This window comes from Polaribacter sp. Hel1_33_96 (genome assembly GCF_002846595.1).
In the GTDB taxonomy this organism is placed as follows: domain Bacteria; phylum Bacteroidota; class Bacteroidia; order Flavobacteriales; family Flavobacteriaceae; genus Polaribacter.
The window spans coordinates 303,358-764,730 of record NZ_PJMV01000001.1; the positions used below are offsets into that span (position 1 = coordinate 303,358).

Sequence of the window (461,373 nt, forward strand, 5' to 3'; positions counted from 1 at the left end):
GTTTTGGCTTACCGCTTAATAAATCTCTACCCTGAACTAGCATTTCATCTGGAGGTGTATCTAAATCTTCAGTAGCAGCACCAATTGTAATTTTAATTCTTTCTGCAGTTGTTTCACCGACATGTAAATTGTGTTGAGTGCGCATGTAATACATAATGTCATTAGTAAATAAATCTCCAGCAACTTTTACAGATTGATCACAAACAATACCACCTAAAGCAATTACAGCAATTTCTGTTGTTCCACCACCTATATCAATAATCATGTTTCCTTTTGGTTCCATAATATCAATACCAACACCAATTGCAGCAGCCATTGGCTCATAAATTAAATAAATTTCTTTAGCATTCATGTGCTTTGCAGAATCTCTAACAGCTCGTTTTTCAACTTCTGTAATTCCTGATGGAATACAAATAACCATTCTTAATGCTGGTGGAAATAATTTCTTTTTAATGGATGGAATTTGCTTTACAAACTCCTTAATCATTTCTTCCGATGCCTGAAAATCTGCGATAACTCCGTCTTTTAATGGACGGATTGTTTTAATATTTTCATGAGTTTTTCCTTGCATTAAATTTGCTTCTTGACCGATGGCAATAATTTTACCTGTAATTCTGTTTCTAGCAACAATAGAAGGGCTATCAATAACCACTTTTCCATTGTGAATTATTAATGTATTTGCAGTCCCTAAATCGATTGCAATATCTTCAGTCATAAAATCAAAAAAACCCATAAAATATTTTTCTTGTTGGTTTAAACTACTCTCACAAATTTAGTAAATTTAATCTGTAATTAAGATTAAATTAATTAATGTTTAAAATGTCTTGTTCCAGTCATAACCATAGATAATTTATTGTCATTACAATAGTCTATACTTAATTGATCTTTGATAGATCCTCCAGGTTGAATTACACTTTTAATACCAGCCTTATCTGCAATTTCTACACAATCGGGAAAAGGGAAAAAGGCATCACTAGCCATTGCAGCACCATTTAAATCGAAACCAAAATTAATAGCTTTTTCAATGGCTTGGTTTAATGCATCAACTCTGCTTGTTTGTCCCGCTCCACTTGCTAATAATTGTTTATTTTTCACCAAAACAATTGTATTAGATTTTGTGTTTTTACATAGTTTAGAGGCAAATAGTAAGTCTCCTAATTCACTTTCAGTTGGTTTATTGTTAGTTGCATAACTCAAATCCGTTAATTTATCTGTAATATTATCTTTGTCTTGGACCAATAATCCATTTAAAGAGGTTCTTACGATTTGATTTGGTAATTCAACTTCTTTCTGAATTAAAATAATTCTATTCTTTTTTCCTTTGAGGATAGGTAAAGCTTCATCAGAATAACTAGGTGCAATAACAACTTCACAAAATAATTTGTGAATTTCTCTTGCAGTTTCAGCATCAATTTCTGAGTTGGCAATTAATACACCACCAAAAGCAGAAACAGGATCTCCAGCTAAAGCATCTACATATGCTTGTTTCATATTTTCTCTTTGCGCAAAACCACAAGCGTTATTATGTTTTAAAATTGCAAAAGATGGAGCTTCATCTTTAAACTCGTCCATTAAGTTTACGGCTGCATCTAAATCTAGTAAATTATTATAACTTAACTCTTTCCCATGTACTTGATCAAATATTGCGTCTAAATCTCCAAAGAAATATCCTTTTTGATGAGGGTTTTCTCCATAACGTAATGTTTTAGAATTTTGTTGACTTGCTTTAAAAACAACTTCATCTTCATTAAAATAATTGAAGATTGCAGTATCATAATGTGAAGAAATATTGAAAGATTTTGCAGCAAATTTCTTTCTCTGCTCAATAGATGTTTCTCCTTTATTTTCGGAGAGAATTGATAAAAACTCTTCATACTGATCCATAGAAGAAACAGTAAAAGTGTCTTTGAAATTCTTTGCAGAGGCTCTAATTAAAGAAATCCCTCCAATGTCAATTTTCTCTACAATGTCCTTTTCAGGAGCTCCAGAGGCAACTGTCTTTTCAAAAGGATATAAATCAACAATAACTAAATCTAATTGAGGAATGTTATATTCCTGCATTTCAGCAACATCTCCTTGATGATCTTGTCTGTTTAAAATTCCTCCGAAAACTTTTGGATGTAATGTTTTTACTCTTCCTCCTAAAATTGAAGGATAAGACGTTATCTCTTCTACAGGAACTACATTTATACCTAATTCTTTTATAAATTTTTCAGTTCCACCAGTTGAATAAATAGTTACATTTAGCTCATTTAATTTTTGTACAATAGGTGCTAAGCCATCTTTGTTGAATACAGAAATTAATGCCGATTTAATTGTTTTTGAAGTGCTCATTTTTTGTTGTGTTGTTAAGCACACAAAACTACATAAACATCGAAAGAATCACAATAAAAAGATAGTAACAAATAAGCAGAGTAATTAACAATAGTTTACAAAATAGCAGCTACCTTTTTACAAACATATTCTAAAAGCTGTTCATCTTCTTTTGTAAATGTATTTGCTGTATGAGAATCAATATCAATTTGGCCAATATTTTCTCCATCTACAAAAATAGGAATAACAATTTCTGATTTCACCTTCCAGCCACAAGAAATATAATTGTCTTGTTGAGAAACATCTTGAACTACAAAATTTTCATTGCTTAGAGCAACTTGCCCACAAATTCCTTTTCCAAAAGGGATAATGGTGTGTTCTGTTTCTTCGCCAGTAAATTGTGCTAATTTTAATTCGTTTTTATTTCCGTTTTTAAAATAAAAACCAACCCAATCATAATATGAAACCTCACTTTCCAAAAAATCACAAATACCTTGTAGTTTTTCTTCTTTAGACGAGGTTTTAGCCATAATGGAATCTATTTTTCTTTGCGAATTCATGAGCATAAGATTGAAATAAAATATTTAACACAAAGTTAGAATATCTTATTGTAATTTTGTGGTTATTAAATGAAAGAATTTTTAGTTAAAATATCATCTTTTTTATTGGCATTTTTGGTGCTAATCTCTACTTTTTCTTTTACGGTGGATTCTCATTATTGTGGAGATTTTTTAATTGAAGTTTCTTTTACTGGTGAAACCGAATGTTGTGGAATGAAAATGGACACAACATCAAAAATCAAGAAGAAAAATTGTTGCAAAGATGAAGTTCAAAAAATTGAAGGTCAAGACGAACTTAAATTAACTAATTTTGATGAAATTTCTTTTAAAAATCAACAATTCTTAACAACTTTTCTGTTTTCTCACAAAGATAATTTTTCTGAATCTCAATCAGAAAAAATAGTTTTAAAAGACTTTCCTCCTCCAGAGATTTATGAAAATCATCAGGTATCTTATCAAACATTTTTAATCTGATTTTTATTAACATTTAAATATCACTCTTCAAAGTGATTAAAAGTCTTGTTATTAACTAAAATCAATACCAAATGAAAAAATATATTTTAAATAGTTTAATACTATTTATACCATGCATACTCTTTTCTCAAGTGACGTTTAGAGGTATGATTATGGATAGGAATAACTCAAAAGCTAATTTAGGAGTAGACGGAGCAAGCGTTCATTGGTTAAATACAAATGTGGGAGCAGTAACGAATGCAAAAGGTTGGTTTGCAATTTCTTATAAAACTGAATATAAAAAATTAGTGATTAGTTATTTAGGGTATAAAACAGATACTGTTACAATTAGAAATTTAGAGCCACTTCATCATTTTATAACACCCCAAAGTGAGTTAGAAGAAATTACAATAAAGAGTAAAAGAAATGCAGTTCAAAAATCTACATTTTCAACGGTAAATATGTTTACAGTGAATAGCGAGGAATTATTAAAAGCAGCTTGCTGCAACTTGGCCGAAAGTTTTGAAACAAACCCTTCGATAGATGTCAGTTTTTCGGATGCTTTAACTGGAACTAGACAAATTCAGATGTTAGGTTTAACAAGTCCATATTTATTAATTACGCAAGAAAATATTCCTTCGGTAAGAGGAGCGAGTCAAGTTTTTGGGATGACATTTACACCAGGTACTTGGGTCGAAAGTATTCAAATTAGTAAAGGCGCAGGTTCTGTAGTGAATGGATTTGAAAGTATTTCTGGACAAATAAACGCAGAATTGGTAAAACCTTTTTCTGATAATAAATTCTTTTTAAATACCTATTCTTCTCTTAACGGAAGATTGGAATTGAATACGCACTTTAACCAAAGAGTTTCTAAGAAATGGCAGACAGGTTTATACATTCATGGAAACTATAGAGGGCAAAAATTTGATAAAAACGATGATAACTTTATCGATATGCCCTTAGCGAACCAAATTAATGTAATGAATAGGTGGCAATTTACAGATGCAGAAAAAGGTTGGGTTAGTTTTATAAATGTTCGTTTTTTAAATGATGAGAAACAAACGGGAGAGATTGAATTTAATCCGTTAATAGATAAAGGAACTGCGAATAATTGGGGGAGTGAGATAGATACAAGGCGTTTTGATACATCTGCAAAATTAGGGTATGTTTTTCCTGAATTACCTTTTCAAAGTATTGGTTTTCAAATGGCGTATAGCAATCATCAACAAGATTCTTATTTTGGTTTGAATGCCTATGATATTCAGCATCAGAGTGTATATTCTAACTTGATTTTTAACTCTATTATTGGGGATACTAGAAACAAATTTAAAACAGGTTTGTCTTTTACGTATGATAAATTTGATGAATTGGTAAACACATCAAACTTCAATAGAAATGAAAATTCTTTAGGCGCATTTTTTGAATATGCTTTTGATAATTTAGACAACTTTAGTGTTACTGGAGGCTTACGAATTGACACGCATAATTTATTGGGGATCTTTTTAACACCTCGTTTGCATGTAAGATATGTTCCTTGGGAAAAAGGTGTGTTTAGAGCATCTGTAGGAAGAGGGAAACGAAGTGCGAATATTTTTGCGGAAAATCAGCAATTATTTGCAAGTTCAAGACAAATTAATATTGATGATGTTGGTGGAAATATCTATGGATTAAATCCTGAAATTGCTTGGAATTATGGAGTTTCTTACATGCAAAAGTTCAATTTATTTGGAAAAAAAGGAGATATTACATTTGATTTTTATCAGACCAATTTTCAAAATCAAGTAATTGTAGATTGGGAAAATCCGCAGGAAATAGCATTTTATGATTTAGATGGAAGAAGTATTGCAAATAGTTTTCAAGTTGAGGCAAGTTATAATTTAGCTAAAAACTTCAATTTAAGAACAGCCTACAAATATTTTGATATTACCACGGATTACAGACGTGGTAATTTGCAAAAACCTATGCAACCTCAAAATAGATTTTTCGCAAATCTATCTTACGAAACTGAATTGGAGAATGAGAAACAATGGCGATTTGATGCGACATTTAATATTATAGGGAAACAACGTTTACCTAATACATCAATAAACCCCGTTCAATATCAATTACCTGAATCTATTGACTCTTATCAATTGTTGAACTCACAAATTACAAGAGTGTTTTCAAATAGGTTTGAATTGTATCTAGGGGGAGAAAACTTAACGAATGTTCAGCAAAAAAATCCTATTTTAGCAAGTGATGATCCTTTTGGTTCAAATTTCGATACTACAATTGTTTATGCACCTATTTTTGGCCGTACATTCTATGCGGGTTTAAGATTTAAAATAAAGTAACGGATACAGTAATTTTAAGTAAAGCATTAAAAATAACAATAGAATGAAAAATATAATATTCATATTTAGTTTTCTAATGATTGGTTTCTCAGGGCAATCGCAAGAAGTGAAAAAGAAAAAAAATGCTAAAGTTTCTTTTGAGGTTGATGGTATTTGTGGAATGTGTAAAAAGAGAATTGAAACTGCAGCTTTAAAATCTAAAGGAGTAAAATTTGCAATTTGGAGTGTAAAAACGCATCAATTAAGTGTAATCTTGGATGAACGCAAAACGGATGTGAAAAAAATTCAAAAAAACATTGCTGCGGTAGGCCATGATTCTAAAGGGTTTGTGGCTAGTGAAGAAGCATATAGTTCTGTGCATCCCTGTTGTAAATACAGAGATGAAGAAATTATATTAGATCATGAAGGGAGTATCAAAAAACAGAAAAAGAAAACTGAATAAATGATCAATTTCCGTCTGAAAACACTAATTGTTTGTCTTTTTACTGTTTTTGTTTTTGTGAATTGTCTAAAAAAGCAACTTTCTGCTGAAATGATTGTAGCGAATTCAATCGAGAAACATGGGGGTCTCAAAAATTGGAATTCTCTCAAAACATTAAGTTTTGATAAAAAGGTCTCTTTGTTTTTAAAAGACGGTTCAATAGAGTCTGTTATAAAACAACATCAAGAATTTAGGTTCTATCCAGATTTAAAAGGAAAAATAACTTGGGAATCAGCGTATAAAAGGAACTCAATATTCTATGAAAAAGAGGAAGTTGTAAAATTTGTAAATGACTCTTTGATTACGAATCCAGAAGAATTATATAAATCTAAAAATAGTTTTAACGCTGCTCTTTATGTAATTAGCCAACCCTTTAATTTTTTAAACGAAAAAACAAAACTAACCTATTTAGGGATTACCAATTTAGAAAATAAAAAAGTTTATGAAATCAAAGTTGCGTATGCAAATGATACAGAAAAATCAGATAAATGGTTTTATTATTTTGATGTAAAAACTTTCCAAATGATTGCGAATAAAGTGATACTTCAAGACCATACTAGTTTTGTGGAAAATATTACATTCGATACAACTACTGATTTTATTTTTAATCAAAGTAGAAAAAGTTATAGACTAAATGATAATGGTGATAAAACCTATGTCAGAGCAACTTATTTCTACGATAATTTTAAAACAGAATATCAATAAAAAATCCGTTAGAAATTAATTCCAACGGATTTTTTTACATTGCTATCAGTTCACACAAAGAGAACAAACAGTTATCAATATTAATTTCATCATTTCATCATTACATCATTCCTGGCATTCCACCACCCATTGGAGGCATTCCACCAGCAGCAGATTCTTCTTTAATATTAACTAGAGCACATTCAGTAGTTAAAATCATACCGGCAACAGAAGCAGCATTTTCTAGTGCAACACGTGTTACTTTTTTAGGATCTATAATTCCAACCTCTAACATATCTACATATTTATCAGATTTAGCATCGTAACCAAAGTCTTTTTTACCTTCTAAAACTTTATTTAAGACTACCGATCCCTCACCTCCAGCATTTTCAATAATAGTTCGTAATGGAGCTTCGATAGCTTTATTAATAATTTGAACACCTGTGGTTTCGTCTAAGTTTTCAGTAATAATTTTTTCTAATACTTTTTTAGCACGCACTAAAGCAACACCACCACCAGCAACAATACCTTCTTCAACAGCCGCTCTGGTTGCATTTAAAGCATCATCAACTCTATCTTTCTTTTCTTTCATTTCTACTTCAGAAGCAGCACCAACATATAAAACTGCAACTCCTCCAGCTAATTTAGCTAAACGTTCTTGTAGTTTTTCTTTGTCATAATCGGAAGTGGTAGTTTCTATTTGAGCTTTAATTTGACTAACTCGTACTTGAATATTATCAGCATTTCCAGAGCCATTTACAATTGTTGTATTGTCTTTATCAACGGTGATAGTTTCTGCCGTTCCTAAAAGATCTAAGGTTGCGTTTTCTAATGAAAATCCTCTTTCTTCAGAAATAACAGTTCCTCCAGTTAAAATAGCTATATCCTCTAACATTGCTTTTCTTCTGTCTCCAAAACCAGGGGCTTTAACAGCAGCAATTTTTAATCCACCACGTAATTTATTTACGACTAAAGTTGCTAATGCTTGTCCATCTACATCTTCAGCGATAATTAATAAAGGTCTTCCAGATTGTGAAACAGGTTCTAAAATTGGAAGAATCTCTTGTAAATTAGAAATCTTTTTATCAAATAATAAGATATATGGGTTTTCTAAATCAACAATCATTTTATCTGCATCAGTAACAAAATAAGGAGATAAATAACCTCTATCAAATTGCATTCCTTCAACAACATCTACATAAGTTTCCATTCCTTTAGCTTCTTCTACTGTAATAACACCTTCTTTACCTACTTTGGTAAAAGCAGTAGCGATTAGTTCGCCAATAGTGTTATCATTATTTGCAGAGATAGCAGCAACTTGTTTTATTTTTTCTGATGAATTACCAACTTTTTTAGCTTGTTTTTCCAAGTCTAAAACAATTGCTAAAACTGCTTTGTCAATACCACGCTTTAAATCCATAGGATTTGCACCGGCAGCAACATTTTTTAATCCTTCTTTTACAATTGCTTGTGCAAGTATAGTTGCAGTTGTTGTTCCATCACCAGCTAAATCATTTGTTTTAGAAGCAACTTCTTTTACCATTTGCGCTCCCATGTTTTCAAGCTCGTTTTCTAACTCAACTTCTTTTGCAACCGAAACTCCATCTTTTGTTACTGTTGGTGCACCAAAAGATTTAGAAATAATTACGTTTCTTCCTTTAGGTCCTAATGTTACTTTTACTGCATTCGCTAAAGCATCGACTCCTCGTTTTAATCCGTCTCTTGCTTCAATATCAAATTTTATATCTTTTGCCATTGTTTTTAATTTTTAATTTTTAGCTTTTGACAACTTGTGTTTAGCTAAAATATTTTATTATTAATTTTAAAATATAATTTCGCTCAGACTAAAAGCGAATAGCTATTTAGATGATTGCTAAAATATCAGATTCACGCATCATTAAATAATCTACACCTTCTAATTTTAAATCAGTTCCACCATATTTACCATATAAAACAGTATCGCCAATTTTTACAGTTAAAGGCTCATCAACTTTACCATTTCCTATGGCAACAACAGTTCCTTTTTGAGGCTTTTCTTTTGCGTTGTCTGGTATAATTAATCCAGATGCTGTTTTTGTTTCTGCAGGCATAGGCTCCACAAGAACTCTATCTGCTAAAGGTTTAATGTTTAATCCCATTTTTTATGATTTTTGATTGATTAAATTATTTTTTACTATGGTCAGAAATTATGCCAACAAATTATAACTGACAATTTTTCCTTGATTGATTTTATTGCCAAAAATTATGCAAAAAAAAATGCCAACGTGTCATTTTCGTTGGCATTTTTATATTTTATAGATAAGATTACTTAATACTGTCATTTGAAGTAGGAACTGTGTTTTCTACTGGCGTAGTTGTTTCAATTCCTTCTAAAGTATTATTTAAATTAACATTATTATCACCTGCTCTCGGGATTGCGAAATTTGCTAATAAAATTAAAGCAAACATTGCAATTGCCAATGTCCAAGTTGTTCTGTCTAAGAAATTATTTGTGTTTTGCACACCTCCTAAAGATTGTGCTCCACCGCCTCCAAAAGAAGAGGATAATCCTCCACCTTTAGGGTTTTGTACCATCACTATTAGGATTAAAGCAATAGCTACAACTAGAATTAGTATTAAAAAGGCTGTATAACTCATGATTTATAATTTTGTAAAATTTGTATTCTTTTAATTTGGTTTGCAAAGAAACCACTTTTTTCTGGATATTTCAAACTTAAAATTCTGTAAGCTTGTATTGCGTTTTCATATTTATTTTGCTCTAAATAAACTTTAGCCAAAGTTTCTGTCATTAAAGAAGAATCTTGTTTCTCTTGCGTGGTAAGAATAGAAATATTTCTGTCTTTTGAAATAGGTTGTATTTTTGGATTTTTTTGAATAAACTTCTCTATGAGTTCAACTTTTTTTTGTGATTCATTTTTTAAATCTTTTTTTCTTGTAATAGGTTTTTTAGCAGATAGTTGTAGCCATTGATTAAAAGAATAATTTTCTGAATTAGTAAAAGAAATAGGCTTTCCAATTTCTAGTTTTTCTTCATTTTTTGCGGTTGGTTTTGAAATTTGTTTAGTTATTTCTTTTATTGATGTTTTGTGTGGTTTTTCCCGAGAGGTTATTTCTTTTATGTGTTGGTGAATGTCTTCTTTTTGAGTATTAAACTTTTTTGACGTTATGTAATCAAATAATACAGTTCTGTCTGTTGTAAATGCTGCTGTTATTTTTAATTCATTATTATATTTAAAACTATCTTGATTTTTTAATCCTTTTAAATACAAAGCTCTTGCATTTTGAAAATAAGGAAACGTATCAATAACAGTTTTTAATTCAGCAGTTTCTAGTTGCTCAATAGACTGTATCTTTTCAATTAAATCTTTCTTTTTAGAATCTACCATTTTGCAACAGAAGCATTAAATACATCTTGTGTAATACGTTCTACAATTTCATCTAAAGCATTTTCTAAAACACTTCCTGTAAGTTGAGAATTCGCTTCAAAGTCTGAGTAAAAAGAAAATGATTTTTCAAAGTCATCCTTTTCTTCTAATTTATTTATAAAACGAACATTTATGGTAACAGTTAATCTGTTTTGAGCTGCCGTTTGAGCTGATGTTCCACTCATAGGTGTAACTCTGTAGCCCGTAATTTCTCCACTAAAATGTAAGTCACCGTTAGAGTTTGTAAGGGTTAAATTTGTTTGACGTGTAAATAAATCCTGCAAATCATTAGTAAAACGTTGTGTTAAAACAGGTTCTACTAAAGGTGCTTGATTTGGGAAAAAATCGATTTGAATGGTTTTTGCTTCTCCTGTATTTCCTCCTGTAAAAGAGTATGCCCCGCAACTAATTAAGGTTAGAGTTATTAGTAATGATAAAATAATTTTCTTCAAATTCATTATTAATATGTATTTTTCATTGAAATGGGAGGTAAAGATAATTAACTTCCAAAAAATAAGAAGATGTTAGTAACCTGAACCTTTTCTAATATTTTTTATTTCTAAAGTTTTCATTTTCTTTCTATAAATCGTATTGTTTAATTTTTCTATATAAAGTTCTTTCAGAAATACCCAATTCTTTAGCTGCTAATTTACGTTTATTGCTATTTTTTTCTAAAGATTTTTTAATCATTTCAATCTCTTTCTCTTGTAAAGATAAAGATTCATCTTCTTCAATAGTCTCAATAAAATCATAATCTTTTTCTGCAGGTGAATTTTGAGGAATATTTAATACTTCAACATTGTTATTCGGTGTGTCCTTGTTTTCATACATCTTTTCAATTAATTGATGATGTTCTTCTTGAACTTCCTCTACATTTCCATTCTTTATTAGGTCTAAGGTCAATTTCTTTAAATCGTTGATATCATTACGCATATCAAATAAGATTTTATACATAATATCACGTTCAGTTGAAAAATCATTTTCTTTTTTACCGTCAATAATGGCTGGCAAGTTACCATGGTTATTAGGCAAGTATTGCTGAAGTTTAGAAGCAGTAACCATTCTTTCTTCTTCAATTACAGAGATTTGTTCGGCTAAATTTTTTAATTGTCGAATATTTCCAGGAAAACGATAGTTGAGCAAAATACTAATAGCATTTTCATCCAATCTAATAGAAGGCATTCTGTATTTTTGAGCAAAATCTGAAGCAAATTTTCTAAACAGTAAATGGATATCATCATTACGCTCTCTTAGGGGAGGTAGATGGATTTCTACAGTGCTTAATCGGTAATATAAATCTTCTCTAAATTTTTCTTTTTGAATCGCAGACTGCATATGCATATTAGTAGCTGCTACAATTCTCACATCTGTTTTTAACACTTTCGATGAACCTACTTTTATGAATTCACCATTTTCTAAAACACGCAACAAACGTACTTGTGTGGTTAAAGGCAATTCACCAACTTCATCTAAAAAAATAGTTCCTCCATCAGCAACTTCAAAATATCCCTTTCGGTCTTGAATTGCGCCGGTAAAAGAGCCTTTTTCGTGTCCAAACAATTCACTATCAATCGTTCCTTCAGGAATTGCGCCACAGTTTACAGCAATATATTTTGCATGTTTTCTATGTGATAGAGAGTGTATTATTTTAGGGATATTCTCTTTACCAACACCACTTTCACCAGTAACCAATACAGAAATATCAGTCGGAGCAACTCGTACAGCCTTTTCTAAAGCTCTGTTGAGGTGAATGTCGTTTCCGATGATTCCAAAACGTTGTTTTAATACTTGTAAGTTTTCCATAATTAGCCCCTTTTAGTTTCCTGAAAGAGGAAAACATTCTTGGTTTATTTTTTTTAAGTCACAACAGCTTTCTTTCTTTTGAGAAGAGTTAGATATGGACTTTAATTATTATCAGAATATCCAATAGCAGTTCCTTTTAAGGTTGCAGATGTGCAATCTTCTACTTTTACCATCACAAAATCACCGAGTTTATAGTTTCCTTTTTCAAAAACTGCAACAGTGTTTTGTGTGTTTCTTCCTTTCCACTCATTTGGGTTTTTCTTTGAAGTTCCTTCAATTAAAAACTCTTCTGTTTTTCCTAAATGTTGTTGTGTTCTATATAAAGCATGTTCTTGCTGTAAGTCGATTATTTCTTGTAAACGACGTTTTTTTACAACATGAGGTACATTATCATCCATTTTATTACCAGCTAAAGTTCCTGGTCTTTCCGAATAAGCAAACATAAAACCGAAGTCATACTTAACATATTCCATTAATTCTAAAGTGTCTTTATGGTCCTCTTCCGTTTCTCCACAGAAACCAACAATCATATCCTGTGATAAAGACATTTCTGGAATAATTTTAAAAATATTGTCAACCAAAGTTTTGTATTCTTCACGGGTATGTTGTCTGTTCATTGCCTTTAACATAGCGTTACTTCCGCTCTGAACAGGTAAGTGAAGGTATTTGCAAATGTTTTTGTGTTTTGCCATCGTGTAAATTACATCTAAACTCATGTCTTGAGGATTGGAAGTAGAAAAACGAAAACGTGTTTTTGGGAATTTAGTAGCACACATGTCTAATAATTGTGCAAAATCAACTGCAGTTGCTTGTGCCATTTCAGTTGCTTTCTTAAAATCTTTTTTCAATCCACCGCCAAACCATAAAAAGCTATCTACATTCTGACCTAAAAGAGTAATTTCTTTATAGTTTTGATCCACCATTGATTTAATTTCTTCTAAAATACTTTTTGGATCTCTACTTCTTTCACGACCGCGCGTAAATGGAACCACACAAAAAGTACACATATTGTCACAACCTCTTGTAATAGAAACAAATGCTGTAACTCCGTTAGAATTTAGTCTTACAGGAGAAATATCTCCGTACGTTTCTTCTTTAGATAGAAGTACATTTACAGCATCTCTGCCTTCATACACTTCTGATAGTAAGTTTGGTAAATCCTTGTATGCATCTGGGCCAATAACTAAGTCAACTATTTTTTCTTCCTCTAAAAACTTTTCTTTTAAACGTTCAGCCATACAGCCTAAAACGCCCACCTTCATGTTTTTGTTTATTTTTTTTACAGCATTATATTTTTGTAATCTTTTGCGAACTGTGGTTTCTGCTTTTTCCCTAATTGAGCAAGTATTAACTAAAACTAAATCTGCTTCTTCAAGAATTTGAGTTGTGTTGTAGCCTTCTTTGTCTAAAATAGCAGCGACAATTTCACTATCATTCATATTCATCTGGCAGCCATAGCTTTCTATAAATAGTTTCTTAGTGTTTTGTTTTTTATTTTCGGTTACAAGTGCCTTTCCTTGTATTTTTTCGTCTATAATTTTTTCTACGTTTTCCATCTATCAATTAAGTAGTTAAAGCGGAGCAAAGATACAACCAAATTTGAATTTTTGTGACAAATTGGCAGAAAAAATAAATTCATAATTCTGTTAATTGTTTGCTATATATTGACAAAATAATTTTTTTTTACAAAAAACTGTCTACTTTTGCAATCGAAATTAATGCGTTTTTAGAGCGTTTCAGCTATAAAATAAAGATAAATGGCAAAGAATTTAGTAATTGTAGAGTCACCAGCAAAAGCAAAAACCATCGAAAAATTTCTTGGAAAAGATTTTCAAGTAGAATCGAGTTATGGTCATATTGCGGACTTACCATCCAAAGAATTAGGAATAGATGTAGAAGGAGATTTTAGCCCAAAATATATAATTTCTGATGATAAAAAACCAGTTGTAAAAAAGCTTAAAGGTTTAGCAAAAAAAGCAGATACCGTTTGGTTAGCCAGTGATGAAGATCGAGAAGGAGAGGCTATTGCTTGGCATTTAAAGGAGCAATTAGATTTAAAAAATGAAAATACAAAACGAATTGTTTTTCACGAAATAACGAAGAAGGCTATTCTAAAAGCAGTCGATAATCCAAGGGAGATAGACTACAATATGGTAAATGCACAGCAGGCTCGTAGAGTTTTAGACAGACTTGTTGGGTATGAACTATCACCAGTTTTATGGCGTAAAGTAAAGGGGGGTTATCTGCAGGAAGAGTGCAATCTGTTGCTGTTCGTTTAATTGTGGAAAAAGAAAGAAGTATTCAAGAATTTTCATCCGAAACTCATTACAAAGTAGTTGCAGAATTTTCTAATAAAGAAGGAAAAACTTTTAAAGCAACGATTCCAAAGAATTTTGAATCTAAAAAAGATGCTGAAAATTTCTTGAAATCATGTTCAAATGCTGACTTTTCAATAGCAGATTTAACTAAAAAACCAGCAAAGAAATCACCAGCAGCACCATTTACAACTTCAACGTTACAGCAAGAAGCATCTAGAAAATTAGGTTTTCCTGTTGCAAAAACAATGCAAGTTGCACAACGTTTATACGAAGCAGGTTTAATTACCTATATGAGAACAGATAGCTTAAATTTATCTGTGGATGCAAGAAATGCTGCTGAAGAAGAAATTACAAATTATTACGGTAAAGAGTACAGTAAACAGCGTGTTTTTAAGACGAAGTCTAAAGGTGCCCAAGAAGCGCATGAGGCAATTCGTCCTACGAATATGAAAATGCATACCGTAGATACTGAATATGACCAAAATAGATTGTATGATTTAATTTGGAAAAGAACGTTAGCTTCTCAAATGAGTGATGCTTTGTTAGAGAGAACTAATATGAAAATTGAGAATTCTGAAAACTCTAAAATCTTCACTGCAAATGGTGAAATGATAAAGTTTGAAGGTTTCTTAAAGGTATACTTAGAAGGAAATGATAATGAAGATGAAGAACAAGCGGGAATGCTGCCAACGTTAAAAGTTGGTGAAAATTTAGAGTATACTTTTATAAATGCAACACAAAGATTTACGAGTCCGCCTTACCGTTTTACAGAAGCATCTTTAGTAAAACAATTGGAAGAGTTAGGAATTGGAAGACCTTCTACGTATGCGCCAACAATTTCTACTGTTCAAAGAAGAGGTTATGTTGAAAAAGGTGATAATGAAGGCATAGAAAGAAATTATGAGCAGATGATTTTATCTGCCGGAACTGTTAAGAGTCAAACTTTGACAGAAAAAACAGGTTCAAATAAAAATAAATTAATTCCTACAGATATTGGGAATATTGTAAATGACTTTTTAGTAGCAAATTTTTCTAATATTTTAGATTTCGGGTTTACTGCGAAAGTAGAATCTTCTTTTGATGATATTTCAGAAGGGGATGAAGATTGGATAGAAATGATTAAGAGCTTTTATACCAAATTCCATGATAATGTAGAAGACGTTAAAGAAAATGCTGAGAGAGAAAGTGGAGAGCGTATTTTAGGAAAACACCCAGAATCTGGAAAAACCGTTTTAGTGCGTTTAGGTAAATTTGGGCCAATTGCGCAAATTGGTGCACCGGAAGACGAAGAAAAGCAATTTGCAAGTCTAAACAAAGATCAGAATTTAGGAACAATTTCTATGGAAGAAGCATTAGAATTATTTTTGCTTCCAAAGACTTTAGGAACTTATGAAGGTGAAGAAGTAATTGTCTCTAACGGACGTTTTGGACCCTATATTAGGTTTGGAGCTATGTTTGTTTCTCTAGAAAAAAGAGAAAACCCAATGGAGGTTGATTTGCCAAGGGCTGAAGAATTAATTGTGGCAAAACAAAAAGCAGATGCACCAATTTATTTTTATGAAGAATTACCTGTGCAAAAAGGCGTTGGACGTTTTGGACCCTTTATAAAATGGAATTCTATATTTATTAACGTAAGTAAAAAGTACGATTTTGATACGCTGTCTGATGATGATATTATTGAGTTAATTGAAGTTAAAAAACAGAAAGAAATAGATAAAGTTATTCATAATTGGGAAGATGTTGGTATTCGTGTAGAAAAAGCAAGGTGGGGTAGGTTTAATGTTTTAAAAGGAAAAATCAAAATAGAGTTACCGAAAACAACAAAAATAGAAAAACTTTCTAAGGCTGAGGCTATTAAAATGATTGAGGCTAAAACTCCAAAGAAAAAAGTAGCAAAAAGAAAAACACCTGCTAAAAAAACAACAAAAAAGAAGTAAGTATTTTATATATTGTAGCATCTATTAAAAAAAATTGATGAACCAACATTTTTTATCCCCTGTAAAAGAAGCTGTTTTAGCGCATCTAGTAACGCAGTCATTTTCGTGTTTGGGTAAGAAAATTAGAATTCATTCTAAGCAAGAAGGTTTTCCTGATTTAGAGAATGTACAACTAGCCATTTTTGGGGTTGAAGAAGATAGAAACTCAGAAAATAATTTTGGTTGTGGAGAAGACTTGCAGTTTATTCGAAATAAATTATACCAATTATTTCCGGGAAATTGGCAAACAGAAATTGCAGACCTAGGAAATGTCCCAAAAGGAAATTCTGTTACAGATACTTATTTTGCGGTTTCTGAATTAATAACATACTTATTAAGAAAAAATATCATACCAATTATAATTGGTGGAGGACAAGATATTACCTATGTGAATTATAGAGCTTATGATTCTTTAGAGCAAACTGTTAATATTACTGCCGTAGATAGTCGTTTTGATTTGGGTAATTTAGAGGATGATTTAACATCACAATCTTATTTAAGTAAAGTAATTATGCAAGAACCAAGTAACTTGTTTAATTACAGTAATGTTGGTTATCAAACATATTTCAATGCCCAAGAAGAAATTGAATTGTTAGATAATTTATTTTTTGACTCTTATAGACTTGGAAAGGCAAAAGAATTAGAAAATATCGAACCTGCTTTTAGGAATGCTGATATTGTATCTATAGATATTGGCGCGATAAGACAAAGTGAAGCTCCTGCAAACAATAACGCTTCTCCGAATGGTTTTTACGGTGAAGAAATTTGTGCTATTTCTAGGTATGCAGGAATTAGTGATAAAGTTACTTCTTTCGGAATTTATGAGTACAATTCTAAATACGATAACAATCATCAAACGGCTAATTTAATCGCTCAGATGATTTGGTATTTTATTGAAGGTGTTAATTTCAGGGTAAAAGACTATCCTTTTTCTGGAAAAGAAAATTATCAAAAGTTTACGGTTTTAATGGAAAACGATGACCCACTAATTTTTTACAAAAGCAACAAAACTGGACGTTGGTGGATAGAGATAAATATTTTATCAGATAATAAATATAAAAGGCATGCGTTAATACCATGTACATTCAAAGATTACACAGAAGCTACAAAGCAAATTATACCTGAAAGATGGTATAAAGCAATGAGAAAGATGTTGTAGTGTGATCATATAATAAAAAACAATACGTTAAAATGTGGTTTCAAGATTGTATTTTAGCAAAAAAAATAATAGGTTTACGAACTTTTAGTAAAGACAAAATATAATATGAAGAAAGCAGCAATATTTGCACTTTTAATAACCGTTTTTTACAGTTGTGGTTCTAATGATAGAGGAGAATTAGTAGGTGTGAAATCTAAGAAAAAATGGTTTTCAGAAAAACCTTACGGAATGGCTAAAATTCCGGGAGGCTCTTTTACAATGGGGAAGCAAGATCAAGATATTTTAGGTACTTTAAATACTCCAACAAAGACAGTTACTGTTCGGCCTTACTATATGGATGAAACTGAAGTAACCAATAATGAGTACAAAGAGTTTGTAAGGTGGGTAAGAGATTCAGTGGTAAGAACTAAACTAGCAGTTCAAGCAGAATTTGCCGCTTTAGGCGCAACGCCAGATGCCAACGGTGATGGACCTTCAGGAGGAATTCAAAATTACGCATTTAAGGCGGCAGATACGGCAGATGCATCTGCTTATCAAAAGTACATGTATGACAATTACTATAGCTTTGATACAATTCAACCTTTAAATTGGGATGAAGAACTTATTTGGAAAAAAGAAGATTTTCCAGATGTAGATTATGTTGAAGTGATGGATTCTGTATACATAAGCAAAGAGGACGCTGTAGACGGTCTAAGAACTTTTAAAACAAAATTATTAAACTATAAATATTCGTGGTTTGATAGAGATAATGCTGCTAGAAAAGGTGGTAAAAGAAAAGATTTTGTTGAATCTGAAGTTTTAAATATTTATCCTGATACAACTGTTTGGGTAAAAGATTTTAATTATTCTTATAATGATCCAATGCATCAAGATTATTTTTATCATCAATCTTATGGAGATTATCCAGTAGTGGGTGTTTCTTGGGGCCAAGCAAATGCTTTCTGTAATTGGAGGACCAAAAAGAAAAATGATTATTTAAGAGGAAGAAAAAATACAACAAAAGTGCCAGATTTTAGATTACCTACAGAAGCAGAATGGGAGTATGCGGCAAGAGGGGGGTTAGAATTTGCTACCTATCCTTGGGGGACAGGGAGCGCAACGAGTGATAGAGGGTGTTTCTTAGCGAACTTTAAACCTGTAAGGGGTAATTATTCTGTAGACGGAGCTTTATATACTATGGAAGCAAAGTCATTTAATGCGAATGATTACGGTTTGTATAATATGGCTGGGAATGTTTCTGAATGGACAAATACGGCGTACAATTTATCATCTTACTATATGGCCTCAACAATGAACCCTAATGTAGAAGATAGAAAAAACAAGAGAAAAATTATTAGAGGAGGATCTTGGAAAGATGTAGCATATTATCTAGAAGTGGCTTCTAGAGATTATGAATATGCAGACACAGCAAGAAGTTACATTGGTTTTAGAACGGTTCAAAACTACTTGGGGACTTCAAATAAATAAGTTAAAATAAAAACAACAATATAATTTTAAAAAAAAATGGCACAATCAAGATCTTATAAAAAAGTAATGAATTTCGTATACGGAATGGGAGCAGCAGTAGTAATAGTTGGAGCTTTGTTTAAAATTCAGCATATTAGTTTAGACCTTGGTATATTTGAAATTTCAGGAGGATTAATGTTAACTATTGGTTTGTTAGTGGAAGCTGGTGTTTTTGCAGTTTCTGCTTTTGATACCCCTGAGGATGATTTTGATTGGACAAAAGTATATCCAGAATTAGGCGCTGAGGGTTTTTCTTCAGAGGATAAATTAGGGGCTGATGGTATTCTATCTCAAAAATTAGATAATTTATTGCAAGAGGCAAAAATTGATGGGGCTTTAATGGAAAGCTTAGGAACTAGTATGAAGAACTTTCAAGGAGCTGCAGAAGGATTATCTGCTGCTGCAGAATCTATCTCATCAACAAATAAGTATAATGAACAAGTGTCATTAGCCGCTGTTCAAATGGAATCGTTAAACGGTTTGTATGCAGTACAGTTGGAAAACTCTAATAAACAAGCAGAGTTAAATACTGCTGTTGTGGAAAATACAGAGAGATTAAAAGAACAAATGGAGTCTTTAGCAAATAACCTTTCTTCTCTTAACGGTGTTTATGGAGGAATGCTTTCTGCAATGTCTAGCAAATAATTAGTTCAAAGAAATGTATAACTTATTAAAAACTAATTAAAAAATGGCTGGAGGAAAATTGTCTGCAAGACAAAAGATGATTAACTTAATGTATCTTGTATTTATTGCGATGTTAGCAATGAATATGAGTAAAGAAGTATTATCAGCTTTTGGTTTTATGAATGAAAAACTAACTGTAAATAACGCTTCAACAACAGATAAAAATAATGAAGCATATGCTAATTTAGCAACAAAAGCGAAAGAACAAAAAGAAAAATTTGGGAAGCTTAACGAGCAAGCGAATGAAATAAAGAAATTTTCAGCTGACTTTTATTCATATTTAGATGAATTAAAATTAAAAATGGCAGCTGATATTGAGAACAAATCGGATTATGAAGCGATGGATAAAACTGATTTTTTAGATGCTTATTTCTTTAAGGGAGATGGTTATACATCTGAAGGTCAAGATTTTTTGGATAAAATTAATGGTTTTAGAACAAGCTTAGTAAATACATTAGGTTCTGATAGTAAGTTTACTCCAGTAATTAATAAAAGATTTAACACAGATGATGTTAATAGGGGTGGAAAGAAAACACAAAAATGGTTAAAGGCTAGATATGAAGGATTTCCTTTAGTAGCTTCCTTAACAAATCTTACGCAAATGCAAGCTGATATTAAAAATTCAGAAGCTGATATCGTTACAGATTTATTAGGAGGTAAAATGGAGGAAGCTCTATCATTGACGAATTATGAAGGTATTGTTAGTTTAAAGAAAACAGCTTATTTTGCAGGTGAAAGAGTTACAGGTGAAGTCGTTTTAGGACGTTACGATGCCACGTTAGTTCCTAATAAAGTCTTGCTTAATGGTAAAGATGCTACAAAGAATGTTAAGGATGGTCAAGTAATTTTGGACTTTCCTGCTGGTAATGTTGGAGAGAAATCAATTAAAGGGACGATTTATTTTACAGAAAACGGAGTAGAAGTTCCTGTTGATTTTGAAAGCAAATATAGCGTAATAGCTGAGCCTAGTAGTGCCGTAGTTTCTGCTGATAAGATGAATGTTGTTTATAGAGGTTTAGATAACCCAATTTCAGTTTCTTTACCAGGAGTTGGAGCTAATAATATTTCAGTTTCTGCAACGGGTGGTAAATTATCTAAAAATGGATCAGCTTATATGATGAGGCCTGGACCATCAAGCACGGCTGTGGTTAATGTGAGTGCAAAATTAAGTAGTGGTAAAACTGTAAATTCTAAAGCAACATTTAGAATTAAAGACATACCAGCAGCAATGGGTTCTGTTCGTAATCAATTTGGAACTGTAAGAATGCCAAAATCAGGTTTAGCTAATGCTCCCATAAGTGCTGGTTTACCAGACTTTATGTTCGATTTAAAATTAAAAGTGAATAGTTTTAAAATAAAAGTACCAGGTCAACTAACGATCATTGTTAATGGATCAAGATTAAGTGCAGCTGCCAAACAAAAATTATCAAAAGCTAAAAGAGGAGATATTATTAATATTTATGATATTAAAGCTTCTATTATTGGTAACTCATACAAGCTCAAACAAGTTTTACCAGTTAATATAGAATTAACTAATTAGAATAAAAAATTAGATTATGGTTAGAAATTTTTTAATACTAGTTTTCATTTTGATTACTTCCGGTTTAGTAAAGGCTCAAGCCAATTTATTAAATTCTAAATCTGTAAGTCAAATAGGAAAGAAAAATGAACAACAATTAGTTGCTGATAATGATGGCCCAATCCCTTATGGATATGTGGACGATAGAGATATCATGTGGTCTAAAGTTGTTTGGGAATTTGTAGATTTAAATCAAAAAATAAATTTACCTTATTATTTTCCAATTGATACAACCAATATTTCTTCAGATAGAAGATCTTTGTTTGATACACTCATTAAAGGGATTAAACATGGTAAAATTAAGGAGGCATATACAGATTCTTTTTTTACCTCTAAAATTACCCAAGATGAAATAGATACACGTTTAGTAAATATTCGTGATGAAAATGGATATAAAGATACATTTAGAATTCAAACTCAAGATGTAGAAGGATACATGTTAAAAGGGATGTGGTATTTTGATAAACGTCAAGGAGAAATGAAATATAGATTGCTGGCTCTAGCACCAATGGGAAAAGATGTTCAGACTTTGGGTGTCGAAAATATAGAAGATGAAAATTTATATGAGTTATTTTGGATTTTCTTTCCAAATGCGAGAGGAATTTTACATGATGCAAAGGTCTTTAATCCAAAAAACGCAACTCATCCTATTTCTTATGATCATTTATTAAATGCGAGAAGGTTTAGTGCTGTAATTGTAAGAGAAGAGAATATCTACGGAAATAGAGCTATTGAAGATTATGTTCGTGGAAATTCTTTATTCCAACTTTTAGAAGCAAATAAGATTAAAGAAGATATTAGAAACAGAGAAATTGATATGTGGAATTATTAATATAGTTTCAAAACAGGTATTGAAAAGCGTTCCAAATTTTGGAACGTTTTTTTTATTTAAAAGAAGTATTTTTGAATGATGAAGTTAGATTATATAGTTGTTGGCTTAGGGCTAGCAGGTTTGGCATTTATTGAGGAGTTAATTGAGGCAAACAAGAGTTTTTTGGTTTTCGAAGACAATTCACAAACCTCTTCTTTAGTGGCTGGAGGAGTATATAATCCTGTTATTTTAAAAAGATACTCACCAGTTTGGAATGTAAAAGAACAATTAGCCTTAGCACTTCCTTTTTATGAACGATTAGAAAAAAAATTCGATCAAGAATTCGATCAAAAATTTGTTATTAAAAAAGCTTTTAAATCTATTGAAGATCAGAATAATTGGTTTTCGGCATTTGACAAACCTAAAGTAGCTCCGTATTTAGACTCGAAATTAGACAATCAAACATATAATGGAGTTTTAGGAAATCATCAATTTGGAAATGTTAAGGAAGGAGGTAGAATAGATACCCAAAAATTAGTCGAAACCTATAGGGAATATTTAAAAGAAAATAATTGGATTCGATTTGAGAATTTCAATCATAATAACATAAAATTTAAGGATCAGACTATTCAATATCAAGACATAGAAGTGCATAAAATTGTATTTGCAGAGGGGTTTGGGTTGAAAGAGAATCCCTACTTTAATCATTTACCATTAGAGGAAGTAAAAGGAGAAACTATTACAATCCATGCGCCAGAATTAGAAATTGATTTTCTTGTAAAATCAACCTTGTTTGTTATGCCAATAGGTCATCACCAGTATAAAGTTGGTGCTACCTTTAACCACGCAGATAAAACCTCCATCCCTTCAATAGAAGGAAAGGAAGAATTGGTTGCAAAACTTAAAAAGGTACTTTCCGTGCCTTATACAATTGTAGACCAAGCCGCGGGGATTCGTCCTGCAGTAAAAGACAGAAGACCTATGGTTGGGGTACATCCACAGTTTAACAATTTAGCGGTTTTAAACGGTTTGGGAACGCGTGGGGTTATCATATCGCCAACAGTAGCCAAACAATTGTTTAATCACCTAGAAAATGAAGGGAAATTAGATCCAGAAACTGATATCAAACGATTTGAAAAAAAATAAATGTAGTTTAAAATTATTTAAAAGTTACAAACTTTATTTTTCATAATTGACAAACATATTTATCCAAATAATTCGGGCCAATCTTAAATTTATAGGTGCTAAAATAAAAAGAGATCCAAAAACTGTAAATAAAGATTGCAGCAAATTTAAATTAAAACCTAGTTTAGCAATTAAAAAAGTAACAATAGAAACTGCTACTGTAATACCATAATTTACATACATCGCTCCATAATAAAAAGAAGGTTCTAACATGTATTTTAAATTACATTTAGGGCAATTCTCATATAATTCAGTAACCTTTGTTAAGTTAAAAGTACAACGATTTTTAAAGAAGTAACCTTCCTGACATTTAGGGCATTTTCCTTTTAAAATACTATAAAATTTTGTCCCTTTTTTAAACATGAAAAACTGTATTTTTTTAGTTAGTTTTGCAAACTATAAATTTAGGTAAAATTAATGTTAAACGTACACAACTTAACAGTTTCCTTTATGGGAACTGAATTATTTTCAGGAATTACTTTCAAATTAAATAAAGGGGATAGAATTGGTCTTATTGGAAAAAATGGAGCAGGAAAATCTACCCTTTTAAAAGTACTTTCTAAAGATATAGAAAGTAGTGGTACTATGGCCTTTGATAAAGATGTGCAAATTGGTTTCTTACGACAAGACATCGATTTTGTGGAAGGAAGAACAATTTTAGAAGAAGCATACCAAGCCTTCGAAGAAATCAAAGAAATCGAATCAAAACTCGATGAAATTAATGAACAATTAGCGATTAGAACAGATTACGAAAGTGAAGGTTATACGCAGCTAATTCATGATTTAACAGATTTAACCGAGCGTTATGAACTTCTTGGAGGTTATAATTATCAAGGAGATACCGAAAAAATTCTACAAGGTTTAGGTTTTCAAAGAGAAGATTTTGATAAGTTGACTGATACTTTTTCAGGTGGATGGAGAATGCGTATTGAATTGGCAAAACTACTGTTACAGAATAATGATATTTTATTATTAGATGAGCCAACAAACCATTTAGATATTGAATCTATTATTTGGTTAGAAAACTTTTTAAAAGGATATTCAGGCGCTATTGTTTTGGTTTCTCATGATAAAATGTTTTTAGATAATGTAACCAATAGAACAATAGAAATCTCTCTAGGTCAAATTTACGATTATAAAAAACCCTATTCTCAATTTTTATTATTAAGAGGAGAAATTAAAGAAAAGCAGTTACAAGCTCAAAAAAATCAAGAGAAAGAAATAAAGCAAAAACAACACTTAATAAATAAGTTTAAAGCAAAAGCGAGTAAAGCTTCAATGGCACAATCTTTAATGAAGCAACTAGATAAGGTTGAATTAATTGAAGTAGATCAAGACGATAATCAGGCAATGAATGTTCGTTTTGCAATTTCTAAAGAGCCAGGAAAAATTATTGTTGAAGCAGAAAATTTAAGCAAAAGTTATGGTGATAAACACGTTTTAGAAGATGTAGATTTATTAATAGAACGAAATAGTAAAATTGCTTTTGTCGGTCAAAACGGACAAGGAAAATCAACATTAGCAAAAATGATGGTTGGTGAAATTCCGTTTGGAGGGATTCTTAAACTCGGCCATAACGTAGAAGTTGGCTATTTTGCTCAAAATCAATCTGAACATTTACCACCAGAAAAAACAGTTTTAGAAATAATGGAAGACGCTGCAACGGATGGAAACAGAATGCGCGTTAGAGATATGCTAGGTTCTTTCTTATTTGGAGGTGATGCAGTTGATAAAAAGGCAAAAGTACTTTCCGGAGGAGAGAGAAATAGGTTAGCATTGTGTAAGCTATTATTAGCACCTTTTAATGTGTTAATCATGGATGAGCCAACAAACCATTTAGATATAGCCTCAAAAACTGTTTTAAAAGAAGCTTTAAAAAGTTTTAATGGAACGTTAATATTGGTGTCTCACGATAGAGATTTCTTACAAGGATTAACATCAAGTGTTTATGGTTTTAAGGATAAAGTGATTAAAGAATATTTAGGAGATATTGATTATTTCTTAGAACAACATAAAATTGAAAATCTTAGAGAAGCAGAAAAAAGGACGGTCGTAAAAGTAGATAAAACTTCAACTAAAAAAGAAGATTATCAAATGTCTAGAGAGCAAGAAAAAGAGTTGAAAAAATTAAAAAACAAAATCTCTAAAATAGAAACGGAAATTGCAAATTTAGAAGGAGAAATTGAAAAGATAGATTTAGAATTAGCCCAGAATTATGATGAAGTTTCCTCTAGACCCAACTTCTTTGAAAAATACAAAGCAAAAAAAACAAAATTAGACTCTTTAATGGAAGATTGGGAAAAGGTGGAAGCGGAAGTTTCTAATTTCTCATAACTTGCGTAAATTCTTCTTTACAGAATTTTTAGGGGAGTCAACTAAAATAATTAAATTATAAATTTCTGTCTAAACAGGAATGATAAACAATGAATTTCAACTCAGCAGTAGAATCCAAAAATCAACAAGTTTTTCTCCCAGTTTTGGAAGAAAAGAAGGTAGAACTCTTTATAAAACGAGAAGATTTAATTCACCCTTATGTTTCAGGGAATAAATTTAGAAAATTAAAATACAACTTACAAGAAGCGAAGAAACTTAAGAAGAAAGCACTATTTACTTATGGTGGTGCGTTTTCTAATCATATCGTAGCAACAGCAGTGGCAGGTAAAATAGCAGGGTTTAAAACTTTTGGAATTATTAGAGGTGATGAATTAGGGAAAAAACTTGAACAAACTTTAGAAGAAAATGCTACCTTAAGAGAAGCTCATAAGAATGGAATGAAATTTCAGTTTGTCTCTAGAGAACAATACAGACAAAAATTATCATTTGGCTTTGTTGAAAAGATGAAAAATAAATGGGGCGACTTTTACGTAATTCCTGAAGGTGGAACAAATTGTTTGGCAGTTGATGGTTGTGAAGAAATTTTAAATAAAGAAGATTCAGAATTTAATTATATTTGTTCAGCTGTAGGAACAGGAGGAACGATTTCTGGTTTGATAAATGCATCTAAAAAAAATCAAAAAATAATAGGATTCCCTGCTTTAAAAGGTAATTTTTTATCAGAAGAAATCAAAAAATATGTAGGCAGAAAGAAAAACTGGAGTTTACAGAAAGCCTACCATTTTGGGGGGTATGCAAAATATGATGAGGAATTAATAACTTTTATTAATAACTTTACAGCAGAAACAGGTATTTTACTAGATCCTATTTATACAGGTAAAATGTTATTTGGAATTTTAGATTTAGTTAAAAAAGATATGTTTAGCGAAGGGACTAAAATTTTAGCAATTCATACAGGAGGAATTCAAGGAATTCAGGGAATTAATCATCAATTAGAAAATAAAAATCAGGAATTAATTAACGTTTTATGAGATTAAAGGTTCTATTTTACTGCGTATGTATAGTGATTTTATCAAGTTGCGGAGCTAGCAAAAAAACAACTCATAAAAAGAAGAATGCGGGTGTAGTTTTACAAGAATCCAAGCCTAAAAAGGCGCCTTCTGTAAATCAAAAAGAATTGATTAAAAAGTTAGTTAAGAAAAACCCAAAATTAAATAAACATACGCTAGCTTATATTGGAAAATATGCGCCAATTGCCGTAAAGGAAATGCATAAAAATAAAATTCCGGCAAGCATAACCTTAGCACAAGGAATTTTAGAATCTGGTAGAGGAAGAAGTGAACTAGCATTAAAATCTAACAATCATTTTGGAATTAAATGTCATACTGGATGGAACGGAGAACGTGTGTATCATGATGATGATGAAAAAGGAGAATGTTTTAGAAAATACCAATATGTAGAGACTTCTTACGATGATCATTCTGCATTTTTAACGAAAAGAAAACGATACGCTTTCTTATTTAATTATGGAGCTAAGGATTATAAGAAGTGGGCAAAGGGATTAAAAAAAGCGGGTTATGCGACAGATAAAAAATACCCAAACAAACTGATAAAAATTATCGAGGATTATAAACTACATGAGTTTGATCAGCAGAAAAGAAAGGGTTTTAAATATAAAGAGCCTAAAAGAAATAAAGAGGAAACAAAAGTTTCTGCTACGAAATACTACAAGGTAAAAAAAGGAGACACTTTATATTCTATTGCCAGAAAATTCAGTCTTTCAGTTTCTGAACTAAAGCAGGTTAACAATTTAAAAACTAATATAATTTCTATAAATCAGGTTTTAAAGACGAACTAAAGTATTACCTGAGAATTCTTTTAAATAAATTTTTTTTAAAAAAACCATTTTTAAATTATAAAAATATGCTTATTGTTAAATCTGTAAACGGAAAACATCCCCAAATACCAGAAGATTGTTATGTTGCAGAAAATGCGACTATTGTGGGTGAAGTTTCTCTTGGAAAAGAGTGTAGCATTTGGTTTAATGCAGTTCTTAGAGGAGATGTACACTATATAAAAATCGGAAATAAGGTTAACATTCAAGATGGTGCAGTAATCCATGCAACTTATCAGAAATCGCCTACAACTATTGGTAATAATGTTTCAATCGGGCACAATGCAATTGTGCATGGTTGTACAATTCACGATAATGTTCTAATAGGCATGGGTTCAATTATTATGGACGATTGTGTCATAGAGTCTAACTCAATAATTGCGGCGGGAGCAGTAGTTACCAAGAATACAAGAGTAGAGAGTGGTAGTATTTATGCAGGTGTTCCTGCTAAAAAAGTGAAAGATATTTCCCAAGAATTAATTTCTGGTGAAATAGATAGAATTGCCAATAATTATGTAAAATACTCTGGTTGGTTTAAAGAATAATATTTGGGCGTTACACAAGGTCGCGCTTTTCATTATATCTTTTATTCAACCTTCATAAAAGGATGTCATTGCAATCGCTAACGCAAAATTAAACATAAAATAAAAATCCGATTTCAAATTAAGAAACCGGATTTTTGCGAAAACGTATCAATCCAAACTAGTCATTAAAATCTTTTTTGGCCATCCTTCTTTTTTTCATCATTTTCATTCCTTTCATTTTTTTTTCTTTTTTCATTTCCTCAAACTTCTCAAATTGGTTTTTATTTAAGATGTCTTTCATTTTGTTTTTAAAGGCAATTTGATTGTCTAATAGCTTACTTTTCATAGTGTAAACTTCATCTGAAGAAGGTCTCTTTTTGGCAGTTCTAAGTTCCTTTCTTTTTAATATTTCCGCTTTTTTATTTTCCGCTTGTTTATGTATTAAAGGTTTTATTTGGTTTTGTTGCTTTTCGGATAAATCCAAAGACAATGTCATTCTTTTAAGAGCTAAATCTGTATGCTGCTCAATGGTTAATTTTTGCTGGTGCTTTCCTCTTTTTTTTTGCGCTTCTACTGTTAAAGTAAAAGCGATTGCTAAAATTAAAATGCTTGCTATTTTTCTCATGATATAAATGTTTAATTAACTTTTTAGGTATATTTCTTTGACCTTGAAATTTTTAAAAGGTTTAAGCTTATAATCCAAATTAAGAAGTATTTAACACTTTATAATTTTGATCTTAAGGCTTGATAGCATGTAACTCTGCAATTAATGAAAGCTTTTTATCAGGTTTAGCTAAAATGTTATCTGATGCTAATAATACCGTAATCATTGGTTGTGGAGATTTTGTTTTACTTACGTTTGGTAAACGTTTATTTTAAAAGTACAGTTTGGGGTGATTGTGCAATCCTTTAAACATAGATTGCACATATAAATTATTAAATTACCTGACAGGGATATCTGGATTTTAGATTTCCATCAACAACTTTTAAAATAGAGTATTTTCTGAGAAAAAATGATTAAATTTAAACCATATTATGAAGTAGATCAAAAATGCGGCTGCAGTGCGAAAAGGAGCACGAGAAACTTCAAAGTAATCCAAAAATGAACCTATGAAACAATTTGTAAAATATTTTCTCCGCTTTTTAGTAATAATTATAATAGCCTTTATTGCGTTCTTTTTTTGGGCTTCATCTTCCACTTTAAATAGTACAGAATACAAAGTGGTTTCTGAATTAGAAAATAAAGTAAAACCAGAAAACGACACTATTTTTAGTATTGTAACATACAATATTGGGTATTTAAGTGGAATGACTAATAACAGAGCTATCGAAAAACCAAAGCAGTTATTTGATAATAATATGAATAAGGTTCTACTAGAAACTAAAAACGTAAATCCAGATATTATCGCTTTTCAAGAAATAGATTATAATGCTAGTCGTTCTTATAATGTAAACCAAGAAACTGAAATAGCAGCTTTAGGATTTAATTATGCTGCAAGAGTTGTTAATTGGGATGAGCGTTATTTACCTTTTCCTTATTGGCCCATAAAGATGCATTTTGGCAAAGTCGTTTCTGGGCAATCGATTATCAGCAAATATCCTTTAAAAGAACATCAGAGAATTGTTTTACAAAGAGTAGAAAGTGAACCTTTTTATAGAAATGCTTTCTATTTAGAGCGTTTAGCGCAAGTTGTAAAAGTAGTTTTAAACGGCCAAGAAGTGGTTTTAATCAACATTCATTTAGAGGCTTTTGATAAAGCGACTAGAGTGAACCAATTTGAAGAAGTTTTGGCTATATTTAATAAATATAAAAATGATTACCCAACAATTTTATTAGGGGATTTTAATTCTAGAGCCAGAGATAAAGATGCGGTTATTCAAAAAATGTTTGCAATGAAAGGCGTTGGAAATGCTGCTTTTGATATGAATAATCTCGGGAATACTTTCGATACAAAAAATCCTTTTGAAAGAATAGATTATATTTTCTACACAAAAAATTCTATTGAATATATTTCAGGAAAAGTACTAAATCAGTTTGAACAAGCATCAGATCATTTACCGGTAGAAATGCAATTTAAATTGAAGTAAATTAATTATTTTTAGCTTCTTTAATAATTTCTTTTACAGCGATTGAGTATGCTTTGGCATTACTTGCTTTTTTAATCTTTTTATAAGTTTTCTGCGGATTTGAAAAACTTCTAGAAAAGTATTCCCAAAAACCAAGCATTTTCATTTTAATGGGTGTCGGTCCAGAGAGCGCAGCATCATATTCTTCAAAAATTCGATCGTGAAATTCATGAAATATTTCAAATCTATTTCTTGGATATTCAGTTGTATCATTCTTAATCATGTTCGGCAAAAATGGATCTGCAATTAAACCTCTTCCAATCATCCAGTGATCTATAGAATTAAAGCGTTCTTTTAGTTTTTTAAAAGCAGTAACAGAAGTAATATCCCCATTATAGTACATTTTATGTTTACTATTGTCTAAACATTTTTGAAACGCTTCTAAATTAGTGCCTCCTTTATACAATTGCTTGCCAATTCTTGCGTGAATTGCAATATTTTTTAAAGGATAAGTATCTAAAATTGGTAAAACATCTAAAATTTCTTCGGGAGTATCATAACCCATTCTCATTTTCATGGAGACCAGGATGTCAGATTCGTTATGAATTTTATGAAGAATGGTATTTATCTTTTCAGTATCAGCAATTAAACCAGATCCCATTCCTCGTTTTGTAACCATAGGGTATGGGCAACCTAAATTCCAATTCAATTCTTTGTAGCCTAATTCTTGAACATATTTAGAAACGAATAAAAATTCATCAACATCATTCGTAATAATTTGAGGAATTACTTCTAATTCCGTATTATTTTCCGGAAGAATATCATTTTTATAAGAGTTCTTAATAATTAATTTTCCATTTAGTCTAATATACGGGGAATAAAATGTGTCTATTCCACCAAAAAAATGATTGAAGGCATTTCTAAATTTATAATCTGTAAATCCTTGAAGCGGAGAAGATAGAAGTGTTTGATTCATGAAAAATTTATATCAATTCAAGTATAAAATGAAATATTAAAAAGATCTAGTTGAGATGCAATATTTTATATTAAAAATCATATTCGATGTGCAAATATAACACACTTTCCAAAGCATTTGATAAACAAATTGCTCTAAATAAATCTAAAAAATAGTTGAACCACTTCCTTGTTTCTATGCAGTTTACGTTGAAGTAATTTATTTTTTAAGGATGAATTGTTTAAAATGAAAAACCTCCCAAATGTGAGAGGTTTTATATGTATTCAATACTGTTATTTGGAGTTTAAGTTGAAATACATTCAATGTTTTTGTGCTAGTTCCACAACCTATATTTTATATATTTTGCCAATAATAATCCTTTTTGATTTTTAGTTTTTACAAACAAAAAAAGCTTTTAATTAGAACTCTTCTTTTTTGTAAACGGTTACACCTTCTTTAATGGTTTCCATAACTAAAATGTCTTTGATGTCATCGAGCTCAGATTTCAAAGGATTTTCATTTAAAATTACTAAATCAGCAAGTTTACCAACTTCGATCGTACCTTTTCGGTCTTCTTCAAAATGTTGGTAAGCTGACCATTCAGTGATGCATTTCAGAGCTTCATAAGGTGTTAATCTTTCTTTTTCACCTATAATTTTCCCTGATCTTGAAACGCGATTTGTAGCTGTCCATATAACGCGCATCAAGTTTGGTAAAGCCACAGGAGCATCCGTATGTATTGTTATTTTGAGCCCTTTATTTAAAGCTGTTCTGGTGGGACTAATTTTATTACCTAAACTATCACCAATAATTTCTTTATGCCAATCTCCCCAATAAAAAGTATGCAATGGAAAAAGGGATGCTATGATATTTAAATCTTTAAAATCATCTAGCTGATCCTCTCGAACATACTGGCCATGAATAAGAACATCTCGTCTACCTTTATTTCCGTAAGTATCGGTCACTTTTTTTAAGCTTCTAATCATTTGATCCATCGCAGCATCTCCATTTGCATGCGTATGTATTTGCCAATTATTTTGAAAAGCTTTTTCATAAATTTTTTCAACTTCTTCGTCAGAGGGAATAGCAGGATATCCTAAATATCCTTTTTTTGCACCCTTTGGAGGCACCAAGTAAGGTTTAGTTCTCCACGCTGTTCTTCCTTGCGGAGATCCATCTAAAGTGAGCTTAACCCCAGCAATTCTGTAATGATTTTTATAGGAAGAGCTATACCAATCAGATGTTAATAAGGAGTCTGAAATTGAGTAATCGATATAACTTACAACGTCGAGCTTCAAGAAATCAGTATTGGCAGCATGCTCTAAAAAAAGATGCGAATTCTTCATTGCGCGTCCTTCTTGAACAGTTGTATAGCCATAAGACAACGCCATGTTTTGTCCCGCCGTTAGAAATACTTTTAATGCTTCTTCACTTTTAGGTCCGAGAACAGCCGGCATATATGGAATTGCAGCTAATTCTTCTAATACGCCATTGGGTTCTTGGGTATCCCCAATGCGTCTGATAATTCCGCCTTCTGGATTGGGTGTCTCTGAGTTGATATTTAGTAATTCTAGTCCTTTGCTATTTACCACACAAAAATGTCCGGAAATATGAACAATCATAATAGGGTATTCGGTTGAAACTTTGTCTAAATCACTTTTTGTTGGAAACCTTTTATCCTCTAATACGGAGTCATCAAACCCCATTCCGAAAATCCAACCTGTTAATTTAATGTTTTCTGGAGTTGACCAATCTTTTAAGATCTGAATTAATGATTCGATATTGTTTGCCCCAGCATCCGGTGGTGGAAGTATTTGCGCTCCAATAGATTGACTCGGAAATCCTGCAAAATGTGCATGTGCATCTATAAAGCCAGGGAGTACTGTTTTTCCGTTTAGATTATTTTTTTTTGAAGAAGGAAAGCGTTTTTTTGCTTCAGAAAGAGGACCAACAAATGCAATAGAATCTCCGCTCGTAACTATGGCTTCAGCGTAAGTGGGTTCGTCTCCGCTCATAGTGATAATATCTCCTCCATAATATATAAATTGACTTTCAAGCAATTTATTAGAATGATTAGTACAACTGGAAAATAGTATTACTAGAAGTAAAAATGTTAAAAGCTGTTTCATATGTTTATTTTTAAGGTAGCGCTAAACGAATTTAGTGTTTTATAATTAGAAATAGGTTAATATGTTTAAAGAGCAGTTTTTTCAGTTATAATTATTAATTTTTTTTTGTGTGTTTCTATCCAGTTGTATAGTAAATAAAAAATCACTCTCTAAAAGTTTACAAGGCGATTCAATAGCATCGATTTATCTAAAGTCAACTTTAGAGTATATTCTGGAAAGATATCTGTTATGTATTTAGAGTAAGTTCCTGAAAATACGGATTAATAGTCAGTTGTATTTTTTTTACATTTATTCTTATATATAAATATCAAGAAAAGTAGGATAAAATATTTCTGGTTATAAATAGTCTTTATGCTAAAAATTAGTTAAAACAAAACCTGAGATTAAATTATAATCTAAGATTTTTAAACTTATGGAAGTGGAATTTTAATTTTTTAAGTTAGCATTGTTCCTATATCCACGTTTATTTTGATACCAATCTGGATAGGATGTACCTCCAGAGGTTGCCCAATTAGCAAAGAAGTTATAAGCCTCCGTAATAATAACTTTTTCTTTTGGTGCTTTGTATTTTCCATTTATATTCATAGCCCAAGGGAAACCTTCAGGTGTTTTAAAATTACCATCACTATCTCGAACTGTTGGTCCCTCTTCAATAGATACCGTTGTTGGATAATAAGTTGTTGGTTTATTAGGTAAGTGTACTTCTTTAAGTCTATTCATGTTTACGATTAGAAAAGGATTAAAAGGAGCATTACCTAGAGCAGCAGTAGTTATAGGGTTCTCGAATACAATAGATATGGTATTGGGTAACCCTACATTCAGGTGGGCGTTATCAAAGAATATAATCACCGCATTTGGTTGTGCTTGCTCTGTTCCATTCGCATTATTCGTTATAATGCCTTCCGTTAAATTTGATCCGGTAACACTTGAGATTGCTGAAGGCGAAACACCTTCTAATTCTAAACCAAAGCCGTTTTTATAAGCTGCTCCAATAGATTCAACTATATAATTATAATCTACTTGCGTTACATTATTTTCTGCATTTAAAATGGTTTTTATGTTGTAACTAATAACTAAATCATTAAAATCATAATCGCCGGAGTATGGCCATAAGTCTTCGAACGCTATGGTTGCATTTGTAAATTCATTTGGATAAAACATTTTATTAGTGACTTCTGCACAATCACCAGCAAGCGTTTCTGTAATAACAACATTGTCAATAAAATTACCAACACTTATACTGCCAGCTGTATTTACAGCTTCAAAAATAAAATAAGTGTCATCTTGTCCAAAGGGTACGGTGTAGGTTCCAGAATACTTTACCCAGGCAGTATTACCGGTGGTCATTGTAGTTTCAATAGTCGCCGTAGCTAAATTTTCTCCAATTCTTACCACAGCGGTATCGGTTCCTGCCCGACCGCGATGCCATACCGACCAGCTTATTTCTGCCCCAGGGCTAGTACAAATACGTTGATACAGTGCTGAGTTTTGTGTTGCATTTAGTTCTGCAAAATATCTTCCATTTAGAGCAGGTACTCCAAGAAATCCAGATTTCCACAACTCAATCCTATTATCAGTTGCTGTCGTAGACCAGCCATCAACAAAACTTTCCTGGGGTTGGATAAAACTTCTAGGAAGCGCAGGCCCATCTTCAAAATCACCATTTATAAAAACGTTTTCGGTACATTCTACACACCCCGTGCTGCTTACTTTATAAGCTCTAGCAGTTTTATTCGCAGTCTTACTGGCCGTTATCGTAAAATCAATTTTATTATTTAAAACGTCTATAATTTCGTAAGAATACTCCAGTCCATCTTTTCTAGAAATATATACTTTATCATAAACACTAGACAAACTAAGCACATGATTAACGATGCCATTATATGGTTTACCAGCATATAACAAACTTTTGAGTGCTTCAGAAATATTTTCAGCTTCAGAGTCATAATCGCTTGAATAGGCAAAAACTTCATATTTTACAAAAGGTGTTGCATCAATAATAGTTAATATTACATCTCTTTCAGTTTCAAAATTAAATCCATTTGGAATGTCTAAGTTTTCTAAGACTTGTATTGCATTTTCTGAAACCTCTACTGTTTCAGGTTCTTGCATATCAACATCATTTGGTATACAAGAACTAAAAATTATTAAAAAAGAAATTAAAAAGTAAATATTAAATTTTTTCATACAGCAACTTGGTTAAGGAGTTATTTCTTATCCTAGTTGCGCAAGGTATGAACAGAATTTTTCTTTTGCTTATGCCATTGGACTATTGAGGCTTTTTGAGAATTCAATAACCATTAAGTGTCGATGAACGGTATTGGTAAAAACGAAATAAAATTCAATGAAAAACTGCATTTTCAGAAGACTCTATTTTCCTTGATTGTTTCCCAGTCATTTTTTATAATTTAAAGGCTTCTTTCACTTTGTCAACATAATCTAATTTTTCCCAAGTAAAGGTTTCTACTTCTTCAGAAACAGTCTCTCCCATTGGGTTAGAAAAAGTAACTATTTTTATTTCTGAAGTTCTTCCCATGTGTCCATAAGCGGCAGTATCAGAGTAAATAGGTGTTCTTAATTTTAAACGTTGTTCAATAAAATAGGGGCGCATATCAAAAATAGTTTCTACAATTTTACTAATTTCTCCATCCGTTAAATCTATGGTAGATGTTTGATATGTATCTACATTTATACTTGTTGGTTCTGCAACGCCAATGGCATAAGAAACTTGCACTAAAACTTCTTTACAAAGTCCTGCAGCTACTAAGTTTTTAGCAATATGTCTTGTTGCATAAGCTCCGGAGCGATCTACTTTACTTGGATCTTTTCCAGAAAAAGCACCACCACCATGAGCTCCTTTTCCACCGTATGTATCAACAATAATTTTTCTTCCAGTTAAACCAGTATCTCCATGAGGTCCTCCGATGACAAAAACACCAGTCGGATTTATGTGATACGTAATATGATCCGTAAATAATTTTTGAATATGAGTAGGCAACTTTGCAACAACTCTAGGAATCAAAATTTCAACAATTTCTTTTTTGATTTTAGTTAGCATTACTTCTTCAGATTTGTCAAAATCATCATGCTGCGTAGAGATTACAATTGCATCAATTCTTTGCGGAATGTTATCATCAGAATACTCTATTGTTACTTGAGATTTTGCATCTGGTCGTAAATAGGTAATATCTTTATTTTCTCTCCGTAATTCAGCTAGCTCTTTTAATAAACGATGAGATAATTCTAAGGCCAAAGGCATATAGTTTTCAGTCTCATCAGTAGCATAACCAAACATCATTCCTTGATCTCCAGCGCCTTGTTCTTCTGGGTTCATCTTATCTACACCTTGATTAATATCTGGTGATTGTTCGTGAATTGCAGATAAAACGCCACAAGAATTACCATCGAACATGTAGGCACTTTTAGTATAACCAATTTTATTAATTACGTCTCTTGCAATTTGCTGAACGTCTAAATACGTCTTAGATTTTACTTCACCTGCTAAAATCACCTGACCCGTTGTAACTAAAGTCTCACAAGCAACTTTACTATTTTTGTCGAATGCTAAAAAGTTATCAATTAAAGCATCAGAAATTTGGTCTGCAACTTTATCTGGATGTCCTTCAGAAACACTTTCTGAGGTAAATAAATATGACATAATATTCTTTTTTTTATTAAAAAATGATTCCTAGATGCAAAACATAGAGGTTTCTTTAAACTGCTATCTCTGTAAAAACAGAAAACTGTGAAAAATAAAAATTGATTGCGTCGTTGCTAAAAGAAGTATATAATTACTGCTTTAGCATTTTTTTTATGAGGTTGCAATCAGTTCAAATTTTTCCTCTCAATTGGATTACAAAAGTACACTATAAAATTAAAATGGATCCTTTTTTTATGATAATTATTTGTGATAGCATCATCAATAAATCAATTTAAAGGTTTTAAAATTGATGTTTTTAAAGAATAAATAAAACAAACATGCTTAAACTGAGAAATCAATATTTTAATAAAAAGAAACTAGTTTTTATTTGGATATTAAATTTTTCTGCCATTATATTTGCACTCACAAAGTTCAATAACTTATTGAAATGTTATCAAGAAAGGTGTAGGGATTAGACCCAATGAAGCCTTAGCAACCCTTTAGAAATAAAGAAGGTGCTAAATTCTACTCAATTATTTTATAATTGGATAGATAACAAAAAAGAATTTTCCTGTTCTGGAAAATCCTATTTTCTTAATAACATTTTTCTAGTAAGTACATCAATTAAAAATTGGTGCATTTGACTTTTTTGTTTATTTATTAACTCAAAAAAATAGAAAAATGAGTACATTAAAATTAGCAACTAACGCTTTGCACGCAGGACATGACGTGACTGCAAACGGAGGTACAAGAGCAGTGCCTATTTATCAAACGACATCGTATGTTTTTAACAATTCAGAACATGCAGCAAATCTTTTTTCTTTAAAAGAATTAGGATTTATTTATACTCGTTTAAACAACCCAACAAATCAAATTTTACAAGAGCGTTTGGCGACATTAGAAGGCGGAATTGGAGCTGTTGTTTTTGCTTCTGGAACGGCTGCAATTGCTACAGGTCTATTAACGCTTTTAAAAGCTGGAGATCATATTGTTGCTTCAAGTAGTTTGTATGGAGGGACCTATAATTTATTGAGCGTAACATTACCAAGATTCGGCATTACTACTACGTTTGTTGATGCCTCAAATCCTGATAATTTTGAAGCGGCAGTTCAGGATAATACAAGAGCATTTTTTGTGGAATCTTTAGGGAACCCGAAGTTAGATGTGTTAGATTTAGATGCAATTTCTTTGTATGCAAAAAAAGCAGAAGTTCCTTTTATCGTTGATAATACCGTTGCAACTCCTGTTTTATTAAATCCGATAAAACACGGAGCTGATATTGTAATTCATTCGCTTACAAAATATATTGGTGGACAAGGAACGTCTCTAGGAGGTGCCATTGTAGATGCAGGAACTTTTAATTGGGCAAATGGAAAATTTCCTGAATTTACAGAACCTTCTGCAGGTTACCATGGTTTAAAATACCACGAAGTTTTAGGTGCTGCGTCATATACTTTTAAATTAATTTTAGAAGGATTACGTGATTTTGGAGGAGCTTTGAGTCCAACAAATGCTTTTAATATTATTCAAGGTTTAGAAACTTTACCTGTTAGAATAAAACAACACTCTACAAATGCATTGGCATTGGCAAAATGGTTAGAAGAGCAAGATGCTGTCGCTTGGGTAAATTATCCTGGGTTAGAAAGTAGCAAATATAAATCTTTAGCAAACAAATATTTACCAAAAGGACAAAGTGGAATTGTAACTTTTGGACCTAAAAAAGGTTTTGAAGCAGCAAAGGCAATTGCAGATAAAACAAAAGTATTCTCTTTATTAGCAAATATTGGTGATACAAAATCGCTAATTATTCATCCTGCTAGCACAACACATCAACAATTAGATACAGAAGCTCAACAAAGTGCAGGAGTTTCTCAAGACCTAATTAGATTGTCTGTTGGTATTGAAGATTTAGAAGATTTAAAAGCGGATTTGAAAGCTGCATTTTCAGAAATATAAAATAATATATCAAATTGGGCTTATTAGAGTTAAATAGATTTTAATAAGCTCAATCTAATAAACAAAAAAAGTATTTGAAACACCGATTGCAACATATCAAGATTAGTGATTTTAGCACAGAAAGCGGAACGCGATTTAATAACCTTCAATTAAGTTATCAATTGTTTGGTAAAAAATTAGGCACTGCACCCATTGTTTTGGTAAATCATGCATTAACAGGTAATAGTGATGTTGCAGGTGAAAACGGTTGGTGGAAAGATGTTGTAGGATTTGAAAAAACAATCGATACTAATTTTTACACAATTTTAGCATTTAACATTCCTGGAAATGGTTTTGATAGTTTTGTAATCGATGCTTATAAAAGTTTTATTGCTAGAGATGTTGCACGCCTCTTTTTAAAAGGATTACAAAAATTAAAAATTGAGTCTCTTTTTGCTTTAATAGGAGGTTCTTTAGGAGGAGGAATAGGCTGGGAAATGTTGGTTTTAAGCACAAAATTGACAAAACACTTTATCCCTGTCGCAACAGATTGGAAATCTACAGATTGGTTAATTGCTAATTGTCAAATTCAAGAGCAATTTTTGGTAAATTCAAAAAATCCAGTACATGATGCCCGTATGCATGCCATGCTTTGTTACAGAACTCCGGCATCTTTTAAAGAGCGTTTTCAGCGAACGAAAAATGACGCATTAAAAATATTTAATGTAGAAAGTTGGTTGTTACATCATGGAAATAAATTGCAAGAAAGATATCAATTGTCATCCTATAAATTAATGAATCAATTATTAAAAACAATTGATGTAACAAATAATGGTGAGAAAAAAATCGAAATTTTAGATTCAATTGCAGCTGATATCCATATTATCGGTGTTGATTCAGATCTATTTTTTACAGCGGAAGAAAATAGAGAAACTCATAAAAAGTTAGCATTAACAAAAGAGAATGTTACCTATAATGAAATAAATTCTGTACATGGCCATGACGCATTTTTAATCGAATATGAGCAATTACAGACAATTATCGAACCAATCTTCAATAAAGATTATAGAAAGAAAAAAATGAAGGTAGTTAAGTTTGGAGGAAAATCTTTAGCCAATGGGAAAGGGTTAGAGAATGTACTAGAAATCATTCGAAAGAAATATAAAAATAACGAAAAAATTACAGTAGTTGCTTCTGCAAGAGGAAATTCTACAAACGATTTAGAATCGATTTTAATGAAAGCTGCAGAAAAAACAGCCTATAAGAAAAAATTTGAAGCGTTTAAAGAATATCAACAAATCCCGAATAGTTCTGTAGATTTTTCGAAAGAATTTTCAAGACTAGAAACCATTTTTGAAGGGGTTTCTCTCTTAGGTGATTACAGTCAAAAAATAAAAGACGAGGTATTGGCTCAAGGTGAATTATTATCTGTTAAACTTTTGGCTAGTTTATTAGAAAAAGAAAATATTTCCGCAAATGCAACAGATGCTAGAACTTTAATTATTACCGATGAAAACTTTGGCAACGCACAACCAATTTCATCTCTTTCTAAAGAAAATGTCATTGCATATTACAAACAAAATAAGGAGGCAATAAATATTGTAACAGGTTTTATTTCTTCAAATAAAAAAGGAGAAACGACAACTTTAGGTAGAAATGGAAGTAATTATACGGCAGCTTTATTGGCAAATTTTTTAGATGCTGACGAGTTGCAAAATTACACACATGTTAGTGGTATTTATACTGCTAATCCAGATTTGGTGGCTGATGCAAAAAAAATTGAAGAATTATCTTTTTCCGAAGCCAATGAATTAGCAAATTTTGGAGCAACTATTTTACATGCAAAGTCGATTATTCCTTTGTTAGAAAAGAATATAAATCTCCGTATTTTAAATACGTTTAACAAAGAAGATAAAGGAACCTTAATTACTTCAGAGTCAACTACAAAAGGAATTAAATCTATTTCTACAATTAATAATGTTGCCTTGTTAAATTTTGAAGGTAGAGGTTTATTAGGGAAAGTAGGAGTAGACGCTCGAATTTTTAAAGCTTTGAGTGATAAGAATATTAATGTTAGTATAATTTCTCAAGGTTCTTCAGAAAGAGGAATTGGTTTAATTATTGAAGCTGAAAGAGCACACGAAGCAGTTTTTTCTTTGGAAAAAGAGTTTGAAAATGATTTTTATTCGCAAGATGTCAATCAAATTTCAATTGTAGATGATGTTGCCGTAATCTCAATTATTGGTCAAGATTTAAGTGAGTTTCATCATCCTTATAATGCCTTAATTAAAAATCAAATTGTACCTGTTTTATTTAATAACACAGTGTCTGGTAAAAATGTGAGTTTGGTGGTGAGAAAGGAGGAATTGCATAAAGCGGTTAATGTAATTCACGGTCAAGTTTTTGGAGTAACCAAAAAAATAAACATTGCAGTTTTTGGGAAGGGGTTAGTTGGTGGAACTTTAATAGACCAAATCATTGATAATACACCATCAGTTTTAGAAAGAAGAAAAATTCAGTTGAATGTTTTTGCGATAGCAAACTCTAAAAAAGTATTACTGAGTAAAAACGGAGTTTCTAAAAATTGGAAAGAGAATCTTCTAGCCAATGGAGAAGAGAATCTAAAAGTTGAAGATATTATTGCATTCGCAAAAGCACATCATTTTGAAAATTTAATTGCAGTTGATAATACCTCGAACATAAATTTTGTTAAGAATTATATTCCTTTTATTGAAGCTGGTTTTGATTTGGTTTCTTGTAACAAAATTGCAAATACATTATCTTTTGATTTTTACAAAGAAGTAAGAGCGAAGTTAAAAGAATTCAAAAAACAATATTTGTATGAGACAAATGTTGGTGCAGGGTTACCTTTGATTGATACCATTCGTTTATTACATGAGTCAGGAGAGAATATTACCAAAATTAGAGGTGTTTTTTCGGGGTCTTTAAGTTATTTATTTAACAATTTTTCTACAAAAAATGTTCCCTTTTCAAGCATATTACAGGAAGCTATTGATAAAGGCTTTACAGAGCCAGATCCTCGTGAAGATTTAGGAGGAAATGATGTTGCTAGAAAATTATTAATTTTAGCAAGAGAGCTAGATCTTGAAAATGAATTACCAGAAGTGGAAATTAAAAATCTAATTCTGGGAAAACTAAGAGGCAATTCTGTTAGTGCTTTTTTAGATAATTTAGAGTTATTAGATGACGAATATCAAACTTTAAAAGAGGACCAAAAACCAAATCACGTTCTAAGATATATTGGTGAATTAAGTGGAGATTTATCACAAAACAAAGGCAATTTAGAAGTAAAATTAGTTTCTACCCCAGAAAGTACTCCTTTGGGTTCGTTAAAAGGTTCTGATGCTATTTTTGAAATTTATACGGAATCTTACGGAGCACAACCCATCGTAATTCAGGGGGCAGGGGCAGGAGCAAGTGTAACCGCAAGAGGCGTTTTTGGAGATATCTTAAGATTAGCAAAACACAATAATTAGCAGATTTTTCTGCGTCATTCTGAACTTGTTTCAGGATCTTATAAAAAAAACAATGAGCAAACATTTCGAAACACAAGCGATTAGAAGTCAGACTGAAAGGTCTCAGTTTTCTGAACATTCTACGCCGTTATATTTAACGTCTAGTTTTGTTTTTGAAGACGCAGAAGAAATGAGAGCTTCTTTTGCTGAAGAAAAAGAACGTAATTTATATAGTCGGTTTTCAAACCCAAATACAACTGAATTTGTAGATAAAATTGTAGCTATGGAAGGTGCAGAAGCGGGTTATGCTTTTGCAACAGGAATGTCCGCTATTTTTTCAACATTTGCTGCTTTGTTAAATGCAGGAGACCATGTTGTTTCTTGCAGATCTGTATTTGGCTCTACGCATAGTATGTTTACCAAATATTTACCAAAATGGAATATCGAAACTTCTTATTTTAAGGTAAATGAAGTAGATTTAGTAGAAAACTTAATAAAAGAGAATACAAAGATTCTTTATATAGAAACACCAACAAACCCTGCGGTAGATATTTTAGACTTAGCATTGATTGGTAAGATTGCCAAAAAACACAACCTTATTTTTATTGTAGATAATTGTTTTGCAACCCCTTACATTCAACAACCAATTAAATTCGGAGCAGATTTGGTCATTCATTCAGCGACTAAATTAATCGATGGGCAAGGAAGAGTTTTAGGGGGTGTTACCGTTGGAAACGAAGAGTTAATGAGAGAGATTTATTTATTTGCAAGAAATACTGGGCCAGCAATGTCACCTTTTAATGCTTGGGTATTGTCTAAAAGTTTAGAAACACTGTCAATAAGAGTCGAAAAGCATTGCGAAAATGCATTAAAAGTAGCCGAATTTTTGGAAGGAAATACGAATGTTGAATTGGTAAAATATCCATTTTTAAAATCGCATCCACAGTATAAAGTGGCAAAAAATCAAATGAAACTTGGAGGTAATATTGTTGCTTTCGAAATTAAAGGCGGAATTAATGCAGGAAGAAACTTTTTAGATAACATAAAAATGTGTTCATTGTCTGCAAATTTAGGCGATACCAGAACGATTGTTACCCATCCATCATCAACAACTCATGGGCGTTTATCTGAAGAAGATAGATTAGAAGTAGGTATTACAGACGGCTTGGTTCGCGTTTCTGTTGGTTTAGAAAATGTAAAAGATATTATTACAGATATTGAGCACGCATTGAATGCTAAAAAATCACATTAAATTATGTAGTTTTGTTTTATGCTCTCAAAGAAAACAAAGTACGGAATTAAAGCACTTACATATTTGGCAAAACGGGAAGATAGCGCTCCTGTATCAATTGCTACAATTTCTAAAAGTGAAAATATTTCTTTAAAGTTTTTAGAAAGCATTTTATTAACGCTTCGTAAAAATGGATTCTTAGGTTCCAAAAAAGGAAAAGGTGGTGGTTATTATTTATTAAAAGAGCCCGAGGATATTCAAATGACTTCTGTAATGAGGATTCTAGAAGGACCAATTGCAATGTTGCCGTGTGTAAGCTTAAAATTTTATGAAAAGTGTGCTGATTGCCCACATGAAGATACTTGTGCTGTTCATAATTTAATGCTTCAGGTTAGAGATAGTGCGCTTCAAATTTTTAGAAATACAACCTTGGCAGATTTAACCAGGAAGAAATCATAGAATATTTATAATAAAAAAAAACTTGCGTTACCTAATATGAAAAATACTGTACTTCTATTTTTAATGTTGTTCTTTTCTTTAGGTATCTTTAGTCAACAAGAAAAAAAACTAAAGACAAAATTTACTAATTTTCTATCCAAATCTTATTACAGTATAAATCTAGGAGGTATTTTTTATCCGTTTTCAAATGATAATTTAATTGATGGCTACAAAACAGCAACTTTTAGTAGAAACTGGTTTTCAGGAAGATTGTTATTAGGCCATAAATTAACGGAAGATTTAGCAGTTCAGTTTGGAACAATGAGGCCAGCTTCTTGGTTTAAATACGATAATGTGAACAACATTGGTTATGACAGAAGTGTTTGGATAAATGCTTGGTCTTTATCATTAAAAAAAGATTTTAAGCTTCATAAAAACACCTCTTTTTATGCTGAAGCAGGAGTAGCAAATTTAACCAGATTTGGTTTTTTCATAGAAGATAAAGAAATTTATGAAGATGCACATTACGCAAGTCTACTTTATGGTTTTGGAGTGCAACATCGTTTAAATGATAAATGGAGATTGTCTTTAAATGGAACATTTTTACCAAAATCTACAAAGCATAATCAACCTGCGATTTCACAAGTATCGTTAGGTTTTGAGTACCATTTGCAGCAAGTTGATGATGCAATAGCTGAAGAATATACAGGGAATGATTATTTTTTTCCAAACAATATTTTGCAATTTAGTTACGGCACAAGCGCATTAGGTTTTGGTGTAAACCGTTTTTTTGGAATGAGTTTAAAAGTAGGTAATTTTGAGAGTTTTGGAATTCCGGTTTTTTGGGTTGGTCAAGTAAAGGCAAAACATGCCTTTTCAATTACTTACCAAAGATTAATATACAGATCAGAAAAAGTTTTCTCTTTAGATTGGGGGGCAAGCGTAACCGCTTTTCAATCAGAACTAACAAGTGAAAATGTAATGGCTTTCTCAATATTTCCTGTTTTACGTTTCTATCTCTTAAGAAAAAAAGAGTTTGACTTCTATGCTAATTACTCTTTAATAGGTCCAACATACATTACAAAAAGTAATATTGATGGTTTCGAAAGTGGACCAAAAATAACATATCAAGATACTATGGGTTTTGGTGTGTTCTTCGGAAAAGATAGAAAATATAATTTCGAATTACGAATCATGCATTACTCAAATGGAAATATTTTCACGGGCAATGATGGCGTTGCAGTTCCTCTTCAAATTACTTTAGGCAAAACCTTCTAATTTTCCTCCTAAAATATTGAAATATCAATAATTTTTATGTTGTTATTTTATTAATCTACTAAATCGATAGGGTTTATTATTTTTTCCAGGTTTCAAGATGTCTTTTTGTATATAAAACCTTTATGTTTGCATACCCTATTGATTAAATAGGGTATTTAAAAAATGCTTAATTATTATGATTACAGATCAAATTATTTTTAGTAAAAAAATAGCAGGTCAACGTTTTGAGGAGGACAAAAATTCTGAGAAACCGATAAGAAGTATGGCCAAAGCATTAAGTTGGAGAGTTGTTGGAACGATTGATACGTTAGTAGTTTCATACCTTTTATCTGGTGAAATAACTTTAGCAGCGTCAATAGCTTCCGTAGATTTTTTAACAAAGTTAGGGCTGTATTTCTTTCATGAAAGAGCTTGGAATAAAATAAAATGGGGAAAATAATGAATTTGAACTTAGAGCAGATCAACGAGGAATTAAAAGATAAAAGTCCAGTAGAAATTATTACTTGGGCTATTTCTTTAAGTAAAAACGCAGTCATTACAACTAACTTCAGACCTTATGAAGTGGCAATATTAAAAGCAGTTACTGATGTGCAAAAAGATATTAAAGTAATTTGGTGTGATACTGGTTATAATACGATAGAGACTTATAAGCATGCGGAAGAAATTATTAAAAAGTTGCGTTTAAATATTCATTTATACACACCAAAACAAACTGTAGCGCATAGAAATGTTGTGTTGGGAGTTCCATCTATTGAAGACCCTAAACATGCAATTTTTACACAACAAGTAAAATTAGAACCATTTTCAAGAGCGATGCAAGCGCATCAGCCAGATATTTGGTTTACGAATTTAAGAAAAGGTCAGACGGCCTTTAGAAATAGTATCGATATTGTTTCTCAGAGCAAAGATGGAATTATAAAGGTAAGTCCATTTTACAATTGGTCAGATGAAGCATTAGACACTTATTTAGGGGAGAAAAATTTACCAAATGAGTTTGTGTATTTCGATCCAACAAAAGTAGAAAGTAACAGAGAATGTGGTTTGCATATTTGAAAGACATGATTATGAATCAAAGAACAATACAAGTAGATGCTTTAGAGAGTGAGGCCATATATATATTTAGAGAAGTAGTTGCGCAGTTTGAAAAGCCTGTGTTGTTATTCTCGGGTGGAAAAGATAGTATAACGTTAGTTCGTTTGGCTCAAAAAGCCTTTTTTCCTGCAAAAATCCCTTTCCCCTTAATGCATATAGATACGGGACATAATTTTCCTGAAACGATTGAATTTAGAGATAAATTAGTTGAAGAGTTAGGTGTTGAATTGATTGTCAGAGATGTACAAGACAATATCGATAGTGGTCGTGTAAAAGAGGAGACGGGCAGGTATGCGAGTAGAAATATGTTACAGACGGAAACGTTATTAGATGCCATTGAAGAATTCAGTTTTGATGCATGTATTGGAGGAGCCAGAAGAGATGAAGAAAAAGCAAGAGCAAAAGAAAGAATTTTTTCTGTAAGAGATGATTTTGGTCAATGGGATGAAAAAAATCAACGTCCAGAAGTATTCGATATGTTAAACGGTAGAATTGATTTAGGACAAAATGTGCGTGTTTTTCCAATTTCAAATTGGACAGAATTAGACGTTTGGTCCTATATCAAAAATGAAAATATTGAAATTCCTTCTATTTATTTTGCACATAAAAGAAAAACATTTTTTAGAGATGGATTCATCTGGTCTGCAGATGATGCCGTGGTTTACAGAGATGAAGAAGAACAAGTTGTAGAAAGAATGGTTCGTTTTAGAACGGTCGGAGATATGAGTTGTACAGCAGCAGTTTTATCTGATGCAGTAGATATTGCAAAAGTAGTTGAAGAAATTAGAGACTCTTCTATTTCAGAAAGAGGAGCAAGGATTGATGATAAAAGATCTGAGGCTGCTATGGAGAAAAGAAAACAACAAGGATATTTTTAAAAATTGCAAAGAATGTTTTTGTAGTTATCCATAATTAGCAGTAAAAATTAGTCAGAAGTTGAGTAGCAAAAGCCAATAGCATAAAGAATGAAAGTATTAAAAATAGCAACAGCAGGGAGCGTAGATGATGGCAAGAGTACCTTAATTGGTCGTATTTTATACGATACAAAATCGTTGACATCGGATAAATTAGAAGCGATTGAAGAAAAAAGTAAGCAAAGGGGATTCGATTATTTAGATTTTTCTTTAGCGACTGATGGTTTAGTTGCAGAGCGGGAGCAAGGAATTACGATTGATGTAGCACATATTTATTTTTCTACACCCTCTAAAAGTTTCATTATTGCAGATACTCCAGGTCATATAGAATACACAAGAAACATGGTCACAGGTGCATCAACAGCGCAAGCTTCCATAGTTTTAATTGATGCTAGAAATGGGGTTGTAGAACAAACGTATCGTCACTTTTTTATCAATAATTTATTACGAATTAAAGATGTTGTAATCGCGATAAATAAAATGGATTTAGTTGATTTCTCTGAGGAAAAATACAATGTCATTAAAGGAGAAATTGAATATTTAGCAAGTAAAAGTGCTTATAAGAGTCAAAATTTAACCTTTATTCCTTTATCTGCTTTGCAAGGTGATAATGTGGTTTCTCCATCAGAAAATATGCCTTGGTATAAAGGGGTAACCTTAATGCATCATTTAGAGCGTTTAGATTCTGATGATATTAGTGATGCGTCACAAGTTCGTTTTCCAGTGCAAACAGTAATTAGACCAAAAACGTCAGCATATCACGATTTTAGAGGGTATGCAGGTAAAATTTATGGTGGAGATTTAGCAGTTGGAGATGAAGTTGCAGTATTACCGTCTCAAACAACATCTAAAATTAAAAGCATTAATTTCTTCGATAAAGAATATGTGCTTGCAAAAAAAGGAAGTTCTGTGACCATTACTTTAGAAGATAATGTGAATGTGAGTAGAGGTGATATGTTGGTAAAAGTAAGCGAAGAGCCAATAATTTCGAAACAAGTAGAGGCAACAATCTGTTGGATGGACAATGTGCCTTTAGAGGCGTCACAAAAATATTATATAAAACACGGTGTAAATGACGCGCAAGCAAAAGTTACACAGTTAAAGAGTATCATTAAAACAGATTTTTCTGGTATTGAAGTAAATCCCACTAAATTAACTTTAAATCAAATTGGTGATGTGTGCTTAAAATTAAGTAAGTCATTGTTATTTGATGTGTATGCAGATAATAAATCTAATGGATCTTTTATTTTAATTAACCCGAAAACAAACAATACAGTGGGTGTAGGTTTTATAAAATAATTCTACTTAATTCAAATAAAATTATAAAATGCAAAGTTTTAGAACCGAAATAGAAAATCCAGTTGTAGAAAAAGATATTATTGAATTAGCAGATAAAATTGCAGCATTCAATAATCTACAAATAGACGAAGAAAAATTTAGAAGCCTACGTTTAGCAAGAGGTGTTTATGGGCAGCGCCAGTCAGGCGTACAGATGATTCGAATTAAATTACCTTATGGTAAAGTAATGAGCAATCAATTACGCAGAATTTCTGAAGTTTCAGATGAATATTCAAGAGGAAAATTACACATTACCACACGTCAAGATATTCAAATTCATTATGTAGATTTAAAAAGAACACCAGAATTATGGGCAGAATTAGAACGCGATGACGTTACTTTAAGAGAAGCTTGTGGAAATGTTGTAAGAAATGTAACGGCATCAGAAACTGCTGGTATCGATATAAATGAGCCTTTTGATGTTTCTCCTTATGCAGATGCGTTATTTAAATTTTTTTTACGAAACCCAATTTGTCAAGAAATGGGACGTAAATTTAAAGTCTCTTTTTCCGCGACCGATGAAGATACAGGCTTGTCTTATTTAAATGATTTAGGATATATTGCTAAAATTCGGAACGGTGTTAGCGGTTTTAAAGTGATGGTTGCGGGAGGATTGGGTTCTCAGCCAAGACATGCAGAAGTATTATATGATTTCTTGCCAGCAGATAAAATTATTCCAGTAATGGAAGGCGTTTTAAGAGTTTTTGATCGTTTTGGTGAACGTAAAAGTAGGGCGAAAGCAAGAATGAAATTCTTATTAAAAGAGATCGGTTTAGAAGCTTTTAGAAATTTAATTGAAGAAGAGCAAAAAGCAATTGAATTTAAAACGGTTGCTATTGATGCAGCATCTTATGTGCCCTCAGAACCGGTTATCGTAAAAGCACCAAAAGTTGAAATAAAAGAAGTAGCAGCCTTTGATTTGTGGAAATCCACAAACTTAATTCCTCAAAAACAAAAAGGGTTTGTCGCAATCGGAATTAAAGTTTTATTAGGCGATTTTTATACAGATAAAGCGCGATTATTAGCAGATTTAGTAGAAACATACGCTGCTGGAGAAATTCGTTTAACATTGCGTCAGAATATCGTAATTCCTTTTGTAAAAGAAGATATTGTGCCATTTTTTTATACTGAATTAGATAAGTTAGGCTTTGTAGAGCCAGGTTATAATAAGGCAGTAGATATCACAGCATGTCCAGGAACTGATACCTGTAATTTAGGAATTGCAAGTAGTACAGGGATAGCAGCAGAGTTGGAAAGAGTGATTGCTGCAGAATATCCTCAGTATCTAGAAAACTCAGATTTAGTTATTAAAATCAGTGGTTGTATGAATGCTTGCGGCCAACACAATATGGCAAATATTGGTTTTCAGGGAATGACGGTAAGAACACCAGAAAAATTAGTAGCACCGGCATTACAAGTTTTATTAGGTGGTGGTAATTTAGGAAATGGAAATGGTGCATTTGCAGATAAAGTTGTAAAAGTACCCAGTAAAAGAGGTCCTGAAGCTTTACGGAGAGTTTTAAATGATTTTGAAGCAAATGCTAATGGAAAACCGTTTGTTGCATACTACAAAGAAAAAGGAGAAAAGTATTTTTATAATTTCTTAAATGATTTGCAAGACGTTTCTAATTTAACGCAAGTAGATTTCATTGATTGGGGAGAAGAAGGTAAGTATGTAAAAGAAATAGGAATTGGCGAGTGTGCGGGCGTTGTGATCGATTTAATTGCAACTTTATTTTTAGAAAGCGAAGAGAAAATTGAGAATGCAAGAGAAGCTTTTGAAAACGAGGTGTATTCAGGAGCCATATATTATGCCTATCAATCTTTGGTAAATACATCTAAAGCGATGCTTTTAGCAGAAAATAAAAAGACCAATACACACGCAAGTATCATTGCTCAATTTGATGAGTTTTTTGTTGCTTCAGGCAAAATTGAGTTAAACACAACTTTTAGTGAGTTAATTTATCAGATTAATAAAAACACACCTAACAAAGAGTTTTGTTCACAATATATCAACGATTCTGAAAATTTATTGCAAAAAGCGCAAAGATTTAGAGCGCTATCTAATACTTTTGTTAAAAGTGTAATCTAAAAATCATGAAATTCAAAACTCCAAAATTAACAGTGGTTGGTGCGGGTCCTGGCGATATAGATTTAATTACTGTAAAAGCGATTAAAGTTTTAAAAACAGCAGATGTTGTTTTGTATGATGCTCTGGTAAATGAAGAATTGTTAGGCTTTGTAAATCCAAAAGCAGAATTAATTTTTGTTGGAAAACGCAGGGGTTGTTATATTTATCAGCAAGAACAAATTAATGAATTGATTGTAGCGAGAGCAAAAACACACGGACATGTAGTTCGTTTAAAAGGAGGAGATCCTTTTGTTTTTGGCAGAGGTGCAGAAGAGATGGAATATGCAGCAAGTTTTGGTCTAGAAACGGCGGTTGTTCCTGGTATTTCATCTTCTTTAGCAGTCGCAGCATTTCAAAATATACCTTTAACCAAACGTGGAAGTTCAGAAAGTTTTTGGGTAATTACAGGAACAACAAAAGAACATAAAATATCTTCAGATATAGAGTTGGCAGCAAAGTCTAATGCAACAGTTGTTGTTTTAATGGGGATGCGTAAATTACCTCAAATAGTGAAGTTATTTCAAGCCGAAGGGAAACGTAATTTGCCAGTTGCTATCATTCAAAATGGAACAAGAGTTAACGAAAAAGTTGGAATTGGTACAGTTGATACCATTGAAAAAATTGTTATTGAAAATGAATTAAGAAACCCTGCAATTATAGTTTTGGGAGACGTTGTAAAACATCGCCAAGCAATTTTAGAGGTTCAACTGCAATATGAAAATGGGCCAAAAAGATAATTTTATGGAAAGAAATAATTTATATCCTATTTTTTTAAAAACCAAAAATCTAAATGTTTTAATAGTTGGAGGAGGTTTTGTTGCTGAAGAAAAATTAACTTTCTTGTTAAAATCAAGTCCAGATGCTAAAGTTTTAATGGTTTCACCTTTGTTTAGAGAAGGAACTATTGAATTGGCAAAAAAAGGGTGTGTTACTTTAGTAGAAGATGTCTACAAGAAAAAACATTTACAAGGAAGACATATTGTGGTTGCAACTACAGATATTCCAGAAGTAAATGTACAAGTTTGGAAAGATTGTAGAGCAGAAGCAAAATTGGTAAATGTTGCTGATAATCCGCCGTATTGCGATTTTTATATGGGTGGGATTGTAACCAAAGGAAATGTGAAAATTGCCATTTCTACCAACGGAAAATCGCCAACAACAGCCAAAAGATTGCGTCAATTTTTTGAAGATGTACTTCCAGAAAACATCGATGATTTGGTTAAGAATTTAAACGAATTTAGAAAGACAATAAAAGGAGATTTCGAAGAAAAGGTGGAAACATTAAACGAATTCACCAAAGGATTAATTGAAAAAAAAGAGTCTTAAAATGATTACTACAGATATACTTATTATTGGAGCAGGACCAACAGGGTTATTTACAGTTTTTGAAGCTGGTTTATTAAAGTTAAAGTGTCATTTGATTGATGCATTAGCGCAACCTGGTGGACAATGTTCAGAGATTTATCCCAAGAAACCAATTTATGATATTCCTGCATATCCAGAAATTTTAGCAGGCGATTTAACACATAAATTAATAGAGCAAAGTAAACAATTTGAACCTGGATTTACCTTGGGAGAAAGAGCAGAAACAATCGATAAACAGGATGATAATACTTTTATAGTAACTACGAATAAAGGAACAAAACACCATGCTAAGATAGTGGCAATTGCAGGGGGTTTAGGTTCTTTTGAACCAAGAAAACCATTAATTCCTAATCTTGCAGATTTTGAAGATAAAGGTGTTGAGTACATTATTAAAGAACCAGAATTGTATCGCAATAAAAAAGTAGTCATTTCTGGTGGCGGAGATTCTGCATTAGATTGGGCTATTTTCTTATCAAATATAGCTTCAGAGGTAACCTTAATTCATAGAAGAAATGAATTTAGAGGTGCTTTAGATTCTGTAGAAAAAGTGCAGGAATTAAAAAATTTAGGTAAAATTAGACTGATTACACCTGCAGAGGTGAAAGGAATTTTAGGAACCGATAAAGTAACTGGTGTCGCTGTTGAGCAAAAAGGCGAAGATGCGTTTATTGTGGATACAGATCATTTTATTCCTTTATTTGGATTGTCACCAAAATTAGGTCCAATTGGTAATTGGGGATTAGAAATTGAAAAGAATGCCATCAAAGTAAATAATGCTTTGGATTATCAAACTAACATTCCAGGGGTCTATGCTATTGGCGATGTAAATACCTATCCAGGAAAATTGAAATTAATTTTATGTGGTTTTCACGAGGCGACTTTAATGTGTCAAAGCGCATATAAAAGAATTTTTCCTGATAAAAAATATGTAATGAAATATACAACAGTGGGCGGTGTAGATGGCTTTGATGGAACAAGAAAAGAAGCGCCAAAAGCAGTCGTAAAAGCGATACAATAGTAAGTTTTTTGTCAGGTTTACGTAACTTTGCAGCCAATATTAATCAAAGAAAATTAGATGCAAGACATCAATATTAAAATAACAGATAGAAAAGGCGTAACTCATGATGTGGTAGCACCTACAGATATGGCTATGAACCTAATGGAGGTTGTTCGGTCTTATGAGTTAGCAGAAGAAGGAACGATTGGAGTTTGTGGTGGTATGGCAATGTGTGCTTCTTGTCAATGTTATATAAAATCTGATCATACATTACCAGAAATGTCAGATGATGAAGATGCGATGCTAGCGGAAGCTTTCTATGTTGAAGACAATAGTAGATTAGGATGTCAAATACAAATGATCCCAGCTATGGATGGTTTGGAAGTAGAGTTAGCGCCAGAAACTTAAGGGCTAAAAATGAAAGAAATAGAAGAAAAAGTTTTGTTTATAAACTACCGTTTGTGTCTAAGAGATGCTGTCGGTGATTTTACGAAACAATTGATTAATAACTTGTTTGATGTGAATCATTTGTCGGAAAGTGGTGAGCGAACTAGACGCAGTTTTTTAAATATTTTAGAGAGATTATCTATTGAAAATGGAGAAGATTTGTGGGGTAATTTTGAAAATTATTTTGTCACAATTAGACAAAATCTAGATTTAGACGCTGCTGCTGCTGAAAAAAACGATCCTGCTGCAAAAAGTTTAGAGGAAGTTTATTTAGCGTATCCCGGTTTTTATGCAATTGCTGTGCATCGTTTAAGTCATCAATTATTAAAACTAAAAGTCCCTATTTTACCAAGAATGATGAGCGAGTTTGCACACAGCACAACGGGTACAGATATTCATCCAGGAGCAGAAATTGGAGACTCATTTTTTATAGATCATGCAACCGGAATTGTTATTGGAGAAACGACCATAATCAAAGATAATGTGCAAATTTTTCAAGGAGTTACTTTGGGAGGAATTCAGGTAGATAAACGTTTAGCAGCTACAAAAAGGCACCCAACGATAGAAAGTGGTGTTATTATTTATGCAAATGCAACCATTTTAGGAGGTCATGTTTTAATTGGAGAGAATGCTGTAATTGGCGCTAATGTTTGTATCACAGAATCAATTTCTAAAAATTCAGTGGTAACAGTAGAATCAAAAAATAAAATTTTTCAAAGAAATTAGTCAGATGAAAACAAAAAGTATTATTGATTTTATAGGGAATACACCTTTGGTCGAAGCACAAAATATTTTTAAAAAAGAAGGCGTTACGTTATTACTAAAATTAGAAGGTAATAATCCTGGAGGAAGCGTAAAAGATAGGGCCGCTTATAATATGATTTCTGAAGCATTAAGAAGAAATAATATTAAAAAAGGAGATACTTTAGTCGAAGCAACTAGTGGAAATACCGGAATTGCATTGGCTTTGATGGCTAAGGTTTTAGGTGTAAATATGGTGCTAGTTTTACCAGAGAATTCAACCGTAGAAAGAATTAAAACAATGCGTGCTTATGGTGCAAGAGTAATTTTAACACCAAAAGCATTAGGTATGGAAGGCTCTAGAGATTATGCCTTAAAACTGAAATATAAAAAAGGATATTATAGATTAAATCAGTTTGATAATACAGACAATTTTAAAGCACACTATAAAACTACTGGACCAGAAATTTGGCGAGATACAGCAGGAGAAGTAACGCATTTTATTGCCGCCATGGGAACTACAGGAACGATTATGGGAGTTTCAGATTTTTTAAAAGAGCAGCATAAAGAGATTAGAATAATTGGTGCACAGCCAAAAGAAGGTGCAAAAATACCTGGAATTAGAAAATGGCCTCAAGAATATTTGCCAGCGATTTTTAACGCTTCCAAAATAGATGAGGTTATAGAAGTTAGTGAAGAAGAATCAAAAGCGATGACACAAAGATTAGCTTCCGAAGAAGGCATTTTTGCAGGAATGAGTAGCGGAGGTTCTGTAGCAACAGCCATAAAAGTGGCAGAGAGATTAGAAAAAGGTGTTGTTGTCGCTATTGTTTGCGATCGAGGAGATCGATATTTATCTTCAACATTATTCGAAAAATAATAGATTATTAAACTCAATAATTTTACAAATAAAAAAATAATGTGTTTATTTGTAGCTTAGTTCATAAACTTATTGATTACGTTATCACGAAAGGCAGAGGGATTAGACCCGATGAAGCCTTGGCAACCTCTCATTTTTTGAGAAAGGTGCTACATTCTACAAGTTTTTACTTGACAGATAACAGCGAAAAAAACACCTTTCCTGATGACATATATTGATAAAAATATCAAAGAATGTCAAAAATTACAGAAGAAATAAAAAATAGAATCCTTGTGCTAGATGGCGCGATGGGAACGATGCTTCAAGCCTATAAATTTACAGAAGAAGATTTTAGAGGAGATCGTTTTAGAGAATACCCAACGCCATTGCAGGGTAATAATGATTTGTTATCTATTACGCAGCCAGAGGCTATTAAGACAATTCATGCGAAGTATTTTGAAGCTGGAGCCGATATTATAGAAACCAATACTTTTTCTGGAACTACAATCGCCATGGCCGACTACCAAATGGAAGATTTGGTGTATGAACTAAATTATCAATCTGCAAAAATTGCCAAAGAAGTCGCAGAAGAATTTTCAGCAAGAGAGCCCCATAAACCTCGTTTTGTAGCAGGTTCTATAGGTCCTACAAATAGAACGGCTAGCATGTCTCCAGATGTCAATGATCCGGGTTATAGGGCTGTAACTTTTAATGATTTACGTATTGCATATAAACAACAAGTAGAGGCTCTAATTGATGGTGGCGTTGATTTATTATTAGTAGAAACTGTATTTGATACTTTAAATGCAAAAGCAGCTTTATTTGCAATTGAAGAAGTGAAAGAAGAACGCGATATAGAGATTCCTATTATGTTAAGTGGCACCATTACAGATGCTTCTGGAAGAACATTATCTGGACAAACTGCGGAAGCATTTTTAATTTCTGTTTCTCATATTCCGTTATTATCTATTGGATTTAACTGTGCTTTAGGAGCCAATTTATTGCAACCACATTTAGAAGCAATTGCATCAAAAACCGATTTTGCAATCTCTGCACATCCAAATGCAGGTTTGCCAAATGCATTTGGTGAATACGATGAAACTCCTGAAGAAATGGGAGCACAAATTGAAGAATATTTAAAAAAGGATTTAATAAATATTATTGGTGGATGCTGTGGCACAGGTCCAGAACATATCCGTGTTATTGCAAATTTAGCTGCAAAATACAAACCGAGAATTCACGCAAGAATTGTTTTAGAATCTCGCCAGTAAGAAAAAGAAAATGAAGATAAAGCAAACAAAATACATGAGATTGTCTGGTTTAGAACCTTTGGTTTTAAATGAGAACAGCAATTTTATAAATGTAGGAGAAAGAACGAATGTAGCTGGTTCTCGCAAGTTTTTACGATTAATTAAAGAAGAAAAATTTGATGAAGCATTAAATATTGCTCGTCATCAGGTAGATGGAGGTGCACAAATTATAGACATTAATTTTGATGATGGATTGATCGATGGAAAAGAAGCCATGATTCGTTTTTTGAATTTGATTGCTGCGGAACCAGATATTTGCAGAGTTCCAATTATGATTGATAGTTCTAAATGGGAAATTATAAATGCCGGTTTACAAGTAGTTCAGGGTAAATGTATTGTAAACTCTATCTCCTTAAAAGAAGGTGAAGAAAAATTTATTTGGGAAGCAAAACAAATAAAGCGGTACGGAGCAGCAGTTATCGTAATGGCTTTTGATGAGGTAGGCCAAGCAGATAACTATGCCAGAAGAATAGAAATTGCACAACGTTCTTATGAGGTGTTAGTTCATAAAGTTGGCTTTCCGTCAGAAGATATTATTTTCGATTTAAACATATTTCCGGTAGCTACGGGTATGGATGAACATCGCAGAAATGCCCTCGATTTTATTGAGGCAACAAGATGGGTTCGGCAAAATCTTGAAAATGTTTCTGTAAGCGGAGGAGTTAGTAATGTTTCTTTTTCGTTTCGCGGAAATAATGGAGTTCGCGAAGCCATGCACTCCGTATTTTTATTTCATGCGATTCAAGCTGGTATGAATATCGGAATTGTAAATCCGGCACTTTTAGAAATTTACGATGATATACCTAAGGATTTATTAGAACATGTTGAAGATGTTATCTTAGACAGAAGAGAAGATGCTACTGAACGATTATTAGATTTTGCTGAAACCGTAAAAGGGTCGAAAGTTGAAAAAGGATTGGATTTGTCTTGGAGAGAAAATTCGTTACAAGAAAGAATCACACACGCTTTAGTGAAAGGAATAGATGCCTTTATAATTGACGATGTAGAAGTTGCAAGGCAACTAGCTGATAAGCCAATTGAAGTGATAGAAGGGCATTTAATGATTGGTATGAATGTGGTGGGAGATTTATTTGGCGCAGGAAAAATGTTTTTACCGCAAGTAGTGAAATCGGCTCGTGTAATGAAAAAAGCCGTAACTTATTTAAACCCTTTTATTGAAGCCGAAAAAGGAGAAAAGCAACAAGCTTTGGGTAAAGTTTTAATGGCTACAGTAAAAGGCGACGTGCACGATATTGGAAAAAATATTGTGAGTGTCGTTTTAGGATGTAATAATTATGAAATTGTAGATTTAGGGGTTATGGTTCCTCCAGAAAAAATCATTGAAGCTGCAAAAAAAGAGAACGTAGATATTATTGGGCTAAGCGGATTGATCACCCCTTCTTTGGATGAAATGGTTTATTTAGCGAAGGAAATGGAGCGTCAAGAGTTTAAAGTGCCTTTATTGATTGGTGGCGCTACTACCTCGAAAGCGCATACTGCGGTAAAAATTGATCCTCAATATAAAAATGCGGTGGTTCATGTCAATGACGCTTCTAGGGCAGTCACAGTGGTAGGTGATTTATTAAACAAAAAGTCGTCGAATGCGTATGTGGCTAAATTGAAGAAAGATTATGACGAATTTCGAAACAAGTTTTTAAAACGAGGAAAAGAAAAAGCATACATTTCTATTGAACAAGCCCGTAAGAAAAAGTATAAGATTGATTGGAATTCTTCAGAAATTATAAAACCAAAAGAAGTAGGAATTCAGACTTTAGAACAGTTAAGTTTAAAAGAATTACTGCCGTTTATCGATTGGAGTCCTTTTTTTAGAAGTTGGGATTTGCATGGTAAATTTCCAGAAATTTTAACAGATAAGGTTGTAGGAGTGCAAGCTTCTATCATGTATGAAGAAGCGCAGGTGATGATAAAAGAAATCATTGCCAAACAACTTTTAAAGCCAAAAGCAATTTTTGGATTATTCGAGGCAAATTCAATTCATGAAGATGATATTTCTGTGCAAAAAAAAGGAGAGGAAATTGCTGTTTTTAGAACCTTACGTCAGCAATTAAAAAAACGAGAAGGAGTTCCGAATATTGCATTAGCCGATTTTATTGCGCCAAAAGAAAGTCAGAAAACAGATTATATAGGAGTTTTTTGTGTTGCCATTTTTGGTGCACAAGAATTAGCAGATAAGTATAGGGCAAAAGAAGATGATTACAATGGTATCATGGCGCAGGCAATTGCAGACAGATTTGCGGAGGCTTTTGCAGAATATTTACACAAACAAATTAGAACAAAACATTGGGGGTATGCTTTTGGTGAAACATTAACCAATGACGAATTAATTAAAGAAAGTTATAAAGGAATTCGACCTGCACCGGGGTATCCTGCATGTCCAGATCATTTAGAAAAAGAAACTATTTGGCGTTTATTAGATGTTGAGAACCAAATAGGAGTTCAGCTGACTGAAAGTATGGCTATGTGGCCAGCTGCGGCTGTATCAGGTTATTATTTTGCAAATAAAGAAGCAAAATATTTTGGTTTAGGAAAAATTACAGATGACCAAGTTACAGACTATTCAGTTAGAAAAGGGATTACAAAAGAGAAAGCAAGAAAGTGGTTACATCCAACTTTAGCGGAAGAGTAAGCAGGCGTTAGTGATGGCAACGGCATCCTTTTTCTGCTGACTGAAAGCAGCACAAAAAGATATAGTAAAAAGCACGACCTGAAAGGAAACGCAAAAAAACTGAAATAAATTCAGCATACATGAAAATTACAGAACACATTAAAAAAGCGAACGGAAAAACATTATTTTCATTTGAAATTATTCCGCCAAAAAAAGGAAAAAGTATTCAGGAATTATACGATAATATAGAGCCCTTAATGGAATTTAAACCGCCTTTTATAGATGTTACAACATCAAGAGAAGAATATGTTTATGTAGAAAAAGGAGGCTTGTTAGACCGGAAAGTAACAAGAATGAGGCCCGGAACTGTGGGGATTTGCGCAGCAATAAAGCATAAATACGATGTAGATACTGTGCCGCATGTATTGTGTGGAGGTTTTACCAAGGAAGAAACAGAATACTTACTGGTAGATTGTCATTATTTAGGAATCCAAAATGTGATGGCTTTAAGAGGAGATGCGATGAGTCATCAAAAGTATTTTGAAGCTTCAAAAGGCGGTCATAAATATGCTAAAGAATTGGTTACACAAATTCAGAATTTAAATTCGGGCAACTATTTACACGAAGTTATTGAAGTTTCTAACAAAGCCGATTTTTGCATTGGAGTGGCGGGTTATCCTGAAAAACATTTAGAGTCACCCTCTTTACAAACAGATCTAAAGCGTCTAAAAGAAAAAGTAGATGCCGGTGCAGATTATGTGGTTACACAAATGTTTTTTGATAATAAGAAGTATTTTGAGTTTGTAGCGGCTGCAAAAAATGCAGGCATAGATATACCTATTATTCCAGGAATTAAACCTATTGCAGTGCAACGTCATTTGCAATTATTACCGCAGGTTTTTAGAATTGATTTGCCAGAAGCGTTAATTGCTGCCGTAGAAAGTTGCAAAACAAGTAAAGATGTACGTAATGTTGGAATTGAATGGGCAATTCAACAATCTAGAGAGTTATTAGCAGCAGGAGTGCCTGTTTTACATTACTACTCAATGGGTAAAAGCGATAATATTCAAACGATAGCCTCAGCCTTATTTTAAGTTAAAAATAGTGTCAATTTTTAAAATTAACATTCTGTAAGGACGGTGTAGTTTTAAATTTTTAATTTAAATTTTATTCTAAAATTGGGAGTTAAATTAAGAATTTCTTAAATTTAGAAGCGCTACAATCGGTTTTTCTAGTGAATTCTGTATTGGTAAGCATAAGCAGTATTGATGCAGAGATAAGAAAAAGTAATTTTTTTGAAAAGTACAACCTAAATAAAATGATTACTTTTGTAGTGTAAAAAAGAAATAACAATTTAAAATAGATATAAAATGGCTTTAGAAATTACAGATGCAAACTTTGAAGAAGTAGTATTAAAATCAGATAAACCCGTATTAGTAGATTTTTGGGCAGCTTGGTGTGGACCTTGTAGAATGGTAGGGCCAATTGTAGATGAAATTCATACAGAATATGATGGTAAAGCGGTTGTTGGTAAGGTAGATGTTGATGCGAATCAGGAATTTGCAGCCAAATACGGAGTACGTAATATACCAACTGTTTTAATCTTTAAAAACGGAGAAGTTGTTGACAAGCAGGTAGGAGTTGCGCCTAAAAATGTATATACAGGAAAAATTGATGCTGCTATATAAGGAGTATTCATATTTTAAATAAGATAAAGGTTTGGCTAACGTCAAACCTTTTTTTATTTTCGTTACTCCATGAGAAACCTTTCAGAAGTAAATTCATCAGAAATAAAAAATTTAGACCTACTTGCAAAACAAGTGGTAGAAGGGTTTATAACAGGTATCCATAAAAGTCCATTCCATGGTTTTTCGGTTGAGTTTTCTGAGCATAAGCTATATAATAACGGAGAAAGTACACGTCATATAGATTGGAAATTATTTGCAAAAACAGAAAAATTATATACTAAAAAATATGAAGAAGAAACCAATTTACGGTGTCATATTATTATAGATAATTCTGCTTCAATGCATTATCCTAGTGTAAAAAATCAAAATTTAGACAGTTTAAATAAAGTTGGTTTCTCTGCAGTTGCAGCCGCATCTTTGATGGAAATCTTAAAAAGGCAGCGAGATGCAGTTGGGTTAAGTATATATTCAGATTCGTATGAATATTATGCGCCAGAAAAAGGAAGTGAGCGCCACAGAAAAATGTTACTGCATCAATTGGAGCAATTGTTGTCTTCTAATTCAAAAGCAACCACAGAAACCTATCAATATTTGCATGAGATTGCAGAAAAGATGCACAGGCGTTCTTTAATTTTTCTTTTTACAGACATGTTTCAAACTTCAAAAGATGATGAGGCATTGTTTGAAGCTTTAAGGCACTTGAAATATAATAAGCATGAAGTTGTTTTGTTTCATACGTATGACGGAAAAACGGAATTAAACTTCAATTTTGACAATTCTCCCAAAAAATTTGTGGATGTTGAGACAGGAGAAGAAATAAATATTTACATCGAAAATGTGCAAGAAAAGTATAGAAATTCTGTAGAAAATTACTTTAAAGAATTGAAAAATAAATGCTTACAATACAAAATAGATTACGTTCCTGTAGATATACATTTAGGCTTTAATCAGGTGCTCACAAATTATTTAATAAAAAGAAAAATTTTCTTATAATTTTCTTTGGAAGATTAAAAAACAGATGTATATTTGCACCCGCTATAAGCAACGGTTTGGTAGTTCAGTTGGTTAGAATGCCTGCCTGTCACGCAGGAGGTCGCGGGTTCGAGTCCCGTCCAGACCGCAAAAAGCATCTCATTTGAGATGCTTTTTTCGTTTTACAAATATTTTAAATACTAGGTAAGGGTTCAAGGATCAAGCGCAATGGATCCATACAAAAAGTTGTGGAATTTTAGGATTCAGCAAAAATAGTAGTGCGTCTAAAAAGAAAGAATTCTATGTTTCTGACTCCTCTACATTGCGTTCTAAATGTCTTTATTTTTGCATTGACAAATTTTGCTGAAGCATTTGTATTTCTGTTATCCAAATAGTTTAGAATATTTTGATAATGGATTGCTCTTCTTATAGCCACGATTTTAAAGCTTTTAAAAGCAGCTTGTCTTACTTTTTCGTCCCATTTAGCCGGTCTTATAAGTGCGGAAGTTTTGTGTTTGGTTTTTAGGCTATTTATGGCAAGCTTTGAGATGAGCAAAAACTCTTAAATTCAGCACTAATTTCCCTTTTTTTTAGATACAGTGTTGCCAGTAGTTTCTATTCACCTTGTGTTACAATACATAAACTATCTTCTCTAGCTTCAACGGAATGTGTAATTTCAATTGGTATTTCCACTTCGTCATATTGTTCAAGTTCAATAATTCGATGCTCTTCCTTATAAATGACAGCACCTTTTAGAACAGTCAATTTCGATTTAAGATGCGCTTTGTGTTCTTTTAAAATCATGCCTTTTTTAAAACCTATTATAAGCGTTTTAAATCCTAAACCTTGATGTAGTGATTTTGCAACAGGATTGTTAGAGGTCTTTAATTTTAGTTTTATATCTTTTATGGTCATTTAGTTTGTTTTTTTTACTGAACAATTTGGACAATCGGTGATCACTCCTTCTTTTAATTTTACGCCATCTATATTTTTTTTCATAAAATCTTGAATCATCATATAACTGTCTCTATGATTATTAACATCAATCTGCTTATCCTCAAATAAGTCTCTTATTTTTCCGTTATATTGTTGCTGGCCCCAGCAAACAGCGCAAGTTCCTTCTGGTGAGGCTTCTTGAGGCTTGTCATTATTTATCTGAAAATATTGAACTATATTATCTATAATATCCATAATTTAATTTTTTTGGTGTGTGTTTAACTTTTTGACCAATTTAGAAGCTGTATTGTCTGCATAAATGCCATATGCGTTTACAATTATACCTTTCAACTGGTCGTTGGTTGCTGAAATTGCATACACAACCATTTCATCTCCTGGATCGCTATCTCCGTCAAATCTGTAAAAATCATCAATCTTAAAATTATCTGGCGACAATTCTGTTTTAGTTTCGTGGCATATTATACATTCTTTTTCAGTCATTAATGAAAAGTCTGTGGTGTAGCCAAGTTTTTTCAATGCTGTCATCGCTTCTGTAACTGTATCGTAACTTTTTCTATGCATTATCCTATTTTTTTAATTATTGGCAACTGGTTATATGGTTCATAAACCTCCCATTTATCGGTTGCGATTTCCAGATAAAAGCAAGTACTACAGTTTATAAAAATTTGAATAGTTGCAATTAATTACGAATCAAAAATATAGGTTATTACAGCTGTAAAATATGATTTATATCATATGGAATCTCCAAGAATGGAGAATTTAAGCCTGAAATATTTTTTTGTTTTTCTTTCTATCATTTTTTTGAGTTTTCTATAATACATATCAAAAAGAAAAGTAAATTTCAAATACTTTCTTACTGCTTTCACGACACACCGCACTCTTGAAAGATAGTTTGCTTCTGAATTCTTATCTTGTAGTAAACCGCAATTTAAAATGTGGATTTCCTTGGAATATCTATAACTAAGCATATACTTATAGCTATTGTTAAAGATGCTTTTTTATGAAGCACTTTAGAATTTTCTATACTAAAGCACAAAGTTTAATGAAGAAAAAGGTTTTTTTGAGCGCAGTTCTTTGTGGTAAATCGTTGTTTGCTGACCGAAAAATTCAGTGTTTTCAGCACGCCACTAACTATGCTGTAATGTGCTGGGCTTCATGCGTCAAAAAGTTATTTAATAAACTACTTCTTAAAAATAAAACGTATTCATTTTGTTATTAACTTCAAGGGTTTTGTGAATAAGTATAACTTTTATACTCCAACAATTAATTTTAACTTTATATTGTAATAAAGAGTTGTTTTTTTATGTTTTTATAAAAAATTATAACTGTTCTATTCATAAGCATTACTTATAAAAAAAGATAATGGAATAGGTGTTTATTATATTTACGAAAACAAAAAAATCTTAAAGATGTGCTTTAAGACTTTTTGTAAACGGTAACACTTTAAGAAGTGCGTAGTTTCATATTGAGACCATAAAATTACAATACTTCTTAAAACTTACCAAAAAAATTAACACAATTTTTAAAGCAGTCCACAATACTGCATTTGGTAAAGACATGACGTAACTTTTTTAATGTAAACTCCTAAAAGCAAAGATGTTGCTTTTGGTTTAACGGCACAAAATTCGTGTGTGGTTGGGCAATTTATGCAGAGTTTTTAAAGCGTATCCAAAGAGGAAGACTACGTGCAGTTGCCTCTAAAAAGAAAGGCTGCACAAAAATAATTTAAATTTTAAAATTGATATAACATGGCAATTAGCTATAAAATAATAGAAAGAGTAAATCCACAAGACGTTACTGCACCAAAAAAACATTATGCAGCAGTAGCAGCTAACGGAAGTGTAGACTTTGAATCTTTAGCAGAAATTATTTCTGAACAATGTACGGTAACCGACACCGATTGTTTGGCGGTACTTAATGTGTTGGAAAAAAACATTGTAAGAGAACTAAGAGAAGGACGTATTGTTCGTTTGGGTAAATTGGGTAATTTTCAAGTAGGTTTAAGTTCAGAAGGCTTTGATACAGCAGCAGAAGTAACAGCAGATGCTGTTAAAAAATCACGAATTCTGTTCAGACCTGCAAAGAAAATGAAAGCGTTGTTACAAAACTTATCCTTTCAGAAAGCGAGTTAATCTTTAACATCATTGCGCGGACGCAAGAGGGAGGGATCTACTGAAAATTTAGAGGAACCCTTTAACAGATTGCTACGTTCCGCACAATGATGGTAAAGTAGGCACAAGGCCTTAAGAACCTCAATAACCACGTGTTATTGAGGTTTTTTTATGCGCTTTTGTCTCTTTTTTTATAAAATAACGTCCGCATGTAACTTTTATCGCGTACGGATGCTATGTAAACTGCATGCAGATGGCGTAAAAGTTACGTCTGAGTGCCATAAGTTACCCCTGTTATTCGCGAGTGAGATTGTGCTGAGGGGAGGCTAAGTAATGCAATCTTATTGCTTGAGACGCCAGGTAAACAGAGTATTATGGCCTACAAACCTTGTAATGACCTTTTATCTTGCTGTTTTTTAGGTAATTATTATTGGGGTTTTTTACGGCCCTTTTTTAGGGTAAAAAGTTACCTACGCTGTTGTGTAAGGAAAGTAGCGGATTTTACACACTAACTTTTCGGATTATAGCTGACCTCTAATTTATTCATTTTCTTTCGATTAAGCGATTAAACCGCTATTTTTTATATACGTTGTTGTGTTTTCGTACTTTTATTTCCGCAAACTTGCTAGCGTTGGCGTGAAAGCTCTTTTAAATTTGTGAGGCACGAACAAACTTTAAATGTGCTTGAATCTTGCGTTGGATTAAATGTTTTCATCTTGTTTCGTTTTCCACCATTGTTTTAATTCAATTAGTTTTGGCTCTCCTATATTAATTAAAGCTTTTCCTCCTTCGAGTTTCGCTAATTGAGCACTTAATTTAACTTCACTATTCACACTACCAAGAAATGGAATAATTCTCTTTGTAGATTTATCTTTAACATTAGCGCAAATAGGGAATTGAATTTGTGACATAAAATTAAAATCTTTGTAAATAAAATCTTGAGTTTCTTGAGCAATTAAGATTATAATTATACCCATTGAACGTAATTCTCTTAACATTGACTCAATTACAGGTCTTGCATTTTTATGTTGTAAAAAATTCTGTGCTTCATCAATAATAATTACGTGTTTTAAAGCTTTTATATTATTTGTAACAGCTGTATCTCCTGATTTTTTAATATTATCATACATATACTTTAAGAGATTAAATGTTACAAATTGTTTAATCTCTTTTGTAACCTCTGAAGGCATTGAAATGTATGTACTTTGATGAAATATAGAATATGATTTGGATTCATCATAAATACCAGAGTTTATCAGTTGTTGAATTACACTAGTAGTTGTGTCGAACTTACCTTTGTTTTTCTCTAAAATATTCTCTAATAAATCGTCTAATGTTGGGGAAGAATTATTGTCAAAATAATAATCTTTTATTTCTCTTACTAAGCTAGCAGATTGAACTTGACCAATACTCTTAAAGAAAGTTCTTAAATCACTTGCAAAAGATTCAATATAGTTTTGATTACTTAAATCATAGTTTTTTAATGGACTAAAAGGAAAACCATTTTGATGTTTAATGTCTATGAAATTTGCTTTGGTTGAAGATAAAAATGGATCAAGCTTTTCTTTAGTATCAGTTCCTTTAAAATCAAAAAATGTAAAGTTAAGTTCATAATCAGTTTGTTTGGAAATTTGATAAATTAAATCAAAAACAAGTTGTGTTTTTCCTGATCCTGTTGTTCCTGCAATACCAAAATGACGACTTGTGTATTCTGTTTCATCATTTATTTTAATTTTAATCGGTTCTCCATTTAGATCATTTCCAAGATTTAGTTCAATAGGTTTATTTGTGCTGTTAATTAAATTAGTTGATTCTGTTTTATCTGAATTTGGAATATAAACATTAGATTTTCTTTTGTTTAATCCTTTTTTTATAGGTTTCAATAAAAGTGAAATGTGTTCTCCTTTGGTAATATCACTATTATTCAATTTATTATTCCACACTTCAAGACCATCTTTTAAATGAAGTTTATAAAGTTTAATAAATTCATTTTCTGTTAATTCTTTATTATAATGTTGGTCGAAAATTGTTTTGTAAAGTGTATAATTATCAATGTCATTAATTAAACGACCAAAAATGTTGCTTGTTGGTGTATATTCTCTGCCATTTTGAGGTAAACTGTTTTCGTTTTCGTGAAAAAGGCGACCTTTTTCCATACTTAATGATAAAGCGATTCTTCCAGTAATTGTATCTCTTTTGAAATTATAAATATTTGTAATTCTATCTAATAATTCTGTGCTTTCTGTATCTATTTTAAATCTAATCATTGCTAGTCGTATTAAAATATCCTTTTTTTAAATTTGTGTTTGCACCATCATTAAATAAGAGGTATGATTTTGAAATATTATCTGAAATATCTTTGTATCGTTTTGGTGTAATCTCACTATTTGTTGAAAATAATACCACTTGTTCAGAAAGAGTGGGATAATATTTTTTAGTAATGTTATCTCTATGTTCTTCATCAAGTCTACCAAGAGGTGTATCTATAAAAATCGGTAAACTTTGTATCGATTCGTTTAATATTGCTTTTATCAAACACGAAATATAAATTTGTTTTTCTCCTGATGATAAACTTTCTTTTCTTATTTCGTTATCATCTTGATCTAACAATGTGATTTTCATTCCTTGACCCGAAGCTAAAATGGTAACTTTTACATCTTCAATAAATTTACTACTGTTTCCTTCACTACCAAGTTTGTGCATTAAAATTTTTAACTCGCTTAAAACTGTTTTTTCAAGACTGTTTTTGTGTTTGCTTTTCTGCTCTTCCAGAAATAAATTCAATACGTCAATGTATTTCTGACTTTCTTTAATTTTAAGTTTGTTTTGAGCATTTACATCTACTTTTTTCACTAATGTTGTTAGCTGTTGGTTTAAACGAACTATATCACTTTCTAATTTTTTTATTTTTTCTTTATTTCCTCCAATTTGTTCTTTATGAGTGTCTCTTTTGTATTCAGCGGTTTCTTTATCTGCTATTGTTTCTAAAATAAACTCATCTTCTTGATCGGCATCAACTTTGCTTAAAGTCTTATTTAATTCTGAAAGTTTAATTTGTACTTCATTAAATTCTTCAATCGTTTTTTCAAATAAATCTTTTGATTGAGAATTAACTAGGTTTATTGCATCTGAAATTAAATTTTTTTCAGCATTATTAAGATCGTGTTCAAATTCTAATTCTTGATAATCTTCAATATTGCTAAATAACTCAGATCCTAAATTTTGAGCTTTTTCATAATAGAAAAGTTTGTCTTTAAAAGACATAGTAGAATTATCTGGTTCAGGTGGTTTGTTAAAAAGAAGTTCAATGAAATTTTCTATTTTTTCAAAATTTTCTTTTGACGAATTCTGTGACAATTCATTTTTTTCTTGAAGTTCAATATGTTCATTAACTTCTTCAAGTTTTCCTGTTAGTATTGCTAATGGAATAATCTCACTTAATTCATTAAATTTTTCAGAAAGTTCAAATTCTATTGCTCTTAATTTTTCTATTTCTGATAAAATAGATTCTCTATTGAAAGTTGAATTTCCTTGTTTACTGTGTTGGGATATAGTATTATCGTATTCTCTAATTTTCTTTTTTAAATTATCTATCTTTTTTTGAAATTCTGCATTTTTTTCTTCCAAACCATTTTCTCCTTTTATTTCATTTTCAGATATTTTAATAGCATTTTCTCTGTTAATTATTTCCTCTTGAAGGTTTTTGGTTGCACTTTCTTTTTTAAGATTATTTATATATAATTCTATATCTTCAATAAGTGTATCGTAAATGTCTAACCCTAGAATTTTACCTAAAGCATCATTGATAAAACTTCCTTCTTCTTTAATTGATAAATTAGCAATTTCAGATATTTTTTCAGCATCAAAAAAAACGAATTTGGCGGCATCTATTGGGATAATATAATCATTTATAAAGTTGATCTTATCAGCTTCATCATCAAAAATTTCAATATTTGAAATTGGATCTAAAATAGAAAGCTGTTCATTCATACTACTAACATTAAAATTTCGAGTAATCATTACGCTTTCCGAATTTGAATTCAGTTTTTTTAATTCAGGTAATTCAATTTCTGAAACAAGTATATTAACTGAAAAGGTATCCTTATTCTCTTTTTTTGCCGTCCAATTGATGGATTGTTGCATAAATGATGAATAGTTCTTTTCCTTTTGGATTTCCTTTTTAAAATTATCATCAATTTGAGATATTTTTTCTCCATAAAGACACCAAACTATTGATAATAAAAGGTTTGTTTTACCATAACCATTTCTACCTCCAATAACAATGATATTTTGATCAGAATTAGTCGTTAAGTCAATATCAACAGAGTTATAATATTGTCTAAAATTGTTAATTTCTATATTTGATAACTTCATTTTATTCCTTTTTCAATAACGTCATTAATTTTTTGCTGATGATAATTATTTCTTTTCAACAACTTTTTTGTTTTTACAGATTCCAATAGAATTTCAACTGAATGAAAGTTCACATCTTTTTCACTGCATATTTCTTTAAGTCTTTGACTCTGCAATATTTTAGTTTCCTTTATTTTCATATTTAATATTTTGAAGAAGCTTTGCAACTTCGATAAACTGGATTTCTTCTTCTTGGGTTAATTCTTGGTTATTAAATAACTGTTTCTTCCTATAATAGAATTGATAAAGTTTTGATTCATTAATATTTTTTGAACTAGGTAATCTTTTATTTATAGAAACAAAATTGATTAATTCTTGAATATTATGAACAACTCTTAAACTAGTTGATTTATATAGTTCGATTAGTTTGATTAGCTTTAGTTCATTTTCTGAAAAAACATTGAGATTCGAGAGCTTTCTTTTTTGTCTATGATAATAATGATACAAGTCCTTTTCTGCTTTTGGATCAGGAATTCTCTCATTTTCTTTAAAGAAACTAATGAGGTCATTAATAGTGTATTTTGAACTACGGTTTGCTGAACCATATTTTTTAATTAAATGAATTAATTCTCGTTCATCAATTGTAAGAATATTAAGTTTTTCTATATTCTTTTTATTTCTATAATAAAATTGGTAAAGATTTTTTTCTTTAATTACTCTAGAGTCGGGAATTTTTTTATGTTCTCTAATAAAGTTATTTAATTTTGAAAGACTATATTTATTTCGATTAGTGTGTGTGTTTGGTTTATTCTGTATGGTAGAATTTGAACTTTGTTTTTTGTTTATTTGAGGAAATCTGTTAGCTATTTCAGTTATGAGCTTTACTTTCTCTTTTTCGAGTGTACCATCAGAACATTTTCGTTTTTGGATATTGAACCAACGATATAGTTTCTCTTCACTTTTTGGGCAACCACTTGAATAAGGTAGTCTCTTTTCTTTATTTGTGAATTCTTTTATAATTTCTAAACTTTCTTCCCAAGTGTGTTTTATAGATGAAGCCGTTTTACTTAATGTTTTATAATTGTCAGGGTATTTTTTTGAAGAAAGACCAATATAATAGTTTTCATAAAAGACAAATGTATTTGATTCATCAATATATAGATTATTATAAATACTATTGGCATTTGTTTTTGGACGAAACTGTTTTACGTATTTTTCTATTTCTTTTTTGTGTTGAGGCTCATTAAAATTTAAAAGAAATTCTTCGGATATTGTTCTTATTGTACCACCTTTAAAATTATCTAATTCCTTTTCCCATTTTTTTAAGCCAAATACACTTTTTCTTCCAATAGGAACAAAGCCATTTTTTCTTTTCATAGAAACTCTTATTTTCGCTTCATCTGTATTGTAATTAGGGTGAAGCTCTAACACTTTTTCTAAAATTCCTTTAACTTTTGATGGTTTGCCTAACTGTTCAAGAGCCTCGTATGAGTATTCGTATGCTTGCTTATTTGTATTTCTTTTAAATATTATATTTTCATCTAAATCTAGATAAAGTTCAAATTCATCATTAACCATTTTTTCAGCGATAGGAAATGCTAAATCTAAAATTTCTATGTTGTCGTAATTTAGAAATTTTGACAAATAGCTTTTGAAGCTAAAAGAATAAGATTCTTCAACTCGATCACTTATTCTACTTTCAATATCGTTTGTCAATGCATAAAAGTCGATTTCAGCAACTAGTTCTTTTTCTATCAAAAAGAAGTTATTCCAATTATGTCTATTCCTAGCATTAAAATAGGTTGGTTGCATTACATCTTCGATGTTTCCAATTAATGTAAATTTCTCACACAAATAGGCGAATAATATATATGTAATAAACTCTCTTGATAAGTTTGTTTTATTAGTATTGTTTATAATGTCAACGATATTTGAGTTTATTTCAATTTGATTGGAATTAATATCTACATTGTATTTTTGAAATAAATCGTCATTGAAGTTTTGAATAAATAACAGTTTGCTAAATAGATCATCCAAACATATTTTCCTTATTTGTCTTACTCTTTCTCTAGTTAAGTTTACTTCGTCAGCAATATAGTCAAGAGTTAATTCTTTTTGGTCTTGATATATTTTAAAAGCTTTCTTTACAATTACTGTATGAGTTTCTTCATATAGTGCATTTTGATTTAATAAAAAATCTGTAAGTAAGAATATTGATTCTGATTCAAGTATTTCACTTGGAATTTTTGAGATAGAAAATGTGCGTTGAATTAAAAAATTATTCTTTAATGAAATTAGGTGTTTTTCATCAACCGATTGACTTACTTCAATCAAAAACTCTTTTATTATAGAAATATAAATTTCTATTTCTGGAATACATTTTGCGCCAACATTCTTTATTTTTCTAACTATAAAATTATCAGAAATCAAGATTTGTTCTGCAAAGTTTTTAATTTTTAAGTTACCGTTTAAATGAAGTGAAATTCCATTTTTACTTCTTACGGAAAGACTATTAGTATTTACAAGAATGAAGCTATTTATTACTTCTCTTTGAACTCTTGTTAATTCATTAATTATTTTTTTTATAGGATTTTCTAAAACTTTTTCTTGAATTTCATTATCAAATAAATCAACTCCTTCCAAATAATAGGAATTACAAAGCTTAATTAATTCTTCATCGGATTTTCGTCCACAATTTCTGAATTTCAAAAAGCTTTTATATTTTATAAAATATTTTTTTAAATCAAAGATAGTTTCAATATCATTGTATTTACAGACGTGATAAGAGCGGATACTCAAATTTCCTTTTTTATAAATTTCGTCTATTGTCATTCTTTTTCTTGCAGATTTTTTTAATACAATTTTAATTTTTTAATTTACTTTCATTTTTTCAATTAAGTTTACGGGTTTCCGTATTTTTTCAAGCGTTGGCAAAAAACAGCTCTTTTATTTTTTTGCGTTGGCTTATGTGTTGGCAAAAAAAAATAAATGTGCTGTTTGTGCGGCTGCTTCTAAGCTTGCACCTAACGGTTTTGTATATGAAAAGTAGCGGTTTTTGGGCGACGTATTTTTCGGCTGGGAGATTTTTAATTAAATGTAGGAAGATTAATTCATTTAACCATCTTAAGCTATTTTTTATATACGGTGTTGTACCCAGTTATTTCTTAAAGTAATTTTCAATTTTGTTATGATAACTTTTAATATTTGCTTTTAGTTTTACTAGAATATTTATTTTCTGAACCAACTCGTTATATTTCAAACTTACTCGTTCAAATTCGGTAACAAATTCTTTATATTCTGGATTTAATTGATTGAATTGTAGCATTAGTTTTTCAGTATCGACATTTTGATAATCAAAGACTTTATTATTTATCATTTCAATTCGCAATTTATTTATGTCTTTGCTGTATTCTATGTTTTTAGATTTTAATTTTTCATATTCAGGTTTTAAGGCGTCTAAACCTTTATTAAGTCCAATTAATTTTATATCAATTATTTTAATTTCTTCGATAAGAATTGGTTGAATTTCTTTATTAATCTGCTCAATTCTAACTATAAATTTTTGTATTTCGGCTATTTGGTTGTATTCAACTATTTTTGATATAAAGTCAATTGCTCCACTTACTTTTTCTCCTCTAAACTCAATAAGTTGATGCCCTTTTTTATCAACTTTGTAGTTTTTATTGTTTTCTCCAATAAAGCTAAATGTAGAATTTGTTACAATGTTTGTGAGTCCTGTAACCATATTTTCACACTCTTCAATAACATATTTTTCTATAAACTCGGTTTCACTTCTTCGTGAACAATTACAAGCTTCCATAGCAAATTCCATTGCAGTTTGCCAATATGAATTTTGAATTTCTTTTCTGAATATTGTTCGTCCATTATATGTCCCACGAATCCATTTTACAGAAAACGATTTAGTATATCTTACAATCTCTGAAAATTTAGAAATTTCGTAGTTTATCCATTCAGAAACAGGTGTAATGTCAATGTTTTTATATTTTATTTTTATGTAGAAGTAACTTGAACTACCATAACCAAAATTGGTTTTCAATTCAATTGAAAAGTTTGGGCTTAATTGATATTCAGGATTTGACCAACCATTAATTCTATGTGAAAATGTTAGAATTGATTTATCCTCATAACATTTACGATAGGTTTTTCCAATATCAAATGCTTTAGTCCATAATTCAAAGTCATTTTCAATATCAATCTTTAGTTGCTCAATTTCACTTTCAATATCATACTTCTCTGGATTTTGTTTTTCATTTAAATAAATCAGGTCTTTTCTATCACTTATTTCTTTGGTTTTTTCCTCTAAATTAACTCTAAATCCTTGATATGAACCATCTAAATTTTTACAATATTTGTAGTGCTGTTGTAGTTGTTTTAATGTTTCCGTTTTATTAATGAAGTTTAATATTTGTGTAATGTTATCTTCGTTGGAATTAAGTAATTTTTGTAATTCCGATATTTCCTCAATAAAATTTTTCTCAATTGGTTGGTAATCAATGACTATTTGTTCGTCCTTATATTTAAGGATACACAAAACTGTTTCATTGATTTCTTTTGTCATTTAGTTCAGGTTTTTCTTTAATTGGGTACAACTCGTTATATGGAGAATAAATCTCCTGTTTATAAGTTTCTGTTTACGGATAACAGGAACTTTTATAGATTTAATTGGTAAGGGGTTTATGACTTTTTAACTACTATTTTATTTATAATCACAAAACTCTTTTTGGTAAAAATCAAAAATTATCAGAAGCAAGTCAATCCCTCTAATTGATGAAATTTTTACCACCCTGTTTTTCGGAACTTTCAATTTTGCATCTTTAGGTTCAATTTTTTCTTGTTTCTATTTTATTTTTTTGTTTTAATCGAAATCAAATGATTTTGGTTTATTTATAACATAATTTATGCTTCGGTATCCGCAAGCCCATCAAATTTTGCCTTCATAGTCGGATTACCATGGGTTAATTTTTTAATGGTTAAATCATCCGCTTTATTATTAGCCAAGCGTAAGTTATTTTCCGAGGATAATAAAGCGTCCTTTGTCTTATTTAAATGGCTAATTGTTTTATCGATTTCATCAATAGCAGTTTTAAATTTACGGCTCGCTAAATCATAATTGTAAGCAAAACCTTTTCTAAATATGTCAATTTTTTCTTCAAAATTGGTAATGTCCAAGTTTTGATTTTTAATTAAATTTAATTCTGCTTTGTATTGCATGGAATTCATGGCTGCATTGCGCAGTAGTGTGATAATAGGAATGAAAAACTGCGGACGTACCACGTACATTTTAGTGTGTTTATGCGATACATCAACGATACCTGTGTTGTAGAATTCATTTTCAGATTCTAGAAGCGACACCAGTACTGCATACTCACATTTCTTTTCTGTACGGTCTTTATCTAGTTTTGTAAAGAAATCCTCATTTTTCTTTTTTGTGGCAGTTTCGTCATTCTCATTTTTCATTTCGAACATAATGGATATGATTTCATTGCCCGCTGCATCCGTTTCTTTATAAATAAAATCACCCTTATTGCCATTTCTAGCATCGTTGTCTTTTTCAAAATAGGCATTCTGAAACGCCGTTGCACGTAGCTTATTAAATTCCGTTTCACAATGTTGCTCAAGGGTTTCTCCAACCATTTTGGTGGATAGTTTCTGCTTGAAATCTTTTAATCGAGCAATTTCATCATCTTTCATTTTGATGGTCTCATTTTTAATAATGAGTTTATTTGTAAACTGTTCTTTAATTGATTTTTCAAGCAACTGTGTTTCAGTTTTTTGTATTTTTAATTCATTAGCAAAGCGATCTCGTTCTTTTTCAATGGTCTTAACAGCTTGTGATACTTCTAGCTGCTTCACTATTTCTGCATTCTGAATTTTTGAATTTGCCGTAGAGATTTCGGCTTCTTTGTCAGCCAACAGTTTGGCAAGTTCGCTAATACTTTTAGCTTTTAAATCCGTAAGTTCTTTATCTTTTTCCGTAAGTTCTGCTTGCAATGCAATACGGGTATTGGCTTCGGCGAGTTTCACAGCACTTGTTAAGCGCTCCTGCAATTCTTCTTCGAATTGATGATCACGCACTTGTTTTAGGATGTCGGCAAAACCAGCCTCGTCTACTTTGAAAGCCTTTTTACAGTTTGGACAGATAATTTCGTTCATAGATTTTTTTTATTTTTACTTTTTTATAGCACTCCGTTGAAGCCTTAATCACCAGTTTTTCTTCACTTGGTTTTAATTCCGTTCAGGTTTTTTACTAGTAGTTTAGGTATATCCATTGTTGCTAAAAAATTCAATGAGTAAGTCGTTCAGGTCGGGGTATAGGTTTGAATCGATATATATAAAATCTGTAATTTCATTTAAAGTCTTTAATTCATTCATTTCTACTATTTGTATCCAATAGTATTGTGAATCACTTTCAGTATTCATATCACGTATTATATTGAATATCTCACCTTGTGTGGGTATAGTTGTATATATTTCTTGATAGTCAATAAATTCAGTTTCATATTCATCAATTACCTTTATTTGATAACCAACTTCAGTTTTTTTTGCTCGAATGCTAATAACGTCTCCAGTACTTGAGGCAAGACAAATACGAGCAATTTCTTGTTGATTATGATTTGTAATTGGTAAAAATTCTCCCACGTCAAAATGGGGTGTTCTAATTTTTTCAGTATTCTGCGCGCCAAACAATTCTTGGGGTCTGAATAATTTTAGATCTTGTTTCTCCATAAATTGTAGCATTGCTAACACAGGCGTATATTGGAATTTTTTGTCCTTTTAATCTGATGTATTGATTGAATTTTTAGATAAAAGACGATTTTCAAATAAATAAAAATTTGTAATTGTTGCAATTGATTTTACATCAAAAATAAAAGTTATTACAGATGTAAAATATGATTTATATCATCAGACTCTCAATGTACTAGGAAATTGTTTCGAATTTATACAACTATCTTAGACTAAGGTCTGTTCCAAATATAAGTTGTAAAAGAACTAATACCTTGCGGTAAACCGCAATTATAAGTGTGGTTTTCCGCAAATATTCTAGAACTAAGCATATCCTTTTAGTGTTATTATCCATTTTTCTAATTCAGGTTGCCCTCCTTTTTGTTTGCAATAACCGCAACCCCATTCTTCACTGCCAGCAACAATTCTAATAAAATGTTTTCCTCCATTCGGGCATTTCGCCATCCAACTGCCTATAGCAGTTCCTGAGGGAATGGGTTCTAGGCCTTCTTTTTTTAAGAAAGCAATAATGGGTGTTTCTTTAGATAGGGTTTCGTCTTTGATTTGTTGTTTTTCTCTTTTCATTTTTCCAACAATATCAATTTCAAATTCCTGCTTCGAGAATAACTCACTTTTGTTGAATTTGGGATATCCGTTAAATAGTAAATTGGCTTCAAAAAGTTCTTCTAGTACAAATTGTACATTCTCTTTTATAGAAGAATTTCTAAGCTTATATTGGGCTAATATTTTAGGATCTGTGCCATCTACAGAGACAGCGATTTGAATAAAATGATCATCAGTAATGCGATAGTAATATTGAATATCTAAATCCCACATGGTTTCTGTGGTTTCTAAAAAAAAGTGAAATTGGTTAATGATGGGTGTGATATCTCCAAAATTCAATTGGGAATTCATTTTAACCCCTTCTTGGGGTGTGAAAACAGTTTTCATAATGCACAGTTTTAAAAGTTATAACTCAAATTTTTTTTCATCATAATGCTTGCCAGACATTTTAATCGGTTGGTTAAGTTGATTAAGTAAAGTTCCTCCGCTAGGTATTTTAGAGGATTTTTTTACTACTCCATTTTCAAAACAATAAGCTGTATTCTTGTCTTCTACCAACCATAATAATGGAGATTTACCGCTGTCTTTTTCAATTTTGTTATAAATACATCGGGTATGTTCAATAAGCCGATCATGGAGCACTTTTATTTGCTCATGTTTTTCTAATTTCAAAGTAGCTTCAGGAACATCAAGAAGTTGTGCACCTGGATATTCATTAAAGTCTAAAAAAACACTACCCTCTAAGAGGTGAATTGGTATCTGCATAAACATAGCATAATATGATTTAAGTAAGATGTATGGAAACTGTCCATAGCCTTTTGGAAATTTGTAATTTTTTTCGAAGTCTTCTAATATTGACATCATTTTAAATTTTAATTGTGGAGTTTATATGTTGCTACTCTTGTTGAATTCTAGGATCAATTTCCTCTGAAACTTCAAGCATAATCGTCTCATCCAAATATTCTATGACCACCCTGTTTTGGTCAAATTCTTTCATCAAAGCTTTGGTCAGTTCCTCTATGGTTTCTTTTAGTAAATTTTCGCCCAATGGAAATTTTGGATAATTGATAAAATTTAATTTCAAATGAGGCTCAACTTGACCGCTAAAAACAATGTCACATTCACTCACAGAAGCGCTGAGAGCTACTTTTTTATCTTTAAATAGTCTGTACTGATAGTCTTGTAGAAATTTAACAATGGTTTCTTTAGGAATTAACGCTTGAGTATACCCTCTTTCTAACCCAAAGGTAATTTGAGCAGAAAAAGGGTGTATGGATGTTTTAGTTATAGTCATTTAAAGTTCCGTTTTTATGAATTCAATATAGTCTTGTATTTTTTTTATTTTTTCGAAATTACCGATGCTTCTCCTTCTCGTAAAACACCCTTTTCTCCTGTATTTAAATTTTCAGCCAACCATCTGAAAATGCTAATTTTATGCAATAACATAACTCGTTCATTTATTTTAAATGAATGCTCCCCTTTTTTAAGAACTTTTACTTCTGTTTTCGGGGAAAATGGTTTACTAATGTCTAATGGTTTATTTTTTTTATTTGGATTTCTAGATTTCGCATCACTTCCAAACATCCATAATTGAGTTTTCTCCATTACAATTTTGGCTTCCGCTTCCATGAATCCAGCCAAAACTTCTGGCGGATTTGAAAATATAGGTTTCAACTCCGATATTTCTGTGTCTTGCAATATTGGCCATTTTGAATAGCCTCCAACATATAATGAAGGGAGCGCAAATACAACCCTTTTTATTTTGAATTCTCTAAGCATAAAGGAACACATAGGGCAGGGTTCACAACTTGTATATAATGTGCAAGCGGATAAATCCGATGTACCTAATATTTTGTGGGCCTTGTTCAAAGCAACGATTTCTGCGTGTTCAGAAATTTTGGTTTTATAATCATTTAATCCTTCTGCAATTAGCCTATCATCAATTGCGATTAAACTACCAAAAGCGGCATCCCCTGAGTTTACAGCTTCTTGTGAAAGTGCTATGCATCTATGCATAAATTTTTCATCATATTTTCTTACTGCTGTCGATTTTAATTCCATAATGTATTTTACAATTCAGTTAAAATATTTTTATTGCTTTGGTGTATGGTATTGGGACATGGTTTAAATATTTAAACTGATGATTGTATTCAATTTTAAATCATGAGGGATTTTTACAAAAAGAATATGTTTGTACCCCGTTTGAATACTAAAGCTACCAGTCCCGCTAGCAATACTGTGCGTAGCTCCTTTGAAAATAAGAGAATCATCAAAAAACAGAAGAACATAAGGCGATGCTTTGGTTAAATTTAGATGAATAATTTGTTGATAATTAAAATGGATCAAAGCACCCACGGTGTCTTTGTTTAAATAATTAGCCATGTCTACAAGCGACGCATCTAGTGTGATGATGTCATTGACAGGTAAAGCTTTAGAAGAAGTCTTATCGCCTTCTTTTAAATTAAGAAATACAGTTTTCATAATAAATTGTTTTAAAGGTTATTTTAAGTTTTCTGGTGAGAGGTTATTAAGTTCTTTATTAGAGAATACTCCTAAAAGTCTTTTAGAAGTTTTAGTATTAAATTTCTTTAGCGCTAAAGCCATTTCTTCTTTTGTGGCATTAGCAGATATCATAAATCCCAATGGACTGGTGTTATAAACATAAACAGTATAATACCGGCTCTTTTGGAGCACACTATTAAATTTCTTCCAACAGGTTAAAAACTGATTTGATGTCTGCTCAAGGGTTTTCTTCTCAAGCCATTGGTCATTAATGTTCACCTCTAATACCATCGTGTCATTTTTAACACTTAATAAATCAGAGCCTACTCCAGCATTCATTCGATAAAGTTTATCTACAGTATGCAGATGCTTTAAATTGATGGCTGAAACTTCTTGTTTTGATAAATTGAAAATCATAATGCATAGTTTTAAAAGGGATGCACCAGGATATTAATATAATTAGTGGATGTTCATTTGTTTTGACAGAACTGTCCGTATACTAAACCACCGTGGCTTCTGTGCTCGGTTGGTGCGCAATTATTGCGTTCCTGATACATTAAAGATTAATATTTTTTTAATTACATGTTGCTATTTTATACTTCCTTGAGACATCAAGGGGTGTATTTTTGTAACAATTCAGCAAGTTGTTCATCAGTATCTACAGCAACTAATAAAGAGGATATTGCATCACAAAACTCACTTGAAATAAGTTTCCCTAAATGTGTTTTTGATGGCGAGAATTCTTCAATATAGCCTTCATAGATCAAATTCATTTTATAAAATAGAATTAAAAGGATCCGTTCTATATCTTCGGTTCTAAGTTTGGGTTTTTGGTTTTTTGACCGAATGAATACCTGTAAAACATAATCGTAACTTTCAAAATAGTCGGGATTAATACTTTCCAATTCTTCTTTATGCGTTTTAATGATAACTGCGTAAACATTATCATATTGATGCTTTGTGATGAAGATATCTGTGGTCACAGAAAGATCATACTGAAGCAAGAGTTCGGTAAAATTATGCGATAGCGTTCCTAATTTTACAGGTTTTTTTCCGAACTGATTCCATTCTAACATCCCCATATATTCAGGGATGGCATCATAAGAAGAAATATAAAAAAAGTTCGGAATAATTTCCTTGGCATAAGTGTCTAACATGTTATCCAAGGATTGATCTTGTGGTAAAAGTGAATCACTGGCTTTGCCGCTTCCAACGACAACTCCATGTCCACCAAATCTTGACATTAAAAATTTCATACAAATAGTTTTTAGTTATTTGTATCTCGATACTAAAAAATAGGTTTGGGTCTTTTTTCGTTTATTTTGACCTGACGTCCGTATTATTTTACCACCGTGGTGTCTTCACTCGGTTGGTACCTAAAATTAGGTTCGAAATACAGTATAAAGATACAAAAAATGAAGACAGCTGCAAACTTTAATCAGTTGAAAATAGTATTTATTTTTTATAGAATGTTGCAGGTATAATTATCTCCAGGGCTTGGCAGCAATTTTTAAAAATTTACAAAGCATAGATACATACTAGTTTTACGGAAGTCTATATTTTAACTTGCAGTTTACTACAAGATAATAATTCAGAAGCAAACTATCTTTCAAGAGTGAGGTGTGTCGTGAAAGTAGTATGAAGGTATTTGAAATTTACTTTTTGAGATGTACTATGGAAACCTCAAAAAAATAAGATAATAAAAATAAAAAGTCTTTGTTGTTATGCTCGCTGCCAGGTCCACTTCTTACTTTAATTATTCTTTTAATCCTGTATTCATTTAAGCTGCACAAAACCATCACTAAGTTCGTAAACTCCTTATCTCAGGTTTTTGTTGGTTGCAGTATTTAGTCTTCAATTTCTACAGGAACTGTACAAAATCTAAATGCAAATTGGTCAACTTTTTTTATATTAACATCTATAACGCTTGAAGATGATAGTTTAACAGTTATTGATCCATCTTCATTTATAGGCACCAACCCATAATTTGTGTTGAATGGCATTGCATTATTTGTTGTCTCATTAGCATATGCTTTTGTAATTATATCAAACTGCTTAAGTGTTAAAACAGTCAAACATATAGCGATGATTGTAAGAACTGCTTTCGTGTAATTATCTACTTTAACCTTTGTCATAATCTTTAGTTTTTTATTTCTGGTATGCACCTGATGAATATGTCAATTCGTAGCTATGTGTATAAATTTCAAATACGATACCAAATGGATCTTCCACATAAACCATTTTATAGGGCTTTTCATTAGGGTAATATTCCCGTATGGGCATTCTCTGTTTGCCACCTGCTGCTACTATTCTTTTAGTCAAATTTTCGATGTCTGGGTCTTGCACACAGAAGTGGAAAAGTCCTGTGTTGAAAGGGTTGAATTCTGGGGCTTCTTTTTTGCCATGTGGGAACGAAAAAAGCTCAATGCCAATTCCCTCAGACGTTGACATATGCGCGATTTCGAATTCTTCCCAATTCTCTCCAAAAACATCAATACACATTTGTCCAATGGCTGTATCATTTTCTTTTTTTACCGTAGAGGGTGGCATTATCACATACCATCCCATTATATCCTGATAAAACGCTACAGCTTTGTGTATATCGGGAACAGTTATTCCTATGTGTGAAAATGATTTAGGGTATTTTATTTCTGTCATTTTATTTGATTTTTAAATTGTACACAACTTGATTGTATGCCAAAATTTTTTCCGCTTATCGTTATTTATTATTTGGATAAGTGGAAGTTTTATCATTTATAAAAATTTGTAATTGGTGCAATTTATTTCGCACCAAAAATAATAGGAATTATAGCTGTGAAATATGATTTATGTCATCCAACTTTTAAAAATTTACAAAGCATAGATCCATATTAGTTTTACGGAAATCTACATTTTAACTTGCAGTGTACTACAAGATAATAATTCAAAAGCAAACTATCTTACAAGAGTGAGGTGTGTCGTGAAAGTAGTATGAAGGTACTTGCAATTTACTTTTTGAGATGCACTATGGAAACCTCAAAAAAATAAGATAATAAAAATAAAAAGTCTTTGTTCTTATGCTCGCTGCCAGGCCCACTACTTACTTTAATTATTCTTTTACTCCTGTATTCATTTAAGCTGCACAAAACCATCACTAAGTTCGTAAACTCCTTATCTCAGGTTTTTGTTTGTTTCATTTCGGTATGTAACAAAAAAAACCCACATCGTTGAGAGGTGGGAAATTGCTATGAAAAAGAAAGTATAAATGTACGGTCATAATTGAATTATAGGAATAAGCAAAATGCTTAATTTCTATAATAATAGATTTTTTTTGTTATGGTGTCGTTCAATCCGCATAGGGCTAACATTTTTAAAAATTGATAAACTCCACGCTCTAACTAGCCTCTGTTTATCAATCTTTGTTTCTTAGGTGTTTAAATTTAGACTAATTGATACTTAACTTTTTTGTAAATAGTTGGTTATTCGTTTTTCTAATACGCACAAAATAAATACCTGTAGTTAAATCGGACACCAAATAGGAGTTGCTTTGCACTACTTTCTTAGTGTATTTTTTTACTTGTTTCCCTGTAATATTATAAATACTTACCTCTAAAACTTCATTAGAGAGAGAGAAGTTTCTAGAAGTTGGATTTGGATAAAGTGTTATGGATTCGTTTTCTAAAATAAAATCATTATTTGCGAGTATTGCAGGTTGATTTGCATACACTTTAAATTCTCCTGGACCTAATGTTATGGCTGCTGCGGTATTGGTAACTGTTATAATGGCATTATCTTCTAATACATTATACCAGTTTCCAGTTTGTTGAAAATATGGCGTGATGCCTTGCGTTGTTATTCCAAAGTTTCCAATAATGACCATATGCTGTATACCCGTTGCAGCAGGGCTTGTTAAATGAATTTTTTTTAATCCGCTAGCATTGGCAACATCTAAAGTAAAATCTGAAGTCTTAAAAATTTCATATTTGAGTTTTAACTTAATTAGTTTGGCCCAAGTAGTGTTTACTTTTTTTCTATTTTGATTGGATAAGTAATTCCATAGAATAGGTTTGGTACCCGTTCTACCATTTTGATTAATAGAAATATCATAACCTAACTCACCAAATTGCCAAATCATTTTTGGTCCGGGTACTGTAAAAAAGAATGCACCGGCTAATGCTGCTCTTTCTAGTGCTGTATCGATCTCTCTAACATTGTACGGAGGATTTGCATTTGCTTGCGCATTATTACCAAATTGTAAATTTTTATACATTAAGCGTTCTTCGTCGTGACTCTCCATATAACTTACGTTTCCAGGAGTAGACCAACCCCTATTTTTATAAGAAATCCAAGAAAAATCTGAATCACTACCATACCCCATAGTAGACTGGTTATATTGATAATTATGATTTCCCCACATCATAACTCCTTTTCCTTCATTTAATCTGTAATTAACCCATTCGGTTTCTTCAGTATTACCCCCTAAATGTTCAAAAATAACGTAAAAACTGGCATCTTTTTCCCATTGATAATCTGCATATTCCTTTAAAACAGCAACTCTGTCTGCTTGATAGTTGCCTGTACAAGTTTCATCATTTTCTGTACAATTCTGAGTGAAACCTTTTGTTAAATCCCATCTAAAACCATCAATTTTATATTCATCAATCCAAAATTGTGTGGTTCTTTTTACGTAATCTTTTACAGCTTGTTGACTGTGGTTAAAATCGTTAAAAACACTGTAACTATGTGTGGCTGTTTGATTAAAGAAAGGATTATCTGCACTTGCTTGACCGCCGTAACCACCTCCATTTGTGTTCCACATTCTGTACAACGGATTTTGGCCAGAAGCATGATTGTAAACAACATCAAGAATTACTGCAATGCCACGTTTATGGCATTCATCAATTAATTGTTTAAAAGCAGTAGGAGAGCCGTAATATTTATCTAGCGCCATATGAAAAGAAGGATTGTATCCCCAAGATAAATTTCCGTCAAATTCATTTACAGGCATTAATTCAATGGCATTTATGCCTAATTCTTGTAAATAGTCTAAACGTTCTTTTACAGCATCAAAACTATGCAATGCATCAAAATCTCTTATTAATAATTCGTAAATTACTAAATCTGTTTTTGCAGGTTTTTTAAAATTTGTTGTTTGCCACGTGTAAGGAGCATCACCGGTTCTTAATACAGTTACTGCATGTTCTGTTTCACCCGTTGGATAAGTGGGCATATTTGGATAGGTTATGCCATCTATATATTGATCTTCATTGGGATCTAATATTTGAGTAGAATAGGGGTCCGCTATTTTTAAAGTGCCTTCCACTAAATATTGGTATGTAATATCTTCTTGAGTAGGAAGGTTTGTGAGTTCAATCCAAAAACGATCTTTTGTAGCATCTTTTTTTAATGCATAATGATCACTTACTGCCCAATTGTTAAAACTTCCAATTAAATGAACGAATTCTTTATTTGGCGCATAGAGTACAAATGTTACAGACGTTTCATTGATATTAAAACCATCTTTCATACCTGCTGGAAGAGTCTCTTCAACAACTGTTGGTTTTATAATTACATGAAAAGTTGTGTTTACTATTTCTCCGTTATTGGAAGCTTCTAAAATAAACGTTGTATTTTCTATAACAGTAGGAGCGTAGTTATAGGTTTTTAAGTTTGTTTTTTGATCTATTGATGTGCCATTTGCTTTTAAATTAAAATTTGAAATTAAAGACGCCGTAGCACTAATAGCTAATGATTCCCCTGAGTTTAAAATAGAAGTTTCCTCTAAAGGTGTATTAAGGGTTATTTGGAAGGTACCAACATTAAAAATAAAGTCGGTACAACCATTCGTTTTTAATTCTTGAGTACCACTTTCATTTCTAAAAACCATTCCAATTTTAGTGATAGCACTTGCTTGGTCATCGGTTAAACCGTAATATGTTTTTGGTGTAAAGGTAATTTCCCAAAGACTGTTAGATGCATTAAAAGTCATTTCTCCAATACCATCATCTGAACCCCAATTACCAACTACTTTTGTGCCCCATGGATCTGCATCAGTACCAACGCCAGAATGGATATATAATTTTGATAGATTGCTAAGACCATTGCAATCAGTAGCTGTACTGCTTGCATTTACGCTTATTGTAATAGACTCATTGATATCAAAGTTACTTGGTGTGATGGTAACTTGGCTAAAAATAATAATTGAAAAAAATAAAAATAAGAGAAATGTAATCTTTTTCATAGGATTCAGTTTATAACGAACAAGAGCTATCTTTTAATTAGATAGCTCTTGTAAGTTATGATTAAAATTTATTTAATTGTATAGGTTGGATTTTCAGGATCAGAAAAATCTAATGAAAACGAATAAGTACCAGCAGTTGCTACTATATTTGCTCCACCATTATCTAAGATACCATCATTTCCGTCATCACCATAATTAGTTCCCCAATCATTGTTAGACCTAAACTTATATTCTCCATCAATTAGCGTCACATTTTCTAAGATCCAAACATCGTTAAAAGGTTTAGACCAATCTCTGTTAAATTGAGCATCTGGTGTTGCACCCCAATTATTATAAGCGCCACCCACAATACCCCAAACATGGTCTATTTTTTCTAAAGAATACGTTAAATCATTCATATTTACGGTTGCAATATAAATACCAGCTGCAACTACGATGTTTGCTCCTCCATTATCTAAAGTACCGTCATTACCATTATCACCATAATTAGTACCCCAGTCATTGTTCATTCTAAATTTCATTTCTCCATCAATCAAAGTAACGATTCCTCTAAAAACATCAGAGTACGGATCGTATTCTAGCATAAAATCTGGAGTTGCTCCCCAATTATTATAAGCGCCACCCACAATACCTAAAGAAAAATTTTCTTTGGTAAATTTATTGTTTTTTAAGTCTAAAGTAATTTTAAATGAGCCAGCTACCGTTGTAAAGTTTCCTCCACCAGAAGACACGTCATCCGCGGCTGCACCAGAACCTAAATTATTAGCCCAGTCGTTGTTTTCTCTAAATTTCCATTCTCCATCAGTTAAGTTTACATAGGCTACTAAAACACCATCTGTGTCTGTTGTAAACATTGGTAAATCTGGAGTTGCGCCCCAATTATTCGCTGCAGAACCTACGATACCCCAAGTTGTAGATAAATCTAAAACAGTTAGATATGTCGTTACATTAATCGTTACTGTATCAGAAATTCTTTCTAAAACGGTACCTGAAGCGGTATCTGTGATGGTAGATTTAATTCTTAATTCTAGGTCACCAGCGGTATCTACAGGAATCCCTGTTTGAAATGCAACAGCATTTAATTGTGCATTCGTTAAAGATATAGAATTTAGGTTACTTGTTTTACCAGCTTCAATTGGCATTGCAAAATCAGAACCTGGCGCTGCAGCTTCCAAAACATAATCAATATCTATAACGAGAGAAGAATCTAGAATAGGATCATTCCAAGTAACATTTACGGCTTCTAAATCATTATTCGCAAGACTTAGGGTAAAAATGTCTCCATTAGATAGATTACTAAAAGTAGGTGCATCTACAGGGTAAGTAGTAACTAATAAAAAGATCGTATTTGTGAAGCTACTGCCACTTTTAACCCTCATATAAACAGCAATATCACTAAAATTTGTTATTCCTGTCTCATTTATTGCGTTATTAAAAGCAGCAACAGTCATAGAAAAATTGTTCTTCGCGGTGGTGCCTATGGTTGATGAATTCGTAAATTCTGCATCTGTAGACATTTCTACAGTATAATCTGCTCCTGATTTTATTTCGTCTCGCCAAGAAATAGTAAAAGCGGGATTATTAGGAATTGCAAAGTTTAGAAATACACTGCTAATTCCGGGAGTGTCTAATACAAATGCAGCATCTGGACTTGTAAGTGTTAAGCTTTCTTCAACTTCACAAGAACCTAGTATGAAGGTAAATGATAGTAATAAGTAGCTTATTTTTTTTATATAATTTTTCATTTTTTAACTTTTAAAATTAAATTGATATTATAAATTTAATGGGATTAGAATGTACTGACCTGTTAAGTCATTAAACCATACATCATAATCATCTTCGACTATAACTGGAATTGAATCACCGCTATCCGTAGCTACTCCAGAAAAAGAAGTTGAGCTTCCCCAATTAGCTCCAGAATCAGTAACGAAATATACATTACCAGGCGTTAACCTTACATTATTTGCATACCAAATATGACCATCAAAAGCTAAGGCTGTCAAAGCTAAATCAGCAGTACTTGTTCCTTTTAAAGTTAAACTTGCAGGACTTGTAGCGCTTGAGGCATCAAATGCTTCAAAAGTAAATGCCTTGCTAGCAAAGTTCATTTTAAAAGTATAGTACCCAGCAGGAATACCATCTCCGCCTCCATAAGGAAACCTTTCTGGTTCTGGAGATGAATTTGTTGGGGTAGTTCCCCAAAAAACAGCACCATCATCTGTGCCATATTGTGGATGCCATAATCCTTTAGTTTCTAAAATTTTAAAATGACCATTGTCTGCATAGAACCCCGTGTAAGAATAGATATTACTATCATTTGCATCTCTAAATAATGCAGGATTGTTATTGTTGTTGTTCCAACCTGGTGCAGTTGCATCACCTACCATATAATAATCATTAAAGACATAATTAAAGTAAGGATATACATTAAATTCTACAACGTTAGATGCTGATATTTCACTATTCTGAGAACCTAAAGAAGCCACAATTCTTGCGTATAGCACCTTCCACTCGAAAGGATTTAAACCAGCATTACCGGCTGCAGCATTTACTTCATTTACAGATAATGTAATTGAACTATTTCCTGTTATTGTTGCTGCTGTTATTGGTGCAGTAAAATCATTATCACTAGCAAATTGAATTGCATAATTAATAGATGCTTGTTGCCCATAATCTGCTTCGTTCCAATTTAATGTTATTGCAGGGTTGCCTGTATTAACAGCATCCAATTCTAAATCTGTAAAATTAAGTTCTGCTAAAACTGGCGCTGTTGGCGCTGAAATTGTAAATATTTCAGAAGTATCATCACAAGAATTGAAAACTAACAATAGGATTCCAATGATTGTAATTGCTGAAAATCTTTTTATATTTTTCATCATTTGTATTTTGTTATTAGTATTAGTACCCTGCATTTTGAGTTAAGTTAGGGTTAGAAGCTAAACTTGCCGAAGGTATTGGATAAAGATTCATGTGAGCTGGTAATGCAATACCATTTGTTCCGTTTCCTTTCCAAGCCCAGTTATATGAGCCACCTGTGAATTTATTAAAACGTATTAAATCCTGTCTTCTGTGAGCTTCCCAATGTAATTCTCTTGATCTTTCGTCTAAGATAAAATCTAAAGTTAAATCGGAGATTGTAAGAGTGTTTTGAGGATTGTTAGCTCTAGTTCTTAAAGAGTTTATATAGTTTTCGGCATCTGTTGCAGATGCTCCTACACCTCCTCTTAAATGCGCTTCAACATACATCAAATAAACATCGGCTAATCTAAATAATGGAAAATCCGTATCTACAAATGTTTGATCTGCACCAAAGGTGCCTATTGAAGTTGCATTAGAGTATTTTTCTATAACATACCCTTGATCTTTATCAGAGATATCTGTGATTTCTATATTTCTATTTTCGGAAATTAGCGTATTTCTGCTGTCGTTAATATAGATGCCATCATTAAACAATTGTGCAAATTGTTTTCTAACTCTTAAGGCTCCTCCCCAGCCACCAGCACCAACACCAAGTGCAGCACCATTAGCTTCTAAACTACCAACTTCACCGTTAATCATAACGGTTGTTGGGCCATAGTTTTGAGTGTAAGTTCCATCAGAAATTAAAGGAAAAATAATTTCATTATTTGCTGAGTTTACATCATTATCTGCCATGAAATTGTGAGCATAATCACTGGCTAACATATATCCTCCGCCAATAATTTTCTTCGCATAATCTAAGCTTTCAGTATACTTTGCTTCTCCAATATAAACTTCTGCATTTAAATACATTTTAGCAAGAATCATCCAAGAAACACCTTTGTCTGCTCTACCATGTTCGTTTTGCATTGGATCTTTTAAATCTGCTTCAATTGCAAGTAATTCAGCTTCGATATAATCAAATAATTGCCTTCTATTATAAGCTTGAGGTATTGTGTTAACTGCATCTTCTTCAGTGGAAAAGTTTGCTTGACCAAATAAATCCATCATATAATAATAAGACATTGCTCTTAACAACCTTGCTTCTGCTCGGTACGCTACTATTTCAGTTTTTGTTGCGGAAGAAACATTTCTCTCTGCTAATTTTGCATTGGTAGTTTCTCTTAAATAGTTATTTGCAAATGCGATGGTTACATGGCTTCTACCAAACATTCCTAAAATGATAGGATCATCAGAATTCCAAATATTACGTTGTATTTCACGTGTTCCAGGATCATTTTCATAAGACCAAATCATTTGATCTGCAGATAATGTTTGTAGGTATACTAAGACTCTTCCAAACTGACTTGTTCCTGCATCCAATCCATCAATATTTGATGAGGTAGGACCGTCTATTCCGGTTAAAGAAAGGTTTGCATAAACACCTGCTAATAATTCTTTATACGCCGTTTCGTTTGCAAAGAAATCTTCACCTAATAAATCTTGATCATCTTTTGGTGTAATGTCTAAGTCTTTAGTACAAGAAGACAAAGCAATCACCATGATCAAAAATATTGTTGCTATTCTTTCGATTTTAAATATTTTTTTCATTTTTAAATCTTTATAAATTAAAATTTGATATTAGCTCCAATCAAGAATGTTCTTGGTCTTGGGTAAATGGTATTATCAATTCCATTAAACACTTCTGGATCTAAACCAGAATAGTTTGTAATGGTAAAAACATTTTGCATACCAGCCCATAAACGAATACTGTTTGATGCAAATTTTTTGATAGGTCTATCAAATGTATATCCTAAGGTAATGTTATCCATTCTTAAGAATGAAGCATTTTCTAAATAAATATCTGAAATGATTACATCTGAAGTGCTATTAAAATTTGTGTTTAATACTGTTGTTGGTATGTTCCCTAAAACTGCATTGTCTAACAATAAATCATATTGTGCGAGAGCAGAATTAACATTATTATACACATAATTACCTAAACTAGCTCTTAAGTTAAATGCTAAATCAAAGTTCTTATAATCAATACTTGATTGAAAACCAAAGGTAAAATCTGCTTGTGGATTTCCTTTTAAATATTTGTCTTGAGTGTTTATAATGCCATCTCCATTTAAATCAGCATAAGCACCTTCAATTGGCTGCCCTGCTGTATCATATAGTTGTTTGAAAACATAAAATGAATTAGGAGCAAAACCTTCTCTGTATAATTGAACAAAGTTTCCTGTTCCACCTGCAATACCACCTGTAGTAATATCTTGATTCAATGCTAATTCTTTAATTTCTCTATCTAAATAAGTGGTATTAAAGTTTACATTCCAATTAAAATCTTCATTTTTAATGATGTCGGCATTTACAGTAAATTCGACTCCATTTACTTGCAAATCCCCAACATTTTGTAAAACTCTATTTGTAAAGTTAGAACCGTCAGCAACTGGAGCATCCGCTAATAAATCTGTAGAATTTTTTTGAAAAGCATTTATAGACCCTGTAATTTTATTATTGAATAAACCATAATCTATACCTAATTCTATAGTTGCTGTATTTTCCCATTTCAAATTACTTCTTTCAGAAGGAATCGTAGATTGAACGGGAACACCATTAAATAAGTATCCAGAACCTTGATTTCCAAAACGATACTTGTCTAAGTATAAATCTCCAGAGATTCCATCTTGTTGACCGTTAATACCATAAGAAGCACGCAGTTTTAAGTCTGATATTACTTGGTTATCTTTTAAGAAATCTTCATCACTTACTCTCCAAGCTAAAGCTGCTCCTCCAAAATCACCCCATCTATTTTCTGGTCCAAATCTCGAAGTACCGTCTCTTCTGTAGTTTAAAGTTAACATATATTTTTCATTATACGTTAAGTTTGCTCTGGCTAAGAAACCAATTAAAACAACCGGAGTAGAAACATAAGAAGTTGCACCTGTATCATTGGGGTTTCTTCTATTCCCTGTGCTATCTCCAGAACCATCAAATGATTGGTAAGAATAACCAGCCATTATATCTGTGTTCAATTTATCAAAAGTTTTGACATACGTAAAGTAAGTATCAAAAGATTCATTAAGAACTTCATTTGTATAAGAAGAATCATAACCAACAAATAAATCGGTATAATTAGCAGGGCTATTTAAAGGACTATTTCCTTCACCTTCTCCAATTGATTTATCAAAACCAGCATTTGCAGTTACCGTTAATTCTGGTAAGAAATGAAAATTATATTCTAGTTTTAAATTTCCATATTGTCTAAAAACATTAGAGGTATTATTATTTTGTAATAAAGATGCTACCGGGTTTCTTGTTCCATTGTTAACCAAAATACCTTGTGGTGTTCTAGTTAAATGTTGATAAAACCCACCAAAAGGCGATGTTGCATCATAAACAGGTTGTGTTGGGTCATAACGCAAAGCTGCTCCAACTTGGCCAGCATCAGCAAATCTATTATTTTCAAAAGCTCTATTATAATTTAAGCTTATTTTAAAGTGATTATCAAAAAATGACGGATTCATAGATAAAGAAACAGTGGCTCTATCATATTGAGAAGTTAAAATATTACCTTCAATACCTGCAAAACCTACTGAAAGTCTTGTTGGTATAATTCCAAAAATTTGACCTCTAGCAGTTATATTGTGTTGCGTAGAAACTGATTTTTGATAAATTTCATCTTGCCAATTTGTATTCGCAGTTCCTAACAAACCAGCCATACTTGGTTGTTTTTGAGTAACTAAATTTCTAAAAGCAGCACCATCAAAGACATTAATTCGATCTTTTATTTCACCGAAACCCATTTGAAAATCGTAGTCTAAAGAATATTCTTTTCTACCTTTCTTAGTCGTAATGATAATTACACCATTTGCCCCTCTAGAACCATAAATTGCAGTAGCAGAAGCATCTTTTAAAATAGAGAAAGATGCAATGTCATTTGGGTTAATTGTTGCTAAAACACCTCTAGATCCGCCAGCTGTTCCAGACATTGGTAAACCATCTACAACGATTAAAGGGTCATTAGACGCATTTAATGAAGAGCCTCCACGGATTCTAATTTGAGATCCAGAACCTGGAGCTCCACTTGTTGTAATGTTAACACCAGCAACACGTCCACTTAACAAGTTTTCTGGGGTAACAATATTACCTTTCGTAAACTTTTTTTCTGTAATTGCTTCTACAGAACCAGTTGCATCTCTAATTGTAGTTGTACCATAACCAACAACAACAATTTCTTCTAATTGTTCAGAAGACTCCTCGAGTTCTATGGTTAGATTAAAGCTAACGCTAATTACTACTTCTTTATCTGCATACCCCAGATATCTAAAAACAAGTATATCACCAGTCTTTACCTTTTCTATAGTAAAATTACCATCAAAGTCCGTTTCAGACCCTCTAGTTGTACCTTTTACTACAACACTAACACCAGGTAAATATTCACCTGTTGCTTTTTCTTTTACAACACCTTTAACTGTTTGTTGTGCAAACATTGTAAAGGATGTGCTTAAAAGAATACCAATTAAAAATAATTTAAATTTTTTCATGTATAATTTGTTAAATAATAACTGTAAATTTGAGTTGGTTTAACAATAAATTTACATTCCACATTGTAAATATATAGAGTGTATTCATGATTTCAATTTAATAAAAAGTACGAAATCGGTTTCGTGTTAACAACTTTTTTATCTAAATTTTATGAAATTAGCTTAAATTACTACTTAAATTTATTTTTTCAAAAAAAATGAAGCAAAAAATTACCATAAAAACAATCGCAAAAGAATTAGGTGTTTCTACTTCTACCGTGTCCAAGGCTTTAAAAGATAGTCACGAAATTAGTACTGAAACTAAAAAAAAGATACAAGCTTATGCCAACTATTATAACTATAAACCTAATAGTTTAGCGCTTCAACTAAGAACTCAAAAGACAAAAGTAATAGGGGTTATTCTACCAAAAATTGTCCATCATTTCTTTTCTACTGTTATTATGGGGATAGAAGAAGGTGCTAATGAAAAAGGGTATCATATTATGGTTTGTTTTTCTAACGAATCTTATAAGAAAGAAGTAGAAACATTAAAGGTTTTATCGAATGGAAGTGTAGATGGTTTAATTGTGTCTATAGCAAGTGAAACACTTGAAAATAAGGATTTTAATCATTTTAAAGAATTGGTTTCAGAAGAAATTCCTTTGGTTTTATTTGACAGAGTTGTTGATGAAATTCAATGTGATAAGGTTGTGGTTGATGATGTGGGAGCGGGCTATAAAGCAACAAAACATTTAATAAAAAATGGGCGAAAAAAAATAGCTTTAATTACAACCCCTAACCATGTAAATGTAGGTGCTTTAAGAAGGCAAGGTTATGAAAAAGCATTAATTGAAGAATATATTAAGGCAGATAAAGACTTTATAGTAGAGGTTGATGAAAAGAAAGATATTAAACCTCAGATAGAAAAATTATTTGATAAAGGTATCGATGCCATTTTTGCTGTAAACGAAATTTATGCAGCAAACGCAATGAGAATAGCTAAAGAGCAAAATTTAAAAGTGCCCAAAGATATCTCTATTATCGGTTTTACTGATGGTTTAATTTCAGAGTATTCATCGCCATCAATAACTACCGTTGCGCAACATGGCTTTACGATGGGTAAGCAAGCTGTTGAACTTTTAATTGATAGAATTGAGAATGAATCTGAAGTTTATAAGCCAAAAAAAATAGTTATTTCTAGCGACTTAAAATTACGAGAATCTACGAAACCGTCGTCGTAAATTATTTCATCAAATTTTATCAACTTTATAAAAAAAACATATATTTGTTTCCTTATTAAGATTTATCAATAAATTACATTCCACAAAATTTATTAATTGATAAGTCGAAACACTTATCGTAATTTTCGATAATGGAAAAGCGTAAGTTAAGCTTCTGGGGAATTTGGAACATGAGTTTCGGATTTCTAGGAATACAATTTGGATTCGCCCTTCAAGGTGGATTTATGTCAAGAATTTTTCAAACTTTAGGCGCAGGAAAGGAAGATATTCCTTTGCTTTGGATAGCAGCACCTTTAACAGGATTGCTTGTACAACCAATTATTGGTTATATGAGTGACAGAACTTGGAGTGTAAAATGGGGTAGAAGAAGGCCTTACTTTTTAGTGGGGGCAATTTTAAGTTCACTAGCATTATTTTTTATCCCGCATTCACCTGCATTATGGATTGCAGCGGGTTTTCTTTGGATTTTAGATGCGTCCATAAACATTTCTATGGAGCCCTTTAGAGCTCTAGTTGCAGACAAATTGCCGGAATCTCAAAGATCTTATGGTTTTATTGTTCAAACATTAATTATAGGAATTGGAACTTGGATTGCAAGTAATTTACCATGGATGGTTTCGCAATTGGGTGTTAGTAACGAAGCAGTATCTGGTGTAGTACCAATGTCTGTAAAAGTTGCCTTCGCAATTGGTGCTTTTGTTTTCTTAATAAGTATTCTTTACACTGTTTTTACCACGGATGAATATCCACCAGAAGACATGGAAGAGTTTGAATTAGAAAAAGCAAAAAAGAATAATTTCATACCAGATATTTTAGAGAATATTGGAAGCATGCCCATTACGATGAAAAAATTGGGTGTTATTCAATTTTTCTCTTGGTTCGCATTTTTTACAATGTGGAGTATGGCAAATCCCGCTTTAACAGAGCATGTTTTTCATACACCAGCGCCGATGGAAACTACTTTTGATATGGCAGATGCAATGCAATCAAAAGCATTTAAAATCGCGAATACAAAATTTCAAGAATCTTCTAATTTGGTAGGCTCTGCAATGGGAGTGTATGGTTTGTCTTCAATGGTATTCGCTTTATTATTAACTTTTTATACCTCTAAAAGAAATATCAATAGAAAATGGGTACATATGTTTTCTTTGATTTTGGGGGGTATCGGTTTTTTATTGATGAAGTATGCTTCACCAGAGAGTTTAAAATACTGTTTTGTGCTAATTGGTTTTGCTTGGGGTAGTATTTTATCAATGCCTTATGCAATGCTATCTAGTGCTGTAGACCCTAAGAAAATGGGTGTAATTATGGGGATTTTTAATATGTTTATTGTAATTCCACAAATTATTGCTGCCTTGGGTGGTATCAATTATGTATCGAATTTTTTGGGTGAAGAAGCTATCAATGCAATGACTGTTGCAGGAATTAGTTTGGTCATTGCGGGCTTTTGTAATCTACTTATCACCAATAAAAACGCAATTAGTTATCAAGAAGATATTTAAAGAGACAGATGAAAAAAGGATTTATTTTTGATTTGGATGGTGTTATCGTTGACACTGCCAAATATCATTATTTAGCTTGGAAAAAATTAGCAAACGAATTAGGTTTCGAATTTACGAAAGAGCAAAACGAATTATTCAAAGGAGTTAGCAGAAAACGCTGTTTAGAAATTTTACTAGAAATTGGTAAACTTGAGGCTACTCAAAAACAGTTTGATACTTGGATGATTGAAAAAAACGCAGACTATCTTGCGTATATAGACAACATGGACGAATCAGAAATTCTTCCAGAAGTACCTAAAATTTTAGAATTTTTAAAAGGAAATGATATTCCGATTGCCTTAGGATCAGCAAGTAAAAATGCACGTCCTATTTTAGAGAAAGTAGGTTTGTTATCTTACTTTGATATCATTGTTGATGGTAACAATGTATTAAAAGCAAAACCAGATCCCGAAGTTTTTCTTTTAGCGGCAAAACAATTAGGTGTTAATGCAAGTGATTGCGTAGTTTTTGAAGACGCTGTTGCAGGCATACAAGCTGCAAATAGTGCAAATATGATAAGTATTGGTATTGGAGATTATAAAATTTTGAATGAAGCGAAATTCAATTTTCAAAATTTTACGCAAATCAGTATCAAATTTATTCAAGGATTAATTAAAAATTAGAAAATGAATCAAGATTATATCATCCCAAACGAATGGTCTATCATCGAAGAAGGATTTAACCCTTATAAAGTAAAATCATCAGAAAGTCTTTTTAGTATTGGTAATGGAGCCATGGGGCAACGTGCTAATTTTGAAGAAGAATATTCTGGAGATACGTTTCAGGGAAGTTATATTGCAGGTGTTTATTATCCTGATAAAACGCGCGTTGGATGGTGGAAAAATGGATATCCTGAGTATTTTGCAAAAGTTTTAAATGCACCTAATTGGATAGGTATTAACGTTTTAATCAATGATGAAAGACTAGATTTAAATGCATGTAAAGAGGTTTTAAATTTTAGAAGAGAACTAAACATGAAAGAAGGTTGGTTATCTAGAAGTTTTGAAGCCATCCTGCAAAATGGTATAAAGATTAAAGTGGATACTAAACGTTTTTTAAGTTTAGAATTAGATGCTGTTGGAGCTATTAATTACAATGTAACTCCTATAAATGCAGCTGCTAAAATTACATATATTCCGTATTTAGATGCAGGAATCAGCAATGAAGACACCAATTGGGATGATCAATTTTGGGATGTTTTAGACGTGACTCAAAACAACCAACAATCTTACATTCAAGCAAGAACCATGAAAACACATTTTTACACGTGTACCTTTATGGAGTCTCGATTATTTGTAAATAATAGTGAAATTATTATTGATTGTAATAATGAAAAATCTTCAAATTTTACATCTTGCAGGTATCAACAAGAAATTAAAAAAAATCAAACTTATACAATTCACAAATTTGGTGGATATGTAGTGGATAGAAACCGAGATAAAAAGGAATTGGTTGCCGCAGCAAAAGCCATTTTAGACAAAGCGGTTAATTTTGGGTATGATGCATTGCTAGAAATGCAAAAACAATCTTGGACGCAGATTTGGAAAATGTCAGACATTACCATTGACGGTGATATTAAAGCACAACAAGGAATTCGCTTTAATATTTTTCAATTAAACCAAACTTATATAGGTACTGATGCTTCCTTAAATATAGGGCCAAAAGGCTTTACAGGAGAAAAATATGGCGGAAGTACCTATTGGGACACTGAAGCTTATTGCATTCCTTTTTATATGGCAACTAAAGATCAATCTGTTGCGAGAACTTTATTAGAATACAGATACAATCATTTAAATAAAGCGATTGAAAATGCAGAGAAACTTGGTTTTAAAAATGGAGCAGCATTATACCCGATGGTAACCATGAATGGTGAAGAATGCCATAATGAATGGGAAATAACTTTTGAAGAAATTCATAGGAATGGAGCCATTGCTTTTGCCATTTTTAACTATTACAGGTTTACAGACGATTATTCTTACATCCCAGAAAAAGGATTGGAAGTATTAATCGGAATTGCACGTTTTTGGCATCAAAGAGCCACTTTTTCATCAGATAAAAATAAATTTATGATTCTGGGAGTTACGGGTCCTAACGAATATGAGAATAATATTAATAATAATTTTTACACAAATTACATTGCAAAATGGTGTATAAATTATGCCTTAGAAAATATTGAGGTTGTAAAAAATGATCATATTTCTGATTATATCAGGATTAAAGGAAAAGTAGGTTTTTCTGATGATGAATTATCTCAATGGAAAAATGTTGCTGATAATATGTATTTCCCTGTTTCTAAAAAACATAATATTTTCTTACAACAAGATGGCTTTTTAGATAAAGAATTAATCACAGTTTCAGATTTAGATAATAGTCAAAGACCTATTAATCAAAAATGGAGTTGGGACAGAATTTTACGCTCTCCATATATTAAACAAGCAGATGTTTTGCAAGGTTTTTATATGTTCGAAAATGAATTTTCTGAGAAAGAATTAGAACGACATTTCGATTTTTACGAACCATTTACAGTTCATGAAAGTTCACTTTCTCCCTGTGTGCACAGCATTCAAGCAGCAAAGTTAAACAGAATGGATCAAGCGTATGAATTTTATTTAAGAACTTCGCGTTTAGATCTAGATGATTATAATCACGAAGTAGAAGAGGGCTTACATATTACTTCCATGGCGGGAACTTGGATGAGTATTGTTGAAGGTTTTGGCGGAATGAGAGTGCTAAATAATACACTTTCCTTTTCACCAAAAATCCCTAAAAAATGGCAATCTTATTCCTTTAAAGTAAACTTTAGAAATCAAGTTATTACTATAAATGTTTCGCAAAATGGTCCTCATTTTGAATTGGAAGGAAAGCAAGAAATTAATATTTTAGTGAACGGAGAATCAGTTACCGTGTTTCCGAATAAACTATTAACCGTTTAAAAAATAGATTATGAAACCTATAAGATTCATTTTTTTCATAGTATCAATAACCTTTTGGCTCTCTTGTGATAATATTGCATCTTCCAAAAATGTTTCTGAGGTTTCTGTTTCAAATATTTTTTTAGAAAGAGTTGAACCCACAAATTGGTGGATTGATTTTAAAGATAGTTCCTTGCAATTATTGGTAAAAGAAAAAAATATTGGTAGCGCTATTCCTAATATTTCTTATGCGGGAGTTTCTATAAAAAAAGTGCATAAAGCAAAAAGTCCTAATTATTTGTTTATCGATTTAAATATTGACAAGAACACAAAACCAGGAAAATTCGATATTGTCTTTACTTTTGATGATGAGACAAAAAAAGCACATACGTACGAATTAAAAGAAAGACTAAAACCTGCTGATGATTATATTGGTTTTAATAGTTCTGATGCTATTTATTTAATTACTCCAGACCGTTTTTCCAATGCTGACGAATCTAATGATATTAGCAAAAAATTAAAAGAAACAACGATCGATAGAACGGATGGATACAAGCGTCATGGAGGTGATTTACAAGGAATTATAAATCATATAAATTATATTTCAGATTTAGGTTTTACAACTGTATGGCCAACTCCTGTATTAACAAATGACATGAAAAACGGTTCATATCACGGGTATGCAATTACAGATTATTATCAAGTAGATCCACGTTTTGGAACAATGGATGATTATAAAAAATTGGCAAATGAGTTAAGCAAAAATGGCATGAAATTAATCATGGATCAAGTTGCAAATCATTGTGGATTAGAACATTGGTGGATGAAAGATTTACCCTTTAAAGATTGGGTGAATTATCAGAAAAAGTATGAAGACAATATAAAAGATTGGAATTTGAAATCCGCCACTTTTTCAAATCACAGACGGACAACCAATCAAGATTTTTACGCTTCTGATACAGATCGTCAAGGAAATACAGATGGATGGTTTGTAGAAAGTATGCCCGATTTAAATCAGCGTAATCCATTTATGGCTCAATACATTATTCAAAACAGTATTTGGTGGATAGAAACTTTGGGTTTAGGAGGAATAAGACAAGATACATATCCATATCCAGATAAAGATTTTATGGCAAATTGGGCAGGTGCAATTATGAGTGAATATCCTAATTTTTCTATTGTGGGAGAAGAATGGAGTTACAATCCTTTATTAGTGGGGTATTGGCAAAAAGGCGCAAAAAATAAAGATGGCTACAAGTCAAATTTAAAATCAACGATGGATTTTCCGATGCAAAAAGCTATCATAGACGGCATTAATGAAGAAGAATCGTGGGACAAAGGTTTGGTGAAATTATATGAAGGTTTAGCCAATGATTTTTATTACGCTACTCCAAAAGATATTATGATTTTCTTAGATAATCATGATAAAAGCAGATTGTTTACGGAAGTAAAAGAAGACGTAATAAAAGCTAAAATGGCCTTGAGTTATATGCTGATGTTACCCAGAATTCCACAGATGTATTATGGTACAGAAATTTTGATGGATGATACCGTAAATCCTGGTGACCACGGTTTAATTAGAACTGACTTCCCCGGAGGTTTTAAAGATGATAAAATAAATGCTTTTACTGGAAAAGGGGTATCTGAACCTAAAAAGGAGATGCAACTTTTTGTGAAGAAAATCTTGAATTATAGAAAAAATAGTATTGCAATTCATGAAGGAAAAACAATTCATTTTGCTCCAGTTAATGGCACCTACTTCTTATTTAGATCTAAAGACAACGAAACAGTTGTGCACATTATCAATAAAAATCAGACACCAATTACAATCGATTTAAAACGTTTTAAGGAAGTTGGTTTAAAGGGTAAAAAAGTTAAGAATATTATTACGGGAGAAGAATTTTTATGGAAAAATGAAATGAATTTAACTAAAAATGGAAGTATCATTTTAACGACTAAACTTTAAAATATTTCAAATGAAAAATCTTGTATTTGTTTTTCTAATGATTTCCATAATATCCTGTAAATCAAAAAAAAAGGAGAATATAAAAAGCAATAAATTATCAAATATTAATTCGATTGTTATAGATAACGCAATATTAGCTGGTGGGCAATTAATAAGAATTGATAGTTTTCCTTCAAAATATATTACACCAAGAAAAGTGGATGTTTGGTTGCCAGAGAATTATGCGCCCGAAAAAAAATATGCTGTTTTGTATATGCACGATGGACAAAATTTGTTTGATGCAACTACTACATGGAACAAGCAAGAATGGATGATTGATGAGGTTGCTACAAAATTAATGAGAGAAGGCGTTACCAAAGATTTTATAGTCGTTGCAATTCATAATATTTCTCAAATTCGTTGGCAAGATTTGTTTCCAGAAAAAGCTGTAAATTTTTTATCAGATAATGATAAAAATAAATTCAAAAACCTCGCTGGAAAACCAATTGCTATCAAAAATTTAACAGGAGATGAATATTTAAAATTTTTAGTTGAAGAGTTAAAACCGCATATAGATAATACATATTTAGTGCATACAGACAAAGCAAATACGTTTGTTGCAGGTTCCTCTATGGGAGGATTAATGTCCATGTATGCAATCGCAGAATACCCAAATATTTTTGGAGGTGCAGCTTGTATTTCTACACATTGGGTTGGCGCAGCACCCATAGAAAACAATCCCTTACCAGAAGCTATTTTAACTTATCTAGTTGAGCATGTACCAGCGTCGAAAATACATAAAATATATTTTGATTATGGAAATAAAACGTTAGATCAATTTTATCCGAAATATGCACCAAAAGTGGATTCAATTTTTCTAAAGAATGGATACAATACAGAGAATTTTAAAAATCTATTTTTTGAAGGAACAGATCATTCTGAACTTTCTTGGCAAAAAAGAGTAGATATACCGCTAATTTTTTTATTAAAAAAGTAGTTTTAAAATATGTCGATTCTAGTGCAGTCGATAACAGAAAAATAAAATTATGAAGAATTATATAGTACTCTTTTTATTATTTTTTTTATCCTTTAATTCATTAGCACAAAATTCTGATAGGATTTTTAAAAGTGCATCAATGCAAAATGGAGGTATATTAGATATTGAAGTTATAGATGGGCGCTATAGAATTCAATTTTATAATTCTAAGATTATTGAAACTTCCTTTATTCCAAAAGGAGAAGATTTTAAAGAGAATTCCCACGCAGTAGTCTTGAAATCAAATTTTCTAGATATAAAATTAAAGGAATCTTCTAGTTTTGTCAATTTTTCATCAAAAGGAATCAAAGTAAAAGTTCAAAAAGTACCTTTTAAAATTTCATACTTCTACAAGGAGAAAGAGGTTACTTCAGAAAAAATAGGGTATTCAAAAGATACTATTCACGAAAAAATTCAATTAAACCTTACTTCTGACGAAATTTTATATGGCACAGGTGCAAGAGCTTTGGGTATGAACAGACGAGGAAATCGTTTAAAATTATACAACAGAGCACATTATGGTTATGAAACGCATTCTGAGTTGATGAATTTTACAATGCCGATTGTAATTTCTTCAAAAAAATACATGGTTCATTTTGATAATGCTCCAATAGGGTACTTAGATTTAGACAGTAAAAAAGATAATTCTTTAACATATGAAACTATTTCTGGGCGTAAAACCTATCAAGTTATTGTTGGTGATTCTTGGGAAGATTTAATTGATAATTACACACAATTAACAGGAAAACAACCTTTACCACCAAGATGGGTTTTAGGTAATTTCTCCAGTAGATTTGGTTATCATTCGCAAAAAGAAACAACAGAAACAATTACAAAGTTTAAAGAAGAAGAAATTCCTGTAGATGCTGTTATTTTAGATTTGTTTTGGTTTGGGAAAGATATAAAAGGAACAATGGGGAATTTAGAGGTGCACAAAGATTCTTTTCCAGATATGAAAGGAATGATTTCTACATTAAAAAATAAAGGTGTTAAAACTGTTTTAATTACAGAACCTTTTATTTTATCCAATTCAAAAAAATGGAATGAAACTGTAGAAAAAGATATTTTAGCAAAAGATTCAATTGGTAATCCTGCCAAATATGATTTTTATTTTGGAAACACAGGTATTGTAGATATATATAAAACAGCAGGAAAAGATTGGTTTTGGAAGATATATAAAGACATTTTAAATTTAGGTGTAAAAGGACTTTGGGGAGACTTAGGTGAGCCAGAAGTACATCCCAGCTGGGTGCAACATGCAACGGGTTCTGCAGACGAAGTTCATAACATTTACGGTCATGATTGGGCACGTTTAATTTTTGAAGGTTATCAAAAAGATTTCTCAGCAGAAAGACCCTTTATTTTAATGAGAGCAGGCTATTCTGGTTCGCAACGTTTTGGCATGATTCCTTGGTCTGGAGACGTGAATAGAAGTTGGGGAGGTTTGCAATCTCAACCAGAAATTGCCTTACAAATGGGAATGCAAGGTTTAGGATATATGCATTCTGATTTGGGCGGTTTTGCAGGTGCAAATTTAGATGACAATTTATACATACGATGGCTACAATATGGTGTTTTTCAACCAATTTTTAGACCTCATGCGCAAGAAGAGGTACCTAGTGAGCCCGTTTTTAGAAGCGAAAAAGTAAAAAAACTAGCTAGAGAGTCTATTGAGTTGCGCTATAGATTATTGCCTTATAATTACAATTTAGCTTTCGAAAACAATCAAAAAGGAACGCCTTTAATGCGTCCAATTTTCTTTGAAGAAGATGAGGAAGAACTGATGACTAACGCATCGACTTACCTATGGGGAAAAGATTTTTTAATTACACCAATTTTAAAGGATTCTATAAGCACGAAAGAAGTTTATTTTCCTAAAAATACTAATTGGTATAATTTTTATTCAGATAAAAAAATTAAAGGTGGACAGACTAAAATTATAAAGGTTGAAGAGCATTCGATTCCAACCTATGTTAGAGCAGGGGCCTTTATTACAATGACAAAATTAGTTCAAACAACAGATGACTATAAAGGCGATAATTTAGAAATACATTATTTTCATGATTCTTTAATAGAGCAGAGTGCGAGAGAAGTTTATAATGATAATGGTTTACTTTCTTCTGCTTTTGAGAAAGAGCAATATGAAATTCTAAAACTAGAAGCTAAGTCTACAAAAAAAGGTTTAAAATTTAATTTTAATGCAAGTATTGGTAAAAAATGGAATCCAAAAATTAAAAAAATTAAATTAATAATTCATAATATGAATTGGCAGCCCAACAACATAAAAGTGGCCGGTAAAAAAATTAAATCTTTTACTAATAAAAATCAAATCACCATTCCTGTTTTATGGAATCCAAAGAAAAAAATAACGATTAAATTAACTCATAATTAAATTTTAATGAAGAAATTACTTCTCGCACCATTCCTGTTTTTATTTATTTTTTCTTGTGTAACAGAAAAAAAAGACACTTTAAAAAATAGCTCAAAAAAAATAAGTCCTATTTCAAATTCAGACTTAGAAACTGCTGTTATTTATGAGGCAAATATTCGACAATATTCAGCCAAAGGAACTTTTGATGAATTCACAAAAGACATACCTGAAATTAAAAAATTAGGAGTAAAAATTATTTGGTTAATGCCAATTTTTCCAATTTCAGAAACAAAACGGAAAGCTACAGGTGGACCAAAAAGTATGTTTGCTTCAGAATTTCCTAAAGAACAGCAAAGTAAATATTTAGGGAGCTACTATGCAGTATCGGATTTTACTAAAATAAATCCAGAATTTGGTACCCTGCAAGATTTTAGAGAACTCATAAAAAGTGCTCATGACAATGGGATCTACGTAATTTTAGATTGGGTGCCTAATCATACAGGTTGGGATCATAAATGGCTAAAAACCAATCCAGCATTTTATACTCAAAATGAAAAAGGAGATATTGTACACCCTAAAGACACTGATTGGACAGACGTAGCCGACTTAAATTACAAGAACAAAGACATGCAGGAAGCGATGATTGCAGACATGAAATATTGGATACAAAATGAAGGTATAGATGGTTTTAGATGTGATGTTGCAGGTTCGGTACCCACAACATTTTGGCAAAGTGCCATACCAATATTAAGAGCAGAAAAAGAAATTTTTATGTTAGCAGAGGCATGGGAGCCTGAACTACTAAAAGGGGATCTTTTTGACATGGCCTACGCTTGGGACGGACATCATTTATTAAATAATTTAGCGAAAGGTGAAAGTACTGCTGATGATTTAAAAGCATATATCAAACAGCTGTATTTTGATCGTTATGAAAAGGATGATATTTTAATGAATTTTGTAACGAACCATGATGAAAATTCTTGGAATGGAACGGTAAAAGAAAGAATGGGAGACCACGTTGAACTATTAACGGCATTGAGTTATGTTTTACCAGGGATGCCTTTAATTTATTCAGGACAAGAATATGATTTAAACCATAGATTAAAATTCTTCGAGAAAGATTCTATTCCAAAAACAAAAGGAACATCATTCCGCTATTTAGAAAAAATAGGAACTTTAAAGAATACTTATTTAGCATTAAATGGCGGAAAAGAAAGTGCTTCTTTAGAAATATTAGAAAGTGATCAAGAAACGGTGATTTTAAAGCGAGTAAAAGGGGATAAAACTTTATTATTTATAAGTAATTTTTCTAAAAATAGTATCAAATTAAAAGTTCCCGAAAATGGCTCCTTCACTGATTTTATTAGTAATAATAAGATTGAAATAGGTAAAGACTCTATGGAGATAGGTAGTTTTCAATATAAAATTTTAGTGCAATAAAAATGAAGAAAATTTTAATAATACTTTCTTTGCTTAACTTTTTTGCTTGCAATTCTATTGCCGGACAAAAACCCTCATTACCTAAAAAAACGACTACGTTTTTTTGGGAAGGTGCTAGTATTTATTTCTTGCTTACAGATAGATTTAACAACGGTGACACCTCTAATGATTTTAGTTACAATAGAATTCAAGATGCTGCAAAGTTAAGAGGTTTTCAAGGAGGAGATCTCAAAGGAATTACTCAAAAAATAAAAGAGGGTTATTTTACAGAATTGGGTATAAATGCCATTTGGATGACGCCAATTGTAGAACAAATTCATGCTGGAACAGACGAAGGAACAGGAAAGAGTTATGGTTACCATGGGTATTGGACAAAAGATTGGACTGCCATAGATCGTAATTTTGGGAATAAAGAAGATTTAAAAGAATTGATTGCAGCTGCCCATAAAAGAGGTATCAGAATTTTATTAGATGCAGTTATTAATCACACCGGGCCAGTAACAAAAGAAGATCCCGTCTGGCCAACTGATTGGGTGCGCGAGTCACCACAGTGCAATTATGCAACCTATAAAAATACTGTTTCATGCACATTGGTTAAAAACTTGCCCGATATCAAAACAGAAAGTAATGAAAATGTAGCATTGCCACCTCAATTAGTGGAGAAATGGAAGGCAGAAGGGCGATATGTGCAAGAAAAAAAAGAATTAGATGCGTTCTTTAAAAGAACAGGGTATCCAAAAGCTCCCCGTTTTTATATTATGAAGTGGTTAACAGATTATATTACCGAATTTGGAATTGATGGGTATAGAGTTGATACGGTAAAGCATACTGAAAATTTTGTTTGGCAAGAATTTAGAAAAGAATGTGATCATGCTTTTAACGTTTTTAAGCAAAATAATCCCCAAAAAATCTTAGATAATAACGAGTTTTATTTAGTTGGAGAAGTTTATAATTACGCAATCTCACATAAAAAATCGTATGATTTTGGTGATAAAAAAGTAAATTACTTTGACAACGCTTTTAATAGTTTAATCAATTTTGAATTGAAGTGGAATGTGAAACAAATGGCAGAAAAAGAGGTTTTTCAGAAGTATGATTCTATTCTTAATAATGATTTAAAAGGGTATGGAGTTTTGAATTATTTGACCTCACATGATGATGGTCAACCTTTTGATAAAGAAAGAAAAATGCCTTATAAGACGGCAACAATGTTGTTGTTAACGCCAGGTACTGCACAAGTGTATTATGGTGATGAATCTGCAAGAGATTTAACAATAGCAGGCACTGTTGGAGATGCAACTTTACGTTCTTTTATGAATTGGGATGAAGTTAAAAACACTGATGAAACTAAAAAGATATTAACTCATTGGCAAAAAATTGGTCAGTTTAGAAGTAATCATATGGCCGTTGGAGCAGGGAAGCACGAATTAATTTCAGAGGAAAATGGATTGATTTTTTCAAGAGTTAGCAATAAAGACAAAGTAGTTATTGGAATAAATTTACCAAAAGGAAAAAAACTAATTGAAATTTCTTCTGTTTATAAAAATACAGACCATTTATTTGATTTCTATTCTAAAAAAAAGTTGATCATTAAAGAGGGTATTGTATACTTGGATTCGCCCTATGAGATTGTTTTGATAGAAAAAGTAAAATTTTAAAACTGTCGGAATTTTTATTTTTTAACTCAAAGAATGTTGAGAAAACTTCGGAAGTATTTTTTTTTTGATTTAAATAAAACAATTAAAATTACGGTTAAGAGAAAAATGGAATTTTACAAAATTACTCTAGTTGATTATTTTTAAGTTTTTAATACCTATCTATTTTCTTTTTTATCTTGAAATCAACAGTTTGTAAATTTGCACATGTTAGCATCATTAAAATCGATTAATGAAGTCTTTTTTAAGTTTTGTACAGATTGCAAAAAGTAGCTCATTTGCGATGTTTTTACAATTTAAAATATTTCAAAGAATGTTTAAAGTCTCAAGGATCAAATCAAAAAACTGAAAGAGTTTATGAATAAGTGTACATCTTAACAAACATAAATACCAGTATTTTTTATCTATGAAAAGTTAAATAAAATCATAAAATTTACTTTTTAGGTGAAAATTTAAGGCAAGCATCTCAGAAATACAAAAATGATTGCTAACTTGCTGCTAAAATCTTAATTCCTCCAATTGTATCTAAAAAAATATAGTAAAGAAATAGCCCTATTACTCCTGCTTTTGATATGTGTGTTTTTCCTCATAGCCAAGAATATAGCACCGAAGAATGTATTGACAGTAGCTAAACCGCCTTTATCATCGCTAATAAAAGAGGAACCCCCTCTTTCCATAGAACACTATTCTGAAAACCTTACAAAAAATGTACGCCATAAATTAGATTTATTATTAAAACGTATCAATAAAAGGCATGATTTTAATGGAGCAGTATTAGTGGCAAAGAATGAAAAAATATTGTACAGCAATCAAATAGGCATTGCAGATTTTAAAAAGAAAGCTCCCTTAAAAAAAGAATCCGTATTTCAATTAGCTTCTGTAAGTAAGCAATTTACTGCAGCCGCCATTATGCTTTTAAATGAGCGTAAAAAAGTGAGACTGACCGATACTGTCAATAGGTATTTTCCAGATTTTCCTTTTAAGAATGTGACGATTAAAAACCTTTTAAATCATACTGCAGGATTGCCTAAATATTTTTGGGTAGCAGAGCATAAATGGTTGAAAGAAAAGGCTCCTACAAATAGTGAAATGATGACGTTTTTAGAGTCAAGCGATGTGCAACGGTATTTTAAATCAGGCCGTAATTTTGATTATTCGAATACAGGCTATTTTGTGCTAGCTTCTATTGTTGAAAAAGTTTCTGGTACTTCCTTTAGTTCTTTTTTAAAAAGCAATATTTTTGAACCGTTACAAATGAAACATTCATATGTATACAGTTTTGAAAATGATAGTATCAAAGAAGATCAATTAGATGGCTACCGACTGCATAGAGGATGGAGACATTTAAAAATAAAAGGTACCGTAAATGACGCGATTGTTGGTGACAAAAATGTGTATACTACTGCAGAGGATTTGTTTAAATGGACTCATGGATTAAATACAGGAAGACTTCTAACTAAAGAGTCGTTAGCGCTTATGTATTCAAAAGGAGAAACAATTTACGGAAGAGAAGTACCCTATGGCTTCGGTTTTAGAATTGATACTAAACGAGAAAAAAGCATTTATCATCATGGTAAATGGAACGGTTTTAGCACAGGGCTTACAAAATATTTGGAAGATGACTTGGTTGTAATTGTGTTAGAACACACCAGTTATAACGCTACGAAATCACTTACAAAAAAAATAAAAAAAATTGTTACTGAAAACTTCGTTTTGTAATTTATCTAACATACTAGGTCGTACACTTTATTTTTCCTTTCGAACGCCAAGTATCTTTTTGATTTAAAAAGAGATGTATATCATGATATGAAAAATGAAAAGTAATGACCAAAAAAAAGTTCGAATCCAATTCAAGCGAATTAAACGGAGTAGTAATTCTCTAGTAACTTCACCAGTAGTGATTTTTAAATGAAGAGGAGCAAAGTTTAAAAAAGTAAAAACCCACAGAAATAGTACAATCGATAGTGTAGCTGCGGATAGCCAACTAAAATTCAGAAAAACATCTATAACGGCTATTATTAACTGACTAAGCATTAACGGAATAACAATGACTGCAATTCCTGTTGTATATTTTTGATGCCATTTTATTAGATTTTCAATTTTGTAATATGTAAAACTTGGATAAATAATAAGTTGTACCATCCAAATAAGAACAACTAATCCGGCATCAATTAAAAGAGAAATCTGTAATATAGTTTTCGAATAGTCCAATGTCAATTACTGTTTAATGAAAGCATATTTTTCAAGAACTTCTAAACTTGTGTATTGTAACGATTTTATATGTGTAGCAGCTAACTTTATCAAAGGTGCTTTTCCAACTTTTTCTGCTTGTAACCATCTAGAAATACATAAACACCATTGATCACCAGGTTGTAAACCAGGAAAATTCCAATACGGAATTGGCGTCATTAAATCATTTCCTTTAGATGCAGAATAGTCTAAAAACTCTTGAGTAACAATTGCGCAAACCGTGTGTGTGCCCACATCATGAGAAACTGTTCTGCAAAAGCCATCTCTAAAATAACCCGTTGCTGGTTTTTGGCAACAGCTCTCTAAAGGTTTATTAAATACGTTTAATTCCAATTCAGTCGCTTTAAAATTTAAGTAGATAAAGATACAAAAACTAATTTTCTAAGATTCTTTCGATCCATACTCATTCTTTAGAGATTGTAAAGTAGTTTCAGGAGTATTCAGCTGCTAAGAAAGATGCAATGCAACTTATATCTACTTTAAAGTTACCGTTATTTGTTACTTTTTTTTCTTTAAATATTATTGCATTTATTTAAATATAAACCAATATAAGTTGAATTTTGATAAAAATAATGAACTCATTTTGAAAATTTCATAAAAATTTGTAAACTTTTTTAATAATATTTGTATATCCCAATATAATCTCTAGATTTGTTCTTTCAACCATTAGAGAACAAAATGTTAAACAACAATTTTACTCGTTTCTATGTATACTTTTATTTTTACAATAAAAGAAGAGACTTTGTATCATGTTGTTAAGAAACATTCACATAATATAAAGTCTCGAATTTAATTCGAGACTTTTTTTTTGATATAAATGAACAAAATTATTGCAATACAAGGAGCAGAAGGCTCAAATCACCATAAAGTTGCACGCGACTTTTACGGAACAGCAGTTCAATTAAAAGAATGCATGTCTTTTGATGTATTGGTAGATAGTTTATTAGATGGTTCTGCAACGTATGGAGTAATGGCTTTAGAGAATACAATTGCAGGTTCTATTATACCAAATTATGCGCTAATAGATAGTAATAATTTGCATATTGTAGGTGAAGAGTATTTAAATATTCACCATCATTTAATGGCATTACCAGGTCAGCAGATAAAAGATATTAAAGAAGTTTGGTCGCATCCAATGGCATTGTTACAATGTAAGGAGTTTTTTAAAAAACATCCTCATATTAAGCTTGTAGAAGATGTAGATACGGCAGAAGTTGCGAAAAGAATTGCAAAAGGAACTTTAGAGGGTATCGCGGCAATTGCGCCAAAAATTGCCGCAGAAATTTTTGAATTAGAAGTAATAGAGGATGAAATTCAAACCATAAAAGATAATGCTACAAGATTTGTCATCGTGCAAACACATGAGCCAAGTAATGGAATCGATCAGATTAATAAATCTTCATTAAAATTTCAATTAAACCATAAAAGAGGAGGTTTAGCAGCAATTTTAAACGTTTTGAGCGATTGTAAAATGAACTTAACGAAAATACAGTCACTGCCGGTGATAGAGAAGCCTTGGAAATATTCATTTTTTGTAGATGTAACTTTTGATGAATACGAAGAATATCAAAAAGCAGTAAAAATTATTGAAATAATGGCAGAAGAATTCAAAATTTTAGGAGCCTATAAAAATGGTAGAAAATGATTAAACCAGCTAAAAGATTAGAAACAGTGCAAGAATACTATTTCTCTAAAAAATTGAGAGAAGTTAGGGGGTTAGTCGCTGCTGGAAAACCAATTATAAATATGGGAATTGGTTCACCCGATTTACAACCACCGATGCAAGTTTTAGAGGCTATTCAAGGAAGCTTGAATGATGTGAGTGCGCATAAATATCAATCATATCAGGGTTTACCAGAATTAAGAAATGCAATTGCTGATTTTTATAAAAATAAGTTTAGTGTAGCTGTTAATCCAGAAAATGAGGTGTTGCCTTTAATGGGAAGCAAAGAAGGAATCATGCATATTTCCATGGCTTTTTTAAATGAAGGAGATAAAGTGTTAATTCCCAATCCTGGATACCCTACCTACACTTCTGTTACAAAATTAGTAGGTGCAGAGCCTCTTTTTTATAATTTATGTGACGAAAATAATTGGCAGCCAAATTTTGAGGAATTAGAAAGTCAAGATTTAACAGAGGTAAAAATTATGTGGGTGAATTATCCCCATATGCCAACAGGAACAAATGCAACGATAGAGACCTTTGAAAAGTTAGTCGCTTTTGGTAAAAAACATCAGATTTTAATTATAAATGATAATCCCTATAGTTTTATTTTAAATGACAATCCTATTAGTATTTTAGAAGTTGAAGGCGCAAAAGATATTGCTTTAGAATTAAATTCGTTAAGCAAAACTTTTAATATGGCTGGCTGGAGAGTTGGTATGGTTTTAGGAAATGTAACTTTCATTAATGAGATTTTAAAAGTAAAAAGTAATATGGATTCTGGGATGTTTTACGGAATTCAAAAAGGAGCCATAGAAGCCCTTCAATTATCTGATGATTGGTTTTTAGCTCAAAATAGAATATATGAAGAACGTAGAAATTTAGTTTGGCAATTAGCAGATAAATTAAACGCTACTTACGATACAAATTCAACAGGGTTATTTGTTTGGGCAAAAATCCCAGAAGGGCAAAAATCTACAGCAGTTACAGATGCAATTTTATACGATAAAGATATTTTTATAACTCCAGGAACTGTTTTTGGCAGCCAAGGAGAAGGGTATATACGTTTTTCGTTATGTGTAACTTCAGAAATAATTAAAGAAGCAATAGCAAGAATATGAAAAATATATACATGATTGGTATTGGTTTAATTGGCGGTAGTTTTGCTATTGATATTAAAAAAAACAATCCAAATGCTATTATTCACGGAATTAGCAGAAAAGATGAAACCTTAAATAAGGCTTTAACATTAAATTTAATAGATAAGAAAGCAACTTTAGATGATATAAAGAATGCAGATTTAGTAATTGTTTCAATTCCGGTAGATGCCACGGTAAAATTATTACCAACGATTTTAGATAAAATTCCTGAGACAGGTTTGGTAGTAGATGCAGGATCAACAAAAGAGGCAATCTGTAAAGCAGTTGAACATCATCCAAAAAGAAGAAATTTTTTAGCATGTCACCCAATTGCAGGGACAGAAAAGTCTGGGCCCACAGCGGCAATTTCTGGCTTATACATTGGAAAAACCAATATTATTTGTGAAGTAGAAAAAACAACTTTTAAGCTTCAAGAAAAAGCATTGCAGTTATTTACAGCAATTGGAATGCGTATTCGTTATATGGATCCTGTTTCTCATGATAAACATATTGCGTATGTTTCGCACTTATCACACATTAGTGCATTTATGTTAGGTAAAACAGTAATTGATAAAGAAAAAAATGAACGCGATATTTTTGATATGGCAGGTTCAGGTTTTGAATCAACTGTGCGTTTGGCAAAAAGTTCGCCAGCAATGTGGACGCCAATTTTTAAACAAAATAAAGAAAACGTAATAGAAACGTTAGAAGAATACATCCATAATTTGCAACAATTTAAAGAGTTGATGGAACAAGATAATTTCTCTGAAATTTTTAAAGAAATGGAGAACACAAATTATATAAAACAAATTTTAAACGGCATAAACTAAGAGCCAAAACAAGTAGAAAAATGAAGAATACAAAAGAATTAAGAACATGGTTGGATGATATGAATTTAGCGCATCCACTAGTAATAGCAGGGCCTTGTAGTGCAGAAACCGAAGAACAGGTTTTAAAAATCGCACACGAATTAAAAGATTCTGATGTAAACTATTTTAGAGCGGGAATTTGGAAACCAAGAACAAGACCAGGAATGTTTGAAGGTGTTGGTGAAATTGGTCTAAGATGGTTAAAGAAAGTAAAAGAAGAAACAGGGATGAAAACCTGTACAGAAGTTGCCAATGCAGCGCATGTAAAACTAGCGATCGAAAATGATGTAGATTTATTATGGATTGGTGCTCGTTCTACAGTTTCACCTTTTATTATGCAAGAAATTGCAGATGCTTTGGCAGGAACAGACAAAATTGTGTTGGTTAAAAATCCAGTAAATCCAGATTTAGCTTTATGGCTAGGGGGTATTGAAAGATTATATACAGCAGGTATTAAAAATTTAGGAGCAATTCATAGAGGTTTTTCTACTTATGAAAAAACGAAGTACAGAAATAATCCTAACTGGCAATTGGCTATTGAGTTTCAAAATAAATTTCCAGATTTACCTTTAATCAACGATCCCTCTCACATTACTGGGAATAGAGAAATGATTCAAGATATTTCTCAGGTTGCTTTAGATTTAAATTTTGATGGTTTAATGATTGAAACACATTACGATCCTGAAAATGCTTGGAGTGATGCTGCTCAGCAAGTTACGCCAACAAAGTTAAAGTCTATTATGGATGAATTAAAAATCAAAAAAACTACTGAAACGGCTTCTAGTTACAGAGAGCCTTTAGAGAATTTGAGAGCACAAATTAACGTTGTAGATGATCAGTTAATTGAGATGTTAGGCAAAAGAATGCAAGTTGCCGATAAAATTGGAGCTTTAAAGAAAGATCAAAACGTGGCTGTTTTACAGTCTAGACGTTGGAACGAAATTTTAGGTAACATGGTTTTAGAAGGGGATAGTAGAGGTCTAAGTGAAGAGTTTGTTTTAAAAATGTTTAAAGCAATTCACCAAGAATCGATCAATCATCAAGAAAAGATTATTAACGGATAATTTTTGGGCGTTGCTTTATCCTGAAGGCGTTCAGGACCAAGTCAGGCTTTCGTTACTCGCTTTTTTGTTTAAAAAAAAACAAAAAGAGCTCAAACAAACCACTTAATCCCTAACGCAAAGGGAAACCTTAAAAGTAAGTGCTTTAAAATTATCAATAGAATTTATAGATCCTTTAGGTTTTTAAAGCCTGAAGGATTTTTTTTATACTTTTTATGATGCTATAATTTTCTCATAAAATTGAAAATCACTCGAACTGACATTCTCCTTTTTATTTAAAATTCTGCATCTTTGTACCAATGACAGGAATCGTATATAAATCTACAGGAAGCTGGTATCAAGTAAAATCTGAAGATGGTGAGTTTCATCAATGTAGAATTAAAGGAAAATTTAGAATTAAAGATATAAAAAGCACCAATCCAATCGCGGTTGGTGATAAGGTTGTTTTCAATTTAGAAAAAAAAGGAGATGAAGAAACCGGTGTCATTCAAAAGATTTTGGATAGAGATAATTTCATCGTCAGAAAATCTGTAAACCTTTCTAAACAAATACATATTATTGCAGCAAATATTGATCAAGTTTTTTTGCTGATAACGATTAACAATCCGCCAACATTTACGGCATTTATAGATCGTTTTTTAGTCTCTACAAGAGCATACAGGATAGATACTATTTTGGTTTTTAATAAAATTGATTCTTATGAAATTGAAGAGCGTGCAGAAATTTTATACCTGAAAGATATATACGAAGCAATTGGTTATAGATGTATAGAAGTTTCTTCTACTCAAAATATAAATATAGATCAAATTAAGGAAATAATGACAGGTAAAACATCCATGTTTGTAGGTCATTCAGGAGTTGGTAAATCTACCTTAGTCAATGCAATAGAGCCCTCTTTAAATTTGAAAACCAAAGAAATTTCAGATCAACACAACCAAGGAAAACACACAACAACTTTTGCAGAAATGTTCGATTTAAGTTTTGATGCAAGAATTATAGATACACCAGGAATTAAAGGTTTTGGAATTGTAGATATTGATAAATACGAATTAGGAGATTATTTTCCAGAGTTCTTTGCCTTAAAACAAGATTGTAAATTTAATAATTGTATTCATACAAAAGAACCTAACTGTGCTGTAAAACAAGCTTTAGAAGAAGAAAAAATTTCTTGGTCTCGTTATAAAAGCTACCTTCAAATTTTAGATGGCGAAGAAGAAAAAGAGCATTTTAGAACAGATATTTGGAACGAAGAGGATAATGAGTAAAGGATGAAAATTGTTGTTCAAAGAGTATCAAAAGCGAGTGTAACGATTAACCAACATAAAGTTGCAGACATACAAGAAGGATTGCTTATTCTTTTGGGAATTGTGGAAGAAGATACTGAAGCAGATATTAATTGGTTGGTAAGAAAAGTGTCGAGTCTTCGTGTTTTTAATGATGAGAACGATGTTATGAATAAATCTCTAATTGATATTGATGGAAATGTAATTGTAGTGAGTCAATTTACATTACATGCATCTACCAAAAAAGGAAGCAGACCAAGTTATATGAAAGCGGCAAAACCAGCAGTGGCAATTCCGTTATATCAGCAATTTGTGGCATCCTTAGAAAAAGAATTAAATAAGAAAGTGCAAACAGGAGAATTTGGTGCAGATATGAAAGTTGAGTTGTTAAATGATGGACCAGTAACCATTATTATAGATTCTAAAGTAAAGGCATAAATTTTCTGAATTACCCCAACTGTTAATTTTATCAAAAAAAAATCATTACTATATTCCAAGGAAAATAAATAACATATATTTGCCATGGAAAATAAATTTAAAATCAATAAAAAAATGAGAAAAATAGTTTTATCATTAGTAGTAGTAGCATCACTTTTAACGGCATGTAAAGGTGAGAAAAAAGAAAAAGTGGAAGTAAAGGAGGCTGTAAAAGTAGAGGTAAGTATTGCAGCGTTAGATAATGTAGATACTACAGCTTCTGTTTTAACTTGGATAGGAACTAAACCAACTGGTTCTCATAACGGAACAGTAGCAATAAAGAGCGGAGGTTTATTAGTTGAAGAAGGGACTTTAAAAGGAGGTGAGTTTGTAATAGATATGAATACGATTACAAATGTAGACATGGCTGGAAGTGATGGTGCAGGAAAAATAGAAGGTCATTTAAAAGCACCAGACTTTTTTGATATCGCTGTATATCCTACTTCTAAATTTGTAATTACCAAGGTAGAAGACGTTGAAGGAAAGTTAGCTGTAACAGGTAACTTACAAATTAAAGATGTTACAAAGAGTATTACAATTCCTGCAATGATTTCTACAGAAGGTGGAGTAACTACTTTTAAAAGTGATGTTTTTAATGTAGATAGAGCAGATTTTAATGTAAAATATGGTTCTAAAAGATGGATAGAAGGATTAAAAGATAAATTTATAAATGATTTAATGGAGATGTCTTTTGAAGTAAAAACAAAAGCATAATCAATATATTTATACGAACTAAGTATCAACCCAAATAGTTTAACTTTAAAAATTACTAAAAATATGAAACTTAATAAAGCAGACAGACCTTGTGGATGTGGAAACACTCAAGACCCAAATGGATATTGTGACGGATCACATTCAAGTAAATAGTAGATAGTTTATTTGAAGAAGAATGATTTAAAGACCCAGAACGAAAGTTTTGGGTTTTTTTTATAGATTAATCAGTGTAGTGTTTTTTACTTCTTCAATGGCAAAAGTACTATGTGTACTGCCAATATGTTTAATAGCAGTTAGTTTTTTAACCATAAATTCCCGGTATTCGTCCATATCTTTTACATACACTTTTAAGATATAATCATACTCACCACTCACATGAAAACACTCAGAAACTTCCTCTAACTTCAAGATTTCCCTTTCGAAAGTAGTAACAAATTCTTTAGAATGTTGAATCAGTTTAATGTGACAAAACACTAAAAAAGATTTATCAATTTTATGTTTATTAATAATGGCGACATACTTTTGAATGACTTCTCCTTTTTCAAGTTTTTTAATACGTTCATAAACAGCAGTAACCGATAGGTTTAATTGTAAAGAGAGTTTTTTGGTGGTTTGTTTACTATCATTTTGCAGCAAATTGATAAGTTTTTTATCTATAAAATCTAAATGCATAATTAAAAATTTTCTAAAAAAAGATATTCACTTGTATATATATAGTTTTTAAAACTAATTACTAGTTCAAATTTAGATAAATAATTTATATATAATTCTTTAAGTTGACTTTATTTCTATTTAGTTGTTATTTTGTTGTAAAATAAAACGATCAATTATGAAATTCAATCCAGCAGATAACATTCAAGATTTACAGTATTTTGGCGAATTCGGTGGTGTAAATCCATCTATTTCAGATTCATCTACCTATACTTTCTTATCGGCAAAAACAATGGTAGATACTTTTGAAGGAAATACTGATGGTTGTTATTTGTATTCACGTCATTCTACTCCCAGTAATTTATATTTAGGAGAAGCTTTAGCTGCTATGGAGGGTACAGAAACGGCAAATGTTGCTGCTTCCGGAATGGGCGCAATTACACCTGTTTTATTGCAGTTAGTTGCTGCAGGAGAACATATTGTTTCTAGCCGAACTATTTATGGCGGAACGTATGCATTCTTAAAAAACTTCACACCAAGACTAGGAATTGAAACTACTTTTGTAGACATCACAAAATTAGATATTGTAGAAGCTGCTATTACTGAGAAAACGAAAGTTTTGTATTGTGAATCTGTGAGTAATCCTTTGTTAGAAGTTGCAGACATTAGAGCTTTGTCTGCCTTAGCTAAAAAATATAATTTAAAATTAGTAGTGGATAATACGTTTTCTCCTTTGTCAATTTCACCAGCAAAGTTAGGTGCAGATGTAGTTTGCCATAGTTTAACAAAGTTTATAAATGGGTCTTCAGATACCGTTGGAGGAGTGGTTTGTGGAACACAAGAATTTATCAACGATTTGCGAAATGTAAATGATGGCGCTAGCATGTTATTAGGAGCTACAATGGATAGTTTAAGAGCTTCATCCGTCTTAAAAAACATGAGAACTTTGCATATTAGAATGAAACAACATAGTTTGAATGCTGCTTTTTTAGCGGACAAATTTGAAACTGATGGATTGAAAACGGTATATCCGGGTTTAACATCTCATCCTTCTCACCAACTTTTTAAAAGTATGATGAATGTTGAATTTGGTTTTGGTGGCATGTTAACGATTGATGCAGGTTCTTTAGAAAAAGCAAATGAATTAATGGAATTAATGCAGCAGAAAAACTTGGGTTACTTAGCAGTAAGTTTAGGGTTTTATAAAACATTGTTTTCTGCTCCTGGATCCTCTACATCTTCAGAAATATCAGAAGAAGAACAAAAAGAAATGGGTCTTTCAGATGGATTAATCAGATTTTCAATAGGTTTAGATAATGATATTGAAAGAACGTATGAAATGATGAAATCCTGTATGAAAGAAGTGGGTGTTTTATAACAACATTATATTCCTGTTAACCTATCCATAAATTTGCTAAAATCTTCTTTGTTTGGCCTAACTCCGTCAAAGGGTAAAATATCCCAATTTACACCTTCATTATAAATTGTAAAATTAAAAACGGAAGTATTGGCATCTTCAGGATTTAACATTGGATACCGTAAATCTACATATTTATAGGTGCCAACTTTTTCCTTTTTAGAGATATTGAAATAATTATTGCTAAACCAAGTTAATGTTTTTAGATTACCAGTATCCATATCAATTAAATCATGCTGCTTTTTAATAGTTATAATTTTTTCAGAGATTGAGCTCGTGTCTAAAAGAGAATAAAAAGTAAAATGATAATTTTTATCAGTTTCAGCCACTGCATACCACAAAATATTATTTAGAATCGTAGGTTGTGCAGAAAATCGATTATAGGCAATTCCTCCTTTTTTAAAAGATTTTTTAAATACGTCATCGATATAAAACTTATTGAAGATTGTAAATATCATATAGGCAGAGCTGATGTAAATTCCTGCTTTTAACCACCAAGTTCTTCTTGCTCTGTTTCTATTGAAAAACATCAATATTATCATGCATAGTAAAAACGGAATGGTATAAAAAGGATCAGCAACAGAAATATTATTAAAGGCAATTCTGTAATTAGAAAACGGTGCAAATAATTGCGTGCCATATGGTGTAAAGCAATCTAAGATTGGATGAGTAAAAATGGACCAAAAGAATAGCAAAATCCAATCTTTCTGAGTTGTTGTGCCTTTTCTTTTATTTGAATTGTAAAGTTTATAAGTAAGCCATCCAAAAGTAAAACAAGCTAAAACTGCAAACAATATGGAGTGCATAAAACCTCTATGAAACGCCATTGCTTGAATCTCATTGCTGTATAATAGCCGCCCAACAAAAACATCTAAATCTGGAATTGTACCTCCAATTGCGCCGAATAAAAGTGCTTTGTTTCCAATCTTTTTTCCTAGAATAGCTTCTCCACAAGCAGCACCTAAAACAATTTGAGTTAATGAATCCATAATCACAAAAATAAGCCAACCAATTTGATTTGCATAACATTATGTAAAATCGTAACATTACAGAACAAAAAAATAGAGAATGCAACACAATAAAAATGGGTCAAAAACCACAATTAAAGACGAAAAAATTATTGTCAACAAAGAGTTAAATATTTGGGAAGCTCTATTTCCTGTTTTAGCTTTAGTTGCAATGTTGGCTTACAACGTTTTTGTGTTTGGTGATGATGCTTTGAGTGGCAGTAATCAGTTTGTTTTACTTCTAGGTGGCGCAGTTGCAGCATTTGTAGGTTTTAGAAATAAAATTTCTTATAAATTTATGATTGAGGAAGTTGCAGAAAATATAAAATCTACAGCGGGAGCAATCTTAATTCTTTTAATGGTAGGTGCTTTGGCAGGAACTTGGTTAATAAGTGGTATTATTCCATCTATGATATACTACGGATTACAGGTCTTAAATCCAACTATCTTTTTAGCAGCTTGTTTAATAATTTGTGCAATCATTTCTATTGCAACGGGTAGTTCTTGGACAACTTCAGCAACAGTTGGTATTGCATTAATAGGTATTGGAGAGGCCCTCGGAATTTCTTTAGGAATGACTGCAGGTGCCGTTTTATCGGGTGCTTATTTCGGGGATAAAATGTCACCAATGTCAGATACTACAAATTTAGCCCCAGCGATGGCAGGTACAGATCTTTTTACGCACATAAAATACATGGCATATACCACAGTGCCAACCATAGTAATTACTTTAATTATTTTTATCATTTTAGGATTTACACAGAATTCCACTGGAGAGGCAGATACGGCTGTTTTATTAGCAGATATTAATAAGGCGTTCAATATTACACCTTGGTTGTTTGTAGTGCCAATAATTGTCGTTTTATTAATCATTAAGAAAACTCCGCCATTAGCAGCATTATTAGCCGGAACTATTTTAGGAGGTATTTTTGCCTTAATTTTTCAACCAGAAGTTGTTACACAGATTACGGGTGCTGAAGAACTAACTTTTACGACTGCGTATAAAGGAATTATGCAAGCCATAACTGTTAAAACATCAGTTGCTACAGAAAATGCAGCTTTAGCAGATTTATTTACTGCGGGCGGAATGGCTAAAATGTTAGGAACAATCTGGCTTATTTTATGTGCTATGGTTTTTGGTGGTATTATGGATGCAATTGGTGCATTGGCAAAAATTAGTGCATTTATGTTAACGCTATTTGATTCTATTTTTGGGTTGTTTGCAAGTACAGTTTTTACTTGTATCGGATTAAACTTTACAGCATCAGATCAATATTTGGCCATTGTGGTGCCTGGTAAAATGTACGCCAAAGCATATGCAGATAAGGGGTTAGCACCAGAAAATTTAAGTAGAACTTTAGAAGATTCTGGTACCGTAACCTCTGTATTAATTCCATGGAATACTTGTGGAGCGTATCACTCTGGAGTTTTAGGAGTTTCTGTTTTTGATTACGCCATCTATGCAATTTTTAATTGGCTTAGTCCTTTTATGACATTGATTTTTGCCGCTTTCAAAATAAAAATTAAGCAGTTGGCAACTAAGTAAAATGATGGTTTATGTAATTATTATTGAAGCTTAAAAACTAGGAAAAATGCCATTACAAGCCAAAATTTTTAGGGTTATTACAACGAAGTACTAACGGAGTTGGGTTTAAGATGTAACTCTATCTCAAGAAATGCTCAATTATTAAGTCTTCTTTGATGATGTAACTTTCGACTTGGCTGCAAAAAGATTTAGAAAAATAGAAATCAGTAATAAAATCCAAGGAGTTCCATGAAGTAAAACGTCAAACCAATCTTGAGATTCCATTCCGTTTTCTGCAGAAAAAGCATTACCTCCCAAAATCCATTGTAATTTACCCCAAATATGTGGCGGATTAAAAGGTGCTAAACCTAACGTTAAACTTGCTATTAAAAACAGCTTCCAATTTTGTTTCAGTATGTTCATCACTTTTGAAAGGAACTTTTTCTTTATATATTGCGGGTAACTTGCTAAATAAACCAGTTCCACACCAATCCAAAACGAATGGTTAAATCTCTGTAAGGGTAATTCGGTGCAGAAAAATAATTCTTTTCAGTAAAACCAGAAGTTACATTATCTACTTTTAGATACAAGCGGGTTCTGCGGACTTGAGCATTTATAAAAACATCAAAAGTTGGAAAACCTATTTCTTCATCATTTTGTAAAGTAAATTCTGCTAATAAAGGATTATAAGCATTTGCTTTGTACTTGGTGAAATATTTAAAAGTAACGCCAATATTTACCAACATGGGTTTTCCTTTAAACCAATAATCGGTGTAGTAAAAAGTATTTCTCGTTACAAACTCAGGAACTCTAAAAACCGAACTTCCACTCGTTACGTTTTGATACATAACCGTATTTTCTAGAGCTAGTTTCCAGTATTTAAACTCTCTATTTGCTTTTACTTTTAAATAGGTAATCTGATTTTCAAATTGCCGTGGTGTATTGTTTTCATCAAAATAAGTATAGTTGTCAATATTAGTAAAATTTAGTGCGGCATTGATCCATTTAGAATGAAAGGTAAAACCTAGATCTCTCGTATTTACGTTGCTAAAATCGTTTTGCCAATTGTAAGCATCATAAGAGCTTTGATGTAATAATGTGTTGAAATTTGCCGATTTAGAATTTATTAATAAACTTCCTTTTACAGCGAAAAGACTGTCTTTTTCATAAATAGCCTCTCCTTTTAAATAAGTGCCCGACAACCTTCCAGAGCCTGGTGTGAGAGAAGCATCAGCATTTAGTTGAAAATTTTTAATTTTTGCATTCCAATCTGCTCCAATAGAAATTGCACTTCCTGCTAATTTTAATTTCTTTACAATATTCTTACTGTTTAAAATAGTGTCATAGCCATAAGAATAATTTGTGTAATTCACTTTCGCTTTAAATTTACCTAAAACATATTTTGAATTAAATTCTAAATGTACTTCATTACTTGTAATTTTACTTTCTGCATCATTTTTATTGGCATCAGTTGCAGTTACTTCTCCAAATATTGCTGATGTTGCGGATTTTTGTGTAAAATTATAATTTTTACTTTCATTTATAAAAATATGACCAATTTTTAAATTGCTGAAATCTTTTTTAGTGATGGTGTCTTTGTTAGATAGTAGTTTGAAACTTTGTTCTAAATATATGCGATTACTATCGAATTGATTTTCTGAATCGGTTAAATTTACATCTAATCTTGCCCTTTTGTCAAAATCTGGATCTTCAGAAATAAAACTTTCTAAAGCAGCTGTTGTTAAACCACCACTTTCTTCATTAAAAAAATCTTGACTTGTTAAATGGCCTCTAATTTGATATTGATTCTCTTTGGTTCTGTATTGAAAAGTTCCGCGAAAATTTCCATTACTGGCTAAAGATTGTCTATAGGCACCCAAAGAACGAAGACCTTTGTAGGAAACAGAAACATTTAATCGTCTCGAAAAATTTAGTGTAAAAAGAGCATCTACAAATTGCCCTTGTTGCAAGCCTGTGCGGTATGAAATTTCTGTAGTTGGTGTAGGAACTTCATAATATTTTATTTCATCAATGTCTAAATAGCTAAATTGTTTTGCAGTAAAACCAATATCTGGCAGATTATTTAAATTGTTAAAACTGTATGCTAAATTATTAAAAGTTTGACCCTGGTTATGAAAAGGAAGTAATTCAAAGTTATCTGTTCTTAAATAGTTGAATTTGTATTCCTTTTTTAAAGTTAAAGTAGTGTCGATGTATGAAGTATCTCTTTTGTGAGAAAATATTTTATAGTCTGTATATTTTGTTTTTCCGGATAAAATAATCTTGGTAGATCCGTTATTTCTTAAGGAATCAATGCTGCCGTTTAAAGCTTCAAATTTGTCTCCTCTCTTTCCATCAAAATTTAATTTTGTTTGACAGTAAATACTATTCAGTACAAAGCCAAATAATAAAAAGGTTAAAAAAATTGTTTTTTTCATTCCAAATTTTAACAAAGACAAATGTAAAATAATTAAACGAAATGAATCAGTAATAATTATGATGAAATCCGATTCTTTAAAAATTCTTCATTAAGTTTCTTTAAAGCTTCTTAAAATTGTAATTTCTATAGAATTTGTCTCCAACTAATGGGGGATAATAAGAATCTAAAAGAAAAAGTTTTCTTTTCTTTGTAATATGTTGAAGTCAAATTTTAGTGGTTTTTCTTTGGAAGCTGGCACGGATGAAGCAGGAAGAGGTTGTTTATGCGGACCTGTTGTTGCTGCAGCCGTAATTCTTCGTAAGGATTTTACACACCCTTTTTTAAACGATTCGAAGCAATTATCGGAAAAAAAGAGAGAAGAATTAAGACCATTTATTGAAGAAAATGCCATTGCATTTGGGGTTTCATTTGTTTGGCAAGATGAGGTTGATGAAATTAATGTTTTGCAGGCATCCATTACTGGTATGCATCGAGCGATTACAGAACTTGAAATTCTGCCAGAATTTATAATTGTAGATGGAAATAAATTCAAGAATTATAAAGAAATACCTCATGAAACGATTGTAAAAGGAGATGCAAAATATGTGAGTATTGCAGCAGCTTCAGTATTGGCAAAAACATATAGAGATGAATATATGGAAAAGATTCACCAAGAATTTCCAATGTATAATTGGCAAAAAAACAAAGGATATCCTACCAAAGAACATCGCAATGGAATTCGTAAATTTGGGATAACACAATACCACAGAAAAACATTTCGTTTATTACCAGAACAAATAAAGCTAGACTTGTAAACTTCAATTCATATTTTTTCTGCTGTTATTTCTTACTCTTTTGACTTTCATTCTTTCACTTGATAAGCGACGAACAATAAAAATATATTTTCCTTTAGGAATCCTTAAATAGTACAAACAAATCTTTCAAATAATCCAAAACACTGCTGCGAATTTTTAGAATTATAATTTCAGAAACAGATTAAGTTATTTAGGGTTTATTTAAAAACTTCAACTATTTTTACGTTCTCAATTTTACAAGATGATTAAAAAAACACGCGCAGAAATTACCAAATGCATTCTTCATAAAGTAGCAAATAAATTTAATAGCGGGCATAATGTGTTCTCTGAAAATCTAATTCGCTTCGATCAAGAAAGTTACGATTTAATGAAGAACTTCTTATTAAAACCTTTTGGTGGTTTAACGCAGAGTTATCGTTTTTCACATCATGCAGATGTGCGTTTAAATGAATTGAATAATTATGCTTCAGAGGTTTTTAAAGAAGAGAGTTCGTTTGTAGAATATTCCAAAAACATCGTGAATCATTTATATGAACAATCCAATTCTGCTCAGATAAAAACAGGAGATGTGCTCATCGTTTTTATTGAAGGTATCGAGTATAAAGATGTTTTAACGGAGGCTGTAGGTATTTTTAAAATTGAAAATAAAGTAGATTTTTTTCAAACCTATTTAGACGATAATGAAAGTTTTGATGTTGTTATTCAGAAAGGAATATCGACCAAAAGAATAGATAAAGGTTGTTTAATTTTAAATACTTCAGATACTGAAGGAACGGTTGTTCTTTCTGTGGATAATAATAACTATGATGCTCAATATTGGATTAAAAATTTCTTGAGTGTAAAATTGGCAGATGATTACAATTCGCATACCCAAAACTATTTAGAGCTTTGTAAAGAATTTTCTGAAGAGGTTATTAAGCCTGAATTAGGAATGAAAGAGCAAGGCAACTTTTTAGCAAATACAGTAGATTACTTTAAAGAAAATGAGTCTGTAGATTATGCTACTTTTAAAGATGAGGTTTTTGAGGGAGACAAGCATAAAGAGCTATTTGATGATTATAAAAAGCATTATGAAACTTTAAATGACGTTTTAATTAGAAATAATTTTGATGTTTCTGGAGTTGTTTTAAAGAAAGAAAAAAACAAGTTAAAAACAGAGATTAAGTTAGATACCCATATCAGCATAAAATTAGACGTAGATGCCCCAGAGGCAGCTTCAGAGTATTTAGAAAGAGGTTATGACGAAGAGAAAAAAATGAAGTTTTATAAAGTTTATTTTAACGAAGAAAAATAATTTATGCCGCATGGTTTTAAAAACCTTGTAGGTATTTCTTGTTTTCTAAAGGATAAATTCATCAACTTCAAACAATGTTTTAAAATGTTTTAAAATCTTTTGTTTCACTTCATTTGTATCTATTTTTCTACCCAATTCAGATTCCATAGAAGCCACTGCTTTTCCTTTAATTCCACAAGGAATTATATTGTCAAAATAACCTAGATTAGTATTTACATTCAATGCAAAACCGTGCATAGTTACCCATCTAGAAGAACGAATTCCTAAAGCACAAATTTTACGAGCAAAAGGTGTTCCAACATCTAGCCACACACCTGTTTCTCCCTCACTTCTAACGCCCTTTAGGCCATATTCTGCAATGGTTAAAATGATAGATTCTTCTAGTAGTCGCAAGTATTTATGGATATCTGTAAAGAAATTTTCTAAGTCTAAAATAGGATATCCCACAATCTGTCCTGGTCCGTGATAGGTAATGTCACCACCTCTATTAATTTTGTAAAAAGTAGCACCTTTTTCTTCTAATTGTTTTTCATTTAACAATAGATTGCTTAGATCTCCACTTTTACCCAATGTGTAGACATGCGGATGTTCCACAAATAAAAAGTGGTTTTTCGTACTTTCTTGTAGATTATTTCTTCTGTTCTTAATTTTAACATCAACAATTTCTTGCAATAATTCAGATTGAAACTCCCAAGTTTCTTTATAATCCTTAACAAGGAGGTCCTTTAAAAGTATGTTTTTGTTCATAAGTTCAATGACAAAGGTAAATAATTGATTATATTTGAGACTAAAATTGCATTCAAAATATACTTTTATGAAAATTAAATTTTCTCTATTTCTTTTTTTAATAGTAGTACTTGTAAAAGTTGATTTTTCTTATTCTCAAAATACTTGGAGTAAGCAAGAAAAAATGAATTCCCTTTTAGGAAAGAAAGATATTTATCAGAAGAAAAATTTTCCGTCTACTTATGAAATACTAAGTTTAGATATTGAGAGTTTTACAACTAGGCTAAAAAGTAAATCTAGCTCAGAAGAGCATACTATTGAATTGCCTAATGCTGATGGAAGTTTGTCAAGATTTAGATGTAAAGAAAGCTCCAATTTTGAAGCTAAATTACAAGCTAAATTTCCCAATATTAAATCCTATTCAGCCCAAGGAATAGATGATCCAACTGCCTTGGCAAAAATTAGCATTGGCACCGATGGTTTTCATGCAGTAATTTTTTCTGGTAATCAAGAAACGGTTTATATAGATCCTTATTCAAGAGATAATAAAGATTATATTATTTACAAAAGAAGTAGTTTAAGTAAGCTTGACGAAGATTTTAAATGTCAAGTAGAAGCCTCTGCAAAAAAGGAATTTTCGGTTTCCGATTTTAGTAAAAATGCTAATGATGGAAAATTAAGAACTTATAGATTGGCATTGGTTTGTAGTGCAGAGTATTCCGAATTTCATTTAGGGGTAAGTCAACAAAATATTCCAGATACTGCTACAGATGAAGTTAAAAAAGAAGCTGTGTTATCTGCAATGAATACATCCATGACAAGAATTAACGGAATCTTTGAAAAAGATTTGTCAATAAAGCTCGTTATTGTAAATGATAATAATAAAATAATTTTTTTAGATGCGGCTACAGATGGTATTTCAGATGGCTCACCGTCTACGATGATTAATGAAGTACAGACGATTTGTGATAATTCTATAGGAGATTCAAATTATGATATTGGACACATTTTTAGCATCGGTGGTGATGGCTTAGCTGGTTTAGGAGTTGTGTGTATATCAGGTCAAAAAGCCAGAGGTGTAACAGGAAGATCTCAACCAGTTGGTGATCCCTATGATATAGATTTTGTAGCACATGAAATGGGCCATCAATTTGGCGCAACCCATACATTTAATAATAGTTGTAATGGTAACAGAACAAATTCTACCGCAGTAGAACCTGGAAGCGGATCAACAATTATGGGATATGCTGGTATTTGTTCACCAAATGTTCAAGCAGGAGATCCTAATGGAAATAGTGATGACTATTTTCATGCCGTTAGCATAGCCCAAATGTGGAATACTATTCAAAGTTCTGGTGATTGTGGTGCTTTAACGAACACAAATAATACTGCGCCAACCTCAAATGCAGGTTTAGATTATTTTATTCCTAAGTCTACACCTTTTAAATTAGAAGGCACTGCAACAGATGAAGAAGGTTTGTCTAGTTTAACCTATAATTGGGAGCAATTAGATATTGAAATTGCAACCATGCCGCCGTTAAGCACAAATACTTCAGGACCAATGTTTAGATCGTTGCCTTCCAAAACAGCACCTGTTCGATTTATGCCAGATATAGCTACGGTGATGTTAGGCAGTACTTCTACAACTTGGGAGGTAGTGCCTTCTGTAGCGAGAGAATTGAATTTTTCATTTTTAGTAAGAGACAATCATATTGGAGGAGGAAGTTCAGCTCGAGATGATATGAAAGTTCAAGTTGTAGACGCAGAAGCTTTCATTGTAACTTCGCAAAATGCGGAAGAAACTTTTAGTTCTGGACAAACAATCTCAGTTGCTTGGAATAAAGGAACTACCGATCTCGCTCCAATAGATTGTGAAAATGTCAATATTAAATTATCTATTGATGGAGGTGTTACTTTTCCTATTTTCTTAAAAACAAATACCCCAAATGATGGTGCAGAGGATATAATTGTGCCAGATAATGCAACAGCTAATGCAAGAATTCTAGTAGAAGCTGTTGACAATATTTTTTATAATGTAAACACCTCTAAGTTGAGCATTGTTTCATCAACACCAACCTTTTTAATTATAGACGAGACTGGTGAGCAATCAGTTTGTAATACGGGTGATGAAAGTATCAGTTATACTTTAAACTTCGATTTTATAAATGGTTTTACAGAAACAGCCACTTTAAGTGCTACAGGATACCCAGTAGGTTCTTCTGTAACATTTAATCCAACGACAATAAATTCAGATGGGAATGTGCTTGTAACGGTTTCAAATCTAGAAGATAAAGAAGCTAAAAATTATGAAATTACTATTGTAGGAACATCTGCAACAGTAACACAAAGCGTAAGTTTGGTTTTAAAATTACAAAGTTCAATATTTGATGTTTTAAGCTTATCCTCGCCAACAAATGGGGCTACAAATATTTCCATAAAGGAAGTTTTAAGTTGGGTTGAAGATGAAAATGCAGCATCTTATGATGTGGAAATAGCATTAGATAGTGGTTTTCAGACCATAGTTTCTAGCGTAAATGTTTTAGAAAACTCCTTTCAAGTTGATGGTTTAGTTTCAGAAACAGTATATTTTTGGAGGGTAAAACCTAAAAATGATTGTGGAGAGGGAAGCTTTTCGGATGTTTTTAGTTTTACAACAGAAATTCCACTTTACTGCCCATCAACTTTTACAGATGAATCAGGAGGTGGAGAGCATATTACAAATGTTACCTTTAGTGGAATTAACAATACCTCAGGAAATGATACCTCTGATGGTTATGAAGATTTTAGATCCATAAATACAAACCTTCTGAGAGGGCAAACAAAACAGATAAGTGTAACTCTAGATACTGACGGTTTTCAAGATCATTGTTTTGTTTTTATCGATTGGAATCAAGATTTTACTTTTGATAAGGAGACAGAAAGGTATGATTTAGGAACTGTGACAGCGGATATCGGCACCGTTACTTTTAATATTTCAGTACCGGTGAGTGCAAAGTTTGGGGAAACAAGAATGAGAGTCATTATTGAGTACGCTGATCCTACAAATGGTTATGGAGACGGAGCTTGTGATGTAGATCATGTAACAGAATGGGGAGAAACTGAGGATTACTCAGTAACTGTTGTTGAACTGGTAAATAATCCTGATAATTTTTCTGTGTTAACAACTTCAGAATCTTGTGTAGATGAAAATGATGGAGTTATCAATGCAGTTATGGATCAAAGTGAATATACTTATCAAGTCACAGTTTCTGGACCTTCAATTAATATAACTGAAAACTTACCCGGTACTTCTTATACGCGTCAAGGTTTGGCCCCTGGAGATTATGAAGTTTGTTTCTTTGTTGTAGAATCAAATTACACACAGTGTTTTGAGGTAAATATAGAGGCATCTGAACAAATAGCATTAAAAGTAGCAAGCAAAAATCAATCGAATACATACTCTTTTAATATTGATAGCGGAACAGCTCCTTATAAGGTGTATCTGAACGAGAAGTTATTAAGCGTTTCTGATACCAAAGAATTTGAAATAGAAATTTTTGGAAGTGGAAAATTAGAGGTTAAAACTGCAAAAGATTGTGAAGGATTTTACAAGACTAGTATTGGTGAAATTTTATTAAAGCAAAACCCTATTTCAGATTCTATTGATTTGTTATTGCCGATAGGTATTAGTGAGCCTAATATCAATGCCCTAATTTTTGATCTGAATGGAAAAATGATTTACAGCCAGAGTATAAAAAGAGAGGAGAATACCTTATCAATTCCTTTTAAAGACTATGCTTTAGGTATTTATATCTTAAAATTATCCATTGAAAATTCAAAACCAATTAAAATTATAAAGCAATGAAAAAGATATTAATAAGTATTGTTTTAGTTTTTGCTTCTTTTGTGAGTATTCAATGTTCAAAAGATCCTAAAAATCGAGCACCAAGTGCAGTTAATTTAATTTATCCATCCCAGAATTTATTGTGTATAGAAAATACAATTACCTTTAATTGGAGTGAAGCTATAGATCCTGAAAACGATGCATTAGAATATAATATTATCATTGCTACAGACAGGGCGATGACAAATATTATTGAAAACGAAACGACTACTTCTTCAGAATTAACATTTATATTAGAAAAACAAACTGCTTATTATTGGAAAGTTGATGCCTTAGATGTAAAGAACAATCAAGGTACGGAGTCAGAAATATTTGCTTTTTATACCAAAGGAGAAGGAGTTTTAAATTATGCTCCATTTGCATCAGAATTAGTTTCTCCTGAAAATAATGGTCAAGTAAATGCAACTTCTGTAAGTTTAACCTGGGAAGCTGCTGATGCTGATACGGATGATATTTTAAGTTATGAACTTTATTTTGGAGAAAATTCTGACTTAAATTTAATGGACGATACACTTACCGAAAAATCTTATACAGTCTCTGTAGAATCAGGTAAAACCTATTCTTGGAAAGTAAATGTAAAAGATCAATATGAAGCAAAATCCATTGGTCAAACTTGGACTTTTACAGTGAATTAAAAGCCATTTTTACTCGTACATGTGAGGTCTTAGAATTGTTTAATTTATTTTAAAACCTAACAAATGAAGCATTTAGTTTAAATTTTACACTGTTATAAAGCTTAAATTAAAGGAAGACTGATTGATAAAAAACACACGTTACAATGCCACTACAAACTTCTCTTAAAAAAGCTAAATATTTAACCAATACGTTAATTTTAAATTTAAAGATTTAAATCTAGGTGCAAAATTATTAGAATAATAATTGTCGTTGTAGACAATAAAAAGATCTGAAAGCGGAGCAAAACGCCACTGTAATTTTGTGTTGATTCCAAAATTTTCTTGCTGACTGCTATATTGAATAAAAGTAGACCAAAATAAGCTTTTATTAAAAGTGATGTCTATTTTTGGACCAATTAACCAAATAGAAGCATTTGGGAAGGGATTAGGGAGTATTACTTTATCATAATTAATTTGCATAGAACCGGAAAAATAGGGTTGAATTCTCCAAGCTAAATTAGTTGTTAAAGAATATTTTTTACCATTAAAAAAAGTACCTACTGAAGGTTCTATTCGATAAGAAAAATTTTTTCTTTGATCGGATCTATAACTAAGGTTAAAATTGGTGTATGCATAACCTTTATTCGCAGGCAAAGGAATTGCTCCATCTGTTCCTGTAGGATCAAACTCACTAAAAAGATAAGTAAAACGATTATTCATTTCTGCAGTCAATTCTGCAGTGTTTATAAAATTTGCTCGCCATCTGCTGCTGATTGCATAATCTGAATTTTTAAAGTTTAACTCAGGTTTCCAAATAAAAATAGGAGTAATCGAGAAGCTATGTTTTTGAATTTTACTTTCATTTGGCCAAAAAGTACGTTCTATTTGAGGCGAAATTTTAAAAATATCGGTTCTTCTAAGAAACCCCAAATCGGACTGATAATTCTCTCCAACATAAACCCCATTTATTCTTGCACTAAAATTTCTATTAAAATATTGCGTAGAAAACCCAGCAGAATAATCTTTGTTCTTTATACCTGGAGAAAAAGACTTATGAATGAAATATTTCCCAACCCAAGAATTGTCTTCTGAAGCTAAGCGATAATCCATCCCAATAATTCTATTATATGTATCTTCCTCTGCAAGAAAATCATACTCCTTTGTAGCTTCTTTATTAATAATCATAAAGCTAATATTTGATCGGCTAAACAGTTTTTGTTGAAGTGTAATAACAGCACTATTAACAGTAGGGATTTCATTTTCAATGTCTTCTGCAGTTTGCATTGTTAACAAACCAACCCTTAAGTTGTTATTTACTTTGCCACTTAATCTCACTCCAGCAATAATATCATTTTCTATAGTATTATCATTGGCATCTTTTGCAATACCTATTCTTCTGGAGAAAAAAGGATTAGAATCTCTATTGTTACCAAAATCTGCAAACAAATCACTATTTTCAATAAAGAATAGTCTTCTTTCCGGCAATGAAACTTCAAAGCGAGTAAGATTTGTGATTTGTTGGTCTACTTCTACTTGAGAAAAATCAGGATTTAAAGTAATATCTAAATTCATACTATTACCAATAGTGAATTTTGCATCTCCACCAAATTTTAAATCTGTAATAGAGGTTTTGTTTTCAAAGTCTTTTGCGGTTATTGCATTTACATAAGGTATAATAGAAATTGGAGATTTTGATTTTCCTAGAGGCTTTTCAAAAATCATTTCTCCCATATAAGCCAAGTTAAATATAAATTGATTTTGAGGAATATTTACCCAGGTATTTCTTTCATTATATTGTGTGTCAAAATGATAACTGTTAAAGCGCCATTTGGTTTCACCCTCTCTGTATTTAAAAGCCGACAATGGAATGATCATCTCTATAATGTAATGATCGTCTTTAATTTTCGTTTTACATTGCCATTTGGTGTCCCAAGCCATCGTAAACCCTCTTAGCTCAGAACCTCCGCCAGATAGAAGCATTTCTCTTTTTACTCCATAAGGATTGGTTCCAAAAATGAATGCATTAGTTCCATCATTAAATGTATCAAATAAAAAGGTAATATTATCGCTACCGCCGGCTCTAAAGTCTCTTCTAAGAGAAGGTGTAATAAATTTATTATCAGGAGCATTTACTTTGGCACCTATGTATAAATTTTTATCATCAAATAAAAACTTAATATTTGCTTGTTGTTTTGCTTGCGTAGAATCTGAAGGAAAATATTGCCAGAATCCGGAAGCTCCTTTGCTGTCTTTCCATTCATTTTCGTTAAGATTTGCATCTAAAACGATTGGATTCTCAATGAAATTAACAAATACGGATTTATTAGTTGTTTGGGAAAAACTATGGATTACAAAAAGGAAAGTAATAAAAACTAAAATATTTTTCAATAGGATTTATTTTGATATGTATCAAAGATAGTACAAAAAAACCTCATCTTATGAAGATGAAGTTTTTTGTAAAAATGAACAATAGTATTACCTTAAAAAAGGCTATTTATAAATTATTTATTTAGTTCCCTTTTGTTGGTTTTGGAAATTTAGGAGGGGTTATTTTCTTTTTACCTTTTAACTGAGATAATAATTCTGTAACGGCTCTTTCCAACTGAGGATCTGAACCTTTTTCTAAAGATTTTGCATTTTGCCTTACAGCTATATCTGGTGCAACTCCTTTGTTTTCTGCAATCCAGGTATTTGTTGCTGGATCAAAAACAGCATTGTCTGGTGCTGTTAAAGAACCACCATCTATCATTCTATAATGAGTAGATGATTTCACCAATCCACCCCAAGTCGTAGCTCCTATTAATAATCCTGCTTTTTGTTGTCTAAAAACCCAAGGGAAAAAATCCCCTCCAGATCCTGCAAGTTCATTTGTCAATAATACTTTGGGTCCCATAATTCCAGCAGGTAAACGCATCGCTTTTCCATTCGGAACTTCATTTGTCAATGCTGCTCTTGGTTTACGCGTCATTAAGTCTACCATATAATCATCTAATAATCCACCGCCATTAAAACGTTCATCAATGACAGCCCCTTCTTTATTTTGCTGAGCAAAATAATATCTATTAAAAGAAACAAATCCTGGTCCACCAGTATTTGGTACCCAAATATAACCTAGCTTTCCTCCAGAAAGTTTGTCTACCATTCTTCGGTTATCTTCTACCCAAGTTCTTTGGCGCAATGAATTTTCGCTTTTAATTGGTTTTACAATTTCTTTCCAAGCACCTTCAAAAGATGGTTTTGTATTGATATGTAACGTAGTTTGTTTAGTAGCAGTACCATCGAGATATTTATAGATGTTGTCTTTGTCAGTAATTTCTTCATTATTGATGCCGACTAGATAATGTCCTGCTTTAATTTTCATGCCAGGCTGATCTAAAGGGCCATTTAATCCGGGGTTCCAAGCCTCTGAAGTATAAATTCTTTTGAATTGCCACTTTCCTTGTCTGGCTGAAAAATCTGCACCTAACAAGCCTCCTTTAGCTGTATCAATAGTAGGGAAATCTCCACCACGAACAAAACTATGTCCAACCGATAATTCTCCATTTACTTGATCTAAAATATAATTTAAATCTGCTCTGTGTTTTACAAAAGGCACTAGCGGTGCATACCGTTTATAAACTTTGTTCCAGTCTCTACCGTGCATTCCTGGATCATAAAAATAATCGCGCTCGTAGCGCCAAGCTTCTTCAAAAATTTGATTCCATTCACTAATTCTGTTTAGCTTCATGTTAAAATCTAACTTTAAAGTTTTAGCACCTTTTATATTTGCCCCAGTAGTTTTTGCTACTTTCCATTCTCTGCCGGCTTTCACAATCATGTGTTTTCCGTTTGGAGAAATACCATATATGCTTAGCTTTTTTCCAAATTCTGTTGCCTTTAATTTTTTCAAATCAAATTTTTGAATTGCTTTTTCATTAGAAATAAATACAAATCCGGCAGGTCCAGCAGCAATACTTCTGAAACTTTCTTTTAGAGGCAAAGCCAAAATTCTACGAGAAATTCCGTTAAAATCAATAACTACTTTTTTGTCTTTTTTATCTTCAGATTTTTTCTTAGAATCTTCATTTTCATCATCTTTCTTGCTTTTATCGTCTTTCAACTTTTCTTTTTCCACAACTTCTTCATCGCTTTTCGGTTTAAAAGGAGAAGCATCTTTTTTAGCCAAATTAATTACATAAGCAGCATAATTTGGTTTGGCCGTCATAGAACTTGTATTTGCCCAACCAGAGCGCAATGCAACATCTGTACTTGCTAAAAAGTATAAATGTTTGTGGTCTAAATCCCAGGTAGGAGAAAATGAATCTGCAAATGGATCTGTAATTGCTGTAACCTTATTAGACGCTAAAGACCATACTTTTATTTGTTTTAAACTATTGTCGCCAGATTTAGCATACGCTAACCAATTAGAGTCTGGAGACCATGTGATTCCCATTCTACCACGTTCTAAGTTGTTGCCAGCATTGTCAATCGTTCTGATGGTTGCTGCTTTTAAATTAACAATTCTAATGCGTGTATCATCATCTACAAACGCAATATTCTTTCCGTCTGGAGACCAAGTTGGTTCCCAAGCCATTTTAGAAACCCCAATAGAAATAGTGGTTGTTTTGGTGGTTCCGTCTTGATTATTTACATGCAAAGCATATCCTTTTCCATTTGAATCAGAAAACCATGCGATTTTATCTCCTTCTGGTGACCAAATTGGCGCTCTATCAGCAGCTCCAGAACTTTTCGTGATGTTTCTTGCATCTCCAAATTCTACAGGAGCCGTAAAAATATCGCCACGTGAAGCCATTACAACTCTTTTTCCATTAGGAGAAATATTTGCATAATCTACTCTTTTATTGACATTTACCCATTTAGTATCTGTCCAAGGAAAATCTCCTTTAATAGAAATTTTTAAACGTTTTGTTTTATTGTTTTTTATATCTAACGTGTGCAAATAACCATCTTGTTCAAAGATTAAGTGACTTTTAGATCCACTTAAATATTTTACAGCAGTTCCTTTAAAACGAGTGACTTGTTTTACTGCTTTTGTTTTTGTGTTGTATGACCAAACGTTAGAGGTATGTGTTCTGTCGGATAAGAAATATACCATACTTCCATTCCAAACGGGGTATTTATCAGTAGTTTTATTGTTTGGTAATAAGGTTTCGTTTAAGGTTTTTAAATCGATAATAATTAACGGAGTGTTTTGTCCACCACGATAATCTCTCCATTCTTCATCCCAACGTCTCATTTTATCAATCACCAATTGTTTTCCATTCGGAGAATATGATCCTGCAGTTGCCCATTGTTCAAATAATTTAGTGACTGGACCGCCATCTATAGAAACAGTATACAATCTGTTATACCTACTTGGTGCAGTGTCTCTATTTGATGCAAATAAAACTCGTTTACCATCATTAGTCCAACCTTTAGCAACATCGGCACTTGTGTGCCATGTTAATCTTTTGGCTTCTCCACCAGCAATCGAAACAATATAAACTGCTGAAGAGCCAGACCTGTTTGATGTAAACGCAATCCATTTTCCGTTTGGAGAAATGTGCGGATTGCTTTCAAGTGCTGCTGTGCTTGTTAATCTAGTTGTAAGATTTGTAGTTAAATTTGTTGTCCAAACATCAGATCCATAAGTATATGCTATTTGGTTTCCATTAATTGTTGGTTGTCTTAATAGCCGTGTTTCTTGCGCTGCTATATGCGCTGTTGATAAGAACAACATGATAACAAGAATACTTTTGAAAATTGATTTCATAGGATTAGTGATTGATTTTAAAGGATTACGTTAAAGATACAAAATCTTGGTATTTAATCTTGCGAGAGAAATGATAGGGTTAAGAATAAAAAAAAAGCCTCATCTTATGAAGATGAGGCTTTTTGTATGCATAAACAATAGTATTATCCTAAAAAAGGATATTTATAATCTGTTGGTGTTACAAAAGTTTCTTTAATTAAACGAACAGAAGTCCAGCGTAATAAATTTTGTGCAGAACCAGCTTTATCATTTGTTCCAGAAGCTCTTGCGCCTCCAAATGGTTGCTGACCAACAACTGCTCCTGTTGGTTTGTCGTTGATGTAGAAATTTCCCGCTGCATTTTCTAATGCTTTAGATGCTTTTTCAACAATATATCTATCTGTAGAAAAGATTGCTCCTGTTAAAGCATATTCAGTAGATTCATCTACTAATTTTAAAGAAGCTTCCCATGCAGCATCTTCGTATACATAGATTGTCATAACAGGGCCGAACAATTCTGTACACATTGTTTTGTACATTGGATCTTTAGCTACAATAACGGTTGGTTCTATGAAGTATCCAACAGATTTATCGTGACCACCCCCAATGATAATATCTGCATCAGGATCCGTTTTAGCAGCGTCTAAAAAGCTTGCAATTTTATCAAAAGAACCTTCGTGTATAACTGCATTTACGTAGTTTGATGGATCTTCTGGAGAACCCATTTTTATTTCATTTGCTTGTGCAATTAAATGCCCTTTTACTTCTTCCCACATGGATGCAGGAATAAATGCACGTGATGCAGCAGAACATTTTTGACCTTGAAATTCAAAAGCACCTCTTGTAATTCCTGTTGCAACTTGCAGAGGGTTGGCAGAATTATGCGCCCAGATAAAGTCTTTACCACCAGTTTCTCCAACAATTCTTGGATATGTTTTATAGTTGTGGATATTATTTCCTATTTGTTTCCATAAGTTTTTAAATACATGCGTAGATCCTGTAAAGTGTAATCCAGAGAAATCTGGAGAAGCAAATACAGTATCGGTAATCATCACAGGATCTCCGTAAACTACATTTATTACACCATCAGGCAAACCAGCTTCTTTAAACAAATCTACAATTACTTGAGCAGAATATGCTTGATGATCAGAGGGTTTCCATACCACAACATTTCCCATTAAAGCTGGGGCAGCAACTAAATTTGCAGCAATAGAGGTAAAGTTAAAAGGTGTAATGGCATATACAAATCCTTCTAGCGGTCTATACTCAACTCGGTTCCAAATTCCTGGAGCAGATGCTGGTTGATCTTTAAATATATCTGTTAAATATTGTACATTGAAACGGAAGAAATCAATCATTTCACAAGCCGCATCAATTTCTGCTTGATGAACGTTTTTAGATTGTGCAATCATTGTAGCCGCATTCATTCTCGCTCTGTAAGGTCCTGCTAATAATTCAGCAGCTTTTAAGAAAATAGAAGCTCTTTCCATCCAACTTACGCTAGACCATGCTTCTCTTGCCGCTAAAGCAGTAGCAATTGCAGTATCTACATGAGATTTGTCTGCAGTATGATATTGTCCAACAACATGTTTGTGGTCATGTGGAGGTGTAATATTCTTTGTATTTCCTGTTCTAACTTCTTCGCCATTAATATGCATTGGCACATCAATATTGCGGTTAAACATTTCTTTGTAAGTAGCTAATAATTCTGTTCTTTCAGGAGAACCTGGAGCGTACCCTTTTACTGGTTCATTAACCGCTTCTGGAACATTAAAAAATCCTCTTGCCATTTTATGTGTTTTTAAGTTTTAATCTCTAATTTTGAGTGTCAAAGTTACAATTTTTGTTTCAATAAATTTAGTTGATTTTTGATGTCTTTTGTTAAAGTAAATTCAATAATTATATTAAAAAACACTATTTTTAATAAATAATTAAATGATATATGTGCACGGTAACCTATCTTCCTTTAGGCAATAATAATTTTATTTTAACCTCTAATCGTGATGAAACGCCACTAAGAAAAACAATACCACTAGAGACCTATAAAGAAAATGGTGTAGAATTAACATACCCGAAAGATGCTTTAGCAGGAGGAACTTGGATTGGTGCAAGTACAAAAAATAGATTGGTTTGTTTGCTAAATGGCGGATTTAAAAACCATACAAGAAATCGTTATTACAAGATAAGTAGAGGTGTTATTGTAAAAAAAATCCTTTCTACAGATAATGGGGTTGCTTATATTAACAATTTTGATTTTACAGATATAGAACCGTTTACATTGATTTTGATTGATTATCATTTGCAATTAGAAGCTTATGAATTGGTTTGGGACGGCATTAAAAAACATTTTAAAAAACTAGCAGAGGAGCCTAAAATTTGGTCTTCATCTTCTTTATATACCGAAGAAATGAAAGTCTTAAGAAAAGAATGGTTTTCTGATTGGTTAGCAAAAAATGATGTCTTTCAGCAAGAAAAAATTGTTGACTTTCATCAAAATGAAAACTTAGGAAATACAGAAATTTCGCTTAAAATGAAAAGAGCTTTTGTAGAAACGGTGAGTATAACTTCGGTAAAAAAAATAGCATCCAACATAGAAATGACTTATTTAGATGTAAGAACAACTAAAAGAGTGCAAAAGAAATTAAGCCAACAATAACAACCCCGAAAATAGAAATAAAAATATAGGTAAAGTTTAGGAGTGTAAATTTTATAAAAGTTTTAAAATAACCTTGTTGGTAAAACTTGCGCATGGCAATCAAAAGATACATTAAAAAGAGGACTGCAAAAATCCATAATTGAGGTGTAGCCCCAAAGAGTTCTAATAAAAAGTAAATAGATAAAAGCATAAAAAATACGGTTTGCGTATGAAATACCAGGACTAAATGGTCTACATACGTGTATTTTCTTCTAATGTAAAACAACTTTAAAAATAAGGTAAAAAAGGGTAAAAATACAAATAGTGCTATGGAAATATAGGATAGCAATTGGTTGCTAAATTGTTCTTGACTTTCTCCTTCAGTAGTCAAAGAATTGATCACTTTTGCTCTGTTGTATAAAAACCTATTGAAAAATGTTTTTTCTTTTTGAAGGCTATCTAAAGCAGCATCGATACTTGTTTTAGGGTGTTTTTTTTGAAATTCTAAATAATCAGCAATTGGAAGCCCTGCAAAGTCAATTTTATTTCCGGTTGTACTGATCGATTTTGTAGAGTCTTTTGCTTTTTCTGCTACTTGGTCTATAATTTTTTTTCTTTTTACAGAATCTATAGGAATCCAAGAGTTTTTAAGTTCGGTATTAACAGCGTTTTTTAAGGAGTCTATATCTACATTCTTTACTGCTTGATCAGTATCAAAAGAAATAATTTTCGATTGCTTTTGTTCAGTGCCGTTTTTAAGTTCTTTAAATTTATCAATGTTTTTAGAAAGTCCTAAGATTAAAAAGAAAAGGATAGAAACGGTTAAATAAAACTGAAAAGGATTGGAGTAGCGCTGTCTTTTGCCATCCACATACTCTTTAGAAACTTTACCAGGTTTTATTAAAAGCGGAATTATTGTATTCCAGAATTTTGCATCAAAATTGAAAAATCCATTAAAAACTTCATGAATAAAACTTTTAAAAGTAATGTTGTTTCCTTTATTTGCTTGGCCGCACTCTGGGCAGAATTTTTCTTGGCCATAAAATGGATGCCCACAATTTAAACATGCAGGATCTTTAATTTTTGCTACTTTATTTTTTATTTTTTTTAGTTTGATAATACTGGTGTTGCAAGTTGAAAAGTTGGTATGTATACTTTAAACTCTTCTAAAGTTTCTATGTTTTTCATGGTATAATACCCTTTCATGGCGCCCATTGTAGATTCTAAAAAACACCCAGAACTGTAAGTGTAATTATCATTGGGATTTAATATAGGAGTTTGCCCAACAACTCCTTCTCCTTTTACAAGTTCGGTAGTATTCAACGAATCAAAAATTTTCCAAAAACGATCTGTTAATTGCAACGTTTCTGATGATTTATTTTCAATGGTTATAAAGTAAACAAAAGTATAATACAACCTATTATTTCTATAGCTTGTGCCATTATATTTTGTTTTTACAGAAATTTTAATTCCTTTTGTAATTTGTTGAACCATTGCAGTAAATATAGCTTTTTAGATTAAAGACTGCAAATCAAAATTTTTAGTTACCTATTTTGATTGTAAAAACCAGCGCCAATACCAATCACTCTATCGTACAAACCACCAAAAGGTTTGTAATATACGATTACTGTATATTGGTTTTCAGTTTGAAAAAAAGTACCATTAATTTGGTTCGTATCTACTTGTTGGTTCTCGTCAACCGTGGCAAAGGTATAATTGTAAAAACCTTGTTTTAGTAAAATTTGTCCTTGATAGCTAGAGGTTTCAAAATTGTAAAAAAGTTTATTTTCATCTTCAATTTTAAAATTATTAAAAGCGCCATAGATATAAACGTCTTTATTGGCAATTGGTGTGTCTGCATATAAAGTAAAATGCATCATGGCATAATCTGCCTCTGTGTTTGTGTCATTTGCATCTAAAGTTCTTATCACAAATTGGCCATTAATATCTGGGTTGTATGTGTAACTTCTATTCGGCTTGTAGGTAGAAGGGTATAAGTAATGATGAAAAACATTCTTCATGTCTATTTTAACCACATTCAAACTTTTATTTCTGATGAGTTTACTGTCAAAATTTAAATATTCATTTCCTCCCCAAAAATTAGTTTTGTTCGCGTAGGTGTATTTTAACTGATTTTGTTGAAAAAAAGTTGGCTGTAAATTGGTAATTTTTTCATTCCAATTTTCATTTTTTAGCAGAGCAATATGCACTTCTTGAGAAGGGTTGTTGATTCTAAGGTTTGGATGATTTACTGTAAATTCAACGGTTTGTTGCGTATCTCTTGTTTTCGTGTTTCTGCTCCTAGAAACTGCAACTCCAATGGTTGCTGCATTTTCATAGAGAACAAGTTTTCTAGAAAAAACAACTTCATCGTCATCATTTAAGATAGAAACTAAATAATTTCCGCTTTTGGTGATAATAGAATTTACATTCGGAATTTTCACCTCATAATGTGTGTAATTCTGAAAGGTGTTAAAAGAATTGGTCACATTTATAATTGAATTCTGATCAAAACCATCTATAAACTGACTAGAAAGCAATCTGCTTTTTTGCCAATCATGCGTCATGTGTTCTATTTTATATTGGTAGTCTTTACTATCTGCATCCAAATCATCAAAAGACAATTCTAAAATGGTACCTAAAGGCACAATAGATGAATAGTTGTTTTCTTGTAAGGGTCTTAATTGAATAGATTTTATGTTTTGTGCAAAAAAACTAATTGTAAAAAACAAGAAAGCAAGGAATATTTTTTGATGCATATTTTTCTTTTATACTTTGTAAAAGTACTGAATTTAGCACTTTAAAGACACTTGTGATAACACTTCTTTGTTAGGTTTTATGGTTTAATTAACAAAAGATGCCGCTAAAGATTAAAATAAAGTAGTTAGATAGACGAAAATATTATGGAGTAAGGGCTATAAAGTAGTTCTTGAAATTGCAGACCAGGCAAAGCCAAACTCGTAAATGTCTGCATACTTCTTAAAGTATTTAAAGTGGAAGATTTGCGATATAAGTTTTTGTATCACAAATGCAAGTAGTATTTCTAAATAAAAACGACCTATCTTCACTCTAATATAGAAATATATGAAGCTTACTATTTTAGCGATTACTTACTTCTCAAATAACTGCCTAAGAGGCAGGTATTCAATCTTAAAGAGATTTTTTTAAATTAAAAAATGCAGCAAATTTTTAACTGATTTATTTATTGCTGAAAGTTGTAAATTTTGAGTTTTTTCTAAACTATTCTACTTAAGCCTCATTTACAGTTGAGGCTTTTTTTTAAAATAAACCCAACGATTTCTTTAAAATCATTTATTTAGAATTATTATAAATAATAATAATAGGTAGAGATAACAGCTGAATTATATCTGTCACAATTAGCAAAAACATTAAATTTGCATGATTTTTTAAGATAACTAACAATTCCAAATTACTATGTCAAAAGACATTCGTATTAAAAAAGGCTTAGATATTAAGCTTATTGGCGGTGCAGAAAAAACAACGAAAGCTATTTCTTTGAGTAGTGTTTATGCGGTTAAGCCAGAAAATTTTCATGGAATTACACCCAAACTTGTTGCCAAAGAAGGAACTAAAGTAAAAGCAGGAGATACACTTTTTTATTCAAAAAGTGACGAACGCATTTTATTTCCTAGTCCTGTTTCTGGCAAAGTTGTGGAGGTGATTCGTGGAGCAAGAAGAAAAGTGTTAACAGTGAAAATTGCTGCTGATGCAAAACAAGCATATAAAAATTTTGAGACTAGAGATGCAGAAAACATGTCTGCAGAAGAGGTTAAAAATTATTTATTTGATGCAGGTTGTTGGCCATTTATAAAACAGCGTCCTTATGATATTGTTGCAAATCCAAATCAAGCACCAAAAGCTATTTTTGTTTCTGCCTATGCAAGTGCTCCTTTAGCTGCAGATTTAGATTTCACTTTAGCAGGTAAAACAGCAGAATTACAAGCAGCTATTACAGCTGTTTCTAAACTTACGGAAGGTAAAGTGCATATTTCTATAGGTGCAAATGGAAATTCTCCTCTTAGTGAATTAAATGGAGTTGAAATTCATAAAGTTTCAGGGCCACATCCTTCAGGAAATGTAGGTACGCAAATTGCAAAAATTGATCCTATTAATAAAGGTGAAGTTGTTTGGGTAATTGCGCCACAAGATTTAGTAATTATTGGTGAGTTGTTATTAACGGGCAAGTTTAATGCTACAAGAACTGTTGCATTAACTGGTTCTAAATTTAGCAAACCACAATATGTTACTGCGATTGCAGGAGCAAATATTGCTGATTTAGTAGCTGATAATTTAGAGAATGACAACACAAGAATTATTAGCGGAAACGTTTTGTCTGGCGTGCAAGTTAAAGAAGATGGTTTTATTGGTTATTATGATAATCAAATTACAGCAATCCCTGAAGGAGATGATTATGAGTTTTTTGGATGGAATAAGCCGATTTTCAATAAAATATCTACTTCAAGAGCATTAACTTTTTCTTGGTTAACACCAAATAAAAAGTACGATTTAAATACCAATACAAATGGAGAACACAGAGCATTTGTAGTAACTGGTTCCTACGAAAATGTATTTCCTCTAGATATCTATCCAATGCAATTATTAAAAGCATTTATGTATAAAGATTTAGACGAAATGGAAGCTTTGGGAGGCTATGAAATAGCTCCAGAAGATTTTGCACTAACAGAATTTATTTGCGTATCTAAACAACCTCACCAGCAAATAATTCGTGAAGGTTTAGATTTAATGAGAGAAGAATTAGGATAAGGTTATGAGCTTAAAACAAAACTTACATATTTTAAAAGAGAAATATAAAGGAACTAAAATGGCGCCTGCATTTAATGCAATCCATACCTTTTTATATTTACCAAATGAAGTGACTCACGGAGGAACTCATATCAAGGCAGCAGATGATTTAAAGCGTACAATGAATATTGTAATTATGGCTTTGGTTCCTTGTTTGTTGTTCGGAATGTTCAATGCAGGATATCAACACTATGCAGCAATAGATGGTTCTTTAAGAACGAATGTATTAGCAAATTTTTTTACGTTTGATAATTTCTGGATTGGAATTATAAAAGTACTACCATTGGTGATTGTTTCTTATGGAGTGGGACTTTTAGTTGAATTTATTTTCGCAGTTATAAAAGGACACGAAGTAGAAGAAGGATACTTAGTAACGGGAATGTTAGTGCCATTAATTGTACCTATAGACACACCGTTATGGATGTTATCAGTTGCAGTGGTATTTGGTGTTGTTATTGGTAAAGAAGTATTTGGAGGAACAGGAATGAATATCTTAAATCCTGCTTTAACGATTAGAGCATTTTTATTCTTTGCGTATCCAACTTGGATGTCTGGAGATAAAGTATGGGTATATGATGCAGTAAACAGAACGGGAACAGCAGATGCTATTTCTGGAGAAACAATTTTAGGAAGTTATGCTCAAAACCAAGAAGTAATTTATTCTAATTGGGATAAATTTGCAGGTTTTATACCAGGTTCTATTGGAGAAACTTCAACCTTGTTAATCTTATTAGGAGCTGCGATCTTAGTTTTTACAAAAATTGGAAGTTGGAGAATTATTCTTTCAACATTCATAGGAGCTGCGGTAATGGGAATGATTTTTAATCAAATTGTAGCTGCTGATATTATTACAGAATCTAGTAAGTTCTACGGATTAATGAATACTGTTTGGTACGAACATTTAATGATTGGTGGTTTGGCTTTTGGAGCCGTATTTATGGCTACTGATCCAGTAACAGGCTCGCAAACAAATAAAGGAAAATGGATGTATGGTTTCTTAATAGGTTTTATATCTATCATGATTCGTGTATTTAATCCTGCATATCCTGAAGGTGTGTTTTTAGCAATTTTACTAATGAATGTATTTGCGCCAACAATAGACCATTATGTGGTTCAAGGAAATGTAAAGAAAAGATTAAAACGTACTAAAGTTAAAACTGCCTAATTATGAGTAAGAGAACAGATAGTAACAGTTATACAATGATTTTCGCCATAATTATGGTGTTGGTCGTAGGTTCTTTGTTGGCTTTTATGGCTTCGTCATTAAAACCAAATATTGACGAGAATAAAAGAATAGAAAAGCAACAAAACATCCTTTACGCGTTGGGCGTAAATGAGAATGAAGGGACAAGTGCAAACTTTATTTCTACAGACGTTGCAGGAGCAGCATTTTCAGAATACATTACAAAGCAAATTGAAGTTCAAGGAGGTAAAGAAGTTGAGAATTCAGATGCTTACTTAATTGATATTAAAAAACAGCAAACTTTAGCTAAACAAGGAAAACAAAGAAGATTGCCTTTGTTTGTTGGTAAAAATAAAAATGGAGATGTTCTTTATGTTGCACCAATAAGAGGAAAAGGACTTTGGGATGCCATTTGGGGGTATGTTGCTTTAGATGAAAATATGATTGTACAAGGAGCCTATTTTGATCATAAAGGAGAAACTCCTGGTTTAGGTGCAAACATAAAACAACGTTATTTCATGGACGATTTTATTGGTGAGCACTTGTTGTCAGCATCTGGAGATTTTAAAGGAATTAGAGTTGCCAAAGGTAACAATGATCCAAAGAATGAAGATAAAACAGATTACGAAGTAGATGCAATTGCTGGTGCTACAATTACTGGTGATGGTGTTTCTGCAATGATAAAGAAAGACTTGGCAATGTATGTGCCATATTTTAAAACATTAAAAAAATAATTTATGGGACTTTTATCAAAAAAAGACGCAAAATTAATTACAGATCCATTAGCAGATAACAACCCAATTACTATTCAAGTATTAGGTATTTGTTCTGCATTGGCAATTACGGCAGAGCTAGAAGCTTCTATTGTAATGTCTATTTCTGTATTATTTGTGCTAGGTTTAGGGAATGTTGTTATTTCTTTAATGAGAAATATTATTCCATCAAAAATTAGAATTATTGTACAGCTAATTGTAGTTGCAACTTTAGTAATTATTGTTGATTTAGTGCTAAAAGCATTCGCATACGAATTAAGTAAAACATTGTCTGTATTCGTAGGGTTAATCATAACGAACTGTATTATTATGGGGCGTTTTGAAGCTTTTGCTCTAGGAAACGGACCATGGAAATCTTTCTTAGACGGAATTGGAAACGCTCTAGGATACGGAGTTATATTAGTTATTGTAGGTTTCTTTAGAGAACTTTTAGGAGCAGGAACTTTATTAGGTTATCCTGTGTTAGGGAATCCTATTCCAGGGGAATTATCAGGACTATATGCATATGGATATGAAAATAACGGATTCATGTTATTATCACCAATGGCCTTAATTGTGGTAGGACTAATTATTTGGATTCAACGAAGTAGAAATAAAGCATTAATAGAAGAAAACTAGAATTAGTTTCCAGTAGGTGTTAACAATTGGCGGTAAAAAGCTAAATAAAAAATAAAATCTGGAACTGAAAACTTAAAAATATGGAACATATAGAATTATTTTTCAAATCGATATTTATAGATAACATGGTTTTCGCAACCTTTTTAGGGATGTGTTCTTACTTGGCCGTGTCTAAAAAAGTAGCAACTGCTGTTGGTTTAGGTGCTGCTGTAATTTTTGTATTGGCAGTTACGGTGCCTTTAAACTGGTTATTAGATCAATATATTTTGCAAGAAGGCGCTTTGGTTTGGTTAGGCGAAGAATATGCAGCTTATGATTTAAGTTTCTTATCATTTATTATGTTTATTGCAACCATTGCAACGATGGTTCAATTGGTAGAAATTATTGTTGAGAAATTTTCACCATCATTGTATAATTCATTAGGTATATTTTTACCATTAATTGCAGTGAACTGTGCTATTTTAGGTGGTAGTTTATTTATGCAATCGCGAGAAATACCAACATTAGCCTTATCATTAACGTATGGTGTAGGATCTGGAATTGGATGGTTTTTAGCAATTTTAGCAATTGCAGCAATTCGTGAAAAAATTCGTTACTCAAGTGTGCCTCCAGCCTTAAGAGGTTTAGGAATTACATTTATCATTACAGGTTTAATGGCCATTGGTTTTATGAGTTTTGGTGGAATGTTAACCGGTGGAGATGAAGAAAAGAAAGAAACGCCAAAAGTAGAAGCTAAAGTAAAAGAAGTAAAAAAAGAAGACGCTAAAGAAATTATAGCCGAAAACACAAATACAAACAATCAGTAATATGATATTAGCAGCAGGTACTACAGGAACTATTATAGCAACAGTAGCAGCGTTTTTAGCTATTGTGTTATTATTAGTAACATTATTATTATTTGTAAAACAAAAATTATCTCCATCAGGTCCAGTAACATTGACTATTAATGGAGAAAGAAAAATTGAAGTGGCTTCAGGAAGCACACTTTTAACAACATTAGGTGCAGAAAAAATATTCTTGCCATCAGCTTGTGGTGGTGGAGGTTCTTGTGTTCAATGTGAATGTCATGTAAACTCTGGTGGAGGTGAAGCTTTACCTACAGAAACGCCTCACTTTTCTAGAAAAGAATTAAAAGAAGGAGTTCGTTTAGCCTGTCAAGTAAAAGTGAAGCAAGATATGGATATTTCTATTCCAGAAGAGATTTTTGGAATTAAGAAATGGGATGCAACTGTAGTAAGAAATTATAATGTTGCATCATTTATTAAAGAATTTGTTGTGGAAATCCCAGAAGATATGGGGTATAAAGCAGGTGGGTATATTCAAATTGAAATTCCTCCTTGTGAAGTAAAGTTTGCTGATATGGATATTACAGCACATCCAGAAGAGCACGATACACCAGATAAATTTAAAGCAGAATGGGATAAGTTTAAACTGAGACCATTGGTAATGAAAAATGCAGAAACTGTAGAAAGAGCATACTCTATGGCTTCATATCCAGCAGAAGGAAGAGAAATTATGTTAAATGTACGTATTGCTACACCACCTTTTGATAGAGCAAAAGGCGGATGGATGGATGTAAATCCAGGAGTAGCTTCTTCTTATATTTTTAACTTAAAGAAAGGAGATAAATGTGTAATCTCTGGTCCTTATGGAGAATTTTTCATTAACGAATCTGAAGCAGAAATGTTATACGTAGGTGGTGGAGCAGGAATGGCACCAATGCGTTCTCACTTATATCATTTATTCAGAACTTTGAAAACAGGAAGAAAAGTAACTTATTGGTACGGAGGTAGATCGAAGGCAGAGTTGTTTTATATCGAGCATTTTAGGGCTTTAGAAAAAGATTTCCCTAATTTTAAATTCTTTATCGCATTGTCTGATCCTTTAGATGTTGACAATTGGAAAGTGAAGAAAGATATTAATGACACTGAAGGAGATGGTTTTGTTGGGTTTATACACAATTGTGTAATCGAAAACTATTTGAATCATCATGAATCTCCAGAAGATATGGAATTATATTTCTGTGGACCACCATTAATGAACAATGCAGTTCAAAAAATGGGTGAAGATTTTGGTTTAGCAGATGAGAACATTCGTTTTGATGACTTTGGAGGTTAGAAAATCTCACACTATAATATTAAAACCGATGCAATTTTGTGTCGGTTTTTTTGTGAATTTTTTATATCGTATTTTTGAGCGTAATTCAAATTTTAGAATGAAAAGTATCCAAAAAATATTAAAAAAAAAGAAGTATTTTAAAGTAAAATTAAAAAGAATTGCTACTAATCATTTAGAGTTAAAAGCGAAAATAAATGGTGTAAAAGGACGTTTTATTTTAGACACCGGTGCTTCAAATTCTTGCGTAGGTTTAGATAGAATTGAATATTTTAATTTGGATGCTCAAGAAAGTGAAACCAAAGCTGCGGGTGCAGGTGCTACGGATATGGAGACGCTACAGTCAGAAAACAATTCACTTAAAATTGGGGATTGGAAAACAAATAAATGTCATTTAGTTTTGTTTAATTTATCACACGTAAATAAGGCTTTAACACAGCATAATGCGAATGAAGTTCACGGTATTATAGGCGCTGATATTTTAGAGAGTGGTAAAGCATTCATAGATTATAAACAAAAAATTTTGTATTTAAAAAAGTCAAAAAAATAAACGGGAGAAGTGTATCTTTGATATCTTAAAAAAACGAAAATATGAGTTTGCAAAAACAAGTAATGGATAAAATGAAGGAAGCAATGAAAGCAAAAGATACAATTGCTTTACAAGCTTTAAGAGCTGTAAAATCTGCTTTTCTATTGGCAAAAACGGAAACTGGTGTGCAAGCGGAATTGACGGATGAGCAGGAAATTAGAATTATCCAGAAACAAGTGAAACAAAGAAAAGATAGTGCAGCTATTTTTATAAAACAAAATAGACAAGATTTAGCAGATCCAGAATTGGCTGAATTAGCAATTTTAGAACAGTTTTTACCAGAAGCATTATCTGAAGAAGCAATTGAAAAAGTTGTTTTAGAAGCTATTACAAGTATGGGTGCAGCAGGAATGAAAGACATGGGTAAAGTAATGGGAATGGTTTCAAAACAATTAGCCGGTCAAGCAGATGGTAAAACGATTTCTGCATTGGTAAAAAAGAATTTGATTTAAATATAATTAATTCCTGTTTTTCCAGGAATTAAATTAGGCCCAGTAGTTCAACTGGATAGAATGTCAGATTTCGGCTCTGATGGTTGGGGGTTCGAATCCCTTCTGGGTCACCATATAATTGCCTTAAAACGTTATGTTTTGAGGCTTTTTTTTGTTTTAAAGAATTTGCAGAAAAAAATAATCCTTAGTAAGATACTACCAAAATAGTTTTTCTTAAATGATATAAATCAGCTTTAAATACCTGCTTTTTTATGAAATTTGGTTCAACATTAAAACTAATATTATGAAGAGAACAACTCCAATATCAGAAATTATGACAACAGAGGTAGTTACTTTAAATGTTGCTGATAGACTAGAAACTGCGGAGAAATTATTTAAAAAATATAAAATTAGGCATATTCCTGTAGTCAAAGATAAAGCTGTACTGGGTATGTTAAGTTACACAGATCTTTTAAGAATTAGTTTTGCGGATGTTTCGGATGATGAAACTAGTATAGATGCCTTTGTGTATGATATGTTTTCTATTCAACAAGTTATGGCTAGAAATTTATTCATGGTGGCACCGAATTCCACGATTAAAGAAGTGGCGGAATTGTTATCTAAAAAAGAATTTCATGCCTTACCAGTTGTTGAAGATAACGAGTTGGTTGGTATTGTTACCACTACAGATTTAATTAACTATTTAATAGCGCAATTGTAGCTTGTAAATATTGAGTTCTTGAGGAGAGGTTTTTTTAAAATCTTTTTTTTCTTGTATTAGTTGGTAATAATTATAGAAAGATCTATGGGCTTTTTTGATTTACAAAATAAATGAAACACTTCTAAAATCAAAAAAAAATAAAAATGATTTCTTTTAATTTTAAGAATATTCAGAGGTTAATTCATCTATAATGAAGCCGTCTTCTAAAGTTTGTATAACACCCATTGCCGCTCTTTCTCCTGATATCATTGCCGCATTTAAAGAGCCATTTAGTAATTGATCTCCAGCTAAAAATATAGTAGATTTTAATTTGGTTTCAGTACTAGAAATTTCATATTCTAGATTTTTAATATTGGGTAATGCTTTTTTTATTTGATATCTTTTTAAAAATTTTGTTTCGAAAATATTACAGTATTTTAATAATTCTTCTTCAACTTTTTTAATCAATTCATCTTCTTTTAAGTGGTGCTTTTTTACTATGGTTACAGAAAGTAATTCTTTGTTTCCTTTTGTTGCTGTGTTGATACTCGTTGGGTAAAAGATATTGTTAATGAAAGCATTTTTATCTGCAATTAAACCAATTAAAGGTTTTTTAATCGATTTTACGGGAGTTTCAAAATATAAAGTATCACAACTTTTCCAAGCTGTTTCTTGATTTTTAAGATTAGAAATAAAATGACTTGCATCTGTGGCAATGATAGTAATATGGCTTTTAATTGCTGCAGTATCAACTAAAGTAATTTGATTATCTTGAACTTCTTGAACTTTTGAGTTGAATAAAAAGGTTGTGTTTTTTAAATTTTCTTTTAGTTGATTTGAGATGGCTTGCATGCCATTTTTTGGAATAACAGCGAATCCTTCACCAAACATTTTATATACAAACTCAAACATTCTGCTTGAAGTTTCTAAATTGGGTTCTAAAAATATGCCGCTAAAAAAAGGTGTAAAAAAGGATTGAATCAGTTCTTCTGAAAAGCCAACACCTTTTAAATATTGAAGTGTAGTTTTTTCATCTTCTTTAAAGATCGTATCAATTTTCTTTTTCTTTAAAAGAATATTTAGTTTTAGGATTTTTATTTTATCAGAAAAAGATCCAATAGAAGAAAATAGTGTGGGTAACAATAAAGAAAAAGAACGCAAAGGATCTCCAATTGTTTGTGACTTTCCATTTTTAAAAATGGTAGCACCTGGCAGTAATTTTTGTACTTCTAGCGCATCAAAATCTAAATATTTTTTTGCTGCAGGATAAGAAGTCAATAATACTTGAAAACCATGATCTAACGTGTACCCATCAATAATATCAGATTTTACACGTCCGCCAACAGAACTAGAAGCCTCAATAATTGTTGGATGATAACCATAATTTTCTAAAACTTGTGCTGCTATTAAACCACTAATTCCTGCACCAATGATATGTATTTTATATGCTGATTTCTCCATTTTCGAGGGCTTTTAATTTTTCTTTTTTCTTCAGGTAAGAAGCAATAATTCTTTGAACATCTCTATTGTCTTTTTTGGGTGTTACAAAAAATTGATACTCTTCTGGAGTTTTTAAGACTTCATCTTGAGATGCATCTAAATAACCAATTCCTTTGTAAATTCCATCTAAAATTAAAGCAAAACCAACTTCATTTTTAGTTCTACCTTTTTCTTTGATGACTAAATTTTCGGCACCAATGCCAACCGATTTTATGGCTTCTCTTACTCTTACATTATAATTTTCTACAGTTTCCTTATCACAGCAAATACCTTTACATTCTTTTAATTGATAATGAAAGCAGCTAGAAACATTGGTTTGTAAATGACAGTATTTGGGACACAATTCAAACTCAGCACACAAAGATTCCAAATGAGTTCTACATTCGGCCACAGAATAGTATTTCATGATTGCATTTGGAGCTAATTTTAATCGATTATACGCCAAATGAATGATTCCTTTTTGATCTTCATAAGAAAATAGACCAACGGCTTCTCCTGCTCTTCTTTGAGCTCTGTTAAATTTTGGATATATATGTTTTATTTCTGAGGACTCTAGTAATAATGCCAGTAATTCGCTACCTGTTTTTGTAAAAGAGACATCAGCGGTTTCTAAACACATGGTTTGTTCTTTTTTCTTTTTATCATAAAAATGACTGATAACCCGTTGCTTTATATTATTGGCTTTGCCAACATAAATAACTTCCTTTGCTAAATTTTTAAAGTAATAAACGCCAAATGTTTCAGGTAATTTATCAACTACTATTTTATCTAAAAGAGGGGGTAAGGTTGCTTGTCTAGATCTTGGATTTAAAAAAGAATTGATGGTGAAATTATCATCTCTTTCAAGTAATCTTCTAAACAATTCAACCGTAGCTTCAGCATCTCCTTTTGCCCGGTGCCTTCCATTTATGGAAATATTCTCACCACTGCAAATATTACCTAAACTATAGGAAGGTAATCCCGGAATTATTTTTCTTGTTAAGCGAACAGTGCAAAGCTTTTTTCGTTTAAAATCGTATCCTAGACTCTTAAACTCTGCTTGAATTATATTGTAGTCAAAGTTTACATTATGGGCAACAAAAATAGTGCCTTTTGTAATTTCTTCAACCTTTTTTGCAACTTCATAAAACTTGGGTGCATTTCTAACCATGGCATTTGTAATGCCTGTGAGATTGGTAATAAATGTTGGAATATTTTGTTCAGGATTTACCAAGGAAGTAAATTCATCAACAATCTTTTTTCCATCGAAAATTAAAGCAGAGATTTCAGTTATTTTCTGACCTTTATAGCCGTTTCCGGTGGTTTCTATATCTACTACAGCGTATAACAATTAGGCAATTAAGTTTTTTAAGTCAGCAATAGTTTCAGTAGGGTTTTCTGCACCAAAAACATAACTTCCAGCAACCAGAACATTCGCCCCAGCTTCAATTAAAGCATTTGCGTTTTTATCTGTAACTCCGCCGTCAATTTCTATTTGACAATCAGATTTCGTAAAATCTATTAAGTGTCTTAATTGACTTACTTTTTTGTACGTGTTTTCAATAAAAGATTGTCCTCCAAAACCCGGATTTACACTCATGATGCAAACCAAGTCTAATTCAGAAATTACATCTTCTAAAACTGCAATCGGTGTGTGAGGGTTTAAAGCAACACCTGCTTTCATTCCTGCAGCTTTTATGGATTGTATCGTTCTGTGTAAATGCGTACACGCTTCATAATGTACGGTTAAAATAGTAGCTCCTAAATCTGCAAATGTTTGAATGTATTGATCAGGATTTACAATCATTAAATGTACGTCAATTGTTTTTTTAGCGTGTTTGGTAATTGCTTTTAAAACAGGCATTCCAAATGAAATATTAGGCACAAAAACACCGTCCATAATATCAATATGAAACCAATCTGCTTCACTGTTATTGATCATTTCGATGTCTCTCTGTAAATTGGCAAAATCTGCCGCTAAAATTGAAGGTGCAATTAAATTACTCATTAGTTTGTTGTTGTGTTTTATTGTTGTTGTAAAAATAGGGATATAAAATAAAAAACTCCCGAATTAAATTCGAGAGTTTTACAAGTTTTATTTACAATAATGACTACCCAAGGTACGTCATTAAAATTTTACTTCTAGACGTATGTTTTAATCTTCTAATTGCTTTTTCTTTAATTTGACGGACACGTTCTCGAGTTAAATCAAACGTTTCACCAATTTCTTCTAATGTCATTGGTTGGTGTTCTCCTAAACCAAAGTATAGTTTTACAACATCTGCTTCACGCGGCGTTAATGTTTCTAGTGCTCTGTTAATCTCAATTCGTAAAGATTCATGTAATAAAACTTTATCAGGATTTGGAGATTCTCCAGAATTCAATACATCATACAAATTAGAATCTTCTCCTTCAATCAATGGTGCATCCATAGATACGTGACGTCCAGAATTCTTCATAGATTCTTTTACATCATTAACAGTCATGTCTAATTTCTTAGCAATTTCTTCAGCACTTGGTGGGCGCTCATTTTCTTGCTCTAAGAAAGCATACATTTTGTTAATTTTATTGATAGAACCAATTTTATTTAACGGTAAACGTACAATTCTAGATTGTTCTGCTAATGCTTGTAAGATAGATTGACGAATCCACCAAACCGCATAGGATATAAATTTAAAACCTCTCGTTTCATCAAAACGTTTTGCTGCTTTAATTAAACCTAAATTTCCTTCGTTTATTAAATCGGGTAGTGTTAATCCTTGATTTTGATACTGTTTAGCAACAGATACAACAAATCTTAAGTTGGCTTTCGTTAATTTTTCTAACGCTCTTTGATCACCAGCTTTAATAAGCTGTGCTAATTCTACTTCTTCATCAGCAGTAATTAAATCTACTTTACCAATTTCTTGTAAATACTTGTCTAATGATGCAGTTTCTCTATTGGTAACCTGCTTGGTGATTTTAAGTTGTCTCATCTAATTCTCTATTACTTTTTAAAGGATTAATGTAATTGCTACAATTCATTATACGTAAGAACTTTTATAAATGTTACAAAAGTTGTAAACTTTTTTATTTTTTTTCTTAAAAGTGACAAATAGCCTTTCCATCGATTCAAAACTACAGTTTAACTTATTTTTTAATACGCACGTGACTTATTTCTTTCTTTTGTGTATAAAGTAGAATGAATTGTGAAATCTATTAGTGCTTATAACTTTACAGACGAAGAATTGGTTTTTAAAATAGTTGAAACAAATAGTTGTCAATTACTCGCCTTATTGTATGGTAGGTTTTATAAAGCAATTTATAATAGATGTTATGGTTTTTCTAAAAATAAAGAGGAAGCAGAAGATTTAACACACGATGTTTTTATTCGTTTATTTACAAAACTTAAAACATTTAAAGGAAATTCTAAGTTTTCTACTTGGTTGTATTCATTTACTTATAATTTTTGTGTAAATTATGTGCAAAGAAATGAATATAAGAAGAAAGAAAAAGTGACACTAGTTACAAGTCAAATAAAAGAAGAGGATGCTTCTGAAGATACAGATGATACAAAATTGTTTCAGTTAAAGTCAGAAAAATCAGAAAGAGTATTGGCTTTAATAGCGGCAAAAGAGCGAATGATTCTGTTAATGAAGTATCAAGATGATTTGAGTATTAAAGAAATTTCTGAAAAGTTAGAAATTGGTGAAAGTGCTGTGAAAATGCGTGTAAAGAGAGCTAAGCAAAAAGTTATTTGCTTATATAAAGAATTTTAAATAAGAGTAATTATTTTAAAGAGATTATACCTCAATATGAGATGTCAGAAGTTATTGAGCCAGGGCGTATTTAATTTAATCAAGTTCCTTAAATAACAAGCTGAATTGTTTCTTATAAAATATCCAAATATCAAAGCTACCTTTTAAGTAGAAGTATTTGAATTATTAAATTGATTTTTTGTCAAAATTAAAAAATAAAGTAGTTATTCTGATGATAGATTTTTTATGAAGAAAAACAATGAAAAGAAGGCAGTTTGGAGTATGCTTTTTTCTTTAGAATTGACCAAATATTTTTTGGACAACCTATAAGTTATGTCTAAAGGTGCTTTATATTAGATGAATAGTAATTAATCTACTATATTTGCAAAATCTTAGCGCGGTAGTATTTGCTTTTTGTTAAATAAATAGTATTAAAACGTTATTGTTTTAGACATCAACAGCAGGTAAAAAATGAAATGAATCGTGATGGTTTTTAGGCATCATCACTTAATAAGATAATAATAGTTCCTAGTAAGGCATTTACAGGATCTAAAATAGAAGTATGAAGTTTATACTCTATCAAAATTTGATAGGAAGTTGGGGGACTAACTATCATGAGTGATTTTATCACAAAAAAAGAGACCGTGCTTAACGGTCTCTTTACTTTTTTATACTATTGATTTATTAAAATAAACCATGAATTTGCGAATCAATTCTATCGATTATATAACCTAGATCTTCTTGATTTGTAACAAAATCTAAATTATCAACATCAATTACTAGTAACTTTCCTTTTTTGTAAGTAGAAATCCAAGCTTCATAGCGCTCATTTAATCTGCTTAAATAGTCAATACTAATTGAGTTTTCATAATCTCTACCTCGTTTATGAATTTGCCCAACTAAAGTAGAAATATCTGCTCTTAAGTAGATTAATAAATCTGGAGGAGAAACCAAGTTTTCCATTAAATCGAACAAAGAACTATAATTATTGTAATCTCTATTGGTCATTAGACCCATTGCATGCAGATTAGGAGCAAAAATATGAGCATCTTCATAAATGGTTCTGTCTTGTATAATATTTTTGCCAGATTCTCTTAATTCTAATATTTGACGAAAACGACTGTTCAAGAAATAAACTTGTAAGTTAAAAGACCAACGCTCCATTTCTGAATAAAAGTCGTCTAAATAAGGATTTTCATCTACAGATTCAAAATGTGGATTCCATTTATAATGTTTGGCTAAAAGTCTAGTTAGTGTGGTTTTACCGGCACCAATATTTCCTGCAATTGCAACGTGCATATTTTAAATATTCTAAAATTAAAACTAGCTATAAAGGTAGTGAAAAATATAGTGCGCAGAAAGACTAACAAATTAATTTATATCCAAAACCTCTAATATTTATAATTTGAATATTTGTATCTTTCTTTAACTTTTTTCTAAGTTTACTAATAAAAACATCCATACTTCTTGCGTTAAAGAAATCATCATTTCCCCAAAGTTTGTTTAGAATAAAAGTTCTATCTAAAACTTCATTTTTCTTTTCAAAAAGATAAAAAAGTAGTTGTGCTTCTCTATGCGTAAGTTGCTCAATTTCTAAAGAATTTTGAAGTGTTTGCTTGGTTAGGTTAAAGGAATAATTACCTATTTTAATGGCATCAACATTCGTTTTAATTTCAATTCTATTTAATAAAGATTTGATTCTCACAATTAATTCTTCCATAGAAAAAGGCTTTTTTAAATAATCATTTCCTCCATGATTAAAACCTTCCAATACATCTGAAGTTTGCGATTTTGCTGTTAAAAAGATAATAGGAATTTTTTTGTTTTCTAATCTAATTTCTTTTGCTAATGTAAAACCATCTTTTAAAGGCATCATTACATCTAAAACCAAAATATCTAGTTTTTCTTTTTGATATATTTCTGAAGCTATTTCGCCATTTTCTCCATGAAAGACAATAAAGTCTCTTGATTCTAAACTCTCTTTTACAATCATTCCTAAACTAGCCTCATCTTCTGCTAAAAGCACTTTTATTTTATTCATTAGGAATCGTTATTTTAAAAATAGTTTGTTTCTTATCCGAAGAAATAGAAATACTACCTTCATGTTTTTCAATGATTTTTTTGCAATAATACAGACCAATTCCGAAACCTTTAATATCATGCGTGTTTCCTTTAGGAACTCTGTAAAATTTATCAAATATTTTTTCTTGTTGATTTTTTTCAATGCCAACTCCGTTATCAGCTACTGTAATTTCTATCGAGTTTAAAGTTGAGTTTATATTTATTTCAATTTTATCACCTCCATACTTTACAGCATTATCAATCAAATTAGAAATCACATTTTCGAAATGAAAAACATCAACATTTGCATAACAAGGTTGCAAGTTTGTAGAAAATGAAAGTTCCTTTTTATGGGTTAATATTTGATGTTTAGAAACCAATCTTTCTGCCAGATCAATTAGATCAATACTTTCTTTTTTGAGTGCTAATTGTTCACTGTCTAACATGGCTGTTTCTAATAATTTTTCAACCATTTGATCTAGTTTATTTATCTGAATAGAGGACAAGGAAAGATATTTATGCGTCTTTTCTCTATCTTCTAAAACATTAAAATTTTTAATTGCTTCAATAGCTGCAGAAATAGTAGCAATAGGAGTTTTAAACTCATGCGTGATATTGCTTATCAAGTCGTTTTTAATGGTAGCTAATTCTTTTTGTTGATTGATAATTTTTAGTAAATAAAACAAAGAAGAAATTACAGCTAAAGACAATAAAAGTGATAGAGTAATACCAAAAAAACTTCTTTTTAAAACTTCTGAGTTTAGATGGTTATAGCGTAATTTAATTTCTTCATTTTTCTTTACATAGGTGGATTTTGAGGAGAGACTTTTTGTGAATTTTTTAATAGGTAAAGAATCGTTAGAGGCATAAAAGAGCGTGTCATTTTTTAGATGATTAATTTTATAATCTATCGGAATTTTCTTTTCTAAAAGCTGATTTTTAATCAAAGAATCCAATTCTTTATAAATGATTGCATTCGATGTTATGGAGAAAAAAATAGGTTTTAATTTCTTAATTAATTGTAAACTATCAGCATTTTTTTTATTTGTAAAATTTTTTATTTTAGTTGCAATTTTTGAAGCTTTCTCCTCTGTTTGTGCTTTTATTTTAGGTTTTTCATTAAAGAGTTCTTTAAAGTGTGTTACCATCGAGTCTTTCTGGACTTTTGTGAAATTTTCATCCAAATTAATAGAAATATTTTCTATAGTAAAACTAGGTTTAATTTCATGAGATTTTACAGAGTCTTTCATTTTAGCTAAATTGGTGTCTTTTGAAAACATCTCCAAATTAATATTGTCGGTGAGGAAGCTATCGCCTGATTCTGGTGTTAAACCTATAATTGTAGTAAATTTATTTTTAGCAATTTTAGCATAATATTCTTCAATTGCATTATCTAAACTTAATTGAATTTCATTGGTGACTAAACGCTTGTTTTCTTCGTAATTCTTGTAATTCCAATAAGCTTGCACTGCAATTGTAGTAATAATTGTAATTACAATTAAATAGAGAATCCATCTATGTTTTTGCGTATTCATACTTCAAAGGTAATTTCTTTTTTTAATAAATAAAAAGCGTTAACACTCGTTAACGTTCGTTAACTAAGAAAAGGTTCTTTATGTAAGATATTTGCAGTGTCTAATTTAAACACTATAGTTATGAAACAATTTTTTACAACTACATTTTTACTAATTTGTTTTTCTATTTCTTCTCAAGTAGCTTCTTCTAAGGTAGATAAAGAGGGGAATAAATTTACAGTACACACTATTAAATATAATGTCAATTCTCAGGAAGATCTAAAAGGCATTAATTGGAATGACATGAAAGAAATTTTTAAAGAGAACAAACCAGAGGATTTAATTGAGTTTGCTTTTGAGGTTGATTTACCAGAATCTAAAAATAAATTTAAATCTTCTATGAAAGTAAGTGGGAAAACAAAAAATATTGATTCTTTGATTCATCAGATGAAAAAAGGAGCAAAAGCAATTTCTAAATTAGTCTCAAACTATAAATAATATATCTTATGAAAGTAAAATTATCCGTTTTAATCGTTTTAATTTCTCTTGCAGCAAATGCTCAAAATTTTGAAGGAAAAGCTATTTATAAAACAAGCAGTAAATCTAATATTAAATTTGGTGATGATAAAAAATCAACGATGTCTGATGATATGAAAAAACAAATTCAGGCGAGATTGCAAAAAATGAATCAGAAAACTTTTATTTTAAATTTTGATCAAAAAACGTCAACCTACAAAGAAGACATACAATTAGATGCTCCAAAACCTCAAGTGGGCGGAGCCGGGGTTATGTTGATGTCTTTTGGTGGTGCTGGAAATGGTAGTGTCTATTTCAAAAATATTAAGGAGAAACGTTTTTCGAATCAAACAGAAATTATGGGAAAACGTTTTTTAGTGAAAGACGAACTTACGGAGTACGAATGGGAATTGTCATCAGAAACAAAAAATATTGGAAATTATACTTGTTACAAAGCGACGTTTACAGAAGAAGTAGAAAATATTAGAATGACTTTTGATAATGGTGAAAGTAAAGAAGAAAAAAAGAAAGAAAAGATAATTACAACTGCTTGGTATACATTACAAGTGCCTATTAGCAACGGCCCTGGAAATTACCAAGGCTTACCCGGTTTAATTTTAGAGATAAATGATGGTAAGAAAACAATTGTATGTACAGAAATTATTTTGAACCCTGCAGATAAAATTAAGCTTCAAGAACCGGAAAAAGGCAAGGTTGTTTCACAAAAAAAATATGATGAAATTCAAAAAGAAAAAACAAAAGAAATGATGGAACGTTATAGAAGTAGAGATGGAAAAGGAATCGAAATAAAAATTGGAGGGTAATATTTTTGTGAAATGTTTAATTTTTATGCAAATTCATTAAACTTTTAAGTTTTTTTTAAGTCTTAGGGTTAGTTTTTAAGATTACTTTTGAAGAAAAATAAAATAAAAGAATATGAAATTACTATTTACATTCCTATTAGCAATGGTTACTGTTACAACATTTGCTCAAAAAGACTTTCAAGGAAAAGCTACATATATGTCTAAAACTACGATGGATATGAGTCGATTTGGTGATCAAATGAGCGAGCAGCAGAAGAAACAAATGATGGCGCGTTTCAAGAATTTTTTAGAAAAAAACTATACATTAAGTTTCAATAAAACAGCATCTTCCTTTAAAGAGGATGTGAAATTAGATGCTCCTGGTACAACTGCGCGAAGATGGGGTAATAACAATGGTCAGGGGTCTATTTACAAAAATCTGAAAGATCGCGAAATGATTGAAGATGTAGAGCAATTTAGCAAACGGTTTTTGGTTGTTGAGCAGATGGATCAACCAAAATGGGAAATGGGCATGGAAACAAAGAAGATTGGCCAATATACTTGCTACAAAGCAACGATGGTAAAAGTAGATAACAAAGTAGATTGGGGAAAAATGTTTAGTAGAAGAGGAAACAGTAAAAAGAAAGATTCTACAGAAACAGTTGATAAAAAAGAAGATGTAAAAATGTTAGCAGTAACGGCATGGTACACTCCTCAAATTCCTGTAAGCTCAGGACCAGGAACTTATTTTGGTTTACCAGGTTTAATTTTAGAAATAAATGAGGGAAGAACAACGATGTTGTGCACAGAAATTGTAATGAATCCAGCAGAAACAATAGAGATTAAGAAACCAACCAAGGGTAAGGAAGTTAACAGAGAAGAATACAACAAAATTGTAAAAAAGAAATCGGAAGAAATTAGAGAACAATTTAAAAGTAGAGGAAGAGGTGGAAGAAGATTCTAGTAACTCTAAATTAATCTGACTAAACTTAATCATTATCATATGAAAAAAATTATACTTATCACCATTTTTATGGTGTCTTGGGTTTCAACTGCTCAAATTAATTTAAGGGGTGTTGTGAAAGATTCTATTGGAAGTCCTTTAGAAATGGCAAATGTAATTGCACTAGATACAGTTGCGAAAAGAATTGCTTCCTTCGGTTTTACAGATGCCAAGGGAAATTTTAAATTGGATTTGAGAAATAATACAGTTTATAACATTAAAATTAGTTACATAGGTTATAAGGAAGTTAGCACATTTATTACGACCAAAGAAACTAACATTTCTCAGAGTTTTAACATGGTCGAAGATAAAATGTTAGACGGTATTACTATTGTTTCTAAAATGCCAGTTACTGTTAAAGGAGATACGATAATATATAATGCGGATTCCTTTAAAAATGGTTCTGAACGAAAGTTGGAAGATGTATTAAAAAAATTACCGGGAGTAGAAGTAAATGATGCTGGTGAAATTGAAGTTGAAGGAAAAGTTGTTGAAAAAATAATGGTGGATGGAAAAGAATTTTTTAGTGGTGATACTAAATTAGCCTCTAAGAATATTCCTTCTAATGCAGTAGACAAAATTCAGGTATTAAGAAATTATTCAAATGTAAATCAACTTAGTGGTGTTCAAAACAATCAAGATAGGGTTGCTATTAATATCAAATTAAAAGAAGGTAAAAAGAATTTTTGGTTTGGAGATGTAACTTTAGGTGCAGGAAATTCGCCCGATGATGGCTTATATCTTTTTCAACCGAAATTGTTCTACTACACTCCTAAATATACGATCAATGTTATTGGAGATGTAAATAATATTGGAGATGTTGTTTTAAGCAGAAGAGATGTAAGAAGTTTTGGAGGAGGCTTTCAAAGTCAGAGTCCATCGAATGGAACAAACATTAATATTGCAGATGCAGGTATTGGTTTTTTAAATGCCAGCGCCAGAAACGCAAATAGAATTGAAACTAAATTATCTGCCTTAAACTTTAGTTATTCTCCCAATAAAAAATTAGATTTAAGTGGTTTCTTAATTTGGTCTGGTAATAGTAGCGGACAAAGAAATATTAATTCTATAGATTATATAGATCCCAATACTCCAGATGATCTAGTTGATAATACAACAGATCAAACAAGTAATACGGGTTTATTTCGTTTTAGTTCAATTTATAAAAAAGACTTTAACAATCAATTAAATTATGATATTACCGGTCGTTTTTCAAATGAATTTAAAACTGAAGATATAAATTCTCGCGTTTTAAGTGACATAACAGAAACTGAAAGAGCGACGCCATTTAAAATAAATCAAAATTTAAGCTATTTTTATACGGCAAGTGAAAAAAGTATCTTCGCTTTAGAAGTGAAACATTTACTGCAAGATGAAGATCCGTTTTATGTAGCTTCATTAGAAAATGATCCAAATAATAATGATGCCATAAATCCTGAAGATAGGGATGGTTTTGATGATGCAGCCTCAACTTTAGGCTTAGATAGGTCTAATATGTTTTATAATTTAGAACAAGATAGACGTGTAAAATCAAATCAATTAGATGCAAAATTAGATTATTATTATATTTTAAATACCAAGAGTAATTTAAACTTTGTAGCTGGTACTATTTTGAGTACACAAAATTTTAATTCTAGATTTTTTCAAATTTTAGATAATGGTATTGAGTTAGATCCAAACCCTACAATTCCTGGAATCAATGATGCACAATCTACAAACGATACAGAATATAACTTTACAGATATCTATGCTGGATTGAGATATCGTTTAAAAGCTGGTATTTTTACGATTACACCTGGTTTTACAATCCATTCTTATAATTCAAAAAATACACAATATGGTACAGAATTTTTTCAAGATAAATTTGCTAAATTTTTGCCAGAATTTGAAGTTATTGCCCAGTTTAAAAGAAGCGAAAGTTTAAATTTTAGCTATAAACAAGAGGTTAATTTTACAGATGTAAACCAAATAGCAAGAGGTATTGTCGCCAATAGTTACAACTCTTTCTTTGCTGGAAACGCTGATTTAATAAATGCTAGTTTTCATAATTTGACATTAAGATATTCGAGTTTTAATCTATTTAATGCAAGTAATGTTTTTGCAAGAATAAATTATAGAAAAACTGCTGATCAAGTAAATAGAAATACCATTTTTGCACCAGGTTCGGTAGTTTCAAGTAGTACGAGTATCAATTCACCTTTGGATAATGAAAGTTTAACCGCTTTCTTTGGTCTTGGTAAAACCATTAAAAAGATTAGAATGAGATTAGGAGGTAATTTCTCCTATAACAAAAGCTATCAATTTATTAACTCTAGAGAAAATACGAACGAAAACATATCAAAAGGTTTGAATGCAAGTATTGGTACAAATTTTACAAAAGCTCCAAATGTAACATTTAGATACAGAGTTAATTTTGCAGACCAAAGTAATAGTGCCAGATCTGCAGATGTAAAATCTATAACGCATGTGCCATCTATAAATTTTGATGCATATATCTGGAATTCTTTAACAGTTCGTTCAGATTTTTCTTATAACGAAACGAGGCAAGAAGGAAATGTGCTTAATTTATTTAAAATTTGGAATGCGAAGCTAGCCTATAGAAAAAATAAAGATGCAAAATGGGAATATGAATTGGTTGGAAGTAATTTATTAGCAACAGGTTCTCAAGCTTCTGTAAATCAAAGTATTATTTCGTTCAACGTAAACGAAAGATTTATTTTGCCAAGATATGTTAGTCTTAGAGTGAGATATCAATTATAACATAATAGAACTTAGTTTTTTAAAATGGCTCAAGAAATTGAGCCATTTTTTATTTACTTTAGCAGCATGAGTTTATTAGCATCAAAATCTTCTTTTTACGCAACTTCTAAGAGTTTAGGAGCTCTTTATTTGTTCATACTTTTTGGATTATTTTTAGATAGTTTCTATATGCTAGAAATTACTGAGGATGCTCAAATTTATGCTAATATTAGTATGTTTATTGGCTTTTTAATTACTTTTTGGAAAGTAAATAGAAGAGTAAAAGAGCAAATGATTTCTGCTGTAATTATCGCAATTATAGGGGAGTATTTATTTTCAATAGTTTTAGGAATGTACACCTATAGATTAGAAAATGTGCCACACTATGTACCTCCAGGTCATGCTTTAGTCTATGTAGCTGTTTTGTATTTCTCCAAAGCAAAATCAATTATAAAAAATAGAATAAAAATAGAGCGGTTTTTGGCAATTTTCATTTTTATCTATGCGACTGTTTTCCTGGTTTTTAAAAATGATGTGTTTGGTTTTGTAATGACAATAGCAACTCTTTTTATTCTAAGAAAAAAACCAAGAGAGCGTTTATTTTATTTAACCATGTATATTTCAGTTGCTTATTTAGAAATTATTGGTACTCATTATTTGTGTTGGGAATGGCCAGCCACAGCTTGGGGAGTTTTTGATTTTTTACCAAGTCATAATCCACCAAGTGGCATTAGTTTTTTCTATTTTTTATTAGATTTAGGAACTTTGTGGTTATATAAACAACGTCATAAAATTGCTTGGTCTAGAATGAAGAATGTTAGAAAAATAAGATTAAATGATTCAAATTCTGTAGACTAAAAGCAGCATAGATTCGTTATCAATATAATTTAAACTACACTTATTAAATGTCTATTAAAGTAACTTCAGTTTCTAAAATTTATAAAACACAAAAAGCATTAGATAATGTGTCCTTTTCGGCGAATAAAGGAGAAGTTATTGGTTTTTTAGGTCCAAATGGAGCAGGGAAATCGACCATGATGAAAATTCTTACTGGTTTTATAAAACCAAATGCTGGGGAAGTATTTGTTGATGAAATTGATGTGCTGCAAAACCCTTTAGAAGCCCAAAAAATAATAGGGTATTTACCAGAACACAATCCTTTATATACAGATATGTATGTGCGAGAATATTTGCAATTTTTGGCTACTATTTTTAAAGTTGATAAAAGCCAAATTTCAAGCTGTATAGAGAGGGTAGGTTTAACTTCAGAAGCTCACAAGAAAATAAATCAATTATCAAAAGGATATCAGCAAAGAGTTGGTTTGGCTGCTACCATTTTACACAATCCTAAAGTTTTAATCTTAGATGAACCAACAACAGGTTTAGATCCTAATCAACTAGTTGAAATTAGAGCATTAATAAAAGAATTGGGAAAAGATAAAACGGTCTTGTTTTCTACACATATTATGCAAGAAGTAGAAGCCGTTTGCGATAGAGTTCTCATCATTAAAAAAGGTAAGATTATGATTGATAAGAAGCTCTCGGAGCTCCAAGAAAATAAGCAACAAACCATAGATGTTACCTTTGATAATAAAATTCAAGAACAGTGGATTAATAAATTACCAAATGTAGTTTCTTATAAAAATAACTACGACAATAATTGGTGTATTACTTTTGAGAGTGAAGAAGATATGCGTCCAAAAGTATTTGATTTTTCGCAAGAAAACGGACTTAAAATTCTTGGTTTAAATACACAAAATAAGACTTTAGAAACCTTGTTTAGAGAAATTACTGCATAGGTTTTTTATTCAATTTTTTTCGCAACAAGCTGGGGGCTAAAAAAAAATCTGTAGTAAATATTTAATTTATTAAATATTTATACGCTTCTAACAACGTGGGGAAAACTAAAACACTTCCAGCTTTTGTAAGTTTTTCTTTCGAATATTGTGTTAAAATTCCAATAGGAATCATGCCTGCTAATTTTGCAGCTTCTGTTCCTGTTAAGCTATCTTCAAAAACCCAGATATCTTTAAAATTATTTGTATGAAATCCTAATGCTTTCGCTAACGTAATATATGCTTCTGGAGAAGGTTTTGGTTTTTCATAATCTTCCACACCAAAAACGGTCGTAAAGTTCAACTTCAAATGATGAACACTATTCTTTAAAAACTGTTTTGTAGCATTACTCGCAATTCCGTAAGGAATGTTTTCTTTTGTTAGAAACTGCGTAAATTCATGAACGCCAGGCAGTAATTTTGGTAAAGTAAAGTGCACATCTAAATGTTTATCCTTGAGAAAAAATAATTCTTCAGTATGTTGTTTTTTGCCAATAACACTGCAAAAATATTCTGAAATGATCATAGGAGATTTTCCCGCACAACTTTTTGGGAATGTGGCTATTTCCTTACCAAATAATTCTTTAAAAGCAGAAGTCCAAGCCGAATAATGACTCTCAAAACTATCTACGATTACACCATCAAAATCAAATAAAAATCCTTTTGGGTTCATTAGTTATTTGTTTTTTCGTTGAATAATTTCGTTAAATATGGGTTTAAAAATTTATTAGTTGGATCTAATTTTTTTCTTAAAAGTTTAAAATCTTGCCATTTGTCATAAATTTTAGACAATTCAGCATCTTTGGCTACAAAACGTTTTCCCCAATGAGGTTTTCCGCCATATTTTAGAAAAATGTTCTCAATACTTTTAAAAGCTTCATACGTGTCTGCGGTAGCTGCATTTCTTGAAACACATCCCATTGTAACCGTATCTTTTCCATAAGCATAGCTTAACCAAGATTTGTCTTTATACACAAAACGGATATCCATAGGAATATGAATAAAGGATTTATTACTCCATTTATTAATTTCAGTTTTTAATTCTTCAAACACTTTTGGAAATGTATCCAAACCAATGGTCCATTCTGCTAATTCTAAAGTAGAACCTCTAGATTTAGTAACCGTAGCTTGGTATAATGAACCTTTATGTTCTTTCGTTGCACTAAAAAAACCTCTATATAGAAGTTTATTGGCAATGGCTGTTATCCAAGGAAAAATATGTGTGTATTTATATAATATTTTAGAAGCTTTTCTTCGGTGCTTTAGGTATTTAGGCCCCAGATCTTCTATAATCTCTGTATTGGAATCAATTTTATCACCCGTAATTACGTATCCTTTATCAGTATGAGGAAGCCATAGAATTCTTAAGAAATCATGCTGTTTTAACCGCTCTTTAATTTTAGGTAACCATTCGCTATCGTCTTCTGGACCTTCTTTTATATGCAATGTGTAAAGAGGTTCGCATTTAAAAGTAATTTCAGACATCACGCCTAAAACGCCCAGAGAAACTCTAACGGCATCTGTTAGTTCATCTTCCTCATTAATCTTTTTAACAGTACCATCTGCTAAAACAAGACTACATTCAGTCATGTATTCACACAATAATTTTCCACTTGTGCCATGGGTTCCTGTTGCCAAAGCGCCACCAATAGTAATTGTATTAATGTCAGGTAAACATGGAATACACCAACCTTTTGCTTCGATAGCTTCCAGTAAATCACCTAATATGAGTCCAGACTGCACAGTAATAGTGCGTTCTGAATCGTTATAGGATAAAATTTTATTATAGGTAGTAATGTCCACTAAAGTCTCAGTACCAGACGCAATATCAGCCGAAGATTGCTTGGTTCCAAAAAAACGAATTTTTTCTGATTTTTTTATGATTTGCTGCAATTCATCTTCAGAGGTAATTTTATAAAGAGATTTGTAATTGTAACTTATATTTTCGTTCCAGCTCTGCCAGACACCACTTTTTTCTTGTTTCATTTAATTTCTAAAATTGGATGCAAAAATAAATAAACCTCTTTCTTAAAAAGAACTAGTTTTACTTTACCTTGTTAATTAGAATCAATTTAATTTAAAATTAATTTGTTGGCTTTTTAGAGTTGCTAGCAATTCATTCGAAATTTTAACTTTGGTGTTTCGGCTAGGTAAACTGACTTCAATTTTTTCTTTAGCATCCCAAATTGTGAAATTTAAAGATTGTTTACCAGGATTATTTTTTAGAATAGTTTCAAGATTTAGGATGGTATCTTCCTTAATTTCTTGTAGTTGAATTCTTATAGTTACTTTTTTACAAAGTTCATCCATAATATCATGTAACAGTTTAAAATCTGTAAATTTTAAACGAGGTTCTCCTTTAATACCCTCTTTATTCGTCCATCCTGGTTGAATTGTGCAACGGACAAATAAGAACGAATTCGGGGTCAAAAAGTGTTTCATTCTTAAATAATCTTCACCAAAAATTCTGAATTCGTTACTATCTCCGTAATCTTCCATTGTAAACATAGCCCAACCTTTACCTGCCTTAGATACTCGATGTTGAACATCTGTAATGATAGCTGCAAAAGTTAAGTTTACGCCTTCATATTTGCTAAGATCTTCTTTAAAATGTTTTAAGGTTGCATTACAAAAAATCATTTCATTCTTAAAATCATCTAAAGGATGTGCGGAAATATAAATACCAATTACTTCTTTTTCTTGAGATAAAAGCTCCATATTTCCCCAGGTTTCACATGCTGGAATGTCTGGTTCTGGAAATTGAATGTTAGAGGCTTCCCCAAACATAGATACTTGAGCAGAATTCTCGTTTTCTTGGTATTTACTTCCAAATTTCATAGACCGTTCTAAAAAGGTCATGCCTTTTTCGTCTACGGCAAAATATTGCGCTCTATGTGTATCTGAAAAAGAATCAAAAGCACCTGCTTTTATTAAACTATCAAAAGATTTTTTATTGGCAGCTCTTAAATCTACTCGTTTTGCCAAATCAAAAATAGAAGTATAATTTCCATTTTCTTTTCTTTCTTTGATAATGGCTCTCACGGCAGATGCACCAACTCCTTTTACCGCTGCCATTCCAAAACGAACAGCGCCTTCATTATTTACAGAAAATTTTAAGTATGATTCATTTAAATCTGGACCTAAAACAGCTAAGCCCATGCGTTTACATTCTTCCATGAAAAACGAAACAGATTTAATATCGTTCATATTATTAGAAAGTACAGAAGCCATATATTCAGCAGGGTAATGTGCTTTTAAATAAGCTGTTTGGTAGGCAATCCATGCATAACAAGTAGAGTGCGATTTGTTAAAAGCATAACTGGCAAAGGCTTCCCAATCTTTCCAGATTTTCTCTAATTTTTCTGCATCATGACCATTTGCAGCAGCTTGTTCTACAAATTTAGGCTTCATTTTGTCTAGAACCGCAATTTGTTTTTTACCCATTGCTTTACGCAGAACATCGGCTTCACCTTTTGTGAAATCTGCTAATTTTTGCGAGAGTAACATTACTTGCTCCTGATAGACTGTAATTCCGTAGGTTTCTGCTAGATATTCTTCCATGGCAGGCAAGTCATATTCGATATCTTCTGTTCCGTGTTTTCTGTTGATAAAAGACGGAATATATTCCATTGGCCCTGGTCTGTACAATGCATTCATTGCAATTAAATCTGCAAAAACTGTTGGTTTTAAAGAACGCATGTGTTTTTGCATTCCGGGAGATTCATATTGAAAAATACCAACAGTTTCTCCTTTTTGAAAAAGTTCATAGGTTTTTTCGTCATCTAGAGGAAAATTTTCTGGATCTAAATCAACATTATGCTTTGCTTTTACAATTTTTACCGTATCCTTAATTAAAGTCAATGTTTTTAATCCTAAGAAATCCATTTTCAACAAACCTGCAGACTCTACCACAGAGTTATCAAATTGAGTAACATACATGTCAGAATCCTTTGCCAAAGCAACCGGTACATAGTTGGTAATATCACTAGGCGTGATAATAACACCACAGGCATGAATTCCCGTATTTCTCACAGAACCTTCTAAAATAGTAGCTTTATTTATCGTTTCTGCCGCTAAATCGCTTCCGTAAGAAATGTTCTTTAATTCTTCCACAAGTTGTTTTTCTTCAGCTCTAAGACCTGCAACTTTTCCTTTACTTTTTGCATCCTCACCAAAAATATTTTTTAGTTTGATAAGCGGAATTAGCTTTGCAATCTTATCGGCTTCAAAAAGTGGTAAATCTAAAACTCTGGCGGTATCTCTAATAGATGATTTTGCAGCCATGGTTCCGTAGGTAATAATTTGAGCAACCTGATTGGCACCATATTTATTAATTACATAATCCATGACTCTTCCGCGGCCTTCGTCATCAAAATCAATATCAATATCTGGCATGGAAACACGTTCTGGATTTAAGAAACGCTCAAAAAGTAAGTCATATTTAATGGGATCAATATTGGTTATCCACAGACAAAAAGCAACTACAGAACCTGCAGCTGATCCACGTCCTGGCCCAACAGCCACATCCATATTTCTTGCCTCTCGTATAAAATCTTCCACAATTAAAAAATAACCAGGGTATCCTGTTTTTTCAATTACGGAAAGCTCAAAATCTAAACGTTCTTTGATAGATTCTGTAATCTCACCATATCGTTTTTTAGCACCTACAAAAGTTAAGTGTTTTAAAAAATTATTCTCTCCACGTTTTCCTTCATCTTCTTCATCTTTTACGTCTTTAAATTCGTCCGGAATATCAAAGGCAGGTAATAAAACATCACGGGCCAATGTGAAAATTTCAATCTTATCTACAATTTCTTGAATATTTATAATGGCTTCAGGTAGATCTGCAAAGAGTGCTTTCATCTCTGCTGTAGACTTAAAGTAATACTCATCGTTTGGCAAACCGTATCTGTAACCACGACCTTTTCCTTTAGGTGTAGCTTGTTTTTCACCGTCTTTTACACATAATAAAATATCGTGTGCATTAGAGTCTTTTTGCTCTAAGTAAAAGGTGTTATTTGTGGCAACGATTTTAATATCATGATTTTTAGAAAACTTTAATAAGGTTTCATTTACAATTTTTTCATCTTGTTGGTTATGACGCATCAACTCAATATAAAAATCGTCTTTAAATTCCTCTTTCCACCAAAGTAGTGCGTCTTCAGCTTGTTTTTCTCCAAGATTTAAAATTTTACTCGGCACCTCACCGAATAAATTTCCAGTTAAAACAATAATATCCTCTTTGTATTTTTTGATAATTTCTCTATCAATTCTCGGAACATAGTAAAAACCATCTACAAAAGCAATAGAAGACATTTTTGCTAAATTGTGATATCCTTTTTTGTTTTTTGCTAATAAAACAACTTGATAGCCATTGTCCTTCTGCGATTTATTTTTATGATCTTCACAAACATTAAACTCGCAACCAACAATAGGTTTCATTGGAGTCTCTGCTGTTTTGTTATGATTTAAAATAGCGCTAACAAAATGAAAAGAAGCCATCATGTTCGCAGTATCTGTCATAGCAACTGCTGGCATATTGTCTTTTGCAGCAGCCTTTACAATATTGCCAATTTGCATGGTAGATTGCAAAACCGAAAATTGCGTATGATTGTGTAAATGTGAAAACTGTACATTTTCTAATGCAGCTAAACCATCAGAAGTAGATTTTGTAGTTGCTGTATTTTTTAATTTCTCAAGACGTTTGCGAATTTTATCGCTTTCTTTTTTAAGGTTGATGTGTTTTAATCCAATAAACTGAATTGGTTTGGGATTGGCTTCAGAGAAATTTTTGAAATACGATGCATCAACATCTAATTGTTCTTTTGTGAATTCTCTTAAACGAATTAATTCTAAAAAACAGCGAGTTGTTGCTTCAACATCGGCAGTTGCATTGTGCGCTTCACCAAAACCAGCACCAAATAAATGGGTATGTAATTCTGTTAATGTTGGTAATTTAAATTTTCCTCCACGACCTCCAGGAATCTGACACATGAATGCTGTTTTTTCTGTACAAGTGTCCAAAATTGGAAGTGATGTAAGTTTGTTTTCAACACCTAATCTATGGAACTCACATCCCATAATATTCAAATCGAAATTTAAATTCTGACCAACAATAAAGGTTGTTTTTTCTAAAGCTTCGTTAAATAATTGTAAACCTTCGTCTAAAGAAATTCCTTGTTCTTCGGCTAATTCCGTAGAAATTCCATGAATTCTCTCTGCGTCATAAGGAATGTTGAAATTATCTGGTTTTATTAGAAAATCGTTGTGTTCTAATACAATCCCCATTTCATCATGCAATTGCCAGGCAATTTGAACGCATCTTGGCCAGTTATCTGTATCTGTAATAGGGGCGTTCCAACTTTTTGGTAAACCTGTAGTTTCGGTATCGAAAATTAAATACATGAAAAAAGTTTATTTATGGATGATTTTGTTCGTTTAAAAGTAACTGTAAATTTACATTTTTTTGAAGAGATTTTACTTGGAAGTTATTAACTATTGTTGATTGTTTATCTGCAAGGCCATTAGGGATTGAATAGCCTGTTTGAGCTCTTTTTTTATACTGAAATCGTTTCAGGATCGTTTATGAAAATTTAATTTTTTCTTGAATTGGGTAGATACTGAATTAAATTCAGCATCATAAAAAGGTAGTGGTGAAAGCCTGCTCGAACGCCATAAAAAAATATTAACAAATCTCATTTTAGTTTAAAAAGGTTTTGTATTTTTGCGCCCACTTACTACGAGATGGTAAGATTTTTAATAATCAAGGTCGAGAACCTTAAAAAATTAACAAATTATGTCTGTAAAGATTAGATTACAAAGACACGGTAAAAAAGGGAAACCATTCTATTGGATCGTTGCCGCTGATGCTCGTGCAAAAAGAGATGGTAAATACTTAGAGAAAATAGGTACTTACAATCCAAACGTTAACCCTGCAATTATTGATTTAAATGTTGATAAAGCTGTAGAATGGTTACAAAATGGTGCACAGCCAACCGATACTGCAAAAAACATTTTATCTTATAAAGGTGCGATGTTAAAAAATCATTTAGTTGGTGGTATTCGCAAGGGTGCTTTAACTCAAGAGCAAGCAGATGCAAAATTTGCGGTTTGGTTAGAAGAAAAAGCAGCTAAAGTTTCTGATAAAGAAGCAGGATTATCTAAAGCACAATCTGAAGCGAAAGCAGCAGCATTGGCAGCAGAAAAAGCTGTGAACGAAGCAAGAATTGAAGCAGCTAAACCAGTTGTTGAAGAGGTTGTTGAAGAGGCAGTTGCTGAAGTTGAAGCAGCTCCAGAAACAATTGATGAAGCAGCATCAAAAGCAGCAGAATAAATTATAAAGAATTACGATAATGCGTAAAGAAGATTGTTTTTATTTAGGCAAAATCGTAACAAAATATAGTTTTAAAGGCGAAGTTGTTATCAAATTAGATACAGACGAGCCTGAGTTGTATAAGGAAATGGAATCAGTTTATGTCGAATTTGGCAGTAATCTGGTTCCATTTTTTATTGAAAAAAGTTCACTACATAAAGGGAATCAATTACGTGTACAATTTGAAGATGTATATTCTGAAGAAGAAGCAGATTCAATTTTAAAATGCGGAATTTATTTACCTATGGATTTATTGCCAAAATTATCTGGAAATAAATTTTACTTTCATGAAGTAATTGGTTTTACAGTTGTGGATGCTAATTTTGGAGAAGTAGGGACAATTGTTCATATAAACGACAAAGCTGCGCAGCCACTTTTTGAAATTGATAGAGAAGGAAAAGAAATTTTTATTCCGATGATTGACGATTTCATAAAAAAAGTAGACAGAGAAAACAAAACGATTCAGGTAGAAACTCCTGGTGGTTTAATAGAACTTTATTTATAGTTTACATATTCTGAACCTAGTTCAGTATAAGAAAGAGAGGTGGCCGAGTGGTCGAAGGCGCACGCTTGGAAAGCGTGTATACGGCAACGTATCGAGGGTTCGAATCCCTTCCTCTCTACAATTACACTGGTAATCAACCAGTTACATTAAATTAGCGCTAAGTTAGGAATACCTAGTGCATTAAGTTGAACTTGAACAGCATGGAAAAATCCAATAGCTCGTATAAAAAACAACTTTGAACGTTTACGAAATTATACTTCTTTTTAGGGTACGTATCTTGAGTTCAATAAAATAAAAATAATTTTAAATATCGTAGTTAAAATTAACTCTAGCAAAAATAGTACTAGTGCCATTACTTTTTCGTTCTTTAACTAATCTTGAATCAATATAAAGTTGAACTTTTAATTCTGCTTCACTAAAGTTGTTTCTAAAGCCTTCTCCTCTGATTGTTTTATATTTATAATTTTCAAAAATGATTTTTAAAGGAAGTGAATTTCCATCAATATCATATTCGAAAGGATAGGCTTTGGCAATATCAGTGCCAATACTAAAATCGTAATAAGTTATCATCACTTCATCATAATTGGGTTCGTTGGTTGTAAAAATAATTTCAATATCTTTTGTAATAAGTTCTTCTACTTCCTGAGGTGTTAATAGATTATTTTTTTCACAAGCGAGTAGGGCCAAAAGGATAAGCATTGCCGTAAACTTCTTCATTAAATAAAAGTAAAATAATTAATATTCAAATATATTAAATCTCCAGTTACTTTTAATAGTTTGTCTTTTTTAATGCTAACCGATCGTCAGGATAAGGAAAGAGGGATGAATAACTAAGTAATCTCAGGATTGAAAATAAAAACAAACAGATTGCCACGTCGTTTCTCCTAGTAAGCACAAACCCACTGTGTGATATAATCTCATGAAAAAAAGTATTATTACGAAGCATTAGGAACGAATGAAGTAAAAAATGAAGTTGCTAAATGATGAGGTTTCATTTTTAAAATAGTTAGTTCTCTACAAGATTGCTATTGGCTGATTTTGTTATAAATTTGTACTTATACAAAACAAGTGCACATTTAATTTTTGTGTGTTTTAAAAAGCATTGAAATAATTTTTAGTTTTTAAATGAGTCAACCTTTTAAATTTAAAGAATTTACTATTCACCAAGCTAAAACAGCTATGAAAGTTGGTACTGATGGCGTTTTATTAGGTGCTTGGTGCGCTTTGAATGAGTATTCAAATTCAATTTTAGATATTGGTGCGGGTACGGGTGTTATTGCTTTAATGCTTGCGCAACGTTCTGATGCCATGACCATAGATGCTGTTGAGGTTGATGAAAATGCATATGAACAAACGGTAGAAAATTTTGAGCATTCAGATTGGGGAGATCGTTTGTATTGCTACAATACTACTTTTCAAGAATTTGCTATTGAAATTACTGAGGAAGAAGAAACTTATGATTTAATTGTTTCGAATCCACCATTTTATACGGATACGTTTGAATCTGCAGATGAGGCAAGAAATAAAGCGCGTTTTACATCGTCTTTATCTTTTGAAGAATTGATTATTGGTGTTTCTAAAATTTTATCTGAAAACGGTAAGTTTTCAGTAATTCTCCCTTTTAAAGAAGAAGATTCTTTTGTTAATTTAGCCAAGCAACATAATTTATTTTTAAATAGGGTTTGTAGAGTTCAAGGCAATGCATCTTCAGCAATAAAAAGATGCTTATTTGAGTTTTCTTTTCAGCCATCAAAAATTAGAGAAGAGCATTTAGTGATAGAAACTGGTCGTCATCAATATACCCAAGCGTATATAAACCTGACCAAAGATTTTTATGTAAAGATGTAATTTTATTTTTTATCAAATTTGTATCGAGATGTTTTGTTAAAAACTCTCGATACAAATTTTTATTTTTCAAAAATCACAGGATTAAACAAGCTTCTATCCCATTACATGATTAGGATTATATCCTAAATAAGGCACTTTTTTTTCTGAGAATTTTATTCCATGTTCTTCTAATTCTTTTAGGATAGGTTCATATACCTCTTTTGTAATTGGTCTTTGAACACCAGGGCTTGTAATTTCTCCTTTTAAAATTTTTAAAGCAGCAATGGCAACTGGCAAGCCTACTGTTTTGGCCATAGCGGTATAGGTTTGATTTTCTCCGGTAACAACTAAACTGCTTTCAATTTGATATTTTTTTCCATTAATTTCATAACCAAATAGATGCTGCATTACAATCATATCTTTTTCTTCTTCTTGCAAGGTCCAAGAATCCAATAAAATTTTCTGTAATATTTGAGCAGGTGTGGCATTTTTAACTCCAATTTTTTTCTTCGGATTAAAAATATCGAGTTCTATTAACTTCTCCCACATTACATCATCTTGATCAATTTTTAGATAAGATCGTAATTTTAGTTCTACAGAGTCCGATGGAGAGTAGGCTAAAAATAAGTTTACAAAATCTCGGTAACTCATGTTTTCTGAATCTTCAATGGTATAAGAATCATCTGTCATACCTAATTGCACAAAAATATTCCATGCTCTAGAAAAACCTACTTTTCTTATGGTTCCTCTATACATTGTTGCGATTGTATCTAAACCGTAAATACTTCTGTATGCGAGAGAATCTCTATTTGCATAGGCTTCATAATTGGCATTATTTATTTTTAAGAATTCTGTTCTCCTAAATAATTTATGATACGGTATGTATTTATAGGTGCCTTCTTGGATAAACATGGCAGCGCCTCCTTGCCCTGCTAAAACTACGTTTCTTGGGTTCCAAGTAAACTTATAGTTCCATAAGTTATTATCACTTTCAGGTGCAACCAATCCACCACAAAAAGATTCAAACAATAACATTTTAGCATCATTTCCTCTAATTCTATCAATTATTTGCATGGCACTCATGTGATCTAAACCAGGATCTAAGCCAATTTCATTCATAAAAACCAAACCTTTTTCTTTTGCTGCGTCATCAAGAGCTTTCATTTCTTCAGAGATGTAAGACGCAGTAACCATATGTTTTTGAAATCTGATGCAATCTTTTGCGACTTCTGTATGAAAGCGAGCAGGCAACATTGAAATAACTAGGTCTGTTTTTTTAATTTCTTTTTCGCGCTCAAATGCATTAAAAACATCTAGAATGATGGCTTTGGCATTTTTATGATGATTGATTAATTTCAGTGCATTTTCTGTTGAAATATCGGCAATGGTGAGCCGTAGGTCTTCTTCATTAGATTTATCTAATAAATATTTAATGAGATAAGAACTTGATTTTCCGGCACCAATAATTAGAATATTTTTCATAAAAGAAAGATGTATTTTTACAAAAACGAAGATACTCTATTTGTTTAAAATTTAACAAAAACACATAAAAATGTTTAAAAATATTATAATTACTTGTTTTTTAGGATTATCAGCAGTTATTTTAGGGGCTTTTGGAGCACATGCCTTAAAAGAAATACTGACTGCAGAGCAATTATTGAGTTTTGAAACCGCAGTGCGTTATCAAATGTATCATGCTATTGTATTATTATTTGTAAATATTTTTGAAGGTTTTTCAGCGAAACAAAAAAATGTAATTAGTATTTTGTTCTTCATGGGGGTTTTATTCTTTTCTGGATCAATTTACCTAATTCAGCTTACCTCAATTACGGCAAAATCTATTTGGTTTGTAACACCTTTAGGAGGTTTTTTCTTTGTAATAGGTTGGGTTTCAATGATGGTAATATTTATAAAAAAATACTTTAACAAATAAAATATTAATAATTTTTGAGCAAAAAGAGTCCTGTTTTAAATTATTGTTTAATTTTGTAGGATACTAAAAACAACAAATTATATTGATATGGTAGATACAAATACGAAATCGATTTCGTTAAATAATCTAGGAATCAAAAATGCAACAATTCGTTATCAGCTAAATTCTAATGATTTACATGATGCAACAATAAAAAAAGGACAAGGTGTTGTTTCTTCTTTAGGAGCACTTGCTGTGAATACAGGAGAATTTACGGGACGCTCACCGATGGATCGTTTTATTGTAAAAGACAACGTTACGAAGGATGAAGTTTGGTGGAGTAAAATTAATTTACCTTTTGAAGAGGATAAATTTGACAAGCTTTACAACAAAGTTGTGGATTATTTATCTGAAAAAGAAATTTTTGTAAGAGATAGTTTTGCTTGTGCAGATGAAAATTATAAACTAAGCATCAGAGTTGTTAATGAGTATCCGTGGAGTAATATGTTTGCTTACAATATGTTTTTACGACCAACAGAAAAAGAATTAGAAAATTTTGCTCCTGAATGGACCGTAATCAATGCACCAGGTTTTATGGCTGATGCAGCAATAGATGGAACAAGACAGCACAATTTTGCCATTTTAAATTTCACAAAAAAAATTGCATTGATTGGCGGCACAGGCTACACAGGTGAAATTAAAAAAGGAATTTTTTCTGCGCTAAACTTTATACTTCCTGTTTTTAAAAATACGTTACCAATGCATTGCTCTGCAAATATTGGTAAAGAAGGAGATACGGCTATTTTCTTTGGACTTTCTGGAACAGGAAAAACAACCTTATCTACAGACCCAAATAGAAGTTTAATTGGTGATGATGAACATGGTTGGACAGAAGAAAATAAGGTATTTAACTTTGAAGGAGGCTGTTATGCAAAAGTGATCAATTTATCAAAAGAACAAGAACCAGAGATTTTTGCAGCCATTAAAAAAGGAGCAATTTTAGAGAATGTAGTCATGGATGACCAAGGAGCGATCGATTTTACTGACACTTCTATAACTCAGAATACGAGAGTTAGTTATCCAATTTATCATATAGATAATATTCAGAAACCCTCCATAGGTGAAAATCCAAAAAATATTTTCTTTTTAACAGCAGATGCTTTTGGTGTTTTGCCTCCAATCTCTAAATTAACGCCAAGTCAAGCAGCATATCATTTTATATCTGGTTATACCGCAAAAGTTGCGGGTACAGAAGCAGGAGTAACAGAGCCTATGCCAAGTTTTTCAGCTTGTTTTGGTGCACCTTTTATGCCATTACATCCCACAAGATATGCAGAAATGTTAAGTAAAAAAATGAAGGATGCCGGAGTTAATGTTTGGTTGGTGAATACAGGTTGGTCTGGTGGTAAATATGGAGTTGGCAGAAGAATGCCCTTGAAGTATACACGTGCTATGATTACTGCTGTTTTAAACGGTGATTTGAGTGATTATACTTATGAAAATTACCACATTCATTCAGTATTTGGAGTTGCACAACCTAGAACTTGCCCAGGAGTTCCGGCAGAATTATTAAGCCCAAGAACAACTTGGAATAATGATGACGCTTATTATAAAACTGCTTTTCAATTATCGAATGCTTTTAGAGTGAATTTTAAGCAATTTGAAGAATATGCAAGTGAAGAAATACGCAGAGGAGGTCCGCAGAGATATAACTTTTAACTATTTAATACTTATTGGCTAAAAAAAACATCTCTTTTAAGAGATGTTTTTTTGTTTAAGAAAGGCGCCATCCTAAGAGAGCTTTAAATCGTTTATCATTTTATTGAAAATAATACTTGTATTTAAGTTTATTTATATTGATTATTCTGAATTGTAATTCGAAAGCAGTTATAAATTGTGAATACTACTTTAGATTTAAAATCATATATTTAAAAAATAAAATATTAATCGTAAAATGGTACGCCTTATTTACAAAAACTAAAACCTATAAAATTATGAAAATTATAGTATCAGTATTTTTATTATTTGCAGTTACCTTCAGTTCTTTTTCACAGACAAATGATTTGAAAATAAGCGAATTATCAAAAGAGATAGAGTCTAAAGTGATTGAGTGGAGAAGGCATTTACATGAAAATCCAGAATTATCGAATAGAGAGTTTAATACGGCAAAATATATTGTTAAACATTTAAACGAATTAGGATTAGAAGTGCAAGAAGGTGTTGCTAAAACAGGTGTGGTTGGCTTATTAAAAGGAGATTTGCCAGGAAAAGTAGTAGCGCTAAGAGCAGATATGGATGCATTACCAGTCACAGAAAGAAACGATTTGTCTTTTAAATCTCTTGTAACTTCTGAGTACAATGGAAAAAAAACAGGGGTAATGCATGCATGTGGTCACGATTCTCACGTTGCTATTTTAATGGGAACTGCAGAAGTGCTCTCTAAAATGAAAAGTAAAATTAAAGGAACTGTTAAATTTATTTTTCAACCGGCAGAAGAAGGCGCACCAAAGGGTGAAGAAGGGGGCGCTGAATTAATGGTGAAAGAAAATGTCCTTAAAAATCCTGATGTAGATGCAATTTTTGGATTACATATCAATTCAGGAACTGATGTAGGAACTTTAAAATACAAAACAGGTGGAATTATGGCAGCAGCGCAAACCTTTGAAATAAATATAAAAGGAAAACAGGCTCATGGTTCAAGACCATGGACAAGCGTAGACCCAATATTAACATCTGCAAGTATTATTCAAGGGTTGCAGACCATAATTAGTAGAGAAGCAGAACTGACGAAAGAAGGTGCGGTCATTACTGTAGGAGTGATGAATGGAGGCATACGATCTAATATCATTCCGGAAAGCGCAAAATTAATCGGTACAATAAGAACTTTAGATTATGATATGCAAAAGTTTATCAATAAAAGAATGAATGAAATGGTGCCTGCTATAGCAAAAGTGCACCGAGCAGAAGCAACTATAGAAATTTCTAAGGGACTACCAATTACATATAATCATATTAAATTAACAGAAAAAATGCTGCCTACGTTGCAGCGAATTGCAGGAACTGAAAAGGTGGTTAAAATTAGTGCTATAACGGGGGCAGAAGATTTTTCTTTCTATCAACAAAAAGTACCTGGAATGTTTTTCTTTTTAGGCGGAAAGACCTTAGATGTAAAACCAGAAGATGCCGCTGGACATCATACGCCAGATTTTGTGATTGATGAAAGTGGTTTTATACTAGGTGTCAAAACAATGACTGCTTTAACACTCGATTATTTGAATGATTAAAAATATTTTTAAAAATATTGGTCCTGGTACATTAATAGCGGCTGCTTTTATTGGCCCAGGAACCGTAACACTTTGTACGCTTGCAGGTGTAAATTTTGGATTCAATTTATTATGGGCAATGGTACTCTCAATACTTGCAACCATTATTTTGCAAGAAATGGCAGCTAGGTTGGGTATTATTTCTCAAAAAGGATTATCTGAGGTTATTAGAGAAGAAATTAAAATTCCGTTTTTAAAACAATTAGTTACAATACTAATTTTAGCTGCAATTGTAGTTGGTAATGCCTCTTATGAAGCAGGTAATATTAGTGGAGGAATCTTAGGTTTAGAAACTATTTTTGGGGAATTTAGATATAATTTTAATGGGAGCTCCATCAACTTTATGAGTATCGTCATTGGTATTATTGCATTTATTCTTTTATATATTGGTAATTATAAATTTTTAGAAAAAGCATTAATAGCGCTAGTTTTAATCATGAGTTTGTCTTTTGTGATAACGGCAATGATCACTAGGCCTAATCTTTTAGAGGTGATGAAAGGGATGTTTATTCCTAAATTTCCAGAGAAAAGTTTACTTACCGTAATTGGTTTAATCGGCACAACGGTAGTGCCCTATAATTTGTTTTTACATGCTTCTTTGGTTAAGGAAAGATGGAAGCATAAAGATGATGTCTCTATGGCTAGAAAAGATACTATAATTTCTATTATTCTTGGAGGATTGGTTTCTTTGGCAATTATTATTTCTGCAGCGGCAATTCCATCAAAAGATATTTTAAATGCAGCCGATTTAGCAAAAGGTTTAGCACCTTTATTTGGCGATTTCTCTAAGTATTTTTTAGCATTGGGCTTATTTGCTGCTGGCATAACATCGGCTATTACAGCTCCTTTGGCTGCTGCTTATGTTGCAAAAGGCTGTTTAGGTTGGAAAGGAAACATGAAGTCAAAATCATTTAGAATGGTTTGGATTATTATCCTATTCTTAGGGGTTTTATTTTCATCTGTAGGAATTAAACCCATTGAAATTATAAAGTTTGCTCAAGTTGCAAATGGTATGTTATTGCCTATTATTGCAGGGATTTTATTGTGGATTATGAACAAGAAAAATGTTTTAGGAGTTTTTGTAAATACAAAAACACAAAATTTTTTAGGTTTTATAATTTTAGCAATTTCTATTTTTTTAGGAGCTAAAGGAATTTTAAAAGTTTTTAATTTTATATAAAATGAAAATTGATATCAATTGTGATGTTGGTGAAGGAGTGGATAATGAGCATTTATTAATGCCCTATATTTCTTCTTGTAATATTGCTTGCGGTGGTCATTTTGGTGATAAAAATACCATAGATAAAACGATAGAGTTAGCGGTTCAAAACAAGGTTTTAATTGGTGCACATCCATCTTTTCCTGACAAAGAAAATTTTGGCAGAAAATTAATAGAGATGGCCGACGATGATTTTAAAGAAAGTATACAAAATCAGTTGAATTTATTTCTGAATAGGCTTGCTGTTTTTAAAGTGAAAATGCATCATATAAAGCCACATGGCGCCTTATACAATGCCATTGCTATAGATAAAGATGTAGCAGTTTTATTTATTGACATCATTAAAAAGTATGCTATTGATGCCTATTTGTATGTGCCTTATAGTTCCGTTATTGAAAAAGTTGCCCTAGAAAATAATATAAAAATCAAGTATGAAGCCTTTGCTGATAGAAACTATAATGATGATTTAACATTAGTTTCTAGAGCTTGTGAAAATGCGATGATACTAGATAAAGAAAACGTTTTTCAACATGTTATGAGAATTATAAAAGAAGATAAAGTAAAAACAATTTCAGGAAAAGAAGTGCAAATAAAAGCAACCACTTTTTGTTTGCATGGAGATGCAAATAATGCAATTGAAATCGCAGAGTACGTTTCGAATAACATAAAAAATGAAGGAATTATTGTTGGATAATACGCTTACATATAAACCTTTTGGAGCTAAAGCAATTCTGATTGAATGGAAACCTATAATTGATGAAGCAATTTTACAAGATATATTAGAATTTAAAGATAAAATTAAAGACCAAAAAGGGGATACCTATCTAGATTCTATTGTTGGTTACAATTCTTTAACCATCATATTCAGAGACATATTTGTAAACTTTAAGCAAGAAGTTGCAAAATTAAAAGCAATTTATGCTGTAAATTCAGCGGTTGAACAAAAACAAAATTTTCTATGGGAAATTCCCGTTTGTTATGATTTGGAATTTGGTATTGATTTAAAGGAAATGTCACAATCTTTAAATTTAGAGATTTCCGAAATTATTAAAATGCATTCAGAAAGTGTTTATACTGTTTTTTTTATTGGATTCTTACCTGGTTTTCTTTATTTAGGAGGCCTAAATTCAAAATTATATTTTGATAGAAAACCAAATCCCCGATTGAATGTTGAGCGAGGTGCTGTTGGAATAGGAGGGGAACAAACCGGAGTCTATCCTGTGAATTCTGCTGGTGGTTGGAATATTATCGGTAAAACGCCAATTAATTTTTTTGATGTGGGAGAAAAAAAACCTTGTTTTGCTAAATCAGGAGATCGTATAAAATTTATTTCAATTACTAAAAAAGAGTTTTTCAAACTTGAAAATCTAGTGTCCGATAATTCATTTCAACTTTTTAAAACAGTATTGAATGATTAAAGTCTTAAATTCAGGATTCCACACAACTATCCAAGATAGAGGAAGATGGGGTTTTGCCTCTTTAGGGGTTCCAGTTTCAGGGGCAATGGATGCTTATTCAGCAGATTTAGCCAATAGAATTTTAAACAATTCTTTAGATTGTGCTGTTTTAGAAATTACTTTAGGAGGCTGTAAACTTCAGTTTTTATCAAAAACGGTTATATGCATTTCTGGAGGTAATTTTTCTCCAAAAATTAATAAGAAACCTATTTTATTAAATTCTAAAATCATTGTGCAAGAAAACGATATTTTATCTTTTGGCAAAGTGAATTTTGGCATTCGTTCTTATCTGGCTGTTAAAAATGGGTTCCAATCTGATAGGAAGTTGGGGAGTAGAAGTGCGTTTAAAAATATTACGAATACTTTTCTTTTGAGGTCTGGAGATATCTTACCCATTTCTAAACTAAAAATAACTACAGAAACTTCAAATATGTTGATTAAAATAAATAAAAGTCATTATGAATCTACCGATATTGAATGTTCTAAAGGGCCTGAATTTTACTTATTATCTGACCAACAACAAAAAAAAATAGTAGAAAATCAGTTTAGTATTTCAAAAGAAAATAACAGAATGGGGTATAAATTATATGAAATTATTGAAAATAAATTACCATCTATTTTAACATCAGCAGTTTTACCAGGTACAGTGCAGTTAACTCCTTCCGGAAAATTAATTATTTTAATGAGAGATTGTCAAGTTACAGGTGGTTATCCCAGAATTTTACAAGTATCTGAAAGTTCTCTGTCCAAACTAAGTCAAAAATTTACCGGAAGTAAAATAAACTTTGTATTACTCTAAAGTTTATTTAGGATGGACTAATTTAGAGGTCATAAATTGTTTAGGCGTTAATCCTTCGTTTTTTTTGAATAATCGAATGAAGTAGTTGGAGCTTGAGAAGCCAGATGCATAAGCAGTTTCTTTTATCGATAACTTTTCTTCGAGAAGTAATTTTTTAGAAATTTTAAGTCTTTCATCAATAATCAATTGATAGGGAGAAATACCTAACTCCTCAGCAAATGCTCTATAAAAAGAGGATTTACTCATTGTAGAAATTTTCAATAAATCTGTTATATTGATTTCTTTATATATATTTTGTTGAATAAAATTAATAACTGCAGAAAAAGGGCTATTGTTAGTATTGAATTTTGCATCTTTTCTTAGTTCACTTATATTTTGCATTTTGAGCACACAAAGTAAAAGTTCTTTTAATAATATGCTAAGATGTAAATTATTTAAAGGATTTTTTGAAGCTGCGATTCTTGTTATTTTCTTTTTAATATTTACAAAGTCTTCATTATTATTACATAACCAGGCATTATCAAATAATTGCCAGTTTTTTATGAAAGTACCTCCGTCTAGACTTTCATTAAATTCATTAATTTGTTTCTTGACGAAATTATCATCTAACGTCAAAGCTGAACATTGTGTTGGATTCGTAAAAGATGCTTCCGGGAAATCTATTTCTAATTTTTCATGAGCAGGCGCTATAATTGTATTACCCGGGTTGTAATCTCTAGATATTAGGTCATTAAAACGCACCCGTTTTGAACCTCTTAGCATTGAAGTTATGGTAAAACCGTTAAAGCTCAAAGGAAAATTTAAAACTCTTTGTCTTGTCTCATAAATGTTTAACTCACACATGTTAAAATTAAAACCTCGCCTTTGCTCTATGAGTTTATTTACATTGGCATTTGGAGTTAGATCAAGCGGTTTGATTTTATTCATGGTGTAATTTAATAATTTAAGAACATTAATCCAAACTCATTGGGAAGATTGTGCTATTAATCGTTATGATTGTGACATTCTTAATTAAATATAAAATTTAGTTTAGCAATGTGAATATCTAAAATTATAAAATACTTTTTGCAAAAGTTAAATTTTAAAAATATGAAGAAAGACGAAACAGCAATTATTTTAATTGAATTTCAAAATGACTTTACCACAGAGGGTGGTATATTTCATGATGCAGTAAAAAATGTTATGGATGAGACCAATATGTTATCTAATACTTTTGATCTAGTTGAAAAAGCAAGAAAAGAGGGAGTACATGTTATTCATATACCAATTTCATTTACTGAGAACTATAGTGAATTAACGAGTAATCCTTATGGTATTTTAAAAGGTATTGTAGATAATAATGCTTTTCAAAAAAACTCTTGGGGTATTGAAATTCATGAAAAATTTACTCCACAAAAAAATGAAGTAATAATAGAAGGTAAACGTGGTTTGTGTGGTTTCCATAGCACAAATTTGGGTTTTATTTTAAGAAGTAAAGGAATAAAAAATATAGCAATTGGAGGATTTTTAACTAATTGTTGTGTAGAGTCTACAATGCGCACTGCTTATGAAAATGGATATAACGTGATTACACTTACAGATTGTTGCGCGGGTTTAAGTTTGGAAGAACATAAAAATGCTATTGAGAAAGATTTTCCAATGTTTAGTCAACCGATGACAAGTTTAGAGTTTATGAAAATTGTAAAGGGCCAAGATGAATTGGTTTTAAAGGGAAAAGGCTATGAATAAAACTTGTTTTTTGAATTAATTATCGGATGAATGAGGATTTAATAGAATATTATATAATATTCTACTATCTCTAAATTTTGGAATAAAAAGATACCATTTATGGTCTCTTTTTATTTGGATTTCATAACGTTAATAGAAGTAGTTTTTCAATTTTTAAAATTTATCATAATTACTAAAAAAGATTTTTTTGAACTTGAAAATCGAATGTTTAATAATTCATTTTAACTTTTTAAAACTGTTTCGAATGATTAAGGTTTTACATTTAGGTTTCTGCACAATTATTCAAGTTAGAGTATTACTAGATCTAATCTCTTTAGATGTAACGTTTTCAGGAGTTTATACATTCATTAGATTTAGCCAATGAATTTTCCAAAAAAAATCTTTAGTTTCCAATGTTTTATAGGTCGCTTCGGAGCATTGTAAACTGTAGTTTTATAGATCAGAGAGAAGGCCTTAAATTCATTTCACAAATCTTTGAACTTTAAATTGAGTGCCGTTTCGCGAGTTTAATTTAAATAAATAGATACCGTTTGTTAAAAATTGAATATCAATTTTATTTGAATTTACAGATCTATAAATTAACTGACCTGTAATATTATAAATTTCTCCACTAAAGTTATCTTCCTCCGAATTAATTTCAATGTATGATGGATATATTTTTATAATAGGTTCATGAACGATCTCATTAATATTCAATGTGTTATTTTTTTGATTACAGTTTAGGTAATCGATTGGCTGGTCTGTATGATTCGTTAAATATTCAATTAAATAATCGGCTGTGGTTAGGGGAAATGAATAGCTAGGGGTTGTTGGAAATAAGTTTGGATATACACTAGATATATAGTCATTAAGACTTAAGGTTATTTGACTACTGTCTTGAAGCAAAATATCATCTTTAAAAAAGATAAATTCATTGTTTTGGTTCTTTGAAACTTTAAAACTTGTGTCTAATGAATAGCTAAAACTAGAGGGGTATTCATTTAAAAAATTTCTAAGTGCTGTAACACTCATTGTATAGGTGTCAAATCCATTACCAAATGGATCTATCGAGTAAATAGAAAAAGGTGTAATTATACCCTCATAAATTTTATCTCTAATACCTCCAAAATTTTGTATCACCATATCTGAATCAGAAATTACTTGTAGAGCATCTGTATAAAAACAACCTGTTGAGGTCTTTGTTAATGTTGATACAGAAGAACCGATATTTGTATAAAAGCTCGGGTTATTAAAATACCCATCAATGTCTTCTGCTAAAGCATTGTCTAAAGCTAAATTAGAATTTGATAAATTGATGAGTTCAAATTCAAAATTTGTTATTTGTTTATTAGTTACGGTTAAAGTAGTTTTTGAAATTTTTTCTAAATTTACACCAGACATTACTTTATAACCGTTCGCATGTGCAACACCATACTCCTGGTTATTATGACCACCGATAACTAAATCTACAAAATTGTAGGTTTCAAGAATTTCTTCATCTTTATAACTTCCGTAATGCGTAAGAGCAACGATTAAGTCAACATTATCATTAACTTTAAGATCTTTGTAATTTTCAAAACTATCTAAGCCTTCTGTGAAAGATAAACCTTGAATTTTTTTTGGATGCGTTAATGGATATCCTCCTGGACTACCTGTTTCTACGACACCTACAAATGCAATTGAAAAATCATCTTTTGTTATAATTGTACTTCCCTGAATATCGCCTAGTTTACCGGTTCCTCCAGAGACATTATCACAAATAAAAGGAAAATTTGCTTGCTCAAGACGATCATTAAGTATCGCTTGACCATAATCAAATTCATGATTACCAATAACACTTACATCGAGTCCAGTTTTATTAAGCATGTCAATCATTGGATATCCTTTATTTTGATGATAATCTACAATCGGATTTCCTGAAAAAAGATCTCCGCCTGCTACAAAATATACTTTTTGATTTTTTGCTTTTTCAGCATCAATTAGTGGTTTGATTTTAGCGAAATTTTCTATTTCACTGTGTGGATCATTAATAGCAAAAATTACAATCGTTTCTTGGGCAAAAGTTGCGCATTGAAAAGCTAGAAAATATAATAATATAGGTATTCTTTTAAAGGGAATTAATAATAAATTCATAAATAAATTGTAATGATTTAAAACAAAAATAAGCTTAATTTAATGTAGTTTCAAATTATAGTACAATCCGATTTTTTTTTAAAATATTTTTAGGATAATAATGAGTACTAATATAAACTGTAAACGACTTCTTAACGGAGCTTAAAATTGGAATATAAAAAAAGCATCCAAATCTGGATGCTTTTTTATATAATTAAGATTAGAAGTTATTCTTGTGATTTTACAACCATTTTTACTTCTTTTATTTTATGCTTTGAAGTCTCTATATTAGTAGAAGTAATTTTTCCAGCTTCATTCGCTTTCTTTTCTATTTCTGCAACAGTTCCTTCAATTTTTTGAATTTCTTCAGTTACTTCACCACCAATAGTTTTAGTCGTTGTAATTGTAGCCATTGCTAAATCTCCAGAAGTTTGTTTTATTTCAACTTTTACTTCTTTTTTAATTTCTTCAGCATGAGGTTTTGCATCAGCATGTCCTCCTAAAATTGGCGCAATTACCAATCCAATTAAACAGGTAAGTTTAATTAAGATATTCATTGATGGTCCAGAAGTATCTTTAAATGGATCTCCAACAGTATCACCAGTTACAGCAGCTTTATGCGCTTCAGAACCTTTATAGGTCATTACTCCGTTAATTTCAACACCAGCTTCAAAAGATTTTTTAGCATTGTCCCACGCACCACCAGCATTATTTTGGAAAATAGCCCAAAGTACACCAGAAACAGTAACACCAGCCATATAACCACCTAGCATTTCAGCAACCAACATATTGTTCTCTTGGTAAACTAATTTACCTATTAATACAACTGCTATTGGGAAACCAATTGTTAAGATGCCTGGTAACATCATTTCCTTTAAAGATGCTTTTGTAGAAATAGCTACACATTTATCATATTCTGGTTTTCCAGTTCCTTCCATAATTCCAGGAATTTCTTTAAACTGTCTTACAACTTCATTTACCATTTCCATGGCAGCTTTACCTACAGCATTCATTGCTAGAGCAGAAAATACTACAGGAACCATTCCACCCACAAATAGCATTGCTAATACGGGAGCTTTAAAAATATTAATTCCGTCTATACCTGTAAAGGTTACATACGCCGCAAATAAAGCCAACGATGTTAATGCAGCAGATGCAATAGCAAAACCTTTACCAGTTGCAGCAGTTGTATTACCAACCGCATCTAAAATATCTGTTCTTTCTCTAACAATTGGATCTTGCTCACTCATTTCAGCAATACCACCAGCATTATCGGCAATTGGTCCAAAAGCATCAATCGCTAATTGCATAGCGGTTGTTGCCATCATTGCAGAAGCCGCTAAAGCAACTCCATAAAATCCAGCCAAAGCATATGATGCCCATATTGCAGCAGCAAATAATAATACAGAAGAGAATGTAGAAATCATACCCGTAGCTAAACCAGCTATAATATTTGTTCCTGCTCCAGTGCTAGATTGTTGTACAATTTTTAAAATTGGTTTTGAACCTAATCCTGTGTAGTATTCTGTAAATGCTGAGATTCCAGCACCCACAACTAAACCGACTAAACAAGCATAGAATACTCTCATTGAAGAGATATCTTGAGGACCTTCTCCGAAGAAATCCATTTTCATTGTTTCTGGTAACATCCAAGTTACTAAACCATAACAGGCCACGGCTACCATTATTATTGATGCCCAGTTTCCGATATTTAATGCTTTTTGCACATCCGCTTCTTTTGCATCGTTAGATGAAATTTTAACTAAAAGGGTTCCGATAAGAGAAATGATAATTCCTACACCGGCAATAGACATAGGTAATAAAATGGGTCCAATTCCGCCAAAAGCGTCGGTAATACTTCCCCCCATATCCTTAATTACATAGTTTCCTAGAACCATAGCGGCTAAAACGGTAGCTACATAAGAACCAAATAAATCTGCGCCCATACCTGCAACATCTCCAACATTATCTCCAACATTATCAGCAATAGTTGCTGGGTTTCTTGGATCATCTTCAGGAATGTCTGCTTGTACTTTACCCGCTAAATCAGCTCCAACATCGGCAGCTTTAGTATAAATACCTCCACCAACTCTAGCAAATAATGCGATAGATTCAGCTCCTAAGGAAAAGCCTGCTAATGTTTCTAATACCATTGTCATATCGCTAGTGTTTGTCCAAACACCACCCATAAACATGTGATAGAATATAATAAAGAATGCTGTTAAACCTAATACCGCTAAACCGGCAACTCCAAGGCCCATAACTGTACCACCACCAAAAGAAACTTTTAATGCATTCGGTAAACTAGTTTTTGCAGCTTGCGTTGTTCTTACATTTGTTTTGGTTGCAATTTTCATACCCATGTTTCCTGCAAAAGCAGAAAATATAGCACCAATAACAAAGGCGATTACGATAAGAATGTGAGTTGATTCAACCACAAAAGAAACACCAGCTAAAACAATACTTGCTCCAAGTACAAAAATTGCTAGTAATCGATATTCGGCTTTTAAGAATGCTAAAGCACCTTCATAAATATGATCCGAAATTTCTTTCATTTTTCCATCACCTGCATCTTGCTTCATTACCCAGGATTTCTTTACTGCCATATATGCTAAGCCTAATAAAGCCATTGCAATTGGCATCCAAATCATCATTGATTCCATAAATTTTTATATTTGATTAGTTTAAAACGGTGGTAAAAGTAATAAAATCAAACAGAACTAAAAAACCTCCTAAAATGTTTAATTTTAGGAGGTCTTTAATTTTATAATATAATAATTTCTATATCTTGAAATTATCGGTCTTTTTGTAGTCGCTTTTTTCGTATCTCCTAACACAATCTTTATAGATTTGCATTGCTTCTGTAGCATTTCCCCAACCACCAACATCTACTTTTTTCTTTTCTAAATCTTTATAAACTTGAAAGAAATGTTCTATTTCTTTTAACCTATGAGGATTTAAGTCTGAAATATCATTTTTATTATTCCAAATTGGATCTGAAATAGGTACACAAATAATTTTTTCATCTGGCCCTTTTTCATCTGTCATATGAAAGACTCCAATAGGTTTTACTTCAATAACACACATAGGAAAAGTTGGTTCATGTCCTAAAACTAAAACATCTAATGGATCATCGTCTAATGCTAATGTTTCTGGTACAAAACCATAATCTGCAGGATACATCATAGAAGAGAATAACATTCTGTCGAAACGTATTTTATTCAAATCAAAATCGTATTCATATTTATTTCTACTTCCTTTAGGTATCTCGATTAAAACATCGAAAGTTTTCTTGTTTTCTAGGCTCATGAATTTTTATTTTTAAACTTCCGGCAAAAGTAATTAATCTAGAAAGTTTTTCAAGGAAATTTATAGTGAAATTACGCAATGGTTTTCGAACAGGTTAGGAATATAGAAAGCAATAAAAAATCCTTTTTGAAATTCATCAAAAAGGATTCTATATTTCTTTTAAAAAAAGTTTAAACTATATATATAAAACGTCTTTAACTGCTTTTATTACATCATTAGAATTTGGGATCCATTTTTCAAATAAAACGGGAGAATATGGAGCAGGAGTATCTGCGGTTGTAATTCTTTTTACAGGAGCGTCTAAATAGTCAAATATTTCGTCTTGAATTCTATAGGTAATTTCAGTTGCAATACTTCCAAAAGGCCATGCTTCTTCTAAAACTACTAATCTATTTGTTTTCTTAACAGATTTAATAATTGCTGCATGATCCATAGGCCTCACAGTTCTTAAATCGATAATTTCTACAGAAATATTTTCTTTCGCTAATTCATCAGCAGCTTTGTAAGCTTCCTTGATAATTTTTCCAAAAGAGACCAAAGTTACATCGGTACCTTCTCTTTTAATATCTGCAACGCCAATAGGAATTATATATTCTCCTTCTGGAATTTCCATTTTATCACCATACATCTGCTCAGATTCCATAAAAATTACTGGATCATCGTCTCTAATAGCTGCTTTTAATAAACCTTTCGCATCATAAGGATTTGACGGCACAATCACTTTTAGACCAGGTGTATTTGCAAACCAGTTTTCAAATGCCTGCGAGTGTGTTGCTCCTAATTGGCCAGCAGATGCTGTTGGACCTCTAAATACAATTGGACAGTTAAATTGACCACCAGACATCTGTCTAATCTTTGCAGCGTTGTTTATAATTTGATCAATACCAACCAAAGAAAAGTTAAACGTCATATATTCTACAATAGGTCTATTCCCATTCATAGCAGAACCAATTGCAATACCAGCAAAACCAAGTTCAGCAATTGGAGTATCTATAACCCTCTTTGCTCCAAACTCATCTAACATTCCTTTACTAGCTTTGTAAGCTCCGTTGTATTCCGCAACTTCTTCACCCATTAAATAAATGCTTTCATCTCGGCGCATTTCTTCACTCATTGCTTCGCAAATAGCTTCTCTGAATTGAACTGTTTTCATGTATTTTTTAATATAGTTATTTATTCTTGTTGCAAAAGTAATGAAATAATTGTCAATTTTTTTTGTTCAACTATAGAAACTCATTGGAAATAGGAGAATAAACACTCAATCGTTTTCGGAAATTAATAAATAATAAAAAAAATACTATGCGTGCATAGTATTTTTTAAAAAAAAGACGTAATTTTGCTCCAGAAAAAATGATTAAAAATAAAATTTATGAAAATATTGGTATGTATTAGTCATGTTCCTGATACCACTTCTAAAATTAATTTTACAGAAAACGACACTAAGTTTGATACAAATGGAGTTCAGTTTGTAATTAATCCTTATGATGAGTTTAGCCTTACAAGAGCTATGTGGTTTAAAGAAAAACAAGGGGCAAGTGTAACAGTTGTGAACGTTGGAAATGCATCTACTGAGCCAACTTTACGTAAAGCATTGGCAATTGGAGCAGATGCTGCAGTTCGTGTTAATATGGAGGCTACTGATGGTTTATCTGTTGCAAAGCAATTAGCAGAAGTTGTTAAAAACGGAGAATATGATTTAGTTTTAGCGGGTAGAGAATCCATTGATTATAATGGAGGAATGGTTCCTGGTATGTTAGCTTCTTTAATAGATTACAATTTTGTGAATGGTTGTGTTGGAATGGAAGTTGATGGAACTTCGGTTTCTCTATCTAGAGAAATTGACGGTGGAAATGAACATTTACGTACATCTTTACCATTAGTTGTTGCTGGTCAAAAAGGAATTGTTGAAGAAAAAGATTTACGTATACCAAATATGCGTGGAATTATGATGGCTCGTAAAAAACCTTTAAATGTCCTTGAACCAATTACTGTAGAAAATGCAACTTCTGCAGAGTCATTTGAAAAGCCAGTGCCAAAAGGAGCTGTAAAATTAGTAGATGCGGATAATATTGATGAGTTAATTAACTTGTTGCATAATGAAGCTAAAGTGATTTAACTTTTTTAGTAAAGATGAAATCATTCCGAGTTTATTTCGGAATCTCGTTTAAAGAGGAAAGAAAAAATAATTAGATCCTGCAACAAGTTCAGGGTAAAAAAATAAAAATATGTCAGTTTTAGTTTTTGCAGATTCAACAGAAGGAAAATTCAAAAAGAGTGCTTTTGAGGTAGTTTCTTACGGGAAAAAGGTTGCTGAACAATTAGGAAGTAATGTAATTGCTCTTGCAATAAATGCCAATAATAATGAAGAGTTATTTGCTTATGGAGCAGAAAAAGTAGTTTCAGTTTCTAACGATTCTTTAGCTACATTTAATGCCAAAGCATATGCATCGGTTATAAAACAAGTGGCAGATGCACAAGGTTCTTCAGTAGTGATTTTAGATTCTAGTATAGATGGATTATTTGTTGCACCAATGATAGCAGTGGCGTTAGATGCCGGTTATGCATCTAATGTGGTTGCATTGCCAAGTGCTACGCATCCATTTACAGTAAAAAGAAAAGCATTTTCTAACAAAGCATTTTCAAATACCGTAATTTCTTCGGAGAAAAAAGTAATTGGAGTCGCTAAAAATTCTTATGGAATTCATGAGAATTTAGTTTCTGGAATAGTAGAAAATTTTGAAGCTTCAGTATCTGACACGGATTTAGGAGTAACATCAGAAAAAGTAGAAAGAATTACAGGTCAAGTAACCATTGCAGATGCAGATACAGTTGTTTCTGCAGGAAGAGGTTTAAAAGGGCCAGAAAATTGGGGAATGATTGAGGAGTTAGCAGATATTTTAGGTGCTGCAACTGCATGTTCTAAACCAGTTTCAGATTTAGGTTGGCGTCCTCACGGCGAACATGTTGGGCAAACAGGAAAACCTGTAGCATCTAATTTATATATAGCTATCGGAATTTCTGGAGCAATCCAGCATTTAGCCGGAATTAACGCATCCAAAGTAAAAGTAGTTATTAACACAGATCCAGAGGCACCTTTCTTTAAAGCTGCAGATTATGGTATTGTTGGTGATGCTTTTGAGGTAGTTCCAAAATTAATAGAGAAGTTAAAAGCTTTTAAACAAGCTTAATTCAAATATTTAAATTAGTTGGTTTAAATGGAGGCCTATTAGTTTTATAACTAGTAGGTTTTTTCTTTTCATAAAAACTCTTTAAATAAAAGTATTCAATCTATTATTTTTATTAAATTGTGCCCTCAGAAAAAATGTAATATAAGATACTCTTTTGTATCGTATATAATTATATATGAGTTTAATACTACTAAATATTAAAGGAATTTCTTACAGTCAAACTCAAAGCGGTGCGTATGCATTAGTTTTGAGTGAAATGGAAGGAACAAGAACATTACCTATTATAATTGGAGCATTTGAAGCACAATCTATTGCTATTGCGCTAGAAACCGAAATTAGACCGCCAAGACCGCTTACACACGATTTATTTAAAACGTTTTCTGATCGGTATGAAATTAACATAAAAGAAGTAATTATTCATAAGCTGGTAGACGGAGTTTTCTTTTCTAGTTTAATTTGTGAAAGAGAAGGCAAGCAAGAGGTCATCGACAGCAGAACTTCTGATGCTATAGCGATCGCAGTGCGTTTTAAAGCGCCAATTTATACTTATGAAAACATCCTAGATAAAGCTGGTGTTTATTTAAAAGCTGAAGAAGAAATGGCTATTCAAAAGAAAAAAGAACCTTCTGAACTCTCTTTTGAATTAGAGGAGGCTCTTGATAAAGAAGAAAATAGTTACTCGCGTTTGTCTTTAAAAGAATTACACAAACAATTAAACAATGCAGTTGTTAATGAAAATTATGAAATAGCTGCAAAAATTAGAGACGAAATTAGCAAACGTTCTTAAATGTATTACAACTAGATTATGAAAAAAATACTTACAGTCATTTTTTGTTTATTATCAATTTCAATTTTTTCTCAAAATACCGAAACAGTCGCTGATGTGTCTGAAATTTTACCAAGCCAAGGATTTTCTCTGAGTAGTTTATGGAGAGGGGTTTTAGGAATGTTCGCTCTAATTATTATTGCCTTTTTATTTAGCGCTAATAAAAAGGCAATTGACTGGAAGAAAGTAGCTATTGGTTTATTTCTTCAATTAATAATTGCAATTGGTGTTCTAAAGGTAGAATTTATTCAATCTATTTTTGAATTGGTTGGCGGAGTATTTATAGAAATATTAGGGTATACAAAGGCAGGTAGTGAGTTTTTATTTGCAGGTATGGTGGGTGATATGAGTAAATTTGGATACATATTTGCTTTTCAAGTATTACCAACTATTATTTTCTTTTCAGCGCTAACTTCATTATTATTTTATTTGGGGATTATTCAAAAAGTTGTTAAAGTTTTAGCAATTGGTTTATCTAAGTTTTTAGGAATTTCTGGAATGGAAAGTCTTTCTGTAGCAGGTAATATATTTTTAGGGCAAACAGAAGCACCACTTTTAATAAAAGCTTATTTAGAAAAAATGAATAAGTCAGAAATGCTTTTGGTTATGATTGGCGGCATGGCTACAGTAGCAGGAGCAGTTTTGGCAGCTTACATTGGTTTTTTAGGAGGTGGAGACAAAGCTTTGGAGTTAGTATTTGCGAAACACCTTTTAGCAGCTTCAGTTATGGCAGCTCCAGGAGCTATTGTAGTTTCAAAAATATTATATCCCCAAACAGAAAAGGTAAATTCAGATGTTACGGTTTCTCAAGAGAAAATAGGATCTAATATTTTAGATGCTATTGCAAATGGGACTACCGAAGGTTTGCGTTTAGCAGTAAATGTTGGAGCAATGCTTCTAGTTTTTGTTGCTGTTATTGCCATGTTAAATGGTATGTTAGGTTGGGTTGGAGACGTAACAACTTTGAATAGTATTATTGCAGAAAACTCAGCATATAAAGCCTTATCATTAGAATTTATCTTGGGATCTATTTTTGCGCCATTAATGTGGCTAATTGGAGTGCCTACTGCAGATATTTCTATGATGGGTCAGTTACTAGGAATTAAATTAGCAGCAAGCGAATTTGTTGGGTATATTCAATTAGCAGAATTAAAAAATGTAGCAAATGCAACACACCTTACCTTTAATAAATCTGTGATAATGGCAACCTATATGTTGTGCGGTTTTGCAAACTTTGCTTCTATTGGGATCCAAATAGGTGGTATTGGTTCTTTAGCTCCTGGTCAACGTAAAACGTTATCAGAATTCGGAATGAAAGCTTTAATTGGTGGTTCAATTGCTTCTTTAATGTCTGCAACGATTGCAGGGATGATTATAGGCTAGAAAAAAGTATAATTGTTTAAGCGTTTATATGTTTAAACAATGTAATAATTAAATGATTAAACAATGCGTCAATATCACGATTTAGTAAAACATGTTTTAGAGAACGGAAACGAAAAAGGAGATAGAACAGGCACAGGAACAAAAAGTGTTTTTGGATATCAAATGCGTTTTGATTTGAGTGAAGGTTTTCCAATGGTAACTACAAAAAAGTTGCATTTAAAATCGATTGTTTACGAATTGCTTTGGTTTATAAAAGGCGATACCAATATTAAATATCTGCAAGAAAATGGTGTAAGAATTTGGAATGATTGGGCAGATGAAAATGGAGATTTAGGACCTGTTTATGGTCATCAATGGCGCAATTGGAATAGCGATGAAGTAGATCAATTAAAAGAAGTGATTGAAACTTTAAAAAAGAATCCGAATTCTAGAAGAATGTTGGTTTCGGCATGGAATCCTTCGGTATTGCCAGATACCTCTATTTCATTTTCAGAAAATGTTTCCAATGGAAAAGCAGCTTTGCCTCCTTGTCATGCATTTTTTCAATTTTATGTTACTGACGGAAAATTATCTTGTCAGCTATATCAAAGAAGTGCAGATATCTTTTTAGGAGTTCCTTTTAACATTGCCTCTTATGCATTATTTACAATGATGATTGCACAAGTTTGTGGTTATGAAGCAGGAGAATTTATACATACTTTTGGAGATGCACATATTTATAACAATCATCTAGAACAGTTAGAATTACAATTGTCTAGAGATTTAAGGTCATTGCCAAAAATGAAAATTAATCCAGCTATAAAAAACATCGAAGATTTTACTTTTGATGATTTTGAGTTGTTAGATTACAATCCGCATCCGCATATAAAAGGTATCGTGGCAGTGTAAAAAAAGAGCGTTCAATTCTAATTTGAACGTTCTTTTTTTATACTACATAATAAGTATTATAAACTTAATACACAGTTATTAGCTCCAGCAAAATCGCTCCAAACGGAACCATCCGCTTCTTGCTCATTTATATATTCTCCATCAACTAGATATCTGAATTCATACGCAGTTCCACAATCTAAATCAACAGTACCTTTAAAAGATCCATTTTTTAATTTTTTAAGTGGAGTTGCTTTTCCATTCCACTCATTAAAGCTTCCAACTACTGCAACATTATTTGCTTCTTCAGCAGGTACAGTAAAAGTTACTTTACACACTGGCTTACTTTTTAAAAATTGTTTTTTAATTGACATAATTATTAAATTAAATTATAATGTAAATTTATTGAAGTAGAATATAGCTACAAAAATAATATTATAAGAATTTTAGAGAATTATCAGTTTCATAAATTGTGTGTTCAAATTATTGATAATTCAAAATAAAAGTAGAACTAAATTATTGTATTTTTAAAATAATGTACAGTTGTTTTAAGTTGATTATCAGCGATTTTTGTATCGAAAACGTATTCGCTTTCTAAAGATTTAGTTCAAAATGAGCAAAAAGCATCAAATCTCAAAACATTTACTGTAATTTCGCATAAATTCAAAGAGCACAAATGATTACAATTATAGCGGCAATTGCAAAAAATAATGCGTTAGGAAAAGATAATGATTTAATATGGTATTTGCCAGGAGATTTAAAACGCTTTAAAAAAACAACTACAGGTCATCATATTTTAATGGGTAGAAATACTTTTGAATCTATAGGCAAACCATTGCCAAACAGAACTTCTATTATTATTACTAGAAATGAAAAATACTTCAAAGATGGGTGTTTAGTTGCAAACAGTCTGGAAGAGGCAGTTGAATTAGCAAAAGAAGACGATCAAATTTTTATTATTGGTGGAGCTCAAGTGTATAAATATGCTATGGAAAATAATATTGGAGATACTTTAGATATTACTTTGGTTCATCATGAGTTTGAAGCAGATGTTTTTTTTCCGGAAATAGATCCCGAAATTTGGAAAGAAGTTGCAAGAGAAGATTTTAAAGCCGATGAAAAGAATAAATTCGATTATAGTTTTTTAAGATTTCAAAAGAGAACTAATTAATTCTGTTGGCTCTAAACCCGCCACCCAAATTCATCTTATATTTTTGTTGTGCAAATAAAAAGTAATTATATAATTTATAATTTACCTCATAGCCATAATTTATAGTTGGTTGATAGTCAACTGTGTTTTCGTAAATATTAGGATTAAATCGGCTAGGGTTTCTGGCTCTATTGTTCCATTCTAAAACCCAAACTCTATTTCTAGCTTCTAAATAATTTTGAGAATAATATCCTTCAGGTTTTGAGATAGAATTTAAAAAACTTGTAAAGCCAATATCAATAATTATAATTTCATATTCTAAACGTTCATTAGCAATAATAACGGGTTCTTCTTTTTTTATTTTTTGGCTATTTATGGAAGCAGAACCGCATGCCGAAAAAAATATCGAAATAGTAAATAGGATAAGTATTTGTTTTAAAAGTTTCATAATCAGAAGTTTTATGATATGTAAATTTGCAAAATTTTCTTTAAAAACCATTGGTTTTTAATTCTTTTAACATTAATTTTAAAAATTAAAATCAAAAAAAATGAAGTTTAAAATAGTAGTAATTCTTGTTTTTTGTATTTTCTTTTCTTGCACGAAAAAAGTATTGGTAAAGAATCAATATTCAATTTTAGAAGAAAAGGATAGGGCAGCTTTAAAAGACAAACTTTTAGAAGATAGATTTACAAATTTGCTTCCAGAATTAATGGACAAATCAGAGATTGATATGTGGCTATTAATTTCTAGAGAATATAATGAAGATCCAGTTTTAAAGACAATGTTACCCGCAACTTGGTTAAATGCAAGGAGAAGAACTATTATTGTTTTTTATAGAAATAAAGAAAAAAACACTTTAGAAAGATTAGCGGTAGCAAGATATAATATAGGGAAAAGCATAAAATCTGCCTGGGATAAAGAAAAGGAACCCAATCAGTGGGTCGCTTTAGCAGAAATGATAAGAGAGAGAAATCCTAAAAAGATCGGAATTAATTTTTCAAAACACTTTCCATTAGCAGATGGTTTAGTAAAAACAGATTATGATGAATTAAAGGAGAATTTGCCAGAAGAATTAGGTTCAAAATTGGTTTCAGCAGAAAAATTAGCGATTGCTTGGATAGAAACTAGAACTAAAAAAGAATTAGAATTATTTAGAGAGTTAGTAAAAATTACTCACGATATTATTGATGAAGCTTTTTCTGAGGAAGTAATTGTTCCTGGTGTAACTTCAACAGATGATGTTGTCTGGTTTTTGCGCCAAAAAGTAACAAGTTTAGGTTTAGAAACTTGGTTTCATCCAACAATAGATGTGCAAAGGAATAAAGAAGTTTTAAAATCACATATTGAATCTTTTTCTAAAGGGAAAGAAGAACAGATTATTCAAAAAGGAGATTTATTACATTGTGATTTTGGGATTACTTATGTTGGGTTAAATACAGATTGTCAGCAGCATGCTTATGTTTTAAAAGATGATGAAAAGCAGGTTCCACAATTTTTAAAAGATGCTTTTAAGAAAGGAAATAGACTGCAAGATATTTTAACAAGTTCTATGAAGTATGGTAAAACTGGGAATCAAATTTTATCAGAATCTTTATCTCAAGCAAAAGAAGAAGGATTAAAACCGTCAATTTATACGCATCCTTTAGGGAAATATGGTCATAGTGCGGGGACCACAATTGGTATGTGGGATTCTCAAAATGGAGTTCCTTTTAAAGGGGATTATCCTTTGCAAAAAAATACTGCATATGCAATTGAGCTAAACACCACAGTAACTATAAAAGAATGGCAAAAAGATATTAGAATTATGCTAGAAGAAGCTGGCTTTTTTGGTGATGATGTTTTTGAATATGTTAATGGAAGGCAAACAAATATTAAACCAATAGAAACTAAATAAATGAAGTCTCGATGTTTTTGGGTGTCAGATAGTAAATTATATCAAGAATATCATGATAATGAATGGGGGCAGCCTGTTTATGATGATGAAACTTTGTTCGAATTTTTAGTGTTAGAAACTTTTCAAGCAGGTTTAAGTTGGATTACCATTTTAAATAAAAGAGAAAATTTTAGAAAAGCTTTTAATAATTTCGATTATGAAAAAATAGCAAAATATACTGAAAGTAAATATTTGTCTTTATTACAAGATGCAGGTATTATCAGAAATAAATTAAAAATAAAAAGTGCCATTGCAAATGCACAATTGTTTATGCAAGTGCAAGAAGAATTTGGCTCATTTTCTAAATTTATTTGGTCTTATGTAGAAGGCAAACCTATTATTAATAAATTTCATAAAAGAGAGGAAGTTCCTGCTACTACAGAATTGTCTGATAAAATTTCTAAAGATTTAAAAAAAAGAGGTTTTAAATTTGTTGGCTCAACTGTAATATATGCATATATGCAAGCAGTTGGTATGGTAAATGATCATACAACTGAATGTTATAAATATCCAAAGTAATGGGTGTATTAAAAATCCCAAAATACGATTTAAAGAAATTCATAAATGTTTTTAATAGGAGATTCGGACTCTTTATTATTTTCGTTTTCGTTCTTTTTTTTGATAGTATTTATTTTATAGAAAACATTTTAGATTCTCAAATACCTATTAATATTTTAATGATTTTTGGGTTTATTGTAATGTACTGGAGAGCAAATCCAAGAACTAAAGAATTAATGATTTATGCTGTAATTTTAGGCTTTGGAGGAGAATATTTATTTTCTAGAGGTTTAAATATGTACACCTATCGCTTAGAAAATGTACCATTATACGTTCCCTTAGGGCATGCAGCTTTATACGGACGTATTATTATGTTTAGCAAAGCACCAGTAGTAAGAAAGTATCATAAAAAAATTGAAAGATTATTTGGAATTTGTATCGGAATTTTTGCCACTGTGTATTTAATTTTCTTTTCAGATGTTTTTGGCTTTGTAATGACTATTTGTATGTTTTTACTACTTTGGAAAAGACCAAAAGATAAACTGTTCTTCTTCTCAATGTATATTTTAGTCGCTATTCTAGAAATTGGAGGAACTGCATTTGGGTGTTGGAAATGGCCTTCTACTGCATTTGATGTTTTTACCTTTTTGCCAAGTAATAATCCTCCTAGTGGTATTAGTTTATTTTACTTTTTATTGGATATTGGATGCTTTTTTATGTACACCCAAAGACATAAAATAACTTGGTCAAGGCTAAAAAGTATCCAAAGAAATCACGTATAAATTTTGTATATTTATGGATCAATTATAAATTTAATAAAATGAAAATAAAACATATAATTTACACGTTTTTACTAGCTGCTTTATTGATTTCTTGTAAATCAGAAAATAACCAGAAAACTGTAAAAGCGGAAACTGAATTTAATCATTTTGTGGAGCAATTTGCAGATATCAAAGTATTACGTTACCAAATACCCGGTTTTGAAGAACTTACCTTAAAAGAAAAAAAACTTGTGTATTATTTAACGCAAGCAGGTTTAGCAGGTAGAGATATTATGTGGGATCAAAATTACCGCTATAATTTAAGTATTAGAAAAGCTCTAGAAAGTATCAATCAAAACTATAAAGGAGATAGAGAAAGTAAAAATTTTAAATTCTTTAAAACATATTTAAAAAGAGTTTGGTTCTCAAACGGAATTCATCATCACTATTCTAATGATAAAATTAAGCCAGAATTTACAAAGGAATATTTTGTAAGCGAATTGTTGAAAAATTCTAATTCAGAATTATCTGCGGATATTATTGAAGTATTATTTAACGATGCAGATACGAAAAAAGTAAACAAAAAATCTGGAAATGACAACGTTTTGTCATCAGCAATAAATTTTTATGCACCAGATATTACGGATAAAGATGTTGTTGATTTCTATAAATCAGCATACAAAGGTCCTAAAGGAATGCCAGTTGAAGCAGGTTTAAACTCTAAATTAGTGAGAGAGAACGGAAAGTTACTTGAAAAAGTTTGGAAATCTGGAGGAATGTATGGAGCTGCGATTGATAATATTATTATTTGGTTAGAAAAAGCAAAAGGCGTAGCAGAAAACGATAAACAAGCAAATGCTCTAAGTTTGTTAATTGATTATTATAAAACAGGTAGTTTAGATACTTGGGATAAATATTGCATTGCCTGGGTAACATCTATTGAAGGGAATATAGATTGGATTAACGGTTTTATTGAAGTCTATAACGACCCAAAAGGTTACAGAGGTTCTTATGAAACTGTTGTTCAAATTAAAGATTTTGATATGTCCCGTAAAATGAAAGTTTTATCGGATAATGCACAGTGGTTTGAAGATAATGCCCCATTAGATCCAACTCATAAAAAAGAGAATGTAGTAGGTGTTTCTTATAAAACTGTGAATGTTGCAGGTGAAGCAGGAGATGCATCTCCAAGTACACCAATTGGCGTGAATTTACCAAACAATAATTGGATACGTCAACAACATGGTTCTAAATCGGTTTCTCTTGGTAACATTATAGGGGCATACAACAATGCAGGTGGCACAGGACGTTTAAAAGAATTTGCTCATGATGATGAGGAGATAAGATTAGAAGAAAAATATGGTCAAATTTCTGACAAGCTACATACAGCTTTGCATGAGGTTGTTGGGCATGCCTCTGGTCAAATAAATGATGGTGTCGGTCAACCTAAAGAAACACTTCAAAATTATGCTTCTACCATGGAAGAAGGACGTGCAGATTTAGTTGGTTTGTATTATTTAATGGATCCAAAATTACAAGAATTAGGTTTAACTGATAATTATAAAGAGCTAGGAATGGCTGCGTATGATGGATACATCAGAAATGGTTTAATGACACAGTTAATAAGAATTAATTTAGGTGATGAAATCGAAGAAGATCATATGGTGAATCGCCAATGGGTCTCTGCTTGGGCGTTTGAACAAGGTGAAAAAGAAAATGTGATAGAAAAAATCGTAAAAGAGAATAATAAGACTTACTTCAATATTACTAATTACGAAAAGTTAAGAGAAATTTTTGGTAGATTATTACGTGAAACTCAACGTATAAAATCTGAGGGAGATTTTGAAGCCGCTAAAAAATTAGTAGAAGGTTACGGAGTAAAAGTAGATCAGCAGATTCATAAAGAAGTAATTAAGAGAAATGAACAATTTACTTCGGCACCATATAGTGGTTTTGTAAATCCTGTTTTAGCTACAAAGTTGGATGAAAACGAATCTATTTTGGATATTGTTGTAACTCAACCAAAGACTTTTGAGGAGCAGATGTTATTCTACTCTAAAAATTATAATTTTTTAGGAACGGAGAATTAAAACAAAAAACATACAATTTCAAAAACCGATTCTGAGAAGAGTCGGTTTTTGTATTTTTACAGAATGGCAAGAAAAACAAAAGACCCAGGTATTGGTTACAGCACTCGGGAGAATGCACAGAGTATTATGAATGATGACGGCAGTAGTAATGTAAGTCACATGAATAGAAAAAGAAATATAAACGATTTATATACCTTCTTTGTTGATATTTCTTGGTTTCATTTTTTCTCGTTAATTATCCTTTCATATACACTTTTTAATGTCTTTTTTGGATTGCTGTATGTTGCCATTGGTATTGAAGAAATAACGAAAACAAGAGGTACTTTTTTTGCAGATTTCTTAAACGGATTTTTCTTTAGTGCACAAACACTAACGACTGTTGGTTATGGTGGAATTGCACCAAAAGGAATTATGGCCAACTTAATTGCCGCTTTTGAAGCTATGATTGGTTTGTTAAGTTTTTCATTTATTACGGGGTTATTATATGGTCGTTTTTCAAAACCTAAAACTTCTTTAAAATTCAGTAAAAACCTTATTATAAGAGATTTTAAAGAAAATAAAGCTTTAATGTTTCGATTAATGAATAGTAGAAAAACCGTAATGATTGAACCCGAAATTACGGTAACCTTATCTATTTCTGAAAAAGATGAAAATGGAGAGTTTAAACGTAATTTTTATACACTAAGTTTAGAACGAAATAAAATTATGTACTTGCCAACAATTTGGACGGTAGTGCATGAAATTGATGATAAAAGTCCGTTGTTTAAATATTCTAAAGAAGAAATTAAAAACTTAGATGCGCATTTATATTTGCTCATAAACTATCATGAAGAATCATTTTCGCAAAAAGTATATCAAATTTATAACTACCATTTTAGTGATTTAATGATGGATGTAAAATATGTTCCTTCCTCTAGTTTCGATGATGAAGGTTATACTGTTTTAGATCATAATAAATTGAGTGAAGTAGAGAAAATGGATGTTTAATTACCAAACAAAATTCTAATCGCAAGAAAAACAGCAATAATCAATCCCCCATAAATAGCTACTTTTTTGCCAGCACTTTTATAATAACGTTCATGATTTTTGATGTCTTTTCGATAGCTCCAAGCTATAGCAGCTCCAAAACCAATCACAAATAAAATGATAAAAATAATTCTACCCGTAGAAAAAAATGCACTCAAAAACATAGTTTTAATTCTTTATAAGTTTTAAAATATTAGATTTCATGAAGGTTCAGTTTTTCATAAAGTTTCTATATATTGTCTGTTGCAAAATTACAAATTAAATGAAGAACGTCATCGTTTTTGGAGCAACTTCTGGTATTGGGAAATCTATAGCCAAAATTTTATTAAATGAAGGTTATAACGTAGCAATCACAGGAAGAAGATTAGAGAAGTTAATAGCATTAAAAAATGAATATCCAAATCAAGTTTTAGTAAAGCAAAATGATATTCAAAATGTAAAAGAGGTCGAAAAAATTTTCAATGAGATTGTAGAAGAATTCGAAACAATAGATTTAGTTATTCAATCTTCAGGAGTTGTTCATATAAATCCTAAGTTTGAGTGGGATAAAGAAGCGCAAAGTATAAATACCAATGTTTTAGGAGTTACAAGAGTATATACTTTAAGTTATAATCTATTTAAAAAACAACAATTTGGGCACTTAGTGGGTATTTCATCGATAGCTTCTATTCGAGGAAATCGCTCTGCGCCAGTTTATTTTGCATCTAAAGCATATCAAAAAGCATATTTAGAGAGTTTGTATATCAAAACGAAGTCAATTAAATCGAAGAAGGTTTTTATCACAGAAATTAGACCAGGATTTGTAGCGACAGATATGGCTGTGACTTTAGAAGATGGTGTATTTTGGTTGGTTCCTTTAGAGAAAGCAGTAAAACAAATTTATGCCGCTATTAAAAACAAAAAAAGAGTTGCTTATATATCTAAACGATGGCAATTAATTGCTTGGATTTTAAAATTAGCGCCCGCTTGGCTATTAAAAAAAGTACTCTAAAATTATCGGGAACAAATAGTAGTAAAAATATCATTTCGAAAAATTTAGAGATTTAATAATAAAATAAATTTGAGTTGTAGTAATTCTGTCTTTTCTCCAAATAATATCTAAAATATATAAAAACAAACTAAAAATGAAAAACAAAATAACAGCAGTAACTAAATTTCATACCGCCTTTAAATTGAATATGAACAATTCACCGATTGCCCATATTGGAGAAGATAGAAACTTATTACGCTATAAGTTAATGCGTGAAGAAAATGAAGAATATTTAGAAGCTGCGAATAACAATGATTTAGTTGAAGTTGCAGATGCGCTAGGAGACATGTTGTACATATTATGTGGAACTATAATAGAGCATGGAATGCAAGATAAAATTGAAGCCGTTTTTAATGAAATACAAAGAAGTAATATGAGTAAATTGGGTGAAGATGGTGAACCAATTTATAGAGAAGATGGTAAAGTTTTAAAAGGACCAAATTACTTTAAACCAAATATATCGGATATTTTAGAGGCTTAGGTTTATGAGGTATTGCACTAAAAATATGGTTACAGTTTAAAATTAATTTTTAGGTTGATATTTTACAGATCCTAGTCGATGTTATATAGTTAAAAGAGAGCTTAATGTTTTTCTGAAGTCTTAATTCGAGAGTTATTTCCTTTACGGATATTTTTTCTCTATGGTTCTAAGGACTCAGTAAAAAACGATTTGATGGATGCTCTTATTGTTTTTGTCTTTTCTAATGTATATGGTTTACGAATACATACGGTGCAATTATTAGTGCTATGAAAAATAGAATTTCGGAGAGTTCTATGTTATCCCTGATAGTTGTTTTCTTAGAGATTCCCTCTATTAATTTTTTCTTATTTTTCAATAATGGACTAACTCCAAATAACTGTTCAGCTGAATAAAGTGAACTAACCCAAAAGAGTCCAAGCCACCACTTTGAAGCAAAAAATGCAACGATACATCCAATTGAGGCCATAAAAAGAAATAAAAATAATTTTTTTGATTGACTGATGGTCATCACAACCATAAAAATGAACATTCCACCACCTCCAATATGATATAAATTTAAATCATTGATAAAGAATCCAATTAAAAATAATAGTAGATATCCAATCCCGAGAAAGTTTTTGGTTAAAATTAAATAATAATTTTTCATAGACATTATTATACAGGTTTTAAATTTTTATTTCGCCTCTTTCAATGGTTTCCCAATTATGGATATCATTTTCATCAGGTCGGTAAGCAATTATTACTAAAATCATAATACTTATTAGATGCATAAATTTCCATTTGGTTGCGTCAAATTATACACAATAGTTACTGAAAGTCAAATTTAAATAGATACTTTAAAATATATAATGACTTTGGTCAGTTTAAAGTAGCTTTAAAGGTGTAAACTATTGCTGAATTAATTTTATAAAAGCCTTGGGAAAATGTTTTATGATATCCCTTGCTATTAGCGATTCTTGTCCTAATTCTTGCGCACCCAAATCACCAGCCAATCCATGTAAATATACCCCCAAACAAACTGCAGCTTTAGATGAGTACCCTTGGGCTAATAAGCCGGTAATAATTCCGGTAAGCACATCTCCGCTTCCTGCTGTTGCCATTCCAGAATTTCCAGTTGAATTGTAATAACATATTCCTTCTGGTGTAGCGATACAGCTATGTGCGCCTTTCAGTAAAATAAAACATTTTAGCTTCATAGCTTTTTGCTTTTGAAGTATATTTCTTTCAAAATCATTAGAAGTTTTTCCAAACAATCTTTCGAACTCTTTCGGATGAGGTGTTAAAATTGAGTCTTTTGGTATTTTAGTTAACATATTTGGATTCATGGCAATAATGTTTAAGGCGTCTGCATCCAACACTAATGGTTGCTTTGAATTTTGCAATAATTTACCAAAGGCCTTTTCAGTTTCAGTTGCCAAACCCAGTCCACATCCAATGCCAATAGCGTTATATATATCAGTTTTAGGAAAACTGCTAATATAAGAATCGTTATTATCTGTAATTACCATGGCTTCGGGAATACTCGTCTGTAAAATTTCATAGCCGCAAGATGGTGTATAAACGGTTGCTAATCCACATCCTGATTTCAAGCAAGCAAAAGTTGAAAGGACGGCAGCACCAATCTTCCCTCTACTGCCCATAATTAAAAGAGCATGTCCAAAATTTCCTTTATGCTCAAATTTTTTTCTTTTTTTATAATGCGATAATGCTACTTGAGGCGTTAAAAGATAGCTGTCAGAACTTTCGCTAAAATAGTATTCTTCCGAAAGATGGATCGTTTTTGCAAACCATTCCCCAACATATTTATGATTTTCAGGGAACATAAAGGCTAATTTGGGTTGTTCAAAAGAGAAAGTGTAATTGGCATTGAAGATGGCGCCTGTTGAAGACGCATCTCCAGAGAGTCCAGAAGGAATGTCAACGGCTACTCGGATTACATTCAACTTATTTAAAAAACGGACTAAATTTTTAAAGAAACCACGTAGTTCGCTTTTGAGACCAGTTCCAAAAAGAGCATCTACAACAATAGAATCGTTTTCAATGGATGGAAAATCGTCACTATTTGACACTGTTAAAATTTTAAGATCACTAATCTTATGGATGGCATTAAGATTTGCTTCATTATCCTTAGATCTTTTAATAGGCAGTGCTTGCGCTATGACATTAACTTTGTATGATTCTTGATGCAGGAGTCGACTGATTACAAAACCGTCACCGCCATTATTACCATTTCCACAAAAGATATAAATTGGAGTCGTTTTATTTGGAAACTGTTTGATAAACCAACCTACAAAAACATTAGAAGCACGTTCCATCAATTCTAAAGAAGTAATGCGTTCGCGCTCGATCGTAAACGTATCCCAAGATTTTATTTGTTTTGTACTGAATATTTTCATTTTTTTGAAATGCTTTGTTCCGAAAATATGTTTTTCTTTCTGGTCAATAAAAAATAATTATCCAGATACTTTCTCACTATTTTATGACTACCAATTAGTTACTCTTAGGTTATTAACAGAATTAAAAGGTTTTTATTTTTTATTTTTAAATAAAAATAAAAAAAAGTACTAAATGTTTAGTTTAGTGCTTACTTTTTCTTTCTTATATGTTTGGCTCCAAACTTTTTTTAGATTTACGAATGGATTACGGATTTGTAGACCATAAAGCGGCACTTTTAAGCATTGCTCTTCTTGGAAGTTTTAAACCAGCAACTATTAATTCTGCAAAATCTTCAGGTTGTAAAACACTATCTTCAGAACCTTTATTAGCAATGCCAAGTTCAATTGACATGTCCGATACAATGGTGCTTGGTGTTAAAGTACAAACTCTAATATTATTTTTACGAACCTCTTTCATCAAGGATTCAGACATTCCAATAACTGTAAATTTTGATGCTGAATACGCAGAGGTGTTTGCATTTCCATTTAATCCTGCTGTCGATGAAACATTAATAATATCACCTTTATTTTGATTTATTAAGTATGGTAAAATTTCTTTAGTTACATAATACATGCCCATAAGGTTGGTTTGAATAATTTGACTCCATTCGCTAACTTCCATTTCGTTAAAAGTCCCAAAAGCTGCAATTCCTGCGTTATTGACTAAAATATCAACCGAGCCTAAGGAATCTAAAATACTTTTAATACCTCTTTTAACTTCCTCATAATTACTTACATCAAAGACAGTATATATAGCCTGGATTCCAAACGTCTCTAATTCAGAAACTGTTTCTTTCAAAACGGCTTCATTTCTGCCAGTTATAGCGATGTCAATTCCTTCTTTTGCAAATGCAATGGCAGTCGCCTTTCCAAGTCCTCTGCCACCTCCGGTAATTATTGCTTTTCTACTTTTTAAATCTTTTATTTGCGTTTTATATTATTTTTAAGGATCAGTATTTATGAAATTATTTGTTACGTGTTTAAAATAGTAAAGTAGTATTTAGAAGCTGTACTATTTTCTGAAGTATAAGTATATTAAAAAAGCGCAAGCGTTGATTACTTGCGCTTCATTAGCTATTTTTATATTGGTCGTTAAAGGCCGTTTTTATTTTTTTGTTCTTTTATAGTAAGAGACGATACTTGCTTTTGCTAACGTGTTATTCCAAAGGTAATATCCAACTACTGCAGGATTAGTTTTTTCGTCTAGTCCCAGTTTATCTGTTTTTAAGGCATGTACTGTAATGATATATTGGTGTAAACCATGGCCTTCAGGAGGACAAGGTCCGCCGTATCCATTCATTCCATAATCCGTGATACTTTGAATAACACCTTCAGGTGTTAAGTTCAGTTCCATATTTCCTGCGCCAGATGCTAATTCGGTTGTGTTTGACGGAATATCAAATACTACCCAATGCCACCATCCACTTCCAGTAGGAGCATCTGGGTCGTAAATTGTTACTGCGAAACTTTTAGTTCCTTCTGGAGCATTTTTCCAAGATAACTGTGGAGATTGATTTTTTCCTGTACAGCCAAAGCCGTTAAATTCTTCCGTGATTGTTGCTTCTCCACCTAAATCAGTACTAGACAAAGTAAATGTACTTTGACTGAATATTGAACTTGAAAAGGCAATTAATACTGCTAAAATAATATTTGATTTCTTCATGATATTTGGTTTTAATTATAGGACAAAGATAGGAAGGATCATAGAAGATGTTGTGTTTGATTCAGTTCAAAAAGTAGTGATAAAAGTTCAATTTGATTGATATTGTTTTGGGGTCATTCCAAATTTCACTTTAAATGCTTGAATGAAATTTGATAAGTTTTCATAGCCAATTTCCTCAAAAATATCTGAGGATCGCTTCGATTTATTTTTTAAAAGGAAGGCAGCATGCTCAAGTCTTTTCTCTTGAAACCATTTACTTGGTGAATTGTGAAAATGTTTTTCAAACTCTCTTTTGAATGTTGACACACTCATATTTGATAAAAAAGAAAGTTCTTTTATGGTAAGTTTATTTAATTGATTACTCTCAATGGTCTGGATAAATTTTTGGTTTTGATTATCACCATCACTAATTAAGGAATACAAAAAATCGACCCCATTAAATTCAATAAGGTATAGCATAATTTCCTCAAATTTAGCATCTAAAATATGCTTTTGAATCGATTTAGAAAGTTTAGAGATGTCTAAAAGACTATTTGCGAATCTTTTTATAAATGAGTCATAATTGAATGAATACGTCGAATAGAATGCATTTGAGTCTGTTTGACGAAGTTCAAATTTCCGTATAAATTTTAATACAGCCTCATTAGAGAAGAACAATAGAATACTTTTATAATATTCTTGAACATTAGAAAGTTTTTCTGTCATTAAACAATGACCCGACTTCATCAATAGAAATTGAGAGTTATTAATCGCATATGAAGAATTATCAAAAAATACTTCCTTTGTTCCCTCTTGAAGAAAACTAAACGTGTTTTTATTGAGTACGATTTCTTGTTTTGAGATTTCTTGAGTACTTTCATAATCATAAATCTCAATAGACAAAGCCGAATTCAAATTTAAGTCATCGGGTAAAGTAATTGTCTTCATTGGGTTTTATTTATCTTTAGTGTATTCGGTTCGTTTTCTTGGCAGGAACTAAAGTAGTAAAAGAAACCGAATCAAATAGAAATCCTTAAGATTTTCAGAAAAGGCGAGAACAAACAATTACCTAAAGCCATTGTTGGCATTTCTTTATTTTTGGAGGTTAATTTTATTTTGTTTGAAATTATGTAGCCTATTTTTTAGGACTGGTCAAAATTAGAATATTAAAAAACCTAATTAACAAAATCATAATTGATTAGCGGTACAAAAGTAACTGAATTAAATAAACGAGGTTTTAAAATTGCTATTAAATGAGAGACGATAACAGATATGAAAACCTCAACTTTTTTACCTTCTTTAAATTATTCTTTAGATATTAAACGTATGCTGATAATTTAAGGGGCGCAGTTAGCAAAGTTAGGCTTAGGAAGTGTCCAAGAATTTGCTCCCAAAGTAAAATTCACACAACTAATTACACTAATCACATCCCAAATAATTAAATTTTGATTGAAAGAAGTGGTATTATTAAACATTGCACCCATAATATACACAGTACTCACATCCCAAGAGTTAATATCTCGATTAGTTATACGGCACCAATCTATTGACTTCAAATCAGTAGTTTTTGATGTACCAATCATTACAGCCTAATCTCTTTGTGCAATAGTATAATTTAAAGTTTCGAGACTAACCAAATTATAGGTATAACCAGTAATAACACCTGATGCACCAAAGACTGCTCAATCTTTAGTTTTAATAGTTATTCTATTAGCATCCAAATAGACAAGGTTTCCCTCATCTACATCTTCTACAATAGAGTCATCAATAATAAAATCCTGAATATCAGATGAACCTAAACACCCCAATAAAATAAGATTCTGTCTGATTTTTAAAATAAAGTGATATTGTGAGCAGGAAGATTACTTTGGCATCTCAAATCGTTCAAAAACTGTAGCTGAAATCGTTGAAGCTGCATCACGAATTTTCGCAGCTTCTATATAATCAATCTGAGAGAAGAAGTGCTTAAAATGAGAGTAGTCTCTAAATTCAAGAAGCACAACCTTATCGGCTTGCATATCAGGAGACAAAGCATGCGGCTCTTCATCGGATGCATGAATTATCACCTTTTCTCGCACAAATATAGGTGTAGCGAGCTCAACATAGCGTGAATACCCGACTTGGTCGTTAATAGCAAATTTAGCGAAGACGAGTGTAGACATAATCTAATTATTTTGAAGTAAAGATAGAAGGAATTGATAAATAATGCAAATTCCAAAAAAGATTGAAAAAGGATTGTTAGCTTCGTTTTTAAGTTAATGTGAAATAAAATTAGTAAGACTTTAGTGTCTTTATTGTTTGCTCAAAAGGAAAACGGACACAAAAACAATAGTTTTAGGGTGTAAAAAAACCTAATCAATTAAATGTTAATTGATTAGGTGTTTTGTTTGTGGAGACGCCGAGAATCGAACTCGGGTCCAAACAAGCAGCCAAAAAGCTTTCTACATATATAGTTCTTATTTAATTTTCGTCTAAAAGCTGATTAAGAACAATCCATTTTTAGCTTATCTTCTTTAGCTTCAAAAACTTGCCAAAGCTACAAGTTTTCTATGTTTATTTTTACGATGCCCAAAAATGAAGCGCCATAAACCAAGGCTTTTCATGGACATAAAGCTTGCACACCTTGTGTGCCGAGGCCAATCCTACTATATTTCGGATTAAGCAGCTAAAGCGTAGTTATCTTCGCCGTTTAAAAAGTTGAAATAAGTTTTACAAGAATAATTTCATTCCTTGATATGCTTACAAATTCACTGTCCTTGCTGTCAAAACCAGTCGTCCCCAAAATGTCAAAGATGTACTTCTAAAAAAAAATACAGATTGCAAAAGTATAAAAAAAATCAGTTGCTAATCTCTTTAAATTCTAATATCTTCGAGCAAATATTATACCACAATATATTATGAAGTTTGGCATTATTAAAGAACGTAAAAATCCACCAGATAGGAGAGTTGTTTTCTCTCCAGAAAAGTTAAAAGAGTTTCAAGAAAAATTTCCAGATTCGGAGATTAATGTTGAAAGTTCTGATATTCGAGTTTTTTCTGATGAAAGTTATGAGGAAATGGGTTTGAAAGTTACAAATGATGTTTCTGATTGTGATGTTTTATTTGGGGTAAAAGAAGTTCCTATTGAGGCTTTAATCGATAATAAAAAATATTTTTTCTTTAGCCATACCATTAAAAAACAACCTTATAATAGAAAGTTATTAGCAGCAATTTTAGAGAAAAATATTGAACTGTTTGATCATGAAACCATCATTAAAGAAAATGGTGCGCGTTTAATTGGTTTTGGACGTTATGCAGGAATCGTGGGTGCTTACAATGGTTTTAGAGCATTTGGATTAAAAAATGAAACATTTAATTTGCCAAAAGCAGCAACTTTAGACAGTCAAAAGGAACTAATAGCAACACTAAATAAAATCAACTTACCGAGCATTAAAATTCTTTTAACAGGAAACGGAAAAGTGGCATACGGTGCTAAAGAAATGTTAGATGGAATGCATATTAAACAAGTTTCTGTTGATGATTATTTAAATAATTCATTTGAAGAGCCTGTTTATTGCCTTGTAGATGTTTTAGATTATAACAAACGCAAGGACGGGGAAGTAATTAATAATTCTGATTTTTATAATCATCCAGAAAAATATGAATCAGATTTTATGTGTTTTGCAAAAGTAACTGATTTTTTTATTGCTGGTCATTTTTATGGCAATGGAGCACCCTATCTATTTACGAGAGAAGATGCAAAATCTAAAGATTTTAAAATAAAATTTGTGGCAGATATTTCTTGTGATGTAGATGGTCCCGTGGCTTCAACATTAAGAGCATCCACAATTGCAGAACCTATTTATGGTTACAACCCCGTAACTGAATCTGAGGTAGATTATAAAGATAAAGGCGCTATTGTAGTAATGGCAGTAGATAATTTACCTTGTGAATTACCCAAAGATGCCAGTGAAGGTTTTGGCGAACTATTTTTAGAAAATGTAATTCCTGCTTTTTTTAATAATGACAAAGATGGTATTTTAGAACGTGCTAAAATGACAGAGAACGGAAAGCTTACTAACCGTTTTTCATATTTACAGGATTATGTAGATGGAAAAGAATAATGTTACAAGATAAACAGTTTCTCATAGATTTAGCAAAGATGAAAATGCCTTTTGGTAAATATAAAGGTAGGTTTTTGATTGATTTACCGGAACATTATATTGTTTGGTATAAAACTAAGGGTTTTCCTGCGGGTAAATTAGGAAAGCAAATGGATTTAGTTTATGAGCTCCAATTAAACGGACTTGAGGATATTGTAAGGGAAATAAGAAGGAAATTTTAATTTTTTTATTTAACAACAACGCCATATGCAATATGCGCAATTCCTAAGATAGAAAGAGAAGAATACCAGTAGGCCGGTATTAACATGCATATAACTGCTAAAAGCAGACTTAAACCAGATAAAATTAACAGGTTTTTTCGTTCTTTATCCTTGAATAGAAATAGTAAAACTGCGTAAAGAAAGAGAAAAATAGGAGTGAGGTAGTCTATTAAACCAGCACTCAGCACTAGCATTAATAGTGTGAAAATAACTATAATGTAAAGGATATATTTTCGAGATGCAACTTTTGTTTCTCTATTCCAAAGCTTGTGTTGAAATTTTTTAGCACTTCTTTTTCCGCCAAAAAACAAGGCTAAGGACGAAAATAAAAAGACCAAAAGAACTAGGGCGATTATTAATGCTTCTATAATTTCTGGAGATAACGTTCCCATGGGATTATCATCAATTAAAAAACCGTCTAAAATAGTTTTTATTAAATATCCTACAATAAAAAAATAAGCTCCAATAAGAATGCTTGTAAAACCTTTTAAACAGAAATTAATTTGAAAAGTATTGTGCATATTTGAAGTATTTATTGGCTAATATACAAAAATGAATTCTGCGAAAAAATTCATTCTAAATGAACCGGAACAAATTAAATCCATTTTAGTGCTTTTATTAATTTTTACTAAACGGAATGTTTTTGAAGTTGTTTTATTATGATGGGTAAAATTAATTTTACCCTGAAATACAGATGCTATTTTCTCTATAAACAAAACGATACTTATAAATTATTAATCGTTTTTCTAATAGCGACTAAATTAGTTAAAAGACCTTCTAAATTGTCTAAATGCAGCATATTTGCACCATCACTTTTTGCATTTGCAGGATCGAAATGAGTTTCTATAAATAACCCGTCAACATTATTTACAATTCCTGCTCTGGCAATCGTTTCGATCATTTCTGGTCTTCCTCCAGTAACCCCAGCAGTTTGATTTGGTTGTTGCAAAGAATGTGTAACATCTAAAATTGTTGGAGCAAATTCACGCATTTCAGGAATTCCTCTAAAATCAACAATCATGTCTTGATAGCCAAACATAGTCCCTCTGTCCGTGATCCACGCTTTATTAGAACCCGCATCTTTTACTTTTTGTACAGCATGTTTCATTGCACCTGGACTCATAAACTGTCCTTTCTTTAGATTGACAACTTTTCCAGTTTTTGCGGCTGCAACGACTAAATCTGTTTGACGCACTAAAAAAGCAGGAATCTGCAAAACATCTGCATATTCCGCTGCTTTAATAGCATCAGAAACTTCATGAATATCTGTTACCGTTGGTACATTAAAAGTTTCTGAAACTTTGCGTAAAATTTTTAATGCTTTTTCGTCTCCAATTCCTGTAAAACTATCAATTCTGCTTCTGTTTGCTTTTTTAAAACTTCCTTTAAAAATAAAAGGGATGGCTAATTTATCAGTAATCGTAATTACTTTTTCAGCAATTCTTAAGGCCATTTCTTCACCTTCAATTGCGCAGGGTCCTGCTAAAAGAAAAAAGTTATTAGCGTTTGTGTGTTTTATATTTGGAATTTGAGATAAAATCATTTGTAAAAATTTTGCACAAAAATACATAAAAATTAGGTGTTATAATGCGATAGGTTTTAAGATTCTGAACTAAGAGCGGTAAGATGGGTATGTTGTTTTCTAAATAGTGTTTTGAGGATTGTTTTCTATTATATTGGTTATATTTATATTTTTAAAATGAAAATAAAATGAAAAAAATATCGATCGCTTTAGTGGCATTAGCATTTATAATTTCTTGTAACAGTTCAAAAAATGTCAGTGAACCAATTGTAAATTCTGTAAATACTAAAATAGTTAAAAGTGTATTTTTTATAGATTCAGTAACGGTTAAAAAACATTTATATACCCTTGCTTCTGATGATATGGAAGGTAGGAAAGCAGGAACCGTAGGTATTGAAAAAGCTGCAAAATATATAGAAAATGAGTTTAAGAGAATTGGTTTAACCACTTTTGAAAGTTTAGAAACCTATAGACAAACCTTCAACTTTAAACCTAGAAGTAGTAAAGAAGAAATTACGAGCGCCAATATTATAGGAGTTTTAGAAGGCAAAAGTAAAAAAGATGAATATGTAATTGTTTCTGCACATTATGATCATTTAGGAAATGAAGGAAAAGGAGAAGATAAAATTTACAATGGTGCCAATGATGATGCTTCTGGGGTTACAGGAGTTTTAGCATTGGCAGAATATTTTAAGAAAGTTGGTAATGAAAGAACAATTGTTTTTGTTGCTTTTACTGCTGAAGAAATGGGTTTAATTGGTTCTACTCATTTCGGGAAAGGTATTGATGCTAACAAATTTGTAGCAGGAATTAATTTAGAAATGATTGGTAAAGTACCAAGTTTTGGGCCAAATACAGCGTGGTTAACAGGTTTTGAACGTTCAGATTTTGGTAAGATTATTCAAAGGAATTTAAAAGGAACAGGTTACCAATTATTTCCTGATCCCTATAAAAATTTTAATTTATTTTTTAGATCAGACAATGCCTCTTTAGCCCGTCTCGGAGTGCCTTCTCATACTTTTTCTACAACTCCTATTGATGTAGATAAAGATTATCATAAAGCTTCTGATGAAGCAGAAACTTTAAATATGACCGTGATTACACAAACGATTCAGGCGGTTGCAAAAGGAACGGAAAGTATTATTAACGGAAAAGATACTCCTACAAGAGTAGTTTTAAACGAGAAAAAATAAGCTTTAAAACAAATATTAAAAATGAAGGTCCTTAACAAATTAATGTTGAGGACTTTCTTTTTCTAGAATACAATTTCCTAAAACTGATATCTAATAGCTAATGCTAAAGAAGAATTTAAACCATCATAATTTCCTGTAATACCAACTTCTGGTCTATAATCTAAAGAAATTAAAATAGGGGCATCAAAATTATATTCAATTCCAACTATTCCAGCACCAAATAAAGAAGAATATCCAGAATCAAAACCTGCACCAAAACCTGCATACCAGTTAAATTTATCTTCTAAATTCCAAACCCATTGATACAAACCTGTACCTTTAAAACTACTGAATTCGTCTCTTAAACCTAAGTTCACTTCTAAACGATTAGAGTTATCTAGTTTCTTTTGATAAGAAATATCAGCACCCAAACCATTTCCGCCACTAAATCTTAAACCAATTGCATTGTCTGAAATTTCTTGAGCGTTTGATGAAAATGTTGTAGCCAAAATAAAGCCAAATCCTAATAATATTTTTTTCATAATTTATTTTTTAAGTTAAAATCAATGCAAATTTAAAAATTAGCTTTTCTAAAAGAAACCAATACGTTTATAGTTTTGTTAAAATATTTTTCTAATTATTAAATACTTTAATTCTTACAGCTTCAGAATGACTGCTAAATTCTGGCGCATACATGCTTTGTATAGTTGTAATTCCGTTACTGAAATCGCCAGTACTGTTTACTCTTATATCATACTCAAAAACATAAATACCTTTTGGTAATTGATCAAAAAAGAAATTAGTTGCAGCATCTTTTGTGCTTTGATAATAGCCTAAATTGTCTTGCCATTTGTATTTTGATAACACATGTATTGGTTCAACACCAGAAGCTCTCATATCTTTCATACGTATAAATTCCATATTTCTATCACTTCTTAATTCAATTCGGACAGTAATCAAATCACCTACTTTCAACTTCGTATTTTTATCGATTTCTTTTAATTCTTTGCCAGCATCAGAATTTACTTTTAGGAATAATTTTTTATTGATTTTTAAAGGAGTTTCTGCAGAGGTAATTTTGTCTAAATCTTCAAAGTACTGCCAATACAAACCTCCCCAAGCAACTCCGGTTCCTCTTTTATTGATGGTGACTTCGGCCATATCGGGTTTAATTTGATCTCCATTCCAAGAAGTTTTAAAGTAACCTGTTCCAGCTTCTAGTTTTACAGCTGGCATTTCTGCAGTATTTATTTTTTGATTACCGACTTTAATATTTACCATTTCTGTAATGGAAAACCAATCATTGCCGTTCAATAAGATGGCATATATAGCTTCCGTAGTTGCTTTGGTGGTTTTCCAGTTGTTGGTTTGCTTATTTTTTAACAACCAAATTTTTAGATTATCTATGGTTTTTTTATCATTCTCGATTTCAGAAAAAGTTTCAATCATCAAAGCTTGCGTTTCCACAGGAGCTTGATAGTAGAGAAATCCAGCAGTATTTTCTTTCCAATACATTCCTAATTCATCTGAAGTAATAGAATTTTCTTTTAACGATTTTATAATTTTATTAGCAACTGCTTTTTCTTCATTTCTAAAAAGTGACAACGCGATTTGACCTTTGGCGTATAAATTAAATTCATTCCAATATTTTGTAGTTTGATTCTGATAATAATCAACTGCCGCTTGAGTTTTATCATCCAATGAAATATTCGCATAAAAACTTCGCATGTACAAATATTGAATTAAAAAATAATTTAAATTATTTTTTGATAAAAACTCTTTGTAAGCTATTTCTCCTTTCTTTTTTGTTTTTGAACTTTCTTTAATTTCTGAGGCTCTTTTTAATAGTTGTGTATATACCGCTAAAAATTCGCTGTCTAAATACTCAAGAGCTTTTTCAATGATGTTTGTAGTTGTTTTGTTAAAATCAGTAATTCCTAACTTTTGTAAATGGCTAAAACCTGTAACAATATGTTGCGTGATAAACTTACTTTCATATCGACCGCCTTTAAACCAAGGAAACCCGCCAGAATCCATTTGAATATCTTGCAATTTATGAATTGTTCTTTCTTGCTCATTTTTCATTTTTGATAGATCGAATAACATTGCAATTCGTTTCTTCTGTTCAGTTTCTGATGCTGCATCTCTTACCCAAGGGGTTTCTTGAATGATGATTGATTTTAATTCCTCATTTTTTTCTAAGCTAGATAGTAAAGCGTCAGAAGTTTTCCAAGCATCAAAAACTGCTTGAATTTTAGGATTGGAATTCGCTACAAAACTCGCTAGCGTATTTGCATAATACTTAGAAAACATTTGTTCTGAGCATGCATGCGGATATTCCATTAAATAGGGCAAAGATTGAATTGCATACCAAACAGGATTTGAGGACATTTCTAAGGTCAACTTATGATTCTTTAAAGTTGATGAAGTCTTTTTTTTCAACTTATCGAAGGTAAATGTTTTAGTTTGATTTGAGCGAACCCAAATAGGAAGTGTTTCTGTAACCAACATTTTGTTTGTTAAAATGGGCAATACATTTTGCTCGCCATCGGAAAAAGCACCCGAATTTGCAACAATTTTATATTGAACTGCTTGTACAGTTTCAGGAATTGAGATTTGCCAAGAAACATTTGTGTTTCCATCTTTATCAACAATAAAACTTTTGGTGGAATTTGTATTTTGAAATTCCATATCTATTTTTTTCCCAGAAATAGCATCTGTTAATAGGAGCTTCGCTATACCACTTAATTGATTGTTGGTTAAATTGGTGATTTTAGCACTCAATGTAATTGTATCTTTTTCACGCAAGAATCTTGGTACATTGGGAACCACCATTAATTCTTTTTGAGTGATTGTTTGCAATGTTTTTGATGACGATTTTAAATCAGTTGTATGCGCTAATAATTGTAATTTCCATCTTGTTAACGCCTCTGGCATCACAAAATAAAAACTTACTTTTCCATTTTTATCGGTTTTTAATTGAGGGAAAAAGAAAGCAGTTTCTTTAAAATTCTTTCGTATTTGTATCTTTTTTAAAGAAATTTTTTCTTTGGTATTATCTTCAATTTTCATGAAAGCTATTTCTTCAAGTTCTTCAACCTCTAGTCCATCTGCCATTTCAATTTCATCCGTTTTTCCTTTTTCGGAAATACCAGACATTCTTTTCATCATAAAATTCCTATTTCGTGCAAATCTAAAACCAAACCATTTATAGTTTTCGTTTGCGATTGATGGAAGTCCAAAATACTTTCTTTGATTATTTTGGATATTAAAACGAGTGTTTTTAAAACTAGTATTTGCTTTAGAAACATTGTAGGAGTAATAATTAGTTTTGGGAGTTATTGGGTTGAATTTCCAATTATGCGCTTTAAATTCATCTAAAGAAGCATCGTACATAGAAGCTAAAACTTCTGCTGTAAGTGCATCATTTTTGTCGTTTTTAACGGTAAAACTCCAAGTTTCTTTTTGTCCTGGTTGTAATTTGTCTCTAAAAATGTTGGTTTCAATTTCGATACTTTCCTGTTTTTCAGGAACACTAATTAGTACGTTTCCACTTTCAAAATAATTATAATTTACAAAGTGATATTTAATTGCAAATCCGCCAATATCTTCTTTATGCACAGAAACTTTAATTGTTGTTGTACAATTGTTTAGTTTGATGATTTGTGTATCTACAATTTTATGATCTTTCTCAATTTGAACAAAAACACTCATGTTTTTTGAAGCAGAACCAATTTGTAATTCTACTTCATCTCCAATCTCATAAAACGTTTTATTTGTATTGATAAAAAACAATTTGTTATCTGGAATTTTTTTCTCTTTTGATGAGAAGAGGGTAAACCTTTTTTCATCTTTTACTTCTTGGCCAAACTTATCTTTGCTATTTAAAACAACCATGTATTTTCCGGAAATCCAGTTTTTAGTATTTTTTAGAATAATTTCTTTAGAGATTGATGTGTCAAAGTTTATACTGAAAACTAGCTCTCCTTTTTTCCATTTATTTTCATCACTTTCATTACCTGTATAGGCGTCATGCGGAAATAAAGTTCTGAAGGTATTTTCTGAAATATCTTGATAATCAGGAGTAGGCCACGGTCTTTTTCTAAGAGGGTTTTTAGGTGATTTTAATTTATAAATTTTGATACTTCCTTTGGCTGTTACAAACTCATCATTTAAGTTTTTAGTATCAATTTTTAAAGCGGTCTCTTTTTTGTTTTTATCAATCTTATCTTGTGTATAAATAGTTGCGATTAAAGTGTGATACCCGACTTTTACAATAGTTGATGCACTTCTAGTCTCTCCATTAATATCTGTAACATTCGCTGTGATTTCGTAATTAAAAACGGGGAGATTTTCTTTTAAAACATTTTCATCAGGAATGGCTTTAAATTTTATTTCAAAATTTCCTGATGTATCTGTGCTACTTTCTCCGTTTGTAATTTCTTGAGTTTCACTTATAGGATTTGGTCTGTACCAAGAATACCAGTTTGGATATTGTGCTTTTCTATAAACCCTATATACCACTTTTGCATCTGTAATATTAGCACCTGAAAAAGTTTTTGCAAAACCTTTAATCGTAATAATATCGTTGATTTTAAAACTTTTTTCTGTAGGATTAAATTTAGTTTCAAATTTTGGCCTTTTGTATTCTTCGACAGAAAAGAAATACTTATCAAAGGTTAAGCCTAATTCTTCGGAATTTGTATTTTGTAGTTTTGAGGTTATTGAGTATTCACCCGTTAAGCCATTATTTGGAATTATAAATTCACCAGCAACAGATCCAAATTCGTTCAGCTTTAAATCTACTTTTTTGACTTCTTGATTATTTACATCTTTTAAAATAACTTCAACATATTCATTTTTAATAACTTCAGATTTGTTACCTTTTTTTTTAATTGCAATTGTTTTAAAATAGATCGTTTGGCCAGGTCTATAAATGCTTCTATCGGTAAAAATAAAGGATTTAACCAATGTAATTTCCTCGGTATGATGCTTCTTCTGATTACTTTGATTGTATAAATTATGATTTTCGAAATGGGCACTATCATCCTTCGTTGTTACTGAAATTAAAACATCTCTGTAATAATCTTTACTTTTAAAATAAGCAAACCCGTTTTTGTCTGTAATTAATTTTTTATCTATTGATACACCTTTTTGTTTATAAGTACTTTTAAGATATATGTTTGCATTTTTTATAGGTTCTCCTGTATTTCTGTGTACAATTTGATAATTATACTTTCCTTCAAAAGTATTTTCGACTAAACTTAAATTAGTTGCTTGAATATAAGAGACCCCAAACATAGAATTCTTTTTTAAATCTTGAGTTTCTGAAGCAAGAATTAAATAAATTCCATTGTCAAATTTTGGAACAATTACTTCTGTTGTGTGTTGTAAATAATCGTGTTCATTTCTTAATTGATGTTGCCAAGTTTTACTTTTTTCAAGCTTATTTAGAAAAGCTTTTTTCTCTTCTAATTTGTACAATTTATTAAATGTTAATTGTTGTTTTAGATTGATTTTATAGCTCGAAAAAAATAATGTATCAAGATTTTTATAAGTAATTAATACTCTCGAATTTTTTCCGATGGGTATATATGCTTCAGCTTTTATAAAAAGTGTTTTTTCTTCAATTTGAGATTTTAAAATACGACACTTTTTAGCTCCGAAACTGTTTGGATACTTATTGATTACTTCATTACAAATAACAATTACTTTTTCGTTTTTAAATCTATTTTTTTTGGTTTCAGATGTATTTAAGTTCGCTTGTTTTTTGAACAAATTCGCAATTTCAAAAGCATATAAACCTCTAGCGCTATGGTTTGTAATTTCTTTCTTAGAAGTTTGTAAAGTATTTAGTAGGATGGGTTCTTTTTCATTAAAATTTGAATGTTTGTATACAAAGTTTAATCTTTGGATATCAATTTCTGAAAGTGCATTTTTATTATTTTCTTTGAGGTGAAAATCAATAAGGTTTTGATATAGTTTAAGTGCGTTTAATTGCAAAGAGAGACTATCTTTTGAAGTTATGTTTAATTGAGAATAAGTATGTGCACCCTTTAAAAATGAAGCATTATTTATCACCAATTTATAAGACGGTTTTGTAATTGAATTTTCTGAAGATTTATAAAATTGTAAAGCATTATTCGCTAAAAAATCATAGAGTGTTGGTCTATAAATGCTAGATTCTTTATTGATTTGTAAAATATCAGCAAATTCTTCAATTTTAATATGCTGAAGTTGTTCCGGCTGCATCAAAGAAGTATCAAAATAAGTGTGAATTTCTTTAAATAAGGTATTTATATCCCAAGTTCTAAAATCAGCTGAGTCAATCTTGTATTCGACTTTTGTTCTATTATAGAATTTGTATAAATTCTCTTTAAAGTATTGCCAATATAGATTTGCTAAAATATTCTGTAAAATATTTTTTGTTGGGAATTTACTTATAGAAATTTGTTTTTTAAAGTTGTTTATAACTCTTAGCTTAGCATCTTCCTCTAGTTTTAAAGAAAATTTACTTTTATAAAAAAGAGATTTTATAATTTGGGGATTATTATTTTCTTTATCTGATTTTATAGAGATTTCTTGCACAATTTGTAATGCGGATTTTGGTAAACCATCTGCCTCAAATTGCTCAACTTTCAGCCAAAGGTCTTTAAAATCATTTTGTGCATTCATGATTAAAGTAAAGAAGATAATCATTAATAAAGTTGCTGTAATTTTTTTCATAATTAATAGATTTGTATTACCAAAATGCGCTTTCATCCGTTTGTAAAACGTGCTATATTTAGTAAATAGATCTTTTGAGTTCTTAAACCTAGTTTTTAATCGAGTTTCGTTCTAAAGATAATTAATATTGCAGAAAGCTTTTGTATTTTTACTTTTTATAATTCTTTTATATGAACATTCATTTTATTGCTATTGGAGGAAGTGCAATGCACAATTTAGCAATTGCTTTACACCAAAAAGGATACCAAGTTTCTGGAAGTGATGACGCAATTCATAATCCATCAAAATCTAGATTAGAGAAATACGGTTTACTTCCTAAAGAATTTGGATGGTTTCCAGAGAAGATTTCATCAGAGTTAGATGTTATTATTTTAGGCATGCATGCAAAGAAGGACAATCTAGAATTGTTAAAAGCCCAAGCATTAGGATTGAAAATTTATTCATATCCAGAATTTTTATATCAACAATCGAAAGATAAAACACGCGTTGTAATTGGTGGCTCTCACGGAAAAACTACGATTACTTCAATGATTTTACATGTATTAAATTATCACGATAAAAAAGTTGATTACATGGTTGGTGCGCAATTAGAAGGTTTTGAAACCATGGTTCATTTAACAGAAGAAAATGATTTTATTGTCTTGGAAGGGGATGAATACTTGAGTTCGCCAATTGACATGCGTCCGAAATTTCACTTGTATAAACCAAATATTGCTTTGTTAAGCGGTATTGCTTGGGATCATATCAATGTGTTTCCTACGTTTGAAAATTATGTAGAACAGTTTAGAATCTTTACAGATTCCATGATCAATGGAGGAAGTATGGTGTACAATATAGAAGATGAACAGGTAAAAGAGGTTGTTGAATCTTCAGAAAATCATATTAAAAAATATCCATATAAAACTCCAGATCATTTTATAGAAAACGGAATTACCTATCTAGAAACTTCAGAAGGAGATTTGCCTCTAGAAATTTTTGGTAAACATAACTTGCAAAATTTAGCAGGTGCGAAATGGGTCTGCCAGCACATGGGAATTGATGAAGATGATTTTTATGAGGCTATTGCAAGTTTTAACGGAGCAAGTAAGCGTTTGGAAAAGATTGTAGAAAGCCAGTCAACTGTAATTTTTAAGGATTTTGCACATTCACCAAGTAAAGTAGCAGCAACGACAAAGGCGGTAAAAGAACAATATTCTGAAAGAACAGTTTTAGCTTGTTTAGAATTACATACCTATTCTAGCTTAAATGCTGAATTTTTATCAGAATATAAAGGGGCATTAGATTTTGCGGATAAGGCGGTTGTTTTTTATTCTCCAGATGCTGTAAAAATTAAACAATTAGAAGAAGTTACGGAACAACAAATAGCGAGTGCTTTTGAAAGAGATGATTTGATTATTTATACAAATCCGAAAGAATTCAAACAGTTTTTATTGAAACAGGACTTAGAAAAATCTGCTGTGGTTTTAATGAGTTCTGGCAATTATGGAGGTCTAGATTTTGAAGAAGTTAAGCGTTTGGTTTAGGTTTTTTTAAAACCTAATTGAACTAGTTTTTCTTTATGCAAGTCATTATATGTTGTTCTTAGAATTAACCATTTTCTATGTTCTCTGTTCAACATAGATTTGTGAATCATATAATTTACTAATTCCTCTGGTAAATAATGTAGAAAAGCTGCTCTATTTAAATTACAATATAATGCGGGGAATACATATTGAGCAGTACTTACTTTTACAACAGCATCCCAATCTATATTTCCTGATTTTAATTCTCTTTCAATTTCTTTTCTATTTTTTGCTTCCAACGAAATAGTTAAACATTTTCTTATAAAAAAATAAAGCTTCTTTATAGGTCATTCTTAAATATTTTAGAAACAGTTTCTATCATTTCTGCATTATTAGAATACACAAGTTGGTAGCAATTTAAGTTTTCAAACCAATCTAAAAATATTTGAGCATTTTCTGTTATTGGAGAAAGCCAAGAATCGGGTACTAATTGCTGAAATGCATCAATTTTCGAAATTCTATTACAAACTAAGGTAGCATCTTTTTGGTACTTTATAAAAATCAAATCATTACAAGGTAAGTTTGCAAAGAAATCATCATTATTAGGTTTCAAATAACGGACAATTTTATGTAATCTTTTAAAATGATATTCAGCAGAACTTTCTAATTCAGGATACATAGGTAATAAAGTTTCTAAACTACTTTTTTTTATGGAAATAGCCGCAGGGAAACTGTACACTTTTTGTTTTTTTACATCTACAGGAACAAAATCGTCTGCTAAGCATGTGAAGCCATTTGCTTGCAAGATGGCTAAAGAAGTACTTTTTCCATTACCAGAATCACCTAGAAACAGTATTGCCTTCTTACCATCGCTAACTGCTGATGCGTGAAAAACCCCCATCCATTCTTTTTCTTCTTTTTGATGAATCTTTTGAATCAATTCCATTGAGAATTTTCCTTGGAAATAATGAAGATTCTCTGGGCTCCAAGAGCCAATAAATGTGTTATTTACATACAGAAAAATATAGTTGTGATTGATGAAAACCTCAAACTCATTTTGAAATTCAGTGACCTCCTCCATCACTAAATGAGCAAATTTTGGGTGTACGAAAGAAAGTTCTTTGTCGCTTAAAAATGAAATTTTGAAAATAATGTTGTTGATTTTATAATACTTTATAAACTCAAAATTTTTGGGTCTTTTAATATTTCTAAAATCATTTGCCATTTCAATGTTTTCAGACTGTTTTTCTGTAAAGAATTTTTTTTCAAGTTCTAAAATAAAATCTACAGATTTTTCTATAGGAATCTCCAATTCTTTTGAAAGAGTTTTAGCAATTTCATTAACTGGTATCCCGCTGTTTATTTTCTTTAAAATAGCAGCTGCAGTATTTTCTAAAACTACATATTCGTTTTTATCTTTAAACCAGGAAATGGTTTTTTCGTCAAAATATTTATAGAGTACTGTCGTTTCCTTCATACAGGATAAAAGTAGTTATTTTGTACTTATTCGCATAAAAAAATGATTTAAAATTCGAAGTATTTTTATAAATATTTTTTTAAAATCCAGTTCCTGGATCCCCAAGACTTGCTGCCTGAGCCTTTTGTGGATTTAAGATGAAGTATGTTCCCAATGCAGTTAAAGCTGCATATTTACTGTAATTACCTATTATTTTAATAGCATCTTTACGAGTAATTTCTTCGTTTTTAGTGTTTTTTTGATTTTTCATGTCTCATACAGGTCTTTATTAATATTGGATGCTTATTTTTTTGTTAATGGCGTCTGTTTGCGTTGTTAAATGAACAAGGTAAATGCCACTGTTAATATTTGATAATCTAATATTATTCAGACCATTTCCTTCAAACGAATTGTTTAAAACTTGCTGACCAAGTAGATTATATAATTTTATATTTATTTTTCCATGATACAAACCAACAATAGTTAAAGTTGCTCTGTTAGCTTGGAAAATACTTACATTTTCTAAAGCTAAATCTTGCACATTTAAAATTGATTTTTTAGAAGTATGTAAATAGAATCTACCTATTCCGCTTAAATCTTTTGTTAAAGAAATTTTGTGGTTATTATCTCCATCCAATCTTGTATATGTATTGTTTTCTTTATCTTCAAGATATACTTTTAGGTCTGGAGGTAAGTTAAGAATTTCAGCAGTAAAGTTAATTTCAAGACCTTTAGCGGCATTGACGCCAATAGGGATAATCATGTTCTCATAATCAAAATTTGGTAAAGACTGAATTGCGTAATTATTACCATTATTATCTGAAATTAATTGAGAATAAATGGCAAAGGAATTAGAAACTCCGCCAAATAATTTTCCATCATAACCGGTGTCAAAACCAGTACTCGTTTCAGCTATATAATATATTTCTGCAGTTCTGTTATTTTTACCATCTGTAAGATTTAATTTAATTTCCGGTTTTGAATCACTTTTTTGAAAGGTATCTATTGAATTATGACTTTGATTAGATTCTATAAAAGTTACTGGATTACTAGTTTTAGCTTCAACAAAAAAGCCTTGTCCTGGGGCAATCATAAAATCAGGGCTTGTCCCTGTAGTTTTTGTATCATATGAGGTTCCGTTCCAAATGTAAAAAGTTGATTCTAAATCTGAAGATTGTGTATTTAAGAAAGTCGAACTATTTATATAAGAAGTATAAGGATTACCAATCAAATTATAGTTATTCCCATTTGTGGCATTTTGCACAAGAGCAACGCTAGCATTTGTATCATCCGTTCTCAGCGCACCTGTAAAAGAAAGATTGCCTACTTCTTCCAACTGTATTGAATATCCTTTAGCATTTTCTAAATCACCAGTAGAATTATTAGTTTGATAAGACCATCCGCTCGTCTTAGACGTTTGAGAGTTGTCATAAGGGGCTATTCCTATACTTACATTATTAGAACTAGTTATAAAAGTATGATTAGATATTAAGTCAGTAATGGTTTCCCCATCAACAGGAGATGAAACAAGATACCATGAATCTGCAGTAGGTAAATTTCTATTGTAAGTAATATCTCCAGTAACTGTAGAAGTGCCCTCTGCTATTAAAGTTCCTCCTGACTCAATAGTAATACTACTTGCTGTTATTGAAGTTCCACTGAATACTGTTGGATAATTAGTTAAACCATTTGGAATAACAATATCATCAGACGCTTCTGGAATAGTTTCAATATTCCAGTTTGTAGCGTTTGTCCATGCATTATTCGTTGCTCCAGTCCATGCAATATAAGAGCCTAAATTAACAGCATTTGCTAAAGAATTGCAATCTGCATTATCTAGGGCATTTTCTCCCGCATAAAAGAAATCGTCTTCATTAAAGTTACCTGCATTCGCTATTTTACCATTTTTTCTTTTTGCATAACTATCTTTATAACTCCAAGTTCCAAAAAAAGAAGAGTCTGTAATTTCGCTTGGGTTACCAAATATGTCAATAATATTTCCATTAGGGTCCTCTACTCTAAAAGAATCATTGCCATTAATGGTGCCTAAACTAATTCCTATTTTGGTTTTACCAGGGAAAACAGCCTCAAAACTTGTTGTGTCAGTTTTTTTTATCAGATAAACAAATTGGTTTGTAATTGTACCTAAATCTGAAATGTTTTTTGATACCCAGTCTCCAGAGCTAGAATTAGGTCCATTTAATTCTACATCTAAATCATAACCTTGGAAATCAATTGTGCCACTCACATACAGTTCAATAAATCTTGGTAATGAGCCATTATCATCGCTTGTGCATGGGCTATCGGCTAATGTGCCGTCAACAATGGTTGTAATAACAACAGATTGTGCACAAATTTTGTGAAATGGTAGACATAGTGTTAAGGTAAGCGCAATTTTTAAAAAATTTTCTTTTTTCATAATAATTATAATACTTGATTATCCTACTCTTTGGATTTTCGGAATTTTCCCCGTTTTTTACAGTAGTTTCTAGCCTCTACTCTTTGAAAGGTTCAATTTTTATAAAATAATCTTTAACTAATAACAGATAAAGCCAACTACTAATTTATACTCAGATGTCTCCGGATATAGGTGATTTTCACTGCTCATAAAAGTTTGTATTTTTTTCAATTAATTTGAAAGTAAACAGATATGTTAGGATAAATATCAAACCTGATTTAGGTCATGTTTGATCCTTGTTTAGGTGAATTCTAGAGCAGCTTTGCGCTATTGTTTTAAGTAACTTGTAATGACTACTATAACGCAATAAATAGTTCTGATTCTTCAAGTTTTTAGCCTTCACTAATTTTTGGTATTCTGTAATTAAATACCTCACTTAACAAATTTTTTATCAAAGATAATTTGTTAAATAATTAAAAGCTAGCAGTAAACCGCTCTTAAAACTGCGGATTTCCGCAAAAAATAGTATATATCTATGCTGGTTAAACTTTAAAAATAATAAGTCAGTTTGGGAGATTAAGAATATCAATAACTCGTTACACAAAAAAGAAATTGTATTGTTTATATGAGCTCGTTTTATCTGCAATTTATTTATATCAAAAATAAATATTAAGAGAAATGTAAAGTATGATTTGTGGATTATATAATTTATGCAGTGTGCCTATTTGATAATAGTTTCGCGAATACCTGACCAGGTGAGGAGTGGCATTAGTGACATATTATAAAGCTCTTTTTAACTAGTAATGACCGTTCATACATAAAGGATGAAAACAAATTAAAAAAGAAGTTCATTTTATTAGAGGTTACTCAAAATAATGCTCGGAGTTATCAGAATGTATTGGTTTTTTTGTTACCGAAAGAACTAGATGCAATTAATTTTTACGCCAAAAGAAAGGTGTAAATAAAATGAGTACTGTAAACAACTCTAAACGTCCGATTAACATTAAAAAAGAACAAAACCATTTGGCACCAGCGGATAAATGAGCAAAATTATCTACCGGACTTACAGAACCTATAGCTGGGCCTATATTACCTAGAGACGATGCTGCAGCTCCAAGGGCAGATAAAAAATCTAATCCTAATAATGTAAGTGTAACTGAGGCCAAAATAAAAATAAGCATATAAATGATAAAGAAAGAAATAATGTTTAAAACAATGGTCTGATTTATAGGTTTACCATCATATCTTACAGGTATTATGGCATTTGGATGTACCGCTTTTTTAAACTCTAAAAAACTGTTTTTTAACATAATAATATGTCTTACTACTTTTACACCACCACTTGTAGATCCTGCGGAGCCTCCGGTAAAAAAGAGCGCAAAGAAAATACTAGTAGCAAAAAAGCTCCACATTGTAAAATCTGCCGTCACAAATCCTGTGGTAGTAACTACAGAGGTTACCATAAATAATGCATGTCTTATAGCACTTTCTGCTTCCCCAAAAACTTTTGGATGCGCAATTGTGGTCTGTAAATTTGGATCTTGAAAAAAGTAAATTAAAATAGTTACAATCGCCGAAATAGTAATAATTCCGAATAAATAATATTTAAACTCTTCACTTTGAAAAACTTTCTGAATTTTTCCTTTTAATGCAAAATAGGTTAATACAAAGTTAGTCCCTGCAATCAGCATAAAAAAGATAATGATATATTGTACAGATGGCAGATGGTTATAAAAAGCAACACTACTGTTTTTGGTAGAAAAACCGCCGGTACTAACCGTAGCCATTGCATGGTTTATAGCGTCAAACCATGTCATGCCTGCTACTTTTAATAAAAAAAATTCTGCAAAAGTTAATACTACATAAATTAGATACAAACGTTTTGCGGTGTCTGTAATTCTAGGATGTAATTTGTCTGCAGACGGTCCAGGAGCTTCCGCCATAAAAAGCTGCATGCCTCCAATTCCCAAAAGTGGAAGTATGGCAATGGTAAGAACAATAATTCCCATTCCTCCAATCCAATGAGTGGCACTTCTCCAAAAAAGAATTCCTTTTGGCATGGATTCTATATCTGTCAAAATAGAGGACCCAGTTGTTGAATATCCTGAAATGGTTTCGAAAAATGCATCAGAAATATTGGGGATTGCCCCAGATAATAAATAGGGTAGCATTCCTGTAAAGGAAAGAGTTAACCATCCTAAAGTAACAATTAAATACCCTTCTTTTTTTTGAATATTTGTGCTTGTAGGCTTGTTTATAAAGTAGAGAATTAGTCCAATAAATACCGTAATAATCCCTGCATTTAAAATTCCACTTGCTTGGCTTTCATCATTAAAATAACTAAAAGGGAAGGCAATAAACATAAACAATCCATTAATAATGGCTGTAATGCCTAAGAAGCGATAAATTATTTTAAAGTTAAGCGTTCCCATCTTAATTAAATAAATGCTCTACGGCTGTTATGGCCTCTGGTAAACAGAATACAATTACTTTGTCTCCATTTTGTATTTGCATATCACCATATGTCATTAATGCTTTTCCGTCTCTTATAATTCCACCAAAAACGGCTTCTTTTGGTACTCGTAAATCTTTGATTGGTTTTTTTGTAACTCTTGCATCCCGTTGCACTTCGAATTCAAAAACTTCAGCATCAATATTATGAAGATTGGCTAATTCTAGAATTTCACCTTTTCTAATGTGTTTAAAAATATTACTAGCTGCAATTAATTTTTTATTTATTAAAGATTGAATTCCTATCGTTTGAGAAATGTCGATATAATCCATATTTTCTACCAAAGCAATAGTCTTTTTTACTCCTTTAGATTTTGCCACCAAGCAAGACATAATATTGGTTTCAGAATTACCAGTAACGGCAATAAAGGCATCTGTTTCTCTAATGTTTTCTTCTTCTAATAATTCTAAATCTCTACCATCACCATTTATAACTAAAGTATTGGTCAAAGTTTCAGCAAGCATTTCTGCTTTTTCTCTATTTTTTTCAATTAACTTTACTTTAAAGTTGTCTTCACAAAGATTTCTTGCTGTTTTCTCGCCAATACTACTTCCACCAAGAATCATTACATTCTTAATATTGAATTGCTTTTTTCCTATTATAGGATACAAGTCTTTCATGCTATAATTGGGCACAGAAAAATAAACTTGATCGTCTAATTTGTATTCAGTATCTCCTCTAGGAATAATTGTTTGAGAAACATTTTCTCTTTTGATAGCGATTGTTATGAAATCTACATTCGTAAATTTTTCTGCGGCCTCTTTAACTGTTAAATCTACTAAGGGCGATTTGTAGGTAAGTGTTGTTCCCATCACATTAAACAAACCTCTCTCGAACGCAACAGTATCATTAAATGAAGATTGGTTCAAGAGCATTTTTATTTCATTAGCAGCTAATTCTTGGGGAGAAATCATAAAATCTAGTCCAAATTTTTTGAAGTCAACTTCACAATCATTTAAAAACTCTGGATTGTCTATTCTTGCAATGGTTTTTTTTGCTCCTAAAGATTTACCAATTACAGAAATTGTAAAATTGGTATTTTGACTATCGGTTACAGCAATTAATAAATCTGCAGAATCAATACCAATCTCTTTCAAAAGTTTTATGGACGTTGCATCTCCTTTTTTTGTAATTACATCTAAATGGTTATTTAAGTAGTTTAACTTTTCACCATCAAAATCTATAATATAAGTATCTTGAGATTCGTAAGATAGTAGTTTTGCTAAATGAAACCCTACATCTCCAGCACCCGCTATAATGATTTTCATATTTAAAATATAGAAATAAAATACAAATATATCATTAGTTTTGATTCCAACTAAAATAAAAGGCAGTTTTCAAGTTTCAGCTAAGATTCAAAAAAATAATTTTATTTGCTTTTTTTGGATAAAAAACGGATACTCCTCTTTTTTAAGATACTAGTGGTTTTAATTATATTCACAATTTCTGAAAACATTATTTTGTGCGAACTTAGCGTATTAGCTGATCCTCGTAGATTTTAAATATATATTTTTTGTAGGATATCAAGAAGAGTTTACGCAGAAATAATTTTAATGCATCGGTTATTAAGATTGTGCAAAAAGATACACTTGAAGTTCATATTAAGGACAGCTTTAAACCAATTGTAGTTAATTTCGATTTTTGTATTTTTATAAAAAAATGAAAAATGGAAAAGTTAACCATAAAATCTTGGGCGCTAGACGACCGGCCTAGAGAAAAGTTGTTGGCAAAAGGAAAAGCTTCACTTTCTGATGCAGAACTGATTGCTATACTTATAGGCTCTGGTAATAGACAAGAAAGTGCTGTGGCATTATCAAAAAGAATTCTACAATCTGTAGATGGAAATATAAATGAACTTGCAAAATTATCCGTAGAGAAACTTACTACCTTCAAAGGAATCGGAGAAGCGAAAGCAATTGCTATTATGACTGCGCTTGAATTAGGAAAAAGACGCCAACTAGAAATTGCCTTAGAAAAACCAAAAATAACGAGTAGTAAAGATGTTTTTTATTTGATGCAAACTATTATTGGTGATTTAGAACATGAGGAGTTTTGGGTACTTTTTTTGAATAACTCTAACAAGGTCTTATCAAAAAAACAAGTAAGTAAAGGTGGTTTAACAGCTACAATAGTTGATGTTAGATTGCTGTTCAAAAGAGCATTAGAATTAGCATCGGTTGCAATAATTGTTTGTCATAATCATCCTTCAGGAAAATTAGAGCCAAGCAATGCTGACAAACAACTTACTCAAAAAATTAAAGAAGCAGGAACAACTTTAGATATTAAACTCTTAGATCATTTAATAATTACCGAAAAAGCGTATTTTAGCTTTACCGATGAAAGCCTTTTGTAGTAATCAATATACAGGAACAATTATCCATAAAAAAAGTTTCTGTTAATTGAATTTAAGCGTTGTAAGTTAGACTTTTATTGCAAATGAAAACTCTCTAATTAAGAAATGATATTAATTTACACACATAAAATAACACCCAGAGTACGTTATATTTTTAAGCATATTTTTACAAGAGTTTTATTAATTTCCGTTGATTTTACTTCAAAAATTGAAGAATTTGTTGCTCATAACGGGCCAAAGTTATCATATACAAAAGCCTCTTTAGGAAATGAATTTTTTATAAAAAGTAATGATTTATTATTTGAACAAGGCGTAAGCGATTTAGATATCAATATACAGAAATGGGAAGATGTTCCTTGTTTTTTTGCAAACAACTTGAAAGAAGTAATTCCTTTTGATATTTTTGCAGCCAGTTTCTATTTAATTTCGAGATATGAGGAATACTTGCCTCATGTAAAAGATATCCATGGACGTTTTACGGCAGAAGAAAGTATGGCCTTTAAAAATAATTTTTTAGAAAAGCCTGTAGTAGATATTTGGGCATACAAATTTTTGCGAATTCTAAAGGAAAAATTCCCAGATTACAGTTACAAAACCAGAGAATATAACTACATTTCTACTATAGATATAGACAATGCTTTTGCATACAAGCATAAAAGTTTGGTGCGAACTATTGGAGGCTTTTTTAACGATTTACTAAAATTTAAATTGTTAGAAACTTGGAATCGATTTGCAGTTGTTTGGAAATTAAAAAGTGATCCTTTTGATACTTTTGATAAAATTTTAAGGCTTAAAAAGGAGTACAATGTAAAAACTGTTTTTTTCTTTTTAATTGGTGATTATTCAACTTTTGACACCAACGTTTCTGCGTCAAAAACAAAATATAAACTTCTGATAAAAGAAATGGTAGACTACGCAAGAGTAGGTTTGCATCCTTCTTATTTTACCATGAAGAATGTAGCACTTTTAAAGAAAGAAAAGGAACGGCTAGAAAACATTACAAATATGCCTGTAAGGAGTTCTAGACAGCATTATTTGCGTTTTTCTTTACCAGAAACCTATCAGCATTTAATAGATTTAGAAGTAGAAGAAGATTATTCTATGGGTTATGCCAGTAATGTTGGTTTTAGAGCAAGTACTTGTACACCTTTTTATTTTTATGATTTAGACTTTGAGATTCAAACACCTTTAAAAATATTTCCTTTCGCTTTAATGGATACTACTCTAAACGATTATATGAAATTAACGCCTAAACAATCTTTGGGGAGAATTAGAGATTTAAAGAATGAAGTAAAAGCTGTAAATGGAACTTTTATTACTTTGTTTCATAATGAAAGTTTAAGCAATTATTTGCGATGGAAAGGTTGGAAACGTTTGTATGAATCGATGTTAAAAATTGCCACTTCTTAGAATGATTCAATATATAAAAAGAAAAGATTTAGATATTTTAAAGTATGATGCTTGTATAGAGAATTCCGTACAAAGTAGAATTTATGGTTTTTCTTGGTATTTAGATATCGTTGCAGATCATTGGGATGTTTTGGTTTTGGATGACTATGAAGCTGTAATGCCAATTCCTTGGAAGTCTAAATATGGAATCAAATATGTATATCCACCTTTCTGGTTGTTAGAATTAGGTATATTCTCATTGGAAGAAAAGTTTGATATTCAGCTATTTCTTAAAAGGTTATTTGATGAGTTTAGATTTGTGGAATCAAGATTAAATACAGATAATAAATTTGATAGTCCTAAAGGGAATTCATTAGTCAGAGAAATGCAGGTTTTACGTTTGAATGAAGATCATGACTCCGTTTTTAAAAACTATAGAAAAGATAGAAGAAAGGATTTAGTAAAAGCAAACAAGTTAGGTCTAATGGAAAAATGGAATGACAATCCAGAAATCTTAATTACGCTTTTTAACAATAATGTAGGAAAAAGAACTCCTTTTATAGTTGAAAAAGATTATCAGAATTTATTAAGGTTGATAAAAGAATGCATTAAAAATAGTGTCGGTGATATTCTTTCTATTTATGATAATGAAAGCAATTTAGTTGCATCTGGTTTCTTTTTAAAACACAAGAATACAGTAACTATTTTAGTTTCATCTACAGATTTTAAGAATCGAAATAATGGTGCAAATACGTTCTTAATTGATAGGGCTATTTATAAATACGAAAAGAATTTTGGTGTATTTAATTTTGGAGGTTCTTCAATGAAATCTATTGCAAAATACTTTTTAAGTTTCGGTGCTAAAACAATTCCATACAAGCAAATAAAATACAATAATTTATCTTTTTTAGTGAAGTTATTTAAACGTTAGTATTTGAAAAAATATCAATCGTTTTTGATAAACTTTCTGAATACTATTCCTTCTCTTTCATAAAAATAAATACAAGTATTATTTGTTTGTTTTTCCTTTGTTATAGTCAAGGTAAATATAAATAGGCGGCTTCTTTTTTAATTAATTCGGTAATTGAAAAGCACGAGAACAATGATCTAATATTATACTTTAAGGTAGGGAGTATTATTCGTATTGGTTCTTTTTTTTCAGTTTTGAGACTCAGGCGAAAAATTACTTTTTATTTAAAAGAAGTTTTCTATAAAGATACCAGAACCAAATTAAAGATATGATACCTGTAAACCACATTAAAATTGCAGATGTAATAGCGGCACCTTTTATACCATATTTAGGAATTAGATAGTAATTAGTTATTATATTAATTATTAATGCAAAACTCGCTATATAATAGTTAATATGGGCTTTTCCAATAGATGATAATAAGTTGCCAAAAAGACCCCTGAAAATATAAATACCAACAATTCCAAACATCAATATTAAAAAAGTATCTACAAACTGAATAAAGTTGCGATCTAAAATAGCTAGAATTTGTTCTGCAAAAAGAAAACTAAATAAAAGTAAAACACAACTGATCATTAAAAAAAATAGCATGTAACTTTTCATATAATTAACAATGTAATTTTTATCATAAATCTTTTCTGTAAAAGCAACAAAATCGGTTGCAATAAATACTCTCGGTAAAAAGAGTAAACTAAAAGGAATTAAGGAAATATATCTGTAATTTGTAATCATTTCGGTATCCTCTAACAAATAACCTATTAATAAAATATCTATAACAAAAAGTAACTGAGTTAGAACATTAGACAAGCTGGCAAAAACACCATATTTCCAAAATGAAAAATTAGTTATTGCTAGTTTTATTTTTGATGAAAAATCAATATTTAACTTATTTATAAATAGTATTGAGGTTAATAAAGGGGTTGCTATAAGAGCAATTGTATACCCAATTTCTTGAAAGAAATAACTCAAAATAAAAACACTTAACAGGAGTATTATGCTATGCGAAAATTCAGTATAAGCAAAAATTTTGTTATTATGTTGTAGTCTAAATTGAGCTCTTATAATTTCAAAAATAAAAGAGGGTAGAATTATAAATGATAAAATTATTATGTATAATTGTGTGTTCTCGAACTTAAATGTCACAAAAAAACTACTGAAAATTATAAGTGCTATGATGGCTAAAGAAGCTAAAACACCTTTATTTAAAACATATAAAAACAAACTATTTTTCTCTTCTTTACTTTTCAATAAAGCACCGTATCTTATTAAACTTTGATTCAATCCAAAACCACTAATAGGAATTAAAAAAACGATAATATTATAAGCAAAAAGTACGACCCCTAATTCATCATTTGAAATTAATTTTAAGGCTAACCAAGAGGCTATAAACGAAAAAATTCTAGCAAATATGGTAGCTATAAAAACATAGCTTCCAGCCCTGTTAATAAAATTTTTTACATATGTTATTAATAAATTCAATATTTTATTTTTAGTGCTTTGTTGTAAAGATCAGAAAAAATAGTAGCAATGGCTTCTTTACTAAAATTACTTTTAGCGTAAGCGTGCATTTCTTTGGATGTAGCTAATTTTTGTTGTTGTGTTTGTTTTATTTTTTCTAATAATTCTTTCTTATTTCCTATCTCTATTAAGAAACCAAAGTTATGAGGAAAATACTCTTTAATACCACCAACATCTGTGGATATAACCGGGATTCCGCAAGAAAAAGCCTCAAGAATTACACAAGGCAAGCTTTCATAATCACTAAAAAGCACTAAAACATTTGCATTCTGTATCTCTTTTACAAGTTCTTTATGAGCAATATGATTTATAAAATGAATGTTTGCTGTTTTAAATTGCAAGTCTTTAATTAGTGATGAAAAACCATCTATTTTTTCACCAATAAACTTCCAGGTAAAAGCACCTATTTCAATTTCAAGCTTTTTAGCAACTTGCAACATTTGAGGAACATTTTTTAAAGGGACCATATTCGAAATATGAATTATGGTAAATTCGTTTTCTTCCTTTTTTTTGGGCAAAAAAAGTTTTGTATCAACAACGTTAGGTACTGGAAAGTAATTTCCTTTTAAACCAAAATGTTCCATTGAATCTGCTAAGTTTTGAGTGACTGGACAAATAAAGGAAGCATTTTTTGTAATTAGATTTAAAATTATTTTTTGAAAAAAAGTCCTATTTTTTAATTTTGGCGTTAAATATCCAGACCAATGTTCAGAAATTAAAAAAGGTTTTTTTTGAAGCCATTTTAAATGTAAAGCAAACAACCCAAAAGGGTATAATTCGTGAAGATGAACAACATCAAAAGGTTTTACTTTTTTGAGTAAAATTAAGTAAGCTCTGCAAAATTGAATTAATTTTACAACTCTGCTATTTGTTTTTTTAACATAGGCAATGTGAGTCTGAATTCCATTTATTTTTTTCGAAGTGAATTCTATGTTTTTTGTACAATTTTTATCTGTAATAATATGCAAAACAGAAACATTTTGTTTTAAAGAAACAGCCTCTGCATGGCGTTGAATAAAGTCTCCATTGTTTGTTAAAACTCTAGAAGGATACCAACCACAGATAAATAAAACGTTAAGTTTATTGCGCAAGAAAATTTGTTTAGTTTTACAAATATAACAAAGAATAGTTTTTTTTAGTATTAATATTTATACTTTTAACGTATGGAAATACAACATGTCTTTTTTGATTTAGATCATACTTTATGGGATTTTGAAAAGAATTCCGACTTAGCTTTTAAAAAAGTGTTTGATAAACAAAATATTACGATAGATTTAAACAGTTTTTTGGAGGTTTATAAGCCTTTAAACCTTCAATACTGGAAACTGTATAGAGAAGAGAAAGTTACAAAAGAAGAATTAAGATATAAGAGGTTAAAGAGTACTTTTGATGCTGTAAATTATCGTATTTCAGATAATTTAATTGATGTTATTGCCATTGAGTACATCAATTTTTTGCCAGATTTTAATCATTTATTTGAACATACTTTTGAAATTTTAGATTATTTAAAAGGTAAATACCAATTACACATCATCACAAATGGTTTTGAAGAAATTCAAACAAAAAAAATGGAAACTTCAAAAATTTTACATTATTTTGATATAATCGTAACTTCTGAATCTGTTGGTGTTAAAAAGCCAAATCCAAAAGTTTTTAATTTTGCTCTTGAAAAAGCCAATGCCATAAATAGTGCTTCCATAATGATCGGAGACAGCATTGAAGCGGACGTAGAAGGTGCTTTAAGTGTTGGAATGAAAGCAATTCATGCAAATTTTGAAAAAGGAAAAGTAAATAATGTTAATTTTAATTCAATAACATCTCTTTTGGATATAAAAGAGTATCTTTAAGGTGAGAAATGTTTCCCTAAAACATTTTATTTATGAAATCCTCCACCACAACAAGTATCATTATTTGCTTTTTCCTAATTACTTCGTGTTACGAAAGGTTAGATTTTGATCAATTAGATAATTTTGTATCTAAACCAATTTTCACTTTTTCATTAAACTATTTTTCTCTAGTTCCTTATCAGTTTTTTACTGCTTCAGGCGATCAGCAAATTGAAATTTCTGATATATTTGATGTGAAAGATTTACAAAATGTATATTTTCTAGATGATGTAGTAAAGCTCGATTTCAATGCAGAAATAAAAAATGAATTCGATAGAGAGGTCAGTATTGTTGTAGAATTTTTTAATAAAAACAATGATGTTTTATACACTTTTACACCTTTAGTCGTAGAATCCAAAGTTTTAGATTACATATTTTTAGATGAAATTAAAATTGCATCTAATCCTGATATTTTAGATACAAGTAAAGTTAAAATTACAATAACATTAGCAGAAACAGGAATTCCATTGAACATAAACGACACTAGTGAGGTTGAGTTTAAGTCATCAGTTACTTTATATATTGAATCAAGATTTTAGCATGAAAAAATTTTTATTTTTTTTATTAATTTTGTTCTTCTATAAAGTCACTGCTCAAAATAAACAAGTTTTATATGATTTTGTAGAATTACCTCAAACATTACTTTTAAACCCAGGAGCAGAAACCAGTTATCAATTTCATTTTGGACTGCCCTTATTGTCGGGTTTGTCAGCAGAATTTGCTTCTTCAGGTGTAGTTTTAACAGATGTGTTTTCGTTAGATCATAAAGATATAAATGATAAGATTTCTAAGGTTTTGAATAATTTAACCACAAGGGATTTTATTAAACTTAATTTACAAATTGATATTTTTAATGGAGGGTTTAGGATTCATGATTCATATGTAAGCTTTGGTTTATACGAAGAAATTGATGTAATAGGGTATTATCCAAAAGATTTAATAACTATTTTAAATGAAGGCAATACTGCTTATTTAAATAGAAGTTTTAGAATTTCTCAACTAACATATAAAGCGGATGTTATTGGTGTATTGCATGCAGGTATTAGCAAAAAAATAAATGAAAAATTAACAGCAGGGGCAAGATTTAAAATATACTCTTCAGCTTTAAATACCGAGTCTTCCATGAACACCGGAACTTTTACTACAGTTTTAGGCACAAATAATATTTATAGACATTACTTGTCTAATGTAAATATTAATACAAAATCATCTGGGTTGTTTAATATTGATGATGAGTTGATAGATGACCCAGCTACATATTTAAAAAACACGTTTTTTGGAGATAATATTGGAGTTGGAGTCGATTTTGGCTTAACGTATCACATAACACCCCAATTTGAGTTTTCTGGAAGTATTTTAGATTTTGGTTTTATAAAACATAAAAAAAATATTAAAAATGGAACTTTAATAGGAAGTTTTATTTCTGAAGGAAGTAATTTTCAATATGACCCTGATAACCCAGAAAATTTTTGGAACGAATTAGGCAATAATTTGGGAGAACAATTGCCAGTAAAAGAAAATAAAGAGTCCTATATTTCGTGGAGGCCAACAAAATTAAATGCTGCTTTAAAGTATAGTTTTGGCGAAAAAAGAACTGAAATTTGTTATGATGATAGGTACAAAGATTTTTATACAGATGCTTTAGGTATTCAATTATACAGTATATTTAGACCTTTAAGGCCGCAATTGGCATTAACTGCTTTTTATCAAAAATCAATAACAAATAAAATTCACACAAAAGTAACTTATACGATAGACGACTTTTCGTACGCAAATATTGGAGCAGGGTTTTCGGCACAATTTGGTAAGGTTAATTTATATGGTATGTTGGATAATATTTTAGAGTACACAAATTTATCTTCTGCAAATAGTGTATCTTTCCAATTAGGAATTAATGTAATATTTAATTAATATGTTAAAAGAAACAATTTTTTTTTTAGTGCTTTTGATAAGTACTTCACTTTTTAGCCAACAATCTCAATTTGATAAGTATCAATATATAATTGTACCACATAAATTTGATTTTGTAAATTCTACAGATCAATTTCAAACAAGTTCACTAACCAAATTTCTATTAAGAAAGAAAGGTTTTAAAGTTTTTTTAAGTAATGAAAAATTACCAGAAGATTTGCGAAATAACAGCTGTATTGGGTTGCGTGCAATAGTTAAAGACGAGTCAAGTATGTTTATAACTAAAAGTAAATTAGTAATACAGGATTGTTATAACAAAGTTTTATACACTTCCAAGATAGGGAAAAGTAAAGAAAAACTTTACCAAAAGGGGTATCGAGAAGCTATTAGAAAAGCTTTTGATTCAATGACCGATTTTGAATATACTTACAAACCTTCTTTGTTTTTGAAAAAGAAAGAAAACCAAGAAGTAATTAGTTCAAATACGAGTTCTAATGAAGCAGCTGTTCAAGCTAAGAAAATAGTACAAGTTGTTGAAATTTCTGAGATAAATAAAGAAGGTGAAAAAGAAGAAAATTTAGTTTCTAATTCTTTAGAGGTCTTATATGCTCAGCAGAAAAATAACGGATTTCAATTAGTTAATACAAAACCAGAAGTCGTTTTTGTAATTTTAAAAACGAATCTTAAAGATGTTTTTGTCATCAAAGACGTAAATGGAATTTTTTATAAAGTAGGGGAGAATTGGGTTTCTGAGTATTATGAAAATAATCAATTCATACGAAAAGAGTTTCAAGTAAACTTCTAATAATTATACTTACTTTTCCATCTATTTTTTAAAGCTTCTTTAAACTGATTTTCTCGTGGATTATTTCCTGGTGCATATAATTTTGTTCCAGAGAGTTCTTCAGGTAAAAACTCTTGTTCTACAAAATTGTTAGCAAAATCATGAGAATATTTATAATTCTTTCCAAAATCTAAATCTTTCATTAATTTAGTAGGTGCATTTCTTAAATGCAAAGGAATAGATAAGTCACCGGTTTTTTGTACTAAATCCAGTGCGCTGTTTATTGCTAAATAAGAAGCGTTACTTTTTTGTGAATTTGCTAAATATACAGCACATTGACTTAAAATAATTCGAGATTCAGGATTGCCAATTACAGAAACTGCTTGAAACGTATTATTTGCTAAAATTAAAGCTGTAGGATTTGCATTTCCAATATCTTCAGACGCAGAAATTAGCAATCTACGTGCAATAAACTTAACATCCTCGCCACCTGCAATCATTCGTGCCAACCAATATACAGCGCCATTTGGGTCACTACCTCTTATGGATTTTATAAAAGCAGAAATATTATCATAATGTTGTTCCCCAGTTTTATCGTATCTGACAGTATTTTTCTGAACCTTTTCTAGAACTAACTTGTTTGTAATTTCAATTTCTTCATCAGCAGAAACAAGTAATTCAAAAATATTTAAAAGTTTTCTTGCATCACCACTCGATACTTGCAATAAGGCATCCGTTTCTTTTAATACAATTTTTTTGGTGGATAAAATTGGGTCTTTTTCCATAGCTCTTTTCAAAAGCGCAATTAAATCGTTTTTATCAAAAGAATTTAAAATATAAACTTGACAGCGAGAAAGTAAAGCAGGAATCACTTCAAAACTAGGGTTTTCTGTAGTTGCACCAATTAAAGTTACCCAGCCTTTCTCAACAGCACCTAACAAAGAATCTTGCTGAGATTTACTAAATCTATGAATTTCATCAATAAATAAAATAGGGTTTTTTGCAGTAAATAAACCTCCACTCTTTTTCGCTTTTTCAATAATCTCTCTTACATCTTTAACACCTGAACTTATTGCACTCAAGGTATAAAAAGGTCTGTTAGATGCGGTCGCAATAATATTTGCTAAAGTAGTTTTACCAATTCCTGGAGGTCCCCATAAAATTAAAGATGGAATAATTCCTTGTTTAATTAGATTTGTTAAAACACCATTTTCTCCAACTAAATGTTGCTGGCTAATATAATCACTAAGTATCTTGGGTCTAATTCTTTCTGCCAAAGGTTCATTCATTTAGTAAAAATAGCAAAGATTTCTGACAGAATATGTAAAATTAGTGTTTGGTTATATTTTTGCTATTTTTATTGTCTATGAATGATGAGAATCAACTAAAAATATCAAAGTCAATTTTTCTAATTCCAATGTTCTATATCGTCATAATATGGTTCATTTATTGGATTGAAATACAATATGGGTTTAATTTTAATAAGTTTGGTGTTTATCCAAGAACGCTTGAGGGTTTTAGAGGTGTTTTTCTAACGCATTTTATCCATAGTAATACTAATCATGTTTTTAATAATTCAATTCCATTATTTGTGCTTTTAAGCAGTCTTTTTTATTTTTATAAAGATGTTGCTTATAAAGTTCTAATTTTTGGAGGTTTATTGACCGGTTTTTTAACTTGGTTATTTGCTAGAGAATCTTTTCATATTGGCGCTAGCGGAATCGTTTATTTACTTTTTAGTTTTGTTTTTTTTAGTGGAATCATAAAAAAGCATTATAGATTAGTGGCACTTTCTTTAATAATAATTTTTCTATACGGAAGTATGATTTGGTATGTTTTACCGATTAAAGAGGGTATGTCTTGGGAAGGACACTTATCCGGTTTTGTAACAGGTTTCTTTTTTGCTTTTATTAAAAGAAATAAAGGGATTGTAAAAAAGGAACATGAATTTTCAAGAACAGAATTCGATTTGTTATTTGATGATAGCGGAAATTTTTCACCACCTGAAATAGTGGAAAATAAAGAAAACGAAAAGAGAGTAGAAGAGTAGACTTAAAGCATTCGTTGTCTTACAGTCTCATATAAAAAAGCACCACAAGCTACAGAAACGTTTAAAGAAGCTATTTCGCCTAAAAGCGGCAACTTTGCTTTATAATCTACCATTTTTAAGATCGATGGGTTTACACCTTTATTTTCAGAGCCCATTACAATAGCCATTGGTTGATTTAAATCAATATCATAAACAGAGCTTTCTGTTTTTTCAGTTGCGGCAACTGTTTTAATATCGGAAGCTTGTAACAAAAATAAAGCATCTTTAATATGATCAACTTTACAAATTGGTATTTTAAAAGCGGCACCAGCAGAAGTTTTTATAGTTTCAGCATTTACAGGAGCACTTCCATTTTTTTGTATGATAATTCCGTGAACACCAGTGCATTCTGCAGTTCTTATAATTGCACCGAAATTTCGAACATCAGATAATTGATCTAGAAGTAAAAACAAAGGTGTTTTTTCGCTCTCTATCACTTTTTCAATTAATTCTTCCAAATCATGAAATTCTACAGGTGATATTTGAGCAACAGCACCTTGGTGATTGCTGTTTTTGGATAATCTATCTAACTTTTCAACAGGAACCATACTGGTAGTTAGATTTTTAGCTTTAATTAATTTGTTGAGCTCATAAAATAACTCACCTCTTAATCCCTTTTGTAAATATATTTTATTAATTGATGATCCACTTTCTATCGCTTCAATAATTGCTCTAATACCAAATATATTTGTTGTTTCTGCTGTCATGATGCAAATGTACGCTATCTATTTTTTTTGAATTAAAAATATGGTCTATAATTTCATTACTTTTTTTGTGATAACTTTATCTGTAAGATATATTTTTAAGTGATATAGACCTTTCGCAATAGTTGAAACATCTATTTCATTCTTATTAGAAGTGCTAATTACTTTTTTCCCTAAAATCGTGTACACTTCAATCTTTTGAATTGAATTTGGGCTATCTATCGTTAGCACGTTTTTTACAGGATTAGGGTATGCCTTTATTTGGTTTAACGCTATTTCATTGGTACTTAAAGCACTGCAATTTGATAGATTAAAATCTATTTCTATAGGGTCATTAGGAGTTAAATCTTTTCCTGTAAAAGCCGGATAATTTAAGGCATATTTTTTTGCTCTAAATATATTGTTGCTTGATGGTATATCGCCTTGAGTTAAAATTGTCCCTGAGCTTATTGGATTTATATATTCCCATACAATAGTATCATTGCTGTCTATTTCAAAAAAACGACCACTTGTTCCTTCACAAATTAGGATATTATTATTTGGTAATCTTTGTGCGCTAGATAATATTGGGGAATAAAAATCGGTGTTGCCCACAGAAGGGTATATGTAGTCTGGGTTAATAGGGCCAAAAGAAGTATTCGAGTTTTTTATATAAACACCAGGAGCGCTTGTAGGTGGCGTAATAATATTTATTTCTGAATAAAGTGTTGCTCTATTGATACCATTGTTGTACAAAATTATTTTACCTTCTCCTAATAATCCATTTGAAATCCAATGCGGGTTATGCTGACCAAATAATTTTTGATCTACAAGTGCTCCTTGACCATACGCCCCTGGGTTGCCCCATCGATATAAAAGATCGCCCCCTTTACCGTAAGTTCCGCCAGAGTTAGTAGCTGCTTCTTCAGTAGTTGTAGAATGATCTATAATATAAAACTCACTAAGGGTTTTACTCCCCAAAATAATTTGATCTAAATCTTCATTATATTGAACAGAATTAATGTGCATCCAATTCGCATTACCATTAGATTCACCTAAAAAATTGATGTCCATTAATTGATGATTCTCACTTATAACTCCAAAATTATCTTTTGTGTTGTCAAAGTCTTGAATGAAATGATCTTTAAAATCCCATCTCCAAATAATATTCACAGCATCTGTTCCTTGAGGCTCAATTTCTAGTATGTGTTCATTATATAATTGATTTGATGTTAAATTCGAAGGCTTTCTCCCTAATTGAATTGCTTCTGTATCTGTTAAAATAGAGGCTGCTAAAACTAAAATATTTCCATTAGGCATTGGATAAATGTCATGATGTTGACTTGCATTTAAATCGGAATATACATATCCCCAGAGTACATTCCCTTCCCAATCAAAAAGCTCAATTCTTCCTCCTACACCTGGTATAGCTATATTTCCAGGGTTTGGTCCAGCAGAGGCCCTTAATAAGTTTCCGTTTTCTAGCAAGTAAACAGACTTACCAGAGTTGAAAGCACTTGTCCATTGATTTATAACTTGACCACAATTATTAATCAAGAAGGTTTCCTTGCCTGTGGTAAAAAGAGTATAGGCATCATAAGAATTTTCGCTATTGATAATTGTTCCAATGGTATTTTGACTACTTAAAGTTAGTGATGTTATAAAATAAACAAAAACTAAAAATTTATATTTTTTTTTCATAATTATTTGGCGTTTAATTCGAATAATTCAGTTTTACCATTATTAACGGCAATAATAGCTAAGATTTTATTTAATTTTTTATGATGAATCAACTCTACAGATTTTGCGTTTCCGTTAAGATACAGTCCTGTGTTTTTTGGAGGTAAAACCGTATAATTGTCCTTTTTGTTTGATAGTAATACCAATCCATAAGGATTATCTAAACGAGGAGTTTCAACTTCTGTGTTGTAAATATTACCAACAACAATTAGATCTTCAAAACCATCCTGATTAAAATCAAAAGTATCTCCATCCAAAATGGGCATTGTTTGAGCCATAGCAGGTAATATTATTTTTTTAAATTTGTTTTCACCTTTATTTAAAAGTAAAATACTTTTAAATTCATTGACCTCTCGGTTATAAGATGTCTGAAGTTTTTGACCATAAATATCTTCTAATGATGAGTTTGCAAATTCGTAATAAGATTTAATTCTTTTTGATATAAAGGGCATTTGCTGGGTAGAACACTCTTTACCTCTTAATGGAACATATTTTCCATCGTATTGATAACTTAATACAATGTCGTGAGTACCATTTTCATCAAAGTCGTCGGCATAAATACGCAAAGGCTTTTCTTTGCTTGCTTTCAGCTTATTATTTAATCCCATGTTTCCAATTACATAATCTTTAAGACCATCATTGTTAACGTCTGTTTCCGTAATACTGTTCCACCATCCTTTTTCAGTATTTAACTTGCTAGTACTAGAGATGTCTTTAAAGGTGCCTTTATCGTTTAAAAAAACACCCACGTGAGTCCATTCGCCTACAGCAATAAAATCTTGCCATCCATCATTATTAAAATCGGTTGTAATTACCTTATTTATAATGCCGAAATTTTCAAAGGTAGGTGCAATTTTAGCTGTGGTATTTTTAAAAATTCCATTTACATTTTCATAAATAATAGAAGGTTCATGCACAGGATATTTTTGAGGTTTTATTCTATTCCCTAAAATTATATCAAAATCACCATCATTGTCAAAATCAATTTTACTTACTGTTTTTCCACTAATAGTATAGTCTTTTATCTCGTTGGTCTCCTTATTTTTGAAATTCCCTTTTCCATCATTGATGTATATTCTATCTTTTAAGCTTTCAGATCTTTCAAGAAACTCATTGCCGCCGCTAACAACATATAAATCAAGGTCACTGTCATTATCAATATCAATAAATAAAGCCTCCATATCTTCATAATGTGCGTCTTTATCGAAAATAGTATTTTTGATTTTTTCAAAAGAGTTGTCTTTTTGTAAATAGATGGCTGCTGGTTGGTTTTTTGCACCACCAATAAACACATCTTCTTTACCATCATTATTTACATCACCTTTTACGATATAAGGGCCTAATGTAGATTGTTTTTGAGGTAATAATATTTCTTTTTCAAAGTCATTAAATTCATTTTCTACGTGCGTAAAATTAAGAAGAGTATTATTTTTCTTAAAAAGAGTATTGTTAGTTTTTTGTCTTAATTTATTATGGTTTTTAGCATCTTTTTCATTAAAAATAAGATTAGAATTTGCTTTTATATTATATTTTTCTTCAAAGTTTCCAGAGGCCCATAAGACTCTTACCGTATCTATAATTTTATGTTTACCCAAACCAAAATGGACAGTGTTGTCTACAGAAGATAAATAGCCTCTAACTCTTTTCGATTCTTTTGTTCTGGTTTTACCATCATAAATAAGGGTTACTTTAGCAAAGTCTTCAGAGATTGTCCCTTTGGTTTCTATTTTTACATAATTCCCTGTATCATTTTCTGTAGATAGGTTTTTAAAAAGAAAAGCATCATCATCTATGTTGTTTACAACAATATCTAAGTCACCATCATTATCTAAATCGGCATAAGCTGCTCCGTTAGAGAATGAGGGTTCACTTAAACCAGAATCTGATGTTTTATTTAAGAAATTTAAGTTCCCATTATTTGAAAAGAATAGATTTGTTAGTTTTTCTGAAGGCAATTGGTTGTAAATTTCTTCTTTAATTTTTAAAGGTACTTTGCCTCTATACTGCTTTTTTATATTTGAAATTTGAATTCGAATATCGTTGTCTAAGGCATATCTTCGATAGCCATTTGTAACATAAATATCGTTATTTTCATCATTATTTGCATCAAAAATAAGACCTGCCCAACTCCAATCTGTTTTGGATAAGCCGGTTACTTGTGCTACATTATGAAACTTGTTGTTGCCAATATTAAGTTGTAATGAATTAAACATGTATTGATGGTGAAGGTCTAATTTGTTTACAAGTAGATTATGCTTTTCTACGTTCATAGAAGCCATTAATGTTTTAGAACGTATGTGGTCTGCACTCGCCATATCTAAAACAAAAATATCATTTAAATTATCATTATTTATATCTTCAACATCTACTCCCATTCCATAAAATGATACTTGTTTGGTAGCTTTTTTTATTTGATCTGTGAATGTGCTGTTTCCGTTGTTTAAGTATAAGGCATCTGGCACGTAGTAGTCGTTGGCAATATAGATGTCTAACCAACCATCATTGTTAATATCACTGACACATAAACCTAGGCCAAAAGTAGGTTTTAGTAAGCCAGATTTTTCTGTAATATCTATAAATTTACCATTATTATTTTTATATAGGTGACTCGAACTTTGGTGAAGGCGTTTCTTGTTTTTAAGTGTTTTATAAAATGTAATCGGGTCTAATCCGTAATAATCATTTTCATTTGCCACGATACAGTCTAAGTCTCCATCTTTATCAAAATCAAAAAAAGAAGCTTGCGTACTGATACCGGTATCAGCTAAACCATATTCTACTGCTTTTTCTGTAAAAGTATTATCCTTCTGATTTATATAGAGTAAGTTTTGTCTTTCCTCTAAGTTGTAAGGACCTCCTTGTGTAACATAGATATCCATCCAACCATCATTATTGACATCTGCAAAGGTTACACCGTTTGACCAGTTTTTATGCTGGTTGATGTTGGCTTTTTCTGAAATATCTTCAAAGACGAGGTTTCCTTTGTTTAAGAATAATTTATTATCTACTTGGTTACCACAGAAGAAGACATCTTTTAAACCATCATTATTAACATCTACAATACCAACCCCAGCACCATTGTAAAAAAAATCGTAATCAAAAAGATTTGATTTCGTCGATAAATCGTGCTTTAAAGTGTTTTTAAAATCTAAATTACTTTGTTTTTTATTTATTTTTTGAAAATTGAATAACGTTATATTTACTTTTTCTCCCAAGTTTTGACTATCTAAGATAGTTTCACTTTTATTAGAACAACTTGATAGAATTAGAATTGATATATAAAGCGTTAAATAAGATTTCATTTTTTTAAATTTTGTTAAAAAAAAAGAGCTTTATAAATAAAGCTCTTTTTCTTTTTATAAATAATATTTAGTTATTATAAACAAAGTGTAATTGGTAATAAACCTGGTGCAGGTGTAGGTCCAAAATAACCAAATGATGTGCCATCTGGTGCAAATATTTCAAATTCTACTTCTGAAGGGTATGAACCACCTACGAACTCCCAAGTTGCCTCTAAAGTTCCTGCAGGTATAGTAACAGTCTCTGTTACATCAATCCATTGTGTATCTCCAACGCTTCCTCTAGTTGCAGGATCTGCATCCCAGTAACTCGGAATAGCGAATACTGAATCAACACCATCCATAGTCACAGTCACATTACTACCTTGCCATCCATCACCATAGTTGTCATACATTCTAATTGAATAATCACCTGGTTTAGGAGAACATAGTAATAAAGTGTTGTATAAATATGGAGAAGACCAATATCCACCGGTAATGATACCAGCAGCATCTTTAGCTCCGTATGTTCTACCATCGGTTAAATTTAGACGTAATTCAAATACAAATAAATCTCCAGGAGCATGCATTGATGCATCTAATCCCATTGCAGCTTCAGCTTCACCAAAAGTTGCAGATACAGTTGTTCTAGGCAATCCAACAGGACCTGTTGTAAATGCAGATGCAGGGATCGTTTTTACCAACGCTTCCGCTTCAGTATTACCGTTATCTGGCGTAAGATCTCTTATAGATACATAAACATCTACACTTTCTAATAATGCCCCACCTTCACTGTCTTGTTCTTCAACTTCTACAGAGAAGGTTGTACTCGCAATACTTGAGTTTAGAGTATTTGACAATACCTCTATTGTTCTTAGAACGGCACCTGCTTTGGTGTCTTCTACTACCTGGTCTACTACGGTATCTGAGTCCTCACAAGAATTGAAGGAAAAAACCAATAAACCTGATAGAAAAATTTTAAATATGTTTTTCATGTTGTTATTATTTTTAATTATTAATGTTAGTTAGCAGGATTTACAACACCTTTATCCCAAAAAACAGTAGAACTTAAGTCTTGTCTTTGTAAAATATTTGGGTTTGCACTTACTTCACTACTTGGGTATAAAACAGTTCTTGGGAAACTACCTGGATTAGTATCTAGACTTCTAGATAATGTTCTTGGGTAACCTGTTCTTCTAATAAAATTAAAAGCATCTCCTGCACCACCATACATTGCTACAAAATACTGCTCTCCCAATAAATCCATTTTGTCTTTAGCGGTTGGGAAACCGGTTCCATCTAAGGCAGTAGTCATTGCAGCTGCATTAAATTCAGCCATTTTAAGAGCAATAAAGGCAGCTACATAAGTTGCATCTGGAGCTTGTGATTTATCAACAGTACCATCTAATGCACCAAAAGATTGAACCTTAGCGATAGATTTTGTCATACCTGCTTCAAAGTGAGTTGCAGCCTCTGCCATGTTTCCTAATGTTAAATTAGCTTCTGCTTTCATAAAGTCTACATAAGACGCAAGGTAAATTGGATCAATACCAGCACCACCGCCACCATTACCCAAGCCTACGGCCTGACCAAAAGATGCACCAATAGATTCTCCTATATAAGGAAAAGCATCAGCTCTCCAATCGAAACTACCACCAGCAGGATAAACCCCTACTGCAGTTCTTGTGAAATTATCTGGAGGTGTACCTTCATCATTTCCATGAAATCTACCCCAATAACCTACAGGCATTGAACACCATATATCTTCATCTGGTGTAAATTGTAAGTGTATTGGTGTGTCTTGCAGTGAACATGATAAAGTTTCTCCGTCACCAGCAGCATTAAATATTAAAACACCACCTGCAGCACCGAATAATCCAAGTACATCTTCAATCAAGGCATAACTCCCTGGAGTTCTCCAGTTTTGTCTGAAGAAATAATATCTTCTTCTTGGATCTGTGTTTGATGAGAAATCTCCATACTGTCCAACCATTGTGTTTATCAACCAATTAGATTGGTAAATGTTTGCTCCTGAAGAAGTATAATCAGCTGCATAATCTGGATGACGTGTGTCTGGAGACAATACGTTGGTTCCATAATTAAATTGAAAATCATCGTCTGTACTTTCTATAACGTTTGTTGCCGCAGCCACTGCTGCATAGTTTCCTACAGTTAAATCTGCACGCATTTGGATTGTGTTTACTAACTTTATCCATTTGTCTGCATCTCCATCATAAAACAAGTCATTACCAGTTCCAATACCACTAGTATTTGTAAAGTGTACTTTTGCTTCTGCTAAAATAGCGATTGCAGCAGTATAGACATCTGCACTACTATCTGCTTTTGGTAGTGGAAACTCATTAGGCTTTCCAGCTTCAGACCAAGGAATATCTCCTAAGAAATCTACCAATTGCATTAATGTATGCGCTTGTAATGTTTTTGCAATACCTAAATGATAAGATAAATCTTTATCTGGATTCGCAATATCTAAAGCTTCAATGGCATTTGTATTAATGGTAATACCTCTTACACCATCATTACTGTAAAACCTAGACCAAACAGCGTTTAATGTTCCATCACCATAATTGTCTAAGTAATTTCTACCAAACATGTAGTCGATTCTACCTAATTCTGCACTATTTGCCTGAAATGTTCTTTGAGTTACTCTGTAGGCTAATTGTATAGAATTTAATAATAAATCTGGATCTGCTTGATCTGAAGATAATTCGTTTGGACTTGCTAGTTGTTCTAGCTCTATTGAATCACAAGAGTAAAACAATGTGCTTGAAGTCACAATTGCTATTAGCAATATTTTATATATTTTTTTCATGATATGTTATTATGTTTAATATTTATTAAAATGATAGTTTTACACTAAAACCATAACGCTTAGAACTAGGTCCGTTTAAATAATCGAATCCTCTACCATTACCAACACCAACACCTGCTACGTTAGGGTCAAAGTTAGCAGCATCTGGAGTATTGTATGCATCATACCATAAGTTAAATCCACTAAATGTGAAAGATACTGCACCAAAAGGAGTTTTGTCTAAAGCACTCTGTGGAAGTGAATATCCAAGTGAAACTTCTTGTAATCTTAATACAGATGCATCATAGATTGTTAATTCTTTGGGACCAAACAATAAGTTAGAAAAATAGTATTGAGAATTATTAATCTGCAATGTATTTGCTTCTCCTGTAGATTCTAAAATACCAGGTAAAATAAACGTTTTATTTCTATCACCATTTATTAACCCTCTACCTAATAAAGTAGCAATTGTACTACTTGCAATGTCTCCACCTTTTGTATGGTTTATTTGAAAGCTAAAAGTAAAGTTTTTATAAGATAATGTATTGTTTAAGTTCATTACATAATCTGGATTTGGATTACCAATAATAGGAGTAATCGATCTACCATCAGGTAAAACAACATTACTTTCTGATAAGTAACTACCATTTGAACCTACTAAAAACTCTCCAGCATCATTTCTTCTAATTCTTGTACCTACAATAACACCTAATTGTTCACCTTTAATCGCTGCGTTTGCTCCAAGATTTGCGCTTGCAGAACCTGCATATAAAATCTGGTCGTCTTCTTGTTCTGTAACAATTTGCTCACTTTGTGTAAAGTTAACACGAGAGTTCCAATTAAAACCGTCACCATCATTTTTAAATATATCTAGACCTAAATCTACTTCAACTCCACTACCTTCTACTTTACCAACATTGGCTTGTGTAGATGTAAATCCAGAAGTTGGTGCTAAAGGTTTTGTTACTATTAAATCTTTAGTTGTTCTGTCAAAATAAGAAAAACTTAAATCAATTCTGTTGTCTAAAAAACGAGCATCAAAACCAACTTCAATTTCACTAATTAACTCAGGTTTTAAATTTGGATTTGCTTGAAAATCACTAACACTGTTAGTTGTTATCGGGCCAAAACCACCAGCATTAACTTGTGTGCTTTGCGATACTGTATTTATTGTTGGATATCCAGAAGGGAAACCTGCAGATTGTCCTAAACCAGCTCTAACTTTTAAATAGTTTAATCCTTTTCCACTGTCAGATTTGAAACCTTCAAATGCTGCGGTTGGAATAAAAGAACCAGAAATACTTGGGTAAAATAAACTGTTGTTTTCAGTTGGTAAGTTAGATACCCAGTCATTTCTACCAGATAAAGTAAGATATGCATAGTTTCTGAAATCAATAGCCGTTTCACCAAAAACACCTACAATGTTTCTTTTTGATGTAAATTGAATTGGTGTTTGATTTTCAAAGTTGAAGTGTTGTAATACACCAAATACAATTTGGCCAGTACTTGAAACACCTTGTTGATCAAAAGTTCTAGATCGAGATGTACCTCCGGCAACAAAACTTAAACTAAAATCTTCTGATAAATCATAACTACCATTAAAAGCTAAATAGTGGTCAAAAATACTTACGTTATTGTCATATGTATCTAAGAAACCAAAAATAGCATTGTTAAAATTCACACCATTTTTGTTTGAGTAAGCTTTATTTCTTTCATTATAAAAGTCAATACCTGCACGATAAGAAACACCTAAATTTTCAGTGATTTCATAAGATAATGTTGCAGATGTAAATACCCTGTTAGTTACTTGCCCATTTTGTGCATTTTTTATAGACCACAGTGGATTGATAATATCGTTACCATTACGGTAATAAATACTACCACCATTTTCTGGTAGTTCAAATGGTAAACCCATTAAATCTACATTTCTTGGTGTAAAGAATACATTACCAAAAGTAGACCAACCTAATGTACCATTTCCTCTACTCGCAGCAACAGGTGGCGAAACCACTTTGTTTTGGGAATAATTCATAGATCCACTAACTGTGAATTTGTTTGATAATTTTGCACGTCCACCTAAAGATAATGTAGTTCTACCAACTCTGTTTCCAGGAGTAAATCCTTCTTCATCTAAATGACCGAAATTTGCATTATAGGTAACATCACCACTATCTGAAGAACCATTGAAGTTTACAGAAAGATTTTGAACAGAACCAGATCTAAAGAAATTTTCAACACTGTTGTAAGGTTTCCATTCATATCTTTCACCTGTAAATTGGTTATTTAAAATGTTATTTCCTCCTAAAAAGTTATTTAAGAAAGCAGAAGAACCATAAGGATGTTCCACAGTACCGTCAGGCTGAATAGTTCCAGCAGGGTCATTATTGTAACCATCTACACCGTCAGCATTAAAAGAAGGTCCCCAGTTACTAAAGAACCAACCAAAAGACTGATCAAAACCACCACCATACTGATCTTGATAATCAGGTACAGATGCGATATCGTTTACGAAGAAAGATTGATTAATTGTAATTTCGTTTTTCTTCTTTTTTCCCGAAGAAGCAGATCCTGCTTTCGTTGTAATTACAATTACACCGTTTCTACCAGCAGTACCATATAATGTAGCTGCTGCTAAACCTTTAAGTACACTTACACTCGCGATATTGTTAGGATCTAAATCTAAAAATCTACTAGAACCAACATTACCATTAAGGAAGTTTCCTTGTGCATTCGTATCACTACTAAATGGCACACCGTCTACTACAAATAATGCTTGGTTACTTCCGTTAATAGAAGAATAACCTCTAATTACTACGTTTGTTGCAGAACCAGAAGTACCACTTTGTGAAGTAATCTGTACACCAGATGCTTTTCCTGATAATATTCTAGCAACATCACCTTCTGCTCGTTGTTCTATTTCTTCAGAACCAACTTCAGCAACTGCATAACCTAAAGCTTTTTTCTCACGCTTTATACCTTGTGCAGTGATAACAATTTCTTCTAAAATCTGACCGCCTTCTTTTAAAGAGACATCGATTACGTTAGAAGATCCAACTGTTTTATTAATAGTTTCATATCCGAGGTATCTAAAAGTTAAAACATCGCCAGTTTTAGCTTTAATCGAATATTTACCATCAAAATTGGTGTCAGTACCTCTCGTAGTACCTTTCACTAATATACTAACTCCTGGTAAAGGACCTGAATCATCAGAAACAGTTCCAGTAACAGTCTTTTCTTGCGCAAATGATATTTGCACGACAAACGCCAGTAATAGCGTTAAAATTCCATTAAACTTTGTTTTCATTGTATAATTATTTGAATTAATTAATCCCAAAAGTCTTAAATAAAACTTAATTAAACAATTATTTAACATAAAAAATCATAAAAAAGTTAATAAAATGTTAAGTCGAAAGAGAATTATTGAAGATTTAAAAATAGCTCAACCAATTTATTATGATTTTATTTTGTTTAAAACCAAAGCTTTGAGTTGAATTTTTTCCAATGGCCGCACTTAATTTTATTTGCGATTTATTTATGTTAAATAAATAACCCAAACCGATTCCTGTAAGGTTGTCTGTGTTGAAATTTGTCTTAAAATTGCCAATATCAGTGATTGTATACAAAAAAGAGGTATTTGAAACCAAAATACGATATTCTATATTCACTAGGATGTAACTTTTTGCAAGGATACTTTGTTCATTGAAACCTCTAATGGACTGAGCACCGCCAATTCTAAATAATTCGTTGTCAATAAAATTAGCGGAAGTTAGATGTCCTAGTTGCGATCTAATATAAACACTGTTTCTGATATTTAAATCATATATGTAGGAAGCAGAAGCTTTAATTTTTATTTGATTATAAGAATTTTGATTTATTTTCCTTTTTCCAAATGTTGGATTAATTTCTAAGTTAAATTTATCACTAAAGAATATGTCATTTTTCGGAAGTTTATATTTCAATTGAAACCCTAAAAATGAATTCCTAAATGATATAATATTATCATTTGTATTGTTGTTTAGCGTCTCTGAGGATTCAGAGGAGTAGGTGAGTGCAAGTTTTAACTTGTTGTTTACATTATAATATAATTTTGAATCAAACTTAGTATTTAAAAAAGTAGAATCTTGTTTATATATTGAGAAGGCTATTTGAGGACTAAATTTTGATTTTAAGATGAAAGGAATTTCAGTTTTTAGTTTAAATTCTTGTTTTTCTGCTCCAATGCTGTTCCAGAACACTTCAAACTTTTCACCTTTATTTAAGATGTTGTTTAATTTTAAGTCAATATTGCCATTAAATAAAATGTCACCGTTTTCTTTAGATGCAAAATTAACCAGACCATCAAAACTGTTGTTTTGTTTTTTATGTAAATACATATAAACAAAAGTAGAATCTTGCGTAAATAATACTTCAGGAGATTTTATTTCTGTAATAAAATTCAAACTTTTTGATGCTTTTGATAATTCTTGCAGTTTTGGTTGATTAAATACGGTATTTGTTTCTAGGTTAAAATAGTTTTTTAAATAAGATTTTGGGAAATTTTCATAGCCTTTTATAATGATCTTGTTAATCATTCTTTTTTTTGATTTTGATATCATTAAATCAGCAAAAACTGTTTTATTTTTTATGACAATATTTTCTAACTTGATTTTAGAAAAGGATTTTCCTTCTTTATCAAGTTTTTTAGAAATGTTAGATAGCGTAGGCTGCAGTTTTTCGATAGGAATTGAAATAGTTCCTTTTTCGTTTCTCACTTTATTGAGATCAATTTCTGAGTTTTTGTTAATGTTAAGAACTACACGCTCTATTTTTACTTTCAAAGAAAAGTAGGCAACATGTTTGAGGTTTTCTTTTTTAATCTCGCTTATTGTAGTGGTCAAGTACCCTTTGTTTTTTAAATAATCAGAAATTCTATTGATTTCTTTTTTTAACGAAATTGTATCCTTGTGTTTGTTTGAGTAATTAATTTTATCTAGAACTAAAACTTCGGTTTTATTTTTAGAGGAAAGTTTTAAAGTTAATTTTTGTGAAAAGAAAGTTTCAAAACAAAATATAAAATAAATTATGGATATAAAATGAATCGCTTTTTGTCTCAAAATAATTAAATTATTAGGTTCAAATGTAAAAGAAAATCTAGAAAATCAAGTAAAAAATAATGATTTAGAAAAAATAACTGACTGATATTTGAATAATTAGAATTTAATTGTACATTTGCGCACTCTTAAAAAAGAGACAATGTTTAATTATAAACGAAAAACAGTAATTATTTAGTATGCCAACTATTCAACAATTAGTTCGTAAAGGAAGAACCAAAATAACTAAGAAGAGTAAATCGGCTGCTTTGTCGTCTTGTCCTCAAAGGCGTGGAGTTTGTACACGTGTTTATACTACAACACCAAAGAAACCTAATTCAGCAATGCGTAAAGTTGCCAGAGTTAGATTGACAAATGGTAATGAGATAAACGCCTACATTCCAGGTGAAGGACATAACTTACAGGAGCACTCGATAGTATTAGTTAGAGGTGGAAGGGTAAAAGATTTACCAGGTGTTAAATATCACGTGGTACGTGGAGCATTAGATACAGCAGGTGTTGAGGGAAGAACTCAACGTAGGTCTAAGTATGGTGCAAAACGCCCAAAAAAGTAAAATTAGTAACTTTTTTAATGTAAAGACATGAGAAAAAGAGCAGCAAAAAAAAGAGTCTTATTACCGGATCCTAAATTTAATGATCAGCTCGTAACACGTTTTGTGAATAACTTAATGTGGAGTGGTAAGAAGTCAGTAGCGTTTAAAGTGTTTTACGATGCGTTAGAGCTCGTAGAAGAAAGAAAAGGAGAAGGCGAGGAAAAATCGGCTTTGGAAATTTGGAAAGATGGTTTGTCAAATGTAATGCCACACGTGGAAGTAAGATCTCGTCGTGTTGGTGGAGCAACATTCCAAATTCCTATGCAAATTAGACCAGATCGTAAAGTATCTATGGCTATTAAGTGGATGATTTTATATACTCGTAAGAGAAATGAGAAAACCATGGCACAACGTTTGGCAGCAGAAATTTTAGCAGCAGCTAAGGAAGAAGGTGCAGCAGTTAAAAAACGTACTGATACTCATAAAATGGCAGAAGCTAACAAAGCATTCTCTCACTTCAGATTTTAATAGAAATGGCTAGAGATTTAAAATTCACAAGAAATATTGGGATTGCAGCACATATTGATGCTGGTAAAACCACAACTACTGAGCGTGTATTGTACTACACTGGTGTTTCTCACAAGATTGGAGAAGTGCATGATGGGGCAGCTACAATGGACTGGATGGAGCAAGAGCAAGAAAGAGGTATTACCATTACTTCTGCAGCAACAACTTGTACATGGCAGTTTCCTACGGAGAATAATGCTCCAGTTGATGATACAAAGGATTACCATTTTAATATAATTGATACTCCTGGTCACGTAGATTTTACTGTTGAAGTAAATCGTTCGTTACGTGTATTAGATGGTTTAGTTTTCTTATTTAGTGCAGTTGATGGTGTTGAGCCTCAATCTGAAACTAACTGGAGACTTGCTGATAATTATAAAGTGCCAAGAATTGGTTTTGTTAATAAAATGGATCGTCAAGGATCTGATTTTATGATGGTTTGTGATCAAGTAAAAACAATGTTAGGTTCTAATGCAGTGCCAATTGTTTTAAATATTGGTGACGAAGAGAACTTTAAAGGTATTGTAGATCTAGTTAAAAATAGAGCTATTATATGGCATGAAGAAGGAATGGGTGCAACATTTGATATTGTTGAAATTCCTGAAGAATTAAAAGAGGAAGCTAAATTATTACGTGCTAACCTTATTGAAGAAGTAGCAAGTTATGATGAGAACTTGTTAGAAAAATTCATGGAAGATGAAGATTCTATAACAGAAGAAGAAGTGCATAATGCATTGAGAGCTGCTGTAATGGATATGGCTATCATTCCTATGATTTGTGGTTCTGCATTTAAAAATAAAGGTGTTCAGTTTCTATTAGATGCTGTTTGTCGTTATTTACCTTCTCCTATGGATAAAGAAGGTATTGTAGGTGTAAACCCAGATACAGAAGAAAAAGAATTGCGTAAACCTGATGTAAAGGAGCCTTTCGCTGCTTTAGCTTTTAAAATTGCTACAGATCCTTTTGTTGGTCGTTTAGCATTCTTTAGAGCATATTCAGGTCGTTTAGACGCAGGTTCTTATGTGTTAAATAACCGTTCAGGTAAAAAAGAACGTATCTCACGTATTTATCAAATGCATGCTAATAAGCAAAATGCAATTGATTATATTGAAGCTGGAGATATTGGTGCTGCTGTAGGTTTTAAATCTATTAAAACAGGAGATACTTTAACTGCTGAAAAATTCCCGTTAGTACTAGAGTCTATGGATTTTCCAGATCCAGTAATTGGTATTGCTGTCGAGCCTAAAACGAAAGCAGATGTTGATAAATTAGGAATTGGACTTGCTAAGTTAGCGGAGGAAGATCCTACTTTTACAGTGCGTTCAGACGAAGCTTCAGGACAGACTATTATTTCTGGAATGGGAGAGTTGCATTTAGATGTACTTGTAGATCGTTTAAGACGTGAGTTTAAGGTTGAAGTTAACCAAGGTCAACCTCAAGTGGAATATAAAGAAGCTATTACAGCTCAAGCGGAACACAGAGAGATTTATAAGAAACAATCTGGTGGTCGTGGTAAATTTGCTGATATTGTATTTACTATTGGTCCAGCTGATGAAGGTGTTCAAGGATTACAATTTGCATCTGTTATTAAAGGTGGAAATGTGCCTAGAGAGTTTGTTCCTTCTGTAGAGAAAGGATTCAAGGAAGCTATGAAGAATGGTCCTTTAGCAGGTTATGAAATGGATTCTATGAAAGTTACATTAAGAGATGGTTCTTTCCACGCAGTGGATTCTGATGCATTATCTTTTGAGTTAGCTGCAAAAATGGGTTATAAAGCTTCTGCTAAGTCTGCAAAAGCAAAGATTATGGAGCCATTAATGAAGTTGGAAGTTCTGACTCCAGAGGCAAATATGGGAGATATCGTAGGAGATTTAAATAGAAGAAGAGGTCAGGTAAATGATATGTCAGACAGAGCAGGTTCGAAAGTGGTAAAAGCAATTGTTCCTCTATCTGAAATGTTTGGATACGTAACAGCTTTAAGAACGATGTCTTCAGGTAGAGCAACTTCTACTATGGAATTCTCACACTATGCAGAGACTCCTTCAAATGTTTCAGAAGAAGTAATAGCAAAAGCAAAAGGATAACCTACTAAAATAATATAAGATGAGTCAAAAAATTAGAATAAAATTAAAGTCTTACGATTACAATTTAGTAGATAAATCTGCTGAAAAGATAGTAAAGACTGTAAAAAGTACTGGTGCTGTAGTAAATGGACCAATACCATTACCAACACATAAAAAGATTTTTACAGTATTACGTTCACCACACGTAAATAAAAAATCTAGAGAACAGTTTCAATTAGCTTCTTACAAAAGATTATTAGATATTTATAGTTCTTCTTCGAAAACTATTGATGCTCTAATGAAATTAGAGTTGCCGAGTGGAGTTGAAGTTGAGATTAAAGTATAAGTAAATATTAACTTTCGGTTTAATTTTGTTAAACCGAAAGTTTTTTATATTTTTGCAGCCCGAAACATAGTAGGGTTATGCTGTTTTTGAGTGAAAATTCAATTATAGTAACATGTCTGGAGCGTTGCGCGAAGGAAAAACGGTAAAAACAAAATCAGCGTTGAATTTGTTTTACGCTTTTTTTTTTGGAAACAACTCGAAAGAGTTAAATGAAACAATAGTTTCGAACAAATAATTATTAATAATAGACGCGCTGGATAATTAAATCTATCGTCTAAAATTTTAACTAAATGTCTGGGTTAATAGGAAGAAAAATTGGGATGACCAGCTTATTTGATGCTAACGGGAAGAATATTCCTTGTACAGTTATCGAAGCAGGTCCTTGTGTTGTCACCCAAGTTAGAACCAAAGAGGTAGATGGCTATAGTGCCTTACAGCTTGGTTTCGATGACAAAAAGGCGAAAAGTTCTAACAAAGCGTTAGATGGTCACTTTAAAAAAGCTGGCGCAACTGCTAAGAAAAAGGTAGTTGAGTTTCAAGGCTTTGAAGGAGAATTTAAATTAGGTGATTCTATATCTGTAGATCATTTTGAAGAAGGCGAATTCGTTGATGTATCTGGTGTATCTAAAGGTAAAGGTTTTCAGGGTGTTGTAAAACGTCATGGATTTGCTGGTGTAGGTCAAGCTACTCACGGTCAACATAACCGATTAAGAGCCCCGGGTTCTATTGGTGCTGCATCTTATCCTGCAAGAGTATTCAAAGGAATGCGTATGGCAGGTAGAATGGGTGGAGATAAAGTGAAAGTTCAAAACTTAAAAGTATTAAAAGTAGTTGCTGAAAAGAACTTACTTGTTGTTAAAGGAGCAATTCCTGGACACAAAAATGCTTTTGTAACTATTCAGAAATAATGAAAGTATCAGTTTTAGATATTACAGGAAAAGATACAGGAAGGAAAGTTGAACTTTCTAAGGATGTATTCGGTATAGAGCCTAATGATCACGCTGTTTATTTAGATGTTAAGCAATATTTGGCAAATCAACGTCAGGGTACGCATAAAGCTAAAGAAAGAGCAGAAATTACTGGGTCTACAAGAAAGATAAAAAAACAGAAAGGAACTGGTACTGCAAGAGCAGGATCAATTAAGTCTGGAGTTTTTAGAGGTGGAGGACGTATGTTCGGTCCAAGGCCAAGAGATTATTCTTTTAAATTGAATAAAAACTTAAAGCGTTTAGCACGTAAGTCTGCTTTAAGTATTCAAGCAAACGATAAAAATTTAGTAGTAGTAGAAGATTTTGATTTTGAAACTCCAAGAACGAAGAATTTCTTAGATGTTTTAAAGGCATTAGATTTAGAGGCTAAAAAGTCATTGTTTGTATTAGGTAGTGAAAATACTAATGTGTATTTATCATCACGTAATTTAAAAAAGTCTAAAGTTGTTAAAGCTTCAGAAATTAATACTTATGGTGTTTTAAACGCTAATAAAGTGATAATTACTGAGAGTTCTTTAGAAGGAATTAATACAAATTTAAGCAAATAGGGATTCGAAATGAGTATTTTAATAAAACCTATTATTACGGAAAAAGCAACAAGCGATAGTGAATTATTTAATCGTTACACGTTCGTTGTAGATAAAAAAGCTAATAAATTAGAAATCAAAGGTGCTGTTGAAGCAGCATATGGAGTTTCTATTTTAAACGTTAAGACTTTAAATTATCCAATTCAAAGAAATACCAAGTTTACTAAAAAAGGTTTAGTAACTGGTATAAAGAGTGGGTATAAGAAGGCTATCGTTCAGGTAGCAGAAGGAGAAAGCATTGATTTTTATAACAATCTTTAAGAAAAGACAGAATGTCAGTTAGAAAATTAAAACCAATAACACCAGGTCAGCGTTTTAGAGTTGTAAATGGGTTCGACACCATAACAACTGATAAGCCGGAGAAAAGTTTACTTGCTCCGAAAAAACGATCTGGAGGTCGAAACAGTCAAGGTAGAATGACAACTCGTAATATAGGAGGTGGTCATAAACAAAGATATCGTATTATCGATTTTAAAAGAGATAAGAATGGTATTCCTGCTACAGTAAAAACTATAGAGTACGATCCAAATCGTACGGCATTTATTGCCTTACTAAGTTATGCTGATGGAGAAAAACGTTATGTAATTGCACAAAACGGTTTAAATGTAGGTCAAACAATTATTGCAGGTAGTGGAGTTGCACCAGAGATTGGTAATGCAATGCCATTAAGCGAAATTCCTTTAGGGACTACGATTTCTTGTATAGAATTACGTCCAGGTCAAGGAGCTGTTATGGCTCGTTCTGCGGGTTCTTTTGCACAATTAATGGCAAGAGATGGTAAGTATGCAACTGTAAAGTTACCTTCTGGTGAAACAAGATTAATCTTGTTAACTTGTTTGGCTACTATAGGAGTTGTATCTAATTCAGATCATCAGTTATTAGTATCTGGTAAAGCAGGTAGAAGAAGATGGTTAGGTAGAAGACCAAGAGTAAATGCGGTAAGAATGAATCCTGTCGATCACCCAATGGGTGGTGGTGAAGGTCGTGCTTCTGGAGGTCATCCAAGATCTAGAAATGGTATTCCTGCTAAAGGATTTAAAACTAGATCTAAGACTAAGGCTAGTAATAAATACATTATAGAACGTAGAAAGAAATAATAAGTTATGGCAAGATCATTAAAAAAAGGACCTTACGTTCACTATAAGTTAGAGAAAAAAGTGTTAGCCAATGTAGACGCTGGTAGCAAAACTGTAATTAAGACTTGGTCTAGGGCAAGTATGATTACTCCAGATTTTGTAGGACAGACAATTGCAGTTCATAATGGACGTCAGTTTGTACCAGTTTATGTAACGGAAAACATGGTAGGGCATAAATTAGGCGAATTTTCACCAACACGTTCTTTTAGAGGACACGCTGGTGCAAAAAATAAAGGTAAAAAATAGTAGGCAATGGGAGTTCGTAAAAAAAATATGGCAGATCAGTTAAAAGCAGACAGAAAGCAACGTGCTTTCGCTAAGCTTACTAACTGTCCTACGTCACCGAGAAAAATGCGTTTGGTAGCAGATCAAATAAGAGGAGTAGAAGTTGAAAAAGCTTTACAAATCTTAAAGTTCAGTCCAAAAGAAGCATCTATAAATTTAGAAAAATTGTTACTGTCTGCGATTGCAAACTGGCAAGCTAAAAATGAAGGTGCAGTAATTGAGGATGCTGGGTTGTTTGTAAAAACAATCTGTGTAGACAGCGCAGGAATGTTAAAAAGATTAAGACCAGCTCCACAGGGGCGTGCTCATAGAATTCGTAAGCGTTCTAATCACGTAACTTTAGAGTTAGGAAGTAAAAATTTAAGTAATTAATCTAAGTAGAAATGGGACAAAAAACAAATCCAATAGGAAATCGTTTAGGAATCATCAGAGGTTGGGAATCTAATTGGTATGGTGGTAATGACTACGGAGATAAAATTGCTGAAGATTATAAGATAAGAGAGTATATTCATGCTAGATTATCGAAAGCAAGTGTATCTCGTGTAATTATTGAACGTACTTTAAAGCTTGTAACCGTTACTATCACTACAGCTAGACCAGGTATTATTATCGGGAAAGGTGGACAAGAGGTAGACAAGTTAAAAGAAGAGCTAAAAAAAATTACAGGTAAAGAAGTTCAAATCAATATTTTTGAAATCAAACGTCCAGAATTGGATTCAAGATTAGTAGCAACTAGTGTTGCTCGTCAAATTGAAAATAGAATTTCTTATAAGAGAGCTATTAAAATGGCTATTCAAGCTACAATGAGAATGAATGCTGAAGGAATTAAAATCCAAATTTCAGGTCGTTTAAATGGAGCTGAGATGGCACGTTCAGAGCACTTTAAGGAAGGTAGAATACCGCTTTCTACATTTAGAGCAGATATTGATTATTCACTTGTTGAAGCTCATACAACTTATGGAAGATTAGGTATTAAGGTATGGATAATGAAAGGTGAGGTATATGGTAAAAGAGAGTTGTCGCCGTTAGTTGGTTTGTCTAAGAAGCAATCTGGTGGTAATAAAGGTGGTGGAGATAGAGGAAAAAGACCGCAACCTCGTAGAAGAAAATAATTTTTAAAATTAGAAATTAAAAATGTTACAGCCAAAAAGAGTAAAATACCGTAAGGTACAGAAGGCGAAAGGAAATATGACCGGTATTTCGGGTAGAGGGAATCAACTTTCTAACGGAATGTTCGGGATCAAATCTATGGACCAAAACTTGTTAACTTCACGTCAAATTGAAGCAGCTCGTATCGCGGCAACGCGTCACATGAAAAGAGAAGGTCAGTTATGGATTAAAATATTTCCAGACAAGCCTATTACAAAGAAACCTTTAGAGGTTCGTATGGGTAAGGGTAAAGGAGCACCAGATCATTTTGTTGCAGTTATTAAGCCAGGTAGAATATTGTTTGAAGTTGGTGGTGTACCAATGGAGGTGGCAAAGGAAGCCTTACGTTTAGCAGCTCAAAAACTTCCAGTAAGAACGAAGTTTGTAGTAGCAAGAGATTTTGATATTAACGCATAATTCTAAACAAAAATGAAACAATCAGAGATAAAAGAATTATCCATAGTAGATCTTACTGAGAAACTTGGAGCGTTGCAAAAGAATTATACTGATCTTAAAATGGCTCACGCAATAACTCCTTTGGAAAATCCATTGCAGTTGAGAGGTTTAAGAAGAACTGTAGCAAGAATTGCAACAGAATTAACAAAAAGAGAATTACAATAATTCTATAGTCAGTTTTAAAGATGGAAAAAAGAAATCTTAGAAAAGAGAGAATTGGTGTTGTGTCTAGTAACAAAATGGAAAAGTCTATTGTTGTTGCAGAAACTAAAAGAGTAAAACACCCAATGTACGGAAAGTTCGTATTAAAGACGAAAAAGTACGTTGCACACGACGAAAAGAATGATTGTAACGAAGGAGACACTGTTAGAATCATGGAAACAAGACCTATGAGTAAATCTAAGCGTTGGAGATTAGTAGAAATCCTAGAAAGAGCTAAATAATATGTTACAGACAGAATCAAGATTAAAAGTAGCAGATAATACTGGAGCTAAAGAAGTTTTAGTAATTAGAGTTTTAGGAGGTACAAGAAAACGTTACGCAAGTATTGGAGACAAAATTGTTGTATCGGTTAAATCTGCAACTCCTAACGGAACTGTAAAAAAAGGTCAAGTATCTAGAGCAGTTGTTGTGAGAACGAAAAAAGAAGTAAGACGTAAGGATGGATCATATATTAGATTTGATGACAATGCTTGTGTTCTTTTAAATCCTACAGAGGAAATGAGAGGAACACGTGTATTTGGTCCTGTAGCGCGTGAGCTTCGTGAGAAACAATTCATGAAAATAGTATCATTAGCACCTGAAGTGCTTTAAATCATTCATAAAATGAAGAAGTTCAAAATTAAATCAGGAGATACTGTAAAAGTAATTGCAGGAGATCATAAAGGATCTGAAGGTAAGGTGATACAAATCATCAAAGACAAGGATAGAGTTTTAGTTGAAGGCGTAAATTTAGTATCTAAACATACTAAGCCAAGTGCTCAAAGCCCTCAAGGTGGTATCGTAAAAAAAGAAGCTTCACTTCATATATCTAACTTAATGTTAGTTGAAGATGGTGTTGCGGTAAGAGTAGGTTATCAGGTTGATGGAGATACTAAGACTAGAGTCTCTAAAAAAACTAAAAAATAAGAATAATCATGAGTTACGTACCAAGATTAAAATCAGAATACAAGGAAAGAGTTATTAATGCTCTAACTGAAGAATTCAGTTATAAGAATGTAATGCAGGTGCCTAAATTAGAAAAAATTGTTATTTCTAAAGGTGTTGGAGCTGCCATTGCAGATAAGAAATTAATAGATTACGCTTTAGAAGAAGTAACGAAAATTACTGGTCAAAAAGCAATTTCTACGATGTCTAAAAAAGATGTTGCAGCATTTAAATTGCGTAAAGGTATGCCAATTGGGGTAAAAGTTACTTTACGTGGAGATAAAATGTATGAGTTTCTAGATAGATTAGTTACAGCTTCTCTGCCACGTGTAAGAGACTTTAACGGTATAAAGGCGAACGGTTTTGATGGTAGAGGTAATTACAATTTAGGAATTACTGAACAAATCATTTACCCAGAAATTAATATTGACCAAGTTAAGAAGATTAACGGTATGGATATTACATTTGTAACATCGGCGGATACTGATAAGGAGGCAAAGTCATTATTAGGAGAATTAGGTTTACCATTCAAAAAAAATTAAGAAATGGCTAAAGAATCAATGAAAGCTCGCGAACGTAAGAGAGCGAAAACAGTTGCAAAGTATGCAGAAAAGAGAAAAGCGTTAAAAGAAGCTGGAGACTATGAAGCATTGCAAAAATTACCAAAGAACGCTTCACCAGTTAGAATGCACAATAGATGTAAATTAACTGGACGCCCAAAAGGTTATATGAGACAATTTGGTTTATCTCGTGTTACGTTTCGGGAAATGGCAAATCAAGGATTAATACCAGGTGTTAAAAAAGCAAGTTGGTAGAAATTAGAAATAAAGCTTATTAATAAAAATAGAATGTGTATGTTTGCACGCTCTATTTTTTTTGAGTAAAAGAATGTTAACTGATTAAAGGTTCAATTATCACAGAGAAATCTGTAGCATAAATAGAGATATTTTGAAAACCGTAATCGCAATTTAAATAAATATGTATACAGATCCAATCGCGGATTTTCTTACTAGAGTAAGAAATGCTATCGCAGCAGGACACAGAGTAGTAGAAATTCCAGCTTCAAACTTGAAGAAGGAAATGACTAAAATTTTGTTTGATCAAGGTTATATTTTAAGTTATCAGTTCAATGACGATAAGGTTCAGGGAACAATTAAGATAGCTTTGAAATATGATAGAGAAACAAAAGAGTCAGTAATTAGAAAAATTCAACGAATTAGTACACCAGGTTTACGTAAATATGTTGGCTCTACAGAGATGCCAAGAGTATTAAATGGACTTGGAATTGCTATTGTTTCTACATCGAAAGGTGTAATGACAAATAAAAAAGCACGTCTAGAGAATGTTGGAGGAGAAGTTTTATGTTACGTTTATTAAGCTATAAGAAATGAGTAGAATAGGAAAAAATCCCGTTAGCATTTCACAAGGTGTAGATGTAAACATAAAAGACAATGTAATAACTGTAAAAGGGAAGTTAGGTGAATTGACCCAAACTATCTCTAAGGGTATTACAGTAACAATTGAAGATGGAATTATCACTTTAGATAGAGCATCGGAAAGTAAAGACCATAAAGCACAGCATGGTTTAATGAGAGCTTTAATCAATAATATGATTGAAGGTGTAAGTAAAGGTTGGACTAAGGATTTGGAATTGGTAGGTGTAGGTTATAGAGCATCGAACCAAGGACAGAAATTGGATTTAGCTTTAGGTTTCTCTCATAATATTGTTTTGGAAATAGCTCCAGAAGTTAAGGTTGAAACAATATCAGAGAAAGGGAAAAACCCAATCATTAAATTATCTTCTTTTGACAAACAGTTAGTTGGTCAAATTGCTGCTAAGATTCGTTCTTTCAGAGCACCAGAGCCATATAAAGGAAAAGGTGTTAAGTTTGTTGGTGAAATATTAAGAAGAAAAGCAGGTAAATCTGCATAATATATAGCATTATGGCATTATCAAAGCTACAAAGAAGAACTAGAATTAAGCGTAGAATCAGAAAAATTATATCTGGTACTGCTACTAAACCAAGGTTATCGGTTTATAGAAGTAACAAAGAGATTTACGCTCAATTAGTGGACGATGTAAACGGAGTAACATTAGCTTCTGTTTCATCTAGAGATAAAGAAATAAAAGCAACTACGAAGGTAGAAGCAGCAACTGCAGTTGGGAAATCAATCGCGGAAAAAGCTTCTAAAGCTGGAATAGAAACTATTGCTTTCGATAGAAATGGTTATTTATATCACGGTAGAGTTAAGTTATTAGCTGAAGCTGCAAGAGAATCTGGTTTAAAATTTTAAGAAATTATGCAAGGTTATAAAAACGTAGAAAGAGTAAAACCAAGTGGATTAGAACTTGTAGATAGATTAGTAGGTGTACAACGTGTTACGAAAGTAACTAAAGGTGGTAGAGCATTTGGATTTTCAGCAATTGTTGTTGTTGGAGATGGTAATGGTGTTGTTGGTCATGGACTAGGTAAATCTAAGGATGTTGCATCTGCAATTGCAAAGGCAATTGAAGATGCAAAAAAGAATTTAGTAAGAATTCCTATTTTAGGAGCAACTTTACCTCATGAACAAAAAGGTAAATTTGGAGGTGCAAAGGTGTTTTTAAAGCCTGCATCTCACGGTACAGGGGTTATCGCTGGGGGTGCTGTAAGACACGTGTTAGAATCAGTAGGGATTCATGATGTGTTATCAAAATCTCAAGGATCTTCAAATCCTCATAACGTAGTGAAAGCAACTTTTAATGCTTTATTACAGTTACGCAGTGCAGCGTCTATTGCTGAACAAAGAGGAATTTCTTTAGAGAAAGTATTTAACGGTTAAATCTAGGAACGATGGCAAGAATTAAGGTTACACAAGTAAAAAGTCAAATCGGGCGTCTTCAGAGTCAAAAAAGAACTTTAGAAGCATTAGGTTTACGTAAAATGAATCAAACTGTAGAGCATGAGGCAACTCCTTCTATAGTTGGTATGGTAAATACAGTTAAACACTTAGTTTCTTTCGAAGAAATTAAATAAGATATTTATAAAAAATGAGTTTACATAATTTAACACCAGCAGAGGGTTCCATTAAAAAAGGAAAAAGAATTGCAAGAGGTGAAGGATCTGGAAAAGGTGGTACCGCTACAAAAGGTCACAATGGTCAAAAATCTCGTTCAGGTTATTCTAGAAAAATCGGTTTTGAAGGAGGTCAAATGCCACTGCAAAGACGTGTGCCGAAATTTGGTTTCACAAATATAAACCGTATTGAGCATCAAGGTATCAATTTAGATAAGTTACAAGCTTTAGTTGATAGTGGAAAAATAACAGATACAGTTAATTTAGATATTTTAATTGCTAATAGATTGGCAGGTAAAAACGACTTAGTAAAAATATTAGGTGGTGGAGAATTAAAAGCTAAATTGAATATAACTGTACATAAATTTACAGCAACAGCAAAAGCGGCTATTGAAGCTGCTGGAGGTGAAGCTGTTACTTTATAACAACCCGTAAATGATGAATTTTATTAATAGATTAAAAGACATTTTTAGCATTGAAGAGTTGAAAAACAAGATTCTTCTTACGATCGGTTTAATTGCTGTGTATCGTTTTATGGCTGCTGTTCCTTTACCGGGAATAGATCCATTACAATTAACGGCATTGAAAGAAAGTACTTCTGGGGGTCTTTTAGGTTTATTGAATGCATTTACAGGTGGAGCATTTGCTAGGGCGTCAGTAATGGCACTCGGTATAATGCCATATATTTCTGCTTCTATTGTAGTTCAGTTAATGGGAATTGCGGTTCCGTATTTACAGAAATTACAGAAAGATGGAGAAAGTGGACGTAAAAAAATTACACAAATTACGAGATGGTTAACCATAGGTATTACGTTAGTGCAAGCGCCTACGTATATTACTGCTATTAAAACTCAGTTTGGCTTAGGTCCTGAAGCTTTTTTGGTGAGTGGTCCAACTTTTTGGATTTCATCGATCATAATTCTTACGGCAGGAACAATATTTGCAATGTGGTTAGGAGAGCGTATTACAGACAAAGGTGTTGGTAATGGTATTTCATTATTAATTACTGTTGGTATTATAGCTAACTTTCCAGCAGCATTTCTGCAAGAATTTGTTGCAAAAACAACAAATGCAGGAGCGGGAGGTATTATGATGGTTTTAATTGAAATTATTGTTTGGTTTGTAGTAATTTTATTAACTGTGCTATTAGTAACTGCCGTAAGAAAAATCGCAGTACAATATGCCAGAAGAACTGTTGCAGGAAACATACAAAATGTTGCAGGGTCTAGAGATTATATACCATTAAAATTGAATGCAGCTGGTGTAATGCCAATTATTTTTGCACAAGCGATTATGTTTGCACCTGTTGCTTTAGCTCAAAAATTTCCGTTTATGGCAAGTTTGCAGGATATTAATGGTTTTGGATATAATGCTATATTTGCATTTTTAATTATTATTTTTAGTTATTTCTACACAGCCATTACTATTCCTACGAATAAAATGGCAGAAGATTTAAAAAGGAGTGGTGGTTTTATTCCAGGAATTAGACCAGGAAAAGATACAGCAGATAGATTAGATTCTGTTTTGTCTAGAATTACCTTTCCAGGTTCATTATTTCTAGCAGCATTATCTATTCTACCAGCAATTGTAGTTCAGTTTGGAGTTCAACAAAGTTGGGCTATGTTTTATGGAGGAACATCATTAATTATTATGGTGGGTGTTGCCATAGATACAATGCAACAGATTAATTCGTATTTGTTAAATCGTCATTATGACGGATTAATGAAGGCGGGAAACAGCAATAGAAAATCGAATAAATAATATGGCTAAACAATCAGCAATTCAACAAGATGGAACAATTACAGAAGCATTATCAAATGCCATGTTTCGTGTAGAATTAGAAAATGGACATATTGTTACGGCTCACATTTCTGGTAAAATGCGTATGCATTATATCAAATTATTGCCTGGAGATAAGGTGAAATTAGAAATGAGTCCATACGATTTATCAAAAGCAAGAATTACTTACAGATACTAAAAACAAAACGAAACAGATGAAAGTTAGAGCATCAGTTAAAAAGAGAAGTGCCGACTGCAAAATAGTGCGCAGAAAAGGTAGATTATACGTAATTAATAAACAAAATCCTAGATTTAAACAAAGACAAGGGTAATGGCAAGAATAGCAGGTATTGATATTCCAAAGAATAAAAGAGGAGTTATCGCTTTAACTTACATCTTTGGTATAGGAAGCAGCAGAGCTGAACAAGTTTTAGCAGAAGCAAAAGTAGATGAGAGCGTTAAGGTTCAAGATTGGACTGATGATCAAATCGCAGCAATTAGAGAACAAGTAGGATCTTTCACAATAGAGGGAGAATTACGTTCTGAGGTACAGTTAAACATCAAGCGATTGATGGATATCGGTTGTCAAAGAGGAATTCGTCACAGACTTGGTCTTCCATTAAGAGGACAAAGAACTAAGAATAACTCTCGTACAAGAAAAGGTAAGAGAAAAACTGTAGCTAACAAGAAAAAATAAGTTAGATAAAGTAATCAAGATCTAATTATGGCTTTGAGCTATACAATTGGAAAACTAAATTACTAAAACTGAAAAATTATGGCAAAAGCAAGTTCAAAAAAACGTAAAGTAATTATTGATGCTATTGGAGAGGCACATGTAACGGCATCTTTTAATAATATCATTATTTCTTTAACAAATAAAAAAGGCGATGTGATCTCTTGGTCATCTGCAGGAAAAATGGGTTTTAGAGGTTCTAAAAAGAATACTCCATATGCGGCTCAGTTGGCAGCAGAAGATTGTGCAAACGTTGCGAAAGAAGCAGGTTTACGTAAGGTAAAAGTTTACGTAAAAGGACCGGGTAATGGTAGAGAATCTGCAATTAGGTCTATCCACAATACAGGAATTGAAGTAACAGAAATTATTGATGTTACACCAATGCCTCACAATGGATGTCGTCCACCGAAAAGAAGAAGAGTATAATTAAATATTTTAACTTGATAGGAATTAGATTATCGAAGGATTAGCCTTAATTCATAATCCCTATCTATAACAAAAAAGAAATGGCAAGATATACAGGACCAAAAACTAAAATTGCTCGTAAATTTGGCGAGGCAATCTTTGGAGAAGACAAAAACTTCGAGAAAAGGAATTTCCCTCCAGGACAGCATGGTAATGCTAGAAGAAGAGGAAAAAAATCTGAATATGCTACTCAATTAATGGAGAAGCAAAAAGCAAAATATACCTATGGTATATTAGAGCGTCAATTCAGTAACTTGTTTAAAAAAGCACAATCTGCTTCAGGTATTACAGGTGAAATCTTATTGCAATTATGTGAATCTCGTTTAGATAACGTTGTTTACAGAATGGGTGTTTCTAACTCAAGAAGTGGAGCACGCCAATTAGTATCTCATAGACACATTACTGTGAATGGTGAAATTGTTAATATTCCATCGTATAGTTTAAATGAAGGTGATGTTGTTGCTGTGAGAGAAAAATCTAAATCTTTAGTAGCTATCGAGAATGCATTAGCGTCTAACAGCAATGTATTTGAATGGTTAACTTGGAATACAGATACCAAAACTGGAACTTTTGTAAAAGTGCCAGAAAGATTACAGATTCCAGAAAATATCAAAGAGCAATTAATCGTTGAATTATATTCTAAGTAATAAATTAATAATATTGCAATTTAGCCAAAGGGTATGTTTGTATTTCTTCAGACTTATATGCCGCGCAACTAATTAGCAATTAAAAAGAAGAAACATATGGCAATTTTAAATTTTCAAAAGCCCGATAAAGTAATAATGATTGAATCTACTGATTTTACTGGTAGATTTGAATTCAGACCCTTAGAACCAGGATTTGGTTTAACTGTAGGAAATGCATTAAGAAGAGTACTTTTATCTTCTTTAGAAGGATTTGCAATTACATCATTAAGATTAGATGGTGTAGAACACGAGTTTTCTACGGTTCCTGGAATTGTAGAAGATGTTACTGAAATTATATTAAACTTGAAGCAAGTTCGTTTTAAGAAACAAATAGATGAAACTGATAGAGAAACTGTTTCAATTTCAGTTTCTGGACAAGAGCAATTTACTGCTGGAGATTTGCAGAAATTTATCTCTGGCTTCCAAGTATTGAATCCAGATTTGGTTATCTGTAATATGGATAAATCTGTAAAATTAAATGCAGAGATTACTATAGAAAAAGGTAGAGGATTTGTGCCTGCAGAGGAAAATAAAAAAGCTTCTGCGCCAATAGGGACAATCTTTACTGATTCTATTTACACGCCAATTAAGAATGTGAAATATTCCATTGAAAATTTTCGTGTAGAGCAGAAAACGGATTATGAGAAGTTAATTTTCGATATAGATACTGATGGGTCAATCAATCCAAAAGATGCTTTAACGGAGGCTGCAAAAATATTAATTCACCACTTTATGTTATTCTCTGATGAGCGTATCACTTTAGAGGCAGATGAAATTGCACAAACCGAAACGTATGATGAGGAATCATTGCATATGCGTCAATTGTTAAAAACTAGATTAATCGATATGGATCTTTCTGTTAGGGCTTTAAATTGTTTAAAAGCAGCAGAAGTAGATACTTTAGGAGACTTAGTTTCTTTTAATAAGAGTGATTTAATGAAGTTTCGTAATTTTGGTAAAAAGTCATTAACAGAGCTAGAAGAATTGGTTATTGTTAAAGGTTTAAACTTCGGAATGGATTTAACAAAATACAAATTAGATAGAGATTAACCTTTCATATTTTGCTCCTCATAATGAGTAGATGCAAGATGAAAGCATAAAACAAACGTCATGAGACACGGAAAAAAATTCAATCATTTAGGTAGAAAAACAGCGCACAGGAAAGCGATGTTAGCAAATATGACTTGTTCCTTAATAGAGCACAAGCGTATTAACACTACTGTAGCAAAAGCGAAAGCTTTAAGAGTATTTGTTGAGCCATTAATTACAAAATCTAAGGTAGATACAACGCACAATAGACGAGTTGTATTCTCTTATCTGCGTGATAAGTTTGCTGTAACGGAATTGTTTAAAGAAATTTCTGTTAAAGTTGCAGACAGACCAGGAGGTTATATTCGAATCATCAAGTTAGGAAATCGTCAAGGAGATAATGCTCCAATGGCAATGGTAGAATTAGTTGATTACAACGAAATTTATAATCCTAAAGGTACAAAAGCTAAAAAATCTACACGTAGAGGAAGAAGCAAAAAAGCTGATGTTGCTCAAGTAGAAGAAACGGTAACAGAAACAAAATCTGAAGAATAATTCAAATTTTGTATCATTAAATATAAGGTTGAAGAAATTAAATTTTCTTCAACCTTTTTTTTTAGGCCTAAATACGATCATCTTTGTGATAATGTATACTTAAGTTGTGACCAATTATTCTTTAAGTATTTAAAATTTTTTGTAACCCATGAACCTTTTGAATCAATGCAGATGCTATATCTTATTTTAAGATTTATTATTTAAGCAAGTTAATTATCCAATTAAAAATTTGCTGATTCCTTTTATCAAATTGGTGATAATAGAATTTGTAACTTCATTTATTGTTACGTCTTTTTGTATTACTAAAAAATAATATTTTCTTCTTTGTGTTTTTTTAGGTATTCTGAATAACCTTTTTGTTTCTTATCTGCAATAATTTATAGACTCAATTTCCTGCTTAAATCAGCTTATTATTTTTTTATTATACTTTTTAACAACTATTAAATTTTTGGAAAACACTTATTTTTTTTTGTTCTTATAATTTAAAGCTACTTTTTTTTTAATAAACGGACCTATTCTAATTGGCATTATTTTTGATAGGTATTAGGTTAATTATAATATATTAGCTTATGAAAATTTTTATTCTAATTACTCTATTTTTTTGTGTTTTTCAATTAAATGCTCAAGATAATCAGGGGGTTATTAATAATACTGGTTCTTCCGTGTTAAGAGCAGGTAGTGCAGTACAAAGTTCATATGGTTCCATGGCTTATTTTTATAATCCGAAAGTAAAAGTAGAGGGTTCAGTATATCTTTTTAATAATTGGGAAAATAATGCAAGGATTTATACAAAAGACAATTACACATATTTATTAAGAAACATAAATTTAAACCTAGAGATGAATTCATTTGTTTCTAAAGTAGCTGTAGATTCTATTTATACTTTTAATATACAGAATGTTGATAAGATTATTATTGAGAATAAAATTTTTAGGCAGTACATATTAAATGAAAAAAAACACATATTTCAAGTGGTTTATGAATCGAGTAAATTTGCATTATTAAAAAGTATTCATGTTCAATATGTTAAAGCTTCTGCCAATCCTATGATTAATAGGCCAAATGATAAAGTAATAAAAAGATATTCTTATTTTATATATAAAGACAAAGAGTTTACAAAAATTAAGCTCACTAAAAAAAATGTATTAAATCTTTTTCATTCATCTAAATTAGAGAATCTAAAAAAATACGTGAGAAGAAATAGATTATCTTATTTTATTGAAGAAGATATCAAAAGAATATTAACACATGCGGGTAGCATATAAGAATATTTAAATAATTAACCATAATATTAAAACTATTAAAACTATTAAAACTATGAAAACTATGAAAACTATTAAAATTAAAAAACTATTACTTCCTTTAGTTTTTCTTTTCTCATTAAGTTCCTTTTCACAAACCTTTGTAGAAGCTCTTGAAATGTCTGGAGGAATGCCTCCTGCGGAAAATTTGAATGGCACTAATAGTTATGCAGACGGATTGGGTAATTCCGGAGAATGGTCTAAAATGATGGGTATGTTGGCTCAATTTGATGATATAGACTTGGAAAAAAGAAACATTAAAGGTTCTATTTATTTATTTGATACATGGGAGAATAATGGTGAAGTTATACTGGGTAAAAAGAAATATTTATTCAATAACATTAATTATCATATCGAAAAAGATGCATTTATGACTAAAATAGATAAGGACTCTACCTTTATATTAAATAAAAATTCATTTACTAAGGTATTGATTAATGGTAGGTCTTTTAAATATTTTGAAGAACCAAATAATTATTCAACGAAGTTGCATGAGATTGTTTACGATGGTAAAAATATATCACTATTAAAAGCATATTCTATTTCTTTTATTGAAAGATCTAAAAATCCTATGGTAAACAGACCAGACAGTGAAATTAAACAAAAAAGTAATTATTACTTATTAAAGAAAAATAAACTAATACCATTTAAACTTAAAAAATCTAATATTAAGTACCTTGTAGAGAAAAACAAAATTGCAGATTTAAAATTATATATAAAAAATTATAGGTTGTCATTTAAGAGTATTGAAGATCTTAAAGTTATTTTAAAATATTGTGATAATTTATAATTTTATTTAATATATTTTTTATTAATTTGCTTTTTTAATTTTAAATAATAAAAACATAGCTGTGAAACATTCATTTAAACATATTACATACATCATCATAATTTTAGCGGGTTATCTGGGGTATTCTCAAGAGGAGAATTCTGGATTTACCCAAAATTCCTCGATTAATTTAACTTCTGCGGCTTCTACCAATATTCAAAATCATGGAACGTCAGGTTATTTTTACAATCCAAAAAGAGCAATCGACGGTACAGAATATCTTTTTGATGAATGGGAGAACAAAGCTGTTGTTTATACAAAAGACAACTATAAATATTCTCTTAAAAATATTAACTTAAATATTAAAAGAAATTTATTTCTAACTAGGTTAAGTAAAGATTCTATTTTTACTTTTAACATGAATGGGATAGATAAAATAGTTGTGAATAATAAAGTTTACAAAAATATTTATTCAGAAAAGGGCAGAACAATTTGTGAAGTTCTTTTTGAGTCTGACAAATTTTCTATTTTAAAAAGTTTCTATCTTCATACGGTAGAAGGTTCTCCAAATCCAATGATTAATAGAGTTAATGACAAAATTATCCGAAAAAATACATTTTATGTTCTAAAGGGTGAATCCTTAATCAAGTTTAGATTTACAAAAAGGAAAGTATTAACTTTAATTGATAGTGATAGGATCGATGCTATAAGGGAATATGTTAAACTTAAAAATTTATCTTTTCGAAAAGAAAAAGATGTGAAACAAATATTAGATTATAATATTAGTTTATAGTATGAAATTATTAATAAATTCAAAGGGATAAACGTTTACGTTTATCCCTTTTTTTATATTTTTACATTATCAAAAATAACCAGAATAAATGAAATATCAAACACGTAAAAAGGCTTTAGTTTTATTAGCAGACGGAACAATTTTTTATGGAAAATCTGTTGGAATAGAGGGAACATCTACTGGAGAAATTTGTTTTAATACCGGTATGACAGGTTACCAAGAAATATTTACAGATCCTTCTTATTTTGGTCAGCTAATGGTAGCGACCAATGCTCATATTGGTAATTATGGAGTGAATAATGAAGAAGTAGAATCGGATGGGATTAAAATTTCTGGTTTAATTTGCAGAAATTTTAGTTTTACACATTCAAGAGTAAATTCTGAGGGAAATTTAAAAGATTGGTTTTTAGAACATAATTTAGTTGCCATTTCAGATGTAGATACAAGGGCATTAGTGGCCTATATTAGAGATAATGGAGCTATGAATGCTATTATTTCTACGGATATAGAAAATATTGATATATTAAAGAAACAGTTAGCTAAAGTTCCTAGCATGAAAGGTTTAGAATTAGCATCTAAAGTTTCTACTAAAGAGCCTTATTTGGTTGGTGATGAAAATTCTGACATTAAAATTTCGGCTTTAGATATTGGTATTAAAAACAATATTTTAAGGAATTTAGTAAAAAGAGGGGCTTATATAAAAGTGTTTCCTTTTGATTCTTCTTTTGATGAATTAGCAGCTTTTAATCCTGATGGATATTTTATTTCAAATGGTCCTGGAGATCCAGAACCATTATTTGAAGCTCAGGCTGTTGCTAAAGAAATTATTAAAAGAAATTTACCTTTATTCGGAATTTGTTTAGGGCATCAAGTAATAGCTTTAGCAAATGGGATTTCTACTTATAAAATGCATAATGGTCATAGGGGAATTAACCACCCTGTAAAAAACTTGCTAACGGGAAAAGGAGAAATTACTTCTCAAAATCATGGTTTTGCTATTAATAGAGAAGAAGCTGAAGCCAATGAAAATGTAGAAATTACCCACGTACATTTAAATGATCATACTGTTGCAGGCATTCGTTTAAAAGATAAGAATGCTTTTTCTGTGCAATATCACCCAGAAGCAAGTCCTGGACCTCATGATTCTGAGTATTTATTTGACGAATTCATATCTAATATAAAGCAAGCAAAAAAGGCTTAATCGTAACTTTTCTGTATTTCATCGACAGTTTATTGATTTTTATGATTTTTATGTTTTTTTTTGAATAAAAATAATTATATTTGAATTGTGATGTAAAAATCACATTCTTTTTCATAGCAATTTTCCCACTCAGTTTTCTGAGTGGGTTTTTTATTTAAGCTTCTTTTTGTGCAATCGTTTTCGTAATTAATCATTCACAAGTGATTAAATGATTTAGACATTTCGTAATTTAGCATATGATTAAAATACACAAAAATTAATTTTTAAATAACAATATAATGAGTATAATAATTAGCGTTCATGCACGTCAAATTTTTGATTCGAGAGGAAATCCTACAGTGGAAGTTGATGTAACAACAGAAAATGGAATTCTAGGTAGAGCAGCTGTTCCTTCAGGAGCATCTACAGGGGAGCATGAGGCAGTTGAACTGCGCGATGGTGGTAACGATTACATGGGTAAAGGTGTTTTAAATGCCGTAGGAAATGTAAATAATATTATTGCTCAAGAATTACTTGGAGTTTCGGTTTTTGAACAAAATGCAATTGATGAATTAATGATGGATTTAGATGGTACTCCAAATAAATCTAAGTTAGGAGCTAACGCAATTTTAGGTGTCTCTTTAGCAGTTGCTAAAGCTGCAGCTAACGAGTTAGGGATGCCATTATACAGATATGTAGGAGGGGTTTCGGCAAACACATTACCAGTTCCAATGATGAATATCATAAATGGAGGATCTCACTCAGATGCACCTATTGCATTCCAAGAATTTATGGTTATGCCGGTAAAAGCAGCAACTTTTTCTGAAGCTATGAAAATGGGTTCAGAAATTTTTCATAACTTAAAGAAAGTTTTACACGACAGAAACTTATCTACTGCAGTTGGGGACGAAGGTGGTTTTGCGCCAACTTTAGAGGGTACTGAAGATGCTATTGAAACAATTGCTTTAGCTGTTAAAAATGCGGGTTATGTTTTTGGTGATGAAATAAAAATAGCTTTAGATTGTGCCGCAGCAGAATTTTTTGTTGACGGAAAATACGATTATTCTAAATTCGAAGGAGAAACTGGTAAAATACGATCTAGTAAAGAGCAAGCCGATTACTTAGCTGAATTATCGGCAAAGTATCCTATTATCTCTATTGAAGACGGAATGGATGAAAATGATTGGGAAGGTTGGAAATATTTAACTGAAATAATCGGAGATAAGGTGCAATTAGTTGGAGATGATTTATTTGTAACGAATGTAGAACGTTTATCTAGAGGAATCGAAAATGGAATCGCAAATTCAATTTTAATTAAAGTAAACCAAATAGGAACTTTAACAGAAACAATCTCTGCTGTAAATATGGCTAAGAATGCAGGATACACCTCTGTAATGTCTCATAGATCTGGTGAAACAGAAGACAATACAATTGCAGATTTAGCAGTTGCTTTAAACTGTGGACAAATAAAAACAGGTTCAGCCTCTCGTTCTGATAGAATGGCTAAATACAATCAATTACTGCGTATTGAAGAAGAATTAGGTGAAACGGCTTATTTCCCAAAAGAAAAAGCATTTAAAATATAGATCATACAATTTGTTTAAATTAAAGCTTCATAAATTTTATGAAGCTTTTTTTGCGTTATAAGTATATAAGTGAATGTTATTTTAGGATTTTAAAAATCTATTGGGCATGGCCTATAAATCTATTGAAAATATGGTATATTGTGCCTGCAAATAATATACAAAAATCATCAATATAATGTCAGATATCGCTAAATTACAAATAGGAAATAATTCTTACGAATTCCCGCTTGTAAAAGGAACAGAGAATGAAGTTGCTATTAATATTAAAACGTTAAGAAGTGCAACAAATGGAGTGATAACTATTGATCCAGGTTTCAAAAACACAGGTTCTTGTGAAAGTGCTATTACTTTTTTAGATGGAGAAAAAGGTGTTTTAAGATATAGAGGTTACGCTATTGAAGAGTTGGCAGAAAAAGCAGATTTTTTAGAAGTTTCTTATGCTTTAATATTTGGAGATTTACCAAATAAAGAACAATTAGATAAGTTTCATTCAGATATAAAGTCACATTCATTAGTAGATGATGACGTTAGAAAAATTTTGGAAGCATTTCCAAAAACAGCGCATCCAATGGGAGTTTTGTCCTCATTAACAAGTGCTTTAACCGCTTTTAATCCTGCCTCAGTAAATATTGAGTCAAGAGAAGATATGTATAACGCAATCGTTAGAATTTTGGCTAAGTTTCCTGTATTGGTTGGGTGGACTATGCGTAAGAAAAAAGGATTGCATTTAAACTATGGGAAAAAATCTTTGGGTTATGTAGAGAACATTATGTATTTAATGTTCAAACAGCCAAATGAAGATTTTGAAATAAATCCAATTATTAGAAATGCTTTAGACAAGTTACTTATTTTACATGCAGATCATGAACAAAACTGTTCTACATCCACGGTAAGAATTGTAGGCTCTTCTCATGCAGGTTTATTTGCTTCACTTTCCGCTGGAATATCTGCACTTTGGGGTCCATTGCATGGTGGTGCTAACCAAGCCGTTTTAGAAATGTTAGAAGCTATTAAAGCTGATGGTGGAGATACTAAAAAATACATGGCAAAAGCAAAAGATAAAAATGATCCTTTTCGATTAATGGGCTTTGGTCATAGAGTTTATAAAAACTTTGATCCAAGAGCAAAAATAATAAAGGAAGCAGCAGATGAAGTCTTAAATAGTTTAGGCGTAGAAGATCCTATTTTAGAAGTTGCTAGAGGTTTAGAGCAAGAAGCTCTAAATGATCCTTATTTCGTTGAAAGAAAATTATATCCAAATGTGGATTTTTATTCAGGAATTATATACAGAGCGATGGATATTCCAGTAGAAATGTTTACAGTAATGTTTGCATTAGGGCGTTTACCAGGTTGGATTGCACAATGGAAAGAAATGCGTCTTAAAAAAGAACCAATAGGTCGACCTCGTCAAATTTACATAGGTGAAAACGAAAGACCTTTTGTAAAATTAGAGGAAAGATAAAAAATAGTGTTATTTTTACTAAAAAATTGAAAGCTTCATAATTTATGAGGCTTTTTTTATAGATTTTTAAAAATAGATATGTTACAACTTAATATTAAGAACGAAACTTCAAGGTTAAGAGCAGTTATTTTAGGAATTGCCAAAAGTAGTGGGCCAGTGCCAAAAGTAGAGGATTGTTATGATCCAAAAAGCGCACAACATGTTTTAGCTGGAACTTATCCAAAAGAAGAAGATATGATTTTAGAAATGGAAGCTGTTGCTAAAGTTTTTAAAAAATATGATGTTCAAGTTTTTAGACCGATTGTAATTGAAGATTATAATCAAATTTTTTCAAGAGATATCGCTTTCGTTATTGAAGACAAATTTATTGAAGCTAACATTCTTCCAGATCGAGAAAGAGAATACAAGGCGATAAATAATGTTATTTCTCAAATAAACCCTAATAACGTAATTGTTTTACCTGAAGAATGCCATGTAGAAGGAGGGGATGTTATGCCCTGGAATGAATATATTTTTGTAGGCACTTATTCAGGAGTAGATTATTCAGATTTTATTACAGCTCGTACAAATATGCAGGCAGTGCATGCATTAAGAGATTTGTTTCCTCATAAAATTGTAAAGTCTTTTGATTTAAGAAAATCGAATACAGATCCCAAGGAAAACGCACTGCATTTGGATTGTTGTTTTCAACCAATAGGAAAAGATAAAGCCATTTTGCATGAAAATGGATTTTTAATTGAAAGTGAGTATCGATGGTTGTTGAATTATTTTGGAGTAGAAAACGTATTTGAGGTTACAAAAGAAGAAATGTACAACATGAATAGTAACGTGTTTTCAATTTCTGAAGATGTAATTATTTCTGAACAAAATTTTACTAGGTTAAATACCTGGTTAAGAGAAAAAGGTTTTATAGTCGAAGAAGTTCCGTACGCAGAAATTGCAAAACAAGAAGGCTTATTAAGGTGTTCTACATTACCTTTGGTCAGAGATTGATATTCAAAAAAAAAGAAAGCTGTAATTTTACAGCTTTCTTTTTTTTTTCGTTTAAAAGATAATGGATTACGGTATTAAAACGGTATCAATCGCATGAACTACTCCATTAGATCCTTGAACGTCAACTAATATAATATTTACAGTTTGCTCGCTCGTTGTTTTTATTTGCGCCCCAGACGTTAAATCAATTGTTATGGTGCCTCCAAGAGTATCAACATCTCCATTGGTTAATTGGTCGGACTGGACATTGACTCCATTAACAACATGATATAAAAGAACAGCTTCTAAAGTAGTAATTGGAACATCAGCTAATGAATTCCAATCTGAGTTAGAATCTAATAATGCTTGAAAAGCATCGTTGGTTGGTGCAAATATTGTAAATGGACCATTTCCAGATAAAGTTGCAATAAAATCAGTTGTATGTCTAATGTCTGTTAAGGCAGCAACCAAACTTGTAAATACTTCATTGTTTAAAGCTAAAGCTACAACGTTGGGTGGTAACATTACTTTATCAATTACATGCACGGTACCGTTACTTGCTTCAACATCAACAACTACTGGCGCAGCATCTCCATTAAATGCTATTCCGTCAGTAACTTGCACTTGCAATGATAAACTTTCATCATTAGGCCCTGTCGACAAGGTAGGCACATAAGTATCTGACAAATCAGTTGATTTTACGCTTCCACTTAATACATGGAATAATAGAACTGATCTTAAAGTTTCAACTGGAATGTCATCTAAGGAACTCCAACTTGAGTTAGAGTCTAATAAATTTTGAAAAGCTGCATTTGTAGGTGCAAATACTGTGAAAGGACCACTACCTGATAAGGTAGTTGCTAAATCTGCTCTGGTTACAGCAGCAACTAAGCTCGTTAAATTGTTATTTATAGCAACATCTACTATTGTGTTTGTTTCAATCATTACATCATTATCATCATTACAAGATGATAAAAGAGTAGTAAAAAACATTAGGCAAAGGAATTTTGATAAATTTTTCATAATTATTGAATTTTTTAGTGTTAATAACGATGTAAAATTAAGATTTGTTCAAAAGCCAGATAAATATTTTTTGTTAAATGTTTTATAAAATAAGTTAAACAAAAAAAATAAAATTTTAAATAGCGTGAATGAACTGAGAAGGATTTCAAGTATAAATTTTTTTAAAAAAACAGAATAATTTGTTGATTTAGCAAAAATTATATCATAAAAAAAGTATAATTTTGCGAATAAACTAAAAATTAATGCAACAAACTACAAATACAATACTTATGGTTCGTCCTATCAATTTTAGGATGAATGAACAAACTGCTGTAAATAATTATTATCAGAAAACATTTAAAGATTTATTGCCAGCAACCATAAACTCCAAAGCACAAAATGAGTTTGATAGTTATGTTGATAAATTAAGAGGTTTTGGTGTTGAAGTAATTGTAGTGTCCGATTCGAATGAGTTTGATACACCAGACTCTCTTTTTCCTAACAATTGGGTGTCCTTTCATGGAGATGGAACGGTAGCAATTTATCCAATGTTTGCAGAAAATAGACGTTTAGAGCGCAGAGAAGATGTTTTAGAAACCTTAGAAAAGCAAGGTTATTTAATAGAGAATATTGTTGATTATACTTCTGCTGAAGATGAACAAATATTTTTAGAAGGAACAGGAAGCATGATTTTGGACAGAGAAAATAAAAAAGCATACTGTGCAATTTCTCCAAGAGCAGAAGAAGAATTGTTTATAGAATTTTGTGAAGATTTTGAATATACACCAGTTGTTTTCACTGCAAATCAAACTGTAAATAATAAAAGAGAAGCAATCTATCATACAAACGTAATGATGTGTGTTGCAGAAACATTTGCAATAGTTTGTCTATCTTCTATAGATGACAAAAAAGAACGTAAGAACGTATTAAAACATTTAAAGGAAGACAAGAAACAAGTAATAGATATTACTGAAGAGCAAGTAAATAACTTTGCAGGAAATATGTTGCAAGTTCATGGAAAAAATAATGAACGCTTTTTAGTGATGAGCCAAGCCGCTTTTGATTGTTTAACTCCAACTCAGAAATCTCAAATAAATAAACATTGTAAAATAATTTCTAGCTCTTTAGCAACTATTGAAACTTGCGGAGGAGGAAGTGCACGTTGTATGATGGCTGAAGTTTTTTTACCTAAAATGTAGGTTTTATTCTTGAAAACATAATTTTATAGCTCATATTTTTAGAAAATGGACTTTCTTTTATTAGCAATTGCACCAGCAATGATCTTTGTCATTTTTATTTATCTCAAAGATAAAATTGAAAAAGAACCGATTTCATTTTTAATAAAAAATTTTTTCTTAGGTGCATTTGGGAGCATCATAATTACTTTAATTTTAGGAGTATTATTCAATTCAATTTATCCTTTAACCGATGAAAAAAGTGTTTTTCAGCAATTTATAAAGGCATTTGTTGTAGTTGCTTTAGTTGAAGAGTTTTCTAAATATGTCATTGTAAAATATTATGCTCAAAAGAATAAGGAATTTAATGAACCTTTTGATGGAATTGTTTATGCCTTAACTGTTTCTATGGGTTTTGCTGCACTAGAAAACGTTTTGTATATTTTACAATATGGAGTGTCTACAGGAATTACAAGAGCATTCACAGCGGTTCCTGCTCATGCAACTTTTGGAATTTTAATGGGTTATTTTATGGGGAAAGCTAAGTTTTCTAAAAATAGAATACAGTTAAATTTATTAGGTTTATTAGGCGCAACAATTTTTCATGGATTTTATAATTTCTTTTTGTTTATCAACTTTGTTCCCGGAACATTAATAGGCGCAATACTTTCTTTAATAATAGGAACTGTGTTGTCTAGAAAAGCGATTAAAAAACATCAAAAAGATTCTAATTTTAAAATATGATATTTTTTTATCTAAAGTATCAAACCCATAAATTTTTCTTTAAAATGGTTATTGTAACTCTGTAGTCAAAAATAAATTCCAAGATTTAAAATTCATAATTAATTATTTTAGAGCTTCAGTAATAATCTTCCCAGTAGATGAATTAGGAGCTTCAATTCGCAATAAATTCGCAATCGTTGGTGCAATATCAATTATCTCATATTTGCTTTTTGACACACCTTTTTTGATGCCATTTCCATAAAAAATCAACGGGATATGAGTGTCATAAGAATAACCAGAACCATGTGAAGTTCCTGTTCTTCCTCTTATTAAGGTGGCAGGATAAGGAATCATCATTACGTCACCAGAAATTTTTTGATTGTAACCATTTTGTAAAGAATTCATAATTCCATCAAAAAATCTAGTTGTTTGCAATGTTCTAGCCGTTACAGCCTTGTAAATTCCTTCAAAATTTAGAATTTCTTCAACTAATTTATCGGCGACTTTGTTTTTGTCCAAACCTAAAGATTCAATTTTCTGTTTGTTTAGAAAAATTTGATAGTTTGAAATATTTTCAATCAATTCAATAGAGTTAAAATATTTTTTAGTGATTTCTAAAGCAGATTGTTTAAATTTTTGAATATCAAAATAATGTGCAGGTATTTTTAAAGATTGTAAATACGCAGGTACATCAACAGCAGCGTGATCTGCAGTTAAAAAGACAGTATATTTATTTTTTCCAATTTGTTTATCTAAAAATGATAATAAATCAGCTATATCTTTGTCTAAGCGAAGATAAGTGTCTTCAATTTCTTTTGATGCAGGTCCAAATTGATGACCTATATAATCCGTAGATGAAAAGCTTACGGCTAAAAAATCAGTAAATTCACTTTTACCTAAATTTTCTCCAAGAATAGCGGCCTTGGCGAAGTCTGCTGTAAATGAATTACCAGCAGGAATTCCTTTTAAAATATCGAAGTTTCCATTTGTTACTTTTAAATTAGGAATATCATGAGGAAATGAAGTTGCTGTTTCTCCTTTAAATTTTCCTTCAAAAAGGTTGTTATCGATAATGCTGTTGGTGTAGGTATTTATGTTGTAAAGTGTATTCCAAGGAGTTTTTAAATAGTTGTTTGCTTTGTCAGAGTTGTTAAAGTCTGTTACCCAGTTTGGTAAATTTTCCATATAGAAATTAGAAGAAATCCATTGTCCCTTTTGTTTACCATGAAACCAATAAGCAGCATTTGCTGTATGACCTGCAGGTAAAATTGCAGATCTATCTTTGATGGCAATTCCTATGGTTTTACCATTCATGTTTTGTGCCAAATGTAATTGATCTGTTACTGTTGTTGTATACATTCTAGAAGGTGATTTTTTGCCTGCATCACTATTGTTTCCAACAGTTCTATAGATATCATCATCAACACAGTAAATAGTCTTTTTTAAGAATTTATCGTACCAATTATTGGAAATTATACCATGATTGTCTGGTGTTGTTCCCGTATAAATAGAGGCATGCCCAACTGCTGTATACGTAGGTATAAGATTGTAGTATGCATTTTCGATAGAAAATCCGTTTTTTAATAATCTCTTAAATCCGTTTTCAGAATATCTATCAGAAAATCTGGTTAAATAATCATATCGCATTTGATCTATAACAATACCAACAATAAGTTTTGGTTCTTGTTGTTTGGATTCTTTAAGTTTGCATCCAGTAAAAAATACACTAAAAATTAAGAGAAAAAAGATGATGTTTTTCATGAAAAATCAATATTTATAATATAATATCAAAAGTAATTAATTTTTATTTTGATCGGTCTAATTTTACATTCTATTCATGTAAATTTAATACTTTAGCATAAAATTAAATCTATGAATTACATAGAGCATATAGGTAAATACTTTTTAATGTTGGTTCAGGTTTTTAAAAAACCTCAAAAAACTAGGATCTTTTACGAATCTCTAATGAAAGAGATTGAGGAATTAGGCTTAAAATCTTTAGGGATTATTATATTTATCTCCTTTTTTATAGGAGGAGTTATAGCATTGCAAACGGCACTAAATTTAGAAAGTCCATTTATACCAAAATCATTAATAGGTTTTGCTGCGAAACGATCTATTATTTTGGAGTTTGCGCCTACATTTTGTTCAATTATTTTGGCTGGAAAAGTAGGTTCTTATATTACATCCAGTATTGGTGCAATGCGCGTAACAGAGCAAATTGACGCTTTAGAGGTTATGGGTATCAATTCATTAAATTATTTAGTGCTTCCAAAAGTTATTTCAACTGTTTTTTTCTATCCTTTTTTAATTATTTTGGCCATGATTTTGGGTGTTTTTGGAGGATGGGTTACAGGCGTTTTATCAGGTTTATTTACAGGAACAGATTATATTACAGGAGTTCAAACTACTTTTAATCCTTTTTTAATTACCTATGCAATGATTAAAACATTGGTTTTTGCATTTTTAATTGCCACAGTTCCATCTTACCATGGATATTATGTAAAAGGAGGATCTATTGCAGTTGGTAAAGCCAGTACAAAGGCTGTAGTTTGGACTATTATTTTAATTGTACTTGCTAATTATTTTTTAACTCAAATGTTACTAACTTAAATGATAGAAGTAAAAAATTTACATAAAGGTTTTGGTGATGTTAAAGTTTTAAAAGGAATTACAACAACATTTCATCCGGGAAAAACAAGTCTTATTATTGGGCAAAGTGGTTCAGGAAAAACAGTTTTTTTAAAAACGTTAATTGGATTACACATCCCTGAGCAAGGAACGATCTCTTTTGATGGTAGGATAAACACTCAGTTTACGAATGCAGAGAGAAGACAATGGAGACAAGAAATTGGAATGGTTTTTCAAGGGAGTGCATTATTTGATTCGCAAACAGTAGAAGAAAATGTAATGTTTCCTCTGAAAATGTTTACAAATCAATCCCAATCAGAAATGTTAGAAAGAGTAAACTTCGTATTAAATAGAGTAAATTTAGAGAATTCAAATAAAAAGTTGCCAGCAGAATTATCAGGAGGAATGCAGAAAAGAGTTGCCATCGCAAGGGCCATTGTTATGAATCCGAAATATTTATTTTGTGATGAGCCTAACTCTGGTTTAGATCCACAAACGGCCACCGTAATTGATAACTTAATTCAAGAAATTACTGATGAGTATAATATTATTACAGTAATTAATACACATGATATGAATTCGGTGATGGAAATAGGAGAAAAGATTCTTTTTTTAAAGAATGGGGTAAAAGCCTGGGAGGGGACTAGTGATGAGATATTTAGAACTGATAATGAGGCGGTTGTTAATTTCGTATACTCTTCCAATTTATTTAAAAAAGTAAGAGAAGCATATTTAAATAAAACAAAATGAAAAATAGGTTTGTTTAAAAGAATATAATATATATATTTGCAGCCGCTTAAAAGGAAAAAAGACCTGGTAGCTCAGTTGGTAGAGCATCTCCCTTTTAAGGAGAGGGTCCTGGGTTCGAGCCCCAGCCCGGTCACATAGAAGTAAGAAAACTCTGCAATTTTGCAGAGTTTTTTGTTTTTTGTAACATTATTTTGTTTTGAAAATAATATTTTTGGTAGCTAACGTTGCTAGAGATGAATAAAATAATATTTTTTATGATAATATCAAGTCTAATGAGTGATTCAAAAGAATTAATTTTTGATTTTAATTCTAATTCGGATATTTCTGCATGGCGGGTTGTTGATGACGTTGTTATGGGAGGAGAGTCGGAAGGTAACTTTAAATTGAATGAAAATGGAAACGGTGTTTATTTTGGTGAAGTTTCATTAGAAAATAATGGTGGCTTTTCTTCTTTAAGATTCAGATTTAATAAAAAAGAGATTTCTAATTATTCAAAAATTATTCTAAAAATTAAAGGAGACGGTAAAGATTATCAATTTAGAGTTAAAGATAATTATCGCAATTTTTATTCCTACATAAGTTCCTTTTCAACAAACAAAAATTGGCAATTAATTGAAATTAATTTGTCTGAAATGTACCCGGGATTTAGAGGTCGAAAATTAGAGATGTCAAAATTTTCATCAAGTATTATTGAAGAAATAGCTTTTCTTATTGGAAACAAAAGGAATGAATCTTTTAAGATTGAAATTGATAAAATTTATCTTGAATAAATAGTTAAATCGCTTTTTGTATCTTTAAAAAGTTTTTGAACAGTAAGTATGGAGGAAGATAAAGTTAAGGAAATGGCTGCAGAGCAGTCTAAAAATGAAGTAAAAAGTGATGCTAAAGGCTTGTTGGTAAGTATCAAAAAATACTTAAAAGAGCTTTTAGATTTTAGAGATGATACAGATCATGAAGCCACAATAGAGGCTATTAAAGCTGATATTTCATTTAAAGGAGCGACTGCTTGGATTTTAATTTTTGCAATATTTGTGGCGTCAATAGGGTTAAATGCAAACTCAACTGCAGTCGTAATTGGAGCCATGCTCATATCGCCTTTAATGGGGCCTATTTTGGGTATCGGAATGTCTTTTGCCTTAAATGATATTAATACTTTTAAAAAGTCCCTGGTGAATTTGGGGACCATGATTGGGTTAAGTTTATTTGCCTCCTTTATGTTCTTTTATTTCTTTCCTTTAAGTGAAGATACTTCTGAATTATTAGGACGTGTAAGTCCGGATATTAGAGATGTACTAATTGCTTTCTTTGGTGGATTAGCATTAATGGTTGCAAGAACTAAAAAAGGTACTGTAGCTTCCGTAATTTTTGGTGTAGCAATTGCTACAGCTTTAATGCCACCGCTTTGCACTGCTGGTTACGGATTAGCAAAAGGTAATTTTTCTTACTTTTTCGGAGCCATGTATTTATTTACGATTAATACTATTTTTATTGCTTTAGCAGCTTTTATAGTCTTAAAATTGTTAAGTTTTCCAATGTATAAATATGCAAATGCTGCGAAAAGAAAACAGTATGCAACCATAGCCTCTATTGTAGGCTTAGCCGTAATGATACCTGCAATATTTACCTTTATTAATGTATTTAATAAAAGTAGAATTAATAACCAGATAGAAATTTTTATTAAAACTGAAATTAAAAACAATCCTTCCTTAACTCTTATAGATTACGAGAGAGACCTTGAAAGAAAAACGTTGAAACTTAATTTTTTTAATGAAATAACAGATGCTACCTATAATGACTTGAGCAATGAAATAAATAGTAATGTTTCTTATAATAATTTAAAAGATTTTAAGTTAGAGATAAAAGGGAGTGATACAAAAAGTTTTGAATTAATTACAATAGCGTATAAAGAAAATAGGGAGGAGTTGCAAGAGAGCAAAAATATTATTAATGGTTTGCAAAAACAAATAGCAGCTTTGCAAGAAACAATTTCTACACTAAATACAAGAATTGAGCAAGATGCTTTGAATAAAAATCAAAAAGTAATTGCATTTAGTAGAATTGCTAAGGATGCAAAAATTAGATACGTAGATATTGAAGCCATTGGTTTTGCTAATGTTTTATCATCAAAAGATTTTATTAAGATAGATACAATTCCTGTTGCAACGATTAAATGGAATTTAAAATTACCTGATAGTATTATCAATCCAAAAGAAACAGAACTAAGAGCTTGGCTTCAAAAAGAAATGGAATTAGATACGCTTTTTATTAAGAGAGAAAAATAAAAAAAAAAGCATTCAAAAGAATGCTTTTTTAACTTCTAATTATTTAGAAATTATATTGTTTTACCTCTACATTCTGATTGAATAAATACACTTTTTGGTTATTCATATTTAAACATTCAAATCTTGTTCTTCGTTTATTTCCTCTTCTGTAAATGATGTTTTTAAATTCAAATAAGCTCCCAGAATTTATTTCAAAAATAAAATTTTTCCCTTTTTCTGCTTCATTCCCTTTTAAAACTAAGGATAGGTTTACATCAGAATCTGTGCTCGCTTTTGGGTTTTTTAAGTATGTAGCTAAAAAAGGTAATATTTTTGTTGGATAAATTTCAGGTCTTAAAAAAGGTAACATTAGATGCTGAAATACCATTTTCCATTCTTTGCCATGAGGTTGCGCTCTTCCAAATTTCTGATGCGTAACATGGTGTGCAATTTCATGTACCAAAGTCAATAAAAATTGATATTTGTTAAGATTGTTATTGACCGTAATTTGAAATCTACCATCTGGAAGTTTTCTGAAATCACCGTGTTTTGTTTGTCTTTGATTCACGATTATTAAATCAAACGAATGTTCATCAATTAAAAATTGAACAAAGGGAATTGCCTTTACTGGAACGAAGTTTTTATAATCTGTACTCAAAAAAATTAGGGAGTTGTAGATGATACTTGCAAAACTTTACCATTATAAAACGTATTTCCAGTTAAAGAAAAATCATAGATATAATTCGCCATTTCTTTAGCGGAGAGCGGTGCTTTGTAATCAGGAAAAGCTTCAGCTAACATTTCTGTTTGGACAGCTCCAAGAGCTAAAACATTAAATGCAATTTGATGTTCTTTGTATTCTTCGGCTAATAATTCAGATAGGGTTATAACTGCTCCTTTTGCAGATGAGTATGCTGCTAAACCAGGGAATTTCATACTTCCTTGTATGCCTCCCATAGAACTTATGGTTACAACATGACTTCTTTTTTGTAAAAATGGAATTAAATTTTTCGTCAATTCAGCAACCCCAAAAACATTTACTTTATAGACTTCTAGAAAATCATCAGAAGTTAATTCAGTAAAAGGTTTGTTAATTAGTTTTCCTGCATTATTGATTAAAATATCAACTTGTTTCCAGTTATTTTTGATGAACTCCGTTACTTTTTCAACATCAGAACCTTTCGAAATATCAACGGAAATCATGGAGATATTTTTATGGTTTATTGCTGATATAGGCTTTATATTTCTAGAGATTGCTAAAACACGATGTCCGTTGTTGGCAAACATTTTTGCTAACTCAAAACCAATTCCTCTACTTGTTCCTGTAATAACAACGTTCTTCATTTAAATTTAAAATTTTGAAGAAGCAATCTACTTAATTTTTCATACATTTAAGAATTAAAATCAAACAAATGAAAAAAATAGTTCTACTTTTTATTGCATTTATTTTTATGCAAAATATAACAGCACAAACTACGTATATTTTATGCGGAAAATTGATTGATACAAAATCGGGAAAAATCAATACAAAAAAGACCATTGTTGTTCAAGAAAACAAAATAATCGATGTCTTGGATGGGTATGTTATGCCAAAATCAGGCATTTCAATTGACTTGAGAGACAAAGTTGTAATGGCTGGTTTAATAGATATGCATGTGCATATAGAACAAGAATATGATGGAAAAACAAGAATTAACAACTATATTTTAAATGAGGCAGATATCGCTTTTAAGTCAGTTGGTTATGCACAAATAACCTTATTAAATGGTTTTACTTCTGTTCGAGATTTAGGTGGTACAGGTGTAAATATATCTTTAAAAAAGGCAATTAAAGCGGGTATAATTCCAGGTCCAAGAGTTTTTACGGCTGGAAAATCTTTAGCAACTACCGGAGGTCATGCAGATCCTACAAACGGCAGTAGTAGAAAATTTATTGGAGATCCTGGGCCAAAAGAGGGTGTTGTTAATTCTTTAGAAGATGCTAAAAAAGCTGTAAGACAGCGATATAAAAATGGAGCTGATTGGATTAAAATTACCGCAACTGGGGGTGTTTTAAGTGTAGCGAAATCTGGAGATAATCCGCAATTTACCATAGAAGAAGTTAAAGAAATTTGCCAAACTGCTAAAGATTATGGAATGCACGTAGCAGCCCATGCTCATGGGGATGAAGGTATGCAACGTGCTATTATTGGTGGAGTAAAAACCATAGAGCACGGTACACATATGAGTGATGAAACAATGGAACTCATGAAAAAGTACGATGCATATTTAGTACCTACAATTACGGCAGGTAAAGAGGTTGCAGAGAAAGCAAAAATTGATGGATTTTATCCTGCAATTGTAGTGCCTAAGGCTCTGGCTGTTGGGCCGCAAATTCAAGGTACTTTTGAAAAAGCATATAAAAAAGGAGTTAAAATTGCTTTCGGAACGGATGCAGGAGTCTATCCTCATGGAGATAACGGAAAAGAATTTGCATTTATGGTTGAAGCAGGAATGCCTGAAATGGAAGCTATTCAATCGGCGACAATTACAAATGCGATGTTGTTACAAATGGAGAATGAAATAGGACAAGTTAAAAAAGGTTTTTTTGCTGATATTATTGCCGTTAATGAAGATCCTACAAAGAATATTTCTACAATGGAAAATGTTGTATTTGTTATGAAAAACGGAGTTATTTATAAAAAGTAATTATGCAGATCTGTAACTGACAATTGCATTAATTTAAGTCTAGTATAAAGCAATGACGTGTTATTAATAGGACTTATTTATTTATTGTTTTGGAAAATTAAAATTTTAATAAATGAAAGTAAACTTGTTTCCTCGCTGCTCTTGTTTATATGATTTTACTGGGATATAATCTTGGAAAGTTTATTATAATAGCAATCTGTTGACTTTCTCTCTAAATCTGAAATGATTACCTAAAGCCTAATATTTTAGAATAAAAGATTAATGTTTTTTATGGGTTTTCCTATTTTCTCAGAAATGGTAGTTCAATTCTAGTCAAAGGTAATGTGCTGGTATGCTCCAATATCCGGACTTATAGTTCTGTCAATTCCTAAAATATCGGTTGAAAAAAGTGTTACTTTTGCTTTGTTAATTGCATCAGAATCTTGCCCAATAATAAAATCTTCATTTTGAGAATCTTTAAAATGTGAATTTCCATTTAAGATAATATTTTGATAAAGAGAGTTTGTGAAATCTAATTCATTATTGTCATTAAAAGAGTTATTTGTATCATTAAACTGGATCATGCAATTACTAATGTTGTAATTAAAAACTCCTCCACCATCGGCTTTGTCGAGGACAAACTCGATGTTATTATTTCCATCGAATATACAATTGGTAAAATTAGCAGCAACTAAGTCTCTAGTTTCAATAGTTTCTTGTCCATTTTCATCTTCATAAGTAAAAAAATTATTTACCAAAACTGCTGGTAATTGTCTAATTCCATTATTCCAAAAATTAGCAAAAGTACTATGTGTAAAATTATAAGTTCCTCCAATCGTTGCCGCTAAAGAAGCTTCACCTGCAGAGCCAATAACTACATTATGAGCTTCAATATTTGTTTCTCTAGCAAGAATTCCAAAGTTTGAATGATTGTAAATTTCTGAGTTTTGCAATTTTAAAGTTGGTGTAGAAGCAGAACCTAAACTATCTATTAGAATTCCAATAATTCCGTTTTTAATTTGTGCGTGATAAATTTCATTGTCTTTACTTCCTGCGCGCATCCAAATTGTGCCCCATTGCCCTGGAATTTGACTAAAATTATTTTCTAATCTATCACCTTGAAAAACAACTTTTTCAGTTAATGTCCCATTTACTTTAAAGGTGGCTTTGTCATCAATAATTAATCCAGAATTATTATGAAAATAGATTCTTGCTCCGGCTTCAATAGTTAACGTCCTGTTACTGGGTACTGCTGCATAACCATAAATAACTGTTGGTTTTGAATTCGTAATAGTAAGCTCAGTATCAGTTAAAAATCGACCTTTAATATTTGTTGCTTGTCCATCAATGGTTAAGCTATCAATTTTCATGGTAATTGGATCTTTACCAGGATAAATAAAATTAGCGTCTTGGACTAAAGTTACCAAATCGACATCTTGTTGATTGGAGCCAGTATCAAATAAAATTCTATCTGTGTATAAAGGATTTGCAACGTTACTTGCGTTGATGGTAGTTTCAATAAATACAAAAATGCTGTCTTGTGCTAAAATGTCTATGTCATTAAATGCCTTACCTGCAATTCCATCAACATTTAATCTATAGTTAGACGAAGTCCCTTTTTCGAGTGCAATTTCCGGAATTGTAATCGATTTATTTCCTCTGTTATATACCTTTAGGTTATAAGTTCCAGAACCAATATTTGAGAAAATCGTATCTAAAAAAATAGTGTCTTTAGAAAACTCTAAACTCCCAAAATTAGGAATAGTAGAGAAATCTTTTCTACAAGAACTCACAGAAATTAAGGCAACACAAATAAGAAAAGTAATAAAATAACGCATAAATCAATTTTGTATAAAAATAGAACTTTAAAATGATTGGTTTATTATTTTTTAATCAATTTGATTTCAAAAAGTTTCGCCCAATTTTTACCTGTAACAAAAAGTCTGTTGTTTTCTTTATCAAAGGCAATTCCATTTAAAACTTCATCTTCAGGAACTAACTTTTGAGTTTTTTCCATTTCCTTTTTTAAATTAGATAAGTTTGCAACACCTAAAACAACACCTGTTTTTATATCAATGATTACAATTACGTTTTGTTGATATTTATTTGCATAAATTTTATCTTCAATTAATTCCAGTTCATTTAAATTATCAAGTGCATACTTGTTTGTGTATACTTGAATAGATTTTTTTTCTGAAAGCGTTTCTGGATCTAAAAACCAAATTTTGTTCGAACCATCAGACTTTATAAGCTCAGTACCATTATTCGTCAAGCCCCAGCCCTCTTGACTTTTATTGTAGGTAAACTCTTTATCTTGTTTAAAAGTTTCCAAATCATACACAAAACCTTTTTTAGCTTGCCAAGTTAGCCAATAAATTTTGTTGTTTAAAATGGTCATTCCTTCACCAAAATATTTTTTGTCTAAGTTAATTTTCTTTAAAACCTTACCTGTTTTAATTTCTACTTTTCGGAGTGTAGATTGTCCTTTTCTGCCTGTAGTTTCATACAGGAAACCCTTATGATACTCTAAACCTTGTGTATATGCTTTTTTGTCGTGAGGAAATGAATTTATAATTTCGTAGCTATAAATTGCAGGAGCCTTGTCAGCCAAAACTTCAAAAGAGTTATTTTCCTTTTTTGTTTTTCCAGGGTAAAAAGCCAGGGCAGAAACAGCATGTTTTCCAACACCTAATTGAGCAGTGTTTATAGTAACTGAATTCCCGTTGGCAGAAATTTCTTTTCCATTTATAAAAAACTGAACTTCGTCTAAAGGTTTATTATTCTTTTCTTTTAAAGTAATCGTAACTAAAGAGTTTAACGTTGTTTTTTTTGTGACGTCTAAAGTAAATTTATAATCGTCATTACAAGAGGTAAAAGAGAAGGTGGCAAAAAAGGAAATAAGAACAGCAATTTTCTTCATTATATATGTTTTGTATTTTGGTTTAAAGATATAAAAATGAGATATATTAACTGCTTCTAATGGTAAAGTTAATCGGAATTTCATTTAAATTCTTTGAAAGATCAAATAAACACAAATTTTTATTTGTAAATTAAAAAATAAGGTTAAATTTGCATCCTCTAAATAGTAATATAAAGCTATTTATAGACTTAAGTAAATACTTACCAAATTTACTTCTGACGAACATAACATTAAAGAATTAAAATATTATAAAATGAAAAAAGGAATTCATCCAGAAAATTATAGAATGGTAGCTTTTAAAGACATGTCGAATGAAGATGTTTTTTTAACACGTTCTACCGTAGATACTAAAGAAACTTTAGATGTTGACGGTGTAGAGTATCCTTTAGTAAAATTAGAGATTTCTAGAACTTCTCACCCATTTTACACTGGTAAATCTAAACTTATTGATGCTGCAGGACGTATTGATAAATTTAAAACAAAATACGCGAAATTCAAGAAGTAATTCTCTTAGAATTTTATACATATTGAAAGCTCCAACATTTATTTGTTGGAGCTTTTTGTTGTTATTCATTTATAAACTCGACTATAGAATCAATTCGAAGCCTGAAACTGAAATTAGCTTCAGAAGAGAATTGCTGAGAGGTTGCAAGCCCAATCTTATTTTTATATTTTTCTACAAAAAATTAGAAGTTAATTGTTTTCTTATGATATTTTTATAAAAAAACCATCTCTTTTGAGATGGTTTAAAAGTTAATTTTTAAAAATATGTTTGCTACATATAATCTTCTATTGGGTTGCAGGAACAAATTAAGTTTCTATCGCCATAGGCGTCATCAACTCTTCTTACGGTTGGCCAAAATTTATTATCAGCAATGTAGGCCAAGGGAAAAGCAGCTTGCTTTCTTGTATATGGTAATGACCAATCATCAGAGGTTAGCATTTCTTGAGTATGAGGCGCGTTTTTCAGAGGATTATTTGCATTTTCCTTTGTCGCTTCAGTTATTTCTTTACGAATAGAAATCATTGCATCACAAAAGCGATCTAATTCCGAAATACTCTCAGATTCTGTAGGCTCAATCATCATTGTTCCGCCAACTGGAAAGGAAACAGTGGGTGCATGAAAACCATAATCCATTAATCGTTTTGCAATATCTACAACTTCAATCCCATTTTGTTTAAAATCTCGGCAATCAATAATCATTTCGTGAGCTGCACGTCCTTTTTCACCTGTATATAAAGTAGGGTAATAGCCCTCTAAACGTTCTTTAATATAGTTCGCATTTAAAATTGCTGTTTTTGTTGAATCTGTCAACCCTTTTGCACCTAACATGGTAATATATCCATAAGAAATTAAACACGCCAAAGCAGAACCCCAAGGTGCAGCGGAAATTGCAGTAATTGCATTTTTTCCTCCAGTTGCAATGATAGGGTTGGTTGGTAAAAATGGTACTAATTGCGGAGCTACACAAATTGGGCCAACTCCTGGGCCACCGCCGCCATGCGGAATGGCAAATGTTTTGTGTAAGTTTAGGTGACAAACATCTGCACCAATGGTTGCAGGATTTGTTAATCCAACCTGAGCGTTCATATTTGCACCATCCATATAAACTTGACCTCCATTATCATGAATTATTTTGGTAATTTCTTGAATTTCACTTTCAAAAACTCCATGGGTTGAAGGGTAGGTTACCATTAAGGCGGCTAAATTATTTTTATGGATTTCAGCTTTTTCAAGTAAATCAGCTAAATCTATATTTCCATTTTCAGCAGTTTTGGTAACAATAACTTTCATTCCTGCCATAACAGCAGAGGCAGGATTTGTGCCGTGAGCAGAAGCAGGAATTATACAAATATTTCTATGTGAATCTCCATTTGATTGATGATATGCTCTAATTGTCATTAAGCCTGCAAATTCTCCTTGCGCACCAGAATTTGGTTGCAAAGAAGTACCGGCAAAACCAGTTACAATATTTAATTGGTGTTCTAGTTTTTGTAAAACTTCTTGATAACCTTCTGCTTGATTCAGCGGCACAAAAGGGTGAATATTTCCCCATTGTGGATTACTTAAAGGTAACATTTCTGAGGCTGCATTTAGTTTCATTGTACAAGAGCCTAAAGAAATCATAGAGTGATTCAATGCTAAATCTTTACGCTCTAGTTTTTTGATATAACGCATCATATCAGTTTCAGATTGATATGTGTTAAATATTTCATTATCTAAAAATGAAGTGTTTCTTTGTACGTTTTTTTCTATATTGTTTTCTCTAGAAATAGAAGGTATAGTGTTAGAATTTAAGTTTAAAACTTCTGTAAAAACAGCAATAATTGCATTTAATTCTTTTAAACCAGTAGTCTCATTAACAGATATAGACAAAGTTCTATCATCGATATAATTAAAGTTTATCCCGTTTGCTTCAGCAACAACTTTCACTTTTTGGGATTCAGCTTTAACTGTAATAGTATCAAAATAAGAAGTGTTGGTTTGTTCAATTCCTAAATCAGATAATTTATTAGCTAAGGTGATTGTTTTATTGTGAACAGAATCCGCTATAAATTGTATTCCGCTTTTTCCATGAAAAACAGCATACATTCCTGCCATTACCGCTAATAAAACTTGTGCCGTACAAATATTAGAAGTTGCTCTCTCACGCTTAATATGTTGCTCTCGTGTTTGTAAAGCCATTCTCAAAGCACGTTTTCCATTTTTGTCTTTGGTAACGCCAATAATACGACCAGGAATACTTCTTTTATAAGCCTCTTTTGTTGCAAAATAGGCTGCATGAGGACCACCGTAACCTAGAGGGATTCCGAAACGTTGTGTTGTTCCTACTACGACAGAAGCACCAAATTCTCCGGGCGCTTTTAATTTTACTAAGGATAAAATATCCGCTGCAACGGCTACTTTTATCTTATTCTTGTTCGCTTTTGATACAAAACTTTCATAATCGAATATTTGCCCAAATTTCCCTGGATATTGTAAAATTGCTCCGAAAAAATCATCACCAAAATCAAAATCTTCATGATTACCAATTACCAATTCAATCCCAATAGGAATTGATCTTGTTTGCAATAAGGATAAAGTTTGTGGTAGTATTTCGTTAGAAACAAAAAACTTATGTGCACCCGATTTTTTCTTTGCTCGGTCTCTAACATCAAATAACAATGCCATCGCTTCCGCAGCCGCGGTAGATTCATCTAATAAGGATGCATTTGCTAATTCCATGCCTGTTAAATCGCAAATCATCGTTTGGTAATTCAACAAAGCTTCTAATCTACCTTGCGCAATTTCCGCTTGGTAAGGAGTGTAAGCAGTGTACCAACCTGGGTTTTCTAAAATATTACGCTGAATTACACTTGGCACAATTGCTTCATGATATCCTAAACCTATATAACTTTTAAAAACTTTGTTTTTTTCTGAAAGTTCTTTTATATGCGCTAGATACTGATATTCGCTCATAGCAGGTTCTAAATCTAAAGGATTTTTTAGACGGATATTATCAGGAACAGTTTCATTAATTAAGTCCTCTAAACTATTAGCTTTAATGGTAGCTAACATTTTTTCTTGCTCTGCATTACTAGGACCAATATGCCTAAGTTGAAACGAATTTGTATTCATTTATTAAGTTTTGTGTACGATTTATTTCAATCGATTTCGTGTTCTTTTTTGCTTGAAAAAAAAGATTTTTTTTGGCACCTCAAAAATAAGAATTAAATAAATTAATTACTATCTGAAAATGAATAAAATGATGTTAATTATTAACTAAAAATCGATGTTATGAACAGAAAGGTTATTTTTGTTTAATGAATTTTTTTAAAATAATATTCAATTTTTATATCAATGCCAGTATTCACGTGGGTTTCACTGTTTATGCTTTTGTAAGGATCACTGAACAATATTTTGGACTATCTTATAATGGGAATTTAAATTATTTTATTTTCTTCGGAACAATTACGGGTTATAATTTTGTCAAATATGCTAGTGTTGCAAAATTACATCATAGAAGGCTAACAAAAAATTTAAAAATAATCCAAATATTTTCTTTTTTTTGCTTTATAGGAATGGGTTATTATGGCTATCTAATTCCCAAAAATACGCTGCTTTATATAATTCCACTCATACTACTTACATTTTTGTATGCTGTTCCTTTTTTAAGTGGATTTCATAAAAGTTTGCGTCAGGTGAGTTATTTGAAAATTGTAGTTGTAGCATTAGTTTGGACAGGATTTACTGTATTAATACCTTTAGTTGATGTAGATAGAGAAATTTCCATAAATATTATGTTAATAATGTTGCAACGTTTTTTAATTGTAGTGGTTTTAATAGTGCCTTTTGATATCAGGGATGTAAAATATGATGCTATTTCTTTGCAAACAATTCCTCAGAAAATCGGTATCAGAAACGCCAAAAAATTAGGTTTAATGTTGCTGGTACTTTCATTAGTTTTAGAATATTTATTCACTACTTCAAATGTGGTAAAAACACCATTTATGATTTTCTTTTTTCTATTGATTATTCTGTTAATGAGGGCAAAAACAGATCAATCTAAATACTATAGTTCTTTTTGGGTAGAGTCGTTACCAATCGTTTGGTGGTTGCTTCTTTTGGGATTTCATAATTTTTAAGGGGTTAATGTGTTTTTTTTTGTAAAGTTTTTTGATATTTAAACTATATAAAATAGATATCATAAAACTATACAATTACTTCTTACTTACCTGCTAAATTTGTAGATTTACTTGCTTAAAAACAATTCAGATTCTGAAAGAAATGATTACCGAAAAAAGAAATTATATTTTCGATTTTGATAGCACTTTAACACGTGTAGAAGCATTAGATGTTTTAGCTGAAATTACGCTTCAAGACAACCCTAAAAAAGGAGAAATTATTCAAGAAATAATAGATATTACTAATTTAGGGATTGATGGTGAAATATCTTTCACAGAATCTTTAGAAAGAAGAATTAAGTTGTTAAACGCGAATGAAGCTGATTTATCAGGTTTAGTAGCAGCTTTAAAAAAACAAGTATCAAAATCCATAGAAAGTAACAAAGAATTTTTTGAAAATTTTGCGGATGATATTTATGTGATTTCTTGTGGATTTAAAGAATTTATAGATCCTATTGTAGAAGAATACAATATCCCTTCAGAAAGAGTGTTCGCAAATACGTTTAAGTTTGCAAAAGACGGAAAAATTATTAGTTTTGATGCTGATAATCCACTTTCCCAACACAACGGAAAAATACAGTGTCTAAAAGACATGAATCTAGAAGGAGAAATACAAGTAATTGGTGATGGGTATAGTGATTATGTAACCCGTGAAGCTGGAGTGGCAGATAAGTTTTTTGCTTATACAGAAAACGTTTCAAGAGTTAAAACAACAGAAAATGCTGACCATATTGCCCCAAATTTAGATGAATTTTTATACGTAAACAAGTTGCCAAGAAATATCTCATATCCCAAGAATAGAATTAAAATTTTATTATTAGAAAACGTGCATCCAGATGCTTTCTCGAAGTTATCTACAGATGGTTTCTCAGTCGAGACAGTTTCTAAAAGTTTGTCTGAAGATGAATTGATCGAAAAGATAAAAGACGTACATGTCTTAGGTATTCGTTCTAAAACAAACGTTACACAAAGAGTTGTTGCTGCTGCTGAAAAATTGATGGTAGTAAGTGCTTTTTGTATTGGGACAAAACAAATTGATTTAGAAGCTTGTAAAGAAAAAGGAATCGTTGTTTTTAATGCTCCTTATAGTAATACACGCTCTGTAGTAGAGTTGGCAATTGGAGAAATTATTATGTTAATGCGTAGTGTTTTTCAGAGAAGTACAGAAATACATAATGGTCAGTGGAATAAGACAGCAGAAGGTAGTAGAGAAGTTCGTGGTAAGAAGCTAGGAATTATAGGTTACGGTAATATTGGTAAACAATTATCTGTATTGGCGGAAGCTTTAGGAATGGATGTTTATTATTATGACGTTGAAGATAAATTGGCACTAGGTAATGCAACTAAAATGAATACTTTAAAAGAGTTGCTGGGAATTTCTGACGTGATTACTTTGCATGTTGATGATAATGCAGCGAATAAAAACTTCTTCGGAGAAACAGAAATCTCTCAAATGAAAGATGGAGCTCATTTAGTAAACCTTTCTCGTGGATTTGTAGTTGATATTAATGCATTAGCAAATGCATTGAAAAGCGGAAAAATAGCGGGTGCGGCGGTTGATGTTTATCCTTCTGAACCAAGAAAAAACGGAGAGTTTTACACAGAGTTAAAAGGGTTGTCAAACGTTATTTTAACACCACATGTTGGCGGAAGTACAGAAGAAGCTCAGAGAGATATTGCAGATTTTGTGCCTAGTAAAATTATGGCCTATATAAATTCTGGAAATACGGTGGATGCTGTAAACTTCCCAAATATTCGTTTGCCAAGACAAACCAATGCGCATCGTTTTTTACACATTCATAAAAATGTTCCAGGCGTAATGGCAAAAATCAATAAGATTTTAGCAAAATATGATTTGAATATTACGGGTCAGTATTTATCTACCGATCCTAAAGTTGGTTATGTAATTACAGATTTAGATAAAGAATACAACAAAGAGGTAATTGAAAAATTACGAAACGTAGAGGGAACAATTAAGTTTAGAGTTTTGTATTAACTATCTCTTTAAAAATTAAAAAAAAATACCCTTCGGATTTTAAGAAACTGAAGGGTATTTTTTTAAGCTTTTTTTTCTTGTTTCTTTGAAGTCAGAAATGAAATACAGGCCAATATTAATGGTTGAGTTATAATTTTATTTTTTCTTTTAAGTCAATAATATTATGATCATCAATATTTAGATAACGTTTGCTACCTAGATAACGATTCCTATTCATTTCATCATAATGAGATTGGTTTTTATCCATAGAACTCAAATGTACATTTCCAGATGCATGAATGAATTCCATTTTATCATTGCCCAACCAAATTCCTACATGCGTTACTCTTTGGTTTTTTTCTGGTGTAGCTTTTCTTCCAAAGAATAACAAATCTCCTTTTTCTAAGCCTTCAAATTTTAAATTGATGTCAACAGTTTTACCTGCATTAATTTGTTGTGAAGCATCTCTTGGAATGATAACCCCATTCATTAAATAAACCATTTTTGTAAATCCACTGCAATCCATTCCTTTAGAAGAAGTTCCTCCCCATAAATAAGGAAAACCAATCATTGTTCTAGATATTGATTCAATATTTTCTTGGGTAGCTTTTAAGTTTTTTAGCCAAGAAAGATAGATGACAGCTTCATTTTTCTTGATAAAACCAATTCTGTTATCAGGATATTTTACCTCATAAAATTGCTGGTCTTCAGAGACATACTGTAGCGATCCTCCAAGAGTAATATCAGAAACAATTATAGCGTTTTCAGATTTTTCACCATATACATAACCAAAATTCTTTGTAAAAATTATTTTTTTAGAACGATTCCAAGTATCAATTTCAGTCTTATTCATTCGTGTAATTCCTCCTTTGTCAACCCAAGAGATATAATTATCAGGAGTTTGGATTCTATAAAAATCACCTTTTTTATCCAGTACTTTTAAAGCTATTCCTAATAAACCTTGAGTACCTAATTCAGCAGAGTGTTTTGGTTGAGAACGAATGTTTATAACTGAATTTCTCGCTACCGCAAATTGTTGATTTCCTACCGCAGAATCTGGCAAAATGCGAACTGCATTGATGAAGTCAACGTTTCTTTTATTTAAACTATCTTGAAGTATAGAAAGCGCTTTTTTAGAAGTAGTTTCTCCTTTTAAAATTATTTGATTATTCAAAAATTCGAATTGAATATCAAATAATTCAATCCTTTTGTCCGGAGCAAATACTTTTTTTATAGCTGTTCGCACGTTTTCTAATTCAGTAATCGTTTTTTCCCTGTCTTTACAAGACAGGGAAACAGTCAATAGTAATAGAAAAAAAAGCTTTATGATTTTCATTAATAAGATATTTTTCAGCTAAAATACAAAAAATCAAAACTCAAAAAACTGAATTCTCAATAGGATTGTTTTATATTTGAAGTAAATCATTTTTTATTAGATGCAGTATCAAAATTCTTTAGCATACGCTAAACAACAAGATAAAGAAGATAAAATTTCTTATCTACGAAATCGATTTCATATTCCGAAAGATAAAAACGGCAGCGATTGGTTGTATTTTACTGGAAATTCTCTTGGTTTACAGCCAAAATCTACAAAAGACTATATCAATCAAGAATTAGAAGATTGGGCAAATCTTGGAGTTGAAGGTCATTTTGAAGCAAAGAATCCATGGTTGAATTACCATGAATTGCTAACGGATAAAATGGCAAGAATTGTTGGTGCAAAACCAATTGAAGTTGTAGTGATGAATACATTAACAACTAATTTGCATCTTTTGATGGTTTCATTTTATAGACCAACGAAAGCAAAATATAAAATTGTTATAGAAAGTGACGCTTTTCCTTCAGACAGATATGCAGTGCAATCGCAACTTAAGTTTCACGGTTTTTCAGAAGATGACGTTATTGAATGGAAACCAAGAAAAGACGAGGTATTATTAAGAATTGAAGATTTAGAACAAATTGTTTCGGAACAAGGAAACGAAATTGCATTGTTATTAATTGGAGGCGTAAATTATTATACGGGTCAGTTTTTAGATATAAAAAAAATTGCAGAAATAGGGCATTCAAAAAAGTGTATTGTTGGAATTGACTTAGCGCATGGAGCAGGTAATATTCAACCAAATTTACATGATTCTGGGGTAGATTTTGCAGCTTGGTGTACGTATAAATATTTAAATGCTGGTCCAGGAAGTTTAGCAGGATTATTTGTGCACGAAAAGCATGCTAAAAATAAAGATTTACCGCGTTTTGCTGGTTGGTGGAATCATAATAAAGAAACCCGTTTTAACATGCGTCAACCATTTGATGTGATGCAAGGAGCAGAAGGTTGGCAATTGTCAAATCCGCCAATATTATCGATGGCTGCAATAAAAGCATCTTTAGATATGTTTGACGAGGTTGGAATGGATTCTTTAAGAGATAAGTCAGAAAAGTTGACAGGTTATTTTGAGTTTCTAATTAATGAAATTAATTCTGAAAACATTAAGATTATTACACCATCAAATCCAAAAGAACGAGGATGTCAATTGTCCATTCAGGTAAAAAATGCAGATAAAAGTTTACATAAAAAACTAACAGAAAATAATATTATAACCGATTGGAGAGAGCCAGATGTAATACGTTGTGCACCCGTACCAATGTATATTTCGTTTGAAGATGTATATAGAATGGTTTCAATTTTAAAAGATTTGCTATAAATGAATAAAAAAGATAAAATACTAATTATTGGAGCAGGACTTTGCGGTTCATTGCTAGCTTTAAGACTTGCACAAAGAGGTTTTGAAGTAGAAGTATATGAGAGTAGACCAGATTTAAGAACTACAAATATTTCTGCGGGAAGAAGTATAAATTTAGCATTATCAGACAGAGGTTTAAAGGCATTGCGTTTATGTGGAATGGAGGAAAAGGCAAGAGAATTTTGTATTCCTATGTTTGGCAGATTAATGCACGATGCACACGGAAAAACCTTTTCTTCAAATTATTCAGGGAGAGAAAATGAATTTATAAATTCAATTTCTAGAGGTAATTTGAATGCTCTTTTATTAGACGAAGCAGAAAAACACGACAATGTAACTATTCATTTTAATAAACAGTGTAGAACTGTAGATATAGAAAATACAGTTGCTCATTTTAAAGATTATCAAACTAAAGAGGAGTTCTTTGTTGATGCTGATGTAATTTTTGGTTCAGATGGAGCTGGCTCATCATTGCGAAAAAGCTATATTTCTGAGCGTAAATTTTTGTTTAGTTATTCTCAAAACTACTTAAATCATGGGTATAAAGAATTAGAAATTCCTGCTAATAAAATGGGCACTCATCAAATAAGTAAAGAGCACTTGCATATTTGGCCTCGTGGTGATTTTATGTTAATTGCGCTGCCAAATATGGACGGAAGTTTCACGGTAACTTTATTTTTAAGTTATGATGAAGGTGAATTTAATTTTGAGAATTTAACTTCAGAAGATAAAATTACAGCATTTTTCGAGAAAGAGTTCCCAGATGCTTTGGCTTTAATTCCCAATATAAAAGAGGAGTTTATAAACAATCCAACAGGGCCGTTGGGAACTATAAAATGTTCACCTTGGAGTTATAAAAATAAAACTTTATTAATTGGTGATTCTTCGCATGCTATTGTGCCTTTTTATGGGCAAGGCATGAATGCTTCTTTTGAGGATGTTTTTGTGTTTGATGAAATTTTAAATCAGAATTTAGAAACTTGGGAAGCCGTTTTTAAGGCATATCAGAAAGCTAGAAAACACGATACAGATGCCATTGCAGATCTGGCGATTGATAATTTTCATGAAATGAAAGATCACGTTGCGAATCCGATTTTTAAAGAAAAAAGAAAAATAGAAATGGATTTAGAAAAAATATTTCCGACTCAATATTTTTCTAAATATTCTTTAGTTACTTTTAATGAGAATATTGGTTATAATGAAGCCATGAAAAGAGGAAGAGCGCAAGATAAGGCGCTATTGAATTTAATTGCAGATAATGACATTTCTACTTCGTTAGAGATGTCAATAGAGGAATTGGAAATCGTGTTGAGAAAAGTACAAGAAGAAACAAACGAAATTTTGCAAGAAGATAAAATTGCAGGTATGAATGAAAGAAACTAAAATTAAAAACAAAGGAATAAAAGAGAATGAATATAAAATTTATAATGATTTGTATTTGTTGTCCAATATAATTTACAAGTAGTAATATTTTTAACAATTTATTTAACGGAAATTAAAAAGAACAGCAATCACAAGAAATGTAAGAACCACATTAAGGTTATTAGAATTAGCAATAGAATAAATATGTCAGATAAAAAAGTAACACCAAGAGGAGCATATCCGCACGTAAAAGTAGTAGGCGATTTTATTTTTGTTTCAGGAACGAGTTCAAGAAGAGCAGATAATACTATTGCAGGAGTTGATATAATTGATGAAATGGGAACAAAATTTCTAAACATTGAAAATCAAACAAGAGAAGTTTTACAAAATATTGATAAGAACTTACAAGCAGTTGGAGCGAGTATAAATGATGTGGTGGATGTTTCTACATTTTTGGTAAACATGAATGATTTTGCAGGATATAATAAAGCCTATGCAGAATTTTTTAATGCAGAAACTGGACCAGCAAGAACAACTGTTGCGGTACATCAATTACCACATCCAGATTTGGTAGTTGAGATTAAAGTAACGGCTTACAAGAAATAATTATGAAAAGTATTATCGCAATATCAGTTTTTTCATTGATCCTGAGTTCTTTAAGTGCACAAGAAAACTGGGATCCAAAAATTAATTCAAAACTTTCAGAAGTTTTAGTTAGTCATAAAGAATTTGTAAGCATTCCTAACTTGCCTGCTGATAAGCAAAAAATGTATGAGAACATTGATTGGGTTAAAAATAGATATGAAAAAGTAGGGTTCCAACTAAAAAAATTAGAATCATCCACATTACCAGTATTATTTGCTCAAAGAATACTCGATCCAACGTTTAAAACAGTTTTATTTTATTTTCATTTGGATGGACAGGCTGTAAAACCTAAAATGTGGAATCAAAAAAATCCATTTCTTCCCATGCTAAAAGAACAAAAAGAAGATGGAGACTGGAGAGCAATTCCTTGGTCTAGTTTAAAAGGGGAAATTAATGATGATTGGAGAATTTTTGGAAGAGCCGCCGCAGATGATAAAGCGCCAATTATAATGTTTTTGTCCGCTCTAGAATTATTGCAAAAACAGCACCAAAATCCTAAATTTAATATTAAAATTATTTTCGATTTGGAAGAGGAGTATGGTTCTCAAGGTTTTTTATCAACTTTAAAAAAGTATAAAGAAGCATACAGGTCTGATTACATGATTATTATGGACGGTCCTGCTCATAACTCTAATCAACCAACATTAACGTTTGGGTGCAGAGGAATTGCTACATGCAGTATTACTACATATGGATCAAAATTGCCTCAACATAGCGGACATTATGGAAATTATGTTTCTAATCCAGTATTTAGTCTTTCTAGGTTACTCACTTCAATGAAATCTGATGATGGAAAAGTCTTGATTAAAGATTACTACAAAGGAATTAACATAAATAAAGTAGTATCTAATATCCTAAACTCAGTTCCAGACAGCACAATTGATATTAATAATTCGTTACTGATTCATAAAGCAGAAAGTGTTGGAGAAAATTATCAAGAAGCATTGCAATATCCTACTTTAAATGTTAGGCAAATAGGTACTTCATGGAAAGGAGAAGGTTTAAAAACTATTATTCCTGAATATGCAACGGCAAATATTGATGTTCGTTTGGTAGTTGAAACTGATGGGAAATTACAATTGGAGAAAATTAAAAAGCATATTAAAAATCAAGGATTTTTAGTTTTGGATAGAGTTCCGACTGATAAAGAAAGGCTTGAAAATTTTAAAATTGTAACTTTTAAAGGGAATTCGGGTATAAATGCTTTTAGAACTCCATTGAATTCTCCATTTGGAGAAAAATTAAGAATCTCTTTAACCTCAATATTTGGCAAGAAACCCGTTAGCATTAGAACTATGGGAGGAACTGTTCCAATTATTTCGGCAATTAGCGAACTAAATATTCCTGCTATTATTGTTCCGATGGTGAACATGGATAACAATCAGCATAATCCAAACGAAAACATAAGAATTGGAAATATTAGGCAAGGAATTAAAATTTGTTTGGCTATTTTAAACACGAGTTTATAGTATGGGGAATATTCAAAACTACATAAATGGTGAATTTGTGAATCCAATTAAAAATAATTGGATAGACAATTACAATCCATCAATTGGGGAGGTTTGTGGACAAATACCTAATTCAACAAAAGAAGATGTAGAAATAGGATATTTAGCTGCAGCAAAAGCTTTTCCCAAATGGTCCAATACCACCTTAGAAGAAAGAAGTAAAATCTTATCGAAAATAGCAGGTTTAATTCTAGAAAAATTAGATTTTTTAGCAAAGGCAGAATCTGAAGATAATGGAAAACCAATCAGTTTAGCAAAACAGATCGATATTCCAAGGGCTGCGAGTAATTTTCAATTTTATGCAAATGCAATTACACAGTTTTCAACAGAAGCTCACGAGAGTCTTGGTTTAAATGCGTTGAATTTTACACTTCGCCAATCAATAGGAGTTGTAGGTTGTATTTCTCCTTGGAATTTACCGTTGTATTTATTTACATGGAAAATTGCACCAGCAATTGCTGCAGGTAATTGTGTCGTTGCAAAACCAAGTGAAATTACGCCAATGACAGCGTATTTATTAGGAGAAATTTGTAATCAAGCCGGCCTCCCAAAAGGGGTGCTAAATATTATTCATGGTATGGGTAGCTTAACAGGACAAGCAATTGTAGAACACCCAAATATCAAAGCAATTTCTTTCACAGGAGGAACAAGAACGGGTGCCCAAATAGCTAGAATTGCAGCGCCAATGTTTAAAAAGTTATCTCTGGAATTGGGAGGGAAGAATCCAAATATCATTTTTGCAGATTGTAATTATGATAAAATGTTGGAAACTACAGTTCGTTCTTCATTTGCAAATCAAGGTCAGATATGTTTATGTGGAAGTAGAATTTTTGTGGAAGAAAAAATCTATGAGAAATTCAAAAAAGACTTTATTGAGAAAGTGGCTGAATTAAAAGTAGGACATCCATCAGAAGAGAACACAAATATTGGTGCTTTAGTTTCTAAAGAACATTTAGAAAAAGTAAAGAGTTATATTGATATTGCATCAAAAGAAGGCGGAAAACTTTTGTTTGGAGGTGAAAGAGTAAGTGTCAATAATTGCGAAAATGGATACTATTTACAGCCTGCAATTATAGAGGTTTCGGATAATCAATGTAGATTAAATCAAGAAGAAATTTTTGGACCTTTAGTCACAATTATGTCTTTTAAAAGGGATGAAGAAGCATTGCAATTAGCGAATGATGTAAAATATGGGTTGTCATCAACTTTATGGACGAATAACTTAAACAGAACCATGCAGTTCTCTAAACAATTACAGGCGGGAATTGTTTGGGTAAATACTTGGATGTTACGTGATTTAAGAACCCCTTTTGGTGGACAAAAAGATTCTGGTATTGGTAGAGAAGGAGGTTTTGAAGCTTTACGGTTTTTTACAGAACCTAAAAATATTTGTATTCAATACGAATAAGGTAAAGGAAATTAAAATATATAAATGGATTTGATCTTGACTCGTATGAGGTTAGATTTGGATAATAGATTACAAAGATGAACTTAGAACTAAAAAATAAAAATGCTTTGGTTTGCGGCAGCACACAAGGAATTGGAAAAGCAACTGCAATTTTGTTGGCAGAAGAAGGGGTAAATGTAACTTTGATAGCTCGAAATAAAGAGAAGTTAAAAAAGGTTTTATCAGAATTACCAAATGAGAATCAATGTCATAGTTATTTAGTGGCAGATTTTTCGAAGCCAAATGAATTAAAAGAGATTTTAGAAGCATCAGATTTACAATTCCATATCTTGGTAAATAATACAGGAGGTCCTGCAGGAGGTCCTATATTTAATGCAAAATTAGAGGAATTTGATAACGCTTTTACACAACATTTGAAGTGCAATCATATATTAGTACAAAGTTTGGTGCCCTTCATGAAGTCTCAATGTTTTGGTAGAATTATAAACGTAATTTCTACATCTGTAAAACAACCTTTAGATGGTTTGGGTGTTTCCAATACAATTCGTGGTGCGGTAGCTAGTTGGTCGAAAACGTTGGCAAATGAGTTGGGTGAATTTGGAATTACTGTAAATAATGTATTGCCAGGAGCCACAGGAACAGCACGTTTAAAAGAAATTATAGACAATAAAGCCAATAAAACAGGAAAGTCTTTTGATGAAGTTGCTGAAGCTATGAAAAATGCTTCCCCGGCAAAACGTTTCGCAAAACCAGAAGAAGTGGCTGCTGCAATTGTGTTTTTATCAAGTAAAAAAGCAAGTTATATAAACGGAATTAACATTCCTGTTGATGGCGGTAGAACAAAAAGTTTGTAAATTGATAAAAATCTAAAGAATATGAGCAATTTAGTAAAGCCTTTAAATTTTAAGAATTGGATTGATGAACATCGTCATTTATTAAAACCGCCTGTTGGTAACAAACAAGTTTGGGATAACGGGGAATATATTGTAATGGTTGTTGGTGGTCCAAATAATAGAAAAGATTATCATTATAACGAAACTCCTGAGTTTTTCTATCAAGTAGAAGGAGATATGATTTTAAAAATTATAGATGATAATGGGGCAATGATCGATGTTGAAATCAATGAAGGCGATATTTATCTATTACCAGCAAAAGTTCCTCACTCACCACAAAGAAAAAAAAACACAGTTGGTTTAGTCATAGAATATCCTCGTTCTGAAGGAATGTTAGATGCACTGGAATGGTATTGCGAAAACTGTGGAAACGCTTTATATAGAGAAGAGTTTGCTCTGAATAATATAGAAACGGACATGCCAAGAATATTTGACAATTATTATTCTGATAAAGAAAAATGTACATGCGAAGCTTGTGGAACTGTAATGCAAGGACCAAATAAAATTAAATAAATGAAACGTAAACTGCGTATTAACGGACACTCACATTTATTGCCTTATCCAGAGGAAATTCCTAAGTTTATGAAAGATAAAGGGATTTTTTGGGTAGATGAAGATCGAAAATTTATGCTGCAAAAAGATTGGAGTCGTCCGGTAACAGATTCTAGCTTTTTCTTAGATGAAAAATTAGAGTGGATGGATCAATTTAAAATTGATCATGCGGTAGTTTTAAACTTATCGCAATTATATGGAAACGGTTTGCGCGTTGAAGAAATGAAACAAGCATTGCGTTTTCAGAACGATTTTAATGCGAAAGTTCAACACGAAAACCCTTCAAAATTTACTTGTGGTTTCGTAGTTCATCCGGGTTTTGTGCGTGGAGCTTGTTGGGAAATAGAACGTTGTGTAGAAGAATTAGGGATGCGTTTATTGTGTTTACCAACACACTACATGGATACAATTGGAACTTGGAGATGTATTTTTGATGAAGAAAATGAACCCATTTTTGAATTAGCAAGTAAATATAATTTAGCAGTTGAAATTCATCCTTATGATGGAGAGAAGTTTATTAAACTAGAAAATACTTCTTGGCGATTTCATTTAATTTGGATGTTGGCGCAATGTGCAGATGCCTATCATTTTTTAACGTTAAATGGTTATTACAAAAAGTTTCCAAATATGCGTGTGTGTTTTGCTCACGGTGGTCAATTAGCGCAAATGAATTTAGGAAGACGAATCCAAGGTTTTGATGGAAGGCCAGATTTATTTGAAGGAAAAACACATCCTAGAAAAGCAGTTGGGCATCCAAATATTTTCTTTGATACATTAGTTCACGATACAGGTTCTTTAGGATTGCTCGTTAAAAATCAAGGAGTAAAACAAGTGTTAATGGGATTAGATGATCCTTATCCTCTAGGAGAAATGGAGAGTGAAATACAATCTTCTTATCCCGGAAAAATTTTAGATTTAGCAAAAGAACAAAAGATTTTAACCGAACAAGATTGTGATGCTATTTGGGAAGATAATGTCTTACAATGGTTATTTGGTGATGACGAAAAAGCGAAACAAGAATTGATTACAAAAATTTTAGAATAATGCCTTAATTATTCTTTAGAAAAGATTTGCACTCCGGAACTACAAGATTCATTTGGAAAATTGTTTTCTTTAATAAATTTTAAAAGAAATCAGTCTACTTTTATAGAAATTGTTTTATTAGAATCTAAGTTAAATTTAGCATCTTTATACTTAGGAGGACCCATAAAGCCTTTTACATTATTGGATATTCCTAAAGGTTCTTTTGGAATTCTAAAAAAGTTTGTATCCATTTTTTTATTATCATTTTCGTCATGGAAAGATGAAATTGCATACACTCCTTTTGGCAAATTTTTAAATATAACTATAGATTTTTTGTTTTTTATTATTACAATTTCACCCTTAAACGGTTTTTTTAAAAAGGTGTTTTCCGTGTTGTAAAGAGCCACAAAAAGGTTTCCTTTATCAGACTTCATTCCAAAGAATTCTACTGTTAAATTAAGTGTTTCTTTTTCTTCTTGTGCATTGATATTGCTTACAACACTTAAAATTAAAGCAGTTATTAAAAGTAGTTTTTTCATGACTGTTGTTTTAAGATGATTCAAATCTCTGATGGTTTTTAATTTTAACACAAGAACCATGCTCAATTGAGATTATTTAATGATGAATTTTACTTTACAAAATAGGAATACATAAATCAACAATAAATTTGTTTTCTGAATGTTCTTTTGCGTTGTTATAATAAATTTCAAAAGGGTCTATGGTAGATTTTTTATATCCGTTTTGAACCATCCATTTAAAATTAGATTCCCATGCTTGTTGAAATTTATTGGGAGTAATCTCAAATCTAGAAACAATACATTTTGTCGGTTCTAGGGTTTTTAAATTCACTTCTCCATCAACTTTTAGAGCATGACTTAGCACAATACAAGCACTCATGCGTAAATAATTTGAATCCGTAATTTTGGGGCTATCATGATAAATTGTAAGCATTCTTGTTTCTTTATTTATCAAATCTTGGGGAGTTGCCCATTTTACCAATCTATCATAAACATTTCCTATAGTTTCCATTTTTCCTTTGTGAGAAATATAAGCTAATTCTAATTTATCACTTTGTTTTACTTTTGTATTTGTATTCATTTCAACCAATTTAAAGTATTATTGATATTGCTCAAAAAAAGATCAATTTTTATTATTATTTAATAAAAGTCGTTAGTGGTTATCTTTAAAGCTAAAGCTATTTTTATTCTTATAAGGTCTAATAATTAATCGAGTTTCTCTATCAAAACGAATATAATTATACACCCAATTTAGAAAAACAATGGCTTTGTTTCTAAAGCCAATTAAAGAAAATAGATGAACAAACATCCAAACAAACCAAGCAAAAACTCCTTGAAACTTCCATTTTGGTAAGTCTACCACCGCTTTATTGCGTCCAATGGTTGCCATAGAACCTTTATCATTATAAACAAATGCTTTCAGTGTTTTATTGAATAGTTTTGCTAAAATATTTTTAGCCACCAATCTTCCTTGTTGTATAGCGGGTTGTGCCATCATTGGATGTCCGTAAGGTTTTTCTTCGGATGCCATGCAAGCTACATCACCAATTGCGTAGATATTTGGGTGACTCAAAACTTGATTATATTCATTAACTTTAATTCTAGCCGCTCTTTCAATTACACATTCTGCATGTAACCCATTAATCATTTCACCTTTTACGCCGGCAGCCCAAATAACGGTTTCTGCCTTAAAATGATCTTGACCACTTGTAGTTACTATTTTTCCATCATAATCTAAAACACGCAAGTTTTTCCAAACATTAACTCCTAAATTAATTAGAAAATCCTCTGCTTTTTCAGAAGCTTTTGCACTCATTCCTTTTAAAATACAATCAGAACTTTGTATTAAGTTTATTTGCATTTTACGGATGTCTAAATCCGGATAATCTTTTGGGAGAATTCCTTTTTTCATCTCGGCTAAAGCACCAGCTAATTCTACTCCTGTTGGTCCACCTCCCACAATTATAAAATTCATTAAAGCATTTCTTTCTTCAATATTGGAGGTTAGTAAAGCTTCTTCAAAGTTCTCTAAAATTAAACTTCTAATGTTTAAAGATTGAGGAATAGACTTCATTTCCATTGTATATTTTTGGATATTTGTGTTACCAAAAAAGTTGGTTTTAGATCCTGTTGCAATGATTAATTCATCATATTCCAAATTACCAATTGAAGTTTCAACTATTTTTTTTTGTGGATTTATTTTTTGAACTTCTGCCAATCTAAAATAGAAGTTTTCAACATCATTAAAGAGTTTTCTTAAAGGAAAAGCAATGGAATCTGGCTCTAGACCACCAGTTGCAACTTGGTAGAGTAAGGGTTGAAAAGTATGGTAATTGTGTTTGTCTATTAAAATAACTTGCAGTTCTTGTTCTTCTAATCCTTTTGCAGCAGCTAAACCTGCAAATCCGCCACCAATAATAACAACTCTTGGAAAACTAGTTTGTGGAATGTTCATTTTTTTGGATGGATATAATTTTAGATTATTAGAGTTATAAATTTACTAAAAAGAGGTGATTTTTTAATTGAAACTTCTCTTTATTTCTTGAAGGCTTCTCTCTGAATTGATATATTGAGAAATAATTTTAAATCGTAATTCTTCAATTTCTAGATCGAAATGTTTCGCCCATTTATCATCTTTAAATAATTGAGTTATTTGTTTCATTTTTTTTTGCGCTTCAGAATAGTTGAATGAATACTGAGTTGAGTCCTCTTTTTTTGGTTGAATTTTAGTCATTTTTTCATCAAAATTAACTTCAATGAAAAATGTTTTTTCTGATGAATTTATAGGGTAGAAACTATTCCATTTTGCAAAACCAATAACTATTTGTTGATTCTTGTAATTCTTATTCGCAATAATTTTCCATCTACAATTGGCAACTCTTCCCCAATGATTCGATTTTCTATAAACCCCTTCGTCAGTATAAAAATAAATACTTTCAGATTTACTTTTATAGATGGTCTCTTCTGGGAATTCAAAGTTCTTAACTTGTTGAAATTCGCAAAAAGTATGTTTAAAAAAATTTTTATGGTGAAAGGTTTTCAAAAATTATTTTTTTGTAAAAGTAATTAAAATCGTCATTTCGAGGAACGAAGCAATCTTATAATTTAACAAAAGATTGTCACAGAAAGAAAAATTTTCTTCACAATGGTATATAAAAAAACGCAATCAAATTAATGATTGCGTTTTTAGTTGGTTTCTGAATTATTAAAATTCAGAAATATCTATTTTGAGATTCCGTTTTTCAACGGGATAAGCGATTTATGCAATAAAGTTATAAAACTTTATTGGTTCTCTGCTTACTTCACTTCTTCGAAATCTACATCTTCAACATTGTCACCCTGAGCATCACTTGCTTCTGGTTCGCCTTGTTGAGCTCCTGCATCTGCACCAGCAGCGCCTTGTTCAGCAGCATACATTTCTTCAGATGCAACTTTCCAAGCTTCGTTTATAGTTTCCATTGCAGCAGTAATTTGTGCAACATCTTTAGATTCATGTGCAGCTTTTAACTCAACCAAAGCAGCTTCAATTGGACCTTTTTTATCATCAGATAATTTATCACCAAATTCTTTTAATTGTTTTTCCGTTTGGAAAATCATAGAATCTGCTTCATTAATCTTCTCTGCAGTTTCTTTGGCAGCTTTATCGGCATCCGCATTTGCTTCAGCTTCTTGTCTCATTTTAGCGATATCTTCTTCAGATAAACCAGAAGAAGCTTCAATTCTAATTTCATGAGATTTGTTAGTTCCTTTATCTAAAGCAGAAACTTTAATGATACCATTTGCGTCAATATCAAAAGTAACTTCTACTTGAGGAACACCTCTTTGTGCTGGAGGTAATCCATCTAAATGAAAACGACCAATAGTATTGTTATCTGCAGCCATGGCTCTTTCACCTTGTAAAACGTGAATTTCTACCGATGGTTGATTGTCTACTGCTGTAGAAAATACTTGTGATTTTTTAGTAGGAATGGTTGTGTTTGCATCAATTAATTTTGTGAAAACATTCCCCATAGTTTCAATACCTAATGATAAAGGAGTTACGTCTAATAACAATACATCTTTAACATCTCCAGATAAAACTCCACCTTGAATTGCAGCTCCTAAGGCAACAACTTCATCAGGATTTACACCTTTACTTGGTGCTTTTCCAAAGAATTTTTCAACAGCTTCTTGTACTGCAGGAATTCTTGTAGAACCACCAACTAATACGATTTCATCTATATCAGAAATTGATAAATCAGCGTTTTTTAAAGCTGTTTGACAAGGTTCAATTGTTCTTTTTACTAAATCATCAATTAAAGCTTCAAATTTAGCTCTGGCCATAGTTCTTACCAAGTGTTTAGGTCCGCTAGCGGTAGCCGTAATATAAGGTAAGTTAATTTCTGTTGATGTTGTGCTAGATAATTCAATTTTTGCCTTTTCAGCAGCTTCTTTTAAACGTTGCAAAGACATTGGGTCTTTACGTAAATCCATACCCTCTTCAGCGTTAAATTCATCAGCTAGCCAGTTGATTATTTTTTCATCAACATCATCACCACCTAAATGAGTATCACCATCTGTAGCTAATACTTCAAAGACACCATCTCCTAATTCTAAGATAGAAACATCATGTGTTCCACCACCAAAATCAAAAACAACAATTTTTTTATCGTCATTAGATTTGTCTAATCCGTAAGCTAATGCAGCAGCAGTAGGCTCATTTATAATTCTCTTTACTTTTAAACCTGCAATTTCACCAGCTTCTTTTGTAGCTTGACGTTGTGCATCATTAAAATAAGCGGGTACAGTAATTACTGCTTCAGAAACATCAGTTCCTAAGTAATCTTCAGCAGTTTTTTTCATTTTCTGTAACACCATTGCAGAAATTTCTTGAGGTGTATATAAACGACCATCAATATCTACTCTTGGCGTATCATTATCTCCTTTTACTACTTTATAAGGAACTCTTTTCGCTTCTTTAGTAGATTCAGAAAATTTGTTACCCATAAAACGTTTAATAGAATAAACTGTTTTTGTTGGGTTGGTTACAGCTTGTCTTTTTGCTGGATCACCAACTTTACGTTCTCCCCCTTCAACGAAGGCAACTATAGATGGTGTTGTTCTTTTTCCTTCTGCATTAGGAATTACAACTGGCTCATTTCCTTCCATTACAGAAACACATGAGTTTGTTGTACCTAAATCGATTCCAATTATTTTACTCATAATAATTTATTTATATTATTTTTTAAATTCAATTTTACAATTTCTATTATTCAAAGTGTGTGCCAACTGCTTTTTGACTTGAAAATGTCAGTTTAAAAAAAAAATATTTAAATTTATGTGACATTATGACATAATATGTATCTAATATATTGAATGGATGAATATGAAAAGTATTTTTATTTTCTTATATTTGAATAGTTCAATTAAAATTAAATATTATTTAAATCACTAAACACCTAATTATGAGTAAATTTGACGAGAAAGTAGCCCAGTATTCTAAGTTTATGGACGAGAAAGGTCTAAATTACGATGCAGACTTATTACGAGCTGTAACAAAAGGCCTTGGTCCATCTATTTATAAAAGAGACGCGGAAACTGTTTCTGGGTCTGATGCGAAAGAATTAGCGACAGTTAAAAAGAACTTTTTAATGAAAAAGTTAGGATTGGCAGAAGGACCAAAATTAGATGAGGCAATAGCAAAAGTTGTTGAAGCTATAGGGAAATCTGAAAGAAGTAAATATAGAGCTGTAGTTTACTATATGCTAGCTGTAGAATTCGGTAAGGAATCTATTTATAAATAATATAAATTTATATTTTTGATAAAAAATCCAACTCATTGAGTTGGATTTTTTACATTTACAAAATTTTTAAGTTTAATTTTGTCAATGTCACAATTTATTAGTGTTTTTGATATGTTGAAGATTGGTGTTGGTCCATCAAGCTCGCATACTCTTGGGCCTTGGAGAGCTGCCCAAAAATGGATTAAAATTTTAAAAAAAGATAAGTTATTTCACCAAATTGATGGAATTAGAATTGACTTATTTGGTTCTTTATCTTTGACGGGAAAAGGACACGCCACTGATTATGCCATTTTATTGGGTCTAAGTGGTACAGATCCTGAATATATTCCTATTGATGACATTGAGCAGATTATCACTCAAATAAAAACTCAAAAGAAATTACAATTTAACAACGAAAAAGAAATTTCTTTTTCAGTTGAGAATGTTGTTTTTAATAAAGATTTTCTTCCTTTTCATGCAAATGGAATAATGTTTAGAGGGCTTTGTAAAGGCAAAGAAATTTCTACTCAAACTTTTTATTCTATTGGTGGAGGCTTTATTGTGCAAGAAAACGATCATTTAGAAGATGAAATAGAAATAAATAAAAAGAACTTTCCTTTTCCTATAAACAGAGCTATTCAATTAGAAGAATATTGCGAAAAAGAAGATTTATCTATCTCTGAAATTGTTTACAAAAATGAATTGGAACTTAATTCTGCAGAACATATAGACAAAGAAATTCATAGAATTTGGTCAACCATGTTAGAGTGCATGTATATAGGTTGTCATACAGAAGGGAAACTTCCAGGCGGTTTAAATGTAAAAAGACGCGCTTTTGATACACATCAAAAACTAATTAAAGATACAAGCTATACAAATCCAGAACAATGGATTACAGCGATAAGAAGTACTGAAGTTAAATTTAGAGAAATTTTAAAATGGGTAAGTTGTTTTGCGCTTTCAGTAAATGAAGTAAATGCTTCTTTAGGTAGAGTTGTAACTGCTCCCACAAATGGAAGTGCAGGTGTAATACCTTCAGTTTTAATGTATTATTTGGTGATTGAAAACCATGATGCTGATTTTAGTCATGTTAAAAAGTTCTTATTAACAGCAGGTGAAATTGGTAGTATTTTCAAGAAAAACGCCACAATTTCTGCAGCAATGGGAGGCTGTCAAGCGGAAATTGGAGTTTCTTCTGCAATGGCAGCAGCAGCTTTAACAGAATTATTAGGGGGTACTGCAGCACAATCTTTGGTGGCTGCCGAAATAGCAATGGAGCACCATCTGGGCTTAACTTGTGATCCTATTGGAGGTTTGGTGCAAATACCTTGTATAGAAAGAAATGCAATGGGCGCAATTAAAGCAATTAGCGCGGCAGAAATGGCTTTAGAAACCAATCCTAAAGAAGTAAAAGTTCCTTTAGATAAAGTAATTGATACGATGTGGGAAACCGCAAAAGATATGCATAAAAATTATAAAGAAACTTCAGAAGGAGGCTTGGCTATTAATGTTGGTTTGGCAGATTGTTAAAAAAAAAGTCCAAAAGCTTTTTAAGACTTTTGGACTTTTAAAATAAATAGCTAACTAAATTTTGTTATTTATTTTCAGAACTTTGAACGGCTAAATTATAAATTACCAATCCAAATCCAATTTTGTTTATAGCATCTCCAATGTTATAAATAACATCCATACTTAAACCTCCAAACATTCCAGAATACCATCCTTCAGTTCCCGCCATATATCCTAGAGGGTAAATTGCCCAACCTACTAGAACAAACCAACATAAAGCTTTATGAGCTTTTAAAACAGCACCACCCGCCTCAATAGCTAACTTTTTAGCAGTTCCAAACCAAATATCATAAGCAATTACGAAATAAGCTAATCCAGAGATTAGACCCCAAAGCCATGCATTTGATGTGTCAATTACTTCTCCGACATATCCTGTTACTAACATGATAACTGATAAGAAGATTAATCTCCACATTAAAGATTTTTTTGCTCCAGCAACTTTTAGAATTAAATAGAACTCAACGCACATTAATGGAACAGTAAGGATCCAATCAACGTATCTAAAGAAGGTTGGAGATTCTCCGTTAGAAGCCCAATAGTCTCTCATATACCAATAGTGCACTGCAGCAATAAAAGTAATCAAACCAGAGACCAAAAGAGAGGTTCTCCATTTTTTATCAAAACTATTCATTGATAAAAAGAAAAATACTGAAGCGGCCATCATAGCCATGCAACCTACAAAAAATGTAAAACCAACGTAATCACTTGGATCCATTTTCGCAACGTAAAGAAAGTTAATAGATAAATTCATAATTTTTGAATAAATTAAGTTAATAAAATAGTTAATCGTTTAATGTTTTAAAATAAACATTAAACCAAATATACATATAAAATTATTAACTTTGTAAAATGAATACGGTATTTAATAGAAATTATCAAAATTTAATGATTTTTTTTACATTTTTCTTGTTTTGGATAAGTATTCAATTTGGAGAAGTGGTAGAAGATTTTTTAGCGTATATCATGGTAATCTCTCTGGGTATTTTGCATGGAGCTAATGATTTATTAATTTTATCAATAAAGGAGAAAAAGAATAAAAATTTCATAAAAAACCTATTACTTTATATTAGTATAATACTTTTGTGTTTATTAATTTATTTGTTTAGTTCTTTTATTGCTATCACATTATTTGTTTTGTTGAGTTCGTATCATTTCGGAGAGGAACATCTTAGTAAGGAAATAACCGTAAACTTATTATTTAATTCTTTGTATTTTTTAGCCTACGGACTGTTTATTTTTTCCTTAATTTTTTATCAATCTATCGCTGATGTAGATTTAATTATGAGTGAACTAACAGGTTTAACTTTTACTAAAATTCAAATAGAAATTACATTGATTTTGAGTGCTGTTTTTTTATTTACAGGAAGTTTATATCTAATTTTTTCTAAAAGAAATAAGCCGAAAATATTTCTAAAAGAGGTCTTTTATTTAGCCTTACTTTATCTAGTCTTTAAAAATTCTTCTTTAATATTGGGTTTTGCTATTTACTTTATTTTTTGGCATTCTATTCCTTCAATTATTCACCAAGTAGAATTTATTTCAGGAAATTTAAACAAGAAGACTATTTTTTTTTATGTAAAAAAAGCTCTGATATATTGGTTTATTAGCATCGTTGGGTTATTAATTTTATACAAGTTAGTTCCGCAAATAGAATTGTTTGCCACAGTAGTTTTTGTGATTTTATTTGCTGTAACAGCACCGCACACTTGGGTGATGTACAAAATGAAAAATTAACGAGTAAAAACTAAATCATTACCAGATGACATTTCTTCAGAAAAACGATAATTATCAATATTAAAACCTTTTAATTCTTCAATTGTCTTAACGTTATGATCAATTATATAACGAACCATTAATCCACGTGCTTTTTTAGCAAATGTCATAATCGTTTTATATTCCCCATTTTTAAAATCTTTAAAAATAGGTGTGATCATTGGTGCTTTTAAAACTTTTTTAGGAATTACTTTAAAGTACTCTGTACTTGCTAAATTAATGAGTAGCTCACCATCTTTTAGTTCATCGTTTAAAGATTTTGCAACTGTATCATCCCAAAATTTATATAGATTTTCATCTCTTCCAACTTTTAATTTAGTTCCCATTTCTAGACGGTAAGGTTTAATTAAATCTAAAGGTTTTAACAAACCATATAAACCAGATAAAATTCTTAAACGCTCTTGAATTAAAGGTAGCTTTTCCGCTTCTAAAGAATTTATATCGATGCCTCTAAAAACTTCACCCGTAAAAGCATAAATAGCTTGTTTGGAATTTTCAATTGTAAAGGGAGTTGCCCAAGTTTGATTGCGCTCATGATTCAAAGATGCTAAATCATTAGAAATTTTCATTAAGTCGGATAATTTGCTTTTTGAAATCGTTTTTAATTTTTTGTTCAACCTTTCAGATTGTTTTAAAAAACGAGGTTGCGTATGCAAACTTGTTCTAGCTTTAGTGTCAAAATCTAAAGATTTTGCTGGAGATATGATAATTTTCATTGGAGTAAGTTGAAAAATTTAAAGTATAAATGTACAAATCATTATAAAGTTTCTCAAATAAATCCATCAATTTAAATTGATAAACCTATTTATAAAATTGATTGAAATTATTTTTTTGATTTTTTTCTCTGTCAAATTCAAACTATATGAATTATATTGTGTCAAAGAATAGCAACCAAACAAATAATATTTGAGTAAAGACGCTGAACTTGTAAAAAAGTTAAAGGACTCTAAACTAAAAGACTCAGCTTTTAGTGAGTTGCTTGATATTTATCAAGAGCGACTATATTGGCATATCAGAAAGATAGTTGTAACTCATGAAAATGCAGATGATGTCTTGCAAAACACCTTTATTAGAATCTACAAAAGCATTCAGAATTTTCAAGAAAAGAGTAGTTTACATACTTGGATGTATAGAATTGCATACAATGAATCCATCCGATTTTTAGATAAAAACAAGAAGAAGGACTATGATAATATTGACGCTATTTCTGAATCTAATTTAGAAGTTTTATTTGAAGATGAATATTTTGATGGAGATGAAATTCAAAAAAAGCTTACAAAAATTATAAATAAATTTTCAGTAAAACAAAAGCGAGTTTTTCAAATGAAATACTTTGATGATTTGAGTTTTAGGAAGATTTCGGAAATTTTAGAAGTATCAGAAAGCACTTTAAAATCTACTTATTATGCTGCTGTAAAAATTATTGAAGAAAAAATATTATTATAAAACCAAACTATCTATTACAAGTGGGGTCTAACTTTTGTATTATGGAAAAATCAACAGAACATAGCAACAAAAAAAGTTTTCTAAAAGAAGACATTAAAGATGGTATTTCTAAACATCATAATAAATATCTAGGAACTAAAATACCTGAAGGATATTTTATGAAATCTAAAATTTCAATTTTAGATAAAATAAAAGAGGACATATTGATTGAGGAGTCTAAAAAAACTAAAAAACAATTGGTTTTTTGGATGCAACCTCAGTTTAAATTTATGGCGGCAGCTACATTAGTTTTTATTTTGAGTTTAACCGTATGGTTACAAAACATGAATAAAACAAATGCAATAAACGAAACTAACTTAGAGTTTTTAGTTTTTTCTGATGATGTTTTATTAGAGTCTTTATTAGTAGATGAATCAAACCTTGATGAGTTTGCGAATGTTATTTTATTTAATGAAATTTTAGTAAAAGCAGAACTTTCTGAACAAAAAATAGATAATCTAGTATTAGATAATTTAATGTTAGGAGATTCATTATTAGATAATTATATTGAAGATGGACTGATTGAAACCATTTTTTTGTAAAAAAAAATAAATTTTTCAAACTATTTTAAAAAATACAGTTCTAACGAATAGAAACAATTATTAATTAAAAAACTAATACATTATGAGAACTTCATTTTTTAAACAGCGTATTTTTAAATCAAATATTCTATTCTTTACAATTACAGCCTTTTTGTTATCAGCTTTCTTATTTGCATCTTGTTCAGATTCAGAATCTATGGATAATCTTGAAATAAATAGTTCAGTATTAATAGAAAAAATAGAAAGTGCATCAAAAGTAGTTATCTCAGCGTCGAGTTTGCCAGCTCAAACAGAAACAGCATTTCGAGGAGATTTAGCAGACAGTTATGTTTTAAGCGCAGAATTTGCAAAGGGTTTCGGCTATAAAGTTAGCATAGCAACAGATAATGAATCGCGTGAAGAAGTGAAGAGTGATGTTTATTTTTCTTTACAAGGAAAACAGTTAGCAGATACTAATGAGAAAAGAAGAAAAAGAAGAAATAAATGCTTTGAATTTGTGTATCCTTTAGACCTTATGATGCCTGATAATACAACAATAACTTTAACTAGTAAAGAAGACTGGAGCTTAAAGAAAGATTGGTATGTTGCGAATCCGGATGTAACGGAAAGACCAGAACTAATATTTCCATTTGATGTAACTTTAGAGGATGGAACTGTACAAACTTTAATTGATAGAGATGAGTTAAAAGCAGTAAAGAATTCTTGTAAGAAAGGTAAAGACAAAAGAAAATGTTTTAAATTGGTCTTGCCAGTAAGTTTTACGATGGAAGATGCCAGTATAATTGAAGTTACGAAAAGAGCAGATTTTAGATTATTGAGAGAATGGCGTAAAGCAAACCCAGATGCTACTGCAAAGCCAGCTTTAAATTTTCCATTAGACATTCAGTATAAAGACGGCACTGCAGCAACTATAAATAATCAAACAGAATTTGATGCAGCTAAAGATGCTTGTAAAAATTAAGTTATAAATTTGCACTATAGATTTTAAAGAGTTAAAAACAATAAAAATGAAATTAAAAACCATCATATTAACTTTAAGTTTTCTTAGTTTGATGCTATTTAATACAACAGTTTTTGCTCAAGACGCTAGTTTTCGTCTAATTCAAAAAGAGTTAACTAAAGAGCAAAAGGGTTTATTGCAAAAAGAAAAAGAAGCAATGAAAACAAATCGTGAAGCTTTTAAAGCATCACTTTCCAAAGAGCAGTTAGCTATTTTAAGAGATAAAACAATTTCTAAGAACGAAATAAGAAAGCGTTTGGTCGCTACATTTTCTAGAAATCAAAAAAGTATGGTTAAAAATCAACAAGTAAGTTTGAGGAAAACCAGAGATAATTTTAGAAAAACGCTTACAGGTGAGCAAAGGAAAATGCTAAAAGAACGGATTGATAAAATTAGAAATTCTAAAGATAGAGGAGAACTTAAAGATGGACCAAGAATAAATAGTGCTAATAATGGAAAGAAAAAAAGAAACAGAGGAAATTAGCTTCTAATTATTTATGATACATTTTTATCAAGGATTTAAAAATACGATAAGAATTTTTGGGTTGCTATTGGTTTCAATGGCAACCTCTTTTAGTTCTTATGGACAAAAAGAAAATTTAGAGGATATAGATGATTTAATTGATGAACTTTTTTTTAATGATCAACAATTTATAGACGAGATTATAGAAAGCGATTTTTCTTTTAATTTTTTATACTCGTCAGTTTCGTATAACAGCAGTACATATTTTTCAGGAAGAGATTCTGGTGTAGATCAATTCAATGCCATTCCACAAGTTTCTTATTATCACTCCTCAGGTTTTAATGCAAGTATCTCGGGAATTTATTATCAAAATTTTGATCCAAGTTGGGATTTTACAAGTATTTCTTTAGGGTATTTTAATACCATAGGAAAAAAGAAAAATGTGCTTTATAATTTGGGATACACAAAGTATTTTTACACAGATGATTTTGATGATTTCACAAATTCTTTAGATTTCAGTATTGGAATAAGAAATAAAAAACGAACTTTAGGAAGTAGAATTTCTGGATCTTACTTATTCGGTTCAGATAAATCTTATCAATTAGTTTCAAATAGTTTTGTGAATTTTACGTTAAAAAGAAGCTCTAATTTTGCATTGAGATTTAGGCCAAACATTAATTTTATAGCTGCCAGGCAAAGCATTTTATTTATAAAACCAGTAAGAACGCCTACTGGATCTCAATCAAAGGAGTTTACTCAAAATGTGTTCGATTTATTAAACACACAAATCAGTTTTCCAATTTCATTAACTACAAATTCTTTAGATTTTGAATTGGGCTACAACTTAAACGTACCAAACGCTATCGCAAATGAAGGCGATTTAAGTAGTACCGGATTTTTTAATCTTTCTTTGGGGTATATGTTCGATTTGAATAAAAAATAAAAGATTCTTTTTTATTTTAGCAATTAATCGTAATATTGCAATAAACAAATTAAAGTGGGTTTAACGAAATCAGAAATATTCACAGAAGAACAAAATCAAATTGCTAAGATTGCAAAAGTATTGGGTCATCCTGCAAGAATTGCTATTTTAGATTTTTTAATTAAATCGAAATCTTGTGTCTGTGGAGATTTAGTAAAAGAAATTGGTTTAGCACAGCCAACGATTTCTCAGCATCTAAAGGAATTAAAAAATGTTGGTATTATAAAGGGAAGTATTGAAGGTACCAGTGTTTGTTATTGCATTCACCAAGAAAATTGGGAGCAAATAAAAAATATATTGGGTCAGTTTTTAAATAAAAATCCAACAGAAAACTGTTGTTAAAACTATAAATTATGAAATTATCAGAAATAAAAAATCATTTAATAAGTTTAGAAACTATTGCTTTTAAATTACCAAATGGAGCCTTAGTTCCTAGTCATTTTCATGTTACTGAAGTGGGTAAAATAACTAAAGATTTTATTGATTGTGGAGGTAAGGTTAGAAGTGAAGCTGTTATTAATTTTCAATTGTGGGAAGAAAATGATTACGATCATAGATTGCATCCAGAGAAATTATTACAGATTATAGAATTGTCTGAAAAGATGTTCAAGTTTGATGATTTAGAGATAGAAGTAGAGTATCAAGGAAAAGAAACGATTGGTAAATATAATTTAGATTTTGATGGTACAAACTTTTTGTTAACTTCAAAAATTACGGCTTGTTTAGCACTAGAAGATTGTGGAATTCCAAAACCATTAATCAAAGTTGCTAACGCTGTTAGTTCTTGTTGCGAACCAAGTTCTGGTTGTTGTTAATTTATTTTCCGTTAACCCCAGTTTTATATTTAATAGCTGCGTTCATGTTGTAAATAAATAGAAATAAAACCTTTACAGAAACATTAATCCACATCTTTAGAATTTTCAGAGTACGTTCTCCATTTGTCTAAACACTCAACAATATCTTTTGGTATGTCTGAGTTAAACTGCATAAATGTACCTGTTGTTGGATGCGTAAATCCTAAGGTTTTTGCGTGTAAGGCTTGTCTTGGTAAGGCCTTAAAACAGTTGTGTACAAATTGCTTGTATTTGGTAAACGTTGTTCCTTTTAAAATGTCATTTCCTCCATAACGTTCATCGTTAAAAAGTGTGTGACCAATATGCTTAAAATGCGCTCTAATTTGGTGTGTTCTTCCTGTTTCTAATTTACACTGAACTAAAGTAACATAAGTCAATCTCTCTAAAACTTTATAATGAGTAACTGCATGTTTTCCAAAATCTCCTTCCGGAAAAACATCCATTTGTAGACGGTTCTTTAAGCTACGCCCAATGTTACCTTCAATTCTTCCTTCATCATCCTCCATATTTCCCCAAACCAAGGCATAATACAAACGTTCTGTAGTTCTGTCAAAAAATTGTTTAGACAAATTTGCCATTGCAAATTCGGTTTTTGCAACCACTAATAATCCACTAGTATCTTTATCAATTCTATGCACCAAACCTGGCCTTTCATTGGAATTTGTTGGTAAGTTTTCGATATGATGAATTAAACCATTTACCAAGGTTCCAGAATAATTTCCATGGCCGGGATGTACAACCATTCCTGCAGGTTTATTTACAACAATTACAGCATCATCTTCGTAAACAATATCTAAAGGAATCTCTTCGGCAACCAATAGTTTTTCTGCTGGTGGATAAGTCAAAACAACTCTTACAACATCATTTGGTTTAACTTTGTGGTTCGATTTTATAGCAATATCATTTACAAAAATATTTCCAGCTTTAGCAGCTTGTTGTACTTTGTTTCTTGTTGCATTTTCAATGAAGTTCATCAAAAATTTATCCACTCTTAAAGGCTCTTGACCTTCACTTGCGGTAAACCTGTAATGTTCGTGTAAATCATCACTCTCAATATCTTCAGAATTGTTTTCTTGCATGTTTTTATTTTAGTAGCAATGTTTCAGAGTTGCCAAGTAACAAATTAGTGAATTTTTTAAATTTTGCTCTTAACTAATTTAATTTCTTCTTCCATCACCTAAAACTAACTCAATTATAGAGTTTTTTGGTAATTTGTCATTCGGATTTATTATTTTCCCTTTATGTCTTAAACCTCTTACTACATCCTTACCAATATCTTTTACATATGTGTAATTTGTACCTACAATAAAACCAATAGCTTGTAGCTCAGAAATAGCCTGTCTTTTTGTACGTCCGTTTAAATCAGTAACTGTTATATCTCTGTATTTAGATGGATTTAAAGTCAAATAAATTTTGCGCTTTTCTTTAACAAAATCGCCAGCTTCAGGGCTTTGTTTAATCACTGCTTTTTTTGGATAAGTAGGATTGTAACTAGCACTGTCAATTACCTTAAAGTACAAATCCAATTCTTTTAAAGTTTTTTCTGCATCCGTAATTGTTAGTTTATGCAAATCTGGAACTTGTATTTTTTGATCGTGATTGGTAGTAATATTTAACCAAAATTTTAATAAAAAAATAATAATGACTACACCAAGGATTGCAAATGCAATTTGTTTAAAAAAAGATTTACTTTTAAAAAACTGAAAAATACTCATTTTTTGATTTTTTAGACTATACAAAGATATAAAAAGTAAACGTTGTTGTTTCTATTTATATTTTGATAAATTTGTTTTTATTATTTTACATTAATGAAAAAATATATAGCTATTGTAATGGGTGGTTTTTCATCCGAAGTTAACATTTCTTTAAAGAGTGGAAATGTTGTTTACAATCATTTGGATAGAGAAAAATACAATCCTTTTAGAGTTCATATTTTAAAAGGAAAATGGTTCGCTTTAGACGATGAAGAGAATGAATATCCGATACGTAAAAATGATTTTTCATTTACAAAAAATGGTAATTTAATTACTTTCGATTGCATCTTTAATGCAATTCATGGTAATCCTGGAGAAAATGGAGAGTTACTTGCCTATTTTAGCTTAATAGGAATCAAGCATACTTCTGCTCCTTTTTATCAAATGGCATTAACTTTTAATAAAAGAGATACATTAAGTGTTCTGAAAGAATATGGTATTAAAACAGCAGTTTCTGTCTATTTAAATAAAGGAGATGTTGTTGATTTAGAGCACATAATAGGTAAAGTTGGTTTGCCATGTTTTGTAAAGCCGAATAATGCTGGCTCGAGCTATGGTATTTCTAAAGCACATATTAAAGAAGAAATTTTGCCTGCAATAGAGACTGCTTATAAAGAAGATTCACAAATTTTAATTGAATCTTTTTTAGACGGAACCGAAGTCTCTGTTGGTGTTCTTGAATATAAAGGTAAAGTAAAAGTATTGCCAATTACAGAGATTGTTACGGAAAATGATTTCTTTGATTATGAAGCAAAATACGAAGGGAAATCTCAAGAAATTACTCCTGCAAGAATTTCATTAGAAGAACAAAATAGAGTAGAGGTAATTGCTGAAAAAGTATATAAAATTTTAAATATGTCTGGTTTTTCAAGATCAGAATATATTTTTGTTGATGGAGAACCTCATTTTTTAGAAATGAATACTGTGCCTGGTTTAACAGAAGAAAGTATTTTGCCGCAACAAGCGAAAGAAGCTGGTATTTCTTTAAAACAGTTATTTGATAATGCCATTGAATCTGCTCTTGAATAGAATTGATTTTTCCATTCTTTTTTACAGATATATTTTAAACGCACACATAATTAAATAGTTAGAACATGAAAAGAGCAATTTTTCCAGGATCCTTTGATCCAATTACGTTAGGACATTATGACATTATTGAGAGAGGTGTAAATTTGTTTGATGAACTTATTATTGCAATTGGTATAAATGCTGACAAAAAATATATGTTTTCTTTGGAAGAACGTAAAAAATTTATTGAAGATTGTTTTAAACACGAACCAAAAATAAAGGTGGTTACCTATGAGGGCTTAACGGTTCACTTTTGTCAAAAGAATAAGGTAGATTTTATCTTAAGAGGGTTAAGGAATCCCGCAGATTTTGAATTTGAAAAAGCAATTGCACATACCAACAGGGACCTAGGGCCCGTAGAAACCGTCTTTTTATTAACCGCAGCAAGTACATCTTATATTTCATCATCTATCGTAAGAGATGTAATTCGAAATGATGGAGATTACACAAAGTTAGTGCCTAAAACGGTGAGAGTTTTATAACTATGAAATTAAAATCAAACTATATTTTAAAAATATCAGTACTTTTTTCTTGCTTTTTGTTGGTGATTTCTTGTGAAAATTCATCTAATGAAAGTAAAGATTTTACCACACTCTTCGAAATATCAAAAGGAACGGAAACTCCCGAATACAAGGATGTAATTTCTTATTATAACAAACTTTCAGAAGCACATAGTCAAATTTCACTATTCTCTTTTGGGCAAACGGATTCTGGAGAACCTTTGCATTTGGTGGTCTATAATAGAGAGGGCGTTTATAATATTGACGAAATTAAGAATTCACCGAAAAATAGAATCTTAATTAACAACGGAATTCATCCTGGAGAGTCAGATGGAATTGATGCTTCCATGTTATTATTAAGAGATATTGTTCAAAATGATTCCTTAACAGAAAAGTATAAAAATTCGATTATTTGTGTAATTCCGGTGTATAACATTGGGGGTGCTTTAAATAGAAATTCACACACAAGAGCTAATCAAAACGGACCTGTAGCTTATGGTTTTAGAGGAAATGCTAGAAACTATGATTTAAACAGAGATTTTATAAAACAAGACACTAAAAATTCAGCAGCTTTTGCTGAAATATTTCACACTGTAAATCCAGATGTTTTTATTGACAACCATGTGAGTAATGGTGCAGATTATCAATATGCAATTACACATTTGTTTACACAACATAACAAATTAGGCGGCAATTTAGGAGCTTTTTTACAGTATGAGATGCGTCCAGAACTCGAAAAATATTTAGAAGCAAAAAACGTCAATATTACACCTTACGTAAATGTTTGGGGCACGACTCCAGAAACAGGATTTTCTCAGTTTTTTGACTCACCTAGATATTCCACAGGATATACAACACTTTTTCATACTCTAGGCTTAATGGTTGAAACACACATGTTAAAGCCCTACAAAACTAGAGTTGAACAAACCTATGAACTGATGTTTTCTGTTTTTGATTTTACGGAAGAAAATTCAGAAGCTATTAAAGATTTGCGTTTTAAAGCTGCTGCTGAGATTTTGGCAAAAAAGACATATCCTCTCCATTTCAAAGTTAATAAAGAAAAATTTAGAAACTTAAACTTTAAAGGTTTTGAGGGTGAAATGATCGCTAGTAAAGTTACCAATGGAAAAAGATTGTTTTATGATACAAACAAACCTTTTGAGAGATCAGTAAAGTACTATGATGAGTACGCTGTAACAAAAAAAATTACAATCCCTAAAGCGTATATTTTACAGCAAGGTTGGCATGACATTGTTGAGAGGTTAGAAAATAATCATATTGAATATTCTCTTTTTGAGAAAGACACAGCAATGACTGTTACCGTAAATCATATAAAAGATTTTGAAACTAGAAAAACACCTTATGAAGGACATTATCTACATTATAATTCAAAAGTAGAAAAATCAACGAAAGAAATTAACTTTAAAGAAGGCGATTTATACATTTCTACAAATCAAAATGGAATTCGTTATTTATTAGAAACATTAGAGGCAGAAGCAACAGATTCATTTTTTAACTGGAATTTTTTTGATACAATTCTTCAACAAAAAGAAGGGTATTCTGGGTATGTTTTTGAAGATCTTGCAGAAAAATTTTTGGCAGAGAATCCATTGGTTAAAAAAGCTTTTGAAGAGAAATTAAAAACAGATAAAAAGTTTGTTGAAAGTCCAAGAATGCAACTGAATTTTATATATAAAAATTCACCTTACTATGAAAAAGCACATTTACGGTTACCCATTTTTAAAGTTTTCTAAAGAATCACTATTGATGAAATTTTTTGCTATTTCCTTTGTTATACTTGTTTTTTTAAGCTGCAAAAATGCTTCAAATCCAGTGAAAAAAGATTTAAAAGAAATTACGAGAGAGATTATGAAGGAGGCGAAAGCCTGTGCTTTAATTACAATGGATTCTCTAGGAATTGCGCATGCAAGAGCGATGGACCCTTTTTTGCCGGAGGAAGACTTTACCGTTTGGATGGCAACAAATCCGAAGAGCTTAAAAGTACAGCAGCTCAAAAATAACAAAAAAGTAACATTGTACTATTTTGATAAAGAAAGTGTCAGTTATGTATCGTTACAAGGAGTTGCTAGCATTATAAATGGTGCGGCTGCAAAAGAAAAGTACTGGAAAACAGCCTGGAAGAACTTTTACAAAAATAGAACTACTGAGTATTTGTTAATAAAGTTTACACCCAAAAAAGCAAATATCGTTAGTGAGAGATATCAAATTTTAGGAGACTCAATTACTTGGGAAACTGCGCAATTAAATTTTTAGAATAAAACCAATATGAAAAAAGTAGCATTATTATGTATAGTAGTTATCTTTTTTAGCTGCCAGAACTCAGCTGTGAAAGACGAAATTGCAACCAGTTTTTATGTCGGAACGTATACAGATAACAATAGTAAAGGCATTTATAAATATGAACTATCTAAAGAAGGGAAATTGAACCAAATTGGTTTAGTTGCAGAAACAAGGAACCCTTCTTTTTTAGCTAAAAGCAGAAATGGTAAAACGCTTTTTGCTGTAGATGAAGCAAACGAGCAAGGAACAGGTTTTGTGAAATCTTACAAAATAGAAAAAGATTCACTTACACATATAAGCACATCAAAATCAGGAGGAGCACATCCTTGTTTTATAACTGTAAATGATGAGAATCAAGTTTTGGTTGCGAATTATTCTGGAGGGAATGTAGGTTTTTTAGAAGCGGATAATTTTGGAGAACTGTCTCCTTTATTAAACGTGCAACAACACGAAGGTAAAGGTATAACAGACCGCCAGAAAGCACCTCATGCGCATTCAACCTATTTTCATCCTACAAAAAAAGAAATTATTTCTGTTGATTTAGGTACAAATCAGTTATGGCTTTCTGAGATTGACAATGAAAAGAATGAATTGGTTTTAACCCATCAAAAAACTTTAAAAATGGCTCCAGGAGCCGGTCCAAGACATTTAACTTTTCATCCAAATAATAATTGGATTTATGTTTTAAATGAACTAAATAATACAGTCTCAGTAGTAAAAGAGAAAGAAGATATGTATAATATAGATTTTTCAATTTCTATGTTGCCAGAACAATTTACAGGGTATAGTAAAGGTGCAGATATTCATATCTCTAAAGATGGAAAATTTTTGTATGCTTCCAATCGAGGTCATGATTCTATTGTAATCTATAAAGTAAATGCAGAAAATGGAAGCTTAAAACTCGTTGGTTTTGAGCCGGTTTTAGGCAGAAATCCACGTAATTTCTCACTATCTTCGAGAGATAAATTTTTGTTAGTTGCAAACCAAGATACGAATAATATTGTTTCTTTTAAACGAGACGAAATAACAGGGAAATTAACTTTTGTGAGCGAAATTTTTGCACCAAAACCTGTTTGTATATTGTTTTAAAATTTCCGTAACTTGTAACATCTAAATTTTACAAGTGAATACAACTTTATCAATTAACGGAAAATCTTATACAGTTGATGTGCAGGATGATATGCCTTTATTATGGGCAATTAGAGATATTATAGGTTTAACAGGAACTAAATTTGGCTGCGGTGTTGCACAATGCGGGGCTTGTTCTATTCTAATAAATGGCATCTTAACAAAATCGTGCAGTATGCCAGTTTCTTATGGTGTTGGAAAAGAGATGTTTACAATAGAAGGGGCCTCAGAAAATCTAGAATTCTTGCGCGAAGCCTGGAATGTTGGGAATGTACCACAATGTGGCTATTGTCAATCCGGGCAATTAATTGCAGCTACCGCTTTATTAGATAAAAATGAAAGTCCGACTGATGAAGATATTGATACTGCGATGAGTGGTAACATTTGTAGATGCGGAACCTATACAAGAATTAAAAAAGCAATTCATAAAGCTGTTGCACTTAAAAACGAAACCATATGAGCAAAATACAGCAAATAAATCGTAGAGATTTTGTAAAATTATTTGGATTGGCTTCGGGTGGCATACTTTTAGGCTGCAATGTGTCTTCTGATACAAAAGAATTTATTCCGCAAGTAGAGGGGATTTTTACCCCGAACTTATTTGTACAAATACAGAAAGACGGTAACATTATTTTATTGGCTTCACGTTCAGAAATGGGGCAAGGAATTAGGACTTCTTTGGCTTCTGCAATTGCTGATGAATTAGAGGCTGACTGGAAATATATCACGGTAAAACAAGCAACAGGAAATGCTAAATATGGTAATCAGAATACAGATGGTTCGAGAAGTGTAAGAACTTTATTAGAACCAATGCGTAAAATGGGTGCAACAGCAAAAATGATGTTGATTACTGCTGCTGCAAAAAAATGGAATATTGCTGAAACAGATTGTAAGGCAGAAAATCATTTTATAATTAATAAAAATACCAATGATAAAATTTTCTTTGGTGATTTGGTTGATGAGGCAGCGAAGGTTAAAATTCCATCAGAAGAAAGTCTTACACTTAAAAAAGTTGAAGATTTTAAATATATTGGTAAAACCTTAAAAAGTGTAGATTTAAAAGATTTTACACACGGCACTGCAACCTATGGAATAGATGTTCGAATTCCGAACATGAAATTTGCCGCCATTGCAAGATGTCCGGTGACTTTCGGTTCCGTAAAAAGTGTTGATGATACGAGTACAAAAAAAGTAGCTGGCGTAGAAAATATAATTCAATTAGATAGAATCGTGCCGCCGATTGGTCAGTTTTTTGGTGCTTTGGGAGGTGTGGCTGTTATTGCAAATAACACGTGGTCTGCATTTCAAGGAAAGTTAGGCTTGGATATTGAATGGGATTATGGCGAAAATGAATCTTTTGATTCAGCAGAGTTTCAAGAGAAATTAACAAGAAGAGTTCATGAAAAAGGAAAGTTAGTTCCTGGAAGTAGCGGAAATGTTTTCGCTGCTTTTAAGGACAGTGAAAATACGATAGAAGCTGCGTATACAGTTCCGTTTTTGGTGCATGCTCCTATGGAAGTGCCAAATGCAACTGCTTGGTTTAAAGAAGATGAAATTGAGGTTTGGGCACCAGTTCAAGATCCGCAAACGGCAAGAGCAGAATTGGCACACTTTTTTGAAATTCCTATAGAAAAAATAACCATTAATGTTACTTTTTTAGGTGGAGGTTTTGGGCGTAAATCTAAATCTGATTTTGTAGTGGAAGCGGTTGCTTTGTCAAAAAAGATCAAGGCCCCAATTCAAGTGGTTTGGACTCGTGAAGATGATATTAAACAAAGTTTTTATCATGCTACAAGTGCACAGTATTTAAAAGGTTCTTTAAGTGCTGATGGTAAAGTTACAGGTTGGTTACAGCGTGTGGCAGTTCCGTCAATTACCTCTAGTTTTAAACCTTTATCAGATTATGCCTCTGGTTTTGAGCTTGGGCAAGGTTTTACAAATAATCCATATAAATTAGACAATTTTAGATTAGAGAACGCCAAAGCAGAATCGCATTTAAGAATTGGTTGGTTGCGGTCAGTAGTTCATATTCATAGCGGATTTGGTAATAATTCTTTTGTAGATGAATTAGCAAATGCAGCTAATATAGATCCTGTTCAATTTCATTTAAATTTAATAGGAAAAGATCGAATTATTCAAGGAAAATCTGATTATCCATATAGTACAAAAAGAATGAAAGATGTGTTGAAAAACACAGCTAAAATGTCTAATTGGGGTCTAGAATTGCCTGTAAATCATGGAATGGGAATTGCTATTCATTATAGTTTTTATAGTTATGTAGCAACTGTTGTTGAGGTTTCTGTAAAAAATGGAAACGTAAAAATTGAAAATATTTGGACCACTATAGATTGTGGTTTGGCTCTGAATAAAGACAATATAAAAAATCAATTAGAAGGTGCTGCAATTTTTGGAATGTCTATAGCTTTGTTTGGGAAAATTTCCACAAAAAACGGAGCAGTAGAACAAAATAATTTCTTTGATTATCAAATGACAAGAATGAAAGATACACCAAAAATTCATATTGATATTATGGATAAAATGCACGAACCACCAACGGGAGTCGGTGAGCCAGGCGTTCCTGTAATGGCTCCCGCAATTTGTAATGCTATTTTTAACGCTAGTGGCAAACGTTATAGAACTTTGCCTTTGGTAGATGAAGGGTTGGTTTAAACTATAGTAAGTATGAGCATCGATAATCAGATACTTTAGTAATACAAAATAAAAAATCCTACTTTAAAGTAGGATTTTTTATTTTTTTTCTAAAACTTATACTCACTTAATGGTTTCGGGAAATCCTCAGGATTTGCCGCCAAATGATATCTTGGGTCATCAATGTCTTCTTCAATAATATCTGTAAAAATCGGACTCGCTTTATAAAGTAAAACTTTACAGTCTTCACTTAAATGTTTTAGTGTAATTTTTTTACTAGCGGCTTGGTATTTTTCAACCAAAGCAAAGATAGCTTCAATAGCAGAATGGTCGGAAACACGAGCTTCTATAAAATCAATCTCTACCTCATTTGGATCATTCTTAATATCAAATTTTTCGTTAAAAGTAGCAATACTTCCGAAAAACAAAGGTCCCCAAATCTCATATACTTTTGTCCCATCTTCTTTAAAACGTTTTCTAGCTCTAATTTTTCTGGCGCTTTCCCAAGCAAAAACAAGTGCAGAAACAATAACACCTGCGATTACGGCAATTGCTAAATCAAAAATTACGGTTAAGGCAGAAACTAAAATCAAAACAAAAACATCCGATTTTGGTATTTTATTAATAATTCTAAAACTTGACCAAGCAAACGTGCCAATAACTACCATAAACATTACTCCCACTAAAGCGGCAATAGGCACTTGTTCTATATAAGAAGAAGCAAAAAGAATAAACATTAGTAAGAAAACTGAGGCAGTAATTCCAGATAACCGGCCTCGGCCGCCACCTTTTATGTTAATGATAGATTGTCCAATCATTGCGCAACCACCCATTCCACCAAATAAACCAGTAATTATATTTGCCCCACCTTGAGCAACACATTCTCTGTTTGTGTTACCTCTGGTTTCCGTTAAGTCGTCAATTAAATTTAAAGTCATTAATGATTCTATTAATCCAATAGCTGCTAGGATTAAAGCATAAGGGAAAATGAATTTTAAAGTTTCAAAATTCATTGGTATGTTCTTGAAAGTTTCAAAAACAGGAACGGGAAATCCACCCTTTAAACCTTCGCCACCGCCATCTTTAATAAAAGAACCAACAGTAGCAACATCTAAGTTAGAAAAAATTACAATTCCGGAAACTACTAATATAGCAATTAGAGCCTCAGGTAATTTTTTAGTAGCTTTTATTTTTGGTAAGCCCCACATAATTAGCATTGTTAAACTAACTAAACCAATCATATACAACAAACCATTCCCTTCTAGCCAGACTTTTTCGTCGTTAATAGTTTGTTTAAACATTCCTAATTGTGATAAGAAAATAACAATCGCTAAACCATTTACAAAGCCCATCATTACAGAATGAGGTATTAATCTTACAAATTTACCTAGTTTTAAAACACCGGCTAAGACCTGAATGGTTCCCATTAGTATTACGGTTAAAAAAAGATAATATAATCCTAAATTTTCATCAGCATTTCCCATTGCATTACCCTCTGCTACTAGAGAAACCATGACAACGGCTAAAGCACCTGTTGCCCCAGAGATCATACCTGGTCTTCCGCCAAAAAGAGAAGTTATTAAGCCCACCATAAAGGCAGCGTAAAGTCCTACGAGTGGATCTACACCAGCTACAAATGCAAATGCAACCGCTTCGGGCACTAAAGCTAGTGCAACCGTAATTCCAGATAGAATATCATTTCTTACATTGGTTACGCGTTTTGTTATAAATTTGGTCATATTGAATTACTTTTTTTAAGTCGGCAAAGATAATAGGATTTTCCAAAAAACTACATTTCTTTGAAAGTATCGTATACTAACTTAATATTTTCAAAGGTATTTTTTAAAGCAGTTTCAATTTCAGAATTATTTTTAAATCCAACCCAACTTATCCCTTCTTCTAATTGGGGCACTAATTCTTTATTATAGTCAGATTGCATTAAAAACCAATGTGTTTTTTTTAATTTAATTCCGTTTTGATAATAAATATGATAGGTGGTAATTAATTTTTTAACGATTTCTAAATTAAAAACTCCGCATTCTTCTTCAACCTCTCTTATAGCAGCACTTTCAATACTTTCACCTTTTTCAATCCAGCCTTTTGGAAGATCCCAAATATTATTTCTGTATATAAATAATACTTCTTTTTTAGGATTTAAAACCAGTCCTCCTGAAGCAGTAATAACGTCCAGGTTTTGCGAAAATAATGCCCAACCTTTCTCTAAATCAGGAGTGTATAGGTTAACTCCATTAATCTCATTGTTCTTTAATTTTTCTATAATTTCAACTACTACAATATTTTTAAGAATGTATAAAGGGAAATTATTTGTTTTTTTTGAAGAAGATGTGATAATTATTGGGGTATCATTTACAAAAACTTTATACATTTGCGATATGATTTTAAACAAAGATACAGCAAAAAAAACATCTGAACTTTTATTGCAGATTAATGCCATAAAATTAAGTCCTAACAAACCATTTCATTGGGCTTCTGGATGGAATTCTCCCATTTATTGCGACAATCGAATAACATTGTCATATCCTCCAGTTCGTATTTTTTTAAAAGAAGAAATTGCTAAAATTACTGAATTAGAATATGGTAAACCAGATGTGATTGCAGGTGTTGCAACAGGTGCCATAGCAATTGGTATATTAGTGGCCCAGGAATTGGGTGTGCCTTTTGTGTATGTTAGACCAGAGCCAAAAAAGCATGGTAGAAAAAACCAAATAGAAGGGCATTTAGAAAGTGGTCAAAACGTTGTGGTTATTGAAGATTTAATTAGCACTGGGAACAGTAGTTTAAATGCGGTAGCAGCTTTAAAAGAAGCTGGCGCTGTTGTAAAAGGTATGGTTGCTATTTTTTCTTATGGATTTGATGTTGCTGCTGAAAACTTTAAAGAAAAAAACGTAAGTTTAACAACTTTAAGTAATTACGATAATTTGTTAGAACAAGCTTTAGATAGTAATTATATTTCTGAAAAAGAATTGTTTACATTGCGAGAGTGGAGAGCAAACCCGAGTAAGTGGAACCAATAAACATAAGAATATGAATATTAATGGAAATAAAGTAGTAGTTAATAAATCTCAAAAAGGAACATTTGAGTTTTTATCAGATTTAAAAAACTTTGAACAGTTAATGCCTGAATCTATCCAGAAATTTGAAGTTGATGGAGATTCTTTTATATTTGGATTAAAAGGAATGCCAGAAATTAGATTGGTATTAAAAGAGAAAACGGAATACTCTAATATTACTTTAGGTGCAGCAAGTAGTAAACTTAATTTTGAATTAGTTGCAGATATTACTAAGATTGATGACACTTCTTCTGAAGTTCAGTTAGAATTTAATGGCAAATTTAACGCGATGATGGCTATGATGGTAAAAAGACCATTGACTAGTTTTATAGAAACGTTAACAAATAACTTAGAGGGTTTAAGCTAATGAAACTTCTTTAATTCCAAATTCTTTTACGTTTTCATCTTCTAACTCAATTTGAAGGTTTCCCAAAGAAGAAATTCCAATAATTTTACCCATAAATAAAACATCCCTGCTATCTTTAAACATAGTTGGGATATTTTTTTTATACAAGACATTTAAGTAATCAGTTTCTAAATTTGTGTATTTTTTTAATGAGATCAGTTGAATTTTCTCTTTTATTTTATCCACAACCTCTATTAACAAGGCGTCTAAATCATATAATTTATTTGTGGTATTTCGTAAAGAAGTTACATTTTTTAATGAAGTAGGAAAGTTTTGTTGATTTACATTTAATCCAATTCCGATTATAGAGTTGTTAATCTTTTTGCCTTTAATTATATTTTCTATCAGAATACCACAAATTTTTCTGTTTGCTGACAAAATGTCGTTTGGCCATTTAATGGATAAATCTTTAACTTTGTGCATTGAAAGTGCCTCAAAAACAGCTAAACTAACTGCGAAATTTAAAAACTTATGATGGTTAATGTTTAAATCAATATTACAGAAATAAACACTGAAGGTAAGGTTTTTAAGCGGTTCGGAGACCCAGCTGTTTTCTTGTTGACCGCGTCCTTTTTTCTGCTCTTTTGCAACCACAACAGTACCGTTTTCTATGGCAGTACTTTGTGCTAATTCTTTTAAAAAAGAATTTGTAGAGTCAATGGCATTAAGTTTGATTATTTTCAAGTGTTAAATAAAGTATAAACTAGTTCAATATTACATAAAATACTCGCAAAAAAATAATAACTTTGCGTTTAAATAGAAAAAAAATTAATGGCAAAAAAGCAAGTAAGCACAGATGATTTAATCTCTGTCATTATTAAAGGTATGGATGATGTTAAAGGAGAAAACATCCAATTACTTGACTTAAGAGAAATAGAAAATACAGTTTGTGATTATTTTATAATCTGTTCGGGTAATTCAAATACACAGGTAAATGCAATTTCTGGCTCTATTCAGAAAGTAGTTAGTAAACAATTAAAAGATAAACCTTGGCATATTGAAGGACAAGGTAATTCAGAATGGATTTTAATGGATTATGTAAATGTAGTTGTGCACATTTTTCAAAAACATGTAAGAGACTTTTATGATATTGAAAGTCTTTGGGGTGATGCAAAAATTACCGAAATAAATCCAGTTTAATCCTATTGATTTTATAACATATGAGTGATTCAAATAAAGAAAAAAAATCTAATATACCTAAATTTAAGTTTAGTTCATATTGGATTTATGGTGCAATTTTCATAGCATTAATAGCAGTACAGTTTTTTAACAGTGGAGATCTAGCTTCTAAAAGTATTTCTAAAAATAGATTTGAAGAAATTTTAAAAGATAATGACATCAAAGAAATTGTTGTTGTAAATAAGGATATAGCTCAAATTTATTTAACTAAAGAGGCATTAAAGAAAGATAAACACGCGAAGCAAACATCTTCAAGTTTTTACAGACCAGGTTCACCAGTTTATGAATATAATTTTGGAGATTTAAGAACTTTTGAGGAAAATGTAGCTCTTCTTAAAAAGGATAGAAATTTAATCGTTGATATAGATAATAAAGAAAAAACTAGTATTCTAGACGCTATATTTAGTTTTTTACCCTTTATAATTTTAATAGCCGTTTGGTTGTTCTTTATGAAAAGAATGTCTGGTGGTGGCAGCGGTTCTGGTGGTGGTGGTCAAATTTTTAGTATCGGAAAATCGAAGGCTAAATTATTTGATCAAGATACAAAAGTAAAAACAACGTTTGAAAATGTTGCAGGTTTAGAAGGGGCAAAAGAAGAAGTTCAAGAAATTGTAGATTTTTTAAAGCATCCTGAAAAATATACATCTTTAGGAGGTAAAATTCCAAAGGGAGCATTATTAGTAGGGCCCCCAGGAACAGGTAAAACCTTATTGGCAAAAGCAGTTGCAGGGGAAGCGGGCGTACCTTTCTTTTCTTTATCAGGTTCAGATTTTGTAGAAATGTTTGTTGGAGTAGGAGCTTCTCGTGTACGTGATTTATTTAAACAAGCTGCACAAAAATCACCTTCAATTATTTTTATTGATGAAATTGATGCGATCGGTAGAGCTCGAGGAAAAAGTAATATGACTGGTGGGAATGATGAACGTGAAAATACATTGAATCAGTTGCTAACAGAAATGGATGGTTTTGGCACAGATACAAATGTAATTGTAATAGCTGCGACCAATAGAGCTGATGTTCTAGATAGCGCTTTAATGAGAGCAGGCCGTTTTGATAGACAAATCTATGTAGATTTGCCTAATATTAATGAGCGTAAAGAAATTTTTGAGGTTCATATAAAACCTCTAAAATTAGCAGATGATGTTAAAATTGAATTTCTAGCACAACAAACTCCTGGTTTTTCGGGTGCAGATATTGCAAATATGTGTAATGAATCTGCTTTAATCGCCGCCAGAAATGGTAAAAAATCTATTCATCATCAAGACTTTTTGGACGCTGTGGATAGAATAGTTGGTGGTTTAGAAAAGAAAAATAAAGTAATTACACCAAAAGAGAAAAAAGTAATAGCTTTTCATGAAGCAGGACATGCTACTGTTAGTTGGATGTTGGAGCATGCTTCACCATTAGTAAAAGTTACTATTGTACCTAGAGGACAATCTTTAGGAGCTGCATGGTATTTACCAGCTGAAAGATTGATTGTTCAAACTGAGCAAATGTTAGATGAAATGTGCGCCACTTTAGGGGGTAGAGCGGCAGAAAAAATTATTTTTAATAAGATTTCAACGGGCGCTTTAAGTGATTTAGAAAAAGTAACAAAACAGGCTCGAGCGATGGTTACAGTTTATGGTTTAAATGAAGAGGTTGGTAATATTACTTATTATGATTCTTCAGGAAATGATGCTTTTGTAAAACCTTACAGTGAAGAAACAGGTCGTAAAATTGATAAAGAAATTTCTAAAATGATTGAAGCTCAATATGTAAGGGCGATAGATCTTTTAGATAAGAATAAAGAAAAGCTAACTATATTAGCAGAATTGTTATTAGAAAAGGAAGTTATTTTTAAGGATGATTTACAAGAAATTTTTGGTGAAAGACCTTTTGATGAGGAAATTGAAGAAGTGATAACCAAAGAAGAAGTAAAGACAACGACAGTAGATAAAATCTCTGGAGAATAATTTTATAAATGAATTTTTTTAAGAAACTTTTTAATATTCCCATAAGGGAAGATGAAGAAATACACAAACAAGAAGTAAATTTATCTCTTGATGATTTATTTGTGCACAATTTCACGAAAAAAGGTGGTAAGTTTTTATATTGTGAAAAAAAGCAAGAAGTTTTAGAAAACTTCAAGAAAATACTCACAGAAAATAGTTGGAAAGAAGTTTGTTTATTAGATGAAAATTTGTTTTCATTTCTTAAAAATCAGGATGCTAAAGCATTAAAAAATTTCAAAGAAGATACTCCAATTTTCACTTCTTGCGAGCATTTGATTGCGGATAATGGAGATATTTTATTTTCATCAAATCAATTAGGAGGTAAAAAATTAAAAGAATATCCAGATCAATTTATTGTTTACGCAACAACAAGTCAGTTAGTTAAAAATACAGGTCAAGCCTTAACAGGTATTAAAACTAATGCCACTAAAAGTTTACCAACAAACATTTCTGCAGTAAAGAATTATATTATCAATAAAAATGATGATAATTTTTTAAACTATGGAAACAGTAGCTCAAAAAACTTATATTTGCTCTTATTAGAAGACTTATAATATGCGCAACCTTTTAAAAAGGACTCTTTCCGGAATTATCTTTGTTTTAATATTTTTTTCGGCGATTTTATATTCTGAAAATTCTTATATAGCCTTAATAATTTTGTGTGGTTTTTTATGTATTTGGGAATTTATTAGAATGATAAAACTTAAAAGTTTCGTTCCGTATGTTCTATTTGCATTTGTATTATTTTTAATGATTAAAAGACGGGATAGTCATGCTATATCATTAGTGTTAATGATATCGATTCTATCTTCCGTTTTCTTGATATATCAACTATTTGCAAAGAAGGAAATTAGTTTTTTAAATGAGAGAGTAAAACTAGGTGTTACAATTAGATATGTAATATTCTCTGTGTGCTTTTTAGTGTTGCTTCCTTTTTATGAAAACAATTTTCATCCATATTTAATGATCAGTATTTTATCAATTATTTGGGTAAACGATTCTTTTGCATTTCTAGTTGGTAAAAATTTTGGAAAAAACAAGTTGTTTCCATCAGTATCACCTAAAAAAACAATTGAAGGTTTTTTTGGGGGGTTTATTTTTTCACTTTTAGCTGCTATGTTCATTAGTAAATTTAATTTAGATTTTTCTATGTTAAATTGGATGATTATAGGAGTTATCGTTTCAGTAATTGGAACTGTTGGTGATTTAGTGGAATCTAAATTTAAAAGACAGGCAAAGTTTAAAGATAGTGGAAGCATTATGCCAGGTCACGGAGGCATTTTAGATAGATTAGATAGTTTGTTGTTTGCTGCTCCGTTTGTATATTTGTATATTAACTTTATTATTTAAAAATGATTAAATTTCATAAGGAAGGATATAAAATTATTTCAATTACTTTTATTATTGCGATTGCAGCAATTTTATTAGCTGAAAATTTTATTAATATAACTTGGTTAGTAAAAACGATTCAAGTTATAATATTGGGTTTTGTAATTATCGTACTACAATTTTTTAGGAACCCTAAAAGAATCACTAATTTAAATGACACCCATATTATAGCACCAGTAGATGGAAAAGTTGTCGTTATTGAGGAAGTAGAAGAGACGGAGTATTTTAAAGATAAAAGATTACAAATATCAATTTTTATGTCTCCAATAAATGTTCATGTTACAAGATATGCGATGAGCGGGATTATAAAATACAGTAAATATCATCCAGGGAAATATTTAGTAGCATGGCACCCAAAAGCATCTACTGAAAATGAAAGAACCTCAGTAGTCATTGAAAATAAAATTTTTGGAGAAATTTTATATAGACAAATAGCTGGAGCTTTGGCAAAAAGAATTGTAAACTATGCTACAGAGGGTAATGCAGTAACGCAAGGAACGGATGCAGGTTTTATAAAATTCGGTTCTAGGGTTGATTTATATTTGCCTTTAGGAACAAAAGTTAATGTGAAATTAGGAGATAAAGTTAAAGGTGGTGTCCAAGTTGTCGCAGAAAAATAATATAGATTTAGATAAAGAGTATAAAGCTGCTTTTGATAAAATATCTAAGTTGAAAAAGGCTGTTGCTCCTGATGTTATGCTGAAATTTTATGCTTATTACAAGCAAGCAAATTTTGGTAATAAATTTTCATTTAATAGTGGATTAGATGTAAGAAGTGCATTTAAATTTAACGCTTGGATGCAATTAAATGGAATGCCTGTTGAGGATGCAAAAAAAGAATATATAAAATTGGCTAAAACAATTTAATTTTAAACAAAAGAATCATGAAAAAAATATTTATTATTTCATTTTTATTAGTAGGAACGGTGTTCCATTTTTCAGCATGTAAATCAGAGGAAAAAAAAGAGGCTGTAAAAGAAGAAAGTAAAGCAGTATCCAAAAAAAGTACAGCTGCTTTTTCGGTTGCAAATGCAAATAACGAAATCAATTTTACGGCTTATAAAACGACCGATAAAGTGCCCGTAGGAGGTCAGTTTAAAAAAGTTGATGTTCTTGCTGGAGGTGAAGGAAATAGTGTGAAAGAAGCAATTAATAATACTGAATTTTCAATTCCTGTAAGTAGTTTGTTTACGAAGGATGCGGGCAGAGATTATAAAATTAAAAAGTTCTTTTTTGGAATTATGGAAAATACAAAATTACTTTCTGGTAAATTGTCTTTAACTGATGTTACAAATGGAGTAGCAGAAATTAAAATGAATGGTATTACTCAAAAAGTACCTTTTACGTATACAATTATTGGTAAATCTTTTAATATGAAAGCGACAATGAATGTTACTAATTGGAATGCATCAGATGCTTTATCATTTTTAAATAAGGTTTGTATAGATTTGCATAGAGGTGCAGACGGTGTTTCTAAAACTTGGAGTGAAGTTGGTTTAAATATTACATCAACATTCTAAATAATTATAGATTATTCAACGCTTTTTTTAGTGTTTTAAATCGAAAAGAATATCCATTCTTTTCGATTTTTTTTGTTGAAATCCTACTTCCTTCTAAAAGAATTACAGCAAGTTCTCCAAATAAAATTTTCAGCATAAAGGCAGGGACACCAATACCTAAATACGGTCTTTTTATGCTTTTTGCTAACGTTTTAGAAAAAGTTATACTTGTTTGATGTTCTGGTGCAACCGCATTATAAATACCTATTAAATTAGCTTCTATGGATTGAATGTACATTTGGCATAGGTCATCAATATGAATCCAAGGAATATATTGTTTTCCTGAACCTAATGGGGATATTACTGGAGTCTTCATTTTTTCTAATGCTCCTCCTTTTGCGGCTAAAACAATCCCAGTTCTTAATATAGTTATTGGTATGTTTATTTTTGAAAATTTATGCGCGGCAGCTTCCCATTTTTGGCAAACCTCAGCTAAGAAATCACTACCAGATTTATCTGTTTCTTTAAAAATTGTTTTCGAAGTAATCGCTCCATAATAACCAATTCCTGAAGCAGAAATAAAACCCTTAAGTTCCAGTTTTAATGCATTAACTTTTTCAAAAAGTAAGTTTGCCGTTTTAACCCTGCTATCTATAATTACTTGTTTTCTTTTTTTTGTCCAACGTTCATCAGCAATTCCTGCTCCTGCTAAGTGAATAATAAAATCAATATTTTTAAATGCTTTTTCATCAATATAATTTTTAACAATATCCCATTTAAATTCATTTTCGTTTTTTGGGTTTCTGCTTAAAATTAAAACTTCATGATTTTTATCAATCAATAGTTGTGTTAGTCTTTTTCCTACTAAACCGGTACCTCCAGTAATTAAAATTCTTGCCATACTGTAAAAATAAAAAACCACACTCAAAATGAGCGCGGTTTATAATAGAAAATTTTTATAAGATTATTTAATCTCTTTCATCGCATTTGTAATTAATGTTTTAAGATGATTTTTATGTGCTTTTGTAGCTATATTTCCAGTTGTATTGCTCACCCAGTTTTGTATGTTTTTCAGGTTGTAAATAGCCATCGATTTAGCAGCTATTGGATATCTACCGCTTGATTTTCCTGAAATTATACTAATTAATCCCTTTGTGTAAGTTGCTTGTAAATTTTGACGGAAAGAATTAACGCTACCTTTAATATCACCTTTAAATATTGCATTGTTTAAGTCTGTCATGTAAGTCGATAATTTATATTCATTTCCATACAATTCAGAATTTGAAATTCTTTTTAAAGTGTTAGGGTGTGTAATGTGTGCCAAAACTCTTGTTTGGTAGCTTAACACTTGCTCATGTATTTTAGGGTCTTCTGGACCACCAAAGAAATTATAACCACGTCTTTGTTGGGCTAAATAATTATATAGATCAGCGGGAGCTTTAAAAGCATCAGGAGCAAAAACATATTTTTTTAAAGCATTCATTGCTCTTTTTTGATCTTCCAAACTTACTGGTGTATAAGGCATTGTTTCACCATTTTGACCAGGTTTTGTTCTATCAACATAAACACCACCAATAAATCTTGAAATCACACCTGCAGCAGTAGCAGATTGCCCGCTTAAAATATAATAAGCTTGTCTTAATTGCATGTAAGATTCACCAGAGTTACCAAAACGAGTTTTGATATCTTTCATCATATTATTTGATAATTGAATTCTATCAATAGAATATCCAATTTGGTCGTTAGATAAATCACCAATCATTACTCTTGGGTCAATTGCTTTTCCTGGAGAACGCATATCATCAGCATCATTACCAAAAATTAATGAAGGTTCTGTAGATCTGTCTAATAAAGTGTTTTTTTCTGAAGTCGATTTAAACGGTGTATACCCAAACTGAATTGCCCAAATATCGTAAGGACCAACTGCCATGTCATAATACTGACCTTGTTTGCTTCTGTCTAAAGTTAAATTGATGCCAGCATAATCCATTACAGATCCTGTTAAGGCTTTTCCTTTAATAAAATTCGCATCTGCTAATTGTTCAGGAGAAAATAATTGACTAGCCTTCATATTATGATTTAATCCTAATGTATGCCCAACTTCATGCATAATTAAAGATTTCATCCCTTGTTCTTTCATTCCTTCCATTTCTAAATCTGACGCTCCTGCAGCCGCTAAAACGGTTTGTCCAAATAACGTGTTTTCATGCATTAAATGTCCTTTAGAACAGAATAAATGATTGTTCTTGTTTTTGAAAAATTTTAGTTTTTCTTCTTCTGCAGTTGCAGCAGTAAAGTTTAAAGCTGCGGCATTATCAAAAACTCTATCATAGTAAACTCTATTGGTAAAATGCACATATTCTAACATAATATCTGCACCTAAAATTTCACCAGTTCTTGGGTTTACAAAACTCGGTCCGTACCCACCAAAAGGAGGGTTTGGAGAAGATGTCCAACGTAAAACATTGTAACGAACATCACCGGCATCCCAGTCTGCATCATCTGGCTGTATTTTTACAACCATTGCATTGTTGAATCCTGCTTTTTCGAAAGCTTTATTCCATGCTAAAACACCATCTTTAATTGTTTCTCTAAACTCCACAGGTGTTGTGTTTTCAATCCACCAAGTGATTGGTGTTACTGGCTCGGATATAGTCGCATCAGGATTTTTCTTCACTAATTTCCATCTGTGAATAAAATCTCTATAGTTTACAACATCAGTAGATGTCATATTATTAGTTTGTGTTAAGAAATATCCAACCCTTGGGTCATCCATTCTTGTCTCATAATCACTTTCTGGCATATTCATAAATGTATGAAATACCTTGATAGAAACATTTCTTCCGTCAGTTACTGCGCTACTGCCACCATTTAAAACAGCAGGATTGTTATATACATACTCAGTTTTAACATTGGTGTTTTCTGGGTAGTTTTTTATTTCCTCAATTTTAGATTTAGTTTTGTCAAACCTACCTAAGCTAAAAGCAAAAGGAGATTGTCCTGGAAATCTTGGACCTTTTATTCTTGTAAACGTTTCTGATAAGAATAAACCATCCGCAGCAATTAGATATTCGCCAGTTTTATCATCTGTAGCTAATATTTTACCTGCTGCAATTACTGCATCACTAATATTTGCACTTGAAGATTTAGAAATAGCATTCTTTTCATCAAAATAAAACGACGTATTTGGGGCAACAAATTCTAAACGATTAAAGTACTTTTTAATGTGAAAGACACTAGAACCTTGGTAAGCTCCTCTAAATTGACCAGCTTCTGTAACTCCGTCCGCAATTTGAGAGAAGTAAATAAAGTCATTATCTAATTGTTCTTTTTTTACTAATAAATGAGTGGCTCCCGTTATAGTATCTTGATAGATTGCGAATAAACCTTCAATTTTTTTACTACTCTTAGTTAGCTCTTTTATTGTTTTACCCTTCTTTTTTGGAGCCTTTTTCTTGGTAGCTATTTCAGTTTTTGCCTTTGTTTTCTTTTTCCAGAATTGTGCACTTGTGTCTTGAACACCAGCAATCGCTAATGTTAAGAATAACGAACAAAGAATTTTGAATGATTGCGAATTATTTGTTTTCATATTAGATTTAAATTAATTTAATGGAGTGTGAAATTACTTTTTGAAGGTTAATTTTACTGTTAATTTTATGATAAAATTATATAATCTGTAAAATAGATTACTTTTTGTTTTAAAAGCCCCATTATTTGATCTTTTTTTTAAAGATATTTAAATTATAGGTTGACATAATAGCAGCATATATTAAAGCTATGTTAATCTTTTTTAAGGCATTTAATAAAGCCGTATTTTTAGGGTGATGAAAAACAACACGAAAAGAAAAGGATTTATCTTTAAAACGTATGAGGCAGAAAATCAATCTCCGTTTGAGATGCTTTTTGAGATTTTTAAAGAATTAATTACACATACTTCTGGCGATTTTGAGGAAGCTATTGATTGGTTACGTTCTTTAGATAAAGAATATAAATTGACGGATGAAAATTACACTATTGACGATTTTATTGAAGATTTAAAGAAAAAAGGTTATATAAGAGAAGAAGTAAAAGCTGATGGAACAGGAGGTACAAAAATTACTCCAAAAACAGAACGCGCGATTCGTCAGCAAGCTTTAAATCACATTTTTGGTAAGATTAAAAGAAGTGGTTCTGGAAATCATAAAAGTAAATCTGCAGGAATTGGAGATGAACACACAGGAGACTTTAGAGCCTATCAATTTGGAGATGGATTAGATAAAGTTTCTATTACAGAAAGTATTAGAAATGCTCAAATTAACAATGGCATTGATAATTTTAATTTAACAGAAAACGATTTGGTTGTGGAAGACACACTTCATAAAAGCCAAATGAGCACCGTGTTAATGATTGATATTAGTCATTCTATGATTCTATATGGAGAGGATCGAATTACACCAGCTAAAAAAGTAGCGATGGCTTTGGCAGAATTAATTACCACTCGGTATCCAAAAGACACTCTAGATATCATTGTTTTTGGAAATGATGCTTGGTCTATAAAAATTAAAGATTTGCCTTATTTGCAAGTGGGTCCTTATCATACAAATACTGTTGCAGGTTTGCAATTAGCGATGGATTTATTGCGAAGAAAAAGAAATACAAACAAACAAATCTTTATGATTACCGATGGTAAGCCAAGTTGTTTACTCTTGCCAGATGGTCAATATTACAAAAACAGTAATGGTTTGGACAAGTATATTGTAAATAAGTGCTACGCAATGGCGCAGCAAGCCAGAAAATCACACATTCCGATTACTACTTTTATGATTGCCCAAGACCCATATTTAATGCAATTTGTAAAAGCGTTTACACAAGCAAATCAAGGAAAAGCATTTTACACAGGATTAAAAGGATTGGGAGAAATGATTTTTGAAGATTATGAAACGAATAGAAAAAAACGAATTAAAGGATAAATGAGAATACAAGATTTAAAAACATTAGGCGCATTAAAAGAAAGAGGTTATAAGTCTAAATCGATTAAAGATGAGTTAAGAGAAAACCTTATTAGTAAAATAATGAGCAAAGAGAATGTCTTTACGGGGGTTCATGGTTATGAGAACACCGTAATTCCAGAGTTGGAAAGAGCAATTCTAAGCAGACATAATATTAATTTATTAGGTTTACGAGGACAAGCAAAAACCCGTTTAGCAAGATTGATGGTAAATTTATTGGATGAATATATTCCTGTCGTTGAAGGTTCTGAAATTAATGATGATCCTTTGAATCCTATTTCGAGATTTGCAGTTGAAACTATTAGGGAAAAAGGTGATAAAACCCCTATTTTTTGGTTGCATAGAAATGATCGTTTTGCAGAAAAATTAGCGACGCCAGATGTGACTGTTGCTGATATTATAGGTGATGTAGATCCCATAAAAGCAGCTAACTTAAAATTAAGTTATGCAGATGATCGGGTTATTCATTACGGAATGATTCCTAGAGCAAACCGTTGTATTTTTGTGATTAATGAATTACCAGATTTGCAGGCGAGAATTCAAGTTGCATTGTTTAATATTTTACAAGAAGGAGATATTCAAATTAGAGGATTTAAATTACGTTTGCCATTAGATATTCAATTTGTATTTACAGCAAACCCTGAAGATTATACAAATAGAGGAAGTATTGTAACACCTTTAAAGGATAGAATTGGCTCACAGATTTTAACCCATTATCCGGAGGATATAGAAACAGCAAAAACGATTACGCAACAAGAAGCGAATAAAAATAATTCTCAGAAGGAATTTATTCAAGTTCCAGAATTAGCAAAAGATTTGTTAGAACAAATAGTTTTTGAAGCGAGAGAAAGTGAATATATAGATGCAAAAAGTGGAGTAAGTGCGCGTTTAAGTATTACTGCTTTCGAAAACTTGTTAAGCACAGCAGAAAGAAGGGCTTTAATTTCTGGTGATGAAAAAACCATGATTCGTTTAAGTGATTTTGATGGAATAATTCCGGCAATTACCGGTAAAGTAGAATTGGTCTATGAAGGAGAGCAAGAAGGAGCTGAGGTAGTTGCCGAAAAATTGATTAAAAATGCCATTAAAACATTATTTCCAACCTATTTTCCTGAAATTAAAAAGTTAGAAAAGCAAGAGACTGAAACACCTTATGATGACATTATTTCGTGGTTTTTTAATGCTGATGATGATTTCGAGTTATTAGATGAATTTACAGAGTTACAATACAAAAATGAGTTAGATAAGGTACAACCTTTAGATGATTTCTTAGTGAAATACCAACCTAATATGAATACCGCTGATGCTTATTTTGTAAAAGAGTTTATTCTTTGGGCCTTAGCAGAATTTAAAAAGCTAAGTAAATTTAGATTTGCAGAAGGAACTCAATTTAAAGATCCTTATGGTAATTTCATAGCTGGATTGTAGTTACTTACCAATTGCTTCGAGATTTAATATACTTATCACAAAACCGAATTATTTCTATAATTCGGTTTTTTTAGAAAGTTTATTTTTTATTAAATCTTTCAATAAAAACTCCTGTATTCTATATTTTGCAAGAATTTGACAGTTATTAAAAGCAATTTTATGTTTTAATATTCTTCTTGTTAATTATATTGTCATTTCTTGTGTAGGAAATGATTGGAAAATAAATTGAATAAGAAGTTACAAAATGGGATATTACCTTATGATTTTATTTGGAAAAACCACCACACTTTCATGATTATTTTCTCCAACTGCAGCAACTCCAAAAAAGAAATTATCAATTACAATTCCTTCTAAAGTAAATTCGGTAGTTTCTACATACCTGGAATTATCCCAAGTAGGAGAAGTTGTATCTCTCCAATAAATTTTATAACCTTTAGCACCATCAACTTTATTCCACTTTAATTTTGCTGAAGCTTGCACAATTCCGCCAATTGCGACCTCTTTAGGACTTGGTGGAGCAGAAGCTAAACCAGCCATTGTGATAGAGTTAACGCTAGTTAATTTTTTGGCATATTCAAAATTTACGTGCTCAAAAGTATCTCCATATTTAATCCCATTTTCAACTCTAATATCCTGATGCTGCTGCGTATAATTTTCATGAGCTTCCATAATTCTAATTCCTGGAAAACCCAAATCATTAAAGGGTCTGTGATGCCCTCCTCTTCCAAATCTATCCAATCTATAAATCATCATCGGATTCATTTCTGGCATATATGTTTTTGTCATTTTATGAGTATATCTTGCCAGTTGACGAGAAATTCCATCAACTTCACCACCATAAAAACGACGCATTTTTCTTTGTTTTTCTGTTTCATTTGCCGGGACCGGTTCAGAAAAAATTCGAAAAGCACGATTGTCTATAACACCATCTACACCCGTAATATTTCCAATCATATCATTATTTAAGATTCCGATAATTTCCCATCCTTTTTCCTTCGCATATTTTGCCAAACCTGCTCCGCCAAAAAGTCCTTGTTCTTCACCAGAAAGGCCAACATAAATAATACTATTTTCAAATTTATAGTTACTTAAAACTCTGGCAGCTTCCATGGTTCCTGCCATTCCTGAAGCATTATCATTTGCACCTGGAGCATCTGTTTTAAAATCCATAGTATCACTTGCTCGAGAATCAATATCGCCACTCATAATAACGTATCTATTTGGGTATTTTGTTCCTTTTTGAATGGCTACAACATTAACAATCCAAGCATCATGAGGAACTCTTCTATTACCTTTTTTTGTGACAAAATCCTTTTGATAGAATACATCAATACAATTATCACAACTTTTAGAAATAGTTTCAAATTCAGATTTTATCCATCTTCTGGCAGCGCCAATTCCATGGGTAGTAGAAGTGGTATCGGAAAACGTATTTCTTGTTCCAAATTCCGTTAATGTTTTTATATCTGCTTTAATTCTATCAGCGGAAACATCATTTATAATATCATATATTTTTACATCTGTTTGCGCAGAAATAGATACTATGGTGAATAAGAAAGCTAGTTTGATTATTTTCATTATGTTTTTAATTAAAAGATGAAAAGTGATACTTATATGGTCATCATTTTCCTTAATTTGTCGTTCTAAAATAAAATTTAAATAACGAATTTTTAAGTATGTAATGTCCTTGTATTTGGCATAATTTTTTTTGAATTATTGATAGTAATTCAAATGTTTTCTTAAATAATAATTTGAATAATTTCTATATAAGTAACTCTAGAACTTTTTATTTATCAGTTTTCAATGTAATACTTTTATTAAAGGGAATTTTTAATTGATATAAAATATCTTGATCTTTAGTTCCGTCTAACAAATCCAATCCAAACTTTACTTTTTTAGGATCATCGTATGTTAATGTTCCAAAAATTCTATCCCATATAGAAAAGATATTTCCAAAGTTAGAGTCTGTCCAAGGTAATTCAAAATGATGATGGAATTTATGCATATTTGGAGTTACAAAAACAAAACTTATAACTTTATCAAGTGTCTTGGGTAGATAAATGTTTGCATGCGTAAAATAGCCAAAAAATACCGTTGCCATTCTATAAAAAAGATAATATGCTAAAGGAATTCCGAAAATTACAATAACAATTAATGCGAAGATTTCTCTAAAAGCATAATCTCCTGGATGGTGTCTTGTTGCACTTGTTGCATCTACTGTTGTATCTGAATGATGAATCATATGAAAACGCCACATGAAAGGTATTTTATGTAATAAATAATGCACTACATATTGTGCGGAAAAATCTAATACTGCGATGGCGATTAGTAACTCTGTCCAAATTGGCAAGTCTATTATGTTTAAAACACCAAATTGATTTGCAGATAGCCAAATAAAAACACCCACAGATAGAATTCCGAAAATTAAATTCAGGCTTACATCCATGGATAAAAAAAACATATTTACTGCTGCATGCTTCAATTTTTTATAATCAAATTTTACTAAAGGAATTATTAATTCTACAATCCAATTAGCAGAAATACAGATAAAAATCCATACTAATTTTTGCCAAGAAGGCATGGTTTCAAAAAAGTTTAAAAAGTTTTCCATTTAAAATTTATAATTAAAGGATTGTAAGATAATAAATTAAAAGGATTTTAAAGTGAACAAACAAACCACAATTTGGTCTGGATTTAAAAACTTCTATATTTTACTTTTGTATTGGTTCATAAAGAATGCCATTAATTTCTATGTTCGATTTGAAATACGGGAAGTATTGGTTACCTAAAAGAATCAAATTAATTAGAAAATAAGCCGTATTTACATAAATAACTATTAGAATTCTAAGTATAAAATATGGTTAGGATTATAATGTGTCTTTGAAATTTCAAAATCGAAACTTCCAACTTTTTGAAATCCCATTTTATGGTAAAAATTGATGGCTCTTTTGTTTTCAATCCAAACAGCCAACCAAATTCCTTGTTGATTATTTTCTTTAGATAAGTTCAGATTAAAATTGAATAATTCTTTGCCTAAATTTAGTCCAAAGAATTCTTTTAATAAATACAATCTACTCATTAAAGTAATGTTTTTAGCAGATATATTTGCATTTGTTTTATTTATAATTATTTTAGAATATCCGGCAATTTTATTTTTAGAATAAATTAAAAAGTATAAGTTTTCTTTATTTACTAATTCTTTTGTAAAGTTATCTTTGCTAAAATTTTTGGCAGTATAACTGTCGATATCTTTTTTATGTGCCGAATGACCATGGGCCACTAGGAAAGATTTTTTGCTAATTTTTGATAAAATTTCAGCATCTTTAATTGTTCCTTTTTGTATGCGAAACATTTATTGGAATTTTGATTATATTTTCCTTTTCAATCAATTTTTTATGACTTGATATTTTAGGTTTTGTTAAATAAAGAAAAATTAATACCAACGTTTCTTATTTTTTTTAGAGGCTTCAGATTTTCTGCCTTTTTTATTTTTATTAACAGTATTTGGCTGTAATTTTTTGTGTTTTGGTTTATTGATGATGTATGGATGGTCAACAATAATTTTAATAGTTTTTTCAATTAAAGCTTCAATAGTTTTGATGTAGCTATTTTCGTCAGGAGAACAAAAAGAAAACGCAATTCCAGACTTACCCGCTCTACCAGTTCTGCCTATTCTGTGTACATAGGTTTCTGGTATATTCGGAATATCAAAATTAATAATAGCATCTACATTTGTAATATCAATTCCACGTGCAGCTACATCTGTAGCAATTAAAATAGTTGCTTTTTTATTTCTAAAATCTTCGATAGCTTTATTTCTAATAGCTTGCGATTTATCTCCATGAATACTTACTACGTCGTAGTCATTTTTTAGTAAAGTCTGTTCTAGCTTATCAACACCAATTTTCGTACGTCTAAAAATGATGATTTTTCCATTTATCGTATTTCTCAATAAATCTAAGCACAAATCTGTTTTATTCTTTTTAGGAAGATAATATAATAGCTGTCCAATATTTTTTGCAGTAGTTTCCTCTGGATTTATTTCAATCTTAACAGATTTTTTTAACATGGTTTTAGCCAAATCATCTATTTTTTCGGGTATGGTTGCAGAAAAAAGTAAGGTTTGTTTTTTCTTAGGACATAAACGTTCTATTTTTTTTACTTCGGTTATAAAGCCCATATCAAGCATTAAATCAGCTTCATCTAACACAAAGATTTCAATAGCACTTAAATCTATGAATCCTTGTAAATAAAGGTCAATTAACCTTCCAGGAGTTGCAATTAAAATATCTACACCATGTGCTAAAATGTCTTTTTGAGGTTCTAGAGAAACACCACCAAAAACTGCTGCAGTTGTTAAATTTGTGTATTTGCTGTAGGTTTTAAAGTTTTCTAAAATTTGTATTGCTAACTCACGAGTAGGAGTGATAATCAATGATTTTATCTCTTTACCTTCTTCTTCTTTTAGACCTTGTTTATCAAACAATATTTGAATAATAGGCAACGCAAAAGCAGCTGTTTTACCTGTACCCGTTTGCGCAGAAACAATTACATTTTTTTTTGCTAACACCTTTGGTATTGCTTGTTCTTGGACTAAAGTTGGTGTGTGATATCTTTCTTCAGCAACTGCTTTTAAGATAGATTTATGGAAAGGAAATTCAGAAAACTGCATTGAATATTTTTAATGCAAAGGTAGTTTAAATGCATCTATGGTTTTTGAGGAATTATGTATTTAAAAAATAGGCTTTGTTCTGAATAGATACTTAGGTTTACTGTCTATTTTTTCACGCTTTAAAAGAACGTGGCTACCAATTTATAAACTAGAACCTTTTGTTTTTAATACTCTATTTTCCTTTTCAGCTTCCATATCTTTATATCGACCAATTACCAATCCTATAAACATTCCTAATGCTAAACCAATTGAATTTCCAGAAGCTCCAAAAGTAGTGCCAATAGCTACTCCAAAACACATGCCTAGACTCATGCCTATTGCAGTATAGTAACCTTCTGATATTAATGAAAATTTATCTTTTAAAAATTGTTTTAAAATTTGCAGCTTTTTGCTATAATATCTTCTTTTATTTTTGGCATTGGACTTTAATTTAAAAGATTTAAGTTCATCTTCAATTAGTGATATTTGTCCTTTTGATAAATCCCTATTTTTTAAATTCGTCAGAATAGTAATATACCCTTTATAAACTCGTATTTCTCGTTTACGATCTGTTTGTTTTAATAATTTTTCAAAAAACTGACTTGTTTCTGTAATTGTCATAATTTTAATCTTTATTTAATTAGTGTCTAAAATCAGATAATATTACACTTCAATAGAAAAATAATTATTTGAGCCGTTGTTTGGGTTTTTCTCTATTATTTTATTCAGCTTGTAAATCTTCCATGTCAGAAATTAATTCCGCTAGTTTTTTTAAGACACCACCGTAAACTAAATTTAAATCCCATTTATAAATTCGTTCGCCAAAAATGGCAATTAATATTATAATTAGTAACATTGAAAGTATCCAATAAACCGGCATTCCATATATCATATCAGGTTGGTAATCTCCTAATATTTTATTTAAAGAGTTGTTAAAATCATTGGAAAACCAGAATCCAGAAACCATAGCAATAAAAATGTAAGGATAAATGTAACGAGACATTTTCATGTTAACAGTAATTTGTTCTTGCATCCAAACATCGAAAGATTTTAAGTATTGATAACTGCTAACATTTGTGTCTATTTTGTTTAAACCTTTAAATAACCGTTTATTTACGAAAACCAAGACATTAAACAGAATGAACATAAGTACACCCATGACTGGAATTTTTACAAAAAATGAAACAGGTAATAGTACAAAAGAAAATACAACAACAGCATTTAAGTTAATTTTAAACATTCTTTTAAATTTATCGATTATATGAATAGATTTTTTATCGTAAAGGTTATTTAGCTTTGGAACAACCAGCGCATTTTTTTGTAAAAAACCTTCTTTCCAAATTGATTCAATTGATTTTTCCATCTAATAATTTTTTTAATCGTTCTTTAATCCTGTTTACTCGTACACCAATGTTATTTGGTGTCGTTCCAATTATTTCTGCAATTTCTTTGTTTGGTTTTTCTTCTAAATAGAGTAAAATAATAGCTCTATCAATTTCTGATAGTCGTTTAATAGCTTCATATAAGAAATTTAGATTTTCATTAGAAAAAGCAGAGTTTTCTTCACCTTCTTCATATTGATTTACAGCATCATTATTAAAGTATTGACGCGTTTTTTTCTTTTTCTTAATTAAGGTTAAACATATATTTAAAGAGAGTCTATAGATCCAAGTAGACCATTTTGAGTCACCACGAAACTTGTCTTTACTTCTCCAGATTTGCAAACAGACTTCCTGGTAATAATCCTCAAAGTCTTCTTGAGAATCAGTATATGCTCTGCAAATTTTTATAATAATTCCGGAATAGGGTAAAATTGATGATGTATAAAAATCGCTGCTCAATAATTGTTTTTTACTATTAGTGGCAGAAGTTAATGATTATTACAATTTTTTACTGTTTTTTTTTATTAAGATGTGAAGGCAGTATTTTATCACCATCCTTAAAGCCAATTTATTTTGACAGGGGCTACTACTGTAAATGGTAATAATTGGTTGGTATGGGAGAATTTTTTTTAGCTAAAATTAACAATTTTTATATGTTGGTTTCTTTTTTGAATGAGATCATTGATTGCATCCCAAAGAGAAATTCTCTTTTTTAAAGATTCCTTAGCAACTAATAATACTTCATGCCATTTTTGGTCATCATTTTCACATAATTCAGAAATCATTTCAAGCGCAAGAGGTCCGTGTTCATCTCCATCAAGTTCTATATGACGCTCTAGATAATAAGTAAGTTTGTTGTAAAGTTTGTTTTTGGAATCAGAATTTTTGAGAATTCCTATAAACATATCAGGAATTATATCTTCTCGTCCAAATGTAAATGCAGAAGCAATTAGGTGAGGTTTGTTTGTTTCAATGATTGAAAATGAATACTTTACGAAATCAGCTACTTTACTGTCTATATTAACTTCGCTTAAAGAATATTGAACCGAATTTCCCGATGCTATAAGTTTTATAAAATCATTGATTTCATTAGTGTTTGCGCTTAATTGAGACATAGCATCTAAATACATTTCAAAGTGACTCTTTGGCTCTCCTATTTCATTAATATCACTCTCTTCTCCAAAAACAATTTCATTTATAAATCTTGATAACTTTGGTTTTTTTGAAGGAGTCCATGGGATTTGAACGCTAGTAAGACTTATTTGAAGACTCTTTAAGAGTGACATAAAATCCCAAACAGAAAACACGTGATTCTCCATGAAAGTTTTAATATCAATTATCGTTTTTAAATTTTCATAAAGTTTATGATTCTGCAATTGAGTTCTCAATTCAATAATTTCATTTTCTATGTATTGCAGTCTTTGTGCAGCGTTTTTTGCTTCCATATAATTAGTAATGTAAAATGTTTAATTTGTCATACTATATAGTTAAACAAATTTACTTATTTTTTTTATAAATCTAATTATAAAATAATATTTTTCACATAGCGATTTAAAGTTTTTCTCTTTGTTAACAATAGGTAAGAGGCAATGTTGTTTTTTAATCAGTAGGTTGTTTAGTAGTCTTTTGTATAGTCGAGTAATATTATAATTAATTTTACTTACTGTTTACAATGATTAAACACTATTTTGCTCCAAGGCCTTTTTTAACCATAATATTCCATCAGGATTAATTAAAAAATAACTTTATGAAAATGACTTACAACATAAGTTTTATATAACTTATAAACTGATTTAATAATCATAATTCGTAGTGAGGTGTTTTTAATATTGCAAATAGTTGAAAAGCTTTATTAACTGCACTGCGATACTAATAGATATAGGTTTGTACCAAAATAAACGAATAATGAAATGATTTGATGCAAACAAACAATGCGGCTTATCAGTAAGTAACAGTAAAAGATCGTTATAGTTTTGTAGAAATATTGTCAATTGGAAGAACTAATAAATAATCATAAAGTTTATTTTATAATACGTGTCAACAGAAACAGAATTCTAGTTATAGCATGTATACGAAGGCTTCTTTTTAAGAAAGGTTTTCATCACGATGAAAGCGCAATTAAATAAAAATTTAATAAAAATTATTTAGATTAGTATTGAATTGAATTATAAGTATTGCTTTTTTAATTCATCAACGACTTTTTCAATAACATAAGAAATTTTAGAAATAAGTTTATTTAGATCTCCTGATGATTGATGCTTTTCTGCATTCTTTTCAAGCGCTTTAATTTCATCTCTTAAGACATCTATTCCCATTGTGTTTATAGATGGCTTAATTCTATGTGCTATAGCTTTAACTTTGTCATAATCCCCGATATCATATGCTGCCTTTAATTCATTAAGCGATTTAGGTGTATGATTAATAAATATTAGAATCATTTTATGGATAAATTCTTTGTTTCCTCTTGCTATTTTTTCTAATTTACTTAGATTATATAATGACAGTTGCTTTTCATTTTTAAAATTTTCTAGAATGAGCTTTTGAGGTCTCTCTAACGAATTACAAATGGCTTTAAGGAATTCTTCTTCTTCAAATGGCTTTGACAAGTAATCATTCATTCCTAGGTTGATGCATTTTTCCTGCTCACCTTTTATTGCATTTGCTGTTAGTGCGATAACAGGAATATTCATTTTCAATTCTTCTCTAATTATTTTTGTGGCCTCATATCCATTTAAAATTGGCATTTGCAGGTCCATAAGTACTAGGTCAAATGTGTTATTTTTTATCTGTTCTAAGGCATATGAACCATTTTCAACTTCTGTAACTTCTACGTCATATTCATCTAGAATTAGATCTACAACCATTCTATTCATCTCATTATCATCAACAACCAATATTTTTTTACCTTTTAAAATTTTGGTATTTACAGAAGTAATACTCTTTTCTATCAGATCAAATTCTGTTCCTTTTTCAAAATTAAATATGATTTTGATAGTCGTTCCCTTATTCTTTTGGCTTTCTACTAAAATATCACCATCCATACCATCAACTAAGAATTTTGTTATGCTCATTCCTAAACCAGTACCTCCAAAACGTCGAGCAACTGATGCGTCTTCCTGAATAAATTTTTTAAATAAATTTTTTAAAAATATAGGCTCCATTCCAATACCAGTATCCGTCACTGCGAATTCTATTTGTTGCATTGCATCATTTTCCTCTAAAACTTTACAACGGATATCTACGCTACCAATAGCTGTGAATTTAATTGCATTTGAAACAAGGTTGAGTAATATTTGGTTAATTCTAAAGGGGTCGCCAATTAATATAGAAAATAATCTTCTATCACATAAAGAATTAGTCAATTTAAGTCCCTTTTTTTTAGCTTTATGGCTCATTACCTGAATTACTCTTTCTACTACACTCTTTGGTTCAAAGCCAATTTTCTCAAATAATAGTTTGCCTGATTCTAATTTTGAAAGGTCGAGTATGTCGTTAATAATTACCAGGAGACTTTCAGAAGCATTTGAAATAGTATCTAAATAAATAAGTTGTTCTTTATTTAAATCTGTTTTATGTAATTGGCGGCTCATACCAATAATAGCATTCATTGGTGTTCTAATTTCATGGCTCATGTTCGTTAAAAAAGTTTGTTTAGTTTGTGCTAGTTCTTCTGTGATTTTTTTAGCAATTTTTAGTTCTTTTTCTGCTAAAATTCGACCAGTAATATCAACTGCAAAACCAATTACATAAGGCTCTTCTCCTTTTTCTTCTTTCAGGTAATTATTGTAAAGACAATATGTAATATTGCCGTTCTTGTGAACAACTCTAAATATTCCTGAAGCTTCTTTTTTTTGTTTTATTTTATTTAAATAATTTTCATTGAACATAATTTTGTCCTCAGATAGTGTAAAATCTTTTAATGAACGACCGATTACTTCATCTTCTTTGTACCCATATAGTTTAGTGATCATCGGGTTTGCTGTTAATAATCTCCCACCCAAATCGTGTGTGGTTACTAATGCCATACAGTTGTCAATTACGTCTCTGTACCTTTTTTCACTTTGTATTATTTGTTGTTGAATTTTTCTGCTTTGAGTAATATCAACACCATAGCCAATTACTAAAGCTACCTCGTTAATACTATTAAGTACAGGGTAAAAATATCGCAAGATATATTTGATTGTCCCGTCTGGTTGTTTCAATTCTTCTTCCCAACTTTTTAGCTTTTTAGATTCTAGAATGGTATTAAATAATTTTCTTCTGCTCTCAAGAAGAGCTAAAGGTTTATTTTTTTTTCGCATATAGTCTTCATCTTTTTTACCAATAAGCCATTTTCGAAGAGTTGAATCATTAATTGCTTGCGGGTTCAAATAGAGAAATTCATGTTTTTTATTAAATACGACGATTTCTGCAGGGATATTGTCTAAGATCTGTTCGTAGAAAATTCCGTGATCTTTAAGTTTTTGTTGTGCTTGTTTTTCGAATGTAATATCTTCTTCAATAGCGAAAAAATTAATTACTTTTCCTTGTTTATCAAAAATGGGCTGACCATTTATTCTTAACCAATATCCTTCACCTGATTTTTTGTAATTAAAAACTTCACAAGAAAAGGGTTTAGATTTTAGAATCTGTTGTTTCATATAAGCCTTGGTTTCTTGTTTGGTTTCCTCTCCTTGTAAAAAACTTCCAGGAGTTTGGCCTTTGGCTTCAGATAAAGTATAGCCAGTCACTTTTTCAAAGGCTTTATTAACCCATTCTACCTTTCCTGTTGGATCGGTAATAACAACAGCATTTTTTGTTTGCTGAACAATAAGTGATAATTTTTCTAATTCCTGAGAATATTTTTTTCGTTGAGTAATGTCTCTTCCGTAAATATTAATATACCCTTCATGAGGCATTGCAATACATGCAAATGAATAATTAATATTGTTTGAATCGGCTTCAATAGTCCACCTTGTCGCATTTTCGAAGTTAAGAGATAAAATTAATTTAAAAAAAACATCATTTCTGTAAGTTTTTCCTTCATATTCAATAAAATTAAGTTTTTCTGCTACAGGGTTATTTTGTATAATATCTCCTTGATAGTTAATCCTAAATAATGGATCTGGGTTTTGCTGAGGAAATAAAGCGATATCACGCACCTTCTTGCTTACATTTTTTAAATCCTTCTTCTGCTTATTGATAGTAGAAATTAACTGTTTAAGGTCATGATTAGTAGTTTCTTGAGATTTCATCACATGAAGCAAATCAATAAGAGGATCATGCTTGGCAAAATCATCAATTACAAGATTGTTTTCTTTTACTTGTTCCATAGAACTAAACCAAGGAGATCCTGCAAACAATACTTGATTTGTATCTTTCAAATATTCAAACTGGCCTCTTAGCTTATAATTAGCGTAGGTTGTTGGTTCCAAAACTACTAATTGATTATTTAATTTTATTAAATCATCGATGGAGTTAATAGGTGTAAGAGGTTTTGGAATGTTAAAATAATGATTGAATTGTTGTACATTTTTCAAATCACATATTTTACTCAGAGATTTTCCTAGAGCAATAACCTTTAAATCTCGGTTTATTAATATATAGAAGGGAAATAGACGATTTAATTGTTCTGTGTTAAATGAAAAAGGATGGGTCATAGGTTATCAGCTTACTTTAAATATTTCTTGAGTATTTCCGTTATCACGACTTTCAATTAATTTTCATAAAATGAAGTAATTGGAAAGATTTGATTGTTTAATTGACAACTCCCGACTTCATTAGAAGGTGAAATTTGCTTTCATAAATCTAACCTTAGATCCTATAGGAACATCCCTGGCAAAAGACATACTACTATCTTTCTTATTAGTTGAAAGAATGGTTTGTATAATTGGTTTTGTATCTCCAGGAATGATTACTGATAATGGAAATAATAGTCCACATTCTGGTAGTTTTTTTGATTCAGAGTCTAAATTTTTTTTTTGCAATCCTAATGCATTTTGATTTTCCAATTTTAATAATTTATTTTCGGAAGAGTTTGTAATTTTTTTTTCAAACCAAAAGTATCCCAGATTCCCAAAGATTGATGTGTCATTGTTAAATAGTTGCCATAAAAACTGATGGGAATAATTTCACCGTCTTTTGGTTGTTTATTTAACCCTGTTAATGTGCTGTTGAAATTTGCGTCATTATCAGTTAAGCCTCTTGTAACTGGTACATTTTTATCTATTTGTGCTGTTAATCCTTTTAAAAGTTCGCTTCTACCTACTAAGCTACTGTCAGGGAGTATCAATATATGAAAGAGATTTTTTTTCGGTAATTTTTTAGCTAGTCTGACTGTTTTGGCAGAGGAGTTTTGATAGTTTTTAATATGATCAGTAGTTGCTTCAATTGTTGTTTTGTCAAATTGAATTGCGGTACAAATAAGTGAATCATCCCTCTCGTAATAATGATAAATTTCAGTTGCCGTAATAGACATCGCTACTTCATTGATTAGAAATTTTAATTTAATGTTGCTGTAAATGGTCTCTTTTTCCAGTATTGATTTTGAAGCAAAACACAAAGCCAGCTGAAACTTCTTATCATTAATTAATTGGATATTGGGATTATTTCCCCAAGCTTTTTCCGTAAATTTATAAAGAGATGTATTCATTAAAATAAAATTGAACTAAGATGTTTTTCATTTATAGAGCTAAAATCATACCATATGAAATATTTCTGTAATAACCTGTAGTTCAATTTATTGTGTGTTGCTTAGATGGTTATTTAATCCGATTTCCGGAAATTGTTCCATTTTTCGGAAAAAGACTCCTAATCTGAGTCTAACTCTCCGTTTTTCAACATTTTGTAAATTGTGCTTTTACCTATGTCTAAATCTTTAGCAGCGGCTATGACGTCATTATTGTTTTTCTTAAGATAATATTTTATAATCTCACGAGTATATTGTTTTAAAGTTTTTTGCTCGTTTATAAAAACTTCTTTGTTCTTGGAAGTTGTAAAAGTGATATCATTTGCGGTTATTTTATTGTTCTCGCACAAAACGGCTGCTAAGTCGATAATTGCTTTTAACTCTCTTACGTTACCTGGGAAATAATAATGCAATAATTTAGTTTTTGCTTCTTGAGCAAAATGAATAATTCCCATATTGTTTTCTTTGGCAAAATCATCTACAAAATATTTTGCGAGGATTAAAATATCTTCACTCCTTTCGCGCAAAGGAGGAAGTTTTATGGGTAAACCCATAACACGAAAAAACAAGTCTTCTCTAAAAGTTCCTTTGCGTACCTCTTCTGCAAGATCTTTATGGGTGGCAATAATTAAGCGAACATCTAATTTAATGTTTTTATTTCCGCCAACTCTAACGAATTCTCGCTCCTGTAATACTCGGAGCAGTTTAGCTTGGATGCTCAGATTAAGTTCTGCAATTTCGTCTAAAAACAAAGTCCCTCCATTAGCTTCTTCAAATTTCCCTATTTTTTGTTTAATAGCTCCGGTAAAAGCTCCTCTTTCATGTCCAAATAGATCGCTTTCAATCAATTCGAAAGGAATGGCAGCCATATTAACAGCAATAAAATTCTTTTTATTTCTAGAACTATTATAATGAATAGCCTTTGCAACTAATTCTTTACCAGTTCCGGTTTCTCCTGTAATTGAAATATTAATATTTGTTTTAATAGCCTTTCCCATCATCCCATAAATTCTTTTTATTGAATCACTTTTTCCGATAATGGTATTTTCAAATGAATACTTTTGCCCTAATTCTTCTTTTAAATACGCTACTTCTTTTTTTAAATTTTGAGTTTCTCGTATTCTTATAATGCTATTCCATAATAAATCTTTTGTTGCCTCATCTTTTATGATATAATCACTAACTCCCATTTTAAGTAATTTCACTGCAACCGCAATATCCTCTTGAGAGCTAATCATGATTACTGGGACATTTGGATTAACCTCTCTTATCTTTTTATAGATTTTATCACCTCTTAAATCGGGTAATAAAAAGTCTAATGTTATTAAATCTGGTTTTAAGGACATTTTAGAAAGACATTCCTGACCAGAACTAAAAAGGGTTACTTCATAATCCGGATTTAAGCTAAGGTGGTATTGTAATATTTGGCTATACCAAGGATCGTCTTCTACAATAAAAATAGTATATTTATTCATTAAAAAAGTTCATTGTTTAACTTGTTTATTGCAATATAAAGAAATTTTCCAAAATATAAAATATTTTCCGGAATATAGATTTTTTTTAAAATCCACGCAAACCTCTCGATTATCCTTTAAAGATTAATCTCAAAAAGAGGTTTCTTTATTTTTTTGGTTTTGTAGGATTTTAAAGCACTGAAAAAAGAATTAATATCAATTATTCATTCTTAAAAACTAAAATGGTCGAATAAAAACAAGTCTTTATTTTTTAAATAGTTTAATAAAAAAAAGTTTTATATTCACTCCAATATTTGGGTTTATTCCATTTTATAGAATAAAATGCTTTCAGTGAAATTGTTAATCCTTAGTAATGAGCTGTTTACGTTTTGGCATTGGTTTTGTCTATTTGGTAAGTGTAAGAAATACAAAAAGCATTTAGAATTTTAAAATAGTTTAAAATCATTTCATTTTTTTTGATTTTTAATATTGTTAAAGGTAATACTACATGCTGCTTTTGAAATGAATCTTAGATTTTTCAAATCAGGTTTTTCTTTATTACTATATTTAAAAATGGTTTTGTGCCATTATTTCAATTGCAATGAATTATGAAATTAAGAACAAACAAAAATAAACATGAAGGGCAATTATATAATTTATCCCTAATAAAAAAAATGTGCAGAGGAAATGAGAAACAGATTGAAAAAATGATTCAAGCTTTTATGCGTCAAACTTCAAGGTCAATTTTAGAATTAAAGTTTGCAAGTGCTGAAAATGATTTTTTAAAAATAAGAGCAATAGTTCATAAAATAAAACCGTCTTTTACATATTTTGGCTCGGTTAAATTAGAAAATGAAGTAAAAGTAATAGAAGCTTTATTTTTAGGGGAACTTGAAATCGTTAATTTACAATCCAGAATTGATATTTTGATGGATTTAGTTCATCAAGTAATATCTAAAATGAAAAATGATTTTAAACTGTAATGTTAATTAAAGTTATGAGAAAAAAAATACTAGTGGTTGATGATGAAATAACAATATGCCTTTTGTTAGAGAATTTTCTTTCTGAAGAGTATGATGTTATTTCGTTTAATAATGGTATAAACGCCCTCGAATGGTTGGAAGGCAATCTTCCTGATCTTATTATCAGTGATATTGAAATGCCTAATATGGATGGATATGAATTTTTAGGTCAAGTTCGTGATAGAGGCTTTACAAAGCATACACCCATTATCATGTTGTCGGCAAAATCTGAAAGTAAAGAGCGTATAAAGTGCTATAAACTTGGAGCGCAAGATTATCTAACAAAACCGTTTAATCCTGAAGAGCTTGAAGAATTGGTGAAAAAGAATCTTTTTCCAATTCATTATTCTATAAATTGGTAGTGATTCAAAAATATATAATAAATAATACCTATTAATGAAATCTTATTTAAATATATTATATGTAGGAAATGATCAACAGTTTTTGGAAAACCTTCAGAAACAAGAGTCTATTTCTATTAAAGTTATGAATAATAATTTGTTAGCAGAAAATTTCCTTAATAATACGAGGAAACTAGACGCAATTTTTTGCGATTTTGATTTACCAGAGACTAATGGTATGTTTTTGTTTGATTGGGTAAAAAAACAAAATATTTACGATGAAGTTCCATTTATTCTTTTGGATAAAAAGTTTAATAGCGAAGTATTTAAGCTTGCGTTTAGCAAAAGAGTGGATGATTATTTTATTTCTACTTCTGTTTCACCCGAAAGCTTAGTGAAGCGGATCAAATTCCTTCGTGATTTGAAGAGAAAGACATTTTATTCACCCGTTAAAAATGGAAAGAAGAAAGGGTATAAAATGCCATTTTCAAAACGCATTTTTGATGTTTTTGTTGCATCTAGTGTTTTAGTGGTGGCGACTCCTTTTCTTTTAGTAGTAATTATTGCTATCCGATTGGAATCTAAAGGTAAAGTTTATTATACTTCAAAAAGAGTTGGACGTAAAACGTTCAATTTTTATAAACTACGTTCCATGCGAACAGGTTCTGATGCGATGCTAAAAAAACTAGCAAAAGAAAAAAACCAGTACAACACAGCTTCCAGTTCAACAACTGATTCTATGAATACCCAATGCCCTAAGTGCTTTAAATTAGCAATGGGAGAAACATGTTCTCCAATGATGTATGTAGATAAGTATCATATTTGTGACTATTGGCACAATGTTCAAAAGAACGAAACCTCCAAGAACAATTCTACTTTTGTAAAAATTCTTGATGATCCTCGCGTAACTAAGGTAGGTAAGTTTATCAGAAATACGAGTATAGACGAACTACCACAACTTATAAATGTTTTAAAAGGTGACATGTCTATTGTTGGTAACCGTCCTTTACCAGTTTACGAAGCAGAAATGCTTACAGCCGATACCTTATCAAAAAGATTTTTGGCTCCTGCTGGTATTACTGGTTTATGGCAGGTTGAGTTAAGAGGAAAAGGTGGTTCGATGTCAGAGCTTGAAAGAATAGAATTAGATAATGAGTATGCACATCACTTCATCGATAATAATTTTTCATTTTGGTACGATGTAAAGCTAATTTTACGAACAATTCCAGCACTATTGCAAAAGTCAGCAGTGTGATATTAAATATATAAAAGATTTTAACAATGAGTTTTTTTTTAAAATTTATAATTATCGTTATAGTGCTTAGTTGCTTCATGCCTTCATTAATGGCTCAAACACCCGAACCAGGAGGTGTGTCTATTATAAAAGATGAATTTAAATTCCCTTCACTTGAAGTTGTTATAGATTCTGTGTTGAAACGAAGTGCTATGGTGCGTTTCCGGAAGAATAATATTGGAGTTACGAAATCTGCATTAGCCTCGGAGCGTATATATTGGTCTAAAAATTTAGGAGCTCAAGCTGATACTAGATATGGTAATTTAAGCAATTTTGCGACCAGTGAAGATGGTTTTTCTAATACAGCAGCTTTAACAACAAGCAAACAGTTTAATTATAGTGTCGGTTTTTTTGTGAAGTTTCCTTTGTTTGATGGTCTTAATCGCAAAAATCAAATTAGATTGGCGAAATTTGAAGTTGATGCGGCAAAAGATATGTTAGAATTTGAAAAGGAACAATTAAGAAAAAGGGTAATAGTCCTATATCAAGACTTAATATTAAAGCAAAAAATACTTCAAATAAAATCGAGAAGTTTAGGTGACGGTCGTGTAAATATGCAAATGGTTGAAAAAGAATTTAGAAATGGAATAGTACCAATAGCCGAGTACGTAAGGATAGTTGGAATAACAGAAAGTATGGAAGCAGATTACGCAAAAGCAATGTCTGAATTTATTACCACCAAGCTATTGTTAGAAGATATGGCTGGGTTTGTACTTGGTTTAACACGCTTAAATTAAAGAGATGACTATAATTGAATTTGTAAGGTTAATTTTAAAGCATTTGGTTCTATTAATTGTAGTTCCATTGTTTCTTGGTTTGATGGTTATTTTGCTTACAATGAACCCATCTTATGAATTTTCTTCTCAAACCATTTTATATACAGGCTTGGCTACAGGTTCATCTATTCAAATGGATAAAAAGTATAATTATCAAGCAACTAATTCGGCTTTTGATAATTTAATTAATATTATTAAATCAAGGGAGACTCAAGAAGAGGTTGCTGTCAGATTATTAGCGATTCATCTTATGTTGCCAGAAGCAAATCCCAAATATATTTCAAAGGAATTATATGAGAAGCTAAAGAGTAAAGTTCCTGAAGAAATATACAATTATATTGAAAATGGAACCAATGGCAATGTTATGACAGACGAAATATTAGCTGTTAGTGATCCGTTTCCAGAAGAAATAGACAGGCACAATTACGAAAAAACTGTTCAAAATTTATTGACATTAATGAGAAGTGGCAGTGATAACTTTATATATGAACTGTTAAATTATGAAGATGATAATCATTATTCTCTTAACGCAATATCTAAAATAGAGGTTCAAAGAATTAACAATAGTGACTTACTAAAATTAAGTTATACCGTTAATGACCCTGGTATTTGTCAGCAGACCCTTGCTATTTATAATAGCGTTTGTACCGTTAATTATAAACATATAAAGGAAAACAGATCAGGCTCTGTAGTTAAATATTTTGAAACGGAACTAAATAAAGCAAAAATCAGCTTAAAAGAGGCAGAAAGCAAACTTCTTGAGTTTAATAAAAGTTCTAACATTATAAACTATTATGAGCAAAGTAAAGCTGTTGCTGTTGTAAAAGAAGAATTGGAAGTTGATTACAAGATGAAAACAGCAGAATTAGCTGGACTTGAAGCAGGAACAAAACGTTTAGAAGATAAATTACAAATGCAAGAAGTTATTCAGATAAAGAGTAATAGTATTCTAGACAAACAGAAAGAACTCGGAGATCTAAATTATGAGATTGCCTTAACACAAGCCGAAATTGAATCTAGTAATAATGACGCAGACCTTATAAAAATGGTTCGTTTAAAAAACCAAGGTGAATTATTAACTAACGCTATAAAAAAAGGTATTGATGAATTATACTCATATCAAAATTCAATTGACGGGTTACAAATATCTCAAGTGCTTCCAGATTGGATGAGCAATGTTGTTGAAACTGAAAATCTTAAAGCGAAAATTAAAGTCATCGATGCACAGAAGGATGACTTTCAAGAAGTATATGCAAACTATGCCCCTGCAGGCGCCAATATGAAAAGACTTGAACGTGAGATTGCTGTTGCAGAACAGGGTTACTTAGAAATTCTTCATGGATTGAATTTGGCGAAGCTAAAATTACAAGACAGTGAGCTATCTTCGAGTTTAAAAACTGTTGATGAGCCATATTATCCCTTATCTCCAAATCCAACAAAAAGACCGATCCTTATTATTGCGGCGGCTTTTATAGGAGGTATTTTAACACTAGGGATAATTTTTGTCATGGAGTATTTTGATGATACCCTTAAAAATTCTATTAAAGCCAGTAAAGAAACAGGACTTACCTCCTTAGGAATGATACCTAAAATTATATTAGATCCTGGAAGTATCAATTTACCTATTATACAAAAACGCGTCATTGAAATTATCACACAGAATATATTACAATATTTTGGTGTGCAGAATTCAAAACAAAAACCAAAAACTATTATCGTCTTTAGTACACAAAAATTAGAGGGTAAAACAGTTTTAGCTGGCAATATTGCAAAAACATTAAAGCAAGAGGGTAAAAAAGTATTACTACTCAATTATGACGAACAAAAAGAGCCTCTAAAGCAGCAACGAAAATCTCCTATCATAAATAAAATTTTAGGTTATCCAGATCCTCGTATAGATCTAGATAATTTATTCTTGGCAGATGCATCTACTTATCTTGATTTTTCAGAACACTATTCTTATGCTATGAATAGCGCGTTTTTCAACGCAAAAAGTTACATGGATCTTTTAGAGCCAAATAATATTGTACTCGATTACACACCAGACTTTGTTATCATAGAATTACCAGCGATAATCTATTATAATTATCCTGCAGAATTAATTTCTAATGCTGATTTAGACATTCTTGTGTGCCGTTCTAATAGAATATGGTCAGATGCAGATGAATCTGCTATTAGTAATTTAAGAGAAGCTTGTGGCCCCAAACTTAATATTATTGTAAACGGTGTTAAATTAAATGAGATTGAATCCGTTTTGGGAGATTTACCAAAAAAGCGCACCAAGTTTAGAAAAAAACTCAAATCAATATTCAAATTTCAATTTTTATCAAAAAATCAAATCTAAAATAGCCTACATATGAAAATGCTTAAAAAAATAGCTAGAGAAGATAACTTTCTGTCATTAACAGGAAATCTTGTTATTGCTGTTTTAGGTATTGCTGGCTTTGCTTTACTCGCACGAAGTCTATCGTTAGATGTCTTTGGTGAATGGGTTTTATTTATCACAGGTGGCTCTTTTGTAGAAATGTTTCGATTTGGTATTACCAATACAGGTTTAATTCGTTTTTTATCAGGAGCTGATGAAGCCTCTAGAACAAAACTAATAGGATCAAATGCTTTAATTGGTTTAGGGTCCACTGTTCTCATCGCCATCATCTTAGTGTTTTGTTATAATTTTTTTAACAATACCATTAGTAACTCTGGTTATAACCTATTTTTTAAATGGTATCCATTATTAGCCTTTTTAAATCTGCCTTGGAACAATGCTTTAGTCGTATTACAAGCAGATAGAAAATATGGAAAAATTTTAGCTATTAAATCCATAAAAAGCGGGCTCTTTTTTCTGATAATTTTAGTTCATTTCTTTTTTCTTGAAATGACATTAACCCAATTAGTTATTGGGCTACTTATTGTTAATGCTATCACATCTTTGGTAACGATAATTTTAGGTTGGGATGGCACTAAATACATCACAAAAGCAAGTGTAGAAACCAATAAAACACTACTAAATTTCGGGAAATACACCACGTTTACCTTAATAGGCACAAACTTATTAAGAAGTGCCGATACTGTAATTATTAGTTTAAGCCCAATGGGAAGTGCCGCTGTGGCGCTTTATAGTATTCCTCTTAAGCTTACTGAATTACAACAAATTCCTTTGAGAAGTTTTGTGGCAACCGCATTCCCTAAAATGTCTAAAGCCAGTGTTCAAGGGAAAGTTGAAGAAGTGAGAGATTTATTTTACACCTACTCAGGTGCGCTTACCTATTTATTTGTGTTTATGAGTTTATTCACTTTTGTCTTTGCTGAGTTTTTGGTGTTAATTCTTTCCGGAGAACAATATTTACAAGTTGATCCAATTACAGGGTTTAATGTTGTCGATATTGTTCGTGTATTTTCTATTTACGGATTGTTATTACCAATTGATAGAATGACAGGCATTGGTCTAGATAGTATCAATAAACCAAACATTAATGCCATAAAAGTATTTATCATGGTCGTCGCTAATGTTATAGGAGATTTTATAGCCATTTTCATTTTTAAATCATTAATTCTAGTTGCCGTTGCCTCTATACTATTCACTTTAATTGGTATTTGGATGGGCATGTACTTTTTAAATAAAGAATTGACGTTGTCCTATAAAGAAATTTTTTCGAGTGGAATTAATTTCTATAAGACCATTTTTAATAAAGTCACCCATAATCGTTTTTCGAAATCTTATAAATAAACACATTGAATACAAATAGTAAACATATAAACCCTTTTGATAAGATCTCAGGTTCGGCTAGTTTAGCCAAACCAAAGGTTATTTTACTATTATTTGCAGGAATAGCTCTAATAGCATTAATACTTGCTAAAATGGAAGTAGCTGGGGCAGGTTTAGTGTTCGCAATCTTCTTTGGTGCTATTTATATATATCTATTATTTAAAAACCCAATTATTGGATTTTTCACGGCGATTGGTTATAACTTTCTTGTACTTGGTATTGGACGCTATATAAAAGGTATACCTCTTGGTTTTGGTATCGATGGACTTATGATATTAACTTTCATAGCGCTTATTTTTTCTAGATTTAGAGATCGTGTTGATTGGTCCCCAGCAAATAAGCATATTACAATTTTGGCTACTATTTGGTTAGGATATTTCATATTTGAACTTGTAAACCCTGAAGCTAGAATGATAGAACCGTGGATCGCTGGTAGAGGGGTAGGATTTTATTTCTTGTTCTTTGTGATTCTTACCTTTATGCTTATAAACACAAATAAAAGATTAGATACATTTCTATACATTTGGGGTGTGTTTTCCATACTTGCAACATTTAAAGGCATGGGACAAATGATTTTTGGATGTGATTTTGCAGAGCAAGCTTGGTTGGATAATGGAGCTGCTGAAACTCATGTATTATTTGGTAAACTCAGAATATTTTCTTTTTTCAGCGATGCGGGGCAATTTGGTGGAAATCAAGGCTATGCTGGAGTTGTCTTTCTTATTTATTCCAGTGCTAAAAAGGGGCTTCCTAAAATATTCTTTATTACAGTAGGCATATTAGGATTATATGGCATGTTAATATCAGGTACAAGAGGCTCAATCGCAGTACCTTTTGCTGGCTTTATGACTCTTTTGGTTTTAAAGAAAAATATTAAAATACTTAGCATCGGTCTTTTATCTGTTGCGCTCATATTTGTGTTTTTTAAATTTACGATGATCGCAAATAGTAACGCCCAAATAAGAAGAATGAGAACTGGGTTTGATCCCAATAATCCATCCTTGCTAGTTAGAAAAGCGAATCAAGCAATTCTCAAAGGGTATCTCGCCTCTAGACCCTTTGGAGGCGGTATTGGTCATGCAGGGGATAAAGCACAGCGTTTTTTACCAAATGCATTTCTTTCTCATGTTGCCACAGACAGCTGGTACGTCATGATTTGGGCTGAGATGGGCATCATTGGCCTAACATTACATCTCATTATTTTATTTTATGTTATAGGCATGGCTTCTTTTAAAGTCATGTTCAGAATTCGAGATCCAATAACAAAGATAAAGATGAGTGCTTTAATTTGCGGCATGGCCGGAGTTATGGTGGCATCTTACGGAAATGCTGTATTAGGCGGTTTGCCAACAGCTTTATTAATTTACGCTTCTATGGCACTCATGTCAAATCCAGAAATATTTGAAGTACCAAATAAAGAACAAGAATTAATTACTGTATAAAAATCATTTAAGACTTAAAACAGATATTAAAATGCAATAACAGAATCTATAACCCCTAAAATCTATCACCATGACTTACCTAACAATAATAAACACAGATTATCTTGTATTACACAGGTTAAATTGTATGTCTTGTGATATCGATTTAAAAGATTCTAAATCGTATTTATATGAACTTGAACGCTTTCATTATATACCATTTCCTGGCAAATATTCACTAAAAGTAAGAGAGAAAAATAGGAAATTCTAATGACACTAGGTATCTGAAATAGATAACCCAAACGCTTTTAGATTAATTAACTAAAAATACTCATTATGTTACTTCTTAATATTATTCAAACCATTTTACTTATTCTTTTAGGCTTAGCCACACTATATATTTTTATATTTTCAATAGCCAGCCTATTTTATAAACAAAAAACGTATTCAGATAACGGAAATATGAAAACAATAGCTGTTCTCATTCCTGGTTATAAAGAAGACCAAGTTATCGTTGAAGTTGCTAAACTAGCTTTAGAACAGGAATACGATAAAAGTCTTTATGATGTGATCATTATAGCCGATTCATTTAAAGATAAAACTTTAGAGACTCTAAAATCCTTACCCGTAAAATTAATTGAAGTTAGCTTTGAAAAAAGCACAAAATCAAAGGCTTTAAATAAAGCTATGGCTTCATTAGATAGAGCCTACGATATTGCTGTAGTTTTAGATGCTGACAATGTAATGGCACCTGATTTCTTAAGAAAAATCAACGCGGCATTTGAGCACGATTTTATTGCTGTACAAGGGCACAGAACGGCAAAAAATACAAATAATTCTTGGGCTACACTCGATGCTATAAGTGAAGAAATAAATAACAATATCTTTAGAAAAGGTCACCGAGTTCTCGGCCTATCCTCTGCTATTATTGGATCGGGAATGGCATTTAGATATAACTATTTTAAAGCATTGATGTCAACTGTAACAGCTGTTGGTGGTTTTGACAAAGAAATTGAACTTAAAATGCTTAAAGAAGGTCGTAAAATTGTGTACTTAAGTGATGCCGTAGTTTTTGATGAAAAAATACAAAAATCAGAAGTCTTCGGAAATCAACGTCGCCGTTGGCTATCTGCTCAGTTTCATTATTTTAGAAAAGATTTTCTTAATGCACTTAAAGATTTAATAACTAAAGGTAATGTAGATTATTTTGATAAAGCCATTCAATTTATACAACCACCAAGAATATTATTATTAGGTGCTGTAGTCCTTTTTAGTATTGGTTTTGTTTTAGCAAACTACCTTTTAGATAACCAAATTCCATATTCTAATTACTGGATCATTTTAGGCTTAGCATGCATCTTATCCTTTGTTTTTGCAGTGCCGCGTGCATATTATAACTCAAGAACATTAAAGGCCTTAATAAGTTTACCTAAAGGCATGCTTATGATGTTACTGTCGTTACTAAAAATAAAAGGAGCTAATAAGACATTTATTCATACACAGCACACGTCTAACGCAGAAGAAATAAGCACTAAATAAAATATTAATAACGCTTTAACAGAACTGATGAAAAGTAAAAAGCTTGAGAAATTAGAAGCCATTAGAGGGTTTTGCGCACTATATGTTGTGCTTTTTCATATGCTCCCTCAAAAAATATACATATTAGATATTAATGTAGGGTTTCTTTTTCGATTTGGTTCAGAGGCCGTTATTATGTTTTTTATACTAAGTGGGTTTGTTATAAAATATTCTTGGGAAAAATCGCAAGATAAATCCTTTAGAAATTTCTTTTTCAAACGGTTCACAAGAATTTACATCCCACTCATCTTTGTATTACTCTTAGCCTTTTTAATAAAAAGTTATCATGAAGGAGGCTTGGCAGATCCAGAATGGAAAACGCTTTTAGGCAACTTGTTTATGCTTCAAGACATAGCTTCGCTCAAACCAAATGTAATTTCTTCAGTTTATATGGGCAATGGTGTGCTTTGGTCACTATCTTATGAGTGGTGGTTTTATATGCTGTTTTTTGTGTTATCAAAAAAAATAAAGCCAGCTCAACTTAATACATGGGTTAATATGATTACAATTATAGCTGCCCTATCCTACCTTATTTACCCATTCTTCTTAAATCGAATTCTCATGTATTTCGCTATTTGGTGGATTGGTGTTCGGTTTGCTGATACGTATCTCAAAGTAGAACTTTATACTTTTAAATCGATTAAAGTATATAGCTACGTTCTAATTTCAATACTCGCAATTTTAGGTGTCAATTTTTATATAAATTTTGAATACACCAAAATTTACAACTATCCTTTAGTGGCCTTTCCTTTTATTGAATTAAGGCATTTTGTTTTTGCCATTTTAGCCATGTTTGCCGGAATTATTTGGAATAAGCTACACTGGTTTGGTTTTAATAACATATTTGGAGTATTTAAGTATTTAGCACCTTTCTCTTATGCAATTTATATTTCGCATCATTATTTGGTAATTGAAGCAACGTATCTAAGTTTTATCAATAACAAAATCATAGAATATAGTATCTATCTCATTTTGATGCTTGTTTTTTCATATGTCCTCGAAGTAGTGATATATAATAAAATTAAAAAAATTCTTACCGACAGACAGTTAAAAATCAAGTCTCCATTAAAATACAATACATTATGAAAATAGGAATAGAAGGTCAACGTATTTTTCGTAAAAAGAAACATGGTATGGACATGGTTGCTTTGGAGCTCATTAAAAATCTTCAAATCATAGACCAAGACAATGAATATTTCATCTTTGTAAAACCAGATGAAGATACATCCGTACTTAAAGAAACATCCAATTTTAAAATCATAGAATTAAGTGGTGGACCCTACCCTACTTGGGAGCAAATAGCCTTGCCAAAAGCTGCAAAAAAATACGGTTGTGATGTACTGCATTGTACCAGTAACACAGCGCCATTTTTTACAGATATTCCTTTAATTACTATACTCCATGATATTATTTATATGGAAAGTGGCTATTTAAAAATACTTAAAAGCAGCGCAAGCACCTATCAGAAATTCGGAAATATATACAGAAAACTAGTAGTACCGCGTGTTGTTAAAAAGAGTAAAAAAGTTATCACAGTATCTCACTTTGAAAAAAATAGAATTGGGGAGTTCTTTGGTATAAAAGGTAATCCTAAGCTAGATGCTATTTATAATGGAGTCAGTGAACACTTTAAGCCTGTAAGCGATAAAGAAGAGCTCAAAAGGGTAAAGAAAAAATATAATTTACCAGACAACTATTTCTTTTTCTTAGGAAATACAGACCCTAAAAAAAACACCAAAGGGACATTGAAAGCCTTTTCAGATTTTTTGAAACAAACAAAATCTCCTCATAAACTGGTAATGCTCGATTATGATCAAACCGAACTTAATAAGCTTTTAATTGAGATTAATGACGTAGACCTTATCAATCACATCGTATTAACGGGCTATGTTATAAATACAGACTTACCTGCCATTTATTCGCAATGCGATGTCTTTTTATACCCTTCATTAAGGGAAAGTTTTGGTATTCCAATGTTAGAAGCCATGTCTTGTAACGTGCCGGTTATAACCTCTAACACGTCATCAATGCCAGAAGTTTCTGGTGATGCAGCACACATCGTAAACCCATTTAATCCTGAAGAAATTACACAAGGCCTTATAGAAATATTAAATAATGACAACTATAGAACATCACTTTGCAATAAAGGCTTAGATCGCAGTAAACAATTCTCTTGGCATAATATGGCCAAAGATTATCTGAGACTATATGAGTTAATTCATTCAGAACATTCAAAAAAAAAATAGATTATGGATACAAAATCTCAACAACCAATGGTATCAATCGTAAGTGTTAATTACGATCAACCCGATGTGACTTGCGAAATGTTAGAAACGTTACGAAGCGTTACGTATCCTAATTTTGAAACATTAATTGTAGATAACGCCTCGCCATCAACCTCACCAGCGATTATAAAAGAAAAATACCCTGAAGTTGAACTCATTATAAGTGATGAAAATTTGGGTTTTGCTGGCGGTAATAATATCGCTCTAAAACAAGCAAAAGGCGATTATATCTTGCTATTAAACAATGATACTGAAGTTCCTCCAGACTTTTTAGACGGTTTAGTAGATTTAATGGAGTCTAATAAAGACATAGGAATTGCAAGTTCTAAAATTCTTTATTTCTATGAAGACAATGTTATACAATATGCGGGTGCATCACCAATTAACCCAATTACATCACGAGGTAGCCATTACGGCTATAAAGAAGTAGATAATGGACAACATAACAAAATAGCAGAAACGTCATATCCACATGGTGCTTGTATGATGATACGGAAAAGTGTTTTAGAAGAATTAGGATTACTCTACGAGGGGTATTTCCTTTATTATGAAGAACTTGATTTCGCAGAACGTGTAAAACGCGCAGGATATAAAATTTATTACCAACCCAACTCTTATATTCTGCATAAAGAATCTATTTCTACTGGTAAAAATAGCCCACTTAAAACCTATTATATGAATAGAAATAGGGTTTTATTTATACGAAGAAACAGCAAAGGTATAACGTTTTTACTAGCGATAATTTATTTCTTCGTCATTTCACTTCCAAAAAACACCATCAAATATTTATTTGAGAAAAAACATTTATCTGCCTTGTATAGAGGTGTTATTTGGAATATCAGCAATTTCGACATTAACAAAAATGAGCAGTTATGATTAAAGGTAAAGACATCATCGTAGTTGGTATCCAAGCATGGGATATAGAAATTGGTAGTAATTGTAAGAATATCGCTGTTGAAATGAGTCACCACAACAGGGTTTTGTATATCAATTCTCCTTTAGATAGAATTACAAAATTTAAAGAAAGGCACACAGAAAAAGTCAAAAAGAGACTGCGTATTAAATCTGGTGAAGTATCTGATCTAGAAACTATTGAAACAAACCTATGGACCCTATACCCTAAAAGAACTATTGAATCTATTAATTGGATAAAATCTAAAAGGATTTTTGACAGTGTTAATAGAATGAACGCTAAAAAATTCACAAAGGACATTAAAAGTGCTATTGACAGACTCGAGTTTAAAGATTACATAATTTTTAATGATAGCTCAATGTTTTTAGGACAGTATTTAAAAGAACTCCTACGGCCAAAGCTATATGTTTACTATATGCGTGACTACCTAACAAAAAACCCATATTGGAAAAAACATGGTGTAAGACTAGAACCTAAATTGATAAAAAATGCAGACCTCGTCGTAAATAATTCAACACTATATGCTGAATACGGAGCTAAATTCAATAAGCATAGCTATATGGTTGGTCAAGGTTGCGACACCAGCTTATTCAATGACCTAGAGCGAGACATTACGGCATCAAAAGATTTTGAAAACATTCCAAAACCTATTATTGGCTATGTTGGCTTTTTGTCTAGTAGAAGATTAAGTATTGAAATTATTGAGCATATGGCAGCTGCTAAACCCGAATGGTCAATTGTTTTAGTGGGACCTGAAGACGATAACTTTAAGGCGTCTAATTTACACAATCTAACGAATGTCCATTTTTTAGGAAGTCGAGATTCTTCAGAACTCCCAAACTACATTAAAGGTTTTGATGTTGCTATGAACCCACAATTGATTAATGATGCAACAATTGGAAACTATCCACGTAAAATTGATGAATATTTAGCCATGGGTAAACCCACTTTAGCATCAGCAACGAAAGCTATGGATTATTTTAAAGATTATACGTATTTGGGTGTCACCAAAGAAGATTATGTGATTTTAGCAGAAAAAGCGCTAAAAGAAAATAATACAGAACTAGAAATGAAGCGCAGAGCCTACGGGACTAGTCATAGTTGGGTTAATAACGTAAAAGAGGTTTATAAATACTTGCTGCTAGTAGCAGAAGAAAAGGGAATTAAAATTTAATTATTATGGGTATTGTATCAAAAATAAAGTCAAACCCAAAGCTAAAAGCATTTGTGCTTTGGAGTATTGCACCAAACCGAAATCCACGCCCAAGGCTTTGGGTTAGGTGGTTCTTAAACCCTATAAAACACAAAAAGGGAAAAGGTGCTAAAATTCGTAGAAGAAGCAGAATTGACGTTTTTCCTTGGAATAGATTTGAGATTGGAGACTTAACAACAATTGAAGACTTCTGCACTGTAAATAACGGTTCTGGCGATGTGTTAATGGGGGATCGTGTTCGCGTAGGTATCGGTTCTGTGGTTATTGGCCCGGTGACTATGGGCAGTGGCTCAGGGCTTGGACAACATGTCTTTGTTTCTGGTTTTAATCATGGGTTTTCAGATGGAACAAAAAACTCTAGTCAACAACCCTTACAGGTAAAACCAACAGTCATAGAAGAAGATTCTCATATTGGTGCCAATTCCGTTATTTTGGCAGGTGTTACAATAGGTAAGCGCTGTCAAATTGGAGCCGGAAGCGTCGTTACAAAGGACATTCCGCCCTTTTCAGTGGCAGTAGGAAATCCAGCAAAGGTTATTAAACAATTCAACCCCGAAACTAAAACTTGGGAAAAAAGATCATAATTATGGATACATTAAAAATTTTATTTTGGACATTTCTCTTTATCATAGTTTATACCTATGTGGGCTATGGTATTTTATTATATGTAATTATAAAAATTAGGAGATTTTTTAAAATTGGCAAGACCGTCGAAGTCGATCATTCTTATGAACCAGAAGTCACCTTATTTATTGCGGCTTATAATGAAAAAGATTATGTAGATGCAAAAATGGAAAACACCTTATCGCTAGATTATCCTAAAGACAAATTAAATATTGTTTGGGTTACAGATGGGTCAGATGATGGCACGCCAGATTTGTTAAAAGATTTTCCGAACACAACCGTGCATCATTTAGACGAAAGAAATGGGAAAATTGGGGCTATGAATCGAGGAATGGATTTTGTTAAAACACCAATTGTCATATTTAGTGACGCCAATACAAATTTAGGAAAAGAATCTATTCGACGCATCGTTAACCTATTTAGTAATCCTACGGTTGGGTGTGTTTCTGGGGAAAAAAGAATTATTGAGAAAGAAAGTGACGTAGCATCAGGAGCAGGTGAAGGCATTTACTGGAAATATGAATCTACTTTGAAAAAATGGGATGCAGAACTCTACTCTGTAGTAGGTGCTGCAGGAGAACTATTTGCCATAAGAACTGAGCTCTATCGTCATGTTGAAAAAGACACCTTACTAGATGATTTTATTATCTCATTAAGAGTCGCTCAAGACGGGTATACCATTCAGTACGATCCAGAAGCCTATGCTATTGAAACAGCATCGGCAAATGTAAAAGAAGAATTAAAACGAAAAATTAGAATTTCTGCAGGTGGTATTCAATCTATTGTAAGATTACGGTCGTTACTCAATATTTTTAAATACGGAACCTTATCATTTCAATACATTTCGCACCGTGTGTTACGTTGGAGTTTAACGCCCTTATGTCTTTTACTTTTAATTCCAGTTTCATTTGTATTAGCGTATAATGAAGGGCTTCTAGATTTCGGCCTCTATTCTATATTGTTTTGGTTACAAATGCTTTTTTATGTTGCAGCATTAACAGGCTGGTTTCTTGAAAACAAATCAATAAAAGTAAAAGTATTATTCGTTCCGTATTACTTCTTTATCATGAATTTATCGGTGGTTTTAGGATTTTTCCGTTACATGAAAAAGTCGCAATCTGTTAATTGGGAACGTGCAAAAAGAGCAGTTTAATATTTTTTTAAAAGCTTACAGTTCCGTTTTTAGGAAAACAATTCCGATATTCGGAATATCAATTAATTAATATTGATTTTAATTAATTGATATTTAACACTTTATTTCAATTGTGTTTTTGGCATAACTTTGGTCTTGTTTAGGATAGCATTAAATGTCCAAGTACAAAAAGGGTATTTATCACTAAAGACTGCATAGATGAATAGAAGAAAAGCTCTCGGAGGTATTTTAGGTTTTACAGGAGTTGGGTTGGCTTCCTTTGGAGGTTACAAATATTTTTTAGGAGACTTAAATAAAAATAAAGAAGAAATAAAAGTTTATTTCGATGTGATTTCAGAATTGATTGATGTCATTATACCTACTACTGCCGCTTCTCCAGGTGCAAAGTCAGCAGGTGTGCAGGATTATATAATCTATTATATGGAAGATTGCTCCTCCAAAAAAGAATATCATAATTTTTTAAATGGATTGAAGGATTTGCAAGAGCATTGTTTGGATGCCTACGGGCGTAATTTTGAAAACTGTACGATAGATCAAAAAATAGAACAAGTAGAAAACTTAGACAACAACTCAAGCTCGAACAGCCTATTTACAAAAATTCGTAACAAGCTACTTGGTCGTTCTTTTTTTAATATTATAAAAACGTTAACTATAGAAGGTTATTGCACTTCTTCGATTGGAGCTACAAAACACCTAACATACTTGCCCGTTCCTGGCAGGTATAAGGCTATTACAGAGTTAAGTCCTAATCAGAAATCCTGGGCAACAAAATAAACTAAACAATGACAAATCAAAAACAAGAAAATACTTTTGATGCTATAGTTGTAGGTTCGGGTATAAGTGGTGGTTGGGCCGCAAAAGAACTGACTCAAGGAGGCCTAAAAACATTGGTATTAGAAAGAGGTCGAAATGTAACGCATATTGTCGATTATCCCACAGCTTGGAAAAATCCATGGGATTTTAAATATAGATCCCATTTAACGAATAAAGAATTAGAGGAAAGACCAATACAAAGCAGTCATTGTGATGCTGGGAACAAACATTTTTTCGTCAAGGACAGTGAACATCCTTATGTACAAGTTAAGCCTTATAAATGGATAAGAGGCTATCAGGTAGGAGGCCGTTCATTAACTTGGGGTCGACAAAGTTATCGCTTTTCTCAAATGGATTTTGAAGCAAATAAAAACGATGGACATGGGGTTGATTGGCCAATTAGATATAATGATTTAGCTAAATGGTACGATTATGTTGAGGATTATGTCGGAATTAGTGGAAGTTCTGAATCCCTTTCTCAGTTGCCGGATGGTGTTTTTTTGCCTCCAATACCTATGAATGCGATTGAACAACATTTAAAAGAAACGGTAATTAGGGAGTACTCAGATCGTGTTGTAATTAATGGTAGAGTTGCTAATTTAACGCAACCTAAAAAAGGCAGAGGACCATGTCAATATAGAAATTTATGCAGTAGAGGATGTCCTTTTGGAGGTTATTTTAGTAGTAATTCATCCACCTTACTAGATGCTCAAGAAACCGGTAATTTAACCATGAGAGCAGATTCTATTGTAAAAGAAGTTATTTATGATGACCTGCAAAAAAAGGCAATAGGCGTTGTAATAATTGATGCTATTACGAAAGAAGAGATTCGTTATTATGCGAAAGTAATTTTCCTAAATGCTTCAACAATTGCTACTACGGCCATTTTATTAAATTCTACTTCACCTTCTTTTCCAAATGGATTGGGAAATACTAGCGGACAATTGGGTCATAATTTAATGGATCATGTAGTGAATGAAGGTGCTTTTGGAACTTATGAAGGATTGAAAGATAAATATTACGAGGGGAAATCTCCTGGTACAATTTATATTCCAAGATTTCAAAATTTAAAGAATGAAACTAAAGACGTTGATTTTATAAGGGGATATGGTATTCAAGGAAAAGGACACAGAGAGAATTGGCAATCAAAAGCAACTTCAGGAATAGGGGTGGGCTTAAAAGAACAATTGGCAACACCTGGAGAATGGAAAATTTCTTTAGGTGGTCGTGGAGAAACATTACCTAATTATGATAACAAGATTTCTTTAGATAATGAAAATAAAGACCAGTGGGGTTTACCTCTTGTTAAGGTTGATTTTGAATATGGCCCTAATGAATTAGCGATGATGGAACATATGACTAAATCTAGTGAAGAAATGTTGAGAAAAGCTGGATTTAAAAATGTTGGAAGTTATAGAACAAGTCCTGCTCCCGGTTCAGCAGTTCATGAAATGGGAACGGCAAGAATGGGTAAAGACCCGAAAACATCAGTTTTAAATAAACACAATCAAATGCATGATGTTAAAAATGTATTTATAACAGACGGGAGTTGTATGACCTCTTCAGGAAGTCAAAACCCATCACTAACTTATATGGCAATAACCGCAAGAGCATGTCAGTTTGCTCTAAAACAATATTTTTCAAATTAATGATGAAGAGAATAAAACAGCTTGTGTTTGTTAGTGTCATTTTGTTAGTAATATTCATGATATCACTTTTTGTAATAAGAAGACCTTCCTACACAATTCAAACGAATGGAAAATTATACATTGTAAATAAGCTTAGTAGCAGTATTACCGTTTTTGATTTGTTTAAAGGTGAAAAGCTTGCAGAATTTCCAATCGAAGTGCTACCGCATGAGGCTACCGCATTAGATAATCATGAAAGGGTGGTCATTACAAACTATGGAGACCAGACTATTGTTGGTAAAAGTATATCGGTAATCAACACAAAAACTAATAAAATAGAGAAAATTATTGATCTTGAAGAGAGCATTAGACCGCATGGTATTGTTGCTTTTCCGAACTCTAATAATGTTGGGGTGGTCACTGATGGAGGTAATGATTTAGTAGTGGTGAATGTAGAAACTGGTATTGTTGAAAAAAGGATATCGACAGAACAAGTGGTGAGTCATTTACTGGTTCTTGACCCTCATAAACCAATAGCGTATGCGACTAATATTAATTCTGGTTCAGTAAGCGTTATTAACCTTTTAGAAGAAAGGGTAATTAAAATTATTCCTTGTGGAAAAGGAACGGAGGGTATTGATATTACACCCGATGGAAAGGAAGTTTGGGTAACGAATAATAAAAAAGAATCGATCTCTGTTATTAATACTGAGACCTACCAAATTACAGATGTTTTGGCTACTGGAGAAGAGCCTTTAAGACTTAAATTCTCTATTGATGGTAAGATTTGTATGGTTCCTAATTCTAGGGATGGAACTATTTCAGTGTATGATAGATATCTAAAAGAACAAATTAAAACAATAAGTATTCCAGGCAAAAAAAATCTTTTTGAAAAAGTACTCTACCATACGCCGCGTCCTGTTGGAATTTTGATGCATCCGAATGGATTGTATGCTTTTGTCGCGAATTCAAATGCAGATAAAATTGAAGTCATTGACATGAAAACGTTTACTTTAATTAGTACGATTGGAACAGGAAGGGTGCCAGATGGTTTGGCATTTGTAGAATAGAATTTTTAGACTACAAATTAAATTTTATACTTTAATTTTGGGTTAAAATTAATGAAATTTCATTAAAATAGTTAGATTAATTAGATATGCCTTTTATGAAATTTTAACTTAATTAAAATAGAAAAATGCTTTTCAATAAATTTAATTTTAACCAGTTTTAAAATATAATAATTAGACTCTTCGGATAATAATTCAGTTTTACAAAATAGTTTTAACTTCTTTCATCCTCACCTTTGTCTCATTAAACGATAGTTAAAGTGATATTATCTAATTTTAGTGATATAAGTTTTTGTCTAACGGTATATTTGTAGCTTTAATTAATGCAGTAATTGATCAGAACCGCATTAACAAGTTTGATTTATAAACCAGTTTAGTTCGAAAGATCATTGAATAAAATAAATATTTAATCACTATTCACATAATATTAAGACCCCAATATAATGGAAAATGCAATTAGGAATTTTTTTAATTTTAGTTTTACGGTACTATTACTTTATGGTTGTAATTTTTCCTCACCAGAAGAGATTAATGTAATAGATAAAATTGATGTTATAGATGAAACTTCAAATAAATTGAAGATACCCACCGGATTTGATTTTAGTACTCATCACGAGGTAACTATTAATATAATAGATAATTTAAACTATGCTAAATATGATGTTTACGCATATTCAGAGGAATTATATGATGCAGGAACTGAAACTTTTGAAAATGAATCTGGTGAAACAGTCACTGAAACTGTTTATAAATCAGATGTTTTAGATAAGTTAATTTTTTCAGGTGTACCTAGTAACGGAGTCTTAAAACAAACAATTAACTTACCTAAATTCTACAATAAAGTGTACATACGTAGAAGTGAACAACAAGGTTTTTCTTCATCAATTAAGGACATTGTCAATCAAGAAGTAAATTATAATTCTTCTGAAGGTAAAAGCGCTACAAAATCTAAATCAGCTAATAATGTAACTGATTATTTATATTGTGTAAACGGATCTGGACAATTATTTCAAGTAGATCCTTTATCTGGAGCGCTTACCGATTTGTCTAGTATGCCAATGGGTAGTTATACTTGTGCTATAGATCAAGAAAAGAAAGAATTGTATTCAATAGGAAGAAGTAGTCCCCATCCCTTAATGAAATATTCAATAATGAATAATACATGGGAAACTGTTGCAAATCTTGGAATAGGAGGCCCTAGATTAGATTTTAATGTAACTGATGGTTTATTATATTTCAGTAAAACGGATAAACTCTATACGTTTGATCCTTCCACAGGAGCCAATTTAAATACTTGGAATATTGTTGGACTTCATAATACGAGTGGAGGAGATTTAGCCTTTGCAGAAGATGGTACCCTATTTTTATGCTCATTTTCTGGTTTATATCGTTTAGAGTTAGATGGAAGTAATAACTATCAAAGTACTAGAATAAGTGCAGATAACCTGCCTTTTAAACCAACGTCTATGACTTTTGATTCTAACCAGGAGTTATGGTTAGCAGACAATTCTAGTAGTTCAGATTTAATTATAATGGATACTCAGACCGGTGGTTGGAAATACAATTATGGAGCAAATGCGGCTAATAATACAGACTTCGGTAGAGCTATAAACGATTTAACAACCTTTAGAGTATATGCTGATAATATAGATCAAACTGATACCGATGGAGATGGTATTTTAGATCAAGATGATGCATATCCTGAAGATCCAGAGGTAGCCTTTGAGTTTTTTACACCAAGTAAATACGGCAAAGGAACAATTGCTTTCGAGGATTTATGGCCATCAAAAGGAGATTATGATTTTAATGATGCAGCTTTAAGTTATCAAGCTATTGCATTTCTAAATGCTGAAAATTTAGCTGTTGGATTAGATTTTGTCTGTAATATTAAAGCAAATGGTGCTGGATATACAAATGGAATTGGATTTGAAATTGAAGGTTTAGCTCCAGCTCAAATCGAAAGTGTTACTGGCCCTGTTTTAACACAAAACTTTATCAATGTAAATGCAAATGGTACAGAGGCAAATCAAGATAATGCAGTTATTATTTTAGCAGATGATGTTGATAATATATTAACAGAAACTACTATTTCTATAAGGTTTACGCAGCCAATAAGCTCAGCTGACTTGGGTGTTGCACCTTTCAATCCATTTATTATAGTAAATAAAGAAAGAGAAAAAGAAATTCATTTACCCTATAAGAATATCACTAACTTAGGTGTTCAAAGTCTTGATTTTATTGGTGTAAATAAAGACTCTGATGGTAACTTTATTTCAGATAATGGATTTCCGTGGGCAATAAGTATTATTCATGATTTTAAAGTTCCAAAAGAGAAAGTGGCGATAACAGAAGCTTACAATTTTTTTAGTACTTGGGCTGAATCCGGAGGAGCTAATTTTTCAGATTGGTATAAAGATAATCCAGGACATAGAAATTTGGATAAAATAAACGATTAGAACTTTTGATATGTTTTCATTAAATCTAGTTTAGATTTCAAAAAAAAAAACAACTTAGTTCTTTTAAGTCGCTTTTTTAATACTTGCTTCACGATAAATTTTGTTAAGTGCAGCCTTACTTTAGTAATAAAAAAAAATCCATAAAAAAACCTCTTTATGAAAATAAAAAGGTTTTTAATTAATATTTAGAAGAGTGACATGGTAGTCAGATTTTTTAATCAACAGATTGCCTCACTGTTTGTCGTATTAAGGTTTTACTATTTAATTAGTTCGTAAGAACGTTTAATAAAGTTTGTTAACTCTTCTCCATGTAAAAGGTTTTGAGATAATTTTGCTAAATCAAAAGCCTGAGAGATTAAGTGTTTCTGTGCTGCTTCATCTTTATTATTTAAAATGTCAGAAACTAATGGACTGTTTGTATTTACAACCAAGTTGTACATGTCCGGGAAATTGCCCATTCCCATCATTCCTCCACCACCAGAAGCTTGCATTTCTTTCATTCTACGCATAAATTCTGGTACAGTAATCATAAATGGAGAAGAAGCAGAATCCATAGACTCTAATTGAACGGTGTAGGTTTTAGAATCTACAGCACCTTCAATAATCGGCTTTAAAGTTTCTTTTTCTTCATCAGATAATTTAGAAATTACGTTTTCGTCTTTTTTAATTAAATTATCAACATGATCAGAATCTATTCGAGTAAACTTCACTTTTCCGTCTCCACCTTCTAATTTCTGCATTAAGTGAGAAATAATTGGAGAATCTAAAATTAGCACTTCATACCCTTTTGCTGTTGCCTCTTGAATATAACTGTGTTGTGCCTCTTTATTAGAAGTATATAAAATAACTTGATTTCCGTCTTTATCCGTTTGAGTATCTTTTGTTTTTTCAATCAATTCATCAAACGTAAAATAAGCATTTGATACTGTTGGGTACAAAGCAAACTTCTTCGCTTTGTCAAAGAATTTATCTTCAGACAACATTCCGTATTCAATAATTACTTTAATATCATTCCATTTTGTTTCAAAATCTGCTCTGTCTTTTTTGAATAAAGAACTTAATTTATCAGCAACTTTTTTAGTAATGTAACCAGATATTTTCTTAACAGCTCCATCTGCTTGCAAACCTGAACGAGAAACGTTTAATGGAATGTCTGGAGAATCGATAACACCTTTTAACATTTGTAAAAAGTCTGGTACAATTCCTTCAACATTATCAGTTACATATACTTGGTTTTGATACAACTGAATCTTATCCTTTTGCATATCCATTGAAGGACTTAACTTAGGGAAGAATAAAATTCCTGTTAAGTTAAAAGGATAATCTACATTTAAATGAATGTGAAATAATGACTCTTCAAATTGCATTGGATACAATTCTCTGTAGAAATTATTGTAATCTTCATCGTTTAAATCTGCAGGAGCTTTTGTCCAAGCTGGTTCTGTGTTGTTGATGATCTTATCAACAGTAATTTGTTTATGCGGCTCAGTAGTTTCTTTACCTTCTGCATCTTTTGTAGTTGCTGGGGTAAATTCAGGATCGTTAATTTCTTTAGTTCCAAATTTAATTGGTACTTGATTAAAACGATTGTACTTAGATAATAAACCTTCAATTTTACCTTCTTCTAAAAATTCTAAAGAATCTTCTGCAATATGTAAAATGATTTCTGTTCCTCTGTCAGATTTGTCGTGTTCAACTAAAGTATATTCTGGAGAGCCATCACAATTCCAGTGAGCTGCTGGTTCATCTTTAAAAGACTTTGTAATTAAGTCAACTTTATCTGCAACCATAAAAGCTGAGTAAAAACCTAAACCAAAATGACCAATTACACCAGTTTCGTTTTTATCGTCTTTATATTTTTCTAAAAATTCTTCAGCTCCAGAAAATGCAATTTGGTTGATGTATTTTTCAACTTCATCTGCAGTCATTCCTAGTCCTTGATCTTTAATTGTTAGGGTTTTAGCTTCTTTATTTATGCTTATTTCAATCTTAGCATCACCTAATTCTGTTTTGGCTTCGCCTATAGAAATTAAGTGCTTTAATTTTGTAGTTGCGTCTGTTCCGTTAGAAATTAGTTCACGTAAAAAGATTTCGTGATCAGAATACAAGAATTTTTTAATCAGTGGAAAAATATTTTCTACTGATACATTGATATTTCCTTTTGCCATTTTATGATTATTTTGTTTGACTTTATTATTTATGAATTAATCTTAGTCAAAAAAAATACCAAACATTTTATTATGACAAGATGACATAAATTATTTTTACAACTGATTTTTTGCTATTTTTATAATCTAGCAATGTAGTTCTTGTTTTATGATAGATTTGGAGTATGATTATGTAATTGTAGGAAGTGGTTTTGGAGGTTCTGTGAGTGCGCTGCGTTTATCTGAAAAGGGGTATAAAGTTTTAGTCATCGAAAAAGGAAAATGGTTTGGAGCAGAAGATTTTCCAAAAACAAATTGGAATTTAAAAAAATGGATGTGGTTTCCTAAATTTGGTTTGCACGGTATTTTTAAAATGACATTTTTAAATCATGTTACTGTGCTCTCTGGAGTTGGAGTTGGTGGTGGTTCTCTAACATATGCAAACACTTTACCAATTCCTAAAGAAGATTTTTTTAAAACAGGTAGTTGGGCAAGTTTAAATTCTTGGCAAGAAATATTAAATCCTTTTTATAAAACAGCTTATAAAATGTTAGGTGCTGCAGTTAATCCAAAGTTGCATGACGCCGATATATTGATAAAAGAGATTGCAAAAGACTTGGGGAAAGAAAATGATTTTGAAGCCGCAAAAGTAGCGGTGTTTTTTGGGGAACCAGGCAAAACTGCTAAAGACCCTTATTTTAATGGAAAAGGCCCTGATAGAAAAGGATGCACACATTGTGGTGCATGTATGACTGGTTGTAGATATAATGCTAAAAATACATTAGATAAAAACTACTTGTATTTAGCACAAAAGTTAGGCGCTAAAATAATTGCAGAAAAAGAAGTTTTTAATGTTGAAGCTATAGATAGTAGTGATACTTCGAAAGGATACCATGTAAGTTATAAATCGAGTATTGGTAGAAAAAAGAAAGAAAGTGTTACTGCAAAAGGGATTATTTTTTCGGGAGGAGTTATGGGCACGATTCCTTTATTATTGAAGTTAAAAGAAACCTCCTTACCCAATTTATCAAACTTTGTTGGAAAAGATATTAGAACAAATAATGAATCTTTATTATCTATTACATCTGCAAAAGATGAGGATAAAGATTACTCCAAAGGAATCGCAATTGGTTCTATTTTACATACAGATAAGAATACTCATATAGAACCCGTTAGATATGCAAAAGGATCTGGTTTTTTTAAACTGATGACCATACCAACCGTGAAAGGGAAATACGGAATATTTAGAATTTTAGGAGTTTTAGGAGTTTTAATAACCAAACCTTTTTATATTTTAAAAACGTTTTTTACTAGTAAATATGCACAGAAAACTGCCGTTCTACTCTTTATGCAAACCCTAGATAGCACTCTGGAAATAAAAAGAGGTAGGTTTACAAAAATGAAAACAATTGCGAAGAATGGAGAAAAACCAAATGCTTTTATTCCTGAGGCAATTACTTTCGGGAAAAAAGTTGGAGAAAAAATAAAGGGAATTCCTTATTCAAGTTTTACAGATGTTCTATTAGGAACAACAACAACAGCTCATATTTTAGGAGGTTCTGTTATGGGACATGACATTGAATCTGGCGTAATAGATAAAGATTGTAATGTTTTTGGTTACAAAAACATGATGATTTGTGATGGTTCTATGATATCTGCAAATCCAGGAGTAAATCCTTCATTATCTATTACAGCAATATCGGAATATGCAATGAGTAAAATTCCTCATAAAGAATTAAATATCTCTTAACATTTCTGTTTTATGTTTATGATTTGCTACCACAATTAGCCATTTTGTAAACATGCAAATTTATCCCTATTTTAGCTTAATATAAATAAGAATTAAATAAAAACATCAACATATGTACAATTCTAAAATAACTGGCCTTGGTTATTATGTTCCAGATAATGTGGTTACCAATGATGATTTAAAGGAATTTATGGAAACATCGGACGAATGGATTCAAGAAAGAACCGGAATTAAAGAAAGACGTTGGATTGATCCTAAATCTGGAGATACCACAGCAGTTATGGGCGCAAAAGCATCTAGAATTGCTATCGAAAGAGCTGGCCTAACTAAAGATGATATCGATTTTATTGTGTTTGCAACTTTAAGTCCTGATATGTATTTTCCTGGAGGCGGTGTGCAAGTGCAAGATATGTTAGATATGCCCACTATAGGTGCTTTAGATGTGCGTAACCAATGCTCTGGTTTTATTTATGCCTTGTCTGTTGCCGACCAATTTATAAAAACAGGTATGTATAAAAATATTTTGGTAATTGGTTCTGAAAATCATTCTGGAGGTTTAGAAAAATCGACAAGAGGTAGAGGTGTTACTGTTATTTTTGGTGATGGAGCAGGAGCTGCAGTTTTATCTAGATGTGAAGAAAAAGGAAAAGGAATTTTATCTTCTCATTTACATTCTGAAGGAAAACATGCCAAAGAGCTCGTATTAGAGGGACCGTCAACACAACGATGGGTACCTGAAATTATAGAAAATAACGATCCTGATGATGTTTCTTATTATCCTCATATGAATGGACAGTTTGTTTTTAAACATGCTGTTACACGCTTTTCTGAAGCAATTGTAGAAGGTTTAGCTGCGAATAATTTAGGGAAAGAAGATATAGATATGTTAATTCCTCATCAAGCGAATTTACGTATTGCGCAATTCATTCAAAAGAAATTTAGCTTAACAGATGATAAGGTGCATAATAATATTATGAAATATGGTAATACAACGGCTGCATCGGTAATTATTGCTTTAACCGAGGCCTGGGAACAAGGCAAAATTAAAGAAAATGATTTGGTACTTTTAGCTGCTTTTGGAAGTGGATTTACCTGGGGTTCTGTAGTGATTCGTTGGTAATTTTCGAAATAATACAATCTAAAAAAAGTATCCATAAATTAGGGGTCTTTCAAACGGTTTTTTTTCGGGGGACCTTACAAAAAGATTTTAAATTATAGTGTAAGAACAGATATAAACACTTAATTTTAGCTTGTAGTCCCTAGAGAATTTGTGAAGGTAAAGTTGTATAATAAATTTAAAATATTGTTAAATTGTAAGCAAGATCAATTTTTTTGTTTAAAATTTCATTAGTTTAGCTAAACAAAAATATTAAATATGAAGTCAAATACTTACAAGCTTTTCCTATTTTTTGTACTATTCACAATGTGTTTAAATGCGCAAAAATTCAGTGGAAAGGCAACTTATATTTCGAAATCAAAAATGGAACTTGGTAATTGGGGAGCGAAATTAAGTGAAGCTCGGAAAAAACAAGTTGCAGCTCGTCTTAAAAATAGATTAGAAAAGACCTATGTGTTAAGTTTTAATAACCAAGAGTCTACTTTTTTAGAAGAAGAAAAAATAGATGCTATTTCTGGTGCCACAGATTCTTGGGGAGGTTATTTCTCAAGGGGAGACCATTATAAAAATATAAAAGAAAATAAAATAGTTCAAAGCCAAGAGTTCTATGGTAAACGGTTTTTGGTAAAAGATGCTTTATATCGTGTAGAATGGAGTATGGGAACCGAAACCAAAAAAATAGGACAGTATACTTGTTATAGAGCAAAAGCTCTTGTGCCATCGGCAGAATTAAGTTGGTATAACTTTTCTTGGAGCGATTTAAGACCTAAAACAAATAAAGATTCCGAGGATAAAGAAATAGAGGAAAAACTTACGGTGGTGGAAGCATGGTATACTCCTCAAATACCTGTTAGTCAAGGACCTGCTGAGTATTGGGGCTTACCAGGTTTAATTTTAGAGGTGAGTGTAGATAATACTACCTTGTTATGCACTGAGATTGTTATAAATCAAGAAGAAAACACTGATATAGAAGCTCCTAGTAAGGGAACAGAAATTACAAAAAGTGACTATACTATGACTGTTCGTGAGAAAATGGTTGAAATGAGAAATAATAGAATGGGAAGAAGAGGTTAATACCCTATTTTTTTAATAACAATTTTTGGTCTGGCTCAATAGCGTCATTCCTCTATTTGTTTTTTATAATACATTAATGAAGTGCTATTTATGGATAAAGAGCTTATTCTTCATTTAATACTTTTAGAGGAAAATAATTGGTCAAGAACCTAAATAGGTTTTAAAGTTTTTATTGGTCTTTAATATTTTTTATTCCGAAACAAAAATTCACAAACAAACAAGTCTTAATATGATGTTGCTATCATCAACATTCTTTAATTTATTTTGAATATATGAAAAATGTGACATTAGTTATTGGGGCATCTACGAATCCTAATAGATATTCTAACATTGCAATTAAAAGATTGGTAGATAAAGAATTACCAACTTTAGCTTTAGGGCTAAGAAAAGGAAAAGTTTTAAATGTTACTATTGAGGATAAAAAGCAAGATTATGATAATATAGGCACAGTTACTTTATATCTCAACCCTAAAAGACAAGAAGAATACTACGATTATATAATCAATCTAAATCCTAAAAGAGTAATTTTTAATCCTGGAACAGAAAACATGGAGTTTACAAAACTGTTGCAAGAAAATAATATTGAAGTTGAAATTGCATGCACTCTAGTTTTGTTATCTACAAATCAATACTAAAAAAGTTGCAAATTGAATTGGTTTAAAAATTTTTACACAAACAAAGTCTAGGTTATCAATTTTAATAACCCTTAAATTTTGAATATTTTTCCTGGCTCAGCTAAGTTGGTGTTTTCAAAAATCTCCTTCGCTTCTTTTTGAAATAAAGAAATATCTTTATATCTGCCGGAATAATGACCGATAATTAGTTGACCAACTTCAGCATCCTTAGCAATTTGAGCTGCTTGTTTAGAAGTTGCATGTTTTGTTTTTTTTGCTAAATCTTCTCTGTCAGATAAAAAAGTAGCTTCATGATATAATAAATCAACATTTTTAATAATAGGAATGATATCTGGTTTGTATTTAGTATCACTGCAAAAAGCAAAACTTAAGTTTTTATCTTGAGGTAATGTTAATTCAGAATTTGGTATCATTTCGCCAGAGGATAAAATAACATCTTTACCAGCTTTAATATTTAAGTAATCAGCTTTATCAATTTCTTCATAATTGCTGATGTTTTGCATGTGCAATTTTCTAGGTCTTTCTTTTTCGGTAAATAAATATCCATTCGTGTAGACTCTATGATTTAAAGGGATTGTTCTGACGGAGACTTTATCATCTTCAAAAATAAGCTCACTTTCTTTAGATGTTAATTCGTGAAAAATTAAAGGATATTGCGCATGAGATTGTGAAATTTTCAACTGTAAAAGAGTCACTTCTTTGATGCCTTTTGGTCCATAAATATGCAATTCTTTTTCTCTACTTAAAATGCCATAAGTAGATAGCAAACCAACTAAGCCAAAAAAGTGGTCTCCATGTAAATGAGAAATAAATATATGGTTAATTTTAGAAAACCCAACTTTATATTTTCTCATTTGACGCTGAGTACCTTCACCGCAATCAATTAAAAAATGACTGTTATTAATCTCTAAATACTGGGCAGTAGGAAATGCATTTACACGAGGAGTTGCGGAATGACAACCTAGAATTGTTAAGCTTAAACTCATTTAATTACGGAATTTAGAAATAATGATCTCTTTATTTTGCAGGTATATTCCAGTTCTTAAAAAATCCTTGAAAACGGTTACTTTCAAAATGTGTTTTACTGCAAAATTCATATTTGAATTGGTAATAAATTTACAAGTGATTTTGGTTGAATTATGAAACAGATTTGAAGCAATCGATATGTTTTCAATTGATTTTCCATTAGAAAAGCTATTTGAGAAAATTGTTAACGTAAAAACAGAAAGTAATTTTCTTATCATTTTTTAGAATCCTAATTCTCTTTCAATTGCTTCCATTTCTATAATATCTTCTGCTTCAACTAATGTAGGTACAATATTAAAATCTTCAGGAAAATCATCAATATTTATATCCTTGTAAACAATGACAAGTGATGTGCTATTTTCCTTTTTTTGTTTTGCAATACTTAGAAATAGTAAAAAATCTTCTTTAGTGATGTTAATATCATTAGATATTTGAACTATTAAATTTTCTTTGTCAAATTCTTTTTCTTTTTTTAGAAAAGAGGAATAAAATTTTGAAAACGAATTTTCATCCGAATAAATAAGTTTGTAGTTTTCTTTTTTTTCTATGAGCATCGATTTACCTTTTAATTTGCTGGGCCAACAAATAAATAACAGCCATTCTAACAGCCACACCATTTTCAACTTGATTTAAAATGATTGATTCATTTGAATCTGCAACATCACTTGTAATTTCAACACCTCTATTTATTGGTCCAGGATGCATGATTACAATTTTTTTGCCAAGGTTATCTAAAATATCTTTATTGATACCAAAAAGTTGTGTGTATTCTCTTGTTGAAGGAAAATATTTAATATCCATTCTTTCATGTTGCACCCTTAAAACATTGGCAACATCACACCATTCTAAAGCTTTTTTAAGATTAGTTTCTACTTCAACACCTAAGCTAGAAATATGTTTAGGGATTAATGTTGTTGGGCCACAAACTTTTACTTGTGCTCCCTGCAGTTGCAATGCAAATATGTTTGATAAAGCAACTCTTGAATGCAAGATATCACCTACAATAACAATTTTTTTTCCTTTTACAGAACCTAATCTTTCTCGTATAGAATAAGAATCTAATAAAGCTTGTGTAGGATGCTCGTGCGTGCCATCACCAGCATTTATAATTTTTGCATCTACATGTTTTGATAAAAAAACACCTGCGCCAACATTTCCATGTCTCATAACAACAATATCTACTTTCATAGATAAAATATTGTTAACAGTGTCTATTAAAGTTTCTCCCTTTTTTACTGAAGATTGTCCAGCGGAAAAATTAATTACATCCGCAGAAAGTCTTTTTTCAGCTAGTTCAAAAGAAAGTTTTGTTCTGGTACTGTTTTCGAAAAATAAATTAGCAATTGTTATATCTCTTAAAGAAGGAACCTTTTTTATAGGTCTGTTTATAACTTCTTTAAAATGATCTGCAGTTTTAAAAATAAGATCAATATCATTTGGATTCAGATATTTTATGCCTAATAAATGTTCTACACTTAATTTATCCATTCTATGTTTGCTCTATATAAACTGCGTCTTTTTTGTTATTCTCTTTCCACGAAACTAAAACTCGTTCTTCGTTAATAGCATCTACCTGTCGACCTCTATAGTCAGGCTGGATAGGTAAATGTCTGCTAAATCGTCTATCAATTAAAACTAATAATTCAATACTTTCTGGTCTTCCATAAGATTGAATTGCGGTTAATGCGGCTCTTATACTTCTTCCGGAAAACAGTACATCATCAATAATTACAACTTTTTGATCTTCAATTAAAAAATCAATTTCAGTTGAAGTTGCAGCCAAAGGTGCATCTCTTCTTCTAAAATCATCTCGGTAAAAAGTAATGTCTAACAAACCTAACTTTAAGTCTTTAATGTTGTAGTGGTTTTTTAATAAATTGGCTAATCTGTGCGCTAAAAAAGAACCCCTAGGTTGTAAACCTATAAATACTGTATTCGAAAAATCATTATGATTTTCAATTAACTGACAAGCTAATCTGTGAAGAATAATTTCAATATCTTTTGAGTTAAGTAAGGTTTTTCGGCTCATAAGAAACCTATCAAATTTAAGTTGATAGTAATTGAAAATCAAAATTAGGGTAAATAAACGTATATGCAAAATTTAAGACTATAAATAAGTAGTTGTTATTTTCTATTTAGCAATTTTTACGCAAGATTTCTTGTTAATTAAATTGTTAAAAACAAAAAATGCTTTTTAAAATGTCCTTTAAGAGTTGTAGTATTTTTATCTTATAATTCAAATACTTAAGTTATGTCTTTAACGAAATTTGAATCCATGCTAAAAACCAACAGCGTGTATTTTTTTGACCTAGTTGAGTTTGAGGAGATTATTGTTCATTATTTAGATGTTGGCAAACACTCACTAGCAAAAAAAGCAGTGAAGCTTGGACTAGATCAACACCCGCAATCTGTAGATTTAAAATTACTGCAAGTAGAGCTTTATATTTTTGAAAATAAAATAGATAAGGCTTCTGTTTTGCTTAGGAAAATTGAATATTTAGAACCTAATAATGAGGAAGTTTTTATACAGAAAGCTGCCATCAGTTCTAAATCGGGAAATCATAAAGAAGCACTTATGAATTTAGAAAAAGCATTAACTTTTACAGACGATAAAGTAGATGTTTGGTCTTTATTAGGAATGGAATATTTGTATTTAGACAATTTTGAAAATGCACGTGTAAATTTTGCAAAATGTTTAGAAGTAGATTATGAAGATTATTCTGCTCTTTACAATGTTGTGTATTGTTTTGATATGGAAAAAAAACATGAAGCAGCTATTAATTATTTAAATAATTATGTTGATATAAATCCTTATTGTGAAGTTGCTTGGCATCAATTAGGAAGACAATATTTTATATTGGAGCAATTTAAAGAAGCTTTATCTTCTTTCGATTATGCGGTTTTAATTGATGAATCTTTTATTGGTGGCTATTTAGAAAAAGCTAAGACTTTAGAAGAGTTAAAACGTTATAAAGAAGCTATAGATAATTATTTAATTACTTTAGAATTGGATGATCCAACTGCATTTGCCTATGTTAGAATAGGAGAGTGTTATGAAAGATTACAAAAATATGAAGCTGCAATTTCTTATTATAAAAAAGCAGTTCATGAAGACCCTTTGTTAGATAGAGGTTGGATTTTACTTACTAATCTATATTACAACGAAGGCAATTATCAAAAAGCATCTTATTATATTTCTAAAGCATTAAAAATTGATGAAGGCAATTCTTTATATTGGATAAGGTATTCAGAAATAAAAGTGAAGCTTCACTTTTTTGAGGAAGCAGTTATAGGTTTTGAAAAATGTCTGGCTTTAAAGGATGATGCCATAGAAATCTATCTAGCATTAACCGATATGCTATCTTTTTTAGGCGATTTTAATGATGCCGTTTTAGTGTTATTCAAAGCCCAGAAAACCCATAAGAACTTTGCAGAAATAGAATATAGATTGGCAGGATTGTTTTTTGTTTTAGACAAAGAAAACTATGGATTTAGTCATTTAATAGCAGCTTTAAAAATCGATTTTGATTCTAATGTTCTTTTAAAGGAATTATACCCGATAGTTTACGAGAATGAAAAAGTACAAAAACTATTGACGGATTATAAAAAAGCTTTGGAGTAGTTTTTTTGTATAATTGAATTTTTCGTAAATGAATGAGATGAAAATTATCGTTTTAATTTAGTTTAATAAAAATGTTTCGAAATGATATTACAGAGCATTTTTTTTAGTAAGTGCATCCATCATTTTATGAATCTTTAATTTTATGAGTCATTAGCTTTTTGCTTTTTAGAAAACAAATATATTTTAAATTGCAATAAAAGGACTAAAACTACAAACGATACGCAACATATTAGTAACAACGTATTTATCTCGGATTTAATAGAAGAAACATCTCCTCCATAAAAAGCTATTTTTCTAAAACCACTTAAAAATTGTGTCGATGGTATGTATGTAGCAACATTTGCAATTGCATCAGGGAAAGCAAGTGTGGGCCAAGTAAAACCGCTTAGTATAAAAGCTGGTGTAGAAATTACCATTAATAACTCCGTTGCTTTTAATTGACTAGGAATAGCTATTGAAAATAACATACCAATGCACATAGAAGCCATGGTTAAAGTGGTTGTCAAAAGAAGCATGGGTAGATTATAGATGTCGGCATTAATCCTAAAATAGTCAAACAATAAACTTATAAAAAACCACATTATTGGAATCATTATAATAAATGGTGTAGATTTAAGTGCAATATGATACAAAGAAGATTTACTTTTTTTAACAAGAACACCAAAATGACCATCTTCAAAATCCCTTGCAAATACTAATGCCATTGCCAAAAATATTATTTGCTGCATAATGGCAATAAGCAAGCCTGGCAGCATAAAATTGATATAATTTCCTGAAGAATTATATAGTTTGTTAAAATTGATTTTAAAACTTTCATAGCTTGCTGCAGCTTGGGTTGGATGAAGACCACTTTTTTTGAGTCCTTCTATTTCTATACCTGCATTTAGTGTCATTAAAACTGCTTGAATATTTTTACTGGCTGTATTTGCGTTTAATATATTTGCCATATTTAAATCAACTCTAATTTCTGGATGTCTTTTCTGCAGAATATCTGCTTCAAAATTAGTAGGTAAGGTAATTACAGCATCAAATTGTTTAACCGGCATTTCATCTAAAATATTGCCTGCTGTGTAACGGATATCGCTAACAAGTAATGCTTCATTGTCTTCAAAAGCTTCTATGATTTTATCAGACATCGGGCTGTGATCTTCATCGATAATTACAATAGGCAAGTTTATAACTTTTGCTTGTTTATAGACATAACCAAATAGCACTCCGTAAAATATTGGAGCACCAATAAAAATAGCAAGCAAAACACTATTAGAGAATATACGCTTAAACTCTATTCGTAGTAATTTTAAAAAATCTTTCATGCCTATATTATTTAATAAGAATAGTAGCGTTTAGATAAAATTTTTGTTCAGAAATATCTGAAGTTGGAACTACTTTTAGTTCATAAATAGATTCAGACAATTCGTATAATGGCGCAGTGCTTGTAATGTTTGCATATTGTGCTAATTGCTTTATGCTCGCAATTTTTGTAGTAACTTCTTCTTTAGTAAACGGGTTTGTAAGTATGAGTGATTTGCCAACTTCGAAGTCATATACTTTCGATTCAGGCACTGTAAATCTAAAAAAGACACTGTTTTTTTTATATCCATTAAATAAAACGTATCCAGGTGTTAGTAATTCTCCTTCTTGTAAACTAATAGTTTCAATAGACATATCTGCTGGTGCAATTATAAGTTTTTCATTGGCTGCAGTAAGCACCTCTTGTTTGGCTCCCATAGCTCTTTTTAGTTGACCTTTAGCTTGGTCTAATTGCTCAGTTCTTGCACTTTTATGAACCTCATTTCGTTTTGCTTCTAAAGCAGAAACTTGTGCTTTAGCCATATCACGTTTCATTTTTACTTCATCAAATTGTTGCAAACTAATAAGTGAATCGGCATACATTTTTTGCAATCTATTGTAAGATTTTTGTGCAAATTTTAATTGTGCTTTACTAGCATCTATTTTTCCATTTATTTGATCCATTTGCTCTAGCGTTGCACCATTAGAAGCCATATTTAGCAAACCTGTCGCTGCAGTTACGGCACCCTCTGCTTGCATCATTTTAGCATTTATTTCTGGAATATCTAATAAAGCCAGGGTATCTCCCTTTTTTACAGATTCTCCTTCTTTTATATATATTTTGGACACACGCCCTGCTAGTTTACCACTTATAGAAATCGTTTCAAATTTTACTTTTCCTCTGTTGTAACTTATTTTTTCGTCATTACCGCATGCACTTATCGTTAGCACTGTAAGACTGATAATAAATAGGTTTCTAATTAATTTCATTTTTTTATTTCTTTAAGTTGTATTAGTATTTAAGAATTCCCTTAGCATGCAATAAATTAGTAATTGCTCTTCTTTCGTTGTAAAAGGAATTTTGTAATTTAAAACTGGCTTTTTCTAAATCATTTAAAGCGTCTAAAACATCATTTATGGATGTAAGATTATTTTTATATTGTTTATTAATCATCTCATAAGTGTCACTTGTTAGCTCAATTTCTTTTTTAATTATTTTGGTGTTTTCAAGAGCAGCTTCATAAGATAATTCCGCTTTCATGATACTAAGCGCAATCATCTCATTCGCATTGTCTATTTGAGCTCTATATTTTTTACTTTCGATTTTAGTTTTTATGCTTTTTAATTTTGATTTAAAGCCATCAAAAGCATTCCATTGGATGCCTACCCCAACATACCATTTTGGATCTAATAGTGATAAATCTTCTTCTATAAATTCATAATGCCCTTTTAAAGCAATTTTAGGAATAAAATTACTTTTCTCCATTTTCGCCTTGAAGATTGTCGCTTTTTCGGCTTCTTCTAAAGCTTTAATTTCATTTCGTTTTTCAGGATTCGAAAATTCAGTTGAAAATGATCGAAGTGTTGGATTTACTAAGGATAAACTTTTTCTATTTTCACCAGTAAGTTGATAGAGTACTTCCACTAATAAGGATTTATTATGATTGTATTCTAATTGTTTAGCTGCTAATTGTTGTTTAGCTAATTCAATTTTTTTTCGGTTTAAAGGAATTGCTAAACCGTTTTTTATTGCTTTTTTCACATAATATTCTTGTTCATCTAAGTATTTTTTCGAACTGATTAATACTCGTTTTGAAGCGCAAACGAGGGCCAATTTATCGTACGTCTCTATTATTTTTAAAGCTATTTTATCTTTTTTTGCAATAACAACATAATTCAATGAAGCTTCTTTGTGCTTGCTGGCTTTATAGGCATTAGTAGCTTCAAAACCACTAAATAGAATCCAATCTACATCTACTGAAGATTTTAATATATTTTTGCTTTGTAGGTTAGGGATCTCGGATAAAGGAATGTTGTTTGGAAGAGCATCATTAAACGGAATACCAATAGCTTCTTTTATAAGCAGTTTTTGGGTAGCAATTAATAAATTTTGAGTATCATCATCAAACGTAATATCATTATCTAATCTTGTAAAGCTAGAATTAAAAGTAACTTTAGGAAGGAAAACTACTTTTGCTAATTTTTGATCAACTTTCGCCTGTTTACTATCTAAATTATGGATATTAATAGCATGACTTTTTTCTAAGCCTTTCTGTATAAGCTCTTTTAAAATTGGTTCTAATTGTTGGGCCGAAGAAAAAGATGAAATTCCTATAGCAGCGATTAAGAAGATACTTAATCTTCGATTACTTTTGTTCATTGCAAATATTTTTTAAAATGCAAAGATATTAGTTTCCAATGATTATCATTTGACTTAGATCAAAAAGTGAAACTTACATTGAGGTTAAAAATCATTTCTTCTAATACGACTAAGTGTTTCTTGTGTCATTCCAAGGTATGACGCAATATGACCCAAAGAGATGCGATGTGCAATATCTGGAAATTCAGAGAGCATATAATTATAGCGTTCTTTGGCGGTATGAAATTGAATAGCATTCAATTTATTCGTAATTTTTATAAATATATCTGTAGATAATAATCTGATAAATTTTTCCATTCTGTGATATTTATCTAAGAGTATTTCCATCTTTTCATAAGATATGCTATAAAGAGTTGCATCTTCTAAAATTTCTAAATAATAAAAACTCGGACTTTGTTTAAAAAAACTTTCAGCACTTGCCATAAATTGACCTTCTCCAAAAAACCATTGTGTAATTTCTTTTCCATCTTTTTTTATATAATAACTTCTGCCCATACCTTTTTCTATAAAATAGAGCTTATTACAAACTTGGCCTTCCTTGCTCAAAAGCTCATTTTTTTTGACACTTTCTTTTTCAAAATGAGGTATTATATCTTTAAGTTCGTCTTCAGAAAAGGGTACTACTGCTATTAGAAATTTTGTAATAATCATAAAATATGAATTAATATATGTGGGCTAGAATAAAATGATGGTTTTTGTATTAAAAAAGTGAAGGTAGCTAAGTTATCCAATAATAAGTTTAGAAGCAAACTAATTTAAAAAGGAGATTTCAATTTTTATTCAAATTTCTACTATCTTCGTTTAAAAAAAAAACAGAACATACGATGAGTAGAAATCTTAAAGATTATTTAGTAATTGGCTTAAAAGGAATGGCTATGGGAGCAGCAGATGTAGTACCTGGTGTTTCTGGAGGTACAATTGCATTTATTTCTGGCATTTATGAAGAGCTTTTAGGTTCTATTAGTAATGTAAATTTTGACTTACTAAAAACCTTAAAGCAGGATGGGTTTAAGGCAGCCTGGAAAGAAGTTAATGGTAATTTTTTACTATCTCTTTTTATAGGCATATTTGTAAGTATTGTTTCTTTAGCTAAAGCAATAAAGTACTTATTAGAGAATGAACCGGTTTTGCTTTGGTCTTTCTTTTTTGGTTTAGTATTAGCCAGTGTTATTTATATTGCCAAACAAATTACAAAATGGAATTTTGTAGCTATTCTGGCACTCATTTTAGGTTCGTTTTTAGCGTATTATATAACGACTTTAAATCCTTTAGTCTCAGAAAATTCTTCAATATTATTTATGTTTATTGCGGGTGCTATTGCAATTTGCGCAATGATTTTACCTGGTATTTCAGGAGCATTTATTTTAGTTCTTTTAGGAGCATATAAACCTGTTTTAGCGGCTGTAAATGATAGAGATTACAAAACAGTTGCTGCTGTAGGTTTTGGAGCAATAATAGGGTTACTTGCTTTTTCTAAAGTCTTGAAATGGCTATTTACCCATTATAAAAATTATACGTTAGCAGTTTTAACAGGGTTTATAATTGGTTCTTTAAATAAAATTTGGCCTTGGAAAGAAACGTTAACTTGGCGCACAAACTCTCATGGAGTAGAAGTGCCATTTAATCAACAGAGTGTTTCGCCTTTTTCTTATGTTGGAGAAGCGGAATTAACAATGGCAATAATTTTAGCAACTATTGGATTTGGGTTAATTTTATTGATGGAAAAATTGGCAGTTAAAAAACAATAAATGCATCGAGAAAGAACTTTTTTGCAGAAATTAAGCCTTTTTTTTAAAGGTTTGGTAATGGGAGCTGCAAATAAAGTTCCCGGAGTTTCTGGTGGAACCGTATCTTTTGTTTTTGGTTTTTATGAAGAATTAATTTATTCCTTTAGAAAGATAAATTTAAAAGCTTTTAAGTTACTTTTTAACGGACGTTTTAAGAGTTTTTACGCATATGTAAATGGTCCATTTTTATTTTTAATAATTGGAGGGAGTATTTTTAGTTACTTCAGTGTTTCTCTAGTTTTGGATTATTTTTTAGAGAATTACGAGCTCTATGTTTGGAGTTGGTTTTTTGGAATGATTATAGGTTCCATTTATTATATTGGTAAAGATTTTGGCACTTGGAATACTAGAAATAGAATCTCATTAATCATCGGTGCTTTGATAGGATTAGGAATTAGTTTTTTAACCCCTGCTCGAGAAAATGATAACCTTTGGTTTGTGTTTATTTGTGGAATTATCGGTGTTTCAGGGATGACACTTCCTGGGCTTTCTGGGTCATTTATCTTAATTTTATTAGGTAATTATGTATTGCTTTTAGTAGACTCGGTAAATGTATTACTAAATGTTTTTTCAAGTCTTCTCTCTGGTAATTTTGAGGTTTTATCAGATCCTATTAAAATAAGATATTTAAAAATTATAGCTGTTTTTACGGGGGGTTCTGCTTTTGGTTTGGTTTCTTTATCACATATTTTAGGGTATGTTTTAAAACGTTGGAATAAAATTGTGAATGCAATTATTATTGGTTTTATAACAGGTTCTTTAGGTATTGTTTGGCCATGGAAAAATAAAATATATGTTACAAGTAATGGAAATTTCTTATTGGATCAAAAAGGAAATAAAATAATTAAAAATTATGAACGATTTATACCCGAATTAAATAGTTTAGATACGCTTTTAGCAATCTTTTTTATCTTTTTTGGTATTGGTTTAATTTTAGCAATAGATTATTATGAAAGAAAAAGAAAGTAGCGTTTTTGGATTGTTAGGGAAAAATATTTCCTATTCATTTTCAAGGGGATTTTTTACAGAGAAGTTTAAAGCGTTAAATTTTAAAAAAAATAAATACGTAAATTTTGATATTCAGCAGATAGAAGATTTTCCTTCAATAATTAATAAAGAACAAAATTTAAAAGGGCTTAATGTAACAATTCCTTACAAAGAAGAGGTTATAAAATATTTAGATAAATTAGATACAACTTCCAAAAAAATAGGAGCTGTAAATACCATCAAATTTACGAAAAGAGGAAATTTAAAGGGATACAATTCTGATGTTGTCGGTTTTGAGAACTCCATCAAACCACTCCTTAAAAAACATCATAATAAAGCATTGATTTTAGGAACAGGAGGAGCCTCTAAAGCCATTGCTTTTGTGTTAAAAAAGAATAACATTAAATATAAATTTGTCTCTAGAAGCCCCGAAGGAAAAAAAGAAATATCCTACGATAGTTTAACACAAGAGGTACTTCAAAAGTATTCAGTAATTATTAATTGTACACCTCTAGGAACTGCACCAAATATAGAAAAATGTCCTAATATTCCTTATCAATATTTAACAGAAAAGCATTTGTTATTTGATTTGATATACAATCCAGAAGTGTCTACTTTTTTATCCAAAGGAAAAGAAAAAGGAGCTGCTATCAAAAACGGATTTGAAATGCTTGAATTACAGGCAGAAGAATCTTGGAGAATTTGGAATAATGCGCGCTAATAGGTCATAAAATTTGTTATAAAGTAAACTTGTAGCTTTTGTAAGTTGTCTGTATCTTTATGGGCAATATAAGTATAGCAGTATAACGACCTTAAACATTGTAGATATGTTAGATAATAATGAAGAAAACGTTGAGAAAAACGAAGTAAATTCTGAAGAAAAAGTGATTATCACTTCTTCTAATTCTGAAGAAAAAGTAGAAGACTTTATAACTAAAGATGTGGATGGAACAGATAAGCCTTCTGAAGTTGTTGATGAAATTAAGAATCCGATAGTGAAAGATGTAGAAGTTGTAGAAGAAGAGGATGATAAGGAGGAATTACCAACGACTGTAAAAGTAGATGAAATAACAGAAGCTGTTGATGAAATTGAGAAATCTGTAGCAGAAAATGCTGAAAAATCAGCATCTAAAGAAGAAGAAGTTTCGGTTGTAGATTATGCTGCATTTACTTTAGAAGAATTGGTATCAACATTAGAAAAAACGTTATCTGATAATCCTGTTCAGAAAATAAAATCGCAAGTAGACGGCATAAAAAATGCATTCAATTTAAAATTTGGAGCATTATTAGCAGAAAAAAAAGCGGCTTTTCTCGAAGAAGGAGGAAATTCTATAGATTTTCAATTTTCTAGTCCTTTAAAATCAGAATACAACAAGTTATTATCAGAACATAAGAAAAACAGAGATGCTTATTACAATAATATAGAAAAGCAATTAAAGGAAAACTTAGAAAAACGTGTTCAAGTAATTGATAATTTAAAGCACTTAATTGAAGAAGCAGACACTTCTACAATGTATAATAAATTTAAAGTGATTCAGGATACTTGGCGTTCGATTGGTGCTGTGCCAAAAAGTCATTATAATGACACTTGGAAAACCTATCATCATCATGTAGAACGTTTTTATGATTTATTACATTTAAGTAACGATTTTAGAGATTTAGATTTCAAACATAATTTAGAAGAAAAATTAAAGATCATAGCGAAAGCAGAGGCTTTAGGAAATGAGAGTGATATTAATTTCGCTTCTAATGAATTACAAGAGCTGCATAAGTCTTGGAAAGAAGATGTAGGTCCTGTAGCAAAAGAAATGCGTGAAGAAATTTGGAAAAAATTTAGTGCAGCTACTAAAAAAATTCATGACAAAAGACATGATTATTTCAAAGAAATGCGTTCTAAATATCAAGAAATTATTGATGATAAAATAGCGATTATTGCGACAATTGATGCGTATGATACATCTAAAAATAAAACGCACAATGATTGGCAGAAAAGTATTAAAGATATTGAGGAGCTAAGACAGAAATATTTTAATGCTGGTAAATTGCCTTATTCTAAAAGTGAGGAAGTTTGGCAAAAATTTAAAAACGCCACAAAGAAATTTAATGCTGCCAAAAATGTTTTCTATAAGGAAGAAAAAGGTGAGCAACAAGAAAATTTAAAAAACAAAATTGCTTTAATAGAATATGCAGAATCGTTAAAAGATACTGAGGATTGGGACATGGCAACGAATGCGATGAAAAAGGTACAAGCAGATTGGAAAAATATTGGGCATGTTCCTCGTAAGTTTTCTGATGATATTTGGAAACGTTTTAAAGCAGCTTGTAATCATTATTTTGATAGATACCATCAACAAAAAAATGCGATTAGCAAAGAACAAGAAGGTGTGGTTGTTGCTAAAAAAGAGTTTTTAGAAGCTTTAAAAGAAAGCAAAGAAGTTACAAAAGAAGCAATTTTAGAAGCAGTTAATAACTGGAAAAAATTAGGTAGTTTGCCAAGAAATGTTCGTCATTTGGAAGGTAAATTTAATAAGCAAATTGATAGAATGTTCGATGGTTTATCTTTAGATAAGAATGAAATAGTGATGCTTAAGTTTACAAATGCTGTGGATATTTTCCTTGCAGATGAAGATTTTAGAAAGTTAGACTCAGAACAAATGTTCGTTAGAAAAAAGATTGATGAAGTTGTTAGAGAAATTCAACAATTAGAAAATAACTTGGGCTTTTTCTCGAATGCCAAAGCAGACAACCCTTTAGTTTTAAATGTTCGAAATAGAGTGAATGAATTTAAAGCGGACTTATTAATTTGGAAGCAAAAATTAAGTTATATTAAAAAGTTAGACTACTAATCCGTTTAATTTAAAACATAAAAAAACTCGAAGCTTTAGCTTCGAGTTTTTTTATGAATTTATAATCTGAGATTAAGAAAATAATTTATCGATTTTTTCTTTTTCTTCAGCAGCTAATGCAGCATCAACTAAGATACGACCACTATGCTCGTCAATAGTTATTTTCTTTCTATTTGCAATTTCTAATTGAACTTGCGGTGGAATAGTGAAATAAGATCCTCCAGAAGCTCCACGTTCTATTGCAACTACTGCTAAACCGTTTTTAACTTTAGTTCTAATTCTTTTATAAGCTGTGTATAAATGAGCGTCTATAGACTCAGAATATTCAGCAGACTTTTTAATTAAAAGTTCCTCTTCTTTTTCTGTTTCTTTTAAGATTGCATCTAATTCAGATTTTTTATGACCTAAATGTTGTTCTTGTCGATCTAACTTCTCTTTAGTAGCGTCAATTACTTCATTTTTTTGAGCAATTTTGGCCTTGAATTCAGTAATTCTTTTTTCAGCCAATTGAATTTCTAAATCTTGAAATTCAATTTCTTTAGACAAAGAATCAAACTCTCTGTTATTTCTAACTTTCTGTTGTTGCTCATCATACTTTTTCATTAGAACCTTAGATTCTTCTATGGCTAATTTTTTGTTGTTGATGTCTGTTTCTAAATTTGTAGCATCTTCGTTTAAATTAGAAACTCTCGTATTTAAACCGGCAACTTCATCCTCTAAATCTTCAATTTCTAAAGGGAGCTCTCCTCTTACGTTTCTAATTTCGTCAATTCTAGAGTCAATTAATTGTAAATCATATAATGCTCTTAATTTCTCTTCAACTGAAACTTCTTTCTTTTTTGCCATGTTTATATGTAATAAATAGGATTTGTACTTTTTTCTGATAAAATGACTGCGAAATTACTAATTTTTTTTGTAAGATAATCGACTAAAAGGTTTTTTGTAAACTGTTCGCTTTCATAATGTCCAATATCTGCCAAAAGTATGCTATTTTCTGCTTTAAAAAACTCATGATATTTAAAATCTGCACTTACATAAGCATCTGCTCCAGCTTTTTTAGCATTAGAAATTGCAAAACTCCCGGAACCCCCTAAAACGGCTACTTTTTTTATTTTTTTGTGGATCAAGGCAGAATGTCTAATACAGTCTGTTTTCATGGTTTTTTTTAAATATAATAGAAAATCTTTTTCTTCCATTTCTGATGATAATTCACCAATCATTCCCATGCCAATATTTTGATGTACATTTTCCGTAGTTACAATTTCGTAGGCTACTTCTTCATAAGGATGATTTTCTTTTAAAGCTTTTAAAATAGCAGCTTCATTTTTGCTTTCAAAGACAACCGAAATTTTTATTTCTTTTTCTGTATGAAGTTTTCCTTTTTCACCTAAAACAGGATTGGATGCTTCGTTCCCTTTATAAGTGCCTTCTCCTAAAATAGTAAACGAACAATTATCGTAATTACCAATATTTCCTGCACCTGCTAAAAATAGAGAATTTTTTAAAGCATCTGCATTTTTTGCAGGAACGTAAGTTGTGAGCTTTTTTATAATTCCTTTTTTTGGAATTAAGATTTTAGTTTTTTGCAGTCCTAAAACTGCACATATTTTTGCAGAAACGCCATTTTTAGAATTGTCTAAAGCGGTGTGAGTTGCATAAACAGCAATATCATTTTTAATCGCTTTTAAAACGACTCTTTCTACATAAGAATTACCATTTATTTTTTTTAATCCGCTAAAAATTATAGGATGAAAACTAATAATCAAGTTGCATTTTTTAGCGATTGCTTCATCTATAGTTTCTTCTAAAGTATCTAAGGTAACTAAAATACCAGAAACTTTTGAGTTATAATTACCGACTAACAAACCAACATTATCAAACTCTTCTGCATAGTTTAAAGGTGCTAATTCTTCAATATAATTTGTGATGTCTTTTATGGTCATTTTAAGATTGTATTGAAAACCAAAGTTAACAATTTTAATGTATTTTTACATTGATGAAATTTGTTAGATTTTTATTGTTTCCTTTTGCAATTTTATATGATTTGATAACCTCAATTCGTAATTTCTTTTTTAATAGTGGTTTTTTGAAGGAAACTTCATTTCAGACGCCAATAATAGTAGTTGGTAATTTAAGTGTAGGAGGGACCGGGAAAACGCCTCAAATTGAGTATTTAGTAAGGTTATTAAAAGATGTTTACAATATTTCGGTTTTAAGTAGAGGTTATAAGCGTAAAACAAAAGGTTTTGTGCGTTTAAATGAGAATCATACCGCAAAGGATGTCGGTGATGAACCTTTACAATATTTTAAAAAATTCTCACAAATTACTGTTGCTGTAGATGAGAATAGAGTAGAGGGTGTCAATAACTTAGTACAGCAGATAGCTCCAGAAGTCGTCTTGTTAGATGATGCATATCAGCACAGAAAAATAAAAGGAAGTTTCTATATTCTGCTAACGAAGCACGATGATTTATTTACTGATGATTTTTTATTACCAATGGGGAATTTAAGAGAAAGTAGAGCAGGAGCGAAAAGAGCAGATTTAATTATAGTTACAAAATGTCCTTTTGATTTAAAGGAAGTCGAAAAGAATAAGATTAAAAGAAAGTTACAGCGATATAAAAAGGAGGTTTATTTTACGACAATTTCTTATGCTGATAAAACATCAGGAAGTCAGCAATTATCTTTAGATGATTTAAAAAATATTGAGGTATTACTAATAACTGGAATTGCGAATCCAAATCCATTATTAGAATTTTTAACTAAAAAAGAAATCAAGTTTACACACTTAAAATTTTCAGATCATCATCATTTTTCATCCAGAGAAATAGAAGAAATTCAACAAAAATTTGAGGCGATGAGTGCTGTTAACAAGCTAATTTTAACAACAGAAAAGGATTATACCAGGCTTTCTAGGAAGCTCAAAGAATTGTCTTTTTTAGAAATTAAAACCCGGTTTTTAGATGGAGAAAATAAATTTAATGCAATTATAAAATCCCATATTCAACAAAACCGATGCTAAAAACATCGGTTTTTTCTTTTTTGATTGTTGTTAGAAGTATTCTTTTAAGATTACCGAACACTTTTTCGACACAATAAAGTTTATGAAGTCACAATTTAAGTTTTTATAATTGGTATTATTTTTGATACTTTTGATTAAACAATGTTTATTATGAGGAAATTGGTTTTCGCTTTTATTATTTATCTATTCACAACTCAAGTTTATTTTGCACAGGACAGCCTTTTATCAGTTTCTGAGTATGCAAAGAGTAATGAGGTTAAATTAAATTGGATGCCAACTTATAAAGAAGCATTAAAGAAATCTAAAAGAGAAAAAAAACCAGTTTTAATTTATTTCACGGGTTCAGATTGGTGTGGACCTTGCAAGGTTTTGGATAAGGATTTATTTCATACAGAAAAATTTAAAGCATTAGCTGAAGAAGATTTAATTCTTTTAGAAGTTGATATTCCTAGAAGATTAGATATTATTTCACCAGATAGAATGAAAGAAAATAAAATTATTCAAAAAAAATATAGAGTCAACTCTTTTCCAACATTAATGATCGTTAATCATAGAGGGAAAAAAATTGCAGAGAAAAAAGGTTATATTATGACTGAATACTATTATCAGTTTTTACAATCGGAAATTAATAAATACTAAAGCTATATAATAAAAAAAAACGAAGCAGTAATTGCTTCGTTTTTGTTGTATGATATGAAAAATAATTTATTTTTGATTCACGACTCTAAATGTTGTTCTCCTATTTATGGAGTGCTCTGCTTCAGAACAAACAATTCCATCAGAACATTTATTTAATAATCTAGATTCTCCAAAACCTTTGGCATATAACTGCGAAGCATTAATACCTTTAGAGATAATATAATCAGTTACCGCTTTTGCTCTTCTGTCAGATAAATTTTGGTTTTCTCTTTTCGTTCCCCTCATGTCGGTATGAGATTCAATAAAAACAGCAACACCATCGTTTAGGATTGGTAATAACCTAGCGTCAATAATTTGTTTCGCACCTTCATTTAAAGTAGCACTAGAAAAATCCCAATTTATAGGTAATGGAGTGTTGTTTACTAACTTACAATCCACTGCTTTCCATGAGGTCAATCCTCCTTGTTTAACTAATATTTGTTTTGTGATAGATCGATAAACAGCGGGAATTGTTATCTCTTCAGTAAAAGCATCTTTTACCAGTATCGTTTTTTCAATAGATATATATTCAGGTTCAGTTTGAACTATAGAGGTCGAGGGTCTTTTTACCATAACCTTCCTTTTATATGTTTCTCTTATTCCTGGAAGAGGAATTTTTAAGGTCATTGCATCACTCAATAATTTCTCTACGGGCATTGTTTTGAACTCAGCAGGCATAGGTTTATAACACCAGTATCTACAATCATCAGGATCATCAGAATCACAACCTGCCATTTTTTCACTCATTTCCCAACTTGCAGAGGCTGCCCTTGTTTCTACAGTTTCAAAACCTTGATTAAAAATAGCTTCCCGAACTTCTAATCTTGAACCATCTTCTTTTCTGTAATAAGTCACTTCTTGAGTTCCCCAAACGGCAGGAACTATTAGAACTTCTTCACCAGCTTCTTTAGTCAAAACTTTTTCTTGAATAGTTCTGTATTGTGCCGGGTATGTAGTAATTTTTTTGTACTCTGGTGAAACTGCAACATTAATCGTTTCGTTTCTGTAAATGTCTGGAGTTTTACAACGAACGTAACACTTTCCTGGCTCTGGGTTCTCAGGTAAATCTTGCCCAAAAGTAACAGTAGCCATCATTAGAAAAGTGATACTGAATAAGATTTTTTTCATACAATTAAACATTAGGAAGAATACATTTAAAATAAATAAACAATGTGCCAAATGTAATAAAAAACATTTATAAACGATAAGGAAATAACTAGAAATTATAGCTTATTGTAAAACAAACTTTTAATAATTCCGTCCGAAAGACCAATTTTGGGAACATATATTTTTGTCGCTCCACTCCATTTCATTGCAGATAAATAAATTTTTGTAGCAGGTATAATAACATCAGCTCTGTCTGGGTTTAAGCTTAATTCCGATATCCTTTCTTGATAACTCATTTGTTTTAAAAACTGATATTGGGCGTTTAAGTAAATAAAAGAAATTGGCTTCCCTTCAGTTCTGCCAGACATTTTAAAGAGTTTGTTAATGTTACCACCAGAGCCAATTAAGGAAACTTTTTTCAGATTTTTAGTATTCTTTTTAATCCATTTTTCTACATCCTCAAAAATTTCTTTATTTATAGCTTTTTTATTTTTCAGTAAGCGAACTGTTCCCATTTTAAAAGATTTGGAATTAACGATTTTACCTCTAGAAAAAACGGTAAACTCTGTACTTCCACCTCCTACGTCAACATATAAATAAGAATTATCTCCTTCTATTAAATCATTTAAATCTGTAGATGAAATAATAGCGGCTTCTTCTTTTCCCCCTATAATATCAATTTTAATTCCAGTCTCTTTTAAAATTTCATCAGCAACTTCAATACCATTTTTTGCTTCTCTCATTGCGGAAGTAGCACAGGCTTTATATTTTTCTACATTATGAACTTTCATAAGTAATTTAAAAGCTTCCATAGCATCAATCATTCTTTCGGTATTCGCTGCGCTAATATTACCACTTACAAAAGCATCTGCACCTAATCGAATTGGTACGCGTACTAAAGAAGATTTTTTAAATTGTGGGTCTTTACCTTTTTCAACAATAACGTTAGAGACAAGTAATCTTATTGCGTTGGAACCTATATCTATAGCACCATATTTTTTTATTTCTAACAATTTTTTCTATTTATGATTTTTAGGTGATTCAGATAAAATAGTTTTTCCTTTTTTGATATTTTTCCAGTGCTTTTCGTCAAATTGAATTCCGATGACACCACACGTGGGTACATGGGCTATTGGTTTATTACCAAATTTATTTACAAATGTGTTGATACCGTGGTCATGACTAAAAATAATTGCCGTGCTAAAACCATCATCAAGCGCTTTTACCGTTTTTACCAGGTAACCATCACTAAAACTATACAGTTGGCGTCTAATTTTTAAGTTTGATAAGGGATATTCGAAATTCTCACAAAAAATTACAGCCGTGTGTAAAGCTCTATTTGCGCTACTAGTAACAAAAACATCGGGTCTAGAAATTTTGTTTGATAAGATCTTAGACAATAAATGAGCATCTTTAATTCCGCGCTTCTTTAAAGGTCTATCGATATCTTCTATTCCTTTATACTCCCAAGAAGATTTTGCATGACGAACTATATATATCGTTTTCATTAAAATGATTGTTGAAATGTAAATATAAAAATTAAGGCGATAACCGCTCTAATTTCCAAGAAAAATCTTTTTGTAAAGAATACCTTATTCTATCATGCATTCTATTGGGTCTACCTTGCCAAAATTCTATAGAAATCGGACGTACTAAATACCCTCCCCAATGTTTGGGCCTTAAAATTTCTTTTCCTTCAAACTTTTTTTCATAAGATGATAAGTTTTTATCTAGTTCCTCTCTGGATGAAACAACTTTACTTTGGTTAGAGGCCCAGGCTCCTAATTTGCTTCCATCTGGTCTGGATTCAAAGTAACCATCAGATAAATTATCTGGTAATTTTTCGGCTTTTCCCTTTATAATAATTTGCTGTTCTAAACCTGCCCAAAAAAAAGACAAACAAATATGATTGTTATGAGCAATAGCTTCTCCTTTTTCTGAATTATAGTTAGTGTAAAAAATAAAACCTTCCCAAGTATATTTTTTTAACAATACAACTCTGTTTTTAGGAAACCCATCTAAACCAATAGATGCAATGGTCATGGCATTACTTTCATCAACGGCCTCAGAACTATCTGCATTTAAAAACCATGTTTGAAATAATTGTATGGGGTTTTCTGGACAATTGCTTTCTAAGAGTTCTTTTTTTTTGTAAGATTTTCGATAATTACTTAAGTCTTTTAACATTTATTTTATTTAAAAATATATCTAATTCCTATTGAGTTTCTAACCTCGGATGCATTACAATATCAGAAAAACGGAATGTACTTTCTAATAAGAATCCAAAAGATTTTATTTTATTAAAGGATATAATTTCTAATGGAATTGGTAAAAAATAACTTTCGAAAAAGTCAATATTACTAAAATGAAATGGGAGGTTAGAAACTTCTGCACCTGTATTTAAATTGTATTCTTCTATGTAAAGGATTTTTTTTAATAGCCATAAAGCTGAATTAAATTCAATTCCTAAATTATCTTGAACACGTTGTTTTGCTTGCAAATTTTCAGAAAGTTTATAAGTTAAATTTATTTCACCTTTAAAATAACCTTTAACTTTAAATTGACTTAACATTGCTGTTGAGGATAAAATGATAAATAAAAAGATATTTGTCTTCATTCTATATTTTATGTGAAACAAATATAATTTATTAAAAAGAATTCTTCAACTTTTTGAATTTTCATTTTTTGCAAAAAAAAAAGAGCTGAATTAACAGCTCTTCTCCTTCAAAACAATTGAATACATAAGCTGCTTTTCCCTACAAAATGCAGCTTAATTTTTTGAATAAATACAATTGATATTATTTTATACTATCTAAACATAATTTTAGATACTCCATAATTAACTTTTTTACTATTCACCTTTAAGAATAAAACACCAGGCTTCACTTTTACATTGAAGTCTATTTCATTCTTACCGTTTATTAATTGCACGGGAGCTACATAGATTTCTTTTCCGGTTACATCAAATAAAGAGATAGTTGCTTTGGTGTCCACTTTACTAAATATCATAACATTTACACTTCCTTTAGAAGGATTTGGGTATGCCATAAAGTTATTTTCAAACTTCTCAATTTTATTTACTATCTGATCTTCAATAGCCGTTTTAGTGAATTTCACGTTAGAAATAAATAAATCTAAGTCTTTAGTATTCGCTTCAACAGGCAAGAAAGTAAATGCTAGAGTAGTTAAGTCATCTGCAGTTATTTTATTCGTTGTACCTGTAGAAGAAAATATATCAAAAGGCACATAGTACGTTTGCTCTTCTTCAGATAAATCGACCATCACTCTGTATTGTTGTTTCCAATTTTCAACAGAAGATTTAATCAATCCTAATTCCATTAAACCAGATCCTTTAGCAGTAAATGATAAGTACTTGTACTTAGAGTAATCAGCAGACAATGTACCAGGTAATAATGATTTGTAAACCGTTAAGTAATCATACTCACTAGTTGCTTTGATCTCAACATTTCTGTTTATTGAATATTCATCATCTTGATATGTTCTATCAAAATCATTCCATACAAAGTAGTTTAGTATCTCTGTATAATCCGAATCATAATCTAAGCCCCAGTTACCATCTGCATGATAAAATGCATCTTCTACTTCATCCTCTACTGTTACAAGACCATCATACTCATATCCATCAGCAATGTCTAATCTTAACGATTGCTGTATTTCAGTATCTAAAGAATTGTATCTGTGTTTGATGTTATTTGCAGTTTCCGAATATAACTCTACCATAGAAACTTCAGCAGTATTACCAACTTCAGTACTTCTTAAATTCACCACTAATTCCCCTTTTTCTCTGTAAATTTTAGAAGCATAGGTTTCAGGGAATTTCTGAATTTCTGTTTGTTGTACAGGAATATAAGATTTCAAGTTATCTAAAATATCTTGTACTAATTTTTGAGTATCCGCTGGCTTTGTAGACCATACTTGGAAGTTATAGGCATCGTTAAACTTGATATAGTTATTTACATACCAGTTTGTCTGAATTGTATACTTATCATCATTGTTGTTCTTAGAAACCGCAAATGAGATCGCATACTCTACAACACCGTTTCTTTGCTTAATTCCTTGCATCAAGAAATTATAACCTTCCAATCGAACCTTTTGCACATTCAATATTTCAGCACCTCTTAAACGATCACAAGATGCTTTGGTGTGATTGTAAATCTTATCTGAAGTTTTAATTCCTAATACAACTCCTTTTGTTTCTCCATTTATAGAGAAATCTACAGATAATACTTCATCTGCAATGGTATAATCTAAAATATCAGTTGGTGAAGTTACATTAGCTACATTTCCAGCTACTAATTCGGTAGGGAACATGTCTAATAAAGTTTGTCCTTTTCCTTGATAAGGCTGTATGGATTTTAACTTCACTTTATTGTACAAGTTCTCACTTGATTTCACAAATTCAGTTGGCATAGAATTCTTCTTTCTACCTACGTAAATCTTAGAAATTGCATCTCCTAATGACTCAGATTCAACTCCACCGTTGTTACCTGTTCCCGTGTTTCCTGAAGAAACTCCATAAGCAAAATCTTGATCTAGATTGTTTTGACCTGAAGGTAAAGTAAGCGTAATTGTGTTTGGTGTGCCTACGCCATCACCATCAGATATTGGAATGATATCTGCTAGTGTTTTTCCTGCTGGTAGCCCTCCTGTTAAAGTACTTATATCTACAGTTACTGTATACACGCCAACGGGTAAATTCTCAAATAAATAATTTCCATTTACATCTGTAATCGCCGGTACATCATCCGTTGGATTACCAGGAGTTCCTGGATCTAAAGTTACGGTTACACCCATTAAACCTGGCTCTCCTGCATCTACAATACCATCTCCATCTGTATCATACCAGACTGTATCTCCAATACTTCCTAAACCTGTAGGTGTCGTTGCGGTTACAGTTACAGTATCTGTTGGTGAAGTAGTTACGCCATTTGTAGCTGATGCAACATTGGTAATGGAACCTGCATCTAAATCTGCTTGTGTAATGATATAAGTTTGGGTCACAGTTATACTTACACCTGGAGATAATGTTCCAATTGTAGCTGAAACAGTAATCTTATCATCCGTAATGCTAATTGGTCCAGATATAAGAACATCTCCCGAGTTCGTTACTTTATAGCTATATATAATTTGATCTCCAACAGTATCATATGTGGTTACATTTGCTGTTTTATCTAGCGTCAACGCTGGATTTACATCTGCAGTAATTGTTACTGTGTCTGTAGGTGAGGTTGTTGTACCATTTGATGTTGAAGCAACATTGGTAATTGAACCTGCATCTATGTCTGCCTGAGTAATTATATACGTTTGTGTGACTGTAAGACTCTCTCCTGGTGCGATAGACCCAATAGCATCTGCTACTGCAATCTTATCGTCAGTAATTGAGAATGGACCATCTAAGGTTACATTCCCTGAGTTAATTATTTTATAACTATAAATGATTACTTCACCAACAGTACTGTAAGTGGTTGCATTAGCTGTTTTCTCAAGAGTTAAAGCAGGAGCCGGAACTACAAATACATTTACAGTTACAGCATCTGTTGGTGAAGTGGTAGCTCCATAGGATGCAAAAGCAATGTTGGTAATGGAACCTGCATCTAAATCTGCTTGAGTGACAGTATACGTTTCAGTAACCGTTGAACTTTCTCCAGGAAATAAAGGCCCAGGCGCATCTTGTACTGTTATCTTATCATCCGTAATTACAAATGGTCCAGCTAAAGCTACATTACCAGAATTGATTACTTTATAGGTGTATATAATTTGATCTCCAACGGCAGTGTAAGTATTTACATTTGCAGTTTTCTCTAAAGTAAGCGCCGGAGCGTCAACAGCATTTATGGTTAAACTAACCTCTGGTGAAGTAGTTGTTCCATCTGTTGTTGAAGCGATATTGGTAATTGAACCAGCATCATAATCTGCTTGCGTAGTTATGTAAGTTTGAGTTACAGTTACACTTTCTCCAGGTGTTAAAATTCCTACAGCAGGAGCTATACTAATTTTGTCATCATTAATAGCAAATGGTCCATCTAATGTTACATTCCCTGAGTTGATTACTCTATAATTGTAGATGATTACATCTCCAACACTATAGGTTGCAGTGTTTGCAGTTTTCTCTAAAGTTAATGCAGGAGCTGGAGCTATATATATATTTACAGTTACAGTATCTGTTGGCGAAGTAGTCGTTCCATCGGTGACAGAAGCCACATTGGTTATTAATCCAGCGTCTAGATCTGCTTGTGTAATAGTATACGTTTCGGTAACAGTTACGCTTGCTCCAGGAGATAAAGGCCCTTGCCCATCTGCAACTGTAATTTTATCATCTGTAATTGTAAATGGTCCAGCTAAAGCTACATTACCAGAATTGATTACTTTATAACTATATATAATTTGGTCTCCAATAGCAGTATATGTGCTAACATTTGCAGTTTTCTCTAAAGTCAAAGCTGGACTTTCTACAGCTGTTACAGTAACGGTATCTGTTGGTGAAGTAGTTACACCATTTGAAGCTGATGCAACATTGGTAATGAAACCTGCATCTAAATCTGCTTGTGTAACTATATACGCTTGGGTCACAGTTATACTTGCACCTGGAGATAATGTTCCAATTGTAGCTGAAACGGTAATTTTATCATCCGTAATGCTAATTGGTCCAGATATAACAACATCTCCTGAGTTTGTTACTTTATAGCTGTATATAATTTGATCTCCAACAGTATCATATGTGGTTACATTTGCTGTTTTATCTAGGGTCAACGCTGGATTTACATCTGCAGTAATTGTTACTGTGTCTGTAGGTGAGGTTGCTGTACCATTTGAAGCTGATGCAATATTGGTAATGAAACCTGCATCTATGTCTGCCTGAGTAATTCTATACGTTTGTGTTACTGTTAAACTTTCTCCTGGTGCGATAGACCCAATAGCATCTGCTACTGTAATTTTATCATCACTAATTGAGAATGGACCATCTAACGTTACATTCCCCGAGTTAATTATTTTATAACTATAGATAATTACTTCTCCAACACTGTTATAAGTAGTTACATTAGCTGTTTTCTCAAAAGTTAAAGCAGGATTTTGGTTTGCATCTACTGTTACTGTATCTGTAAGTGAAGTTGTACCTGTAACTGTATCCGTTGCAGAAGCAATATTGATAATATTTCCATTATCTAAATCTGCTTGAGTAATTGTATGTGTTGCGGTTACTGTTTCAAATTCTCCAGGCGCTAAAGCCACAGTGATATCAGATACTGTAATTTTATTATCAGCAATTGTAAAAGGACCATCTAAAGTTACGTTTCCTGAGTTAGTTACTTTATACCTGTATGTGATTACTTCTCCAACAGCAGCATAAGTAGCTTCATCAGAAGTTTTCTTTAAAGTAAGTGCAGGATTTTGGTTTGCATCTACTGTTACTGTATCTGTAAGTGAAGTTGTACCTGTAACTGTATCCGTTGCAGAAGCAATATTGATAATATTTCCATTATCTAAATCTGCTTGAACAATTGTATATGTTGCGGTTACTGTTTCAAATTCTCCAGGCGCTAAAGCCACGGTGATATCAGATACTGTAATTTTATTATCAGCAATTGTAAAAGGACCATCTAAAGTTACATTTCCTGAGTTGGTGACTTTATAGCTGTAAGTGATTACTTCATCAACGGTGCTGTAAGAAGTTACATTAGCTGATTTCTCAAGAGTTAATGCAGGATTTTGCACTGCAGTAACTGTTACTGTATCTTCAGGAGAAGTAGTACCCGTAACTGTATCCGTTGCAGAAGCAATATTGATAATATTTCCATTATCTAAATCTGCTTGAGTAACTGCATATGTTGCGGTTACTGTTTCAAATGCTCCAGGTGCTAAAGACACCGTAATATTAGATACTGTAATTTTATTATCAGCAATTGTAAAAGGACCATCTAGGATTACATTTCCTGAGTTGGTTACTTTATAGCTGTATGTGATTATATCTCCAACAACATTATATGTTGCAGTATTCGCAGTTTTCTCTAGTGTTAATGCAGGAGCTGGAGCCAATAATACAGTTATGTTTTCAGTTGCATCATCTGTTCCTCCATTGCCATCAGAGATCGTATATGGGAAAGATGAAGTACCAACATAACCAGGAGTAGGTGTAAAAGTTACTACGCCAGTAGCACTATAATTTACAGACCCATTAGGCACTAAAATTGTTTTAGGCGTTCCTAAAATTACAGGTTTCCCATTAATAGATGCAATTACAAGAGTATCATTATCAGGATCACTATCAGCAACACCTTCAGTTAAAGGCGTTAAAATTATAGATGTATCTTGATCCATTATATAAGTATCGTCAGTCGCTACAGGCGGATCATTCTGAGCAGTTACTGTAATTGTTACAGTTGCTACATTCGAAGTTAATCCGTCATTATCATCAACTGTATAATCAATTGGAGTCGTTACTCCATTGAAGTTCTCAGCAGGATCAAAAGTAACAACACCCGCATTATCTACGGTATAAGTTCCTTCACCAACTACTGTAAACGAAGTTTGTTGACCAGGTGTTGCAGGATCTAAATCCACAGAAGTCACATTAAGAGTTCCATCAGGATCTGAATCATTTGTAAGAATACTGATATCCACAGGCGTATCTTCATTCGTTGAAGCAGTGTCATTCACAGCCACAGGCGGATCGTTTACATCATTCACAGTCACAGTGATTGTTGCAATGTTAGAAGTCAAACCATCATTATCATTTACAGTATAGTTGATAGGTGTAGTTGTTCCATTAAAGTTAAGAATAGGAGTAAAAGTCACCACTCCAAGATTATTAACAGTATAAGTACCTTCAGCAGGCACCGTAAACGAAGTTTGTTGACCAAGTGTTGCAGGATCTAAATCTACAGAAGTCACATTAAGAGTTCCATCAGGATCTGAATCATTTGTAAGAATACTGATATCCACAGGCGTATCTTCATTCGTTGAAGCAGTGTCATTCACAGCCACAGGCGGATCGTTTACATCATTCACAGTCACAGTGATTGTTGCAATGTTAGAAGTCAAACCATCATTATCATTTACAGTATAGTTGATAGGTGTAGTTGTTCCATTAAAGTTAAGAATAGGAGTAAAAGTCACCACTCCAAGATTATTAACAGTATAAGTACCTTCAGCAGGCACCGTAAACGAAGTTTGTTGACCAAGTGTTGCAGGATCTAAATCTACAGAAGTCACATTAAGAGTTCCATCAGGATCTGAATCATTTGTAAGAATACTGATATCCACAGGCGTATCTTCATTCGTTGAAGCAGTGTCATTCACAGCCACAGGCGGATCGTTTACATCATTCACAGTCACAGTGATTGTTGCAATGTTAGAAGTCAAACCATCATTATCATTTACAGTATAGTTGATAGGTGTAGTTGTTCCATTAAAGTTAAGAATAGGAGTAAAAGTCACCACTCCAAGATTATTAACAGTATAAGTACCTTCAGCAGGCACCGTAAACGAAGTTTGTTGACCAAGTGTTGCAGGATCTAAATCTACAGAAGTCACATTAAGAGTTCCATCAGGATCTGAATCATTTGTAAGAATACTGATATCCACAGGCGTATCTTCATTCGTTGAAGCAGTGTCATTCACAGCCACAGGCGGATCGTTTACATCATTCACAGTCACAGTGATTGTTGCAATGTTAGAAGTCAAACCATCATTATCATTTACAGTATAGTTGATAGGTGTAGTTGTTCCATTAAAGTTAAGAATAGGAGTAAAAGTCACCACTCCAAGATTATTAACAGTATAAGTACCTTCAGCAGGCACCGTAAACGAAGTTTGTTGACCAAGTGTTGCAGGATCTAAATCTACAGAAGTCACATTAAGAGTTCCATCAGGATCTGAATCATTTGTAAGAATACTGATATCCACAGGCGTATCTTCATTCGTTGAAGCAGTGTCATTCACAGCCACAGGCGGATCGTTTACATCATTCACAGTCACAGTGATTGTTGCAATGTTAGAAGTCAAACCATCATTATCATTTACAGTATAGTTGATAGGTGTAGTTGTTCCATTAAAGTTAAGAATAGGAGTAAAAGTCACCACTCCAAGATTATTAACAGTATAAGTACCTTCAGCAGGCACCGTAAACGAAGTTTGTTGACCAAGTGTTGCAGGATCTAAATCTACAGAAGTCACATTAAGAGTTCCATCAGGATCTGAATCATTTGTAAGAATACTGATATCCACAGGCGTATCTTCATTCGTTGAAGCAGTGTCATTCACAGCCACAGGCGGATCGTTTACATCATTCACAGTCACAGTGATTGTTGCAATGTTAGAAGTCAAACCATCATTATCATTTACAGTATAGTTGATAGGTGTAGTTGTTCCATTAAAGTTAAGAATAGGAGTAAAAGTCACCACTCCAAGATTATTAACAGTATAAGTACCTTCAGCAGGCACCGTAAACGAAGTTTGTTGACCAAGTGTTGCAGGATCTAAATCTACAGAAGTCACATTAAGAGTTCCATCAGGATCTGAATCATTTGTAAGAATACTGATATCCACAGGCGTATCTTCATTCGTTGAAGCAGTGTCATTCACAGCCACAGGCGGATCGTTTACATCATTCACAGTCACAGTGATTGTTGCAATGTTAGAAGTCAAACCATCATTATCATTTACAGTATAGTTGATAGGTGTAGTTGTTCCATTAAAGTTAAGAATAGGAGTAAAAGTCACCACTCCAAGATTATTAACAGTATAAGTACCTTCAGCAGGCACCGTAAACGAAGTTTGTTGACCAAGTGTTGCAGGATCTAAATCTACAGAAGTCACATTAAGAGTTCCATCAGGATCTGAATCATTTGTAAGAATACTGATATCCACAGGCGTATCTTCATTCGTTGAAGCAGTGTCATTCACAGCCACAGGCGGATCGTTTACATCATTCACAGTCACAGTGATTGTTGCAATGTTAGAAGTCAAACCATCATTATCATTTACAGTATAGTTGATAGGTGTAGTTGTTCCATTAAAGTTAAGAATAGGAGTAAAAGTCACCACTCCAAGATTATTAACAGTATAAGTACCTTCAGCAGGCACCGTAAACGAAGTTTGTTGACCAAGTGTTGCAGGATCTAAATCTACAGAAGTCACATTAAGAGTTCCATCAGGATCTGAATCATTTGTAAGAATACTGATATCCACAGGCGTATCTTCATTCGTTGAAGCAGTGTCATTCACAGCCACAGGCGGATCGTTTACATCATTCACAGTCACAGTGATTGTTGCAATGTTAGAAGTCAAACCATCATTATCATTTACAGTATAGTTGATAGGTGTAGTTGTTCCATTAAAGTTAAGAATAGGAGTAAAAGTCACCACTCCAAGATTATTAACAGTATAAGTACCTTCAGCAGGCACCGTAAACGAAGTTTGTTGACCAAGTGTTGCAGGATCTAAATCTACAGAAGTCACATTAAGAGTTCCATCAGGATCTGAATCATTTGTAAGAATACTGATATCCACAGGCGTATCTTCATTCGTTGAAGCAGTGTCATTCACAGCCACAGGCGGAGCATTCTGAGCAGTTACTGTAATTTGTGTAGTTGCAGAACAACCATTGCTATTTGTAGCAACTACTGTATAGGTTCCGGTCATAGCAGCAGTCATACTATCTGAAACTAATATATCTCCGCCGTTACCTCCAGTTCCTGAAAAACTATTTGGCCCAGACCACGAGTAGGATGCTAAATTGTTTGGGTTTGTAGATAATTCTAGTTTTTGACCTTGTGTAATTAGCACAGAACAATCATTAGCAATCCAACTACCACCATCTATTTTATATTCACATTCTAAATTTAAAATAGTGTTATCAACTGTTTTGGTTATAGTATTTGAGTACATATAAGAAGTTGAACAACCTTCCCATGTTCTTATAGCTCCTCTTCTATATTGCATAGTTACCGAGATGTTTGCTGGATTGTAAGTAGCGGCATTTGCACCAACAATGTTATTCCAAGCAATACCATCGGTACTTTCTTGCCATTGATATTGGATACTACTACCACCACCGCCATTAGCATAGGTTATATTCCAAATGTTAGAAGGGTCATATTGTCCACATGAAACTTCATCACCACCAATACTACCTGGGTTTTCTACATTTCTTGTTATCCAATAATATTTATACTCAGTATATTTATAAGAACTAGCACAAGTAGTTTTTGCACCTCTTCGATAATAAGTTTCTCCTAGTACATATCCATAAGGTTGTGTTGTTCCATTATATGGTGAATTTGGCGGGTTGTAGTTTGCATTTGTAGCACCGGTAATATTTGTCCAAGAACTACCACCACCATGTCTTTTTTGCCATTGATATTCAATTGCACCACCAGAACCTCCTGTGGCTGCAGTTGGTGTAATTGGTGGAATAATTAAATTTACAATAGGGTAAGAGGTACATAGGTACGTGTCTCTTGGAGTACTCATTGTACCTTGATCTAAAACATTTAAACAAATATTTAAATTACAATCAGTTGGTCTGTCTGCCGGCGTTAATAAAGCATTTAATAATAATCTTTGACCATTTATATGGTCATGTTCATGACCACCCAAATAATGCACATAACCACCATTAGTGGTTGTAACTCCTGTTATTTTACCAACATAAGCAACATGATGATTATTTGGTCTAGCAATTATTGATTTTCCGCTCAACGGCTCATTTAATAATTCAAAATCTTTAACAGAACCACCTTCATCAGGCAATAATCCTATAAATTGAGCGAATGGTTCTGAGAAATTGCTATAAGTTTCAGCACCCTCATCATTTTTGTCAACAAAATTTGCTAATAAACCTAATCTAGTATAAGATTCAACTCCATGACATTGTGCAAGAAAATTTCCTCCGCTTTTTAAAAATAATTCAACATTGTTTTTTTTGTCTGTATCATTATGATCAGAATGCGGTTCACTTGCAAATGTGTAACAAGATGCTGCATTTATAATCGTGGCAGAATTAGCGACTGCGTTATAATGAGTAACACTGCTTAAGCCTGCGCCTTTGTATATGTCAGTATGAATTTTAGACTTACCACCATCATTAAAAACAGCAGCTTTTGGTTTGTGAGTAAGATCGCTATATATTTCGACATCATCAACAGCCGCAGTTGTTTCGTATACGTAAACACCATTATTAAATGCATTTATAACGGTAAGAGCCTGACTTTCATATCCGGGAGCAATAATAATTGGACCACCCCTGAAGGCTCTTGATTGACTAGTTTGTGTTGTAGGTTTAATTCTAGATGCTGCAACAGAAAAGTCTAAGCCGTCTTTAACTTTAGCGCTATTAATTGCCCATTTTAATGGTATGTCTGCATGTAATAGTCTTACGATTAACCCATACGCTTTTAGGTTGAAACTATTGCCATCTGGTTGCAGAGCATCATCCATTGCAATAACATAAGATCCCACGGGTATGCTTTCTAGCTGTGAAAAGCTAGCGGAAGCATTTGTGTAATTGGTAGCCTTAAGCGCAGATGCACTTATTGCTGTAAACTGCTTACTTGCGAAAGCACTCTGATTGAATTCAGTATTAAAATTTTCAAGATTTTCCCAGTTAGCTTCATAACTACTGTAAAAATTTTCTGAGAAAGAATTCTTAGCATCTTTTTTTGAGATAGCGTTTGCAATTTCATTAGTATTAATTACGTTATAACCATAATTAAACTGAATAATTGATAATAGCGCTACTGAAAATATAAATAATCTCTTCTTCATATAGATTGTTTTTATTTTTAACTGTTTGCAAACATAGAAAAAAAAACAAACATAAATCACTGTGCAAAAGGAATTTGTGATTTACAAGTGTTGCTTTTTGGTCTATTTCTATTGTTTTTTTCTTAATTTACGTTTATACAAATTTTGATAAAACTACATAAATCAATGATTTTAAGCAAAAAATATAGCTTGTTGGTAATATTTATTCGTTGAAATGACTATTTTTGTCGCTTAAGTGCAAAAACAGTCTTTATTTTTAAAACTGATTTTTTTTTACTAATTCCCTGATTTAATGCATCTAAGAAGCAGAAAAGTTTCTGAAACATGATGTCTGACATTAATATGTCCTGCAATACGTTTAATACATTATTTGTCTTACTAGTTATCTTTATTTAGTTGTTCGTCAACAACCCAGAAATAGATTTCACCATCATTTCTATATTGCTTTCTGCTTTTGCCAAATTTAATTAATAGCTTTTCGCTTTCTCTACATCTATTTTAGTACAGGTAATCAAATCTACTCTAAGATTTTTTTTATTAAAAATGGTTGGCGGCGGTATTAAATTAGAATTGAAATCGATCCTAAGTATTTCTAAAGATTTAATTTCTCCAATTTCTTCGAGAATATTTACAATATTATTTCCTTGAATATTTAAGTCTCTAAGATTTTTTAAACCTATAATTGCTTTTGGAATTTCTTTTAGGTTGCAGTTTATAAGATTTACGGATAGAAGTTGATTTAGGTTTGCAAAACAAATAGGAAAATGAAATGCTCCTGTTATATTTAAAAAGTTTAAGGAATTTAATTTATTCAAGGAGCATATAGTATTCGGAATTTTCTCGATTCTACTATTTTTATGAAAATCTCTTGTATTTATTCAAAAAATCTCTTTTTAATGATATTACCTGAAATAATAATGTTCTGGTGTTTATTATTTTATTTTTTAAAGAGAAATAAGCCAAGAAAGGAGTATACACCATTAATGACCAATACAAAAAATTCAAAGTCAAAATTGAAATATTGGATTGTACTATAATTGGTTAAAAAAGTTAACACTGGAGCGATAATACAAATAAAAGGAACTGCTTTGTCTTTTACTTGCAGTTTGGTAAATAAACCGAATGCATAAAGACCTAATAGAGGACCATATGTATAACCAGCAAACGTAAATATTTTAGCGATTACACTTTGATCTGCAATAAAATATTTAAAAACCAAAATAGTTGCGATGAGTACAAATGAAAAAAGGATATGAATCTTCTTTCTTGTTTTTTCTTGCTCTTCCGGATTTTTCTTTTTGTCAATTTCTAGAATATCAATACTAAAAGAGGTTGTTAAAGAAGTTAAAGCAGAATCTGCACTCGAGTATGCCGCCGCGATTAAACCTAATAAAAAGAAAATTGCAGTAGTTAAACCTAAGCTTCCTTTTGTGGCAATTATTGGAAATAATTGATCTTTGTGAGCGTCAATTCCGTTTTTCTGAGCATAATCTGTTAATAAAACTCCTAAAGCCAAAAAGAAAAAATTAACAATTACCAAAACAATGGTAAACCAAAACATGTTTTTTTGCGCATCTTTTAGGTTTTTACATGTCAAGTTTTTTTGCATCATATCTTGATCTAAACCTGTCATTACTATTGCAACGAAGGCTCCAGCTAAAAAGCGTTTCCAGAAATAATCGCCAGTTTTTACATCATCAAAAAAGAAGGTTTTAGAAAGTTCGCTTTCAGCAACATAAGAAAAAATATTGGTGATTTGCATTTCCGTAGAAATTGTGTAAATACAAACGCCAACTGCAATTAACATAAATAATGTTTGCAAAGTATCTGTCCAAACAATGGTTTTAATTCCGCCTTTAAATGTGTATAACCAAATTAATAAAATAGTGATAGAAACGGTTACCCAAAAAGGAATTCCGTAGGCATCAAACAACAATAATTGCAACACATTTGCCACTAAAAAAAGTCTAAAAGCAGCACCAATGGTTCTAGAAAGTAAGAAAAAACTTGCTCCAGTTTTGTAAGAGTAATTTCCAAATCGGTCTTGTAAATAAGTGTAAATAGATGTTAAATTTAATCTGTAATAGAGTGGAAGTAGCACTAAGCCAATAACGGCATACCCCACAATGTATCCCAAAACCATTTGCATATAACTCATGCTTTGAGATTCTACCCAGCCTGGAACAGAGATAAAAGTAACTCCAGAAAGTGAAGCTCCAATCATACCAAAAGCCACTAAATACCAAGGAGAAGAGTTATTTGCTTTAAAAAAAGTTTTGTTGTTTGCAGATTTTCCTGTGAGGTAAGAAATAAAAAGTAAAACAGAAAAATATGCGACGATTAATAGGATAATATGTACTGGTTGCATGAGTTGATTACAAATGATCGATTATGAATTACGAATATATGTTTTTCTAGGCTTCTTTTAGGGTTTCATACTTCATAATTCGTAATTTTGCAATCTATGGAGTTTTCATCAAAAATATTAGAAAATGCAGTAAATGAAGTTTCTCGTTTACCAGGAATTGGAAAACGAACGGCTTTGCGTTTGGTTTTACACTTGTTGAAGCAGCCGAAAGAGAATACAAGCTATTTGTCTGAAGCGCTGTTGCATTTAAGAAATGATGTAAAAAATTGCGAAAAATGCTTTAATATTTCTGATACTATTTTATGCGATATTTGTAACAATCCGAAAAGAAGTCCAGATATTATATGTGTTGTAGAAGATATAAGAGATGTAATGGCCATAGAGAGTACCTCTCAGTTTAATGGATTGTACCATGTTTTAGGGGGTAAAATTTCTCCGATTGAAGGAATTGGTCCTCAAAATTTGCAAATAGAATCTTTGGTGACCAAGGTTGAAGAAGGTGAAGTTAAAGAACTTATATTCGCTTTAAGTTCTACCATGGAAGGAGATACAACCAACTTTTATATTTACAAGCAGATAGAAAAATTCCAGATTAAAACCTCCACAATTGCTCGCGGAATTGCTGTGGGAGATGAGTTAGAATATGCGGATGAAGTTACTTTAGGAAGAAGTATTATAAATAGAATTCCTTTTGAGCAGAGTATTAGAGGTTAGTTTATTTTTCTTTTAAAACTTTTTTTTCTGCTTTTTCCCAACTTTTCTTTTCTCTTATTCTTTTGTAGAGTCTTATTCCTAACATTAGTAGCACTCCAAAAAGAATAATTCCTACAACACCCCAAATCCAATTAATAGCACTTTTTAAAGTTACTAAAAATACAACTGCGAAAAGAATTATAGTCGCAACTTCATTCCAAATCCTTAGTTTAAATGCAGAGTATTTTATAATGTCTTTTTGTAATTGAGCATAAATTTTTTGACAAGAATAATGATAAAAATAGAGCGCCAAAACAAATACCAATTTTACATGCATCCATGGCATTTCTAAGTAATATGGATTTTGATAAAGTAACCAAAAAGCAAAGAAACTTGCTAAGATTGCAGATGGCCAAGTAATTATGTACCATAAGCGTTTACTCATTAATTTATATTGAGTTTGTAAAATCCCTTTTGCGGGATCTTCTTTTTTTTCTGCTTCTACATGATAAATAAATAATCTTGGAATATAAAATAAACCAGCAAACCAAGTAACTACAAAAATGATGTGTAATGCTTTTACGTATAAGAAGTCCATAGTTTTGTTTTAGGTTTTAAACTTTCCACGGATTTTATATAGAACCCGTAAAAGTCTTTTAATTTATAGTTAACTTTTTTGCTTCCAATCATTTATCCAAGAAGCCATTACAGCTACCCAATCATCATTATCATTCATACAAGGTATGTGTTTGTAATCAGTTCCGCCAGCTTCTATAAAGTCTTCTTTTCCTTCCATTGCAATCTCCTCTAAAGTCTCTAAACAATCAGAAACAAAAGCAGGTGTAATCACTGCTAATTTTTTCTTTCCTAATCCTGGAAATTTCTCTAATTCGAAATCGGTATAGGGTTTTAACCAAGGGTCTTTTAATAAACGAGATTGAAAAGAATTACTATACGTACCTTCTTTTAGCCCAAGCTCTTTTACAATACCTTTTGTGGTTTCAAAACATTGATGTCTGTAACATGTGTAATGTGCAACAGAATTGCGCTCACAGCAAGAACCATCTAATTTACAGTGACTTTTTGTAGGGTCAGATTTTTTAATATGACGTTCCGGAATTCCGTGATAAGAAAACAAAACATGATCGTAATCAAAGCCTTTTAAATGATTTGCAATATTATTACTCATCGCTTTTATATAATCTGGTTTGTTGTAAAAAGGGGGTAAGACATCTAGTTTAACTTCGGGATATTTCTCTGCTAGAATCTCTTCTGCTTTCACAACCACCGTTTCAAAAGAAGACATTGCGTAATGAGGATATAAGGGTGCTAAAAAGATTTCTGTAACACCTTTGTCAATTAATTCTTGAATCCCTTTTTCCATAGATATAGAGCCATAACGCATAGCTAAAGTGATTGGAATGTCTATTTTTTTAATCAATTTTGTTGTAAATCTTTCAGAGATCACCACTAAAGGCGAGCCTTCTTTCCACCAAATTTTTTTGTAAGCAGCACCCGATTTTTTTGGTCTAATCTTCAAGATAATCCCTTTAATTAGTATCCAGCGCTTCCAATATGGAATATCGATAACACGCTCGTCCATTAAAAATTCACCCAAATACTTTTTTACATCTTTTGTTTCTGTAGAATCTGGTGATCCTAAATTGTTTAGTAAAATTCCTTTCATTTAAAATGAGTTTCAAAGTTTAATCGTTTCAATGTTTTTTTAACTTGAAACTATAATATTTATATTTTGCTTCCTGCAATCTGATTCGTAACTTCGTATAAAGTAATGGCTAAACTATGTATTACATTCATAGAAGAATTTCTTCCAAACATTGGTATCGCGATTGTATTGTCTATTAATTTTATGTTTTCAATTCCATTTCTTTCACTACCCAAAAGTAATACGATTTTTTTATGATTCGTAAAATTAAAATCTTGAATATTGATACTTTTATCAGTAATTTCTATACCAACAATTGCATTGCCTTCTTCCTTTAATTGGTATATAATTTCGTTAAAATCTGTGTAGGTATCATGCTTAATTTGATTGATTGTATTTCTTGCAGTTTTCTTTACAATCCTATTTTCAATTGTTGGAGAACTCTTGTGAAAATAAATTTTCTGTACCCCAAAGCTTTCACAGATTCTGAAACACATTCCAATATTTTCTGGAGTTCTAATAGCATCACAAACAATGGTTATTGGAAACTGTTTCTGATTGTTTTCTATGTTGTCATGTGTTAGTTGTTCCAAATTATTTTAGTTTCAAAAGTTCAAAGTTTTAATCGTGTAGGGTTTCTGTTTTTGTCAACGCATTATTGATTAAAGCTCATTACGTATTTCTTGGGAGTTGTTCCAAATTTCTTTTTAAAGGCGGCAATAAAATGACTAGAAGTACTGTAGCCAATTTTTACACCCACTTCGTTTACATTAAATTGATTACTCTCTAATAATCTTCTTGCGTGTTCCATTTTGTAATCAAACAAAAAACTAAATACGGTATCTCCGTAAATTTGTTTAAAGCCTTCCTTTAGTTTCTTAATGTTTAACCCAATTTCATTCGCTAATTCTTGTAAGCTTGGAGGCTCTGCCATTCTAGAAATAATAATTTCTTTCGCTTTTCTAATTTTTAAAACATTTTGTTCATCTACTAAAAAAGGACAATATTCGCCTTCCTTATTTTCTTCTTGTTGAAAATGGAGACTTAACAATTCGTATACTTTTCCTTTTACATATAAATCTTTAATAGAACTGTTAACACTAGAGTTGATAATTTGTTGTAAAACAATTGAAACTGTTGGCTTTATTTCAGAATCATCATAGTATTTTTTATTACTATTTTCATCACTTAAAAAAGGAATGTAACCAGATTCTTTCGAAAATAAAGAATGAAATTTTTCTATAGAAATTAATAAAGAAACCAATGTTGTTTTTGGTTGAATTTCTAAGTTAATGGGTAAAATTCTTTGCGGGTTGTATAAAAGAATTGATCTGTCGTCTAAAACATCAAAAGAATAAGAACCATGGTTAAATAAAAATTTAGATTTTCCTCTTAAGCAAAAATGTATTTGAATAAAAGTGCTATTAATCTCTCTTTCAAAGTTTTGAATAGTTTTACTTTCGTTTTGAAAATGAAGTAAATAAAAACCTTTATCTAAGATAATTTCTTCAAAAGTACTTTCTCCGACATTTTTAAACATAAACAATCTTTTAATTGGAATTCTTTTTATTTATAATCATTCTATATAATGATAATAAAAAACCTTTATTACTAGCAAAAGTAGTGCTTTTCGTCATTTTTTTAGTTAAAAATTCTTTAAAAAACATTTAACGTTATAAAAAGTACTTTGAGCGACATTTTTTTTTAATTGAAGTTTTTACTTTTGAGCAACTTTTACGAATAGATGCAAGAGGACAGGCAAGAGTACTTTTATAATATTGGAGTTAGTTACAAAAAAGCGGATGCGAACACGCGTGGAAAATTTTCTTTAACAAAAGAAAATCAAATTGCGTTGTTAAAACTTTCAAAAGAGAAAGGTTTTAAAGGAGTTTTTATTATTTCTACCTGTAATAGAACAGAGATTACTGGTTTTGCAGAGCGTCCTTGTCAATTAATAGAATTGCTATGTACTTTTACAGAGGGTACCATTGAGGAATTTGCAAAATTCTCGAATGTTTATAAAGATCAAGAAGCAATTCATCAGTTGTTTAGAATTGGTACAGGCCTTGAAAGTCAAATCTTAGGAGATTACGAAATTGTTGGTCAATTAAGACAGGCTTTTAGATTGGCAAAATCTTTGAAGACGGTAAATGCATATTCAGAAAGATTGATGAATTCTGTACTTCAAGCAAGTAAAAGAGTGAAGAATGAAACAAAATTAAGCTCAGGAACAACCTCTGTTTCTTATGCAGCTGTTCAATATATCATCAAAAATTTGCCGGATTATAATTCTAAGAATATTTTAGTTTTTGGATTGGGTAAAATGGGGAAGCATACTTGTAAAAATTTAGCAGAATATACTCAGAATAAAACAGTATGTTTAATTAATAGAACTGAAGAAAAAACAACAGCATTTGTAAAAGAACATGCTTCTATTAGAAAATCTGTGATTGAAAATTTATCAGAAGAGATTAAAAAAACAGATGTTTTAATCGTTTCTACAGGTGCAGATAAACCAACAATTACGAAAGAGCATATTGGGCATCATAAAAACTTATTGATTTTAGATTTGTCAATGCCTGAGAATGTGGCAAAAGATGTTACCGATTTTAAGGGTGTTTCAATCGTAAATATTGATGAACTTTCTAAAATTACAGATGAAACACTAGCTGTTCGTCTAAAAGAAGTTCCGTTTGCAGAAGCGATTATAGAAACACATAAAGCAGAATTTAAAGAATGGTTAAATCACAGAAGATTTACACCTGCGATTGCAGCCTTAAAAAAATCATTAGAAAATATTAAAAACGACGAAATTAGTTTTCAGAAGAAAAAAATTGCTGATTTTGATGAAAGTCAAGCAGAAATCTTAACTTCACGTTTTATTCAAAAGATAACCACACAGTTTGTGAAACATTTAAAAGATGAAGAAACATCTGTTTCGCAAAGCCTTCAAGTAATTAATAAGGTTTTTCAGTCTTAATCAAAACTCAATGCAGAAAATAATAAGAATAGGAACTCGCGATAGCGAATTAGCGCTTTGGCAAGCTAATAAAGTACGTGCAGAATTAAAGGAATTGGGTTACGAATCAGTTTTGGTTCCTATTAAGTCTTTGGGAGATATTGTTTTAGATAAACCGCTATATGAACTTGGTGTAACAGGTGTTTTTACAAAGAGTTTAGACATTGCAATGTTGAATAAAGAAATTGACATTGCAGTTCATTCTTTAAAAGATGTTCCTACTGTTTTGCCTGAGGGAATTACACAAGCCGCCGTGCTAAGGCGTGATGATTATTCTGATGTTTTAGTGTTTAAAGGGACAGAAGAGTTTTTTGGACAACCAAACGCTATTATTGCTACCGGAAGCCTGCGAAGAAAAGCGATGTGGTTAAATCGGTATCCAACACACACTGTTGTTGGTTTAAGAGGAAATGTAAATACACGTTTAGAAAAACTAGAACAAAGTGAAACTTGGAATGGGGCTGTTTTTGCCACAGCTGGATTATACCGATTGGGAAAAATACCATCAGAAGCTATTAAGCTTTCTTGGATGATTCCTGCACCAGGACAAGGCGCTATTATGGTAACATGTTTGCAAGAGGATGATTATGTTTTAGATGCATGTGAACAATTAAATCATAGAGAAACAGAAATTTGTACCACTATTGAACGCGAGTTTTTACATTTATTAGAGGGTGGATGTACAGCGCCAATAGGAGCTTTGGCTTATATAGATGGAAAAACAGAAGAAATAAATTTTAAAGGAGTTTTATTAAACAAAGATGGCTCTAAAAAAATTACAGTTAATAAAATAGCAAAAGTTGGCAGTCATGAGTATCTGGCTAAAGATTGCGCAGATTATGTAATTAATAGAGGAGGAAAAGAGCTAATGTTAGAAGATGATGTTGCAGATAATATTTGTAATATTTACTCCACTAAAAAGCTTTCTGAACTTCAAAAAGAAACATTATCGCACTCAATAGGTGTAAAAGATAGTGATTTTATTAAAATTCGTTTTAATCGAATTCCTGCTAAAGTGATGAAAAATCAGCATGAAAATGTGCTAATTACAAGTCAGAATGGAGTGGAGGCAATTCTAAATTCTTTTACAAAAGATGAAATAAAATTTAAGAATATTTTTTGTGTTGGCAGAAGAACCAAAAAGCTGATTGAAAACAGAATTGGTAAAGTTACGTACGTAGCTAAAAATGCTTTAAAATTAGCAGAATATGTAGCAAAAGAAACAGATATTAAAGAAGTTTCTTATTTCTGTAGTAATCTAAGATTAGACGTTCTTCCTGCCTATTTAAAAGCAAGTGATGTCCACGTAAACGAAGTTGAAGCCTACAAAACCATGTTGAGTTCAGTAAAAATTGATGATGATGTTTCTGGTGTTTTATTTTATAGTCCATCGGGAATTGAGAGTTATTTGGAAGAAAATTCAACGGAAAAGGTTGCTTTTTGTATTGGAGAAACTACAGCAGTTGAAGCTAGGAAACATTTTGATAAAGTAGAAGTTGCAAATCTACCAGATGTAGATAGTGTTCTAGAGTTGGTGAATATGTATTATTCAAACCCTAATTTTTCTTAATATAATGAATGAAAATCTGTTTTTAGTTAGAACAAATTAAATCGAAATTCTGTGGTTACTGCTTGCGCGGGAATGACAGTTTAGTGAAAACTTTTGAGCTTATGCATAGAACAAGAAGACTAAGAAAGTCAGAAGGAATTAGAAGGTTAGTAAAAGAAACTAGACTTTCTATTGATGATTTTGTATACCCACTTTTTATAGAAGAAGGAGAAAATATAGAAACAGAAATTGTTTCTATGCCAGGAATTAAACGTTTTTCTTTAGATCGTATTTCTAAAGAATTAGATGAAGTGGTTTCTTTAAACATTCCTGCAGTTTTGTTATTCGGAATTCCATCAAACAAAGATGAAGAAGGCACAGAGACATGGAATGATAACGGAATTATGCAACAAGCAATTCGTTTTATCAAAAAGAACTATCCCAACTTATATGTAATTACAGATGTTTGTTTTTGCGAATATACATCTCATGGTCATTGCGGAATTATACATGATAATGATGTTGATAATGATGCTACTTTAGTAAATATTGCAAGGCAAGTTATTTCGCATGCAAAAGCAGGGGTAGATATGGTTGCACCCTCTGGAATGATGGATGGAACTATTGCTATGGTTCGCGAATCTTTAGATAATACAGGTTTTTCAAACTTGCCAATTATGGCATATTCTGTAAAATATGCATCTGCTTTTTATGGTCCTTTTAGAGATGCTGCAGATTCGGCACCGACCTTTGGTGATAGAAGAACATATCAAATGGATCCTTCAAACAGAGATGAAGGAATGCGTGAAGCTACTTTTGATGATCAAGAAGGCGCAGATATTTTAATGGTAAAACCAGCATTGTCTTATTTAGATATTATTAGAGATTTAAAAAATAATTTCGACAGACCAATAGCATGTTACAATGTAAGCGGAGAATATGCAATGGTAAAGGCAGCTGCAGAGAAAGGTTGGATTGATGGAGAAAAAGTAATGATGGAAAGTTTACTGTCTATGAAAAGGGCGGGAGCAGATATTATTATTACCTATTTTGCTAAAGAGGCTGCAAAAGTATTATTGAAAAAATAACGTCATTACAAGGAAAGATAACGGAGTAATCTAATGATTATTAAGTAGATAACTTCACTAGATTCGGAATGATAGAAAAGTTAAAAAAATGAAATTTAAAAAATCTCAAAAATTATACGAGCAAGGATTGGTGCACCTTGTAGGTGCTGTAAATTCTCCCGTTAGAGCATTTTCATCGGTGGGTGGAAATCCGTTGTTTATTAAAAAGGCCAAAGGAAGTAAAATTACAGATGTTGATGGAAATGAATATATAGATTTAGTACTTTCTTATGGACCAATGATTTTAGGTCATCGTCACAAAAAAGTGCAAAAAGGAGTTGAAAAAGCATTGAAAAATGGGTATTCGTTTGGGGCATCCACAGAAAATGAAATCATTTTAGCGAAAATAGTTTGCGATGCTTTTCCAGGAATGGATAAAGTTCGTTTTGTAAACTCTGGAACGGAGGCTGTTATCAGTGGTGTTCGTTTGGCAAGAGCATTTACAGGAAAAGATAAAATTATAAAATTTTCGGGTTGTTACCATGGACATCAAGATTCATTGTTGGTGGCAGCCGGCTCTGGCTTGGCAACTTTAAGTTTACCAGGTTCTAAAGGAGTTCCTGAAGGAGCAGTTAAAAATACTTTAATCGCAAAGTATAACGACTTAGAAAGTGTAAAAAAACACTTTGAAGAACATACTGATATTGCGGCTGTAATTATTGAACCAATTTGTGGTAATATGGGTGTTGTAATTCCGCAGAATAACTTCTTAAAAGATTTAAAAGAATATTTAGAAACTAAAGGAGCTTTATTAATTGCTGATGAAGTAATGACAGGTTTCCGTTCTAAATTCGGTGGAGCTCAAGAATTATTAGGAGTTGAAGCAGATATTACATGTTTAGGCAAAGTAATTGGTGGAGGTTTCCCAGTGGGAGCCTATGGAGCAAGAAATGAAATTATGCGGGAGGTTGCGCCTTTGGGTGGCATGTATCAAGCAGGAACGTTAAGTGGAAATCTGATTGCAATGGCTGGAGGAATTTCTACATTAACAGAATTGAAGCAACAAAATCCATATAAGCAGTTTAATGAGACCGCTGCAATCTTAGAAGTAATCTTATTAGAAACTGCTAAAAAATATAAGGTGGATTTAGTTGTAAATCGTTTTGGTTCTATGATGAACCCTTTCTTTACAAAAGGAAAAGTAACTAATTTTGATGAAGCACAGTCGTCCGATACCAATAAGTTTGCGATCTTCTTTTGGGAAATGATAGAAAACGGTGTCTTTTTACCGCCAAGTCAATTTGAAGCCTGGTTTTTGTCATCAGCTATAACAAATAAGGATATTAAAAAAATAGCAGAAGCAACCGATAAAGCAATGTTAGCGGTGTCTAAAATGTAAATAAATCATTATCCTGAGTTAGTGTGAGAAAGTAATTTAAGAATTAATATTAGGCTCACTTCAATTAATTTGGAATGAAGTTTTATAAATATGTAATGTAATAATCAAGAGCTAATTGTCAAAAGCTAAACAATGATAAAAAACGACTTATTTTTAAGAGCATTAAAAGGAGAAACTGTAGATAGACCTCCAGTTTGGATGATGCGTCAGGCAGGAAGATATTTACCAGAATTTCAAGAAATCAAAAAGAAATACGATTTTTTTACTCGTTGTCAAACTCCAGAACTGGCATCCGAAATTACGGTGCAGCCAATTAGGAGGTATGGAATGGATGCAGCTATTTTATTTTCTGATATTCTAGTGATTCCGCAAGCTATGAATATTGAGGTAGAAATGAAACCCGATTTTGGACCGTATTTGCCGCATCCAATTCGCAATCAAAAAGATTTAGATCGTGTAATTGTTCCGGATGTTTATGAATCTTTAGGGTATGTGATGGAAGCAATAAAAGCAACCAAAGAAAAGCTAAATGATGATGTTCCTTTGATTGGTTTCGCAGGTTCTCCTTGGACAATTTTATGTTATTGCGTGCAAGGTCAGGGTTCTAAGAACTTTGATAAGGCTAAAGAATTATGTTTTACAAATCCGATTGTAGCGCACAGTTTGTTGCAAAAAATTACAGATACAACGATTGCTTATTTAAAAGCAAAAGTTGCAGTAGGTGTAAATGCCGTTCAAATTTTTGATTCTTGGGGAGGAATGTTATCTCCGGCAGATTATCAAGAATTTTCTTGGCAATATATTCAGCAAATTATTGATGCCCTAAAAGATGAAACTCCCGTGATCGCTTTTGGAAAGGGTTGTTGGTTTGCCTTAAATGATATGGCAAAATCAGGGGCTTCTGCTTTGGGTGTCGATTGGACGTGTTCCCCAAGAAATGCGCGTTATTTATCAGGAGGAAATATTACTTTACAAGGTAATTTTGATCCATCGAGATTATTGTCGCCACCAGCGGAAATAAAGAAAATGGTGCACCAAATGATTAACGAATTTGGCAAAGACCGCTATATTGTAAATTTAGGTCATGGCATTTTACCCAACATTCCATTAGAAAACGCAAAGGCATTTGTAGATGCAGTAAAAGAGTATAAAGTTTCATAAAAAAAATAAGACTTTTTTGGGCGTTACCTAAAGGTCGCGCTTTCCATTTTATCTTTTATTCGTTAATTCATAAAAGGATGTCATTTCAATCGCTAACGCAAACCGAAGCTAATGATTAAAAATATACTTTCAGGAATCAGTGCTTACGCAGGTGCCTTTAGTTTAATTTCTAGACTAAAGCTTGGTAAATATTTTGTAATTCCGATTGTAATTAGTGTATTAACGGCAACAATTATTGGTTTTACAGCATATGGTTTGTCAGATACTATTGGTCAGTTTTTAGCAAAAATTTGGATTTGGGATTGGGGGAAAGAAACAGTTACTACAATTGCTAGTTTTGTAGGTGCAATTTTTGTTTTAGTAATTGGTCTGATTATTTACAAGCATATTATTTTAGCATTATCAGCACCATTTATGAGTGCCGTCTCAGAAAAAATAGAAATTCATGTCAATGGAAGTTTAAAAGTAAATCATAGAAAAACTACTTTTCAACAACAATTATGGAGAGGAATTCGAATAAATAGCAGAAATTTAGTAAAAGAATTATTGATTACAATTCCTATTTTATTATTGAAATTTATTCCTTTAGTGAATATATTTTCAACTATTTTATTGTTTTTGTTGCAAGCTTATTATGCAGGTTTTGGAAATATGGATTACACTTTAGAAAGGCATTTAAATTATGAAGAAAGTATCAACTTTGTTGGAAAAAACAAAGGGGTTTCTATAGGTAATGGAATCGTTTTTATGGTATGTTTGTTAATTCCTGCTATAGGAATTATAATCGTTTTACCATTATCTGTAACTGCTGCATCAGTAAAAACAGTTGAGCTACTAAATATCGAAAATGAAAGACCAATTTTATAAATACATAGAAAACTTGCAAGATCAAATAACTTCTAAAATAGAAGAGGTTGACGGACTTGCAAAGTTTGAAGAGGACATTTGGAAACGAGAAGAAGGTGGAGGAGGAAGAACACGTGTAATTGAAAACGGAGCTGTTTTTGAAAAAGGAGGTGTAAATATATCTGCTGTTCATGGAGAATTACCAGAAGTTTTAAGAAATCAGTTTAAAGTTAAAGAAGGAAAATTTTTTGCTTGTGGATTAAGTCTAGTGTTGCACCCAATAAACCCTTTTGTGCCAACTGTGCATGCTAATTGGCGTTATTTTGAAATGTACGACGAAGCAGGAAATATTGTTACCCAATGGTTTGGTGGAGGCCAAGATTTAACACCCTATTATTTATTTGATGAAGACGCCATTCATTTTCATACCGTCTGTAAAAATGCCTGTGATGAGCATGATTTATCGTTTTATCCTAAGTTTAAGAAAACTTGTGACGAGTATTTTTGGAATTCACACAGAAATGAAGCCCGTGGAATTGGAGGTTTGTTTTTTGATTACTTAAAAGAAACTGATAAGCTTTCGATTGCAGATAGATATAATTTTGTAACAGAAGTTGGTAACAGCTTTTTAGAAAGTTACGTGCCTATTGTAGAAAAGAGAAAACAGATCGATTTTACAAAAGCGCATAAAGATTGGCAAGAGGTAAGAAGAGGAAGATATGTTGAGTTTAATTTAGTCCACGATAGAGGCACTTTATTTGGACTAAGAACAAACGGAAGAATAGAAAGTATTTTAATGAGTTTGCCGCCAATAGTTCAATGGAAATACAATCATCATCCAGAAGAAAATTCTGAAGAAGAACGATTGTTGCAGGTTTTAGCACGTCCAAAAGATTGGATTTAAGTAATAAAACAAAAAAAGCAGGAATAAAATTCCTGCTTTTTAGTTAATTCAAATAAATTGTTAGAAAGAGATTACTGCTTCAAGTACAACACCATTCATTTCTGCACCCGATAATATTTCTGGTGTCCATGCGTTAGGAGACCATGCCGCAGCATCAGAATTATAAGATTGCTTTACATATTCTACTTTCATTAGAATATTTTTTGTCATAAACCAACCTGCACCAATATTAGTTCTCGTAATTTTTTGCTCATTTGGTTTTGCGCTACCAGGGGCAAAGTCTGCATTACCAATTACAGAATTATATCTTCCTGCAATATAGAATTGCCCTTGTTCTCCAAATCTATATAATAATTCAGTACCTACTTGAGTAAAAGATCCTTTTTCATTTCCTTCTGCTTTGCTTCCTTTACTAGTTTCATAAATTCCAAAAAATTCTAAACCTTTATATTGTATAAATGGGTTAATTTGGTATGAAGTGTTGTTTTTAAATCCAGGAGTAAATCGTCCTGCAAAATCACCTCCAGTTTTTAATTCACCACCAATATTTGCGTTAAATATGTTATAATATCTTCCACCAGCTCTATCTCCACTGTATAAATGGTCTCCATTATTGTAACCACTTTCACTAATAAAAGAACCAGTTAAACGCACTCTTAAAGCTTCATTTATTTGACGATCCATTCCTAATTTACCATAAAAAGTAACTTTAAGATCTTTTTCGCCAGTAATTGTTGAAGATCCCCAAGGAGAGATTGTTTTATCTACTGTAGGATTTAGTAAACCATTAGATATACCAGCAACAATTACATAGTCTCTCGGTTGTAATGTTATTTCAACAAAAGGTTCTACTGTATAGGCATCCATTAGGTAATTACCAACAAAAGGATTGTAAATGGCCATTGCATTATCAGATCTTCTAAAATGCGCATCACCGAAGTTTAATTGATCAACACCAATTCTTAGGGTTGTTACATCCATAATATTTTTTAAGAAATCTTTTTTTATAAAGTCTAACTTATCCATTTGAATATAACCACCTTTTACCCAAGTTTCCTCGTGGTGTTTAGAAGAAAGAAAAGTTCTTAAATGCATTCTTATACCGTCTGCTAGTTGTACATCAAAATTTAAGTTTGCAGTAGGTAAGTTTACATTTCCTCCAATTGCAGTGAGATTATTCATGTCATTGGAGTGATCTAGCGACTGAAATTGAATTGCGAAATCACCACCTACTTTAATAGATAGTTTTTCAAATTCTACATCATTTGTTTTTTTCGTTTCAAAAACATTTAAGCCATCATATCCTGCTTGTCTCAGATATTGAACGTTTTGAGCGTTGGCGCCTAGCGTAAAAATAGCTAGCATTGCAATTAATACTAAATGTGTATTTTTTTTCATAATTGGTTAATTTAATTTTTATTTTAAAATTTCAGATTGAATTCAATTGTTATTTCATCAGCTGTTTTTATGGTTCCAAGTAAAGCTTTCGGGGGATCTATGCCAAAAGAGGTCATTTTTAATTCATGAGATCCTGTTAAAGTAATATGGTCGCCATTTTTATTAATTTTACTCAAAACAGTTACATTTTTGGTAACACCAGCAATTGTTAAATCTCCACGGAGTTTTATATTTATGAAGTCTGTATTTTCCGAGATAATTTCTCCTTTTTTAAAAATGAAAGTAATTAATGGGTATTCTTTTGCCTTGAGAGCTTTATAGGTAAGCTTATCCATTATTTTTTTACCACTTTTTATACTCGTAGCTTCTATTTTTACTTCTAAAGTTTCAATAGTCACATTATCAAAATTATTAAAGGTAATAGTTGCATTCGTTTTTTCTACAATACTCTCCCAGTCGTGTAAGGTGGAAGTTCCTTTAACTAATACATTACTTGGTAACTTAATTTTGAGAGATGTAGAAGTTTCTGTAACAGATAAATTTATAGGTAATTTGATATCTGGAATTAAATTAGTCGCAGCTTTTTGGCAGAATAATGGAGTTGCTATTATGAATAACAGTATAAATAGACAGATAATTTTTTTCATAATCTATTTGTTTTATGAGGCAAATTTATATTAGATTAAATCTTAATTATATGATATAAATCATCAATATTTATTTTTTTTCAAAAAATGAATAAATATTTATAGTAAAGAAAGAGTTGGTATTTTATTACGAATAAATTAATATTATGCGCATTAAGTGTTTAATAATAAAAATAAATAGATATTTTCTTGTTTAATATTATAAATAATGTAAAATATTAATTTTTAGAAAACTTTATTTTTAATCTTTTTTACTAGAACAACATTGTTTTTTAGTATTTTTGCATTCTGTAAAATCAAATAGAAATGGCAAGATTTGAATTGAAGTTACCAAAAATGGGTGAAAGTGTTGCGGAAGCAACGATTACTTCTTGGTTAAAAGAAGTAGGTGATACTATTGAGTTAGATGAAGCTGTTGTAGAAATAGCGACAGATAAAGTAGATTCTGAAGTGCCAAGTGAAGTTGAAGGAACACTTGTAGAAGTTTTGTTCCAACAAGATGCTATTGTGGCTGTCGGAGAAACTATTGCAATAATAGAAACTGAAAGTGATGAAAATTTTAATGGAGTTACAGAGACTAAAAATAAGATATCTAAGGAAGTTATAGAGGTAGAAAAAACAATTGCAAAAGCGGTTGAAGAGGTATCTATGCCTATTACTAAGACCTCAGATTCAGGTAAATTTTATTCACCATTAGTAAGAAATATTGCTCAGAAAGAAGGGGTTTCTACGGAAGAATTAGAATCTATTTCTGGTATTGGAAAAGATGGAAGAGTTACGAAAGATGATATTTTATCTTATATAGAGAATAGAAGTAAATCTCCTCAAGCGATATCAACTTCAATTCCAGTAAAAGCTGAAACTCCAAAACAAATTGAGAAAACGGTTGCTAAAGTTGCACCAATTTCTGTAAATGGAGAAGACGAAATTATTGAAATGAGTAGAATGGGGAAACTGATTGCTAAGCATATGGTAGATTCTGTTCAAACTTCCGCACATGTGCAATCGTTTATAGAAATTGATGTTACAAATATTGTAAAATGGAGAGATAAAGTAAAAGATGCTTTCTTGAGTAGAGAAGGAGAGAAGCTAACATTTACCCCTATTTTTATGCAAGCAATTGCAACTACAATTAAGAAATTTCCATTAATTAATATTGCCATAGACGGTGATCATATCATTAAAAAGAAAAACATTAATTTAGGAATGGCTGCTGCTTTACCAGATGGAAATCTAATTGTTCCTGTCATAAAAAATGCGGATCAATTAAATTTAGTTGGTATGACGAAATCTGTAAATGATTTAGCTAATAGAGCAAGAAATAACGGGTTAAAACCTGATGATATTCAAGGAGGAACTTATACGGTTACAAATGTTGGTGGTTTTGGTTCTGTAATGGGAACTCCAATTATTAATCAACCGCAAGTAGCAATTTTAGCGCTAGGGGCAATAAGAAAGGTTGCTGCCGTAATCGAAACTTCAGAAGGTGATTTTATAGGAATTAGACAAAAAATGTTCGTTTCTCATTCTTATGATCACAGAGTTGTAAATGGTGCGTTAGGTGGTATGTTTATTAAAAGTTTAAAAGATACTTTAGAAGCTTGGGATTTAAATCAGGATTTTTAATTTAAATAATTTGTTAAAATTTTAAAGCTCGAGAAATTTCTTGGGCTTTTTATTTTTTAGAATTATATTTGTTTCCAATAAATCAATAAATATTAATTAAAAAAAATAAAATGAAAAAATTATTATTCTTGTGTTTCTTAATGTTATCCATAAATGTTAATGCGCAAGAGGCTGTATTACTTCGTTTAAACTACGAAAAAGGAGTAACTTATGATATTTCCATGAAATCATCACAGGAAATGGGAACTGTTATGTCCATGGGAATGACATTAGATATGAGTGTGAAAATTTTAGAGGTAAAAGATGGCATTTATGAAAGCGAAATGAAGTTTTCTAAAATATCTATGGACATGTTACAAGGAGGAAATATAATGAGTTATGATTCTTCTAAATCTGACGCCGAATTAGATGATACTGGTAAAATGATGAAAGCTCAAATGGAACCAATGTTAGAGGCTGTAATCTTTGCCAAAGGAAATGATTTAGGTGAAGTTCTTGAAACCAAAGTTGAACCAAATATTCCTGGAGTTAGTGAAATGGGAAAACAAACAAGTACTATTATTTATCCTAAAGGTGCTGTAAAAATAGGAACTACTTGGACATCTTCTAAAAATGAAAAAGGAATGGTAATGGATTTTGTTTACAAAGTAAAATCAATATTAAAAGATAAAGTTGAATTGGATTTATCTGGTAAAGTTTCAGGAATGGCTTCTGGAGATATTACTGGCCATATAGATATTGATAAAAAACGGGAATTCCAACAAATACTTTAATAGACTTGACTCTTTCAGCTAGTGGGCAAAAATTACTGTCAAAAATGACAATGACAATGAGCAAGAATTAAATGTTAAAATTTATAGAACAAAAAAGCCTTGAGGTTTTCTCAAGGCTTTTTTCATAGATTATTTTAAAAAGATTATCTATGGTCTTTTACTTTCTACTAAATAACCACCAATTCATGTCTCTAGTTAATTTATAGCCTAATTTTTCATAAAGAGGAATTGCAGTATTACCTTTGTTTGTATGCAGAATTGGCAACTTGTTTTCTTTTAAGATTTCTTTAGTTGTAAAAGCAACTAGCTGTTTGGCATAACCTCTTTTTGTGTAATTTGGATGTGTAACAACTCCGCTAACTTCTATTAAATCATCTGTTTGTATTCTTTGTCCAGTAATTGAAACGAGTTTATTGTCTTTAAAAATCCCAAAGTATTTACCCATTTCAAAACCTCTTTTTCGATAAAATCCGGGCATCACCAGCCAAATTAAATCATAAATTTCATCAATATAATCTTCTGTTAATAAAACTATATTTTCAGTAATTTCAAGGTCTACTAAGTTTTCTAAAACCATTTGACAACCATTAATTTTTTTTTCGAGAAATACTTTATTTGTATCTATTATTGGTGTTTTGTTTTCTGAAACTAAAAAGAATTTATCTGCTATTTTAGCATATTCATTTAATGCTTTTGCAGTTTTACTTTCATCAAAGAAAGCACCAAATATGCATATGTCTGGTTGGTAAAAATGAACGCCATCATATTCAATAGTAAATTTTTTATGAGTTTCTTTTAGGGAATACCAAACAGGATTTTTTAGTTTATTTTCAATATCTTTCATTTGATATAAATATAAAAAAAAGCTCGCAACTTGCGAGCTTTTTAGTTTTATAAAATTTAAAAGTCTTATGCTAACATTGTAACGGGATTTTCTATAAACGTTTTTAATGTTTGTAAAAATTGAGCACCAACAGCACCATCAACCGTTCTGTGATCACAAGTTAACGTTAATTTCATGGTATTTCCAACAACAATTTGTCCGTTTTTAACCACTGGTTTTTCAACAATGGCACCTACAGATAAAATAGCTGAATTAGGTTGATTGATAATTGAAGTAAAGTTTTCAATTCCAAACATTCCTAAATTAGAAACCGTAAATGTGCTTCCTTGCATTTCTGCTGGAGAAATTTTCTTATGTCTCGCTTTCCCTGCTAAGTCTCTAACAGATGCTCCAATTTGAGTCAAACTCAATTGATTTGTATGCTTAACAACAGGGACTAATAAACCATCATCCACGGCAACGGCAACACCAACGTGAATATGCTTATGATAAATAGTAGTATTGTCTGTCCAAGAAGTATTTACTTGAGGATGTTTCTGTAAAGCCATTGCACAAGCTTTTACAACCATATCATTAAAAGATACTTTTGTTTCTGGAATTGCATTGATAATTTTTCTTGAAGCCATGGAATTATCCATATTCACTTCAATATTTAAACTGAAATCAGGAGCAGAAAACTTAGAGTTTCCTAGAGATTTTGCAATTGCTTTACGCATTTGAGAGTTCTTCACTTCTTCAGAACTTTCTTCACCAACTGCGACATAAGTCTTTGCTGCGGTAGTAGTCGTTTCTGTTTTAACAACTTCAACAGATTTAACTGCAGGAGTATAGTTTTCTACATCTTTTTTGATGATTCGTCCATTTTCACCAGAACCACTTATATCGGCTAAATTAATTCCTTTATCAGATGCAATTTTCTTTGCCAGTGGTGACGCAAAAATTCTACCGCCAGCAGCATTTGTTTTCTTTGTAGTTATTGATGATTTTTCCTCAATAATTTTTTCTTCTTTCTTTTCTGATGCAGCAGCTGGTTTACTAGCAGCGCTCATTGAACCCCCATTTGCAACAATAGCAGAAACATCTGTTCCTGCAGGACCAATAATTGTTAATAAGCTATCAACAGCAGCAGTTTCTCCTTCTTGAACACCAATGTATAAAATAGTTCCTTCATAAAAACATTCAAATTCCATGGTGGCTTTATCCGTTTCAATTTCAGCAAGCATATCACCTTCTTCAACGGCGTCTCCAACTTTTTTTAACCATGTTGCCACGGTACCATCAGTCATAGTATCACTTAGACGAGGCATTGTTATTACGTGCACATCTTCAGGAATTGCAGTGGCACTTGTGTTTGAAGTTTCTGTACTAATTTCTTCTTTTTCTTTTATTACTGGTTCTGAGCTTGCATTTAAAATTGCAGAAATATCTTCACCTTCTTCACCAATTATTGCTAATAAAACATCAACCGGAGAAGTTTCTCCTTCTTGAATTCCTATGTGCAATAGCGTTCCTTCATAGAAAGATTCAAATTCCATAGTTGCTTTATCAGTCTCTATTTCAGCTAAAATATCACCTTCTTCAATTTTATCTCCAACATTTTTTAACCATTTTGCCACAACACCCTCTTCCATGGTGTCACTTAATCTTGGCATGTTTATAATTGTAGCCATATTTTAACTTATAAAAGGATAATCTTCTTGTTCGTATACCATGTCATATAATTGCTGTACTTCTGGATATGGAGAGTCCTCTGCAAACTTTTCACATTCCTTCACCCTATCTTTTACATCTTTATCAATTGCAGCGATTTCTTCTTCTGTTGCGTAGTTATTTTCTTTAATGATATCTAAAACTTGTGTAATAGGATCTATTTTTTTGTACTCCTCAACTTCGTCCTTAGTTCTATAGTGCTGAGCATCAGACATTGAATGACCTCTATATCTATATGTTTTCATTTCTAAGAAAGTAGGTCCATCTCCACGTCTTGCTCTTTGTATCGCTTCATCCACAGCTTCGGCCACTTTAATAGGATTCATGGCGTCGACAGGTCCACAAGGCATTTCATAGCCTAAGCCTAATTTCCAAATATCCGAATGATTAGCAGTTCTTTCTACAGAAGTACCCATTGCATATCCATTATTTTCAACGATAAAAACTACAGGTAATTTCCATAACATCGCCATATTAAAAGCTTCATGCAAAGAACCTTGTCTAGAGGCCCCATCACCAAAACAAGTTAAGGTAACCGCATCACTTCCTTTGTATTTGTCACCAAAAGCAATACCTGCTCCTAATGGTATTTGTCCACCAACGATTCCATGACCTCCATAAAAACCAAATTCTTTCGAGAAAATATGCATAGAGCCTCCCATTCCTTTTGAGGTTCCAGTAGCTTTACCATACAACTCTGCCATCACACGTTTAGGATCTTCTCCCATACCGATTGGCTGAACGTGATTTCTGTAAGCAGTTATCATTTTATCTTTTGATAAGTCCATAGCATGTATTGCTCCAGCTAAAATAGCTTCTTGACCATTGTACAAGTGTAAGAATCCTCTTACTTTTTGTTGAATGTAAACAGAAGCTAATTTGTCTTCGAATTTACGCCAAAAGAGCATGTCTTTGTACCAATCTAAATAGGTCTGTTTAGTGATTTTTTTCATTCTTAATGATTCTTGTTTATTTTGTAAACGATATGTTTATTCTCAATAATGAATTACAAAAATAGTTGTTTTATAAAGAATAAAAAAGTTTGATTTTTTAAAATTAGCGAAAAGCATTTCGTAAGCTGTTTTAGTTAGTTTTTTGTAACATTAAAAATAGCTTTAGCTCCAGTTGCTAAAAACCAATATTGTGATGCTATTTTGAAACCAGAACTGTTAACTAACTTATATTGAGCAGTATTAGCGCCAAGTGATCCTTGGTTTATAGCTAATATTTCAATTTTATTATTCCCTTTTTGTAAATGTATTGGAAACGATTGATAATGTTGATTGAGGGTCGCTCTCTTTACAATTAAAATATCATTATGATATATTCCAATAATATCACCATCGATAGCACCAAAGTCCCTGAAGGAGAGCGTAACGGTTTTTGAAAGTGTTAAAAAATTTCCTTGATGACTGTCAACTTTTTTAATTTTACGCTTGCCATACATTTCTTTGATTCTTAAATCATTGAGTTGAGCTCTCGTCAAAATACCTTTATTGTTTAACGCTTTTTCTTCTTTTTGTTTTTTTAGTTTTTCTTTTTCTTTACCAAACGCTTTTTTAAAACCCAGTGTACCATCTAATTCTAGAGATTTAGGCCTCTTAAGTTCTTTTGAATTCTTTAAAACAGTTGCTTTTAGGCTTCCTTTTTCGGTATTACCGTTATTTTTGTCTAATTGTGCAAATAGAGCAGTCGATAAGAGCAGACAAACAATAGTAAAAAAAAATTTAAAAATTGATTTCATTGATATATAGAATGTTAGCAGTTAGAGTGCAAATATAATGCCGATTTTTAATGAACTCGTTAAGAAATTAACGAAACTTATTTTTTGATAGGAAAATTAAAATACGTTTTCGGAAAAGGTTCATTTTTTAATGTAAAATGCCACCATTCATTCTCATAAGGTTTAAAGTTATTTTCTAACATTATTTTACGTAAATACAATCTGTTCTTTTGTTGATGCTCATTTATGTTTTTATGGAAAGGATGTGATTCAATTCCAAAGAAATCATAAGGGCTTCCCATATCTAATTCTTTTCCTGTCGTTAGATTAACAATTGTTAAATCTATTGTGCTACCTCTTGAATGACCAGATTTTGATGCAATATATCCTCTCTTAAATAATTCTGATTTTGGTACTTTTGGATAGTATTCAGTTTTCATTAAAGTGTCACTCAAAACTCTTGCCCATTTCCCAAAATGATTTACGGATTGTTGCGGTCTGTATGCATCAAAAATTTTAAGACTTAATCCTTTTTTTTCTAAAATTGTTTGCACTTTATGTAAAGCATTAGCAGTCTCTTTGGTAACTATTAAACAATTATCATAATAGCCGTCAATTGTTTTCCCAATAAAATTATGATTGCCTAAATACCTTAATTCAGCTTTTATAGTACTATCTATATTAGAGAGATATACAAAACCATTTGGAATTTTTTGTGCACAAAGTGTTAAGCTAAAAATGAAAGTAAAAAAGAAAAATTGATTTTTCATATTTCAAAAGTACAGAAAATGATTTTATCAGTTTTTAATTAGAAAATATTATTTAATTTTGATATCTTATGGAAGAGCTCACTTTAACAACACCAGCCTTATTGTTTTCTGCAATTTCATTAATAATGCTGGCGTATACCAATCGTTTTTTAGCCTATGCAGCTGTTATCAGAAATTTACATGCGAAGTTTTTAGAAAGACAAGAGGAGTCTTTGTTAAGACAGATTCAGAATTTGAAATTGCGTTTAAATTTGACAAGATGGATGCAAATATTTGGAATTACAAGCTTGCTTTTTTGTGTACTGACCATGTTTTTGATCTATATTAATTATCATACAATTGCTGTATATGTTTTTGGTTTTGCACTTATTTTATTGATAATTTCATTGGCTCTTTTAATAAAGGAAATACAGATTTCTGCACAGGCTTTACAACATCACATTGCGGATATTGAGGAGTATTTGAATAAGAAATGAGACTGATTTTAAAGAATAACAGAGAATATGTTCAACATAAAAAAGTAAGCGTCGTTTTCTATAAAAAAACGACGTCTTACCAAGTAAACTAATAAAACCAAGTATTAGTATTGATACCATTTAAAAAATAGAAATGGTATGATATTAGAAGTTAGCTTTCTAATAAATTTTTATTCTCTATAGAGCTGGTGATTATAACTCAAAACTCTTTTTAATTTCCAATTGTTATTTTATAAATTCCTGATATGGGTAAAATTAGCGATTCCAACCCTTTTTATTTTGTTAATTTTTGGTTGAATTTAATTTTATTGAGCAGAAACACTTCCCCCGGAAGACGTCTTTTTATTTACTTTTTTTGGATCTCCTTTAAAGTCTATATCTCCACCGCTGGTTGCCTTTGCGTCAATACTTTCGTAAGCAAATACATCAATATTTGCACCGCTTGTAGCTTTTACAGTAACATTTTTACTGCGTAATTCATACGTATATATGGAGGCACCACTTGTTGCTTTAGAAATATGATTGATTGAAACACCAGAAACTTTTATATTAGCACCGCTTGTTGCACTAGTTTCAACAGTATTTACTTCAATAGAAATATTAATTTCAGCACCGCTCGTAGCACTAATATTTAGATTGTTTAGTATTAAAGATTCTTCTGTATAAATAGCTGCACCACTCGTGGCTGATATAGCTTCTAAATTTTTAATTGTAACAAATATTTTTCTTGCTTTTGCTTTCCAAATATTTTTTTCTGAATAAATTTTTAACACTCCATTATTCACTTCTGTGATAATAATTTCTTGTAAATTTTCATCAGCTTCAACTGTAATTTGGTTCTTAGATCCTTGAGAAATATATAACTCTAAACCTGCACTTACTTTAATTTTTGTGAATTCCTCTTTTGTGCTTCTGTCTTCAGTAACAACATTTCTGTTGCCATTAACTCTATTGAACATATCTACAGCGCATGAACTAAAGAGTGTTGCGATAAATAGTAATGTTAGAATTTTGTAGTTAGCTCTTTTCATAATGTTTTATTATTTGTACGATTCAAATATCTTTTAATAGGCGGTTCAAAAGAAAGTTTAAGTACTGAATTGTTGTTTTTTAAGGTTGAATTGTATTTTAAATCGTTTCTTCCTTAATTTCTCTATCTAGTTTTTTATTAGTTTTACGGAGTGCCTTTTCTTTAATGATTTCTTTTTCTTCCTTAATTTCTTCAATGCAATCCGTACATTTCAAAGTGCTTTCTGTCATCATATAGTGATGGTTAGGCATGTCTTTGTCATATATGTCAGTTTCATTTGCAACATTTGATAAAAAGTTTTTAGTAGAATTATCAAAATATATAGTCATATCTTTTGGGATGAAAAGCGTGATGTTAATTTCTTCATCTTTCCACATATTTTTAAAGTCTGATAAAAAATAAGCATCTAATATGATCACATTGTCTATGACTTCATATTTATAGTTAATTTTCTTACCATTAGTATTCGCACTACTTTTGTTTTTACCTTTAGATTCTTTTTGAATAACTAAGTAACTTTCATCAGAATTACTCTTTTTAACATCGAGTCTAATATTATTACTGTAGACCATTTTGGTTCCATCAATTTCAACTTCTTCTTTGCGCGAGCTTCTCCTTAAATTATGACGGTAATAAATAGCATCATTATTTATCATTTTTAATTTTAAGGTATCATTCTCTACGATATTGATATTGTTTTTTTCTAATGATTTACCATGAGTTGAATGTGATACTCCAAATTCTAAACCTGTGAAAATCATTGCTAATAGTGCAACAATCCAAATTCCTAGAAGAGTTAACGAGGTGGGTTTGCTTAGTTTTCTTACATTGCTTGATAAGATTCTTAATCCTAAAATAAATAAAATCAAAAACGGAATTCCAATCAATAAAAAAGCACATAAAGTAAGCAACCAAATTGGCAATACAGAATCATAGAAAAATGGTGGATAGTGTAAAAATTCTCCATCTACATTTAACCATTCTAAACTTCCTACAGAAAACCCTCCAATTACTAGAGATAAAATAACTGCTGCAGAAACAAATATGATAATAATACCAATAAATTTACCAACTACTTTAAAAATAGCAAGAATAATTTTACCTATGATATCAAATAAATCTTGTAAACCGTTATTTTTTTTCGTCTTTCCCGAGAAAGTATTATTCATTTTTTCAGAAAATTCACTAGCTCCTTCTTTAATTTTTTCCGATGCTTTATTTGCCAAGACGCTAACATTTTCTGAAACATTGTTAAATTCTTCACGAATTTTTTTCTCAATATTATCAATATTTACAGGTTCACCTTCCATCTGTAATTTTTCTGCAGTTGTTTTTGCTTCAGGTAATAAAACCCAAAGGATGATGTAGAGTAAAACTCCAAATCCTCCAAAAATGAATAATGCCAGTAGTCCTAAACGTACCCAAATTGTATCTAAATCAAAATAATGAGCAATTCCGGAGGCAACTCCTCCCAAAAATTTATCATCACCATCTCTAAATAATTTTTTTCCAGAAGCACTGTTTCTGTTGTAAGAGTAATTGGCATCACTATATTCTTGTTCTGCTTCAGCATAATCTTCAGGTTGACCCATAATTACAATAATATCATCGATGTCACTTTCATTTACAACTTGCCTGGCATCTGTGATTTTTTCTGACAGAAGCTCACTAATTCTAGCCTCGATATCTGCAATAATTTCGTTTTTTCCTTGAGGGTCGTCGCTTAAAGATCTAGAAATTGATTCTAAATATCTTCTTAATTTTTGATAGGCTACTTCATCGATATGAAAGAAAAATCCGCCTAAATTTATATTAATAGTCTTATTCATTTGTAGTCGATTTTTTACTAGTTACTTGGTGTACTGCTTTTAATAAATTGTTCCATGTTTTGTCTAATTCTTTTAGAAACATGCCTCCGTTTTCAGTTAAAACATAATATTTTCTTGGCGGCCCTGAAGTTGATTCTTCCCATCTATATGTTAATAATCCGGTATTTTTTAGCCGAGTTAATAACGGATAAATGGTTCCTTCAACCACAATCATTTCCGCACTTTTTAGCGTTGAAAGGATTTCAGAAGTATATGCATCACCATTATTTAGGATAGATAAAATGCAAAATTCTAAAACACCTTTTCGCATTTGTGCTTTTGTGTTTTCAATCTTCATGTACTGTGGTTTAAATTTTTATTTTATAAATTTTATTGTAAAAGGATACTTGTAATTCTCTCCTTCTTTTGCTTTTATGGATGCTATAATCACAAGTGCAATTCCGATTAAGTATACAATTCCTGTAATGGAACCTAATCCTATAAATCCAAATATATTATCAAAGTCAAAATTAAAGTCAAAATTAAAATGAGTATTTCTAATAAAATTATTTTGGTTTTTAAAAATAGAACTAATTGCAATAGGTATGAAAGTGAGTGTCAAAATAAAAACATACAAGCTATAACTGATATTAAAGTTGACAGCTTCTTTGCCTTGTTCATCTAAAAAGGTGCTTCTGTCTTTTAAAGTTTGCCATGCAATAAGTGGTGTAATAATATTTCCAAAAGGAAATATAAATCCTGCAAATGCAGAAATATGGATTAAAAAAGCATTGGTGTTTTCGTTATTTTTTTTCATATTACATAAAGTGTATAATACTTGTCTATGCAAATATATATCTTTAAAAAGGTATTATGTAATACAAGGTACTATAATTAACATATATTTAACATTTAACTTTCTCTTTTTATTTTGTAAAAAAGTGGTAAATTGTCAGCGAAATATAAGTTTATGAAGATTACTCCTGGTAAAATAAATACCTTTATGCTTTTTAAATTGCCACTCGCATATTTTGGAGGTGTGCGTGTAAAAACGATTACACATGATGCTGCTGTGGTTAAAATAAAACATAAATGGATAAATCAAAATCCGTTTAAAAGTATGTTTTGGGCGGCTCAAGGCATGGCGGCAGAAATGAGTACAGGGGTTTTAGTAATGCAAGAAATAGAAAAATCTAATCGTAAAGTTTCTATGTTGGTTGTGCATCAAGAAAGTGATTTTTTTAAAAAAGCGACAGGTAAAATTTTATTTACTTGTAACGGTGGAAATAAAATTAGAGAAGCAATTGAGGCATCTATAGAAACAGGTGAAGGACAGGTGATTATTTTAAAATCTGAAGGTGTAAATGAAGATGGAGTAGTGGTTTCTAATTTTCAATTTCAATGGAGTTTAAAAGTCAAGTAACAGTTTTTTTTATGGTTCAAGTTTTTTTAGATCTCCCAAAATGCGCTCATATTCCACAGTACTTTCTTTAGAGATAGGTATTATATAATTCAGTTTTTCTTTTATGCTGCTTTCACTAGCTTCTATTTTAGCTAGGTTTTCAAGTTCTATAATTTCATTTAAACATCTAATACCCATTAAGGCAAAGGAAGATTTTAAAAAATGAGAAATGTCTTTTATTGCTGGATAATCAATTTTAGTTAAACTTTTTTCTAAAATTTCTATTCTTGGAACCGTATCTTTTAGGTATACGCTTATTAATTTGATTAAAAAACCTTTATCTTTTGAGAAAAATTTTGTCACAGAACTTAAATCTACAATATCACTTTTAATTTTGGTTTTAAATTCCATTTTTTTCTGCATTATTTTTTTGTAGCTTATATTTTATTCTTTCTGGTAAGAATGTGCTAAAATTTTAGAGTCTTTTTTACCATAGGTTTTAAAAAAGTTGAGTTTATAAATATTTTATTTTTTATTTCTTTTTGGAAAAAAAAGATTTTTTACATTTCCATAGAGTGATATACATTTTGAACATCATCATCTTCTTCTAGTTTTTCTAATAATTTTTCTACATCTGCTTGTTGTTCCTCATTTAATTTTTTGGTTGTTGCAGGAATTCTTTCAAAGCCAGAAGATAAAATTTCTGCGTTGTTTTCTTCAAAGAAAGATTGAATAGCTCCAAATTGGTCAAAAGGAGCATAAATTATAATTCCTTCTTCATCGTCAAAAACTTCTTCAACTTCAAAATCAATTAATTCTAACTCCAGTTCTTCCAAGTCAATGGTAATGTCTTCTTTTTTAATAGTGAAAGTACAAACATGATCAAACATAAAAATAACAGATCCAGAAGTGCCTAAATTTCCATCGCATTTATTAAAAGCAGACCTAACATTGGCAACGGTTCTATTGTTGTTGTCAGTTGCAGTTTCTAAAACAATTGCTATTCCATGAGGTGCATAACCTTCAAAAAGTACTTCTTTATAGTTGGCTGTATCTTTGTCTGTTGCTTTTTTTATTGCACGCTCAACATTATCTTTAGGCATGTTTGCAGCTTTTGCATTCTGCATAACTGCTCTTAACCTAGAATTTGACTCAGGATTTGGACCACCATCTTTAATAGCCATAACAATATCCTTACCAATTCTGGTAAAGGTTTTAGCCATTGCTGACCATCGTTTCATTTTACGTCCTTTTCTAAGTTCGAATGCTCTACCCATTTCTAATGATTGTTTTTCAATATTATATAACTGCAAGCAAATGTAAAAAAATACTAAGTTCTTTCACAATTTTTTTAGACAAGGATTTTTTTTAATTCAATATTGAATTGAAGGTGTGGTTTAGATTTGTTTTGTCTCTTAATCTTGCTTAATATTAAATTAAAAAAAAGAGCCAACGAACTAAAATGTATTTTAAGGAAATTTTTTAGAAAAATATTATTTTAAAAGGTCATAGGACTGTTTTGCAATCTCAATTTCTTCATTCGTTGGAATCACCAAAATTTTCACTTTCGATGCTGTTGATTGAATTTCTCGTATTTCTTTGGAACGAATTTCGTTTTTTTGTTCATCTAAAACAATTCCTAAGAAGTCTAA

General features: G+C 31.4%; 414 protein-coding genes, 4 tRNA genes, 1 other RNA gene, 1 pseudogene and 4 riboswitches (2 of these 424 cut by a window edge). Of the genes and pseudogenes, 245 read left to right on the forward strand and 175 right to left on the reverse strand.

Annotated features, from left to right (window positions below; translation table 11 throughout):
• From ATE90_RS01405 to ATE90_RS01415, 3 genes are all read right to left on the reverse strand, one after another.
• Positions 1-733 carry the 5' portion of a rod shape-determining protein gene (locus ATE90_RS01405; RefSeq protein ID WP_036783039.1) on the reverse strand. 296 nt of this gene lie to the left of the window's left edge, so 733 of the gene's 1,029 nt are visible here — the first part of the coding sequence; the start codon lies at positions 731-733; the stop codon falls past the left edge of the window.
• A 74-nt stretch (positions 734-807) separates the two neighbouring features.
• Positions 808-2,334, reverse strand: a complete 1,527-nt coding sequence (gene purH / locus ATE90_RS01410) for a bifunctional phosphoribosylaminoimidazolecarboxamide formyltransferase/IMP cyclohydrolase (protein ID WP_101450639.1) — start codon at positions 2,332-2,334, stop codon at positions 808-810.
• Positions 2,335-2,429: 95 nt separating this feature from the next.
• The gene (locus ATE90_RS01415; RefSeq protein WP_441339153.1) at positions 2,430-2,873 is read right to left on the reverse strand and encodes a GAF domain-containing protein; all 444 of its coding nucleotides are present in this window, start codon (positions 2,871-2,873) and stop codon (positions 2,430-2,432) included.
• Between the two features lie 69 nt (positions 2,874-2,942).
• On the opposite strand from ATE90_RS01415, the gene ATE90_RS01420 reads away from it, so the two are divergent.
• The 4 genes from ATE90_RS01420 (at position 2,943) to ATE90_RS01435 (ending at position 6,845) form a co-directional block, all read left to right on the forward strand.
• A complete protein-coding gene (locus ATE90_RS01420; protein WP_036783048.1) occupies positions 2,943-3,347 on the forward strand; it encodes an HYC_CC_PP family protein in 405 nt (134 codons plus the stop codon).
• Positions 3,348-3,418: 71 nt separating this feature from the next.
• Positions 3,419-5,659 (forward strand): TonB-dependent receptor, encoded by a 2,241-nt coding sequence (locus ATE90_RS01425; RefSeq protein WP_036783051.1) that lies wholly within the window; start codon positions 3,419-3,421, stop codon positions 5,657-5,659.
• Positions 5,660-5,702: 43 nt separating this feature from the next.
• Positions 5,703-6,101: a heavy-metal-associated domain-containing protein gene (locus tag ATE90_RS01430; protein WP_036783054.1), complete on the forward strand. Its 399-nt coding sequence runs from the start codon at positions 5,703-5,705 to the stop codon at positions 6,099-6,101.
• A gap of 90 nt (positions 6,102-6,191) precedes the next feature.
• Positions 6,192-6,845, forward strand: coding sequence for a hypothetical protein (locus tag ATE90_RS01435; RefSeq protein WP_036783056.1), 654 nt, complete (start codon positions 6,192-6,194; stop codon positions 6,843-6,845).
• Positions 6,846-6,945: 100 nt separating this feature from the next.
• Here ATE90_RS01435 and groL read toward each other — a convergent pair whose 3' ends face one another.
• The 7 genes from groL to miaB all read right to left on the reverse strand — a co-directional run bounded on the left by groL (position 6,946) and on the right by miaB (position 13,608).
• Positions 6,946-8,580 (reverse strand): chaperonin GroEL, encoded by a 1,635-nt coding sequence (gene groL, locus ATE90_RS01440; protein ID WP_036783059.1) that lies wholly within the window; start codon positions 8,578-8,580, stop codon positions 6,946-6,948.
• Between the two features lie 106 nt (positions 8,581-8,686).
• Positions 8,687-8,962 carry a co-chaperone GroES gene (locus tag ATE90_RS01445; RefSeq protein ID WP_036783061.1) on the reverse strand — a complete coding sequence of 92 codons (276 nt, stop codon included), beginning with the start codon at positions 8,960-8,962 and terminating at the stop codon, positions 8,687-8,689.
• Positions 8,963-9,128: 166 nt separating this feature from the next.
• Positions 9,129-9,461, reverse strand: a complete 333-nt coding sequence (gene secG / locus ATE90_RS01450) for a preprotein translocase subunit SecG (RefSeq protein ID WP_036783064.1) — start codon at positions 9,459-9,461, stop codon at positions 9,129-9,131.
• Complete coding sequence (locus tag ATE90_RS01455) at positions 9,458-10,210, reverse strand: hypothetical protein (RefSeq protein WP_036783067.1); 753 nt, start codon at positions 10,208-10,210, stop codon at positions 9,458-9,460. Before ATE90_RS01455 ends, secG begins: the two co-directional genes overlap by 4 nt.
• Positions 10,204-10,707 (reverse strand): LptE family protein, encoded by a 504-nt coding sequence (locus ATE90_RS01460; protein WP_036783070.1) that lies wholly within the window; start codon positions 10,705-10,707, stop codon positions 10,204-10,206. Before ATE90_RS01460 ends, ATE90_RS01455 begins: the two co-directional genes overlap by 7 nt.
• A 121-nt stretch (positions 10,708-10,828) precedes the next feature.
• Positions 10,829-12,052, reverse strand: coding sequence for a sigma 54-interacting transcriptional regulator (locus ATE90_RS01465; RefSeq protein ID WP_036783073.1), 1,224 nt, complete (start codon positions 12,050-12,052; stop codon positions 10,829-10,831).
• A gap of 101 nt (positions 12,053-12,153) precedes the next feature.
• Positions 12,154-13,608 carry a tRNA (N6-isopentenyl adenosine(37)-C2)-methylthiotransferase MiaB gene (miaB, locus tag ATE90_RS01470; RefSeq protein ID WP_036783075.1) on the reverse strand — a complete coding sequence of 485 codons (1,455 nt, stop codon included), beginning with the start codon at positions 13,606-13,608 and terminating at the stop codon, positions 12,154-12,156.
• Between the two features lie 201 nt (positions 13,609-13,809).
• Here miaB and topA point away from each other — a divergent pair.
• The 7 genes and pseudogenes from topA to ATE90_RS01505 all read left to right on the forward strand — a co-directional run bounded on the left by topA (position 13,810) and on the right by ATE90_RS01505 (position 23,231).
• A pseudogene (topA, locus tag ATE90_RS01475) lies at positions 13,810-16,307 on the forward strand (type I DNA topoisomerase).
• 37 nt (positions 16,308-16,344) lie between these two features.
• Positions 16,345-17,505, forward strand: coding sequence for a formimidoylglutamase (locus ATE90_RS01480; RefSeq protein WP_101450641.1), 1,161 nt, complete (start codon positions 16,345-16,347; stop codon positions 17,503-17,505).
• 105 nt (positions 17,506-17,610) lie between these two features.
• Entirely contained in the window at positions 17,611-18,972 is a 1,362-nt protein-coding gene (gldK, locus tag ATE90_RS01485) for a type IX secretion system lipoprotein PorK/GldK (RefSeq protein WP_036783082.1), read from the forward strand.
• Positions 18,973-19,008: 36 nt separating this feature from the next.
• Complete coding sequence (gene gldL / locus ATE90_RS01490; protein WP_036783086.1) at positions 19,009-19,656, forward strand: T9SS inner membrane protein PorL/GldL; 648 nt, start codon at positions 19,009-19,011, stop codon at positions 19,654-19,656.
• A 43-nt stretch (positions 19,657-19,699) separates the two neighbouring features.
• Positions 19,700-21,235 (forward strand): type IX secretion system protein PorM/GldM, encoded by a 1,536-nt coding sequence (gene gldM, locus ATE90_RS01495; RefSeq protein ID WP_036783089.1) that lies wholly within the window; start codon positions 19,700-19,702, stop codon positions 21,233-21,235.
• Positions 21,236-21,251: 16 nt separating this feature from the next.
• Positions 21,252-22,106, forward strand: coding sequence for a type IX secretion system protein PorN/GldN (gene gldN / locus ATE90_RS01500; RefSeq protein WP_101450643.1), 855 nt, complete (start codon positions 21,252-21,254; stop codon positions 22,104-22,106).
• 75 nt (positions 22,107-22,181) lie between these two features.
• Positions 22,182-23,231 (forward strand): NAD(P)/FAD-dependent oxidoreductase, encoded by a 1,050-nt coding sequence (locus ATE90_RS01505; RefSeq protein WP_366132814.1) that lies wholly within the window; start codon positions 22,182-22,184, stop codon positions 23,229-23,231.
• Positions 23,232-23,264: 33 nt separating this feature from the next.
• Here ATE90_RS01505 and ATE90_RS01510 read toward each other — a convergent pair whose 3' ends face one another.
• Complete coding sequence (locus ATE90_RS01510) at positions 23,265-23,633, reverse strand: DUF983 domain-containing protein (RefSeq protein WP_036783097.1); 369 nt, start codon at positions 23,631-23,633, stop codon at positions 23,265-23,267.
• A gap of 54 nt (positions 23,634-23,687) precedes the next feature.
• Between ATE90_RS01510 and ATE90_RS01515 the strand changes: the two genes are divergently transcribed.
• The 4 genes from ATE90_RS01515 (at position 23,688) to ATE90_RS01530 (ending at position 28,043) form a co-directional block, all read left to right on the forward strand.
• Positions 23,688-25,604, forward strand: coding sequence for an ABC-F family ATP-binding cassette domain-containing protein (locus ATE90_RS01515; RefSeq protein WP_036783099.1), 1,917 nt, complete (start codon positions 23,688-23,690; stop codon positions 25,602-25,604).
• An 89-nt stretch (positions 25,605-25,693) separates the two neighbouring features.
• On the forward strand, positions 25,694-26,635 hold the full coding sequence (locus ATE90_RS01520; protein ID WP_036783101.1) for a 1-aminocyclopropane-1-carboxylate deaminase/D-cysteine desulfhydrase: 942 nt from the start codon (positions 25,694-25,696) through the stop codon (positions 26,633-26,635).
• 32 nt (positions 26,636-26,667) lie between these two features.
• Positions 26,668-27,462, forward strand: coding sequence for a glucosaminidase domain-containing protein (locus ATE90_RS01525; protein ID WP_366132817.1), 795 nt, complete (start codon positions 26,668-26,670; stop codon positions 27,460-27,462).
• Positions 27,463-27,527: 65 nt separating this feature from the next.
• A complete protein-coding gene (locus ATE90_RS01530; protein WP_091955136.1) occupies positions 27,528-28,043 on the forward strand; it encodes a gamma carbonic anhydrase family protein in 516 nt (171 codons plus the stop codon).
• Between the two features lie 157 nt (positions 28,044-28,200).
• Here the strand turns inward: ATE90_RS01530 and ATE90_RS01535 are convergent, their stop codons facing one another.
• Positions 28,201-28,647, reverse strand: a complete 447-nt coding sequence (locus ATE90_RS01535; RefSeq protein ID WP_036783110.1) for a hypothetical protein — start codon at positions 28,645-28,647, stop codon at positions 28,201-28,203.
• 119 nt (positions 28,648-28,766) lie between these two features.
• Here ATE90_RS01535 and ATE90_RS13765 point away from each other — a divergent pair, with 119 nt between their 5' ends.
• Both ATE90_RS13765 and ATE90_RS01540 read left to right on the forward strand, forming a co-directional pair.
• Entirely contained in the window at positions 28,767-28,901 is a 135-nt protein-coding gene (locus ATE90_RS13765) for a hypothetical protein (RefSeq protein ID WP_297799441.1), read from the forward strand.
• Positions 28,902-29,132: 231 nt separating this feature from the next.
• Positions 29,133-30,110, forward strand: a complete 978-nt coding sequence (locus tag ATE90_RS01540) for an endonuclease/exonuclease/phosphatase family protein (RefSeq protein ID WP_036783113.1) — start codon at positions 29,133-29,135, stop codon at positions 30,108-30,110.
• A gap of 1 nt (position 30,111) precedes the next feature.
• Here ATE90_RS01540 and ATE90_RS01545 read toward each other — a convergent pair whose 3' ends face one another.
• From ATE90_RS01545 to metK, 4 genes are all read right to left on the reverse strand, one after another.
• Complete coding sequence (locus ATE90_RS01545; RefSeq protein WP_036783115.1) at positions 30,112-31,065, reverse strand: tRNA dihydrouridine synthase; 954 nt, start codon at positions 31,063-31,065, stop codon at positions 30,112-30,114.
• Between the two features lie 398 nt (positions 31,066-31,463).
• Entirely contained in the window at positions 31,464-33,173 is a 1,710-nt protein-coding gene (locus tag ATE90_RS01550) for an amidohydrolase (protein WP_101450645.1), read from the reverse strand.
• A 426-nt stretch (positions 33,174-33,599) separates the two neighbouring features.
• Positions 33,600-35,360, reverse strand: coding sequence for an LruC domain-containing protein (locus tag ATE90_RS01555; RefSeq protein ID WP_052107477.1), 1,761 nt, complete (start codon positions 35,358-35,360; stop codon positions 33,600-33,602).
• A 214-nt stretch (positions 35,361-35,574) separates the two neighbouring features.
• Complete coding sequence (metK, locus tag ATE90_RS01560) at positions 35,575-36,831, reverse strand: methionine adenosyltransferase (protein WP_091955120.1); 1,257 nt, start codon at positions 36,829-36,831, stop codon at positions 35,575-35,577.
• A gap of 430 nt (positions 36,832-37,261) precedes the next feature.
• Positions 37,262-37,372: riboswitch (SAM riboswitch) on the forward strand.
• 122 nt (positions 37,373-37,494) lie between these two features.
• Here metK and ATE90_RS01565 point away from each other — a divergent pair.
• The 22 genes from ATE90_RS01565 to ATE90_RS01675 all read left to right on the forward strand — a co-directional run bounded on the left by ATE90_RS01565 (position 37,495) and on the right by ATE90_RS01675 (position 61,799).
• Positions 37,495-38,769 carry an O-acetylhomoserine aminocarboxypropyltransferase/cysteine synthase family protein gene (locus ATE90_RS01565; RefSeq protein WP_036783122.1) on the forward strand — a complete coding sequence of 425 codons (1,275 nt, stop codon included), beginning with the start codon at positions 37,495-37,497 and terminating at the stop codon, positions 38,767-38,769.
• Between the two features lie 74 nt (positions 38,770-38,843).
• Positions 38,844-42,245, forward strand: coding sequence for a bifunctional aspartate kinase/homoserine dehydrogenase I (gene thrA, locus ATE90_RS01570; protein ID WP_101450647.1), 3,402 nt, complete (start codon positions 38,844-38,846; stop codon positions 42,243-42,245).
• A gap of 52 nt (positions 42,246-42,297) precedes the next feature.
• On the forward strand, positions 42,298-43,476 hold the full coding sequence (locus ATE90_RS01575; protein WP_036783128.1) for an O-succinylhomoserine sulfhydrylase: 1,179 nt from the start codon (positions 42,298-42,300) through the stop codon (positions 43,474-43,476).
• 18 nt (positions 43,477-43,494) lie between these two features.
• A complete protein-coding gene (locus ATE90_RS01580) occupies positions 43,495-43,914 on the forward strand; it encodes an RrF2 family transcriptional regulator (RefSeq protein ID WP_036783131.1) in 420 nt (139 codons plus the stop codon).
• 36 nt (positions 43,915-43,950) lie between these two features.
• The gene (locus ATE90_RS13640; RefSeq protein WP_231960002.1) at positions 43,951-45,171 is read left to right on the forward strand and encodes an acyloxyacyl hydrolase; all 1,221 of its coding nucleotides are present in this window, start codon (positions 43,951-43,953) and stop codon (positions 45,169-45,171) included.
• Positions 45,172-45,346: 175 nt separating this feature from the next.
• Positions 45,347-45,610 (forward strand): DUF2061 domain-containing protein, encoded by a 264-nt coding sequence (locus ATE90_RS01595; protein WP_036783134.1) that lies wholly within the window; start codon positions 45,347-45,349, stop codon positions 45,608-45,610.
• A complete protein-coding gene (locus tag ATE90_RS01600) occupies positions 45,610-46,224 on the forward strand; it encodes a phosphoadenosine phosphosulfate reductase domain-containing protein (protein ID WP_172824315.1) in 615 nt (204 codons plus the stop codon). The genes ATE90_RS01595 and ATE90_RS01600 overlap by 1 nt, the downstream gene beginning before the upstream one ends.
• 11 nt (positions 46,225-46,235) lie before the next feature.
• Positions 46,236-47,141, forward strand: coding sequence for a sulfate adenylyltransferase subunit CysD (gene cysD / locus ATE90_RS01605; protein ID WP_036788009.1), 906 nt, complete (start codon positions 46,236-46,238; stop codon positions 47,139-47,141).
• Between the two features lie 87 nt (positions 47,142-47,228).
• A complete protein-coding gene (locus ATE90_RS01610) occupies positions 47,229-48,476 on the forward strand; it encodes a sulfate adenylyltransferase subunit 1 (RefSeq protein WP_036783137.1) in 1,248 nt (415 codons plus the stop codon).
• Positions 48,477-48,504: 28 nt separating this feature from the next.
• Complete coding sequence (locus ATE90_RS01615; RefSeq protein ID WP_101450649.1) at positions 48,505-50,607, forward strand: HEPN domain-containing protein; 2,103 nt, start codon at positions 48,505-48,507, stop codon at positions 50,605-50,607.
• A gap of 5 nt (positions 50,608-50,612) precedes the next feature.
• Positions 50,613-51,383, forward strand: a complete 771-nt coding sequence (gene cobA, locus ATE90_RS01620; RefSeq protein WP_036783143.1) for a uroporphyrinogen-III C-methyltransferase — start codon at positions 50,613-50,615, stop codon at positions 51,381-51,383.
• Positions 51,384-51,387: 4 nt separating this feature from the next.
• Complete coding sequence (locus ATE90_RS01625; protein ID WP_036788012.1) at positions 51,388-51,972, forward strand: precorrin-2 dehydrogenase/sirohydrochlorin ferrochelatase family protein; 585 nt, start codon at positions 51,388-51,390, stop codon at positions 51,970-51,972.
• 1 nt (position 51,973) lies between these two features.
• Positions 51,974-53,029 carry an NAD(P)/FAD-dependent oxidoreductase gene (locus ATE90_RS01630; RefSeq protein ID WP_036783147.1) on the forward strand — a complete coding sequence of 352 codons (1,056 nt, stop codon included), beginning with the start codon at positions 51,974-51,976 and terminating at the stop codon, positions 53,027-53,029.
• A 57-nt stretch (positions 53,030-53,086) separates the two neighbouring features.
• Complete coding sequence (locus tag ATE90_RS01635) at positions 53,087-53,416, forward strand: 2Fe-2S iron-sulfur cluster-binding protein (RefSeq protein WP_036783150.1); 330 nt, start codon at positions 53,087-53,089, stop codon at positions 53,414-53,416.
• A gap of 9 nt (positions 53,417-53,425) precedes the next feature.
• Positions 53,426-54,181: a serine O-acetyltransferase EpsC gene (gene epsC / locus ATE90_RS01640; protein ID WP_036783153.1), complete on the forward strand. Its 756-nt coding sequence runs from the start codon at positions 53,426-53,428 to the stop codon at positions 54,179-54,181.
• A 4-nt stretch (positions 54,182-54,185) separates the two neighbouring features.
• The gene (cysM, locus tag ATE90_RS01645; protein WP_036783155.1) at positions 54,186-55,076 is read left to right on the forward strand and encodes a cysteine synthase CysM; all 891 of its coding nucleotides are present in this window, start codon (positions 54,186-54,188) and stop codon (positions 55,074-55,076) included.
• A gap of 78 nt (positions 55,077-55,154) precedes the next feature.
• Positions 55,155-55,260: riboswitch (SAM riboswitch) on the forward strand.
• 49 nt (positions 55,261-55,309) lie between these two features.
• The gene (locus ATE90_RS01650; RefSeq protein WP_036783158.1) at positions 55,310-56,326 is read left to right on the forward strand and encodes a homocysteine S-methyltransferase family protein; all 1,017 of its coding nucleotides are present in this window, start codon (positions 55,310-55,312) and stop codon (positions 56,324-56,326) included.
• Between the two features lie 10 nt (positions 56,327-56,336).
• The gene (gene metH / locus ATE90_RS01655; protein WP_101450651.1) at positions 56,337-59,012 is read left to right on the forward strand and encodes a methionine synthase; all 2,676 of its coding nucleotides are present in this window, start codon (positions 56,337-56,339) and stop codon (positions 59,010-59,012) included.
• Between the two features lie 119 nt (positions 59,013-59,131).
• Complete coding sequence (metF, locus tag ATE90_RS01660; RefSeq protein ID WP_036783163.1) at positions 59,132-60,085, forward strand: methylenetetrahydrofolate reductase [NAD(P)H]; 954 nt, start codon at positions 59,132-59,134, stop codon at positions 60,083-60,085.
• Between the two features lie 276 nt (positions 60,086-60,361).
• Entirely contained in the window at positions 60,362-60,679 is a 318-nt protein-coding gene (gene trxA / locus ATE90_RS01665; protein ID WP_036783166.1) for a thioredoxin, read from the forward strand.
• A 69-nt stretch (positions 60,680-60,748) separates the two neighbouring features.
• Positions 60,749-61,672, forward strand: coding sequence for a DUF58 domain-containing protein (locus tag ATE90_RS01670; protein ID WP_036783169.1), 924 nt, complete (start codon positions 60,749-60,751; stop codon positions 61,670-61,672).
• A gap of 53 nt (positions 61,673-61,725) precedes the next feature.
• Positions 61,726-61,799 (forward strand) — tRNA-Asp (locus tag ATE90_RS01675).
• Between the two features lie 108 nt (positions 61,800-61,907).
• Here the strand turns inward: ATE90_RS01675 and ATE90_RS01680 are convergent.
• The 4 genes from ATE90_RS01680 to ATE90_RS01695 are packed head-to-tail and all read right to left on the reverse strand — an operon-like array spanning position 61,908 to position 63,169.
• Positions 61,908-62,207, reverse strand: a complete 300-nt coding sequence (locus ATE90_RS01680; RefSeq protein WP_036783172.1) for a transposase — start codon at positions 62,205-62,207, stop codon at positions 61,908-61,910.
• Between the two features lie 59 nt (positions 62,208-62,266).
• A complete protein-coding gene (locus tag ATE90_RS01685; RefSeq protein ID WP_036783175.1) occupies positions 62,267-62,566 on the reverse strand; it encodes a hypothetical protein in 300 nt (99 codons plus the stop codon).
• Positions 62,567-62,842 (reverse strand): hypothetical protein, encoded by a 276-nt coding sequence (locus ATE90_RS01690; protein WP_036783178.1) that lies wholly within the window; start codon positions 62,840-62,842, stop codon positions 62,567-62,569. It abuts the gene before it with no gap.
• Positions 62,843-62,845: 3 nt separating this feature from the next.
• Positions 62,846-63,169, reverse strand: a complete 324-nt coding sequence (locus tag ATE90_RS01695; protein ID WP_036783182.1) for a hypothetical protein — start codon at positions 63,167-63,169, stop codon at positions 62,846-62,848.
• A 1,187-nt stretch (positions 63,170-64,356) separates the two neighbouring features.
• Here ATE90_RS01695 and ATE90_RS01700 point away from each other — a divergent pair.
• Positions 64,357-64,740, forward strand: a complete 384-nt coding sequence (locus ATE90_RS01700) for an HU family DNA-binding protein (protein ID WP_036783187.1) — start codon at positions 64,357-64,359, stop codon at positions 64,738-64,740.
• A 680-nt stretch (positions 64,741-65,420) separates the two neighbouring features.
• On the opposite strand, the gene ATE90_RS01705 is transcribed toward ATE90_RS01700, so the two are convergent.
• From ATE90_RS01705 to ATE90_RS01805, 21 genes are all read right to left on the reverse strand, one after another.
• Positions 65,421-66,986 carry an ATP-binding protein gene (locus tag ATE90_RS01705; protein ID WP_101450653.1) on the reverse strand — a complete coding sequence of 522 codons (1,566 nt, stop codon included), beginning with the start codon at positions 66,984-66,986 and terminating at the stop codon, positions 65,421-65,423.
• Positions 66,979-69,093: a DNA sulfur modification protein DndD gene (dndD, locus tag ATE90_RS01710; RefSeq protein WP_101450655.1), complete on the reverse strand. Its 2,115-nt coding sequence runs from the start codon at positions 69,091-69,093 to the stop codon at positions 66,979-66,981. Before dndD ends, ATE90_RS01705 begins: the two co-directional genes overlap by 8 nt.
• Positions 69,090-69,272: a DNA modification system-associated small protein gene (locus ATE90_RS13810; RefSeq protein ID WP_101450657.1), complete on the reverse strand. Its 183-nt coding sequence runs from the start codon at positions 69,270-69,272 to the stop codon at positions 69,090-69,092. Before ATE90_RS13810 ends, dndD begins: the two co-directional genes overlap by 4 nt.
• Complete coding sequence (locus ATE90_RS01720) at positions 69,253-71,904, reverse strand: hypothetical protein (RefSeq protein ID WP_180335164.1); 2,652 nt, start codon at positions 71,902-71,904, stop codon at positions 69,253-69,255. The genes ATE90_RS13810 and ATE90_RS01720 overlap by 20 nt, the downstream gene beginning before the upstream one ends.
• 325 nt (positions 71,905-72,229) lie before the next feature.
• Positions 72,230-73,651 carry a hypothetical protein gene (locus tag ATE90_RS01725; protein ID WP_101450659.1) on the reverse strand — a complete coding sequence of 474 codons (1,422 nt, stop codon included), beginning with the start codon at positions 73,649-73,651 and terminating at the stop codon, positions 72,230-72,232.
• A gap of 338 nt (positions 73,652-73,989) precedes the next feature.
• On the reverse strand, positions 73,990-75,246 hold the full coding sequence (locus tag ATE90_RS01730) for a DUF2130 domain-containing protein (protein ID WP_101450661.1): 1,257 nt from the start codon (positions 75,244-75,246) through the stop codon (positions 73,990-73,992).
• Positions 75,247-75,348: 102 nt separating this feature from the next.
• Positions 75,349-75,819 carry a hypothetical protein gene (locus tag ATE90_RS01735; protein WP_218971877.1) on the reverse strand — a complete coding sequence of 157 codons (471 nt, stop codon included), beginning with the start codon at positions 75,817-75,819 and terminating at the stop codon, positions 75,349-75,351.
• Between the two features lie 321 nt (positions 75,820-76,140).
• On the reverse strand, positions 76,141-76,767 hold the full coding sequence (locus tag ATE90_RS01740; RefSeq protein WP_101450665.1) for a hypothetical protein: 627 nt from the start codon (positions 76,765-76,767) through the stop codon (positions 76,141-76,143).
• Positions 76,768-76,785: 18 nt separating this feature from the next.
• Entirely contained in the window at positions 76,786-77,241 is a 456-nt protein-coding gene (locus ATE90_RS01745) for a hypothetical protein (RefSeq protein ID WP_101450667.1), read from the reverse strand.
• 34 nt (positions 77,242-77,275) lie between these two features.
• On the reverse strand, positions 77,276-77,674 hold the full coding sequence (locus tag ATE90_RS01750) for a hypothetical protein (RefSeq protein ID WP_101450669.1): 399 nt from the start codon (positions 77,672-77,674) through the stop codon (positions 77,276-77,278).
• Positions 77,675-77,718: 44 nt separating this feature from the next.
• Positions 77,719-78,441, reverse strand: coding sequence for a nucleoside deaminase (locus ATE90_RS01755; RefSeq protein WP_101450671.1), 723 nt, complete (start codon positions 78,439-78,441; stop codon positions 77,719-77,721).
• 63 nt (positions 78,442-78,504) lie between these two features.
• The gene (locus tag ATE90_RS01760) at positions 78,505-78,861 is read right to left on the reverse strand and encodes a hypothetical protein (RefSeq protein WP_101450673.1); all 357 of its coding nucleotides are present in this window, start codon (positions 78,859-78,861) and stop codon (positions 78,505-78,507) included.
• An 18-nt stretch (positions 78,862-78,879) separates the two neighbouring features.
• Positions 78,880-79,299, reverse strand: coding sequence for a hypothetical protein (locus tag ATE90_RS01765; RefSeq protein WP_101450675.1), 420 nt, complete (start codon positions 79,297-79,299; stop codon positions 78,880-78,882).
• Between the two features lie 48 nt (positions 79,300-79,347).
• Positions 79,348-79,442: riboswitch (SAM-I-IV-variant riboswitch) on the reverse strand.
• Between the two features lie 51 nt (positions 79,443-79,493).
• Positions 79,494-80,138, reverse strand: a complete 645-nt coding sequence (locus tag ATE90_RS01770; protein ID WP_101450677.1) for a hypothetical protein — start codon at positions 80,136-80,138, stop codon at positions 79,494-79,496.
• Positions 80,139-80,190: 52 nt separating this feature from the next.
• A riboswitch (SAM-I-IV-variant riboswitch) is annotated at positions 80,191-80,284 on the reverse strand.
• Between the two features lie 445 nt (positions 80,285-80,729).
• Complete coding sequence (locus ATE90_RS01775) at positions 80,730-81,017, reverse strand: hypothetical protein (RefSeq protein WP_143741095.1); 288 nt, start codon at positions 81,015-81,017, stop codon at positions 80,730-80,732.
• 13 nt (positions 81,018-81,030) lie between these two features.
• Positions 81,031-81,540 (reverse strand): lactoylglutathione lyase family protein, encoded by a 510-nt coding sequence (locus ATE90_RS01780; protein ID WP_101450681.1) that lies wholly within the window; start codon positions 81,538-81,540, stop codon positions 81,031-81,033.
• 766 nt (positions 81,541-82,306) lie between these two features.
• On the reverse strand, positions 82,307-85,102 hold the full coding sequence (locus tag ATE90_RS01785; protein WP_101450683.1) for an alpha-amylase family glycosyl hydrolase: 2,796 nt from the start codon (positions 85,100-85,102) through the stop codon (positions 82,307-82,309).
• 68 nt (positions 85,103-85,170) lie between these two features.
• A complete protein-coding gene (locus ATE90_RS01790; protein ID WP_052107479.1) occupies positions 85,171-86,847 on the reverse strand; it encodes a SusE domain-containing protein in 1,677 nt (558 codons plus the stop codon).
• A 27-nt stretch (positions 86,848-86,874) separates the two neighbouring features.
• The gene (locus tag ATE90_RS01795; RefSeq protein WP_235317676.1) at positions 86,875-87,978 is read right to left on the reverse strand and encodes a SusE domain-containing protein; all 1,104 of its coding nucleotides are present in this window, start codon (positions 87,976-87,978) and stop codon (positions 86,875-86,877) included.
• Between the two features lie 22 nt (positions 87,979-88,000).
• Positions 88,001-89,611, reverse strand: coding sequence for a RagB/SusD family nutrient uptake outer membrane protein (locus ATE90_RS01800; RefSeq protein WP_101450685.1), 1,611 nt, complete (start codon positions 89,609-89,611; stop codon positions 88,001-88,003).
• Between the two features lie 17 nt (positions 89,612-89,628).
• A complete protein-coding gene (locus ATE90_RS01805; protein ID WP_036783193.1) occupies positions 89,629-92,550 on the reverse strand; it encodes a SusC/RagA family TonB-linked outer membrane protein in 2,922 nt (973 codons plus the stop codon).
• Between the two features lie 197 nt (positions 92,551-92,747).
• On the opposite strand from ATE90_RS01805, the gene ATE90_RS01810 reads away from it, so the two are divergent.
• From ATE90_RS01810 to ATE90_RS01855, 10 genes are all read left to right on the forward strand, one after another.
• Positions 92,748-93,770 carry a LacI family DNA-binding transcriptional regulator gene (locus ATE90_RS01810; protein ID WP_036783196.1) on the forward strand — a complete coding sequence of 341 codons (1,023 nt, stop codon included), beginning with the start codon at positions 92,748-92,750 and terminating at the stop codon, positions 93,768-93,770.
• A 131-nt stretch (positions 93,771-93,901) separates the two neighbouring features.
• Positions 93,902-95,272 (forward strand): MFS transporter, encoded by a 1,371-nt coding sequence (locus ATE90_RS01815; protein WP_036783198.1) that lies wholly within the window; start codon positions 93,902-93,904, stop codon positions 95,270-95,272.
• Between the two features lie 8 nt (positions 95,273-95,280).
• Complete coding sequence (pgmB, locus tag ATE90_RS01820; RefSeq protein WP_036783201.1) at positions 95,281-95,934, forward strand: beta-phosphoglucomutase; 654 nt, start codon at positions 95,281-95,283, stop codon at positions 95,932-95,934.
• Between the two features lie 3 nt (positions 95,935-95,937).
• Complete coding sequence (locus tag ATE90_RS01825; protein ID WP_036783205.1) at positions 95,938-98,244, forward strand: glycoside hydrolase family 65 protein; 2,307 nt, start codon at positions 95,938-95,940, stop codon at positions 98,242-98,244.
• A gap of 10 nt (positions 98,245-98,254) precedes the next feature.
• Positions 98,255-100,189: a glycoside hydrolase family 13 protein gene (locus ATE90_RS01830; protein WP_036783208.1), complete on the forward strand. Its 1,935-nt coding sequence runs from the start codon at positions 98,255-98,257 to the stop codon at positions 100,187-100,189.
• A 10-nt stretch (positions 100,190-100,199) separates the two neighbouring features.
• On the forward strand, positions 100,200-101,165 hold the full coding sequence (locus ATE90_RS01835; RefSeq protein ID WP_101450687.1) for an alpha/beta hydrolase: 966 nt from the start codon (positions 100,200-100,202) through the stop codon (positions 101,163-101,165).
• A 49-nt stretch (positions 101,166-101,214) separates the two neighbouring features.
• Entirely contained in the window at positions 101,215-103,596 is a 2,382-nt protein-coding gene (locus tag ATE90_RS01840; RefSeq protein ID WP_036783215.1) for a glycoside hydrolase family 31 protein, read from the forward strand.
• A 6-nt stretch (positions 103,597-103,602) separates the two neighbouring features.
• Positions 103,603-105,015, forward strand: coding sequence for an alpha-amylase family glycosyl hydrolase (locus tag ATE90_RS01845; protein WP_036783218.1), 1,413 nt, complete (start codon positions 103,603-103,605; stop codon positions 105,013-105,015).
• Between the two features lie 2 nt (positions 105,016-105,017).
• Entirely contained in the window at positions 105,018-106,673 is a 1,656-nt protein-coding gene (locus tag ATE90_RS01850) for an alpha-amylase family glycosyl hydrolase (RefSeq protein WP_036783220.1), read from the forward strand.
• A gap of 615 nt (positions 106,674-107,288) precedes the next feature.
• Positions 107,289-108,389 (forward strand): serine hydrolase domain-containing protein, encoded by a 1,101-nt coding sequence (locus ATE90_RS01855; protein WP_231959999.1) that lies wholly within the window; start codon positions 107,289-107,291, stop codon positions 108,387-108,389.
• Between the two features lie 63 nt (positions 108,390-108,452).
• Here ATE90_RS01855 and ATE90_RS01860 read toward each other — a convergent pair whose 3' ends face one another.
• Positions 108,453-108,881 carry a hypothetical protein gene (locus ATE90_RS01860; RefSeq protein WP_036788020.1) on the reverse strand — a complete coding sequence of 143 codons (429 nt, stop codon included), beginning with the start codon at positions 108,879-108,881 and terminating at the stop codon, positions 108,453-108,455.
• A 6-nt stretch (positions 108,882-108,887) separates the two neighbouring features.
• A complete protein-coding gene (locus ATE90_RS01865) occupies positions 108,888-109,253 on the reverse strand; it encodes a DUF2237 family protein (protein WP_036783223.1) in 366 nt (121 codons plus the stop codon).
• Positions 109,254-109,737: 484 nt separating this feature from the next.
• Between ATE90_RS01865 and ATE90_RS01870 the strand changes: the two genes are divergently transcribed.
• From ATE90_RS01870 to ATE90_RS01900, 7 genes are all read left to right on the forward strand, one after another.
• Positions 109,738-110,565 carry a prephenate dehydratase gene (locus ATE90_RS01870; protein WP_036783226.1) on the forward strand — a complete coding sequence of 276 codons (828 nt, stop codon included), beginning with the start codon at positions 109,738-109,740 and terminating at the stop codon, positions 110,563-110,565.
• Positions 110,562-111,704, forward strand: coding sequence for a pyridoxal phosphate-dependent aminotransferase (locus tag ATE90_RS01875; protein ID WP_036783229.1), 1,143 nt, complete (start codon positions 110,562-110,564; stop codon positions 111,702-111,704). Before ATE90_RS01870 ends, ATE90_RS01875 begins: the two co-directional genes overlap by 4 nt.
• Positions 111,701-112,552 carry a prephenate dehydrogenase gene (locus ATE90_RS01880; RefSeq protein ID WP_036783232.1) on the forward strand — a complete coding sequence of 284 codons (852 nt, stop codon included), beginning with the start codon at positions 111,701-111,703 and terminating at the stop codon, positions 112,550-112,552. The genes ATE90_RS01875 and ATE90_RS01880 overlap by 4 nt, the downstream gene beginning before the upstream one ends.
• A 20-nt stretch (positions 112,553-112,572) precedes the next feature.
• Positions 112,573-113,655, forward strand: coding sequence for a bifunctional 3-deoxy-7-phosphoheptulonate synthase/chorismate mutase type II (locus ATE90_RS01885; RefSeq protein WP_036783235.1), 1,083 nt, complete (start codon positions 112,573-112,575; stop codon positions 113,653-113,655).
• A gap of 296 nt (positions 113,656-113,951) precedes the next feature.
• Positions 113,952-114,917, forward strand: coding sequence for a ribosome small subunit-dependent GTPase A (gene rsgA / locus ATE90_RS01890; RefSeq protein WP_036783238.1), 966 nt, complete (start codon positions 113,952-113,954; stop codon positions 114,915-114,917).
• A 3-nt stretch (positions 114,918-114,920) separates the two neighbouring features.
• On the forward strand, positions 114,921-115,373 hold the full coding sequence (gene dtd, locus ATE90_RS01895; RefSeq protein WP_036783241.1) for a D-aminoacyl-tRNA deacylase: 453 nt from the start codon (positions 114,921-114,923) through the stop codon (positions 115,371-115,373).
• Between the two features lie 114 nt (positions 115,374-115,487).
• Positions 115,488-116,126, forward strand: a complete 639-nt coding sequence (locus ATE90_RS01900) for a YceI family protein (protein ID WP_036788021.1) — start codon at positions 115,488-115,490, stop codon at positions 116,124-116,126.
• A 213-nt stretch (positions 116,127-116,339) separates the two neighbouring features.
• Here the strand turns inward: ATE90_RS01900 and ATE90_RS01905 are convergent, their stop codons facing one another.
• The gene (locus tag ATE90_RS01905; protein ID WP_036783243.1) at positions 116,340-116,798 is read right to left on the reverse strand and encodes an Lrp/AsnC family transcriptional regulator; all 459 of its coding nucleotides are present in this window, start codon (positions 116,796-116,798) and stop codon (positions 116,340-116,342) included.
• 157 nt (positions 116,799-116,955) lie between these two features.
• Here ATE90_RS01905 and ATE90_RS01910 point away from each other — a divergent pair, with 157 nt between their 5' ends.
• On the forward strand, positions 116,956-118,155 hold the full coding sequence (locus tag ATE90_RS01910) for an aminotransferase class I/II-fold pyridoxal phosphate-dependent enzyme (RefSeq protein WP_036783245.1): 1,200 nt from the start codon (positions 116,956-116,958) through the stop codon (positions 118,153-118,155).
• Between the two features lie 5 nt (positions 118,156-118,160).
• Here ATE90_RS01910 and ATE90_RS01915 read toward each other — a convergent pair whose 3' ends face one another.
• Positions 118,161-119,183, reverse strand: coding sequence for a metal-dependent hydrolase (locus ATE90_RS01915; RefSeq protein ID WP_036783248.1), 1,023 nt, complete (start codon positions 119,181-119,183; stop codon positions 118,161-118,163).
• 79 nt (positions 119,184-119,262) lie between these two features.
• On the opposite strand from ATE90_RS01915, the gene nhaC reads away from it, so the two are divergent.
• Positions 119,263-120,747, forward strand: a complete 1,485-nt coding sequence (gene nhaC, locus ATE90_RS01920) for a Na+/H+ antiporter NhaC (protein ID WP_036783251.1) — start codon at positions 119,263-119,265, stop codon at positions 120,745-120,747.
• Positions 120,748-120,888: 141 nt separating this feature from the next.
• Here the strand turns inward: nhaC and ATE90_RS01925 are convergent, their stop codons facing one another.
• Positions 120,889-121,149: a hypothetical protein gene (locus ATE90_RS01925; protein WP_036788022.1), complete on the reverse strand. Its 261-nt coding sequence runs from the start codon at positions 121,147-121,149 to the stop codon at positions 120,889-120,891.
• Positions 121,150-121,193: 44 nt separating this feature from the next.
• Entirely contained in the window at positions 121,194-123,164 is a 1,971-nt protein-coding gene (locus ATE90_RS01930) for a putative porin (protein WP_036783254.1), read from the reverse strand.
• A gap of 196 nt (positions 123,165-123,360) precedes the next feature.
• Here ATE90_RS01930 and ATE90_RS01935 point away from each other — a divergent pair, with 196 nt between their 5' ends.
• Both ATE90_RS01935 and ATE90_RS01940 read left to right on the forward strand, forming a co-directional pair.
• Positions 123,361-123,960: a ribonuclease HII gene (locus ATE90_RS01935; RefSeq protein WP_036783257.1), complete on the forward strand. Its 600-nt coding sequence runs from the start codon at positions 123,361-123,363 to the stop codon at positions 123,958-123,960.
• Positions 123,961-124,201: 241 nt separating this feature from the next.
• On the forward strand, positions 124,202-125,254 hold the full coding sequence (locus ATE90_RS01940; RefSeq protein ID WP_036783260.1) for a nucleoid-associated protein: 1,053 nt from the start codon (positions 124,202-124,204) through the stop codon (positions 125,252-125,254).
• A 45-nt stretch (positions 125,255-125,299) separates the two neighbouring features.
• Here ATE90_RS01940 and lipB read toward each other — a convergent pair whose 3' ends face one another.
• The gene (gene lipB / locus ATE90_RS01945; protein ID WP_036783264.1) at positions 125,300-126,001 is read right to left on the reverse strand and encodes a lipoyl(octanoyl) transferase LipB; all 702 of its coding nucleotides are present in this window, start codon (positions 125,999-126,001) and stop codon (positions 125,300-125,302) included.
• Between the two features lie 67 nt (positions 126,002-126,068).
• Between lipB and ATE90_RS01950 the strand changes: the two genes are divergently transcribed.
• Together ATE90_RS01950 and ATE90_RS01955 are read left to right on the forward strand one after the other, a co-directional pair.
• A complete protein-coding gene (locus ATE90_RS01950) occupies positions 126,069-129,824 on the forward strand; it encodes a reprolysin-like metallopeptidase (protein ID WP_036783267.1) in 3,756 nt (1,251 codons plus the stop codon).
• Complete coding sequence (locus ATE90_RS01955; protein ID WP_036783269.1) at positions 129,821-130,498, forward strand: fibronectin type III domain-containing protein; 678 nt, start codon at positions 129,821-129,823, stop codon at positions 130,496-130,498. Before ATE90_RS01950 ends, ATE90_RS01955 begins: the two co-directional genes overlap by 4 nt.
• Positions 130,499-130,669: 171 nt before the next feature.
• On the opposite strand, the gene ATE90_RS01960 is transcribed toward ATE90_RS01955, so the two are convergent.
• From ATE90_RS01960 to pruA, 3 genes are all read right to left on the reverse strand, one after another.
• On the reverse strand, positions 130,670-132,865 hold the full coding sequence (locus ATE90_RS01960) for a DUF5916 domain-containing protein (RefSeq protein WP_036783272.1): 2,196 nt from the start codon (positions 132,863-132,865) through the stop codon (positions 130,670-130,672).
• 121 nt (positions 132,866-132,986) lie between these two features.
• Entirely contained in the window at positions 132,987-136,229 is a 3,243-nt protein-coding gene (locus ATE90_RS01965) for a S41 family peptidase (RefSeq protein ID WP_101450691.1), read from the reverse strand.
• 143 nt (positions 136,230-136,372) lie between these two features.
• On the reverse strand, positions 136,373-137,998 hold the full coding sequence (gene pruA / locus ATE90_RS01970; RefSeq protein WP_101450693.1) for an L-glutamate gamma-semialdehyde dehydrogenase: 1,626 nt from the start codon (positions 137,996-137,998) through the stop codon (positions 136,373-136,375).
• 152 nt (positions 137,999-138,150) lie between these two features.
• On the opposite strand from pruA, the gene ATE90_RS01975 reads away from it, so the two are divergent.
• Entirely contained in the window at positions 138,151-138,864 is a 714-nt protein-coding gene (locus tag ATE90_RS01975; protein ID WP_036783282.1) for an NRDE family protein, read from the forward strand.
• Here ATE90_RS01975 and ATE90_RS01980 read toward each other — a convergent pair.
• The 3 genes from ATE90_RS01980 to ATE90_RS01990 are packed head-to-tail and all read right to left on the reverse strand — an operon-like array spanning position 138,830 to position 141,602.
• Positions 138,830-139,996, reverse strand: coding sequence for a DUF3667 domain-containing protein (locus tag ATE90_RS01980; RefSeq protein WP_081958133.1), 1,167 nt, complete (start codon positions 139,994-139,996; stop codon positions 138,830-138,832). The genes ATE90_RS01975 and ATE90_RS01980 overlap by 35 nt on opposite strands.
• Complete coding sequence (apaG, locus tag ATE90_RS01985; RefSeq protein ID WP_036783289.1) at positions 139,951-140,337, reverse strand: Co2+/Mg2+ efflux protein ApaG; 387 nt, start codon at positions 140,335-140,337, stop codon at positions 139,951-139,953. The genes ATE90_RS01980 and apaG overlap by 46 nt, the downstream gene beginning before the upstream one ends.
• Before the next feature lie 50 nt (positions 140,338-140,387).
• Positions 140,388-141,602 (reverse strand): DUF5103 domain-containing protein, encoded by a 1,215-nt coding sequence (locus ATE90_RS01990; protein ID WP_036783292.1) that lies wholly within the window; start codon positions 141,600-141,602, stop codon positions 140,388-140,390.
• A 676-nt stretch (positions 141,603-142,278) separates the two neighbouring features.
• Here ATE90_RS01990 and ATE90_RS01995 point away from each other — a divergent pair.
• From ATE90_RS01995 to ATE90_RS02040, 10 genes are all read left to right on the forward strand, one after another.
• A complete protein-coding gene (locus ATE90_RS01995) occupies positions 142,279-143,628 on the forward strand; it encodes a Na(+)-translocating NADH-quinone reductase subunit A (RefSeq protein WP_036783295.1) in 1,350 nt (449 codons plus the stop codon).
• Between the two features lie 4 nt (positions 143,629-143,632).
• The gene (locus ATE90_RS02000; protein ID WP_036783298.1) at positions 143,633-144,832 is read left to right on the forward strand and encodes an NADH:ubiquinone reductase (Na(+)-transporting) subunit B; all 1,200 of its coding nucleotides are present in this window, start codon (positions 143,633-143,635) and stop codon (positions 144,830-144,832) included.
• A gap of 2 nt (positions 144,833-144,834) precedes the next feature.
• Complete coding sequence (locus ATE90_RS02005; protein WP_036783301.1) at positions 144,835-145,584, forward strand: Na(+)-translocating NADH-quinone reductase subunit C; 750 nt, start codon at positions 144,835-144,837, stop codon at positions 145,582-145,584.
• Positions 145,585-145,587: 3 nt separating this feature from the next.
• Positions 145,588-146,241, forward strand: a complete 654-nt coding sequence (locus ATE90_RS02010) for an NADH:ubiquinone reductase (Na(+)-transporting) subunit D (protein ID WP_036783304.1) — start codon at positions 145,588-145,590, stop codon at positions 146,239-146,241.
• Positions 146,242-146,321: 80 nt separating this feature from the next.
• On the forward strand, positions 146,322-147,047 hold the full coding sequence (nqrE, locus tag ATE90_RS02015) for an NADH:ubiquinone reductase (Na(+)-transporting) subunit E (RefSeq protein WP_081958134.1): 726 nt from the start codon (positions 146,322-146,324) through the stop codon (positions 147,045-147,047).
• 1 nt (position 147,048) lies between these two features.
• Positions 147,049-148,359: an NADH:ubiquinone reductase (Na(+)-transporting) subunit F gene (gene nqrF / locus ATE90_RS02020; RefSeq protein ID WP_036783310.1), complete on the forward strand. Its 1,311-nt coding sequence runs from the start codon at positions 147,049-147,051 to the stop codon at positions 148,357-148,359.
• Between the two features lie 97 nt (positions 148,360-148,456).
• Entirely contained in the window at positions 148,457-148,906 is a 450-nt protein-coding gene (locus ATE90_RS02025; protein ID WP_036788024.1) for a retropepsin-like aspartic protease, read from the forward strand.
• Between the two features lie 41 nt (positions 148,907-148,947).
• Complete coding sequence (locus ATE90_RS02030; protein WP_036783312.1) at positions 148,948-149,397, forward strand: GatB/YqeY domain-containing protein; 450 nt, start codon at positions 148,948-148,950, stop codon at positions 149,395-149,397.
• 36 nt (positions 149,398-149,433) lie between these two features.
• A tRNA-Arg gene (locus tag ATE90_RS02035) sits at positions 149,434-149,510 on the forward strand.
• Positions 149,511-149,680: 170 nt separating this feature from the next.
• Entirely contained in the window at positions 149,681-150,097 is a 417-nt protein-coding gene (locus ATE90_RS02040) for a CBS domain-containing protein (RefSeq protein WP_036783314.1), read from the forward strand.
• 159 nt (positions 150,098-150,256) lie between these two features.
• Here the strand turns inward: ATE90_RS02040 and ATE90_RS02045 are convergent, their stop codons facing one another.
• The 4 genes from ATE90_RS02045 to ATE90_RS02060 form a co-directional block, all read right to left on the reverse strand.
• Positions 150,257-151,537, reverse strand: a complete 1,281-nt coding sequence (locus ATE90_RS02045) for an FAD-dependent oxidoreductase (RefSeq protein WP_036783317.1) — start codon at positions 151,535-151,537, stop codon at positions 150,257-150,259.
• Positions 151,518-152,906, reverse strand: coding sequence for an exonuclease domain-containing protein (locus tag ATE90_RS02050; RefSeq protein WP_101450695.1), 1,389 nt, complete (start codon positions 152,904-152,906; stop codon positions 151,518-151,520). The genes ATE90_RS02045 and ATE90_RS02050 overlap by 20 nt, the downstream gene beginning before the upstream one ends.
• Positions 152,907-153,563, reverse strand: coding sequence for a ribulose-phosphate 3-epimerase (gene rpe / locus ATE90_RS02055; protein ID WP_036783324.1), 657 nt, complete (start codon positions 153,561-153,563; stop codon positions 152,907-152,909).
• A gap of 103 nt (positions 153,564-153,666) precedes the next feature.
• Positions 153,667-154,530, reverse strand: a complete 864-nt coding sequence (locus ATE90_RS02060) for a sigma-70 family RNA polymerase sigma factor (protein WP_036783327.1) — start codon at positions 154,528-154,530, stop codon at positions 153,667-153,669.
• Between the two features lie 213 nt (positions 154,531-154,743).
• Here ATE90_RS02060 and ATE90_RS02065 point away from each other — a divergent pair, with 213 nt between their 5' ends.
• Positions 154,744-155,313, forward strand: a complete 570-nt coding sequence (locus tag ATE90_RS02065) for an RNA polymerase sigma factor (RefSeq protein ID WP_036783330.1) — start codon at positions 154,744-154,746, stop codon at positions 155,311-155,313.
• A 472-nt stretch (positions 155,314-155,785) separates the two neighbouring features.
• Here the strand turns inward: ATE90_RS02065 and ATE90_RS13770 are convergent, their stop codons facing one another.
• The 4 genes from ATE90_RS13770 to ATE90_RS02080 all read right to left on the reverse strand — a co-directional run bounded on the left by ATE90_RS13770 (position 155,786) and on the right by ATE90_RS02080 (position 158,888).
• Complete coding sequence (locus tag ATE90_RS13770; protein ID WP_297799343.1) at positions 155,786-155,908, reverse strand: hypothetical protein; 123 nt, start codon at positions 155,906-155,908, stop codon at positions 155,786-155,788.
• Positions 155,909-155,976: 68 nt separating this feature from the next.
• Positions 155,977-156,591 carry a deoxynucleoside kinase gene (locus ATE90_RS02070; protein WP_036783334.1) on the reverse strand — a complete coding sequence of 205 codons (615 nt, stop codon included), beginning with the start codon at positions 156,589-156,591 and terminating at the stop codon, positions 155,977-155,979.
• A gap of 64 nt (positions 156,592-156,655) precedes the next feature.
• A complete protein-coding gene (locus tag ATE90_RS02075) occupies positions 156,656-157,333 on the reverse strand; it encodes a response regulator transcription factor (RefSeq protein WP_036783337.1) in 678 nt (225 codons plus the stop codon).
• Positions 157,326-158,888, reverse strand: coding sequence for a sensor histidine kinase (locus ATE90_RS02080; protein WP_101450697.1), 1,563 nt, complete (start codon positions 158,886-158,888; stop codon positions 157,326-157,328). The genes ATE90_RS02075 and ATE90_RS02080 overlap by 8 nt, the downstream gene beginning before the upstream one ends.
• 120 nt (positions 158,889-159,008) lie before the next feature.
• On the opposite strand from ATE90_RS02080, the gene ATE90_RS02085 reads away from it, so the two are divergent.
• The 6 genes from ATE90_RS02085 (at position 159,009) to gldA (ending at position 165,727) form a co-directional block, all read left to right on the forward strand.
• Positions 159,009-159,365, forward strand: a complete 357-nt coding sequence (locus tag ATE90_RS02085; protein WP_036783342.1) for a hypothetical protein — start codon at positions 159,009-159,011, stop codon at positions 159,363-159,365.
• An 8-nt stretch (positions 159,366-159,373) separates the two neighbouring features.
• Positions 159,374-160,207, forward strand: coding sequence for a GLPGLI family protein (locus ATE90_RS02090; protein ID WP_036783344.1), 834 nt, complete (start codon positions 159,374-159,376; stop codon positions 160,205-160,207).
• A 112-nt stretch (positions 160,208-160,319) separates the two neighbouring features.
• Positions 160,320-161,150, forward strand: a complete 831-nt coding sequence (locus ATE90_RS02095) for a GLPGLI family protein (protein WP_036783347.1) — start codon at positions 160,320-160,322, stop codon at positions 161,148-161,150.
• Between the two features lie 39 nt (positions 161,151-161,189).
• Positions 161,190-163,949, forward strand: coding sequence for a carboxypeptidase-like regulatory domain-containing protein (locus ATE90_RS02100; protein WP_036783349.1), 2,760 nt, complete (start codon positions 161,190-161,192; stop codon positions 163,947-163,949).
• A 24-nt stretch (positions 163,950-163,973) separates the two neighbouring features.
• Entirely contained in the window at positions 163,974-164,786 is an 813-nt protein-coding gene (locus ATE90_RS02105; protein ID WP_441339155.1) for a hypothetical protein, read from the forward strand.
• Positions 164,787-164,833: 47 nt separating this feature from the next.
• Entirely contained in the window at positions 164,834-165,727 is an 894-nt protein-coding gene (gene gldA, locus ATE90_RS02110; protein WP_036783351.1) for a gliding motility-associated ABC transporter ATP-binding subunit GldA, read from the forward strand.
• A 61-nt stretch (positions 165,728-165,788) separates the two neighbouring features.
• Here gldA and ATE90_RS02115 read toward each other — a convergent pair whose 3' ends face one another.
• The 3 genes from ATE90_RS02115 to dnaE form a co-directional block, all read right to left on the reverse strand.
• Complete coding sequence (locus ATE90_RS02115; protein ID WP_101450699.1) at positions 165,789-166,436, reverse strand: HAD family hydrolase; 648 nt, start codon at positions 166,434-166,436, stop codon at positions 165,789-165,791.
• The gene (locus tag ATE90_RS02120) at positions 166,436-167,749 is read right to left on the reverse strand and encodes a D-arabinono-1,4-lactone oxidase (RefSeq protein ID WP_036783357.1); all 1,314 of its coding nucleotides are present in this window, start codon (positions 167,747-167,749) and stop codon (positions 166,436-166,438) included. The genes ATE90_RS02115 and ATE90_RS02120 overlap by 1 nt, the downstream gene beginning before the upstream one ends.
• 81 nt (positions 167,750-167,830) lie before the next feature.
• Positions 167,831-172,168 (reverse strand): DNA polymerase III subunit alpha, encoded by a 4,338-nt coding sequence (gene dnaE / locus ATE90_RS02125; RefSeq protein WP_036783359.1) that lies wholly within the window; start codon positions 172,166-172,168, stop codon positions 167,831-167,833.
• Positions 172,169-172,559: 391 nt separating this feature from the next.
• Here dnaE and ATE90_RS02130 point away from each other — a divergent pair, with 391 nt between their 5' ends.
• The 3 genes from ATE90_RS02130 (at position 172,560) to ATE90_RS02140 (ending at position 173,758) form a co-directional block, all read left to right on the forward strand.
• Positions 172,560-173,096, forward strand: coding sequence for a 30S ribosomal protein S16 (locus tag ATE90_RS02130; RefSeq protein ID WP_036783362.1), 537 nt, complete (start codon positions 172,560-172,562; stop codon positions 173,094-173,096).
• 19 nt (positions 173,097-173,115) lie between these two features.
• On the forward strand, positions 173,116-173,640 hold the full coding sequence (rimM, locus tag ATE90_RS02135) for a ribosome maturation factor RimM (protein ID WP_036783365.1): 525 nt from the start codon (positions 173,116-173,118) through the stop codon (positions 173,638-173,640).
• A gap of 33 nt (positions 173,641-173,673) precedes the next feature.
• A tRNA-Ser gene (locus ATE90_RS02140) sits at positions 173,674-173,758 on the forward strand.
• 185 nt (positions 173,759-173,943) lie between these two features.
• Here ATE90_RS02140 and ATE90_RS02145 read toward each other — a convergent pair.
• On the reverse strand, positions 173,944-174,357 hold the full coding sequence (locus tag ATE90_RS02145; protein WP_036783368.1) for a hypothetical protein: 414 nt from the start codon (positions 174,355-174,357) through the stop codon (positions 173,944-173,946).
• 408 nt (positions 174,358-174,765) lie between these two features.
• Here ATE90_RS02145 and ATE90_RS02150 point away from each other — a divergent pair, with 408 nt between their 5' ends.
• Positions 174,766-175,488, forward strand: a complete 723-nt coding sequence (locus tag ATE90_RS02150; protein WP_036783371.1) for a tRNA1(Val) (adenine(37)-N6)-methyltransferase — start codon at positions 174,766-174,768, stop codon at positions 175,486-175,488.
• Positions 175,489-175,581: 93 nt separating this feature from the next.
• On the opposite strand, the gene ATE90_RS02155 is transcribed toward ATE90_RS02150, so the two are convergent.
• Positions 175,582-176,949: a saccharopine dehydrogenase family protein gene (locus ATE90_RS02155; RefSeq protein ID WP_036783374.1), complete on the reverse strand. Its 1,368-nt coding sequence runs from the start codon at positions 176,947-176,949 to the stop codon at positions 175,582-175,584.
• 70 nt (positions 176,950-177,019) lie between these two features.
• Here ATE90_RS02155 and ATE90_RS02160 point away from each other — a divergent pair, with 70 nt between their 5' ends.
• The 7 genes from ATE90_RS02160 to ATE90_RS02190 all read left to right on the forward strand — a co-directional run bounded on the left by ATE90_RS02160 (position 177,020) and on the right by ATE90_RS02190 (position 184,177).
• Complete coding sequence (locus tag ATE90_RS02160) at positions 177,020-177,400, forward strand: DUF423 domain-containing protein (protein ID WP_101450701.1); 381 nt, start codon at positions 177,020-177,022, stop codon at positions 177,398-177,400.
• A gap of 87 nt (positions 177,401-177,487) precedes the next feature.
• Positions 177,488-179,098 carry a phosphoenolpyruvate carboxykinase (ATP) gene (gene pckA / locus ATE90_RS02165; RefSeq protein WP_036783378.1) on the forward strand — a complete coding sequence of 537 codons (1,611 nt, stop codon included), beginning with the start codon at positions 177,488-177,490 and terminating at the stop codon, positions 179,096-179,098.
• A gap of 275 nt (positions 179,099-179,373) precedes the next feature.
• Positions 179,374-180,663 (forward strand): amidohydrolase, encoded by a 1,290-nt coding sequence (locus ATE90_RS02170; protein ID WP_036783383.1) that lies wholly within the window; start codon positions 179,374-179,376, stop codon positions 180,661-180,663.
• A complete protein-coding gene (locus ATE90_RS02175; RefSeq protein ID WP_101450703.1) occupies positions 180,656-181,882 on the forward strand; it encodes an Nramp family divalent metal transporter in 1,227 nt (408 codons plus the stop codon). The genes ATE90_RS02170 and ATE90_RS02175 overlap by 8 nt, the downstream gene beginning before the upstream one ends.
• 1 nt (position 181,883) lies before the next feature.
• Positions 181,884-182,615 carry a 5-oxoprolinase subunit PxpA gene (gene pxpA / locus ATE90_RS02180; protein WP_101450705.1) on the forward strand — a complete coding sequence of 244 codons (732 nt, stop codon included), beginning with the start codon at positions 181,884-181,886 and terminating at the stop codon, positions 182,613-182,615.
• The gene (gene pxpB, locus ATE90_RS02185) at positions 182,593-183,339 is read left to right on the forward strand and encodes a 5-oxoprolinase subunit PxpB (RefSeq protein ID WP_235317678.1); all 747 of its coding nucleotides are present in this window, start codon (positions 182,593-182,595) and stop codon (positions 183,337-183,339) included. Before pxpA ends, pxpB begins: the two co-directional genes overlap by 23 nt.
• Positions 183,332-184,177, forward strand: a complete 846-nt coding sequence (locus tag ATE90_RS02190) for a biotin-dependent carboxyltransferase family protein (protein ID WP_036783389.1) — start codon at positions 183,332-183,334, stop codon at positions 184,175-184,177. Before pxpB ends, ATE90_RS02190 begins: the two co-directional genes overlap by 8 nt.
• A gap of 3 nt (positions 184,178-184,180) precedes the next feature.
• On the opposite strand, the gene ATE90_RS02195 is transcribed toward ATE90_RS02190, so the two are convergent.
• On the reverse strand, positions 184,181-185,104 hold the full coding sequence (locus ATE90_RS02195; RefSeq protein ID WP_101450707.1) for a helix-turn-helix domain-containing protein: 924 nt from the start codon (positions 185,102-185,104) through the stop codon (positions 184,181-184,183).
• Between the two features lie 162 nt (positions 185,105-185,266).
• On the opposite strand from ATE90_RS02195, the gene ATE90_RS02200 reads away from it, so the two are divergent.
• On the forward strand, positions 185,267-185,905 hold the full coding sequence (locus ATE90_RS02200; protein ID WP_036783392.1) for a cysteine hydrolase: 639 nt from the start codon (positions 185,267-185,269) through the stop codon (positions 185,903-185,905).
• A 459-nt stretch (positions 185,906-186,364) separates the two neighbouring features.
• Here the strand turns inward: ATE90_RS02200 and ATE90_RS02205 are convergent, their stop codons facing one another.
• From ATE90_RS02205 to ATE90_RS02220, 4 genes are all read right to left on the reverse strand, one after another.
• Positions 186,365-188,017 (reverse strand): metallophosphoesterase, encoded by a 1,653-nt coding sequence (locus tag ATE90_RS02205; RefSeq protein ID WP_101450709.1) that lies wholly within the window; start codon positions 188,015-188,017, stop codon positions 186,365-186,367.
• 206 nt (positions 188,018-188,223) lie between these two features.
• Positions 188,224-190,659, reverse strand: a complete 2,436-nt coding sequence (locus ATE90_RS02210; RefSeq protein WP_036783409.1) for a sodium-translocating pyrophosphatase — start codon at positions 190,657-190,659, stop codon at positions 188,224-188,226.
• Between the two features lie 118 nt (positions 190,660-190,777).
• Positions 190,778-191,305, reverse strand: a complete 528-nt coding sequence (locus tag ATE90_RS02215; RefSeq protein WP_036783414.1) for an inorganic diphosphatase — start codon at positions 191,303-191,305, stop codon at positions 190,778-190,780.
• Positions 191,306-191,480: 175 nt separating this feature from the next.
• The gene (locus ATE90_RS02220; protein WP_036783421.1) at positions 191,481-192,458 is read right to left on the reverse strand and encodes a pyruvate dehydrogenase complex E1 component subunit beta; all 978 of its coding nucleotides are present in this window, start codon (positions 192,456-192,458) and stop codon (positions 191,481-191,483) included.
• 216 nt (positions 192,459-192,674) lie between these two features.
• On the opposite strand from ATE90_RS02220, the gene ATE90_RS02225 reads away from it, so the two are divergent.
• The 5 genes from ATE90_RS02225 to ATE90_RS02245 all read left to right on the forward strand — a co-directional run bounded on the left by ATE90_RS02225 (position 192,675) and on the right by ATE90_RS02245 (position 197,590).
• Complete coding sequence (locus ATE90_RS02225; protein ID WP_036783424.1) at positions 192,675-193,421, forward strand: electron transfer flavoprotein subunit beta/FixA family protein; 747 nt, start codon at positions 192,675-192,677, stop codon at positions 193,419-193,421.
• Between the two features lie 109 nt (positions 193,422-193,530).
• Positions 193,531-194,493, forward strand: a complete 963-nt coding sequence (locus tag ATE90_RS02230) for an electron transfer flavoprotein subunit alpha/FixB family protein (protein WP_036783427.1) — start codon at positions 193,531-193,533, stop codon at positions 194,491-194,493.
• A gap of 175 nt (positions 194,494-194,668) precedes the next feature.
• Entirely contained in the window at positions 194,669-195,280 is a 612-nt protein-coding gene (locus ATE90_RS02235) for a bifunctional nuclease family protein (RefSeq protein WP_036783429.1), read from the forward strand.
• Between the two features lie 18 nt (positions 195,281-195,298).
• Positions 195,299-196,702, forward strand: a complete 1,404-nt coding sequence (locus ATE90_RS02240; protein ID WP_036783432.1) for a NupC/NupG family nucleoside CNT transporter — start codon at positions 195,299-195,301, stop codon at positions 196,700-196,702.
• A 63-nt stretch (positions 196,703-196,765) separates the two neighbouring features.
• Positions 196,766-197,590, forward strand: a complete 825-nt coding sequence (locus ATE90_RS02245) for a thymidylate synthase (RefSeq protein WP_036783440.1) — start codon at positions 196,766-196,768, stop codon at positions 197,588-197,590.
• Between the two features lie 56 nt (positions 197,591-197,646).
• Here the strand turns inward: ATE90_RS02245 and ATE90_RS02250 are convergent, their stop codons facing one another.
• On the reverse strand, positions 197,647-197,943 hold the full coding sequence (locus ATE90_RS02250) for an isoamylase early set domain-containing protein (RefSeq protein ID WP_036783441.1): 297 nt from the start codon (positions 197,941-197,943) through the stop codon (positions 197,647-197,649).
• Positions 197,944-198,245: 302 nt separating this feature from the next.
• Here ATE90_RS02250 and ATE90_RS02255 point away from each other — a divergent pair, with 302 nt between their 5' ends.
• On the forward strand, positions 198,246-198,740 hold the full coding sequence (locus tag ATE90_RS02255) for a dihydrofolate reductase (protein WP_036783442.1): 495 nt from the start codon (positions 198,246-198,248) through the stop codon (positions 198,738-198,740).
• Here ATE90_RS02255 and ATE90_RS02260 read toward each other — a convergent pair.
• Positions 198,733-199,167, reverse strand: coding sequence for a DUF6146 family protein (locus ATE90_RS02260; protein ID WP_036783445.1), 435 nt, complete (start codon positions 199,165-199,167; stop codon positions 198,733-198,735). The two genes, ATE90_RS02255 and ATE90_RS02260, sit on opposite strands and share 8 nt — an antisense overlap.
• A gap of 100 nt (positions 199,168-199,267) precedes the next feature.
• Here ATE90_RS02260 and ATE90_RS02265 point away from each other — a divergent pair, with 100 nt between their 5' ends.
• The 5 genes from ATE90_RS02265 (at position 199,268) to ATE90_RS02285 (ending at position 204,989) form a co-directional block, all read left to right on the forward strand.
• Positions 199,268-200,614 carry a M24 family metallopeptidase gene (locus ATE90_RS02265; protein ID WP_036783448.1) on the forward strand — a complete coding sequence of 449 codons (1,347 nt, stop codon included), beginning with the start codon at positions 199,268-199,270 and terminating at the stop codon, positions 200,612-200,614.
• A complete protein-coding gene (locus ATE90_RS02270) occupies positions 200,615-201,172 on the forward strand; it encodes a DNA-3-methyladenine glycosylase I (protein WP_101450712.1) in 558 nt (185 codons plus the stop codon).
• Positions 201,172-201,933 (forward strand): hypothetical protein, encoded by a 762-nt coding sequence (locus tag ATE90_RS02275; RefSeq protein ID WP_101450715.1) that lies wholly within the window; start codon positions 201,172-201,174, stop codon positions 201,931-201,933. Before ATE90_RS02270 ends, ATE90_RS02275 begins: the two co-directional genes overlap by 1 nt.
• A 38-nt stretch (positions 201,934-201,971) precedes the next feature.
• Positions 201,972-204,002: a dipeptidyl-peptidase 3 family protein gene (locus tag ATE90_RS02280; RefSeq protein WP_101450717.1), complete on the forward strand. Its 2,031-nt coding sequence runs from the start codon at positions 201,972-201,974 to the stop codon at positions 204,000-204,002.
• A gap of 63 nt (positions 204,003-204,065) precedes the next feature.
• Entirely contained in the window at positions 204,066-204,989 is a 924-nt protein-coding gene (locus ATE90_RS02285) for an ion channel (protein WP_101450719.1), read from the forward strand.
• Here the strand turns inward: ATE90_RS02285 and ATE90_RS02290 are convergent.
• Positions 204,986-205,192, reverse strand: coding sequence for a hypothetical protein (locus ATE90_RS02290; RefSeq protein ID WP_036783462.1), 207 nt, complete (start codon positions 205,190-205,192; stop codon positions 204,986-204,988). The genes ATE90_RS02285 and ATE90_RS02290 overlap by 4 nt on opposite strands.
• Positions 205,193-205,290: 98 nt before the next feature.
• Here ATE90_RS02290 and ATE90_RS02295 point away from each other — a divergent pair, with 98 nt between their 5' ends.
• Both ATE90_RS02295 and ATE90_RS02300 read left to right on the forward strand, forming a co-directional pair.
• Positions 205,291-206,019 (forward strand): SDR family NAD(P)-dependent oxidoreductase, encoded by a 729-nt coding sequence (locus ATE90_RS02295; protein ID WP_036783464.1) that lies wholly within the window; start codon positions 205,291-205,293, stop codon positions 206,017-206,019.
• Between the two features lie 133 nt (positions 206,020-206,152).
• Entirely contained in the window at positions 206,153-206,539 is a 387-nt protein-coding gene (locus ATE90_RS02300) for a nucleoside triphosphate pyrophosphohydrolase family protein (RefSeq protein WP_036783466.1), read from the forward strand.
• 220 nt (positions 206,540-206,759) lie between these two features.
• Here the strand turns inward: ATE90_RS02300 and ATE90_RS02305 are convergent, their stop codons facing one another.
• From ATE90_RS02305 to ssrA, 9 genes are all read right to left on the reverse strand, one after another.
• Complete coding sequence (locus ATE90_RS02305; RefSeq protein ID WP_091954928.1) at positions 206,760-207,191, reverse strand: hypothetical protein; 432 nt, start codon at positions 207,189-207,191, stop codon at positions 206,760-206,762.
• A 235-nt stretch (positions 207,192-207,426) separates the two neighbouring features.
• Entirely contained in the window at positions 207,427-208,935 is a 1,509-nt protein-coding gene (locus tag ATE90_RS02310) for an NAD(P)H-hydrate dehydratase (protein WP_036783474.1), read from the reverse strand.
• A 244-nt stretch (positions 208,936-209,179) separates the two neighbouring features.
• Complete coding sequence (locus tag ATE90_RS02315) at positions 209,180-209,899, reverse strand: 3-ketoacyl-ACP reductase (RefSeq protein ID WP_101450722.1); 720 nt, start codon at positions 209,897-209,899, stop codon at positions 209,180-209,182.
• Between the two features lie 180 nt (positions 209,900-210,079).
• Positions 210,080-210,637 carry a YbhB/YbcL family Raf kinase inhibitor-like protein gene (locus tag ATE90_RS02320; protein WP_101450724.1) on the reverse strand — a complete coding sequence of 186 codons (558 nt, stop codon included), beginning with the start codon at positions 210,635-210,637 and terminating at the stop codon, positions 210,080-210,082.
• 87 nt (positions 210,638-210,724) lie between these two features.
• Positions 210,725-211,564: a helix-turn-helix domain-containing protein gene (locus ATE90_RS02325; protein WP_036783482.1), complete on the reverse strand. Its 840-nt coding sequence runs from the start codon at positions 211,562-211,564 to the stop codon at positions 210,725-210,727.
• A 389-nt stretch (positions 211,565-211,953) separates the two neighbouring features.
• Positions 211,954-212,199: a BspA family leucine-rich repeat surface protein gene (locus ATE90_RS02330; protein ID WP_036783486.1), complete on the reverse strand. Its 246-nt coding sequence runs from the start codon at positions 212,197-212,199 to the stop codon at positions 211,954-211,956.
• Between the two features lie 99 nt (positions 212,200-212,298).
• On the reverse strand, positions 212,299-212,424 hold the full coding sequence (locus ATE90_RS13775) for a hypothetical protein (RefSeq protein WP_297799308.1): 126 nt from the start codon (positions 212,422-212,424) through the stop codon (positions 212,299-212,301).
• Between the two features lie 54 nt (positions 212,425-212,478).
• Positions 212,479-212,778: a DUF1330 domain-containing protein gene (locus ATE90_RS02335; RefSeq protein ID WP_036783488.1), complete on the reverse strand. Its 300-nt coding sequence runs from the start codon at positions 212,776-212,778 to the stop codon at positions 212,479-212,481.
• Positions 212,779-213,003: 225 nt separating this feature from the next.
• Positions 213,004-213,396: a transfer-messenger RNA gene (ssrA, locus tag ATE90_RS02340) on the reverse strand.
• A 117-nt stretch (positions 213,397-213,513) separates the two neighbouring features.
• Between ssrA and ATE90_RS02345 the strand changes: the two genes are divergently transcribed.
• Positions 213,514-214,719: an NAD(P)-dependent oxidoreductase gene (locus tag ATE90_RS02345; protein WP_036783491.1), complete on the forward strand. Its 1,206-nt coding sequence runs from the start codon at positions 213,514-213,516 to the stop codon at positions 214,717-214,719.
• Entirely contained in the window at positions 214,719-214,940 is a 222-nt protein-coding gene (locus ATE90_RS02350; protein WP_036783500.1) for a DUF3820 family protein, read from the forward strand. The genes ATE90_RS02345 and ATE90_RS02350 overlap by 1 nt, the downstream gene beginning before the upstream one ends.
• 5 nt (positions 214,941-214,945) lie before the next feature.
• On the opposite strand, the gene ATE90_RS02355 is transcribed toward ATE90_RS02350, so the two are convergent.
• A complete protein-coding gene (locus ATE90_RS02355; RefSeq protein WP_101450727.1) occupies positions 214,946-215,500 on the reverse strand; it encodes a hypothetical protein in 555 nt (184 codons plus the stop codon).
• A 203-nt stretch (positions 215,501-215,703) separates the two neighbouring features.
• Entirely contained in the window at positions 215,704-216,522 is an 819-nt protein-coding gene (gene kdsA / locus ATE90_RS02360) for a 3-deoxy-8-phosphooctulonate synthase (RefSeq protein ID WP_036783511.1), read from the reverse strand.
• 167 nt (positions 216,523-216,689) lie between these two features.
• Between kdsA and ATE90_RS02365 the strand changes: the two genes are divergently transcribed.
• Positions 216,690-217,694 carry a M28 family peptidase gene (locus tag ATE90_RS02365; RefSeq protein WP_036783517.1) on the forward strand — a complete coding sequence of 335 codons (1,005 nt, stop codon included), beginning with the start codon at positions 216,690-216,692 and terminating at the stop codon, positions 217,692-217,694.
• 77 nt (positions 217,695-217,771) lie between these two features.
• On the opposite strand, the gene ATE90_RS02370 is transcribed toward ATE90_RS02365, so the two are convergent.
• Together ATE90_RS02370 and ATE90_RS02375 are read right to left on the reverse strand one after the other, a co-directional pair.
• Positions 217,772-218,215 carry a hypothetical protein gene (locus ATE90_RS02370; protein ID WP_101450729.1) on the reverse strand — a complete coding sequence of 148 codons (444 nt, stop codon included), beginning with the start codon at positions 218,213-218,215 and terminating at the stop codon, positions 217,772-217,774.
• 91 nt (positions 218,216-218,306) lie between these two features.
• Complete coding sequence (locus ATE90_RS02375; protein ID WP_101451503.1) at positions 218,307-224,399, reverse strand: alpha-2-macroglobulin family protein; 6,093 nt, start codon at positions 224,397-224,399, stop codon at positions 218,307-218,309.
• Positions 224,400-224,569: 170 nt separating this feature from the next.
• Here ATE90_RS02375 and ATE90_RS02380 point away from each other — a divergent pair, with 170 nt between their 5' ends.
• Positions 224,570-225,922 (forward strand): UDP-N-acetylmuramate--L-alanine ligase, encoded by a 1,353-nt coding sequence (locus ATE90_RS02380; protein ID WP_036783531.1) that lies wholly within the window; start codon positions 224,570-224,572, stop codon positions 225,920-225,922.
• On the opposite strand, the gene ATE90_RS02385 is transcribed toward ATE90_RS02380, so the two are convergent.
• The 6 genes from ATE90_RS02385 to trkA form a co-directional block, all read right to left on the reverse strand.
• Positions 225,919-226,200, reverse strand: a complete 282-nt coding sequence (locus tag ATE90_RS02385) for a hypothetical protein (RefSeq protein ID WP_036783539.1) — start codon at positions 226,198-226,200, stop codon at positions 225,919-225,921. The genes ATE90_RS02380 and ATE90_RS02385 overlap by 4 nt on opposite strands.
• Before the next feature lie 41 nt (positions 226,201-226,241).
• Positions 226,242-227,378, reverse strand: a complete 1,137-nt coding sequence (locus ATE90_RS02390) for a hypothetical protein (protein WP_101450731.1) — start codon at positions 227,376-227,378, stop codon at positions 226,242-226,244.
• Positions 227,379-227,457: 79 nt separating this feature from the next.
• Positions 227,458-227,628: a hypothetical protein gene (locus tag ATE90_RS13510; RefSeq protein ID WP_172824312.1), complete on the reverse strand. Its 171-nt coding sequence runs from the start codon at positions 227,626-227,628 to the stop codon at positions 227,458-227,460.
• 18 nt (positions 227,629-227,646) lie between these two features.
• Positions 227,647-229,776: a T9SS type A sorting domain-containing protein gene (locus tag ATE90_RS02395; protein ID WP_036783544.1), complete on the reverse strand. Its 2,130-nt coding sequence runs from the start codon at positions 229,774-229,776 to the stop codon at positions 227,647-227,649.
• Positions 229,777-230,687: 911 nt separating this feature from the next.
• Positions 230,688-232,187 carry a TrkH family potassium uptake protein gene (locus ATE90_RS02400; protein WP_036783546.1) on the reverse strand — a complete coding sequence of 500 codons (1,500 nt, stop codon included), beginning with the start codon at positions 232,185-232,187 and terminating at the stop codon, positions 230,688-230,690.
• 1 nt (position 232,188) lies between these two features.
• Positions 232,189-233,535: a Trk system potassium transporter TrkA gene (gene trkA / locus ATE90_RS02405; RefSeq protein ID WP_036783548.1), complete on the reverse strand. Its 1,347-nt coding sequence runs from the start codon at positions 233,533-233,535 to the stop codon at positions 232,189-232,191.
• Positions 233,536-233,933: 398 nt separating this feature from the next.
• Between trkA and radC the strand changes: the two genes are divergently transcribed.
• From radC to ATE90_RS02420, 3 genes are all read left to right on the forward strand, one after another.
• Positions 233,934-234,620: a RadC family protein gene (radC, locus tag ATE90_RS02410; protein ID WP_036783550.1), complete on the forward strand. Its 687-nt coding sequence runs from the start codon at positions 233,934-233,936 to the stop codon at positions 234,618-234,620.
• Positions 234,621-234,725: 105 nt separating this feature from the next.
• The gene (locus ATE90_RS02415; protein ID WP_101450733.1) at positions 234,726-236,030 is read left to right on the forward strand and encodes a polysaccharide deacetylase family protein; all 1,305 of its coding nucleotides are present in this window, start codon (positions 234,726-234,728) and stop codon (positions 236,028-236,030) included.
• A 1-nt stretch (position 236,031) separates the two neighbouring features.
• Positions 236,032-236,940 (forward strand): hypothetical protein, encoded by a 909-nt coding sequence (locus ATE90_RS02420; RefSeq protein ID WP_036783554.1) that lies wholly within the window; start codon positions 236,032-236,034, stop codon positions 236,938-236,940.
• A 252-nt stretch (positions 236,941-237,192) separates the two neighbouring features.
• On the opposite strand, the gene ATE90_RS02425 is transcribed toward ATE90_RS02420, so the two are convergent.
• Positions 237,193-238,458 carry a polysaccharide biosynthesis C-terminal domain-containing protein gene (locus tag ATE90_RS02425; RefSeq protein WP_036783556.1) on the reverse strand — a complete coding sequence of 422 codons (1,266 nt, stop codon included), beginning with the start codon at positions 238,456-238,458 and terminating at the stop codon, positions 237,193-237,195.
• Positions 238,455-239,588, reverse strand: a complete 1,134-nt coding sequence (locus ATE90_RS02430; protein ID WP_036783559.1) for a glycosyltransferase family 4 protein — start codon at positions 239,586-239,588, stop codon at positions 238,455-238,457. Before ATE90_RS02430 ends, ATE90_RS02425 begins: the two co-directional genes overlap by 4 nt.
• A 72-nt stretch (positions 239,589-239,660) precedes the next feature.
• Here ATE90_RS02430 and ATE90_RS02435 point away from each other — a divergent pair, with 72 nt between their 5' ends.
• The 4 genes from ATE90_RS02435 to ATE90_RS02450 are packed head-to-tail and all read left to right on the forward strand — an operon-like array spanning position 239,661 to position 243,099.
• Positions 239,661-240,344, forward strand: a complete 684-nt coding sequence (locus ATE90_RS02435) for a YjjG family noncanonical pyrimidine nucleotidase (protein ID WP_101450735.1) — start codon at positions 239,661-239,663, stop codon at positions 240,342-240,344.
• Positions 240,345-240,376: 32 nt separating this feature from the next.
• The gene (locus ATE90_RS02440) at positions 240,377-240,922 is read left to right on the forward strand and encodes a hypothetical protein (protein ID WP_101450737.1); all 546 of its coding nucleotides are present in this window, start codon (positions 240,377-240,379) and stop codon (positions 240,920-240,922) included.
• 1 nt (position 240,923) lies between these two features.
• Positions 240,924-242,294 carry a DUF5723 family protein gene (locus ATE90_RS02445; RefSeq protein WP_101450739.1) on the forward strand — a complete coding sequence of 457 codons (1,371 nt, stop codon included), beginning with the start codon at positions 240,924-240,926 and terminating at the stop codon, positions 242,292-242,294.
• A gap of 1 nt (position 242,295) precedes the next feature.
• Entirely contained in the window at positions 242,296-243,099 is an 804-nt protein-coding gene (locus tag ATE90_RS02450; RefSeq protein ID WP_036783565.1) for a hypothetical protein, read from the forward strand.
• On the opposite strand, the gene ATE90_RS02455 is transcribed toward ATE90_RS02450, so the two are convergent.
• On the reverse strand, positions 243,096-244,367 hold the full coding sequence (locus ATE90_RS02455; RefSeq protein WP_036783566.1) for a replication-associated recombination protein A: 1,272 nt from the start codon (positions 244,365-244,367) through the stop codon (positions 243,096-243,098). The two genes, ATE90_RS02450 and ATE90_RS02455, sit on opposite strands and share 4 nt — an antisense overlap.
• 128 nt (positions 244,368-244,495) lie before the next feature.
• Between ATE90_RS02455 and ATE90_RS02460 the strand changes: the two genes are divergently transcribed.
• Complete coding sequence (locus ATE90_RS02460; RefSeq protein WP_254712291.1) at positions 244,496-245,128, forward strand: rhomboid family intramembrane serine protease; 633 nt, start codon at positions 244,496-244,498, stop codon at positions 245,126-245,128.
• A 2-nt stretch (positions 245,129-245,130) separates the two neighbouring features.
• Here the strand turns inward: ATE90_RS02460 and rlmB are convergent, their stop codons facing one another.
• The 7 genes from rlmB to ATE90_RS02495 form a co-directional block, all read right to left on the reverse strand.
• Complete coding sequence (gene rlmB / locus ATE90_RS02465; protein WP_036783573.1) at positions 245,131-245,874, reverse strand: 23S rRNA (guanosine(2251)-2'-O)-methyltransferase RlmB; 744 nt, start codon at positions 245,872-245,874, stop codon at positions 245,131-245,133.
• A gap of 45 nt (positions 245,875-245,919) precedes the next feature.
• Positions 245,920-247,551 (reverse strand): aryl-sulfate sulfotransferase, encoded by a 1,632-nt coding sequence (locus tag ATE90_RS02470; RefSeq protein ID WP_101450741.1) that lies wholly within the window; start codon positions 247,549-247,551, stop codon positions 245,920-245,922.
• A 2-nt stretch (positions 247,552-247,553) separates the two neighbouring features.
• Positions 247,554-250,892 (reverse strand): VCBS repeat-containing protein, encoded by a 3,339-nt coding sequence (locus ATE90_RS02475; RefSeq protein WP_036783577.1) that lies wholly within the window; start codon positions 250,890-250,892, stop codon positions 247,554-247,556.
• 74 nt (positions 250,893-250,966) lie between these two features.
• Positions 250,967-251,863: a hypothetical protein gene (locus ATE90_RS02480; protein WP_036783579.1), complete on the reverse strand. Its 897-nt coding sequence runs from the start codon at positions 251,861-251,863 to the stop codon at positions 250,967-250,969.
• Between the two features lie 26 nt (positions 251,864-251,889).
• Complete coding sequence (locus tag ATE90_RS02485; protein WP_036783580.1) at positions 251,890-253,698, reverse strand: SusD/RagB family nutrient-binding outer membrane lipoprotein; 1,809 nt, start codon at positions 253,696-253,698, stop codon at positions 251,890-251,892.
• Between the two features lie 25 nt (positions 253,699-253,723).
• The gene (locus ATE90_RS02490) at positions 253,724-256,981 is read right to left on the reverse strand and encodes a SusC/RagA family TonB-linked outer membrane protein (RefSeq protein WP_036788031.1); all 3,258 of its coding nucleotides are present in this window, start codon (positions 256,979-256,981) and stop codon (positions 253,724-253,726) included.
• A 124-nt stretch (positions 256,982-257,105) separates the two neighbouring features.
• Positions 257,106-258,770: a ShlB/FhaC/HecB family hemolysin secretion/activation protein gene (locus ATE90_RS02495; RefSeq protein WP_036783582.1), complete on the reverse strand. Its 1,665-nt coding sequence runs from the start codon at positions 258,768-258,770 to the stop codon at positions 257,106-257,108.
• A gap of 176 nt (positions 258,771-258,946) precedes the next feature.
• Between ATE90_RS02495 and rpsL the strand changes: the two genes are divergently transcribed.
• The 39 genes from rpsL (at position 258,947) to ATE90_RS02690 (ending at position 284,411) form a co-directional block, all read left to right on the forward strand.
• Positions 258,947-259,321, forward strand: coding sequence for a 30S ribosomal protein S12 (gene rpsL / locus ATE90_RS02500; RefSeq protein WP_018943587.1), 375 nt, complete (start codon positions 258,947-258,949; stop codon positions 259,319-259,321).
• A gap of 27 nt (positions 259,322-259,348) precedes the next feature.
• Positions 259,349-259,828, forward strand: coding sequence for a 30S ribosomal protein S7 (rpsG, locus tag ATE90_RS02505; protein ID WP_026775259.1), 480 nt, complete (start codon positions 259,349-259,351; stop codon positions 259,826-259,828).
• 5 nt (positions 259,829-259,833) lie between these two features.
• Positions 259,834-261,951, forward strand: a complete 2,118-nt coding sequence (gene fusA, locus ATE90_RS02510; RefSeq protein ID WP_036783586.1) for an elongation factor G — start codon at positions 259,834-259,836, stop codon at positions 261,949-261,951.
• Between the two features lie 19 nt (positions 261,952-261,970).
• Entirely contained in the window at positions 261,971-262,276 is a 306-nt protein-coding gene (rpsJ, locus tag ATE90_RS02515) for a 30S ribosomal protein S10 (protein ID WP_004568745.1), read from the forward strand.
• Positions 262,277-262,566: 290 nt separating this feature from the next.
• On the forward strand, positions 262,567-263,184 hold the full coding sequence (gene rplC / locus ATE90_RS02520; protein WP_036783590.1) for a 50S ribosomal protein L3: 618 nt from the start codon (positions 262,567-262,569) through the stop codon (positions 263,182-263,184).
• A complete protein-coding gene (gene rplD, locus ATE90_RS02525; protein WP_036783593.1) occupies positions 263,184-263,813 on the forward strand; it encodes a 50S ribosomal protein L4 in 630 nt (209 codons plus the stop codon). Before rplC ends, rplD begins: the two co-directional genes overlap by 1 nt.
• 9 nt (positions 263,814-263,822) lie before the next feature.
• Entirely contained in the window at positions 263,823-264,113 is a 291-nt protein-coding gene (rplW, locus tag ATE90_RS02530) for a 50S ribosomal protein L23 (RefSeq protein WP_036783594.1), read from the forward strand.
• 11 nt (positions 264,114-264,124) lie between these two features.
• Positions 264,125-264,949, forward strand: a complete 825-nt coding sequence (gene rplB, locus ATE90_RS02535; protein WP_036783595.1) for a 50S ribosomal protein L2 — start codon at positions 264,125-264,127, stop codon at positions 264,947-264,949.
• A 6-nt stretch (positions 264,950-264,955) separates the two neighbouring features.
• On the forward strand, positions 264,956-265,234 hold the full coding sequence (gene rpsS, locus ATE90_RS02540) for a 30S ribosomal protein S19 (RefSeq protein WP_036783597.1): 279 nt from the start codon (positions 264,956-264,958) through the stop codon (positions 265,232-265,234).
• A gap of 6 nt (positions 265,235-265,240) precedes the next feature.
• Positions 265,241-265,645 (forward strand): 50S ribosomal protein L22, encoded by a 405-nt coding sequence (rplV, locus tag ATE90_RS02545; protein ID WP_036783603.1) that lies wholly within the window; start codon positions 265,241-265,243, stop codon positions 265,643-265,645.
• An 11-nt stretch (positions 265,646-265,656) separates the two neighbouring features.
• Complete coding sequence (rpsC, locus tag ATE90_RS02550; protein WP_036783605.1) at positions 265,657-266,385, forward strand: 30S ribosomal protein S3; 729 nt, start codon at positions 265,657-265,659, stop codon at positions 266,383-266,385.
• A 22-nt stretch (positions 266,386-266,407) separates the two neighbouring features.
• Complete coding sequence (gene rplP / locus ATE90_RS02555) at positions 266,408-266,839, forward strand: 50S ribosomal protein L16 (RefSeq protein ID WP_036783609.1); 432 nt, start codon at positions 266,408-266,410, stop codon at positions 266,837-266,839.
• Between the two features lie 12 nt (positions 266,840-266,851).
• The gene (rpmC, locus tag ATE90_RS02560) at positions 266,852-267,043 is read left to right on the forward strand and encodes a 50S ribosomal protein L29 (RefSeq protein ID WP_036783611.1); all 192 of its coding nucleotides are present in this window, start codon (positions 266,852-266,854) and stop codon (positions 267,041-267,043) included.
• A 20-nt stretch (positions 267,044-267,063) separates the two neighbouring features.
• The gene (gene rpsQ / locus ATE90_RS02565; protein ID WP_018943599.1) at positions 267,064-267,321 is read left to right on the forward strand and encodes a 30S ribosomal protein S17; all 258 of its coding nucleotides are present in this window, start codon (positions 267,064-267,066) and stop codon (positions 267,319-267,321) included.
• Between the two features lies 1 nt (position 267,322).
• Entirely contained in the window at positions 267,323-267,691 is a 369-nt protein-coding gene (rplN, locus tag ATE90_RS02570) for a 50S ribosomal protein L14 (protein ID WP_004568733.1), read from the forward strand.
• 12 nt (positions 267,692-267,703) lie between these two features.
• Positions 267,704-268,006 (forward strand): 50S ribosomal protein L24, encoded by a 303-nt coding sequence (gene rplX, locus ATE90_RS02575; RefSeq protein WP_036783615.1) that lies wholly within the window; start codon positions 267,704-267,706, stop codon positions 268,004-268,006.
• 8 nt (positions 268,007-268,014) lie between these two features.
• Positions 268,015-268,566, forward strand: coding sequence for a 50S ribosomal protein L5 (rplE, locus tag ATE90_RS02580; protein WP_036783617.1), 552 nt, complete (start codon positions 268,015-268,017; stop codon positions 268,564-268,566).
• A gap of 3 nt (positions 268,567-268,569) precedes the next feature.
• Positions 268,570-268,839, forward strand: a complete 270-nt coding sequence (gene rpsN / locus ATE90_RS02585; protein WP_087522448.1) for a 30S ribosomal protein S14 — start codon at positions 268,570-268,572, stop codon at positions 268,837-268,839.
• A 163-nt stretch (positions 268,840-269,002) separates the two neighbouring features.
• Positions 269,003-269,401, forward strand: a complete 399-nt coding sequence (rpsH, locus tag ATE90_RS02590; protein ID WP_036783621.1) for a 30S ribosomal protein S8 — start codon at positions 269,003-269,005, stop codon at positions 269,399-269,401.
• 10 nt (positions 269,402-269,411) lie between these two features.
• Positions 269,412-269,957: a 50S ribosomal protein L6 gene (gene rplF, locus ATE90_RS02595; protein ID WP_036783623.1), complete on the forward strand. Its 546-nt coding sequence runs from the start codon at positions 269,412-269,414 to the stop codon at positions 269,955-269,957.
• An 11-nt stretch (positions 269,958-269,968) separates the two neighbouring features.
• Entirely contained in the window at positions 269,969-270,319 is a 351-nt protein-coding gene (gene rplR, locus ATE90_RS02600; RefSeq protein ID WP_036783625.1) for a 50S ribosomal protein L18, read from the forward strand.
• A gap of 3 nt (positions 270,320-270,322) precedes the next feature.
• A complete protein-coding gene (rpsE, locus tag ATE90_RS02605) occupies positions 270,323-270,847 on the forward strand; it encodes a 30S ribosomal protein S5 (protein WP_052107482.1) in 525 nt (174 codons plus the stop codon).
• An 11-nt stretch (positions 270,848-270,858) separates the two neighbouring features.
• Positions 270,859-271,041, forward strand: a complete 183-nt coding sequence (gene rpmD, locus ATE90_RS02610) for a 50S ribosomal protein L30 (protein ID WP_036783629.1) — start codon at positions 270,859-270,861, stop codon at positions 271,039-271,041.
• A gap of 14 nt (positions 271,042-271,055) precedes the next feature.
• A complete protein-coding gene (gene rplO, locus ATE90_RS02615) occupies positions 271,056-271,505 on the forward strand; it encodes a 50S ribosomal protein L15 (protein ID WP_036783631.1) in 450 nt (149 codons plus the stop codon).
• Between the two features lie 13 nt (positions 271,506-271,518).
• Positions 271,519-272,841, forward strand: a complete 1,323-nt coding sequence (gene secY / locus ATE90_RS02620; protein WP_036783633.1) for a preprotein translocase subunit SecY — start codon at positions 271,519-271,521, stop codon at positions 272,839-272,841.
• Between the two features lies 1 nt (position 272,842).
• A complete protein-coding gene (gene infA, locus ATE90_RS02625) occupies positions 272,843-273,058 on the forward strand; it encodes a translation initiation factor IF-1 (protein WP_004568721.1) in 216 nt (71 codons plus the stop codon).
• Between the two features lie 16 nt (positions 273,059-273,074).
• Positions 273,075-273,191: a type B 50S ribosomal protein L36 gene (gene ykgO, locus ATE90_RS02630; RefSeq protein ID WP_004568720.1), complete on the forward strand. Its 117-nt coding sequence runs from the start codon at positions 273,075-273,077 to the stop codon at positions 273,189-273,191.
• On the forward strand, positions 273,191-273,556 hold the full coding sequence (gene rpsM / locus ATE90_RS02635; protein WP_036783636.1) for a 30S ribosomal protein S13: 366 nt from the start codon (positions 273,191-273,193) through the stop codon (positions 273,554-273,556). Before ykgO ends, rpsM begins: the two co-directional genes overlap by 1 nt.
• A gap of 78 nt (positions 273,557-273,634) precedes the next feature.
• Entirely contained in the window at positions 273,635-274,018 is a 384-nt protein-coding gene (gene rpsK, locus ATE90_RS02640) for a 30S ribosomal protein S11 (RefSeq protein WP_036783638.1), read from the forward strand.
• Between the two features lie 80 nt (positions 274,019-274,098).
• Positions 274,099-274,704 carry a 30S ribosomal protein S4 gene (rpsD, locus tag ATE90_RS02645; RefSeq protein ID WP_036783640.1) on the forward strand — a complete coding sequence of 202 codons (606 nt, stop codon included), beginning with the start codon at positions 274,099-274,101 and terminating at the stop codon, positions 274,702-274,704.
• Between the two features lie 96 nt (positions 274,705-274,800).
• Positions 274,801-275,793: a DNA-directed RNA polymerase subunit alpha gene (locus tag ATE90_RS02650; RefSeq protein ID WP_036783642.1), complete on the forward strand. Its 993-nt coding sequence runs from the start codon at positions 274,801-274,803 to the stop codon at positions 275,791-275,793.
• Positions 275,794-275,853: 60 nt separating this feature from the next.
• Positions 275,854-276,327: a 50S ribosomal protein L17 gene (gene rplQ, locus ATE90_RS02655; protein ID WP_036783644.1), complete on the forward strand. Its 474-nt coding sequence runs from the start codon at positions 275,854-275,856 to the stop codon at positions 276,325-276,327.
• 569 nt (positions 276,328-276,896) lie between these two features.
• A complete protein-coding gene (locus tag ATE90_RS02660) occupies positions 276,897-277,592 on the forward strand; it encodes a hypothetical protein (RefSeq protein ID WP_036783646.1) in 696 nt (231 codons plus the stop codon).
• Between the two features lie 61 nt (positions 277,593-277,653).
• Positions 277,654-278,418 (forward strand): hypothetical protein, encoded by a 765-nt coding sequence (locus tag ATE90_RS02665; RefSeq protein WP_143741096.1) that lies wholly within the window; start codon positions 277,654-277,656, stop codon positions 278,416-278,418.
• 61 nt (positions 278,419-278,479) lie between these two features.
• Positions 278,480-279,190, forward strand: a complete 711-nt coding sequence (locus ATE90_RS02670) for a hypothetical protein (protein ID WP_036783650.1) — start codon at positions 278,480-278,482, stop codon at positions 279,188-279,190.
• Positions 279,191-279,278: 88 nt separating this feature from the next.
• Positions 279,279-280,391, forward strand: coding sequence for a glutamine-hydrolyzing carbamoyl-phosphate synthase small subunit (carA, locus tag ATE90_RS02675; protein ID WP_036783652.1), 1,113 nt, complete (start codon positions 279,279-279,281; stop codon positions 280,389-280,391).
• 278 nt (positions 280,392-280,669) lie between these two features.
• Entirely contained in the window at positions 280,670-281,956 is a 1,287-nt protein-coding gene (eno, locus tag ATE90_RS02680) for a phosphopyruvate hydratase (protein WP_036783654.1), read from the forward strand.
• A gap of 175 nt (positions 281,957-282,131) precedes the next feature.
• On the forward strand, positions 282,132-283,418 hold the full coding sequence (locus ATE90_RS02685) for a citrate synthase (protein WP_091954867.1): 1,287 nt from the start codon (positions 282,132-282,134) through the stop codon (positions 283,416-283,418).
• 78 nt (positions 283,419-283,496) lie between these two features.
• On the forward strand, positions 283,497-284,411 hold the full coding sequence (locus tag ATE90_RS02690) for a dimethylarginine dimethylaminohydrolase family protein (protein WP_036783657.1): 915 nt from the start codon (positions 283,497-283,499) through the stop codon (positions 284,409-284,411).
• 66 nt (positions 284,412-284,477) lie between these two features.
• Here ATE90_RS02690 and ATE90_RS02695 read toward each other — a convergent pair whose 3' ends face one another.
• The gene (locus tag ATE90_RS02695) at positions 284,478-285,413 is read right to left on the reverse strand and encodes a fasciclin domain-containing protein (protein WP_036783659.1); all 936 of its coding nucleotides are present in this window, start codon (positions 285,411-285,413) and stop codon (positions 284,478-284,480) included.
• A gap of 242 nt (positions 285,414-285,655) precedes the next feature.
• On the opposite strand from ATE90_RS02695, the gene ctlX reads away from it, so the two are divergent.
• Both ctlX and ATE90_RS02705 read left to right on the forward strand, forming a co-directional pair.
• Positions 285,656-286,591, forward strand: a complete 936-nt coding sequence (gene ctlX, locus ATE90_RS02700) for a citrulline utilization hydrolase CtlX (protein WP_036783661.1) — start codon at positions 285,656-285,658, stop codon at positions 286,589-286,591.
• A 45-nt stretch (positions 286,592-286,636) separates the two neighbouring features.
• Positions 286,637-287,311, forward strand: coding sequence for a PrsW family intramembrane metalloprotease (locus tag ATE90_RS02705; RefSeq protein WP_036783664.1), 675 nt, complete (start codon positions 286,637-286,639; stop codon positions 287,309-287,311).
• Between the two features lie 102 nt (positions 287,312-287,413).
• Here the strand turns inward: ATE90_RS02705 and pafA are convergent, their stop codons facing one another.
• Positions 287,414-289,051, reverse strand: a complete 1,638-nt coding sequence (gene pafA, locus ATE90_RS02710; RefSeq protein ID WP_036783666.1) for an alkaline phosphatase PafA — start codon at positions 289,049-289,051, stop codon at positions 287,414-287,416.
• Between the two features lie 111 nt (positions 289,052-289,162).
• Here pafA and ATE90_RS02715 point away from each other — a divergent pair, with 111 nt between their 5' ends.
• The 5 genes from ATE90_RS02715 (at position 289,163) to ATE90_RS02735 (ending at position 292,953) form a co-directional block, all read left to right on the forward strand.
• Positions 289,163-289,903, forward strand: a complete 741-nt coding sequence (locus ATE90_RS02715) for an MlaE family ABC transporter permease (protein WP_036783668.1) — start codon at positions 289,163-289,165, stop codon at positions 289,901-289,903.
• Positions 289,904-290,671 carry an ABC transporter ATP-binding protein gene (locus tag ATE90_RS02720; RefSeq protein ID WP_036783670.1) on the forward strand — a complete coding sequence of 256 codons (768 nt, stop codon included), beginning with the start codon at positions 289,904-289,906 and terminating at the stop codon, positions 290,669-290,671.
• Positions 290,672-290,731: 60 nt separating this feature from the next.
• A tRNA-Lys gene (locus tag ATE90_RS02725) sits at positions 290,732-290,804 on the forward strand.
• A gap of 121 nt (positions 290,805-290,925) precedes the next feature.
• A complete protein-coding gene (locus ATE90_RS02730) occupies positions 290,926-291,441 on the forward strand; it encodes a CIA30 family protein (protein WP_254712292.1) in 516 nt (171 codons plus the stop codon).
• Between the two features lie 48 nt (positions 291,442-291,489).
• Entirely contained in the window at positions 291,490-292,953 is a 1,464-nt protein-coding gene (locus ATE90_RS02735; protein WP_036783673.1) for a DUF389 domain-containing protein, read from the forward strand.
• A 43-nt stretch (positions 292,954-292,996) separates the two neighbouring features.
• Here the strand turns inward: ATE90_RS02735 and ATE90_RS02740 are convergent, their stop codons facing one another.
• Together ATE90_RS02740 and ATE90_RS02745 are read right to left on the reverse strand one after the other, a co-directional pair.
• The gene (locus ATE90_RS02740) at positions 292,997-293,590 is read right to left on the reverse strand and encodes a SprT-like domain-containing protein (RefSeq protein ID WP_036783675.1); all 594 of its coding nucleotides are present in this window, start codon (positions 293,588-293,590) and stop codon (positions 292,997-292,999) included.
• A 5-nt stretch (positions 293,591-293,595) separates the two neighbouring features.
• Positions 293,596-294,276, reverse strand: coding sequence for an SDR family NAD(P)-dependent oxidoreductase (locus ATE90_RS02745; RefSeq protein WP_036783676.1), 681 nt, complete (start codon positions 294,274-294,276; stop codon positions 293,596-293,598).
• A gap of 68 nt (positions 294,277-294,344) precedes the next feature.
• Between ATE90_RS02745 and ATE90_RS02750 the strand changes: the two genes are divergently transcribed.
• Positions 294,345-295,619 carry a metal-dependent hydrolase family protein gene (locus ATE90_RS02750; RefSeq protein ID WP_091954851.1) on the forward strand — a complete coding sequence of 425 codons (1,275 nt, stop codon included), beginning with the start codon at positions 294,345-294,347 and terminating at the stop codon, positions 295,617-295,619.
• A 308-nt stretch (positions 295,620-295,927) separates the two neighbouring features.
• Here the strand turns inward: ATE90_RS02750 and ATE90_RS02755 are convergent, their stop codons facing one another.
• Complete coding sequence (locus ATE90_RS02755; RefSeq protein ID WP_036783680.1) at positions 295,928-297,436, reverse strand: hypothetical protein; 1,509 nt, start codon at positions 297,434-297,436, stop codon at positions 295,928-295,930.
• Between the two features lie 44 nt (positions 297,437-297,480).
• Positions 297,481-298,518 carry a glutaminyl-peptide cyclotransferase gene (locus tag ATE90_RS02760; protein WP_036788032.1) on the reverse strand — a complete coding sequence of 346 codons (1,038 nt, stop codon included), beginning with the start codon at positions 298,516-298,518 and terminating at the stop codon, positions 297,481-297,483.
• A 253-nt stretch (positions 298,519-298,771) separates the two neighbouring features.
• Here ATE90_RS02760 and ATE90_RS02765 point away from each other — a divergent pair, with 253 nt between their 5' ends.
• On the forward strand, positions 298,772-299,023 hold the full coding sequence (locus ATE90_RS02765; protein ID WP_036783682.1) for a type B 50S ribosomal protein L31: 252 nt from the start codon (positions 298,772-298,774) through the stop codon (positions 299,021-299,023).
• A gap of 270 nt (positions 299,024-299,293) precedes the next feature.
• On the opposite strand, the gene gcvP is transcribed toward ATE90_RS02765, so the two are convergent.
• A complete protein-coding gene (gcvP, locus tag ATE90_RS02770) occupies positions 299,294-302,137 on the reverse strand; it encodes an aminomethyl-transferring glycine dehydrogenase (protein ID WP_036783684.1) in 2,844 nt (947 codons plus the stop codon).
• 185 nt (positions 302,138-302,322) lie between these two features.
• Here gcvP and ATE90_RS02775 point away from each other — a divergent pair, with 185 nt between their 5' ends.
• On the forward strand, positions 302,323-303,144 hold the full coding sequence (locus tag ATE90_RS02775; protein WP_036783686.1) for a membrane protein: 822 nt from the start codon (positions 302,323-302,325) through the stop codon (positions 303,142-303,144).
• A 142-nt stretch (positions 303,145-303,286) separates the two neighbouring features.
• Complete coding sequence (gene serA, locus ATE90_RS02780; protein ID WP_036783688.1) at positions 303,287-305,179, forward strand: phosphoglycerate dehydrogenase; 1,893 nt, start codon at positions 303,287-303,289, stop codon at positions 305,177-305,179.
• A 127-nt stretch (positions 305,180-305,306) separates the two neighbouring features.
• Here serA and ATE90_RS02785 read toward each other — a convergent pair whose 3' ends face one another.
• Positions 305,307-306,494 (reverse strand): C40 family peptidase, encoded by a 1,188-nt coding sequence (locus ATE90_RS02785; RefSeq protein ID WP_101450745.1) that lies wholly within the window; start codon positions 306,492-306,494, stop codon positions 305,307-305,309.
• A gap of 100 nt (positions 306,495-306,594) precedes the next feature.
• Between ATE90_RS02785 and kynU the strand changes: the two genes are divergently transcribed.
• The 8 genes from kynU (at position 306,595) to ATE90_RS02825 (ending at position 315,305) form a co-directional block, all read left to right on the forward strand.
• Positions 306,595-307,854, forward strand: coding sequence for a kynureninase (gene kynU / locus ATE90_RS02790; RefSeq protein ID WP_036783692.1), 1,260 nt, complete (start codon positions 306,595-306,597; stop codon positions 307,852-307,854).
• Positions 307,855-309,276, forward strand: a complete 1,422-nt coding sequence (locus ATE90_RS02795; protein ID WP_036783694.1) for an FAD-dependent oxidoreductase — start codon at positions 307,855-307,857, stop codon at positions 309,274-309,276.
• 183 nt (positions 309,277-309,459) lie between these two features.
• Complete coding sequence (locus tag ATE90_RS02800; protein ID WP_036783696.1) at positions 309,460-309,861, forward strand: RidA family protein; 402 nt, start codon at positions 309,460-309,462, stop codon at positions 309,859-309,861.
• Between the two features lie 2 nt (positions 309,862-309,863).
• Entirely contained in the window at positions 309,864-311,369 is a 1,506-nt protein-coding gene (locus tag ATE90_RS02805; protein WP_101450747.1) for a M20/M25/M40 family metallo-hydrolase, read from the forward strand.
• 1 nt (position 311,370) lies between these two features.
• Positions 311,371-312,816 carry an aldehyde dehydrogenase gene (locus tag ATE90_RS02810; RefSeq protein ID WP_036783700.1) on the forward strand — a complete coding sequence of 482 codons (1,446 nt, stop codon included), beginning with the start codon at positions 311,371-311,373 and terminating at the stop codon, positions 312,814-312,816.
• Positions 312,817-312,893: 77 nt separating this feature from the next.
• Positions 312,894-313,670, forward strand: coding sequence for an SDR family oxidoreductase (locus ATE90_RS02815; RefSeq protein WP_101450749.1), 777 nt, complete (start codon positions 312,894-312,896; stop codon positions 313,668-313,670).
• Positions 313,671-313,691: 21 nt separating this feature from the next.
• Complete coding sequence (locus tag ATE90_RS02820) at positions 313,692-314,222, forward strand: 3-hydroxyanthranilate 3,4-dioxygenase (RefSeq protein ID WP_036783704.1); 531 nt, start codon at positions 313,692-313,694, stop codon at positions 314,220-314,222.
• A complete protein-coding gene (locus ATE90_RS02825; RefSeq protein ID WP_036783706.1) occupies positions 314,223-315,305 on the forward strand; it encodes an amidohydrolase family protein in 1,083 nt (360 codons plus the stop codon).
• An 89-nt stretch (positions 315,306-315,394) separates the two neighbouring features.
• Here the strand turns inward: ATE90_RS02825 and ATE90_RS02830 are convergent, their stop codons facing one another.
• From ATE90_RS02830 to dnaK, 5 genes are all read right to left on the reverse strand, one after another.
• On the reverse strand, positions 315,395-315,823 hold the full coding sequence (locus ATE90_RS02830) for a DUF2141 domain-containing protein (RefSeq protein ID WP_052107483.1): 429 nt from the start codon (positions 315,821-315,823) through the stop codon (positions 315,395-315,397).
• Between the two features lie 94 nt (positions 315,824-315,917).
• Positions 315,918-316,382, reverse strand: coding sequence for an AraC family transcriptional regulator (locus ATE90_RS02835; protein WP_101450751.1), 465 nt, complete (start codon positions 316,380-316,382; stop codon positions 315,918-315,920).
• Between the two features lie 72 nt (positions 316,383-316,454).
• A complete protein-coding gene (locus ATE90_RS02840) occupies positions 316,455-317,756 on the reverse strand; it encodes an NAD(P)/FAD-dependent oxidoreductase (RefSeq protein WP_101450753.1) in 1,302 nt (433 codons plus the stop codon).
• A gap of 63 nt (positions 317,757-317,819) precedes the next feature.
• The gene (locus ATE90_RS02845; RefSeq protein ID WP_101450755.1) at positions 317,820-318,344 is read right to left on the reverse strand and encodes a hypothetical protein; all 525 of its coding nucleotides are present in this window, start codon (positions 318,342-318,344) and stop codon (positions 317,820-317,822) included.
• A gap of 254 nt (positions 318,345-318,598) precedes the next feature.
• Positions 318,599-320,503: a molecular chaperone DnaK gene (gene dnaK, locus ATE90_RS02850; protein ID WP_101450757.1), complete on the reverse strand. Its 1,905-nt coding sequence runs from the start codon at positions 320,501-320,503 to the stop codon at positions 318,599-318,601.
• Between the two features lie 242 nt (positions 320,504-320,745).
• Here dnaK and ATE90_RS02855 point away from each other — a divergent pair, with 242 nt between their 5' ends.
• A complete protein-coding gene (locus tag ATE90_RS02855) occupies positions 320,746-321,084 on the forward strand; it encodes a DUF2853 family protein (protein ID WP_036783715.1) in 339 nt (112 codons plus the stop codon).
• Between the two features lie 84 nt (positions 321,085-321,168).
• On the forward strand, positions 321,169-322,593 hold the full coding sequence (locus ATE90_RS02860) for an L-serine ammonia-lyase (protein ID WP_036783717.1): 1,425 nt from the start codon (positions 321,169-321,171) through the stop codon (positions 322,591-322,593).
• 64 nt (positions 322,594-322,657) lie between these two features.
• Here the strand turns inward: ATE90_RS02860 and ATE90_RS02865 are convergent, their stop codons facing one another.
• A complete protein-coding gene (locus ATE90_RS02865) occupies positions 322,658-323,383 on the reverse strand; it encodes a bacteriorhodopsin-like (protein ID WP_172824310.1) in 726 nt (241 codons plus the stop codon).
• A gap of 98 nt (positions 323,384-323,481) precedes the next feature.
• Between ATE90_RS02865 and ATE90_RS02870 the strand changes: the two genes are divergently transcribed.
• A complete protein-coding gene (locus tag ATE90_RS02870; protein ID WP_101450759.1) occupies positions 323,482-324,366 on the forward strand; it encodes a Brp/Blh family beta-carotene 15,15'-dioxygenase in 885 nt (294 codons plus the stop codon).
• Here the strand turns inward: ATE90_RS02870 and yaaA are convergent.
• The gene (yaaA, locus tag ATE90_RS02875; RefSeq protein WP_101450761.1) at positions 324,363-325,121 is read right to left on the reverse strand and encodes a peroxide stress protein YaaA; all 759 of its coding nucleotides are present in this window, start codon (positions 325,119-325,121) and stop codon (positions 324,363-324,365) included. The two genes, ATE90_RS02870 and yaaA, sit on opposite strands and share 4 nt — an antisense overlap.
• 190 nt (positions 325,122-325,311) lie before the next feature.
• Here yaaA and ATE90_RS02880 point away from each other — a divergent pair, with 190 nt between their 5' ends.
• From ATE90_RS02880 to ATE90_RS02910, 7 genes are all read left to right on the forward strand, one after another.
• Positions 325,312-325,851: an RNA polymerase sigma factor gene (locus ATE90_RS02880; RefSeq protein ID WP_036783723.1), complete on the forward strand. Its 540-nt coding sequence runs from the start codon at positions 325,312-325,314 to the stop codon at positions 325,849-325,851.
• 41 nt (positions 325,852-325,892) lie between these two features.
• The gene (locus ATE90_RS02885; protein WP_101450763.1) at positions 325,893-326,432 is read left to right on the forward strand and encodes a hypothetical protein; all 540 of its coding nucleotides are present in this window, start codon (positions 325,893-325,895) and stop codon (positions 326,430-326,432) included.
• Between the two features lie 82 nt (positions 326,433-326,514).
• Positions 326,515-327,393, forward strand: a complete 879-nt coding sequence (locus tag ATE90_RS02890) for a hypothetical protein (RefSeq protein ID WP_036783727.1) — start codon at positions 326,515-326,517, stop codon at positions 327,391-327,393.
• 46 nt (positions 327,394-327,439) lie between these two features.
• On the forward strand, positions 327,440-327,916 hold the full coding sequence (locus ATE90_RS02895) for a hypothetical protein (RefSeq protein ID WP_036783729.1): 477 nt from the start codon (positions 327,440-327,442) through the stop codon (positions 327,914-327,916).
• Between the two features lie 13 nt (positions 327,917-327,929).
• On the forward strand, positions 327,930-328,838 hold the full coding sequence (locus ATE90_RS02900) for a hypothetical protein (protein ID WP_052107485.1): 909 nt from the start codon (positions 327,930-327,932) through the stop codon (positions 328,836-328,838).
• Positions 328,839-328,892: 54 nt separating this feature from the next.
• Entirely contained in the window at positions 328,893-329,219 is a 327-nt protein-coding gene (locus tag ATE90_RS02905; protein ID WP_036783731.1) for an ArsR/SmtB family transcription factor, read from the forward strand.
• Positions 329,220-329,230: 11 nt separating this feature from the next.
• Positions 329,231-329,692 (forward strand): DUF6428 family protein, encoded by a 462-nt coding sequence (locus tag ATE90_RS02910; protein ID WP_036783733.1) that lies wholly within the window; start codon positions 329,231-329,233, stop codon positions 329,690-329,692.
• Between the two features lie 83 nt (positions 329,693-329,775).
• On the opposite strand, the gene ATE90_RS02915 is transcribed toward ATE90_RS02910, so the two are convergent.
• Both ATE90_RS02915 and ATE90_RS02920 read right to left on the reverse strand, forming a co-directional pair.
• Positions 329,776-330,810, reverse strand: coding sequence for an RluA family pseudouridine synthase (locus ATE90_RS02915; RefSeq protein ID WP_036783735.1), 1,035 nt, complete (start codon positions 330,808-330,810; stop codon positions 329,776-329,778).
• A 78-nt stretch (positions 330,811-330,888) separates the two neighbouring features.
• A complete protein-coding gene (locus ATE90_RS02920) occupies positions 330,889-331,446 on the reverse strand; it encodes a PASTA domain-containing protein (RefSeq protein ID WP_101450767.1) in 558 nt (185 codons plus the stop codon).
• Positions 331,447-331,539: 93 nt separating this feature from the next.
• Between ATE90_RS02920 and ATE90_RS02925 the strand changes: the two genes are divergently transcribed.
• The 7 genes from ATE90_RS02925 (at position 331,540) to ATE90_RS02955 (ending at position 339,152) form a co-directional block, all read left to right on the forward strand.
• The gene (locus ATE90_RS02925) at positions 331,540-332,514 is read left to right on the forward strand and encodes a D-alanine--D-alanine ligase (protein ID WP_036783739.1); all 975 of its coding nucleotides are present in this window, start codon (positions 331,540-331,542) and stop codon (positions 332,512-332,514) included.
• Positions 332,515-332,579: 65 nt separating this feature from the next.
• Positions 332,580-333,035 (forward strand): pantetheine-phosphate adenylyltransferase, encoded by a 456-nt coding sequence (coaD, locus tag ATE90_RS02930; protein WP_036783741.1) that lies wholly within the window; start codon positions 332,580-332,582, stop codon positions 333,033-333,035.
• A 2-nt stretch (positions 333,036-333,037) separates the two neighbouring features.
• A complete protein-coding gene (locus tag ATE90_RS02935; protein WP_081958135.1) occupies positions 333,038-334,807 on the forward strand; it encodes a M14 family metallopeptidase in 1,770 nt (589 codons plus the stop codon).
• Between the two features lie 79 nt (positions 334,808-334,886).
• Complete coding sequence (locus ATE90_RS02940; RefSeq protein ID WP_036788042.1) at positions 334,887-335,327, forward strand: pyridoxamine 5'-phosphate oxidase family protein; 441 nt, start codon at positions 334,887-334,889, stop codon at positions 335,325-335,327.
• A 12-nt stretch (positions 335,328-335,339) separates the two neighbouring features.
• Complete coding sequence (locus ATE90_RS02945; protein ID WP_036783744.1) at positions 335,340-336,443, forward strand: lactonase family protein; 1,104 nt, start codon at positions 335,340-335,342, stop codon at positions 336,441-336,443.
• A gap of 34 nt (positions 336,444-336,477) precedes the next feature.
• Entirely contained in the window at positions 336,478-336,942 is a 465-nt protein-coding gene (locus ATE90_RS02950; RefSeq protein WP_036783746.1) for a (2Fe-2S)-binding protein, read from the forward strand.
• Positions 336,939-339,152 (forward strand): xanthine dehydrogenase family protein molybdopterin-binding subunit, encoded by a 2,214-nt coding sequence (locus ATE90_RS02955; protein ID WP_036783748.1) that lies wholly within the window; start codon positions 336,939-336,941, stop codon positions 339,150-339,152. The genes ATE90_RS02950 and ATE90_RS02955 overlap by 4 nt, the downstream gene beginning before the upstream one ends.
• Before the next feature lie 89 nt (positions 339,153-339,241).
• Here the strand turns inward: ATE90_RS02955 and ATE90_RS02960 are convergent, their stop codons facing one another.
• Positions 339,242-340,870 (reverse strand): SulP family inorganic anion transporter, encoded by a 1,629-nt coding sequence (locus tag ATE90_RS02960; protein ID WP_036783751.1) that lies wholly within the window; start codon positions 340,868-340,870, stop codon positions 339,242-339,244.
• A 50-nt stretch (positions 340,871-340,920) separates the two neighbouring features.
• The gene (locus tag ATE90_RS02965; protein ID WP_036783754.1) at positions 340,921-341,517 is read right to left on the reverse strand and encodes an NUDIX hydrolase; all 597 of its coding nucleotides are present in this window, start codon (positions 341,515-341,517) and stop codon (positions 340,921-340,923) included.
• 7 nt (positions 341,518-341,524) lie between these two features.
• Between ATE90_RS02965 and pyrE the strand changes: the two genes are divergently transcribed.
• Positions 341,525-342,166, forward strand: a complete 642-nt coding sequence (gene pyrE, locus ATE90_RS02970) for an orotate phosphoribosyltransferase (RefSeq protein WP_036788043.1) — start codon at positions 341,525-341,527, stop codon at positions 342,164-342,166.
• A 10-nt stretch (positions 342,167-342,176) separates the two neighbouring features.
• Positions 342,177-342,569, forward strand: coding sequence for a hypothetical protein (locus ATE90_RS02975; protein WP_036783758.1), 393 nt, complete (start codon positions 342,177-342,179; stop codon positions 342,567-342,569).
• Here ATE90_RS02975 and ATE90_RS02980 read toward each other — a convergent pair.
• The gene (locus ATE90_RS02980) at positions 342,561-343,292 is read right to left on the reverse strand and encodes a biotin--[acetyl-CoA-carboxylase] ligase (protein ID WP_036783760.1); all 732 of its coding nucleotides are present in this window, start codon (positions 343,290-343,292) and stop codon (positions 342,561-342,563) included. The two genes, ATE90_RS02975 and ATE90_RS02980, sit on opposite strands and share 9 nt — an antisense overlap.
• An 87-nt stretch (positions 343,293-343,379) precedes the next feature.
• On the opposite strand from ATE90_RS02980, the gene rsfS reads away from it, so the two are divergent.
• From rsfS to ATE90_RS03015, 7 genes are read left to right on the forward strand one after another with little or no spacing between them, the layout of a single operon-like run.
• A complete protein-coding gene (gene rsfS, locus ATE90_RS02985) occupies positions 343,380-343,748 on the forward strand; it encodes a ribosome silencing factor (protein WP_036783763.1) in 369 nt (122 codons plus the stop codon).
• A 20-nt stretch (positions 343,749-343,768) separates the two neighbouring features.
• Positions 343,769-345,742, forward strand: coding sequence for an ATP-dependent zinc metalloprotease FtsH (ftsH, locus tag ATE90_RS02990; protein WP_101450769.1), 1,974 nt, complete (start codon positions 343,769-343,771; stop codon positions 345,740-345,742).
• Between the two features lie 8 nt (positions 345,743-345,750).
• Positions 345,751-346,335 carry an LUD domain-containing protein gene (locus ATE90_RS02995; protein WP_036783769.1) on the forward strand — a complete coding sequence of 195 codons (585 nt, stop codon included), beginning with the start codon at positions 345,751-345,753 and terminating at the stop codon, positions 346,333-346,335.
• A gap of 1 nt (position 346,336) precedes the next feature.
• The gene (locus tag ATE90_RS03000; protein ID WP_101450771.1) at positions 346,337-347,131 is read left to right on the forward strand and encodes a phosphatidate cytidylyltransferase; all 795 of its coding nucleotides are present in this window, start codon (positions 346,337-346,339) and stop codon (positions 347,129-347,131) included.
• Positions 347,132-347,133: 2 nt separating this feature from the next.
• The gene (locus ATE90_RS03005) at positions 347,134-347,790 is read left to right on the forward strand and encodes a phosphatidylserine decarboxylase family protein (protein WP_036783774.1); all 657 of its coding nucleotides are present in this window, start codon (positions 347,134-347,136) and stop codon (positions 347,788-347,790) included.
• Positions 347,774-348,037, forward strand: a complete 264-nt coding sequence (locus ATE90_RS03010; RefSeq protein WP_101450773.1) for an acyl-CoA-binding protein — start codon at positions 347,774-347,776, stop codon at positions 348,035-348,037. The genes ATE90_RS03005 and ATE90_RS03010 overlap by 17 nt, the downstream gene beginning before the upstream one ends.
• Before the next feature lie 17 nt (positions 348,038-348,054).
• Positions 348,055-348,690, forward strand: a complete 636-nt coding sequence (locus ATE90_RS03015; RefSeq protein WP_101450775.1) for a YceI family protein — start codon at positions 348,055-348,057, stop codon at positions 348,688-348,690.
• 4 nt (positions 348,691-348,694) lie between these two features.
• Here the strand turns inward: ATE90_RS03015 and ATE90_RS03020 are convergent, their stop codons facing one another.
• Both ATE90_RS03020 and ATE90_RS03025 read right to left on the reverse strand, forming a co-directional pair.
• Positions 348,695-349,570 carry a TIGR01777 family oxidoreductase gene (locus ATE90_RS03020; protein WP_036783779.1) on the reverse strand — a complete coding sequence of 292 codons (876 nt, stop codon included), beginning with the start codon at positions 349,568-349,570 and terminating at the stop codon, positions 348,695-348,697.
• A gap of 63 nt (positions 349,571-349,633) precedes the next feature.
• On the reverse strand, positions 349,634-352,258 hold the full coding sequence (locus tag ATE90_RS03025; RefSeq protein ID WP_036783782.1) for a zinc-dependent metalloprotease: 2,625 nt from the start codon (positions 352,256-352,258) through the stop codon (positions 349,634-349,636).
• A gap of 235 nt (positions 352,259-352,493) precedes the next feature.
• Between ATE90_RS03025 and ATE90_RS03030 the strand changes: the two genes are divergently transcribed.
• Both ATE90_RS03030 and ATE90_RS03035 read left to right on the forward strand, forming a co-directional pair.
• Positions 352,494-353,618: a vWA domain-containing protein gene (locus ATE90_RS03030; protein WP_036783786.1), complete on the forward strand. Its 1,125-nt coding sequence runs from the start codon at positions 352,494-352,496 to the stop codon at positions 353,616-353,618.
• Positions 353,619-355,085: a sigma 54-interacting transcriptional regulator gene (locus tag ATE90_RS03035; RefSeq protein WP_036783788.1), complete on the forward strand. Its 1,467-nt coding sequence runs from the start codon at positions 353,619-353,621 to the stop codon at positions 355,083-355,085.
• Positions 355,086-355,337: 252 nt separating this feature from the next.
• On the opposite strand, the gene ATE90_RS03040 is transcribed toward ATE90_RS03035, so the two are convergent.
• From ATE90_RS03040 to ATE90_RS03095, 12 genes are all read right to left on the reverse strand, one after another.
• Positions 355,338-356,663 carry a M28 family peptidase gene (locus tag ATE90_RS03040; RefSeq protein ID WP_036783791.1) on the reverse strand — a complete coding sequence of 442 codons (1,326 nt, stop codon included), beginning with the start codon at positions 356,661-356,663 and terminating at the stop codon, positions 355,338-355,340.
• Positions 356,664-356,871: 208 nt separating this feature from the next.
• Positions 356,872-357,696, reverse strand: coding sequence for a sterol desaturase family protein (locus ATE90_RS03045; protein WP_101450777.1), 825 nt, complete (start codon positions 357,694-357,696; stop codon positions 356,872-356,874).
• 225 nt (positions 357,697-357,921) lie between these two features.
• A complete protein-coding gene (locus ATE90_RS03050; RefSeq protein WP_036783797.1) occupies positions 357,922-358,437 on the reverse strand; it encodes a GNAT family N-acetyltransferase in 516 nt (171 codons plus the stop codon).
• A gap of 81 nt (positions 358,438-358,518) precedes the next feature.
• Positions 358,519-359,757 (reverse strand): DEAD/DEAH box helicase, encoded by a 1,239-nt coding sequence (locus ATE90_RS03055; protein WP_101450779.1) that lies wholly within the window; start codon positions 359,755-359,757, stop codon positions 358,519-358,521.
• A gap of 141 nt (positions 359,758-359,898) precedes the next feature.
• Positions 359,899-360,357 carry a hypothetical protein gene (locus tag ATE90_RS03060; protein ID WP_036783801.1) on the reverse strand — a complete coding sequence of 153 codons (459 nt, stop codon included), beginning with the start codon at positions 360,355-360,357 and terminating at the stop codon, positions 359,899-359,901.
• A 100-nt stretch (positions 360,358-360,457) separates the two neighbouring features.
• Entirely contained in the window at positions 360,458-361,099 is a 642-nt protein-coding gene (locus ATE90_RS03065; protein ID WP_101450781.1) for a hypothetical protein, read from the reverse strand.
• Positions 361,083-361,577, reverse strand: a complete 495-nt coding sequence (locus ATE90_RS03070; protein ID WP_036783806.1) for an RNA polymerase sigma factor — start codon at positions 361,575-361,577, stop codon at positions 361,083-361,085. The genes ATE90_RS03065 and ATE90_RS03070 overlap by 17 nt, the downstream gene beginning before the upstream one ends.
• Positions 361,578-361,747: 170 nt before the next feature.
• Positions 361,748-362,563: a DUF3050 domain-containing protein gene (locus tag ATE90_RS03075; protein WP_036783808.1), complete on the reverse strand. Its 816-nt coding sequence runs from the start codon at positions 362,561-362,563 to the stop codon at positions 361,748-361,750.
• A 720-nt stretch (positions 362,564-363,283) separates the two neighbouring features.
• On the reverse strand, positions 363,284-366,757 hold the full coding sequence (locus ATE90_RS03080; protein WP_101450783.1) for a PAS domain S-box protein: 3,474 nt from the start codon (positions 366,755-366,757) through the stop codon (positions 363,284-363,286).
• Positions 366,758-366,877: 120 nt separating this feature from the next.
• The gene (locus ATE90_RS03085) at positions 366,878-367,108 is read right to left on the reverse strand and encodes an FIST C-terminal domain-containing protein (protein ID WP_052107487.1); all 231 of its coding nucleotides are present in this window, start codon (positions 367,106-367,108) and stop codon (positions 366,878-366,880) included.
• Positions 367,109-367,110: 2 nt separating this feature from the next.
• Positions 367,111-367,749, reverse strand: a complete 639-nt coding sequence (locus ATE90_RS03090; protein ID WP_052107488.1) for an FIST N-terminal domain-containing protein — start codon at positions 367,747-367,749, stop codon at positions 367,111-367,113.
• Between the two features lie 158 nt (positions 367,750-367,907).
• Positions 367,908-369,260, reverse strand: a complete 1,353-nt coding sequence (locus tag ATE90_RS03095) for a sigma-54-dependent transcriptional regulator (protein WP_036783809.1) — start codon at positions 369,258-369,260, stop codon at positions 367,908-367,910.
• A 587-nt stretch (positions 369,261-369,847) separates the two neighbouring features.
• Between ATE90_RS03095 and ATE90_RS03100 the strand changes: the two genes are divergently transcribed.
• From ATE90_RS03100 to ATE90_RS03185, 18 genes are all read left to right on the forward strand, one after another.
• The gene (locus tag ATE90_RS03100) at positions 369,848-370,222 is read left to right on the forward strand and encodes an Hpt domain-containing protein (protein ID WP_036783811.1); all 375 of its coding nucleotides are present in this window, start codon (positions 369,848-369,850) and stop codon (positions 370,220-370,222) included.
• Positions 370,223-370,236: 14 nt separating this feature from the next.
• Positions 370,237-370,623, forward strand: coding sequence for a response regulator (locus tag ATE90_RS03105; protein WP_036788047.1), 387 nt, complete (start codon positions 370,237-370,239; stop codon positions 370,621-370,623).
• A 34-nt stretch (positions 370,624-370,657) separates the two neighbouring features.
• Positions 370,658-371,857, forward strand: a complete 1,200-nt coding sequence (locus ATE90_RS13865; protein WP_036783814.1) for a sugar transferase — start codon at positions 370,658-370,660, stop codon at positions 371,855-371,857.
• 89 nt (positions 371,858-371,946) lie between these two features.
• Entirely contained in the window at positions 371,947-372,633 is a 687-nt protein-coding gene (locus ATE90_RS03115; RefSeq protein WP_162178836.1) for a TolC family protein, read from the forward strand.
• Positions 372,634-372,637: 4 nt separating this feature from the next.
• Complete coding sequence (locus ATE90_RS03120; RefSeq protein WP_101450785.1) at positions 372,638-375,016, forward strand: exopolysaccharide transport family protein; 2,379 nt, start codon at positions 372,638-372,640, stop codon at positions 375,014-375,016.
• A gap of 12 nt (positions 375,017-375,028) precedes the next feature.
• Positions 375,029-376,399, forward strand: a complete 1,371-nt coding sequence (locus ATE90_RS03125; RefSeq protein WP_036783821.1) for a lipopolysaccharide biosynthesis protein — start codon at positions 375,029-375,031, stop codon at positions 376,397-376,399.
• Between the two features lie 5 nt (positions 376,400-376,404).
• Positions 376,405-377,880: an O-antigen ligase family protein gene (locus tag ATE90_RS03130; RefSeq protein ID WP_052107489.1), complete on the forward strand. Its 1,476-nt coding sequence runs from the start codon at positions 376,405-376,407 to the stop codon at positions 377,878-377,880.
• Positions 377,881-378,195: 315 nt separating this feature from the next.
• Positions 378,196-379,398 carry a glycosyltransferase gene (locus ATE90_RS03135; protein WP_036783824.1) on the forward strand — a complete coding sequence of 401 codons (1,203 nt, stop codon included), beginning with the start codon at positions 378,196-378,198 and terminating at the stop codon, positions 379,396-379,398.
• Positions 379,399-379,425: 27 nt separating this feature from the next.
• Positions 379,426-380,523: an acyltransferase family protein gene (locus ATE90_RS03140; RefSeq protein WP_036783825.1), complete on the forward strand. Its 1,098-nt coding sequence runs from the start codon at positions 379,426-379,428 to the stop codon at positions 380,521-380,523.
• On the forward strand, positions 380,520-381,683 hold the full coding sequence (locus tag ATE90_RS03145) for a glycosyltransferase family 4 protein (protein ID WP_036783828.1): 1,164 nt from the start codon (positions 380,520-380,522) through the stop codon (positions 381,681-381,683). Before ATE90_RS03140 ends, ATE90_RS03145 begins: the two co-directional genes overlap by 4 nt.
• 3 nt (positions 381,684-381,686) lie before the next feature.
• A complete protein-coding gene (locus tag ATE90_RS03150; RefSeq protein WP_036783832.1) occupies positions 381,687-382,598 on the forward strand; it encodes a glycosyltransferase family 2 protein in 912 nt (303 codons plus the stop codon).
• Positions 382,595-383,809 (forward strand): glycosyltransferase, encoded by a 1,215-nt coding sequence (locus ATE90_RS03155; RefSeq protein ID WP_101450787.1) that lies wholly within the window; start codon positions 382,595-382,597, stop codon positions 383,807-383,809. The genes ATE90_RS03150 and ATE90_RS03155 overlap by 4 nt, the downstream gene beginning before the upstream one ends.
• Before the next feature lie 5 nt (positions 383,810-383,814).
• Positions 383,815-384,432, forward strand: a complete 618-nt coding sequence (locus ATE90_RS03160) for an acyltransferase (RefSeq protein ID WP_036783836.1) — start codon at positions 383,815-383,817, stop codon at positions 384,430-384,432.
• A 2-nt stretch (positions 384,433-384,434) separates the two neighbouring features.
• Entirely contained in the window at positions 384,435-385,625 is a 1,191-nt protein-coding gene (locus ATE90_RS03165; protein ID WP_101451504.1) for a glycosyltransferase family 2 protein, read from the forward strand.
• A 198-nt stretch (positions 385,626-385,823) separates the two neighbouring features.
• Positions 385,824-386,399: a gluconate 2-dehydrogenase subunit 3 family protein gene (locus ATE90_RS03170; RefSeq protein ID WP_036783840.1), complete on the forward strand. Its 576-nt coding sequence runs from the start codon at positions 385,824-385,826 to the stop codon at positions 386,397-386,399.
• Positions 386,400-386,407: 8 nt separating this feature from the next.
• A complete protein-coding gene (locus tag ATE90_RS03175; protein WP_101450789.1) occupies positions 386,408-388,087 on the forward strand; it encodes a GMC oxidoreductase in 1,680 nt (559 codons plus the stop codon).
• Between the two features lie 56 nt (positions 388,088-388,143).
• Entirely contained in the window at positions 388,144-389,136 is a 993-nt protein-coding gene (locus ATE90_RS03180) for a beta-propeller fold lactonase family protein (RefSeq protein WP_036783844.1), read from the forward strand.
• A 440-nt stretch (positions 389,137-389,576) separates the two neighbouring features.
• The gene (locus ATE90_RS03185; protein ID WP_052107490.1) at positions 389,577-391,589 is read left to right on the forward strand and encodes an LruC domain-containing protein; all 2,013 of its coding nucleotides are present in this window, start codon (positions 389,577-389,579) and stop codon (positions 391,587-391,589) included.
• A gap of 257 nt (positions 391,590-391,846) precedes the next feature.
• Here the strand turns inward: ATE90_RS03185 and htpG are convergent, their stop codons facing one another.
• Complete coding sequence (gene htpG / locus ATE90_RS03190; protein ID WP_036783847.1) at positions 391,847-393,757, reverse strand: molecular chaperone HtpG; 1,911 nt, start codon at positions 393,755-393,757, stop codon at positions 391,847-391,849.
• Positions 393,758-393,905: 148 nt separating this feature from the next.
• Between htpG and ATE90_RS03195 the strand changes: the two genes are divergently transcribed.
• From ATE90_RS03195 to ATE90_RS03210, 4 genes are all read left to right on the forward strand, one after another.
• The gene (locus ATE90_RS03195; RefSeq protein ID WP_254712293.1) at positions 393,906-395,486 is read left to right on the forward strand and encodes a GMC oxidoreductase; all 1,581 of its coding nucleotides are present in this window, start codon (positions 393,906-393,908) and stop codon (positions 395,484-395,486) included.
• Between the two features lie 112 nt (positions 395,487-395,598).
• Positions 395,599-396,606, forward strand: a complete 1,008-nt coding sequence (locus tag ATE90_RS03200) for a 3-oxoacyl-ACP synthase III family protein (protein WP_036783851.1) — start codon at positions 395,599-395,601, stop codon at positions 396,604-396,606.
• A gap of 255 nt (positions 396,607-396,861) precedes the next feature.
• Positions 396,862-397,677, forward strand: a complete 816-nt coding sequence (locus ATE90_RS03205; protein WP_101450791.1) for a GLPGLI family protein — start codon at positions 396,862-396,864, stop codon at positions 397,675-397,677.
• 272 nt (positions 397,678-397,949) lie between these two features.
• Positions 397,950-398,312 (forward strand): CoA-binding protein, encoded by a 363-nt coding sequence (locus ATE90_RS03210; protein ID WP_036783857.1) that lies wholly within the window; start codon positions 397,950-397,952, stop codon positions 398,310-398,312.
• A 71-nt stretch (positions 398,313-398,383) separates the two neighbouring features.
• Here ATE90_RS03210 and ATE90_RS03215 read toward each other — a convergent pair whose 3' ends face one another.
• From ATE90_RS03215 to pyrR, 4 genes are all read right to left on the reverse strand, one after another.
• Positions 398,384-399,298 carry a ribonuclease Z gene (locus tag ATE90_RS03215; RefSeq protein WP_036783860.1) on the reverse strand — a complete coding sequence of 305 codons (915 nt, stop codon included), beginning with the start codon at positions 399,296-399,298 and terminating at the stop codon, positions 398,384-398,386.
• Between the two features lie 261 nt (positions 399,299-399,559).
• The gene (locus tag ATE90_RS03225) at positions 399,560-399,892 is read right to left on the reverse strand and encodes a hypothetical protein (protein WP_036783866.1); all 333 of its coding nucleotides are present in this window, start codon (positions 399,890-399,892) and stop codon (positions 399,560-399,562) included.
• Positions 399,893-399,896: 4 nt separating this feature from the next.
• Positions 399,897-400,826 carry an aspartate carbamoyltransferase catalytic subunit gene (locus ATE90_RS03230; protein ID WP_036783869.1) on the reverse strand — a complete coding sequence of 310 codons (930 nt, stop codon included), beginning with the start codon at positions 400,824-400,826 and terminating at the stop codon, positions 399,897-399,899.
• A gap of 1 nt (position 400,827) precedes the next feature.
• Positions 400,828-401,367 carry a bifunctional pyr operon transcriptional regulator/uracil phosphoribosyltransferase PyrR gene (pyrR, locus tag ATE90_RS03235; protein ID WP_036783871.1) on the reverse strand — a complete coding sequence of 180 codons (540 nt, stop codon included), beginning with the start codon at positions 401,365-401,367 and terminating at the stop codon, positions 400,828-400,830.
• 222 nt (positions 401,368-401,589) lie between these two features.
• Here pyrR and ATE90_RS03240 point away from each other — a divergent pair, with 222 nt between their 5' ends.
• A complete protein-coding gene (locus ATE90_RS03240) occupies positions 401,590-402,960 on the forward strand; it encodes a tetratricopeptide repeat protein (protein ID WP_036783874.1) in 1,371 nt (456 codons plus the stop codon).
• Positions 402,961-403,100: 140 nt separating this feature from the next.
• Here the strand turns inward: ATE90_RS03240 and ATE90_RS03245 are convergent, their stop codons facing one another.
• The 4 genes from ATE90_RS03245 to ATE90_RS03260 form a co-directional block, all read right to left on the reverse strand.
• Positions 403,101-404,273, reverse strand: coding sequence for an ABC transporter permease (locus ATE90_RS03245; RefSeq protein ID WP_101450793.1), 1,173 nt, complete (start codon positions 404,271-404,273; stop codon positions 403,101-403,103).
• 7 nt (positions 404,274-404,280) lie between these two features.
• Positions 404,281-405,240 carry an HlyD family secretion protein gene (locus tag ATE90_RS03250; protein ID WP_180335165.1) on the reverse strand — a complete coding sequence of 320 codons (960 nt, stop codon included), beginning with the start codon at positions 405,238-405,240 and terminating at the stop codon, positions 404,281-404,283.
• Positions 405,241-405,262: 22 nt separating this feature from the next.
• Positions 405,263-406,630: a TolC family protein gene (locus ATE90_RS03255; protein ID WP_036783880.1), complete on the reverse strand. Its 1,368-nt coding sequence runs from the start codon at positions 406,628-406,630 to the stop codon at positions 405,263-405,265.
• An 84-nt stretch (positions 406,631-406,714) separates the two neighbouring features.
• Positions 406,715-407,281 carry a Crp/Fnr family transcriptional regulator gene (locus ATE90_RS03260; protein WP_036783882.1) on the reverse strand — a complete coding sequence of 189 codons (567 nt, stop codon included), beginning with the start codon at positions 407,279-407,281 and terminating at the stop codon, positions 406,715-406,717.
• 173 nt (positions 407,282-407,454) lie between these two features.
• Here ATE90_RS03260 and ATE90_RS03265 point away from each other — a divergent pair, with 173 nt between their 5' ends.
• The 4 genes from ATE90_RS03265 (at position 407,455) to ATE90_RS03280 (ending at position 412,250) form a co-directional block, all read left to right on the forward strand.
• Complete coding sequence (locus tag ATE90_RS03265; RefSeq protein WP_036783885.1) at positions 407,455-408,378, forward strand: DUF368 domain-containing protein; 924 nt, start codon at positions 407,455-407,457, stop codon at positions 408,376-408,378.
• Positions 408,379-409,386 (forward strand): DUF368 domain-containing protein, encoded by a 1,008-nt coding sequence (locus tag ATE90_RS03270; RefSeq protein WP_101450795.1) that lies wholly within the window; start codon positions 408,379-408,381, stop codon positions 409,384-409,386. It begins immediately after the preceding gene.
• Positions 409,367-410,125 carry a shikimate dehydrogenase family protein gene (locus tag ATE90_RS03275; protein WP_036783889.1) on the forward strand — a complete coding sequence of 253 codons (759 nt, stop codon included), beginning with the start codon at positions 409,367-409,369 and terminating at the stop codon, positions 410,123-410,125. The genes ATE90_RS03270 and ATE90_RS03275 overlap by 20 nt, the downstream gene beginning before the upstream one ends.
• Positions 410,126-410,231: 106 nt before the next feature.
• Entirely contained in the window at positions 410,232-412,250 is a 2,019-nt protein-coding gene (locus ATE90_RS03280) for a DUF349 domain-containing protein (protein ID WP_101450797.1), read from the forward strand.
• A 72-nt stretch (positions 412,251-412,322) separates the two neighbouring features.
• Here the strand turns inward: ATE90_RS03280 and ATE90_RS03285 are convergent, their stop codons facing one another.
• Together ATE90_RS03285 and ATE90_RS03290 are read right to left on the reverse strand one after the other, a co-directional pair.
• Complete coding sequence (locus ATE90_RS03285; RefSeq protein ID WP_036783891.1) at positions 412,323-413,096, reverse strand: zinc ribbon domain-containing protein; 774 nt, start codon at positions 413,094-413,096, stop codon at positions 412,323-412,325.
• A gap of 2 nt (positions 413,097-413,098) precedes the next feature.
• Positions 413,099-414,193 carry a Nif3-like dinuclear metal center hexameric protein gene (locus ATE90_RS03290; RefSeq protein WP_101450799.1) on the reverse strand — a complete coding sequence of 365 codons (1,095 nt, stop codon included), beginning with the start codon at positions 414,191-414,193 and terminating at the stop codon, positions 413,099-413,101.
• A gap of 53 nt (positions 414,194-414,246) precedes the next feature.
• Between ATE90_RS03290 and lpxK the strand changes: the two genes are divergently transcribed.
• Together lpxK and ATE90_RS03300 are read left to right on the forward strand one after the other, a co-directional pair.
• The gene (gene lpxK, locus ATE90_RS03295) at positions 414,247-415,272 is read left to right on the forward strand and encodes a tetraacyldisaccharide 4'-kinase (protein WP_036783892.1); all 1,026 of its coding nucleotides are present in this window, start codon (positions 414,247-414,249) and stop codon (positions 415,270-415,272) included.
• A 150-nt stretch (positions 415,273-415,422) separates the two neighbouring features.
• A complete protein-coding gene (locus tag ATE90_RS03300; protein WP_036783894.1) occupies positions 415,423-415,911 on the forward strand; it encodes a thioredoxin family protein in 489 nt (162 codons plus the stop codon).
• A gap of 66 nt (positions 415,912-415,977) precedes the next feature.
• On the opposite strand, the gene ATE90_RS03305 is transcribed toward ATE90_RS03300, so the two are convergent.
• The 8 genes from ATE90_RS03305 to ATE90_RS03340 all read right to left on the reverse strand — a co-directional run bounded on the left by ATE90_RS03305 (position 415,978) and on the right by ATE90_RS03340 (position 433,210).
• Positions 415,978-417,078, reverse strand: a complete 1,101-nt coding sequence (locus ATE90_RS03305; protein ID WP_036783897.1) for an OmpA family protein — start codon at positions 417,076-417,078, stop codon at positions 415,978-415,980.
• A gap of 95 nt (positions 417,079-417,173) precedes the next feature.
• Positions 417,174-418,070: a Ppx/GppA phosphatase family protein gene (locus tag ATE90_RS03310; RefSeq protein WP_036783899.1), complete on the reverse strand. Its 897-nt coding sequence runs from the start codon at positions 418,068-418,070 to the stop codon at positions 417,174-417,176.
• 6 nt (positions 418,071-418,076) lie between these two features.
• Entirely contained in the window at positions 418,077-418,565 is a 489-nt protein-coding gene (locus tag ATE90_RS03315) for a SixA phosphatase family protein (RefSeq protein ID WP_036783901.1), read from the reverse strand.
• 31 nt (positions 418,566-418,596) lie between these two features.
• Positions 418,597-419,244 carry a pyridoxamine 5'-phosphate oxidase gene (pdxH, locus tag ATE90_RS03320; RefSeq protein WP_036783903.1) on the reverse strand — a complete coding sequence of 216 codons (648 nt, stop codon included), beginning with the start codon at positions 419,242-419,244 and terminating at the stop codon, positions 418,597-418,599.
• A 28-nt stretch (positions 419,245-419,272) separates the two neighbouring features.
• Entirely contained in the window at positions 419,273-419,674 is a 402-nt protein-coding gene (locus ATE90_RS03325; protein WP_036783905.1) for a hypothetical protein, read from the reverse strand.
• A gap of 191 nt (positions 419,675-419,865) precedes the next feature.
• Positions 419,866-430,842, reverse strand: a complete 10,977-nt coding sequence (locus ATE90_RS03330; protein WP_101450803.1) for a DUF7507 domain-containing protein — start codon at positions 430,840-430,842, stop codon at positions 419,866-419,868.
• Between the two features lie 467 nt (positions 430,843-431,309).
• Positions 431,310-431,657: a leucine-rich repeat domain-containing protein gene (locus ATE90_RS03335; protein WP_036787720.1), complete on the reverse strand. Its 348-nt coding sequence runs from the start codon at positions 431,655-431,657 to the stop codon at positions 431,310-431,312.
• Positions 431,658-431,779: 122 nt separating this feature from the next.
• Positions 431,780-433,210: a sodium:solute symporter gene (locus tag ATE90_RS03340; RefSeq protein WP_036787723.1), complete on the reverse strand. Its 1,431-nt coding sequence runs from the start codon at positions 433,208-433,210 to the stop codon at positions 431,780-431,782.
• A 96-nt stretch (positions 433,211-433,306) separates the two neighbouring features.
• Between ATE90_RS03340 and recR the strand changes: the two genes are divergently transcribed.
• Positions 433,307-433,924 carry a recombination mediator RecR gene (gene recR, locus ATE90_RS03345; RefSeq protein ID WP_036787726.1) on the forward strand — a complete coding sequence of 206 codons (618 nt, stop codon included), beginning with the start codon at positions 433,307-433,309 and terminating at the stop codon, positions 433,922-433,924.
• A 1-nt stretch (position 433,925) separates the two neighbouring features.
• On the opposite strand, the gene ATE90_RS03350 is transcribed toward recR, so the two are convergent.
• The 4 genes from ATE90_RS03350 to ATE90_RS03365 all read right to left on the reverse strand — a co-directional run bounded on the left by ATE90_RS03350 (position 433,926) and on the right by ATE90_RS03365 (position 437,109).
• Positions 433,926-434,501 carry a CopD family protein gene (locus ATE90_RS03350; RefSeq protein WP_036787730.1) on the reverse strand — a complete coding sequence of 192 codons (576 nt, stop codon included), beginning with the start codon at positions 434,499-434,501 and terminating at the stop codon, positions 433,926-433,928.
• 69 nt (positions 434,502-434,570) lie between these two features.
• On the reverse strand, positions 434,571-435,590 hold the full coding sequence (hemH, locus tag ATE90_RS03355) for a ferrochelatase (protein ID WP_101450805.1): 1,020 nt from the start codon (positions 435,588-435,590) through the stop codon (positions 434,571-434,573).
• Positions 435,591-435,649: 59 nt separating this feature from the next.
• The gene (locus ATE90_RS03360) at positions 435,650-436,162 is read right to left on the reverse strand and encodes a TrmH family RNA methyltransferase (protein WP_036787736.1); all 513 of its coding nucleotides are present in this window, start codon (positions 436,160-436,162) and stop codon (positions 435,650-435,652) included.
• A gap of 62 nt (positions 436,163-436,224) precedes the next feature.
• Positions 436,225-437,109, reverse strand: a complete 885-nt coding sequence (locus ATE90_RS03365; RefSeq protein ID WP_101450808.1) for an AraC family transcriptional regulator — start codon at positions 437,107-437,109, stop codon at positions 436,225-436,227.
• 204 nt (positions 437,110-437,313) lie between these two features.
• On the opposite strand from ATE90_RS03365, the gene hemA reads away from it, so the two are divergent.
• The 7 genes from hemA (at position 437,314) to hemF (ending at position 445,514) form a co-directional block, all read left to right on the forward strand.
• Positions 437,314-438,549, forward strand: a complete 1,236-nt coding sequence (gene hemA, locus ATE90_RS03370) for a glutamyl-tRNA reductase (RefSeq protein ID WP_036787743.1) — start codon at positions 437,314-437,316, stop codon at positions 438,547-438,549.
• Positions 438,550-438,559: 10 nt separating this feature from the next.
• A complete protein-coding gene (gene hemC, locus ATE90_RS03375) occupies positions 438,560-440,158 on the forward strand; it encodes a hydroxymethylbilane synthase (RefSeq protein WP_036787746.1) in 1,599 nt (532 codons plus the stop codon).
• Between the two features lie 101 nt (positions 440,159-440,259).
• A complete protein-coding gene (gene hemB / locus ATE90_RS03380; RefSeq protein WP_036787749.1) occupies positions 440,260-441,225 on the forward strand; it encodes a porphobilinogen synthase in 966 nt (321 codons plus the stop codon).
• A gap of 88 nt (positions 441,226-441,313) precedes the next feature.
• The gene (hemL, locus tag ATE90_RS03385) at positions 441,314-442,603 is read left to right on the forward strand and encodes a glutamate-1-semialdehyde 2,1-aminomutase (RefSeq protein ID WP_036787752.1); all 1,290 of its coding nucleotides are present in this window, start codon (positions 441,314-441,316) and stop codon (positions 442,601-442,603) included.
• 132 nt (positions 442,604-442,735) lie between these two features.
• Positions 442,736-443,764: a uroporphyrinogen decarboxylase gene (gene hemE / locus ATE90_RS03390; RefSeq protein WP_036787755.1), complete on the forward strand. Its 1,029-nt coding sequence runs from the start codon at positions 442,736-442,738 to the stop codon at positions 443,762-443,764.
• Between the two features lie 111 nt (positions 443,765-443,875).
• Positions 443,876-444,631 (forward strand): EI24 domain-containing protein, encoded by a 756-nt coding sequence (locus tag ATE90_RS03395; RefSeq protein WP_036787757.1) that lies wholly within the window; start codon positions 443,876-443,878, stop codon positions 444,629-444,631.
• Positions 444,612-445,514 (forward strand): oxygen-dependent coproporphyrinogen oxidase, encoded by a 903-nt coding sequence (gene hemF / locus ATE90_RS03400; RefSeq protein ID WP_036787759.1) that lies wholly within the window; start codon positions 444,612-444,614, stop codon positions 445,512-445,514. Before ATE90_RS03395 ends, hemF begins: the two co-directional genes overlap by 20 nt.
• Positions 445,515-445,574: 60 nt before the next feature.
• On the opposite strand, the gene ATE90_RS03405 is transcribed toward hemF, so the two are convergent.
• Positions 445,575-446,912, reverse strand: coding sequence for a hypothetical protein (locus ATE90_RS03405; RefSeq protein ID WP_036787761.1), 1,338 nt, complete (start codon positions 446,910-446,912; stop codon positions 445,575-445,577).
• A gap of 23 nt (positions 446,913-446,935) precedes the next feature.
• The gene (locus ATE90_RS03410) at positions 446,936-447,559 is read right to left on the reverse strand and encodes a YceI family protein (RefSeq protein WP_052107581.1); all 624 of its coding nucleotides are present in this window, start codon (positions 447,557-447,559) and stop codon (positions 446,936-446,938) included.
• 306 nt (positions 447,560-447,865) lie between these two features.
• On the opposite strand from ATE90_RS03410, the gene ATE90_RS03415 reads away from it, so the two are divergent.
• Together ATE90_RS03415 and ATE90_RS03420 are read left to right on the forward strand one after the other, a co-directional pair.
• Positions 447,866-449,185 (forward strand): dihydrolipoamide acetyltransferase family protein, encoded by a 1,320-nt coding sequence (locus ATE90_RS03415; RefSeq protein ID WP_036787763.1) that lies wholly within the window; start codon positions 447,866-447,868, stop codon positions 449,183-449,185.
• A gap of 110 nt (positions 449,186-449,295) precedes the next feature.
• On the forward strand, positions 449,296-449,958 hold the full coding sequence (locus ATE90_RS03420; RefSeq protein WP_143741097.1) for a DUF6263 family protein: 663 nt from the start codon (positions 449,296-449,298) through the stop codon (positions 449,956-449,958).
• A 157-nt stretch (positions 449,959-450,115) separates the two neighbouring features.
• Here ATE90_RS03420 and ATE90_RS03425 read toward each other — a convergent pair whose 3' ends face one another.
• The 5 genes from ATE90_RS03425 to ATE90_RS03445 all read right to left on the reverse strand — a co-directional run bounded on the left by ATE90_RS03425 (position 450,116) and on the right by ATE90_RS03445 (position 455,005).
• Positions 450,116-450,802 (reverse strand): GNAT family N-acetyltransferase, encoded by a 687-nt coding sequence (locus tag ATE90_RS03425; protein WP_036787767.1) that lies wholly within the window; start codon positions 450,800-450,802, stop codon positions 450,116-450,118.
• Positions 450,803-450,867: 65 nt separating this feature from the next.
• Positions 450,868-452,472 carry a pyruvate dehydrogenase complex dihydrolipoamide acetyltransferase gene (locus tag ATE90_RS03430; protein WP_036787769.1) on the reverse strand — a complete coding sequence of 535 codons (1,605 nt, stop codon included), beginning with the start codon at positions 452,470-452,472 and terminating at the stop codon, positions 450,868-450,870.
• Positions 452,473-452,475: 3 nt separating this feature from the next.
• On the reverse strand, positions 452,476-453,465 hold the full coding sequence (gene pdhA, locus ATE90_RS03435; protein ID WP_036787771.1) for a pyruvate dehydrogenase (acetyl-transferring) E1 component subunit alpha: 990 nt from the start codon (positions 453,463-453,465) through the stop codon (positions 452,476-452,478).
• A 134-nt stretch (positions 453,466-453,599) separates the two neighbouring features.
• Positions 453,600-454,256, reverse strand: a complete 657-nt coding sequence (locus tag ATE90_RS03440) for a hypothetical protein (protein ID WP_091954690.1) — start codon at positions 454,254-454,256, stop codon at positions 453,600-453,602.
• Between the two features lie 77 nt (positions 454,257-454,333).
• On the reverse strand, positions 454,334-455,005 hold the full coding sequence (locus ATE90_RS03445) for a M15 family metallopeptidase (protein ID WP_036787773.1): 672 nt from the start codon (positions 455,003-455,005) through the stop codon (positions 454,334-454,336).
• Between the two features lie 68 nt (positions 455,006-455,073).
• Here ATE90_RS03445 and ATE90_RS03450 point away from each other — a divergent pair, with 68 nt between their 5' ends.
• Positions 455,074-455,481 (forward strand): DUF2721 domain-containing protein, encoded by a 408-nt coding sequence (locus tag ATE90_RS03450; protein WP_036787775.1) that lies wholly within the window; start codon positions 455,074-455,076, stop codon positions 455,479-455,481.
• Positions 455,482-455,786: 305 nt separating this feature from the next.
• On the opposite strand, the gene ATE90_RS03455 is transcribed toward ATE90_RS03450, so the two are convergent.
• The 4 genes from ATE90_RS03455 to ATE90_RS03470 form a co-directional block, all read right to left on the reverse strand.
• A complete protein-coding gene (locus ATE90_RS03455; RefSeq protein WP_036787777.1) occupies positions 455,787-456,512 on the reverse strand; it encodes a head GIN domain-containing protein in 726 nt (241 codons plus the stop codon).
• 97 nt (positions 456,513-456,609) lie between these two features.
• Positions 456,610-458,340 carry a PspC domain-containing protein gene (locus tag ATE90_RS03460; protein ID WP_101450812.1) on the reverse strand — a complete coding sequence of 577 codons (1,731 nt, stop codon included), beginning with the start codon at positions 458,338-458,340 and terminating at the stop codon, positions 456,610-456,612.
• Positions 458,333-458,677 (reverse strand): PadR family transcriptional regulator, encoded by a 345-nt coding sequence (locus ATE90_RS03465; protein ID WP_036787780.1) that lies wholly within the window; start codon positions 458,675-458,677, stop codon positions 458,333-458,335. Before ATE90_RS03465 ends, ATE90_RS03460 begins: the two co-directional genes overlap by 8 nt.
• Positions 458,678-458,695: 18 nt before the next feature.
• The gene (locus tag ATE90_RS03470) at positions 458,696-459,136 is read right to left on the reverse strand and encodes a DUF4870 domain-containing protein (RefSeq protein ID WP_036787782.1); all 441 of its coding nucleotides are present in this window, start codon (positions 459,134-459,136) and stop codon (positions 458,696-458,698) included.
• Between the two features lie 153 nt (positions 459,137-459,289).
• Between ATE90_RS03470 and ATE90_RS03475 the strand changes: the two genes are divergently transcribed.
• A complete protein-coding gene (locus ATE90_RS03475; RefSeq protein ID WP_036787784.1) occupies positions 459,290-459,742 on the forward strand; it encodes a DUF4442 domain-containing protein in 453 nt (150 codons plus the stop codon).
• A 9-nt stretch (positions 459,743-459,751) separates the two neighbouring features.
• Here ATE90_RS03475 and ATE90_RS03480 read toward each other — a convergent pair whose 3' ends face one another.
• The 3 genes from ATE90_RS03480 to ATE90_RS03490 all read right to left on the reverse strand — a co-directional run.
• Positions 459,752-460,132: an Hpt domain-containing protein gene (locus ATE90_RS03480; protein WP_036788362.1), complete on the reverse strand. Its 381-nt coding sequence runs from the start codon at positions 460,130-460,132 to the stop codon at positions 459,752-459,754.
• A gap of 149 nt (positions 460,133-460,281) precedes the next feature.
• Positions 460,282-460,998: a YebC/PmpR family DNA-binding transcriptional regulator gene (locus ATE90_RS03485; protein WP_036788365.1), complete on the reverse strand. Its 717-nt coding sequence runs from the start codon at positions 460,996-460,998 to the stop codon at positions 460,282-460,284.
• 216 nt (positions 460,999-461,214) lie between these two features.
• Positions 461,215-461,373, reverse strand: the final stretch of a protein-coding gene (locus ATE90_RS03490) for an acetate/propionate family kinase (protein ID WP_101450814.1). Its footprint extends 1,026 nt past the window's final position; 159 of the gene's 1,185 nt are visible here — the last part of the coding sequence; its start codon lies off the right edge, out of view; it ends in the stop codon at positions 461,215-461,217.

Coding starts and splice junctions, on each gene's coding strand:
- ATE90_RS02005 (WP_036783301.1), top strand. CDS start 144,835: ATGAGTAAGAGAACAGATAGTAACAGTTATACAATGATTTTCGCCATA.
- ATE90_RS02925 (WP_036783739.1), top strand. CDS start 331,540: ATGAAAAAATATATAGCTATTGTAATGGGTGGTTTTTCATCCGAAGTT.
- ATE90_RS02300 (WP_036783466.1), top strand. CDS start 206,153: ATGAAAAACAAAATAACAGCAGTAACTAAATTTCATACCGCCTTTAAA.
- ATE90_RS01915 (WP_036783248.1), bottom strand. CDS start 119,183: ATGGATTCATTAACTCAAATTGTTTTAGGTGCTGCTTGTGGAGAAGCT.
- ATE90_RS03205 (WP_101450791.1), top strand. CDS start 396,862: ATGAAGTCAAATACTTACAAGCTTTTCCTATTTTTTGTACTATTCACA.
- ATE90_RS02105 (WP_441339155.1), top strand. CDS start 163,974: ATGGCTCAAGAAATTGAGCCATTTTTTATTTACTTTAGCAGCATGAGT.
- ATE90_RS03465 (WP_036787780.1), bottom strand. CDS start 458,677: ATGAAGATTGAAAACACAAAAGCACAAATGCGAAAAGGTGTTTTAGAA.
- nqrF (WP_036783310.1), top strand. CDS start 147,049: ATGATATTAGCAGCAGGTACTACAGGAACTATTATAGCAACAGTAGCA.
- ATE90_RS01875 (WP_036783229.1), top strand. CDS start 110,562: ATGATTAAACCAGCTAAAAGATTAGAAACAGTGCAAGAATACTATTTC.
- secY (WP_036783633.1), top strand. CDS start 271,519: ATGAATTTTATTAATAGATTAAAAGACATTTTTAGCATTGAAGAGTTG.
- hemB (WP_036787749.1), top strand. CDS start 440,260: ATGCATAGAACAAGAAGACTAAGAAAGTCAGAAGGAATTAGAAGGTTA.
- ATE90_RS03480 (WP_036788362.1), bottom strand. CDS start 460,132: ATGGAATTTAAAACCAAAATTAAAAGTGATATTGTAGATTTAAGTTCT.
- ATE90_RS01565 (WP_036783122.1), top strand. CDS start 37,495: ATGAGTACATTAAAATTAGCAACTAACGCTTTGCACGCAGGACATGAC.
- ATE90_RS02335 (WP_036783488.1), bottom strand. CDS start 212,778: ATGTCTACACTCGTCTTCGCTAAATTTGCTATTAACGACCAAGTCGGG.
- ATE90_RS02100 (WP_036783349.1), top strand. CDS start 161,190: ATGAAAAAAATTATACTTATCACCATTTTTATGGTGTCTTGGGTTTCA.
- ATE90_RS01685 (WP_036783175.1), bottom strand. CDS start 62,566: ATGACCATAAAAGATATAAAACTAAAATTAAAGACCTCTAACAATCCT.
- purH (WP_101450639.1), bottom strand. CDS start 2,334: ATGAGCACTTCAAAAACAATTAAATCGGCATTAATTTCTGTATTCAAC.
- ATE90_RS02945 (WP_036783744.1), top strand. CDS start 335,340: ATGAAAAAAGTAGCATTATTATGTATAGTAGTTATCTTTTTTAGCTGC.
- ATE90_RS02305 (WP_091954928.1), bottom strand. CDS start 207,191: ATGTCTATGAAAAATTATTATTTAATTTTAACCAAAAACTTTCTCGGG.
- ATE90_RS03450 (WP_036787775.1), top strand. CDS start 455,074: ATGGAAGAGCTCACTTTAACAACACCAGCCTTATTGTTTTCTGCAATT.
- ATE90_RS02965 (WP_036783754.1), bottom strand. CDS start 341,517: ATGTATAAAGTTTTTGTAAATGATACCCCAATAATTATCACATCTTCT.
- rpsH (WP_036783621.1), top strand. CDS start 269,003: ATGTATACAGATCCAATCGCGGATTTTCTTACTAGAGTAAGAAATGCT.
- ATE90_RS13810 (WP_101450657.1), bottom strand. CDS start 69,272: ATGAAAATAAAGGAAACTAAAATATTGCAGAGTCAAAGACTTAAAGAA.
- rpsD (WP_036783640.1), top strand. CDS start 274,099: ATGGCAAGATATACAGGACCAAAAACTAAAATTGCTCGTAAATTTGGC.
- ATE90_RS01540 (WP_036783113.1), top strand. CDS start 29,133: ATGAAACAATTTGTAAAATATTTTCTCCGCTTTTTAGTAATAATTATA.
- ATE90_RS03155 (WP_101450787.1), top strand. CDS start 382,595: ATGATTAAAGGTAAAGACATCATCGTAGTTGGTATCCAAGCATGGGAT.
- ATE90_RS02750 (WP_091954851.1), top strand. CDS start 294,345: ATGAAAAAAATAGTTCTACTTTTTATTGCATTTATTTTTATGCAAAAT.
- ATE90_RS02270 (WP_101450712.1), top strand. CDS start 200,615: ATGAAGTCTCGATGTTTTTGGGTGTCAGATAGTAAATTATATCAAGAA.
- ATE90_RS02255 (WP_036783442.1), top strand. CDS start 198,246: ATGATTACAATTATAGCGGCAATTGCAAAAAATAATGCGTTAGGAAAA.
- ATE90_RS01840 (WP_036783215.1), top strand. CDS start 101,215: ATGAAGAATTATATAGTACTCTTTTTATTATTTTTTTTATCCTTTAAT.
- ATE90_RS01705 (WP_101450653.1), bottom strand. CDS start 66,986: ATGATTAGATTTAAAATAGATACAGAAAGCACAGAATTATTAGATAGA.
- ATE90_RS13510 (WP_172824312.1), bottom strand. CDS start 227,628: ATGAAAAATCAAAAAAACACTAAAAACGAAGAAATTACTCGTAAAGAT.
- ATE90_RS02455 (WP_036783566.1), bottom strand. CDS start 244,367: ATGAATGAACCTTTGGCAGAAAGAATTAGACCCAAGATACTTAGTGAT.
- ATE90_RS02040 (WP_036783314.1), top strand. CDS start 149,681: ATGAAGAGAACAACTCCAATATCAGAAATTATGACAACAGAGGTAGTT.
- gldA (WP_036783351.1), top strand. CDS start 164,834: ATGTCTATTAAAGTAACTTCAGTTTCTAAAATTTATAAAACACAAAAA.
- ATE90_RS03290 (WP_101450799.1), bottom strand. CDS start 414,193: ATGACCATAAAAGACATCACAAATTATATTGAAGAATTAGCACCTTTA.
- ATE90_RS02060 (WP_036783327.1), bottom strand. CDS start 154,530: ATGAGACAACTTAAAATCACCAAGCAGGTTACCAATAGAGAAACTGCA.
- ATE90_RS02330 (WP_036783486.1), bottom strand. CDS start 212,199: ATGATTGGTACATCAAAAACTACTGATTTGAAGTCAATAGATTGGTGC.
- ATE90_RS03275 (WP_036783889.1), top strand. CDS start 409,367: ATGAAAGAAAAAGAAAGTAGCGTTTTTGGATTGTTAGGGAAAAATATT.
- ATE90_RS02420 (WP_036783554.1), top strand. CDS start 236,032: ATGATTCAATATATAAAAAGAAAAGATTTAGATATTTTAAAGTATGAT.
- ATE90_RS02045 (WP_036783317.1), bottom strand. CDS start 151,537: ATGGAGAAATCAGCATATAAAATACATATCATTGGTGCAGGAATTAGT.
- ATE90_RS03045 (WP_101450777.1), bottom strand. CDS start 357,696: ATGGAAAACTTTTTAAACTTTTTTGAAACCATGCCTTCTTGGCAAAAA.
- ATE90_RS03030 (WP_036783786.1), top strand. CDS start 352,494: ATGAAAAACAACACGAAAAGAAAAGGATTTATCTTTAAAACGTATGAG.
- ATE90_RS01530 (WP_091955136.1), top strand. CDS start 27,528: ATGCTTATTGTTAAATCTGTAAACGGAAAACATCCCCAAATACCAGAA.
- ATE90_RS01950 (WP_036783267.1), top strand. CDS start 126,069: ATGAAAATTAAATTTTCTCTATTTCTTTTTTTAATAGTAGTACTTGTA.
- hemA (WP_036787743.1), top strand. CDS start 437,314: ATGCAAGAGGACAGGCAAGAGTACTTTTATAATATTGGAGTTAGTTAC.
- lpxK (WP_036783892.1), top strand. CDS start 414,247: ATGAAATTTGTTAGATTTTTATTGTTTCCTTTTGCAATTTTATATGAT.
- ATE90_RS02160 (WP_101450701.1), top strand. CDS start 177,020: ATGTTTAAAAATATTATAATTACTTGTTTTTTAGGATTATCAGCAGTT.
- dtd (WP_036783241.1), top strand. CDS start 114,921: ATGAAAATTGTTGTTCAAAGAGTATCAAAAGCGAGTGTAACGATTAAC.
- ATE90_RS01775 (WP_143741095.1), bottom strand. CDS start 81,017: ATGACAAAGGTTAAAGTAGATAATTACACGAAAGCAGTTCTTACAATC.
- ATE90_RS01515 (WP_036783099.1), top strand. CDS start 23,688: ATGTTAAACGTACACAACTTAACAGTTTCCTTTATGGGAACTGAATTA.
- ATE90_RS01965 (WP_101450691.1), bottom strand. CDS start 136,229: ATGAAATCAATTTTCAAAAGTATTCTTGTTATCATGTTGTTCTTATCA.
- ATE90_RS01885 (WP_036783235.1), top strand. CDS start 112,573: ATGAAGAATACAAAAGAATTAAGAACATGGTTGGATGATATGAATTTA.
- pruA (WP_101450693.1), bottom strand. CDS start 137,998: ATGGCAAGAGGATTTTTTAATGTTCCAGAAGCGGTTAATGAACCAGTA.
- ATE90_RS02350 (WP_036783500.1), top strand. CDS start 214,719: ATGTTACAAGATAAACAGTTTCTCATAGATTTAGCAAAGATGAAAATG.
- ATE90_RS01430 (WP_036783054.1), top strand. CDS start 5,703: ATGAAAAATATAATATTCATATTTAGTTTTCTAATGATTGGTTTCTCA.
- apaG (WP_036783289.1), bottom strand. CDS start 140,337: ATGGTTCAACAAATTACAAAAGGAATTAAAATTTCTGTAAAAACAAAA.
- ATE90_RS02800 (WP_036783696.1), top strand. CDS start 309,460: ATGTCAGATAAAAAAGTAACACCAAGAGGAGCATATCCGCACGTAAAA.
- groL (WP_036783059.1), bottom strand. CDS start 8,580: ATGGCAAAAGATATAAAATTTGATATTGAAGCAAGAGACGGATTAAAA.
- ATE90_RS03060 (WP_036783801.1), bottom strand. CDS start 360,357: ATGACAATTACAGAAACAAGTCAGTTTTTTGAAAAATTATTAAAACAA.
- ATE90_RS02745 (WP_036783676.1), bottom strand. CDS start 294,276: ATGAAGAACGTTGTTATTACAGGAACAAGTAGAGGAATTGGTTTTGAG.
- cysD (WP_036788009.1), top strand. CDS start 46,236: ATGAATCAAAGAACAATACAAGTAGATGCTTTAGAGAGTGAGGCCATA.
- ATE90_RS02085 (WP_036783342.1), top strand. CDS start 159,009: ATGAAACAATTTTTTACAACTACATTTTTACTAATTTGTTTTTCTATT.
- ATE90_RS03095 (WP_036783809.1), bottom strand. CDS start 369,260: ATGAATAAATATACTATTTTTATTGTAGAAGACGATCCTTGGTATAGC.
- ATE90_RS03425 (WP_036787767.1), bottom strand. CDS start 450,802: ATGAAAGATATTGAAAATAAACTAAAAAATCCTGTTTGGTATTCCCTA.
- ATE90_RS02830 (WP_052107483.1), bottom strand. CDS start 315,823: ATGAAAAAACTACTTTTAATAACTGCTTTAATTTTAAGTGTTGTAAGC.
- ATE90_RS02650 (WP_036783642.1), top strand. CDS start 274,801: ATGGCAATTTTAAATTTTCAAAAGCCCGATAAAGTAATAATGATTGAA.
- ATE90_RS03415 (WP_036787763.1), top strand. CDS start 447,866: ATGGCAAGATTTGAATTGAAGTTACCAAAAATGGGTGAAAGTGTTGCG.
- ATE90_RS02230 (WP_036783427.1), top strand. CDS start 193,531: ATGTCAGTTTTAGTTTTTGCAGATTCAACAGAAGGAAAATTCAAAAAG.
- ATE90_RS03285 (WP_036783891.1), bottom strand. CDS start 413,096: ATGGCAAAAAAGAAAGAAGTTTCAGTTGAAGAGAAATTAAGAGCATTA.
- ATE90_RS02080 (WP_101450697.1), bottom strand. CDS start 158,888: ATGAATACGCAAAAACATAGATGGATTCTCTATTTAATTGTAATTACA.
- pckA (WP_036783378.1), top strand. CDS start 177,488: ATGGTAGATACAAATACGAAATCGATTTCGTTAAATAATCTAGGAATC.
- ctlX (WP_036783661.1), top strand. CDS start 285,656: ATGCAACAAACTACAAATACAATACTTATGGTTCGTCCTATCAATTTT.
- ATE90_RS03230 (WP_036783869.1), bottom strand. CDS start 400,826: ATGGATAAATTAAGTGTAGAACATTTATTAGGCATAAAATATCTGAAT.
- ATE90_RS02480 (WP_036783579.1), bottom strand. CDS start 251,863: ATGAAAAACATATTTAAAATTTTTCTATCAGGTTTATTGGTTTTTTCC.
- gldL (WP_036783086.1), top strand. CDS start 19,009: ATGGCACAATCAAGATCTTATAAAAAAGTAATGAATTTCGTATACGGA.
- ATE90_RS01955 (WP_036783269.1), top strand. CDS start 129,821: ATGAAAAAGATATTAATAAGTATTGTTTTAGTTTTTGCTTCTTTTGTG.
- pxpA (WP_101450705.1), top strand. CDS start 181,884: ATGAAAATTGATATCAATTGTGATGTTGGTGAAGGAGTGGATAATGAG.
- rplQ (WP_036783644.1), top strand. CDS start 275,854: ATGAGACACGGAAAAAAATTCAATCATTTAGGTAGAAAAACAGCGCAC.
- ATE90_RS03080 (WP_101450783.1), bottom strand. CDS start 366,757: ATGACCCATCCTTTTTCATTTAACACAGAACAATTAAATCGTCTATTT.
- ATE90_RS03195 (WP_254712293.1), top strand. CDS start 393,906: ATGATAGATTTGGAGTATGATTATGTAATTGTAGGAAGTGGTTTTGGA.
- ATE90_RS13770 (WP_297799343.1), bottom strand. CDS start 155,908: ATGATAGTTAGTCCCCCAACTTCCTATCAAATTTTGATAGAGTATAAA.
- infA (WP_004568721.1), top strand. CDS start 272,843: ATGGCTAAACAATCAGCAATTCAACAAGATGGAACAATTACAGAAGCA.
- fusA (WP_036783586.1), top strand. CDS start 259,834: ATGGCTAGAGATTTAAAATTCACAAGAAATATTGGGATTGCAGCACAT.
- ATE90_RS01910 (WP_036783245.1), top strand. CDS start 116,956: ATGAAATTCAATCCAGCAGATAACATTCAAGATTTACAGTATTTTGGC.
- rpmD (WP_036783629.1), top strand. CDS start 270,859: ATGGCAAGAATTAAGGTTACACAAGTAAAAAGTCAAATCGGGCGTCTT.
- ATE90_RS03485 (WP_036788365.1), bottom strand. CDS start 460,998: ATGGGTAGAGCATTCGAACTTAGAAAAGGACGTAAAATGAAACGATGG.
- ATE90_RS03200 (WP_036783851.1), top strand. CDS start 395,599: ATGTACAATTCTAAAATAACTGGCCTTGGTTATTATGTTCCAGATAAT.
- ATE90_RS02490 (WP_036788031.1), bottom strand. CDS start 256,981: ATGAAAACAAAGTTTAATGGAATTTTAACGCTATTACTGGCGTTTGTC.
- ATE90_RS01750 (WP_101450669.1), bottom strand. CDS start 77,674: ATGACTATAACTAAAACATCCATACACCCTTTTTCTGCTCAAATTACC.
- ATE90_RS02285 (WP_101450719.1), top strand. CDS start 204,066: ATGGCAAGAAAAACAAAAGACCCAGGTATTGGTTACAGCACTCGGGAG.
- ATE90_RS01845 (WP_036783218.1), top strand. CDS start 103,603: ATGAAGAAATTACTTCTCGCACCATTCCTGTTTTTATTTATTTTTTCT.
- gldM (WP_036783089.1), top strand. CDS start 19,700: ATGGCTGGAGGAAAATTGTCTGCAAGACAAAAGATGATTAACTTAATG.
- ATE90_RS02840 (WP_101450753.1), bottom strand. CDS start 317,756: ATGAACATTCCACAAACTAGTTTTCCAAGAGTTGTTATTATTGGTGGC.
- ATE90_RS02935 (WP_081958135.1), top strand. CDS start 333,038: ATGAAATTAAAATCAAACTATATTTTAAAAATATCAGTACTTTTTTCT.
- ATE90_RS02275 (WP_101450715.1), top strand. CDS start 201,172: ATGGGTGTATTAAAAATCCCAAAATACGATTTAAAGAAATTCATAAAT.
- ATE90_RS03065 (WP_101450781.1), bottom strand. CDS start 361,099: ATGGAAAAATCAATTGAATCAATTTGGAAAGAAGGTTTTTTACAAAAA.
- rplR (WP_036783625.1), top strand. CDS start 269,969: ATGGCATTATCAAAGCTACAAAGAAGAACTAGAATTAAGCGTAGAATC.
- ATE90_RS02245 (WP_036783440.1), top strand. CDS start 196,766: ATGCGTCAATATCACGATTTAGTAAAACATGTTTTAGAGAACGGAAAC.
- ATE90_RS01465 (WP_036783073.1), bottom strand. CDS start 12,052: ATGGAAAACTTACAAGTATTAAAACAACGTTTTGGAATCATCGGAAAC.
- ATE90_RS03015 (WP_101450775.1), top strand. CDS start 348,055: ATGAAAAAAATATTTATTATTTCATTTTTATTAGTAGGAACGGTGTTC.
- ATE90_RS03350 (WP_036787730.1), bottom strand. CDS start 434,501: ATGGACTTCTTATACGTAAAAGCATTACACATCATTTTTGTAGTTACT.
- epsC (WP_036783153.1), top strand. CDS start 53,426: ATGAAAGAAATAGAAGAAAAAGTTTTGTTTATAAACTACCGTTTGTGT.
- ATE90_RS02820 (WP_036783704.1), top strand. CDS start 313,692: ATGAGCAATTTAGTAAAGCCTTTAAATTTTAAGAATTGGATTGATGAA.
- ATE90_RS03055 (WP_101450779.1), bottom strand. CDS start 359,757: ATGCAGTTTTCTGAATTTCCTTTCCATAAATCTATCTTAAAAGCAGTT.
- rplD (WP_036783593.1), top strand. CDS start 263,184: ATGAAAGTATCAGTTTTAGATATTACAGGAAAAGATACAGGAAGGAAA.
- ATE90_RS03215 (WP_036783860.1), bottom strand. CDS start 399,298: ATGAGTTTAAGCTTAACAATTCTAGGTTGTCATTCCGCAACTCCTCGT.
- hemF (WP_036787759.1), top strand. CDS start 444,612: ATGAAAGACCAATTTTATAAATACATAGAAAACTTGCAAGATCAAATA.
- rpsQ (WP_018943599.1), top strand. CDS start 267,064: ATGGAAAAAAGAAATCTTAGAAAAGAGAGAATTGGTGTTGTGTCTAGT.
- rplN (WP_004568733.1), top strand. CDS start 267,323: ATGTTACAGACAGAATCAAGATTAAAAGTAGCAGATAATACTGGAGCT.
- ATE90_RS02175 (WP_101450703.1), top strand. CDS start 180,656: ATGATTAAAAATATTTTTAAAAATATTGGTCCTGGTACATTAATAGCG.
- gldK (WP_036783082.1), top strand. CDS start 17,611: ATGAAGAAAGCAGCAATATTTGCACTTTTAATAACCGTTTTTTACAGT.
- ATE90_RS01735 (WP_218971877.1), bottom strand. CDS start 75,819: ATGGAGAAACAAGATCTAAAATTATTCAGACCCCAAGAATTGTTTGGC.
- trxA (WP_036783166.1), top strand. CDS start 60,362: ATGGCTTTAGAAATTACAGATGCAAACTTTGAAGAAGTAGTATTAAAA.
- ATE90_RS02870 (WP_101450759.1), top strand. CDS start 323,482: ATGAATACGGTATTTAATAGAAATTATCAAAATTTAATGATTTTTTTT.
- rlmB (WP_036783573.1), bottom strand. CDS start 245,874: ATGACAGCAGAAACAACAAATATATTTGGTATTAGAGCAATTATTGAA.
- ATE90_RS01870 (WP_036783226.1), top strand. CDS start 109,738: ATGAACAAAATTATTGCAATACAAGGAGCAGAAGGCTCAAATCACCAT.
- ATE90_RS01595 (WP_036783134.1), top strand. CDS start 45,347: ATGATTACAGATCAAATTATTTTTAGTAAAAAAATAGCAGGTCAACGT.
- ATE90_RS02975 (WP_036783758.1), top strand. CDS start 342,177: ATGAATATTAATGGAAATAAAGTAGTAGTTAATAAATCTCAAAAAGGA.
- rpsC (WP_036783605.1), top strand. CDS start 265,657: ATGGGACAAAAAACAAATCCAATAGGAAATCGTTTAGGAATCATCAGA.
- ATE90_RS02755 (WP_036783680.1), bottom strand. CDS start 297,436: ATGCGTTATTTTATTACTTTTCTTATTTGTGTTGCCTTAATTTCTGTG.
- ATE90_RS01435 (WP_036783056.1), top strand. CDS start 6,192: ATGATTGTAGCGAATTCAATCGAGAAACATGGGGGTCTCAAAAATTGG.
- ATE90_RS01745 (WP_101450667.1), bottom strand. CDS start 77,241: ATGTCAATATTAGAAGACTTCGAAAAAAATTACAAATTTCCAAAAGGC.
- ATE90_RS01445 (WP_036783061.1), bottom strand. CDS start 8,962: ATGGGATTAAACATTAAACCTTTAGCAGATAGAGTTCTTGTGGAGCCT.
- ATE90_RS01505 (WP_366132814.1), top strand. CDS start 22,182: ATGATGAAGTTAGATTATATAGTTGTTGGCTTAGGGCTAGCAGGTTTG.
- rsfS (WP_036783763.1), top strand. CDS start 343,380: ATGGCAAAAAAGCAAGTAAGCACAGATGATTTAATCTCTGTCATTATT.
- ATE90_RS03050 (WP_036783797.1), bottom strand. CDS start 358,437: ATGTTTCGCATACAAAAAGGAACAATTAAAGATGCTGAAATTTTATCA.
- rplE (WP_036783617.1), top strand. CDS start 268,015: ATGAGTTACGTACCAAGATTAAAATCAGAATACAAGGAAAGAGTTATT.
- ATE90_RS01695 (WP_036783182.1), bottom strand. CDS start 63,169: ATGCATAGAAAAAGTTACGATACAGTTACAGAAGCGATGACAGCATTG.
- ATE90_RS03210 (WP_036783857.1), top strand. CDS start 397,950: ATGAAAAATGTGACATTAGTTATTGGGGCATCTACGAATCCTAATAGA.
- ATE90_RS02890 (WP_036783727.1), top strand. CDS start 326,515: ATGAGAACTTCATTTTTTAAACAGCGTATTTTTAAATCAAATATTCTA.
- cobA (WP_036783143.1), top strand. CDS start 50,613: ATGAAATTCAAAACTCCAAAATTAACAGTGGTTGGTGCGGGTCCTGGC.
- htpG (WP_036783847.1), bottom strand. CDS start 393,757: ATGGCAAAAGGAAATATCAATGTATCAGTAGAAAATATTTTTCCACTG.
- ATE90_RS01800 (WP_101450685.1), bottom strand. CDS start 89,611: ATGAAAAAAATATTTAAAATCGAAAGAATAGCAACAATATTTTTGATC.
- cysM (WP_036783155.1), top strand. CDS start 54,186: ATGAAAACAAAAAGTATTATTGATTTTATAGGGAATACACCTTTGGTC.
- rpe (WP_036783324.1), bottom strand. CDS start 153,563: ATGAGTAATTTAATTGCACCTTCAATTTTAGCGGCAGATTTTGCCAAT.
- ATE90_RS02205 (WP_101450709.1), bottom strand. CDS start 188,017: ATGAATTTATTATTAATTCCCTTTAAAAGAATACCTATATTATTATAT.
- ATE90_RS01835 (WP_101450687.1), top strand. CDS start 100,200: ATGAAAAATCTTGTATTTGTTTTTCTAATGATTTCCATAATATCCTGT.
- ATE90_RS02795 (WP_036783694.1), top strand. CDS start 307,855: ATGAATAAAAAAGATAAAATACTAATTATTGGAGCAGGACTTTGCGGT.
- ATE90_RS02090 (WP_036783344.1), top strand. CDS start 159,374: ATGAAAGTAAAATTATCCGTTTTAATCGTTTTAATTTCTCTTGCAGCA.
- rpsN (WP_087522448.1), top strand. CDS start 268,570: ATGGCTAAAGAATCAATGAAAGCTCGCGAACGTAAGAGAGCGAAAACA.
- ATE90_RS02310 (WP_036783474.1), bottom strand. CDS start 208,935: ATGAAAATATTCAGTACAAAACAAATAAAATCTTGGGATACGTTTACG.
- ATE90_RS02200 (WP_036783392.1), top strand. CDS start 185,267: ATGAAGAAAGACGAAACAGCAATTATTTTAATTGAATTTCAAAATGAC.
- ATE90_RS02445 (WP_101450739.1), top strand. CDS start 240,924: ATGAAAAAATTTTTATTTTTTTTATTAATTTTGTTCTTCTATAAAGTC.
- gcvP (WP_036783684.1), bottom strand. CDS start 302,137: ATGAATACAAATTCGTTTCAACTTAGGCATATTGGTCCTAGTAATGCA.
- ATE90_RS03365 (WP_101450808.1), bottom strand. CDS start 437,109: ATGTTTAAAAATGTCGGAGAAAGTACTTTTGAAGAAATTATCTTAGAT.
- ATE90_RS01755 (WP_101450671.1), bottom strand. CDS start 78,441: ATGGAATTAAAATCGACAGCAGTAAGAAAATATGATGAAAAATTTATG.
- ATE90_RS03395 (WP_036787757.1), top strand. CDS start 443,876: ATGATTAAAAATATACTTTCAGGAATCAGTGCTTACGCAGGTGCCTTT.
- ATE90_RS02805 (WP_101450747.1), top strand. CDS start 309,864: ATGAAAAGTATTATCGCAATATCAGTTTTTTCATTGATCCTGAGTTCT.
- miaB (WP_036783075.1), bottom strand. CDS start 13,608: ATGGAAAACGTAGAAAAAATTATAGACGAAAAAATACAAGGAAAGGCA.
- kynU (WP_036783692.1), top strand. CDS start 306,595: ATGCAGTATCAAAATTCTTTAGCATACGCTAAACAACAAGATAAAGAA.
- ATE90_RS02365 (WP_036783517.1), top strand. CDS start 216,690: ATGAAAAAAATATCGATCGCTTTAGTGGCATTAGCATTTATAATTTCT.
- ATE90_RS01765 (WP_101450675.1), bottom strand. CDS start 79,299: ATGATTTTCAATTTATCAAAACAAGAAGTTTCAGCCATCAATTTAAAG.
- ATE90_RS02720 (WP_036783670.1), top strand. CDS start 289,904: ATGATAGAAGTAAAAAATTTACATAAAGGTTTTGGTGATGTTAAAGTT.
- ATE90_RS01760 (WP_101450673.1), bottom strand. CDS start 78,861: ATGAAAACTGTATTTCTTAATTTAAAAGAAGGCGATAAGACTTCTTCT.
- rpsG (WP_026775259.1), top strand. CDS start 259,349: ATGAGAAAAAGAGCAGCAAAAAAAAGAGTCTTATTACCGGATCCTAAA.
- ATE90_RS02380 (WP_036783531.1), top strand. CDS start 224,570: ATGAACATTCATTTTATTGCTATTGGAGGAAGTGCAATGCACAATTTA.
- ATE90_RS02220 (WP_036783421.1), bottom strand. CDS start 192,458: ATGAAAACAGTTCAATTCAGAGAAGCTATTTGCGAAGCAATGAGTGAA.
- ATE90_RS01790 (WP_052107479.1), bottom strand. CDS start 86,847: ATGAAAAATTATATAAAAAAAATAAGCTACTTATTACTATCATTTACC.
- ATE90_RS01630 (WP_036783147.1), top strand. CDS start 51,974: ATGATTACTACAGATATACTTATTATTGGAGCAGGACCAACAGGGTTA.
- ATE90_RS03325 (WP_036783905.1), bottom strand. CDS start 419,674: ATGAAGACAAATATCTTTTTATTTATCATTTTATCCTCAACAGCAATG.
- ATE90_RS02095 (WP_036783347.1), top strand. CDS start 160,320: ATGAAATTACTATTTACATTCCTATTAGCAATGGTTACTGTTACAACA.
- ATE90_RS02390 (WP_101450731.1), bottom strand. CDS start 227,378: ATGAAGGAAACGACAGTACTCTATAAATATTTTGACGAAAAAACCATT.
- ATE90_RS01635 (WP_036783150.1), top strand. CDS start 53,087: ATGCAAGACATCAATATTAAAATAACAGATAGAAAAGGCGTAACTCAT.
- serA (WP_036783688.1), top strand. CDS start 303,287: ATGATTACCGAAAAAAGAAATTATATTTTCGATTTTGATAGCACTTTA.
- ATE90_RS02375 (WP_101451503.1), bottom strand. CDS start 224,399: ATGAAAAAAATTACAGCAACTTTATTAATGATTATCTTCTTTACTTTA.
- ATE90_RS02470 (WP_101450741.1), bottom strand. CDS start 247,551: ATGAAAAAAAAATATAAATTTTTAGTTTTTGTTTATTTTATAACATCA.
- ATE90_RS03000 (WP_101450771.1), top strand. CDS start 346,337: ATGCGCAACCTTTTAAAAAGGACTCTTTCCGGAATTATCTTTGTTTTA.
- hemH (WP_101450805.1), bottom strand. CDS start 435,590: ATGAAAGGAATTTTACTAAACAATTTAGGATCACCAGATTCTACAGAA.
- coaD (WP_036783741.1), top strand. CDS start 332,580: ATGAAAAGAGCAATTTTTCCAGGATCCTTTGATCCAATTACGTTAGGA.
- ATE90_RS03300 (WP_036783894.1), top strand. CDS start 415,423: ATGAGGAAATTGGTTTTCGCTTTTATTATTTATCTATTCACAACTCAA.
- ATE90_RS01600 (WP_172824315.1), top strand. CDS start 45,610: ATGAATTTGAACTTAGAGCAGATCAACGAGGAATTAAAAGATAAAAGT.
- ATE90_RS02760 (WP_036788032.1), bottom strand. CDS start 298,518: ATGAAGAAAATTGCTGTTCTTATTTCCTTTTTTGCCACCTTCTCTTTT.
- ATE90_RS03125 (WP_036783821.1), top strand. CDS start 375,029: ATGAAAATGCTTAAAAAAATAGCTAGAGAAGATAACTTTCTGTCATTA.
- rpsK (WP_036783638.1), top strand. CDS start 273,635: ATGGCAAAAGCAAGTTCAAAAAAACGTAAAGTAATTATTGATGCTATT.
- metF (WP_036783163.1), top strand. CDS start 59,132: ATGAAAATTACAGAACACATTAAAAAAGCGAACGGAAAAACATTATTT.
- ATE90_RS01580 (WP_036783131.1), top strand. CDS start 43,495: ATGCTCTCAAAGAAAACAAAGTACGGAATTAAAGCACTTACATATTTG.
- ATE90_RS02450 (WP_036783565.1), top strand. CDS start 242,296: ATGTTAAAAGAAACAATTTTTTTTTTAGTGCTTTTGATAAGTACTTCA.
- dnaK (WP_101450757.1), bottom strand. CDS start 320,503: ATGAGTAAAATAATTGGAATCGATTTAGGTACAACAAACTCATGTGTT.
- ATE90_RS02225 (WP_036783424.1), top strand. CDS start 192,675: ATGAAAATATTGGTATGTATTAGTCATGTTCCTGATACCACTTCTAAA.
- ATE90_RS02070 (WP_036783334.1), bottom strand. CDS start 156,591: ATGCACGTTGCAATTGCAGGAAATATTGGTGCCGGTAAAACCACACTA.
- ATE90_RS02810 (WP_036783700.1), top strand. CDS start 311,371: ATGGGGAATATTCAAAACTACATAAATGGTGAATTTGTGAATCCAATT.
- ATE90_RS01850 (WP_036783220.1), top strand. CDS start 105,018: ATGAAGAAAATTTTAATAATACTTTCTTTGCTTAACTTTTTTGCTTGC.
- rpsJ (WP_004568745.1), top strand. CDS start 261,971: ATGAGTCAAAAAATTAGAATAAAATTAAAGTCTTACGATTACAATTTA.
- ATE90_RS01420 (WP_036783048.1), top strand. CDS start 2,943: ATGAAAGAATTTTTAGTTAAAATATCATCTTTTTTATTGGCATTTTTG.
- ATE90_RS02915 (WP_036783735.1), bottom strand. CDS start 330,810: ATGCAAGAAAACAATTCTGAAGATATTGAGAGTGATGATTTACACGAA.
- ATE90_RS02215 (WP_036783414.1), bottom strand. CDS start 191,305: ATGAGCCTAGAAAACAAGAAAACTTTCGATGTTTTAATCGAGATACCT.
- ATE90_RS01725 (WP_101450659.1), bottom strand. CDS start 73,651: ATGACAAAAGAAATCAATGAAACAGTTTTGTGTATCCTTAAATATAAG.
- ATE90_RS03035 (WP_036783788.1), top strand. CDS start 353,619: ATGAGAATACAAGATTTAAAAACATTAGGCGCATTAAAAGAAAGAGGT.
- dndD (WP_101450655.1), bottom strand. CDS start 69,093: ATGAAGTTATCAAATATAGAAATTAACAATTTTAGACAATATTATAAC.
- ATE90_RS01535 (WP_036783110.1), bottom strand. CDS start 28,647: ATGAGAAAAATAGCAAGCATTTTAATTTTAGCAATCGCTTTTACTTTA.
- rplV (WP_036783603.1), top strand. CDS start 265,241: ATGGGAGTTCGTAAAAAAAATATGGCAGATCAGTTAAAAGCAGACAGA.
- carA (WP_036783652.1), top strand. CDS start 279,279: ATGAAATATCAAACACGTAAAAAGGCTTTAGTTTTATTAGCAGACGGA.
- ATE90_RS02250 (WP_036783441.1), bottom strand. CDS start 197,943: ATGTCAATTAAAAAACAATTTTTAAAAAGTAAGCCAGTGTGTAAAGTA.
- ATE90_RS03430 (WP_036787769.1), bottom strand. CDS start 452,472: ATGGCTACAATTATAAACATGCCAAGATTAAGTGACACCATGGAAGAG.
- ATE90_RS02235 (WP_036783429.1), top strand. CDS start 194,669: ATGAGTTTAATACTACTAAATATTAAAGGAATTTCTTACAGTCAAACT.
- lipB (WP_036783264.1), bottom strand. CDS start 126,001: ATGAACAAAAACATACTTTTAAAGGACCTCCTTGTTAAGGATTATAAA.
- ATE90_RS02440 (WP_101450737.1), top strand. CDS start 240,377: ATGAAATCCTCCACCACAACAAGTATCATTATTTGCTTTTTCCTAATT.
- ATE90_RS01425 (WP_036783051.1), top strand. CDS start 3,419: ATGAAAAAATATATTTTAAATAGTTTAATACTATTTATACCATGCATA.
- ATE90_RS03185 (WP_052107490.1), top strand. CDS start 389,577: ATGGAAAATGCAATTAGGAATTTTTTTAATTTTAGTTTTACGGTACTA.
- ATE90_RS03420 (WP_143741097.1), top strand. CDS start 449,296: ATGAAAAAATTATTATTCTTGTGTTTCTTAATGTTATCCATAAATGTT.
- ATE90_RS03245 (WP_101450793.1), bottom strand. CDS start 404,273: ATGAAAGATTTTTTAAAATTACTACGAATAGAGTTTAAGCGTATATTC.
- ATE90_RS03340 (WP_036787723.1), bottom strand. CDS start 433,210: ATGCAACCAGTACATATTATCCTATTAATCGTCGCATATTTTTCTGTT.
- secG (WP_036783064.1), bottom strand. CDS start 9,461: ATGAGTTATACAGCCTTTTTAATACTAATTCTAGTTGTAGCTATTGCT.
- ATE90_RS02400 (WP_036783546.1), bottom strand. CDS start 232,187: ATGGGAACGCTTAACTTTAAAATAATTTATCGCTTCTTAGGCATTACA.
- dnaE (WP_036783359.1), bottom strand. CDS start 172,168: ATGTATTTAATTTTCGATACCGAAACTACAGGTTTACCAAAAAGTTGG.
- rplC (WP_036783590.1), top strand. CDS start 262,567: ATGTCTGGGTTAATAGGAAGAAAAATTGGGATGACCAGCTTATTTGAT.
- ATE90_RS01460 (WP_036783070.1), bottom strand. CDS start 10,707: ATGAATTTGAAGAAAATTATTTTATCATTACTAATAACTCTAACCTTA.
- recR (WP_036787726.1), top strand. CDS start 433,307: ATGGAGTTTTCATCAAAAATATTAGAAAATGCAGTAAATGAAGTTTCT.
- ATE90_RS03075 (WP_036783808.1), bottom strand. CDS start 362,563: ATGGAAGCAAAAAACGCTGCACAAAGACTGCAATACATAGAAAATGAA.
- yaaA (WP_101450761.1), bottom strand. CDS start 325,121: ATGAAAATTATCATATCTCCAGCAAAATCTTTAGATTTTGACACTAAA.
- ATE90_RS02695 (WP_036783659.1), bottom strand. CDS start 285,413: ATGAAAAATTTATCAAAATTCCTTTGCCTAATGTTTTTTACTACTCTT.
- ATE90_RS01785 (WP_101450683.1), bottom strand. CDS start 85,102: ATGAAAAAGATTACATTTCTCTTATTTTTATTTTTTTCAATTATTATT.
- ATE90_RS02025 (WP_036788024.1), top strand. CDS start 148,457: ATGAAAAGTATCCAAAAAATATTAAAAAAAAAGAAGTATTTTAAAGTA.
- ATE90_RS03475 (WP_036787784.1), top strand. CDS start 459,290: ATGAAGATTACTCCTGGTAAAATAAATACCTTTATGCTTTTTAAATTG.
- ATE90_RS02265 (WP_036783448.1), top strand. CDS start 199,268: ATGAAGTTTAAAATAGTAGTAATTCTTGTTTTTTGTATTTTCTTTTCT.
- ATE90_RS01990 (WP_036783292.1), bottom strand. CDS start 141,602: ATGCATCAAAAAATATTCCTTGCTTTCTTGTTTTTTACAATTAGTTTT.
- ATE90_RS02475 (WP_036783577.1), bottom strand. CDS start 250,892: ATGAAATCTTATTTAACGCTTTATATATCAATTCTAATTCTATCAAGT.
- eno (WP_036783654.1), top strand. CDS start 280,670: ATGAGTATAATAATTAGCGTTCATGCACGTCAAATTTTTGATTCGAGA.
- ATE90_RS02280 (WP_101450717.1), top strand. CDS start 201,972: ATGAAAATAAAACATATAATTTACACGTTTTTACTAGCTGCTTTATTG.
- ATE90_RS02290 (WP_036783462.1), bottom strand. CDS start 205,192: ATGTTTTTGAGTGCATTTTTTTCTACGGGTAGAATTATTTTTATCATT.
- ATE90_RS03305 (WP_036783897.1), bottom strand. CDS start 417,078: ATGAAAAAAATCTTATTCAGTATCACTTTTCTAATGATGGCTACTGTT.
- ATE90_RS02345 (WP_036783491.1), top strand. CDS start 213,514: ATGAAGTTTGGCATTATTAAAGAACGTAAAAATCCACCAGATAGGAGA.
- rplB (WP_036783595.1), top strand. CDS start 264,125: ATGTCAGTTAGAAAATTAAAACCAATAACACCAGGTCAGCGTTTTAGA.
- pafA (WP_036783666.1), bottom strand. CDS start 289,051: ATGAAAAACATCATCTTTTTTCTCTTAATTTTTAGTGTATTTTTTACT.
- ATE90_RS03330 (WP_101450803.1), bottom strand. CDS start 430,842: ATGAAGAAGAGATTATTTATATTTTCAGTAGCGCTATTATCAATTATT.
- ATE90_RS02190 (WP_036783389.1), top strand. CDS start 183,332: ATGATTAAAGTCTTAAATTCAGGATTCCACACAACTATCCAAGATAGA.
- ATE90_RS03115 (WP_162178836.1), top strand. CDS start 371,947: ATGGCTCAAACACCCGAACCAGGAGGTGTGTCTATTATAAAAGATGAA.
- ATE90_RS02320 (WP_101450724.1), bottom strand. CDS start 210,637: ATGAAGAAATCAAATATTATTTTAGCAGTATTAATTGCCTTTTCAAGT.
- ATE90_RS03405 (WP_036787761.1), bottom strand. CDS start 446,912: ATGAAAAAAAATACACATTTAGTATTAATTGCAATGCTAGCTATTTTT.
- ATE90_RS01670 (WP_036783169.1), top strand. CDS start 60,749: ATGAGAAACCTTTCAGAAGTAAATTCATCAGAAATAAAAAATTTAGAC.
- hemE (WP_036787755.1), top strand. CDS start 442,736: ATGATAAAAAACGACTTATTTTTAAGAGCATTAAAAGGAGAAACTGTA.
- rplW (WP_036783594.1), top strand. CDS start 263,823: ATGAGTATTTTAATAAAACCTATTATTACGGAAAAAGCAACAAGCGAT.
- ftsH (WP_101450769.1), top strand. CDS start 343,769: ATGAGTGATTCAAATAAAGAAAAAAAATCTAATATACCTAAATTTAAG.
- ATE90_RS01935 (WP_036783257.1), top strand. CDS start 123,361: ATGTTGAAGTCAAATTTTAGTGGTTTTTCTTTGGAAGCTGGCACGGAT.
- ATE90_RS01550 (WP_101450645.1), bottom strand. CDS start 33,173: ATGAAACAGCTTTTAACATTTTTACTTCTAGTAATACTATTTTCCAGT.
- ATE90_RS02815 (WP_101450749.1), top strand. CDS start 312,894: ATGAACTTAGAACTAAAAAATAAAAATGCTTTGGTTTGCGGCAGCACA.
- ATE90_RS02435 (WP_101450735.1), top strand. CDS start 239,661: ATGGAAATACAACATGTCTTTTTTGATTTAGATCATACTTTATGGGAT.
- ATE90_RS02730 (WP_254712292.1), top strand. CDS start 290,926: ATGATAATATCAAGTCTAATGAGTGATTCAAAAGAATTAATTTTTGAT.
- ATE90_RS03260 (WP_036783882.1), bottom strand. CDS start 407,281: ATGATTATTACAAAATTTCTAATAGCAGTAGTACCCTTTTCTGAAGAC.
- ATE90_RS03170 (WP_036783840.1), top strand. CDS start 385,824: ATGAATAGAAGAAAAGCTCTCGGAGGTATTTTAGGTTTTACAGGAGTT.
- trkA (WP_036783548.1), bottom strand. CDS start 233,535: ATGAAAATCATTATAGCGGGTGCTGGAGATGTAGGGTTTCATTTAGCA.
- rplO (WP_036783631.1), top strand. CDS start 271,056: ATGAGTTTACATAATTTAACACCAGCAGAGGGTTCCATTAAAAAAGGA.
- ATE90_RS02240 (WP_036783432.1), top strand. CDS start 195,299: ATGAAAAAAATACTTACAGTCATTTTTTGTTTATTATCAATTTCAATT.
- rpsM (WP_036783636.1), top strand. CDS start 273,191: ATGGCAAGAATAGCAGGTATTGATATTCCAAAGAATAAAAGAGGAGTT.
- ATE90_RS01480 (WP_101450641.1), top strand. CDS start 16,345: ATGAACCAACATTTTTTATCCCCTGTAAAAGAAGCTGTTTTAGCGCAT.
- ATE90_RS02955 (WP_036783748.1), top strand. CDS start 336,939: ATGAGCAAAATACAGCAAATAAATCGTAGAGATTTTGTAAAATTATTT.
- pyrE (WP_036788043.1), top strand. CDS start 341,525: ATGATTTTAAACAAAGATACAGCAAAAAAAACATCTGAACTTTTATTG.
- pgmB (WP_036783201.1), top strand. CDS start 95,281: ATGAAAAAAGGATTTATTTTTGATTTGGATGGTGTTATCGTTGACACT.
- ATE90_RS01780 (WP_101450681.1), bottom strand. CDS start 81,540: ATGACAGAAATAAAATACCCTAAATCATTTTCACACATAGGAATAACT.
- ATE90_RS02785 (WP_101450745.1), bottom strand. CDS start 306,494: ATGAAAATCATAAAGCTTTTTTTTCTATTACTATTGACTGTTTCCCTG.
- rpsS (WP_036783597.1), top strand. CDS start 264,956: ATGGCAAGATCATTAAAAAAAGGACCTTACGTTCACTATAAGTTAGAG.
- ATE90_RS02115 (WP_101450699.1), bottom strand. CDS start 166,436: ATGAACCCAAAAGGATTTTTATTTGATTTTGATGGTGTAATCGTAGAT.
- ATE90_RS02665 (WP_143741096.1), top strand. CDS start 277,654: ATGAAAACTATTAAAATTAAAAAACTATTACTTCCTTTAGTTTTTCTT.
- ATE90_RS03100 (WP_036783811.1), top strand. CDS start 369,848: ATGAAATTAAGAACAAACAAAAATAAACATGAAGGGCAATTATATAAT.
- ATE90_RS01555 (WP_052107477.1), bottom strand. CDS start 35,360: ATGAAAAAATTTAATATTTACTTTTTAATTTCTTTTTTAATAATTTTT.
- ATE90_RS03440 (WP_091954690.1), bottom strand. CDS start 454,256: ATGAAATCAATTTTTAAATTTTTTTTTACTATTGTTTGTCTGCTCTTA.
- ATE90_RS01925 (WP_036788022.1), bottom strand. CDS start 121,149: ATGAACATACTGAAACAAAATTGGAAGCTGTTTTTAATAGCAAGTTTA.
- kdsA (WP_036783511.1), bottom strand. CDS start 216,522: ATGATTTTATCTCAAATTCCAAATATAAAACACACAAACGCTAATAAC.
- ATE90_RS01930 (WP_036783254.1), bottom strand. CDS start 123,164: ATGAAAAAAACAATTTTTTTAACCTTTTTATTATTTGGCTTTGTACTG.
- rpmC (WP_036783611.1), top strand. CDS start 266,852: ATGAAACAATCAGAGATAAAAGAATTATCCATAGTAGATCTTACTGAG.
- rplP (WP_036783609.1), top strand. CDS start 266,408: ATGTTACAGCCAAAAAGAGTAAAATACCGTAAGGTACAGAAGGCGAAA.
- ATE90_RS01610 (WP_036783137.1), top strand. CDS start 47,229: ATGAAAGTATTAAAAATAGCAACAGCAGGGAGCGTAGATGATGGCAAG.
- ATE90_RS02775 (WP_036783686.1), top strand. CDS start 302,323: ATGAATTTTTTTAAAATAATATTCAATTTTTATATCAATGCCAGTATT.
- ATE90_RS01415 (WP_441339153.1), bottom strand. CDS start 2,873: ATGAATTCGCAAAGAAAAATAGATTCCATTATGGCTAAAACCTCGTCT.
- ATE90_RS03445 (WP_036787773.1), bottom strand. CDS start 455,005: ATGAAAAATCAATTTTTCTTTTTTACTTTCATTTTTAGCTTAACACTT.
- ATE90_RS01575 (WP_036783128.1), top strand. CDS start 42,298: ATGAGCAAACATTTCGAAACACAAGCGATTAGAAGTCAGACTGAAAGG.
- ATE90_RS03460 (WP_101450812.1), bottom strand. CDS start 458,340: ATGAATAAGACTATTAATATAAATTTAGGCGGATTTTTCTTTCATATC.
- ATE90_RS01740 (WP_101450665.1), bottom strand. CDS start 76,767: ATGAAAACTGTTTTCACACCCCAAGAAGGGGTTAAAATGAATTCCCAA.
- ATE90_RS02685 (WP_091954867.1), top strand. CDS start 282,132: ATGTCAGATATCGCTAAATTACAAATAGGAAATAATTCTTACGAATTC.
- ATE90_RS02835 (WP_101450751.1), bottom strand. CDS start 316,382: ATGAATACAAATACAAAAGTAAAACAAAGTGATAAATTAGAATTAGCT.
- ATE90_RS02715 (WP_036783668.1), top strand. CDS start 289,163: ATGAATTACATAGAGCATATAGGTAAATACTTTTTAATGTTGGTTCAG.
- ATE90_RS03240 (WP_036783874.1), top strand. CDS start 401,590: ATGTCTTTAACGAAATTTGAATCCATGCTAAAAACCAACAGCGTGTAT.
- ATE90_RS13865 (WP_036783814.1), top strand. CDS start 370,658: ATGAAATCTTATTTAAATATATTATATGTAGGAAATGATCAACAGTTT.
- pdhA (WP_036787771.1), bottom strand. CDS start 453,465: ATGAAAAAAATCACTAAACAGACCTATTTAGATTGGTACAAAGACATG.
- pdxH (WP_036783903.1), bottom strand. CDS start 419,244: ATGTTAAAAGACTTAAGTAATTATCGAAAATCTTACAAAAAAAAAGAA.
- ATE90_RS01900 (WP_036788021.1), top strand. CDS start 115,488: ATGAGAAAAATAGTTTTATCATTAGTAGTAGTAGCATCACTTTTAACG.
- ATE90_RS03165 (WP_101451504.1), top strand. CDS start 384,435: ATGGATACATTAAAAATTTTATTTTGGACATTTCTCTTTATCATAGTT.
- radC (WP_036783550.1), top strand. CDS start 233,934: ATGGAAAAGTTAACCATAAAATCTTGGGCGCTAGACGACCGGCCTAGA.
- ATE90_RS01815 (WP_036783198.1), top strand. CDS start 93,902: ATGGAAAAGCGTAAGTTAAGCTTCTGGGGAATTTGGAACATGAGTTTC.
- ATE90_RS03175 (WP_101450789.1), top strand. CDS start 386,408: ATGACAAATCAAAAACAAGAAAATACTTTTGATGCTATAGTTGTAGGT.
- rimM (WP_036783365.1), top strand. CDS start 173,116: ATGCGTAAAGAAGATTGTTTTTATTTAGGCAAAATCGTAACAAAATAT.
- ATE90_RS01650 (WP_036783158.1), top strand. CDS start 55,310: ATGTCAAAAATTACAGAAGAAATAAAAAATAGAATCCTTGTGCTAGAT.
- ATE90_RS03280 (WP_101450797.1), top strand. CDS start 410,232: ATGTTAGATAATAATGAAGAAAACGTTGAGAAAAACGAAGTAAATTCT.
- ATE90_RS01770 (WP_101450677.1), bottom strand. CDS start 80,138: ATGAAATTTTTAATGTCAAGATTTGGTGGACATGGAGTTGTCGTTGGA.
- ATE90_RS02130 (WP_036783362.1), top strand. CDS start 172,560: ATGTCTGTAAAGATTAGATTACAAAGACACGGTAAAAAAGGGAAACCA.
- ATE90_RS02030 (WP_036783312.1), top strand. CDS start 148,948: ATGAGTTTGCAAAAACAAGTAATGGATAAAATGAAGGAAGCAATGAAA.
- ATE90_RS02170 (WP_036783383.1), top strand. CDS start 179,374: ATGAAAATTATAGTATCAGTATTTTTATTATTTGCAGTTACCTTCAGT.
- ATE90_RS01720 (WP_180335164.1), bottom strand. CDS start 71,904: ATGACAATAGACGAAATTTATAAAAAAGGAAATTTGAGTATCCGCTCT.
- pyrR (WP_036783871.1), bottom strand. CDS start 401,367: ATGAGCCGAAAAACCTTACTTAACTCAAAAGATATTGAAATTATTCTT.
- ATE90_RS01615 (WP_101450649.1), top strand. CDS start 48,505: ATGCAAAGTTTTAGAACCGAAATAGAAAATCCAGTTGTAGAAAAAGAT.
- ATE90_RS01510 (WP_036783097.1), bottom strand. CDS start 23,633: ATGTTTAAAAAAGGGACAAAATTTTATAGTATTTTAAAAGGAAAATGC.
- ATE90_RS02145 (WP_036783368.1), bottom strand. CDS start 174,357: ATGAAGAAGTTTACGGCAATGCTTATCCTTTTGGCCCTACTCGCTTGT.
- ATE90_RS01995 (WP_036783295.1), top strand. CDS start 142,279: ATGTCAAAAGACATTCGTATTAAAAAAGGCTTAGATATTAAGCTTATT.
- ATE90_RS02885 (WP_101450763.1), top strand. CDS start 325,893: ATGGAAAAATCAACAGAACATAGCAACAAAAAAAGTTTTCTAAAAGAA.
- rsgA (WP_036783238.1), top strand. CDS start 113,952: ATGACAGGAATCGTATATAAATCTACAGGAAGCTGGTATCAAGTAAAA.
- ATE90_RS02900 (WP_052107485.1), top strand. CDS start 327,930: ATGATACATTTTTATCAAGGATTTAAAAATACGATAAGAATTTTTGGG.
- nhaC (WP_036783251.1), top strand. CDS start 119,263: ATGCAACACAATAAAAATGGGTCAAAAACCACAATTAAAGACGAAAAA.
- ATE90_RS03250 (WP_180335165.1), bottom strand. CDS start 405,240: ATGAAATTAATTAGAAACCTATTTATTATCAGTCTTACAGTGCTAACG.
- ATE90_RS03005 (WP_036783774.1), top strand. CDS start 347,134: ATGATTAAATTTCATAAGGAAGGATATAAAATTATTTCAATTACTTTT.
- ATE90_RS03225 (WP_036783866.1), bottom strand. CDS start 399,892: ATGCTCATAGAAAAAAAAGAAAACTACAAACTTATTTATTCGGATGAA.
- ATE90_RS03265 (WP_036783885.1), top strand. CDS start 407,455: ATGAGTAGAAATCTTAAAGATTATTTAGTAATTGGCTTAAAAGGAATG.
- ATE90_RS01545 (WP_036783115.1), bottom strand. CDS start 31,065: ATGAATCAAACACTTCTATCTTCTCCGCTTCAAGGATTTACAGATTAT.
- ATE90_RS01940 (WP_036783260.1), top strand. CDS start 124,202: ATGATTAAAAAAACACGCGCAGAAATTACCAAATGCATTCTTCATAAA.
- ATE90_RS02075 (WP_036783337.1), bottom strand. CDS start 157,333: ATGAATAAAATAAAAGTGCTTTTAGCAGAAGATGAGGCTAGTTTAGGA.
- ATE90_RS03090 (WP_052107488.1), bottom strand. CDS start 367,749: ATGAATACATCTCTTTATAAATTTACGGAAAAAGCTTGGGGAAATAAT.
- hemC (WP_036787746.1), top strand. CDS start 438,560: ATGCAGAAAATAATAAGAATAGGAACTCGCGATAGCGAATTAGCGCTT.
- ATE90_RS03140 (WP_036783825.1), top strand. CDS start 379,426: ATGAAAAGTAAAAAGCTTGAGAAATTAGAAGCCATTAGAGGGTTTTGC.
- ATE90_RS02395 (WP_036783544.1), bottom strand. CDS start 229,776: ATGAAAAAAGAAAATTTTTTAAAAATTGCGCTTACCTTAACACTATGT.
- ATE90_RS02690 (WP_036783657.1), top strand. CDS start 283,497: ATGTTACAACTTAATATTAAGAACGAAACTTCAAGGTTAAGAGCAGTT.
- ATE90_RS02765 (WP_036783682.1), top strand. CDS start 298,772: ATGAAAAAAGGAATTCATCCAGAAAATTATAGAATGGTAGCTTTTAAA.
- rpsL (WP_018943587.1), top strand. CDS start 258,947: ATGCCAACTATTCAACAATTAGTTCGTAAAGGAAGAACCAAAATAACT.
- ATE90_RS03255 (WP_036783880.1), bottom strand. CDS start 406,630: ATGAACAAAAGTAATCGAAGATTAAGTATCTTCTTAATCGCTGCTATA.
- ATE90_RS03315 (WP_036783901.1), bottom strand. CDS start 418,565: ATGAAAACGATATATATAGTTCGTCATGCAAAATCTTCTTGGGAGTAT.
- ATE90_RS01730 (WP_101450661.1), bottom strand. CDS start 75,246: ATGAACGAAATTATCTGTCCAAACTGTAAAAAGGCTTTCAAAGTAGAC.
- ATE90_RS03105 (WP_036788047.1), top strand. CDS start 370,237: ATGAGAAAAAAAATACTAGTGGTTGATGATGAAATAACAATATGCCTT.
- ATE90_RS02120 (WP_036783357.1), bottom strand. CDS start 167,749: ATGAAACAAGAAAAAAGTGGTGTCTGGCAGAGCTGGAACGAAAATATA.
- ATE90_RS03020 (WP_036783779.1), bottom strand. CDS start 349,570: ATGGCAAGAATTTTAATTACTGGAGGTACCGGTTTAGTAGGAAAAAGA.
- ATE90_RS03270 (WP_101450795.1), top strand. CDS start 408,379: ATGCATCGAGAAAGAACTTTTTTGCAGAAATTAAGCCTTTTTTTTAAA.
- ATE90_RS02660 (WP_036783646.1), top strand. CDS start 276,897: ATGAAAATTTTTATTCTAATTACTCTATTTTTTTGTGTTTTTCAATTA.
- ATE90_RS03180 (WP_036783844.1), top strand. CDS start 388,144: ATGATATCACTTTTTGTAATAAGAAGACCTTCCTACACAATTCAAACG.
- ATE90_RS02995 (WP_036783769.1), top strand. CDS start 345,751: ATGAATTTTTTTAAGAAACTTTTTAATATTCCCATAAGGGAAGATGAA.
- ATE90_RS03470 (WP_036787782.1), bottom strand. CDS start 459,136: ATGAAAAAAAATAACGAAAACACCAATGCTTTTTTAATCCATATTTCT.
- ATE90_RS03025 (WP_036783782.1), bottom strand. CDS start 352,258: ATGAAAACAAATAATTCGCAATCATTCAAAATTCTTTGTTCGTTATTC.
- ATE90_RS02865 (WP_172824310.1), bottom strand. CDS start 323,383: ATGAATTTATCTATTAACTTTCTTTACGTTGCGAAAATGGATCCAAGT.
- ATE90_RS01455 (WP_036783067.1), bottom strand. CDS start 10,210: ATGGTAGATTCTAAAAAGAAAGATTTAATTGAAAAGATACAGTCTATT.
- ATE90_RS02705 (WP_036783664.1), top strand. CDS start 286,637: ATGGACTTTCTTTTATTAGCAATTGCACCAGCAATGATCTTTGTCATT.
- ATE90_RS02855 (WP_036783715.1), top strand. CDS start 320,746: ATGAGTAAATTTGACGAGAAAGTAGCCCAGTATTCTAAGTTTATGGAC.
- rplX (WP_036783615.1), top strand. CDS start 267,704: ATGAAGAAGTTCAAAATTAAATCAGGAGATACTGTAAAAGTAATTGCA.
- ATE90_RS02155 (WP_036783374.1), bottom strand. CDS start 176,949: ATGAAAAATATTCTAATTATTGGTGCCGGAAAATCAAGTTCTTATCTC.
- ATE90_RS03135 (WP_036783824.1), top strand. CDS start 378,196: ATGTTACTTCTTAATATTATTCAAACCATTTTACTTATTCTTTTAGGC.
- ATE90_RS02325 (WP_036783482.1), bottom strand. CDS start 211,564: ATGAAGACAATTACTTTACCCGATGACTTAAATTTGAATTCGGCTTTG.
- ATE90_RS02460 (WP_254712291.1), top strand. CDS start 244,496: ATGTTCTATATCGTCATAATATGGTTCATTTATTGGATTGAAATACAA.
- ATE90_RS02260 (WP_036783445.1), bottom strand. CDS start 199,167: ATGAAACTTTTAAAACAAATACTTATCCTATTTACTATTTCGATATTT.
- nqrE (WP_081958134.1), top strand. CDS start 146,322: ATGGAACATATAGAATTATTTTTCAAATCGATATTTATAGATAACATG.
- ATE90_RS03455 (WP_036787777.1), bottom strand. CDS start 456,512: ATGAAAAGAGCTAACTACAAAATTCTAACATTACTATTTATCGCAACA.
- ATE90_RS02295 (WP_036783464.1), top strand. CDS start 205,291: ATGAAGAACGTCATCGTTTTTGGAGCAACTTCTGGTATTGGGAAATCT.
- ATE90_RS02355 (WP_101450727.1), bottom strand. CDS start 215,500: ATGCACAATACTTTTCAAATTAATTTCTGTTTAAAAGGTTTTACAAGC.
- ATE90_RS01880 (WP_036783232.1), top strand. CDS start 111,701: ATGAAAAATATATACATGATTGGTATTGGTTTAATTGGCGGTAGTTTT.
- ATE90_RS03145 (WP_036783828.1), top strand. CDS start 380,520: ATGAAAATAGGAATAGAAGGTCAACGTATTTTTCGTAAAAAGAAACAT.
- ATE90_RS01805 (WP_036783193.1), bottom strand. CDS start 92,550: ATGAAAAAATTTAAATTATTTTTAATTGGTATTCTTTTAAGCACATCC.
- ATE90_RS01830 (WP_036783208.1), top strand. CDS start 98,255: ATGAAACCTATAAGATTCATTTTTTTCATAGTATCAATAACCTTTTGG.
- ATE90_RS01905 (WP_036783243.1), bottom strand. CDS start 116,798: ATGCATTTAGATTTTATAGATAAAAAACTTATCAATTTGCTGCAAAAT.
- ATE90_RS01700 (WP_036783187.1), top strand. CDS start 64,357: ATGGCAATTAGCTATAAAATAATAGAAAGAGTAAATCCACAAGACGTT.
- hemL (WP_036787752.1), top strand. CDS start 441,314: ATGAAATTTAAAAAATCTCAAAAATTATACGAGCAAGGATTGGTGCAC.
- ATE90_RS02860 (WP_036783717.1), top strand. CDS start 321,169: ATGTCACAATTTATTAGTGTTTTTGATATGTTGAAGATTGGTGTTGGT.
- ATE90_RS01795 (WP_235317676.1), bottom strand. CDS start 87,978: ATGAAAAATATAAAAAGATTTTCAGCAATTACAATCATTGGAATCCTA.
- ATE90_RS03120 (WP_101450785.1), top strand. CDS start 372,638: ATGACTATAATTGAATTTGTAAGGTTAATTTTAAAGCATTTGGTTCTA.
- ATE90_RS13640 (WP_231960002.1), top strand. CDS start 43,951: ATGAAAAATACTGTACTTCTATTTTTAATGTTGTTCTTTTCTTTAGGT.
- ATE90_RS02960 (WP_036783751.1), bottom strand. CDS start 340,870: ATGACCAAATTTATAACAAAACGCGTAACCAATGTAAGAAATGATATT.
- ATE90_RS03410 (WP_052107581.1), bottom strand. CDS start 447,559: ATGAAAAAAATTATCTGTCTATTTATACTGTTATTCATAATAGCAACT.
- ATE90_RS02485 (WP_036783580.1), bottom strand. CDS start 253,698: ATGAAAAAAATATATAAAATATTGCTAATAGCAATTGTGACTTCAAGC.
- ATE90_RS01810 (WP_036783196.1), top strand. CDS start 92,748: ATGAAGCAAAAAATTACCATAAAAACAATCGCAAAAGAATTAGGTGTT.
- ykgO (WP_004568720.1), top strand. CDS start 273,075: ATGAAAGTTAGAGCATCAGTTAAAAAGAGAAGTGCCGACTGCAAAATA.
- ATE90_RS01825 (WP_036783205.1), top strand. CDS start 95,938: ATGAATCAAGATTATATCATCCCAAACGAATGGTCTATCATCGAAGAA.
- ATE90_RS02735 (WP_036783673.1), top strand. CDS start 291,490: ATGGAGGAAGATAAAGTTAAGGAAATGGCTGCAGAGCAGTCTAAAAAT.
- ATE90_RS01690 (WP_036783178.1), bottom strand. CDS start 62,842: ATGGATATTATAGATAATATAGTTCAATATTTTCAGATAAATAATGAC.
- ATE90_RS01625 (WP_036788012.1), top strand. CDS start 51,388: ATGGAAAGAAATAATTTATATCCTATTTTTTTAAAAACCAAAAATCTA.
- pxpB (WP_235317678.1), top strand. CDS start 182,593: ATGAAGGAATTATTGTTGGATAATACGCTTACATATAAACCTTTTGGA.
- ATE90_RS02415 (WP_101450733.1), top strand. CDS start 234,726: ATGATATTAATTTACACACATAAAATAACACCCAGAGTACGTTATATT.
- ATE90_RS02000 (WP_036783298.1), top strand. CDS start 143,633: ATGAGCTTAAAACAAAACTTACATATTTTAAAAGAGAAATATAAAGGA.
- ATE90_RS02150 (WP_036783371.1), top strand. CDS start 174,766: ATGAGTCAACCTTTTAAATTTAAAGAATTTACTATTCACCAAGCTAAA.
- ATE90_RS03150 (WP_036783832.1), top strand. CDS start 381,687: ATGGATACAAAATCTCAACAACCAATGGTATCAATCGTAAGTGTTAAT.
- metK (WP_091955120.1), bottom strand. CDS start 36,831: ATGTCATATTTATTTACCTCAGAAAGTGTTTCTGAAGGACATCCAGAT.
- ATE90_RS01520 (WP_036783101.1), top strand. CDS start 25,694: ATGAATTTCAACTCAGCAGTAGAATCCAAAAATCAACAAGTTTTTCTC.
- ATE90_RS02920 (WP_101450767.1), bottom strand. CDS start 331,446: ATGAGTATTTTTCAGTTTTTTAAAAGTAAATCTTTTTTTAAACAAATT.
- ATE90_RS02910 (WP_036783733.1), top strand. CDS start 329,231: ATGAAATTATCAGAAATAAAAAATCATTTAATAAGTTTAGAAACTATT.
- ATE90_RS02210 (WP_036783409.1), bottom strand. CDS start 190,659: ATGGAATCAATGATGATTTGGATGCCAATTGCAATGGCTTTATTAGGC.
- ATE90_RS02010 (WP_036783304.1), top strand. CDS start 145,588: ATGGGACTTTTATCAAAAAAAGACGCAAAATTAATTACAGATCCATTA.
- ATE90_RS02370 (WP_101450729.1), bottom strand. CDS start 218,215: ATGAAAAAAATATTATTAGGATTTGGCTTTATTTTGGCTACAACATTT.
- ATE90_RS03040 (WP_036783791.1), bottom strand. CDS start 356,663: ATGAAAATAATCAAACTAGCTTTCTTATTCACCATAGTATCTATTTCT.
- ATE90_RS02825 (WP_036783706.1), top strand. CDS start 314,223: ATGAAACGTAAACTGCGTATTAACGGACACTCACATTTATTGCCTTAT.
- ATE90_RS03160 (WP_036783836.1), top strand. CDS start 383,815: ATGGGTATTGTATCAAAAATAAAGTCAAACCCAAAGCTAAAAGCATTT.
- ATE90_RS01975 (WP_036783282.1), top strand. CDS start 138,151: ATGTGCACGGTAACCTATCTTCCTTTAGGCAATAATAATTTTATTTTA.
- gldN (WP_101450643.1), top strand. CDS start 21,252: ATGGTTAGAAATTTTTTAATACTAGTTTTCATTTTGATTACTTCCGGT.
- ATE90_RS02895 (WP_036783729.1), top strand. CDS start 327,440: ATGAAATTAAAAACCATCATATTAACTTTAAGTTTTCTTAGTTTGATG.
- ATE90_RS02195 (WP_101450707.1), bottom strand. CDS start 185,104: ATGAATAAAATCAAACCGCTTGATCTAACTCCAAATGCCAATGTAAAT.
- rplF (WP_036783623.1), top strand. CDS start 269,412: ATGAGTAGAATAGGAAAAAATCCCGTTAGCATTTCACAAGGTGTAGAT.
- metH (WP_101450651.1), top strand. CDS start 56,337: ATGAAGATAAAGCAAACAAAATACATGAGATTGTCTGGTTTAGAACCT.